Here is a 405533-nt window from a genome sequence, read left to right as displayed (position 1 = left end):
ACTTGAGTTCGAGGATCTCGCCCTGGGCGTCGACGGTGATCTTCTGGCTCAGGTCGCCGTTGGCGACGGCCGTCGTCACCTGGGCGATGTTGCGGACCTGGGAGGTCAGGTTCGACGCCATGAAGTTGACGTTGTCGGTGAGGTCCTTCCAGACCCCGGAGACGCCCCGCACCTGGGCCCGCCCGCCCAACTGCCCTTCCGTGCCCACCTCGCGGGCGACCCTCGTCACCTCGTCGGCGAAGGCGGAGAGCTGGTCCACCATCGTGTTGACGGTCAGCTTCAGTTCGAGCAGCTCACCGGTCGCCTCCACGGTGACCGTGCGGGTCAGGTCGCCGCGGGCCACCGCCGTGGTCACGAGCGCGATGTCACGCACCTGGGCGGTCAGCCGGGACGCCATCGTGTTGACCGCCTCGGTCACGTCCCGCCAGCTGCCGGACAGCCCCTGCACCTTGGCCCGGCCGCCGAGGCGGCCCTCGGTGCCGACCTCGCGGGCCACCCGGGTGACCTCGCCGGTGAACAGGGAGAGCTGGTCGACCATCTTGTTCACGGCCCGGCCCAGGCGCCGCAGGTCACCGCGTAACTGGCGGCTGCCGTCGTGCAGGTCGACGCGCTGGGTGAGGTCGCCGCCGGCCACCGCGTCCAGCACCCGTGTGGCGTTGGCCGCCGGGGCCACCAGGGCGTCGAGCACCTGGTTGACGTCGTTGACCCGGGTCGTCCAGTCGCCCGGCCCCGGGCTCGCCGAGAGCCGCTCGTCGAGCCGGCCGTACCGCACCAACTCCCTTTTGACCCGCTGCACCTCACGGTTGAAGTGCGTGCTGCGGTCCATGATCTGGTTGAAGACCGCCGTCAGTTCGGCCACCACTCCCTCGCCGGTCTCCGGGAGACGGCGGAAGTCGCCGTCGCGGGCCGCGGTCATCGCGGCGAGCAGCGGGCGTAGTTCGGATGCTCGAATCCGACCGTCTTTATGACCGTCTTCGAGCACACGTGTAGCACGGTTCTCACTCATGGCGGCCCACTTCGGTAACTCGGTGCTTATGGGCGTGGCCAGTCTGTCACTCTGTCGGCGTCGACCGAGGCGTATTCGTCCGAACCGTTCGGGGAGCTGTTGATGGGGGCCATTCCGGTGCAACGGGAGACCGTCACCCGTGCATCTGACACGCCTGCGCACGAGGGCTCACGCCCGTGCGAGGCGGGCGCGCACCCCGGCGCGGGCCACCTCGCACCCCCGCAGCCCGAGACCCGCACCACCCTCCCCGGCAGCCCTATCTCCCCGGGATCCGCGCGCTCCCTGGTGCGCGCCGCCCTCAGCGAGTGGGCCGAATCCGGCCTTCCCGGCACCGAACGCCTCACCACCCGACTCGTCGAGGACGCCGTCGTGGCGGTGAGTGAGCTGGTCACCAACGCCGTCGTGCACGCCGGGACCGAGGTCGAGCTCACCTGCAGGCTGGAGGAGGACACCGGTGCCCTCCTCGTCGAGGTCCTGGACCACCACCCCTCGCGCGCCCCTCGCAACGGCGAGCCGGAGGCGCCGTACGAAACGCCCGAGTACGGCCGCGGCCTGCGGCTGGTGTCCCGGCTGGCGGAGTCCTGGGGCGTCACCTACCGCACCGGCGCCAAGACCGTCTGGGCACGGCTTCCCGCCGAGGAGCCCGAGACGGCGCGGGACGACCTGGAGGCGTACGCCGAGGAACGCGCGCTGGAGCGCGGCCTGCGCGTCGCCGAGATCCTCGCGCCCGAGCCGCCCCCGGAGCCCAGCGCCCCGCCGCTGACCGATTCCCTCGATCGGGGGGAGTCGTACGACCACGAGGCCCCCCGGCACAGCCGGCCCGCCGACCACCGCTTCCCGCACCCCGAGCACGCCCGGCACCCCGAGGGCCCGCACCGCGCCGAGCGGGAGCGGGACTGGCTCAACCGCGGTGCCCTGTCCTTCCTCGCCGAGGCTTCCGACCTGCTCGCCGGACAACTCGACGAGAACCTCGTCGCCGCCCTCGCCGGCCAGCTGATCGTGCCGCGACTGGCGGACTGGTGCGCGGTGTGGCTGGAGGACGAGGTCGCCGGCCGCTGGGGCTACCCCCGACCCGGCGACGCCCGGGCCGACGGCGGCCGGCCGGCGGAGGGCATCGCGGGGGCCGGGCCCAGGCTCGCCCGGGTCTGGCACTGTTCCGAGAACCTCATCGAGGACCTCCGCCGCGCCCTGGAGAAGGAGCCACCGCACCCGACCGACACCGACCGTGCCGGCCCCGTGCCGCATCCCTGGCCGGGCGAGGCGCTCGGCGGGCACGGGACGAGCGGCACGGCGCTCGCGTACCGCCTCATCGCCGGCGGCCGCCCCCTGGGCACCCTGGTCATCGGCCGGGCCGCAGTCGCGCGCTTCCCCGACGAGATCACCGGCCTCGTCGAGGACCTCAGCCGCCGGGTGGCCCTCGCCATCGGCGCGGCCCGCCAATACGCCCGGCAGGCCACCATCAGCCGGGTCCTGCAACGCGGACTCCTGCCCGGCGCCGTCGCGAAGATCCCCGGTGTGGCCAGCGCCCTGGTGTACGAGCCGTGCGACATGGGCGGGCCGAGCGGTGATTTCTACGACCTGTTCCCGGCCGGCGACGGCCGCTGGTGCTTCGCCATCGGGGACGTCCAGGGCAAGGGCCCCGAGGCGGCCGTGGTGATCGGCATCGCGCGCCCCTGGCTGCGCCTGCTCGCCCGCGAGGGCTACCGCGTCGCCGACGTCCTGGACCGCCTCAACCAGCTCCTCCTCGACGACGCCACCGAGGCCGCCGACGCCGCCGCCCGTGCCCTCGTCGGACCGGTCGCCCCCGACGACGGCCCGCAGACCCGCTTCCTGTCCCTGCTCTACGGCGAGCTCACCCCCTTCGACGGCGGCATCCGCTGCACCCTCGCCTCCGCCGGGCACCCCCTGCCGCTGGTGCTCGGCGAGGGCGGCGAGGTCCACACGGCAGCGCACCCGCAGACGCTCCTCGGGGTCGTCGAGGATGTGACGTACACCAGCGAGACCTTCGAGCTGCGCTCCGGCGAGACCCTGCTGTGCGTGACCGACGGGGTGACGGAGCGGCGCAGCGGCTCCCGCCAGTTCGACGATGGCGACGGCCTCGCGACCGCGCTGGCCGGGTGCGCGGGGCTGAACGCGGAACTGATCGCGGAACGCATCCGCAGGCTGGTGCACGAGTTCGGCGGCCGTCCGCCCGACGACGATCTGGCGCTGCTGGTACTGCAGGCCGAGTAACCGGCGAGGTACGGGAGAATGGAACGCATGCCCTCCGCACTCCCCGACGGCGAACCCGTCCCCGACGACGGCGCGCTCCCCGCGGCCGCGCTCGCCGGCGCCGCCGACCGCCCCCTCGGTTTCTACCTGCACGTCCCGTACTGCGCGACCCGCTGCGGCTACTGCGACTTCAACACCTACACGGCGACCGAGCTGCGCGGCACGGGCGGCGTGCTGGCGTCCCGCGACAACTACGCCGAGACGCTCATCGACGAGATCCGTCTCGCCCGCAAGATCCTCGGCGACGACCCGCGCGAGGTCCGCACGGTCTTCGTGGGCGGCGGTACGCCCACGCTGCTGGCCGCCGACGACCTCGTACGCATGCTGGGGGCGATCCGCGACGAGTTCGGGCTGGCGCGGGACGCGGAGATCACGACCGAGGCGAACCCGGAGTCGGTGGACCCGGCGTATCTGGCGCGGCTGCGGGAGGGCGGGTTCAACCGGGTCTCCTTCGGCATGCAGAGCGCGAAGCAGCATGTGCTGAAGGTTCTGGACCGCACGCACACTCCGGGCCGCCCCGAGGCGTGCGTGGCGGAAGCCCGGGCGGCGGGCTTCGAGCACGTGAACCTGGACCTGATCTACGGCACCCCGGGGGAGTCGGACGACGACTGGCGGGCCTCGCTGGAGGCTGCGCTGGGCGCGGGACCGGACCACATCAGCGCGTACGCCCTGATCGTAGAGGAGGGCACGCAGCTGGCCCGCCGTATCCGCCGCGGCGAGGTGCCGATGACGGACGACGACGTGCACGCGGACCGGTACCTGATCGCTGAGTCGGCGCTGTCGGAGGCGGGCTTCGAGTGGTACGAGGTGTCCAACTGGGCGACCTCGGAAGCGGGCCGCTGCCTGCACAACGAGCTGTACTGGCGGGGCGCCGACTGGTGGGGCGCGGGTCCGGGAGCGCACTCGCATGTGGGCGGGGTGCGCTGGTGGAACGTGAAGCATCCGGGCGCGTACGCGGCGGCGCTGGCGGCGGGGCGGTCGCCGGGGGCGGGGCGTGAACTTCTGTCGGAGGAGGACCGGCGGGTCGAGCGGATCCTGCTGGAGCTGCGGCTGCGGGAGGGGGCGCCGCTGGAGCTGCTGCGGGAGGAGGGGCTCGCGGCTTCTCGGCGGGCGCTGGGGGAGGGGCTGCTGCAGGAGGGGCCGTATGCGCAGGGGCGGGCGGTGCTGACGTTGCGGGGGCGGTTGCTGGCGGATGCGGTCGTTCGGGATCTGGTGGACTGATCACTCGGGTGGGTGAATCGGTGCGGGAGGCCGGTTCGGTCCCTAACCTGATTCGTACGCTGCCCCCGTGAGCGACGGTGGCAGGAACCGGAGGGCTGCGGAGATGACCGCTGTGGACGACCGACCGATGACCACCGACATCGTGAAGTTCTTCGAGAACTTCGAGGTTCCCGAGGGATTCAAAGTCGAGCTCCTCCGGGGGGAAATCGTGGTGATGGCGGGGCCGGACGTGGCCCACAACGACATCGTGGAGGCGGTTGTGGACCAGATCCCCCGCCAGCGCTGGCGGCGGCTCCAGACCCAGGACATCGCCATCCTTGAGGAGACGAGTGAGCCGCAGCCGGACCTTGTGGTGCTTGAGCGGGGCACCGGACCAGGTCAGGGAAGGCTGATGCCGTCCGAGGTCATCACCATGCTCGTGGAGGTCGTTTCCAAGACGAGCGTCGACCGCGACTACGGAGTCAAGCGTTCGATCTACGCAGCGGCGAAGGTACCCGCGTACTTGATCATCGATCCGGTCATGGCGCAGTGCGTACTGCTCACGGAACCGACGGGCCACGGAGAGAACGCGGACTATCGCCGTCAGCGGATCACCAAGTTCGGCGACCTCACGCCGTTGGAGCCCATCAATATCGAACTGGACACCAGCGAATTCTCCACCTACGAGAAGATCAGGCCGCATCGCTATCCGTGACGAAGTCGATCAACTCCTCCACCCGCCCCAACAACTCGGGCTCCAGGTCCTTGTAAGACCCCACCCGCCCCAGAATCGCCTGCCACACCGCCCCGGTGTTCTCCGACGGCCACCCCAGCGCCCGGCACACCCCCGTCTTCCAGTCCTGCCCGCGCGGCACCTTCGGCCACCCCGGGATCCCCAGCGACGACGGCTTCACGGCCTCCCAGATGTCGATGTACGGGTGACCCACGACCAGCGCGTGTTCGCTCGTCACCGCCTGCGCGATACGCCACTCCTTGCTGCCCGGCACCAGGTGGTCGACCAGCACCCCCAGCCGCGCGTCGGGACCCGGTGCGAAATCGGCCACGATCGACGGCAGGTCGTCGACGCCCTCCAGGTACTCCACCACCACGCCCTCGATGCGCAGGTCGTCGCCCCACACCTTCTCGACCAGCTCGGCGTCGTGCCGGCCCTCGACGTAGATCCGGCCGGCGCGGGCCACGCGCGCGCGTGCGCCAGGGACGGCGACCGAACCGGATGCCGTACGGGTGGGGCGTACCGGAGCCGCGCCCGACGGCCGGACGAGGGTCACCACCTTGCCCTCCAGCAGGAACCCCCGCGGCTCCAGCGGGAACACCCGGTGCTTGCCGAAGCGGTCCTCCAACGTCACCGTGCCCGCCTCGCAGCGGATCACCGCGCCGCAGAAGCCGGTGCCGGGCTCCTCCACCACCAGGCCCGGTTCCGCCGGGACCTCGGGGACCGGCTGGGGCTTCTTCCAGGGCGGAGTCAGGTCGGCGGAGTACTGGCGCATTCGAGTGACGATAGGAGAAGTCCGGCCGTCAGGGAGCGTAGATCAGCGCGACACGCCGAAGCGGTCGGCGAGGGCGTCGCGCTGGCGTCGTACGAACTCCGCGTCCACCACCGCTCCGTGACCGGGCACGTACAGCGCGTCCTCGCCGCCCAGATCCAGGAGCCGGTCCAGTGCCGCCGGCCAGTGGGACGGTACGGAGTCGGGGCCGGCCTGGGGCTCGCCCGACTCCTCCACCAGGTCGCCGCAGAAGACCACCTCACGATCGCCGGGGGACCGGCCCGGCACCAGCACGACCAGATCATGGGCGGTGTGCGCCGGGCCCACGTTCGCCAGGAGCACCTGGTGGTCGTCGTCGAGGTCGAGCGTCCACTCGCCGCTGACCTCATGGCGCGGGTGCACCAGGGCGTCCACCGCCTCCTCCGCCGACTCCGGGTCCAGGCCGTTGCCCACCGCGTCCGCGCGCAGCTCCTCGCGCGCGTGTCGCTGCGCGAAGACCGTGTCCATGCCCACGGCGCCGAAGATCTCCGCTCCCGCGAACGCCGCCGCCCCGAAGACATGATCGAAGTGGGGATGGGTCAGCGCGAGATGAGTCACACGGTGACCCGCGAGCCACTGCGCCTGCGTACGCAACCGCGCGCCCTCGCCGAGGCTTGACCCGGCGTCGATCACCAGTGCCGTGTCCCGCCCCACGACCAGCCCGGCCGTGCAGTCCCACACCGGGAGCCGGCACCGGCCCACCTCGGCGGCCAGCCGCTCCCACCCCAGCTCTTCCCAAGTCACCGTCATACGGCGACGCTAGCCAAGACACCACCGTCAGGCACGGTGGTGCCGGACCGGCCTTGCCCGGGGCGTACCCCACGGCCGTACACTGGGCCGGGGACGGCTGGCACTCGCCCGCGCAGAGTGCCAGGCGAGATATCGAGGGAACGAGTTCTGGAGGTGTGCGCGAGATGCTGAGTGAACGCAGGCTTCAGGTGCTGCGCGCCATCGTCCAGGACTATGTCGGGACGGAGGAGCCGGTCGGCTCCAAGGCGCTCACCGAGCGGCACAACCTCGGCGTCTCCCCGGCGACGGTCCGCAACGACATGGCGGCCCTGGAGGACGAGGGCTACATCGCCCAGCCGCACACCAGTGCCGGGCGGATCCCCACCGACAAGGGCTACCGGCTGTTCGTCGACAAGCTCGCCGGCGTCAAGCCGATGAGCCCGCCGGAGCGGCGCGCCATCCAGAACTTCCTGGAGGGCGCCGTCGACCTCGACGACGTCGTGGCGCGCACGGTACGGCTGCTCGCGCAGCTCACCCGGCAGGTCGCCGTCGTGCAGTACCCCTCGCTGACCCGCTCGACCGTGCGGCACGTCGAGCTGCTCTCGCTCGCGCCCGCACGGGTGATGCTGGTGCTGATCACGGACACCGGGCGGGTCGAGCAGCGGGTGGTCGACTGTCCGGCACCCTTCGGCGAGGCCTCGCTCGCGGATCTACGCGCGCGGCTGAACAGCCGGGTCGCGGGGCGGCGCTTCACCGATGTGCCGCAGCTCGTCGAGGACCTCCCCGAGGGCTTCGACGTGGAGGACCGCGGCACCGTCTCGACCGTGCTCTCCACCCTGCTGGAGACGCTCGTCGAGGAGAACGAGGAGCGGTTGATGATCGGCGGCACCGCCAATCTCACCCGCTTCGGACATGACTTTCCCCTCACCATCCGGCCGGTGCTCGAAGCGCTGGAGGAGCAGGTCGTGCTCCTCAAGTTGCTGGGCGAGGCGAAGGATTCGGGCATGACCGTGCGCATCGGCCACGAGAACGCCCATGAGGGACTCAACTCCACGTCCGTGGTCTCGGTCGGCTACGGTTCGGGCGGCGAGGCAGTCGCCAAGCTCGGCGTGGTCGGACCGACCCGCATGGATTACCCGGGAACGATGGGAGCGGTACGCGCAGTGGCACGTTACGTCGGACAGATCCTGGCGGAGTCGTAAGTGGCCACGGACTACTACGCCGTTCTCGGCGTGCGTCGCGACGCGTCGCAGGAAGAGATCAAGAAGGCCTTCCGGCGGCTCGCTCGCGAGCTGCACCCGGACGTCAACCCGGATCCGAAGACCCAGGAGCGGTTCAAGGAGATCAACGCCGCTTACGAGGTGCTGTCGGACCCGCAGAAGAAGCAGGTCTACGACCTCGGCGGCGACCCGCTGTCCCAGGCGGGCGGCGCGGGCGCCGGCGGCTTCGGCGCGGGCGGCTTCGGCAACTTCTCGGACATCATGGACGCCTTCTTCGGTACGGCGTCCCAGCGCGGCCCGCGCTCGCGCACCCGGCGCGGCCAGGACGCGATGATCCGGCTGGAGGTCGAGCTCGACGAGGCGGCCTTCGGCACCACGAAGGACATCCAGGTCGACACGGCCGTCGTCTGCAACACCTGCAACGGTGAGGGCGCGGCGCCCGGCACCTCCGCCCAGACGTGCGACATGTGCCGCGGCCGCGGTGAGGTCTCCCAGGTCACCCGGTCCTTCCTGGGCCAGGTCATGACGTCCCGGCCCTGCCCCCAGTGCCAGGGCTTCGGAACCGTGGTCCCGACGCCCTGCCCGGAGTGCGCGGGCGACGGCCGCGTACGGTCCCGCCGCACCCTCACGGTCAAGATCCCGGCCGGCGTCGACAACGGCACGCGGATCCAGCTCGCCGGTGAGGGCGAGGTCGGGCCCGGTGGCGGTCCCGCCGGTGACCTGTACGTCGAGATCCACGAGCTGCCGCACGCGATGTTCCAGCGGCGCGGCGACGACCTGCACTGCACGGTGACGATCCCGATGACCGCGGCGGCCCTCGGCACGAAGGTGCCGCTGGAGACGCTGGACGGGCTGGAGGAAGTCGACATCCGGCCGGGTACGCAGTCGGGTCAGTCGATCCCGCTGCACGGGCGCGGCGTCACGCATCTGCGCGGCGGCGGCCGAGGGGACCTCATCGTGCACGTCGAGGTCCAGACCCCGACCAAGCTGGACCCCGAGCAGGAGCGCCTCCTGCGCGAACTGGCCAAGCTGCGAGGCGAGGAGCGGCCCCAGGGGCAGTTCCAGCCGGGGCAGCAAGGGTTGTTCTCGCGGTTGAAGGACGCGTTCAACGGGCGCTGAGTGGGTCCCGGTGGGCTGCTGGGGGTCCGGGGGTCGTCCCCCGGGTGGGCAGGGTCAGTCGGGACAGCAGGGGTTGTTCTCGCGGTTGAAGGACGCGTTCGACGGGCGCTGAGTGGGTCCCGGTGGGCTGCTGGGGGTCCGGGGGTCGTCCCCCGGGTGGGCATGGTCAGCCGGGGCAGCAAGGGTTGTTCTCGCGGTTGAAGGACGCGTTCAACGGGCGCTGAGTCGGTCCCGGTGGGCTGCTGGGCGTCCGGGGTTCGTCCCCCGGGTGGGCAGGGTCAGTCGGGGCAGCAGGGGTTGTCCTCGCGGGTGAAGGACGCGTTCGACGGGCGCTGACTCCAAGGGGCCGCGGGCCGGGGATCCACCGGCCCGTGCCAAGGGGAAGGGTCGATTCGGACTTGTCAGAGGGACGTGACAACATGCCGTCATGTCCTCCGCGCTGACCGATCTCTTCCCCCTCCCGATCGTGCAGGCCCCCATGGCGGGCGGCGTCTCCGTGCCGCATCTCGCCCAGGCCGTGTCCGAGGCCGGCGGGCTGGGGTTCCTCGCCGCCGGGTACAAGACCGCCGACGGGATGTACCAGGAGATCAAGCAGCTGCGGGGCCTGACGACCAAGCCCTTCGGGGTCAACCTCTTCATGCCGCAGCCCGAGCACCCCGGCGCGAGCACCGGCAGCACCGCAGCGGCCGGCGCCGCGCCCGCTTCTGCGGCGGCCGTGGACGTCTACGCCCACCAGCTGGCCGGCGAGGCCGCCTGGTACGAGACCGAGCTGGGCGACCCGGACAGCGGACGCGACGACGGGTACGACGCCAAGCTCGCCGTGCTGCTCGACAACCCGGTGCCGGTCGTCTCCTTCCACTTCGGGGTGCCCGGCCGCGAGGTCCTGGAGTCGCTCCGCCGCGCCGGAACCTTCACCCTGGTCACCGCGACCACGCCGGACGAGGCCCTCGCCGTGCAGCAGGCCGGCGCGGACGCCGTGATCGCCCAGGGCATCGAGGCCGGCGGGCACCAGGGCACCCATCGCGACAACCCCGAGACCGACGGCACCGGCATCGGGCTGCTCTCGCTCGTCGCGCAGATCCGGGAGACCGTGAGCCTGCCCATAGTCGCCGCCGGCGGCATCATGCGCGGCAGCCAGATCGCCGCCGCCCTCGCGGCCGGGGCGAGCGCCGCCCAGCTCGGCACCGCCTTCCTCGCCACCCCCGAGTCCGGCGCCAACCCCCTGCACAAGCAGGCACTGACCAACCCCCTCTTCGTACGGACCGAGTTGACGCGTGCCTTCTCCGGGCGCCCCGCCCGCGGCCTCGTCAACCGCTTCATGCGCGAGCACGGGCCGTACGCCCCCGCCGCCTACCCCGAGGTCCACCACCTGACCTCGCCCCTGCGCAAGAAGGCCGCCGCGTCCGGGGACGCGCAGGGCATGGCGCTGTGGGCCGGACAGGGGCACCGGATGGCACGCGAACTGCCCGCGGGGCAGCTGGTGGAGGTGCTGGCCGCCGAACTGGACGCCGCGGCGACAGCGTTGTCCTCCCGCCCGGCAGGGGGTGCGAGGCGATGACGGCTCCCGTTTTCCTCGTCGAGCACTTCGACGCGGGTGACGCCGGGCGGTGCGTCCTCGACGGCCCCGAGGGACGGCACGCCGTCTCCGTCAAGAGGCTCAGGCCCGGGGAGACCGTCGTCCTCACGGACGGCGCAGGCCGCTTTGCCGAGTGCGAGGTCGTCGGCACGGAGGGCAAGGACCGGCTCATCGTCCACATGAGCTCGGTGGCCGAGGAACCCCCGCAGTCCCCCCGCATCACCGTCGTCCAGGCCCTGCCCAAGGGCGACCGCGGCGAACTGGCCGTCGAGACCATGACCGAGACCGGTGTGGACGCGATCGTGCCCTGGACGGCCGCCCGGTGCATCACGCAGTGGAAGGGCGAGCGCGGGGCGAAGGCCCTCGGCAAGTGGCGGGCCACCGCCCGCGAGGCCGGCAAGCAGTCCCGCCGCGTACGGTTCCCCGAGGTCGCGGACGCGGCCACCACCAAGCAGGTCGCGGCGCTCCTCGCCGGAGCCGACTTCGCCGCCGTCCTGCACGAGGAGCGCGACTACGGCAGCGAGCCGCTGGCGACGGCCGAACTCCCCACCGAGGGTGAGATCGTGCTCGTCGTCGGACCCGAAGGCGGCGTCAGCCCCGAGGAGTTGGCCCTCTTCGAGGAGGCGGGCGCGAAGGCGTACCGTCTCGGCCGCACCGTGCTGCGCACCTCCACCGCCGGAACGGCGGCGACGGCTCTGCTTCTCGGCCGCACCGGCCGCTGGTCCTGACACGGCCGCGCTCGGAGGGCGGGCCGGGAGCGCCGACAGTGGCCGTATGCGCTCTACCGCGCCGGCCGGGACAGTGGCAGGCTGCCCTCCATGGGGGCGTTCAGGAGGGTTTGGGGTCGAGCGGACCGCACGGGTCGTGCGCGCGGCGTGCGTGCGGCGGGCGTGGCGGGGCTCGCCGTGGTCGCCGCCGGCGCGCTGGTGGCCTGCGATCCGGGCGGGCTGAGCAGCGCGACCGTGGCGTTCACGACCGACCAGACCGTGACCGAGGAACTGCGGCGGCAGAAGGCCGACGTGCAGTGGCTCAACTGCACGGGCTCGTACGACGACGGCGGCGGCAGGTCCTCCGCGCCGACGGCGAGTGAGAACACCGTGGTCGAGGTCGACTGCGAGGGTGAGACCAAGGACGGCAAGGACATCACCGTCACCGGCCGGATCACCCGGGCCGTCAGCGGCGCCTGTGTGCGCGGGGACCTCGTCGCCAAGATCGACGGCAAGGAGTGGTTCCACGTCAACGGGCTGGGCAACTGCAACGCCAAGCCCTCGCCGGTCGCCCCGGGCGGCGGACAGCAGCCCGGTCCCACGGTCACGGTGACGGTCACCAAGACCGTCTACTGCAAGCAGCATCCGAACTGCTGGCCGGAGGGCAAGTGAGCGCATCGCCGCGGGAGTTGGCCAAGTGATCCGAAGGCCTGTCCCCGGACGCCGCCCCTGCTTATGGTGATCGGGTGACTCAGTCCGCGACGTCTGGATCGTCTTCGTATCTCCGGTACCCGCACCTGCACGGCGACCTGGTCGCCTTCACCGCCGAGGACGACGTGTGGCTCGCCCCGCTCGGCGGCGGCCGTGCCTGGCGGGTCAGCGCCGACAACGTGCCGGTGAGCCTGCCGCGCATCTCGCCCGACGGCACGACCGTCGCCTGGACCTCCAGCCGCGACGGCGCCCCCGAGGTGCACATCGCGCCGGTCGAAGGCGGGCCCTCCAAGCGCCTCACCCACTGGGGCAGCGGGCAGACCAGGGTGCGCGGCTGGACCCCCGACGGCCAGGTCCTCGCGATCAGCGCCCACGGGCAGGCGGGCAGCCGGCGCACCTGGGCGCACACCGTCCCGCTCGACGGCGGCCCCGCGACCGTCCTGCCGTACGGTCCCGTCGCCGACGTGGTGCACGGCCCGCACCTCGTGCTCGCCTCCGCGCCCATGGGGCTGGAAGCGGCCCGGTGGAAGCGCTACCGGGGCGGCACCGCGGGCAAGCTGTGGATCGACCTGAAGGGGGAGGGGAACTTCGTACGGCTGCACGAGGAGCTGGACGGGAACGTCGAGTACCCCGTGTGGGTGGGGGAGCGGATCGCCTTCCTCTCCGACCACGAGGGGGTGGGGGCGGTGTACTCGTCCCTCGCCGACGGGTCGGACCTGCGGCGGCACAGCCCCGTCGACGGCTTCTACGCCCGGCACGCCGCGAGCGACGGCACCCGGGTCGTGTTCGTCAGCGCCGGTGAACTCTGGATCCTCGACGACCTCGACGGGGCCGAGCCGCGCAGGCTCGACATTCGGCTCGGCGGGCAGCGCACCGACCGGCAGCCGTACCCGGTGAACGCCGCCCGCTGGTTCGGATGGGCCGCCCCGGACCACACCGCGCGCGGCAGTGCCGTGGCCGTCCGCGGTGCCGTGCACTGGGTCACCCACCGCTCCGGGCCCACCCGTGCGCTCGCCGCCCGGCCCGGGGTACGGGCCCGCCGGCCGCGCACCTTCCGGGCGGACGGCGAGGACTGGGTGGTGTGGGTGACGGACGCGGAGGGCGACGACGCACTGGAGTTCGCGCCCGCGACCGGACTCGCGCCCGGCGCCACCCCGCGCAGACTGGCCGCCGGGCAGCTCGGACGGGTGCTGGAGCTCGCCATGGCGCCCGACGGCAGCCGTGCCGCGGTCGCCGCGCACGACGGACGGGTGCTGCTCGTCGAGCGGGAGAGCGGCGAGGTGCGCGAGGTCGACCGCAGCGCCGACGGTGACGTGTCCGGGCTGGTCTTCTCGCCCGACTCCGCCTGGCTCGCCTGGTCGCACCCCGGCCCGCGCCCGCTGTGCCAGCTCAAGCTCGCCAACACCACCGACCTGTCGGTGTCCGAGGCGACCCCGCTGCGCTTCCAGGACTACGCGCCCGCGTTCACCCAGGACGGCAAGCACCTGGTGTTCCTGTCCACGCGGGCCTTCGACCCGGTCTACGACGAGCACGTCTTCGACCTCGCCTTCGTGGTCGGCTCCCGTCCGCACCTGATCACGCTCGCCGCGACCACGCCGTCCCCGTTCGGACCGCAGCGGCACGGCCGCCCCTTCGACGCGCCCGACAAGGACGAGACGCCCGACAGCGAGGGCACCCCGACCACCCGCATCGACCTCGACGGGCTGGCCGACCGGATCGTGCCGTTCCCGGTCGAGGCGGCCCGCTACACCAACCTGCGGGCCGCGAAGGACGGCGTGCTGTGGCTGCGGCACCCCGTGCGGGGCGCCCTCGGCGCCACCCGGGCCACGCCCGACGACCCCGAGCCCAAGACCGAGCTGGAGCGCTACGACCTCGGCCGGCGCCGCATCGAGCATCTCGCCGACGACGCCGACCACTTCGAGGTCAGCGGCGACGGCAAACGGGTGCTGCTGTGGACCGACGGCAGGCTGAAGGTCGTCCCCAGCGACCGGCGGGCCTCCGGTGACGACGACAGCGACTCGAACGTCACCGTGGATCTGACGCGGGTACGGCAGACGGTGGACCCGTCGGCGGAGTGGCGGCAGATGTTCGAGGAGACCGGCCGCATCATGCGGGACCACTTCTGGCGCCCGGACATGAACGGCGTCGACTGGACGGGCGTACTTGACCGCTACCGCCCGCTCGTGGACCGGGTGGCCACGCACGACGACCTGATGGACCTGCTGTGGGAGGTCCAGGGCGAACTGGGCACCTCGCACGCCTACGTGGCCCCGCGCGGCGGATACGGCGGCGGACCGCGGCAGGGCCTGCTCGGCGCCGACATCTCCCGTCATGAGGACGGCAGTTGGCGGATCGACCGCATCCTGCCGTCCGAGACCTCCGACCCGGACGCACGCTCGCCGCTGGCCGCACCGGGTGTCGCCGTGCGCGCCGGGGACGCGATCGCGGCGGTGGCCGGGGTGCCGGTGGACCCGGTGACCGGCCCCGGGCCGCTGCTCGTCGGCACGGCGGGCAAGGCGGTCGAGCTGACGATCTCACCGTCGGGCGGCGGGGACGTACGGCACGCGGTCGTCGTACCGGTCGCCGACGAGCAGCCGCTGCGCTACCACGCGTGGGTGGCGGACCGCCGGGCGTACGTCCACGAGCGGTCCGGTGGCCGGCTCGGCTATCTGCACGTGCCGGACATGCAGGCGCCCGGCTGGGCCCAGATCCACCGTGACCTGCGGATCGAGGTGGCACGGGACGGCCTCGTCGTGGATGTGCGCGAGAACGGCGGCGGCCACACCTCCCAGCTGGTCGTGGAGAAGCTGGCCCGCCGGATCGTGGGCTGGGAGCTCCCTCGCGGGATGCGCCCGTACAGCTACCCGATGGACGCCCCCCGCGGCCCCGTGGTGGCCGTGGCGAACGAGTTCTCCGGCTCCGACGGGGACATCGTGAACGCGGCGATCAAGGCGCTGGGCCTGGGGCCGGTGGTCGGCACCCGCACCTGGGGCGGCGTGATCGGCGTCGACAGCCGCTACCACCTGGTCGACGGCACCCTGATCACCCAGCCGAAGTACGCCATCTGGCTGGAGGGCCAGGGCTGGGACGTGGAGAACCACGGAGTCGACCCGGACGTGGAGGTGGTGCAGCGCCCGCAGGACTGGATGGCCGGACGGGACGCCCAGCTCGACGAGGCGATCCGCATCGCGCTGGAGGCCCTGGAGGAACGGCCGGCCAAGACTCCGCCCACTCTGCCGACCTCGTGACGACGATACGATGCCCACAATGAAGCGCCGCGCGACCCACGGAGGGACCATGGCAGGGGAGCCGCAGGACGACTGTCTGTTCTGCAAGATCGTCGAGGGACACGTCCCCGCGACCATCGTGCGGGAGACGGAGACGACCGTCGCGTTCCGGGACATCAACCCGCAGGCGCCCACCCACGTCCTGATCATTCCCAAGGCGCACTACGCGGACGCAGCCGTCCTCGCCGCCGCCGAGCCGGCCCTGGCCGCCGACGTCCTGCGCGAGGCCCAGGCAGTCGCCGACGAGGAAAAGCTGGAGAGCTACCGCATCGTCTTCAACACCGGTACCGGCGCCGGCCAGACCGTCTTCCACACCCACGCCCACGTCCTCGGCGGCCGTGGCCTCGAGTGGCCCCCCGGATAGGCGGAAGCCGCCGTGTCCGTACGTGAACTCGTCGTCCTCGGCACCGCGAGCCAGGTCCCGACCCGGCACCGCAACCACAACGGCTACCTGCTGCGGTGGGACGGGGAGGGCATCCTCTTCGATCCCGGCGAGGGCACCCAGCGCCAGATGCTGCGGGCCGGGGTGGCCGCGCACGACCTGAACCGGATCTGTGTCACCCATTTCCACGGTGACCATTCGCTGGGGCTCGCCGGGGTCATCCAGCGGATCAACCTCGACAAGGTCCCGCACCCCGTCACCGCCCACTACCCGCTCTCCGGGCAGCGTTTCTTCGACCGGCTGCGCTACGCCACCGCCTACCGCGAGACCGTCGCCCTCACCCAGGCGCCGGTCGACGCCGACGGCGTGCTCGTCGACACCGGCGGCTACACGCTTCAGGCCACCCGGCTGTCCCACCCGGTCGAGTCGTACGGCTACCGCCTCGTCGAGCCCGACGGGCGCCGCATGCTCCCCGAACGGCTCGCCGCGCACGGCATCGAGGGCCCGGACGTCGGGCGTCTCCAGCGCGAAGGGGTCCTGGGCGGAGTCTCGCTCGACGACGTGAGCGAGATCCGGCGCGGGCAGCGGTTCGCGTTCGTGATGGACACCCGGCTGTGCGACGGGGTGTACACCCTCGCCGACGGCTGCGACATGCTCGTCATCGAGTCGACCTTCCTGGACGAGGACGCCCAACTGGCTGCGGAGCACGGTCACCTGACCGCCGGTCAGGCCGCCCGCGTCGCGCTCGAAAGCGGTGTACGGCATCTCGTGCTCACCCACTTCAGCCAGCGCTACACCGAGCCGGACGATTTCGAGCGGCAGGCGCGGGACGCCGGTTTCGACGGGGAGTTGACGGTCGCCCACGACCTGCTGCGGGTGCCGCTACCGAAACGTCGGTGACACCGCCGTACGATGCTTTGATGTCCGTCCCCAAAGCAGAACTGCACCTCCACATCGAAGGCACCCTCGAACCCGAGCTCGCCTTCGAACTGGCCGACCGCAACGGCGTCGAGCTGCCCTACGCCGACACCGAAGAGCTGCGCAAGGCCTATCAGTTCGAGGACCTGCAGTCCTTCCTGAACCTGTACTACGAGCTCGTGGCCGTCCTGCGCACCGAACAGGACTTCGCGGACCTCGCGCACGCCTACCTCGCCCGCGCCGCCGCCCAGGGCGTACGGCACGCGGAGATCTTCTTCGACCCGCAGGCGCACACCAAGCGCGGGCTGGAGCTGGGCACGGTCGTCGAGGGGCTGTGGCGGGCGCTGGGCAGCAGTGCGGCCGACCACGGGATCTCCACCCGGCTCATCATGTGCTTCCTGCGCGACGACTCCGCCGAGTCCGCCATGGAGACGCTGCGGGCGGCCGAGCCCTACCTCGACCGGATCATCGGCGTCGGCCTGGACTCCGCCGAGGTCGGCCACCCGCCGGCGAAGTTCCGCGAGGTCTACGAGGCCGCCGCCGCCCTCGGCCTGCGACGGGTCGCGCACGCCGGCGAGGAGGGCCCGCCCGCCTACATCACCGAGGCCCTCGACGTCCTCGGTGTCGAGCGCGTCGACCACGGGCTGCGGTGCATGGAGGACCCGGCGCTGGTCGAGCGGCTGGTGCGGGAGCGGGTGCCGCTGACACTGTGCCCGCTGTCGAACGTCCGGCTGCGCACCGTCGACACGCTCGCCGACCACCCGCTGCCCGCGATGCTCGACGCCGGGCTGATGTGCACGGTCAACTCCGACGACCCGGCCTACTTCGGCGGGTACGCCGGCGACAACTTCGACGCCGTACGCCGCACCCTGGGCCTGAGCGACGAACGGCTCCGCGAGCTCGCCCGCAACTCCTTCCTCGCCTCCTTCCTGGAGGACGACGAGGAGCTGCGGGCGCGGTACCTGGCCGAGGTGGCGGCCTACGCCTTCCCGTAGCCGTTCAGCTGGCGGGAGTGAGGCGGCCGGGTGCCGCCGGGCCGGCCGCGGCGGTGTCCAGCGGGATCTCGACGATCTCGACGGCCTCCACGCCCTCCGTGACCTCGACGGTCGCCGGGGCCCTGCGGCCCAGCGCCACCGCCGTCATCGGCACGGCGACGACCAGCAACCCGGCCGCCAGGACCGCGCCCATGACCGGGAACCCGGCCTGCGCCGACAGCACGCTCCCGGTCAGCGGACCGGCCGCCGTGCCCAGCGCCGACGCCGAGCCGACGAGCACCGCCCAGCGGCCGCGGGGGTCGAGGGAGGCGGCGAGCCCGATGACGTACGACAGGACGATCGGGTAGAGCGCGTTCCAGGCGATCTCGCCGGTCGCGAAGGTCGTCAGATCGGTGGCGGAGGCGCTGAGCGCGATGCAGGCCGCGATGAGGACCGTGCCCGCGCCGACCGGCAGTGCGCGACCCAGGCGCGGGCCGAGCGCGCCCGCCCCCGTGACGCCGAGCAGCCCGGCGCCGAGCGCCACGGCGAACACCACGCCGACCGTGGCCTCCGTCAGATGCGCCTGCGTCAGGCCGATCCGGCCGCTGACGCCCCAGAGGGAGTTCTGGGCGAGGGACCAGAACAGCATGCAGGCGGCAAGGGTCGTACCGGGCCGGCGGTGGGGGAGGCGAGAGCTGGCCCAGCCCTGCCGCGAAGGGGTGCCGGCAGTGGCGAGCCGGGCCGTCGACGGCCATACGGCGAGCGCGGTGAGGGCGATCGCGGCGAGCGGGAGGCCGTGACCGGGGCCGAGGTGGGGGACCGTCAGATACACGGCACCGGCGAGGGCCGAGACGCTGAGCAGGCCGAGCGCGGTGGTCCGGTGGGGGTCCGGCTGGGCGGCGATCCGGGTGGCGGCGACCGCGGTGGCCGTACCGGATCCGAAGCCGCCGACGAGCACGCTCGGCACGACGGCCCACACGGGCTGCGCGAGCGCCGCCGTGCCGTAGCCGAGGAACGCGAGGACGAGCCCGGTCCGGGCCAGCCGCCGCGCCCCGAGGCGTTCGACCCGCGAGGCCAGCAGGAAACCGGCCGACGCCGAACTCAGCAGCAGGGCGCTGCCGGTGGCGCCCGCCTGGGTGGGGGAGAGCGGAAGCCCGGAGTCGAGCCTGCCGACGACCGTCGGCAGCAGATAGGGGGCGAGGTACCCGGCCGTGAAAAGGGCGACGAGGGGCCAGGCGGTGGTGCGGGGGGCGAACACGGGCGTTCCCAGGGCATGCGAAAGGAGCGGCACAGAAAAGGGGGAGAGGCGCAGGCCGTCGACGGACAGGAACGCGCGGGCAATTTGTATCAAGCGGGGGGACGCGTGCAGAAGTTCGAGCGGTGTGATCTGTGGCACGTTCTGTTTGGGGTGTGGTCAGGGGGGTAGAAGAGCGCGTCCGCGCCCCGCTCACCGACCCGTCAGCAGCCGACTTGGCCGAGCTCAGGACCCTGCTCACCGTCGGCCCGGACCTCGTGGGAGCCGCCCTGTGAACCTCACCATCGCGGACGTACGCCTGACCCCGATCCTCGTCGCCGACCCCCCGCTGCTGAACACCCAGGGCGTCCACCAGCCGTACACACCCCGCCTGATCGTGGAGGTCGTGACGGCCGACGGGACCACGGGCGTCGGGGAGACGTACGGGGACACCCAGTACCTGGAGCTGGCCCGGCCGTTGGCCTCGCGACTCGTCGGACGCCGGGCCGCCGACCTCAACGGCCTGTTCCCGCTCGTGGACGAGGTGGCCGTCGACCGGTCCCGGGTCCTGGGACAGGCCGACGTGGGCGGGCTGCGAGGCGTCCAGACCGCCGACAAGCTGCGGCTGTCCGTCGTCTCCGGCTTCGAGGTCGCCTGCCTCGACGCCCTCGGCAAGGCGCTCGGACTGCCCGTGCACGCGCTGCTCGGCGGCAAGGTGCGGGACGCGGTCGAGTACAGCGCCTACCTGTTCTACAAGTGGGCCGGCCATCCCGAGGGTGTGCGTGCCGAGAGGGACGACTGGGGCGCCGCCGTCGACCCGGCCGGGATCGTCGAGCAGGCACGGAGGTTCAAGGAGCGGTACGGGTTCACCTCCTTCAAGCTCAAGGGCGGGGTCTTCCCGCCCGACGAGGAGATCGCGGCCGTACGGGCGCTCGCGGACGCCTTCCCCGGTCACCCGCTGCGGCTCGACCCCAACGGTGCCTGGTCCGTGGAGACCTCGCTGAGGGTGGCCCGGGAGCTCGGGGACGTCCTGGAGTACCTGGAGGACCCGACCCCGGGAACGGCCGGGATGGCGGAGGTGGCCGCGCGGACGGGGGTGCCGCTGGCGACCAACATGTGCGTGACGACGTTCGCGGAGATCGAGGAGGCGTTCGCCGAGGACGCCGTGCAGGTCGTCCTCTCCGACCACCACTACTGGGGCGGGCTGCGCAACACCCTGCACCTGGCGGCGATCTGCCGCACCTTCGGCGTCGGGGTGTCGATGCACTCCAACACCCACCTGGGCGTCTCCCTGGCCGCGATGACCCACGTGGCGTCGACCGTGCCGGACCTCCACCACGCCTGCGACACCCACTACCCCTGGCAGGCCGAGGACGTCCTCACCGAACGCCTCACCTTCGACGGCGGCCGGGTCGCCGTACCGGACGCTCCCGGGCTCGGCGTCGAACTGGACCGGGAACGGCTGGCGGAACTGCACCAGCGGTGGCTCGACGACGACGGCTCGCTGCGCGACCGCGACGACGCGGCAGCCATGCGGGTCGCCGAGCCCGGCTGGGTCACGCCTTCCGCGCCTCGCTGGTAGCGGGCCCGGCGCCACCGCTTCGAGCAGGAAGCCCGACGGGAAGGCGGAGGTGCCACCGGTGCGCGGTGGCGGCGCGGTGGCGGCGCGGTGGCGGTGTCACCGCTGGTGCGGTGGCGTTGTCGGTGGCGTGGTGCACACTGGCCAGATCAGCACCACGTCAGGGAGCGCACCGTGACCACGCCCACCGCGCCCACCGGAAAGGGACGCTCGCCCCAGGGGTCGTCCATGGCAGCGGGGCCCCACCGCCGGGCCCAGGTCGACCCCCTCGCCGGACTGCGCACACCCGCCGACCCGCCCTGGGACGTGTACCTCACCGGGACCGTCTTCCTCGACATCATCTTCACCGGCCTCGACTCGGCCCCCGTGCGCGGCACCGAGTCCTGGGCGCGTGGCATGGGGTCGAGCCCCGGCGGCGTGGCGAACATGGCGACGGCCCTGGCCCGCCTCGGCCTCAGGACGTCGCTCGCGGCGGCCTTCGGCGACGACCACTACGGCGAGTACTGCTGGGACGCCCTGGAGCACGGCGAGGGCATCGACCTCTCGTCGTCGCGCACGGTGCCCGGATGGCACTCCCCGGTCACCGTCTCCATGGCCTACGAGGGGGAGCGCACGATGGTGTCCCACGGCCACGAACCGCCCCCGGAGGAGCCGGCGCCGGACTGCCCGCCGCACGCACGGGCCGCGGTGGCCTCGCTGGTGCCGGGCACGCGCGCCCCGTGGATCGCGCAGGCCGCGAGCAAGGGCACCCGGATCTTCGCCGACGTCGGCTGGGACGACACGGGCGCCTGGGACCTGGCGGGACTGGCCGACCTGGAGCACTGCGAGGCGTTCCTGCCGAACGCGCAGGAGGCGATGCGGTACACCGGGGCCGACAACCCCCGCGAGGCCGCCCACGCCCTGACCGCCCACGTCCCGGTCGCGGTGGTCACCCTCGGCGCGGAGGGCGCCTACGCGGTGGACGGCCGGACCGGCGAGACGGCCGTGGTCCCCGCGATCGCCGTGGAGGCCCTGGACCCGACCGGTGCCGGTGACGTGTTCGTGGCCGGCTTCGTCGCCGGCACGCTCGCCGACTGGCCCCTGGCCGACCGGCTCGCCTTCGCCGGACTCACGGCGGCCCTCTCCGTCCAGGAGTTCGGGGGCTCCCTCTCCGCTCCGGGCTGGGCCGAGATCGGCGCCTGGTGGCGCAAGGTCCGGTCCCTCGACCGGCAGCATCCCGAAGCCCTGCGCCGGTACGCCTTCCTGGCCGACGTGGTGCCGCAGGAGGAAGCGGCGAGGCCGTGGCCGCTGCGGCGGGCGGTGCCGACGATCGGGTTCCGCAGGTCTGCCTGAGAGCGCCGTCCCGCAGGCGCCCGGTCGGGCTCTCGGCAGGCGTCAGCTGTCGGCAGGCGTCAGCACCACGAAGTCCGCCTTCGACGGGTCGAGGCAGACGGCCAGCCGCCCCACGCCCTCCGCGTCCTGCGGTCCCATCTGCACACTGCCGCCGTTGCCGGTGACCTGGGCGACCGTGGCGTCGCAGTCGGTGACGTGGAAGACCGGGTGCCAGTACGGCCGCCCGTTCGTCAGCTCCAGCTGCTCCTTCGGCAGTTGCATCAGGCCGCCCTGCATGCGCTCCTCGGGCAGCCCGGCAGGCGTGATCAGCGTGTACGTCCCCCCGCCGCCCGGCAGCTCCATGTCGCTGAACTGCCAGCCGAACAGACCGCCGTAGAAGTCCTTCGCGCCCGCGGCGTCGCTCGTCATCAGCTCCGTCCACGACAGCGAGCCCGCCTCGTCCGCCAGCTCGATGCCCGTGTCCTTGCCCGGCTGCCACACGGCGAACTGGCCGCCCAGCGGATCGCTGTACTGCGCCATCCGGCCCCAGTCGTCCAGATCCATCGGTGCCACCCGCACGGTGCCGCCCGCGCGCTCCACGGCCTGGGTCGTGGCGTCCGCGTCGGTGACCCGGTAGTAGATCATCCACGCCGAGCGCGCGCCCTCCTCGGTGAGCTTGCCGAGTCCGGCGACCGTCTTGCCGTCCTTCTTGAACATGCCGCCCTCGAAGCCCTCCGCGTCACCCATCGGCTCGTACTCCCAGCCGAGCACCGAGCCGTAGAAGGAGGCGGCGGCCGGGACGTCGGGCGCGCCGAGGTCGAGCCAGCAGGGGGCGCCGGGAGTGGGCTCAGTGGTGATCATGACGATGCCCTTTCGCAGACCGTACGACCCCAGCCTGACACCCGGCACCGCCACGCGCCCGTCGGGTCCGCCCGGGGCGACGGGCGGGCCCGCGCTGGTTACCATCCGGCCATGAGCGACGACCCGAGCGCGGCCCGGCTCGCCGCCGCGGCGCACGACTGGGCGGCGGCGATGGTCTCCGACGACCCCGTACGCATCGGCGATTTCATGGCCGACGACTGGGTCATCGTCTCCGAGTCCGGCATCTCCACCAGGGAGCAGTTCCTCGCGCTCGTCGAGTCCGGGGACCTGAGCCACTCGGCGTTCCAGCTCGTCGGCGAGCCCAGGATCCGGGTCCACGGCGACACCGCGGTGGTGACGGCTCGCGTGACGAACACCGCCCACTACCGGGGCGAACGCTTCGACGCCGACGAATGGACGACCGACGTGTTCGTACGGTGCGAGGACCGCTGGCTGTGCGTGCTGAGCCACATCACGGCGGCGGCCGGGACCTGACCGCCGCGCCGCCGCCGACGTGCGGGCCTCAGCCCGCCGTCACCGTGGCGCGCACCGCCCCGTCCGGCCCCGCCACCAGCACCGGCGTCCCCGGCCCGCCGAGGTCCCGCACCGCCGCACGGTCCTGCTCCGTGGCGCCCTCCGCCTCCGTCACGACCGCCGCCGCCTCCAGCGACGTCGCCCCCGAGGCCACCGCCATCGCCACCGCCGTCTGCAGCGCGCTCAGCTTCAGGGAGTCCAGGGCGACGGTCCCGGCGACATACGTACGGCCGGTGTCGTCCCGCACGGCAGCGCCCTCGGGCACGCCGTTGCGAGCCCGTGCGGAACGGGCCAGGGTGACGATCTTGCGGTCCTCGGGGTCGAGCGCGCTGTTGTCGGTCATGACCTTGAGCATACGGAGCGCCGCGCGCCCTGACCGGCCACGGGGTACATCGCCCCGCGCCGCCCCTCCGGCGACGCCGGCCACCGAGGCTTCGCCGCCGTGTTCGCCTCGCCCAGCGGTGTGTGCCGCGCTGACCGCCCTCGGCCCGCGCACCCGGTGGACAGCCGGCTCAGGGGCGGTCGAGGCGGAGCCGGTCGGCTCGCGGTAGCCCGGCCACGACAAGGTCGTACGAGTCCTCGACGAGCTCCCGGACCAGCCGGTCCGGGAGCTCGCCGTCCACCGTGACGGTGTTCCAGTGCCGCTTGTTCATGTGGTAGCCCGGCACGATCAGCCCGGGGTGCTCGCCGCGCAGCCGGACCGCGTCCTCCGGGTCGCACTTGAGGTTGACGGTGAGGGGACGGGCGTCCATCCAGCTGAGGGCGAACATCTTGCCCTGGACCTTGAAGACGGAGATGTCCGGGTTGAAGGGGAAGTCCTCGACCGCCGCGTTGAAGGACAGGCAGAAGGCGCGCAGCTCCTCGGGGCTCACTCCGCCTTCGCCTCCTGCTCCTGCGGTGCCGGCACCGGGGCCACCGGCTCCACCAGCACGGTCACGATCTTGTTCCGGCGGCCGGCCGCCGCCTCCGCCGTCAGCCGCAGCTCGCGGCCGTCCGGCAGCCCGACCACGGACGACGCCCCGGCGATCGGCACCCGGCCGAGCGCCTTCGCCAGCAGACCGCCGACCGTCTCCACGTCCTCGTCGTCGTACTCGTCGAGGCCGTACAGCTCACCGAGGTCGGTGATGTCCAGGCGGGCGGTGACCCGGTAGCGGTCCTCGCCCAGCTCCTCCACCGGCGGCAGCTCGCGGTCGTACTCGTCGGTGATCTCGCCGACGATCTCCTCCAGGATGTCCTCGATGGTGACGATGCCGGCGGTGCCGCCGTACTCGTCGATGACGACGGCGACGTGGTTGCGCTCCTTCTGCATCTCGCGCAGCAGGTCACCGGCGTTCTTGGTGTCGGGCACGAAGAACGCGGGCCGCATCGCCGTCGACACCAGCTCGCTCTCCGCGTCCCGGCTGATGTGCGTCTTGCGGGCCAGGTCCTTCAGATACACGATCCCCACCACGTCGTCCTCGCTCTCCCCGACCACCGGGATACGCGAGAACCCGGAACGCAGGGCGAGGGTGAGGGCCTGGCGGATGGTCTTGTACCGCTCGATGACGACGAGGTCGGTGCGCGGCACCATCACCTCGCGCACCAGCGTGTCGCCCAGCTCGAAGACCGAGTGCACCATGCGGCGCTCCTCGTCCTCGATCAGCGACTCCTTCTCGGCGAGGTCGACCAGCGCCCGCAGCTCCGCCTCCGAGGCGAACGGGCCGCGGCGGAAGCCCTTGCCGGGAGTCAGGGCGTTGCCGATGAGGATCAGCAGATACGGGATCGGGCCCATGATCCGCGCGAGCGGCAGCAGCACGTACGCCGCCGCCGTCGCCGTGTTCAGCGGATGCTGACGGCCGATGGTGCGCGGCGAGACACCCACCGCGACGTACGACACCAGCACCATGACCGCGATCGCGATCAGCAGGGCCTCGGTCGTGCTCGGGAACTCCTGCAGACAGGCGTAGGTGACGAGCGCGGCGGCGGCCATCTCGCAGGCCACGCGCACCAGCAGCGCAACGTTCAGATAGCGCGTCGGGTCGGCCGCGACCAGCGCGAGCTTCTCGCTGCCGCGCCGGCCGCCGCGTACGGCCTCCTCGGCACGGAAGCTGGAGACGCGTGCCAGGCCCGCCTCCGCGCAGGCGGCGAGCCAGGCCACGACCACCAGGGCGATCGCGCCGGCGACGAGGGGGAGGCTCATGACACGGTCGGCGCGGGGGAGGGGCCGGTCAGCCCCTTCTCCGTGCGCCAGCCGTCCACGATGGCGGCCTGCAGGCCGAACATCTCGGCCTTCTCGTCCGGTTCCTCGTGGTCGTACCCGAGCAGGTGCAGCACGCCATGGACGGTGAGCAGCTGGAGTTCCTCGTCCATGGAGTGCTGCGTGGGCGCTTCGGCGCCCTGCTTGGCGGCGACCTCGGGGCACAGCACGATGTCCCCGAGGAGCCCCTGCGGGGGCTCGTCGTCGTCCTTGGAGGGCGGGCGCAGCTCGTCCATCGGGAAGGACATGACATCGGTCGGGCCGGGCAGGTCCATCCACTGGATGTGCAGCTGCTCCATGGCGTCGGCGTCCACGACGATCACCGAGAGCTCGGAGAGCGGGTGGATGCGCATCCGTGCGAGCGCGTAGCGGGCGATGTCGAGGATCGCCTGCTCATCGACCTCGGTGCCGGACTCGTTGTTGACGTCGATCGACATGGTCGTGCGTGTTCTCTACTTCCCCTTGTGCCCGGCCTTGCCGCCGCGGCCCTTGTGCGAGCCGTTCTGGGTGCCGTGCTTGGTGTCGTACTTCTCGTACGCGTCGACGATACGGCCGACCAGCTTGTGCCGGACGACATCGTGCGAGGACAGCCGGGAGAAGTGGACGTCCTCGACGCCGTCCAGGATGTCCTGAACCTGCCGCAGGCCGGACTTGGTGCCGTCCGGGAGGTCGACCTGGGTGACGTCACCGGTGATGACTATCTTCGAGTCGAACCCGAGACGGGTCAGGAACATCTTCATCTGCTCGGGGCTGGTGTTCTGGGCCTCGTCGAGAATGATGAAGGCGTCGTTGAGCGTACGGCCGCGCATGTACGCCAGCGGCGCGACCTCGATGGTCCCGGCGGCCATGAGCCTCGGGATGGAGTCGGGGTCGAGCATGTCGTGCAGCGCGTCGTACAGCGGCCGCAGGTACGGGTCGATCTTCTCGTACAGCGTCCCGGGCAGGAAGCCCAGCCGCTCGCCGGCCTCGACCGCCGGGCGGGTCAGGATGATGCGGTTGACCTGCTTGGACTGCAGGGCCTGCACCGCCTTGGCCATGGCGAGGTAGGTCTTGCCGGTACCGGCGGGCCCGATGCCGAAGACGATCGTGTGCTTGTCGATGGCGTCGACGTAGCGCTTCTGGTTGAGCGTCTTGGGGCGGATCGTGCGGCCGCGTGAGGAGAGGATGTTCTGGGTGAGGACCTCGGCCGGGGTCTCCTGCGCCCCCTCCCCGTTCTCACTCGCTCTGAGCATGGCGATCGAGCGTTCCACTGCGTCCTCCGTCATCGGCTGTCCGGTGCGGAGCACCAGCATCATCTCGTCGAACAGGCGCTGGATGAGTGCGACTTCAGCGGCGTCGCCGACCGCGCTGATCTCGTTGCCCCGGACGTGGATGTCGGCCGCCGGGAAGGCCTTCTCGATCACGCGCAGCAGGGAGTCGCCGGACCCCAGCACGGTCACCATGGGGTGCTGGGCGGGGACGGTGAACTGTGCTCTCGCCTGCCCCTGCGCGGGTGTGTGAGCTGTGGGTGTCTGAGTCATGGGCCGGCTCTGTGGCCTTGCTCGTCCTCCTCGAAACGACTCCTGCGCCCCATGGGCGGCCTGGCGATTCCAGGGTACGCCGGGGGAGTGACAACGCCGTAGGGCTTTTCCGCTCCCCGTGGGCACCCCGTCCGGGGGCGGGGCGAGGAGAACTCAGAAGCCCAGCTTGCGCAGCTGCCGGGGATCGCGCTGCCAGTCCTTGGCCACCTTCACATGCAGGTCCAGGAACACCGGCGTGCCCAGCAGCGCCTCGATCTGCTTGCGGGACTTGATGCCGACGTCCTTCAGGCGCTTGCCCTTGGGGCCGATGATGATGCCCTTCTGGCTGGGACGCTCGATGTAGACGAAGGCGTGGATGTCGAGGAGGGGCTTGTCGGCGGGGCGGTCCTCGCGCGGGAGCATCTCCTCCACCACGACGGCGATGGAGTGGGGGAGCTCGTCCCGGACGCCTTCGAGGGCGGCCTCGCGGATGAGTTCGGCGATCATGACCTGCTCGGGCTCGTCGGTCAGCTCGCCGTCGGGGTAGAGGGCGGGACCCTCCGGCAGCAGCGGGACGATCAGGTCGGCCAGCAGGCCCACCTGCTTGTCACCGACCGCCGACACCGGCACGATCTCCGCCCACTCGAACCCCAGCTCCTTGCCGAGCTGGTCGATCGCGATGAGCTGCTCCGCGAGCCGCTTGCCGTCCACGAGGTCGGTCTTCGTGACGATCGCGATCTTCGGCGTCTTCTTGATCGACGCGAGTTCCTTCGCGATGAAGCGGTCACCGGGGCCGAGCTTCTCGTTCGCCGGCAGGCAGAAGCCGATCACGTCGACCTCGGCCCAGGTCGTGCGGACGACGTCGTTGAGTCGCTCGCCGAGCAGCGTGCGCGGCTTGTGCAGGCCGGGGGTGTCCACCAGGATCAGCTGGGCGTCGGGCCGGTGCACGATGCCCCGCACCGTGTGCCGCGTCGTCTGCGGCTGGTCCGCGGTGATCGCCACCTTCTTGCCGACCAGAGCATTCGTGAGCGTGGACTTGCCCGCGTTGGGACGGCCCACGAAGCAGGCGAAGCCGGCGCGGTGGAGGGCCTCGGACGGCTCGGATGACTTGCTGCGAACGCTCATGGCGCCCATTCTCCCTGATCCACGGAGCCCGGTCGTACACGCGAACAGGGCGAGGGGCCTTCGGCCGGGGAGCGGGAGCGCACCGGCCCGGACCTTACGGCGCACGCCCGGAGCGCCTACGATCACGGGGTCCTGGGGCCACGGCGCCCGGGTCACCTCGTCCCTCTCCTCCTCCGTCCGCGCCGCCCAGAAGGTCAAGAAGCAGGCATGAAGCTGATCACCGCGATCGTCAAGCCCTACCGGCTCGACGAGGTCAAGACCGCCCTCCAGGCACTCGGCGTGCACGGTCTGACCGTGACCGAGGCGAGCGGCTACGGCCGGCAGCGCGGCCACACCGAGGTGTACCGCGGCGCCGAGTACCAGGTCGACCTGGTGCCGAAGGTGCGGATCGAGGTCGTCGTCGAGGACGCGGCGGCGGACGGCGTCATCGACGCGATCGTGAAGGCGGCCCGGACGGGCAAGATCGGTGACGGCAAGGTCTGGGCGCTGCCCGTCGAGACGGTCGTACGCGTGCGGACGGGCGAGCGCGGGCCGGACGCGCTGTAGATCGCGCCCGGCCCGGCCGGATCAGTCGAACACGAACGGGCCCGGTGCCTGCGGCCCGGTCGCCGAGCAGGTGATGGTGATGCCGAAGACGGTCATCTTCAGCGAGCCGCCGAAGGCCTCCAGGCTGTCGCCGGAGGCCACGGTGCCGTTGAGCGGGCCGACCCGAACGGGGTCGCCGGCGGCCATCGCCGGGTTCTTCGTGCCGGTGAAGGCGACGGTGCCGCCGCCCGCCTTCACCAGGGTGAGCGTCGAGGAGATCGAGTCCTCGCCGAGCCCGATCGGCGCGGTGATCGCGGAGGAGTCGACGGTCATGGTGGCGGCGGTGCCGCTCTGCGTCGCGGTGAGCGTGGCCTCGCCGCCGCCGAAGCCGCCGCAGTCGGCGGTGATCGTGGCGGTGCCGGGCGCGACGGCGAGGGCCGCGGGCGCGAAGGCCAGTCCGGCGGCCGCGAGGGCGCCGGTCACCAGCGCCGCACCTGCTGCGATACGCGTTCGTCTCATGGGATCCGCTCCCTTTCGAGGTGGGGGCATTCCTGGTGGGGGTGGGGAACTGCTCGGCAGGTGGATGCGGACACACTGCGGGGGAGAGCTGAATCTGACGGCCCGTCGGGAACCGTCGTCGTTCCCATTGATGCGCGTGGGGCGAGGGTCGGCAAGGGTTGTTTCCGGCCTCAACCACCAGCGGCCCCCGGCCCCTCAGTCCACGCCTCTGATCCGTCCCACCAGCACCGCCCCGGCGATCCCGACCCCCGCCGCCACCAGGTACAGCACCTCGTAGCCGCCCAGGTGGGTGACGATCGGCGCGGCCAGGGCGGGGGCCGCGACCTGGGGCAGGGCGTTGGCGACATTGATCACACCGAGGTCCTTGCCCCGGTCCGCGGCCCGCGGCAGGACGTCGGTCATCAGGGCGAAGTCCACCGACATGAAGACCCCGAGGCCGACGCCCAGCAGGCCCGCCACCACGATCGCGGCCGGCCAGGTCTGCCATACGGCGAGCAGGGCGGTGGCCGCCGCCATCAGCACCCCGGACCACCGCACGAACGGCTTGCGGCGGCCCACCCGGTCCGACCACACACCGCCCACGACGACCGTGGCCAGCAGCGTCACGCTGTTCACCGCGGTCAGGATCAGCACCCCCTGCTCGGGATCGTCGTGATGGAGGCGGTCCCGCAGGTAGTAGAGCAGGTAGAGGATGACCAGCGCGTTGCTGAGGTTGATCAGGAAGCGGGTCAGCCACGCCCAGCCGAAGTCGGGGTGGCGGCGCGGGCTGAGCCAGAAGCCGCGGGCGAAGGACCGCCAGGACCACGCCGGCCGGTCCGCGACCGCGAGCCTGAGATCCCCGGACCGCAGCACGTACGGCAGCACACCCGCCAGCGTGAACACCGCGCACGCCGCGTAGCCCGCCGCGATCCCGCCCGCCGCCGTCGCCAGCCCCGTACCGGCGACCGCCCCGAGGATCTGCGCCGCCCCCAACCAGCCTCCCACCGTGCCCCGTTGCAGCCGCGGCACCCGGTCAGGCACCGCCGCCGTCACCGCCGCGAAGGCCGCGTTCAGGGTCAGCTGGACCAGGCACCAGCCGACCGCCATGGACCACAGCCCGCCCGCACCGGCGAGCAGCAGCAGCGACAGCGCGCCGCCCGCCGCGCCGGCCACGATCCAGGGCGTACGGCGGCCCCGGCGGGCCGTGGTGCGGTCCGACAGCGCGCCGAAGAACGGGTTCGCCGCCAGCGACACCACCGCGCCCGCACCGGTCACCCACGCCAGCAGCGTCTCCTTCGACATGCCCGTGCCGGGCGCGAAGTCCTCCGCCTGCCGGGCCAGCAGGATCTGCAGCGGGCCGTACCAGCCCACCCAGATCGCCACGTTGGCCAGTCCCAGCGCCGCCGTCCAGCCCCGGCCGACCCGCTCCGTGGGATCGGCCGGGGCGTCCACCGTCATCCCTGGGCCCGCAGCACGTCCCGCAGCCAGCCGTAGGACGCCTTCGGGGTCCTGGCGAGGGTCCGGTAGTCCACGTGCACCAGTCCGAACCGCCGCGCGTACCCCTCGGCCCACTCGAAGTTGTCCAGCAGCGACCAGACGAAGTAGCCGCGTACGTCCACGCCCTGCGCCACGGCCCGGTGCAGGGCCCGGATGTGGCCGTCCAGGTAGGCGATCCGCTGCCGGTCGTCGATGCCCTCGTACGAGCAGCCGTTCTCGGTGATGACGACGGGCGGCAGCCGGTCGCCGTACCGCTCCCGGAAACCGGTGAGCAGTTCCGTCAGTGCCTCGGGGACCACCGGCCAGCCGAAGTCCGTCGTCGGCACGCCCTCGATCTCCCGCACCGAGAAGGGCAGTTCGGCGGGCATGGACACCCCGCCGAACTCGATCTCGGTGCCCTGCGGCGCGCCCACGCGGGTCGGCGCGTAGTAGTTGACGCCGTAGAAGTCGAGCGGCTCCGCGATGATCTCCAGGTCCGACCCGACGTCCCCCGGCATCAGCTCACCGATGCCGTCCGGGTACCGGCCCAGCAGCAGCGGGTCGGCGAACAGCCGGTTGAGCAGCAGGTCGTAGAAGTCCGCGGCCTCGACGTCCGCCTGGTCCGGCGACGCGGGCCAGGTCGGCCCGTGCGAGTTGGCGATGCCGATGTCCCTCGCGCCGGCCGCGCGCAGGGCCCGTACGGCGAGACCGTGGGCCAGCAGCTGGTGGTGGGCGACCGGGAGGGCGTCGAAGAGCAGTTTCCGGCCCGGCGCGTGGGTACCCAGGGCGTGGCCCAGCAGCGTGTGCTCGGCGGGTTCGTTGAGGGTGATCCACTTGCCGACGCGGTCGCCCAGGCGCTCGGCGACCACGGACACGTACTCGGCGAAACGGGCGGCCGTGTCCCGGTCGAGCCAGTCCAGCTCGACCGGCAGGTCCCAGTGGAAGAGCGTCGGCACGGGGCGGACGCCCGCCGCGCACAGCTCGTCGACCAGGCGGTCGTAGAAGTCGAGGCCCTTCGGGGAGTTCACCCGCGGCCACGAGATCGAGAAGCGGTACGCGCCCACGCCCAGGGCGGCCAGGAGGGCCACGTCCTCGGGGTAGCGGTGGTAGTGGTCGCAGGCCACCGCGGCCGTGGAGCCGTCCTTCACCCGTCCCGGCTCGGCCGTGAAGGCGTCCCAGACGGACCTCTCGCGCTCGTCCGCCGCTCCCTCGATCTGGTGGGCCGAGGTCGAGACGCCCCACAGGAAGCCGGCCGGGAACTGGGGTATCGGGTCAGTCGCCATGCGCCGGATCATCCGTACCGGCGGTAACGGAAGTCAACGCCCCGGCGTCAACTGCCCGTTACGCGCCTTCCTTCAGGACCCGGGAGATCAGCCTGCGCTGCTCGTCGGTGAGCCGGGGATCGGAGCAGTACACCGTCCGGCCGTCCACGGTGATCTGGTAGCTGAAGCCGTCCGGCACCCCGATGGGGGGCGTGCCCCGGCCGGCGGCGACCGCGTGCTCGGCCAGGGCGTGCCACTCCTGGGCGTCGGGCCGCCCCGAGGTGTCCACCTCGGCGTGCCGCTCGATGCCCGCGAACCCGCCCGTGCGCCTTACCTGAATACGCATGGGTCCCTGTCTAGTACGGGCTCACAGGATCCGCACCCCGACCTGTTCCCATGCCTTCTGCACCGCCTGGAGCTCGTCGCTGCCGTCGCCGAAGCGTTCCCGCGCGGCCTTGACGGTGAGCCCGGCGAAGTCCGGGAACAGGGCACGCTCGGACAGTTCGCCGCAGGTCAGGACGTCGTACCAGATCTGTCCCGCCTTCTCCCAGGCGTGCCCGCCCAGCGCGGTGGCGGCGAGGTAGAAGGCGTGGTTGGGGATGCCGGAGTTGATGTGGACGCCGCCGTTGTCGCGGCCGGTGCGGACGTAGTCGTCCATGGTCGCGGGCTGCGGGTCCTTGCCGAGGACGTCGTCGTCGTACGCGCTGCCCGGCTCCTTCATGGAGCGCAGGGCCTTGCCGGAGACGCCCGGGGCGAGGAGCCCGGCGCCGATCAGCCAGTCGGCCTCGGCGGCGGTCTGGCCGAGCGTGTACTGCTTGATGAGCGAGCCGAAGACGTCGGACATCGACTCGTTGAGTGCGCCCGGCTGGCCGTAGTACGTCAGGTTCGCCGTGTACTGGGTGACACCGTGGGCCAGCTCGTGGCCGATGACGTCGATCGGGATGGTGAAGTCGAGGAAGATCTCGCCGTCGCCGTCGCCGAACACCATCTGCTCGCCGTTCCAGAAGGCGTTGCCGTAGTTCTCGTCGTAGTGGACGGTGGCGTCCAGGGGCAGGCCGTCGCCGTCGATCGAGTGCCGCCCGTACGCCTTGAGGAACAGGTCGAAGGTGGCGCCGAGGCCGGAGTAGGCGCGGTTGACGGTGGCGTCCCGGCCGGGCTCGTCGCCCTCGCCGCGGACCTTGGTGCCGGGCAGGGCGGTGCCGTGCTCGGCGTCGAAGATCGTGCGCAGCGGCTGGTCCGACGGTGCCCTCTCGGTCGGGATGGCCGCGGAGGCGAACTCGGTCGTGACGCGGCGCCTGCCGCGCAGCTCGCTGTCGCGCATCAGGGTCCGGCGAGCCGGGCCGGAGAGTGCGGGGTCGTCGTTGCGCGCCAGTTTGTCGAGGACGTGCGGCGGAACGACGGTGCAGAAGACGGGCTCGAAGCCCCCGTGGGTCGTCATGCCCGCACCATTGCACTGCGTCATGACGGTGTCACTAGTCGCAACCATGATTGGTGAAATATGCGGACAGGGAGCCACACGCTCCGTGACGAAGTGGTATGGCGCACTTTTTGTCCCATTCGTCCTTCGGGTCCCGCATACTGATACGACGCCCCGCACGGGGGAGCGGCTCGGCTAGCATGCTTCGCATCATGCGTTTCGGGCTGCTTCTTCTTAGCTGCCGCGGCGAGGGCCTGTAGTCCAGGTCGACTCCCTCCCCGCGGAGCTTGGCGTTGCGTCGTCGGCCGTCCTTTCCGGACACCCTGAGGAGCCCGAAGCATCATGGCGAACCGCCAGCAGCCCAGCCCCATGCCGATCCACAAGTACGGCCGCTACGAGCAGGTCGACATCCCGGACCGCACCTGGCCGGACAACCGGATCACCGTCGCCCCCCGCTGGCTCTCCACCGACCTGCGTGACGGCAACCAGGCCCTGATCGACCCGATGTCGCCCGAGCGCAAGCGCCGGATGTTCGACCAGCTGGTCAAGATGGGCTACAAGGAGATCGAGGTCGGCTTCCCGGCGTCGGGACAGACGGACTTCGACTTCGTCCGCTCGATCATCGAGGAGCCCGGTGTCATCCCCGACGACGTCACCATCTCCGTACTGACCCAGGCCCGCGAGGACCTGATCGAGCGCACGGTGGAGTCCCTGAAGGGCGCCAAGCGGGCCACCGTCCACCTGTACAACGCCACCGCCCCCGTCTTCCGGCGGGTGGTGTTCCGCGGCTCCAAGGACGACATCAGGCAGATCGCCGTCGACGGCACCCGTCTGGTGATGGAGTACGCGGAGAAGCTGCTGGGCCCGGAGACCGAGTTCGGCTACCAGTACTCGCCCGAGATCTTCACCGACACCGAGCTGGACTTCGCGCTGGAGGTCTGCGAGGCGGTCATGGACGTCTGGCAGCCCGGTCCGGGCCGCGAGATCATCCTCAACCTGCCCGCCACGGTGGAGCGTTCGACGCCCTCCACGCACGCGGACCGCTTCGAGTGGATGTGCCGCAACCTCTCGCGCCGCGAGTACGTCTGCGTCTCCGTCCACCCGCACAACGACCGCGGTACGGCCGTCGCCGCCGCCGAGCTGGCGCTGATGGCCGGCGCCGACCGCGTCGAGGGCTGTCTGTTCGGGCAGGGCGAGCGCACCGGCAACGTCGACCTGGTCACCCTGGGCATGAACCTGTTCTCGCAGGGCGTCGACCCGCAGATCGACTTCTCCGACATCGACGAGATCCGTCGCACGTGGGAGTACTGCAACCAGATGGAGGTCCACCCGCGCCACCCGTACGTGGGCGACCTGGTCTACACGTCCTTCTCCGGCTCCCACCAGGACGCCATCAAGAAGGGCTTCGACGCGATGGAGGCCGACGCGGCCGCCAAGGGCGTCACCGTGGACGACATCGAGTGGGCCGTGCCGTACCTGCCGATCGACCCGAAGGACGTCGGGCGCTCCTACGAGGCCGTCATCCGCGTCAACTCTCAGTCCGGCAAGGGCGGTATCGCCTACGTCCTGAAGAACGACCACAAGCTGGACCTGCCGCGCCGGATGCAGATCGAGTTCTCCAAGCTCATCCAGGCGAAGACGGACGCCGAGGGCGGCGAGGTCACCGGCGGCGACATCTGGGCGGTCTTCCAGGACGAGTACCTGCCCAACCCGGACAACCCCTGGGGTCGGATCCAGGTCAAGAACAACCAGTCGACCACCGACACCGACGGCGTGGACACGCTGAGGGTGGAGGCCACGGTCGACGGCGAGGACACCGTCCTGACCGGTTCGGGCAACGGTCCGATCTCGGCCTTCTTCGACGCCCTGCAGTCCATCGGCATCGACGTACGCCTGCTGGACTACCAGGAGCACACGCTGGCCGAGGGCGCGTCCGCGCAGGCCGCGTCGTACATCGAGTGCGCAATCGACGGCAAGGTCCTGTGGGGCATCGGCATCGACGCCAACACCACGCGCGCCTCGCTGAAGGCGGTCGTCTCGGCGGTCAACCGGGCGGCCCGGTAGTCAGTCCGACCGGTGGTTTGACCCCGCCCGCCGTTCGTTCGGCGGGCGGGGTTCCGTCGTAATTCGGCCATTGACCTGTGCAGGTCACGGAAAGGTCTCGTCCGGGGTACTGACTCCACGTCCGTGATGTGGCTAACATCACGCAAGCGCTGCGATGTTGCCGCGTGGTTACGGAGGTGCGACGTGCTGCCAGGACGGGGACGAGACGGCCGTGCCGCCAGGGCTGCGCGCATCCTGGGCACGCGCACCGCATGGTCGCCCATCGGCGACGGCGAGTTCTTCTGCCCCGGATGCGGGGGCGACCGCAACTACCAGCGGCTGACCGGGCACCGCCGCTTCACCGTGCTCGGCGTGCCCCTGCTGCCGCGCGGCGAGACCGCCCCCGTCGTGGAGTGCGCGGCCTGCCGCCGTCACTTCGGCACCGACGTCCTCGACCACCCGACCACCACCCGCTTCTCCGCGATGCTCCGCGACGCCGTCCACACGGTCGCCCTCGCGGTGCTGGCGGCGGGCGGCACCTGCGCCCGGCCGTCCCTGGAGACCGCGGCGGCCACCGTACGCGCGGCCGGCTTCGACGACTGCACGCAGGAGCAGCTGGGCGCCCTGGTCGAGGCACTGGCCGCGGACACCGGGCGGGTCTTCTCCGAGCCCTGCGGGGCCGGTCTGGCCATAGAGCTCCACGAGGCCCTCGACCCGCTCGCCCCCCATCTCGCGCCGCCCGGCCGGGAGTCGATTCTGCTCCAGGGCGCCCGGATCGCCCTGGCCGACGGCCCGTACACACCCGCCGAGCGGGACGTCCTCGCGACGGTCGGCGCCGCCCTCACCCTCCGCACCGAGGACGTGACACGACTGCTGGCCGCGGCGGCACGGACCCCGTCGTAGACCGGGACCCGAGCGGTCAGCGGTACGCCGCGACCACGAGTACGGCCATGCCGACGAGCACCTGCAGACCGGCGCTGACGCCGGCGCGCAGCAGGTACAGCGGCCCGGCGGACAGCACGACGAGGCCGCCTGCGCCGCCGACCGGGAGCCAGTGGAGCGAGAGAGTGACCTCGGAGTTGTCCGCCCCCGGATCGAACGGCTTCCAGTCGCCGCTGACGTCGACGCCCAGCAGGACGGCCACGACGACCCCGATGACGTCGAGGACGAGCAGCCCGGCCGCCAGGGCGATGTCCCCGGCGACGGGCAGCCACCGGCGTTCGGTGCGTGGGGGCGGCGCGTCGGCACCGCGGAAGCGGGGCAGGCCGGAGGGGGCGGTCATGCGGCCAGCATCCCGGAGAAGCAGGTCCAGGGCATGAGTACGGATACTCAGGACCCGCGCCGCCCCGCCGTACTCCCCGGGGAGTAACCGCGCCCCCGCGCCGCCCGCGGCAGTAGCCCCCAACTCGCCCTCGGGTCCGACGAACCGCGGCCCGGGTGCCGGAAGTCTGGAGACGACCCGGACACCCGACCTGGAGGGAGGCCCGCCACATGGGGGCCGCAAGGACAAGCACACGGCGACGACGTGCCGTGCCCTGGCTCGTGCTCGGGCTGTGGATCGCCGTGCTGGCGATCACCTCGCCGTTCGCGTCGAAGCTGGCGGACGTCCAGCGCGACCGTGCCATCGACTACCTGCCGGCGAGCGCCGACTCCACCCAGGTCGCCAAGATCCAGGAACGGCTGCCCGGGGGCGAGGCGACCGAGATGATCGTCGTCTATCACCGGGACGGCGGCCTGACCGCGGCCGACAAGGCGACCGCCGCCGAGCAGATCGACCGGATCGCGGGCGCGCACGACCTCACCGGCGCACCGCGCGGCATCCCGTCCGACGACGGCACCACCCTGATGTACCCGCTCGCCAGCACCGAGCCGGGACAGGACGAGGAAGCCCGCGACGCACTCGTCGACGACGTCCGGGACATCGCCCGTGGCGGCGACGGGCTGGGCGTCGAGGTCGGCGGTGAGGCGGCGCTCGCCACCGACGCGGGCGAGGTCTACAACTCGCTCGGCGGGCCGCTGCTCTACACCACCGCCGCGGTCGTCGCGCTGCTGCTGATCCTCATCTACCGCAGCCCGTTCCTGTGGCTGGTGCCGCTCGCCGTCGCGGGCATCGCCGACTACCTGTCGATGGGCGTCGCCTACGGCCTCAACCAGGGGTTCGGGACCTCCGTGTCCGGCCAGAGCTCCGGCATCATGACGATCCTCGTCTTCGGCGCGGGAACGGACTACGCGCTGCTGCTCGTCTCCCGCTACCGCGAGGAGCTGCGGCGCATCGAGCGGCCGTACGACGCCATGGCCGCCGCGCTCAAGGGCTGCGGGCCCGCCGTGCTCGCCTCCTCAGGCACCGTCGCCGCCGGACTGCTGTGCCTGCTCGCCGCCGACCTGAACTCCAGCCGGGGCATGGGCCCGCTCGGCACCGTCGGCGTGCTGTGCGCGCTCGCCGCCATGCTGACGCTGCTGCCCGCGATCCTCGTGCTGCTGGGCCGGCGGGTCTTCTGGCCGCTCGTACCGCGCTACGGCAGCACGCCCAAGGCCCGTAAGTCCCTGTTCACCGCGATGGGCAGCTCCGCCGGACGCCGGCCCCTCACCGTCCTCGCGGGCGGCGCCGCCCTGCTCGGCGCGCTCGCGCTCGGCGCCCTGAACCTGCCCGGCGACCTCAAGCAGGAGGACTCCTTCACCAGCACGCCCGACGCGGTCGCCGCCATGCGGACGCTCGCCGCGGCCTACCCCGAGCGCGGCACCCAGCCCCTCACCGTCATCACACCGCAGGACCGGGCCGAGGAGACGCTCGCGTCGATCCACGGCACCCGCGGTGTCGACAGCGCGCGGGAAGGACGTACCGGGAACGGCTGGACCGAGATCTCCGTCGTGGCCGCCGCACCGCCCCAGTCCGCCGGGGAGACCGCCACGATCGAGTCCCTGCGCGACAAGCTCGACGGCTCCTACGTCGGCGGACCCAGCGCCGAGCAGATCGACCTGAAGGACACCAACGCCCGGGACCGCCTGGTCGTCGTACCGATCGTGCTGCTGTCCGTGCTGCTGATCCTCGTCGCCCTGCTGCGCTCGCTCGTCGCGCCGCTGATCCTGGTCGCGGCCGTGGTCGCGGTGTGGGGCGCGGCGCTCGGCATCGGCGGGCTCGTCTTCGGGCCGCTGTTCGGCTTCGAGGGCACGGACCCGGGCCTGGGACTGCTGTCCTTCGTGTTCCTGGTGGCGCTCGGCGTCGACTACGGCATCTTCCTCATGCACCGGATGCGCGAGGAGTGCCTGAACGGCGCCGAACCCGCCTCGGCCGCGCTCACCGCGCTGCGCACGACGGGCGGGGTCATCGCGTCGGCCGGGCTCGTCCTCGCGGCCACCTTCGCGGTGCTCACCAGCATGCCGATGGTCGCGCTCGTCGAGCTGGGCTTCGTCATCGCGGTGGGGGTGCTGCTGGACACCTTCCTGGTCCGCACCTACCTGGTCACCAGCGCGAGCGTGGCGCTCGGACGCAGGGTGTGGTGGCCGGGCGCGCTGTCCCGGGCGCCGCGGTCCCCGCTGCGGCGGGAACGCCAGCCGGAGCCCGTGTGAGCCGGCCCCGCACCGCAACGGCGCCCCTGCCCTCCCGCAGGGGCGCCCGCGTGGCGCAGGATGAGCCGGTGCAGCAGACGACGGCGAGCGGCCGGCCCGGTACGGGCGAGCGGGTCATGGCAGCGATCAACCGCGACCCCCTGACCGCCCCGCACCGCACCCGCAACGACGCGCTGCTGGCCCTGATGTGGGCCGCGCTCGCCGCGGTCCTGGCCCTGGCCGGCGACAAGGGGACGCGGCCCGACGCGCTCGGCTGGACCCTGCTGTTCGCCGCACACGTGCCCCTCGTGTGGCGGCGCCGCAGTCCGGTGCTCGTCCTGCTCGTGGTCATGGTCTGCATCACGCCGTACCACGCTCTGAACAACAACCACGCCGCGCCGATCCTCGCGACCATGGTGGTGCTGTACACCGTCGCGGCGACGGGCACGGTACGCCGCACACTGCTCGTCGGTGCCGCCGTCCTCGGCGTGACACTGCTCATCAACGCCCTCACCAACCCCGACGGGACGATGGAGCTCCTGCGGATCTCCGGCTGGGTCGTGGCGTTCCTGTTCTGCGGCATCGACGTCCGCTACTACCGCCAGTACGTCACCGCCATCGTCGAACGCGCCGAACGCGCCGAACGCACCCGCGAGGAGGAGGCCCGCCGCCGGGTCGCCGAGGAACGCCTGCGGATCGCCCGGGACCTGCACGACCTGCTCGCCCACAGCATCACCCTCATCGGCGTGCAGACGTCGGTGGCTGCCCACGTCCTGGCCGCGGACCCCGAACGCCTGGACCGCGAGACGGTGGCGAAGGCCCTGGACGACATCGCCGAGACCTGCCGCACGGCCCGCGGCGAGCTCCGTACGACGCTGGACGTGCTGCGCGAACAGGGCGCCGCCGACGGGGCGCGCGGGCCGCTGCCCGGGCTCGACGGGGTGCCGGACCTGGTGGAGGCGGCGCGGCTGGCCGGCGCGCGGGTGGAATCGGAGGTACGGGTGGGACAGGCGCCGCCCGCCGTGGGCGCCGCCGCGTACCGGATCGTGCAGGAGGCGCTGACGAACGTCGTACGGCACGCGGGGCCCGAACCCGCCGTACGCGTCGAGCTGTCCGAGGAGCGCGGCGCCCTCGTCGTCTCGGTCACCGACGACGGCACCTGCCCCTCCGCCCCCGGCGACCGCAGCCCCGGCTACGGTCTGGTCGGCATGCGGGAGCGGGCGCGCAGTGTGGGTGGCACACTCGACGCCGGACCGCGCGACGAGGGGGGTTTCGAGGTGTGCGCCGTACTGCCCACCGGGACGGACCGGGAGGGGGACCGATGATCCGCGTGCTGCTCGCGGACGACCAGACGCTGGTACGCGAGGCGTTCGCCATGCTCGTCGAGTCCGCCGCGGACATGGAGGTCGTCGGGCAGGCCGGCACCGGCCGCCAGGCCGCGGAACTGGCCCGCAGCGCCCGTGCCGACCTCGTCGTGATGGACATCCGCATGCCCGACCTCGACGGCATCGAGGCGACCCGTCTGATCGCGGCCGACGAGGACCTCGCCGGGGTGCGGGTGCTGGTCCTGACCACCTACGACACCGACGAGAACGTCGTGGAGGCGCTGCGCGCCGGGGCCTCCGGATTCCTGGTCAAGGACACTCGCCCGGCCGAACTCCTCGACGCCATCCGCACGGTGGCGGCCGGTGAGGCGCTGCTGTCGCCGGGGCCTACGGCACGGCTGATCGAGCGGTTCCTGCGCAGCCCGTCCGCGCCCACGACGGGCGGGCCCGACTGTCTGTCCGAGCGTGAGCGCGAGGTGCTGACGCTGGTCGCGCGTGGGCTCAACAACACGGAGATCGCGGAGGCGCTGGGGCTGAGCCCACTCACCGCCAAGACCCACGTCAGCCGGATCATGGGCAAGCTGGGGGCGCGGGACCGGGCACAGCTGGTGATCGTGGCGTACGAGTCGGGGATGGTGACGCCGAGGGCGCCGTGACGCTGCGGGGCACCGCCCCGCCCCGGGACCTACAGCAGGCCCGCCCCGGCGAGGAACTTCCCGACCCTCTCCACCTCGTGCGCCGACAGCGGCACCTGCGGCTCCGCCGTGACCGGGCAGTCGATGACGCCCCGCAGGTGCAGCGCCGCCTTGAACGCCCCCAGCGCCGACGAGCTGCCCCCCATCCGCCCGGTGTCCCCGACGCACACCATGCCGAACAGGGCGCACAGGCGCTCCTGTTCCAGGCGTGCCCGCTCCCGGTCACCGGCGCGGCACAGCGCGTCGAGACGGACGTAGCCGTGCGGGTCGACGTTGGCGAGGCCCGGTACCGCCCCGTCGGCGCCCATCGCCAGGGCCGCGTCGACGAGGAGTTCCGAGCCGGTCAGCGCGCTGAAGCCCCGGACGTCGGAGCGATCGCGGGCGCCGGTGACGACCTCCCGGAACCCGGCCAGGTCACCGCTGGAGTCCTTCAGCCCGGCCAGGACCCCCTCGGCGGCGAGGTCCAGGACCACGTCGGCGGGGAGCTTGGTGTTGACGGAGGCCGGGATGTCGTAGGCGATGACCGGGACGGGACTGGCGGCCGCGAGCAGACGGTAGTGGCGGGCGATCTCGGCGGGGTGGGTGCGGGCGTAGAAGGGGGCCGTCGCCACCACGGCGTCCGCGCCCGCCGCCGTGACCTGCCGTACGTGGTCCAGGACCCTCGGCGTCGTCATGTCGATCACGCCGGCCAGCACGGGGAGCCGGCCGCCCGCGTGCCCCACCACCGCCTCCACCACCAGCCGGCGCTGCCGGTCCGTCAAAAAGGCCGCCTCCGAGCTGGAGCCCAGTACGAACAGACCGTGCACACCGGCGTCCGTCAGATGGTCGACCAGCCTGAGCAGGGACGGGACGTCCACCTCGCGGTCCGGTGTCAGCGGCGTGCAGACGGGCGGGACGACACCGGTGAGCGGGGTGGGGAACGTCATCAAGGCTCCTTGGAAAGGCGGCTCCGGTGTGCGAGGTCGCGGGTGGCCTCGCCCTCCTGCACCGGATGGTGACACCTGTAACGATGCCCCGGGCGCGACGCGGCCGAAAACCCCGGCATCACCTCCGCGCACACCGCGTCCGCCTTCCAGCACCGCGTCCGGAAGGGACAGCCGCTCGGCGGGCGCGTCGCCGACGGCACCGGGCCCGCCAGCGCGATCGGGTCGACCGGGTCCAGCAGGCCGGGGGTCGCGGAGAACAGGGCACGGGTGTACGGGTGCCGGGAGCCGTCGGTCACCTCGGCCGCGGGTGCCTCCTCGACGATCCGGCCGAGGTACATCGTGATCACGCGGTCGCTCATCCTGCGGACCGTCTGGATGTCGTGGGAGACGAAGACCATGGCAAGGCCCAGCCGCTCCTTCAGGTCCAGAAGGAGGTTCAGGATCTGGGCGCGGACCGACACGTCCAGCGCGCTCGTCGGCTCGTCCGCGACCACCAGGGCCGGCTCCAGGGCCAACGCCCGTGCGATGGCCACCCGTTGACGCTGGCCGCCCGACAGCTGACCGGGCAGGGCGTCGGTGAGCGCGCGCGGGAGACCCACCAGGGACATCAACTCCCGGACCCGGGCGTCGCGTTGTGCCCTCGTGCCGCGGTCGTGCACGTCCAGCGGGTCGCGCAGTATCTGCCGGACCGTCAGGCGGCGGTTCAGCGCCGTCGACGGGTCCTGGAAGATCATGCCCGTGCCGGCGCCCACCGCCGTCCGGCGCTCGGCCGCGGTCATGGCCCACAGGTCCCGGCCCCGCAACGCCACCGTCCCCGACGTCGGCCGCTCCACCCCCACCAGCACCTTCGCCAGCGTCGACTTGCCGCACCCCGACTCACCGACGACCCCCACCGTCTCGCCGGGGGCGATGACGAGATCGGCACCGGTCAGCGCGTACACCTTGTCCCGGGTGAACAGCCCGCCGCTGCGCGCCCTGTGCACGACGTGCGCGTCGGACAACTCCGCCAGCGCGTTCACCGGACGACCCCGCTGGGCGAATCCGTCGGCGCCAGTACGACCGCCGGGTGATGGCAGGCCGCCGTGTGCGTCGGCGAACCCACCGGCTCCGGAGCCGTGGTCCGGCACACCTCGCTCGCCAGCGGACACCGGTCGGCGAAGCGGCAGCCTTCAGGGAAGTCGGCGGGGGAGGGGACGACGCCCCTGATCTGGGTCATCCGCTCCTCGCCGGACTCCAGCGAGAGCACACTGCCCAGCAGGCCCCGCGTGTAGTGGTGCGCCGGCGCCTCCACCACGTCGGCGGTCACGCCGGTCTCCACGATCCGGCCGCCGTACATCACGGCCACCCGGTCGGTCACGTCCGCGATCAGCGCAAGGTCGTGCGAGACCAGGATCAGGGCGAAACCCAGCTCCTCCCGCAGCCTCATCAGCAGTTCCATGACCTGCGCCTGCACGGTGACGTCGAGCGCGGTCGTCGGCTCGTCGGCGACGATCAGCTTCGGGTCGCGGGAGAGGGCCATGGCGATCAGAACGCGCTGGCGCTGGCCGCCGGAGAGTTCGTGCGGGTAGCTGCGCAGGGTGCGTTCCGGGTCCAGGCCGACCATCGTCAGCAGGTCGTGGGGGGTACGGCGGCCTCCGCGGCGTACGACCTGCCCCAGTTGGGCGCGGATCGTCATCGCGGGGTTCAGGGACGACAGGGCGTCCTGGTAGATCATCGCCATCTCGTGGCCCAGCAGCCTGCGGCGCACCCGCATCGGCTCGCCCACCAACTGCCGCTGCTCGAAACGGACCTGGCCGCGCACCCGGGCACCCTTCGGTTCCAGTCCCATCACCGCGAGCGCGGTGAGCGACTTCCCGCAGCCCGACTCCCCGACCAGGCCCAGCACCTCACCCGGCCGCACCTCGAAGCTGATGCCGTCGACGATGTCCACACCGGCATGGCGCCCCGCGAAGCCGATCGCCAGGTTCTCCACCGCCAGCACCGGCTGTCGCCCCTGGGGCAGTGGCCGCGCCCGGGACCGCAGCCGCGCCGCGGCCTCCGCCAGGCCCGGCAGCCGCGGCACCTCACCGCTGCCCGGCTCCGGTGCTTCGAGGCGGTCCTCGGCGTCCCGTACGTCGACCTCGCGCGCCGACGGTGCCGCCCACGCGTCCGACACGCCCTCGGACAGGATGTTCAGCGACAGGACGGTCACCAGCATCAGCAGCCCGGGGAAGACGGTGGCCCACCAGCCCCCGGTCAGCACCATGTTCTTGCCGTCCGCGATGACACTGCCCCAGGACGGGTCCGGTGGCCGTACGCCCGCGCCGATGAAGGACAGCGACGCCTCGAAGACGATCGCCTCCGCCACCTGGACCGTGCAGAACACCAGCACCGGGGCGGCGCAGTTGACGGCGACGTGCTTGACGACGATGTGCGGGGTGCGGGCACCGATGACCCGTTCCGCCGTCACGTAGTCCTCGCCGTACTGGTCGAGGACGTTCGCCCGGACCACCCTTGCCACCGGTGGTGTGAACAGGAACGCGATCGCGCAGATCAGGACCGTGATCCCGCCGCCGAACACCGCCACGAGCACGGCGGCCAGCGCGATGCCGGGGAACGCCATCACCACGTCCAGGCAGCGCATCAGCGTCTCGTCGACGGCCTTGCGGGAGGTCGCCGCCACGGCCCCGATCAGGGCGCCGACGACCAGCGCGAGCCCGGTCGCGCCCAGCCCGATCGCCAGCGACCAGCGGGCGCCGTACATCAGCCGGCTGAGGATGTCCCGGCCGAGGCTGTCCTGGCCCATCCAGTGCCCGGCGGACGGATGTCCCGTGCCGTCCACCGGTGGCTGCTGGTCGAGCGGGTCGTGCGGGGCGAGCACGGGGGCGAGCAGCGCCATCAGGACCACGACGGCCAGGAAGCAGACGGCGATCCTGGACAGCGGCGGCAGCCGGCGCCAGCCGCGCAGCCGGATGCCGGGCCGGGACAGCGCCTCGGTCAGACGCTTGTGAGGGAACGTCACGTCGCCTCCCGCAGGCGCGGGTTGACCAGCAGATACAGGATGTCGATGACGAGGTTGACGACGACGAATCCGGTGGCCGTCGTGAGTACGACGCCCTGGACCACCGCCGGGTCACCGTTCTTCACGGCGTCGATCATCAGCTTCCCCATCCCGGGCAGCGAGAAGATCGTCTCGATGACGACCGCGCCGCCGAGGAGATAGCCGACGCGCAGGCCGAGCACGGTCAGCGGGTTGATGAGGGCGTTGCGCAGCACGTTCCGGCCGACGACCACCCTCGGCGGCAGCCCGCTGCCGATCGCCGTGCGGACGTAGTCCTTGTCCAGTTCCTCCACCACCGCCGTCCGCACGATCCGGGTCAGCTGCGCCGCCACCGGCAGCGACAGCGCGAAGGCGGGCAGGGTCATGGTCCTCAGCCAGCCGGTGAGGGAGTCCGCCGGGTTGATGTAGCCGCCGGTCGGGAACCAGCCGAGGTCGACGGCCAGGTACTGGATCATCAGCAGCGCCAGCCAGAAACCGGGTGCGGCGACGCCCGTCAGGGAGACGACACGGATGATCTGGTCGGGCAGGCGGTCGCGGTACATGGCCGCCGTCACGCCGCCGAGCAGCGACAGCACGACCGCGATACCGAGGCCCAGGAAGGTCAGCTGGAGGGTGAGCGGCAGCGCGGTCATGACCTGGTCGACGACCGGCGCCCGGGTCAGGGCGCTCGTGCCCAGGTCGCCGTGGAGCAGATCGCCGATGAAGGCGACGTAGCGGACGGGGAGGGGATCCAGCAGGCCGTTCTCCTCGCGGAAGTCGTGCAGTTGCCGAGCGGTGGGGTTGGCGCCCTGGAAGAACGCGGACGCCGGGTCGACGTCCGAGAACCGCATGACCAGGAACACGAACAGCACGATGCCGAGCATCAGCGGTACGAGCAGGGCGACGCGGCGGGCCAGGATCCTGACGACGGTGACCACTCGGGTACTCCCCGGGCCTCTAGGCCCACTTGGCCTGGAGGAGGTTGATGCCGGGGTACGGCTGTGCCCTTATCCCGGTGAGCAGCTCGGGGTTCCAGGCCGTCATCAGCTCGTTGTGGACGACCGGGTAGAGCACCGCCTGCTCGGCGACGACGTCGATGTAGTCCTGGATCATCGTCTTCTTCTTCTCGGGGTCCGGCTCCCGGGTGGCCCGGTCCATGTCCTTGAAGAGCGCCTTGGCCACGGGGTCGTCGGCCCAGCGCGTGTACTGCATCCACAGGTTCTCGGGGCCGTAGTTGTAGTGCATGATCAGGTCGGCGTCGAGGCCGAACTGGTTGGGGTTCGAGGCGGCGGCGACGACCTGGTAGTCCTGCTTCTGGTCCATCTTGGTGAAGACGGCCGTGGTCTCCTGCGGAGCGAGGGTGGTCTTCACACCGATCGCGTCCCACGAGGCCTTGACGGTCGGCAGGCAGTCCACGATCCAGCTCACGTTGACGGCGAGGATCTCGATCTCCAGCCCGCTGACCCCGGCCTCCTTCAGCAGGGCCTTCGCCTTGTCGGGGTCGTGGTCGTAGACGGTCTTCGCGCGCCGGTGGCCGGGATTGGCCTCGTCGAGGAAGGACGACGCCGGCTTGCCGTGCCCCTTCAGCGCCACCTCGATCATCTTCTCGGTGTCGACGGCGTAGTGCAGCGCCTGGCGCACGCGTACGTCGTCGAAGGGCTTGTGCCTGGTGTTGAACATCAGGAAGAGGTTGTTCATCCCGGCGCCGCCCGCGACCGTGAGCCCGCCGCTCTCCAACTGCCGGATATTGGCGTACGGAATGTTGTCGGAGATCTGCGCGCCGGCGCCGGCACCCGAGATCCTGGCCACGCGCGATGCCGCGTCCACGATCGTCAGCCAGTTCATCTTCCTGAAGGCGGGCTTGCGCGGGCCGTTGTAGTCGGCGAACGCTTCGAAGGTGGTGTTGGACTTCGGGTGGTGCGCGGTCTGCCGGTACGGCCCCGAGCCGATCGCCTTGCCCTTGATGGCCTCCTCCCAGGCGCCCGGCCGGGAGAAGACGTGCTTCGGCATGATCTTGGCGAGGGTGAGCCGCGAGATCCCGTCCGGGAAGGGGAACTTGAGCACCAGCTCGACGTTCCGCGCGTCGATCTTGCGGACTTCCTTCAGCCAGCTCGCGAAGAACCCCTTGGCGAGGGTCTGCGTCTTCGGGTCGAGGATCCGGTCGAAGACGAAGACCACGTCGTCGGCCGTGACGGGCTTGCCGTCATGGAACTTCGCGCCCGCGCGCAGGGTGAATCTCCAGGACGTCGCGTTGGGGTCGGCCGGGACCTGGGTGGCCAGGGCCGGGTACGGCTCCCGGGAGATCGGGTCGGTGTCGAGCAGGCCCTCGTAGATGTGGTTGTTGGCGGCCATGCAGAAGGCGGACGCCGTCTGGGTGGGATCCCAGCTGCCGTCGTTGCCGTAGCCGATCACCGCGGTGAGCGTCCGGTCCCGGCCACCGCCCCCGCCGGTCTCGTTGGTGGACTCGGGGCCCGACGAGCAGGCCGACAGCGACGCGGAGACGGCGCCGGCCGCGCCCAGCGCGCCGGTGTACTTCAGGAACGACCGGCGGTGCGGTGCCGGCACGTCGGGGGTCACCTCGCGCACGGTTCCTCCAGCAGTGGGTGGTGCTCCGGCGAGGAGCGGGATGCGGAGATACGACGTCCTACGTCCTGGCGGTCAGCGCGACCATAGGTGGGGCGGTGGGGGCGGTCAAGGGATCTCGCACGAATGGCGCATCCGTCACAGGTCGGACCAATGGCGCCGTGGCGTGGCCTGAGTTGACCCCTCGTCAGGACCGCGCCCGCCAGACATGGGATGTGGGACGTCGAGTGCGCGTACCATGCGCCGCATGCCCGGGCAGCCCAGGAACAGCCGTACGTCCGAGGGGTCCAGGAACAGCCGGATCCAGCGCCAGGTCATGCAACTGATCATCGACCGCGGGCTCCGGGCCGGCGCCCTCCTGCCCACCGAGGCCGAGCTCATGGAAGACCTCGGCGTCAGCCGCAACAGCGTCCGCGAGGCGCTCAAGGCCCTCCAGGCCCTGGACATCGTGGAGATCCGGCACGGCTACGGCACCTATGTCGGCCAGGCCTCGCTCACCCCCCTCGTCGACGGACTGACCTTCCGCACCCTCGCCCGGCACGACCACGGCGACTCGGCTGCCCTGGCCGAGATCCTCCAGGTCCGCGAGGTGCTGGAGGAAGGGCTGATCCGACGGGTGGCGGCGACGGTCACCGAAGCGGAGCTGGACCGGCTGGAGGCGGTGGTGGTGAGGATGGAGGCCGCGGGACGGGCCGGGCGGGCCTTTCCCGCACTGGACCGGGAGTTCCACGAGCTGCTCTACGTCTGTCTGGGCAACGCCCTCGTCCCCCAGCTGCTCGCCGCGTTCTGGACGGTGTTCCGTCGCGTCCGCGGCGCCCGGGGAGGACCGGGCGACCCCTCACCCGGACTCACCGCCCGCCGGCACCGGGACATCCTCACGGCCCTGCGCGCCCGGGACGCGGAAGGGGCACAGCGTGCCATGGCGGTCCACTTCCTGGGGATCGACGACCACCGGGGCCGCCGCCCGCAGGCGGCCGTCCTCGCATCGCCCGCTCAGGCGGGCTCGTCCGGCCCCTCGCCCACCGATGACCGACCGATCAGGAATCGAGAAGCGCCGCCCTCCGGCCGCGGCTAGCGTGACGGGCATGGACATCTCGATTCACGCCAGCTTCCTTCCGCACGACGACCCCGACGCGTCCCTCGCCTTCTATCGCGACGCCCTCGGCTTCGAGGTCCGTACCGATGTCGGGCAGGGCAAGATGCGCTGGATCACGGTGGGCCCGGCCGGTCAGCCCGAGACGTCGATCCTGCTGGCGCCGCCCGCCGCCGACCCCGGGATCACCGACGACGAGCGCCGCACCATCGCCGAGATGATGGCCAAGGGCACCTACGGCTGGATCCTGCTCGCCACCGCGAACGTCGACGACACCTTCGAGAAGGTGCAGGCCAGTGGCGCCGAGGTCGTCCAGGAGCCGATCGACCAGCCCTACGGCATCCGCGACTGCGCCTTCCGCGACCCCGCCGGCAACCTCATCCGCATCCAGCAGCGGAGCTGAGCCGTCCCGCAGCCCGAGCCACCGCACGTCCCGCCGGAACCGACCGGCACCACCCAGAGACGCACAGGGAGAGAGCACACGATGAGCAGGGCCACGAGGACGGACACGCAGGCGCCCGCACCGCACGTCGCCGACAGTCATGAGCTGATCCGCGTGCACGGCGCACGCGAGAACAACCTCAAGGACGTCAGCATCGAGATCCCCAAGCGCCGGCTGACGGTGTTCACCGGCGTCTCCGGCTCGGGCAAGAGCTCACTGGTGTTCGACACGATCGCCGCCGAGTCGCAGCGGCTGATCAACGAGACCTACAGCGCCTTCCTGCAAGGGTTCATGCCGAACCTCGCGCGCCCCGAGGTCGACGTCCTCGACGGCCTGACCACCGCCATCACCGTCGACCAGCAGCGCATGGGCGGCGACCCCCGCTCCACGGTCGGCACCGCCACCGACGCCAACGCCATGCTGCGCATCCTCTTCAGCAGACTCGGCAAGCCGCACATCGGCCCGCCCAGCGCGTACTCCTTCAACACCGCCTCGGTGAAGGCGAGCGGCGCGATCACCGTGCAGCGGGGGGACAGGACCAAGGCCGAGAAGGCCACGTTCGAGCGCACCGGCGGCATGTGCGTCCGCTGCGAAGGCCGCGGCAAGGTCTCCGACATCGACCTCACCCAGCTCTACGACGACTCCAAGTCGATCGCCGAGGGCGCGTTCACCATCCCCGGCTGGAAGTCGGACAACGTCTGGACGGTGGGCGTCTACGCCGAGTCCGGCTTTCTCGACCCGAACAAGCCGATCCGCCTCTTCACCAAGAAGGAGATGCACGACTTCCTGTACCGGGAGCCGACCAAGGTGAAGGTCAAGGGCGTCAACCTCACCTACGAGGGCCTGATCCCCAAGATCCAGAAGTCGTTCCTGTCCAAGGACAAGGAGGCGATGCAGCCCCACATCCGGGCCTTCGTGGAGCGGGCGGTCACCTTCACCACCTGCCCCGAGTGCGACGGCACCCGCCTCAGCGAGGGCGCCCGGTCCTCCAAGATCGGCAAGATCTCCATAGCCGACGCGTGCGCCATGGAGATCCGCGACCTCGCCGAGTGGGTCCGCGGGCTCGACGAGCCCTCGGTCGCGCCGCTGCTCACCGCGCTCCAGCACACCCTCGACTCGTTCACGGAGATCGGCCTGGGCTATCTCTCGCTCGACCGGTCCGCGGGCACCCTGTCCGGCGGCGAGGCGCAGCGCGTCAAGATGATCCGCCACCTCGGCTCCTCGCTCACCGACGTCACGTACGTCTTCGACGAGCCCACCGTCGGCCTGCACCCGCACGACATCCAGCGGATGAACGACCTGCTGCTGCGGCTGCGCGACAAGGGCAACACCGTCCTCGTGGTGGAGCACAAGCCGGAGACCATCGCGGTCGCCGACCACGTCGTGGACCTCGGCCCCGGCGCCGGCACCGCGGGCGGCACCGTCTGCTTCGAGGGCACCGTCGAGGGGCTGCGCGCGAGCGACACCGTCACCGGCCGCCACCTCGACGACCGCGCCAAGCTCAGGGAGACGGTGCGCAAGCCCACCGGCGCTCTGGAGATCCGCGGCGCGACGGCGAACAACCTCCAGGGCGTCGACGTCGACATCCCGCTCGGCGTGCTCTGCGTCGTCACCGGTGTCGCCGGCTCCGGCAAGAGCTCCCTCATCCACGGCTCCATCCCGGCCCCCGAGGGCGTGATCTCGGTGGACCAGACGCCGATCCGCGGCTCGCGCCGCAGCAACCCGGCGACGTACACCGGCCTGGCCGACCCGATCCGCAAGGCCTTCGCCAAGGCCAACGGCGTCAAGCCCGCACTGTTCAGCGCCAACTCCGAGGGCGCCTGCCCGACCTGCAACGGCGCCGGGGTCATCTACGTCGACCTCGGCATGATGGCCGGCGTCGACACCCCCTGCGAGGACTGCGAGGGCAAGCGGTTCCAGGCGTCGGTGCTGGAGTACCACCTCGGCGGCCGCGACATCAGCGAGGTCCTGGCGATGTCGGTGGCCGAGGCCGAGGAGTTCTTCCGCGAGGGCGAGGCACGCATCCCCGCCGCGCACCGGATCGTCGAGCGGATGGCGGACGTCGGACTCGGGTACCTCACCCTCGGCCAGCCGCTCACCACGCTCTCCGGCGGCGAGCGGCAGCGGCTGAAGCTGGCCACGCACATGGGCGACAAGGGCGGCGTCTACGTCCTCGACGAGCCCACCACCGGCCTCCACCTCGCCGATGTCGAGCAGCTGCTCGGCCTGCTCGACCGGCTCGTCGACTCCGGCAAGTCGGTCATCGTGATCGAACACCACCAGGCGGTCATGGCCCACGCCGACTGGATCATCGACCTCGGCCCCGGCGCCGGCCACGACGGCGGCCGGATCGTGTTCGAGGGCACCCCCGCCGAACTGGTCGCCCAGCGCTCGACCCTCACCGGCGAGCACCTCGCGGCCTACGTCGGCGGCTGACCCCGTGTGCCTGACCTCGTCACCGGTGAGGTCCTTCCTCTCGTCCCGCTCCCGGCAGACCCGGGAGTGGACGAGGTGGGAGCCGGCCCGGGAAGATGCGGGAGTGAGCCCCAGCCACCCGATGCCCGAGGAGCAGCGCCTGCGGACCCTCGCCGCGCTGCGCCGGGTCCGTGACCGGATGGACCGGGAGTACGCGCGGCCGCTGGACGTCGAGGCGCTCGCGCGCGGCGTCCACATGTCGGCCGGGCACCTCAGCCGGGAGTTCCGCGCGGCCTACGGCGAGTCGCCGTACGGCTATCTGATGACCCGGCGCATCGAGCGCGCGATGGCGCTGCTGCGCCGCGGCGATCTCAGTGTCACCGAGGTGTGCTTCGAGGTCGGCTGCTCGTCGCTGGGCACCTTCAGCACCCGCTTCACCGAGCTCGTCGGCATGTCGCCGAGCGCCTACCGCAAGCAGTCGCGGGAAGGCGACGCCACCGGGGGCATCCCCTCGTGTCTGGAGAAGCAGGTGACCCGGCCGCTCAGGAACCGGCCGGACACGGCCCGGTGACGGGTCGGGGGCGCCGTCCCCTGTGCGGCGCCCCCGCCCGACGGACCTGACGCGAGGCGGAGCTACGGCAGCGTCCGCTGGTAGTACTTGTCCTCGTCGGAGTCGTAGACCTGCCTGCCGTCGGCGTCGTAGCCCTTGATGTGCGGTGCCTCGGTGACCTGCTCGTTCAGCACGCCGGACGCCACGAAGGAGCCGTGGTCGAGGGCGGCCTCGCTGCGGGAGTCGCCGTAGGAGACCGTCACCCGGGCGACCGACGGCTCGACCGTGCCGACGACGCCCCAGCGGAACGGCAGCTTCCAGTCGCCGCGGTCGATGATCGACTGCTGGTGGAGCCTGCCGCTGTTGGGGTCGACGAAGACCGGGCCCTCGTCCGGAAGGACGGCGGTGTCGTCGCTGAAGCCGGTCATGCCCTGGGCCTCGCCGTCCTGCACGGTGCACATCAGATAGGTCCGCTCCGGCTTCTCCCGCACCGCGACGACGTACATGCCGTCGCCGGGCGCGTTGGAGTCGCCGGTGCTGCGCATGGCCAGCAGGATCCGGTACCCGTCCGACGTGCCCAGCTCGCTCGGCGGGCCGCTGCTCGCCCCCTCGTAGGCCAGGCAGCTCTCCAGCCCGTCCGCCGCCTGCTCGAAGGTGAACCCGTCCAGCAGCTGCCCCGCCGTGGCCGGCCGCGCGGGCCCGCCCACCGTCGGCGACGGGGCCCGCGCGGCACTGACCGCGGGCGTCGGACTCGTCGCCGCGGTCCCGGCCGTGTCCCCGCCGCCCAGTGCGTACGCCCCGACCGGCATCGCCGCCAGCGTCACCAGCGCCGCCCCGGCCGCCGCCACCCGGCGCCGCCGTTCGACCACGCCCCGGCGCCGGATCGCCGGATACGGGTCCGGCGGCGGATGGAACGTATGGGCCTGCGCGGTCAGCAACTCCCGCACCTGCTCCTCGAACTCCTCCTCACCGCGCGCTCCTTGCCGCTGCTCTTCCGCGTTCACCTGCTGCCTCCCTGTCCGGCCGGAGTCATCCGGGCGAGCCCCGGATACGTACGCAACTTCGCCAGCCCCTTCGAGGCCTGGCTCTTGACCGTGCCGGCGGAGCAGCCGAGCACCTCGGCGACCTCCGCCTCGGACAGGTCCTCCCAGTAGCGCATCACCACCACTGCCCGTTGCCGGGGCGGGAGTTGGGCCAGGGCGCCGAACAGCGCGCTGCGCTCGTCCACCTCCGTGTAGCCCTGGTCGCCTCCCACGACCTCCGGCGGGACGGCGGTCAGCGCCTCGCTGACCCGGCGCTTACGGAACCGGTCGCTGTTGCAGCTGACCAGCATCCGCCGGACGTACGCCTCCGGGTTGTCCGCGCGCACCACCCGCCGCCACGAGCGGTACGCCTTCGCCAGCGCCGTCTGCGTCAGGTCCTCGGCGTGGTGCGCGTCGCCCGTGAGGAGATACGCGGTCCGCACCAGGTGCGACCACCGCGCCCTGACGAACTCCTGGAACTGGGCCTCTTGTTCGGCCTGCATCAAGCACCCTCCCTCGCCCCACAGACCACCGATGTCACGGATTCGGTTGCCCGCCCCGCCCGGCTCGGTTCGAATGAGCCCATGGCGAGCGAGAAGCACTGGAACGAGACCGACGCCGGCGTCCTCAGACTGCCGTCCGGACGTCTGCTGCGCGGCCGGGGCCTGCGCCACCGACTGGACCCGGCGGCACCCACCCCGACCTACGCCCTCTACCTCCTGGGCAAGCAGCCGCCCGAGGTGCCCTGGGAGTCCCACTGGCTGCGCTGGCCCGACTTCCGTCTCCCGGCCGACCGCGCGGCCGCCCGCACCGCCTTCACCGAAGTCTGGGAGCGGGCCGCCGGCGAACGCGTCGAGGTCGCCTGCGGCGGTGGCCGCGGCCGTACGGGCACGGCACTGGCCTGCCTGGCGGTCCTGGACGGCGTACCGGCCGAGGAGGCCGTGGACTTCGTACGCCGCGCCTACGACCGGCACGCCGTGGAGACGCCGTGGCAGCGAAGGTACGTGCGGCGCTTCGGCTGAGGCCGTGGGCCGCCGGCCGGTGCGGCCGGGTCGTCGTACGGCTGTCGGGGGCGGCGGAGCGGCCGACGGGCACCGACCGGCCCGCGGGGAGACCATGGCTGAGGAGGTGCGTGCATGGACTGGACCCTTGAGGTGATCGTCGTGCCGGTCACCGACGTCGACCTCGCCAAGGACTTCTACACCGACCGGTGCGGTTTTCGCGCGGACATCGACGCGCCGTTCTACGCGGGCGTCGGCCGCTTCGTCCAGCTCACCCCGCCCGGCTCGCGCTGCTCCGTCGTGCTGGAGTCCGGGATGCCCACACCCCCGGGGCAGCGCCGGACGGCCCCCGGCTCGCTGCGGGGCCTCCAGCTCTGTGTCATGGACATCGACACGGCACGGGCGGGGCTGCTGGGACGGGGGGTCGAGGTGACCCCCGTCATGCACATGGACGCGTCCGGGTGGACCGAGGGCCGGGGCGAGGAGAGCTGGAACTCCTACTTCTTCTTCCGGGACCCCGACGGCAACGGCTGGACGGTCCAGGAGGCCCCGGCACCTCTCGTGGAACGCTGACCGCGGACACGGCCTAGGAGCAGTACGTGTCCTGGGCGGGCCGCTTCCCGGTCGCCAGGAATCGGGAGACGGCGGCGTCGCCGCAGGCGTTGCCGTTGGCGAGGTAGGCGCCGTGGCCGGTGGAGTTCACGGTGACCATGACGGCCCGCCCGCCGAGGTCCTCGCGCAGCTTCAGGGCGCCGCTCAGGGGGGTGGCCACGTCCCGCTCGTTCTGGATCAGCAGGACGTTCGACGGGCCGCGGTCGGTGACCCGCACCGGCGCCTCCTTCGGCTGCCACGGCCATGCCGCGCACACCATGGCGTTCCGCGGCATCCCCGCGGTCAGCGGATACCTGGCCCGGCTCTCGGCCACGCCCTTGCGGTACACGGCGGCCGACCTGGGCCAGGCGGCGTCGTTGCAGATGGTGGCGGCGCCGACCGCGGCGCCGTTCTGCAGCACCGGCTCCGGCGGGGCCGGCGGCGCGGGCGGCACCGTGCCCTTGCGCGCGGCCAGCATCAGCTCGGCCAGGACCGGGTAGTCCTCGGGGTCGTAGAAGCTGTCCAGCATGGTCTGGCGCAGTACGTTCCCGTTCAGCTCGGCAGGGTTGGCGCCGGGCCAGGGGATCGGCTCGCGGTCCAGACGGGCGGCGAGGCGGAGGAAGAGCGGGCGCACCTCGGCGGCGCTGTCGGCGAGCCGGTACGGGTTGCCCGGCGCGGACGCCCACGCGGCGAACTCGGGGAAGTTGTCCTCGACGCCCACCTCGAACGCCTGCAGCCAGGCGCGCTCCGCGCGCACCGGGTCTGCGTGGTCGTTGCTGTCCAGCACGATGCGGTCGGTGCGGTGCGGGAACAGCTCCAGATACGCGGCCCCGACGTACGTGCCGTACGAGTCGCCCCACGCCGACAGCCGGCGTTCGCCGAGCGCGGCCCGGATGCGGTCGATGTCACGGGCGTTGTTCTTCGTGCTGATGTGCCGCATCAGTTCTCCGCCGTTGCGTGCGCATGCTTCGGACACGCGCCGCGCGTAGGCCATGTTCTCGGTGACGGAGCCGTCGGGGGCCGGCCACGGGCGGGACTTGGTGAGGGCGAGGTCGCCCTTGTGGAGGTCGCAACTCACCGGCGTGGAGGGCGCGTTGCCGCGCGGTGCGAACCCGACCAGGTCGTAGGCGTCCCGTACCTCCTCGGGCAGACCGCGCGCCTTGTCCGAGAGCTCGTCGAGGCTCGCTCCTCCGGGTCCGCCCGCGATGAGCAGCAGCACGCCCCGGCGTGCCGACGGGTCCTCGCTGCGGATACGGGAGACGGCGACGTCGATCGATCGACCGCCGGGGTCGCTGTAGTCCATCGGTACGGAGACGGTGGCGCACTCCTGCCGCTGATCGAGCCCTTCGCCCTCGCACTCGGTCCACTTCAGCGCCGCGGGCGTGCCGCTGGCGGACGCGGTGAGCGGGTTGACGAGTCCGAAGACGACTGCGGAGGCGGCCGCGATCAGGGCGGCACTCTTCGTGATCTGCTTCATGCCTGCAGCCTGTCCGAGCTCGACGAGGCGTCACATACCGGTAACTCCCTTGTTCGCAGGGGGGTTTACCGGGTGGGGCCTGCCGGGTGGGGTTTACCCCAGGTCCAGCTCCAGCGTCATGATGAGCCGGTCCTCACCGGGCCCCAGGTAGTCCCGGCGCACTCCGCCCTCGGCCGCGAACCCCAGGGACCGGTACAGCATGATCGCCGCCGCGTTCGTCGGCTCCACGGTGAGCCGCACCTCGCGCACCCGCTCCCGGCGCAACCGCTGCAGCACCTCCAGCATCAGCCGCCTGCCGAGTCCCCGGCCCCGCCGGTCGGCGCTGACGGCCAGGCTCAGGACCCAGCACACATAGCCGTCCGACCGGGTGACGAAGAGGACATAGCCGTGCAGGCACTCCCCGTCGTCGAGGACGAGGACGCGGTCGCCGTGCACGTCGAGGTGCTGGCGCAGCACGAAGTAGGGGTACGGATCGTCCGGGAACACCTCCCTGTCCACCCGCAGCAGTTCGTTCAGGTCGGCTTCGGTGGCCCCTCGCATGTCCAGCGGCCGGTCGGCGCGGTCGGCGAAGTACGCCTGGTCGGCGCGGTTACCCGGAAAAGGGGAACGTTCCTCCGGTAGCTCCATCGTCCGCCCCCTGTGTGATGGAATGGCGTCACTCGTGCGGGTGAGTACCCGTTGTCTGTCGTTTCAGGTGCTCAGTAGTGGTCCGCCCATCTTGAGCAGCGCGGTTCCGCCTCTTCAAGACCTCATCGCCCCTATGCCCCAACGCGCTCCCGATGCGCCTCCTTTTGGTACCGTTGGTGGAATGACCCAGAGATCGTCGGGGGGCGTCCAGTTGAGGAATGCCGATGTCCCGTGGGACGCGGCATTCGACTCGATCGCCTACCTTGATCACAACTACCGCGACTTACAGGCGGAGGACGCGGAGATCCTGCACATCATCCGGGATCATTTCGGGGATCATTTCCGGAAGCAGGGCGTCGGGTCGGTTTCCGGGATCGACGTGGGCGCGGGCGTGAACCTGTATCCCGCACTGGCCATGCTGCCCTGGTGCGACGAGATCACCCTCCTGGACCGCTCCGCCTCGAACGTGGAGTACCTCGCGCGCCAGGTCGACTCCTACGAGGAGAACTGGGACAAGTTCTGGGCCGCCCTGTGCCGCAAGAAGGCCTACGGCTCCCTCGACATGGACCCGCGTGAGCGCTTCCGCAAGGTCGTCAGGGTCGAGAAGGGCGACATCTTCGATCTCGTGCGGCACGAGGGACGGTGGTCCGTGGGGACCATGTTCTTCGTCGCCGAGTCGATGACCGCGTCCCTGCGTGAGTTCATGCTCGGCGTCGAGCGCTTCATGCGGGCGCTGGCTCCCGGCGCTCCCTTCGCCGCCGCCTTCATGGAACATTCGAAGGGATATCACGCGGGCGAGCATTTCTTCCCGGCGTGTGACGTGGGAGAATACGAGGTGCGTGCGAGCCTTGAGGCATTCGCGGGCGACTTCAAGGTTCAGCGGCTCGAATCCAAGGCCCAGGTGCGCGACGGATATTCGGGAATGATCGTCGCCCATGGCTGGCGGCGCCATTCGGACGGGATCATTCCGTTCGGCTGATCGCTTTTGATCCACTGGTACGACTCACCGGTATCGGCCCAATGGTCCGGATCCGATCGATCCAATGGTCTGGATCGGACGGTCTGGATCCGGTGGTCTCGATGCACGGTTTCGATTCAGGATCTCGATTCAGGATCTCGATTCACCGGCCTCCACGGGCCGGTGAATCTTCACAACAGAAGAGGGCCATTCCTCAAGTGATGGCAGTGCGGTCTGTGTGAGGGGCATGGGATGCAGATCAAGCCACGCCAGCATCTGCTGGACATCTGGCAGGCGGTCGCCCGCCACTCTTTCGACGGGGGAGAGTGGGAGTGGGGCGAGTGGGGCAAGGAGAGCAGTGTCGCCGACGCGGAGCGGCTGCTGTGCCTGCTCTACCCCGCCACGGAGATCCCCGCGTTCCGCCTGGACGACCCGGACACGACACAGGACGACGTCCAGCAGGTCCTGAAGAAGGCCGGCGGACGGCTGGAGATTCCGGCCAACCTGGTCGCGGCCGCGGCCGACTTCATGCAGACGCACACCGGTGAGGACAAGCGGCCCACGTTCGCCGGGGGTTACTACTTCGGATCCGCGGACAAGACGAAGGAACTCACCGAGGAACAACGCCAACTCGGCGTGGTCGACTCGTACTCCATGTCGATCACCCTGTGCCTGGCCACGCTCGGCTTCCTCAAGATCTACGAGACCAGGACCAGGCGCAGCGACATCCGGGAGACCATCGCCGAGCTGCGCCGGACCACCAGCAACCGGCTCACCGCCGCGATGGTCAGCCTGCTGCGCTCCTTCACCGTCAACGTCTTCGACGTCGACGCCTCCCAGGGCCGCACACTGTGCGAACTCCTGGGCCAGGGACGGCAGTCGCAGCGTCAGGTCCTGAACAGGTTCCAGAACCGTTTCCGCCCGCTGCGCGCGGCGATCGTCGAGAGCGTGTCCCTCGGTATCGACGTCGAGGAGGGCCTCAAGGACGAGAACCAGCTGTTCGAGTGCGGCTGGGCGTGGTCCGTCGTGAAGGACGCCCCCGAGATCGAGACCAGCGAACCGATCGGCTCGCAGCCCGAGGGCGTCGCCAACGCGGTCCCGTACCTGTACTTCACCGTGGTCGCCCTCGACGGTATCCAGGACCTCTTCTCCGACCGCACCCTCACCCTCGGCCTGCTCAACGCCGAGCAGCAGAAGCTCGCCGAGGCACTCCGCCTGCGGTGGGAGCTGACCCAGCAGTACTGGTCCCGCATCGCCCGCTTCGACGAGGACCGCTGGCCCCTGGAGGACATCCCCTGGCGTACGACGGGACAGAAGCTGGAGTCCGAGTACTTCTCCCTCTCCGTCGCCGCCATCCTCGTCCACGACCTGATGCGGCGCCGGGCCACCGACGACGACCTGACCCGCACCGTCGGCGTCATGGAGCGCCTCGCCGAACGCGGCCGCATCACCAGCCGGATGACCCGCGACGACCCTATGGTGCAGGCGCTGCACAACGTCGGCGTCGCCCTGCCGCTCCAGGGCAGTGAGCGGCTCGGCCCGCCCATGACCTGGGCCATGACCGACTTCTCGGCACAGCTGCTGAAGCGGACCGTCCAGCTGTGCACGCTCTCGCGCAGCCTCGCCTCGCACGACCGGCTGCTCAGACTCGCCGAGGACATCTTCGACCACATGTGGCAGCGCCGTATCCGCGACGGCGAGGGCGTCGGACTGTGGGACAACATCCACGCGGCCTATCCCCAGGCGGAGATCCTCAAGCGGCGTGTACCGGTGTCCTGGAGCATCACCGAGCGGGTCACCGAGGTCATGGTCCAGGCGTACGAGATGTACCGGCAGCCACCGATCCGCAGCCTCGAACTGACCGAACTCTCCAGGGCGTTGCTCAGTGAGTCGGCCCACCTCCTCGGCAACGAGCAGATGGAGCCCGCCCCCAAGGACGACGGCCGGCACGGGATGCAGCTCAGGAACATCGAGGTCAAACTGCGCCGGGCACGCAGCCTCGTGGACGAACAGCCGGGCACGGCCTACGCGTTGGCGCTCGACGTGCTGGGACAGCTCGACTCGCTCGCCCGGGCCCGCGAAGCCGCGGACCGGGGAGTGTGAACCGTGCTGATCTTCGCCGCCTCCGACAAGGGAGGCACGGGCCGCTCCGTGACCAGCGCCAACCTCGCCTACCACCGTGCGCTCGCCGGGGACGACGTGTGCTACCTCGACTTCGACTTCGGCTCGCCCACCGCGGCGGCCGTCTTCGACGTAGGAGACGCCCGCCAGGCCACCGAGGACCGCGGACTGCACGCCTACCTCATAGGGGAGGTCAGCGAACCGGCCCGGATCGACGTCTGGGCCGAGACCGAGCACCAGGTGCTGCGCTTCCCGCCGCCCGGCTGCGGCCGCCTGGTGCTGATGCCCGGTGACGTCAGCGGCGGCGAGTTCGCCACCAGCGACGACAACCTGCGCCTGTGCGTCGACCTGCTCATGAACCTTTACTACGAGTTCGACCTGGTCGTCGTCGACCTCAGCGCCGGACGCTCCTACGCCGTCGACATGGTCCTGGAGGCCACCGCACAGCCCGAGATGAGCGAGGTCACGGCCCGCTGGCTGGTCTACCACCGCTGGACCCGCCAGCATGTGGCGGCCGCCGCGAGCCTGGTCTTCGGCAAGCGCGGCATCGTCGCCGGCGGCGTCGACCGCGGCCACGACGAGGAGGCGCTGCGCGCGGCCATCCGCTTCGTGCGGGCCGCCGTCCCCGACCCCGAATCGCCGCTGTGGTCCCAGGTCTCGCCCACCCAGTCGGCGTGGATGCGCAAGACCGACGGCGACCTCAAGCAGCTCGCCTCCACCCTGGGCATCGGCTACAGCCTGGTCCTGGGCTCCGTGCCCCTGGAGCCGGTCCTGCAGTGGCGTGAGCAGCTCATCACCGACGAGGACGTGCTCGACAGCCAGATCGCCAACCAGGAGACCTGGCAGGCGCTGAACCGGCTCGCCGCCCGGCTGACCGACGACAAGTACTGGGAGCAGGCGTGAACGAAGCCGTGTTCCAGGAGACCACCGCCGAGCCGCGCACCCAGTCCGTCCCGCTGGCCCACCTCTCCCTGGAACTGGGCCACCTCTACATGGAGGACTTCGAGGGGGGGCCCGAGCGGCTGGGCGAGCACTTCGCCGAGGTACGGGTCTGGGCGGACGCGGTACGCGCCTCCGCCGCCCGCCGCAGCAAGCGGCCGCGCATCAGCACCTGCTTCCTCGTCGACGACTACTTCACCCGCTTCTCCACCCCGGCCGAGCTGATTCCCATGGTGATCGAGCAGGCGCGGAAGGCGGGCCTGGTCATCGACTACCTGGCCCGTGAGTCGGCGTGCGCGGTCGCCGACCGCGTCGAGCTCGCGGAAGCCGTCATGCACCGCCTCGTCGAGTCGCCGCCGCCGGGCAGCTACGGCTCCCGCCCGCACGTCAGCCAGACCGGCTGGCTCGCCAACGGCCAGCGCACCCCCACCGGGACCCGCAGCGCCCTCGGCGCGGTCAAGGGCTGGGAACCGCCCCAGGAGACCGCCGCCCGCAACCACTCGGTGTTCATGGACGTCGAGCTGTGGTCCGAGAAGGACGGCACACGCCTGTGGTCCTGCCCCTTCCTCGCCGCCGTCTGGCAACTGGCCCGGCTGGGTCTGTTACGGCACCTCGGGGAGCCCGTGCTGGTGCCGCAGGAGTGGGAGGGCGCGGACTTCCCGCACGACTGGGACCGGCTGCCGCCGCTGATCCGGCTCACCGACACCAAGGCGCCCTTCAGCGCCTACCGGACCTGCACCCTCATGCCGAACCGGTTCCTCGCCGTCGAGGACGCCGTACGGCTCATCCTCGACCAGACGGACGTCGACACCGAGGCGCTGAAACAAGTCGACAAACGCTCCCGCGACGAGGGGATACCGGTACCGGCGGCGGTCGCGCAGCGCGCCACCTACGTCTTCTACGAGGAGCCCGGCGACTCCTCCGAGAGCGAGGAGTCCTGAGATGACGGCGGCCCCCGGACAGCCCGCGCGCTCGGTCCTCGCCTGCGGTGAGGTGCGCACCTGTCTGCTGCCGTCCCTCCAGGCCCTGGACCGCAGGGCCGCCGCCCAGCTGCTCAGGCTGCGCGCGGACGAACACGTCCGGGTCTCCGAACGGCCCACCATGTACGCCCTGTCCCCCGAGGTGCTCACCGGTGTGGACTGCCGGCTGCCCACCGCCAACGGCAGCAAGGTCCGGGCCGTCGGTACGGTGGCCGCCCGCGCGGCGCTGACCGAGGGCCGTCTGCTGCAGTCGACGGCGTACTTCAGCGCCCCGTCGGCCGGACCCGATCTGCGGCGCCCCTGGGGCCAGTACCTCGTACGGCCGGGCCTGGTGGAGCCCTTCGGCAAGCTGCCCCAGCAGGCCACCGCGGAGGGAGTGCTGCGCGGCGCCGGGAAGGGCGAACTCGACCTCGGGATGATCGCCGAGGGCCTGCTGGCACAGCTCCGCCGGCACGCCTTCCTCGACCGCCGGGTCCCGTTCAAGTCCAGCCCCACGCGGCTGCGCTGGGTCGCGCGACGCGAGCCCGAGCGGACGCGTGCCGCCCTGGTGAACTTCACGGTCGCCGAGGGCGGGCTGCGGACCATGGAGCTACGGCTCCCGGCGGGCACACCGGCCGCCTCGGTCGCCGGTCTGTGCGAGGATCTCGCCCTGCACGACTGGCTTTTGACGACTGTTCAGCACATGCTGGACAACAGCCGTCTCGGCGCGGCGGACGGGCCGTCGGTCGTCGAGGCGCTCCATCCGGTCGTGGTTCATCTGCTGCATCTGTGGATGCCGCGGGCGCACGTGGACCCCGCGCTGGGCCACCTGTGGGACGTACTGGAAGAGAAGCCGGGGTTCTCCCGCCAGTGGGAGAACCTGAGCCGGCGCATCAGGGATCGACTGGCCCTCCAGGCCGTAGCGACGCCGCACCAGACGCTCAGTGACGCGCGCTGAGGAGCGGTACCACCACAAACCGACGGGGGATGAGACATGAGCGCAGCGCCATTAGGGGCCGGGAACAACGGGAGGACCGCGCCCCGGGTTCAGCACCCACAGAGGTCGAAAGTCCTGCTCAGGGTATTGGTCGCGGGTGTGGCCGGTGCCGTGACCTTCCTGCTGAGCGGTCTGCTGAACCAGGAGGACGACAACCTCTGGGAATGGACGATGTCGATCGTCCTCGGCTGCGCGGTGCTGATCGTGCAGTACCTGGTGGACTTCGGGGAGCGGTTCGAGAAGGTCGACCAGGGCTTCGCCGAGATCCTCGCCGCGACCGAGCTGTTCAGCCAGGTGGACGGTTCGGTGCTGCGGTCCGAGGAGGTCACGCGCCTGGTCCTCGGGTACACGAAGGTCCGTGAGCAGGGCGGCGACATCATGCAGGCCTTCGCGGAGAAGGAGCTGGGCCGCCTCGCCAAGATGATGGAGGGCCTCGGCAGCGGCAGCGCGGACTGCCCCGGTGAGAACCACGAGTGGCTCATCGACATCACCGACTGCGTCAAGATGACCTTGGACGCCACCAGCACCTCGGTGGACCGGGAGTTCTGGACCAGCGGGCCCGCCGAGCGGTACCTCGCCGCGCAGGAGAAGGCGATCAAGAGGCGGGGCGTGGAGATCCGGCGCCTGTTCATCGTACGGACCGAGGACGAGGTCACGCCGGAACTCAGGGCGCTGTGCGAGGACCACCGCAGGCGCGGCATCGACGCGCGTATCGCGGTGCGGTCGCTGATGGAGTCGAACCCGAAGGTGAGCGACTTCATCGTCTTCGACGGCGAACTCTGCTACGAGACCAAGCCGGACCAGGAGTCCAACCCGGACGGCACGCTGCTCAGCGCCGAGCCGGACCACATCGAGGACCACGTCACCCAGTTCGCGGAGCTGTGGGCGGAAGCGGAACGTCAGCAGACGGCTCCGCGGGTCACCTCAGAGACGTGACGAAGCTGTCCCAGGCGTGAGCGGGGAAGAGGAGTACGGGGCTGTCCGGGGCGAGTTTGGTGTCTCGGACGGGGGATATGCCGGGTATGTCGTAGGTGACCTCAACACAGTCTTCCCCGCCGTCGCCGCCGCTGTAGGAGCTCTTGCGCCAGTGAGCACTGCTCAGGTCGTACTCGCGCATCGTCTGTAGTCCTCCGCCGCCGACTCGATCAGGGCCAAAGACGCCTCCCGCGACAGTGCGGTGGCCCGGAGCAGATCGTAAGACGCCTGAACCCGCTTCACCACAGCCGGGTCGTCCAGCAGGCTTCCCGAAAACATGCCCTCTGTATAGACAGTTGGCGGGGCGTCCTCGAACTCCATGAGCTTCATCATCTTGCCCAGAGCCGGGTGGGCCCCGGCCGAGAACGGCAGCACCTGTACGAGGACCTTGCGCTCGCGCATCAACGTGGCGATCCGGTCCAGCTGACCCGTCATGACCGCTCTCCCGCCGATGGGGATGCGCAGGGCCGTCTCATGCAGGACTGCCCAGTACACGGGCCGAGTGGCGTCCTTGAGGACGTGCGCCCGGTCCATCCGTCCCCGCAGCAGCTCCTCGATGTACTCGTCGGCGGCGAGCGGATTGCCCGCCAGGAAGACCGCCCGTGCGTACTCCGGCGTCTGGAGCAGTCCGGGGATCACCGTGGGCGCGTACTCGCAGATCTGTGTCGCCAGCCGCTCCAGCTCCGCCGCATGCGCGAAGTACTCCGTATACGGCTGCTCCTTGATGAGCTTTCGCCAAAGTCGCTCGAAAATACCGTCGGTTTGCAGTGCCTCATCAATCCGCTGGGCTACATCGAGCTGTGGCTTTCGAATTGCCTGTTCGAACTGACCGATGTATCCACCGGAGACAAATACCCGGGACCCCAACTCCACTTGAGTGATACCCGCGTTCTCCCGCCGCCTCTTCAACTCCGCCCCGAAGAACTCCCAAGCCGCCTGACGCGAACCGTTGGCCATGGCCAACCCCCTTGTCCTGCCCTGCACTTGTAGCGCCCATTCGGGGCACAGACTCCTGCCGAGTGTAGGCGTCGCAGGTCAGGATGGAGATGAAATGAGTGAAACCCAAATGGGAGGGGAGTGACGTGACGGCACGACACTCGGCGCAGTGCGTCGAAGAAGCGGAGGATGTGGTGAAGGAATTGCGGGCGGTGCTGGAGAAGGCAGGAATTACGCTCCCGACACTCCGGATCGACCCGGGAAGTCTTGCGCGTGAGACCCCGTGCCCGCTCGTCGAATTGGGCCGCTGTTCCGTCGAGACCGTGCGGCGCCTCGCGGCGGTGCTGCGATGAAGCCACCGATCGGGGCGTACGTCGTCGACACCCGTTCGGGTCGGATCGGGGTCGTGATGGGGCACGAGGGGCCGTATGTGCAGCTGAGACCGTACGGGGGCGGCAAGGAGTGGGACGCCGACCCGTCGGTCGTACGCCATGCGACCCCGGCCGAGCGGCTCCGCGCGGCGACCGCGTACGCCAACGCACGCAGCCGGGGTGAGGTTCCTTGACGTAGGGCGGGCGCATAGGGTGCGGCGGCATGGCTTTGTGGAGATGGAGAAGACGGGGCGTGAAGGCGACCCGCCGCTACCCCGTGCCGCTCACCGTGCACCAGCTGTGGATGGTGTCGCTGAGCGCGCCGGTGAGCCGGGACAGGAGCGCCTCGCGGACCACGCTGTACCCGTACACCCGCATCGACGACGACAGCGCCCGGCGCTGGTTGGCCGACCAGTGGGAGATCACCTCGCGCGAGGAACTGGTCGACCGGCTGGACGACCTGTCCCGCAGCGGCTACCGGGCGCGGGCGTACCGGCAGACCGGCGTCGCGCCGCTGGCCTGGGACGCCGCCCTGTACGTCGACATCGCCCGCCGGGGCTTCGCCTGCGGGCTGATCGGTGAGACCGACGCCTGGACGGCGTTGAAGAACATCGTGCCGGCGGTGGCGGGGACGTACGGCTCCTGGCGGGAGTACGCCGATCACTACCTGCTCGGTCGGAAGGTGTGGCGGGAGGGGCTGCTGGGCGCCGGAGACCCGGACCTGCCGGCGTCGCAGGCGGTCGCCGACGCGCATCTGCGGGCCCTCCTGGACCCGGCGAACCGCTCCAGCCCGTGGAACCTGGCCCCCTGGGAGGCGATCGGCCGCCCCGACCTGGCCCTCCCCAAGCTCGGGCGTACGAGAGAATGACCCTATGAGTCTGTTCCGCGACGACGGCATCGTCCTGCGCACCCAGAAGCCGGGTGAAGCGGACCGGATCATGCTGTGCTGGCCCGGGGGGCGGCCCCCGGGGCCCCGGCCGGGCCTGGGTGGAGGTGCCCGGTGAGTCTGTTCCGGGACGACGGCATCGTCCTGCGCACCCAGAAGCTGGGTGAAGCGGACCGCATCATCACGCTCCTGACCCGTGGGCACGGCCGGGTTCGGGCCGTGGCGCGCGGGGTGCGGCGGACCAAGTCCAAGTTCGGTGCGCGGCTCGAACCCTTCTCGCACGTCGACGTGCAGTTCTTCGCACGGGGGAGCGAGCTGGTGGGCCGCGGGCTGCCGCTGTGCACGCAGAGCGAGACCATCGCCCCGTACGGCGGCGGCATCGTCAGCGACTACGCCCGCTACACCGCCGGCACGGCCATGCTGGAGACCGCCGAGCGGTTCACCGACCACGAGGGCGAGCCGGCCGTCCAGCAGTACCTGCTCCTCGTCGGCGCCCTGCGCACCCTGGCCCGCGGTGAGCACGCCCCGCACCTCGTCCTCGACGCCTTCCTGCTGCGCTCGCTCGCCGTCAACGGCTACGCCCCCAGCTTCAACGACTGCGCGAAGTGCGGGATGCCCGGACCGAACCGCTTCTTCTCGGTCGCCTCCGGGGGCTCCGTATGCGTCGACTGCCGGGTGCCCGGTAGCGTCGTACCGTCGCCGCAGACCCTGGAACTGCTCGCCGCGCTGCTTACGGGAGACTGGGCGACGGCGGACGCCTGCGAGGCGCGGTACGTCCGGGAGGGCAGCGGACTGGTCTCCGCCTACCTGCACTGGCATCTGGAACGCGGTCTGCGTTCACTTCGGTACGTGGAAAAGTAAGGGAGACGAGAAGCACATGGTCGTACGCGGGTTCCTGGGGCGGCAGCGCCGCGAGTACCGGGCACCGGAGCCGCATCCGTCCGGTGCCCGCGCGCCGAAGCTCCCCGGAGAGCTGGTCCCCAACCATGTGGCGATCGTCATGGACGGGAACGGCCGCTGGGCGAAGGAGCGCGGGCTGCCGCGCACCGAGGGCCACAAGGTCGGCGCCGAGCGGGTGCTGGACGTCCTGCAGGGCGCGATCGAGATGGGCGTGGGGGCGATCTCCCTGTACGCCTTCTCCACCGAGAACTGGAAGCGCTCGCCCGACGAGGTGCGCTTCCTGATGAACTTCAACCGTGACTTCATCCGCAAGACCCGCGACCAGCTCGACGAGCTGGGGATCCGGGTGCGCTGGGTCGGCCGGATGCCCAAGCTGTGGAAGTCGGTCGCCAAGGAACTCCAGATCGCGCAGGAGCAGACCAAGGGCAACGACAAACTGACGCTGTACTTCTGCATGAACTACGGCGGGCGGGCCGAGATCGCGGACGCCGCGCAGGCTCTCGCGGCGGACGTGAAGGCCGGCCGGCTGGACCCGTCGAAGGTGAACGAGAAGACCTTCGCGAAGTACATGTACTACCCGGACATGCCGGACGTCGATCTCTTCCTGCGGCCCAGCGGCGAGCAGCGCACCTCCAACTACCTTCTCTGGCAGAGCGCTTACGCCGAGATGGTCTTCCAGGACGTCCTGTGGCCCGACTTCGACCGGCGCGACCTGTGGCGGGCGTGTGTCGAGTTCGCCTCGCGCGACCGGCGCTTCGGGGGCGCCATCCCGAACGAGGAACTGCTGGCCATGGAGGGCAGGCAGGCCGAGGACTGAGCCGGACCGGTGCGCGGCGGAACCGAACGCTAGGGTTCCGCCCATGATTCACCAGGGGCGGGACATCACCGAGGGCGCGGACACCGTCGAGCTGGCTTTCCGGCCGACACGCGCCGACATCCTCCAGGGCATCCGGACACGCGACCGCATACGCAGACTGACACTGCTGCGGTGGGCGCTCAGCGCGCTGTTCGCCGGACTGGCCGCGCACGTCGCGACCGACGGGGCCCGGTCCGCGCCGGGGGCCGTACTCATCCTGCTGTGCGCGGCCGTGATCTACGGCACACCACGGATTCAGGCCAACCACGTGTTCCGGACCGTCTCCTGGCAGGGCGAGTTCCGCACCACGGTGACCGACTCCGGGGTCACGGTGGAGACCGAGCACACCACGCTGGTGCAGCGCTGGTCGCTGTTCCGCGGCTACCGCGAGACCGGTGAGCACATGGTGCTCCTCAGCCGTGACCCGAACATCCTGGTTCTGGAGGTCATACCCAAGCGCGGAGTGCGCGGCGAGCAGGACGTCGCACGTCTGCGGGCCCTCCTCGACCGCCACCTCACGCGGGTATGAACGTCACCCGCGTCGTCCGTGCCGGTGCGGCGACCGCCGTCTTCGCCTTCGCGGCGCTCGTCGTCTGCTTCGCCTTCGGCGGCACGATCGAGATGGAGTCGTTCCCGGGGCCGAGGGAGAACCTCGCGCCCGTCGTCGTCGGCATGCTGGTGTTCGCCCTGCTGGTCACCGGCGGCGGGCTGGCGCTCGCCGGGCGACGGTCGTACACGGCGTGGGCGGTGTCCGCCGCCCTCGTGGCCCTCATGGGACTGCGGATGTGGACGTTGGCGCCGATGCTGCACTGCTGGTCGTACGACAGCGTGAGCCGTGACGACGACGGCGCCTACCGCTGTCTGAACCGCGGCGACATGCTTCCCTGAACGCGCCGCCCCCTCGCCCGGCGCCGAGGGCTCAACCGCCGGAGGCCGCGCACTCCGCGCACGTGCCGAAGATCTCCACGGTGTGGTCCACGTTCACATAGCCGTGCTCGGCGGCGATGGCGTCCGCCCACTTCTCCACGGCCGGGCCCTCGACCTCGACCGCCTTGCCGCAGACGCGGCAGACGAGGTGGTGGTGGTGTTCGCCGGTCGAACAGCGGCGGTAGACCGACTCGCCGTCGGACGTGCGCAGGACGTCGACCTCACCGGCGTCCGCGAGGGACTGGAGGGTGCGGTACACCGTCGTCAGCCCGACCGAGTCGCCCTTGTGCTTGAGCATGTCGTGGAGCTCCTGCGCGCTGCGGAACTCGTCGACCTCGTCGAGCGCCGCCGCCACGGCAGCCCGTTGCCGGGTGGCTCGGCCCTTCACGGGCGGTCCAGCGGTCGTCACCGGTTGCCTCCAAACGTCTGCGCCTTGCCGGGCCATTGTGCCAGCCCGGACTGGCGGCGGTCAGACGCCGACCTTTCCGTCGGTTCCCCTGCTGGCCGGAATCGCACACTCCGCCGGGTCGCCGACGGGTTCGGCGACGGCCATGGCACGTGCCCTGCGGCGGGCCAGCGGGGCCGCCAGTGCCGTCAGCGCGACGAACGCCGCGATGGTCAGCAGCACGATGGTCGCGCCGGGCGGAACGTCCTGGTAGTACGAGGTCACCGTGCCGCCGATGGTGACCGCCACGCCGATCGCGACGGCGATCGCGAACGTCGCCGCGAAGCTCCGGGTCAGCTGCTGGGCCGCCGCCACCGGAACCACCATCAGCGCGCTCACCAGCAGCAGCCCGACCACCCGCATCGCGACCGTGACCGTCACCGCCGCGGTGATCGCCGTCAGCAGGTTCAGGGCGCGGACCGGAAGGCCGGTGACCCTCGCGAACTCCTCGTCCTGGCTCACCGCGAACAGCTGACGGCGCAGACCGAGGGTGACCAACACCACGAACGCGGCGAGCAGACAGATCGCCGTCACGTCCGACTCGCTCACCGTCGACAGCGAGCCGAACAGGTACGAGGTCAGGTTGGCGTTGGAGCCGGACGGAGCGAGGTTGATGAACATCACACCGCCGGCCATGCCGCCGTAGAAGAGCATCGCGAGGGCGATGTCACCGCGGGTGCGGCCGTACCAGCGGATCAGCTCCATCAGGACGGCGCCGAGCACCGAGACCAGCGTCGCCATCCACACCGGCGACCACGACAGCAGGAAGCCGAGACCCACGCCCGTCATGGCGACATGGCCGATTCCGTCGCCCATCAGGGCCTGGCGGCGCTGGACGAGGTAGATGCCGACGGCGGGCGCGGTGATGCCGACCAGGACGGCGGCGAGCAGCGCCCGCTGCATGAAGTCGTAGTTGAGGAAGTCCATCAGCTCAGCAGCCCCGTCCGGATCGGTTCGGCGTCGTGAGCCGCGTGCGGGTGTACATGGTCGTGGCCGGGCAGGGCGTGCTGTCCGACGGCCTTCGGCGGCGGGCCGTCGTGCAGCACGCAGCCGTCGCGCAGGACGACCGCCCGGTCGATCAGCGGCTCAAGCGGGCCCAGTTCGTGCAGGACGAGCAGGACCGTGGCGCCCCGGGAGACCTGCTCCCTGAGCGTCGTGGCGAGCACCTCCTGGCTGGCGAGGTCCACACCGGCCATCGGCTCGTCCATGATCAGCAGCTCGGGCTCGGGTGCCAGCGCGCGGGCGATGAGCACCCGCTGGTGCTGGCCGCCGGAGAGGTCGCTCACCGAGTCCTTCGCCCGGTCCGCCATGCCGACCAGGTCCAGGGCGCGCCGTACGGCCTCGTGGTCGGCCTTGCGGAAGACGCCGAAGCGGGTGCGCGACAGGCGGCCCGAGGAGACGACCTCGCCCACCGTGGCGGGCACACCGCCCGCGGCTGTGGTGCGCTGGGGGACGTAGCCCACGCGATGCCAGTCGCGGAAGCGGCGCCGGGCCGTGCCGAACAGCTCGATCTCGCCGGCGCTGACCGGGACCTGGCCGATGATGCTGCGCACCGCCGTCGACTTGCCGGAGCCGTTGGCGCCGAGCAGCGCGACGACCTCACCGCGGCTCACGGTGAGGTCGATGCCGCGCAGGACGGGACGCGAGCCCAGCTCGGCGCGGATGCCGCGCAGGGATATGACGGGCTTGACGGGCTCGCTCATGCCGTCCTCCGTAGGGTGTCGCTCACTTGGCTCCCAGGGCCGTCTTCAGGGCCGCGAGGTTGGCCTGCATGACCTCGAAGTAGTCGTCGCCCTCGGACTTGTCGGTGATGCCCTCGAGCGGGTCGAGGACGTCCGTCTTCAGGCCCGCGTCGTCGGCGAGGGTCCTGGCGGTCTTGTCGGACACCAGTGTCTCGTAGAACACGGTGGTGACGCCGTCGGCCTCGGCCTCCTGCCGGAGCTCCTTGATCCGGGCCGGGCTGGGCTCGCTCTCGGGGTTGAGGGCGATGGCCTCCTGGGTCAGGCCGTAGCGCTCGGCGAGGTAGGTGAAGGCGGCGTGGTTGGTGAAGAAGACCTTGCTCCTGGTGTTCTTCAGGCCGTCCGCGAACTCGGTGTCGAGGGCGTCGAGCTTCTTGACCAGGGCCTCGGTGTTCTTCTTGTAGTCGGCCGCGTGGTCCGGGTCCGCCTTCTCGAAGGCGGCGCCGACCCCCTTGGCGACCTCGGCGTACTTCACCGGGTCCAGCCAGACGTGCGGGTCGCGGGCGTGCTCCTCCTCCTCGGAGTGCTCCTCCTCGCCCTCGTGCGCGTGGCCCTCCTCCAGGTTGCCGTGGTCCTCCAGCTTCGTGAGCGTGGCGGCGTCGATCCTGGTCCCGACGCCGGACTGGCCGATCGCCTCGTCGACGGCGGGCTGGAGACCCTTGAGGTAGAGGGCGGCGTCGGCGTTCTCGATCTGCGCCCGCTGCTGCGTGCTGATCTCCAGGTCGTGCGGCTCCTGGCCCGGGTCGGTCAGACTGGAGACCTTCACATGGTCGCCGCCGATCTGCTCGGCGAGGAAGGCCATCGGGTAGAACGACGCGACCACGTCGAACTTCTCCGTGTTGCCGGCCGCCGCGCTGTCGGACGAGCAGGCGGACAGGGTGCCGAGACCGAGGACGGTCGCGGCCGCGATGGCAACCCCGGATATGTGGTGTCGTCGTACGTTCATGACACTCATTTTCAGCAATTATGGAAACCATTGTCAACAAAGTGAGCGACCGCCCACGGAGCGCTACGGAGAGCGCTACCGATTTGGTTGAGGGGGAGGCCCCGCCGGTACCCTGAAGCATTCGCTGTGAAGCGCCTCGCTTCGTCGCCCGTCGTCGTAATGAAGAGAGCACCGTGGCCGCCGACAAGATCGACACCATCGTCAGCCTGAGCAAGCGCCGTGGCTTCGTATTCCCGTGCAGTGAGATCTACGGCGGCCAGCGCGCCGCCTGGGACTACGGACCGCTGGGTGTCGAGCTCAAGGAGAACCTGAAGCGTCAGTGGTGGCGTTACATGGTGACGTCGCGCGAGGACGTGGTCGGTATCGACTCGTCCGTCATCCTGGCCCCCGAGGTCTGGGTGGCCTCCGGTCACGTCGCCACCTTCACGGACCCGCTCACCGAGTGCACCTCCTGCCACAAGCGGTTCCGCGCGGACCACCTGGAGGAGGCGTACGAGGCGAAGAAGGGCCACCTCCCCGAGAACGGCCTGGCCGACATCAACTGCCCGAACTGCGGCAACAAGGGCCAGTTCACCGAGCCCAAGCAGTTCTCGGGTCTGCTGTCCACCCACCTCGGCCCGACGCAGGACTCCGGCTCGGTCGCGTACCTGCGCCCCGAGACCGCCCAGGGCATCTTCACCAACTTCGCCCAGGTGCAGGTCGCCTCGCGCAAGAAGCCCCCGTTCGGCATCGCGCAGATGGGCAAGTCCTTCCGCAACGAGATCACGCCCGGCAACTTCATCTTCCGCACCCGTGAGTTCGAGCAGATGGAGATGGAGTTCTTCGTCAAGCCGGGCGAGGACGAGAAGTGGCAGGAGTACTGGATGGAGCAGCGCTGGAACTGGTACACCGGCCTGGGCCTGCGCGAGGAGAACATGCGGTGGTACGAGCACCCGAAGGAGAAGCTCTCCCACTACTCCAAGCGCACCGCTGACATCGAGTACCGCTTCCAGTTCGGCGGCAACGAGTGGGGCGAGCTGGAGGGCGTCGCCAACCGCACCGACTACGACCTCGGCGCGCACTCCAAGTCCTCCGGCCAGGACCTCTCCTACTTCGACCAGGAGGCCGGCGAGCGCTGGACGCCGTACGTCATCGAGCCGGCGGCCGGTGTCGGACGCGCGATGCTGGCGTTCCTGCTGGACGCGTACGTCGAGGACGAGGCGCCGAACGCCAAGGGCAAGATGGAGAAGCGGACGGTGCTGCGGCTCGACCACCGGCTGGCGCCGGTGAAGGTCGCGGTGCTCCCGCTGTCCCGCAACGCCGAGCTGTCCCCGAAGGCCAAGGGCCTCGCCCAGACGCTGCGCCAGAACTGGAACATCGAGTTCGACGACGCGGGTGCGATCGGGCGCCGCTACCGCCGCCAGGACGAGATCGGCACGCCGTTCTGCGTCACGGTCGACTTCGACACCCTCGACGACAACGCCGTGACCGTTCGTGAGCGGGACTCCATGAAGCAGGAGCGCGTGTCGCTGGACCAGATCGAGAGCTACCTGGCCGCTCGGCTGATCGGCGCCTAGCTTCTCCTGGGGGCGGCGGCCCGGCTGCCTCCGGTGGCCGGGCGAGCGTCGTCCGCGGCTCGTCGCGCGGTTCCCCGCGCCCCTGCGGGGGTGCGGGGAATTTGTGTTCTCGCAGCTTCGGGCAGGCGGGAAGGCGGTCGAGGGGAGCGGCGGCCGGCAGTGGTCCTCCAGCGGGCCCCGCGATTGGCCCTGTTGCGCGGACCACGGCGGCAGCAGGGTGGCCCCATGAGCCTCGCCTTCCTCCTCACCACCCTCGTCGTGGTCGCCACTCCCGGCACCGGTGTCGTCTACACCCTGGCCGCCGGACTGGCCCGCGGGCCCCGCGCGAGTGTGCTCGCGGCGTTCGCCTGCACCCTGGGCATCGTGCCGCACATGCTGGCCACCGTCACGGGCGTGGCCGCGCTGCTGCACACGAGCACGACCGCCTTCCAGGTCCTGAAGTACGCCGGTGTCGCCTACCTCCTGTACATGGCGTGGGCGACGCTCAGGGACCGCGAGGCGATCACCGTGGCCGCCGGGCCGGACACGCCCGTCCCCGCCCGCCGGGTCATCGTGCGGGGCGTGCTGATCAATCTCCTCAACCCGAAGCTGACGATCTTCTTCTTCGCCTTCCTGCCCCAGTTCGTGAACCCCGGCGAGGCGAACGCCCTGCCGCTGATGCTGCTGCTCGGCGCGGTCTTCATGCTGGCGACGTTCGTCGTCTTCGCCGTGTACGGCGTCCTCGCGGCGTCGGTCCGCAGCCATGTCGTCTCCCGGCCGAGGGTGATGACGTGGCTGCGCCGGAGCTTCGCGGGGTCGTTCCTGGCGCTGGGCGCGAAGCTGGCCCTCACCTCGCGGTGAGCCTCAACGGCCCTGCGGCGAGCGGACGTCGTCGCCGAACGTCCGCGTCAGCGGTCCGGCTTCGTCCCGGCCGGATCCACCGTCGCCTGGTGGGCCTGCGCCAGATGCTCCTGCGCCTTCAGCCACGGCAGGAACTGCGCGCCCTTGCGCCACCCGCAGGTGTCACATCTGATCGTGCGCTGCGCGCCCTTGCGTGCCACCCGTACGACGTGCTCCCGTCCGTGCTGGTCCCAGCGGCTCACCTTGCTCGTGTTGATCTCCAGCATGACGCCTCCAGCGTCCGAGGACATCGAGTCGGTGCGCACGACCCGAACGGCCCCGCGCAGCAAGGAGTGTGCAGCAAGACCGAGATCGACGGGGAGATCTCCCTGTGGCGTTGACCAAGTCGTGCCCCCACCCTCACACGCCGGTCCGTCGCGAAGGGCCGGCCCCGGTGGCGAGGGCTCAGGCGCCGACCCGGGACGTGTCGCGTGGGCGGCCCGACTCCAGCCGCTCAGCCGTCCGTTCGGCGCTCGCACGTGCCCGGGCCCCGCTCGTCGCCAGTCCCACGACCAGCACCACAAGACCGCACCCGGCCACGATCCACCACGCCGGCCGGGCCGCGTCGACGAACGCGGAACGGTACGACGCCGCCCCCACCCCGGAGGCCAGCACCGCCCCCACGACCGCCACCCCCAAGGTCTGCCCCAGCTGACGGCTCGTGGAGGCGACGGCCGCCGCGACACCCGCCTGCGCCCGGGGCATCCCGGACACCGCCGTGTTGGTGATCGGCGCGTTGACGAACCCGAAGCCGAGCCCGAACAGGACGTAGCCGAGCACGAGCGTGCCGTTCGCCGTCTCCGCCTCGAACGCGGCGAACAGCACCCCGCACGCCGTCATCGACACCCCGGCCACCAGCAACGGAAGCCGCGGCCCCCGGTTGCCGACCACCCGTCCCGCCACCGGCGCGCACACGAAGCACAGCGCGGCCATCGGCAGCATCCACACACCCGCGTGCAGCGCGTCCAGCCCGCGCACGTTCTGCAGATACAGCGTCGACAGGAACAGGAAACCGCCGAGCGCCGCGAACGCGCTGACCGCGATCACCGTGGCCCCGCTGAACGGCGCCGAGCGGAAGAACCGCAGATCGATGAGGGGCTCCACGCGCCGGGGTTCGTACACCAGGAGGGCGATCAGCGCGGCCAGGGCGATGCCACCGAACACGAGAAGCTCGGCGGCCGGCGCGCTCGGCGCCTCGATGATCGCGTACGTCAGCGAGCCGAACAGGGCGATGACCAGCACCTGTCCGACCGGGTCGGCGCGGCGCGGGCGCGCGGCGCGGGACTCGGGGACGAAGCGGAAGGTCAGCCAGAGCGCCGCGAGCCCCACCGGCAGGTTGACCCAGAAGATCGACCGCCAGCCGACCGTCTCCACCAGCAGCCCCCCGACGAGCGGGCCCGCGGCCATGGAGATGCCGACCACCGCGCCCCACACCCCGATCGCCCGAGCCCGTTCCCGCGGGTCCGTGAAGGTGTTGGTGATGATCGACATCGCGACCGGGTTGAGCATCGAGCCACCCACCGCCTGCACCGTCCGGAAGGCGATCAGCGCGTCCAGGTTCGGGGCGAGGGAGCACAGCGTCGAGCCGATCGTGAAGACGACCAGGCCCGCCATGAAGACCCGCTTGCGGCCGATGCGGTCTGCCGTGGAGCCGGCCAGCATCAGCAGCGAGGCGAGCACGAGGGTGTAGGCGTCGATCGTCCACTGCAGGCCCGAGGTGCTCGCGCCCAGGTCGCGCTGGAGGGCGGGCAGGGCGACGTTGAGGACGGTGTTGTCGAGGCTCACGATCAGCAGACTCATGCAGCAGATCGCGAGGACCAGCAGGCGTCGGCGGTGGGTGAGCTCGGGCATGCGATCCAGCGTACGCCCGCTTCGATAGTGCGCCTAACTAATGACTGGCGCATCCTTCGCCGTACGCGACAATGGGGGAATGCCCACGACCGCCTCACCCCTCCGGATCGGCCCGCACACCGTCCAGCCGCCCGTCGTCCTGGCCCCCATGGCCGGGATCACCAACGCGCCCTTCCGCACCCTGTGCCGGGAGTTCAGTGGCGGCAAGGGGCTGTTCGTCAGCGAGATGATCACCACCAGGGCGCTGGTCGAGCGCAACGAGAAGACCATGCAGCTGATCCACTTCGACGCGACCGAGAAGCCGCGCTCGATCCAGCTGTACGGCGTCGACCCGGCCACCGTCGGCAAGGCCGTCCGCATGATCGCGGAGGAGGGGCTGGCCGATCACATCGACCTGAACTTCGGCTGCCCGGTGCCGAAGGTGACCAGGAAGGGCGGCGGCTCCGCGCTGCCGTTCAAGCGGAACCTGCTGCGGGCGATCCTTCGGGAGGCGGTCAGCGGAGCCGGCGACCTGCCCGTCACGATGAAGATGCGCAAGGGCATCGACGACGACCACATCACCTACCTCGACGCCGGGCGGATCGCCGTCGAGGAGGGCGTGACCGCCATCGCCCTGCACGGCCGCACCGCCGCCCAGCACTACGGCGGCACCGCCGACTGGGACGCCATCGCGCGGCTCAAGGAGCACGTGCCGGAGATCCCCGTACTCGGCAACGGCGACATCTGGTCGGCCGAGGACGCGGTGCGGATGGTGCGCGAGACCGGGTGCGACGGAGTCGTGGTCGGGCGGGGATGCCTGGGGCGGCCGTGGCTGTTCTCGGACCTGGTGGCCGCCTTCGAGGGCCGTCCCGAGGACATCGCCCGTCCGGCGCTGCGCGAGGTCGCCGACGTCATGGTCCGGCACGCCACGCTGCTCGGTGAGTGGATCGGCGACGAGACGCGCGGTGTCATCGACTTCCGCAAGCACGTCGCCTGGTACCTCAAGGGCTTCGCGGTCGGCAGCGAGATGCGCAAGCGCCTCGCCATCACGTCGTCCCTGGCGGAACTGCGCTCAGGACTCGACGAGCTGGACCTCGACCAGCCCTGGCCGGCCGGCGCCGACGGGCCCCGTGGCCGTACGTCGGGCAACAACCGGGTGGTGCTGCCGGACGGCTGGCTGAAGGACCCGTACGACTGCGCGGGCGTGAGCGAGGACGCGGAGCTGGACACCTCCGGCGGCTGACCGCCCGGCCCAGGTCACCCCTTCTTCGGGTGCGGTGTCGAACCGTACGCCGTCAGGAAGCGGTCCCGGAACGAACTCATCTTCCACACCGGGGCCTCGCGGCCGGGCCGGAGACCGTCGGTCCAGTTCCAGTCGGCGATCTTCTCCAGGACCTCCGGGTCCTTGGCGACGATCGACACCGGCACGTCACGGCTTGCGTTGCCGCCGCTGACCCGGGAGATGGGCTGGTGGTCGCCGAGGAAGACCAGGACCGTGTCGTCGGTGCCGTACCGCTCCAGCCACTGGGTGAGGCTGGTGACGGAGTACGCGATCGACCTGCCGTACTCCTGCTTGGAGCGGGCGGAGTCGGAGATGATCTCCGACGGCCGGGTGCCGGCCCGCTGGACGGGCCCGAAGAGCGAGCCGTCGCCCAGCTCGTCCCAGTCGACCATCTTCGGGATCGGCGCCCACGGCTGGTGGCTGGAGGTCAGGATGATCTCCGCCATCAGGGGCCTGTCCCGCTTCCTGCCGTGGACCAGACGCTGGAAGGCTTCGAGAGCGTACTGGTCGGGCATCGTCGACCAGCTGAACTTCGGCCCCCGGTAGCCGAGCTGGAAGGCGTTGTAGACCTTGTCGAGGCCGTAGAACTCCTGTTCAGGCCAGGCCTTCTGGACACCCGGCATGACGCCGACCGTGTCCCAGTCACCGGTCTTGCGGAACGCCTTCGTGAGGCTGAGGTGGTCGCCGGCCATCACGGTGCGGTAGCGCTGCTGGTTGTCGATCCACAGGCCGGACAGGGTGGTGGAGTGGCCCAGCCAGCTGCTCCCGCCGAACGTCGCCGAGGTCAGCCAGCCGCTCCTGGCCCGGAAACCGGCCTTCGCGAGGGCCTCGGCGCTCGTGTCGAGCGCGCCGGTCACGCCGGGGGCGATGTCGGGGTCCTCCAGGGCGCTGCGGCCGTAGCTCTCGACGAAGGTGAACAGGACGTCCTTGCCGCGCAGGTCCGGCACCAGTTGGCCGGGCGGCGTGTCGCCGAACGTGTCGGCCCTCGCGTCCCTCGCGAACGCCGCTTCGTCGCGCAGGGTGTCCACGGCCCGGCGCGCGTGCACCTTGACGACTCCGGCGGTGTGGTCGGCGGCGATCGGCACGCCGGCGACCTGGAGCCCGAACGCCGTGCAGGTGATCCAGACGGTGCCGGCGATCAGCGCGCCCTTCGACGCGTTCGCCCGGTGACGGGCGAGGACGTCGGCGACGCGGACGACGGACAGGGCGACGGCGGCCATCAGCAGGACGACGAGCAGGACGACGCCGATCGTGAGGAGGGTCGTGGTCGTGCCGCCGAGGGAGTCCTTCAGGTACGACTGCGCGTCGTCGAGCAGTTCCCAGTCCAGGACGATGTTGAAGTGCCGGCCCAGGTACTCGTTGTAGCCCATGTCGAGGACGTTCAGGGCGGTCAGGGCACCCAGGGCGGTACCGGAGGCGGCCGCGACGACCAGGCGGGGCCGCCGGGGGAGGGCCAGGAGCACGGCGGCTCCGATGACGGCCTCCGCGGGGAGGCGTACGAACTCGCGGAGTCTGAGGTTGCCGAGCGTGTTCGGCATCTGCAGGCAGACGTAGACGAGGGCGGCGGCGAGGGCGGTGACGGTCCAGCGGAGGTAGGGGGTGGGGGATGGGTTCCGGGCGTGGGCCTCGGCTTCGCCTTCGGCCGGGTCGTCCCGGGCGTCCTCGCCGTCGGCGGCCCCGGGTGCGTCGTCGGGGGGCGGGAGGTCGCCGGTCGGGTGGGGTGGGTTCTCGGGGTGTGTCGGTGACGGGGTGGACTCGTCGCCGGGTGCCGTTGCGGGCAAGTCGTCGTTCTGGTCCGGTGGTTGACGGCGGCGCGTGAAGACGGGCACCCGAAGGTCCTTCCGTGCGAGGCCCCTGGCGGAGTGGTGGGGGCGGGCCTCGCCGGGGTGGTCGGGGGCCCGCCGTCCTTCCGTACGGGCGGGCCCCGGCCGGTGTTCAGCCGCCGTGCCCCAGCGCTCGGCAAACGCTGGGCGAACGCCTGGCCAACAGGTGCGGCGGTGTTCCTCCTACGCGCCGCCCACCGCCGTCAGCAGCGCCAGCGGGGCCGCTGCCGACCGGGATTCGCGTACGCACGCGTGCGGGTACGGCACCGGTTCCGCATGCGTGTCACGGCCGTAGCCCGCCAGGACCTCCGGCAGCCGGTGGCCGGTCACCGTCGCCGCCTCGACCAGGGCGTGGGCGACCGTGCGGGCCTCGTCGTGCAGGCCGTACCGGGCCAGTCCCAGCGTGATCAGCGCGTTGTCGTGCGGCCAGACCGAACCCCGGTGGTAGGAGAGCGGGTGGTACGCCGGCTGACCGGACGCCAGGGTGCGCACACCCCAGCCCGAGAAGAAGTCGGGTTCGAGCAGACGGCGGCCCACCAGCTCGCCGTACTCCTTGTCCAGCAGCCCGGACCAGAGCAGATGCCCCGCGTCCGAGGCCAGCGCGTCCACCTGCCGGCCCGCACCGTCCAGCGCCAGCGCGGGGAAGGAGTGCGCCTCCATCCAGAAGTCCCGCTGGAACCGGTCACGCAGGTCGGCGGCCGCCTGCTCCAGGAGGGCCGCGTAGGTCTGGTCCTGCCACACCGTGCGGGACAGCCACGCCGTGCGGCGCAGGGCGTCGTACGCGTACCCCTGGGCGCCCGCCGCCATCACCGGTCCGCCGGGGCGCGTGCCGTCGGCCGAGCAGATGGCGCCGGGGGAGTCCTTCCAGTTCTGGTTGGCCAGACCGCCCTGGTCGGCGCGGTACACCAGGTAGCCGCGGGAGGTCAGACCCCCGTGGTCCAGCATCCAGCCGATCGCCGCGCGGGCGTGCGGTTCCAGACGGCGGGCCAGGGACGTGTCGCCCGTCTGCTCCACGTACGCGCCCAGCAGGATCAGGAAGAGGGGCGTGGCGTCCACCGAGCCGTAGTAACGGCCGTACGGCACCTGCCCGAAGTGGGCCAGTTCGCCGTGCCGTACCTCGTGCACGATCTTGCCGGGCTGGCGGACGGCGTCCGTGCCGGCCTCGGTCGCCTGCGTCGCGGCGAGCGCCGGGAGCGTGGCGGCGGCCAGCCGCGGGCGGTAGGGCAGCGCGAACAGCGACGTCAGCAGGGCGTCACGGCCCAGCAGGGTCAGGAACCAGGGGGCGCCGCCGGCCGGGACGCGCAGTTCCTCGCCGTCCGGGCCGGTCGCGCGGACCTGGAGGGAGGCGAGGTCGGCGAGGCCCCGGGCACACGCCGCCGCCAGCTCCGGCCAGCCGGTCGGGAAGGCGACGCCCTCCACGAAGTCGCCCTCCATGCGGATCAGTTGCTGGTTCAGCGCGGCCGGGGACCGGGGCACGCGCAACGGGCGTGTGTCGCCGTGCGGGCGGGCCATCACCCGCAGGGTGAGTTCCGACGTGCCGTGCGGTTCCAGGTGCAGGGTCCACACCAGGCGGCGGGCTCCGGTGCCCGTCTCCTCGACGCCGTCGGGGACGGGATCGGCCGTCACGGACGTGAGCGAGTGCCACTCGCCGCGCCGGTAGCCGAACTCCACTCCGTGGTCCAGGACTTGGCGGGAGCGGACGGCGCCGGACTTGGCGTAGGTGCGGTGGTCCGAGCGCAGCTCGAACTGGTCGGTGAAGTCGGCGTCCGCGGTGACCGCGAGACGGACCGTCGTCGGCACCGGGCGGTTGCTGGTCACCCGCAGGGACTCGATGAACGATCCGTCCCCCACGGCCTGTTCACGGAAGAGCGTGTAGGCGGGCGGTTCGTTGCGGCCGCCGCGCGGGACCAGGACACAGCGGGCGGTGTCCCCGTCGGCGACGGGGGAGAGGGTTTCGGGCACAGCTCCGTCCACCGTGAGCTGCCAGCGGCTCAGGTGCCGGGCGTCGCGTACGAACAGCCCGTCCAGGGAGCCGGAGCCCCGTACGCCGCTGATGTCCCCGCCGTCGCCCACGGCGGCGAAGGTCCCTCCGAACACGAGCAGATGATGCCGGTCCGTCATCCCCGGTTACCTCCCTTGAACTCCTTGACCGCGAGATCCTCGACAGCGCATTCCGGGACATCGCTCGTGTCCCGCGCCGGCTCGTCGTGCAGCAGGTCCAGCGCGAGCGCGGCGGTCCAGCCGAAGCCGGTGGCACCGCAGGCCTCGCCGGTGTACGGGTCGACGTACTCGGCGAAGCCGGACGCGTCGGCGAGCCCCACCATCGCCCGGCGCAGGGCGTCGGCCCGCTCTCGCTCGCCGTGCGTGCGCAGCCCGCGCTCCAGCAGCCAGTTCGTGTTGAACCAGGCCGGGCCCCGCCAGTAACGGTGCGGGTCGAAGGCCTCGCCCAGGAGGTCGTACGACGGCGCGAGCCGGGTGGTGCCGCCGAGACCGAAGTGGGGGCCGTGCGCCGTGCGCACCAGGGCGGCGGTGATGTCACGCGGGAGGGTGGGGAGCAGGAGCGGGACGAGTCCCGCGACACCCCGCTCGGGGACCAGCTCTCCGGCCGGTCCGTCGCCTCGCAGGTCGCGGCAGAGGAACATGCCCTCCGCCGGCTCCCACAGCCGCTCGATCAGAGCCGCCGTCAGCCGCTCGGCGCGGGCGTGCCGGGCCGTGCCCGTGGCGCCCAACTCCCGCGCGATCCGGGCCAGCGCGTGCTCGGAGGCGATGAGCAGGGCGTTGAACGCCGGGTCCTCGACGGCGAAGTCGCCGGTGCCGTCGGCGTAGCCGCCGTCCCGGTAGTCGGCCGCCAGCCGCACGTACCGCCCGTAGTCCAGATCCGTGGGCCGGTCCTCGGCGGCGCCGTGGTCGAGGTCGGCGCGGCGGAAGGAGCGGGCCGGGGCGGGCGTGACCCGGCTCAGCGGCGCGTCCCAGCAGGGGCTGTTGTCCATCCCCTGCTCCCACGGGTGCACGACGGACGCGAGGCCGCCGCCGCCCAGGTCCCGGCGGTGCAGCAGATAGCGGTGCCAGGCGGCCAGGCGGGGATACACCCGGGTGAGGAAGCCGCGCGCCCGGGACAGCACCGGGTCGGCGCGGTGGACCAGCCAGGCGGACAGCGCGTGCACCGGTGGCTGCACGATGCCGGAGGTCTGTACGGTGCGCGGGGCGCCCGCGGTCCGTCCCGCGGTGGAGGAGCGCCAGAAGTCGGGGCTCGGGAAGTAGGCGTCCAGCGGTACGGAGGGGTTGAAGACGATGTGCGGGATCCGTCCGTCACCCCACTGGGCGTCCAGCAGCGTCTCCAGTTCCGCCTGCGCCCGTAACGGCGAGAGGTGCCGGAGACCGATCGCGATGAACGCCGAGTCCCACGACCACTGGTGCGGGTACAGCCCGCGCGAGGGCACCGTCGAGGTGCCGGTCCAGTTGGCCTCCAGCACGCGGGCGGCCCTGACGTGCGGCGAATCCGCGGTGGGCGGCGGATCGTATGCGATGTCACGCTCCGCCGGAGGCACGGTGAGTTGGGCGCTGCGATCCACTCGGGGCTCCCCGAAAGACATCCGGCCGACCAGTTCGGTCATGGCTACCGTAGGGTTACGTCTATTTAACACGCAAAACCCAATATGTAATGCAGGGTTGAGGAACACAAGGGGGTGTGCATGAGCGCACGGGGTCCGGCGAGCGCCGGGGAACTGCTCCAACTGGTGCGGAGCGGACGGGCCGTCACGCGCGGCGCGCTCCAGCACGCGACCGGCCTGTCCCGCGCCACCGTCGGTCAGCGCCTGGACCGCCTCTTCCGCGCGGGGTGGCTGCGCGAGGGTGCCGTCGGTCCCGTGGGCTCCCCGCTGGGCGGCCGGCCCTCCATCACCCTGGAGTTCGACGACGCCCACGCCGTGGTCCTGGCCGCCGACCTGGAGACCCGTCACGCGCGCGCCGCCGTCCTGTCGTTGACCGGTGAGATCCTCGCCGAGCACACCGGCACGCTGGTCGTCGAGGACGGCCCGGGCATCGTGCTGGACGAGCTGGGGCGCTGGTTCGCCGAGTTGCTGGAGAAGGCAGGCCGTCGCGCGGCCGAGGTCTGCGGCATCGGTCTCGCGGTCCCGGGTCCGGTGGACACCGTGACCGGCCGGGTGGTCCAGCCGCCGATCATGCCGGGCTGGGACGGCTACGACACGACAGGCCGCCTCGCCCGGTCCTTCGCCGAGGCCACCGGTGCCGCACCGGTCCCGGTCCTGGTGGACAACGACGCCAACCTCATGGCGTACGGCGAACAGCGCACCGGTTTCCCCGACTGCTCGGCGTTCGTCCTCGTCAAGGTCTCCACCGGCATCGGTGCCGGGGTGGTGGTGGACGGCTCGATCTACCGGGGCATCGACGGCGGCGCCGGCGACATCGGCCACATCAGGGTGCCGGCGGGCGCGGACGCGCTGTGCCGGTGCGGTTCGTACGGCTGCCTGGCCGCCGTCGCCAGCGGGGGTGCCGTGGCCCGCAGGCTGGCCGGGGGCGGGGTGCCGGCCGCCTCGGGCTCGGATGTGCGGGACCTGCTGGCGGCCGGGGACCCGGGCGCGGCGGCACTGGCACGGGAGGCCGGGCGACAGGTCGGGGACGTGCTGGCCACCGTCGTGACGCTGCTCAACCCCGGTGTGCTGATGATCGCCGGGGACCTCGCCGGGACGCCCTTCCTCACCGGCGTACGGGAACTGCTGTACCAGCGGGCGCTGCCACGCTCCACGGCCCACTTGGACGTCGTGACCTCGCGGCTGGGGGACCGGGCCGGGCTGGTGGGGGCCGGGGCGCTGGTCGTCGAGCATCTGTACGCGCCGCAGCGGGTGGAGGAGCGGCTGGCCGCGTTGGGGGTGTGACGGGGGGAGCGGGTGTGACGGGCGGGTCTGTGGCGGGCTGGTCTGTGGCGGGGGGAGCGGGTGTGTGACGGGCGGGTCTGTGACGGGTGGAGCGGGTGCGTGACGGGCGGGTCTGTGGCGGGGGAGCGGGTGTGTGACCGGCCAGGTCTGTGACGCGGGGAGCCGGTGTGTGACCGGCGGGTCTGTGACGAGCGGGTTTCGGTTCGGAGGCGTGTCCGGAGCGCGTCCGCATGGTGAAATCCGACGGCTTGTGGGAGCGTGATTCTCGCCACCCTTGATAAGGGTTGCGCTCAGATGAGCGGATCTTGAGCGGCTGCACTTCTCCAAGGGGTGGCACTCCGTGCCACCCCTTGATCGTTCATCGATCGAACTCAGACGTGCGATAGTCCCGCTCATCTGAGCGCGGTTGCTTACTTGTGAGGGCTTTCGCGTTCAAGAAGTGAAAACATCCGTCCGTCTCGGCTTGCCAAGCCTTGACTTTCGATCCCCTGGCGGACGGGTGGTTACGGGCGTATGACGCGTGAGTAGACGTACCCAGGCGCCTTCGATCTGGGTATGTTCCTCGCCGTCAGGGCAGCCACCGCGTCCTCGAGGGAGTCGAGACCGTGTCGGAAAACAAAGAACCCCACGTAGCGAAGTTCGTTTACGACTTCACCGAGGGAAACAAGGACCTCAAGGACCTCCTGGGTGGCAAGGGCGCCAACCTCGCCGAGATGACCAACCTGGGGCTCCCCGTTCCTCCCGGCTTCACGATCACGACGGAAGCCTGCAAGGTCTACCTCGACAGTGGCGAGGAGCCGGCGGCACTGCGTGACGAGGTGAGTGCGCACCTCGACGCCCTTGAGACGAAGATGGGCAAGAAGCTCGGCCAGGCCGACAACCCTCTGCTGGTCTCGGTCCGCTCCGGCGCGAAGTTCTCGATGCCCGGAATGATGGACACGGTCCTCAACATCGGGCTCTCCGACAAGTCCGTGAAGGGCCTCGCCGAGCAGGCGGGCGACGAGCGGTTCGCCTGGGACTCCTACCGGCGCCTCATCCAGATGTTCGGCAAGACCGTCCTCGGCGTCGACGGCGACCTCTTCGAGGAGGCCCTCGACAAGGCCAAGGAGGCCAAGAAGGTCACGGTCGACACCGACCTGGAGGCCGCCGACCTCAAGAAGCTGGTCACCGCCTTCAAGAAGATCGTCAAGAAGGAGGCCGGCCGGGACTTCCCGCAGGACCCGCGCGAGCAGATGGACCTCGCCATCAAGGCGGTCTTCGACTCGTGGAACGGCGACCGCGCCAAGCTGTACCGCCGCCAGGAGCGCATCCCGCACGACCTCGGCACGGCCGTCAACGTCTGCTCCATGGTCTTCGGCAACCTGGGCCCCGACTCCGGTACCGGCGTCGCCTTCACCCGTGACCCCGCCTCCGGCCACCAGGGCGTCTACGGCGACTACCTCCAGAACGCCCAGGGCGAGGACGTCGTGGCGGGCATCCGCAACACCGTCCCGCTCGCGGAGCTGGAGACGATCGACAAGAAGTCGTACGACCAGCTGATGCAGATCATGGAGACGCTGGAGAACCACTACAAGGACCTCTGCGACATCGAGTTCACCATCGAGCGCGGTCAGCTGTGGATGCTCCAGACCCGTGTCGGCAAGCGCACGGCGGGCGCGGCCTTCCGCATCGCCACGCAGCTCGTCGACCAGGGCCTCATCGACGAGGCCGAGGCGCTCCAGCGCGTCAACGGCGCCCAGCTCGCGCAGCTGATGTTCCCGCGCTTCGACGAGAGCGCGAAGGTCGCGCAGGTCGGCCGGGGCATCGCGGCGTCGCCCGGTGCGGCGGTCGGCAAGGCGGTCTTCGACTCGTACACCGCCGTGAAGTGGTCGCGCTCCGGTGAGAAGGTCATCCTGGTCCGCCGGGAGACCAACCCCGACGACCTCGACGGCATGATCGCCGCCGAGGGCATCCTGACCAGCCGGGGCGGCAAGACCTCCCACGCGGCCGTCGTCGCGCGCGGCATGGGCAAGACCTGTGTCTGCGGCGCCGAGGAGCTGGAGGTCGACACCAAGCGGCGCCGCATGACGGTCCCCGGCGGGCACGTCGTCGAGGAGGGCGACGTCATCTCCATCGACGGCTCCAGCGGCAAGGTCTACCTGGGCGAGGTCCCGGTGGTCCCGTCCCCGGTCGTGGAGTACTTCGAGGGCCGGATGCACGCGGGCGCCAACGACGCCGACGAACTGGTCGAGGCCGTGCACCGGATCATGGCCTTCGCCGACCGCAAGCGCCGGCTGCGCGTGCGGGCCAACGCGGACAACGCCGAGGACGCGCTGCGCGCCCGTCGCTTCGGCGCCCAGGGAATCGGTCTGTGCCGCACCGAGCACATGTTCCTCGGCGACCGCCGTGAGCTGGTCGAGCGCCTCATCCTGGCCGACACGCAGGAGGAGCGCGAGGAGAGCCTGAAGGCGCTGCTGCCCCTTCAGAAGAAGGACTTCGTCGAGCTGTTCTCCGCGATGGACGGCCTCCCGGTGACGATCCGCCTCCTCGACCCGCCGCTGCACGAGTTCCTGCCCGACATCACCGAGCTGTCGGTCCGTGTCGCCCTGGCCGAGTCCCGCCAGGAGTCCCACGAGAACGACCTGCGCCTGCTGCAGGCGGTCCACCGTCTGCACGAGCAGAACCCGATGCTGGGTCTGCGCGGTGTCCGGCTCGGCCTGGTCATCCCCGGCCTGTTCACCATGCAGGTCCGTGCCATCGCCGAGGCCGCGGCCGAGCGCAAGAACGCCAAGGGCGACCCGCGCGCCGAGATCATGATCCCGCTCGTCGGCACCGTCCAGGAGCTGGAGATCGTCCGCGAGGAGGCCGACCAGGTCATCGCGGAGGTCGAGGCGGCGACGGGCACGCAGCTCAAGCTGTCGATCGGCACGATGATCGAGCTGCCGCGGGCCGCGCTCACGGCCGGTCAGATCGCCGAGGCCGCGGAGTTCTTCTCCTTCGGCACGAACGACCTCACCCAGACCGTGTGGGGCTTCAGCCGGGACGACGTGGAGGCCTCGTTCTTCACCGCGTACCTGGAGAAGGGCATCTTCGGCGTCAGCCCCTTCGAGACGATCGACAAGGACGGCGTCGGCTCGCTGGTCGCCGCCGCCGCCAAGGCCGGCCGCGAGACCCGTCCCGACCTGAAGCTCGGCGTCTGCGGCGAGCACGGCGGAGACCCGGAGTCCGTCCACTTCTTCCACGAGGTCGGCCTCGACTACGTCTCCTGCTCGCCGTTCCGCATCCCGGTGGCCCGCCTGGAGGCCGGCCGCGCGGCGACCCAGTCGGAGGGCAGCGACCACCGCTGACCTCCCCCGACTCCGGAACCGTCGTCCGTCCCCGACCCTCAGTACCGATGGGCGGCGGTTCCGGTGCACGAAAGAGGGCGGCACCCTGTGCGGGGGTGCCGCCCTCTCCTGCTTCTGCTGTCTCCGCCGTCATGCCATCATGCATCGGCTCGGGCCCCGTCCCTGGAGCGTCGCTATTGATCACGACACGCCATTCACCGAGTGTGCAGGGGAGGCGTTGTAATCGATCGGCCCGAACCGCGGCGGCTGGTGCAGCAGTTGGGGGACTATGGAGTAGGAGACGGCCAGGCGTGTTGGCGTTTCCACATCCCCGGGGGTGCCATGGCCGATTCATCCGACGCGAAGCACAGTCCGACTCACCGTCCCATCACCCTCGATCTGCGGGGAGCGCAGGGCGTGATGGTGGGGACCGGGGCGGGTGGCCCTGCCGGAGCGGGATGCTTCCCGTGGAAAACGATCGTGTTCCTGATCAGCGTTGCCTTGATGGCTTTCGGCGTCGTAATGGGCAGCGACCCCGGTCCAGACAGTCAGAAAACCTACGTTGAAACGATCGGCCGCGCTCGCCAGCAACTCTTTGAGGGCCAACTCGTGTACACCGACGCTCGATCCTTGAATCTTGTGGCAGATGCGGAGCCGCGTGCATTCCGCGCCGAGGTCCTGGGCAGTTGGCGTCGAGTCAGGCCGGGTGAGGCGCAGGGGTCAGTGACTGCGGGCGCCCAGATCGGGGTGAGGCTGCGTTGCTCGGGTGCTGGAGTGCGGTGTACGCAACTGTCGTCCGAGCGTCAGAGCGTCCTGTCCAGGAAAGAGGGGGCAACCTGGGTGTGGGAGGTGAGCGCAGAGCGTCCCGGGAAAATCAGCATCGCTCTCACTGTGACTGCCTACTTCGGCCAAAGCAACACGGTTCTCGTCGAGAAGCCCCCCGTGGCACAGCGTGTGGACGTTGTGCCCCTCCCTGTCCTCAACGGGTGGTCCTGGGTGAAGGGCCTGTGGCAGTGGATGACCGCTGCGATCACCAGCCTGGGCGGGTTGGCTGTGTCTTTGAGTGCCATCGCCGCTGTGATCGTCATGGCGATGCGTCGGCAGCTCCCGGGGGTCGATGTCCCGACGCAGGGCGTCGGCTCGCGGGCACGCGTGCGTTCGGTACGAATGACACGCTCCAGTCGGGGTCGCCCACTTCCGCGATCCACTGTGCTCAGGAGCCTTCGGCCCAGTCGCCGGAGAGACGCTCAGCGTGCGCCGCACGAGTGAAGCCCGCTCTTCGAGCCCTCACCCGAGGCGCCGCCCGCGCCGATGCCGAGGAAGAAAGCGAGGGCGAGCGCCGGCAGCGCATAGCGCTTGCGCGCCCAGCCGGGGGCAGGTCGGAAGGGCGGCTGCGGCACGGGTGCCGTGGTGTATGGATGGGTCATGTCATCCCCCCACTGGTGGTGCGTGAGGGGATGACCGTAATGCGCAGCGCTCGAATGTGGAGGAGATGTGGCTGTTTCGTGACCACTAGGTGCGGAAGGGTCCCTTCACCTCGTAGGTGATGCCGCCCGAGGAGCTTCCCGTGGTGCCCCGCTGGCTGGAGAAGTACAGCCGCGTCCCGTCCGGGGAGAAGGCGGGGCCGGTGATCTCCGAGCCCGACTGGCCGTCGATCCGCAGGAACGGGGCGACGACGTCGTCCGGGGTGATGACGCAGATGTCCATGGTGCCGCCGTCCTCGGCGACGAAGAGGTCACCGGAGGAGGAGCCGGTGATGTTGTCGACGCCGGTGAGCGGGGCCGTTCCGGAGGTGACGAGGGAGTCGTCGTACGCCAACTCGTAGGTGCCGGCCGTGAGGTTCAGCTGCCAGACGCGGTTGTCGCCCTTGGTGGTGAACCAGACCTTGTCGTCGGCGTAGTGGCAGCCCTCACCGCCGTTGAAGGACTTCGACCCCGAGACCTGCGAGCGCGTGGCCGTGGGGGAGCCGTCCGGGTCGGGGACGTTCGCCCAGGTGAAGGAGCCCGAGGTGCCGCTTCCCGCGACCATGACCTGCAGGGTGCCGGAGGACAGGTCGCCCCAGGTCGTCGGGACGAAGCGGTAGAAGCGGCCGTTGGTCTCGTCCTCGGTCAGGTAGATCACCCGGCGCACCGGTCGGCGGCCGCCGCCTCGTGCTTGAAACGGCCCATCGCGTCCCGGCGGACCGCCGCGTTCGTGCCCCACGGGTCGGTCTCGTAGACGTAGCCGAGGGACACCTCCTCGCAGGACAGCCAGGTGTTCCACGGTGTCTTGCCGCCCGCGCAGTTCTGGCGGGTGGCGGAAAGGATGCGGTACGCGCCCGTGATCGTGCCCGTCGAGGAGAACTTCACCGCGCTCGCCCCGCCGCCCGGGTTGATCTCGGAGTTGGAGACGTAGATCCAGCCGGTGCCGTCGGTGTAACAGGCGCCGCCGTCGGGGGCGTTGTGCCAGGTGTACGACGTCCCGGCGACCGTCTGGCCGGAGCGGGCGATGACGCGGCTGGTGAAACCGCTCGGGAGCCTGATGCCGTTGGCGTCGGGGGAGCCCAGCGGCCCGTAGGGACCGGTGCCGGGCTGGGCGGGGGCCGCGTGGGCGGCGCCGCGCCACAGGGTTCCGCCGAACACGGCGGTCGAGCCGCCGAGGACGGCCGCACGCAGAAGGTCACGACGTTCCACTCTCACTCCAAGGGGTGCCGTACCGCCCCGCCGCCGGTCGACGGTGGGGTCGTGGGTGGGGGGTGGTGGATACGGGTGTGCATGGGGCGGCATGGAACCTGAAGGAGCATGGTGGACGGGCCATGGCCAGTGCGTGACCGGCGGACGGCGTACCCGAGAGCTGACCGTGCCCGCCGACGGGCATCGTCCGTGCCGGAGACCGGGCGCCGCCCGTGCCCGCCGACGGGCGCCGCCCGCCCGTATCCGGATCACGCGCGCAGCGCCGGCAGCCCTCGTTTGCGCTGAGCGGGCCTGTCCGCCGCCGGGCCGTGTGCCTCGCGTGGCGGCTCCGCCGACGGCAGGCGGATCACCACGTCGAGTCCGCCCGCGGCCGCGGCGTGCAGGCTCGCCTCGCCGCCGCTCGCGTGCGCCAGCCGCTGGACCAGCGACAGGCCGAGCCCCGTCCCGCCCTTGGGGGCGCCCGGCGCCCGCCAGAAGCGGTCGAAGGCGCGGCTGCGCTGCTCCGCCGTCATCCCGGGGCCCTCGTCGGTGATGTGCAGGTCGACCCAGGCCGGGCGGGCGTCCCGCAGGGCGCGGCGGGCCGGCACATGGAGCCGTAGCTCCATGGTCACGGTGCTGTCGGACGGGGAGGCGCGCAGGGCGTTGGACAGCAGGTTGTCCACGATCTGCTCGACGGCGCCCGGCACCGCCAGCACCGGGCCGACACTGCCGGCGAACAGCACGAGGGAGACGCCCTGCCGTTCGAAGAGCGGCTGCCAGGTGCGGTGCCGTTCCGCGCAGACCGCACCCACGTCGACGGGACCGGGTGTGGCGGCGCTCTCCTCCAGCCGGGCCATCGCCAGCAGGCCCTCCACCATCCGCGAGAGCCGGTCCGTCTCGGTCACGGCGGCGGCGAGGCTGCCCCGGCCGCGGGCGGCGACATTCGGCTCCAGGTTCTCCAGCCGCAGCCGCAGCGCCGCGAGCGGCGTCTTGAGCTGATGGGAGGCCTCGCCCGCGAACGCGTGCTGGGCGGCGAGGAGTTGGGCGAGCCGGGCCGCCGTACGGTTGAACGCGGCGGCCAGCCGGCGCACCTCGGGCGGCCCCTTGGTCATCGTCACCGGAGTGGCGCGGCCGCCCTCCGCCAACTCGTGCGTGGCGTACTCCAGTTCACGGATGGGCCGACCGGCCCAGCGGGCGATGGCGAACCCGACCGCGGTGACCGCCGTGAGGACCCCCAGTCCGCCGAGGACCAGCAGCAGCCAGACGTGACGGACGCGTTCGTGCACGGTCTGTGTCGGCACCGTCAGCCAGACGGCACCCTGCATCCGCGCATCGCGCTGGATCGGCGCGGCGACCGAGAGGTACTCGACGCCGCCGATGGTCGACGTACGGACGTCCACCGTGGGGGCGCCGCGGAGCGCGGCCGCGATGCCGGGACGGGAAGCGAGGTTGGAGGACATCACGGCGGCCCGCGGATGCGAGGTGGCGAGCAGGGCGCCCGAGGCGTCCACGATCACCACCTTCCCGCCGATGCGCTCGGCGCAGTGCATCACCCGGCGCGGCAGTTCCCGTTCGGCCCGGCCCGCGCTGAGGGAGAGCGAGGCGTACGCGGACACCGACTCCGCCTCGTCCTTCGCCGCGTTCACCACCCGCTCCCGCTCGCTGCGCGAGTAGACGAAGCCCAGCGGGATCTCCAGGCAGAGCAGCACGAGCGCGGCGAGGCTGAGGTAGCTGAGCAGCAGCCGGCGGGTCACGGCGACGGCACCCGCGGTCCGCTCGGCTCGGTCCGCACCGCCAGCCGGAAGCCGACCCCGCGCAGGGTCCGGATCCATGCCGGGTCGCCCAACTTCCGCCGCAGCGAGGCGACATGGACGTCCAGCGTCTTGGTCGGACCCTCGTAGTGCGGATCCCACACCCGGTCCAGGATCTGCTGCCGGGAGTAGACCGCGCCCGGGTCCTCGGCCAGCAGCGCCAGCAGCTCGAACTCCTTGGGCGTGAGTGTGACGGGCACCTCGCCGACCCAGACCTGGCGGGTGCGGCGGTCGACGACCAGAGGGCCGGGGGCGGGCCCGGCCGGCAGGGACGCGGTGTCGTCGTACGGGGAGGGGGACTCGGCCTCGTACGACGAGGGCGGCGGAGGTACCGCCGGGTCCGCCTCGGCCTGGGCGCGCCGGCGTTCCGCCACCGCCTCCGCGTGCAGCCGCTCCACCACCGCCTCCGCGCGTTCCCGGTACGCCACCGCCTCCGTGCGCAGCCGCTCCACCAGCGCGTCCGTGCGCCCGCGGTCCATCCCCGAGGGCAGGCCCCCGAGCCCGGGCTCCGCGTCCACCGGCTCGGCGTCCGCCGGTTCCGCCGCCGACTCCGCGCGCTGGGTCCGCCGGGTCACCGCCCGCACGCGGGCCACCAGCTCCCGGACGCTGAACGGTTTCGCCAGATAGTCGTCCGCCCCGAGCTCCAGCCCCAGGACCCGGTCGGCCTCCTCACCCCGCGCACTCAGGATGATGACCGGCACGTCCGAGACCTGTCGGATGCCGCGGCAGACGTCGATGCCGTCCATGTCCGGCAGCCCGAGGTCGAGCAGGACGACATCGCCGTACGGCCTTCTCAGCCCCTCGGCTCCGGTGGTGACGTGGTCAACCCGCAGCCCGAAGTGGCCGAGCCCCTCGATGAGCGGTTCGGCGATCGTTTCGTCGTCCTCGATGAGCAGCACGTGTATGCCCATGGGTCCCGTCTCTCGAATTAATGTTCTCTGCCCTGGGTGGCCACGCTACAAGAAAAGGGTGCGCGCAGAACAGTGCACCAAAGAATGGCCAATCTCTGTGCGGGCCCTTGCCTTCGCTTAACCTTCGTCTGGTGTGCCCTCCTCTACGGTGTGGATGACCTGGTCGAACTCCCCTGCGAGGAGGCTCCGTTGAAGGCATTGCTGGACCATGCGCGCACGTTCGGGCGTCGGGTCGAATTCGAGAGCGGTGAATACCGGAAACTGGCAGACGGGCAATATCCCGAGGCCCTCTTCATTACCTGCTCGGACTCCCGGGTCATACCCGCGCTGATTACCGGAGCGCGACCCGGGGAGATATTCGAGCTGCGCAACGCGGGAAATATCGTGCCACCGTACGGCAGTCCCGGCGCGTCCGGTGAGGCGGCCACCATCGAGTACGCACTGGAGGTGCTCGGAGTTCAGGACATCGTCGTGTGCGGTCACTCACACTGCGGCGCGATGGGGGCGCTGAAGTCCGGCGACGACCTGTCGGCACTGCCGGGTGTGGACGCCTGGCTCCAACTGGCCCGCCCCGACCTGGCCCAGGTCCTCGACGCCGCCTCCGACGACCCGTCGCTGCCCGACGTGGCACAGGGCAACATCGTCAACCAGCTGGCCGTGCTGCGGACCTACCCGATGGTGCGGCAGCGGCTGGACGCGGGGCGGCTGCGGCTGCACGGCTGGTACTACGAGGTCGACACCGGGCAGGTGCACGAGCTGGAGGGCGACGGCCGGTTCCGGGTGCATACCGGATGAGCGGGGCGCATGCGCGCGGGCGGACGCGCGCCAAGGGGGGACTGCCGAACTTCAGGGGCGTGAAGCCGCCGAAGCCGGGGGGCGCGCAACCGCCGAAGCCGGGGGGCATGCAACCGCCGGCGGCCGGGAACGTGCGGCCGCCGAAGCCCGGGGGCGCCAGGCCCGACCTCGCCAACGAGATCACCGCCTCCCTCGTCGTCTTCCTCGTCGCCCTGCCCCTGTGCATCGGCGTGGCCGTCGCCTCGGGAGTGCCCGCCGAACTCGGCATCATCTCCGGGGTGATCGGCGGCCTGGTCGTCGGCGCGGTGCGGGGCAGCACGCTCCAGGTGAGCGGGCCCGCCGCCGGACTCGCCGCGCTGGTCGCGGAGACGGTGCTGGAGCACGGCCTGGCGATGCTCGGCGTCATCGTGCTGTTCTCCGGCATCCTGCAGATCGTCCTCGGCCTGGTACGCCTGGGCCGGATGTTCCAGGCGATCTCCATCGCCGTGGTCCAGGGCATGCTCGCCGGCATCGGCCTGCCCCTGATGTTCAGCCAGGCCTATCCGATGGCCGACGCCAAGGCCCCCGGCACCCCGATCGAGAACATGGCCGGGATACCGGGCCTGTTCGCCGCCATCCTGACCGACCCGCAGGCGATGATCGCCACCCTGCTCGGCGTCGCCACGATCGTGCTGAGCTTCCTGTGGAAGAAGGTGCCGGGTCCGGCGAAGAGGATCCCGGCCGCGCTGGTCGCGGTCGGTGTCGGCATCCTGGTGGCCGCGCTGCCCGGCGTGGACGTCAAGACGCTCCAGGTCGGCAATCTGCTGGCGTCCGTGCGGGTGCCGGGTGCCGAGGAGTTCGCGGGACTCGCGGACGCCGCGGTCATCACCTCCGTCCTCACCTTCACCGTCATCGCCTCCGCGGAGAGCCTGTTCACCGCCGCCGCCGTGGACCGGATGCACAGCGGCCCGCGCACCCGCTACAACACCGAGCTCATCGCGCAGGGCGCCGGCAACACGGTCGCGGGCATCCTCGGCGCCCTCCCGATCACGGCGGTCGTCGCCCGCAGCTCGGCCAACGTCCAGGCCGGTGCGAAGACCCGCATCTCCCGTACCCTGCACGGCCTGTGGCTGCTGGCCTTCGCGCTGCTGCTGCCGCAGGTCCTGGCGCTGATCCCGATCTCGGTGCTGGCGGGCGTCCTCGTCCACAGCGGCTGGAAGCTGTTCGCGCCGGAGGAGTTCCCGAAGATGTGGCGGCAGGACCGGGGCGAGTTCACCGTCATGGCGGTGACGACGCTGGTCATCGTCGCGACGGCGCTGCTCGAAGGCGTCCTCATCGGTCTCGCGGCCGGGATCCTGCTGGCCGCACTGCGGATGTCCCGGACGGTGATCCGCCAGCACGTCGAGGACGACACCGCGAAGGTCGTCATGGCGGGCAACGCGACCTTCCTGCGGCTGCCGCAGGTCATCGAGGCACTGGAGGCCGCAGCCGCCTCGGGCAGGCCCCGTATCCGCCTCGACCTGACCGGCGTGACCCACCTGGACCACGCCTGCCGCAGCCAGGTGGAGGAGTTCACGGCACAGCAACGCGGGCTGGGCACGCGGGTGGAGCTGCTGATGCCGGGGCCGGCGAGGACGGAGGCACCCGCCGTCCCCGCCCGTACCCCGCAGGCGGGGCCGGCTCCCGCCCCGTCGCCGGTCCCCGGCCCGGATGCCGAGTGGTTCTACCTGGACACCCGGCCGATGCCGGCGGAGTACGACCGAGGCCCCGACGGCTACGGCCGAGCGCACGACGACTATGCGAGCACCTACCGGTCGTAGGCCGATCCCGATGCGTCCGCGTCGTGGGCCGATCCCGATGCGGCCGCGTCGTGCACCGATCCCGGTCCGTCCGCGTCGTAGGCCGATCCCGGTCCGTCCGCGTCGTGGGCCGATCCCCGTCCGTCCGCGTCGTGGACCGATCCCCGTCCGTCCGCGCCGGCAGGGGCCCGTCGTGTCCGGCTGGAACACACGGCACCCGGGCCGGAGCGGACGTGCGGCCGTGGCCGCATCGGGGCCGACAGCGGCCCGGTGCGGCCACGGCGTGTCAGCGCCCGCAGGGCCTGTGCTCGCTCAGGCCGTTGCCCCGCTGTCCACCACCAGGTCCGCGCCGACCACCGACGCCGCGTCGTCGGAGGCCAGGTAGAGGACCGCGGCCGCCACCTCCCGTGTGGTCGCGACACGGCCGAGGGGGAGCGCGGCACGGGCGCGCTCGGCCCGGTCGGCCTCCGTCTCGCCGGGGTTCAGGGACATGGGGGTGTCCACGGCGCCGGGGCTGACGGCGTTGATGCGGATGCCGTCGCGGATGTGGTCGAGGGCGGCGCCCTTGGTCAGGACGGAGACGGCGGCCTTGGTGGCGGCGTAGGCGGCGGCGCCGGGGTGGCGGACGTGGACGCCGAAGGTGGAGGCGATGTTGACGATCGCGCCGCCCGTCGACTGGGAGCGCATCTGCCGGATCTCGGCCTGGAGGGCGAGGAACACGCCCGTGACGTTGGTGGCGAGCTGGGTGTGCCAGTCCTCCTCGGGGAGGTCGGCCAGCGGAGCGCCGCCGCGGAAGACGCCCGCGTTGTTCACCGCCACGTCCAGGCGGCCGAAGCGGTCCACCGTCGCGTCCACGGCCGCCTGGACGTCGGCCGCCACGGACACGTCCGCCGCCACCGCCACCGCCAGCGCCTTCCCGCCCGCCTCCTCGATCAGCGTCACCGTATCCTCCAGCGGGTCCCGCCTGCGGCCGGTCACGACGACGTTCGCGCCCTCGGCGGCGAACGCGAGCGCGACGGTCCGGCCGATGCCCGAGCCGGCGCCGGTGACGAGGGCGGTCCTGTCGGTGAAGCGGGCACGGGTGGCGGTGGTGGTCATGATCTCCCCTTTTTCTTGACCGATTGGTTCAGTATGAAGGCATGAAAAAAGCCCCTCGGAACGAAGGGCGTCTCAGTCGAGCAGTGCCAGCGCCTGTTCCGCCGCGTCCCGCACCCGCGCCGGGTCCGGTGACGCCTTGCCCACGACCCTCAGGCCCTGCAGCAGGACCAGCAGCATGCGCGCGAGGGTGAGCGGGTCGCGGTCGGCGGGCAGTTCCCCCTGGGCCTGGGCGCGGAGAAGGGTCGAGTGCAGCACCGTCTCCAACTGGTCCCAGTTGCGCTCCACCTGCCGCGCAGCGGCCGGATCGTGCGGCGCGAGTTCCGCCGCCGTGTTGGTGACCAGGCAGCCGTTCCGGCGCAGTCGGTCGTCGGCGGCCTCGGTGGCGTACCGCCTGACGACGGATCGTACGGCCGGCAGGGCGGGCCCCGGCTGGGACAGCTCCCGCACGATCGGCGGGAGCCCGGCGCGGTCGTAGCGCTCCAGTGCCTTCAGGTACAGCTCGTGCTTGCTGCCGAAGGTCGCGTAGAGGCTCGCGCGTCCGATGCCGAGGTGTTCCACGAGGTCCGCCATCGACGTCGCCTCGTAGCCGCGCCGCCAGAACAGCTCAAGGGCTGCCTGGAGCGCGGCCTCGGGGTCGAACTCCTTGGTCCTGGCCATACGGGCCAGCCTAGGTTCAATCAGAATGATCGGTCAAGATAGGTCAGGATGGTTCGGCTCTACGACGTCCGTACCTCGTACGTCGCGACCCGCACCGACTCGTCGTCCAGGCACTGCCCGGACTCCAGGTCGAACCGCTGCTTCAGCAGGGGCGAGGCCACGAACGGACGGCCCTGGTGGGTGCCGGTCAGGCCGCGGGAGAGGACCGCCGCCCCGCTGAACGGGTCGCGGTTGTCGATGGCGTACAGCTGTCCGGCGCGGTCGCGGAACAGGGCCACCTGCTCGCCGTTCGGCAGCAGGGCCGCCACACCGCGGCCGGGGAGCAGCCGGGGCAGCTCGCAGACCGTCAACCAGTCCGCGCCCAGCTGTACTTGGACCTTCAGGTCGGTTGTCTCGGGTGCCAGGGTCATCGCTGGGCGCTTCCTTCCAGGGGACGGTGGCCGATGGTCAGCAGCGGCAGGTCGGGCTTGATCTGGTCGCGCTCGGGCACGAAGCCGACGACCGGGTCGGGGGTGTCGGGGGCGTTGACGAAGGAGACGAAGCGGGCGAGCTTCTCGGGGTCGTTGATGGTCTCCGCCCACTCGTCGCGGTAGTTCGCGACGTGCGCCGCCATCAGCGACTCCAGCTCCTCGCAGATACCGAGGGAGTCCTCCACGACCACCTCGCGCACATGGTCCAGGCCGCCGGGGATCCGCTCCAGCCACACGCTCGTGCGCTCCAGGCGGTCCGCGGTGCGGATGTAGAACATCAGGAACCGGTCGATCAGGCGGATCAGCTCGGCGTCGGACAGGTCCTGCGCCAGCAGGTCCGCGTGGCGCGGGGTGGCGCCGCCGTTGCCACCGACGTACAGGTTCCAGCCGTTGGCGGTGGCGATCACGCCGAAGTCCTTCGACTGGGCCTCCGCGCACTCGCGCTGGCAGCCCGAGACCGCCGACTTCAGCTTGTGCGGGGACCTGAGTCCCCGGTAGCGCAGCTCCAGGTCGATCGCCATCCGTACGGAGTCCTGGACGCCGTAGCGGCACCAGGTCTGCCCGACACAGGACTTCACCGTACGCAGCGCCTTGCCGTACGCGTGCCCGGACTCGAAGCCGGCGTCCACCAACCTGGCCCAGATCAGCGGGAGTTGCTCGACGCGCGCGCCGAACAGGTCGATCCGCTGGCCGCCGGTGATCTTCGTGTAGAGACCGAAGTCGCGGGCGACCTCGCCGATCACGATCAGCTTCTCCGGGGTGATCTCACCGCCGGGGACGCGCGGCACGATCGAGTACGAGCCGTTCTTCTGGATGTTGGCGAGGAAGTGGTCGTTGCTGTCCTGCAGGGCCGCCTGCTCACCGTCCAGGACGTAGCCGCTCGCGCCGATCGTCGGGGCGAGGGAGGCGATGATCGAGCCGACGGCCGGCTTGCAGATCTCGCAGCCGTCGCCGCCCTTGGCGCCGTCGCGGCCGTAGCGGTCCAGCAGGTCCTGGTAGGTGTTGATGCGCAGGGCGAGGACGATCTCGTACAACTCCTCACGGGTCTGCGAGAAGCAGCCGCACAGGCCCTTGTCGACCTCGACGCCGGACGCCTCCAGCTCGGCGGTGACCAGTTGGCCGAGGACCTTCACGCAGGAGCCGCAGCCGGTGCCGGCCTTGGTGCACTTCTTCACCTCGGGCACGGTCGTGCACTGGTGGTCGGTGACCGCGCCGCGGATCGTGCCCTTGGTGACGTTGTGGCAGGAGCAGACGACGGCGTCGTCGGGCAGGGCCGACGGGCCGAGCTGCGCGGGGGCCCCGGCACCGGCCGGCAGCACCAGCGACTCGGGCGAGACCGGCGGGACCGAGCCGGTGAACGCCTTCAGCGTGCCGTACGCCTCCGCGTCGCCGACCAGGATGCCGCCGAGCAGCGTGCCGTCGCGGCCGATGACCAGCTTCTTGTACAGGCCCGCGCGGGAGTCGGAGTAGACGACGTCCAGGCAGTCCTCGGCGGTGCCGTGCGCGTCGCCGAAGGACGCCACGTCCACGCCGAGCAGCTTCAGCTTGGTGGACAGGTCGGCGCCGGTGAACGACAGCTGCTCGGACTCGTCCGCGGCGATCGTGGCCGCGGCCGTCTCCGCCTGCTCGTAGCCGGGGGCGACCAGGCCGTACACCCGGCCGTCGGCGGCCAGCGCGCACTCGCCGATCGCGAAGACGTGCGGGTCGGCGACCGTACGGCACTGCTCGTCGACCGCGATGCCGCCGCGCTCGCCGACCGTGAGGCCGCAGTCGCGGGCCAGCTGGTCGCGGGGGCGGACACCGGCGGAGAAGACCACCATGTCGGTGGCCAGTTCGGAGCCGTCGGAGAGCTTCATGCCGGTCACGGCACCGGACTCGTCGACGACGATCTCCTGCGTACCCACGCCGGTGTGCACGCTCAGGCCCATGTCCTCGATCGTGCGCAGCAGCGCGGCGCCGCCACCCTCGTCGACCTGCACCGGCATCAGACGGGGCGCGAACTCCACGATGTGCGCCTCGATGCCGAGACCCTTCAGCGCACCGGCCGCCTCCAGGCCCAGCAGGCCACCGCCGACCACGGCACCCGTGGTGGCCTTCGTCTTCGCGTACTCCTCGATCGCGAGCAGGTCCTCGATCGTGCGGTAGACGAAGCAGCCCGCGGCGTCCTTGTTCGGCACCGGCGGTACGAAGGGGTAGGAGCCGGTGGCCATGACGAGGACGTCGTACCCGAAGACCGCACCGGACCGGGCGGTGACCTTCCGGGCCTCACGGTCCACGGCGATCGCCGGGTCGCCGACGTACAGCTCGATGCCGTGGTCCTTGATGAACTCCATGTCCGTCATGGACAGGTCGTCGGGTGTCTTGCCCGAGAAGTACGAGGTGAGCGCCACGCGGTCGTACGCCGGACGCGGTTCTTCGCACAGTACGACCACGCGGTGCGTGGCGGTCAGGCCGCGCTCGGCGAGCGCTTCGAGGAAGCGCTGGCCGACCATGCCATGGCCGACGAGCACGATCGTGGGGGTCGCCCCCTGGGTGGCCGTCATCAGGAGCCTCCATCGTTGGTGAGCAGGTGGAGCAGAGGGCCGCCGTCGGACGGGAGCGGCTCTGCTCCCTCCCAGGCGCGGGCGAGCGCGCCGACGGTGCCCAGTTCGCCGACGAGGACCCCGCCGACCAGGCGGTCGTCACGCACGACGACCTTGCGGTAGGTACCGCGGGTGGCGTCGGCGAGCTGCACGACGTCGTCGCCGGGAAGGGCCTCCGTCTCGCCGAACGCGGCGAGGTCGAAGAAGCCCTCACCGGCCAGCGTCAGCCGGGTCAGCGCCCGGGTGCCGGTGTAGCGGGCGCCCGTGTCCCCCGCCAGCAACTCGGCGAGCACGTCCGCCTGTTCCAGCGCGGGCGCGGCCAGCCCGTAGACCGTTCCGTCGTGCTGCGCGCAGTCGCCGACGGCCCGGATGTGCGGATCGGAGGTGCGCAGTTCGTCGTCGACGACGACTCCCTTGCGCACGTCCAGTCCGGCGGCCTGCGCCAGACCCACGCGAGGGTGGACCCCGCAGGCCAGGACCACGAGGTCGGCGTCGAGCGCGTATCCGTCCGCCATCTCCACCGAGCGGACCGCGCCGCCGACGCAGCGCACGTCCCGCACCCGCAGGTCGGTGTGGACCTCCACGCCGAGGTCGGTGAGGTGCCGCCGGACCAGCTTCGAGGCGGCCGGGTCGAGCTGACGCTCCATCAGCCGCTCGGACTGCTGGGCGAGCACGACCTGCGCGCCGCGTAGCGCGAGCGCACGGGCCGCGGAGACCCCGAGGAGCCCGCCACCGATGACGACGGCCCGCGCACCCGGTCGTACCGCCTTGGACAGGCCCAGGCAGTCGTCCATCGTGCGGAAGGCGTGCACGCCTTCCGGCAGCACATGGTCGGGGGTGAACAGGCCGCGCAGCGGCGGAAGTACGGGGTTGGAGCCGGTGGCGAGCACGAGCGTGTCGTATGCGATCCGCGAGCCGTCCGCGAGGTGCACGGCGCGCGCCTCCCGGTCGATCCCGGTGACCCGGCCGCGCGTCAGCCCCGCGGGCGCCGGAAGGGCGATCACGTCGGGGCTGTAGCGGCCGGCCAGCACCTCGGCGAGCAGCACCCGGTTGTACGGGCGGTGCTCCTCGTCGCCGACGAGGGTCACGGGCGTGCCGAACTCGCCGAGCCGCCGGGCGAGCCGCACGCCCGCGAGCCCGGCGCCGATCACCACCACACGCGTATTCGAGGTCATGGCATCGAGCGTGCGGCGCGGGTGTTTCCCGACCGCATCACGTCTGTTTCCCGCGAGGAACGCTGCCCTCAGCGGGGCCCGGGGCGCGGTGTGAGGGTTCGGAGGGAACGCGAGGGCCGGGCTGTGAGGCGGATGCGGAGGGGTGGGGGCAGGGCTGACCCGACCCCGGGTCCGGGTGCGGGCACCATCGCCGAGCGCAGCGGGGGCTGCGGGAACCTGGGGAGCCCGGTTCCGGCAGGTCACGCCCAGGGGGAGGGACGACGGTCACGAGGCGCGGGATCCCGGTGCGGGACGCCGCGGCCACCACGGACAGCGCTGCGGTACGGGCGCGGCGGGTGGTCCGCGAGCCCTTCACCGGCGGGACGTGGCGCCGTTTCGCCTGTGCGGTGCTGGCGTTTCCGGGGGGTGTGGCATGCGTCCCACCGGGACTCCTCGGGGCTGCTGATGCCGTGCATGGGACGCGGGCCGGCCGCGCGGCGCCCGGAGTTCGGCGCCCGGTGCCCGGTGCCCGGCGCCCGGCGCGCGGAACCCGGCGCGCGGAACCCGGCGCCCGGAGCCCGGCGCCCGGAGCCCGGCGCCCGGAGCCCGGCGCCCGGAGCTCGGCGCCCGGCGCGCGGAGGACGCGGACCGGACCCGGTACCTCAGGAGTCCCTCAAGTCGCATGGACTGCACGAGCGGCGTCCGCCTAGGGTCGCGATCATGCCCGACATATCGCTGACCACGGTCGTCCTCCTGTGCCTGGCAGCCCTCGCGGCCGGCTGGATCGACGCCGTGGTCGGCGGTGGCGGACTCCTGCTGCTCCCGGCCCTGCTGCTGGGCCTCCCCGCGAGCACCCCGGCCGCCTACGCGCTCGGCACCAACAAGGCGGTCGCGATCGTCGGCACGACGGGCGCCGCGGTGACGTACGCCCGCAAGGCCCCCGTGGACGTGGGCCTGGCCGTCCGTATCGGCCTCGCGGCGCTCGCGGGTTCCTCCGGCGGCGCCTTCTTCGCGGCCGGCATGAGCACCGAGGTGCTGAAGCCGGTGATCATGGTGGTGCTGCTCGGTGTCGCCGCGTTCGTGATCCTGCGCCCCGCCTTCGGCACCGCACCGGCGACGGGCCCGGCCACCCGCCGCCAGATGCTCGCCGCGATCGGTCTGGCGGGCCTGGGCATCGGCTTCTACGACGGCCTGATCGGCCCGGGCACCGGTACCTTCCTGGTCCTCGCCCTCACCGCCGTCCTCCACCTCGACCTCGTCACCGCCTCCGCCACGGCCAAGATCGTCAACTGCTGCACCAACGCCGGGGCGCTGGCCACCTTCGCCTGGCAGGGCACGGTTCTGTGGCAGCTGGCCGCGTTGATGGCCCTGTTCAACCTCGCGGGCGGCACGCTCGGCGCCCGTACCGCCCTGAAGAAGGGCAGCGGCTTCGTCCGAATCGTGCTGCTGACGGTGGTGTTCGCGCTGGTGGCGAACCTGGCGTACGAGCAGTGGGTGGCCTGAGAAACGAGTGGGGGCCACCGGGCGGCCGATCTAGGGTTGCCCCGTGACGACACACCTTCAGGTCATCGTGCTCAACGGCGGCTCCAGTTCGGGCAAGTCCGGGATCGCCCGCTGCCTCCAGGCGGTGCTGCCGGACCCGTGGCTCAGCGTCGGCATCGACGGGCTGGTCGACTCCCTGCCCCCGTCCCTCAAGGAGCCGGGCGACGGCATCGGGTTCGCGCCGGACGGAGAGGTGAGCGTCGGACCGCGGTTCCGCGCGCTTGAGCAGGCGTGGATGACCGGCGTGGCCGCGATGGCCCGTGCGGGCGCCCGTGTGATCGTCGACGACGTCTTCCTGGGCGGCGCCGCCTCCCAGGAGCGCTGGCGCACGGCCCTGGCCGGACTGGAGGTGCTGTGGGTCGGAGTCCGCTGCGAGGCCCGGGTCGCCGCGGGCCGCGAGGTCGTCCGAGGCGACCGGCAGCGGGGGATGGCCGAGTCCCAGGCCGCCCTCGTCCACCAGGGCGTGGCCTACGACCTGGAGGTGGACACCACCCGCACCGAGTCGCTGGACTGCGCGCGGACCATCGCCGCGCGCGTGGGCTGACCCGGCCACGCGCGCGCTACGACCGGTCCGCGCGCAGCAGCAGGTCCACCGCCCCCGTCGTGTCCTCGTCCCCGTGCCCCTCGCCGAGCCACCGCTCCAGCAGGGCCGCGTACGGCGTCAGCAGTTCCGCGCTCACGCCCTGCTCCTCGGCCGTGGCCAGCAGCGTGGCGTTGCCCGCGACCTGCATCGCGAGGTTGGAGACGACACCCGTGGCGAAGTCGCCGCTCTCCAACTGCTCGGCGGCCGTCTGCGCGGCGGGTGCCATCGCGCCGAGCCACGACACCAGCAGCGGCGCGAAGTCCTTCGGGGCGATGTCCTCCCGCCGGATCAGCGCGAAGGCGTGCAGAACGCCCGCGAACATGCCGCTCATCGCGCTCAGCAACGCCACGTCGTGCAGCGCCGCGAACCCGGGGTCGGCGCCGACGTACCGGGTGTCGGCCGGGACGGCGAGAGTGTCGGCGTGCTCTTCGAAAGCGCCGGGTGAGCCGCTGTAGAAGACGTACGCCCCCGACTCCGGGGCCCCGATCATCGGCGGTACGGCCATGACGCCGCCGTCCAGGAAGCGGGCGCCGCGTGCCTCGGCCCAGGCGGCGCGGGCGCGGCCCTGGGCGGGCGTCCCGGTGGTGAGGTTCACCAGGTCGCGGCCGGTCAGGTCGGCGTGCTCCAGCGCCTCGCCGACCGAGGCGTCGTCCAGCAGGCAGACGACGACCAGTCGGCTCGCGGCCACCGCCCCCGCCGCGTCCGGGGCGACCGTCGCGCCCTCGGCGCCCAGCGGCTCGGCCCGGGCCGGGGTGCGGTTCCAGACGGTGACGGGGTGCCCGGCGGCGAGCCAGGCGCGGGCCAGGGCGGTGCCCATGGCGCCGGTGCCGAGGAGGGTGAGGGGAGTGCGGGAGTCGCGCGGGTCAACCAGGTTGTCAGTCATGGCGTTTAGAGTCGTTCGGTGGGACGGCCTGCTCAAGTACGTACTTGCAAGTGGGTGGTTACCACGGGGAAAGAGTCCAGGCAGGGGAGGGACGACATGGGGGTCGGACGGCGGCCGGGGGCGTACGTCTGCGGCGTCGATGCCGCGATGGACGTGGTGGGCGGCAAGTGGAAGGTGCTCATCCTGTGGGCGCTCGGCGAACGTCCCTGCCGCTTCGGGGCGCTGCGCCGGGAGCTGCCGGGCGTGACCGAGAAGGTGCTCGCCGCCCAGCTGCGGGAGCTGGAGGCCGACGGCATCGTGCACCGCGAGGCGTACGACGAGGTGCCGCCGCGCGTCGAGTACTCGCTCACCCCGCTGGGCGGTTCGCTCAACGAGGCGCTGGCCCCGCTCGGGACCTGGGGCCGGGAGAACATCCTGGAGGCGCACCCGGAGCGGTCAGCGGCTGCCGGTGAGATGCGCGAACACGACGACGTTGCCCTGATACCCGGTCGTGCGTGAGTAACCGCCGCCGCAGGTGATCACCCGTAGCTCGGGGCGCGGCGCCGGGCCGTACACCTTCTCGTCGGGGAAGTCCTTCGCGTCGTACACCTCGACGGCGTGCACGGTGAAGACGGCCGTGCCGCCGTCACGCCGGCCCACCTCGATCGTGCTGCCCTTCCTCAGGGCGCCGAGGCGGTAGAAGACGGCGGGCCCGTCGGCGTTGTCGACATGGCCGGCGACGATCGCGGTGCCCGTCTCGCCGGGCGTCGTGCCCGCCTCGTACCAGCCGGCGAGGTTGTCGCGCTCGGCGGGCGGGACGTCGAGGCTGCCGGTCCTCGTCAGGCCCAGGCCCATGAGGGGCGCGTCGACGCGGATCGAGGGGATGCGGATGCGGTCGGGAGGGGAGGGCGGGAGCGCCGGGGCGGCCGGGCGCCGGGCGGGCGGGTCCGTGTGCGACGCGGGCGGGTCGCCCACCCCGGAACCCCGGTCGCCGGTCCTCCCCGACCCGGGCGAGGCGCTTTCCCCCGCTTCCCCCGCTTCCCCGGCCTGCGCGGCCTGCGCGGCGGAGGGCTGCGGCGGGGCGTGGGTCTCGGCGCCGCTGTGCAGCAGCCAGGCGCCGCAGCACAGGGCCAGGGCGGTGGCCGCGGCTATGGCGGCGTTGCCGACGCTGCGGCGACTGCGCACGTCAGCCTCCTTCACTCTCCTCGGGCCGCCCTCGTCCCCCTCCGGGCCGCGAGGGGCGTCGGACCCGGAGGGGGAGGGGACGTGCGGTACCGGTGGACGGACAGCGGAGGGTGTCCGTCAGATCCCGTCGCCTCTCGCCCGGCGATGCAGGAGCCAGGTACCGCCCGCGGCGGCGACGGCGAGAGCCGCCACGCCTGCCGCGGTCTGCACGGGGTCGGTGCCGAGAGCGCCGCCGACCCCCGTCTTCACACTTCCTCTGGGATGCACCTGCTCGCGCGGGGCCGTCAGTGTGACCACCAGGTCCCCCGTCACCCGCCGGCCGCCCTCGGCGCAGGTCGCGACGACCTCGTACGTCCCCGGCTGCGCGCTCGGCGGCACCCGGAACCGCCCGTTCGCCTCCCGCCCGTGCGCGCTCGGCGCCAGCGTGAACGAACCGGCCCCCACCGCGCTGGCGTCCCCCGCCGCCGAACCGCCGTCGCCGCAGGCAGCCGTTTTCACGCTCACGTGCCCGCCCGGCACGACCGAGGAGGGATCCACCTCCAGCCCACCACCGTCACCGCCGTACGCGGGCGCGACGACCAGACCGACGGCGCCGACGGCCAGCGCGGTCCCGGTCAGCAGACGGGCGGTACGTCGCATCGATGCTCCTCCGAGCGCACGGGCCCCGACCCGCGGCACCCCCATGTGCCGCCGCCTCGGCCGAGCCCTGCCCTTCCGAGGTAAGGGGCAGTGGGACGGGAGCGCTTCCTGAGAAGACGTCACAAATGCGGTGAACGGGTGTCGGGCGGGAGTGCCCGAACGCCGTACCGCCGATGTTTCAGCAGGTCATCGGCTTGCTACGGACGTCGGACGGAAAAGTCGCCGAAGGGCGCGGCGCACACGTGTGAATGGGTGACCGGGAAGGACCGCACGGGCGCGGGCCCACACCGGGCCGGGGCGCCGCCCTGCCGGGCCCGTCCACGACGTGGGCGGGGCGCCGCCGTCGGCGAGCGGAGCGGCTCGGCCTTGGGGGCGGGGCGTTCCTCGATCTCCGCCGAGGCCCGGGTGTCACCGGTCCTGCTCGGGCCACTGCTCCACCTGGCCGGGCGCGGAGCACCGGCTGACATGGCCGCGCGCAGGCGGCCACGAGCTGTCCGGACGGATCCACCAGCACGCCCCTGGTGCCGCAGGTGCCGACGTCGACGCCCGTGATCGGTGAAGCCGCACGCCGGGCCGGCCGCGGATCAGCACGGCCGGCCGCCCGCGTGCTCCGCCAGCACCTCACCCACCGCCCGGCGCCCCACTCCCGCCAGCACCGGATTCGTGCCGTTCCCGCAGACGTCGCCGTAGTGGTGCTCGGCCGTCAGCCCGAAGCACAGGGCCCACCCGCGGCCCCGCGCCCAGGTCGCGTCGTCGACGTCGGCCGCCGCCCGGAACACCTCACGGGCATCGGCGTCGAAGACCGCCCATGCCGCGATGGTGTCGGCCGCCGGGTCCCCGACCCCGAGGCCACCGAAGTCGATGACCGCGGTGAGGCGTCCGGCGCGGGTCAGCAGGTTGCCGGGGAGGAGGTCGGCGTGCAGCCAGACGGGCTCGGCGTCCCATTGGGGCAGCCGCAGGGTCTCCTCCCACACCGCCGTGGCGAGCGCGGCGTCCAGCGTGCCGGCGGCGCCCAGGTCGCGGATCGCGGCCCGGACGTACACGTCCTGCTCGGCGACCGGACCGCCGCGGAACGACGGCGGACCGCCCGTCGCGTCCACCGCCCGCAGCGCCGCCGTGAAACGCCCCAACCGCGCCGCCGCGGCGACCGGGTCGGCCGGCGGCGCGTCGTGGGCGTTGTCGCCGTCCAGCCAGCCGTACACGCCCCAGGGCAGCGCATAGCCGGCGCCCGGCTCTCCCAGCCCCAGCGGTGCCGGCACCGCCAGGGGCAGACGCGGGGCCAGCCGCGGCAGCCAGCGCTGCTCCCGCACGATCTGGTGAGATCCACCGGGCAACCGCGGCAGCCGTACGACCATGTCGGCGCCCAGCCGGTACATCGCGTTGTCGGTCCCGGAGGACTCGACCCGCGCCACCGGCAACCCGCGCCACCGGGGGAACTGCTCCGCGACGAGCCGGGCGACCAGCGTCTCGTCGATGTCCAGTTCGTCGGCGTGCATCTTCGTGGGCGACGGCATGGGACTCCGTGGTGGCAGGGGGCGGGGCGACAGCGGAGCGTATCCGCCCGCCACCACCACGGCCACGGCTTTTCACCGCCCCGGGCCCCGCCCCCGGCCGTCGCGTGGTGCGGCTCAGCCCACGTTCACCGCGCTCCAGGCGGCCCCCACGGCGTCGTGCTCGGCACTCCCTGCCCCGTACAGGTCCTCGGCCGCGCTGAGCGTCGCCGACCGCGCCCCGGCGTAGTTCGTCGAGGACGTCATGTAGACCGTCAGGGCCCGGTACCAGATCTTCCCCAGCTTGTCCCGGCCGATCCCGTTCACCGAAGAGCCGTCACAGGTGGGCGAGTCGTAGCCGACGCCGTTCACGGTCCTCGCCCCGCTGCCCTCGGCGAGGAGATAGGCGAAGTGGTTGCCGACCCCCGAGGAGTAGTGGACGTCCAGGTCCTTCGTCGCCGTGCTCCAGCAGTCCACCGACTTGCCGTCCTTCGACGGCTTGTCCATGTAGCGCAGGGCGTTGCGCGGGAATCCCGACCGGACGACCTTCTCGCCGATCAGGTAGTCCCCCGGGTCGGCGGTGTTCGACGCGTGGAACTCCACGAGCGTGCCGAAGACATCGGACGTGGCCTCGTTCAGACCGCCGGACTCACCCGAGTACGTCAGCGCCGCCGTCTTCGACGTCACGCCGTGCGTCATCTCGTGCCCGGCCACGTCCAGCGACACCAGCGGGCCCAGCTGGGTGCCGTCCCCGTCGCCGTACGTCATGCAGAAACAACGGTCGTCCCAGAAGGCGTTGTTGTAGTCCTTGCCGTAGTGCACGCGGTTGTACGACCCCTTGCCGTCACCCGCGATGCCCTTGCGGCCGTGGACGTCCTCGTAGTAGTCCCACGTCACGTCCGTGCCGTACTGCGCGTCGACCGCGGCCGTGGAGCGGTCGGTCGCCGCGCCCGTGCCCCAGTGGTTGTCGGCGTCCGTGAAGGCCGTCGCGGGGGCGCGGCCGAGGCAGACGGCGAGGACGCACAGGTCCGTCCTGTTCTCGGCGTCCCCGGTGTAGGTGCCGCCGCGCGTCGGGTCCTTCAGCTGGTACGCCGACCCCGAGGGCGTCGTCTCCAGCGGCACCGTGCCGCCGTACAGCGACTTCCCGTCGCCCGTCGCCGACTCCAGGTCGTCCCACGCGTCGATCTGCGTGCCGGTGCGGGCGTCGGTCAGCACGGTGCGGGCGACCGGGTTGCCCCGGGAATCCTGTGCGACGGCGTTCGTCCGCCAGGCCAGCTTCGGGGTGCCGTGCAGGGCGTCGACGACCAGTTCGGGCCGGGAGGTGAGCCGCTTCAGCGTCTCGCCGACGTTCACGGCGCGCAGCGCGTTCGCCGCGAAGTCGGCCGCCCTGGGCGCCGAGACCCTCGGTGTCACGCTCGACACGGAGACCGCGTCCCGGGTGGCGCGCGAGGCGCCTCGGTACGTGCCGTCCTTCGCCAGGTGGACCACGAAGTCACCGCCCAACACGGGCAGTTGACGGTAGGTGCGGTCGTAGCGCACATGCTGTGCTCCGTCCGCGTCCACGATCACGTCGCGCACGGTGGTGTCCTGAGCCGTCGTCAGCCCGAGGTCATGCGCCTGGCTCCGGAGGGCCGACGCCGCGTTCTCGATCGCGGTGGCCCGGGACGGCCTGTCGTCCGCGCCGGCGGTGGGGGAGAGGGTGGTGGTGAGAAGGGCGGCGATCGCGGCGGAGGCGAGGCCCACCGTGGCGATTCGGGAACCTCGGGCGTGCAGCCGTATTCGGCTCATCGGTCTCCTTGAACTGGGCGGCGCAGAGATTGCCAAGATTCAAGGGGCCGTGCACATGCCATGGCCAGGGTGAATCCGTGCAGGTGTGTGTGAGGAGAGAATCCTTTCTGTGACCCTCTCTCCCCGACTCCCGTTCTTCGTCTACGGCACCCTGCGCCCCGGTGAGCCCAACCACGACCGCTTCCTGCGCGGCCGCGCCCTCGCGGAGGAACCGGCGCGACTCGTGGGGGCGCGGCTGTACGACGGTCCGGGCTATCCGTACGCCGTCGAGGAACCGGGCGCGGGCGGCACCGTCCACGGCGAGCTCGTCACGGCCCGCCCCGAGGAGTACCCCGCGCTTCTGGCGGCCCTGGACCGACTGGAGGAGTACGCCCCGGCCGACCCGCGCAACCTCTACGAGCGCATCGCCCGCGAGGTGGTGCGCGCCGACGGAACGGCCGCGCGGGCGTGGGTGTACGTGGCCGCGCCGGCTGTCGCGATCCGGCTGCGGGCGCACGGCCGTGTCATCGAGACGGGTGACTGGGCGATGCGCCGCGGCTGAGGTAGGGCGTGCGGGCCGTCGACCGCAGGTCGCCTACGGGTTCACCGCCTGCACCCCACCGGTCGGCGTCGGCTTCACCGCCCGCACCCCACCGGCCACCTTCGGTTTCACCGCCTGCACCCCACCGCCCGCACCCCACCGGCCACCTTCGGCTTCACCGCCTGCACCCCACCGGTCGGCGTCGGTTTCACCGCCTGCACCCCACCGGCCACCTTCGGCTTCACCGCCCGCACCCCACCGGTCGGCGTCGGTTTCACCGCCCGCACCCCACCGGCCACCTTCGGCTTCACCGCCTGCACCCCACCGGTCGGCGTCGGCTTCACCGCCCGCACCCCACCGGCCACCTTCGGCTTCACCGCCTGCACCCCACCGGCCGTCGTCGGCTTCACCGCCCCCATCTCACCGGCCATCTACGGCTTCACCGCCTCCACCCGCACCGCGCACGCCTTGAACTCCGGCATCCGCGACGTCGGGTCGAGCGCCGGGTTGGTCAGGGTGTTGGCGCGGCCCTCGCCCGGCCAGTGGAACGGCATGAAGACCGTGTCGGGGCGGATGCCGGTCGTGATGCGGGCGGGGGCCACCGCCCGGCCCCGGCGCGAGACCACGGCCACCGGGTCGCCCTCGGCCGCGCCCAGGCGGGCCGCCAGCCGCGGGTGCAGCTCCACGAACGGGCCCGGCGCGGCGGTGTTCAGCTCGTCGACCCGGCGGGTCTGTGCGCCGGACTGGTACTGCGCCACGACCCGCCCGGTCGTCAGCAGCACCGGGTACTCGTCGTCGGGCTCCTCGGCGGCGGCCCGGTGCGAGACGGGGGCGAAGCGCGCCCGTCCGTCCGGTGTGGCGAACCGGTCGAGGAAGAGTCGGGGCGTACCGGGATGCACCGCGCCGGTGGTGTCGCCGTCCCCCTGCGCCGGGTCGTCGTCGGCCGGCGCCGACGCGTCCAGCGAGGCGTCCTCGCAGTCCTCGCAGTCCTCGGCGTCCTCGGCGGCCTCGGCGTCCTGCGCCAAGGGCGCGGCGGGACACGGCCAGAACACCCCGTTCTCCTCCACCAGCCTGCGGTACGTGATCCCCGAGTAGTCCGCCGCTCCGCCCGCGCTCGCCCGGCGCAGCTCCTCGAAGACCTCCTCGGCGTCGGTCGGGAAGCCCTTCTCCAGGCCCCGCTCGCCGCCCAGCCGGGCCGCGAGCTCGTGCATGACCTCCAGGTCGCTGCGCACGCCCTCCGGAGGGGTGACCGCGCGCCGCCGCAGCAGCACCCGGCCCTCCAGGTTCGTCGTCGTGCCCGTCTCCTCGGCCCACTGGGTGACCGGAAGGACGACGTCCGCGAGCGCCGCCGTCTCCGACAGCACCACGTCGCACACCGCCAGGAAGTCGAGGGACCTGATGCGCTCCTCGATGTGCGCGGCGCGCGGCGCCGACACCACCGGGTTGGATCCCATCAGCAGCAGGGACCTGATGTCCGTGCCGAGGGCGTCCAGCAGCTCGTACGCGCTGCGGCCGGGCCCGGGAAGGCTGTCCGGGTCCACACCCCACACCTCGGCCACATGCCGCCGCGCCGCCGGGTCGTCGAGCTTGCGGTAGCCGGGCAACTGGTCGGCCTTCTGGCCGTGTTCACGCCCGCCCTGCCCGTTGCCCTGCCCGGTCAGACAGCCGTAGCCGGACAGCGGCCGGCCCGCCCGCCCCGTCGCCAGGCACAAGTTGATCCACGCGCCCACGGTGTCGGTGCCCTTGGACTGCTGCTCGGGCCCACGCGCGGTCAGCACCATCGCGTGCTCCGGCTCGCAGAACATCCGCACGGTCTCCCGCAGTTGCGGAACGGACACCCCCGTGATCCGCTCCACGTACTCCGGCCAGTGCGCCATCGCCGCCGCCCGTGCCTCCTCCCAGCCGACCGTGCGCTCCTGGACGTACTCCTCGTCCACCCGCCCCTCGGCGACGACCAGGTGCAGCAGGCCGAGGGCGAGCGCGAGGTCGGTGCCCGGCCGGGGCATCAGGTGCAGGTCGGCCTGCTCGGCGGTCTTCGTACGGCGCGGGTCGACGACGATCAGCGTGCCGCCGTTCTCGCGCAGTTCGTTGAAGAACCGCAGCGACGGCGGCATGGTCTCCGCCAGGTTCGAGCCGACGAGGATCACGCAGCCCGTCTTCGGGATGTCCTCCAGGGGGAAGGGCAGACCGCGGTCCAGCCCGAACGCCTTCATTCCCGCAGCCGCTGCCGACGACATGCAGAACCGGCCGTTGTAGTCGATCTGCGAGGTGCCGAGCACGATCCTCGCGAACTTGCCGAGGCTGTACGCTTTCTCGTTGGTCAGGCCGCCCCCGCCGAAGACCCCGCACGCGTCCGGGCCGTGTTCCGCACGAGTGCGGCGAAGCCCCTCGGCGACGCGGTCGAGCGCCTCGTCCCAGCCGGCCGGTACGAGCGTGCCGCCCGACCGCACCAGCGGTGAGGTCAGACGGACGCCCGCGGCCAGGACCGCCGGCGCCGTACGGCCCTTGCCGCACAGCGCCCCCTTGTTCACCGGGAAGTCCGGGCGCTCGACCACCGCGATACCCCCGTCCTGCAAGGGCGTGAGGTTCATTCCGCACTGCAGGGCGCAGTACGGGCAGTGCGTGGGCGTCGCGGAGTTCTGCATGCCCTTCAGCGTGCTTCCGGCGTGTTACGCGCACGGCGGCTCCCTGTTACGCGGCCGGGACGGTGACCTCCCCGTCGCCGCCCGGCCGCCGTGAGGCGCGCGGGCGCCCTCCCCCCTGTCGCCGCCGACCGGTACCGGAGTTGCCGCTGGTGCGCAATTCGGCTCGCGTGTCTCATTCCGTACCGTGATTGGCCGGTCACAGCTAGTTGAGATTTGAAGAGTCGGGGTTACAGTCGTGGCCCGGGCGGCCGCCGGACTGCCATGGATTCCGCCCGGCTGCTCAGCGTCGCTCAGTGCATCGCATCTCCGCACGGCATTCGACATATCGGGCATGCCCGCCGCTCATACCGGCCGCATCCGTGCGCGGTTCCGCCGCGTACGGCAATCCGCCATTCGAAACAGCCCGCCAGGAGGTCTCCCGATCATGCCCCAGCGCCCTTCCGGCCCCCTGGGTCACTTGACCCCTCACGACCAGCGCCTCTTCTGGCAGTACGGCCGAGGCCCCACGGTCCCCGTCCCCGATCCGCTGATCCACCGCGCCGTGGAACGGCAGGCAGCGGCCGCGCCGTACGCCCTCGCCGCCGAGCACCTCGGCGACCGGATCACCTACGGCGAACTCGACCGGGCCGCCGACGCTCTCGCCGCCCGCCTGATGCGGGAGGGCGTACGCCCCGGTGACCACGTCGGACTCTTCGTGCGCCGCTCGATCCCGATGCTGGTCGGCCTGCTCGGCATCCTGAAGGCGGGCGCCGCCTACGTGCCGCAGGACATCGGCCTCGCGCCCCCGGCCCAGCTCGCCCACGTCGTCCGCACCGCCCGCACCCGTGTCGTCCTCACCGCGGCCGAGTACGCGCCCCGCGTCCCCGGCGGCCCGCGCGTGATCGCCCTCGACGAGCCGCAGGCGTACGACATCCCGACGGTGCCCGCCCCTCCGGTTCGTCCGGTCCACCCCGACGACGGCTGCTACGTCCTGTTCACCTCCGGCACCACCGGCTGCCCCAACGGCGTGCGGGTCACCCACCGCAACGTGGCCAACATCCTCCTCACCGCCCCCGGCGACCTCGGCATCCGCCCTGGCGACCGGGTCGCCCAGCTCCTCAACGTCGCCTTCGACATGGCCGCCTGGGAGATCCTCGGCTGCCTCACCCACGGCGGCACCCTCGTCGTCCGCGGCAAGGACATCGCGGCCGCGGCGCGTACGGCGGACGTACTGATCGCCACCCCGACCGTCCTGTCCGGCATCGACCCGGCCGCCTGCCCGCGCGTCCGCACGGTCGCCGTCGCCGGCGAACCCTGCCCCCGCCCTCTCGCCGACCGCTGGGCCCGCCGTGCCGCCTTCTTCAACTGCTGCGGCCCGACCGAGACGACGATCGTCAACACGATGAACCGCCACGGCCCCGACCGGCCGCTGCTGACGATCGGCCGCCCCACCCCCAACAACACCGTCTACGTCCTCGACGCCGACCGCCGTCCCCTCCCGATCGGCGAGGCCGGTGAGATGTGGGCGGGGGGCGCCTGCGTCTCGGCGGGCTACCTCGGCAACGAGGCCCTCACCGGCGAGCGTTACGCCCCCGACCCCTTCCTGGGCGGTGACCACCTGATGTTCCGCACCCGTGACCTGGGCCGCTGGACACCGGACGGCGAGCTCGAACACCTCGGCCGCACCGACGACCAGGTCAAGGTCCGCGGCTTCCGCGTCGAACTCGACTCCGTCTCCTCGGTCCTGGAGTCGGTCGAGGGCTGTGTACGCGCGGTCACCCTTCGACGGGACGCGCGCACCCTGGTCTCCTTCGTCTGCCCGGCGGACGTGGACCCCGACCGGGCCCGGCGTGCGGTGGCGGACGCGCTGCCGTACTACTGCGTCCCCGAGAGTGTCATGCCCCTGACAGTGCTGCCGGAGACCGACCGCGGCAAGATCGACAAGCAGGCGCTGCTCAGGATGGCGGGAGCCGCCCGATGACCACGTCCCTCGACCGCCGGACGGCCGAACTCCCGCCGCTCACCTCCGGTGTACGCCGGCTCCTCAAACACCCGCGCCTGATGCACCACAACCGCCTGGCGGCCCTGGTGCTCACGGCCAACCTCGGCTTCCTGTGGGCCGGTTGGGTCCCGTCCGAGCGGACCATGGGCCACGCCGCCCTCGCCAACCTCGCCCTGGCCGTCCTCGTCCGCCAGCAGTACGTCATCAACCTCTTCTTCCGGCTGGCCACCCGGGCGCCGACGAGCTGGCCGCTGAAGGTCCGCTGGACGCTGGGCAAGGTGTACCACTTCGGCGGACTGCACATGGGCGGGGCGCTGGCGGGCACCGCGTGGTTCCTGGCGCTGACCCTCGCCGCGGACGACCAGCGGCTCATGGCCGTGGGCTGGACCCTGACGGCCCTCCTGGCGCTGATCGTCGCCACCGCCCTGCCGCCCTTCCGCTCCCGCCACCACGACCACTTCGAGAAGATCCACCGCTTCGGCGGCTGGACGGCCCTCGCCCTGTTCTGGACGCACACGCTCCTGGCGTCCCCCGGCCCGGTGGAGGTGGCGGTCCTGTCGGTCGTCACCTTCAGCGTCGTCCTGCCGTGGCTGAGGCTGCGCAAGGTCGACGTACGCCTCGAACGCCCCTCCCCGCACGTGGTGCTGGCCCGCTTCGACCACGGCGAGACGCCCTTCGCGGGCTCCTCCACGGCGATCAGCCGCAGCCCGCTCAAGGAGTGGCACTCCTTCGCCAACGTCCCGGCGCCCGGTGAGCCCGGCTTCCGGCTGACGATCTCCAGGGCCGGTGACTGGACGGGCTCGTTCATCGACGACATGCCGGCGAAGGTCTGGGTGAAGGGCATCACCACGGCCGGCGTCGCCAATATCGAGACCCTCTTCCGGAAGGTGGTCTACGTGGCGACCGGCAGCGGCATCGGCCCCTGCCTGCCGCACCTGCTCGCCGCCGAAGTCCCCTCCCGCCTGGTCTGGGCGACCCGCGACCCCCGCGCCACCTACGGCGACGCCCTCGTCGACGAGATCCTCGCCGTCCAGCCGGACGCCGTGGTCTGGGACACCACCCGCGACGGCAAGCCGGACATGGTGCGCCTCGCGTACTCCGCCTACCGGGACTTCGGGGCCGAGGCGGTGATCTGCATCAGCAACAAGAAGCTGACCTGGCAGGTGGTGCACGGCCTGGAGCGGCGGGGGATCCCGGCGTACGGCGCGATCTGGGACTCATGAGGGAGACGACCGATGAACCACATCAAGCTCGAACGCCACGGCCGTGTCGTGACCGTCCGTCTGCACCGCCCCCGCGTGCGCAACGCGCTCAGCGGCGAACTGCTCACCGAACTCCTCGACGCGCTGCGCCCGCTGGACACCGACCCCGAGGTGGGCTGCTTCGTCGTCACCGGCTCGGACACGGTGTTCGCGGCGGGCGCCGACATCAAGGAGATGGCGGGGCGGTCCGCCGTGGAGATGGCCGCCGTGGACTACTTCGCGGCCTGGGAGGACTTCGCCGCCCTGCGCACCGCGAAGATCGCCGCCGTCAACGGCCATGCGCTCGGCGGCGGTTGTGAACTGGCGATGATGTGCGACCTGGTCGTCGCGGGCGAGTCGGCGGTCTTCGGCCAGCCGGAGATCAAGCTGGGCGTGATCCCCGGCATCGGCGGCACCCAGCGCCTGACCCGTCTCGTCGGCCGGGCGAAGGCGATGGACCTGATCCTCACCGGCCGCACCATGGACGCCCAGGAGGCCGGACGCTGCGGTCTCGTCTCCCGGGTGGTCCCGGACGACCGGGTTCTGCCGGAAGCGCTGGAGGCGGCCGCGACGATCGCCTCGTACGGCGCGGCGGCGGTCACGGCGGCCCGTGAGTGCGTCGACCAGGCGCTCGAAACCGGCCTGCGGGACGGCATCCGCTTCGAACGCCGGGTCTTCCACGCCCTGTTCGCGACGGACGACCAGAAGGAGGGCATGAACGCGTTCCTGGAGAAACGCCGGCCGCGCTTCACCGGCCGCTGAGGCACCCGTCGGCGACGCCGGGACGGGAGCGGGCAGGGTCCCGTCTCCCGCCCCGGGCCAGGGGCCGCCCACGGACAGAACACCCGGGCCGGCACTCCGCGGGAGTGGTGGCGGCAGCGTCACCGGGCACCTTGCCGACGGCCCCGGCCCCGCGCGCCCCGATCCGGACCCACGACGGACCGAACCCGCCGATCCCCGACCCCCGACCCCCGTCCGTCCCACCCGCCCGGCGGGGCCGCGGTCGCGCCCACGGACGGCCGACACCGGCGCGTCGGACGAACGGGCCACCTGCTCGGCGAAACCCGCCGGGACGCTCGGCACCAGCACCACCTTCGCCACCGGAGGTGCAGGGTCCCCGGCGAGGGCGCGCAGAGGCTCCCGCTCCTGCGGCGGGGGGACGTCGTGCCGGTCGGGCGGTGTCGCCCCGCCTGGGCGTCGGCGCGTCGAACGGAGGAGGCGGGCGGCGACCGTGGCGGCCGGGACGCCCCGGTGGCAGGCGATCCGCACGGCCGGCGTCGGCAGGTCGGTACGGTTGGCCGGCGGGTGCGCGGCGACGCCCGTGCATGGGGAAGCGGGCCGGCGTCGGGCGGTGCCGCTACCGTTCGGCCGCCAGCGCGTTCGTCACCCCCGCCTCCCTCGGCCCGAGGAAAGTGGGATCCGGCTCGAACAGGGCGTCCAGGGCCGCCTTGCCGGCCGCGAAGATCTCCCGGGTGCCGCCGTAGTACCACGTCGCGTCGTGCTTGGCGTCGACCCCGACGCCGTACGACGCCACCCCCGCCTCCTGGCACAGCGCGACCGCCCGCCGGATGTGGAAGCCCTGACTGATCAGCACCGCCTCGTCGACGCCGAAGATCTTCTTGGCCCGGACACAGGAGTCCCAGGTGTCGAAGCCGGCGTAGTCGCTGACGACACGGGAGTCGGGCACGCCGTGCCTGGTCAGATAGGCGCGCATGGCGTCGGGCTCGTCGTAGTCCTCGCGGCTGTTGTCCCCGGTGACGAGAACGACCTCGACACGGCCCTCGCGGTACAGCTCGGCCGCCGCGTCGAGCCGGTGCGCGAGGTACGGGGACGGCTCGCCGGCCCACAGCCCGGCGCCGAAGACCACGGCCACGTCGGTGCGTGGCACGTCGGCCGTGGTGCGCAGCCGGTCCTCGGTCACGACGTGCATCCAGGTGGCCGGAAGCAGCGCCAGCACGCATCCCGCCATCACGGCCTGCACCAGCCGGCGCTGCCCGGTGCGGGTGCGCGGCAGCCTCGGTGGGCGCGGCTTCGGTCGGCGCATCGGATGGTCCCTCCCCGGTCGGCTCACCGCCTGTTCTCGACAGTCAGGGACGTCCTGTCGTCCGCCGCGGTTCACTGCGCGCGACGTGACCAGGTTCACTTCGTACGGCGAAACCGCAGGTCAGGGCCGCTCACAGGGCTCAGGGGTCGTACCGTGAACCCGGTGTAAGAACCCGTCACCCCCGTGAAACGGGGCGGCAACGTCCCGCCCTCACCATTGATCCATGACGGCGTCGACCCCTCCTCGCGACGAGTCCCCGACGGCCCACCTCGACAGTACGGCGCACCTCATGAACCGGATCAGCAGCCAGCTCGCCAGCCAGCTCAGCCTCGTCTCGCTCGACGGCAGGCGCCGCCCCGAACAGCCCGCGCTCGTCGTCGTGGCCCACGGCAGCCGCGACCCGCGCGCCCTGAGCACCGTCCGCGCGCTCCTCGACAAGGTCCGCGCCCTGCGCCCCGGCCTGCCCGTCCACCTCGGCCACATCGAGCTGAACGAGCCGCTGCTCCCCGACACCCTCGCCGCGCTCGGCACCGGCGAAGCGATCCTCGTCCCGCTGCTGCTCAGCCGCGGCTACCACGTCAAGCGGGACATCCCCGAGATGGCCGCCGAGGCCGACGTCCACGCCCGCGTGGCCCCCGCCCTGGGCCCGCACCCGCTGCTGGTGGAGGCTCTCCACGCCCGCCTGGCCGAGGCGGGGTGGCGCACCCACATGGACGACGCCACCCGCCGCGCCAGCGCGGTGATCCTCGCCGCGGCGGGCTCCCGTGACCCCGAGTCGAAGGTCGACACCTCCCGTACGGCCCAGCTCCTCGCCGACCGCCTGGGCGTCCCGGTCGTCCCGGCCTACGCGACCACGGCGGCCCCCACGGTCGCGGACACCGCCCGTGCCCTGGCCGCCCGCGGCCGCACGAGGGTGGCCGTCGCCTCGTACTTCACGGCCCCCGGCCGCTTCGCCACCGAGTGCGCCCAGGCGGCCCCGTGGATCGCCTCGGCACCGCTGGGCACCCACGCCGCGATGGCGAGGCTGCTGCTCCACCGCTACGACCAGATGCTCACGACGCCGGTCGCGGCGGCACCGGAACTGGCGTCCGCGTAGAACGCCCCGGAAGGCGAATGCCAAGGGCCGGCGAAGGCGACTCCCGGGGGCGAGTGGGCGAGACACGGCCCACTGTTTGTCACTGCCTGCCTTTACTGTCGGTGCATGTACTACGACGAGTCGGCAGTCGAACGCTGGGCCCCCGAACCCGACAAACGCCCGGGCCGCACCGCCTTCCAACGCGACCGCGCCCGCGTCCTGCACTCCGCCGCCCTCAGACGGCTCGCCGGCAAGACCCAGGTCGTGACGCCCGGAACGCACAGTCACGCCTGGGACCCCAGCCCCCGCACCCGCCTCACCCACTCCCTGGAGTGCGCCCAGGTCGGCCGGGAACTCGGCGCGGCCCTCGGCTGCGACCCCGACCTCGTGGAGGCGGCCTGCCTCTCCCACGACCTCGGCCACCCGCCCTTCGGGCACAACGGCGAGGTCGCCCTGAACGAGTTCGCCGAGGACTGCGGCGGCTTCGAGGGCAACGCCCAGTCCCTGCGCCTCCTCACCCGCATCGAGCCCAAGCGGTTCACCCCGGAGGGGTCCGTCGGCCTCAACCTCACCCGGGCCACCCTCGACGCCGCCACCAAGTACCCCTGGCCGCGCGGCGCCCACCCCACCGACCCGGCGTCCCCCAAGTTCGGTGTCTACGAGGACGACCGGCCCGTCTTCGACTGGGTCCGCAAGGACGCCCCCGGCGCCCGCACCACCTTCGAGGCCCAGGTCATGGACTGGGCGGACGACGTGGCGTACTCGGTGCACGACGTCGAGGACGGACTGCACGCCGGCCACATCGACCCCAACTGCCTGCACGCCGAGCCGGAACGGCAGGCGGTCTTCGCGGTCGCCGTCGGACGGTACGTCCCCGAGGACACCGACGCGGCCGAACTCGCCGCCGCCCTCGACCGCCTCCAGGACCAGGAGTGGTGGCCGCACGGCTACGACGGCTCGGCCGTCGCCCAGGCCCGCCTCAAGGACGCCACCAGCCAGCTCATCGGCCGTTTCTGCCTGGCCGCGGAGAGCGCCACGCGCGCCGCGTACGGCTCCGGGCGGCTCACCCGCTACGGCGCCGAACTGGTCGTACCGCGCGAGACCCGGCTGGAGTGCGCGGTCCTCAAGGCCGTCGCCGACCGGTACGTCATGCAGCGCGCCGAGCAGGAGCGGTTGCGCGCCGACCAGCGGATCGTCGTCGCCGAACTCGCCGAGGCGCTCACCGCCCGCGCGCCCGACGGGCTGGACCCGCAGTTTCGGACCCTGTTCGACCAGGCGGGGGACGACCGTGCCCGCAAGCGGGTGATCGTCGATCAGATCGCCTCCCTGACGGACGCCTCGGCCCGCTCGCTGCACGCGCGGCTCACCGCGAGGGCGTAAGGGCGAGGAGCGGGGGAGGGCGACTAGCACCCGCCGGACGACCTCACCGGCCCGTGACCGGTGTGGCACTTGAGGCGAACGGGCACTCGAAAGTGACCCTGCGTGGCCTGATCGGGTCACCCCCTCTTCCCGCATCACGCTGCGTGCGGGACGCTCGCATGTGGCGGCACCCTTACGAGGAGGCATCAAGTGGTCGACGCGGATCAGACATTCGTCATCGTCGGGGGAGGACTCGCCGGCGCCAAGGCGGCCGAGACGCTCCGCGCGGAGGGCTTCACCGGGCGGGTGATACTGATCTGCGACGAGCGCGACCACCCCTACGAGCGGCCGCCGCTGTCCAAGGGCTACCTCCTCGGCAAGGAGGAGCGCGACAACGTCTTCGTGCACGAACCCGCCTGGTACGCGCGCAACGACATCGAACTGCACCTCGGCCAGACGGTGGACGCGATCGACCGTACGGCGAAGACGGTCCGCTTCGGCGAGGACGGCACGGTCGTCCACTACGACAAACTCCTGCTGGCCACCGGCGCCGAGCCGCGCCGCCTGGACATCCCGGGCACCGACCTGGCCGGCGTCCACCATCTGCGCCGCCTCTCGCACGCCGAGCGTCTCAAGGGCGTCCTGGCCTCGCTCGGCCGCGACAACGGGCACATCGTGATCGCCGGCGCCGGCTGGATCGGCCTGGAGGTCGCGGCGGCGGCCCGCGAGTACGGCGCCGAGGTCACCGTCGTCGAGCCGGAGCCGACCCCGCTGCACGGCGTGCTCGGCCCGGAGCTCGGCGGGCTCTTCGCCGAACTGCACCGCGAGCACGGGGTGCGTTTCCACTTCGGCCGGCGGCTGACGCGGATCGTCGGCCAGGACGGCATGGTGCTCGCAGCCCGCACCGACGACGGCGAGGAACACCCGGCCCACGACGTCCTCGCGGCGATCGGCGCCGCACCCCGCACGGCGCTGGCGGAAGCGGCCGGGCTGGAGATCGCCGACCGTGCCCACGGCCGCGGCGTCGTGGTCGACGCACAGCTGCGCACCTCCGACCCCGACATCTACGCGGCCGGCGACGTGGCCTCCTTCCCGCACGCCCTCTTCGACACCCGGGTACGCGTCGAGCACTGGGCCAACGCGCTCAACGGCGGACCGGCGGCGGCACGGGCGATGCTGGGGCAGGACGTCACCTACGACCGGGTGCCCTACTTCTTCTCCGACCAGTACGACCTGGGGATGGAGTACAGCGGGTGGGCCCCGCCGGGGTCGTACGACGAGGTCGTGATCCGCGGCGACGCGGGCAAGCGGGAGTTCATCGCGTTCTGGGTGAAGGACGGCCGGGTGCTGGCCGGGATGAACGTGAACGTGTGGGACGTCACAGAGCCGATCCAGCGGCTGATTCGCTCGAAGGCCCGGGTGAACACCGAGACCCTCGCGGACCCGCACATTCCGCTCGAAAACCTCGTCCCCTAGGTGTCAGTGCACCCCCGTAGAATTCACGCGTGGCAGGACGGATCAACGACGAGGACGTAAAAGCGGTTCGGGACGCGGTCCCGATCGACGCCGTGGTGTCCGAGTACCTCCAGCTGCGCAACGCCGGCGGCGGAAACCTCAAGGGGCTGTGCCCCTTCCACGACGAGAAGTCGCCGTCCTTCCAGGTCAGCCCGAGCAAGGGGCTCTTCCACTGCTTCGGCTGCCAGGAGGGCGGCGACACCATCACCTTCGTGATGAAGGTCGACCACCTGTCCTTCTCCGAGGCGGTCGAGCGCCTCGCCGCCCAGGCGGGCATCACCCTGCGCTACGAGGAGGGCGGCTACAACCCCTCCCACCAGCGCGGCGAACGCATCCGCCTGGTCGAGGCCCACAAGATCGCCGCCGACTGGTACGCCGAACAGCTGGCCACCAGCCCCGAAGCCGACACCGGCCGCCAGTTCCTCGCCGAGCGCGGCTTCGACCAGTCCGCGGCCCAGCACTTCTCCGTCGGCTACAGCCCTCAGGGCTGGGACCACCTCACCCGCTATCTGCGCGGCAAGGGCTTCACCGACAAGGAACTGATCCTCTCCGGAATCTCCCAGGAGGGCCGCCGCGGCCCCATCGACCGTTTCCGAGGCCGTCTGATGTGGCCGATCCGCGACATCGGCGGCGACGTCGTCGGCTTCGGCGCACGCAAGCTCTACGAGGCGGACAACGGGCCCAAGTACCTGAACACCCCCGAGACGGCGATCTACAAGAAGTCCCACGTCCTGTACGGCATCGACCTCGCCAAGAAGGAGATCGCGAAGTCCAGCCGCGCCGTCGTGGTCGAGGGGTACACCGACGTCATGGCCTGCCACCTCGCCGGGGTCACCACGGCCATCGCCACGTGCGGCACCGCCTTCGGCGGCGATCACATCAAGATCCTGCGCCGGCTGCTGATGGACAACGGCTCGGCCCGCGTGATCTTCACCTTCGACGGTGACGCGGCGGGCCAGAAGGCGGCCCTGCGCGCCTTCGAGGACGACCAGAAGTTCGCGGCGGAGACGTACATCGCGATCGCACCCGACGGCATGGACCCCTGCGATCTGCGCCTCGCCAAGGGCGACGAGGCGGTCGCCGACCTGGTCGAGCCGCGCACCCCGCTGTTCGAGTTCGCGCTGCGCCAGATCGTGCGCCGCTACGACCTCGACACCCCGGCGGGCCGCGCGGCCGCGCTGGACGAGGCGGCGCCCGTCGTCGCCCGCATCAAGAACAGCGGCGCCCAGCACGAGGTGGCCGTCGAACTCGCGGGCATGCTCGGCATCCTCGACACCCAGTTCGTGGTCAAGCGGGTCGCCCAACTGGCGCGCTGGGCACGGGACCGCGGCGGCAGGGGACCGGCGCCGTCGGCCCGCGGCCCGCAGCAGCCGTACGACGCCGCCCCCGCCCCCCGTGCCTCCGGCCCGGCCCTGACCCTGCGCAACCCGGTCTACGCGACCGAGCGCGAGCTGCTCAAACTCGCCCTCCAGCGGCCCGAGTTGGTATCCCCGGCCTTCGACGCGTACGGCGTCGACGAGTTCACCGCCGCCCCCTACGCCGCCGTACGCCAGGCCATCATCGAAGCGGGCGGCGCGGAGTACGGCATCCAGGACGCCCAGGAGTACCTGGTCCGCGTCCGCGAGGCGGCGCCCGACGACCAGGTCCGCGCGATGGTGACGGAGCTGGCGGTCGAGGCGATCATGCGCAGGACCGTCGACGAGAACTACGCCGGCGAACAGCTCGTCACCGTCCGCCGCCGCGCCGTCGAGCGCCGCATCCGCGACATCCAGAGCCAGCTGACCCGCCTCGGCGCGGGCGGCGACCCCGCCCAACTGGCCTCCGTGCAGAACGAGTTGTGGGTGTTGCAGCAGTACGACCAGGCGTTGCGCGAGCGCGGGGCGGCGGCGCTCTGAGCGCTGCTGCCGCGGGGGCTGCTCGGGCGGGATGATGTCGAGCCGGCGGCCCCGCGTCGTGGCCCGCCGCGCCGCGCCGCCGTCCCTCCGACCCCCCGGCGCCTGAGGACGCCGCCGTCCTGCGGCCGGACGGTCCGAGTAACCGCCCGGTCACGGACCGGACGCAAAAAGTCACCGCACGCCCCTCGTGGCGGCGATGTGTCGTACTCCACACTGGGTTGCGGTGCCTGAGTCCTCGGAGCGCGGCCGATCCGTTCCTCACGGGTCCCACACCCCCGCGGTTCCGCTCATCGCGTACGGGACGGACAGCGGCGAGGCCGCCGACTCCGCCCTCGAAGCAGCGCTGCCGTACGCCTCGGCAGCGATCATCCTGGAGGTCGCCCCCGTGCAGACCCAGACCCTCATCCAGACCGACAGTACGGACGGCACGGATCGGGACGCGGAGACCGGCGTTCTCGTCGCGGTGCCGCCGCAGAGCCGTGTCGCGCACCACCCGGAGACGGAGCCGGAGGCCCCGTCCGAGGCGGCCGAGCCGCCCGCCGACGCCGATGCCCTGGACGGCCCCGAGGCCGCCGAGCCCGTGGAGCCCGTCGAAGCACCGCTGCCGCCCCGCGCCCGTACCGCCGACACCAGCGGCCCCTCCTCCGACCTGTTCCGCCAGTACCTGCGGGAGATCGGCCGCATCCCCCTGCTCACGGCCGCCGAGGAGGTCGAACTCGCCCGCCGCGTCGAGGCCGGCCTGTTCGCCGAGGAGAAGCTGACCAGCACCCCCGACCTGGAGAGCCGGCTCGCCCTCGACCTGGACCGCCTCGTCGTCATGGGCCGGATGGCCAAGCGCCGCCTCATCGAGGCGAACCTGCGGCTCGTGGTCTCCGTCGCCAAGCGGTACGTCGGCCGCGGCCTGACCATGCTCGACCTCGTACAGGAGGGGAACCTCGGCCTGATCCGCGCCGTCGAGAAGTTCGACTACGCCCGCGGCTACAAGTTCTCGACCTACGCCACCTGGTGGATCCGCCAGGCCATGTCCCGCGCCCTCGCCGACCAGGCCCGCACCATCCGGGTTCCGGTCCATGTCGTGGAGCTGATCAACCGGGTCGTCCGCGTACAGCGCCGCATGCTGCAGGAACGCGGCTACGAGCCGACGCCGGAGGAGGTGGCCGCTCACCTCGACCTGCCGCCCGAGCGGGTCAGCGAGGTCCTGCGGCTGGCCCAGGAACCGGTGTCGCTGCACGCCCCGGTGGGCGAGGAGGACGACGTCGCCCTCGGCGACCTCATCGAGGACGGCGACGCCGCCTCGCCGGTCGAGTCAGCGGCGTTCCTGCTGCTGCGGGAACACCTGGACGCGGTCCTGTCGACCCTGGGTGAGCGGGAACGGAAGGTCGTACAGCTGAGGTACGGCCTCGCGGACGGCCGCCCCCGCACGCTGGAGGAGATAGGCCGCATCTTCGGCGTGACGAGGGAACGGATCCGCCAGATCGAGTCCAAGACGCTGAACAAGCTGCGGGACCATGCGTTCGCGGACCAGCTGCGGGGCTATCTGGACTGATGCCGCCTGCGGGCCGGTGGGGGTTGTTCGCGCGGTCCCCCGCGCCCCTTGAGGGCGTCAACTGCACGTACCCGAGGGGCGCGGGGAACCGCGCGACCAGCCACAACGGCCCCGCAGCCGCCCCACGACACCACGCGGCAGCTCCGATGGCGCATCAGTCCACCTCGGCCACCGCCTGTGCGAACTGCGCCTGGTACAGCCGAGCGTAGGCCCCACCCGCCGTGAGCAGTTCCTCGTGCGTCCCCTGCTCCACGATCGACCCGTTCTCCATCACCAGGATCGTGTCCGCGTCCCTGATCGTCGACAGCCGGTGCGCGATGACGAACGAGGTGCGCCCGTGCGCCAGCTTCGCCATGGCCTTCTGGATGAGCACCTCGGTACGGGTGTCCACCGACGAGGTCGCCTCGTCCAGCACCAGGATCACCGGATCGGACAGGAACGCCCGCGCGATGGTGATCAGCTGCTTCTCACCCGAGCTGACCCCCGACCCCTCGTCGTCGATCACCGTGTCGTACCCGTCGGGCAGCGTACGGATGAACCGGTCCGCGTGGGCGGCCCGCGCGGCCTCCTCGATCTCGCCCCGGGTCACCTCCCGGGCGGCGCCGTACGCGATGTTCTGCGCGATGGTGCCGCCGAACAGCCACGTGTCCTGCAGCACCATCCCGATCCCGGCGCGCAGCTCGTCCCGCGACATGCGGGCGATGTCCACGCCGTCCAGGGTGATCCGCCCCGACGAGACGTCGTAGAACCGCATCAGCAGGTTGACCAGCGTCGTCTTGCCCGCCCCGGTCGGTCCGACGATGGCGACCGTGTGCCCGGGCTCCACCGTCAGCGACAGGTCCTCGATCAGCGGCTTGTCCGGGTCGTACCGGAAGGACACCGACTCCAGCGCCACCCGGCCCCGCAGCTCCTCGGGCCGCGCCCCGGGCACCGGATCGGCCTCCTGCTCCGCCGCGTCCAGCAACTCGAAGACCCGCTCGGCCGACGCCACACCCGACTGGACCAGGTTCGCCATCGACGCGACCTGCGTCAGCGGCATGGAGAACTGCCGCGAGTACTGGATGAAGGCCTGCACGTCACCGATGGACAGCGAACCCGACGCGACCCGCAGGCCGCCGACCACCGCGACCAGCACGTAGTTGATGTTGGACACGAACAGCATCAGCGGCTGCATGATCCCGCTGTTGAACTGGGCTTTGAACCCGGCCTCGTACAGCGCCTCGTTCTGCTCGGCGAACTGCCGCGCCGACTCCTCCTGCCGCCCGAACACCTTCACCAGGGTGTGCCCGGTGTACATCTCCTCCACGTGCGCGTTGAGCTTGCCGGTGGAGCGCCACTGCTGCACGAAATGCGGTTGCGACCGCTTCCCGACCCGGGTGGCCACCACGAACGACAGCGGCACGGTCACCAGCGCCACCAGTGCCAGCAGCCACGACACCCAGAACATCATCACCAGCACACCGATGATGGTGAGCACCGAGTTGATCAGCTGGCCCATCGACTGCTGGAGCGTCTGCCCGATGTTGTCGATGTCGTTGGTCGCCCGGGACAGCACCTCGCCGCGCCGGCTCTTGTCGAAGTACGACAGCGGCAGCCGCGACAGCTTCGCCTGGACGTCCTCGCGCATCCGGTACATCGTGCGGTTCACGGCGCGGTTCACCAGCCGTGTCGCCACCGCCATCAGCAGACCGGCCACGACGAACACGGCGAGCGCGAACAGCAGCACATGCCCGACGGCGGTGAAGTCGATGCCCTGACCCGGGGTGAAGTCGGTGCTGCGCAACATGTCGGCGATCTCGCCGTCGCCGCGCTCCCGCATGGCCGCGAGAACCTGGTCCTTGGTCGCCCCCGGCTCGAACTCCCGCCCGACGATGCCGGCGAACACCAGGTCGGTGGCCTCACCGAGGATCTTCGGCCCGGCGACCGAGAGGCCCACGCTCACGACCACGCAGAACAGCAGCCCGTAGAGGGTGAGCCGTTCGGGCTTGAAGCGGGCGAGGAGTCGTCGGCTCGACACCTTGAAGTCCAGCGAGCGGTGGTCCGGTCCGGTGCCGGCCATCATCCGCCCCATCGGCCCGGCCATCAGGCGGCCTCCGCTTCCGTCAGCTGGGAGAGCACGATCTCCCGGTACGTCTCGTTGTCCGCCATCAGCTCGTGGTGCCGGCCCGTGCCGACCACCCGCCCCTCGTCGAGCACGACGATCCGGTCCGCGTCCCGGATGGTCGCCACGCGCTGGGCGACGATGACGACGGTCGCCTCGGCGGTCTCCCGGGCGAGCGCCGCACGCAGCGCCGCGTCCGTGGCGTAGTCGAGGGCCGAGAAGGAGTCGTCGAACAGGTAGATCTCCGGACGTTGCACGAGGGTCCGCGCGATCGCCAGCCGCTGCCGCTGACCACCGGACACGTTCGTGCCGCCCTGCGCGATGGGCGCGTCCAGCCCGCCCTCCAGCCGCTCCACGAACTCCTTGGCCTGCGCCACCTCCAGTGCGTGCCACAGCTCCTCGTCCGTGGCGTCCGGATCGCCGTAGCGCAGGTTGGTGGCCACCGTCCCCGCGAACAGGTACGGCTTCTGCGGCACCAGCCCGACGGTCCGCGCCAGCAGCCCTGGATCGATGGACGCCACGTCCTCGCCGTCCACCAGCACCTGCCCGTCCGTCGCGTCGAACAGCCGGGGGACCAGCCCCAGCAGGGTCGACTTCCCGCTGCCCGTCGAGCCGATCACGGCCGTCGTCTCGCCCGGCAGCGCGACCAGGTCGATCCCCTTCAGCACCGGCTCCTCGGCACCCGGGTAGCGGAAGCCCGCGTCCCGGATCTCCAGATGGCCGTGCCGGCGCAGCTCCCGCACCGGCGCGGCCGGTGGAACCACGCTCGACGAGGTGTCCAGCACCTCCTGGACGCGCTCGGCGCACACCTCCGCGCGCGGCACCATCATGAACATGAAGGTGGCCATCATCACGGACATCACGATCTGCATCAGATAGGCGAGGAACGCCGTCAGGTCACCGATCTGCATCCCGCCGCTGTCGATGCGGTGCGCCCCGAACCACACCACCGCGATCGACGACAGGTTCACCACCGTCATCACGATCGGGAACATCAGCGCGAGCAGATTGCCCGTGCCCATCGCCATGTCGGTGAGCTCGATGTTCGCCTTCCGGAACCGCTGCTGCTCGTACTCGTCGCGCACGAAGGCACGGATCACCCGGTTGCCGGTGATCTGCTCGCGCAGCACCCGGTTCACCGTGTCGAGGCGCTCCTGCATGGTCCGGAACAGCGGCCGCAGCCGCCGTACGATCAAGGTCACGCTGATGCCCAGCACGGGCACCACCGCGACCAGCACCGCCGACAGCGGCACGTCGAGGCCCAGCGCCAGCACGATGCCGCCCACGCACATGATCGGCGCCGACACCATCAGGGTGAACGTCATCAGGGCCAGCATCTGGATCTGCTGGACGTCATTGGTCGTACGGGTGATCAGCGAGGGCGCGCCGAACTGCCCGACCTCACGTGCCGAGAAGGACTGCACCCGGTCGAAGACGGCCGCCCGTACGTCCCGGCCGAGCGCGGCGGCGGTCCGGGCGCCGTAGTGGACGGCACCGATGTTGCACACGACCTGAGCCAGCGAGATGCCGATCATCAGGGCGCCGTGGGACAGGATGAAGCCGGTGTCGCCGTTGACGACGCCCTTGTCGATGATGTCCGCGTTCAGCGTGGGCAGGTAGAGGGTGGCGCAGGTCTGCAGGAACTGCAGCAGCACCAGCCAGGCGATGGGTTTTCGGTAGGGCCTGAGGTAGGTCCGCAGAAGTCGTATGAGCACGCTGCTTCTCTCGGAGTGGGCGAGTCGACGAGGAGAGGGGCCATTGGTTGCCCTTGGCCCCTATCGTCGAACACTCCACCCGTGTTACCTCAACCGATTAACCCTTCAGCGGTGCTTCGTACGGCCTTCCGGGTGCGGTTCACACCGGTCTCTCACCTTCCGCTACGGCCGGAACGCCCCGGGATGCGTCTGCTCCCGAACCGACACGAACTGCTGGCGCACCGCCTGACCCACCGCCAGCTCCTCACCCGGTTCCAGGACCTGCGCGGCCGCGCCCTGCCAGACGGGCGGGGTGCGCGGGTCGAGAGAACCCTGCGACACGCCGAGCGCCCACGCCGCCTGCCGGGCGGCACCGATCGCCGCGTAGTCCGCGGGCTGCGGTACGACGACCTGCGCCCCGAACAGCATGGGCGCCGCCGCCTGCACCGCGGGCAGCTCGGCGGCCGCCCCGAGCAGGAAGATCCGCCGCACCTCGACGCCCCGGCCGCGCAGCACGTCCAGCGCGTCCGCGAGCCCGCACAGCATGCCCTCGAACGCCGCCCGCGCCAGATGCTCCGGCTTCATCGACTCCCGCCTGAGCCCCGCCAGCGTTCCCGCGGTGTGCGGCAGGTTCGGCGTCCGCTCGCCCTCCAGATACGGCAGCAGGACGAGGCCGTGGGCTCCGGGCGTCGACTTCATCGCCAGGTCGGACAGGCTCTGCAGGTCGGCCGCGCCGAGGAGTTCGGCGGTGCCGCGCAGGGTGCGGACGGCGTTGAGGGTGGTGACGACCGGCAGGTGCATGCCCGTCGCGTCGGCCAGCGAGGTGATCATCCCGCTGCTGTCGACGAGGGCCTCGGGGTGGACGGCCATCACGGACCCGGAGGCGCCGAGCGACACGACGGCGTCGCCCAGCCCGATGCCGAGCCCGAAGGCCGCGGCCATGGTCTCGCCGGTGCCCGCGGAGATCAGCAGCCCCTCCGGGGTCGTACCGGCCGCCTCCGCCGGTCCGATCACCTCGGGCAGCATGGCCTGGCGTCCGAGCGCCAGCTCGACGAGGTCGAAACGGTAGGAGCCGGTGGCCGCGGACCAGTACCCCGTCCCCGAGGCACCGCCGCGATCTGTGGTCCTTCTCACGGGCCGGCCGAGGAGCTGCCACACCAGCCAGTCGTGCGCCTGCATCAGGACGGCGGCGCGCGCCGCGTGCTCCGGCTCGGTCTTGGCGAGCCAGCGCAGCTTGGTCACCGGCTGCGCGGCCTGCGGCACACAGCCCACCGCCTGCGCCCACGCCTCACGACCGCCCATCGCGTCGATCAGGTCGGCCGCCGCGACCTGCGCCCGCTTGTCCCCGCCGACCATCGCCGGGCGCACGGTGTTGCCCTGGGCGTCCAGCGGCACCACGGCGTTCTGCTGCGCCGACACGCCGATGGCCTGCACGCCTTCGAGCAGCCCGCCCCCGGCGGCCTCGCCGAGGGACAGCAGCCAGGCCTGCGGGTCGACGTCGGAGGGACGGGTGCCGCTGCCGTCCGGCGACTCCACCGGGTGCGGGGCGTACCCCTGCCTCAGCACGGCCCCTGTGTCCGTGTCGCATACGACGATGCGCGTGAAATCGGGCGAACTGTCCAACCCGGCGACTATCCCCATGGCCCAAATTGTGCCGTAGCGCTGCGCTTGCTCGGGCCATGGGCGCCGCGGGGACACGTGCGAGTTTCCGGGCGCGGGCGTGTCGCGGCCGATCGCGCCCGCGTGACCCGCTCGCCAGTCGGCACGGCCACGCGTCCCCTCAGAGCACCGCGGTCACCACGGTCATGTGTTGCTCGTGCCCCAGTCGTCCTCCGCGCCGCCGTTGTGGGCGCTGCGTTCGCGCAGGTTGCGGACCCGGTCGGCGACCGATTCCGGCACCCGGTCGCCCACCTTGTCGCTGACCGCGTGGTAGGCCTTGCCCGCGAAGACGCGGCTCTGCTGTGCCGCCGTCTCCGCGGTGTTGCGGACGGCGGGGTTCTGCGCGACCTGGCGCGCGGACTTCTTCAACTGCTCGTAGCGCTCGCGTCCGGCCCGTGTGCCGAGCACGTACCCGACGGCGAGTCCGACGATGAACGTGAGCCGGTAGCGCATGGCGGCCACCCTTCCCTTGTGTAGGTCCCTGGTGCGGCGTCGGCGCCGGGGGAGAACCGATTGGCGGAGCACCCCCCTGCTTGCGCTAATGTATGTGTCGCAGCGAGCGCACGCCCCCTGGCGAATACCCAGGTAGGTACGTTCGATGCAACGAGGCATTCCTCCGTAGCTCAATTGGCAGAGCAGCCGGCTGTTAACCGGCAGGTTACTGGTTCGAGTCCAGTCGGGGGAGCTCGGTCCTCCGTAGCTCAATTGGCAGAGCAGCCGGCTGTTAACCGGCAGGTTACTGGTTCGAGTCCAGTCGGGGGAGCATGCTGAACGAGGACCCCCTCAGGGGTCCTTTTTCATGTTCGGCCTCGTGCCCGGGAACCGCGCAGGTCGGAGCGGAGTCCTTCAGGGCATGCGAAGTCGACCATACGAAGCAGGAGATCGTATGAGCGGCTATGCTGCGGCAGACGGCGCGCACACTTGTACGCGACACGCCGCTATGGGGCGGTAGCTCAGCCGGTTAGAGCAGCGGACTCATAATCCGTCGGCCGTGGGTTCGAGTCCCACCCGCCCCACCAAGCGCCCTCGGTGCAGAAACGATGCGACCAGGCGGTTGACGAGAAGTCACTCGCAGACGATCTCGTCCCGAGGGTCGTAGTGGGTGCGGAACGGCTCCCGCTTCACCTCTTCGCCGTCACGGAGGAAGACCCGCTCCACGGTGACGTCGAATCCCTCCAACGGAGTCTGCGGCACGCACTTCTCGTCGGTGCTCACCTTCTTGCGCGGCTCCTTGACGTTCCTGCGCGGACCGGTGACCGACTCGATCTCGTCGTACTTCCGGGTGCCGAGGAAGCTGATGGTCACCGAGGTGTCGGTGGACTCGGCCCGGATGTAGACGGCGTTGCCGGAGTCGTTGCGGAACCGCAGGTCCAGGCTGCCCCAGGCGACCGTCGCCTCGCGGCCCTCGGGGTAGCGCTCGATGTAGAACGAGTGGGCGCCGTACTCCACGGGCTTGAGACCCGCGAAGAACATCGCGTTGAACATGGTCGTGGCGACGGCGGAGACACCGCCGCCGGGCGCCTTCTTGTACTGGTCGTCGAGGATCATGACGCCCTCGACGAAGCCGTTCTCCTCCGTGCGCTCACCGACGGTGCGGTTGAAGCTCCAGGTCTTGTCCGGCATCACGACGGAGCCGTTGATCAGTTCCGCGGCCCGGCCGATGTTCTTCGTGCGGTACGGCGCCGGCTCGAAGTTCACCGTGAACGAGGACATCTTCTCCGTCAGGCCCAGCCGTTCGGCGTTCTCGGCGGTCACCTGAGGCTGGGTCACCCGGGTGGCGATCGCCCCGCTGCGGTCGGTGCCCGACCTGGTCAGTAGCGGCATGACGGCCTTGCCCAGCGCCTCGTCGGTGACCTGGACGGCGGCCCTGGCGTCGTCATCGGCCACCACCTTGTCGCCGTCGAGGCGCAGCGTGGCGTTCCGGGGCTCGGTCGGCAGGCCGGACAGCGGGCGGGCGACCGCGGGGGCGGCGCGCAGGCCCTTGGCGTCCAGCCGCGGGGTCAGCCTGCCGTTGCCGTCCGGTCGCATCGTCAGGTGTTCGCCCAGGACGTCCGGGTCGACGGTGAACCGCCGGTCGGCCACGGTCAGCCTGATGGGCCACGACATGGCCGGCCGGGCGAACTCGCGCACCGCCCGCCGTACCTCCCGCTCCGTGACCTTCGGTGTCGTCACACGGGCGGGCAGGGCCGTGACGGAGCCGGTCTCGGCGCGCAGGAAGGCGGCGCGCAGCGGCTCGACGGCGGCCCTGGTGTCCAGGGCGCGGCCGTCGCGCGGGGCGATCTGGCGGACGCGGCCGTCGTCGAAGGTGACGGCGCCGTCGCGGACCTTCTGGTCGAGCGACTTCGCCAGCCGGCCCAGACCGGAGCGGGCCTTGTCCTCGTCGACGCGTACGACCGGCTCGACGGCGCCGCCCGAGTGGAACAGCCCGCCGATCACGGTGAACGGATCGGCGTCGTCGGTGCGCCCGGCACGGTCCACCGTCCTGGCGTAGTCGAAGGTGATGCCGACCTGCCGGGGCTCGACGGTGCCCTTGCGGTCGCCGACCGTCACGGCCAGCTCCCGGGACGCGGCCGGCCCCAGCCGGTCCTGCAGTTTCCGTACGGCCTCCGCGCGGCTCAGGCCGCCGATGTCCACCCCGCGCACGGTCGTCCCCGCCTCTATGTCGCCGCCCGCGACCAGCAGCCCGGCGAGGTACAGGCCGCCGACGCCCAGGGTCAGCGCGCCGCCGGCCAGGGCGAGGGGCGGCAGGGAAGTTATGCGGGGAGCGAAGGCTCCTCGCGGGACGGAGGGGATGCGCAGGCGCATGGGTCTCCCGGCGGATCGACAGGTGGTGCGGTCTTCGACGGCACGGCGCTGTGCGTGAGGCAAACACATCCAGCTAGCCATATCCGGGCGAAATCGCCTATGTCGTGGAACACGTTCGCCCCGGATCACGCAGGTGCCGCAGTCACCGCTCCCCTCGGTCCCCCGGTCGACGACGCGTGGGAACGCCCCCGCACGGTCCTGCGGGCGCGTTCCCACGCTGGGGGAGAGAGGCAGGTCAGGCCCGGGAGGGCACCTCGGCCGTCTCGGTCGGCGCCGCCTGCTGGTCCCCGGACGCCGCCAGGGCACGGTTGCGGCGGACGGAGGCGATGAAGGACGCCGCGATCAGGACGACACCGATCAGACCGGTGATGATCTCGCTGATCTGGTGCTGGATGGTGATCAGCAGGATCACGGCGAGCGCGCCGATCGCGTAGTGGGCGCCGTGCTCCAGATAGACGTAGTCGTCGAGGGTGCCCTGGCGGACCAGGTACACCGTCAGGGACCGGACGTACATGGCGCCGATGCCCAGGCCGAGCGCCATCCAGAAGATGTGGTTGGTGATGGCGAAGGCACCGATCACACCGTCGAACGAGAAGGACGCGTCCAGGACCTCCAGGTACAGGAAGAGGAAGAACGCCGCCTTTCCGGCGAGGGCGACCACCGGGACCGGCCTGCCTTCCGCCCTGGCCTTCTCCGCCTCCTCGTGCTCGTGTTCCTCCTCTTCTTCGAGCTTGTCCTCGAAGTAGCCGGACAGGCCGCCGACCACGAGATAGGTGATCAGCCCGGCGACGCCGGAGAGCAGCACGGTGGCGGTCTTGTCCGCGTGGCCGGTGCTGACGTGGGCGTGACCGGCGAAGGTCATCGCGGTCGCCAGCAGGACGACCAGCGCGACACAGGCCGACAGCATGTCGATCCTGCCCAGCCTGGCCAGCGGACGCTCCAGCAGGCCGAGCCACTTGATGTCGCGGTCCTCCAGGATGAAGTCCAGGAAGATCATCAGCAGGAACATGCCGCCGAAGGCCGCGATCGCCGGGTGGGCGTCGGTGACCAGGTCCTCGTAGCGTTCGGGCTGGTCGAGGGCCAGCTGGACCGCCTCGACGGGGCCCACCTTGGCGCTGATCGCGACGATCACCACCGGGAACAGCAGCCGCATGGCGAACACGGCGACCAGGATGCCGACGGTGAGGAAGATCTTCTGCCAGAAGGCGTTCATCTTCTTCAGGATCCCGGCGTTGACCACCGCGTTGTCGAAGGACAGCGAGATCTCCAGGACGGACAGGATCAGGACGAGCCCGAAGGCCTCCCAACCCCACTGCCAGGCGGCGAAGGCGAGGCCGAGCGCCGTGACGGCGAACGACCAGCCGAAGGTCCTCAACACGATCGTCAGCCCTCCGCCTTCACGGCGAGGACCGGACAGCCCACGCCCAGCAGGATCTGCTGGGCCGCCGAGCCCATGATCAGCTTGCCGACCGCGCTGCGCCGCCGCAGCCCGATCACCACCAGGGACGCCTCCGTCCGCTCCGCGAGATCGATGATCTCGTCGGCGGCGTCCCGGGCGCCCAGGACCTGGCGGACGTCGAAGTCGACGCCGAGGGCCGCGAGGTCCTCGCGCACATGGGTCAGGTCGGGTTCCTGGGCGAAGCGGGGGTCCACCAGGGCGTCGCCCCGGCTGGTGTTCACCACCAGGAGTTTCTCGCGGCGCCGCCCCGCCTCGTCGATCGCCGCGCGCAGCGCCGCCTCCCCCTCGGGCGAGGGGACGTAGCCGACCAGGATGGTCATCTCGTGTCTCCAGATGTCTCGGGTGTCTCAGACGGCGCTTCGCGCGCGCAGGGGACGTACGACGAACCGGCCGATCAGCGGCCACACCAGGACCAGCGCGATCACCGTGTAGACCGTGTACGACACCGGGCCGCCCAGCAGGCCCGACAGCTCACCGCCGGACAGCTGCAGGGAGCGCCGGCCCTGCAGCTCCGCGCGCGGGCCGAGGATCACGCCGACGATCAGCGGCAGGACCGGCAGTCCGAAGCGGCGCATGGCGAAGCCGAGGAGGCCCAGGGTGAGCAGGATGAACAGGTCCAGGGGCTGGGCGTTGACGGCGTAGGCGCCCATCGACGCGAAGAAGAGGATGCCCGCGTACAGGTAGGGGCGCGGGATCTGCAGCAGCTTCGCCCATGCCGGAGCCAGCGGCAGGTTCAGCAGCAACAGCAGCAGGTTGCCGATGAAGAGGCTGGCGATCAGGACCCAGACCAGGCTCGCCTCGCGTTCGAACAGCAGGGGGCCGGGCTGGATGCCGTTCGACTGGAAGGCCGCCAGCATCACGGCCGCCGTGGCGTTGGTCGGCAGGCCGATCGCCAGCATCGGCACGAGGGTGCCGGCGGCGGACGCGTTGTTCGCGGCCTCCGGGCCCGCCACGCCCTCGATGGCGCCCTTGCCGAATTCCTCGGGGTGCTTGGTCAGCCGCTTCTCGGTGGCGTACGACAGGAAGGTGGGGATCTCCGCGCCGCCGGCCGGCAGCGCGCCGAACGGGAAGCCGTACGCCGTGCCGCGCAGCCAGGGCTTCCAGGACCGCTTCCAGTCCTGTCCGCCCATCCAGGGCCGCCCCACCGGGATCACCTCGGCCGGCTTGCGGCGCAGGTGCGCGGCCACCCACAGCGCCTCGCCGACCGCGAAGATGCCGACGGCGACCACGACGACGTCGATGCCGTCGGCCAGCTGCGGCACGCCCAGGGTGAGCCGCTGCTGGCCCGACACCGAGTCGATGCCGACCAGGCCGATCGTCAGGCCCAGGAGCAGCGAGACGAAACCCCGGATGCGCGAGGAGCCCAGCACCGACGTCACGGCTATGAACGCCAGCAGCATCAGCGCGAAGTAGTCGGGTGCGCCCAGGCTGACCGCGAAGTCCACCACGAACGGGGTGACCAGGACCAGCAGCAGGGTGCCGATGGTGCCCGCCACGAAGGAGCCGATCGCCGCCGTGGCCAGGGCCTGGGCGGCGCGGCCGGCCTTCGCCATCTTGTTGCCCTCGATGGCGGTGACCACGGACGAGGACTCGCCGGGGGTGTTCAGCAGGATCGACGTCGTCGAGCCGCCGTACATGCCGCCGTAGAAGATGCCGGCGAACATGATGAACGCCTGCACCGGCTCCATGCCGTAGGTGACGGGCAGCAGCAGGGCCACCGTCATCGCCGGGCCGATGCCCGGCAGGACGCCCACCGCGGTGCCGATGACCACGCCGACCAGGGCGAGCAGCAGGTTCATCGGGTCCATGACGTCCGCGAAGCCCTGCATGAGGTTGTTCAGGTTGTCCATCGGGGCCTCACAGGATTCCTTGCAGGACCCCGGCGGGGAGGTTGACGCCGAGGCCGATCGCGAACGCGTAGAACGTCGTCAGGGAGAGCGTGGTCGCGATGAGCAGGTTGCGGATGTAGTGGCGGTTGCCCAGGGCGAACGCGGTGCCCCAGAACAGCAGGGCGCCGCTGATCACCCAGCCGAGCCGCTCGATGAGCAGCGCGTTCGCCAGGAACACCCCGACCAGCAGCAGCACGGTGCGCCAGTCGCTGCCGCTCGACAGGTCGACGTCCTCGCCGGCCTCCGGCTCACCGCGGCCGCCCCGGGCCACGTCGACGGCGTACAGCGTCGCGAGCAGCACGAGCAGGCCGCCCAGGATCAGCGGTACCGCGCGCGGGCCGACCGGGTCGGTGCCGCTGGTGATGTGCGGGATCCCGAGGGCGTCCACGATCACGGCGGTGCCCAGCAGGGCGAGGAACGCGCACACACCGTACTGTGCGCGGTCCCCGCCCTCCCGGGGCGGACGGGAGTCCTCCACGGTCCGTTCCCTCACGTCGGAGCTCATGCCAGCCCGAGTTCGGCCAGCAGGTCGGCGACCGCCTTGTCCTGCTCGGTCAGGTAGCTGCCGAACTCGTCACCGGCCGCGAAGGCGTCCACCCAGCCGTTCTTCTCCAGCTGCGCCTGCCACTCCTTGGAGTCGTGCATCGTGGTCAGCGAGTCGATCCAGGTCTGCTTCTGCTCCGCGGTGATGCCGGGAGGGGCGACGATGCCGCGCCAGTTGGTGAAGACCAGGTCGATGCCCTCGTCCTTGAGCGTCGGGGCGTCCTTCAGTGCCTCGACCGGCTTCTCGCTGCTGACCGCGAGGACCCGCACCTGGCCGGCCTCGACCTGGTCGAGGAACTCACCGAAACCGCTGGCCCCGAAGGCGATCTTGTTGCCGAGGATGGCCGGCAGCAGCTCGCCGCCGCCGTCGTAGGAGACGAAGTTGACGTCCTTCGGCTTGATGCCGACGGCCTTCGCCAGCTGCATCGGCAGCAGGTGGTCGGGGCCGCCCGGCGACGAGCCGCCGCCGACGGCGAACTTCTTCGGATCCTTCTTCCAGGCGGTGACGAGGTCGTCCATCGTCTTGTACGGGGAGTCCTTCGGCACGACGATCGCGCCGGCCTCCTCGATCAGCTTGGCGATCGGCGTGGTGTCGGTCAGCGTCGCCTTGGACTTGGAGGTGTACGAGGCCCCGACGACGCCCAGGCCCATCTGCATGGCCAGCTTGCCGTTGCCCTTCTCGTTCACCAGCCGCTGCAGACCCACCGTGCCGCTGGCGCCGGGCAGGTTGAACACCTGGACCCCGGAGGCGACCTTGGTGTCCTGCATGACCTGGGAGACGGTGCGGGCGGTGAGGTCGTAACCGCTGCCCGGGGTGTTGGGGACCATCAGACGCAGGCCGGTCACGGGCTTGCCGTCACCGCCACCGCCCTCCTGCTTGTCCGCGGTGGCACCACAGGCGCTGACCGCGATCATCGACACGGTGGCAAGAGCTCCGACAAGTGCGGCTCGTCGAGTTCTCATGGCTCATCTCTTTCGCTCGGCCCGTTCCGGCGCCATGATTGTGCGGTTCCTGAGACACCCCGTCTCGGTTGTGTGACCATTGAAGGTTGAGTTCATAGTGGTCATAACGTCACGGTCGCAACGGCGTCAGACGCTCGCGGGCGAGCTGCTGGTATGGCAGCTCGCCATCGTCGTGATCGTGCTGGTCGCGGTCGCCGCCGTCTCACTGGCCCAGTCCAAGGCGACCTTCGACCGGGTCGAGGGGCGCCGGGTGACCGCGCTCGCCGAGGAACTGGCCGGCAACCCCCTCGTGCGCATCCAGCTCGTGCGGCCCGCCCCGGCGGAGATGCTCGCACCGCTGCTGCAGTCCACACGGACCAGGTCCGGCATCAGCTCCGCCACGGTCGCGGACGCCGACGGCAAGATCGTGGCCTCCACCGACCCCACCCTCCTCGGGACCCGGCTGCCGGTCTCCGGCGCGGATGCCGCCGGCGGCCGCGGCTGGTCCGGCGAGCTGCCGGTGAACGGTGTCACCGAGCTGGCGGCGCAGGCGCCGGTGCTCCAGGCCGAGGAGGACGAGGAGCGCGGCCTGCGGACCGGGGACCACCTCGGCACCGTGATGATCGGGCGGGCCTCGCCGTCGGTCGGTCAGCGGCTGGTGGGTGCCTCCTCGTACCTGCTCGTCTACCTGGGCGTCGCCAGCGTCCTCGGCGTGGCCGGCTCCTGGCTGCTGGCCCGGCGCATCAAACGGCAGACCTTCGGCATGGAACCGCGCGAGATAGCCGGGCTCGCGGAACACCGCGAGGCGATGCTCTTCGGGATCGCCGAGGGCGTGGTGGCCCTCGATCCGCAACAGCGGCTCACCCTGGTCAACGCCGTCGGCCGCAGGCTGCTCGACCTCCCGGAGAACTGCGTCGGGATGAGCCTGACCGACCTCGGGATCGAGGGACGGCTGTACGACGTCCTGGCCGGGACCGCGCCCGACTCGCAGGCCGGCGACCTCACGCGGCGCGACGAGGTGGTCGTACGCCGGGGCCGGGTGCTGGTGATGAACCGGATGGACGTCACCAAGGACGGCCGTCGCCTCGGCTCCGTGACGACGCTGCGTGACCGCACTGAACTCGCCCAGCTGGAAAGGGAGTTGGGGTCCTTCCGCAGCAGCACCGAACTGCTGCGGGCACAGGCCCACGAGTTCTCCAACCAGCTGCACACCATCTCCGGGCTCATCCAGATCGGCGAGCACGACGAGGTCGTACGGTACGTGCGCGCCCTGCGTAAACACCGCGAGTCGCTCGATCTGAACCTCACCAGCCGGGTCCGCGACCGGGCCGTCGCCGCGTTGCTCATGGCCAAGTCGTCGCTCGCCGCGGAACGCAAGGTACGTCTGAAGATCTCCGAGCGCACCGCACTGGAACGGCTGGAGCCGACCGACTCGGCGGACGTGGCGACCGTGCTCGGCAACCTCGTGGACAACGCGGTCGACGCCGCCGTCGCGGGGGACGACGACCACGAGGCGTGGGTGGAGGTGGAACTGCGCCAGGACGCCTCCAGCGTGGAGATCGTCGTACGCGACTCGGGGCCCGGGGTGGCGCCCGAGCTGGCGCAGGAAGTGTTCTCGCACGGGTTCACGACCAAGGCCGCACAGGGCGGCGACCGGGGGATCGGCTTGGCACTCACCCGGCTCGTGTGCAAACGCCGCGGCGGAGAGGTGTCGGTGACCAACACGCAGGAGGGCGCCATGTTCACCGCCCGGATGTCCGTCGGCCGCCCGGCCGACCGAACGACGGAGAGAGTCCGATGATCGACGTGCTGATCGTTGACGACGACTTCATGGTGGCGCGGATCCACCGCGGATTCGTGAACGACGTCGACGGGTTCCGGGTGATCGGCACGGCGAACTGCGGGGAGCAGGCACTCACCGCCGTCGCCGAGACGCAGCCCGACCTGGTGCTGCTCGACCTCTATCTGCCCGACATGTTCGGACTTGAGATCATCCCGCGGCTGCGCACCGCCGGGCACGACTGCGACGTCATGGTGATCAGCGCGGCCCGTGAGTCGGAGGCGGTGCGCGGCGCCGTACGGCAGGGCGTCGTCGACTACCTGCTCAAGCCGTTCGACGCCGGCGACCTCAGGACGCGCCTGGAGCAGTACGCGGCCCGGCGGAGCAACCTGTACGCGGCGGTCGTCAGCGGGCAGTCCGACGTGGACCGGGCCCTGGCGCGGGGCGCGGCGCCGGTCACCGCTGCGGCGCCGCTGCCCAAGGGCATGAGCGTGGAGACCGCCGAACTGATCGAACGCGAGCTGCGCGCCGCCGACGGCAGCCTCTCCGCCGCCGAGTGCGCCGCCCGGCTCGGGGTGTCGCGGGTCAGTGCCCGCCGCTACCTGGAGCACTTCAGCGTCACGGGGCGGGCGGAGGTGTCGCTGCGCTACGGGCAGGCGGGGCGGCCGGAGCGGCGCTACAGCTGGCTGGACGACTGACGCCGGGGCAGCCGTCCGGCGCCGGGCGGCCCGCACGGGGCCGGCCGCCCGACGCCGGACGTGTCACCGGTCGACGGGACCGGTCAGCTGGACGATGTCGTCGGATGCCATGTCGTGCAGCCTGATGGCCAGGTCCTCCAGAGCACGGCTGGCGGCGAGTTCGTCGCCGATCTCGGGGATCGGCCGGTCGATCGGATTGCGGTGGGCCACACCCCGGCCGGTGACGGTCGCGGTGTCGGCGTCCTGGGCGCTCAGCACGGCCTCGGCGCGGGTGTCGTCGCCGTCCTCGGTGATGTGGATCCGGACGGTCCAGTGCTTGTCTTCCATCGAGATCACTTCCGTACGGGGTGAGGAGAACGGGCTTCCCCCACTGTCGAGCGTGCGCCTGTTCCCGGGCCGGGTCCAGCGCGAGCCGACACCCCGGTGCCACGCTTCGACGCGTGCGTGCCGCTCGGTCACGGCCCGGTGACCGCAAGGCCGCCGTGCCCCCGGTGCACCCCGAGAAAGCGGGCTTGCGCGCAACCGCTCCGGGCGCGGAGGCATGACAAGTGCCTCGGTGGGCACGATGTGCCGAAAGGTCGCGGAGAGAAGGCTGGTTCCGACGGACCCGGCCGGCCACGAGGAGGGCGCCATGAACCGCCAGACACACGTCCGCGTTCGTGTCACCCGCCGACCCGCGGCTCCCCGCGACACCAGGGGGGAGATCGACCGCCGCACGCCGTCGGGGCGGATTCTGCCGTACTGACGGGCGAGGCGGCCCGCGGGCGGGCTCAGTCGGCCGTGTCCAGCTCCAGCGGCGCGATCTTGCCCTCCAGCATGGTGCCCAGGCCCTGCACGGCGCAGACGTCGGGGCGTTCGGCGATGTGCACGGGCATCCGGGTGGCCTGCTTCAGCATCTGGTCGAAGCCGGGCAGCAGCGCACTGCCGCCGACCATCGTGATCCCGCGGTCGGCGAGGTCGGCCACGAGGTCGGGCGGGCACTCGCGCAGCACCTTGCCGATGGCGTCGAGTACGCCGGTCAGCGGGGTCTGGATGGCCTCCCGTACGGCGGCGGTGTCCACCTGGACACTGCGGGCCAGGCCGGTGCAGACGTCGCGGCCGTGGATCTCGGTGGAGGTCGGTCCGTGCGGCGTGAGCCCGTTGCCGGAGAGCGCGAGCTGCAGGGGCCGTACGTTCTGGCTGGGCAGCATCAGCTCGTGTTCGTGCCGCAGGTGCTGCACGATCGCGTGGTCGACGGCCTCGCCGCCCACCCGGATGCGTTCGGCGGTGACGATGGCCCCGAGCGAGAGCACGGCGACCTCGGTCGCGGCGGCCCCGCACACCATGATCATGCTGGCCTCGGGCTGCTCCACGGGCAGTCCGCAGCCGACGGCGGCGGCAATGAGGGTGTCGACCAGCTCCACGCGCCGGGCACCGAGGCCGACGAGGGTCTCGATGGCGGCGCGCTGCGCGAGCGGGTCGGCGTCGTGCGGGGTGCAGGCCGCGGCCCGCAGGAACGGCTTGCGGCGCAGGGTGCGGCGCATCTTGTCGCCGAGGAGGTGGCGCAGCATGCGCTGCGCCATCTCGATGTCGACGACGGTGCCGCCCGAGACGGGCCGTACGACGCGGATGTAGGGCGGGGTGCGTCCGGTCATCCGCTCGGCGAGCTCGCCGACCGCGATGAGGGCGCCGGTACGGGTGTTGACGGCCGCGGCGGAGGGCTGGTCGACGACGAGTCCGGCGCCCTTCACATAGACGCGGGTCCTGGCAGCCCCCAGGTCGACGGCGAAATGGCAGCGGCGCAGCTGCTCCAGAGTGGCGGTCATGGCGGATCCTCCCGAGAGCGCAGACCGTGGGGGCCGGTGGGTGGGTGGCGGGCCTTGCGCATGGGGTCGTGTGGGGGGTGTGCATGCGGGGCCGCCCGGTGGGGGGCCTCTCTGGCATGGTGCGCGCGGCCCGGTGGGGGGCGCCTTCTGGAGGGGGCCGGGTGGGGTGCGGCCGAATGGGGGTTTGTCCGGCGGTCTTCGGCGAGTCGCCTGCGTGGACCCGGCGATTCGGCCCCGGCAGGAGCCGGTGGACGGCAGGCCGTCGGCATGGGCGGCGGGTTGCCCGGCGACGGTGAAACCGAACAGCACGCGGTGCGCGGCCGGCCCCGGCCGGTCGGGGGCGTGCTGAAGGACACGCGGGTTCGTAGCGGTTGGGTGCGTAGCCCGATCGCCCGCCCGGCCCCACCCTCCGGCCGCCCGACCACCCGACCGGCCGGAGGGTGGGGCCGGGCGGGCGTCGGGGAGGTGAGGGGCGCGGTCGTCCGTCGGGGGACGGGCGGGGGCGTTCAGGGGGGAGGGGTGCTCGGGTGCGGGGGCCGGTGGACTGTCGCCCGGATCACTCCGAGGTCGACCAGGTCCTGGGGCCGCAGGCGGAGTTGGTCCGCCGTCGCCTCCACCTCCCGCGGTGGCCGCTTCAGGATCGCCGCCGCCGACTCCGGTGCTATGACCGAGAAGTAACTGTCCGGCGTGGCCCAGGTGTTGCCGGGCGCCGCCAGGGCCAGCGCCCCGCCCGAGCCGCCCTCCCCGATCACCAGCGTCGTGATCGGGACGCGGGCCGCGGCCACCGCGCCGAACAGGTCCGCGATCGCCGCCCCCACGCCCTGCCGCTCCGCCTCCGCGTCGTTCGCCGCGCCCGGCGTGTCCACCAGGGTCAGCACCGGGATGCCGAGCCGGTCCGCGAGGCGGATCAGGCGGGTGGCGGTGCGGTACCCGGCGGGACGGGTGGCGGTGCCGGTCTGGGCGGCGTACGCGACCGTGCGGCCCTCGTGGTCCCCGAAGCCGCACAGCATGCCGTCGGGGTCGGTGCCGCCGCAGCGGTCGCCGCTGATGGTGACGCGGTCGGTGAAGTACGCGTCCAAGTAGCGGGCGGCACGCGGACGTTCGGGCGAGCGGGCGCGCCGGACCGCGTCCCAGCCGGTGGCGGGCGGGTCGGTGGCGCCGAGCGGGCGCGGCGGCGGGGCGGCTTCGGTGCCGGGTGCCGTGAGCAGCCGTAGCCACCGGCCCAGTTCGGTCCGCAGCGCCTCGGGCCGCACGACCGCGTCCACCGCACCCGCCCGCACCTGCGCCTCCGCCGTGTAGGCGGCCGGGTCCGCGTCCGGTGGGCGGACCCGGGAGCCCGCGAATCCGACCTGGGCGCCGGGAAGGGCGAGGGACACGTCGGCGCCCGCGCCGAGGGTGGCCCAGCCGCCACCGGTCGTCGGGTCCCGCAGGACCGCTATCTGCGGCAGCCTGGCCGCGCGGGTCAGTTCCGACTGGCGGGCCACCCGCTGGAGTTGGGTCAGGGCGAGCATGCCCTCCTGCATCCGGCTGCCGCCCGTCGCGACCAAGGGGACCACCGCAAGACGCCGGTCGCGGGCGTACGTGTACGCCGCCTCCAGCCGGTCGCCGGTGCGTTCGCCGAGCGAGCCGCCCAGGAAGCCGAACTCGAAGGCGATCAGGACCGCGCGGGTGCCCTCGACGGTGGCGGTGCCGCAGAGCACCGACTCCTCCTCGCCGGTGCGTTGGGCGGCGCGGGCGCGCGAGGCGTCGTAGCCGGGCCAGCCGAGGGGGCCGTCCGGCACCGGGTCCCCTGCCGGGCGGGGGAGTTCGGTGAAGTCGTCGGCGAGCAGGGCGAGGGCCTCCCGCGCGCTCGGGCGCCGCTCAGTCATGGCTCAGCGCCCGCTTCATGACCTTCCCCATGTCGTTGCGGGGGAGCGCGGTCAGGTGGTGGACGACGCGCGGGCGCTTGTGCGGGGCGAGGCGGCGGGCCACGTGGTCGGCCAGTTCCCGCGCGCTCGGCGGCGACTGGGGGTCCTCCGCGACGATCCACGCCACGATCCGCTCACCCAGGTCCGCGTCCGGCTCGCCGGTGACGGCCGCCTCCCGTACCCCCGGATGTTCGAGCAGCGCGTTCTCGATCTCACCCGCCCCGATCTTGTAACCGCCGCTCTTGATCAGGTCGGTGGCCTTGCGGCCGACGATGCGGACGTACCCGTCGGGATCGCGCACCGCCATGTCGCCGGTGCGGAACCAGCCGTCCTCGGTGAACGCCGCCGCCGTGGCGTCGGGGCGGCCCAGGTACTCGCTGAACAGGTTCGGGCCGCGCACCTGGATCTCGCCCACGGTCTCGCCGTCGTACGACGCGACCGGCACCCCGTCCTCCTCCACGAGCCGCAGTTCCACGCCCGGCAGGGGCACGCCGACCGTCCCGGCCCTCGGTTCGCCGTCCGCGCGCACGCTCGTGTTCATCAGCGTCTCGGTCATGCCGTACCGCTCCACGATCCGCTGCCCGGTCGCCGCGGTGATCCGCTCGTGGTCGTGCACGGGCAGCGCGGCCGACCCCGAGACCAGCAGCCGGGCCCTGCCCAGCGCCTTCGCCAGCTGTGGCGTCTCAGGGAGCGCCTGGGCGATGCGGTGGTACATCGTCGGCACGCCGAACAGCATGGTCGCGCCGTCGGTCAGCTCGCGCGCCACCCCCTCGGTGTCGAACCGGCCGAGGTGACGGACGGATCCGCCGCGGCGCAGCGGGCCCAGGATGCCCAGGACCAGGCCATGCACATGGAACAGGGGCAGGCCGTGGACGAGGACGTCGTCGGCGGTCCACTGCCAGGCGTCGGCGAGCGCGTCCAGGGTGTGCGCGACGGCGCGGCGCGGGATCACCGCGCCCTTGGGCGGGCCCGTGGTGCCGGAGGTGTAGACGATCAGGGCGGGGTCCTCGCCGGAGGCGGGCGGGTCGGGGAGAGCGCCGCCGGCCTGCGCGTCGACGTCCACGCGCGCCAGGCCGAGCAGCGGGGCGGGGAGTTCGTCGGCGGGTGCGGCGAGGACGAGGCTCGGCGCGCTGTCCGCCAGGATGTGCCCGAGTTCCTTCTCCCCGGACTTGGGGTTGAGCGGCACGGCGGCGACCCCGGCCTCCAGCGCCGCGACCACCGCGACGGCCGTCTCCAGCGTGGGGGTCGCCCACACGGCGACCCGGCTCGCGTCGGCGATCCGGTCCGCGAGGGCGCCCGCCGCGGCGGCGAGCTCCGCGTAGGTCAGGGCCCTGTCGCCGAACCTCAGGGCGGTGCGGCCGGCCGACGGAGCGGCTGTCAGGCCCGGGAAGAGTGAGGACACGCGTCGTACTCCTTGGCTGTGGCTGCCTGTCGTGACTTGGTGTCGCCTGTGATCGCCTGTGCTCCATGGTGGCCTACCCGGAACCCGCTTCGACCATCAAGGGCCGCGCGACCGCGGGCACGACCGCCACCCCGACTCCTCCGTACACCATCGACTGCCGGGAGGAAACACCCGCGCTCGGCGCCGCCCACTCCGCCTGAGTGGCCGCTGCGATGTGCCGCCCGCCCTGCCCGAGTCGGCGTCGCCGCCCACTCCGCCCGAGTAGCCGCCGCGACGCGCAGCCCACCCCGCCCGGTTCGGCGCAACCCGCCCGCCCGAGCGGCCGCCGCGACGCGCAACCCGCTCCGCCCGAGCGGCCGCCGCGACGCGCAGCCCACCCGCCCCGCCCGAGCGGCCGCCGCGACGCGCCGCCATGTCCGCGCGCCGGTGGACCCCGCCGGTGGGCGCCGCCGGTTCCTCGCCGGCCGGTGCCGCGGCTGCCCCGACGGTGCGGGCCGAGCGGCCTGTCCGAGTCGGGCAAGCGCTTGTTAGCCTGCGCACGCCCCGCCGTCCCGCTCGGAGGAACCGCCGTGCCCCGCATAGCCCTCGTCACCTGCCGTCCCGGACCCGAGGTCGCCGTCGACCGCGACCTCCCGGTGCTCGTCGAGGCGCTGCGGGCAGCCGGGGCCGAGGCCGACGCCGTGGCCTGGGACGACGCCGCGGTCGACTGGGGCGGTCACGACCTCGCCGTGCTCCGCTCCACCTGGGACTACAGCTGGCGTGCCGCGGAGTTCCTGGCGTGGGCGCGGCGGTGCGCCGAGGCGACCCGGCTCGCGAACCCGGCCGAGGTGGTGCGGTGGAACGCCGACAAGCGGTACCTCGGCGATCTCGCCGGGGCCGGTGTGCCCGTCGTGGCCACCCGGTACATCGCGCCGGGTGACTCCGCCGAGCTCCCGGACGGCATCGAGTACGTCGTCAAGCCCACCTCCGGCGCGGGCGCGCGGTTCGCCGCCCGCTACACACCCGAGGACCACGACACGGCCGTACGGCAGCTCGCGCGCATGCACGCGGAGGGGTTCACCGCGATGGTGCAGCCCTACCTCGCGAACATCGACGTCAGCGGGGAGCGGGCCCTGCAGTTCTACGGCGGCCGCCTGCTGCACGCCAGCCGCAAGGGCGCCGTCCTGACCCGCGGGACGCCGTACGACGAGCGCAAGGTCGCCCACCCCGGCCTGGAGCCCTGGACCCCGACCCCGGCGGAGCTCGCGGTCGCCGAACGCGCCCTGGCCGCCGTACCGCGGGCCGATGAACTGCTGTACGCGCGCGTGGACCTGGTCGACGGGGAGGACGGGCTGCCCCGGGTCATGGAGCTGGAGCTGGTCGAGCCCAACCTCTTCCTGTCGCTGCACCCGGGCTCGGTGCCGGCGGTGGTGGAGGCGATCCTGGCGGCGGCCGGGTAGCGAGCTTGCGGCCGGGTAGCGCGCCTCGGCTCAGTCGCCGAACTGCTGCTCGTGCCGGTGGGTGCCGCGGGCCAGCTCCTGCAGGATCTCGTGCTCGGTCCTCCCGGTCTCCCGTGCGATCTTGCGCAGCAGCAGCGCGCAGAGGGCCGCGGCGCCGTCCATCAGCACGTCGGACGCCGAGGGGTCGTCGCGGCGCCGCTCCGCCACGTACGCCGCCAGGAGGTCGTTCCCGGACACGTAGGCGGTCATCAACTCGATGCCGGTACGGATGCGGTCGTAGTCGCCACTCATGAGCCGAACGATCGCACACGGGTGCCGCCGGGTGCACGGCGCACTCCCCCCGCGCGCGGGTCAGCCGCTGACAGCCGTCCGCTGCAACAGCCCCCACGTGAACTCGGCCACCACCTCGCGCCGCACCCCCGCCCCGTCCGGCGCCGAGAACGCCAGCCCCCACCGGGTCGGGGCCGTCCCCTCCAGGGGCCGGGCGGGGGCGAAGGCGCGGGCGGCCTCGTCGACCGTGCAGGACCAGGGGGTGAGGTCGGCGACCGTGCGCAAGTCGGGGGCAGGGGCGCCGGGGGCGCGCACCAGCCACTCGTTCCACACCGTCCCGTTCGGGGCGAGCAGTGCCTCGAAGCGCAGGTCGGGCCAGAGCGGGACGGGCCACAGCCAGGCCTCGCACTCCAGGTCACCCACCGTGCGGGAGACGACCGACTCGGGCTTGCCGAGCACCGAGCGGTACCGCGTCGCCGCGGCGCGGGACCGCGGGGAGCGCACCATCGCCTGCCACCGCTTGTTCGCCTCGCGCATCTCGGCGAGGGAGACGCCCAGGGACCGGCGGGCGTCCTCCACCAGGTCCGGGTTGTGGTCGGCCATGCGGCGCAGCAGCACCAGCTGGAAGTGGAGCGGCGTGAAGGGTCCGGCGGGGTGTCCGCTAGCGGGGGGCTTTCCGGAGGGCATGGGGACCATGCTCGCGCACCCGCCCGCCCGGCCGGCGGCCGTCGGGCAGGAAGAGGACGGAGTTGACGTAACGGGGACCCCGCAGCGGGCCGATCGGCAGGACCCGCCGGAGCAGGCCCTGGGACACGACATGGGAGGCCTCCTCCTGGTGGCTCTCCAGCGGGAACGCCGACAGCGGCACCCAGCTGTCGCCGGGCAGCACCCAGCCGTCGTAGCGCAGCATCGACAGGTACGTCACCACCGGACCGATCGGCTGGATACGGGACTCCAGCTCCACGAACAGCGCCGGCCGGTCGCGGGCCAGGATCGCCGTCGCGCCCCGCAGCACGGCCAGCTCGTTGCCGTCGACGTCGATCTTCATGAAGCCGACGTCCCGCAGCCCGAGGTCGTCCAGGGCGACGCAGGACACGTGCAGCGCGCGCTGGTGGATGTTCCTGCGCACCAGGGACGACACCCCGCGGTCGCCCGCGTCGCCCGGGGGCAGCCAGAGCCGGGCCGTGCCGGGCCGGTCGGAGGCGGCGGCCTGGATCACGCGTACGTTCGGCCGGGTCCCCGACGCGAGCAGCCGTGCCAGATGGGGGACCGGTTCGACCGTCACCACCTGCCGCGCCCGTCTGCTCAGCCGGTGCGTCCAGGGGCCGTACCAGCCGCCGACGTCCACCGCGGTACCGCAGCCGGGCGGGCACAGCTCGGCGAGCCGGGCCAGCTCCGGTTCGAAGCGCGGGTAGACGGCCCGGGCGGTCGCCGCGACCAGACGGACCGGGAGGTACGGGGCCAGGCGGGCCGCGAGGGTGGTGGTCATGGGGCCATCCGCTGCAGGAGTGCCTCGTGTTCGTCGTCGGAGACCTGCTCCCCGGAGGCCGGCAGCAGCTGCGGGATGCCGTCGACGATCGGGTAACGGCGGCGCAGACGCGGGTTGTACAGCGCCTCGGCCGTCTCCCCGGTGTCGCCGGAAGCGCCGGAAGCGCCGGAAGCGCCGGAAGCGCCGGAGGCGTGCGGCGCGACGAGGTGCAGCGGGCCTTTGTCGAGGGGACACGCCAGGATCTGCAGCAGGGGGTCGTCGGGGTTCATGGTGGGGTCAACTCCTTGGCTTCCATGGGGGGTCGAGGGGACGGCGGGGGCGGCGGGTCGTGCCGGGGCATCGCCAGCAGTACGCCGAGGGCGAGCGCCGTGCCCGCGACGCGCAGCGCCAGCCGCAGCGGGTCATCGGGCAGCGTCTCGCCGAACGACAGCGTGCCGAGCACGGCCGTGTACACGCAGGTCACCGTCGTGCACACCGGCACGATCAGCGAGGCCCGGCAGCGCTGGAGCGCCGCCTGCGACATGACCAGCCCGAAAGCGCCGGTGAACAGCAGGAGGTACGGGTACGGGGACCGCAGCAGGTCCAGCAGGGCGCCGCCGATCCCGCTCGCTGTGAGATAGCCGGCCACCCCCTTGATCGCGAGCGAGCTGACGCCGTACAGCAGCCCCACCGCCACGCCGTACTCGACGCCGGTCGTCGGCAGCCGGTGCCGGTGCCGGGTCCTGCGCTCGGCGGAGTTGTACAGCCACACCCCCAGCGCCAGCGACGGCACGCACACCAGCAGGATCAGCGGGTACGGGGCGGCCCGGCTCACGGCGTCCCCCGCGTCGCGGCCCTCCCGCAGCGACAGCACGACCATCAGCAGCGCGGCGAGGATCGCGGCGAGCGCGTACCGTTCGCGCCCGCTGGTCTCCTCGCCCAGCAGCCGGGCGGAGAGCAGGACGAGCAGGACGAGCCCGGAGACGAAGATGCCCTGCGCGGCGGCGATCGGCAGGGTGCGGTAGACGACGAGCTGGGCCGCGAAACCGGCGGCGAGGGCGAGTGAGCCGCCGATCCACAGCGGGCTGCCGAGGACCAGGCGCAGCAGCCGGGCGGGTTGCCTGACCGTCACCTCCGGGAGTGCGGTGAGTGCCCGTTTCTCCAGGACGAAACCGAGGCTGTACAGGGTGTTCGCCAGCAGCGCCGCGGCCACTCCCCACCACATCGTCCAGGCCCTCCTATGTCCGGCGCGCGTGCAGCAGCAGGATCGACGCGAGCGGTGGTCTGGCGCAGGCCAGCCGGTCCAGGGCCCGCAGCGGGCGGGGCACGCCGTGGAAGGGCGCGCCCGCCAGCCGTACCACCTCGAAGCCGGAGGCGGCCACGAACTCCCGGAGCGCCCGGGCGGTGTAGAGCCGCAGATGCCCCACCACCTCCCGCCCCGGCCGGCCGTGGATCGCCCGCAGGCTCACCTCCGAGAACACCGGCTGCACCCCGGCCAGCAGCAGGCCGCGGTTGTACCAGGCGGCCAGGTTCGGGGTGGACAGCATCAGATGGCCGCCGGGGCGGAGCACCCGCCGGATCTCGTCCAGGGCGGCGTCCGGGTCGACGAGGTGCTCGATGACCTCGCTGAACAGCACGGCGTCGGCGGAGCCGGCCCTGAGCGGCAGCCCGCCGTCGGTGAGTTCACCGCGGACCGCGTACGGGATGCGGGCGCGGGCTCGGCGCAGGGCGTCCTGGGACCAGTCGATGCCGATGATGCGGTGGCCGGGGAGGTAGGGGGCGGCCGTCGCCGCGGCGGTCGCGTCGCCGCAGCCGATGTCGACGATCGTTCGCGTACGGCCGCCGTCCGCCGGCCCCAGGGCGTCGGCGAGCATACGGGCCTGGCGGCGGCTGCGGGGGGTGCCGGACGCGACGGGAACGGCCGGGTTCTCGTAGAAGTCGCGCAGCGCGGGGGGTTTGACCGGTGCGGTCGTCACGGGGTCACCTCCGTGGTGTGCAGGTAGTGCTCGAAGAGGTCCCGCAGGTGGGCGCCGTCGCCGTGGCTGAGCAGGGCGCGCGACCAGCGCAGCGCGAGGTGCAGACGGCCCGCGGTGGAGGCGGTGGTGACGGTGAGGCCGCGGGGCATCCGGGCGGGCGCCGAGAACCACACCGCGTGCGCGCGGCCGGCGTCCTCGCCGAAGTCCAGCGGGTACGGGATCCGGCCGATGTTGCTGAGCAGGGTCGTGGAGGTCCAGGGCGCGGCGGCGCTGCGCAGTGCGCGGGTGAGCGCGGCACGGACGGCGACGGGGGCCCAGGGGGCGGTGAGCAGGGAGGCCCCGTGGCCGAGCTGGGGGCGGGACAGGGACTTCAGGGCGCGGGTCCGGGTGGCCGTGCGGTGCAGCAGGGCGGGCATGCGGTCCGGGCCGTGCTGCGCCAACTCGTCGACGGAGAAGCAGACTTCCACCAGACGGGTGCCGTTGCCGATGGGCATGGTGGCGTCGCGGGGGCGGTCGTCCACGGGCATGGTGATGCGCAGGGGGCGGGGGTGGGCGCCGTGTTCCCTGTTCCAGTGGGCGATCGTCAGGGCCGTGCTGACCATGAGCTGGTCGTTGACGGTGTAGGGGGCGCCCTTGGGGCGGTGGGGGAGCGGCAGTTCGGTGACGAGCATGCCGTTGCCGGGGGAGGGCTCGGGCGTGCCCGGCGCGACCCGGGCGGGGCGGGACCAGTGCGAGGGGGTCTCCTCGGGCGGGGGCGGGCTGGTCGCCGAACGGACGGGTGCGGCGGCGGGCGAGTTGTCCCGGCCGCCGTACACCTCCGCGGCCGTGGCGAGCACGCGCATGCAGGCGGGCCCGTCGAGGGCGGTGTGGTTGATGGTGAGGAACAGGACCGTTCCCCGCGCCGGACCGGGCGGGGGGTCGTCGGTCCCGCGGAGCCGTACACCTACGGCGTCCGTCGCCTCGCTCCCCGCGACCGGTCCCGCTCCCTCCACCACCTCCACCCGGATCGGCGGCGACAGGGAAAGCGGCGGCGCCTCGGTCAGTGCCCGGGTCCGCGCGCCGCGCAGCGCATCACGACCGCCGGCCGTGAAGCGCACCACCTCCACGTCCGGTTCCGCCGTCAGCTCCCACTCGTACCGGCGCCGGTACCACCGCCCCGGCGCCTGACGCATCAGGATCCGCGGGTGCCGGCGCAGCGCCTCGGCGAACGCCGCCCGCAGCCGCCCCTGTTCCAGCCGCCCCGGCAGATGCACCTCGATGTGGACGGTCTCCGGCTCCTCCTCCTGGAGGCAGTGCCGGGAGACCTCGTCCACCACGGGGAACGGAACGCGTACCGGAGGCCGCGGCGGACCGTCCGCGCGTGCGGGCTGGTGCAGTGCGGTCATGTGGCTTCGCCCTTCCCCGTGTCCTCGGGCTCCGTCGCCTCGCCGGGGCGGGTCGCCCGGAACCTCGGCTTGCTGAACCTGATGCGTGCGGTCGGCGGGTCCGGTTCGGGGCCGCCGGGGCCGCGCGCGGAGACGGTCGGCCCCGACTCGGGCCGCGGGCCCGCCGGGTCGGGCGGCTCGGTCCCCGGCCCGGTGCGTCCCCGCTCCCGCTGCGGCAGGCCGGGCAGCGGACGGGTCGGCGCCTGCGGCGCGGCGGACCCCGGCACACCGCCCGCCGCGACCGGCGGCAGCACGGCCGTGGAGCCCGGTCCGGCCACCCCGCCCTGCGGGGCGTGCCCGGAGCCACTCGCCGCGCCGGAGGTGGCCGCGGGCTCCCGCACCGCCACCACACCGGCGAACAGCCCGATCAGCGCGAGCAGTTGCGCCACCGGGCCGAAGGAGCCCCGCCCCGCGCCCACCGGCTCCCCGGCCCCGGTCGCGGCGGCGATCCCCGCGCCCGCGAGCGCCACCAGCGCGATCGGCACGAGCAGCGTGTGCCGCCGCCACGCCACCAGCGCCAGCACCGGCACCAGCAGTGCGAACCACCCCGCGACGATCACACCCACCACCGTCAGGGCCACGGTGCCGAGCCACAGCCCCGGCAACGGCGGCACCGGCTGCGGCTCGTCGGGGTTCGGCGCCCGCCGGCGCCACAGCACCAGCCCGGCCAGCAGCGCGAGCGCCACCGCACTGCCGATCAGCCCGCCCTCGTAGGTGACCGCCGGCTCGTAGCTCAGCTCGACCGTGCCGCCCGACCCCGCCGGGATCCGCCAGCCCTGCTGCCAGCCGTCCAGCCGCACCGGAGTCAGCTCCCGGCCGTCCAGCGTGGCGCGCCAGCCGTCGTTGAAGTTCTCGTACGTCGTCAGATAACTCGCCGCCCCCGACCCGACGGTCACCGCGCGCCGGTCGCCGAGCCAGTCCCGTATGCCCAGCTCACGTCCGGCGGTCGCGGCCTCGGTGACCGTGCCGCGGGTCAGCGTCACCTCGGTCGCCGCGAGCGGTCCGGCGTCCCCGGCCTCGACCCGGTGCGCCCCGGCCGACAGCCGCAACTCGGCGTCCTCCCGACCGTTCTGACAGAGTGTCACCTCGACCTGCCGCCGCTCCACGAGATCGCGTACGGTCCCCCGCACGGAGCTCTGGTACAGCTCCCCGTCGACCGCGAGCACCGGCCCCTTCCCGCACGGCAGCGAGAAGGTCCGGGACGCCCTCGGCTGCGGGGTCCGGTACTCGTCGAGGGCCGGGACGTACGCCTCGGTCAGGCCGACCGGCAGCCGCAGGTCCTCGTCCACCATCGGGTTGTACAGGGTCAGCGGGGCCGTGCCGGTGATCGTGATGTCCAGGCGGTCGGTGGTGATGGGCGGGAAGCGCACCCAGCCGTTCTCGTCGGCCCCGGCGATCACCGCGCCGTCCGGAGAGCTGATGTGCACCTCGGTCGGCCGGGTGGCGAGACCGCCCGCCGGCGCCAGCACGATCTCTCCCACCGCCTGCTTCCCGGGCCAGCGCAGATGGATCGTCGGCCGGTCGCCGGCGATCCAGGCCGTGGTCAGGTCGCCGTCGGTGAGGTTGCGGGGCGACAGGCCCGCGCCCAGCCGGGCCGTGGAGTCGGCGGTGGCGACGATCCGGTTCCGCTGGTCGGGCGCCACCTCGTACAGCAGCTCGTCCAGTTCCTCTCCCGCCACCGGAACCGCGCTCATCCGCACCTCGTAGGTGCCGGCCGTGGACGTCGTGAAACGGCGGTGCAGGCCCGCCTCCGTACCCGTCGCCGACAGCCCGGTGGGGTCGGCCGTCCGGGACAGGGAGACGATCTCGGCCGCGGCACCGGAGTCCTCGGCGTCGGTCGGCAGCCGCAGCAGCCGGGTCACCTGCACGTCCGGCAGGCCGATCTCGGAGAAGCCGGCCCCGGTCAGACCGGGCCGCCGGGCCACGGAGTCCGTGATCGTCAGCTTCATCCAACCGGTCGCGCCCGCGGGCGCCTTGACCCGCTGCGTCGAGCCGTCCGGGCGCAGGGAGGAGTTCACCGCCCCCTGCTCCGTCTCCACCCGCACCCGGGTCGCCGCCTCCCGCACACCCTCCTGGGGCAGCGGCGTGACCTTGAAGGACGACGGCATGGCGTACGGGCCGCCCGCGAAGGCGATGCGCAGCCACTCCCCGTCCGGCGACCCCTCCGAGCCCTCGGTCCAGGCCGTGTCCGGGTTGCCGTCGAAGGCGTTCACGGGATCGAACTGCGGCAGATGGAAGAGCCAGCTGCCGTACGACGAGGCCGTCACCGACCGTGCCCCGCGCAGCTCGGCGACCGTCTGGTGGCCGAGGCCCGTGGTCGGCAGGATCTGATGCGGTTGCTCCCCCGCGTCCTGGGCGGCGTCGGGCGCGTTGCGCTCGTCGCGGGTGTACGTGTACGACGTGTTGGCGTTGACGAGCCCGAACCGTGTGTCCGCGCGCCGCAGCCCGTCCCCGACCACCTGCACCGGCGGTGAGCCGAGCCCCGGATGGTTGTCGCCGGTCAGCACGCTCGCCCGGCCGCGCAGCCGGGAGGCTAGCGGCAGCAGCGCCTCCGGCCCGCCGGAGACCACGGCCGTGTCGGCGACCGGCTGCAGCCCGGCCTGGTGCGGGCGCGGCACGTCCGTGCCGGTCGGCTGGTAGATCTCCACCGCCCGCTGCCGCGGATACAGCCCCTCCACCTGCAGCGGGGTGCCCGGGGCGATCTTCCCGCCGGTCATGACCGGTCCGAGGCCCCTCACCCGCTCGTAGCCCGACTGTTCGAGGGTCCGCTTGACCGTCGTGGTGGGGATGTGGCCGATCTGGTCGGGGTCGAGGTCGTTGCGGACGACGACGTAGTGGATGCCCGCCCGGCTCAGGTAGTCGGCCAGGCCAGGCACCTGACCGCCGCTCACCAGCGCCTGCTCGACGGCGTCCATGGCCCGACGGTTGCCGGGGGTGCCGAAGGGGACGTAGTCCCGCTGGGCCCAGCGGGAGCGGGCGAGGACGTCGAGGGGCTGGTCGATGGTGGAGCCCCAGGTGTGGATGCCGTGCGCGGTCGCCGGGACGACGAGGGCGCGGGCGTCGGGCGAGTACTTCTCCAGCCAGTCGGCCGTGGCCCGCCAGTAGGTCGGGATCTCCTTGAAGGAGCCCGGGTTGAGGATCGAGCCGCTGAGGTACGGCCACATCAGTCCCGGCAGCACCAGCACGGCCGCGACCAGCGGCGCGAACCGCCTCCCCCGCACCGGCCGCGCGCCCCGCGCCTGGACGGCCACGCCCACGAGATGGGCGAGCCCCAGCACCAGCGCCAGGGCGAGCCCCGGCTGGAACTTGTAGATGTTCCGGAAGGGCACCAGCCAGCCGTCCAGCCAGTCCCGCACCGTGTCGTGGAACGGTGCCCCGAACGCCCCGCCGTACCCGGCGAGCAGGATCAGCGCCACCGTCACCACGGTCAGCACCAGCCACCGCCGCTCCGGCATGTCCCGGCGGGCCAGCCCCGCCAGCCCGAGACCGGCCGCGAGGGCCGAGCAGACGATCACGACCACCGCGGAGGCGACGGTCCAGCCGGCCGGCAGCCAGGCCTGACCGAAGTGCAGATAGGCGACCCAGTTCCCGGCGCCGCGCAGCGCCTCCGTCGCCGCCATGGTCTCGGTGGTGGTCTCGGAACTCTCCACGTACGGAAGGAAGTTCTCGCCGTAGGTGCCGAGCAGCAGCAGCGGCACCACCCACCAGGCGGTCGCCAGGATCACCCCGGGCACCCACCAGGCGATCAGCTTGCGCTGCCTCGGCCCGGGCGGCCGGGACAGCAGATAGAGCCCGACGGGCAGCAGCGAGGCCAGCGTGGAGGCCGCGTTCACGCCCCCCATGAACGGGATGATCAGGGCCGATCGCAGCGCGGCGACCCGAGCGGCGTACCGCTCGTCGGTCAGCGGCAGCAGCACCCACGGCAGGAACGCGCCGGGCAGCGCGGCGGCCGACGTGGAGCCGACCACGGTGGTGAAGACCGGCCACAGCGCATAGGCGACGGCCGCCACCAGTCGTGACCCGCCGCTTCCCACCCGCAGCCGCTCGGCCAGCCGCAGCGCACCCCAGAAGGCCACCGACACGATCAGCGACAGCCACAGCCGCTCCGCCAGCCACACCGGCAGCCGTACGGCGTCGGCCAGCCAGTAGAACGGCAGCATCGGCCACAGATAGCCGGCGTACTGGTTCTGGATCCCGCCGAAGCTGCCCTCGTCGTGCCACAACTGCCCGAGGTCGGCGAAAAACCGCCCCGGGTCGACGGTCACGCCCAGCTTGGTGTCGAAGGTCTGCCGCCCCGGCTGCACCGCCAGCAACAGGACGAACACCACGGCCCAGAACCCCAGCAGCAGGCGCCGAGAGCGCGGGCCCTCCGGCGGACCCGAGGCGCGCGCCGCAGCGGGCACGGCTGCCGGGGGTGGAGCCTGGACCGTGGTCGTCGTCATGGTGGACACCGCCGGAGGATGAGGAGGAGGTTCCAGGTGGCGAACTCGCGCAGACCGGGCACCTTGACCACGGTCTTTGCGAGGAAGGGCCAGTAGCGGGAGCGCGCGGCGACGATCTCGACGTCGTCGCGGGCGCGCACCTGCCGCAGGGTCGTGCCGATGTGCACGGCGAACAGGTTCTCGCCGAGCGTGTGCTTGGCGGCCCGCCCGGTACGCCGCCGGTAGCGGGCACGGGCCCGCTCGGCGCCGAGATAGTGCCAGGGGGCCCACTCATGACCGCCCCACGGGGACAGCCAGTTGGTGAACGACACGTAGACGAGCCCGCCCGGCCTGGTCACCCGGGCCAGCTCACTCAGGAACGTCTGCGGATCGGCCACGTGCTCCAGCACGTTGGAGGAGAAGGTGACGTCCGCGACGCCGTCCCGCAGGGGCAGCAGGTACCCGTCGGCGACGACGGCCGACTCGGGCGGCTTCTCGCCGAGTTCGCGGACGTCCGGCTCGAAGAGGAAGGCGTCGGCGCCCCGCCGTCGGAACTCCTCGACGAAGTACCCGCTGCCGCCGCCGACGTCGACGACGGTCCGCCCGGCGACCGGACCGCCGTAGGCCTCCACCTGGTCGACTGCGTCACGGGCGAGCAGCGAGTAGCAGGCGTCCGGGTCCTCCTGCTCCCGCATGAACGCACGGAAGAGGGCGAGAGAGCGCCGAAGCGAGGGGTCCTTGCCGGCCCGGGGCTGCGCGGCCCGCCCGACGGGACGCGCGGAGCTACGGCGTAGGGACGGCACGGCCCCTCACCGCCTCCGCCGCGACCGCCCGGAACTGCCGTACCGTCCGATCCCAGCGATAGCGCGCCGCCCGGTCCCGCGCGGCCTTGCCCATCAGCTCCCGCCGGTGCCCCGACAGGGCGAGCGTGCACCAGGCGGCCGCGAACGACGACTCCCCCCGGGCCAGCACGCCGGTCTCCCCGTCCACGACGGAGTCCCGCAGCCCGGGCACGTCGAAGGCGATGGTCGGGGTCTCCCGCGTGGCGGCCTCGGTGACCACGAGCCCCCACCCCTCCACGGCCGAGGGATGAAGCAGCAACCACGCCGCACACAGCAGCCGATGCTTCTCCGCCTCGGACACATGGCCGGCGAACTCGACGCCGTCTCCGGCGAGTTGCTGGAGCCGAGCCCGTTCGGGCCCGTCCCCGACGATCACGAGCCGGCCCCCGGTCACGGGCCGGACCCGTTCCCAGAGCCGCAGCAGCAGGTCGATCCGCTTGTACTCGACGAGCCGGCCCACGGCCACGAACAAGGGCTCCGGTGAGCGCTCACCCAGGGGCCCCGGCTCCTCGACCCCGTTGTGGACGACCCGGATCCGGTTGCGCTCGACCCCGATCGCCCGCAGCGCATGCGCCGTGGACGGCGACACGGCGACCAGCAGACTCCGGTGCTGCGCACCGGTCAGCGCCCAGTGCTCCAGTCTTCGGCCGAGCCGCGCCGCCGGGGCCAGCGGCCCGTCGAAGCGCATCTGCCACAGGTCCGTGTGCACATGGTTGACCAGGCACACCGTCGGCCCGCGATGCCACAGCGGCGCGAAGTACGGCATCCCGTTGCAGACCTCGACCAGCAGGTCGCAGTCACCGACCTGACGGGCGAAGGCGGATCTGGCGCGCAGATAGTGGCCGTAGGAACCGCCTGCGGACACCACCCGGTAGTCGCGGTAGGCCGCCGGGCCCCCGCACAGCAGGGTGACCTGGTGGCCGAGTCTCGTGAGGCCGTCGGCGAGTCGGTCGACCAGCAGCTCGGAGCCGCCGGCGGACCGGTTGCCCAGGTCTCGGTGGGCGAGGAAAACGATTCGGCGCGGATGTGGGGGGAGCGCCGGAGGGTGCTGCTGCGACGCCAAGGGGAGGGCGGCACGCAGCGGGGAGGGCACGTGCTGGGGCATGGGTGCTCCAACTCGTCTCAGGGTGCGGAACTCAGCGTGGGGGAGGGGAGGGTTGTGTTCCGGTGGGGATGGGGATTCGGTCGTTCTCGAACTGTTTCGGGTCGTCCTGCGAGGGGTGTGGACAGGCTGTGTCCGGGTGGGGTTGGACAGTTTTCGCCCAGCCGTTCGTCAGGGCTACTCACCGACGTGACAATTTCCGGCTTTGTTAGAGCTGACGTCACGTCACATCGTGAGTGAGGCCTGGGGCATCTCGGCCGTACTCGACGATTCCGGCCGCTTTCGCCCGCGTACCACCAAAACGCCACCCACTGCCGCAAGGACGAATCCCGCCACAGCCGCCCCGATCGGTGCCGTCTCGCCCACCATGCGCAGCATTCCGCTGTCCCGCTTCGCCTGCCGCACGGCCTCCTTCTGCGTCGCCGCGGTGAACGCGATCTTCTCGCTGTCCAGGAGCACCGCCGCGTCCTTCTCGCCGCCGGGCGCCCGCAGGGTGCGGCGCGGACCGGTCTGCGCGTAGATCACCCGGCCGGTGCGCTGGTCCACGACCAGCTTGAACCCGTGGTTGGAGTACCACTCCTCGGCCAGCACCTGCGGACGGCCCGGCTCGTCGACGAGCCTGCCGGGCACGAGCCGGGTGCCCACCTTGCGGGGCGCGACCGTGCCGGTGAACCGGTACCCCGTGTACCCCTGGACCTTCTCGGTCCCGTCGTAGCGCATGGTGACCGTCGTCCCACCGGTGTTGTCCCACCACTGGTAGGACCGTTTCCGCACGTCGAACGGGAACTTCAGATACGCCTCGCCCTCGATGTACGGGCTCTCCTCGCAGCAGTGCACCGGCCTGGTGGTCCTGCGGTCCATCACCCAGCGGTGCGGGGTGAAGTCCAGGGCGTCGTGCGGGTCCGCGGCCGGCAGCGACTTGTCGGTGTCGACGGTCGTGATCACGTCCCAGACGGCGTTGCCGCTGCGTTCACTTTCCGCCACATTGCCGCGCACCCGCTGGGTGACGGTGATCTTCTGGTCCGGCACGGTCTCGATCTTCTCGGTGTCGAAGACGCTGCCGGTGCCGGTGTAGACGGCGGTGGTGTCGATGTCGACGGGGTTCACGGCGGCACGCGGGGTCACGTACCAGGCCAGCATGGGCGCCAGTACCAGCAAAAACGTGCCGAGGCCCAGCAGGATCAACGAGACAGGTGAGGCTGTACGGCGCATCCGGCACTCCTGGGGTTTGACGCATGGTCGATGCACCGGTCGGTGCACGGTCGTTGCCTGGCCGTTCTTGGGCCGGGAACCGTAGGCGTCCATTGACGGAGTGTCAATGTCTTGACGGGTTGTTCCAGCTTGTCGAGACTGGGCACACAGGCAGGGGTTGAATCGGGCTGGCGAACACCGGGGTGGGGACGACCTCCGGGATCTCGGACAGAGAGGCTGACCCTGCGATGCCCAGACTGCTCGCCGCCGCGCTGACCGTCGCGCTCGCCGCCGTACTCGCGGTGGGCGCCGCGCTCGGCGTCGTCGCGCTGCTGGAAGCCACGCCCGACCAGCCGAACACACCTTTGATCACGTACGAGCAGGCGGGCCAGGGGAGTTGACCGTGGCCACGACCCGCTTACCGGCCTCCATGGCCTCCGCCACCCGCTCGGCCTGGCGCGACGTCCCCCGCTACCAGGTCCGCCGTTTCGCGGAACTGGCCATGGCGGACGCCCCCGCCCTCGCCGAGGAGATCCTGCGCGAGATCCAGCGCGAGTACCCGCATCTGCCCGTCGTCCTCGACGAGTCGGGCGAGCCGATGGCCCTGGTCGGCATCCGGCGCGCGATCGAGGTCTTCGTCCAGCACCTGGAGACCTCGGAGGGCCGGCCCACCGTCCCGCCCGGCGTCTTCCAGGAGTTCGGCCGCGGCGAGGGCCTCAACGGCCGCTCCCTGGACTCCCTCCAGGCCATCTACCGGTTGGGCGTACGGCTGGCCTGGCGCCGTTTCGCGGAGATCGGCCAACGCGTCGACATCCCGCCGCCCGCCATGTACGAACTGGTGGACGCGGGCTACGAGTACCTCGACGGCCTCGTCGACCAGTCCGTGCGCGGCTATGCCGAGGCGGCGGCACGGCAGGCCGGCGAGCGGTTGCGCCTCCAGCGCCGCCTGATGGAACTCCTGCTGGCCGAGCACCACCGGGGCGACCCGGCGGAGGCCCTCACCGAGCGGGCGGCGCGGATCGGCTGGCCGCTGCCCGAGAAGGTCGCGGTGGGCGTGCTGCTGCGCCCGGCGCGGGAGGCGATGGCGCCCGCGGTCGGGCAGGGAGTGCTGCTCGACATGGAGTACGAGCGGCCGCGCATGGTCGTTCCCGAGCCGGACGCCGGCGGCCGTCCCGAACTGCTGCACCGGGCGCTGACCGGCTGGTCCGGCGCGATCGGCCCGCCGGTCCCGCTGGCCGAGGCGGCGAAGTCGCTGCGCTGGGCGGAGGCGGCCGTACACCTGATGGAACGGGGACTGTTGCCGGCCGGTGACGTCCTGTACTGCACCGAGCACACCGAGGCGCTGGTGCTCCTGCAGCCCGAGGAACTGATCGACGACCTGGCCCTGCGGTGCCTGGCACCCCTGGCGCACTGCGGCCCCACGCACGGCCGACGGCTCGCGGAGACGTTGCTGGCGTGGCTGGAGACCAGGGGCGGGGCGCCGGAGGTGGCGGCCCGCCTCGGGGTGCACCCCCAGACGGTCCGCTACCGGCTGCGGCAGATCCGGGAGCTGTGGGGCGACGAGATGGACGACCCGGACCGGCGGTTCGAGCTGGAACTGGTGTTGCGGGCGCAGCGGTTGAAGGGGGAGCTCGGGGGGCCGCGCCGGTAGCGCCGCCGGTCGTCGGCTCGCTCCGCGTCCCGTCAGCCGCGGGACGGGGCGGCGGTGTGCAGGCGGCGGCCGCGGCGGGTCGGGCCCCAGGGCTTGAGGACCGAGATCACGGTCATGAAGACGTACGCGCACAGCGACACGACCGGCCCGAACAGGACGTCCCCCGCGTCGGGCAGCGCACCGCCCGCGGCGACGGCGCCGACGGCGGCGTCCACGCCGGGGCGCAGGGCGAGCACGGTGGCGGTCGTCGCCGCCAGGGTCATCCAGAACTTGACGTGGACCCACCGGTGCCGGGCCAGCCCCCACTGCGTGCCCAGCGCCAGCACCAGCCCGCTGACCAGCGTGACCGACGCCACGGGCAGCAGCAGCCAGTCGGCGAACAGCTTCATGCCCCGCACGGACCCCTCCACGCTCACCGCGGTCCCGGTGGTGGCCGCGGTGACCCCGAGCGCGAGCAACCCGAGCGTGAGCCCCAGCCAGCTCGCGGAGGCGACGACATGCACGACGAGCCAGGCCCGGCGGACGGGACGGCGCAGTTTCACGGAGGAGGTGGAAGACATGGACACCACCGTGCCGCCACGGGCCGGCGAGCACGTCTGACGGCGGGAGTATCCCGACCTACCGACGCCGTCGTACCCGGCGGGGCCCCGCCGCCTCCGAGCGGAGGAGCCCCGGTGCCTCACCGCCACCATCGGCCCGCACGGGATGACGAGCGAGGAGCAGTGGGAGCAGGAGGGACAGGGCTGATACGGCCCGGCCCGCGGCGAGTTCCTACGCGCTTACGGACTCCTTCCGCGCGGCTCGTCGTGGTGCGGGCCGGTCCAGATGGGCCACTACCGTCGTGTAGAAGCGGTGGACGGCATCGTCCACGCTGCGGATGAAGCCGGACTCGGCATTGCCCCGGGTACTTCCCATCCCCTTGAAGAGGGACAGGCGGAAGCCGGTGATCCGGGTCGCGGTGTTCTTCGGCAGGAGGTCCCCGGGCTCGGGGCGCAGCCGTTCCAGGGTGCCCCGGGGGCCGCCGCTGTCGCCTTCGACCAGGGTTTCGATGTGCAGGTCCGCCGGCGCTTCGCCGAGATGGCGCACCAGACGTTTGGCCCAGGTCAGGGGGTATCCCTGTTCGGGCGCGGGGATCTCGACGGACGTGCGCAGCTTGCCGGTGCGCAGATCAGCACTGATCGTGAGCAGTCCGGGAGCGTTCTCCACGCGAAGATCCGACTGGAGCCTCCCGTCGCGGCACAACTGGTCGGCCAGCTGCATGCGGCGCGCTCCCGGATCGGTGCCGCGCCTGGCGCGCTGAGTCGGCAACACCTTCTGTCCGAGCTCGCCGCCGAGCCTGAGACACACCTGGCGGATGAGCCTCTCCCAGTTCTCGACCACCTCAAGGGCGCGCGGGTCGCCCTCGCACAGGGTCTCGTCGTTGATGCCGTTGCGTACCGGCACCCACGCCGAGCCCATGTTCTGGAAGCCGTGGCAGCCGGAGTTCTCGTGCTGGAGGTAGTGCAGCAGTTCCTGCAGCAGCCACGTGCGGGCCGCGTTGCCGACTCCCTCGTGCCGGATCAGCAGGTGTGCCTGATGGGCCACCTCGGCCCACGAGAGATGCCAGAGCGCCACCTTGTGCTTGCGTCGCCGGTCGATCTTGACATCGACCAGGGGACTGCCCTCCAGCGCGACGTCGTTCGACACCGTGATCACGGCCTCGTAGCCGCGTCGGGCGGCGATGTCCATGTACGCCTGCACCTGATCGGCCTTGAGCGGGTTGCCGTTGGTCTTGGTCTCGACGAGTGCCGTCCACAGCTTTCCGGCACGTTCGATGCGGATCACCCCGTCCGGGCGCCGGGGCGTGTCGCCGTGGGGGAGTGACACCTCGGTGAACGTCTCCATACGGCCGGACGGCGCCCCGAACGCGGCGGTCAGCCGCCTGCCGAACCGTGGCACCTGCGCCATGACCGACAACAGCACCGAGGTGGCGCGGGTCTCGCGGTCCCGATCGCTCTTGAGAGCCGACACGGGGAAGAGCCGCGCGGGTTTCCAGGAGTCGTTCTCCGCCAACGACTTCTGCGGTGTGCTCGGCAGGGGGGCCTTCTTCTTCGCGGTTCGCGGTCGGGCAGCTCGTCTGCGTGGCTCGGCCCCGTCGACGGACCGGCGGGGGGCGGGTACCGCGTCCAGGGAGCCGACCGGGCTCGCCTCGGGGGCCTGGCCCGGCGGCACCGCGACCGCCTCACCGGCACCGGCCGGGTTCGGCGCGGTCCCGGCCGCCGCGCCTTCCGTGCCGGCACGCTCCTCGTCGGCGTCCTCGGGGTCGTCGTCGATGTCCACCCCGAAGTCCGTCGCCAAGCCCGCCAGCCCGGAGTCGTACCCCTGTCCCACGGCACGGAACTTCCAGTCCTCTCCGCGTCGGTACAACTCGCCGAAGATGATCGCGCTCACGGATCCGGCGTCGCTCACCGAGAAGCGGAGAAGGTTCTCGCCGGCCGCATCGGCCAGCGTCACCCTCAGGTCGTCCAGTTCTGCGAAGCGGGCTTCGCCGTACCGGCTCGCCGCGACGACGATCCGCTCGATGTCCGGTGGGACCGCTGTCAGGTCGAAGCACATGCGGTCCTCGTTGCCGTCCTGCGTCGGCGTCTTCCCCAGAAGCTGCACGCTGCCGTCGGCGGCCACCGGGTTGTTGTAGAAATAGAAGTCGGCGTCGCTGCGGACCTTGCCGTTCGTGTCCAGAAGCAGGACGGACACGTCGGCGTCGCCTTCACCGGTCGGGCTGACCCAGCCCAGGCTGACGATGACCGAGCCGACGTCGTCGCTGAGAGCCGCCAGCGCCACGTTCGAGCCCATGACCATGTCGTGCACAGAACCCCCCAAATCGCTCGCCTGAGCGCGTGCCTATGCGACCGCCCCAGGCGCCTCCCCGTGCGGCAGAGTGTGACGAGCCGCACATGGGCAACGGTACTGGCCGCGGATCGCGCCCGGGGTGCATTCGAGTCGGACCCCGCGCGGCCATTGCCCGGGGAAAGCGATTTTGAGTAGCCTGTGTTCGTTATTCCGATCGGCTGTTGAAATTTCGAACGCAGCCTCACACCCAAGGGAGGGGGCCGGACGTGGGACGCCTCGTACCAGCCGTGACCCGGGCTCTCGACATTCTTGAGCTCTTCCTCGACGGGGACGGCACACTCTCCGCCCCCGACATCGTGCGCAAGCTCCAGCTGCCGCGCACCACCGTGCACGAGCTGGTCACCACTCTGGCCGCGCGGTCGTACATCGTCCAGGTGCCCGGCCAGCCGGGTCGGTACCGGCTCGGTGTGCGGCCCTACCAGCTCGGCAGCCGGTACGCCGAGCAGCTCGACCTCGCGGCCGAGGGGCAGCAGGTCGCCCGGTCCGTCGCCGAGACCTGCGACGAGACCGTGCACGTGGCGATCCTGGAGGGCACCGACGTCATCTACATCGCCAAGGTGGACTCGACGCACGCCGTACGCATGGTGTCCGCCGCCGGGCGCCGCCTGCCCGCGCACTGCACCTCCGTCGGCAAGATGCTGCTGGCCTCCCTTCCCGAGCACGAGCTGACCGCACGCGTCCCCGACGACGCCGAGCTCGTCGCCATGACTCCGAACAGCATCACTGACCCCGGCGCCCTGCGCGAGGCCCTCGCGGAGATTCGCGAGCGGGGGATCGCCGTCGAGAGCCGGGAATCCAACCCGGACGTGTCGTGCGTGGCCGCCCCGGTGCGGGACCGTACCGGGCAGGTGGTCGCCGCCCTCTCGATCTCCGTGCCCATGATCCGCTGGAGCGAAGACCGGCGCGCCGAGCTGGAGCAGCTCGCCGCCAAGGGCGCCGCGGAGCTGTCGGAGCGCCTCGGGCATCGGAGCGTGGGATGACGGGGACGGCGTACGAGGTCGCCGTGCGCGCCGAGGCGGAGCTCGGCGAGGGGCCGACCTGGGACGCGGACAGCGGCCGGCTGATCTGGATCGACATCCTGGGGTCCCGGATCCACACCTACGACCCCGTCTCCGGGCGCCGCTCGGTGCGTACGACGCACCAGCACATCGGCGCCGTCAAGCCCCGCGCCGGTGGCGGCCTCGTGCTCAACCTGCGGGACGGCGTCGGACTGCTGGACCCGGACGGCTCCTTCCGCTGGCTGCACCACGACCCCGTCCCCGGCCGCCGCGCCAACGACGCCGCGGTCGCCCCGGACGGCTCCCTGTGGGCGGGCACCATGCGCTACGACGAGGCGCCGGGCGGCGGCACCCTGTCCCGGCACACCGGTGACGGCACGGTCGAGGTGGTCCTCGACGACGTGGCGGTGAGCAACGGCACGGGCTGGAGCCCGGACGGGCAGCGGATGTACTACGTCGACTCGCCGACCCGTCGCGTCGACGTCTTCGACTTCGCGGACGGGCGGGCCGTGAACCGGCGTCCGCTCGTCGAGATCGAGGACGGCGCGGGGTTCCCCGACGGCCTCACGGTCGACGCCGAGGGCTGTGTGTGGGTGGCCCTGTGGGAGGGCGCGGCGGTACGCCGCTACACGCCGGACGGCGAGTTGGACCGGGTGGTCCCGCTTCCGGTGCCCCGGGTGACGGCGTGTGCCTTCGCCGGCCCCGGCCTGACCGATCTGTACGTCACGACCGCCCGCGTGGGGCTCGCGTCGCCGCCCGCGCTGGCGGGGTCGCTGTTCGTGGTGCCGGGCGCGGGCAAGGGGCTGGCGCAGCCGGCGTTCGCCGGCTGAGGCAGCCGCCCGCGGGCCGAGGTCACCGCAGCCCCGCCGCCTTCAACTCCTGCGCCGTCAGCGGCGGCCCGCTCAACGCCGGCTTGAGCGGGCCGACCAGGGCGGCCAGCAGCACGGATGGGGCGAGCAGCACCTCGGCCCCGCGCTCCAGGGACGTCACGTCGGTGACGCGCCGGGCGATCCGGCCGTTGCCGGTGGCGGTGTGGAGCAGCCGGCCGACATACGCCGCCACCAGCCGGTCGCGCGCGGTGGGGCCGTTCTCGGTCGCCCCGGGATAGAACACGTCCATCCCCAGGGCCAGATCCCATGCCGCCGACGCGGGCCGCGCCACCGCCCGCTGGATCCGCCGGGCCAGACCGGCCGAACCCCAGCCGTGGCGCCGTACCGTCTCCCGCAGGGCGAGCGCGCCCTGGGCCGCGACCGACATCCCGTGTCCGTAGATCGGGTTGAGCGCGCACAGGGCGTCGCCGAGCACGGCGAAGTTCTCGGGCCAGGCCGGCGTCCGCTCGTAGTAGTGGCGCCGGTTGGCCGTGGTGCGGGTGTACGCCACCTCCGTCAAGGGCTCGGCGTACGCGAGCAGTTCGGCGATGACGGGGTGCCGCAGCTCCTCACGGGCGTACCGGAGGAAGTCCTTCGATTCGGTGGGCGGTTCACCGCCGCGCGAACCGAAGAGGGTGACGATCCACCGCCCGTCCTCGATGGGCAGCAGCACCCCGCCGCACCCGGGTCTCCCGGCGCGCGGGTCCGGTTGGACGTTGACGACGGGGAAGCCTTCCCGGGCCCCCTCGGGCGCCCGGAACACCCGGCTCGCGTACGCCACCCCGGAGTCGACCACCCGCTGCTCGACGGCCGGTGCCCCGAGCCCGGTCAGCCAGCCCGCCGCACGGGAGCCCCGCCCCGTGGCGTCCACGACCAGGTCGGCCGGCAGGGTCCGCTCGGCGGCGTCCCGCGTCCGGATCCGTACGCCGGTGACGGCCGAGTCCGTACCGACCGGTCCGAGCGCCTCGGCCCCCTCGACCAGCTCGACGCGCCCGTCGGCGAGGACGTCCGCCCGAACGGTCGCGTCCAGCAAATCCCTGCTGCACAGCAGCATGTGGTGGGATTCGGCCCACCGCCGGTACCAGCCGTACGGCGACAGGGCCACCATGTCCGTGGTCACCGGCAGCCGGTGCGCCCCCGCCTCGCGCAGCCGTCCGACGATGCCCGGCAGCAGCTCCTCCAGGGCGTGCGCCCCACCCGACCAGAGCTGGTGGACGTGCCGGGCCTGGGGCAGGCCCTTGCGCGGCGCGGGCCCGGACGGCAGTACGTCGCGTTCGACCAGGGTGACGCGGTCGGCGACGTCGGCGAGCGCGCGGGCGGCGAGCATGCCGGCGAGGGAACCGCCGAGGACGACGGCGGTCGTGGGGCGTTCAGTCATGTACGGGCACGTTCTCTGCCGGGGCGGCCGCACGGGCACGGACCGCCTGGATGTCGGTGGGGTGGCGCAGGGCTCGGGAGACGGCCCCGATCTCCTGGAGGAGGTCGGTGGTGTCGGGACCGCCGCTGCCGCCCCCGTCCGGGGCCCGGCTCTTGCGGTCGATGGCGTCCTGGATGGTCACGGCGGAGGCGAGCGCCTTGGCCCGTACGGGTGCGAAGCCGAGGGCGAGCGCGGCGGCGAACGACCGTCCGCGCAGATCCTCGTCGATGTGCCGTGCCAGCGACAGCAGCACGTCGCGGATGAAGGTCTCGCGGCGGATGAGCCGCAGTTCCGGGGTGGCGCGCAGGACGAATCGCACGCCGGAGCCGTTGACGGACCTCATCAGCAGGTACAGCGGACGCAGTCGGTGGTGGGCGAGGCGGACCCGCCAGCGGTCGTGCAGGTACTGCCCGGCGTGCGGGAGGATGAAGCCCACCGCGATCAGGATGGCGGACAGGCAGGCCACCGGCGGCGCGAGGTCCGTACTGAGCCAGTCCAGGTCGTTGCCCGTCCAGCGGGCCGCGACGGCGGTCAGCTTGGCCGCGTCGAAGATCAGGTTGAGCGCGTATCCGACGCCCAGGCAGACCAGTCCCCAGCGCAGCCAGGCGTCGAGGCCGTCGGTGCGCACCCAGTTCCAGATCAGGCGGGACGTGATGAGTACGGCCGTGCAGTGCGCGAGGAGATAGAGCAGGGTCTCCTCGCGCATGAACGGCGTGTTGGCGTAGTAGGTGTCCAGGTCCCGTACCCGCTCAACGGGCGCGTCCGCGAGGGCGAACAGCACCCACAGCGCCACGATCACACCGGAGTACGCGCAGATGACGAGGCGCATGGCGCGGCGGGCTTCGGCGCTGCGGTCGGACAGGCCGTTGCGCCAGGCGATGATGAGCAGCAGACAGGAGCCGCAGAACGCGGTGAGGAGGGAGTACACCAGGGGTGCCGCGATGTTGGGCACGCCGGTGACGCGGTTGACCCAGGCGATCGTCGCCGGAGCGGCGAAGACGAAGACGAAGCAGGCGAGCAGCAGCAGACCGCCGACCGCGCGCAGCAGTGGGTCCCGCCAGAGCCGGATGATCGTGGGCAGTTTGATCGCCAGAGCGGCGGTCAGCACGACGGTCGGGATCCAGAACGAGATGTACACCTCGCCGAGCAGCCCGGACGGGTCCAGCGCCAGACCGGTCATCGCGCCGTCCTCCCACTCCCGCGGTACCCGAGCGACCGCTGCAGGGGCCCGAGCGGTTCGTCGAGGTCCTGCCCCGACAGCAGCGGCCGGAACGCCGCCGCCAGCCGGTGTCCGAAGTCCTCGGCCTCCGCCTCGTCCTGCTCACGGGAGCCGTTGCGGGCGGCCACCGCGAGGGCGACGTCGTCCCAGCCCGGCCGGCGGGCGAGGGCGTGCGCGGCTGCCGCGCCGACCGTGTGGTGGTGGCCGTGCCCGGCGTGCAGGTGCCACAACTCATGGCCCAGGATGACCAGTTGCTGCATCGCCTCGGCCCGCTCCTCCACGATGACCAGGTCGAAGTCCTGGAACTCCACCCACAGCCCGGTCACTTCGATCTCATCGGGGAACCTCTCGAAACGCAGTTCCAGGGGCCGCCCGCCGCGCAGTGCGCTCATCTCCTCGCACAGCGCCCGGCACACCTCGCGCACATCGGCCGGGGGCCGGGGTCTGGCCCGCAGGGCGGCGCTCAGGTGAAAGGCCAGGTCGCGCATGGCCGAGGCGCGTGGCGAGCGCCGTGACCGCAGCGCCCGAGCGACCGCCCTCATACGCGCGCCCGCGATGCCCATCGCACCCCCTGTTCTCCCGCCGTTCGGCAGGCCGTTCGAGCCTACGCGGCCCGAAGTGTTCGCGTCATGTGCTCCATCGACCGTAGTTCAAGCGGGAACGATCGTCGGCGCCAGGAATTCATGCACAGGGCATTGACTGGGAAGCGCTTCCATCCTACGGTCCCGTCCGAAGTTACGTGCGTAATCCGATATTTCGAACGATGAGGGTGGGGAATGGGGCGACCCGGCCGGAATCGCAGACAACTTCCGGCCACCGCCGGGGAACGCGGCCGCTCCCTCGGCACAGGCGGGCGGTCGCTCTTCCGGGGCCGGGGCGGGGACGTGCCGGCCTGCCACTGCTACGACGCGGAGGACGACAGCACCTCGAAGCCGGGCACGAACATCCTGCGCCGGACATAGGGCGGCCGGCCGATCGCCCGTCACGGCGCGCGGCCGTGTCGACATGCGGCTGGGTCGCGTGGGGCGCGACCGGCGCCGCACCCCGCAGCCGCCATCGAACCCGAACCACTGCAGCCGCCACCGCACCCGAACCCCCGCAGCCGCCACCGCACCCGAACCACCCACCCCGAAAGGCGACCATGCACACCGCCCGCTTCACCCTCGACCCCGCCTTCACCGTCGGCGAGGTCAACCCACGGCTCTTCGGCAGCTTCGTGGAGCACCTCGGCCGCTGCGTCTACACCGGCGTCTTCGAACCCGACCACCCCACGGCCGACGACAAGGGCCTGCGTCAGGACGTCCTGGAGCTGGTCCGGCAACTCGGCGTCACAGCGGTCCGCTACCCCGGCGGCAACTTCGTCTCGGGCTACAAGTGGGAGGACTCCGTCGGCCCCGCGGCCGAGCGGCCCCGCCGCCTCGATCTCGCCTGGCACTCCACGGAGACGAACCGTTTCGGCCTCTCGGAGTACATCGACTTCCTGCGCAAGATCGGCCCCCAGGCCGAGCCGATGATGGCCGTCAACCTCGGCACCCGCGGCGTGGCCGAGGCTCTCGAACTGCAGGAGTACGCCAACCACACCGAGGGCACCGCGCTGTCCGACCTCCGCGTCTCCCACGGCGACAAGGACCCGTTCGGCATCAGGCTCTGGTGCCTCGGCAACGAGATGGACGGCCCCTGGCAGACCGGCCACAAGACGGCCGAGGAGTACGGCCGGGTGGCCGCGGAGACCGCGCGGGCCATGCGTCAGATGGACCCCGGTGTCGAACTCGTCGCGTGCGGTTCCTCCAGCCAGTCCATGCCGACCTTCGCCGAATGGGAGGCGACGGTCCTGGAGGAGACGTACGACCTCGTCGACTACATTTCGCTGCACGCCTACTACTGGCCCGAGAACGGCGACGTCGACTCCTTCCTCGCCTCCGCCGTGGACATGGAGTCCTTCATCGACAACGTCGTCGCGACCGCCGACCACGTGGGCGCCCGGCTGAAGTCGAAGAAGCGGATCAACCTCTCCTTCGACGAGTGGAACGTCTGGTACCTGCCGGAGTGGGAAGCACGCGCCAAGACCTTCGAGCAGGACGACTGGCCCGAGGCCCCGCGCCTGCTGGAGGACAACTACAGCGTCCTGGACGCGGTCGTCTTCGGCTCGCTCCTCGTCGCACTGCTGCGGCACGCGGACCGCGTCACCGTCGCCTGCCTGGCCCAGCTCGTCAACGTCATCGCGCCGATCATGACCGAGCCGGGCGGACCGGCCTGGCGGCAGACCACCTTCTTCCCCTTCGCGCAGGCATCGAGGTACGGCCGCGGCCAGGTCCTGGACGTCCGCGTGGACTCCCCGACGTACGAGACGAAGAAGTACGGCGAGACCGACCTGCTGCACGCCACCGCCGTACGCGCGCAGGACGGCACCGTCACCGTCTTCGCGGTCAACCGCAGCCGCACCGAAGACCTTCCGCTCGACGTCACCCTGAACGGCCTCGACCTGACGCGGGTCGTCGAGCACAGTGCCCTCGCCGACGCCGACCCGGACGCCCGCAACACCCTCGACGACCCCGAGCGGGTCATGCCGCACCGGGTCGAGGGCACGGCGCTGGCGGACGGCCGTCTCACCGCCGTACTGGAACCGCTCTCCTGGAACGTGATCCGGCTGGGCTGACGGACATGTCCGTACCGGGCCCCGAAGCAGCGCTCTGCTCGGGGCCCTGCCGTCGTTGCCCGCTCAACTCGGTTGTAAATGGCTGGACTTCGCCCTGGCTGACCCCCACGCGGCTCCCTACGATGCGAACGCCTCCGGCCTTCACAGAAACCTCACCCTTTCTTCAAGGATTCAACAGGGTGGAAGGGGTCGGGGCACAGCCACCCCCCGACCCTAGGAGAGCTCCATGGCACGTGGACTCCTGCGCCTCCTGCTGAGCGGAGGCGCGCTGGCCGCCCTGCTCACCGGGGCGCTGCCCGCACAGGCGGCCCCCGCGTTCGACAACCCGCCGCCGGACAAGATCGTCATCAAGGTCGCCACGGTCAACGGCTCCGGCTGCCCCCAGGGCACCACGGCCGTCGCCGTGTCCGAGGACAACACCGCCTTCACCGTGACCTACAGCGACTACCTCGCCAAGGTCGGCGGCAACGCGGATCCCACGGACTTCCGTAAGAACTGCCAGCTGAATCTGGTCGTCCACGTCCCGCAGGGCTTCACGTACGCCATCGCCAGCGCCGACTACCGCGGTTTCGCCGCACTCCAGCCCGGCGCGAGCGCCATGCAGAGAGCCTCGTACTACTTCCAGGGCTCCCCGAACACGCAGTTCCGCAGCCACCCCTTCAGCGGCCCCCTCAACGACAACTGGCAGGCCACCGACAGCACCGACTGGGCCCAACTGGTCTGGGCGCCCTGCGGAGTCCAGCGCAACTTCAACATCAACACCGAACTGCGGGTGAACCTCGGCTCGTCCTCGCCGAGCAAGGTCAGCTTCATGACCATGGACTCGACGGACGGTGACATCAGCACGGTGTACCACCTGGCGTGGAAGGAGTGCCCGGGCAAGTAGGCGCACCGGCACGCGGCTCCGCCGGCGCCCCGGGCCCCGGTCACCTGCCGTGATCGGGGCCCGGATCCAAACCTCCGGCAAATGTCCACACCGCGGCACCGGGAGGTCGTGCCGGGGCCCGTCCGCCCGTCCGGAACCGGGGCCGCAAGAGCCAGGCTCGCGACAGGACGACAGGTCCTGTGAAGAAGTTGGCGCATTCGGTGACCCGGTGGTCATAGGGGTGAAGTCGATCTCCTGAATTCGCCCTGCACCCGGGCGGATTGATTGGCCGTCTCCTTCTGGGCGTGCTTTGATCCTGCGCAACGGCACGTGGGGGAACCCGTCCCGGAATGGGAATTCGGGCACCCGCGGCCGTGAAGAATGTTCACTCGAAGGGAACCGCAGGTTATGAACTTCACCCCGCAGGTCGAAACGGCTGAGCTGACCGACGCCGCCCTGGACCAGGTCTCCGGCGGTCAGGCGGGCGGTGCCTCCGCCGGCCTGGCGGGCAACCTGACCAGCGGTCTCTCCGAGTCCCTGAACGCGGTCGCCTGCGCCGACGTGTTCGCCGCGGTCTCGCCCGAGGGCGTCGCGCTCGGCCTGCACGCGCACGCCGCCGCCAGCCACTGACGCAGGACGCGCAACGGGCCCCGGAATTGGATTCCGGGGCCCGCTCGCTTTCTCCGTGGCGTTATGCCGACATCGCGTTCCGTATGGTGGTGCAGTGAGAGACGAACGCATGCCAGGATTCGGGGGAAAGCGCCATTCGGCGTGCATTCGGGGCCTTGGAGTCACGAACGTGGACAGTGGCGGGGGTGAGGGCCACCTCGACGCAGTCGTCCCCGGACCCGCCGCTGTAGCTGCTCTTGAACCAGGCCAGTTCGGCAGTGCTCATAGGTCTCCTCGCATCCGCTGCAACAGGCTCATGGAGTCTGTGAGAGTGAGAGCCTGTGAGCGCATCCTGACATACCGCATCTGGAGCATGCTGACCACCTTTGGGTCACCGATGAACTGGCCGCTTTCCTGTCCCTCGCAGTAGGCGAACCACGTGTTCTCCGGGGTCTCCAGCAGTCGCATGGGCCCGTCGAGCCCAGCGTGTGTCTCCTGCTCGGTCGGCATGATCTGGACGTCCACGTTCCGCAGTTGAGCGATCTTCAGAACGTGCTCGATGAGTTCCCTCGTGACCTCCACCCCGCCTGTGCGCCGCCGGAACAGGTAGCTCCTCCAGAATGAACCCGAACGCCGTGTTCGGCCGCTCCCGAAGCAGCCGTTGCCGTTCCGCCCGCGCGATCCACTGCGCCTCGATCTGCTCGTCGCTCAATGGCGGGAGCTGGTTCGTGAACAGCGTCCGCGCGTACGCCTCCGTCTGCAACAGCCCTGGAATCAGGCGGCATTCGTACGTGTACAGCGTGATCGCCGTAGCCTCCAACCGCGCCCACCGCCGAAACCAGGCCGCCAACCCCGGCTGCCGAGCCAGATGCTGCGCCGCCTTCTGCAGCGCCCCCGTGTTCCCCAGGACCCCCTCCGCCCGCTCGGCGAACCTCGGATCCGGCATCCGCCGACCCAGCTCCACCGACGCCACCATGTGCTTGGACAGCCCCACCCGGTCCCCGAACTCCTCCCGGCTCAGTCCCGCATGCTCCCGCAGGGCCTGCACGACCGCCCCGAACGTCCGCAGGCTGTCCGACGACTCCGGCTCGCCACCCGCACCCGCGCTCGTCCCTACCGCACCATCGACCACAGTCGGTCACCTCCCGCGCTCATGGTCACGGTTGGTGACGAGTACTGTCCACCCCGTCACCATGTACGCTGCCGCAGCGTACGCGGCGCTCACCTGGTGAACTGCCGCTTCGGCCCGCCAGATTGGGGCCATGCCCGCACCCCGCACCCCCCAACCGCCGGTCACCGTACGTGTGTTCTGCCAGCGCTTCAGTGCCACCCCGCGCGGCGCCCGTCTGGCCCGGCACCTCGCCCTGAATCAGCTCCACGTCTGGGGCGTCCCGCACGGCAGCGAGGCCGCCGAGTCCGTTGCCGTGATCGTCGCCGAGCTGGCGGCCAACGCCGTGACCCATGGCCGGGTACCCGGGCGGGACTTCGAGCTGCGGCTCTCCCTGCCCACGGGCGGCATCCGCGTCGAGGTCAGTGACACCCGTACCGAGGAGCGCCCCCCGAAGCCCGGCGACGTACGGCCGCCGCGCCCTCTCGACGAACACGGCCGGGGTCTCCTCCTCGTCGAGGCGATGGCCGACCGGTGGGAGGTGGTGGACCGGGAGGCGCCGCCCGGGAAGACCGTCCGCGCGGAGGTGGACCTGCCGCGGTGGCTGTCACTCGTCGACGCTCGTCGGTGAGGGCTCGGGGCGGAAGCGGCTGTGCAAACCATTGACGCGCACGTGGTTGGACTCTACGGTCCGTTCGGGCATGCGAGCACCGTCCGAAATATCGATCAGGTCGTCGCCCCCACTGCACCCCTACTACGACCGCACCGCCAACGGCACGCCCAAGCCGGGCGTCAACCCTCTGAACTGGAGCAGCGGATGGCCCGTCGCATACTGACCCTGCTGGCGGCACTGCTGCTCGCGATCGGCCTCGGTCAGCCGTCCGCGAGCGCCGCCTCGTTCGCCAACCCGGTCAAGTCCGTCAAGGGCGCCGACCCCTGGATCTCGTACCACGACGGCAACTACTACCTCGTGACGACAAGTTGGACGGACGTCATCACCATCCGCAAGTCCGCCACCCTCGCCGGGCTCTCCACCGCCCCCAGCGTGCAGGTGTGGAAGGGCGACGCGGCCTCGCGGTGCTGCAACATCTGGGCGCCCGAGCTGCACTTCCTCAACGGGCGCTGGTACCTGTACTACGTCGCCGGGCAGAACGTCGCCGACTACAACCCGACGCAGCGCAGCCATGTGCTGGAGAGCGCCGGCTCCGACCCGATGGGGCCGTACACCTACAAGGGACAGCTCAGCAACGCGTGGATGCTCGACCCGAGCGTGCTGAACGTGGGCGGCAGGCTGTACATGCTGGGCAGCGCGATCACCGAGGGCACGCAGAACCTCGTCATCGCGCCGATGTCCAACCCGTACACCGTCAGCGGTGCCTACTCGACGATCTCGCGCCCGACGTACGCCTGGGAACGGCAGGGCGGCACCGTGAACGAGGGCGCCGAGGTGCTGCAACGCAACGGACGCACCTTCCTCGTCTACTCCGCGAGCGGCTGCTGGACACCCGACTACAAGCTGGGACAACTGGAGCTGACCGGCTCCAACCCCCTCTCCGCCTCCTCCTGGACGAAGAAGTCCACGCCGGTCTTCCAGCGCAACGACGCGAACGGGGTGTACGGGCCCGGTCACAACGGCTTCTTCACCTCACCGGACGGGCGCGAGAACTGGATCGTCTACCACGCCAACGACTCCGCCTCGGAGGGCTGCGACAACGGCCGTACGACCCGGGCGCAGAAGTTCACCTGGAACTCCGACGGCACGCCCGACTTCGGCACCCCGGTCCGGCTGGGCGCGAGCATGACCGGCCCGTCGGGTGAGCCGGCGTCCGCTTCCACGACCTACACCGTCACCAACCGCAACAGCGGCAAGTGCCTCGACGTGGCCGGGGGGTCGACGGCCGACGGCACCGATGTCCACCAGTGGGCGTGCAGCGGCGGCAACAACCAGAAGTGGCGGCTCGAAGACCTCGGCGACGACACCCATCGCCTGGTCAACGTGGCCACCGGCAAGGTCCTCGACACCGCCGACTGCTCGTCCGCCGACGGTGCCGACCTGCGCCAGTGGTCGTGGCTGAACAACACCTGCCAACGCTTCCAGTTCGTGGCCACCGACGCCGGCTACGTCCGCATCGTCAACAAGGCGACGGGCAAGGTGGCGGACGTGGCGAACTGCGGCACGGCGGACGGGGCCGACGTACGTCAGTGGACCTGGTTGAACAACGCCTGCCAGCAGTGGCGTCTCAACCCGGCCTAGCCTCCGGCACCGACGCGACGGCCCGGGGCGCCTGTCAGAAGATCAGCTTCTCGATCTCGGTCAGGCGCCCCAGCAACTGGTCACGGATGTGCGCGCGGATCTTCTCCACCAACTCGTCGACCTTCCCCTCGTCGAGGGAGAGCGCCTCGATGTCCTTGACCATCTTGCGTACGGTCCACCGGTCCGCGGCCTCCAGGATCGCCGGCCCACCCCACTGCCACGCCACCCGTGCCATCTCCACGTAGGGATTGCCGGGCCGACCGGGCTGCAGGGGACCGCGGTTCTGCTGCTCGATCATCCTTCGCTGCTGGGAGACCGCCCAGCCGGCCCGTCCCGAGCGGAGGGTGTTCTTGCTCTTCACGTAGTCCACCAGACGCTCGGTCAGGGTCTCGGCGACGCTGAGCGGCAGCTGGAACTTCAGGTCCAGGGCGTCGTGGGGTACCCCGTGCTCCCGGCAGAGGGAGCTGACCCGCTCACCCAGGCGCTCGTTCAGGGCTGTCCGCAGCTCTCCGACGGCCAGGGGTTCGCCCTCGCCCTCGACGAGACTGCGTGCCCGTGCCTCGTCGCTGCCAGGGGCATCCCGCATGGTGCGTACCGCCCGGGCCAAGCTCCGCTGAAGCTCCGCGAAACCGTCCGCGATGTGCTCCCTGGACAACTCCTCCAGCTCCGGCTCGTCCAGCAGCGCGTCCAGTGCCGCCCGGAACCGCTCCAGGCGCAGCTCCGTGTAACCGGCCAGAGCCAGGCCCCGGGCCACCGAGAAGGCGGGCTCCGGGTCGTTGTGCACCACCGCGTCGGGGAAGACCTCGGCGCAGAGCCGCCTGGTGAACGGCATACGGGAGCCGCCCCCGGTGAGCACCACCTGGTCGGGGCCCTCGTCCCCCGCCATGCCGCGTGCCTGCGCCAGCAGGGCGCGGAACTCCTCGGCCCAGCCGCCGGGGGCCGCCACCAGGGCGGGGATCTCCAGGGCGCGCAGCCATCCCCAGGCCAGCTCGACGATCGGCAGGAAACGCGGGTTGACGGGCTGGTTGATGATCTCGGCCTGCGCGCCGGTGAACTGCGCCTCCTTCGCGCGGCGGCAGGCCAGCAGCAGGAACTCCCGGCCGCCGTCCGCCGCGAGCGCCTCCCCGAGGATCTCGTTGCCGCGGAGCCGCTCGGTGACCAGGTCGGCGACCTGGAAGTCGATCCGGCGGCAGCCGAAGTCCGCCCCCAGGGGGAGGCTGCGGGGCTCCCTGTCGGTGATGAGGGTGAAGTCGGTGGTCGAGGAACCGATGTCGACCACGAGGACCCGCTCGGGCGGCGGCTGTTCGGCCATGCTCCGGTCCGCGGCGGAGTCCGGGCGACGAACATGGACGAGCGCCGCTTGTGACTCCGGCAGCAGCCGGGTGTTGATCCCGGGCATGCGCAGGAACCCCGCGTAGGCGTCGACCACCGCCGGGCTCCAGCCGGCGGGGTGGCCGACGACCATCATGGGCTCGGCGGCCTGGTCCGTCCGGTCAGGCTCCTCCGTTTCGTCGGTGTCGTCCGTTTCGTTGGTGCCGTCCGTTCCGCCGGTGTCGTCCGCCCGGTCCGCGAGGAACTCCGCCAGCAGCGCCTGGACGAACAGCACCGCCTCCGGGATCTCGAATCCCCTGGGCTTCGGTGCCTGCTTGAAGTTCAGGCTGAACTCGGCGGCGCCCGCCGCGTAGACCGCCTCCTCTCCGAGCAGGCGACGCCGGTCGGTGGCGGCTCGGGCCATGGCGGTGAGCACGCCGCGCTCTCCGGTGGTCCGGCGCTGGAAGACCTGGATGTCGCCCCCGCCGTCGCGGGTGGTCCAGGCGAGGGTGGTCTCGCCGTCGCCGAGGTCGAGCCCGATCACCAGGCCGTCGGGGGCGGTGTTCACCATGGGCTCGTCCCGCGCACCGGGGCGTCGTCGGGACCGGGATCGGTCGCCCCGCCGCTGGTCACGCTCAGCACCTCGGTCAGGGTTTCGATCTCGGTCTTCCCCGGCGGTGGTGGGAAGTCCAGCTCCACACGGCTGCTGGAGGTGGCGTACAGGAGGTCCTTGAGGTCCCGGTCGCGCTCGAAGATGAACAGCTCCTCCTGACGCAGGGTGCTGGGGTTCCCGTTGGCGGCCTCGTCCATGCGCTGCCAGGACTCGGGGCTGCGGTTGACCATGGTGTAGAACGCCGGGTGCTGCAGCCGGATGGTGAGCAGGACCGCCGCGTGCAGCATGCGCGCGCGACTGGGCGCGGAGTGCAGCCGCAGCGAGATGACGGTGAGGTTGAGCGCGTTGATGAAGCGGCGTACCCGGCGGGGGTTCTGGCCGTAGGCGACGCGGATCAGTTGCCACAGCGCCGGGTCGTCGCCGAGGCCGACGACCTCCTCGCGCAGGTGGCTGAACATGGACTCGAAGGTCACATGGGGCAGGTGGTACGGGAACTGGATCAGCTTCTCCAGGTAACGCCGGCCCATCTCCTCGTCGTTGTCGAACCGTTGGGCCATGGCCTTGGCGATCACCTGCTGGTCCATGGCCAGGACGAACACGCACGAGGCCTCACCGAGGAAGAGTTTCAGCGAGTCGAGGACGGTGGTCGCGGCCTCGGGGGTGCAGCGGTCCAGGTCGTCGATGAGGATCACCAGGCGCCCGCCTCCGGTGAACTCCTCGACGACCTCCGCGAAGTCGTGCTCGAACTGGTTGACGTGCCGGTACTCAAGAGGATTGCCCTCGTCCCAGGCCTCCTTGAGCGCGTCGGCGTCACTGGTCGAGACGAGACCGCCGCTGAGCGGCACCACCGCCTTGCGGGTCATCAGCCAGGCGGCGGTACGGCTCAGGGTGGCGGCCTTGTGGAGGGCGTGCTGGAGTCGTGTGCTCCGGTCGGCCTCGGGGCTCTCGGTGATCTTGGAGGCGATCTCGTCCAGGATGGTCTGGATCAGCGCGTGCCAGATCTCCTCCCGCTGGTCGTACTTCCAGGGGTTGAACGAGACCACCGGTATGTCCTGCTCTTCGAACAGGGAGCGGCAGATGTTCATGAAACTGGACTTGCCGGTCCCCCAGGCGCCGTAGAGGGCCACGCTGAGGGGGAGGTCGCGGGTTGCCTTGATCGCGTCGCACAGGACCCGGGCGTGCGGGAGGAAACCGAAGCGGTCGCCCTCCGAGCCGTTCACCGGGTTGTCGGTCAGCAGCATTCACACATGGTGACAGCCTGTTTCCCCTGTGTCAGGAGATCGTCGGGAAATCGGACCGGGGCTCCTGGAGGTACGCCGGGTCAGGCTCCCGCCGCGCTGGGCCAACTCTGGCTGTTCGGCCAGCCGGTCGCCGGGGCCGGTGCCAGACCGGGCCCTGTCGTCCCCCGCACCTGCGCGGCCGTGAGCCCGCCGCGTGCGGGGACCCCCGGGGGCGTGGGACCGGGCGGCACCACCGTCGCGGCCGGCGCCACGGGCGAGGGGAAGGGCATCGGCGCGGGGGTGGGGACGGCAGGAATCGGTGCGGCCGGAATCGGTGCCGGGGCGGGCGCCGGAGCGGCAGGGGCAGGGGCAGGGGCAGGGGCAGGGACGGGGGCGGCCGGGACGGGGGCGGGGGCGGCGGCAGCGGCCGGTGCCACCGGGACCGGCGCCGGCATGGGCATGCCGGTGCTCTGCGGGGCCGCCTGCGGCTGGGGCGCCGCGGGCATCCCGCCCCCCAGGGCCTGAGCGGCGAGGCCCTGTGTACCCGCGCCGTTGGTGGAGCTGACCAACCGGTCCACGGCCGCCGTACCCGAGCTGTAGTTGAATCCTGTACCCAGCTCGGGTACGGCGGCTCCCCTCCTGGACGTCCCGTAGAGCACCTGCTCCAGGCCGGACACCAGGCGACGCACGTCCACCTGGGGGCGCACCACGAGACGCAGGAAGCGGCTGGACGAACCGATCTTGTTTCCGCACTCGCGGACCAGGATCCGGTGCTCGGTGAGCAGCCGGTCCCGGACCACCGTGCCCTCGGCGCCGACGGGGAGGCGCACGAAGAGGAAGTTGCCCTGGGACGGGTAGACCGTCAGACCGGGCAGCGCGGAGAGCTGACTCGCCATGTCGAGGCGGTCCTTGCGCACCTGATGGAGGCTCTGCGCGTACTCGGCGCCGTGGTTCTTGAGCATGAACACCACGTGCTCGGCGAAGGCGTTGAGGTTCCACTTCGGCAGCATCGAGCGGACCATCCCGGCCAGGGCCGGGTTGGCGACCAGGTAGCCGAAGCGGATGCCGTGCAGACCGAAGTTCTTGCCGAGGCTGCGCAGCACGATGACGTTCGGCCGCAGCATCGCCTCCTGGACGACCGACGGCTCCTGCTCGGCGTCGGCGAACTCCAGGAAGGACTCGTCGACGACGACCAGGTCCAGGTCGGCCATCGCGTCCATGAACTGCACGAGCGCGTGCTTGTGGAGGTAACCCCCGTCGGGGTTGTTGGGGTTGCAGATCACCGCCACGCGGGTGCCCCTGGCCCGGATGAACTCGGCGTACTGCGCGAGATCCAGGGCGAAACCGCTGGACTCCTGGAGCGGGAACATGTCGACCCGCTTGCCGGTCTCCATCGGCTGGTCGGTCCAGCGGCCGAAGGTGGGGACGGGAACGGCGAGCGACTCACGGACCATCAGGTGGTCGATCCAGGTGATCAGTTCCGTGGAGCCGTTGCCCATCGCGACGCACTGCGGGGGGAGCTGGAGCAGGCTGCACAGCTCGGCCGTGATCGTGTCGGCACTGCTCGGGTAGTAGGTGATGATGTCCCGCAGCCTGGCCGCCATGTCCTGGAACATCTCCGGCGTCGGGAAGTACGGATTGCACGGAATGCAGAAGTCCACCGGCCCGGCCCCGTCGCCGCCCTCCCGCGTCAGCGCCGCCATCGACGGGCTGTGCGCCGCGGTGCTGCGGAACAGCGAGGTGACGTTGTCGGCCATGGAACCTCCGTATGGGGCGAACCCGGTGGGGGCGAGGACCGGGCCCGTCGTCTTTGGGTGGCCCGCGCGGGGGAGCACGGGCCACCCGTACATACGGAGGCTGGGGTGACACTGTTCAACCCCTGGGAAATCGCACAGGACTTGTGTGTCACCGGTGAAGATCCGTCGGCGGGCCGGCCGCCGGGGCGTCAGCAGCTGAACGAGTGGACGGTCGTCGACCGGTACGTCTGCCCCGGTCGCAGCAGGGTCGACGGGAACGTCGGCTGGTTCGGCGAGTCCGGGAAGTGCTGCGTCTCCAGGCACAGCGCGTCGCCCTGCCGGTAGGTGCGTCCGCTCGGGCCGACGAGGGTGCCGTCGAGGAAGTTGCCCGAGTAGAACTGCAGGCCCGGCTCGGTGGTCGCCAACCGCAGGGTCCGGCCGGAGGACGGGTCCTTCAGCGTGGCGACCCACTCGGGGCGCGGCGAGATGCCTTTGTCCAGCACCCAGTTGTGGTCGATGCCCTTGGCGTGCAGCAGCTGCGGGTGGCCCTCGCGCAGGCCCTCGCCGATGCGCTTGGTCCGGCGGAAGTCGAAGGGGGTGCCCGCGACGGGGGCGGGCTCACCGGTGGGGACGAGGCCCGCGTCGACGGGGGTGTAGCGGGACCCGGCGATCTTCAGCTCGTGGTTCTCGATCGTGCCGCTGCCCTCGCCGGCGAGGTTCCAGTACACATGGCTGGTGAGGTTGACGACCGTGGTCCTGTCGGTGGTGGCCTCGTAGTCGATGCGCCAGTCGCCGTGCTCGGTGAGGGTGTACGTCACCTTCGTCCTCAGCGTGCCCGGGTAGCCCATCTCGCCGTCGACGGAGGTGTAGTACAGGTGCAGGCCGACGTCGGGGCCCTCGGTGAACGGCTCGACGTCCCACACGCGCCTGTCGAAGCCCTCGGCGCCGCCGTGCAGGCTGTTCCCGCCGTCGTTGACGTCGACCTGGTGGGACTCGCCGTCGAGCGTGAACCGCCCCTTGCCGATGCGGTTGCCGAACCGGCCGATCAGGGCGCCGAAGTACGGGCTCCGGGCGACGTAGTCCTCGATGGCGTCGAAGCCCAGGCAGACGTTGGCGAGCCGGCCGTGGCGGTCCGGGACCTCCAGGGACTGCACGATGCCGCCGTAGGAGAGGACCTTCATACGGGTGCCGCCGCTGGCCAGCGACCAGCTGTGGATCTCGGTGCCGTCGGCGAGGGTGCCGAAGAGGGACTTCACCGGCGTGTTGCCTCCGTCGCTGAAAAGGACGGGGCCCCGCCTTCCGACGGGGCCCCGCGGTACTTACGAACCGACCTTGCGCTTGTTCCATACGTCGAACCCGACCGCCGCCAGCAGCACCAGGCCCTTGATGACCTGCTGCCAGTCGGTGCCGATGCCGACGAGGTTCATGCCGTTGTTCAGCACGCCCAGGACCAGGCCACCGATGATCGCGCCGAGGACGGTGCCGACGCCGCCGCTCATCGACGCGCCGCCGATGAACGAGGCCGCGATCGCCTCCAGCTCGAAGTTCAGGCCGGCCTTGGGGGAGGCCGCGTTGAAGCGGGCGGCGAAGACCAGACCCGCCAGGGCCGCGAGCATGCCCATGTTCACGAAGATCAGGAAGGTGACCTTCTTGTCCTTCACACCCGACAGCTTGGCCGCGGGCAGGTTGCCGCCGATGGCGTAGATGTGGCGGCCGATGATCGCGTTGCGCATCACGTAACCGAAGCCGACCAGGAGCACGCCCAGGACCAGCAGCACGATCGGGGCGCCCTTGTAGCTGGCGAGCAGCATCGTCAGCGTGAGGATGGCGGCGGCGAGCGCGACCAGCTTCAGCAGGAACAGGTTGAAGGGCGGGACGTCGAGGTTGAACTCCTGCTGGCGGCGGCGGTCACGGAACTCCTGGAAGACCACGAACGCGATCATCGCGAAGCCCAGCAGCAATGTGAGGTTGTGGTAGTTCGTGTTCGGGCCGACCTCCGGCAGGAAGCCGTTGGAGACCTTCTGCAGCCCCTCCGGGAACGGGCCGAGGGTCTGGCCCTCCAGGAAGATCTCGGTCAGACCGCGGAAGATCAGCATGCCCGCCAGGGTCACGATGAACGAGGGTATGCCGCCGTACGCGATGAAGAACCCCTGTACGGCACCCGCGAGGGCGCCCACGGCCAGGCACAGCAGCACGGCGACTGTCCACGGCATGTCGTTCTTCACCATGAACACGGCGGCCATGGCGCCGACGAACGCCGTCAGTGATCCCACCGACAGATCGATGTGGCCCGCGATGATGACCAGCATCATGCCGATCGCGAGGATCAGGATGTAGCTGTTCTGCAGCACCAGGTTGGAGACGTTGCGCGGCAGCAGCAGGTCGCCGTCGGTCCACACGGCGAACAGCGCCACGATCAGGCCGAGGGCGATCAGCATGCCGTACTGCCGCATGTTGCGGCGCATGCCGTCCAGGACCAGCTGGAGCAGGCCGTCGCCCGCTGCTCCTCCGCTCTTGCCCGGCGGCGCGGGGGCCGGGCTCTTGGCGGTCACATCCGTGCTCATCGGGTTACCTCTTTGTCCTTAGTCATCTGACGCATCAGCGATTCCTGCGAGGCCTCGGCCCGCGAGAACTCGCCGGTCAGCCGCCCCGCGGCCATCGTGTAGATGCGGTCACACATGCCGAGCAGCTCCGGCAGCTCGGAGGAGATGAAGACGACCGCCTTGCCCTGGGCGGCCAGCTGGTCGATGACCGTGTAGATCTCGTACTTGGCACCGACGTCGATGCCGCGCGTCGGCTCGTCCAGGATCAGCACGTCCGGACCCGCGAAGATCCACTTGCTGAGGACGACCTTCTGCTGATTGCCGCCGGACAGCTTGCCCACCGGCTCGAAGACGGTCGGCGCCTTGATGTTCATGGACTTGCGGAAGCCCTCGGCGACCTGCCGTTCCTCGTGCTCGTCGACCACGCCCCGCTTGGCGACCTTGCCCAGCGCGCTGAGCGAGATGTTGCGGTTGATGGTGTCGATGAGGTTGAGGCCGTAGTGCTTGCGGTCCTCGGTGACGTACGCGATGCCGTGCTTGACCGCCTCGGGGACGGTCTTCGTACGGATCTCCTTGCCGTCCTTGAGGACCGTGCCCCCGTGGTACCGGCCGTAGGTGCGCCCGAAGACGCTCATCGCCAGTTCGGTGCGGCCGGCGCCCATGAGGCCCGCGATGCCGACGATCTCGCCGCGCCGGACCTGGATCGAGACGTCGTCGACGACCTTGCGCTGCTGGTCGATCGGGTGGTGCACGGTCCAGTTGCGGATCTCCAGCGCGGGGGCCGCGCCCTCCTCCGGCTCGTGCGGGGTGCGCTCCGGGAACCGGTGCTCCAGGTCCCGGCCGACCATGCCGCTGATGATCCGGTCCTCGGTGGTCTCCGGGGCCTTCACATCGAGCGTCTCGATGGTCTGGCCGTCCCGGATGATCGTCACCGAGTCGGCGACCTTGCGGATCTCGTTGAGCTTGTGGGAGATGATGATCGAGGTGATGCCCTGCTTCTTCAACTCCAGGATGAGATCCAGGAGTTTGCCGCTGTCCTCGTCGTTCAGGGCCGCGGTCGGCTCATCCAGGATGAGCAGCTTGACCTTCTTCGACAGCGCCTTGGCGATCTCCACCAGCTGCTGCTTGCCCACTCCGATGTCGGCGACGCGAGTGTCCGGGTGGTCGCTGAGCCCCACCCGCCGCAGCAGCTCGGTGGCGTGCCGCAGGGTCTCCCTCCAGTCGATGAACCCGCTCTTGGCGTGCTCGTTGCCGAGGAAGATGTTCTCCGCGAGGGAGAGGTACGGCGACAGCGCCAGCTCCTGGTGGATGATGACGATGCCGCGCTGCTCGCTCGCCCGGATGTCCTTGAACTCGCAGACCTCGCCCTCGAAGAGGATGTCCCCCTCGTAGGTGCCGTGCGGGTGGACGCCGGAGAGGACCTTCATCAGGGTCGACTTGCCGGCGCCGTTCTCCCCGCAGATGGCGTGGACCTCGCCCTGCTGGACGGTCAGTGTGACGTCCGACAGCGCTTTGACGCCGGGAAAGGTCTTGACGATCGAGCGCATTTCCAGGACGGGTCCCGCCATGGTCGTGCCTTCCAATCAGAGTGTGCCGGCGGGTTACTTGAGGTCGCTCGCCTTGATGTAGCCGGAGTCCACGACTTCCTTCTGGTAGTTGGTCTTGTCGACGGCGACCGGCTCCAGCAGGAAGGCCGGGACGACCTTCGAGCCGTTGTCGTAGGTCTTGGTGTCGTTGACCTCGGGCTTCTTCTTGTTGAGCAGGGCGTCGACCATGTTCGAGGCCACCTTGGCGAGCTCGCGGGTGTCCTTGTAGACGGTCATCGCCTGCTCGTCGGCGATGATCGACTTCACCGAGGCGACCTCGGCGTCCTGACCGGTGACGACCGGCAGCGGCTTGTTCTTGGAGCCGTAGTCGTCCGACTTCAGGGCCGACAGGATGCCGATGGAGATGCCGTCGTACGGCGAGAGGACCGCGTCGACGCGCTCGCTCTTGTACGCCGAGGTCAGGATGTCGTCCATGCGCTTCTGGGCGGTGCCGCCGTCCCAGCGCAGGGTGGTGACCTGGGTCAGCTTGGTCTGGCCGGAGCGGACGACGAGCTGCTTCTTGTCGATGTAGGGCTGCAGCACCTTCATCGCGCCGCCGAAGAAGTACCGGGTGTTGTTGTCGTCGTTGGAGCCGGCGAACAGCTCGATGTTGAAGGGACCCTTCTTGGAGCCGTCCTTCAGGCCGAGCTTGTCGACGATGTAGTTGGCCTGGAGCTCGCCGACCTTCTCGTTGTCGAAGGAGGCGTAGTAGTCGACGTTCGGCGTGCCCAGGATCAGGCGGTCGTAGGAGATGACCGGGATGTTCGCGTCCTTGGCCTGCTGGAGCACGTTGTTCATCGACTTGTTGTCGATGGCCGCGACGATCAGCGCCTTCACACCCTGGGTGATCAGGTTCTCGATCTGCGAGACCTGCTGGTCCGGGTCGTCCTCGCCGTAGACCAGGGTGGTCTTGTAGCCCTTGGACTCCAGGTCCGCCTTGACGTTGTTGCCGTCGGCGATCCAGCGCTCGGAGGACTTGGTCGGCATCGCGATGCCGATGGTGCCGCCCTTGGCGTCGCCCGCCTCCTCCTTGCTGCCGCCCTCGCCGCTCTGGCCGCAGGCGGACAGGGTCAGGGCGAGGGAGGCGGCGGAGGCTATGGCGGCGATTGCGGCTCGGCGAGTGCGCATGGTCATACATCCTTGATGTGGTGGGGCGGGGCTCGGTCCGGCCGTGCGGGCGCCCTGAGGGGGAGGGGACCGAGAAGTGGGGTGTGTCGGATTGTGTGCGACTGCGTCTTGTTCTGTGAAGGGGACTTGTCCGGAACGTTATGCGGGAATTTCGAACCGTCTCAGCGTCCCGGGCAGCCGTGAGCCGAGAGGCGCCATGTCGCCGTCGGCTCCGTGCCGTGCGAGGAGGTCCAGCGCCAGGCGTCCGCGCCGGACGCGTTCCTTGGCGGTGGCCAGGGTCAGCTCTCGCATGTGGTGCCCGTAGGGGTAGATCCCCGGGGCCTTGGAGAGCCCGAACTTCAGGTAGAGCGGTGCGCCGCGCCGGATCAGCTCGGCGACCTCGTACATCCGGATGTAACCGCCCAGATCGTCGGGGGCCTCGATGTACATGTCCATCGGGGCGCCGGAGACGCGGCGGATCTCGGTGAGGTGATCCAGCGTCAGGTCGCTCGGCACGTTGATCGAGTCGCCGCCGAGGTTCTCGTACACGGCGTACGCCGTCGGATTGACCGGACCGATCAGCGCCGACACCTTGAGCGTCGTGTCGGCGGGCAGGATCCCCGCGACCCGCGCCCGGTGCAGCGTCCACAGCACACCCTCGTCGGCGACGAGGAGGCACTTCACGCCCAGCTCGGTGGCGCGTACGGCGTCCTCGACGCAACCGGCGACCGCGTCGTGGCCCCGGGCGCGCAGTCCGCCGCCCTTGGAGTCGGTACGGGTGGAGCCGCCGATGTCCCAGGTGCCGCGCGGGCCGGTGAACAGGCAGAGCTCGATGTCGCGTTCGGCGGTCGCCTCCACCATCTCGGTGATCTCGGCGTCGGTGAGCATCCAGACACCGCTGCCCTGGCTGATCCGGTGGATCGGCACATCGAGCCGCGAGGACTCCTTGAGGACCACGGCGAGCGCTTCGGGGCCCTCCACGGAGGGAACCTCGGTGCGCCAGCGGCCACCACCGGGGAAGGTGTGCGGGGAGGCGTCGGAGGGGTCGAGGGCGGGTGCCCCCAGGCCGAGTGCGGCGAGCGCCTGCTCGCCGGGTCGGCGCGGCGTCGGAGGGGTCGTGTCGGTCACAAGCTGTCCTTCGTGTTCGATATTTCGGACGACGGTCGCGGCTCTGGGCGTGCGGGGCTGTGGATGTACGCCGGTACGAAGTCGTCAGGAGCCCCGTACCGGCGTACGACTCAGGGGTGTGTCATGGCCGCAGCAGGACCTTTCCGACCTTCGGGTCGCCGGACCCCACCAACTCGATGGCCTGCGCGAACTCCTCCAACGGAAGCTCATGCGTGACAAGCGGCAGCGGGTCGAGGAGTCCCGCCCCGAAGACCCGCACGGTGTGTGCCCAGGCCTCCGGCGCCGCGCCGAACACGGTCTGCACCTCCAGCTGCCGCACGACGAGATCGGTCGGGTCGAGCCCGTCCGCGCCCGGCGCGGGGATGCCCGTCAGGACCAGCCGTCCACCGCGGCGCAGCAGGGCGGCGGCGGTGCGCGCCGCGTCCGCGGACCCGGCGGTCTCGATGACGACGTCGAAGTCGTCGGGAAGTTCCTCGTCCTTGGTGCGGAAGTCCGTGGCGCCGAACCGCCTCGACAGCTCGGCCCGGTCCGGACGCGTTCCCACGACCAGCAACTCGGCCGGCGAGCCCGCCTTCAGGAACTGGACGGCGAACATCCCGAGCGTCCCCGTGCCCACCACGGCCACCCGCTCGCCCGGCACCGCGTTCGCCTTGAGCGCGGCGGCCGCGATGCACGCGGCCGGCTCCAGCAGCGCCGCCGCCGTCAGGTCCGCGTCGTCCGGCAGCACGTGCAGCAGTCGGGCGGGAAGCGTGAGTGTGGTGGCCATGGCGCCCGGCTGGGTGAAGCCGGTCTCCTCGTAGCCCGCCGTGCACAGGGTGGTCTCGCCCGCGTGGCAGCGGTCGCAGACCTGGCAGTTCCGGAAGCCCTCGCCCACGACCTTGCGGCCCACCAGGCCCGAAGGGACGCCGTCGCCGACCGCGGCCACCGTTCCGGACCACTCGTGGCCCGGCGTGAGCGGGTAGCGGACGTACCCCTGCGGCCGGGTGCCCTGGAAGACCTCGCGGTCACTGCCGCAGATCCCCGAGGCGTGCACCCGGACCAGGGCCTCGCCCGCTTCCGGCTGCCGGGGCTCGTGCGGGACGAGCCGGTGCTCACCCGGAGCCTCGATCACGACGGCGGTGCTCACTGGGTCCTCCCGGGGCCTGGGTCGGCGGTGGCGTCGTCCGCCCGCAGGGCGGTCCGGGCGGCGGCGGAGGTCTCTCCGCGCGAGCCCGGCTTCGCACGGGTGCCGGGCGTCGCCCGGCAGGAGCCACCTCCGACCCGGGTCCCGGCGCCGGGCCGAGGGGTGTGGGCGCTCACACGGTGCCCTTGGGCTTGCGCTGCTCCCAGCCCTCGGCCCACAGGTCGAACCGGGCCTGCTGCTGCGGGAACTCCGCGACGGCGTCGACGTCCAGCTCCACGCCGAGACCGGGCTCGTGGGAGAGGTGGAAGCAGCCGTCCTCGGGGTTCACCTGGGGGGCGCCCTTGACGACCTTCTTGATCTCCGCGTCCGCGAAGTCGTTGAAGTGTTCGAGGATCTTGAAGTTGGGGGCGGTGAAGCCGACCTGGAGGGAGGCGGCGGTCAGCACGGGCCCGCCCACGTTGTGGGGCGCGACCAGCATGTAGTGCGTCTCCGCGGTGGCGGCCAGCTTGCGGGTCTCCCAGATGCCGCCGATGTGGCCGACGTCCGGCTGGATGATGTCCACGGCCTGGCTCTCGAAGAGCTCCCGGAACTCGATGCGGTCGTGGATGCGCTCACCGGTGGCGACCGGCATGTCGACCTTGGCGGCGACCTTCTCCAGCGCCTTCAGGTTCTCCGGCGGCACCGGCTCCTCCAGCCACGCGGGCTTGAAGGGCGCCAGCTCCTTGGCCAGGCGGACGGCGGTGGCGGGGGAGAACCGGCCGTGCATCTCCAGCATCAGCTCGGCGTCCGGGCCGATGGCGTCGCGCACGGCTTCGATCAGGGAGACGGCGTACAGGCTCTGCTCGTGGTCGAGCTCGAAGTGGCCGGTCCCGAACGGGTCGATCTTGAGCGCCCGGTAACCGCGCTCCATGACCCCCTGGGCCGCCTTGTGGTACGCCTCGGGCGTCCGCTCGGTGGTGTACCAGCCGTTGGCGTACGCCTTGACCTTGTCGGTGACCTTGCCGCCGAGCAGCTGCCAGACCGGTACGCCGAGCGCCTTGCCCTTGATGTCCCAGCAGGCCATCTCGATCACGGCGATGCCGGACATCACGATCTCGCCGGCCCGGCCGTAGTCGCCGTACTTCATCCGCTTGACGAGGTCCTCGACAGCGAATGGGTCGGAGCCGAGAATGTGATTGGTCTTCGCCTCGTGCAGATAGCCGAGGAGCGCGTCGGTGTGGCCCAGCATGCGGGTCTCGCCGACGCCGGTGAGCCCCTCGTCGGTGTGCACCTGGACGTAGGTCAGGTTTCGCCACGGCGTTCCGACCACGTGTGTGCTGATTCCCGTGATGCGCACGGTACTCCCTGTCCTCTTCGGTCTGTTCGAAATTTCGGCACTCGTTCGAAATGCTGGTCGCGACAGTAGGGACGACCACATGCGAGTGTCAATGGGTCTACAAACAACGGTTTCGATGCGGCGCCGGAAGCGGTCGGTGAGGCGGATGCGGCGGGGTTCGCCAGGGGATCGCGGAGCTCTTCGAAGGTATCCGCACGCCTCCCTCGGTGGACCCTCGGAACGCTTCTGACCAGGTGAAAAGCCCGCGTCCCCGCTACCTCGGCCGCCCGTCGCGTTACTCAACCGTGACGACTTCCCTGACGCAGCCCTCTTGACCGGCAGGAATTGTTAGCGCTCACAATACGTCCGCATCCACCAGTCGGCCCCGACGGCATGCAAGGAGGTATGAGCGTCGTGTCAGCAGTGCATCAACTCGCCTTCCCGCCCCGTGCCGTTGGCTCTTCCGGAACCCCGGCATGACTCGGCCGGCGCCGCACCAGCGGCCCTCGGTACAGGTCTTATCGGCAGACGACCGCCCAGGAGGTGCGGCTGTGCCCCGCTCGCAGCTTCGGCCGCCCACCATGGCCGACGTGGCACGCCAGGCCGGTGTGTCCCATCAGACCGTGTCCCGCGTACTGGGGGACCACCCCAACGTGCGGGACGAGACACGGGCCAAGGTGCTGCGCGCGATCGAGGAGATGGGCTACCGCCGCAACTTCTCCGCCCGGGCCCTGGCGACCCGGCGCACCCGGACCCTGGGTGTGGTCGCCTCCAACACCACGCTCTACGGTCCGGCCAGTACGTTGTTCGCGCTGGAGGAGGCGGCGCGCGCCGAGGGCTATCTGGTCTCGACGGTCAGTCTGCGCAGACTGACGGTGGAGACGCTGTCCGAGGCCCTGGACCGCCTCAGTGAAGGCGGGGTGGAGGGGGTCGTCGCCATCGCCCCGCAGCGGTCGGCGGTCGAGGCCCTCGCCGAGCTTCGCCATCCGTTCCCGGTGGTGGCCGTGGGCACCGGCTCGGGCGCCGGAGTCCCCAGCGTCAACGTGGATCAGCGGCTGGGCGCGCGGCTGGCCACCAGTCATCTGCTCGCCGCGGGCCACCGCAGGGTCTGGCATCTCGCCGGGCCCGAGTACTGGCAGGAGGCGGTGGACCGGGTCGACGGCTGGCGGGCGGCCCTCGAAGAGGCGGACGTGGAACCACCGATGCTGCTGCGGGGGGACTGGAGCCCGCTGTCGGGCTACCGGGCCGGCCAGGAACTGGCGGGCTGGGTGGGACGCGGCCTGACCGCCGTCTTCGTGGCCAACGACCAGATGGCACTGGGGGTGTTGCGGGCGCTGCGTGAGGCGGGCGTGCGTACGCCCCAGGACGTCGCGGTGGTCGGCTTCGACGACATTCCGGAGTCGGAGTTCTTCGCCCCACCGCTCACCACCGTCCGGCAGGACTTCGCGACGGTGGGCCAGCGGAGCATCGCCCTGCTGCTGGACCTGATCGAGGGCCGTACCCCCTCCGGGACGTCCCACGTCTCCATCGAACCCCAACTCGTCGTCCGCGCAAGCACGTTCCCGTACCTTCCGCAATCGGGAGCCGCTCCCGGCTGACGCCGCACCACACGGTCGCATTTTCGCCCTCCGGGCAGTGTGGCCGAAATTTCGAACAATGATCGACAGGCTGGACGCAGTGCAGCCGGTCCACACGAGTACCCACCGAGTACCAGCGGTCCATCCCCGGGCCGGCTCTTCAAAGGAGAAGAACATGCTCAACAGACGGAACTTCCTCACTGCGGCGGTCGGCGTGGCGGCCACGGCCGGTCTGGCGGCCTGCGCCAAGGAGGACGGCCCCTCCTCCGACTCCTCCGGCGGCGGCAGCAAGGCGATCACCCTCGGCTTCGCCCAGGTCGGTTCCGAGAGCGGCTGGCGCACCGCCAACACCGACTCGGTGAAGTCGGCCGCCAAGGAGGCGGGCTTCAAGCTGCAGTTCTCCGACGCGCAGCAGAAGCCGGAGAACCAGATCTCCGCGATCCGCAGCTTCATCGCGCAGAAGGTGGACGTCATCGCCTTCTCGCCGGTGGTCGTCACCGGCTGGGACGCCGTGCTCAAGGAGGCCAAGGCGGCGAAGATCCCGGTCGTCCTGACCGACCGGTCCGTCGACAGCGACGAGTCCCTGTTCGTCACCCTGGTCGGCTCCGACTTCACCGACGAGGGCCGCCGCGCCGCCAAGATCCTGGAGAAGGTCCTGGAGAAGGCCGGCCACAAGGGCAAGGTGAAGATCGCCCAGCTGGAGGGCACGACCGGTGCCGCCCCCGCGATCGAGCGCGCCAAGGGCTTCAAGGAGGTCATGGACGCCGAGCACAAGGACGACTGGGAGATCGTCGCCAGCCAGAGCGGTGACTTCACCCGGGCCGGCGGCAAGCAGGTCATGACGGCCTTCCTGCAGTCCAACCCGGACATCGACGTGCTGTTCGCGCACAACGACGACATGGGTCTCGGCGCCATCCAGGCCATCGAGGCGGTCGGCAAGAAGCCCGGCAAGGACATCCTCATCGTCACGGTCGACGGCGTGAAGGACGGCTTCATCGCCATGTCCGAAGGCAAGATCAACGCGATCGTCGAGTGCAACCCGCTGCTCGGCCCCCAGCTCATGGACGTCGTCAAGAAGGTCCACGCCGGCGAGCAGGTCGAGCGCTGGATCAAGACCAAGGAGAGCGACTTCATGCAGGACCAGGCCAAGGACGCGCTCCCCACCCGTAAGTACTGACCGACCGCACCCATCGGCAGGGAGCCTCCGGCCGGCCGGCGACCGTCCGGTCCCGGGAGGCTCCCTGCGGGCCTGAACCCATTTCAAGAGGAGCGCTGCCATGGCAGAGCCGCGGCCCGTCCTGGAGATGACGGGCATAGTCAAAGAGTTTCCGGGGGTACGGGCTCTGTCGGGCGTCGACTTCCGGCTCTTCCCCGGCGAGATCCACGCCCTCATGGGCGAGAACGGGGCCGGGAAGTCCACCCTCATCAAGGTGCTGACCGGGGTCTACTCCCTGGACGGCGGCACCATCACCCTCGACGGCAGGGCCGTGCGGATCGGCAGCCCGCTGGAGGCCCAGCACGCCGGCATCAGCACGGTCTACCAGGAGGTCAACCTCTGCCCCAACCTCTCGGTGGCGGAGAACATCTTCATCGGCCGTGAACCCACCCGCGCGGGGCGCATCCAGTGGAAGCAGATCCGCAAGCAGGCCGCGGAGATGGTCGACCGGCTCGGCCTCGACATCGATGTGACGGCGCCGCTGTCCTCGTACCCGCTGGCCGTGCAGCAACTGGTCGCGATCGTACGGTCGGTGGGCCACGGCGACAGCGACGGCGAGGGGTCCGGCACCAAGGTGCTCGTCCTGGACGAGCCCACCTCCAGCCTCGACCGCGACGAGGTCCTCGAACTCTTCCGCCTGATGCGGCGCTTGCGGGACGAGGGCGTCGCGATCCTGTTCGTGTCGCACTTCCTCGACCAGATCTACGAGATCTGCGACCGCATGACCGTGCTGCGCAACGGCACCCTGGTCGGCGAGCACATGGTGGCCGACCTCGACCAGGTCGGGCTGATCGAGCTGATGATCGGCAAGGCCCTGGACCAGCTGGAGGAACTGCACGAGCACCAGCTGCGCTCCGACGTCGGCGAGACGCTCGTCAAGGCCGAGGGCCTCGGCCGCACCGGCGGTGTCGCCCCCTTCGACCTGGAGATCAAGAAGGGCGAGGTGCTCGGCCTCGCCGGACTGCTCGGCTCCGGCCGCACCGAACTGGCCCGGCTGCTGTTCGGCGCCGACCAGCCCGACAGCGGCAAGGTGACCGTCGCCGGCAAGCAGGTCTCGATGAGCGCCCCCAACGACGCCATCGGCGCCGGTGTCGCGTTCTGCTCGGAGAACCGCAAGACCGAGGGCCTCGTCCCCGACCTCACGGTGCGCGAGAACATCATCCTCGCCCTCCAGGCGTCCCGCGGCTGGACCCGGCCCATCCCGGTCTCCCAACGCGACGAACTCGTCGCCAGGTACATCGAGGCCCTCGACATCCGCCCCGCCAACCCCGAGGCCCGCGTCGGCCAGTTGAGCGGCGGCAACCAGCAGAAGGTGCTGCTCGCCCGCTGGCTGATCACCCAGCCGAAGCTGCTGATCCTCGACGAGCCCACGCGCGGCATCGACGTCGGCGCCAAGGCGGAGATCCAGAAGCTCGTGGTCTCGCTCTCCGAGGACGGCATGTCCGTGCTGTACATCGCGGCCGAACTGGAGGAGGTGCTCCGGCTCAGCCACACCATCGGAGTGCTGCGCGACCGCAAGCTCGTGGCACAGCTGACCAACGGGCCGGAGATCACCACCAGCAAGATCCTGGAGACCATCGCGAGCGGAGAGCACAAGTGAGTACCCCGGCAGTGACCACCCCCTCCCGCTGGCGAGCACTGACGCACCACCACCTGTTCTGGCCGGTCGCGGTCCTGATCACCCTGCTGCTCGTCAACGTCCCCTTCACGCCCGACTTCTTCGCGATCCGGATGGCGGACGGCCACCTCTACGGCAGTCTCGTCTCGATCGTGCTGTTCGGCTCGCCGCTGATCCTGGTGGCGGTCGGCATGACCCTGGTCATCGCCACCGGAGGCATCGACCTCTCCGTCGGCGCCGTGGTCGCCATCACCGGCGCCCTGACCTGTTCGTACATCAGCGACCAGGCCGACCAGAACGCGCTGGCGGGGGTCTTCCTCGCCATGGGCATCGGCCTGGTGGCGGCGGTCGTCTGCGGCCTGTGGAACGGCTTCCTGGTCGCCCGGATGGGCATCCAGCCCATCATCGCGACCCTCATCATCATGGTCGCCGGACGCGGCGTCGCCCAGCTGATCACCGACGGCCAGATCATCACCATCAACAGCGAGCCGTACAAGCTCATCGGCGGTGGCTACTGGCTGACCCTGCCCTTCTCCATCTTCGTGGTGGCCGCCGTGGTGGCCGTCACCGCCGTCCTGACCCGCCGTACGGCGCTCGGCCTGCTCGTCGAGTCGGTCGGCGGCAACGCCGAGGCCAGTCGCCTGGTCGGCATCCGCTCCCGGCGCATCAAGATCATGGTGTACATGTTCTGCGCCCTGTGCGCGGGCATCGCCGGCCTGATGATCAGCTCCAACACCTCGGCCGCGGACGGCAACAACGCCGGCCTGTGGATCGAGCTGGACGCGATCCTCGCCGTCGTCATCGGTGGCACCTCGCTGCTCGGCGGCCGGTTCTCCATCGGCGGCACCGTGATCGGCGCCCTCGTCATCCAGACCCTGACCACCACGATCTACACCATCGGCGTTCCCACCCAGACCAACCTGGTCTTCAAGGCCGCCGTCGTCATCGTCGTCTGCCTGCTGCAGTCCCCGAAGTTCCGGGCCAAGGTCTTCGGCGCGAAGGGACGCGCCCGGACCACCGCCCCGGCGGAGCCCGCCACCCCGGCCGACGCCGCCCCGAAGATGGAGGTGTCGCGATGAGCGCGACCACCAAGACCCGTACGGCAGCGGAAGGCAGTACGGCGTCCAAGCCGGCACCGGCGTCCGCGGCCGCGCGCCTGCTCGGCGACCGGCGGTTGCCCGTCCTGGTCACGGCCGGCCTGTTCCTCGCGATGTACATCGGCGGGCTCAGCCGCTACCAGAACTACGGTTTCGGTGAACCGCAGGTCTTCCTCAACCTGTTCATCGACAACGGCTATCTGCTGGTCGCCGCCGTCGGCGCCACCTTCGTCATCATGTCCGGCGGCATCGATCTGTCCGTCGGTTCGCTGATCGGCTTCACCACCATGTTCACGGCGTGGCTGGTGGAGCGTCAGGGCCTGCCGCTGCTGCTGGTCATCCCGCTCGCCCTGGGCGTGGGCGCGTTCGGTGGCTTCCTCATGGGCTATGTGATCCACAACTTCGAGATCCAGCCCTTCATCGTGACCCTCGCCGGCCTCTTCCTCTTCCGGGGCCTGTGCCTGGTCATCAGCAAGGAGTCCATCTCCATCAGCGACTCCACGGTGAGCAGCATGGCCCAGACCCGGGTGTCGCTCGGACTGGGGGAGTTGTCGATCGGCGCCATCGTCGCCCTGGTCGTCCTCGCCGCCGCCTTCTTCATACTCCACTACACGCGCTTCGGCCGCCGGGTGTACGCCATCGGCGGCAACGAGCAGTCGGCGCTGCTGATGGGGCTTCCGCTGGGCGGCACGAAGATCGCCGTGTACACGGTGAGCGGCTTCTGCTCGGCGCTGGCCGGCCTGCTGTTCATGCTGTACATCCAGTCCGGTGACCCGCTGCACGCCGTCGGCATGGAACTCGACGCGATCGCCGCGGTCGTCATCGGAGGCACCCTGCTGACGGGCGGCTCCGGTTACGTCCTGGGCACCCTGTTCGGCGTCCTGGTGCTGGGCCTGATCAAGAGCATCATCCAGTTCGAGGGCACGCTCAGCTCCTGGTGGACGAAGATCGCCACGGGTGTGCTGCTGTGCGCGTTCATCCTGATCCAGCGGGCGATGACGGCGCGTAAGCAGACCTAGGTGGACCTGGGCTCCTGAGCCGACGTGGCCCGTCGCACGCCGTAGGTGCGACGGGCCACGTGACGTTCGTGAGGACCCGCCGCGGAGGATCGCGCCGAATAGTCGGGCTTGACCCCCACCGACCAAACCGGAAACGCCAATTCCGCACACAACTTTCACAGCGGCCGCTAGGAAAGGCGTGGGTCGGTTCCTTAGTCTTCCCGCGTCATGGACTACTGCCACCCGTGCCGCAGGCACCTCAACGGCGCCCTCGCCTGCCCGGGGTGCGGCGCCGCGATCGATGACCTGGGCGGGTACACGGGCGCGCCCGACGAGGTGTACCCGCAGATGGCCGAGCGGTCGGTACAGACGCCCGCGGGGGCCGGGGGCAGCCAGGACCCGTATGCGGCGTACGGGGCGTACGGGGGTCAGTACGAGAGTGGCGCGGGGCAGTACGGGGGCGGTGCGGGGCAGTACGGCGGTGCGGAGCAGTACGGCGATGCGGGCCAGTACAGCGGCGATGCGGGCCAGTACGGCGATGCGGGCCAGTACGGCAGTGGTGAGTACGGCGAGCGCTACGTCGACGCGCACTCCGGGGAGACCGGCGGCGCCGACACCGAGGCCCCGGATTCCGGGGAGGCCGGTGAGGCCGTCGAGACGGCGTCGGTCGCGCCGGTCGGGGGACGGGCCGCACGGCGGGCGGCGCAGCGGCGTGGGCGCACGCGCGGTCACGGCGAGCGCGACGAAGACGCCGAGTACGCGGAGCACGCCGAGCAGGGCGAGTACGACGAGGAGGACGACGGTGACCCGGACGAGGAGTCCGGCGCCTCTCGTCGCGACCGCAAGGCCGCCGCGCATCGGCGCCGCCGTCGCCGCACCCTGCTGATCGCCGCGGGCTTCGTCCTGGCCGCCGGAGGGCTGAGCCTGGCGGAACTCGGCATGGACGCCCAGGGGCCCAGCCCGAAGCCGGCGGCGGCCGGGGACGAGTCGGCGGAGGGTGCGGCGTCGGAGGAGGTGACCGTGTCACCCGACGCGACGAACGGCACGACGAGGACGGGCGGGAGCTCACCGTCGCCAGACCGCTCGGCCTCTCCCTCGGCCTCGAAGTCACCGAAGGACGAGGACGAGAAGAAGGACGACGACAAGACCCCCGACAAGGACCGGCAGTCCGCGACCACCGGCAGTGGCGACTCCGGCCCGGTCACCTCGGCCCCCACGCCGACGTCCGAGCCCGAGGCCCCGGCGCCGACCGCCGAACCGACCACCTCGGACCCCACCCCGGAACCGACGCCCTCCGAGACGGAGTGCGACCGGTTCCTGTGGTGGTGCACCTGAACCGTTCGCGGGCGTCCGAGGTCCGGGCGCCCCGCCCGCTGCGGAACCCCCGCCGGGGATGATCGGCCCGGACCGGGTGGCCGTACGGCTTCCGCGTACCGCCCATTTCGCGTACCGCCCACCGAGCCCCGCCGCCCCCGCCCGCATCACCTGTTCCGGGTGATCCCACCCGCGGGCGGCAGCTGTGACGATGCGGGCAAGGAGGTCCGGTCATGGCCCCACTGCACGACGCCCCGCTCTCCACGGCGGCCGAGGGCGCGCTCTCTCCGGCCGAGCGTGCGCAGATCGGCAAGGCAGCACGCGCGCGTGTGCCGCGCTCCGACCACGCCCTCTTCGAGCCCGGCCGGAAGCGACCCGATCCCGTCGGGATCATCGAGCGCCAGTCCGCCGCCCGCGTCCCCGAGCTGGTCCCCGTCCGCTACGGCCGGATGCTCGAATCGCCGTTCCGCTTCTACCGCGGGGCCGCGGCGATCATGGCGTCCGACCTCGGCGCCGGCCCCCACACCGGGCTGTACGCCCAGCTGTGCGGCGACGCGCACCTGCTGAACTTCCGGCTCCTCGCCTCCCCGGAACGCCATCTCGTCTTCGACCTCAACGACTTCGACGAGACCCTGCCGGGCCCCTTCGAGTGGGACGTCAAGCGGCTGGCCGCGAGCCTGGTGATCGCCGGCCGGGCCAACGGCTTCCCGGTGAAGGACAGTGAGGCCGTCGTCCGCGCCGCGGTGGCGGCCTACCGCGAGCGCATGCGGGAGTTCGCCGGGATGCGCACCCTCGACGTCTGGTACGCCCGGGACGACTTCGACCGGATCGCGGAGCTGCTGCCCGAGCCGCCGGGCGGCAAGGACGAGCGGCGGGCCGCCCGCGCCGCGTCGAAGGCCCGTACCCGCACGAGCCTCCAGGCGGCCGGGAAGCTGACCCGGGTGGTGGACGGCACGCACCGCATCATCTCCGACCCCCCTTTGATCACACCCGTCGCGCAGCTGCTGCCCGGCACCCGGGGCGAGGAGCTCGCCCGCACCCTGCGGGACCTGGTCGCCGACTACCAGCGCAGCCTGTCGTCGGAGCGGCGGCACCTGCTGAGCCGGTTCCGGGTGGCCGACATGGCGCGCAAGGTCGTCGGGGTGGGCAGCGTCGGCACCCGCTGCTGGATCATCCTGCTGCTCGGCCGCGACGACGACGACCCGCTGCTGCTGCAGGCCAAGGAGGCCGGCGAGTCGGTCCTCGCCCCCCACTGCGGGGCGAGCGGCTACGACAACCAGGGCGAACGGGTGGTCGCCGGGCAGCGGCTCATGCAGGCCGCCGCCGACATCTTCCTGGGCTGGGAGCGCGTCACCGGCTTCGACGGCCGCGAACGGGACTTCTACGTGCGGCAGTTGCGCGACTGGAAGGGCATCGCCCGCCCCGAGACCATGGACGCCGGGACCCTGGCGCTGTTCGCCCGGCTGTGCGGCGCCTCCCTGGCCCGGGCCCACGCACGCTCGGGCGACCCGATCGCCATCGCCGCCTACCTCGGCCGGGGCGACTCCTTCGACCGGGCCCTCGTGGAGTTCGCCGGGGCCTACGCCGACCAGAACCAACACGACCACCACGCACTGGCCGACGCCGTGGCCACGGGCCGCGTCACCGCCCGGACCGACCTGGCGGCGTGACCGTACGCCCCCTCACCCTCCGAGGGTGACGACGAGCCCGCCCCCGTGGATCAGGCTCGATGGTGTACGGCTGCGCCTCGCAGCCCGGTGAGGAAAGGGGCCGGACATGGCCACCACCGCTCGTCCCCAGCACCGAGAGGGAACGCAGACCGCCGCGAGCGGCCTGACGTTGTTCGCCGGAGTGATGCTGTTCATCTCCGGCATCCTCGACGTCTTCCGGGGGATCATGGCGATCGCCGAGGACGACGTCTACGTCTCCACCCCCAACTACGTCTTCAAGTTCGACCTGACCAGCTGGGGCTGGATCCACATGCTGTTCGGGGCGATCGCCGTGATCGTGAGCTTCGGTCTGTTCACGGCGAAGACATGGGCCAGGGTCGTCGGCATCGGCATCGCGGCACTGCTGATCATCGCCAACTTCCTGTCCATCCCGTACTACCCCGTCTGGTCGCTCACGCTGATCGCGCTGTACGCGTTCATCATCTGGGCGCTGTGCGTGGTGCGCCGGGATCCCCTGGACGAGTAGCCGAGCGTGATGGCGATGAGCACCGCGCACCGGCCCTCCGCGCCCGGGCGCATCGCCCGGGCCGTGGTCTCCGCGGTGCTGCTCGTGGTCACCTGTGTGCTCACACCGGTCGCGCTGATCACGGTGTGGGTCCACGACATCGCGCTCGACACCGACCGCTACGTGACCACGGTGGCGCCGCTCGCCACCGAGCCGGCCGTCCAGGACGCTGCCGTGGACCGGATCTCGAAGGCCGTGGACGTCCGCGTCGACGGTGACCGGGCCGCCGATCAGCTCGGCGACTGGCTCCAGTCCCAGGGCCTGCCGCCCCAGGCCGCCACCGCCGTACGAGGGCTGGGACCGCAGATCGACGCGGCCGTGGACGAGGCGGTGACGAAGATCGTCACCCGGATCGTGCACAGCGACCGCTTCGCCGGCGTGTGGGAGAACGCCAACGAGCGGGCCCACAGCGCCGTCGTGGACGCCCTCACCGGCGAGGGCCGGGGCGCCGTCGGGGTCTCGGGGGGCACGGTCACCCTGGACGTCGGCGCAATCGTCGAGCAGGTGAAACAGGACCTCGTCGATGCGGGACTGTCACCGGCGTCGAAGATCCCCGACGTCGACAAGCAGCTGGTGCTGTTCCAGTCCGAGGAGCTCGAAAAGGTCCGCGACGGCGCTCACCTGCTGGACGTGGTCGGCTACTGGCTGCCCGTCCTGACCGTGGTCATCGGCGCGGCCGGTGTGCTGGCCGCCCGGCGGCGACGGCGTGCGCTCGCCCGGACCGCGCTGGGCGCCGCCTTCGCCTGTCTGGTCGTGGCCCTCGGGCTGGTCGTCGCACGCCGCTACTACCTGGACCACCTCCCGGCCGCCGTCCAGTCCGACGCGGCCGCGGCGGCCGTCTTCGACACGCTGCTGCGCTTCCTGCGGGACGCCCTGCGCACGACGATCGTGCTGGGCATCGTGATCGCGCTCGGCGCCTACCTGACCGGGCCCGGCCGTCTCCCGGTGGCGATCCGGCGCGGCTCGGACCGCACAGCGGACTCCGTGGCCGGCTGGGCCCACCGGCACGAGATCCGGGCGGGGCGGGTCGGCGTCCGGGCGCAGGCCCACCGCAGGTCGATCGCCCTGTCCGCCCTGGCCGTCCTGGCCTTCGTCTTCGCGGTGTGGAACACCCCCACCGCGCTCACCATCCTGGTCTTCGCGCTCGTCCTGCTCGCCGTCCTGGCGGTCCTGGCGCTGCTCGCGGCCGGGGGCCGGGCCGAGCTCGCGGCCGAGGGCCCGACCGAGGGCGCGACCGAGGGCCCGGCCGGGGGCGCGCCGCCCACCCGTGAGGGGTGATGCCGGACGGACCGGTCCGCTGGATCCTGAGGGTCTCGGGGTCCGCGGGCCGTGCGGTGGGCGCGGCAGCCGACAAGAGGAGACAGCCATGGACTATCCGCTGCTCGATGTCTTCCTGACCATGCTCTGGTTCTTCCTGTGGATCATGTGGATCATGCTGTTGTTCCGTGTGATCACGGACGTGTTCCGCGACGACGCGCTCAGCGGCTGGGGGAAGGCGGGCTGGACGCTGATGGTGTGTGTGCTGCCGTTCCTCGGCGTCTTCGTCTACCTGATCGCCCGCGGTCGCGGGATGGGCGAACGCGAGTTGCGCCAGGCCCACGAACGGGAGCGGGCGTTCCGCACGTACGTGCAGCAGGCCGCCGCCGAGCGGCCCAGGACGCAGGGTGCCAAGGCCGACGAGCTGGGCAAGCTGGCCGCACTGCACGACCAGGGTGCCATCACGGACGCCGAGTACGAGCGGGCCAAGTCCAAGGTCCTCGCGGCCTGACACTCCGCGCGATTCGTCGTGGGCCCACCGTGATCTTCACCGTGGGCCCACCGTGACACCCACCCGCAGCGGGTGATGCCGCCGATGGCCGACGGGCGCACAGTGGGCATGTCAGGTCAACGGGCACCGCCGCGGAACTCGCGGCGGCCGGTATGTGGAGGCAACCGTGGACTACCCGCTGCTCAACGCGTTCCTGACCATGCTCTGGTTCTTCCTGTGGGTCATGTGGTTCGTGCTGCTCTTCCGGGTGATCGGGGACATCTTCCGGGACGACGGCATGGGCGGCTGGGGGAAGGCGGGCTGGACGGTCTTCGTCTGTGTCATGCCGTTCCTCGGGATCTTCGTCTACCTGATCGCCCGCGGACGCGGGATGGGCGAACGCGCCATGCGCCAGATGCAGCGCCAGGAGCAGGAGTTCCGCTCCTACGTCCAGACGGCCGCCGCCGAGACCCCGGCGACGGGGGCGACCAGCGCCGACGAACTGACCAAGCTCGCCGGACTGCACGACCACGGCGACATCACCGACGCCGAGTACGAGCGGGCCAAGGCGAAGGTGCTCGCGGGCTGAGGATGTACGGCGCGGGCCGAGGACGTACGGCGCTCATGACCGCCGGCTCACGTCGTGAGCCGGCGGAACTCCAGGACGTGCAGGCCCAGCGACTGGAAACGGAGCAACAGGCCGTACAGGTGCGCTTCGTCGTCGACCTCGCCGGCCAGCACGGTCTGGTCAGGGACGACGAAGGTGTCCCACTCGGGGAACGCCGTGGTCATCTCCTTCGACATCTGCCCGTCGACACGGATCTCGTAGCGCATGTCCTCATCCTGCGACGCCGGGGGGACGGTGGCATCACCCGGGCGAGGTGACAGGGGCGCGGTCGGCGCCTGTTCGGCACCGGGGGTCAGAGCAGCCCGAGTTCGCGGGCCCGCCGGACCGCCTCGCCGCGCCGGGTGGCGGCGAGCTTGCGGTAGATGCTCTTCAGGTGGGTCTTCACCGTGTTGACGGACACATGCAGGTCGGCGGCGATCTCCTCGGTGGACATGAACTGCGCCAGCCGTGCCAGGACGTCCTGCTCCCGTGCACTGAGCGGCTCCGGGCGGGGGCCCGCCGGCTCGTCCCGCGGTTCGGCTACGGCGGGCTCCCGCGCGAGGGCGTCCGTCAGCCAGGCGTGCCCCCGGGTGAGTGCGGGCCGACGGAGCAGCAGGCGCCTGAGCCACGGCCCGGCCTCCAGGAACGGCCGCCTGAGGTGGTGCGGACGCGCCGCCGTCAGGGCCTTGACGACCAGGCCCTCCGCGGCCGCGGGCTCGCCGAGCGTGTCGACGGCCTGCGCGCGGGTGAGCAGCAGCCACACGTCGGCGACCGCTCCCAGGCCCTGCTGGTCGGGAAGGTCGTCGAGAAGACGCAGCGCCCGCTCGCTGTCCTCCGCGGCCAGCAGGGCCCGTGCCTCGGCCACCAGGGTCTCGGGACCGCGGCCGGGCAGTTCCTCGAAGACCCGCACGGCGGCCTTCGGATCTCCGTCCGCCAGATACGCCGCCGCCGTGGCCATCGCGATACGGTCGCTCACCCACGGGGAGGGCTCGGTGTGCATCAGGGACCGCCCGGCCAGGTCGTCGAGGGCCGCGAGCGCCGCGCGGGCGTCCCCCCTCGCGCACAGCAGCCGGGAGCGCAGGATCGCCAGCCACACGGCCACCACGGGGTCCCGGGTGGCGGTGGAGGTCGCGGCGGCCAGGTCGAGATGGTCCTGCGCCGCCGCCAGATCGTTGCGGTCGATGGTCACGGCGGCCAGGACGAGCCGCGCCATCCCGGTCCGGTCGGCCACCGGCATCCCCGAGTGCTCGGCCTCGGTGAGCGCTTCCCTGGCGTGTGACTCGGCCTGGCCGGGTCGGCCGTTCAGGAAGTCGATGAGGGCCAGTCGGCTCAGGGCCTCATGCCGGGGACAGGACGTCAGCGGCCCCTGAGCGGCATCGGCGGCGGCCGAAAGCGTGGCGCGCGCGGCATCGAAGCGTCCCGCCCACAGCTGGGCCGAGCCCAGGTCGGTCAACATGAGGGCGGTCAGTTCCGGGCGCTGGTCCAGCCGGCCCTCGGGCAGGGCGCGCTCGGCCTCCGCGGCGTCCCTCGCCGCCGTCTCCGCCAGGTCCGCGGAGCCCGCCACCCTGGCGGCCAGGACCCGCAACAGCGCGCACGTCAGTCGCGCCCCCGGACTGGCGCCGTCCGGTAGCCGCCGCTCGGCGCGACGCAGATGCGTGACACCTCGGTCGACGTCATGACGGGCCAGTTCACGGGCCGCCCGCACGAGGTCGGGGGCGGGCCCGGACGCCTCCGGCGCCATCCTGGCGAACAGGCCGTCCAGACGCTCGGCGGACAGACCCGTACGGAGCCGTCCGATGGCGAGGTGGTCGATGAACTCGGCGGCGGCCAGCTCCCAGTCGCCCGCGTCCGCGGCGTGCGGCAGGGCCTCGTCGAGCAGGCCGGCGGCGCTCAGCCACCTGGCGGCCGTCCGGTGCAGCTCCGGCTCCATGCCGGGGTGACGGACGCCGAGGTGCACCCGCAGGATCTCGGCGAAGAGCGGGTGCAGCCGGTACCACGAGTGCCCGATGGGCTCGACGAAGGCGTTCGCCCGCTGGAGTTCCTCGAGGATCGGCTCGGCGTCGTCCCGTCCGGTGAGGGCGTTGGCCAGGTCCGGGTGGGTCTCCTCCAGGATGCTGGTGCGCAGCAGCAGGTCCTGGGTCTCGGCGGGGTGGGCGCGGAGCACCTCGCGCAGCAGGAAGTCGGCCACGGTGCTGTGCCCGGGCTCGAAGGTGCTGAGGAAGTTCTCCGGGTCGCCGTCCCGTTGTGCGGCCAGGGTGCACAGCCGCAGCCCCGCCGCCCAGCCCCCGGTGCGTTCGGTCAGCAGGCGCGCGGTCTCGGCCGACAGCGGCACACCGTGCCGGTCCACCAGTGCCGCGGTCTCCTCGACGCGGAAGGCGAGGTCGTCGGCGCGAATGTCGACGAGTTCCCCGGCGGCGCGGTAGCGGTGCAGTGGCAGCAGCGGCTCCGTACGGCTGATGATCACCAGGCGCAGTCCGTCTCCGGCATGGCGGAGCACGAACTCCAGTCCGTCGGCGACCTCCGCGCAGCCGGCCACCCGGTCGTAGTCGTCCAGCACGAGGACCACCCTGGCGGCCCGTCCGTTCAGCCAGGCCGCCAGCCGGGCCAGCAGCGAGTGGTCCACCTCGCCCGGACGGGCCGGGCTGCCGATGTACTCGGGCGGGGTGATGCCGTGGTGCCGGAGGGCGTGCAGCACGTAGGCCCAGAAGACACCGGGGGCGTTGTCCTCGGGTTCCACCGTCAGCCATGCGGCGGGCCCCGGTTCCCGGGCCCTGAGCCAGTCGGCGACCAGCAGCGTCTTGCCCGCCCCCGCGGGGCCGTTGACCAGGGTCAGCGGGGTCCGGGCGCCCTCGGTCAACTGATCGGTGAGCCGGTCCCGGCGCACGAACGTACGGGGGACCTTCGGCACGGTGAGCCGTGCGGCGAGAACGGGATCCCCGCCGGGGGTGACCGCCTCGGGACCTCGATCGCGAGGGCTCTCACCGGGAGAGTGCGACGCCACACCCATCACACACCCCGTGGACGCCCGAGCGGTACAAATCCCACGATCCGATCCTCGCCCGGCCCCGGGCCGCCCGCAAGCGAGCCCCTCAGGAACCGGACGGCCCCTGCTGCGCGGGGTCCGCGCCCAGCATCCGGCGCAGCAGATCCCGCAGGACGAGCCGCTCGTCGTCGGAGAGCCCGGCGAGCGGCTCCCTCGCGAACCGCAGGGACTCCCGCAGGCCGCGTGCCACCTGCCGGCCCTCCTGGGTGGCGGCCGCCAGCTTCACCCGGCGGTCCGCCGGGTCGGGACGGCGCTCCACGAGGCCGCGGGACTCCAGGCGGTCCACGATGCCGGTCACGTTCGAGGGCTCGCAGCGCAGCTTCTGCGCCAGCTTGCGCATCGGCAGCGGCTCCAGGGACAGCAGGCTCAGCAGCTTCGCCTGGGCGCCGGTCAGCGCGTGCTCGGCCGCGGCCTCCTCGTACTCCTCGTGGTAGCGGCCCACGACCGCGCCGATGAGGTCGACGACTTCGAGGGTCAGCTCATCGGGGCGGTGGGTTCTGTGCGGGGTGGCCATGCTCTCAGGGTACCCGTGTTACTTGACATCCTGAAATATTCAGGCGCATCGTTGTTTCAGGTACTGAAATAAAAGAGGAAAGGCCCGCTCCCATGAGCAACCGCGAATGGCACCTTCTGTCCCGTCCCGTCGGCTGGCCCAAGGCCGAGGACTTCTCCCTGGTCGAGGCCGAGCTTCCGACGCCCGGGGAGGGCCAGGTGCTGGTACGGAACAAGTACCTCTCCGTCGACCCGTACATGCGCGGCCGCATGTCGGCCGCCAAGTCCTACGTCGCCCCCTTCGAGCTCGGCAAGGTCATGCAGGGCGGCGCCGTCGGCGAGGTCGTCGAGTCCAACGCCGAGGGCATCGCCGTGGGCGACCACGTCCTGCACTTCCTCGGCTGGCGCGAGTACGCCGCCGTGGACGCGAAGAGCGCCGTCAAGGTCGACCCGGAGGCGGCGCCCCTGTCCACGTACCTCGGCGTCCTCGGCATGACCGGCCTCACCGCCTACGCCGGCCTGCTGCGCACCGCCGCCTTCAAGGAGGGCGACGCCGTGTTCGTCTCCGGCGCGGCCGGTGCCGTCGGCAGCCAGGTCGGCCAGATCGCCAGGCTCAAGGGCGCCTCCCGGGTGATCGGCTCCGCCGGCTCCGACGAGAAGGTCAAGCTCCTCGTGGAGGAGTACGGCTTCGACGCCGCGTTCAACTACAAGAACGGGCCGGTGGCCGAGCAGCTGCGCGAGGCCGCGCCGGACGGGATCGACGTCTACTTCGACAACGTCGGCGGGGACCACCTGGAGGCGGCCATCGGCCGGCTCAACCGCGACGGCCGGATCGCCGTCTGCGGCATGATCTCCGTCTACAACAACACCGAGCCGGCCCCCGGTCCGAGGAACCTCGCCCGCCTCATCCAGACCCGCGGCCGTATCGAGGGCTTCCTGGTCGGCGACCACTACGACCTCCAGCAGCAGTTCGTCCAGGAGGTCGGCCCCTGGGTCGCCTCGGGGCAGCTCAAGTACCGCGAGACGGTCGTCGAGGGCATCGAGAACAACCTGGAGGCGTTCCTCGGGGTCCTGCGCGGCGACAACACCGGAAAGATGATCGTCAAGCTCTGACGCGGGCACGGACCGTCGGAGCGGTTCCCTGGATTTCCGGCATGCGGTAACTTCTTTCCGAATTCCGTCGCGATCGTGGGCGCGAGTCGCGGCGGGCCGAGGAGGAAGACAACCGCATGTCCATCCAGCACTCCGACGTCCTGTACACCGCGGTCGCCACCGCCGAGAACGGCCGCGACGGCCGGGTCGCCACCGATGACGGCAAGCTCGACGTGGTCGTGAACCCGCCCAAGGAGATGGGCGGCAGCGGCGCCGGCACCAACCCGGAGCAGCTGTTCGCGGCCGGGTACAGCGCCTGCTTCCAGGGCGCCCTGGGCGTCGTCGCCCGCCAGGAGAACGCCGACGTCTCCGGCTCGACCGTCACCGCGAAGGTCGGCATCGGCAGGAACGACGACGGTTTCGGGATCATCGTCGAGATCTCGGCCGAGATCCCGAACGTCGACGTGGAGACGGCGAAGGGGCTGGTGGAGAAGGCCCACCAGGTGTGCCCGTACTCCAAGGCGACCCGCGGGAACATCAGCGTGACCCTCGTCTGAGGCCGTCCCGGAGCGGGCCGCACCCCGCCCGCGCGAGGTGCGGCCCGCTCCGGGCTACCGGCTCGCCAGGGCTGCCGTGTGGGCCGCCCTCACGAAGCGTTCGTTCTCCGGGGCCGCCCCGCCCGGGAAGGCGTAGCGGCGACGGGCGTAGCCGTAGGCCAGGCCGCTGCGGGGGTCCGCGAAGGCCTGGGAGCCGCTCGCCCCGCTGTGACCGAAGGCGCCCGCGCCCAGGAAGGGGTACCAGGGGTCGCAGACGGCGTGGAAGCCGAGGCCGAACGACTTGTGGGTGCGGGACACCAGGTCGTAGCCGGTGGAGTGGATCTGACCCACCTCGGCGATCATGTCCGGCTTCAGCAGCGGCGGGCGTCCGTCGAGTTCGCTGATCGCCGCCGCGTACATCCCGGCCAGCCCGCGGGCCGCCGCGACTCCGCCCGCCGACGCCGGACCCTTGGCGCGTACCGTGCGGGAGTTGGCGTGGTCCACCAGGTCGGTCGGGTTCGGTACATGGGTGTTGAACGCGATCGCCGCCAGCGTGTGCGGGCCCGTCGGCACCGCGTCCAGCTCCGCCTGCTGCTCCGGCGTCGGGGCCATCGGCAGCACCGAGCGGAACCGGGGTTCCAGCGCCTGCGGGAGACCGAGGAAGAAGTCCAGGCCGTACGGCGCGCGGACGCGTTCCTCGTACACCTCCTGCAGGGTGCGGCCCGTGGCCCGGCGGACGACCTCACCGGTGAGCGCCCCGATGACGAACGCGTGGTAGCCGAAGGCGGTGCCGGGGCGCCAGAACGGCCGCTGGTCCGCGAGCCGTTCGGCGATGGCCTGGTCGTCGGCCAGCTCGGCCTCGGTGAAACCGGCGTCGAGGCCGATCAGCCCCGCACGGTGGGCGAGGAGGTCGCGCAGGGTCAGGGCGGCCTTGCCCTCGGCCCCGAACTCCGGCCAGTAGTAGGTCACTTTGCGGTCGAGTTCCAGCGTGCCCTCCTGCACCAGAAGCGCGACCACGAGATGGGCCGCGCCCTTGGTCGAGGAGAACACGCCGTACAGCGAGTCCGCCTCGCAGCCGTCACCGGCCCACAGGTCGACGACCCTGCGGCCGTGCACATAGGCGCACAACTGGCCCTCGTAGTCCGGGCGTTCCCCCGCGACGAACGCGGCGAACTCCTCGCGCACCGCCTCGAAGCCGTCCGCCACCGTGCCGTGGATCTCCCGCGTCATCCGCTCTCCTCACCTGGGCCGCTTGCCGGTGCCATCATGAACAATGCCCGCCCCACCTGGGCGAACTCCCCCTTGGGATGGTCCCGGAAGAGTGGTTCCGTGCCGAACAGGACGGCCTTCGGGCCGCTCACCACCGACGCCTGGCCCGCCGCGTCGCCCGGACCGCCCAAGCCGTCCGGGGACGGTCGCCAGTGCCCGGAGACGAGCGGGTCGCCGGGCGCGTACGTCTGCTCCACGCGGACGTCCGGCCCCAGGTCGGTGAACCACACCGGCGCGTACACGAAGCCGTGGTCCGGGGCCCCGGTCATCAGGGCACCGGCCGAATTGCGCACCCGCACCACGCCGTTGGCGTCGCCGTTGCCCTCGACCGGCTTCGCGGCCAGCGACCCGGTCGCCGAGGCCAGCGCGGCACCCGCGGCGCCGCGGCCGACCAGGCCGTGTCCGGCGAGGAAGGAGTCGAGGGCGGTACGCGCCCCGGTGGCGAGGCCGTCGCGGTCCAGGCCCGTCGACACGACCAGCACGTCCACCGACGACCAGTCGAATCCGGCGTTCAGGATGCCCGTCGAGACCGGCTCGACGTCGAAGTTCATCTCCCGCAGCGCGAACAGCTCGCCCGCGGTGACGGCGGCGGCGACCCGGGTGCGGCGCAGGGGTGTGGTGCCGGTGCGTTTCGTGGCGTGGAAGGCGACATCGTGGGCGCGGGCCGCCACCGCGGCCCGCCGGCGCGCCGAGCCCGGCACGATCGCGCTGCCGTCGGCCGCCAGGCGTGCCCGGACCCCCTGCTCCAGCAGGGAGTTGAGCGCGGCGACCTCGTTCGGGTCGTCGAGCCGCAGCCGCAGATCGCCGTGCGGCGCGACGTACGCGACGGGGGCCGCCGCACGCACCGGGCGCAGGACGCCGTACGGGACCCTCGGGAGGGTGGTGACGGTGGCGCCCCACAGCCGGCCGAGGCTCCATCCGGAGATGTCGTACATCACCGAGACCTTGTCGCTGATGTCCCTCCCGTCCGCGAGGAGCGCGTTGGCCAGGCCGCGCTTGGGCTGGTGCATGTCGATCACGTAGGAGCCCGCGGGGTACGTCCGTCCGTCGAGCCGGAAGGGGTGCGCGGCGCGTGCGACGCGCACGTCGTTGGCCAGGAGGTGGTCGACGAGGCGGGCGCCGGCCGTGCCCGAGGGCGGGATGACGTAGGCGCGGGGGAACCTGGTCGTGTAGACGTCCTCGGGGCCGATGCCGGGAACGCCGGGGACGGTCCGCGAGGACACCGGCACCTGCGCGGCGCCCGCCGCACCGCGCCGGAACACCTCGATCTGGTCGGCGAGCAGGGATGTGCGCCTCGCCTGCACGAAGTCGAGGGTGGCGCGCAGCGCGGCACCGGCCACATCGACGTTGATCGCCGAGCGGCGGCGCAACTCGGGTACGGACAGGGAGTCGTAGGAGGCGTTGTTCACGCGCAGCGGGATCTCCACCGTGTGCGCGGCGACCGTGCCGTGGTAGGCCGCGTACTGCGGGGTGAAGATCGGCGGCCAGTCGTCCCAGCCCTCCTCCTGGTCCCGGAACGGGATCTGGGCGGGCTGCACCCCGTCCCTCGCGGGCGTGTGACCGAGGCCGTTGACGGCCGACTCCATGCCGAGGGCGTTGGCGTAGGTGTTCTTCAGGAACAGGTCGTACTCGTAGTTCTCGCCGTGCGGGGGAGTGGTCGGTTCGATCAGGGTGCCGTTGACGTAACCGTGCAGGTCGAGCATGACGGCCGGCTGCTTGGCGATCATGATCTGTCGCATCGCCCGCACCTCGGGCTGCGAGGCGGTGACGAAGTCCCGGTTCATGTCGAAGCCGTTCGCGTTCGCGCGGGTTCCGGCGATACGGCCGTCCGGGTTGGCGGTGACGTTGAAGTACAGGCGGCTGTGCGCGAGCAGGTCGCGGGTGCGGGCGTCCTCGGCGCGGGCGAGCTTCTCGATGAGCTCCAGGGAGGCGTCGGTGCCCTCCCACTCGTTCCCGTGGATGTTGTTGTTGAAGAAGACGGGGGTCTTGTACGTCTTCCTGATCTCGGAGGACTTGGCGGCGAGGGCGGGCGCGCGCTCGATCAGCTCGCGCATCCGGGCCTGGGCACGGGACTGGCGGGCGCTCTCCGGCGCGGTGACGGTGACGAGGTACAGCCGGTGCCCGCCGGCCGAGCGGCCCGCGACCTCGACGCTCACCCGGTCGCCGAGGGACTGGAGGGCGTTCAGCTTCGGTGCGATCGCGTGATAGGGGGTGAGGCCCAGCTTGAGGGACTTGTCGGCCGGGTTCTCGGGGTCGGGGGCGAGGACCTGGCGGCGGGGGTAGCCCCGGCTGTCGTCGGCGATCACCCCCGCGGCCGTCCCGGCGGTGCCGAGGGACCGCTGCGCGGCGCTCGCGGGCGTCAGCGCCGCCTGCCGGTCGAGTGCGGCCTCGCGGTGGACCGGAGGGCCCGGGTCGGCGGCAGCCGCGGTGTGCGGGGTGAGGAGCAGGGAACTCGCCGTGGTGACGGCGAGCGCGGTGAACAGAACGGGTCTCGCAGGAACGGTTCTCGTGGTGCGCACGCGTACCTCCTCGGAACTTCCTGAGATCGGTACGGCGAGGTGTACCTGTTCGACTCAACGGCAACAAGGGGGACTTGACGCCACGGATGCCCCGAACGGCCCACGCCGGGACTCCGTACGGCGGTCACCGGCCCCCGAAACGGCTGTGACAGCCGTGTGACAAGGCCCGGCTAAAGTGCTTTGCATGCGTGATCTCGGCGTCGGTTTCAGATATCTGCTCAAGGGCCAGCGATGGGTGGTCCGGCACGGCAAGCAGTACGGATTCGGCTTGATTCCCGGCCTGATCACCCTTGTCCTGTACGCGGCCGCGCTCCTCGCGCTCGTGCTGTGGGGCGAGGACTTCGTGGCCTGGTCGACGCCGTTCGCCGACGACTGGTCGAGCCCCTGGCAGGGCCTGTTCCGCGGCCTGCTGACCGCCGTCCTGTTCGCCCTGGGCCTCCTGCTGTCCGTCATCACCTTCACCGCGGTCACGCTGCTGATCGGCCAGCCCTTCTACGAGATCCTCTCCGAGAAGGTCGACCGGGACGTCTCCCCGGACGGCACCGCCCCCGAGTCCGGCCTGCCGCTCTGGCGCGAACTGTGGATCTCCGGCCGCGACAGCCTGCGGATCGTGCTGCGCGCCGCGGTGTGGGGCGTGCTGCTCTTCGCCCTCGGCTTCGTCCCGGTCGTCGGGCAGACGGTCGTACCGGTGATCGGGGTCGTCGTCACCGGCTTCTTCCTCACCGAGGAACTCACCGCCGTCGCGCTGCAGCGCCGCCGCGTGGAACTGCGCGACCGCCTCGGGATGCTCCGCTCCCGCAAGACCCTGGTCTGGGGCTTCGGTACCCCTCTCGCCGCGGCCTTCCTGGTGCCGTTCGTCGCGGTGTTCCTGATGCCGGGCGCGGTCGCGGGGGCGACGCTGTTGGCGCGCGAGCTGTCGGGCGAGGAGACCGGGGAGGAGACCGCGGCGACCGCGCCCGACGCGAAGCTGGTCAGTCGGTGACCGGGTTGCCGGCCGCCACCTTCAGGATCGTCCGGACCTGGGCGATGATGTCCAGCCGGTTGCGGACGAACTCCGGGTCGGTCACCGATCCGGACGCCGGGTCCGTGTTGCCCGCCCCGAACTGCAGTACCGGCGTGTGCACATGCCCGCCCGGCAGCGAGTCGTGCAGCCCGAGCCGGTCCCGCAGCAGGGTCGCCCGGTAGGCGATCTCGTTCGACAGGTAGTCCCCGCCGCCTCCGGCCCGTGCGGTCGAGCCGGGCGTCGGTCCGTCCGGCCGCACGACGGCCTGCGTGCCTCCCGCGGGGATCTCGGTCACGCTCGTGTTGTCGTACACGGGAAAGCGGCCGGTGTTCGCGGCGACGATCTCCGCGTACGGCAGGGTCGTCGTCGTCCACTGCGGCTGCGAGGCCGGGTCGGTCACCGGGATCGTCCCGGTGGCGGAGAGGTTGTCGTTGTCGGCGAAGCCGCCCCGCCAGGCCCCGTTGGTCCGCTCGACGTCGAACCGGCCCACGCGCCCCTGGCTGACGGTCGTGAACAGGTCGGCCTTCCCCAGGTAGGGCCGCAGCGTCCGCTCCACGGTGCCCTGGGCGAAGTCCCGCCAGCGCACCGGGAACACGGCCGTCTCCACCCGTGCCGGACCCCGCGCGGTCCGGATCACCGTGCCGTCGAGGGCCAGGGCCGTGGCACCGGACGGGTTGGAGATACGGATGTCCCGGTCGAGGGTGAAGGGGTCGAAGCCGGTGACGAGGATGCGCCGGACGCGCGGGCCGTCCGGGTACCGAAGGTCGCCCTGGCCGCGCGAGACCCGCTCCAGCGCGTCGAGCAGCTCGGCCCGCCGTGTCTCGCCCAGCCCGAACCCCGGCTCCCAGGTGCGCACCTCCCGCGTCATCGCCAACCGCGCCCAGTACAGCGGCCGGTCGTCGTCCCGGCTGATGTCACCGCCGGCCGGCCCACGCCCCTGCGCCCGGTCGACGGCCCGCCGCCACAGCGCCGAACCCTCGCGTACGACGACGCGGTGGGCCTGCGCGTAGGAGCGTGCGGCGCCGAGCTCGCGGGTGAACTCCTCCGTCACGGTGTCGAATCCGGACCGGCGCAGGATCTCCTGGGGGACGGCCCGGTCGAGACGCTGCTCCTCGACGGTCGGCGCGGGCGCCGTCTCGGCCGCCGCCCCGGTCGTGGGGGCCGAGATGCCTGCCAGCAGGGCCAGTCCGAGGACACCGACACGAACACGTAGGGAATTCAAGGCGGTTACGGTCCTTCCGTCACGGTGGGGGAGCGTGGTGCGGGACGCCGGAAGTATCCCGTGACGGACGTGGTCCACGCCATGGCGGGGAGGATCTCCGTGGCAGCGACCCGGACCGCCCCGACGACGCTCGCGGTTTCGCGGCCCCCGCGGCGGCCGAGGAAGAACTGTGACATGCCCGGACTCCAACGAGGAGGCACCTCCATGGCGGGAACGCGTACCCAGGCCGACCAGGCGCGCGAGGCGGTCGTCGAGGCGGCGCTCGCCCGGCTCGACCTCGACGCGAAGGCACGGCTGCTCTCCGGCCAGGACATGTGGACCCTGCCCGCGCTCCCCCGGATCGGCCTGCAGTCCCTGGTCATGTCCGACGGCCCGATCGGCGTCCGGGGCGTGCGCTGGACCGCCGACGACCCGTCCGTCGCGCTGCCCTCGCCCACCGCCCTCGCCGCCGCCTGGGACCCGGAGCTCGCCCGCGGAGCGGGGGTGCTGCTGGCCCAGGAGGCCCGCCGCAAGGGCGTCCACGTGCTCCTCGCGCCCACCGTCAACCTGCACCGCTCCCCGCTCGGCGGACGGCACTTCGAGGCGTACAGCGAGGACCCGTACCTGACGGGCACGATCGGCGCGGGCTATGTGAGCGGCGTCCAGTCCGGCGGCGTCGGCACCACCGTCAAGCACTTCGTCGCCAACGACGCCGAGACCGAGCGCTTCACCGTCGACAACAGGATCGGCCCACGCGCGCTGCGCGAGCTGTATCTGGCGCCCTTCGAGATCATCGTCGAGAAAGCCCGCCCCTGGGGCGTCATGACCGCCTACAACACGGTCAACGGCACGACGATGACCGAGCACCACCACCTCGTGAACGAGGTACTGCGCGGCGAGTGGGGCTTCGACGGCTGCAACGTCTCCGACTGGGTGGCCGCCCGGTCCACCGTCGGCGCCATCGAGGGCGGCCTCGACATCGCCATGCCGGGCCCGCGCACGGTGTACGGCGAACCCCTCGCCCAGGCCGTACGGGACGGGAAGGTCGCCGAGGCCAGGGTCGACGACGCCGTACGCAACGTCCTGCGGCTGGCCGCCCGCGTCGGCATCCTGGAGGGCGCGCCACCGGCCGTCACCGAACTGCCCGAGACCGTCGACGGCCCCGACCTGGCCCGCGAGATCGCCCGCCGCTCCTTCGTCCTGGTCCGCAACGAGGGCGGCGCGCTCCCGCTGCGGCCGGACTCCAGGGTCGCGCTCATCGGTGCCGCCGCGCGCGACGCCCGCGTCCTCGGCGGCGGCTCCGCCACCGTCTTCCCCGACCGGACCGTCTCCCCGCTCGACGGTCTCACCGCCGCCCTTCCCGAGGGCGCGCTCACCTACGCCGTCGGCGCCGACCCGACCACCGAACTCTCCGTCTTCGACACCGGCTTCGAGCTGCGGGCCGTCTGCCGGGACGCCGACGGCGTCGTCCTCGGCTCGGACTCCGCCCCGGGCGGCCAGCTCAAGTGGATGGGCCCGTCGGCGCTGCCCGAGGGCGTCACCCACGAGCGGCTGCACACCGTCGAGCTGACCGGCACGTTCACTCCGCGCGAGAGCGGCCGGCACACCTTCGGCATCCAGGGCATCGGCTCCTTCACCCTCGCCATCGGCGGCACGACGTACTTCGACGACGTCCAGAACCCCGCGAAGGACGACCCCTTCGTCACCTTCTTCGGCGCGCCCGTCCCCCGGGCCGAGGCCGTGCTCACCGCGGGCGAACCGGTCGACGTCTCCCTCAGTTACGTCGTCGAGCTGCCCGCGGACGCGCCGATGCAGGCGATCATCTTCGCCCTCGCCCACCAGGACCCGTACCGCGACCCCGACGAGCTGATCGCCGAGGCCGTCGAAGCGGCGCGCGAGGCGGACACGGCCGTCGTCGTGGTCGCCACGACCGAGCGGGTCGAGTCCGAGGGCTTCGACCGAAGGGACCTCACGCTGCCCGGCCGCCAGGACGACCTGGTCCGCGCCGTCGCCGCCGCCAACCCCCGCACCGTCGTGGTCGTCAACTCCGGCTCCCCGGTGGAGCTGCCGTGGCGCGAGGACGTCGCCGCGGTCCTGCTGAGCTGGTTCCCCGGCCAGGAGGGCGGCGCGGCCCTGGCGGACGTCCTCACCGGAACGCACGAGCCGGGCGGCCGCCTGCCCACGACCTGGGGCTCCCTGGCCGACGCCCCCGTCAGCCAGGTGACGCCCTCGGCCGGTGAACTCCACTACCGCGAGGGCGTCTTCATCGGCTACCGCGCCTGGGAGAAGGAGGGCCGCGTCCCGTCGTACCCGTTCGGGCACGGCCTCGGCTACACCGACTGGGCGTACGAGTCGGCCGAGGCCGAGGGCTCGACGGTCACCGTCCGCGTCCGCAACCGCGGTGAGCGGGCGGGCCGCGAGGTCGTACAGGTCTACCTGGCCCCGAGCGCGCCGGACGCCGGCCGCCCGGCACGGTGGCTGGCCGGGTTCGCGGGTGTGCAGGCGGGGCCGGGGGAGACGGTCGAGGCGGTCGTCGAGCTGCCGCGCCGCGCGTTCGAGATCTGGGACGAGGAGACCGAGCGGTGGACCTTTGTGAAGGGTTCGTACGAGATCCAGGCCGGGCGCTCGATCGCCGACCGCCGGGTGACGGCGACCATTAACGTCTGACCCGGGAGAAGTACCCAGGGACAGCCCCGGCCCAGGACCCTGACACCTGGGCCGGGGCTCGTACCGCCAGGGCCGGTCAGCGCACCGAGAACCCGTACACCGTCTCCGACCGGAACACCTCGCCCGGCCGCAGCACGGTGCTCGGGAACTCCGGACGGTTCGGGGAGTCGGGGAAGTTCTGCGTCTCCAGGGCGATGCCGTCGCCCGGGGTGAAGGGCGCGGACAGGTGGTCGGCCGTGTAGAGCTGGAGGCCGGGCTCGGTGGTCGCCACCGTCAGCACCCGTCCCGTGGACGGGTCGTACAGCTCGGCCACTTCCTCCGCCCCCCGGGTCACGCCCTTGTCGAGCACGAAGTTGTGGTCGTACCCGGACCCCACCTTGCGTGCCGCACGGAAGTCGAAGCGGGTGCCCGCGACCTCGGCCGTCGAACCCGTCGGAATGAGATCGGCGTCGACCGGGGTGAACCGCGAGGCCGCCAGCCGCAGTTCGTGGCCACCGGCGTCGCCCGCCCCCGCACCGGCCAGGTTGAAGTAGCTGTGGTTGGTCAGGTTCACCACGGTCGGCGCGTCCGTCACCGCTTCGTACGCGATCCGCAGCGCGCCGTCCGCCTCCAGCGTGTAGGTCGCCGAGACCTCCACACGCCCGGGGAAGCCCTCCTCGCCGTGCGGGCTGACCCGGTCCAGACGTACACCGTGCTCGACCGGCGTCCCCTTCCACACCCGCTTGTCGAAACCGCGCTCGCCGCCGTGCAGGGAGTTGGGCGGGTTGTTCGGCGCGAGCGCGTACGGCACGCCGTCCAGCGTGAAGCGTCCGCCCGCGATCCGGTTCGCGTACCGGCCGATGAGCGCGCCGAGGTAGGGCCCCGGGTGGTCCAGATAGCCGTCCAGGCCGGCGAACCCCAACACCACGTCCGCCGTACGCCCGTCGCGGTCCGGCACCTCAAGCGACTGCACGATCCCGCCGTACGACAGGATCCGCACCCGAACACCCGCGCGCTCCAGGGTCCAGCGGTGCACCGGGGTGCCGTCGGAAAGTGTTCCGAAGTGTTCGCTCATGAGCGGAACACTAGTTCGTGACCGTCCTATAGGCGATCTCCGCCAACCTCGCCTGACCGTTCACGCTCGGGTGGAACCAGTCCCACTCGCTCAACTGCTCGGCGCCGAAGCGGAAGTCGTGCACCGCGCCACCGTCGAAGCGGCACCGGCGGTCCTTGGCGCAGACCTCCTTCAGCACCTTGTTGTACGCCTCGACCCGCTCCTGCACCGTCTCGCGTCGCAGGTTCGCCGCCGCGCTGAGGGACTCCGGTTCGCTCAGCATCGACGGGCAGATCCCGAGCGCCCACACCTGCTTGCTCAGCGGGTTGGACCGGCCCTGCTCCCACAGCCGCATCAGGTTCGGCACACTCGCGACGAACACCTGGGCCCGCGGCGCGGTGTCCCGCAGCGCGGCCATGGCGTCCTCGAACTGCGCCCGGAAGTCGGCCACCGGGGTCATCGCGTCGGTCGTCGCACGACAGGCGTCGTTCGCCCCCGCCATCACCGTCACCAGCTGCGGCCTGCGCGCCGCCGCCCGGGTCATCTGCTCGGCCACGTCCGCCATCCGGGCCCCGGTCACGGCGTGGTTCCAGCTCCGCTCGGCCGCCTTCGACCTGCCCAGCAGCCGTACCGCGAGACTGTCGACCCGGGCACTGGTGCCGGTCGCCCAGGAGGCCTCGGGGCAGTCCGAGAGGACCGCGCAGGCGTCGAAGCCGGTCGTGATGGAGTCACCCACCGCCGCGATCGAGTCCGGACTGCGGTCCCAGGCCGGGGTCGGCTTCGGCCGCGCGCTCCGCTGCTCGGTGCCGGCCGGTGCCGGCGAGTCGCCCCCGACGGCGTCACAGCCGGCGACACCGAGAACGGCCGCGGCCACGGCGGCGAAGACAGCGCGTGAAACGTGCCGTCGCTTGCGCATGCCCGGTCCATCCCCTCGTTCGGCCCTGTCATGGTCTTCAACCCATGACAACGCACAAGGGTTCCCACCCGGCTCATGCAACGGCTCACACCCGTACAAGCGTCCTGCCGGGTGAATGCCGGATGTTTGACGGCGCCTGGACCGACGGTACGTCACACTCCTTGCGCCGCCGCACGGTAGCCTCGCCATCAACGTGGCTGCCCGGCCACGATCGTCCGCCAGTTCGCAAAGATGTCCGCTCTGCCCGGAGGTCCAGGTGACGACACGTGGAGTTCTGTACGTGCACTCCGCGCCGCGTGCGCTGTGCCCGCACGTCGAGTGGGCCGTCGCCGGGGTGCTCGGCACGCGCGTCAACCTCGACTGGATCCGGCAGCCGGCCGCGCCCGGCACCTGGCGCTCGGAGTTCTCCTGGCAGGGCCAGGCGGGCACGGCGTCCAAGCTGGCCTCGGCCCTGCGCGGCTGGCATCTGCTCCGCTTCGAGGTGACGGCCGAGCCCTGCCCCACCGCCGAGGGCGAGCGCTACAGCTGCACCCCCGACCTGGGCATCTTCCACGCGGTCACCGGCATCCACGGCGACATCCTCATCCCGGAGGACCGCCTGCGCGCCGCGCTGACCCGCTCCCAGCGCGGTGAGACCGACCTGGAGGCGGAGATCGCCAAGCTGCTGGGCAAGCCCTGGGACGACGAGTTGGAGCCCTTCAGATACGCGGGTGAGGGAGCGCCGGTGCGCTGGCTGCACCAGGTGGTGTGAGACCGGGACCGGTCAACGGACACATGAAGGGCCCCCACCTTTCGAGGCGGGGGCCCTTCATCTGCTTACGGTTGCCGCTCAGATCGTCCTGAACGCCAGGACCACGTTGTGGCCGCCGAACCCGAACGAGTCGTTGAGCGCGGCGATCCGGCCCTCGACGGGCAGCTTGCGCGCCTCACCGCGGACGACGTCGGCGTTCGCCTCGGCCTCCGGGTCAAGGTTCTCGATGTTGATCGTCGGCGGAGCCACCCGGTGGTACAGGGCGAGCACGGTCGCGACCGTCTCCACGCCACCGGCACCACCCAGCAGGTGCCCCGTCATCGACTTGGTGGCCGACACGGCCATGTGGTCGGCGTCGTCCCCGAACACCTTGCGCAGCGCCTTCAGCTCGGCGATGTCACCGGCCGGAGTCGACGTCGCGTGCGCGTTGACGTGCACGATCTCCGCCGGGTCCAGGTCGGTGCGGTCCAGCAGGTTCTGCAGGGCGTGCGAGATGCCGCGGCCCTCGGGCTCCGGCTGCACGATGTCGTGGGCATCGGCGGAGATGCCCTGCCCGACCGCCTCGGCGTACACCCGGGCCCCGCGCTTGGCGGCGTGCTCGGCGGACTCCAGGACGATCACGCCGGCGCCCTCACCGAGGACGAAGCCGTCGCGGCCGACGTCGTAGGGACGCGAGGCACCCTGCGGGTCGTCGTTGTTCTTGGACATCGCCATCATGTTGCCGAACGCGGCGATCGGCAGCGGGTGGATCGCCGCCTCCGTGCCGCCCGCGACCACGATGTCGGCGCGGCCCGTACGGATCATCTCGATGGCGTAGCCGATGGCCTCGGCACCCGACGCGCACGCGGAGACCGGGGTGTGCACGCCCGCGCGGGCGCCCACGGCCAGACCGACGTTCGCCGAGGGGCTGTTCGGCATCAGCATGGGGACGGTGTGCGGGGAGACGCGGCGGACGCCCTTCTCCTTGAGCACGTCGTACTGGTCGAGGAGCGTCGTCACGCCACCGATGCCGGAGGCGATGACCGCGCCGAGGCGGTCCGGGTCGACGCGGGCGTCCTCACCGGCCTTCGCCTCGAACCCGGCGTCCTTCCAGGCCTCCTGCGCGGCGATCAGCGCGAACTGCGCCGAGCGGTCCAGACGGCGGGCCTGCGGCCGCGGGATGACCTCGGTCGGCTCCACGGCGACCGGCGCGGCGATACGGACCGCCTGCTCGGCGGCCCACTCCTGCTCCAGGGGCTTGACGCCGGACTTGCCGGCGATCAGGCCCTCCCAGGTAGAGGCTGCGTCGCCACCCAGCGGTGTGGTTGCGCCGATACCGGTGACGACCACGGTGCGATTGGTCGAGCTCACGGGAATTCTTTCTCCAAGGAATGGGGATTCAGCGGCGCCACCGCCGGGTGGCGGGGCAGTTCAGCCCTGGGGCCTGATCGGTGGATCAGCCCTGGTGCTTGAGGATGTAGTCGGTCGCGTCGCCGACGGTCTTGAGGTTCTTGACGTCCTCGTCGGGGATCTTGACGTCGAAGCGCTCCTCGGCGGCGACGACGACCTCGACCATGGACAGCGAGTCGACGTCCAGGTCGTCGGTGAAGGACTTGTCCAGCTGGACGTCCTCAACCGGGATGCCGGCGATCTCGTTCACGATGTCGGCGAGACCGGCGACGATCTCTTCCTGAGTGGCGGCCATCTTGGCGCTCCTTCGTAGTTGTTCAGGTTGTTCAGGCAGTTACGGCGCCCGCCACGGCAGCGGCGGGTGGTGCTGTTCCCGTGCCGGATCACGAGGATCCGGCACGGAGTGCCTAGGGGAGAGTAACGACCGTGGCGGCGTAAACGAGACCCGCCCCGAATCCGATGACGAGCGCGGTGTCGCCGCTCTTCGCCTCGCCGGTCGCCAGGAGCCGCTCCATCGCGAGCGGGATCGAGGCGGCCGAGGTGTTGCCGGTGGTGCGCACGTCGCGGGCGACCGTGACATGCTCCGGCAGCTTGAGAGTCTTCACCATCGAGTCGATGATCCGCTCGTTGGCCTGGTGCGGAATGAAGACGTCGAGTTCGTCCGAGGTGATCCCGGCCGCGTCCAGCGCCTGCTGGGCGACCTTCGCCATCTCGAACACGGCCCAGCGGAACACCGCCTGGCCCTCCTGCGTGATCGCAGGGAACTTCTCGACCTCGCCGGAGCGGTAGTCCGTCCACGGCACGGTCTGCTTGATCGTCTCGGACTTGTCGCCCTCGGAGCCCCAGACGGTGGGGCCGATCGCCGGCTCCTGGGCCGGGCCCACGACGACCGCGCCGGCGCCGTCGCCGAACAGGAAGGCCGTCGCCCGGTCCTCCAGGTCGGTGAGGTCGCTCAGCCGCTCGACGCCGATGACGAGGACGTACTCGGCGGACCCCTCGACGATCATGCCCTTGGCGAGGGTCAGGCCGTAGCCGAAGCCCGCGCAGCCGGCCGAGATGTCGAAGGCGGCGGCCTTCTTGGTGCCGAGCTTGTCGGCGATCTCGGTGGCGACGGCCGGGGTCTGCTTGAAGTGCGAGACGGTCGAGACGATCACACCGCCGATCTGCTCGACGGAGATCCCGGCGTCGGCGATCGCCTTGCCGGACGCCTCGATCGACATCGCGGCGACGGTCTCCTCGTCGTTCGCCCAGTGCCGCGTCTCGATGCCGGAGCGCGAACGGATCCACTCGTCGGACGAGTCGATCTTCTCCAGGATCACCTCGTTCGGCACGACCCGGGTCGGACGGTAGCCGCCGACACCGAGGATGCGCGCGTACGGGGCGCCCTTGCTGGGCTTCAGCTTCGCCATGCTCCGGGCTCCTTGTCAGGCGTGCTCTGCGATGAGCTCGCGAGCAGCGTCCAGGTCGTCGGGGGTCTTCAGCGCCAGGGTCTTCACTCCCGGCAGCGCGCGCTTGGCCAGACCGGTCAGCGTGCCGCCCGGGCACACCTCGATCAGGGCCGTGACGCCGAGCTCCTTGAAGGTCTCCATGCACAGGTCCCAGCGGACCGGGTTGGCGACCTGCCCGACGAGGCGCTCCAGCACCTCGGTGCCGGTGGCGACCGCCCGGCCGTCCTTGTTGGAGACGTAGGTGACCTTCGGGTCGGCGGGCACGAGCTCCTTGGCGGCCTCGGCCAGCTTCTCCACCGCGGGGCCCATGTGGTGCGTGTGGAACGCGCCCGCGACCTTCAGCGGGACGACCTTGCGCACACCCTCGGGCTTGTCCTCGTTCAGCGCGGCGAGCTGCTCCAGTGTTCCCGCCGCCACGATCTGGCCGGCGCCGTTGATGTTCGCCGGGGTCAGGCCGAGCTTCTCCAGGTGCGCCACGGAGGTCTCCGGGTCGCCGCCGAGCAGCGCCGACATACCGGTCTCGGTGATCGCGGCGGCCTCGGCCATGGCCAGGCCCCGCTTGCGGACGAGGGTCAGCGCGGCGGTGTCGTCGAGGACGCCCGCGAAGGCGGCCGCGGTGATCTCACCGACGCTGTGGCCCGCGACGGCGCCGGGCGAGCCCGCCGCGTCAGCGGCAGCCGGGTAGGCACCCAGTGCCGCGGCGGACAGGAGGCCCGCCGCGACGAGCAGCGGCTGCGCCACGGAGGTGTCCCGGATGGCGTCCGCGTCGGCCTGGGTGCCGTAGTGGGCGAGGTCGAGTCCGATGGCCTGCGACCAGGTGGCGACACGGTCGGCGGCACCGGGCAGTTCGAGCCAGGGAGTCAGGAAGCCGGGCGTCTGGGCGCCCTGGCCGGGAGCGACGAGTACGAGCACTCTCACACTCTCTCTTGGGGACGGCCGACGCCGCCCGTGAGGACAAGGACGAAGAACACGAAGGGGTTTTGTGGACCCCCGACAAAAGCCTAGAGCTGAAGATCGCCGTCGACCAGACGCCCCAGGATCAGGGCGATTCGCAGGGTGAACGCGGAGCGTACATCGGAAGGCGACCAACCGGTGACGTCAGTCACACGTCGAAGCCGGTAGCGCACGGTGTTGGGATGAACGAACAGCATCCGCGCGGCCCCCTCCAGGCTGCTCGCCTGTTCGAGATAGACCGAGAGCGTCTCCAGGAGCGCGGACCCCGCCTCCTCCAGCGGTCTGTAGATCTCCTCCACCAACTGCTCGCGCGCGCTGGGATCTCCCGCGATCGCGCGCTCCGGGAGCAGATCGTCCGCGAGCACCGGCCGCGGGGCGTCCTGCCAGGCGGAACACGCCTTCAGACCGGCCGCCGCGGCCTGCGCGGACCTGGTCGCGGCCAGCAGGTCGGGCACGATCGGTCCGGCGACGACGGGCCCGGCGGCGAACGGCCCGATCAGCGACTTGGCGACCGCGAGCGGGTTGTCGCTGCCCCCCGCGATCACGACGAGCCGGTCCCCGAGCACCCCCGTGAGCACCTGCAGCTTGGCGTGCCGGGCGGCCCGCCGGATGGCCTCGACGGTCAGCTCGCTGTCCCCGTCGGGCGCGGTCCCCAGCACGACGCACACATGCTCGGGCGAGTTCCAGCCGAGAGCGGCGGCCCGCGACACGGCCCCCTCGTCGGCCTCCCCGCTGAGCACGGCGTTGACCACCAGCGACTCCAGCCGGGCGTCCCAGGCACCGCGTGCCTCGGCCGCCTGCGCGTAGACCTGGGCGGTGGCGAAGGCGATCTCACGGGCGTAGACGAGCAGCGCCTCGCGCAGCACGCTCTCGTCACCGGGAGCGGCGACCTCGTCGATGGCCGACTCCATGACCTCGATGGTCGTGCGCACCATCTCGACGGTCTGCCGCAGCGTGATCGCGCGGGTCAGCTCGCGCGGCGCGGTCCCGAACACATCGGTGGAGATCGCCTGGGGCGCGTCGGGATGCCGGAACCACTCGGTGAAGGCGGCGATACCGGCCTGGGCGACGAGACCGATCCAGGAACGGTTCTCCGGTGGCATGGCCCGGTACCACGGCAGCGTCTCGTCCATCCGCGCGATGGCCTGCGCGGCGAGAGAACCGGAGGACTTCTCCAGCCGCCTCAGGGTCGCGGCATGGGTGTGGACGTCGTGCGCGGCGGCTTGGGACTTGCGGGCTTCGGGTTCGGGCACGGGGACAAGACTGCCTTATCCGGACCAGAGCTCGTGTCGGAGGGGTCGCCGGTGAGCTCGCGGGTGGGTCTACGGTGGTGCCCGTGATGGACGTACGGCGCGCCGCGGAGCGCTATCCCGGAGGGGATCCGGCAGCGGGCATCGAGTCACGCCACGCCTTCTCCTTCGGCCCGCACTACGACCCCGACAACCTCCGCTTCGGCGCGATGATCGCCTGCAACGAGGAGCGGCTCGCACCCGGCGCCGGCTTCGACGAGCACCCCCACAGCCACACCGAGATCGTGACGTGGGTGGTCGAGGGCGAGCTGACCCACCGCGACTCCACGGGCCACGAGACCCGGGTACGCGCCGGGGACGTGCAGCGGCTGAGCTCGGCGGGCGGTGTACGGCACGTGGAGCGCAACGACGCCGGCACGCCCCTGACCTTCATCCAGACCTGGCTGGCCCCGCTGACGCCGGGCGGCGACCCGTCGTACGAGATCGTCCACGGCATCGCGGACTCGACGCCGTACGCCGTACCGGAGGCGGGTGCGCTGCTGCATGTGCGCCGGCTCGGGGTGGGGGAGCGGACGGCGGTACCGGACGCGGCGTATGTGTACGTCCATGTCGTGCGGGGTGAAGTCCTCCTGGGAGGGGCCGAGTTGGGGGCCGGGGACGCGGCGCGCATCACGGGGGCCGAGGGTGTGGAGGCGGCCGGGGTGAAGGCGGCGGAAGTGCTGATGTGGGAGATGGCCGGCTAGGGCCTGCCCGCCGGCGACGCCGGCATGAGCCGAGCGACAGGCCCAGCTGTGTGGTCCGAGATGCCGGAGTGATTCAGGAGGCGTCCAATGGAGGTGTCCAGCGGAGGTTCCGATACTCGCCGGGTGCAGAGCGGCGGAGAGAGCCGAGGCCATGGCCAGACGCACAGCCACGGGGGAACGGGAGCACGCTCCCAGGGGGGTGCTGCGACGGCTCGGTGAGGGGTGCGCCCGCCACTTCGTGATCGTGATCATCGCCTGGCTCGTGGCCCTGGGCGGGCTGCAGACCCTGAACCACCTCTACGGCGGGGAGTACTCCGACGACTTCACCCTGTCCGACGTGCAGTCCCAGGAGGGCCTGGAGATCCTCCAGGCCCATGATCCGCAGGCCGGGGGCTACAGCAGCCCGATCGTCGTGCACGACGACGACAAGGCACTGACCTCCCTGTCGTCGCAGCTCGACACCACCGTCGCCGACCTCCGAAAGCTGCCGGACGTCCTGTCCGTGCAGAACCCGTTGGACGCCACCTCCACGAAGGTGGGGCCGGTGTCCTCCGACGGACGGACCGCCTACCTCACCGTCCGCTTCGACAAGCAGCCCTCCTTCCTGGGCGACGGCTACCTCGACGGGGTGGACGACGCCGTGCAGCCGCTGCGGGACGCCGGCGCGGACGTCGAGTACGGCGGATCGCTCGGCGAGCTGGCCCGGCCCGAAGCCGACGACCGGGTGAGCGAGCTGATCGGGTTCGCGGTCGCCGTCGTCGTCCTGCTGATCGGCTTCGGCAGTGTGATCGCCGCCGTACTGCCACTGGTCACCGCGCTGATCGCGGTGGTCGGGGGACTGGCCTGCCTGGGGCTGCTCGCCTCGGCGTTCGTCTTCGCCACCGTCTCGCCCACCCTCGCCACGATGATCGGCATCGGCGTCGGCATCGACTACGCCCTCTTCCTGATCACCCGGCACCGGCAGACCCTCATGAACGGCGCGGACCCGGTGCGCGCCGCCGGCCACGCCGCCGCCACCAGCGGACGCGCCGTGCTCGTCTCCGGTACGACGGTGATCGTCGCCCTGATGGGCCTGTGGGTGTCGGGCGTGAGCTTCATCGGCAAACTCGGTGTCGCCGCGGCCGTCACCGTGGTCTCGGCCGTCCTCGGCGCGCTGACCCTGGTCCCCGCCATGCTGGGGCTGATCGGCCACCGCCTGGACCGCTACCACCTGCGCAGCCCGGTCGCCGAGACCGACGCCGAGCCGGGCACGGAACCCACGGGCACCTGGCATCGCTACGCCCAGCGCGTCGAGCGCCATCCGCTGCGGTACCTGGCCGCGGGCCTCGTCACCGTCGCGGTGCTGGCCGTCCCCGTGTTCTCGATCCAGCTCGGCCACATCGACGACGGCGCCGACCCGACGTCCTTCACCGACCGGCGCGCCTACGACCTCATGAGCGACGCGTTCGGCCCCGGCTCCAACGGGCCGCTCACCGTGGTCGTCGACCAGAGCTCCGTACCGCAGTCACAGCGCTCGGACGTGACGTCCAAGGCCCAGCAGGCCCTGAACAGCGCGTCCGGAACGTCGTTCGTCACCCCGCTGTCGCCCACCCAGGACGGGGACGTGCTGGTCGGCACCGTCTACTCGGCCGAGCGCCCGCAGAGCGCGGACACCACCGACCTCACGAACCGGCTCGTCGACGACACCCTGCCCGACGCGCTCTCCGGCACCGACGCCAAGGGTTACGTCACCGGGACGACGGCCGCCCAGATCGACTTCCGCGACATCGTGTCGAGCCGACTGCCGCTGATCATCTGCGTCGTGGTCGCGCTGGCCTTCCTGATCATCCTCGCGGTCTTCCGCGGCCTGCTCGTCGCCCTCAAGGCGGCCGTCCTCAACGTGCTGTCGATCGCGGCCTCGTACGGCGTCGTCGTCGCCGTCTTCCAGTGGGGCTGGGGCGGCCCAGCGCTCGGCGTCAGCGGCAAGGTGCCCATCGAGAGCTATGTGCCGATGATGATGTTCGCCATCATCTTCGGGCTGAGCATGGACTACGAGATCTTCCTGCTCTCCCGGGTGCACGAGGCCTGGCTGCGCACCGGGGACGCCAAGGCCGCGGTCGCCCATGCCCTGGAGATCACCGCGCGGGTGATCACCTGCGCGGCACTGATCATGGTGAGCGTGTTCGCGGCCTTCATCGTCAGCGACAACATCGTGGTCAAGATGCTGGGCCTGGGCCTCGCCGTCAGTGTGCTCGTCGACGCCACCGTGGTGCGCCTGCTCATGGTGCCCGCAGTGATGACGCTGCTGGGCCGGCACGCCTGGTGGGCACCCCGGTGGCTGGACCGGATCATGCCGCACATCGACGCCGAGGGAGAGGGCGAGGGCGAGGGCGAGGGGCTGAAGGCTACGGCTTCGGCTCCGCCAGCACCGCGTCCGTGAAGGGCGGCCACGCCTCGATCGCCCACGGCCCGAACGCCCGGTCCGTCAGCGCGACGCAGGCCGCCCCCGCATCCGGGTCGATCCACAGGAACGTACCCGACTGCCCGAAATGGCCGAAGGTGCGCGGCGAGGACGACGAGCCCGTCCAGTGCGGGGCCTTGCCGTTCCGGATCTCGAAACCGAGCCCCCAGTCGTTCGGGTTCTGGTGCCCGTACCCCGGCAGTACGCCCTTGGTGCCCGGGTACTGCACGGTCATCGCCTCGGCGACGGTCCGCGGGTCCAGCAGGCGCGGGGCCTGCACCTCGGCCGCGAACCGCAGCAGGTCCTCGACCGTGGACACCCCGTCCTTCGCCGGGGATCCCTCCAGCGAGGTGGCCGTCATGCCCAGCGGCTCCAGCACCGCCTGCCGCAGGTACTCCGCGAACGGGATGTCCGTCGCCTTGGCGACATGGTCGCCGAGCTGCTCGAACCCGGCGTTGGAGTACAGCCGCCGCTCACCGGGCGCCGCCGTCACCCGGTGCTCGTCGAAGGCCAGCCCGGAGGTGTGCGCGAGCAGATGCCGGACGGTCGAGCCCTGCGGCCCGGCCGGCTCGTCCAGCTCGACGGCGCCCTCCTCGTAGGCGACGAGCACCGCGTAGGCGGCCAGCGGCTTGGTGACCGAGGCGAGGGGGAAGCGGTGACCGACGGGACCGTGCGTACCGAGGACCGTGCCGTCCGCCCGCACGACACCCGCGGCGGCGGTGGGGACGGGCCAGTTCTCGATCAGTGCGAGGCTCTGCAAGGACATGCCTGTGAGCCTAAGCCGCTCAGAGCTGCAGCATCATGGTGGGGTCCGGCTTGTGGACGAACCCCAGGGAGGCGTAGAGCGGCTCGGCCTCCGGGGACGCGGTGAGCATGACCTGCCCGGCGCCCCGCTCGCGGAACCACACCAGCAGTTCCTCCATGCACGCGCGCGCGTACCCCCGGCGCCGCGCCTGCGGATCGGTGGCCACACTGAAGACGTACCCGGACAGTCCGCGCGGATTGCCCGCCTTCCCGATCCGGTAGTCGACCGTCCCCACCACCAGCGCCGCCAGCGCCCCCGGCCGGGCCGGGTGGTCGACGACGAACACGGCGAAGTCCCCGTCCGCCTCGCCCAGCCTCGCTCTCAGCACCGGCAGCGACTCCGCATGCCACTGAGTGGAACTGTCCCCACCGGGCAGCGCGTCGATCATCACCTGCCGCAGACGCAGCACTTCCTCCGCGTCCTCGGGCATGGCACGGCGTACGAGACTCATGCCCCGCACGCTAACCAGGCGATCACGCCATGTCCCGTGGTTTTCTTACCGTTTCCGCTTGCTTGGAGCGCACTCCAAGGCCATAGCGTGGAGCGCATGACGGTGATGGAGACCACGAGTACCAGGACCGACAGCTGTGCCGCCCCGCCGCACCCGCACCGACGGCCGGAAGGCCAGGACAACTACACGATCAGCGAGGTCGTCGCCTTCACCGGCCTGACGGCCCACACCCTGCGCTGGTACGAGCGGATCGGCCTGATGCCGCACATCGGCCGCTCCCACACGGGCCAGCGCCGCTACAGCAACCGCGACCTGGACTGGCTCGACCTCGTCGGGAAGCTGCGGCTGACCGGCATGCCGGTCGCCGACATGGTGCGGTACGCCGAGCTGGTGCGCGAGGGCGACCACACCTTCGGTGAGCGCTTCGCGCTGCTGGAGTCGACCCGCCGCGACGTCCTCGCCCGGATCGCCGAACTGCAGGACACGGTCGCGGTACTCGACCGCAAGATCAGTTTCTACGCGGACGCCGGGCGTCTGTACGAACAGAAGAAGACGGAGCAGGCTGGATGACCGACAACCGGATCGCAACGGCACGACTGGGCGCGAACGGGCCCGAGGTCGGCCTCCAGGGCCTCGGCTGCATGGGCATGAGTTTCGCCTACGGCCCCTCGGACGCGGGCGAGTCCAGGGCGACCCTGGAGCGGGCGCTGGAGCTGGGCGTCACGTTGTACGACACGGCGGACGCGTACGGCGCGGGCGAGAACGAGAAGTTCCTCGCCCCGTTCTTCAAGGCCCACCGCGACGAGGTCGTCATCGCCACCAAGTTCGCCCTGTCGATCCCGCCGGACGACCCGACGCGCCGGGTCATCCGCAACGACGCGCCGTACATACGCCAGGCCGTCGAGGCGAGCCTGCGCCGCCTGGACGTCGACGTGATCGACCTCTACTACATGCACCGCCGGGACGTGAACGTCCCCATCGAGGAGACCGTCGCCACGATGGCGGACCTGGTCCGCGAGGGCAAGGTCAAGCACCTGGGCCTGAGCGAGGTGACGGCGGACGAGCTGCGTGCCGCGCACGCCGTCCACCCCATCGCGGCGGTCCAGTCCGAGTGGTCCTTGTTCAGCAGGGACATCGAGCCGAAGGTGGTGCCCGCGGCCCGTGACCTGGGTGTGGCCCTGGTGCCGTACTCCCCGCTCGGCCGGGGCTTCTTGACCGGCGCCTTCACCAGCGCCGAGGACCTGACGGGCGACGACTTCCGCCGTCAGCACCCCCGTTTCACCGGCGACAACGCGACGACGAACGCCGAACTCGTGGACGTCGTCCGTGCGGTGGCCGACGCGCACCGCGCCACCCCGGGCCAGATCGCCCTGGCCTGGGTCCAGCAGCGGGCGTCCGTCCACGACCTCGCGGTGATCCCGATCCCCGGCACCCGTAAGCCGACCCGGGTGGAGGAGAACGTGGGCGCGACACGGATCGAACTGACCGAGGAGGACCTGGCCGCTCTGGAGCCGATCGCCTCGAAGGTCGCGGGCGACCGGTACGCGGACATGCGGTTCGCCTCGGCGGGCAGGGAGTAGGCGCCCTCCGGGCCGCCTACAACTCCGCCAGCAGCTCGGCCTTCTTCACCGAGAACTCCTCATCCGTCACCAGCCCTGCCCGGTGCAGTTCGCCCAGGTGGCGGATGCGCTCGGCGATGTCGGCCGGGTCGCGCCGCGGTGCCGCCGCAGGCACCGCGGCGACCGGTCCGCTCCTGCGGACCGCCGCCAGCACGGCCGCGGCGAACGGCAACGACTCGTGTACGGGCCCGTATCCCAGCCCGAACACGACGGCCGCCGGATCCTGGTCGGCCTGCGCGGGCCGGTCCTCGGCGGAGTCCCGCGGAAGCAACCGCAGGTGCCCGTCGAAGATTTCGGGCGACCGCCACTCCACGTCGCTCAACTCGGCGACGGAGAAGCTCTGGTCGCCCGCCTTCCACTTGGCCGACGACGCCCCCGTCCAGAACCATCGGAAGCGCACGGTCTCACCGTCGAAGGACGCCTTCCCGTCGTACGCCTTGAACGACAGCGGTACGTCGGGCGCGGCCACCAGGAACTCGTCCGCGGGTCCGGACCGGGTCAACTGCGCGCGCAGCTCGTCGGCGTAGTACTCGGCCAGCGTCTCCTTGTCGGCCGGCAGCACCAGCCGATACGGATCGCAGCCCTCCTTCAACTGCCCCGCGGCCGCCTCCCACAGCGGATCGGCGCCGGGCCGCGGCTCGATGCGCAGCGCCACGGTCCCGCGCTTGCCGGGCGTCAGTGTCACCCCGGCGATCGCCTCAAGCGGGACGCGTCTTTCGGTAAGCGCCTGGAAGAGCTTGGGTGTTCGAATCCCCCGTTCGTAACGGATGAGCACGGAGTCGGACTCGAACTCCCAGGCGGCATGAAATCCGGCCAGTACGTCACCCATGCGGCTCATCGTATGCGGCACGTGCCCCTCCGTCGCCACCCCGCGCAGACCGCGGATCCTGCGCCTCTACGCGCGTCCGGCCGACGCCGTGTCGGACAAACCGTCCCGACAGACCCCGGCATCGTCGGCGCACCGCACCGACTCGTACGCGCCGACCCCGATCCCGGCGAAGTTCGCCACACTGTCCGTGCCGGGCTCGAAGTAACCGCCGTGCCCCTTGGCGTCCCGCGCCGACAGCACCCGCGCCCCGAACACCGCCGACACCGGGTCCTCGCCGTGCCCCAGGCCACCGAGCTCCAGATACGGCACGTCCTGCACCCAGTCGTCGGCGTCCCGCATCGCCCACACATGCGCCGAGGTGCGCAGCTGAGAGGCCTTGGCGACCCGCATGCCGGGGCTGCCGGCCACCGCTATGTCGGCCACCCGGCCCGGCAGCACGGGCGCGGCCAGCCCGCACAGCACGGAGCCGTAGCTGTGGCAGAAGAGGGAGACGGGTGAGCTGCCGGGCAGCGCCCGCACCAGCGCGTTCAGGCGCACGGCCCCGGACTGCGCGCGCATCGCGGTCGCGGAGTCGATCCCGAGTCCGCTCGGCGAGGTGTAGTCGGCCCAGGCGATCACGGCCGTACGCGTCGAGGGCCGGACCTCGCGCTCGGCGGCGTACAGCGACTGCGCCATGCCGACCGGCGCGGAGTACTTGCGGCTGGTGCGCTGGAAGGTCAGCAGGTCGGTGTCGACACCGGGGACGACGACCGAGATCCGCTCGGCCTCGTCCAGGTCGCCGAAGACCTCGGCGGCCCGCCCCGAGCCCTCCGGGTCGAAGGCGAGGATGTGCCGGTCCGCCCGCATCATCGACTCGAAGCGGTGCATACGGCGGCCCGCCTCGCGCTGTCCGTCGGCTGTGAGCCCGTCGTCGTGCATGCGTTTGCGCTCGACTTCGCGTGCCTCGCGGAGCGCGATGCGGTTGGCGCGGTAGCGCAGCTCTACCGGGGCGCCGTTCATGTTGCCGACCGCGAGCGGATAGCGGTGGGCGAGGTCGGCGCGCTGCCGTTCGGTGAGCGAGGCGAAGAAACGGGTGAGCCGAGCGGGGGAGGAGTTCGCGGCCGGCAGTCGCTGCCCGGCGACGCTGCCCTGCTCCCAGGCGCTGAGCGAGGCCTGGAGCGGTGCCGGGCTCCGGTGGGTGCGCAGGGCGGTCCAGCCGGTGGTCGCCAGCATCACGAACACGACAGCCAGCGCGAGCAGAGCGCGCCAGACGTTCAGGGGCGGGGAGGTGTCGAAGGAAGTCACTGAAAGGACACACTAGGAGAACGAGAGGGTCTCGCGTTAACCGAGTGACAGGTATCACGTTTCACTCGGGTCGTCGTGAACACGCCGATGACCTCAGTGTGTTCGCCAGCTCTCGCTGAGTGCCGGTCCGACCTGTTCGAGATATGAGACGGTCAACGTCCGCATGGTGTCGAGGTCGAGGTTTTCCCCCGCGCTCCACTGACGCTCCGTCAGGCGCATCACCCCGCCGAACACCGCCACCGCCAGCCGGGGCCGCGGATCGGCGTCCACGTCGACCCGCTCACGCTCGGCGAGGATGCGCGCGAGGGTCTCCTCGATCTCCACGGACTTGCGCAGGTGAGCGGCGAGCAGGACGGGTGTCGACTCGACCACCCGGTACATCCGCAGGTACAGCTCGACCGGTACGACCGCCTCGATCACGTCGTTCAGGGTGTCCCAGCTCTCCAGCACGGACCGGCGCAGCGCCTGCATCGGGGGTTCGTGCGCCGGCCGCTCGCGCACGGCCTGCACGAAGTGCGCCACCGCCAGGTCGCCCATCGCGAGCGCCGCCTCCTCCTTGCCGGCGAAATAGCGGAAGAAGGTGCGCTGGGACACGTCGACGGCCTCGGTGATCTCGTCGACGGTCGTCTGCTCGTAACCCTGGGTGGTGAAGAGCTCCAGCGCGGTGCGCAGCAGCGCGTCCCGGGTGCGCTGCTTCTTGCGTTCGCGCAGTGTTTCCATGCCTGTCAGTTACCGACTTGTGAATTGGTTTGTCAATTGTCAGAGGCTGTCACTAGCCTCGAACACATGACTAGTCAGACCACCATCGAAACGACGGGGTCGGGGGGCAAGGCACCGGCAGCTCCGTCGGACGCGACGCCGGCCAAGGGGCTGCGCGGCCACCCTTGGTTCACCCTCATCACCGTCGCAGTGGGGGTCATGATGGTGGCCCTCGACGGCACCATCGTGGCCATCGCCAACCCGGCCATCCAGAAGGACCTCAGTGCCAGCTTCGCCGAGGTCCAGTGGATCACCAACGGCTACTTCCTGGCCCTCGCCGTCTCCCTGATCACCGCCGGCAAGCTCGGCGACCGCTTCGGGCACCGGCAGACCTTCCTCATAGGCGTGGTCGGCTTCGCCGCCGCCTCCGGTGCCATCGGCCTGTCCGACAGCATCGCGCTGGTCGTCACCTTCCGCGTCCTGCAGGGCCTGTTCGGCGCGCTGCTGATGCCGGCCGCGCTCGGCCTGCTGAGGGCGACGTTCCCGGCCGAGAAGCTCAACATGGCCATCGGCATCTGGGGCATGGTCATCGGTGCCTCCACCGCGGGCGGCCCGATCCTCGGCGGCGTCCTCGTCGAGCACGTCAACTGGCAGTCGGTGTTCTTCATCAACGTGCCGGTCGGCATCCTCGCCGTCGTCCTCGGCGTGCTGATCCTGCTCGACCACCGCGCCGAGAACGCCCCGCGCTCCTTCGACATCCCGGGCATCGCCCTGCTGTCGACCGCCGTGTTCTGCCTGGTGTGGGCACTGATCAAGGCCCCGCCGTCCGAGTGGGGCTGGGGGGACCCCAAGACGCTCGCCTTCCTCGGCGCCTCCGTCGCGGGCTTCGCGCTGTTCGCCCTCTGGGAGACGAAGGTGAAGGAGCCGCTGATCCCGCTCGGGCTGTTCCGCTCGGTGGCGCTGTCCGCCGGTGTCGTGCTGATGGTCCTGATGGCCATCGCGTTCATGGGCGGCCTGTTCTTCGTGACGTTCTACCTCCAGAACGTCCACGACATGAGCCCCATCGACGCCGGCCTCCACCTCCTGCCGCTGACCGGCATGATGATCGTCGGCTCGCCGCTCGCGGGTGCCGTGATCACCAAGCTCGGCCCGCGCGTGCCGCTCGCGGGCGGCATGGCCCTCACCGCGATCGCCATGTACGGCATGTCCACGCTGGACACGCACACCGGCAGCGGCGTCATGTCGCTCTGGTTCGCCCTTCTCGGCCTCGGCCTCGCGCCGGTCATGGTCGGTGCCACGGAGGTCATCGTGGGCAACGCGCCGATGGAGCTGTCCGGCGTGGCCGGCGGTCTCCAGCAGGCCGCGATGCAGATCGGCGGCAGCCTCGGTACGGCCGTGCTGGGCGCCGTCATGGCCTCCAAGGTCGACAGCGACCTCGCCGGCAACTGGAAGTCCGCCGGACTTCCGCCGCTCACGGCGGCCCAGGAGGCCCAGGCCTCCGAGGCGGTCCAGGTCGGCGTGGCCCCGCTGGCCCCGGGCACTCCCGAGCAGATCGCCGTGAAGATCACGGACGTCGCACGCGACACCTTCATCTCGGGCATGAGCGCGGCGTCCCTGGTCGCCGCCGGTGTGGCCGTCGTCGCCGTCCTCGTCGCCTTCCTCACCAAGAAGGGCGAGAACGCGGAGGCGGGCGCCGGCGCCGCGCACATCTGACGCGACACGGCTCAACGGAGGGATCGCCGGCGCGAGTTCCCGCCTCGCCCGGAGTTCCCCTATCAGGGTGACAAGGCCGACGATCCCTCCCACCCGGCCCATGCCGCAGGTCACAGTGGGTCAAGCCCTCCGTACGGCATGCTCCTCGGGCACATGCGTACGACGCCGGGGGCGGCCTGGGCTGCGGTGCGCTGCCGGAGGGGGGCAGCGCACCGACGGCCCGAAAGCCGCAGGAATGAAGAGCGCACCGTGGGTACCCGTCAACTCGAACGCCGACTCAGGGAGTTGACGATGGCGGGTTTCGGACACGGTACGCGCAGGCACCCCCGCTCACGTGGCCGGACGTGGTCACGGACCGGGCCGGATCGCGCGACCCTGGGCATCATCGGGGCCATCTGTGCGGTCGCCGGCTTCTTCGTCCTGGGCATCATCCTCGGCCCGGTGGCGATCGTCTGCGGCTGGCTGGCCATGGGCCGCACTTGGTCGGGAACCCGTCACGTTCCGGCCCTGATCGCCGTGGTCCTGGGCGCGATCGACACCCTGCTGGCCCTCATGTGGCTGGCGGGGACGACCACTCCGGGCAACGGACTGTTCTGACGGGCGCCGCGGGCAGCCGCGCCGCCGGGCTGCGACCCGCCCGAGCCCAGCCGCTCGGGCGAGCCGCTAAGCCACCGTTTCGTCGCCGACCTTGTCCCCCGACAACGCGGCGACCTCGGCCCTGAGCGCTCGGATCTCCTCCGTCAGCACCCGTATCGCCTCCGTCTGACGCCGCTCCTCCACGTCGTCCTTCTCGAACCGCGCTATGAACCACGCGGCGATGTTCGCGGTCACGACACCCAGCAGGGCGATCCCCGACAGCATCAGCCCGATCGCCAGGAGGCGGCCGAGTCCCGTGGTCGGCGCCATGTCGCCGTACCCCACGGTCGTCATCGTGGTGAACGCCCACCAGATCGCGTCCTCCAGCGTGTGTATGGACGCCCCCGGCTGGCCCCGCTCCACCTCCAGCACGGCCAGGGCACCGAAGACGAGCAGCCCCACACACGACCCCGCGACGTACGTGGTGACCCGCACCTGCGACGCCGCCCGCGCCCGCTGCCCGGCGAGGAACAGCATCGACACCAGCTTCAGCAGGCGCAACGGCTGCGCCAGCGGCAGCAGCACCGCCAGCAGCGCCAGCGGATTGCCGCGCACGAAGCGCATCCGGTCCTCGCTCAGCCAGAGCCGTATCAGATAGTCCAGGGCGAAGGCGCCCCAGACCACCCAGTTGGTGAGGTGGCATGCGGTGAGCACGGCCTGCGCGGCATCCGGCTCCACGATCGGGAGGGCGTACGCGGCCGCGAACAGGAGGGCGAGCACCAGCAGCGGACCTTGCGTGCGCCGCTCCCAACGCTCCTGGGCGGTCGGCTCGGTCTTCGGGGGCGTCATGGGGAGCATCGTAGGAAACGTCGAGGCGGCACCGCCGCGGTGCCGCCTCGAAGAAAGGTGCGAAACCGGGAGTTACGCGTCGCCGCCCGCGGCCCCCGGGTCCGCCGCCGACACATCCAGCAGCTGGTAGCGGTCGATCGCCTGCTTCAGCGCCGAGCGGTCGACCTTGCCCTCCTTGGCCAGCTCGGTGAGCACCGCGACCACCACCGACTGCGCGTCGATGTGGAAGAACCGCCGCGCCGCACCGCGGGTGTCCGCGAACCCGAACCCGTCCGCGCCCAGGGACTGGTACGTCCCCGGGACCCAGCGGGCGATCTGGTCGGGCACCGCCCGCATCCAGTCCGACACCGCCACGAACGGCCCCTCGGCCCCGGTCAGCTTCCGCGTCACGTACGGCACCCGCTGCTCCTCCTCGGGGTGCAGCAGGTTGTGCTCCTCGCACTCCACGGCCTCGCGCCGCAGCTCGTTCCAGGAGGTCGCCGACCAGACGTCGGCCTTGACGTTCCACTCCTCGGCGAGGATCTTCTGCGCCTCGACCGCCCACGGAACGGCGACACCGGACGCCATGATCTGCGCCGGGATCGACCCCGAGGTGCCCTCGCTGAAGCGGTAGACGCCCTTGAGGATGCCCTCGACGTCGACGTTCTCGGGCTCGGCCGGGTGCTGGATGGGCTCGTTGTAGACGGTGAGGTAGTAGAAGACGTCCTCGCCGTGCGGGTGCTCGGCGTCGCCGCCGTACATCCGCCGCAGACCGTCCTTGACGATGTGCGCGATCTCGAAGCCGAACGCCGGGTCGTACGCCACACAGCCCGGGTTGGTCGAGGCGAGCAGCTGCGAGTGGCCGTCGGCGTGCTGGAGGCCCTCACCGGTCAGCGTCGTACGGCCGGCGGTCGCACCCAGCACGAAACCGCGCGCGAGCTGGTCCGACATCTGCCAGAACTGGTCGCCGGTGCGCTGGAAACCGAACATCGAGTAGAAGACGTACACCGGGATCAGCGGCTCGCCGTGCGTGGCGTAGGCCGAACCCGCCGCGATCAGCGAGGCCGTGCAGCCGGCCTCGGAGATGCCGTCGTGCAGCATCTGCCCCTGCGGCGACTCCTTGTAGGCGAGCAGCAGATCGCGGTCGACCGCCTCGTACTGCTGGCCGAGCGGGTTGTAGATCTTCGCGCTCGGGAAGAAGGAGTCCATGCCGAACGTGCGGTACTCGTCCGGCGCGATCAGCACGAACCGCTTGCCGAGTTCCTTGTCCCGCATGAGGTCCTTGAGCAGCCGCACGAACGCCATGGTGGTGGCGATCGACTGCTGACCGGAGCCCTTCTTCACGGTCGCGTACGTCTTGTCGTCGGGAAGCGCCAGCGGCTTCGACCGCACGACACGCGTCGGGACGTACCCGCCGAGCCCCTTGCGGCGGTCGTGCATGTACTGGATCTCCTCGGAGTCCCGCCCCGGGTGGTAGTACGGCGGGAGACCGCTCTCCAGGTCCTTGTCGGAGATCGGCAGGTGCAGCCGGTCGCGGAAGCGCTTGAGGTCGTCGACCGTCAGCTTCTTCATCTGGTGCGTGGCGTTGCGGCCCTCGAAGTTGGGGCCCAGCGTCCAGCCCTTGATCGTCTTGGCCAGGATCACGGTCGGCTGGCCCTTGTGGGCGCGGGCCGCCGAGTACGCGGCGTAGATCTTGCGGTGGTCGTGGCCGCCGCGGCCCAGGTGCAGGATCTGGTCGTCGGTCATGCCCTCGACCATCGCGCGCAGCCGCTGGTCGTCACCGAAGAAGTGGTCCCGGATGTAGGCGCCGGTCTCGGTGGCGTACGTCTGGAACTGGCCGTCCGGCGTGGTGTTCATCCGGTTGACCAGCACGCCGTCGCGGTCCTGCGCGAGCAGCGGGTCCCAGCTGCGGTCCCACACCAGCTTGATGACGTTCCAGCCGGCGCCCCGGAAGATCGACTCCAGCTCCTGGATGACCTTGCCGTTGCCGCGCACCGGCCCGTCCAGGCGCTGCAGGTTGCAGTTCACGACGAAGGTCAGGTTGTCCAGGCCCTCACGGGCGGCGATGGACAGCTGGCCGAGCGACTCCGGCTCGTCCATCTCGCCGTCGCCCAGGAACGCCCACACGTGCGACTGGGAGGTGTCCGCGATGCCGCGCGCCTCCATGTAGCGGTTCATCCGCGCCTGGAAGATCGCGCCGATCGGGCCGAGGCCCATCGACACGGTCGGGAACTCCCAGAAGTCCGGCATCAGCCGCGGGTGCGGGTAGGAGGACAGCCCGTACGGCGCCTTGGACTTCTCCTGGCGGAACGCGTCCAGGTTCTGCTCGTCGAGGCGGTCCAGCAGGAACGCGCGCGCGTAGATGCCCGGGGAGGCGTGGCCCTGGAAGAAGATCTGGTCGCCGCCGTCGCCCCCGTCCTTGCCGCGGAAGAAGTGGTTGAAGCCCACGTCGTAGAGCGAGGCGGAGGAGGCGAAGGTGGCGATGTGGCCGCCGACGCCGATACCCGGGCGCTGGGCCCTGGACACCATCACGGCCGCGTTCCACCGGGTCGCGTTGAGGATCTTGCGCTCGATCTCCTCGTTGCCCGGGAAGAACGGCTCGTCCTTGGTGGCGATCGTGTTGACGTAGTCCGTGCTGCGCATCTCGGGCACGGCCACGCGCCTCTCGCGGGCCCGCTCGATCAGCCGCAGCATCAGATAGCGGGCCCGCTCCCGGCCGCGCTCGTCCACGGCGGCGTCGAGGGAGTCGAGCCACTCCTGGGTTTCCTCGGGATCGAAGTCAGGAACCTGACTCGGAAGGCCGCCAATGATGATCGGGTTGCGATCGGATCCGGAAGCCACGCTGTTCCTTACCTGTCAGAGGGCTGTGTTTCTGGGGTTTCTGGGTGTCTCTACCGCTCCCCATCGTGTACCTCGGGGCGGCAAACGTCATCTCTACTGCGAGGTAACCGGCCCCTGACCAACGGCGGAGTACCCATGGATGGTTCCCAAACGTGCAAAGGGGGCAGATTGGTGTGGTGCGTGTCACCTTGAGACGATGATGGTGTGCGAGGAGTTGGGGTGACACGTTCAGGATCGTCACCGTTTCGGCGGTCTGAACGGCCGGGTACTTGCGCGATCCGCCCCGCCCGTGTGGACTACGGCCAATGCTTCGCGCACGCGCGTGGCTGAGTTATTCCCAAGACATGATCAGGAGGCAACCCGTGAGCGCGACCGCGGACCACGCGGAGGAGCGGACGAACCCTGCCGCAAGGCTGGGGTTCCAGCCCGAGCAGGTGGTCCAGGAGATCGGCTACGACGACGACGTAGACCAGGAACTCCGCGAGGCCATTGAGGAAGTCGTCGGCAGTGAGCTCGTGGACGAGGACTACGACGACGTCGCCGATGCCGTGGTGCTCTGGTTCCGCGACGAGGACGGCGACCTGACGGATGCGCTGGTGGATGCCACCACGTACATCGAAGAGGGTGGCTCGATCCTGCTGCTGACGCCGAAGACGGGCCGTGACGGCTACGTGGAGCCCAGCGACATCTCTGAAGCCGCGACCACGGCTGGTCTGTCGGCGTCCAAGAGTGTCAGCGTCGGCAAGGACTGGAGTGGCAGCCGTCTGGTGACGCCCAAGGCCGCCAAGGCCAAGAAGTAACCGGTGTGGCGGTGCCGGGCCGGGTGGAAACGCCCGGCCCGGCCTCCTGCACGGGCCCCGGGGGCCGCTGCATAGGGTGGACGCCACCCGAACAGCCCCACCGAAGGGACATCCACGACGATGGCGATCCAGGTCGGCGACAAGGCCCCCGACTTCGAGCTCAAGGACAACCACGGCGCCACCGTGAAGCTCTCCGACTTCCGCGGCTCCAAGAACGTGGTCCTGCTCTTCTACCCCTTCGCCTTCACCGGCGTGTGCACCGGTGAGCTGTGCGAGGTGCGCGACAACCTGCCGCGGTTCTCCGACCGCGACACCCAGGTGCTCGCCGTCTCCAACGACTCCATCCACACCCTGCGCGTCTTCGCCGAGCAGGAGGGCCTGGAGTACCCGCTGCTCAGCGACTTCTGGCCGCACGGCGAGGTCAGCCGCGCCTACGGCGTCTTCGCCGAGGACAAGGGCTGCGCGGTGCGCGGCACCTTCGTCATCGACAAGGAGGGCGTCGTGCGCTGGACGGTCGTCAACGCCCTGCCCGACGCCCGCGACCTGAACGAGTACGTCGAGGCGCTCGACACTCTCTGACCACTCGGGGACCCCCTGCCACCGACACCTGGGATTCTTCGGCGCCAAGGCCTGCGGGGTACGGGAACCCGTTACTAGGATCGAGTCGTTGATCCGATATCACACGCACGGCGGGGCTCCCCGCCCCTGGAAACCAATGGAGGACTCGTGGGAGTCAGCCTCAGCAAGGGCGGCAACGTATCACTGAGCAAGGAGGCCCCGGGCCTCACTGCGGTCATCGTCGGTCTGGGGTGGGACGTCCGCACCACGACCGGCACCGACTTCGACCTGGACGCCAGCGCGCTGCTGCTGAACAGCGCGGGCAAGGTCGCCAGCGACGCCAACTTCGTCTTCTTCAACAACCTCAAGAGCGCCGACGGCTCCGTCGAGCACACCGGTGACAACCTCACCGGTGAGGGCGAGGGCGACGACGAGCAGATCAAGGTCAACCTGGCGGGCGTCCCGACCGACGTCGAGAAGATCGTCTTCCCGGTCTCGATCTACGACGCCGAGAACCGCCAGCAGTCCTTCGGGCAGGTGCGCAACGCGTTCATCCGCGTCGTGAACCAGGCCGGCGGCGCCGAGATCGCGCGCTACGACCTCAGCGAGGACGCGTCCACCGAGACCGCCATGGTCTTCGGTGAGCTGTACCGGCACGGGGCGGAGTGGAAGTTCCGCGCCATCGGCCAGGGCTACGCCTCGGGCCTGCGCGGTATCGCACAGGACTTCGGTGTGAACGTCTGATTCGAGCACACCACTGGCTGAGTCCGGCGCCGCACCGTTTGGGTGCGGCGCCGGATGCGCAGGACAACCAAAGAAGCATCACCCGGGGAGGACCAGCATCATGGGCGTCACGCTCGCCAAGGGAGGCAATGTCTCCCTGTCCAAGGCCGCACCGAACCTCACTCAGGTGATGATCGGGCTCGGCTGGGACGCGCGCTCCACCACCGGAGCCCCCTTCGACCTCGACGCCAGCGCCCTGATGTGCAACGGCGGACGGGTACTGGGCGATGAGTGGTTCGTCTTCTACAACCAGCTCAAGAGCCCGGACGGCTCGGTGGAGCACACCGGGGACAACCTCACCGGCGAGGGCGACGGCGACGACGAGTCGCTCCTGGTCGACCTGTCCAAGGTGCCGGCCCAGTGCGACAAGATCGTCTTCCCGGTCTCCATCCACATGGCCGATGAGCGGGGCCAGACCTTCGGTCAGGTCAGCAACGCCTTCATCCGGGTCGTGAACCAGGCCGACGGTCAGGAACTCGCGCGCTACGACCTCAGCGAGGACGCGTCCACCGAGACCGCCATGATCTTCGGCGAGGTCTACCGCCACCAGGGAGAATGGAAGTTCCGGGCGGTGGGTCAGGGGTACGCGTCGGGTCTCAGGGGCATCGCCCTAGACTTCGGAGTCAATGTTTCGTAAAACCGCGTACGGCGCAGGGGAGCCCCGTACACACAGGATTGGGTAGCCAGTGGTTCTGAAAACCTTCGGCTGGTCGTTCGCGGTCACCGCGCTCGGCCTCGTCGCAGCGGTCCTCTTCGGGGGGTGGACCGCCTTCGGCATCGTGGCGATCCTCTCCGTCCTTGAGATCTCGCTGTCCTTCGACAACGCGGTGGTCAACGCCGGAATCCTGAAGAAGATGAATGCCTTCTGGCAGAAGATCTTCCTCACCATCGGCATCCTGATCGCCGTCTTCGGTATGCGACTGGTCTTCCCCGTCGTGATCGTCGCCATCAGCGCCCAGCTGGGACCGATCGAGGCCGTCGACCTCGCGCTCAGCGACAAGGACCGTTACCAGGAGCTCGTCACCGACGCCCACCCGGCGATCGCCGCGTTCGGTGGCATGTTCCTGCTGATGATCTTCCTGGACTTCATCTTCGAGGACCGCGACATCAAGTGGCTCGGCTGGCTGGAGCGTCCGCTGGCCAAGCTCGGCAAGATCGACATGCTGTCGGTCTGCATCGCGCTGATCATCCTGCTGGTCTCCGCGATGACCTTCGCGACCCACGCCCACCAGCACGGTGGTGCGCACGTCGACAAGGCCGAGACGGTCCTGCTCTCCGGTATCGCGGGTCTGATCACGTACATGATCGTGGGCGGTCTCTCCGGCTTCTTCGAGGACAAGCTGGAAGAGGAGGAGGAGCGCGAGCACGAGGCCGAGGAAGAGGCCGAGCGCTCCGGCAAGCCCCGTTCGGCGGTCGCCCTGGCCGGCAAGGCCGCGTTCTTCATGTTCCTCTACCTGGAGGTCCTGGACGCGTCCTTCTCCTTCGACGGCGTGATCGGCGCCTTCGCCATCACCAACGACATCGTCCTGATGGCGCTGGGCCTCGGTATCGGCGCCATGTACGTCCGGTCCCTGACGGTGTACCTGGTCCGCCAGGGCACCCTCGACGACTACGTCTACCTGGAGCACGGCGCGCACTACGCGATCGGTGCGCTCGCCATGATCCTGCTCGTCACCATCCAGTACGAGATCAACGAGATCATCACCGGTCTGATCGGTGTGGTCCTGATCGGCGCCTCCTTCTGGTCCTCGGTGCGCCGCAACCGTGCGCTGGCGGCAGCGGAGGGAAAAGCGGACACCTCGGACGAGAAGACTGAGGTCTCGTCCGGGGTGTGACACACCTGCGGGTGAGGAACGCTCTGTGCGGGGCGGCCGGGCCTCCGGCCGCCCCGCCGGTTTTTCCGAGTGAACGCAGGTCTACGTGGGACGTGGGGGCGGAATGGGCTTCTTGGACGGACTCTGGCGTGGCCGGGCGGCCGAATTCGACTCGGGCAGCGCATCGACGAACTCGATCGAGCTGACGAAGCGGCACGACCGGGTGTCGCTCACCAAGCAGGGCGCCGCCACCGGGCACCTGCGGATCAACCTGACCTGGCGGATGCGGACCTCCGACATCGGGGGATCGCAGCGGGAGAGCCTGCTGCGGCACCCGCTCAAGGCGCTCAAGCCGCCCGAGGTGCTCGGGCACAGCCAGAGCATGGTCAACGTCGACCTCGACCTCGGGTGCCTGTACGAGCTGACCGACGGGACGAAAGGGGTCGTCCAACCGCTGGGCGGGTTCCTCGGGGACGTCAACGCGCCGCCGTACGTGAAGCTCAGCGGCGACGACCGGTTCGGGTCGGCGTCCGGGGAGACGATCTACGTCAACCTCGACCACCGGGAGAACATCAAGCGGCTGCTGGTCTTCGTGTACATCTACGACCAGACGCCGGCGTTCGACCGTACGCACGCGATCGTCACGCTGTACCCGAGCAACGGGCCCCGGATCGAGATAGGCCTCGACGAGCGGCACCCACAGGCCCGGTCCTGCGCGGTCGTGATGATCGAGAACGTGAAGGACGAGGTGTGGGTCCGGCGCGAGGTGAAGTTCGTCTACGGGTTCCAGGCCGAGCTGGACCGGTTGTTCGGGTGGGGCTTGCAGTGGGGCCGGGGCTACAAGACCAAGGCCGAGAAGTAGCCGCCCGAGGCCGCGCCCGGGCCCGGGCCCGGCGCGCGGCAGTGCCTAGCGGCCCACGAACTGCGGCCCCTGCGGAGGCAACCGGAACTCCGAGGCCGGCACGGCCGTGACCGGGGGCGGGTAACCGTAGCCCGCCGCTGCCGTGGCCGGCTCGCCGGCCGGCTGGGGGTAGCCGTACGCAGGCTGGGTGGGCGGGGGCTGCTGGGGGTAGCCGTACGCAGGCTGCGGCGGGACCGTCGTCGTGGGCTGCTCCGGCGGCAGGGGCTGGGAGACCTCGGGTGCCGGCGCGGGTTCCTGCGCCGCCTCCGACTCGTCCACCGAGATACCGAAGTCCGTGGCCAGTCCCCTCAGGCCGTCCGAATAGCCCTCGCCCAGCGCGCGGAACTTCCAGCCCTCACCACGGCGGTACAGCTCGCCGCAGATCAGGGCCGTCTCCCGGCCCGTCTCCGGCTTGATGTCGAAGTACGCCAGCGGTTCACCGTCGGCGGAGGCTGCGTCGTACAGCAGGATGCGTAGGTCCCGGACGCAGTCGAAGGCGACGCCGTCCGCCGAAGCGACCAGCAGAATCTGGCCGACGGCGGACTCGACACCGGCCAGATCCGTCTGGATCGTGTCGGTGAGGCCCTCGGTGAGCCGCTTCTTGCCGAGCCGCCAGACCTTCCCGGAGGGGTGCCGGGGCTGGTTGTAGAAGACGAAGTCCTCGTCGGAACGCACACGACCGTCGGGGCCGAGGAGCAGCGCCGAGGCATCGACGTCCGGGACCCCCTGCCCGGGCGTCCAGCGCAGCACGGCGCGTACCGTCGTGACTTCGAGCGGGACGTTCGACCCCTTCAACATCGCGTGCGTCATGCCGTCATCCTGCCCTCTCCGTCCTGCTCACGACAACGCGGGGGTGCGACGGGCCATGCGCGATCGTGTTCATCCGCGTTACCAGGAATTCATGCCCGGTGGGAACCCCCGACATGGGTACCTACGTACTATTACCGGCCACGTGTGAATCGGTCACTGTGGCCACGCAGCCACCACGGGGGAGTTCTATGCGTCATTTCGGGCACATCGCCCCGGAGGTGCGGCAGCGCCTGTTCCACCAGGAGCCGTGCGAGTTCTCCGCCGACTCCCCGGCCCGGCTGCTGTCCGCGGCCCTGGGGGCCACGCTCTACAGCCCGGCCACCCGGCCGCGGCTCGCCGACGACATCGTCAAACAGACCGGACGCGGCGTGGTCTCGATGGTGCTGTGCCTGGAGGACTCGATCGGTGACGAGGACGTGGCGGAGGGCGAGGAGAACCTCGTCCGCCAGTTCACCGACCTGGCGGGCCGGTCCGGCACCGGCGACCTGCCCCTGCTCTTCGTCCGGGTCCGCACCCCCGAGCAGATCCCGGATCTCGTACGGCGGCTCGGGCCCACGGTGCGGCTGCTGTCCGGATTCGTACTGCCGAAGTTCACCGAAGAGCGGGGCATGCCCTTCCTGGAGGCCCTCGCCACCGCCGAGGCCGTCAGCGGGCGTCGCCTGTTCGCCATGCCCGTCCTGGAGTCGCCCCAGCTGCTCTACCGCGAGTCGCGCGTGGAGACCCTGGAGGGCATTTTCCGTGCCGTCGACAAGTACCGCGAGCGGGTCCTCGCGCTGCGACTGGGCGTGACGGACTTCTGCTCCTCCTACGGGCTGCGCAGGGCCCCGGACATGACCGCCTACGACGTCCAGATCGTCGCCTCCGTGATCGCTGACGTGGTGAACATGCTGGGCAGGGCCGACGGGACCGGATTCACGGTGACCGGGCCGGTGTGGGAGTACTTCCGGGTGCAGGAACGCATGTTCAAGCCGCAGCTGCGCCGCAGCCCGTTCCTGGAGGGCCAGGCCGAGGAACTGCGCGAGGCCCTCATCGAGCACTCCATGGACGGCCTGCTCCGCGAGATCACGCTCGACCACGCCAACGGCCTGCTCGGCAAGACCTGCATCCACCCCTCCCACGTCCTGCCCGTGCACGCGCTGTCCGTGGTCAGCCACGAGGAGTACAGCGACGCCAGGGACATCCTGCGGCCCGAGCGCGGCGGCGGGGGAGTGCTTCGCTCGCAGTACACGAACAAGATGAACGAGGTGAAACCGCACCGCGCCTGGGCCGAGCGGACCCTGCTGCGCGCCGAGGTGTTCGGTGTCGCCAACGAGGACATCGGCTTCGTGGAGCTGCTCGCCGCCGGAATCCCGGCCTGAACCCGGCCGACCGGCCGCTTAATCCAAGGGCGGCCGACCGGCCGCTTAATCCAAGGGACGCATGAACAACGCAGTGAACGACGGGGACTGGTCCGGCAGCTGGGTCGCCGAGCGGCTCGGAGTCCAGCTGGAGGGCGACGACGGGCTCAGGGAGCTGCTGGGCCTCGCCCTGCGCCGCAACCCCAAGCGGGCGCATCTGCTGGTCTCCAACGTGCTCGGCAAGCACGTGCCCCAGGCGCCGTCCGTGGTGTACGACGCCGGCTTCGCCCTGGGCCGTCGGGTGCGGGACCTCCTGGGCGCCGACGAGGCCGCCAGGGCGGTCGTCCTCGGCTACGCGGAGACCGCCACCGGCCTCGGCCACTGCGTGGCCGACGGCATCGGGCTCGCCCCGTACCTGCACTCCACCCGCCGCCCCGTCACCGGCGTCGCCCGCGCGGGCGGCTTCGAGGAGTCCCACTCGCACGCCACGTCCCATCTGCTGCTGCCGGAGGATCCGGCGCTTCTGGCCGGTGCCGGGCCGCTGGTGCTGGTCGACGACGAGTTCTCCACGGGGAACACGGTGCTGAACACCGTCCGCGACCTTCATGCCCGGTACCCGCGGCAGCGGTACGTCGTGGTGGCGCTGGTGGACATGCGGTCGGCGGCGGACGCGGGGCGGCTGGAGGAGTTCGCCCGTGAGATCGGCGCCCGGGTGGACCTCGTGGCGGCCGCCGTGGGGACCGTACGGCTGCCGGAGGGGGTGCTTCACAAGGGGCGGGAGCTGGTGGCGCGGTACGAGGCCGGGACCGCTTCGGAGGGTTCTTCGTCGTCCGCCGATGCCTCGGGACCGGTCGCGCCGTTCCCCGCGCCCCCGGGCAGCGGCGGCGCCGCGGCCGCGTCCGGGGAAGCGACGGGCGCTCGCGCCCAGAGCCTCGAAGCGGACGCGTCCGACCACCACCCAGGGCCGCGGGGAACCGCGCTGCCCACCCCCACCGGCCCGCAGTCGGCCGACCACCGCACCCGCTCCCACCCCACCCGCGTGGACCTGCGCTGGCCCCCCGGCCTCCCCGACGGCGGTCGCCACGGCTTCACCCCCGAGGACCGGGCGCGGCTGGAGAGCGCCCTGCCCGCCATGGCCGCGCGGCTCGCCGAGGCCCTGCCCGAAGGTGCCCGCCGCGTGCACGTGCTCGGCTTCGAAGAGCTCATGTACGCCCCCCTCAGGCTCGCCCGTGAGCTGGAGCGGATCACGGACGCCGAGATCCGCTACTCCACCACGACCCGCTCACCCGTCCTCGCCGTCGACGACCCCGGATACGCCATACGCACCCGCCTCGTCTTCCCGGCCCATGACGACCCGGCCGACGGCCCCGGCGAGCGCTACGCCTACAACGTCGCCGGCGCCGGCTTCGACGCCGTCGTGGCCGTCGTCGACTCGACCGCCGACACCCCCCGCCTGCACGCCCCCGGGGGACTGCTGGCGCAGCTCACCGCCCACACGGACCAGGTCCTGCTCGCGGTGGTGCCGTCGTACGTCCCCGGATCCCCGCACGTTCCCGAAAGGCACTCGATGCTGCCCGAGCCCCTCCGTGGCCCCGCCTTCTCCTCGTACGCCCCGGAAGAGGTCGGCTGGCTCCTCCAGGACCTCTCGGACGTGACCCTGGAGGCACCGACCGAGGAGCGCGAGGAGGCCATCCAGAGCGGCGGCGCTCACTACGCGGAGTCGCTGCCCGTGGAATACCAGCCCAGCGAGCAGTACCAGGCGTTGTTCCACACGGCGCTGGCGGAGTCGGCGGCCCGGCTGGCGCAGGCGGCCGGCGCCGTCACCGAGATCGTGCTGGCCGAGCGGTCGCCCCGCCCGGTGCTCGTCTCGCTCGCCCGCGCCGGCACCCCCGTCGGCATCCTCATGCGCCGCTGGGCCGCGTTCCGGCACGGGCTCGAACTGCCGCACTACGCCGTGTCGATCGTGCGTGGCCGGGGCATCGACGCCAACGCGCTGCGATGGCTGGCCGCGCACCACGACCCGCGGGACGTCGTCTTCGTCGACGGCTGGACCGGCAAGGGCGCCATCACCCGTGAACTGGCCGCGGCGCTGCGCGAGTTCGAGGAGTCCGACGGCATCACCGGCTTCGACCCGGAGATCGCCGTACTCGCCGACCCGGGCTCGTGCGTGCGCACCTACGGCACCCGCGAGGACTACCTGATCCCGTCCGCGTGCCTCAACTCCACGGTCTCCGGCCTGATCTCCCGCACCGTCCTGCGTTCGGACCTGGTCGGTCCGCACGACTACCACGGCGCGAAGTTCTACCGCGAACTCGCCGGCGCCGATGTGTCCGTCGCCTTCCTGGACGCCGTGTCCGAGCGCTTCCCGGAGGTCGCGGACGCGGTCGACGCGCAGGTCAAGGAACTGCTGGCCGACGACCGCACGCCGACCTGGGCGGGCTGGGCCGCCGTCGAGCGCATCAGTGAGGAGTACGGCATCCACGACGTGAACCTCGTCAAGCCGGGTGTCGGCGAGACCACCCGGGTGCTGCTGCGCCGGGTGCCGTGGAAGATCCTGGCGCGGGCCGGAGCCGGCGCCGACCTGGACCATGTCCGACTGCTCGCCGAGCAGAGAGGGGTACCGGTGGAGGAAGTGGCCGAACTGCCTTACACCTGCGTGGGGTTGATCCACCCCAAGTACACGCGGGGCGCGACGGGCGCCGACGGCAGGGCGGTGAACCTCTGATGCCGGTGCTGGTGGCGAGCGACCTCGACCGTACGCTGATCTACTCCTCCGCGGCCCTCGCGCTGACCATGCCGGACGCGCGGGCGCCGAGACTGCTGTGCGTGGAGGTGCACGAGAGCAAGCCGCTGTCGTACATGACCGAGACGGCGGCGCAGTTGCTGACCGACCTGGGCGACGCCGCGGTGTTCGTGCCGACGACGACCCGGACCCGCAAGCAGTACCAGCGCATCAACCTGCCGGGCCCCGCGCCGACGTACGCGATCTGCGCCAACGGCGGCCATCTGCTGGTGGACGGCGTCTCCGACCCGGACTGGCACGCACAGGTCACGGCCCGGCTGGCCGAGCGGTGCGCGCCGCTGGCGGAGGTGCAGGACCACCTGATGGCGACGGCGTCCCCGGCGTGGGTGCGCAAGCACCGGGTCGCCGAGGACCTCTTCGCCTACCTGGTCGTCGAGCGTGAGCTGCTGCCCGAGGAGTGGGTGAAGGAACTCGCGGTGTGGGCGGAGAACCGCGGTTGGACGGTGTCGCTGCAGGGCCGCAAGATCTACGCCGTCCCGAAGCCCCTCACCAAGAGCGCCGCCGTGCACGAGGTCGCCCGGCGGACCGGGGCGGAGCTGACGCTGGCGGCGGGTGACTCCTTGCTGGACGCCGACCTCCTGCTGGCCGCCGACAGGGGCTGGCGCCCGGGGCACGGCGAACTCGCCGACGCCGACTGGAGCGCCCCGGCGATCGGTGCGCTGCCGGAGCGGGGCGTCCTGGCGGGCGAGCGCATCCTGAGGGAGTTCCTGCGGGCGACCCGCACGACAGCCGGGCCTGCCTAGCGTCTGTCGTTCGGATCAGGTCGGCTGAGAGGAACTACCCCGCTCGGGTGGCATGATCCGAACGACGGACCCTAGCCGCAGCACCCTCCGCCGCAGCACCCGCCTCCGCCCGACTTCGGCGCGGGGGCGGGGGCCGAGGCGGTGCCGCCCACGGCCACCGTCGACAGCAGCTTCACCGTGTCGTCGTGCCCGGCGGGGCACACGGCCGGCGCGGAGGACTGCGCCATCGGACGGTTCAGTTCGAACGTGTCGCCGCAGCTGCGGCAGCGGTACTCGTAGCGAGGCATACGCACAGATTAGCGGCGTCAGTGGCCGGCGCCGCGCTCCTCGCGGATCTGCGCGACCACCCCGGCCACCGCCCGCCGCACCGCCTCCGTCTCGGTCAGGAAGTGCCAGTAGTCCGGGTGGCGGCCCTCCAGCGTGCCGATCGCCCGCTCCAGCCGTGCGACGGACTCGTCCAGCGGACGGGCGTGCCGCGGATCGGGTGTGTTCCGCCCCGCCATGGCCAGCCGCTGGGCGTCCCGGATCGCGAACCGCGTCCGGTCGATCTCCTGCTGCGGGTCCTTCTGCACGGCGTTGAGCCGGCGCAGCCGGTCCCCGGCCGCGGACACCGACTCGTCGGTGCCGTTCAGCAGCGCCCGGACCGTCGACAGCAGTGCGGTGGCGTCCGGCCAGCGCTGGTCCTCGCGCGCGGCCCGCGCCTCCGTCAGCTTCAGCTCGGCCTGACGTACGTTCTCCGCGGCCCGCTCCGGCACGCCCTGCAGGTCCTGCCAGCAGGCCGCCGTGAACCGCCGCCGCAGCTCGCTCAGCACCGGCTCGACCTGCTCGGCGCGGGTGGTGAGCGCCTGCGCGCGGGTACGCAGCGAGACCAGCCGGTGGTCGATCTCGGCGGCCCGCTCCGGCAGCCGCTCGGCCTCCGCCCGTACCGCTTCGGCCTCCCGCGCGACCCGCTCGGCCCGCTCCAGCGTCTGCGGCACACCATGCTGTCCGGCGCCCTGGTTCAGCCTGGTCAGCTCCGGGGCGAGCGCGGCGAGCCGGGCCGCGAGGCCGTCCGCCCGCAGCCCGGAGGCCCGTACGGCGTCCAGCGCGTTCGAGGCGGCGAGCAGGCCCTGCCGGGCGCGTTCCACGGCCGGTGCGAGGCGGGCCAGCTGGGTCTCGGCCTTGCCGAGCAGCGGCCCGAGTCCGTCCGTGAAGCGGTCCAGTTCCCGCTTGACGTTGCCGAGATCGTCCTTGGCCTTGGCCAGCTCGGTACGGGCGCGGGCGGCGGCCGACGCCTCCAGGTCGTCGCGGTCGAGGTCGTGGGCGTCGACGGCCTGGATGTACTGGTGGCTGACCTCGTCGATCCGCCGCCCGAGGGCCTCGAAGTCGGTGAGCGCGCGGCGCGCGGCAGGGGAGTCGTCGACGGCCGCGATCGTCTCGATCGAGATCCGCAGATCCCGCTGGGCCGTGTCCAACTCGTAGAACGCGGCGGCCGCCGCGTCCTTCGCGGCCTGCGCCTCGGCCCGCTGGCTCTCGGCCCGCCCGCCGAACCAGCGCCGGGTGCCGCCGCCGGCGAACGCGGCGGGCAGCGCCAGCGCGGCGACCAGAGGCAGAGCGGCCAGGGTGAGCGCGTCCCGCAGGGCGAGCCCCGCGTCGCGGCGGAGGCGGCGTACGGCCCCTGAGGTGTCGTACGCCGGCTGCGGGCTGTGCTGTCCGGTGCGCCCGGCCCGTGCGGCGAACCGCAGGGGACCGCGCTGTGCCCGCGGCACTGACGGCGAGTTCGGCTGCTCAGGTGTCGCCGTCACATCCCTCTCCCGTGCTGTCATTCACCCTGCCCGGTAGTCATTCTCCCACCGGTACAGGACGAACACACGGGCCGGTCAGTTCGCCGTATCCACCGAAACCGCTCCGTCGCCGGTGTGGACGGAGACCACATGGCGGCTGGCGTCGCTGCGGGGCACGGACACGTCCACCGCGCCGTCGCCGCTCTCGGCCGTCACCTTGTACGTGGCCCGCGGCAGATCGATCGACACGGCGCCGTCGCCGGTGCGGGTCTCCACCAGGTCGGGCACGCGGCCGAGTTCGAGCGAGACCGAGCCGTCCCGGGTCTTCGCCCGCACCTGCCGCGAGGTGACGTCGAAGACGCGGAGGGAACCGTCGCCCGACTCCAGCTTCAGCGGGCCCTCGGCGTCGGAGACCCGCACCGAACCGTCCCCCGTCCTCAGGTCCAGCGGACCGGTGGAGTCGGTGACATGCACGGAACCGTCCCCGGTACGCACGCTCAACGCGTCCCGGAACCCACGCGCCCGCACGCTCCCGTCCCCGTCCTCGACCCGCACGGTGATGCCGTGCGGAACCTCGATGCGGTGCTTGGTCGAACAGTTGGCGATCATGCCGGAGCACTTCTCCCGCAGCACCAGCCGGTCGTGCTTCATCTCCCAGGTCGCCTCGGGATCCGAGCCGACCGCGACCGTTCCCTGGAACCACCGGGTCACCTCGACCGTGCCGGCCTCGCTCCGGTCGGTGGCGACGATCTCCAGCGCCGAGTCGTCCGAGTCGACGGTCAGCGTCCGTCCGGCCAGGGCGAAGGACCGGTGCTCGGGGTCCTGGTCGTCCTCGGCGGAAGCTCCGCAGCCGGCCACCGCGACCACGAGCACGAGGACGGCTCCGGCGACGGCGAGGGCGCGAGCGGGAACGGTACGGGCCATGGCGATCTCCCCCTGGGGCGTGCCCGTGACCGGCTCTCACGGCCCGGGACTTCGATGGTGCTTCCGACCGTACGGGCGCCCGTTCCGCCGCGGGATCCGGTCCGCTCCCGGATCCTTGGTGGGGTAAACCCGACGCTGACCGGCGCCGTAGGAGATACGGGTTTGCGGGACATGGCCCTGGGCAAGGTAGGCTGTCGACTCGTTCTGGGGTGCGTAGCTCAGGGGTAGAGCGCCTGCCTTACAAGCAGGATGTCGGCGGTTCGAAACCGTCCGCGCCCACAGCAGCACAGGGCCCCCGCCGTTCGCGGCGGGGGCCCTGTGCGTTTGCGTCGTCTTCGTGCTTTTCAGTCCTCTTCGTCCCGCGCCTCGTGGGCGTGCTTGAGTTTCATGCGGGCGTCGACCCGCTCGGCCCCGGTGAGCTCCGACCAGTAGCGGTGGCCGCTGACGAAGATCGCGAGTTCGTGTTCGCGGCGGCGCAGCTTCTCGACCTCGGCCTGTTCGTCCTCCGTCCAGCCGGGGGAGGCGGGGCGTTCGATCTTGCGCCAGCCGTTGTCGTCGCTGAAGCCGTCCAGGGGCACGACCGACCAGGGAAGCCGCCTCAGCAGGGCCGACAGCTCGGCCCGGACCTGATGCAGCTCCTCCTGGCCGGCGAGGAGGTCACTCGGATAGTCATAGGGCGTAGCCACGGCTCAATGCTACGCCTGTTCGATTTTGGGTGGCGAGTTTCCCCGGGGGTTCACGCGAACGAGTGTGTGAGTGCGTCGAGGGTGGGCGGTGGGTCGGGCAAGGGCCCGGCCCACCGCCCGCCGGCGCCGCTAGTGGCCCGCCGCCCGCAGCTCGCCCACCACGCGCGTCGCCACCGGCACCGGTACCCCGTGCCGCTCCGCCGCGCGCAGCAACGCCCCGCCGATCGCGTCCAGTTCGAGGGGGCGGCCCGCCTCGGCGTCCCGCTGCATCGACGACTTGGTGGTGGGCGGGAAGGAGTCATGGCGGGCCAGGATCCCGGCCGGGTCGACGGGCGCTCCGCAGGCCCGGCTGACCGCAGCCGTCTCCTCGACCAGGGACCTCAACTCCTCGCGGTGGCGCGTGCGTACGTCGCCGATGGGCAGCGCGTGGCGGGTGGTCAGCAGGGCGAAGGGCGCCAGCAAGCTCATCTTCGCCCAGAGAGCCGCCGTTTCCTCGGGGAGGACGCGGGTGGTGGGGCCCGCCTCGTCGAGGGCACGCGCGAGGGCGTCGAGGCGGTCACGGGGGACGGTGTCGCCGGCGAGGTCGATCTCGGCGAAGGGGGTGCCGTGTTCGATCTCCCCCGGTGCGACGCGGGTGGACTCGGCCCGGATCACGGCGGGGGCGACCCGGTCGGGGCGGTAGCGGGCGCGCAGCGTCCGCGGGTGCTCGACGCCGTTCAGGAAGGGGACGAGCAGAGCGTCGCCGAGCGTGGCGGGCGGGACGCGGGTCAGTGCCTCGTCCAGGGCGGTGGCCTTCACCGCGATCAGGCAGGCGTCCACCGGTTCGCGCAGCTCGGTGTCCGCCTCGACCTGGACCCTGAAGTCGCCGAAGTGGCCGCTGCGGACGTGGATCCCGCTCTTGCGCAGGGTCGCGGCGGTCTCGTCGCCGGCCAGGCAGATGACGCGGTGGCCCGACCTGGACAGGAGTGCGGCGAGCAGGCCGCCGATACCGCCCGGGCCCAGTACCGCCACGGTGAGTTCGTTCTTCGCCGTCATGCGAGTCCTCTCGTCGGTCGGCCCCGGATCGGTGGCCGCCTCGACGTGATCATGGCAGACGCACCCCCGCCGGGGGGAGACTGTGAGGCATGTGCCGCAGCATCAAGACGCTTCGCCCGCCCGTCCTGCCCGAGGAGGCCACGGAGGAGGAGATCCGCGCCGCCGCCCTTCAGTACGTCCGCAAGGTCTCCGGCTTCCGCGCCCCGGCCGCCCACAACCGCGAGGTCTTCGACCGCGCCGTCGACGCGGTCGCACAGGCCACGGCCGACCTGCTGGCCGGACTGGAGGTCCGGGGGCAGAGCGCCGCCCGCCAGGCGGGCTGAGGACCCGCGAGGCGGCTGAGCCCGACGATTTGCCCCAGGCCGTCTCCGCACACTCCCGCCTGCCCCGCGACGCCTGGCAAGCACTCTCGCCGCACCGGGCGAAGTGCCAAGTGCATCCAGGAAGTCCCAGGTGCATCCAGTACGAGGGACTCCGCCCGGCGCGCCGAGAGCACGCACCGGAGGCCGCAGGCCCGCCCTCCGGGCGCACGACGGGACTTGTGCGGACCCGGCCCTAGGCCGGCCTCCGCCGTACCAGATATGTGGCCACCGCCCCCGCCGCGAACAGCGCCCCCACCGACACCGCCGCCGCCAGCCACGTCGCGCCCAGCCACTGGGCGCCCAGATAGCCGAGGGCCACGCTGTAGACCGCCCAGGCGAGGCCCGCCAGCGCGGACCAGGGGAGGAAGTCGCGGGCGCTGCGGTGGGCGGCGCCCGCGCCGAACGAGACGAGCGAGCGGCCCGCGGGGGCGAAGCGGGCCAGGACGACCAGGGCGCCACCGCCTCGGGCCAGAGCCGCGCCGAGACGTTCCTGCGCCGCTTGCAGGCGGCGGGAGCGGGCGAGGGCGCGGTCCAGCCGGGCGCCGCCGCGCCGGGCGAGGCGATAGGCAACCAGATCACCCAGGACGGAGGCCGTCGCGGCGCACAGCGTCAGGGCCAGGATGTCCGGGACGTCGTCGGGGACCCGTCCGGTCGCCGCGCCCGATCCCGCGGCCGCCGCCGTCGCCGCCGTGATCACCAGGACGCCGCTGGGCAGGACCGGTACGAACACGTCCAGCAGGACGGACAGAGCCACCACCATGTAGATCCATGGGGCCGCCGTAAGCGAACCCACATCCGCAAAACCCTCCAGCACCGCAACTCCCCGTTGACCCCCGTGGCCAGACCGTGCCGCGATGTCGCGGGGAGCGGCAGGAGCGGCCTGTGACAGCCATACAGCGTACGCCGGGGGTGTGACAGAAGATTCGTGGGGGGCTCGTGGGTTCGGCACGGGAAGTTCACCTTCCCGCCGAAACGCGAGGGCGCCCGTATCCGCTCGAACCACGCGGAGACGGGCGCCGCACCACGAAAGAACCACGAAAGGGGTGCCGTCGTGCAAGGCCGGAGGCGTCAGACGGCCACCGGCTCCTGGTCGGCCGCCGTGCGGTCCTGAGCCCCGGAGCGCTTGGCGAAGAGGCGGTCCAGGCCGAAGGCGCCGGAGCCGGTGAAGATCAGCAGGAACATGGCCCAGCAGTACATCGCCGCGCCTTCGCCGTTGTTCTCGATGGGCCACAGCGCCTCGGGCTGGTGGACCTTGAAGTACGCGTAGGCCATGGCGCCGGAGGAGATGAACGCCGCCGCGCGGGTGCCGAGGCCGAGCAGAACCAGGCTGCCGCCGACGAGTTCGATCACGGCGGCGTACCAGCCGGGCCAGCTGCCTGCCTGCGCGGTCTGGCCTCCGAAGGTGCCGAAGAGCGAGTTGGCGCCGTGGCAGGCGAAGAGCAGGCCGACGACGATGCGGAACAGGCCGATGGCATAAGGCTGGGCGCTGTTGAGGCGTCCGGTCATGTGGGGGACTCCCTCGGTCTGATGACGGGCCGTTCCCTGAAAGGAACGGCGTGGGGACGGATACTGCTCAGTAGCGCCCACGTTAGGTTTCCCTAATCAACACTTGCAAGTTCAACATTCGGCCAGGACTTTGCCTCGATTTCCCCTGTGGTCCCAGGGAACGCCGCACGTAGCGCCGCTCGCGCCACCGCGTCCGCGTCCGAAAGAGTGACCGAATCCACACCTGGCCGGGCCCCGGCAGCGGTCACCCAGTGCACACCCTCCGTGGGCACTCCGAAGGCCAACCGCCGTGTGTGCGCGTTTCCCTGACGGTCAATCAGATGGTACGGCCGCTGTGTTACGTCGAGCCCTCCCGTTTCGTAACCGTCCACGGTGTGCGGGCGGCACTGCCCCGTCTTCAGCAGCCGGGCCAGCAGCTCGTCGGCGCTGCGGCGCAGGTCGCTCTCCGGCAGACGCGCCTCGACCAGTGCCGTCACCCGGACCGCCGAACCGGGCACCTCGGGGGAGTGCGCCACCCACGCCCCCGCGTCCTCCCGCACCTCCAGGCGGGGCCCGAGCACCTCCACCACACCCGCCTCGATCAGTGCCACCAGCTCCTCCACCCGCCGCCTGGGCGGGCCGATGGACAAGAAGGCGTTGAGCGGCGTGTACCAACGGTCCAGATGCTCCCGGCGTGAGGTACCGGTCAGCCCACCGTGGTCGACGATCAGACGCAGTTCGTTGCGCAGGTCCCGCAGGACGTCGAGGGCCGCCTTCAGCGGGCCGTGCACATTGCCCCGGGCGGCCTGTGCGGCGTCCTCGCGCAGATGGGCCAGCAGCCAGTCGCGCCACTGCCCCGGATCGGCGAAGGCGCGTCCCGTATACGGTCGGGAGATCCGGTCCCAGCTCCAGCGCGCCCGCTGCGGCACCCCGAACTCCGTCAGCAGCGAGGCTTCCCGGGGGTCGCCGTGCGGGACGGCGAGGAAGCCCTCCAGGAAGCCGGGACGGCAAACCTGCGGTATCAGCGCCGTGTAGTACACCGTCTCCACCTCCTTCGCGACGAGCGGCCATATCTCCGTGAGGAAGTCGGGTGCCGCACCCGAGTCCGCGCGCTTGCGGAAACCGGCGATCACCTCGGGCGTCAGGACGAGGGGAAGGTGGCGGCCGTAGGGCCCCTTCGCGTTGTCGCCGCGCGCCTGGTACGGGACGCCGCGCCGCGAACCGGCGTACAGACGTGGCTCGTCGCCGCAGGGCAGATAGCGCAGCCCGCCGGGGCCCCGGGTGAAACGGCCGCCGCGGCCGGTCGTCAACAGGGCCAGGTGGTCGAAGAAGTTGAGGCCGAGTCCGCGCAACAGCACCGGCTCGCCCGGGGAGATGGGGGAAAGGTCGACGTCGGCCGGATTGGCGGGGGCGACGTGGCGCAGGCCGTGGCGGTCGGCGTACGCGGCGAGACGGCGCTGTGTCGCGTCGGCCACCGTCGGCAGATGGCCCTGCGCCAGCACGACGGCGGACAGACCCGTCAGCACCCGGCCGTCGTCGAGGGTGAGCAACTGGCTGCCGTCGGGGGCGTCGGCGAGCCGTACCGCACGGGCCGCGTACGTCATGACGCGTACGGAGGGCGGCGCCTCGCGCACCACCTTCGCGAACACCCACTCCAGATAGCGGCCGTACTGGGCCCGGGTCGGGTACTCGTCCGGGCCGAGCGCGCCGGCCGCCCAGTCGTAGAGGCTCGGGCCGGGCCGGATCGGACCCGAGCAGTCCACACTGTCGTCGGTGAACAACGTGACCTGCGAGGACACCGTGTTCATCAGCAGTTCGGGCGACTGCGAGGTCCGCCACACCCGGCCGGGACCCGGTGGGGCGGGATCGATCACATGGACCGTCAGCCGAGTCCCGGGTGGCAGGAGTTCGGGTACGGAGGCACACAGGCGCTCAAGGACACTGGTGCCGCGGGGACCCGCGCCGACCAGGGCGACGGAGGCCGTGGGGGGCTCCGGGGTCGGGGCGGAGGTCGGTGCAGACAAGACGAGGACTCCCGGGCGTGGGGGGCGCGGCGGAGCGAGCCGTCGGGGCGTGAGCGGACGGTCCGGCTCATCATGCCGTCGGGAGAGGGGCCGACCGAGCCCCGGGGGCGGTGAGTGTGGGATGCGTCACGAGCATCACATGCCACAGAGGCCATAACAGGCCACAAGTGGTCGGAACGCCCTGATTACGGGGCGAGTTCGGACTCCATGACCGTCCGCAGCCGCGCCCCGGCCCCCCGCACGCCCCGCGCCCGTTCCAGCCTGAGCCGCGCCGAACGCCCGTGCAGCGTCAGCGTCATGAGCTGGTTGCCGAACCACGGTCCGCCCGTCCTGCGCCACTCGATCGGCGGCCGCGGACCGCCCCCGTGCGCGGCGAACCGCCGGCCGAGCGCCCGCGCCACCGCGCTCCAGCCGAAGCGGAAGCCGAACCGGATCGCCTGCGGGACGGCGTTGTGCACGGGGGAGCAGGTCAGCTGGAACACCCCGGCGTCGGGCCCGTCGCCGGCCGGCCACGTCGGCGCGGCCACGTACGCGTGATGCACGTCCCCCGACAGCACGCACACCGTCGCCGGTGCCCCGTCCCCCGACCCGGCCTCGGCGATCAGCTCCGCCAGCGCGTCGAAGGACGCCGGGAACGCCGCCCAGTGCTCCAGGTCGGCCCGCCGCCGCAGCTTCTCCCCGAACCGCGCCCAGCGCTCCCCGCGCTCGCCCCGGCACAGCGCCGCGCTCCAGGTCTCGACGTCGTGCACGAGGTGGGGCAGCAGCCAGGGCAGGGAGGCGCCGATGAGGAGGTGGTCGCAGGAGCCGGGGGCGTCCAGCGCCTGCTCGCGCAGCCACCGCGCCTCACCGGGGTCGAGCATGGAGCGCGCGTCCTCGTCGAGCACCCGGCCGGCCCGTGTGTCCACCATCAGCAGCCGTACCCGGCCGAAGTCGCGCCGGTAGCTCCAGCGGACCGAGGCCGGGTCGGCGTCCGCCCGGCAGGCGAAAGCGCGCAACAGGTCGGTGCCGTCGGGCACTTCGCGTACGGCGGCGTAGAGCGGGTCGGCGGCCAGCTCGGCCGGCGACAGGTTCCCCAGGTGCTGGTGCACCCAGTACGACATCAGGCCGCTCAGCAGCCGCTCCCGCCACCAGGGGGTGGCCCGCATGTCGGCGAGCCAGGCCGCGGAGGTGTTCCAGTCGTCGATGACGTCGTGGTCGTCGAAGATCATGCAGCTCGGCACGGTGGACAGCAGCCACCGCACCTCGGGGTCGAGCCACGACTCGTAGTAGAGGCGGGTGTACTCCTCGTAGTCCGCGACCTCGTCGCCCGGCGGGTCGCTCAGGTCGCGCCGGCCGGCCAGCCAGCGCTTGGTCGCCTCGGAGGTCTCGTCGGCGTACACCTGGTCGCCCAGCAGGACGAGCACGTCCGGCCGTTCCCCGTCGGGATCGCCCGCCATGCGGGCCGCCAGCGTGTCCAGCGCGTCGGGGCCGACCGGGTCCCGCTCGCCCTCCGGGGGCGCCGCCCACCGGCAGGAGCCGAAGGCGAGGCGGACGGGGTCGTGGTGGGCGGAGGTGCGGATGACCGACGGCGGGAAGGGCGAATCGGGCAGCGGCCACACGCGTGTGCCGTCGAGGTGGACCTCGTACGGCGTCGTCGTCCCGGGAGCGAGACCGGTCACCGGCACCAGGGCGTAGTGGTGCCCGGCGATCTGGAACGTGCGGGCCCGGCCGCCGGATCCGTCCGCACCGCGCACCTCGGCCGTGCACGGACGGCTCGTCTCGACCCACACGGTCGCGGACGAGCCGTCGGCATACCTCAGCAGTGGACCAAGCCGCAGTCCGGCCACGTGACCGCCCTCCTTCGTCGCCCCGTACGGTACGGAACGACTGAGGCGAGCGGCGAGGTTTCGCAGGTCACGGTTTGCCGAACACGGTTTGCCGAACTGTGCCGGTCACCGGTCGCCGCGGGCCGGGGGCGGGGTCAGCAGCTCGCGAGGTGGTTCGTGAGCGCGGACTTCTCCGCCGAGTCGACCGAGAGGCCGTAGTAGTACTTCACCTGGACCCAGGCGCGGACGTAGGTGCAGCGGTAGGCCGTGCGCGAGGGCATCCACTGGGCCGGGTCCTGGTCGCCCTTGGCCTGGTTGACGTTGTCGGTGACGGCGATCAGCTGGGGGCGGGTCAGGTCGTTGGCGAAGGACTGGCGCCGCGAGGTGGTCCAGCCGTCGGCGCCGGAGTCCCAGGCCTCGGCCAGCGGGACGAGGTGGTCGATGTCGACGTCGGAGGCGGCGGTCCAGGTGGCGCCGTCGTACGGGGAGTACCAGCTTCCGCTGGTGGCGGCACAGGAGGAGTCGGTCACGACGCCCGAGCCGTCGCGCTTGAGGACCGTCTCACGGGTGTTGCAGGCGCCGGACTGAGTGATCCAGTGCGGGAAGAGGTCCCGGTCGTAACCCGTGCGGTCCTCGGCGGCCACGGTGAGCTGGGCGAGGTAGCCGCGGGCGGTGGAGGCGCTGACCGGGGTGGGGAGGGCGGCGGAGGCGGTCGGGCCGTTGAAGAGCCCGACGGAGGCGATGACGCCGGTCAGCGCCGCGAGTATGCTGACGCGTCGACGCGCGTAGAACTTGGTCATGCGAACTCCCTTGAGGGGTGGGGGTGTTGGCGTGCGGGCGTGGGAATGCTCGCGACGCCGTGTTGCGGGGAGATGTGCGTGTGGTGAGAAGTTAGTGACGCGTGCATGACATAACAAGATTTACGGCGAAACGATTTTGTATGATGGCGGAAGCAGAAGGGGAGTAGCTCTTCGCCGGACCGTCGACATACTGCTCAGCTCGTCTGAGCCGGCGCCCGGAGGCGGACCTCGGTCACGGGGTCGGCCAGCGAGACCTTCGGCAAGCAGTGCACGCCCGCACCGCACAGGGTGCGGGCGCCGAGTGTGCTGCCGTGCCGAGGTGTCGCGATTGGCAGTGACCATGCTCTCGGCGGGGCGGCCCGACCGATTGAGGAACCTTGATCAGCTTTACCGTCACAGCGGTCGTCTTCGGCGTCGTCTTCCTCGCCGAACTGCCCGACAAGACCGCGCTCGCGGGGCTCGTCCTGGGCACGCGCTACCGCGCCTCCTACGTCTTCGCCGGTGTCGCCGCCGCGTTCGCGGTGCATGTCGCACTGGCCGTGGCGGCCGGCAGCGTGCTGACGCTGTTGCCGCAGCAGATCGTGCACGCGCTGACGGGTGTGCTCTTCCTCGGCGGCGCGGCCGTGCTGCTCATGAAGAAGGACGAGGGCGAGGAGGAGATCCGCAAGCCCGAGGACCAGTCCTTCTGGAAGGTCTCCGGGGCCGGGTTCATGCTCATCCTGGTGGCCGAGTTCGGGGACCTGACGCAGATCATGACGGCGAACCTCGCGGCCCGTTACGACGACCCGCTGTCGGTCGGTGTCGGCGCGGTGCTGGCGCTGTGGGCCGTGGCGGGGCTCGGAATCGTCGGGGGCAAGGCGCTGATACGCCGGGTGCCGCTGCGGCTGATCACGAAGGTGGCGGCGCTGCTGATGCTGGGCCTCGGACTGTGGAGCCTGTGGGAGGCCGTGAGCGGCTGAGCGCCCCGGGCGGCCGAGCTGAATGTTCGGTGAACGGTCCGTGGGGGTGGTGGCGGTATGCCGCCGGGTTTTGTACCGTGGAGGAACAAAGTGGCTCCCGCCCGTTTTCCCTGACCGGCGGGCGGGACCACCTTGTCTCGTTTCCGGGGGCCACCCTCATACCCCCGTACCCCTCGCCCTGGAGCTGCCGATGTCGGCCACCGCCGCGCCCACCGTGCTCACCGCCCGCGCCCTCCTGCTCGACATGGACGGCACCCTGGTCAACTCGGACGCCGTCGTGGAACGGATCTGGCGCCGCTGGGCCGAGCGGCACGGGCTGGACGGGGACGCGGTGATGAAGGTCGTGCACGGGCGGCAGGGGCACGCCTCGATGGCGCTGCTGCTGCCCGACCGGCCGATGGAGCACAACCACGCGGACAACGCCCGCCTGCTGGCCGAGGAGACGGCCGACGTGGCGGGTGTGGTGCCCGTGCCCGGTGCGCCGGAGTTCCTGCGGTCGCTGCGAGGACTGCCCCATGCGCTGGTGACCTCGGCGGACGTCCCGCTGTCCACCGCTCGCATGGCCGCGGCCGGGCTGGAGCTGCCCGATGTGCGGGTGACCGCGGAGTCGGTGGGCGCGAGCAAGCCCGACCCCGAGGGGTTCCTGAAGGGGGCCGCCGAGCTGGGGGTCGCGCCAGGGGAGTGCGTGGTGTTCGAGGACTCCGCGGCGGGCATCCAGGCCGGGCGGGCGGCCGGGATGCGGGTCGTGGGGGTCGGCGAGCGGGCCGGGGCGCACGGCCCGGACGTGCTGGTGCGGGACCTTCGGCAGGTGCGGGTGGAGGACGCCGGGGGCGGGTGGCTCAGGGTGTGCGTCGGCTAGGGCGGTTCCGGGGCTACGTCGGCCAGGGTGGCTCCGGGCGTGCGTCGGCCAGGGTGGTTCCGGGCGTGCGTCGGCCAGGGTGGTTCCGGGCGTGCGTCGGCCAGGGTGGTTCCTGGGCTACGTCTGCCAGGGTGGCTCCGGGACTATGTCTGCCAGGGCGGTTCCGGGTGGCTCCGGGGCTGCGTCGGCCAGGGTTTCCGGGTGGCTCCGGGTCTACGTCGGCCAAGGCGGTTCCGGCTCTGCTCCATCCGGAGGGGGCATGGTGGGAGGCCCCGGGCCGGCTCCTCACGGCTCCCGTGTCTCCGCCTCCAGCCTCTCCCGCGTCACCGCGTCGTACACGCCGTACTCCTTCGGCTGCACACCACGGGCCCACTGATAGCGCGCCACCGCCTCCTCGACGCCCTCGTCGTACGTGCTCTTGGCCTCCCCCGCGTAGAGACCGAGCTGGGTCAGGCGGAGTTCGAGTTCCAGGACCTCGGGGCCGCGGTCGCCGCGGCGCAGGGTCGGCGGTGCGGTCTCCCGCGCCGGGGAGGACTGCTCCTGCGCTTCAGCGGCACCGGACGGCGAGGGGGTGCTCGTGGCCTTCTCCGTCGCGGAGGTGGACGGCGACGGGGACGCGCTCGACCCGGACGGCGACGGTGAGGCGGAGGCGCTCCTCGGGGCGGACGGGGTCACCGGTGCCGGCGCCGGCCGCGGTGACGTCCCGGCCGGCGCCGGTGTCTCGGCCTCCTGGCTGGTGGGCGGGGCCGGCACGCTCGCCCGCACCTCCTTCGGCAACGCCCTGTCCCGCGACGGCGTCTCGTACGCGAACAGGCCGCTGGCCAGTCCCGCCGCCGCCAGTACGGCCACGAGCCCACCGCCGACCCCGAGCAGGACCGTACGGCCGCGTCGGCTCCCGGGCTCGCGGCTGCCGTCCTCGGCGCCGTACGCCGCAGTCCCGGGCTCGAACAGGCTCAGGTCCCGCGCGTCGGAGGTCGTCCCCGGAGAGGGCGGCGCGGTCGGCGGCGCGGCGGACGGATCGACGGGCCCACGCCCGGACGCCGGGCCGGCCGGCGGTGCCGCCCGCAGAGGCATCGTTTCGCCGGGGTCGGCCTCCCGCTCGGCGCCCCGCTCCTGCTCGACGCCGCCGTCCAGTTCCACGTATGGGCGAATGCGCAGCGGATCGAAGTCCTCCGCGGCGGCGGCCTCCGCCGTGCGGGCGTCTCGCAGGGCCTCGGACACGCGTGGGCCGCAGCCGCACGACGGGGTGTTGTCGGCCGCTCTCGGCGTCCCGCACTCCGGGCACACACGGCCGTCCGGGCGCTCCGGGTCACCCGGACCCCGAGCATCCCCTGTTCCCCTCAGCTCGCTCACGTGTTCGTCCCTCCCCTCGCGAACTCCCCAGATTATGCAGACGTTCCTCACGTCGCCTTCCCAACCCCCGGAACAAGTGATTCCAAAGGGACTCGACAGGCCATAACCGGCCATAGCGATCACGATGGGGGTGTGTGGGAGGTGTAACGACAGCCTCGGGAGGTCTTCATGGGCGGGGATGCGCACGGTATGACGGGAAATGTGCGTGACGCGCAGCCCCCGCGTCGGGGAGTCGAACCGCACGAGAACGTGCCCGGCAACGTCCTCGTCTCCATCGGCGCGCTGCTTCTCGGCATGCTGCTCGCCGCCCTCGACCAGACCATCGTCTCGACCGCGCTGCCGACCATCGTCAGTGACCTCGGCGGGCTGGAGCATCTGTCCTGGGTCGTGACCGCGTATCTGCTGGCGTCCACCGCGGCGACCCCGCTGTGGGGCAAACTCGGCGACCAGTACGGCCGCAAGCGGCTCTTCCAGATCGCGATCGTCATCTTCCTGGTCGGCTCCGCGCTGTGCGGCATGGCCCAGGACATGGCTCAGCTCATCGCCTTCCGGGCCGTGCAGGGCCTCGGCGGCGGTGGGCTCATGGTGCTGTCCATGGCGATCGTCGGCGACATCGTCCCGCCGCGTGAACGGGGCCGGTACCAAGGGCTGTTCGGCGCCGTGTTCGGGGCGAGCAGTGTGCTCGGGCCGCTGCTCGGCGGGGTCTTCACGGAGCATCTGAGCTGGCGGTGGGTGTTCTACGTCAACCTTCCCGTCGGGATGGTCGCGCTCGCCGTCATCGCCGCCGGCCTGCGGATTCCGCGCAGGTCGACGGCGCATGTCATCGACTACCTCGGTACGTTCCTCATCGCGTCCGTCGCTACCTGCCTGGTGCTGGTGGCCTCCCTCGGCGGGACGACGTGGGACTGGTGGTCGGTGCAGATCGTCGGGCTGGCCCTGCTCGGGGCCGTGCTCACGGCCGGGTTCGTCGCCGTGGAGCGCACGGCCGCCGAACCCGTGCTGCCGCTGAAGCTCTTCCGGGTGCGGACGTTCACGCTGTCCGCGGTCATCAGCTTCATCGTCGGGTTCGCCATGTTCGGCGCGATGACCTATCTGCCGACGTTCCTCCAGGTGGTGCAGGGTGTCAGTCCGACCATGTCCGGTGTGCACATGCTGCCCATGGTCGTCGGCATGCTGCTGTCGTCCACCGCGTCCGGGCAGATCGTCAGCCGCACCGGGCGCTGGAAGGTGTTCCCGCTGGCCGGGACCGCCGTCACCACGATCGGGCTGCTGCTGCTCCATCAGCTCGACATGGACAGTTCCACCGCTGAGATGAGCGTGTTCTTCTTCGTCTTCGGGCTGGGGCTCGGCCTCGTCATGCAGGTGCTGGTGCTGATCGTGCAGAACGCCGTGTCGTACGAGGATCTCGGCGTCGCCACCTCCGGGGCGACCTTCTTCCGGTCGATCGGGGCCTCGTTCGGCGTCGCCATCTTCGGCACGGTCTTCGCGGGTCGGCTCGACGACGAACTGGTCGAGGCGTTCCAAGGGGTTCCGCTCCCGCCCGGGGTCTCCCTGGACGGGCTCGAAGCCGACCCGCGGGGCATCGCGGAGCTGCCGGCGGCGTTGCGGTCCGGGGCTCTGGAGGCGTATGCGTCCGCCATCACCGACGTCTTCCTGTACGCCGTGCCGGTCGCGCTGCTCGGGTTCGTGCTGGCCTGGTTCCTGCGGGAGGACCCGCTGCGGGGGTCGGTGCGGGCGCCCGACCTGTCCGAGACGCTCGCCAGCAATCCGGTGGAGCGGTCGTCGTACGACGAGGTGTGCCGGGCGCTGTCGGTGCTCGGGACGCGGGAGGGGCGGCGGGAGGTGTACCGGGAGATCACCGAGAAGGCCGGGTACGACCTGTTGCCGGCGGCCGGGTGGCTGCTGCTGCGGATCAAGAAGTACGGCTGGGTGGAGCCGGCGTTGCTCGCCGAGCGCAGTGTCGTGCCGCTGCCGGTCGTCCTGGAGGCGGCTCGGCAGGTCGAGGAGCGGCGGCTGGCCGTGCGTGAGGGGCTCGATCTCGTGTTGACCGAGCGGGGGCGGGAGGTCGCCGGGCGGTTGGCTCGGGCGCGGGAGGAGTCGTTGGCCGCGTTGCTGGGGGACTGGTGGGGGCCGGATCGGCCTACCGATCTGATTCAGCTGGTGAGGGAGTTGAACGAGGAGCTGTGCGGGTCGGATCGGGAGCAGCCGCGTGGTGGGGCGGGGGCGGGGGGTGTGCGTTGATGCCTGCGGCGCCCGTGTGGTGTCTGCGGGTGGTGGGGTGCGTGATGCCTGCGGCGCCTGTGCGGGTTCGGTGGGGGTGCGCGTCGCGCCTGGGGGTGGTGGGTGGGGCGGGGCCGTGGGGTGTCCGTCCTCGGACCGGCGGTGGGGGTACGCAGAGAGGTGCTGTTTCTTGACGCCGGTCACTGCGGGCGGGCACCCCCCGGCACGGCCCCTTACCGCCGTCGGCGGCCGCGGGGCGGTGGGGGTGCGCGGTGGGCCCTCGGCGATGGGGGGTTGGCGTCAGTGCAGGGGCTTGCTGAACCAGTGGTCGGCGTAGAGGTCGTTGTTGTGCGGGGGTGTTTCCTCGTAGCCGAGGCGGGTGTACAGGGTGCGGGCTTCCACCAGGTCGTGGCGGGTGTCCAGGACCATGCGGGTGGCGCCGAGCGCACGGGCCGTGTCCTCGGCGGCGTGTACGAGGTGGGGGCCGCCGCCCTTGCCGCGCATCGCCTCGTGGACGAACACCCGCTTCAGTTCGGCGGTTCCCGGGTCGAGCAGGTGGACGCCGGCCGTGCCGGCCGGTTCGCCGGAGTATCGGGCCACCAGCAACGCGCCCTTGGGTGGACGGAGTTCGTCCCAGGACTGTGCGGCTATCTCGCGCTCCAGTTCGGCCGGGTCGGTGCGGCGGCCCTCGTGCAGGAGGTAGTAGCGGTCGCTGACCTCCGTGTAGTACGCCCGCCAGAGTGCGGTGGCGGCGGGGGAGTTGGGGAGTTCCGGGGTGATGGTCCAGGTCATGGGCGACATTCTCGGAGCGCGGGCCACCGGGCGCGCAAGCGGATATCGGTGGCCTCGTCGGTCGGCTGTTTGAGAGGCGCCTTCGCGGCAACCCGGCCCATATGTCCACAGGTGTGATCGTTTTGATCGTGATCGCGGCGGTCGTCGTCGTTCTCGGCGTGGCCGCCCTGGCCCTGCGCGCTCGCGGTGCGCAGGGCGGCGGAGGTCTGAAGCGGCGCTTCGGGCCCGAATACGAGCGGGCCGTGGCCCGGCACGACGGCGACACCAAGGCCGCCGAGCGGGAACTCGCCCAGCTGGTGGAGCGGCACGGCAGGCTGCGGGAGCGTCCGCTGGAGCCGGCCGAGCTGGAGCGCTTCGAGGCCCGCTGGACGGCGGCCCAGGAGCACTTCGTCGACTCGCCGAGGGAAGCCGTCGGGGAGGCGGACCGGCTGCTCGCCGAGCTGGCGCAGGCGCGGGGTTTCCCGGACGGCGCGCAGTACGAGGAGCAGCTCGCCGCGCTGTCCGTGCACCACGCCCACCATGTGCAGGGCTACCGGCGGGTGCACCGCGTCGCCCACACCCGCGTCGGCGACGGACGTGACGGCGCGGGGCAGAGCACGGAGGAGATGCGCGAGGCCATGGTCGAGGCCCGGGCCCTGTTCGAGGACCTGACGGGCCCGGTGGACCGCGGGGCGTCCCACCATTCCCGCCGGGACACCGGCGAGCGGACGCACGCTCGCAGCAACGGCCACCGGCCGTGGACGTTCACCCGTCACGCCAAGGGGAGCTGAGTGACATGGCGGATGCGATGACCGGCAAGGGCGCGGAGCGTGATCCGATGAGGAGTACGCCTGCGGTCGCGCCCAGCACCACGGGTGCGGAGCGGGACGAGGGCACGCGGGTACGTGGCACGACGCCGGGTGGTGTCACCGCGAAGGCCACCCCGCTCTTCCCGCACGACGAGTCCGACAAGTTCGAGCTGCAGCTGCAGCACGCGGTCGCCGGATTCGTCGACGGCCCCCGGGCCGCCGTCGAGGAGGCCGACCGCGTCCTGGAGGAGCTGACCGCCCGCTTCACCGAGGCGGTGACGCAGCGCCGCCGGACCCTGCGCGGGGCCTGGCAGTCCGCGGACCGGGCCGAGGGCGGGCCCGAGTCGTCCACCGACACCGAGCAGCTGCGTCTCGCCCTGCGCGACTACCGTGAACTGGCAGAACGGCTGCTACACGGCTGAGCTGTCCGCTCGCGGACCTTTCGCCGCCGTCCGGCGCTCCCGCCACTCGCGTACGACCTCGTCGACGTCGTACGGCTTGCGGCCCAGGGGAGGGCCGGGCGGCGGCTTCAGCAGCATGTCGCGGATCTTGACGTTCACATCCGAGATGATCTTCCGGACCATCCGCTCCGACGGGGCCGCGTAGGCCGCCGTCAGCGCGTCCTCCGCCTCCTTGCGCAGGGCCAGGGCCGGGGGCAGGACCGACAGGCCCTCGCGGGCCATCTTGCGCTTGACCCACCACAGTTCGTCGTACGGGGATTCCAGGTCGGTCGGCAGGGGCCGCCCGGCGCCGGGCAGCCGGTCGAAGTCGCCGCGCTCCTGCGCGTCGTGGATCTGCTTGTCCACCCAGGACTCGAACGGGACGCCGGGGGGCTTTCGCTCGGTCATGAGTTCATTGTGCCGGACGCGGTGGTGCCGGGCGATTTATCATGCGGCGTCGGCGGCCAAGACGACCGTCGTACAAGGACGTTTCAGAAGGAGCGCACGTGCTCGAACTCACCATGGCCGCCGTATCCGCGGCGGACGAGGGTGCCACGGCCGGCATGCTCATGGCCGACGCGCCCAGCGAGCCGGGTGCCCTGCTGCGGGTGGGCCGCGACAAGTCGGTGTGCCGGCTGGTGACGCCGGACGACTGGCTGTTCGTCTCCCGGGTCCACCTGGAGTTCCTGTGCGGTCCGGACGGCGGCTGGCAGGTGTCCTGGCTGCGCGGCTCGCAGCCCGACCCGTCCTCCGAGGTGCGGCTGACGGTGGGGCAGTACGCCCAGCCGATCGCGTACGGCGGGACGGTGCCGCTGCCGAGGGGCGGCAGCGGCGAGATCGTCATCCAGGACCGCACCGCACCCCGCAGCGTCAACGTCGGCTTCTACCACGAGGCCTGATCGCCCCGGGTCACAGCACGCGGGCCAGCGCGAAGCCGTCGTAGCCCTTGCCGCCCACCGTCTGGATCGCCGTGCCGCTCAACCTCGGGTGGCTGCCGATCAGTTCGATGGCGGCTCGGGTGCCCCGGACGTCCGGCGCGTCGCTGCCGGCGTCGACGACCCGGCCACCGCGCACCACGTTGTCCACGATGATCAGGCTGCCGGTGCTCGTGAGCCTGAGGGCCCAGTCGACGTAGTGCGGGTTGTTGGCCTTGTCGGCGTCGATGAAGACCAGGTCGAAGGGGGCGGGGTTCTCGTCGGCCAGCTTGGGCAGCAGGTCCAGGGCCGCGCCCACCCGCACCTCGACGACCTTGTCCAGGCCCGCCCGCGCGATGTTGCGGGCGGCGACCTCGGCGTGCTTCGGGCTGTACTCCAGCGAGATCAGCCGGCCGTCGGCGGGCAGGGCGCGGGCCAGCCAGATGGTGCTGTAGCCGCCGAGGGTGCCGATCTCCAGGATGGTCCTCGCGCCCTGGATCTCGGCGAGAAGCTGCAGGAGCTTGCCCTGGGGGCGGCTGACGGCGATCGACGGGAGCCCGGCCGCCTCGCTGTCCCGCAGGGTGGCCTGGAGTGCGTCGTCGTCCGGTGAGAGGTGGGCGGAGAAGTACTCGTCGACGTCGTCCCAGAGCTGCGACTCGCTCATCGCCTTACCTTTCGTATAGCTAGTTAGAATCCCTAACTAGATGTGCTAATGAATATAGTCGCGTGCCCCGTTCCCTGTCAGGGGATTCCGGTGCCCCGGCGGGGATTCCAGGATGGTCGATTCAGCCGATCGGCGCAGGGCGCTGCGCCGACGCCGCGCCCGCCCGTCGTGGTCGTCCGGCCGAGGAGGAGTGGACGACAGGTGAAGCGGAGGTTGCCTGCGTCTCTCCCGATGGTGGCGGGAGCCGCATAGGCTTCGTGAAGATTCCTTACTCGTGGGACCGGGACGAACGGGGCGGGAGGCCGACAAGGCGTGGCGAAGGCGGAGCACGGTGGACGACCGGCGGAGGCACTGGGAGCGACGGCCGTCGGCACGGTCCAGGCGCGTCTGCGCGCGACGCGGCTCGCTCTGTGGCTGGTCGTCGCGCTGCTCGCGGCCCGGCAGGTGGCCGTCGTCCTCGCCACACCGCGCGGCGAGCGCCTGACCGACCTGGAGACGTGGGTCGGCCCCGACGGCGTCCTGCACGTGGAGGGTTCGCTCTACGACTCCACCCGGTTCACCGGCACACCGTTCGGCGGACTCGTCCTCAAACCCCTGACCCGCGCCGCCGAGCAGACCCTCGGCCTGGGCTGGACCTTCGGGACCCTGCTGCTCGTCGTCGCCCTCGGCCTGGTCGCCGCCCGCGCCCTGCCCCAGCCGGTGAGCAGACGGGCCTCCCTGCTCGCCGCGCCCGTCGCCGTCAGCCTGCTCATGCTGTCGCTGCCGGTGCGCAACACCCTCTACCTCGGCCAGACCAGCATCATCCCGGTCCTGCTCGTGCTGCTCGGCTGCTTCGCCGTCCGCGGCGAGCGGGCCAGCGGCGTGCTCATCGGCCTCGCGGCCGCGCTCCAGCCGACCCTGCTGCTGTTCACCCCGCTGCTGTGGTTCACCGGCCGCCGCCGGGGCGCGCTGTCCACGGGGGTCACGTTCGCCGCGAGCACCGCGGTCGCGGCGGTGGCGATGCCGCACGACTCGTACACCTACTGGGTCCACCACCTGGCCGGCGTCGGCCTCGGCGGACGCGCCGACGACCTCGGCAACCAGTCGCTGCACGGCGCCCTGCTCCGGCTGGGGCTCACCGGCCCCCTGGAGATCGCCCTCTTCCTGGCCCTGGGCGCCGCCGTCGCCGTCCTCGCGGTGCGCCGCGCCGTGCGCTACGCCCGCGACGGACAGCTCCTGCTCGCCGTGGCGATCACCGGCTGCGCCGCCATAGTGGTCTCCCCGACGGCCTGGCAGCACCAGCTGCTGTGGGTGCTGCTCGCGGTCGTCGGCCAGGTCGGCAGGCGGGCCGGCGACCGGTACGTGTGGCCGGTCGCCGTCGTCCTGGTGATGACGCTGCCCGCGAAGACGATGGTGCCGGACAAGGTGCTCCTGCACCCCCTGCGCGCCGACCTGATCCTGCTGGCCGCGCTCGCCACGGCCGCCGTCGTCCCGTTCCTGTCGCGCACCTCCCCGTACTGGCAGACACCGATCCCCACGCGGTACGCGGACAAGGTCCCCTCCCGCTTCCGGCACATCCCGTTGGTGCCGTTCCTGCGCCGGGTGGTCAGCCGCCCGAACCTGTTCTTCGAGCTGCTGCTGATCCGGGTCACCTACTACGCCTACGCCCAGATCCGCCTCGCCGCGGCCGGCGGCTCCCACTCGGCCGGGCGGGCCACCGCCGAGGAGCACGGCGAGGAGATCCACTCGATCGAGCGTGCCCTGAGCATCGACATCGAGTACTGGGCCAACCACGCCATCGTGAAGGTCGACTGGCTGCGTGACTTCTTCGACTTCTACTACGAGTCGTTCCACTTCGGCGTACCGCTCGCCGTCCTCGGCGTCCTGTACTGGCGACGTCCCGTCGACTACCGCTGGGCCCGCACCGCCATCGGTTTCGCCACCGTCTTCGCCCTGGTCGGGTTCTGGCTCTACCCGCTCGCCCCGCCCCGCCTGATGCCCGGCCTCGGCTTCATCGACACGGTCCACGGCCCGCAGGACTTCTCCCGGCCCGACTACGGCACCCTCACCGAGCTCACCAACCAGTACGCGGCGATGCCGTCCCTGCACTTCGGCTGGTCCCTGTGGTGCGGCCTGGTGATCCTGATCCTCGCCCCCCGGTGGTGGATGAAGGCCCTGGGGCTGCTGCACCCGCTCCTGACGGTCACCGCGATCGTCGTCACCGCCAACCACTGGGTGTTGGACGCGGTCGGCGGCGCGCTGGTCGTCGGCGCCGGCTTCGCGGTGACCTACCTGTTCCAGGGCCCGCGCGCCGGGGCAGGGGCGGCGCGCTCGGAACAGGTCAGCAGCGACCGCCCGGCTCCGGTGAGGGACCGTACTCCGAGCTGATCCGGTACGCGCCGGGGGCGGTGACGGTGAGCCGGGTGAACTCGCCCTGCCGGGCGAGACAGCCGCCGCCGTCGGCGCGCAGCCAGGGTGAGTAGGCCACCCGCACGGTCGCGCTGCCGGCCCGCGACATCCGTACGACGACGTCGGCGCTGGACGTCGACACGACACGGGCGGGTTCGGTCACGAGCGGGACCGCGTCCCGCACCCGGTACACCCGCCAGTGCTCGTCCTGCCACACCGGCTCCAGCCAGTCCGGCCGGTCCTCACGTATGAGCCGCGCCTCGACCTTGGCGTACCCGTCGGGCCTGCCCAGGGGCAGCACGACGAAGCCGACGGCCCAGCGGTCCAGCCACGCCCGGTAGGTGGTGGCCGAGAACGAGCCGTCGTAGAACAACCGGGCGCGCTCCATGTCGAGTTGGCGGTTCCAGCCGCGGGCCATGTTGACGTGCGGGGCGAGCCCGCTGGCCTCGCGGTGGTTGCGGGCCGGGACCACCTCGACGCGGGTGCGGTCGGCTCCCAGGCGGTCGAGGGCGCGGACCACCCCCTCGGTCTCGGCGGCCCAGCCGGGCACGACGGTGGAGACGTAGAGGTCGTCGGCGGTCTTCTTGCCGACCCAGCCGACGGAGAACACGAGGGCGAGGACGAGCAGCTTGCGGCGCCACCCCGCCAGATCGGGGCGGACCAGCAACACGGCGAGGAGGGCGGCGGGCCCGAACAGTTCGGCGAAACGCTCGACGTTCGTGCCGATGGGGGAGGCGATCAGATACGTCAGGACGGTCCCGACCGCGTAGACGACGCCGCTCCAGCGGGCGACGCGCCAGGTGCGGGGAGCGAAGGCGGTGACGGCGAGGCCGAGGAAGAAGGGCGGCCAGATGCGGTCCATGGACATCAACTGCTCGCCCTTGAAGGGGAAGAGCAGCGTGGTCACCCCCACGGTGAGCGCGGGCGGCACGAGCAGGGCGAGGGCGCGGGCGTGGTCGCGGGTCAGGAGGTGGGCGGCGCCCACGACCACCACGAACAGTCCCGCCACGGGGCTGGCCATGGTCGCCAGGGCGGCGTAGGCGGCGGCGAGGACGATCCGCCGCTCACGGGTGAGCAGCAGGCAGGCGGCGAGTCCGAAGGCGACGCCGAGCGCGAACGTGGTGCGGCCGGAGGCCACGTTGCACCACAGGGCGAAGGACGCGAGCAGGGCCGGTCCGAGGGGCTTGCGCAGGCCCTCGACGCGGGCGAGGAGCACGGCCGCGAGCCAGGTGGCGGCGACGCCGGACACGACGGTGACGGTGCGGACGCCGAGGGCGGCCATCAAGTACGGGGATATCAGGCTGTAGTTGGCGGTGTGCGTGCCGCCGTACCAGAAGAGGTTGTACGCCGAGTCCCCGTGCCGCTCCGCGAACCCGGCCCAGGCCTCCTGCGCGGCCAGGTCGCCGCCGCCCGTGCCGAGGAACAGGGCCCAGACCGCGTAGAGCGGGAGAGCGGGGAGCGTGGCCAGCAGCGGGATCCGATGCCGGGTCCACAGGGTGTGCGGGGACCACTTTCGGGCAGGAGGCGCCGGCTGTGGGACGTCCGGGCTCGTGCGGGTGCTGGTGAGTTCGGCTGGGGCCACGTGATCGAAGACGTGGAATGCGGTCGGGACGTTGACTCGGGGCACGAAGAGGGTCGGCCGTCGCCGGCTCCCGGGCCCCGGCGGGGCCGGTCCTCACGACCGGCCCCGCCGCGTGTGCCGTCCTGGTCGCCCAGCGCCGGTCACAGCCGCTGGATGATCGTCCCGGTGGCCAGCCCGCCCCCCGCGCACATCGTGATCAGCGCGAACTCCTTGTCCGTGCGCTCCAGTTCGTGAAGCGCCGTGGTGATCAGCCGGGCCCCGGTGGCGCCCACGGGGTGGCCGAGCGCGATCGCGCCGCCGTTGACGTTGACCTTCTCCAGGTCCTGCTCGAAGACCTGGGCCCAGCTCAGCACGACGGAGGCGAACGCCTCGTTGATCTCGACCAGGTCGATGTCCTTCAGGGACATCCCCGCCTTGCCCAGCACGGCCTTCGTCGCGTCGATGGGGCCGTCGAGATGGAAGTGCGGGTCGGCGCCCACCAGCGCCTGGGCCACGATCCGGGCCCGGGGGCGCAGTTTCAGGGCGCGCGCCATCCGTTTCGACGCCCACATGATCGTCGCCGCGCCGTCGCTGATCTGCGAGGAGTTGCCCGCCGTGTGGACGGCCGCCGGCATGACGGGCTTAAGCCCGGCCAGCGCCTCCATGGACGTGTCGCGCAGGCCCTCGTCCCTGTCGACGAGCCGCCACATGCCCTGCCCGGCGCGCTGCTCGTCCTCGGTCGTCGGGACCTGGACGGCGAACGTCTCCCGCTTGAAGCGCTCCTCCGCCCAGGCGGCGGCGGCCCGTTCCTGGGAGAGCAGTCCCAGCGAGTCGACGTCCTCCCGCGTCAGGCCCCGGTGGCGGGCGATGCGCTCCGCCGCCTCGAACTGGTTGGGCAGGTCGACGTTCCACTCGTCGGGGAAGGGCTTGCCGGGCCCGTGCTTGGACCCCGACCCCAGCGGCACCCGGGACATCGCCTCGACACCGCAGCTGATCCCCACGTCGATGACGCCCGCCGCGATCATGTTGGCCGTCATGTGCGACGCCTGCTGCGAGGATCCGCACTGGCAGTCGACCGTCGTCGCCGCCGTTTCGTACGGCAGCCCCATGGTCAGCCAGGCCGTGCGCGCGGGGTTCATGGACTGCTCGCCGGCGTGGGTCACCGTGCCGCCGACGATCTGCTCGACGCAGTCGGCGGGGATGCCCGTACGGCCCAGGAGTTCGCGGTAGGTCTCGCCCAGGAGATAGGCGGGGTGCAGGTTGGCGAGCGCGCCGCCGCGCTTGCCGATGGGGGTGCGCACAGCTTCGACGATCACGGGTTCGGCAGCCATGGGTGCGGATCCTCTCCGAGGGCTCTGCGGAACTAGTACGCGTTCTAGTTCTGTCTTGCAGTGTGCTGACGGAGGTTCAGCCACGGCAAGGGGCGTGCGGGCAATTGGGGCGCTCACGGCTCTTGCCAGTTGTAGAACCCGTTACTACCGTCACGACGACCCACTGTGCTGATGGACCGTCAGGAGCTGCCCATGCCCTGTCCAGCGCTTCCCGACGGGTTCGACTTCACCGATCCCGATGTGCTGCACCACCGCGTACCCCTGCCGGAGTTCGCCGAGCTGCGCCGGGCCGAACCGGTCTGCTGGATCCCGCAGGCGGGCAACGTGGCCGGGTTCCAGGACGAGGGTTACTGGGCCGTGACCCGGCACGCGGACGTCAAGTACGTCTCGACGCACCCGGAGTTGTTCTCGTCCACCCTCAACACCGCGATCATCCGCTTCAACGAGCACATCGAGCGCGATGCCATCGACGCCCAGCGGCTGATCCTGCTGAACATGGACCCGCCCGAGCACACCCGGGTCCGCCAGATCGTCCAGCGCGTCTTCACCCCGCGTGCCATCCGCGCGCTGGAGGAGCGCCTGCGGACGCGGGCGCTGACCATCGCCGCGAACGCCCGGGACCGCCGCGGCCCCTTCGACTTCGTCACCGAGGTCGCCTGCGAACTGCCCCTCCAGGCCATCGCCGAGCTCATCGGCATCCCGCAGGACGACCGGGCCAAGATCTTCGACTGGTCCAACAAGATGATCGCGTACGACGACCCGGAGTACGCCATCACCGAGGAGGTCGGGCAGGAGTCGGCCACCGAGCTGATCGCGTACGCGATGAACATGGCCGCCGACCGCAAGGAGTGCCCCGCGAAGGACATCGTCACGACACTGGTGGCGGCGGAGGACGAGGGAAGCCTCCGCTCGGACGAGTTCGGGTTCTTCGTGCTGATGCTGGCGGTGGCGGGCAACGAGACCACCCGCAACGCCATCACCCACGGCATGCACGCCTTCCTCACCCACCCCGAGCAGTGGGAGCTGTACAAGAGGGAGCGGCCCGCGACGGCGGCGGAGGAGATCGTCCGCTGGGCGACCCCGGTGGTCTCCTTCCAGCGCACGGCGACGCAGGACACGGAGCTGGGCGGCCGGCACATCAGGAAGGGCGACCGGGTGGGCCTCTTCTACGCCTCGGCCAACCACGACAGCGAGGTCTTCGAGAACCCGGACGGGTTCGACATCATGCGCGACCCCAACCCTCATCTGGGCTTCGGCGGAGGCGGTCCCCACTACTGCCTCGGCAAGTCCTTGGCGGTCCTGGAGATCGACCTGATCTTCAACGCGGTGGCCGACGCGATGCCGGACCTGAAGCCCGCCGGTGACCCCCGCCGACTGCGCTCGGCGTGGATCAACGGCGTGAAGGAGCTCCGGGTCAGCACCGGCTGACGTGCCCCGACGGGCACATGCGAAGGCGGCGGCCCCGGGGATCGAGGGGCCGCCGCCTTCAGTTCCGGTCGGCAGGGTCGGCTCAGTACCAGCCGTTCGACTGCCAGAAGTTCCAGGCGCCGCACGGGCTGCCGTAGCGGTCCTTCATGTAGTCCAGACCCCACTCGATCTGGGTGGCCGGGTTGGTCTTCCAGTCGGAGCCGGCGGAGGCCATCTTGTTGCCGGGCAGGGCCTGGACGAGGCCGTAGGCGCCGGAGGAGGAGTTGGTGGCGTTCACGTTCCAGTCGCTCTCGTGGTCGACGATCTTCGAGAAGCACTGGTACTGGGCCGAGTCCGAGATCATCTTCTGCGCGATCTTCTGCGCCGAGCCGGCTCCGGTCGTCGCGGCCTGCGCGGGAGCGGCGGCGAACAGCGTGCCGGCGGTGGCGGCGGCCAGGGCGGCACCGGCGATGGCCTTCTTCGGGGCGGAGATGCGGCGGAAGGTGGAGACGACGGACACGGGGAGCCTTTCTTCGGGGACGGGGCACCGCGGGCATGTCGAAGCCACGCGGGGCGAGGCGGGGGACATGCGTCGGCGCCGCGGCCCTGAGGGCACGTCGGCGCCGTGCGACGTCGTCCAGACAAGCAGGCCGGGAAGGTGTCCGCAATGAGCCCTTTTGCTAGTTGTGGCCGTACGTCGAACCAAGGTCCTTTGTGTGATGCGGCTCTCAATGCGCAGGTGGACGGGCATTTTGCCGCGTACATGGCATCCGATTTGTCCGACTAAAGAGGATCGTAGGTGACCTGGGTCATGTGGGGTGGTTCACCGTGCCCGTGACGACCCGCACCCGGCCCTTCACCGAGCGGGAGCGTCGAATGTGACCGGGCTCTCGAAGGCCGCCCGACGCGTGGCCCGGCGCAGCGCCTTCAGGATCGCCGGACCGAGGACGAAGGTGAGGAGCACCGTCACGATCGCCCTGCCCAGGTCCCAGCCGAGCGAGGTGGCCAGACAGTACGCGACGAAACGGGCGAGGTTGGCCGACGGGCCGGCCTGCGGGTCCGGGGAGATGGGCGAACCGTCCGCGATGAGGAACGGCCAGCCCTGCATGTTCATCACCGTGCCGTAGGCGAAGGCGGCGAGAAAGCCGTAGCCGGCCAGCAGGAGCAGCTCGGCGCGGCCGCGGAGGCGGTCCGGGCCCGGCAGCAGCCCCGCGCCCATCGTGAACCAGCCCATCGACAGCATCTGGAACGGCATCCACGGCCCCACCCCGCCCGTGAGCAGGGCGGACGCGAACATCGTCACCGCGCCGAGGACGAAGCCGAAACCGGGGCCGAGGACCCTGCCGCTGAGCACCATCAGGAAGAACATCGGCTCGACACCGGCCGTGCCCGCGCCGAGGGGGCGCAGGGCGGCACCGGTCGCCGCCAGCACGCCCAGCATCGACACGGCCTTCGGGCCCAGTCCGGACTCGGAGATGGTCGCCGCGACGACGGCGACCAGGAGGAGCAGCAGGCCCGTGAACAGCCAGGGGGCGTCCCTGGCGTGGGCGGCGACCTGCGAGGCGGGCGGGGCGAGGAAGGGCCAGCCGAGCGCGGCGACCCCGACCGAGCTGACCAGGACGAGCGCGGCGACGGACCGCGGGCCGAGGCGGATCGGACGGGCCTGCCGTCGGGTGCCGGTCATGCCAGGGCCTCCCGCACCTGCGTGACCGTGAGCCACCGCTGCGGGGCCAGGATCTTGGTGACCTGCGGGGCGAACGACGGGGAGGAGACGACCACCTCGGCCGTCGGGCCGTCGGCGATCACCTCTCCCTCGGCGAGCAGGACCACCCGGTGCGCCAGCTCGGCGGCCAGCTCCACGTCATGGGTGGCCAGGACGATGGCGTGCCCTCGGGCGGCGAGGTCGCGCAGCAGCGCGACGAGGCGGGCCTTCGCCGCGTAGTCGAGGCCGCGGGTCGGTTCGTCGAGGAGCAGCAGGGGAGGACGGGCCGTCAGGACGACGGCCAGGGCGAGGGTGAGCCGCTGGCCCTCGGAGAGGTCGCGAGGGTGGGTGTCGTCGGGGATGCCCGGAAGGAGCTCGCGGACGAGGGCCCGGCAGGTGCCGGGCTCGGCTCCCGCATCGGCGTCGGCGGTCGTGCACTCGGCGGCGACCGTGTCGGCGTACAGCAGGTCACGGGGTTCCTGCGGGACGAGGCCGACGCGGCGCACGAGGTCGCGGGGCGGTGTGCGGTGCGGGGCGGATCCGCCGACGTCCACCTGGCCGGCGGAGGGTTGCACGAGGCCGACCAGGGTGTTGAGCAGGGTGGACTTCCCGGCGCCGTTGCGGCCCATCAGAGCGACGGTCTCACCGGGGGTGACGGTCAGGTCCACCTGGCGCAGGGCCCGGACCTGGCCGCGCGTGACGGACAGGGCCCGTACCTGCGCCGTGCACGGGGCCGAGGGGGCGGGGGTGCGGCCGCGCCGGAACCAGCGGCGGGGAGCGGATGGGCCCGAGCGGTCGGGGGCTTCGGAGTGGGGGCGGGTGTGGGGCGCGGGTGGTTGGTCGCGCGTTTCGCCGTGCCCCTCGCGCGTTTCCCCGTGCCCCTCGCGCGTTTCCCCATCCCCCCGGAGGGCGCCGTCGGCGCGCTCACCGAGACGTTCCCGCAGGGTTGCCGCCCGTCGCCGGGCGTCCCGGACCGTCAGGGGCAGGGGCGACCAGCCCGCCAGCCGGCCGAGGTCCACGACCGGCGGGGACACCGGGGAAACGGCCATCACCTCCGCCGGTGTGCCGAGGACCGGGGGTGCGCCGGGGGAGGGGAGGAGGACGACCCGGTCGGCGTACTGCACGACCCGCTCCAGGCGGTGCTCGGCCATCAGGACCGTCGTGCCGAGGTCGTGGACCAGCCGCTGCAGAACGGCGAGGACCTCCTCGGCGGCGGCCGGGTCCAGGGCCGAGGTCGGCTCGTCGAGGACCAGGACGCCGGGGTGCGGGGTGAGGACCGAGCCGATCGCGACACGTTGCTGCTGGCCACCGGAGAGGGTGGCGATGGAGCGGGCGCGCAGGTCGGCCAGGCCCAGCAGGTCCAGGGTCTCCTCGACACGGCGACGCATGACGTCCGCGGCGAGGCCCAGCGACTCCATGCCGTAGGCCAGTTCGTCCTCGACGGTGTCGGTCACGAAGTGGGACAGCGGGTCCTGCCCCACCGTGCCCACCAGGTCGGCCAGTTCGCGCGGCTTGTGGGTGCGGGTGTCCCGGCCCGCCACCGTGACCCGGCCGCGCAGGGTGCCGCCGGTGAAGTGCGGCACGAGGCCGCTCACCGCGTTGAGGACGGTGGACTTGCCGACCCCCGACGGACCGACGAGCAGCACCAGTTCACCTTCCGGAACCTCGAAGTCCAGGTCCTGCACGATGGGGCCGGTGGCACCGTCGTAGGTCACGGAGACGTTCTCGAAACGGATCACGACGGCTCCTTGCGGACGGGACTGGGATCGCGACTGGGATCGGGGCTGCGGGGTGCGGGGCTGACGAAAGCGGGGAGCAGGCCGAGGAGGACGGCCGCCGCGGGCCACAGCGGGAGGGTGGGGGCGACGAGGGGCACCACACCGGGGTTCAGGGCGGCCGGGTCGCGGGCGGCGGCGAGGGTCAGCAGGGCGGCGACGGCCACACCGGACCCGGCGACCAGCCGGGCGCGGACGTCCCAGCGGTCCGGGCGGTAACGGGTGCGCAGGGTACGGCGACCGCCGAGACGAAGCCCCGCGAGTGCGGCGCCGAGCCCGACCAGCAGCACCGGCAGGCCGTACGTCCCGCCCTCGGCGGTCAGCAGCCCGTACGTTCCGGCGCACACGCCCAGCAGGCCGCCGAGGGTCAGCGCGGTGGTCGTACGGCGGACGCGGGCCGGTACGTCGGCGCCGCGGCCGTAGCCGCGGGCGTCCATCGCGGCGGCGAGGGCGACCGAGCGCTCAAGCGCGCCCTCCAGGACCGGCAGTCCGACGTGCAGCAGGCCGCGGACACCCCGGTCGGGGCGTCCGCGCAGACGCCGGGCGGCACGCAGGCGCTGGACGTCGGCGATGAGGTTCGGGGCGTACGTGAGCGCCACGACCACCGCGACACCCATCTCGTAGAGGGCACCGGGGAGGGACTTCAGGAGGCGGGCCGGGTCGGCGAGCGCGTTCGCCGCGCCCACGCAGATGAGCAGGGCGGCCAGCCGCAGCCCGTCGTAGAGGGCGAACAGGAGGGTCTCGGCGGTGACCTTCCCGCCCAGGCGGATCCCCTGGGCCCAGTCGGGCAGGGGAAGTTCGGGCAGGGCGACGATCACATGGGTGCCGGGGACGGGGGAGCCGAGGGCCACGGCGAAGAAGAGACGGATGAAGAGCACGGCGAGGGCGAGCTTGACGAAGCCGCCGTAGGAGCGGGCCCAGGGGGCGTCGGGGCGGCAGGTCGCCACGACATAGGCGGACGTCGCTATCAGGAGGGTGAGCAGGAGCGGGTTGGTGGTGCGGGTGGCCGCGGTCCCGAGAGCCAGAGCCCACAGCCACCAGGCGCCGGGGTGCAGCCGTGCCCCGGCCGTCACGGTCGCCGCCGTCGTGCCTGCCAGATCGCTGCCGCTCCCAGTACGGCCACCGCGGCGATCCCCGCCACCAGGCCCACCGACGGGCCGCCGTCCGAGCCGGCCTCCCCCTCGGCGGCCGGCTGCAGCGCGGGCGTCGGCCGGTCGGCCGTCCCCGAGACCTGCTCGCCGCAGCCCTTGCGCGGGTAGCCCGCGATCGCGCACAGCAGGGCGTTGGTGTCGTAGCGCAGCGGCTCGGCCACCTCGGCCAGGGCCTCGGCCGTCGTCGCGTCCGGGGCCAGCCGTGCGCAGGCCGTGCGGCGGGCCGGGGGTGTCTCGCCCGACGGGGCGTCCCGCGGGGTCCCGAAGTCGATGACCAGGGCGACCCGCTTCATGCCCTCGCGCGCCGGTGTCCGCGCGCAGATCACCTCGAACACGGCGGCGCCCCGAGGCCGCGCCGCGTCCCCGGAGTCCTCGCTCACCGCGAACCTGAGGCCCTGGACGTCACCGTCGGACGGGCGGGCGGTGGCGGGGCCCTGGGTGGCGTAGGTCCAGGTGTTGCCGTCCCGGTCCCAGAAGGACCAGTAGCGGTAACCGGCCGCCTGGGCGGGCAGGGTCACGCCCGCCAGGACGGCGAGCGCGGCGAGCAGGAGGGTCAGAGCGCGGCGGACCACGGTCACTTGCCCTTGTTGCGGCCGCTGATCAGGAAGCCGACACCGATGCCCGCGACCAGGCCGACGCCGACGATCCACCACCAGCTGACGCCGCCGTTGTCGTCCTCCTCCCGCTCCGCGGCCTTCGCCGACGCCGACGCGTCCGGCGCGGACCGCGGCGCCGGGCCCGTCGCGTTGAGCTGCCGGATGAGGTCCGCGCCGCCGAAGTCCCGAGGGTCGGTGCCGGTCGCGTGGGCGGCGAAGATCAGCTGGGCGTAGGCGGCGGGGCCGCTCTGCCCGGCCCACTTCGCGGAGTTCCGCTCCAGCCAGCGCAGCGGCTCGCGGGCCGCGTCGGCGCCGGATCGCGCGGCGAGCGCGACGACCGCGTCGGCCGTGTTGCCGTAGTCGGGCTGGTCCTTCGCACCGGGCATCACGGACTTCAGGTACCCGGTCCCGCTCAGGGCGCGGCCGAGGTAGGCGGTGCCGTTGAGGGCCGCGTCGGCGGGGGTCGGGCTCTTGCCGCCGAGGCACTTCGGGGCGTCCTCGGCCGCCTTGCCGGGCGTCGTCACGAGGCCCTTGCCGAGCAGGCCCAGCACACCCGCGGCGGTCGCGTCGGCGTTGGCCGCCAGCGCCCCCTTCTTGCCGGGCTGGAACGCGAGCGCCCCGGCGTCCTCGTCGCCGCACGGCAAGGACAGCTCCAGCAGGGCGTCGTACGGGGACCTGCCGTCCTTGCGCACCTCGCCGGGCTTCTCGCCGACGGCCGCGAGCGCGCCGATCACCACGGAGGTCGAGTTGGCGTCGCTCGCGCCGCCCGGCACGTACCCCCAGCCGCCGTCCTCGTTCTGCACGGACTTCAGCCAGGCCACCGCCTTGCCGGCCGCGCTGTCGTGCCCGCCGAGCGCGGCGAGGGCCTGGACGGCGGCGGCCGTGTTGTTGGTGTCGACGGGGGTCTTGGCCCCGCAGTCCTTCGAGACGTCGGCACGGTAGGGGGCGAACGACCCGTCGGCGCACTGCTGTCCGGTCAGCCAGTCCACGGCCTCGTCGGCCGGCTTCACACCCACCGTGTCCTGGGCGAGCAGCGCGAGGGACTGCCGCCACACCCCGTCGTACGTCGGGTCGGACGTGCCGTACAGGCCGGCCGGGAGCGCCACGGACGGCGACGCGGACGGGTCGGCGGCGAAGGCGGGCGTGACCGTGCCGATCACGGTGACGGCGGCCAGGACCGCGGCGGTGCGGCGGACGTGCATGATCGGCGAATGCCCTTCCCTGAAGGGGCCGGGCAGCACAGGGAGACCCCGGGCGGCTCGGCTCCGTATACCTCGACGGTGCCGTGCTCCGGCCGGCTGCCGGTGCACGTGAGCCGGTCACGAATCCGTACGGGGCGATCCGGCTCACCGGCCTTCTCCGACCGGTTCACGGTTGCGGGTCAGCGCCGGATTTGCACCGGCTTCCCCCCGTACGGGTGTGATGACGACGCGGCCACTCTACCGGCCCGTAGGGAAACCGCTGAGGGGAGGCCGGGGCGCGGACAGGTTCGGGCGCATGGGGATCACGGGGAGGACCGGACGGCTGCCGGCCTCGGGGCGCGCGTGCGACGTGTACGAGATCGACGAGGCGTGGGTGCTGCGCCGCGACCGGGAGGGCCACGCCGACGGACGCGCCGAGGCCGCCCGGGGGCCCATGGCGTCCATGCTGCTGCTTCACCACGCCACGTACGTCACCGGATCACTCCCCGCCACCGCCTCCGCCCTCCCCAGCTTCACCAGCCGCCGTACGTGCGCCTCCGCCTCCGCGATCGCGATGTTCCGTGAGCCGTACGGGATCTGCTCCCAGGGCCGGTTCCACTCCATGCGCTCGGCGAGCTGCCAGGGGGTGAGGGGTTCGCGCAGGAGAGCGCGCAGGCCGGTGAGCCGGGCCTCGTGGTGGGTCAGCAACTCCCGTACGCGGGCGGGCGCGTCGGTGAACGCGTGCTGGTGGGCTGGCAGGACTTCGGCGGGGGCGAGCCGGCCGATGCGTTCGAGGGAGTCGAGGTAGTCGCCGAGGGGGTCCGTGACGGTGGTGTCGTCCGGGTCCTCGTACAGGCCGATGTGCGGGGTGATGCCGGGCAGGAGGTGGTCGCCGGAGAACAGGCGGCCGTGCCCGGCGAGCCGGTCCGGGTGTTCTTCCTCCAGGTGCAGGCAGACGTGGCCGGGGGTGTGGCCCGGGGTCCAGATCGCGCGCAGGCGGCGGCCGGGCAGGTCGAGGAGCTCGCCGGGCACGATCTCGCGGTCGGGGTCCGCGGGGGAGAAGCCCGGCAGGTTCCCGGGACGGCGGGCGGTGCGCAGCGGCGCCACATGGGCCTCGGGTGCGCCCGCCGCGGTGAGCTTGTCCGCCATGTAGGAGAACCAGCGCTCCGGGCGGGTCGCGCGGGTGCGCCGGACGATCGCCGCGTCCGCCGCGTGCATGGCGATCCAGGCACCGGAGGCCTCGCGGACCTTGCCGGACAGGCCGTGGTGGTCGGGGTGGTGATGGGTGATGACGACACCGTGGATCTCGGCGGGCGCCGTGCCGCAGGCCGCGAGTCCTTCCGCGAGCGTGTCCCAGGAGGCCGGGTCGTCCCAGCCGGTGTCGACGAGCACCGGGCCGCGGTCGGTGTCGACGACGTACACCAGGGTGTGCCCGAGCGGGTTGTCAGGGATGGGTACCTGGACGGACCGAACCCCGCCCCCGTGGTCGTACACCCGCGCCATGGGTTTCCCCCGTCCTGGCTTCGCTCCACCTGCCACGGTCCCCTGCGGGCCGCCGCCCGCACGGCCATTGCTCACTATAACTAGAACTGGTATCAGTTCCTGAAACAACGTCAGAAACCTTTGGGACTCACGTAACCCGCTCCAGGCTCCGCAGGAGGCGTCGGCCATGACCGAGCTCGTGGAACACGGACAGCTGTTCATCGGCGGGGAGTTGACCGACCCCCTGGGCACGGACGTCATCGAGGTGATCTCGCCGCACACCGAAGAGGTCATCGGGCGCGTGCCGCACGCCTCGCCGGCCGACGTCGACCGGGCCGTGGCGGTGGCGCGCAGGGCGTTCGACGAGGGGCCCTGGCCGCGGATGAGCCTCGACGAGCGGATCGCGGTCGTCACCCGCATCAAGGACGCGATCGCCGTACGGCACGAGGAGATCGCCCGTGTGGTCTCCTCCGAGAACGGCTCCCCGTACTCCTGGAGCGTCCTCGCCCAGGCGCTCGGCGCGATGATGGTGTGGGACGCGGCGATCACGGTCGCCCGTGACTTCCCGTACGAGGAGCGGCGGGACGGCGTGCTGGGCAAGATCCTCGTGCGGCGCGAGCCGGTCGGGGTGGCGGCCGCCGTGGCGCCCTGGAACGTCCCGCAGTTCGTCGCCGCGGCCAAGCTCGCGCCCGCGCTGCTCACCGGCTGCACGGTGGTGCTCAAGCCGTCGCCGGAGTCGCCGCTCGACGCGTACCTCCTCGCCGAGATCACCAGGGAGGCGGGGCTGCCGGAGGGCGTGCTGTCCATCCTCCCGGCGGACCGCGAGGTGAGCGAGTACCTGGTCGGGCACCCCGGGATCGACAAGGTCTCCTTCACCGGCTCGGTCGCGGCCGGCAAGCGGGTCATGGAGGTCGCCGCCCGCAACCTCACCCGGGTGACCTTGGAGTTGGGCGGCAAGTCGGCGGCCGTGGTCCTGCCGGACGCGGACGTCGAGGCGACCGTCGCCGGGGTCGTCCCGGCGGCCTGGATGAACAACGGCCAGGCCTGTGTGGCCCAGACCCGGATCCTGCTCCCGCGCTCCCGCTACGACGAGTTCGCCGAGGCCTTCGCCGCGGCGGCCGGCGCGCTGGTGGTCGGCGACCCGCTGGACCCGGCGACCCAGGTGGGGCCGCTGGTGGCGGAACGGCAGCAGCGCAGGAACCTCGACTACATCCGCATCGGCCAGGAGGAGGGCGCCAAGATCCTGACCGGTGGCGGGCGTCCGCCGGGGCTGGACCGGGGCTGGTACGTGGAGCCGACGCTCTTCGGGGACGTCGACAACTCCATGCGGATCGCCCGCGAGGAGATCTTCGGCCCGGTCATCTGCCTGCTGCCCTACGGGGACGAGGCCGAGGCCGTGAAGATCGCGAACGACTCCGAGTACGGCCTCAGCGGCAGTGTCTGGACCGCCGACACCGCGCACGGCGTCGAGATCGCTCGCCGCGTCCGTACCGGCACGTACTCGGTGAACACCTTCAGTCTGGACATGCTGGGTCCGTTCGGCGGTTACAAGAACTCCGGACTCGGGCGGGAGTTCGGCCCCGAGGGGTACGGCGAGTACCTGGAGCACAAGATGATCCACCTCCCGGCGGGCTGGGAGGGGTAGCCGATGGGCGACCGCTGGCATGTCGAGGTCGACCGGTCGGTGTGCATCGGCTCGGCCCAGTGCGTCCACCACGCCCCCGGCGACTTCCGCCTCGACACCGGCCGTCAGTCCCACCCGGCCGACCCGGAGACCGACGCGAACGAGAGGATCCTGGCGGCGGCGGAGAGCTGCCCGGTGGAGGCGATCGTGATCACGCTGCTGGGGAGCGGGGAGCCGGTGTTCCCGCCGGAGGAATAGGGTAAAAAATCCCATTCAAGGGTTTTATTCCCGGACGGAAGTTCTATTCTGGGAGTAGGCCTACGGGACGAGTGAGGGAGTCCGAACCGGAGTAGCCGACTCTGGCGAGAGGCAATGGCTTCCGCTGGGGCCGACATCGACGGTCCGGGCTGAGAGGCCGGAAGGCAGTAGTCGGGCCGGACGGCGACCCCCAACACCTGATCCGGGTAATACCGGCGAAGGGAACCCGTCTCGTAGGTCCTACGCGTGCCCGCAGGTCCTGTGCGTGCCCCCAGGCCCTACGACGCGTGCCCCTCCGGGCTCGTCAGGTCGATCAGGCGGCAGACCGTCTCGATGTCGATCTTCACCTGGGCGATCGAGGCACGGCCCGAGAGCCAGGTGATCAGGGCCGAGTGCCAGGTGTGCTCGATGACGCGGACCGCGGAGAGCTGCTCGGGTGTCGGGTCCTCCAGCCCCATCGCGTCCAGGATGATCACCGTCGTCTGCCGGGACACCTGGTCCACCTCGGGGGAGACGCTGCGGTCGGCGAAGGTCAGGGCCCGCACCATGGCGTCGGCCAGATGCGGCTCGCGCTGCAGTGCGCGGAAGGCGCGCATCAGCGTCTCGGCCACCCGCTCCGCCGCCGTCTCCCCCTGGGGCGGCTTCTTGCGCAGCGTGCCGTGCATGTGCTCCAGCTGGTCCTGCATCGTGGCGACCAGCAGATGCACCTTGGACGGGAAGTAGCGGTACAGCGTGCCGAGCGCCACCTGCGAGGACTCCGCGACCTCCCGCATCTGTACGGCGTCGAAGCCGCCCCGGCTGGCGAGCTGCGCGCTGGCGTGCAGGATGCGCCGGCGGCGGGCCTCCTGCCGCTCGGTGAGGGGCGCTGAGGCGGGGGCGCTACTTGCTTCCGCAGGCATGGATCCCGTTCCGTGACAGTCGGTGAGGGTGAGTGACCGGACAGAGCATGCCAGGGCGTCGGCCGTGGTGTGAATCACCTGATCCACCGCTCACAGCGGCGCTACCTGCCGGTAGATTCAGAGCCTCTCGAACGATCAAGTCTGCAACTTGTTCTACATTAGCGTCCCCGCGTAATCTCGCGGGACCGGAGCAGGGAGAAGGGGGCCTGGAGTGACCGCTGAGGCCAGGGAGGCCGGGCCCGCGGAGGACCCTGCCGCCGACGGCGAGCGACCGCTCGACATCGCGCTTCTCACCTATAAAGGGAACCCGTTCTGCGGCGGCCAGGGCGTCTACGTCAGACACCTCTCCCGCGAGCTGGCCCGCCTCGGCCACCGCGTCGAGGTCATCGGCTCCCAGCCCTACCCCGTCCTCGACGACGACGAGGACCACGCGGGCCGCCTGACCCTCACCGAGCTCCCCAGCCTCGACCTCTACCGCCAGCCCGACCCCTTCCGCACTCCGGGGCGCGACGAGTACCGCGACTGGATCGACGCGCTGGAAGTCGCGACCATGTGGACCGGCGGCTTCCCGGAGCCGCTGACCTTCTCGCTGCGCGCCCGCCGCCATCTGCGCGCCCGGCGCGGCGAGTTCGACGTCGTGCACGACAACCAGACCTTGGGCTACGGACTGCTGGGAGACGTGGGTGCGCCCCTCGTCACCACCATCCACCACCCCATCACCGTCGACCGCCAACTGGAGCTGGACGCGGCGCCGACCTGGCAGCGGCGGATGTCGGTGCGCCGGTGGTACGCCTTCACCCGTATGCAGAAGCGCGTGGCCCGCCGCCTGCCGTCGGTGCTGACCGTCTCGGGCACGTCCCGCACCGAGATCGTCGAGCATCTCGGCGTACGCGAGGACCGCGTCCACGTCGTGCACATCGGCGCGGACACCGACCTGTTCTCGCCGGATCCCGCGGTACGGCGGATCCCCGGCCGGATCGTCACCACCTCCAGCGCCGACGTCCCGCTCAAGGGCCTGGTCTTCCTCGTCGAGGCACTGGCCAAGGTCCGTGCCGAGCACCCCGACGCCCACCTCGTCGTCGTCGGCAAGCGGCCCGAGGAGGGCCCGGTCGCGCAGGCGATGGAGCGCTACGGGCTCGAAGGCGCCGTCGACTTCGTCAAGGGCATCTCGGACGCGGAACTCGTCGACCTCGTCCGCTCCGCGCAGGTGGCCTGCGTGCCGTCCCTCTACGAGGGTTTCTCCCTGCCGGCCGCCGAGGCCATGGCCACGGGCACGCCGCTGGTCGCCACGACCGGCGGCGCGATCCCCGAGGTCGCCGGACGCGACGGGGAGACATGCCTGGCGGTGCCACCGGGCGACCCCGGAGCGCTGGCCGCCGCGCTGAGCCTGCTGCTCGGCGACGAGGAGCTGCGCCTTCGGCTGGGCGCGGCCGGACGGGAGCGCGTCCTGCGGCACTTCACCTGGGCGCGGGCCGCGCAGGGCACGGTGGCCCGGTACCGCGAGGCGATGGCGGACGCGGCGGGCCGGAGTCCGGGCGGCTCGGCGGCGACGGGCACGGGCCGCGGCGGAGCCACCACTGGCACCGGGCCGGGCACGAGGACAGGGGCCGCGAGCGCCGGGGTGACCACGAAGACCGGGTCCGCGATGGTGGGCGAGTCCGTGCGGGTCGGTGACTCTGCGAGGGTCGGTGACTCCGCGAGGGTCGGTGACTCTACGAGGGTCGGTGACTCTACGAGGGTCGGCGAGTCCGCGAGGGCCGGTGGGGCCGCGCTGGTCGGAGAGTCCGCGAGGGTCGGCGAGGCCGCTTCATGACCGCCGTTCCCGCGAACACCGGCCCAGGCCGGTCCGGTTGCTCACCCCTGTCCGGTTCCGCCGCCCGCCCCACCCCCTCGACCTGCTCCCCGTCCTCCTCCCACCCCCACCCTTCCGACCGCGAAAGCAGGCCCACGTGCTGACCGTCGACTTCTCCCGGTTCCCGCTCGCCCCGGGCGACCGTGTCCTGGACCTCGGCTGTGGTGCCGGCCGGCACGCGTTCGAGTGCTACCGCCGCGGAGCCCAGGTCGTCGCGCTGGACCAGAACGGCGAGGAGATCCGCGAGGTCGCGAAGTGGTTCGCGGCGATGAAGGAGGCGGGGGAGGCGCCGGAGGGGGCCACGGCCAATGCCATGGAGGGCGACGCCCTCGCGCTGCCCTTCCCCGACGAGTCCTTCGACGTCGTCATCATCTCCGAGGTCATGGAGCACATCCCGGACGACAAGGGCGTCCTCGCCGAGATGGTCCGGGTGCTCAAGCCCGGCGGCCGTATCGCCGTCACCGTCCCGCGCTACGGTCCCGAGAAGGTCTGCTGGGCGCTGTCCGACGAGTACCACGAGGTCGAGGGCGGCCACATCCGCATCTACAAGGCGGACGAACTGCTCGCGAAGATGCGCGAGGCCGGCCTCAAGCCCTACGGCACCCACCACGCCCACGCCCTGCACTCCCCGTACTGGTGGCTGAAGTGCGCGTTCGGCGTCGACAACGACAAGGCGCTGCCGGTGCGGGCGTACCACAAGCTGCTGGTCTGGGACATCATGAAGAAGCCGCTGGCCACCCGGGTCGCCGAACAGGCGCTGAACCCGCTGATCGGCAAGAGCTTCGTGGCGTACGCGACCAAGCCGCACCTGCCGCGGCTGTCCGAGACCTCCGGGACTTCCGAGACCTCCGAGGCGGCCGCCAAGTGACGACCCCCCGGACAGAACACCTCGTGCTGCCCGGGGTCCTCACCGCCGAGCAGGCCGCCGCGACCGTCGCGGGGATCCTCGCCGTACAGCGGGAGGACGGGGCGATCCCCTGGTTCCGCGGACACCACCTCGACCCGTGGGACCACGTCGAGGCGGCGATGGCGCTGGACACGGCCGGTGAGCACACCGCGGCCGAACGCGCGTACGCGTGGCTGGCGAGGCACCAGAACGAGGACGGCTCCTGGTACGCCGCCTACCAGGACGGCGCCTTCGACGACGTCACCGACACCGGGCGCGAGACCAACTTCGTCGCCTACATAGCCGTAGGCGTCTGGCACCACTACCTCTCCACCGGCGACGACACGTTCCTGGACCGCATGTGGCCGTCCGTCCACGCGGCGATCGAGTGCGTGCTCCGGCTCCAGCAGCCCGGCGGCCAGATCGGCTGGCGGCGCGACGAGGACGGCACGGCGACCGCGGACGCGCTGCTGACCGGGTCGTCCTCCATCCACCACGCGCTGCGCTGCGCGCTCGCGATCGCCGAGCAGCGTGAGGAGCCGCAGCCGGACTGGGAGTTGGCGGCCGGGGCGCTGCGGCACGCGATCCGCCGTCACCCGGAGCGGTTCCTGGACAAGGACCGCTACTCGATGGACTGGTACTACCCGGTGCTGGGCGGCGCGTTGACGGGTGCGGAGGCCAAGTCCCGCATCGAGGAGGGCTGGGACCGTTTCGTCGTCCCCGGCCTCGGTGTGCGCTGTGTCGTCCCCAACCCGTGGGTCACGGGCGGGGAGTCGGCCGAACTCGCCCTCGCGCTCTGGGCGATGGGCGAGTCCGACCGGGCGCTGGACGTCCTGAAGTCCATCCAGCACCTGCGCGACCCGGAGAGCGGCCTGTACTGGACGGGCTACGTCTTCGACGACGACGCCGTCTGGCCGCGTGAGCTGACGACATGGACGGCCGGGTCGCTGCTGCTGGCGGTCGCCGCACTCGGCGGCCACGAGGCGACCTGCGCGGTGTTCGGCGGCGAGCAGCTGCCGACGGGACTGGACCCGGACTGCTGCGCCTGAGGGGTCAGGGCCTCAGTGCCGGTGCACCCGATTGGCGATGGCGTGGCCGACGAACAGGTAGACCACGGCGGCCAGTCCGTACCCGGCGACCACACGGGCCCACGCCGCGTCGAACGTGAACAGGTCGTAGGACCACCCCGCCAGCCAGCGCGCCGCGTCATGGATGAACTGCACGAAGTCGTTCGCGCGGTTGGCGTCCAGCAGGTACATGAGGATCCACAGGCCCAGGATGAGGGCCATGATGTCGGCGACGATCGCGATGACCGTGCCGGCCTGGTTCGCACCGTTGCGATATCGAGGGGACATGCCCTTCGGGTTGCCCTTGAACCCTGGATGAAACCCGGCCCGTCGCGGCGGCAGTTCAGGAATTGAGTTCGGCGAGGACCCGCAGGGTGTGCGCGTCGGGGGCGAGGGCGAGCAGGTCCGTCACCGGCCCCTTGCGCCACGACTCCAGCCGCTCGGCGATCCGTTCGCGCGGGCCGACCAGGGAGATCTCGTCGGCGAAGGCGTCCGGGACGGCGCGGACGGCCTCCTCGCGGCGGCCCTCCAGGAACAGCCGCTGGATGCGGCGGGCCTCCTCCTCGTACCCCATGCGCGCCATGAGGTCCGCGTGGAAGTTGCGGGCCGCGTGGCCCATGCCGCCGATGTAGAAGCCGAGCATGACCTTCACCGGGACCAGTCCCTCGGCGACGTCGTCGCAGACCCGCACCTGGGCCAGGGGCGCGACTACGAAGCCCTCCGGCAGGTCGGCCACCGCGTCCCCGTACGCGTCCGGCCTGTTCGGCGACCAGTAGAGCGGCAGCCAGCCGTCGGCGATCCGGGTCGTCTGGGCGACGTTCCTCGGTCCTTCGGCGCCGAGGAGGATCGGCAGATCGCGGCGGAGGGGATGGGTGATGGGCTTGAGGGCCTTGCCGAGCCCGGTGCCGTCCGGCCCGGTGTACGGGTGGGAGTGGAAACGCCCGTCGAGCGCCACCGGCGCCTCGCGCCGCAGCACCTGCCGTACGACGTCGACGTACTCGCGTGTGGCGGTCAACGGCGAGGCGGGGAACGGCCGTCCGTACCACCCCTCCACCACCTGCGGCCCCGACAGCCCCAGGCCGAGCATCACGCGCCCCCCGGAGAGGTGGTCGAGGGTCAGGGCGTGCATGGCGGTGGTGGTCGGGGAGCGGGCCGCCATCTGGGCAACGCCCGTACCGAGCCTGATCCTCGACGTCCGCGCGGCGATCCAGGTCAGCGGGGTGAAGGCGTCGGAACCCCAGGACTCCGCGGTCCACACGGAGTCATAGCCGAGCCGCTCGGCCTCCTGGGCGAGGGGGACGTGGTCCGCGGAGGGGCCGCGGCCCCAGTAGCCGAGTGCGAGCCCGAGCCGCATGCCGCCTCCTGACGGTACGTCAGATCCATGCCGTGGGCTTGCGACTGTACGACAACGGCCCCCCGCCGGGAAGGGCGAGGGGCCGTCGGGTACGACGTACGGGGCTCAGCCGCGCTGGATGCCCGAGGTGTCCTGGAGCACGCCACGGCGGCCGTCCTGCGTCTGCGCGACCAGGGCGGCGCCACGCTGCTCGACGGCCAGGTACCAGGTGCCCGGCGCGAGTTCGGCGATCGGCGTCTGCGAACCGTCCTCCGGGAACAGCGGACGCGGCACGGGCACGGCGAACCAGAACGGCGAGAAGTCCGCGGCCGGCGCGGGCGCCTGCGGCTGCTGCTGCCCGCCGAACGGCTGCCCCGGCTGCGGCTGTCCACCGTACGGCTGCTGCGGCTGCCCCGGCTGCTGGGCACCCGGGTAGCCGTAACCACCGGGCGGCTGGGCGCCGTACGGCTGGGGCGCGGCGGGGCTGGGGGCCGGCAGGAGAGCGGCCTGGAGGGCGGGGACGAGGGGGGTGGCGATGGCGCCGGCGGCGAGGAGGAGGGCGGCGATGAAGCCGAGGATCAGCCCGGCGGCGGCGCTGCCCCCCTCGGGGACGTCCACCAGCGTCCAGAACAGACTCCATGCGGAGAGAACCGCGAATGCCGTGCCGACTGTCCCGAGGTCCAGGCCGATGACCTTGCGCGGCTGCGGGAGGCAGTGGTTGACGACGATGAGGGCACCGCCGATGACCCCGCCCAGGTACATGCCGAAGCCGACGCCGAGGTTCTCCCAGGCGTTGGAGTTCAGCTCGAACCCTGCGGCGGAGTAGGTGTCGAGGAACGACGCGATGAACAGCAATACCGCTGCTCCGATCACCACGCCGTCGCCTCTAGTGAGGGAGCGGATATTCACTTCAGGAGGTCCTTCGTCAGTCGTCTCGTCATCGGCATCGCTGGAGGCGTCGCTGTCACCATGTCGCCGTCAGGCCCCGGTGTGAAGCGCAGGGGGTGGCCCCTCATCGTAGGGACGACCTTATCGTCCGACCGACGAGGGTGTCCGCCGGGATCAACCGCCGATCACTACCCGCGCAGGAAACTCACGATTCCCTCAGAGATCCCCCGCGCCGCCTTCTGTCGCCACGCGCCGTCGGTGAGCTGTGCCGCGTCCTTGCTGTCGCGCATGTTGCCGCATTCGATGAACACTTTGGGCACCGTTGAGAGATTGAGACCGCCCAGATCCTTGCGCGTGACCAGGCCGGTGCCGTCGCCGACGTAGTCGGAGGGGGCGCTGCCCGTGACGCGGACGAAGGAGCCGGCGATGCGCTCGCCGAGGTCGCGGGAGGGGCCGACGATCGGGCCGGTGTGCGCGGCGCCCTCGTCCACCTTGCCCGGGAGGATGACGTGGAATCCCCGTTGCCCGCTGCCCGCGCCGTCCGCGTGGATGGAGACGACGGCGTCGGCGTGCGCCTCGTTGCCGATACGGGCCCGCTCGTCCACGCACGGGCCCCACGGGCGGTCGCCGTCCTGGGTGAACTTCACGGTGGCGCCCTGCCGCTGGAGCAGGACGCGCAGCCGGTGGGCGACGTCCAGGGTGAACTCGGCCTCCGTGTAACCGTCGTTGGTGGAGGTGCCCGTCGTGTCGCACTCCTTCCGGTTGGTGCCGATGTCCACCTGGCGGTTGATGTCGGCCGTGTGCCGGAAGTTGCCGGGGTTGTGACCGGGGTCGACCACCACCACCTTGCCCTTGAGGGGGCCGGAGGTGCCGGGCGCCGAGGTCGAGTCGGCGGTTGGCGTGGGGCCCGGCGGTTTGTCGTCGGTCGTGGAGGCGTCGGTCGGCACCGAGCCCGACGGCCCCTGGGAGGACCGTACGGCCGCGCTGCCTGAGCCGCCTCCGTCGCCGGAACCGCCCACCGCCTCGTACATCACCCATCCGAGCAGGGCCCCCGGCACGAGGGCGGCGGCCGCGACGGTCAGGGCGCGGCGGCGACGGCGGCGGGGCTGGGAAGGATCGAAGTCCGGACCTACGTACGACACGCCTGACACCTTACGGGCCGACCACGGCCCGCGGCGGTACGCCACGGTCGAGGGCGGCGGCCGGAGTCCTCCCGTGGATCAGAACCCGGTGCCGGTCCGCCGCAGCACGCGCAGCGAGTCCGTCACCGACACCTCCGTGAACGCCCCGGACTCCAGAGCCCGCAGGTAGACGCGGTACGGCGCCTGCCCGGTGAACTCGTCCACGGGGTCCGGGAACACGTCGTGGATGACGAGCAGTCCGTCCTCGGCGACATGCGGGGCCCAGCCCTCGTAGTCGGCGTTCGCGTGCTCGTCGGTGTGGCCGCCGTCGATGAAGACCAGGCCGAGCGGGGAGTTCCAGACCTTCGCGACCTGCGGGGAGCGGCCGACCAGAGCCACGACGTGCTCCTCCAGGCCCGCCCTGTGCAGCGTGCGGCGGAACGTCGGCAGCGTGTCCATCAGGCCGATCTCGGGGTCGACCGTCTCCGGGTCGTGGTACTCCCAGCCCGGCTGCTGCTCCTCGCTGCCGCGGTGGTGGTCGACGGTGAGGGCCGTGACCCCGGTCTCGCGGGCGGCGTCGGCGAGCAGGATCGCGGAGCGCCCGCAGTACGTGCCGACCTCCAGCAGGGGCAGACCGAGCCGTCCGGCCTCGACGGCCGCCGCGTACAGGGCGAGCCCCTCGCCCGCGGGCATGAAGCCCTTCGCCGCCTCGAACGCGGCCAGGATCTCGGGCTTGGGGGCCGGGGCCATGCGGGTCCCTTTCGGTCGTACGAGCGTGTGGGCGCCCATCGTGCACCACACCCCCCGGCACGGTGAACGACGGGGGTGCGAGCGCGCGGGTGTCCGGCGCCGACCGTCTCCCCGGGCAGCGACGGGCCCACCTCGACCGAGCCGCCCTCACCCGTGTGCGTCGCCGACGAGGCGAGCGGGGCGTGGCCGTCGGCGCGGGCGGCCAGGACGTAGGCGCCCTCGGCGGGGACGGCGAGGGCGTAGCCGCCGTCCTCGGCGGAGAGGGCCGCGCCGGCCCGCCGGACCCGGCGGTCGATCAGGGTGACATCGGCACGGGCGACCGGGATGGCGGTGGCGTCCAGGACCCGGCCGCGGAACCGTGCAGTGCCTCCTCGGTGCGCTCCGGGCGTAGGCCCGTGGCAGGGGCGGCACTAGGCCCAAATCCCGATGCCGGAAGCGTCGGCGGTTGAGAGCATGACATCCATGCTCCGAGCCGCTGACGCCACCCGCACCTCCCGCCGTACCGCGCCACCCACCTGGCTGGTGGTGGCGCTCGCCTGCGCCGGGCAGTTCCTGGTCGTGCTCGACGTGTCCGTGGTGAACGTGGCACTGCCGTCGATGCGTGCCGACCTCGGGCTCAGCGCGCAGGGACTGCAGTGGGTGGTGAACGCCTACGCCATCGCCTTCGCCGGGTTCATGCTGCTCGGCGGGCGGGCCGGGGACCTCTACGGCCGCAAGCGGATGTTCCTCGTCGGGCTCTCCCTGTTCACCCTGGCCTCGCTGGCCGGCGGGCTGGCCCAGCAGGAGTGGCACCTGCTCGTGGCCCGGGCCGTGCAGGGACTGGGCGCCGCCGTGCTGGCGCCCTCGACGCTGACGATCCTGACCGCGGCGGTGCCGGAGGGGGCGGCGCGGGCACGGGCCATCGCGACCTGGACCGCGGTCGGTGCCGGGGGCGGCGCCGCGGGCGGGCTCGTCGGCGGGGTGCTGGTGGACGTGCTGTCGTGGCGCTGGGTGCTGCTGATCAACGTGCCGGTGGGCGCGGTGGTCCTGGCCGGTGCGGTGCTCTGGCTCGCGGAGAGCCGGGCCGAGGACGGGAACCGGCTGGACCTGCCGGGTGCCGTCCTGGTGACGGCCGGGCTGGCGACGCTCGCGTACGGCATCTCGCAGACCGAGGCCGAGGGCTGGACGGCGACGGCCACCGTCGTACCGCTGCTGGCCGGGCTCGTCCTGATCGGCGCCTTCCTCGCCGTCCAGGCGCGTACGGCGGCTCCGCTGATGCCGCTCGGGCTGCTGCGGCTGCGGTCGGTGTCGTCGGCGAACGTGGCGATGTTCCTGTCCGGGTCGGCGATGTTCTGCATGTGGTTCTTCATGACGCTGTACGCGCAGAACGTGCTCGGCTACACCCCGCTGGAGGCCGGTCTGGCCCTGGTGCCCAGCTCGCTGGCCGTGATCGTCGGCTCCAAGCTCGCCCCCCGGTTGATGCGGGCGATGGGCGTACGCCACGTGGCCGTGCTGGGCACCGTCGTGGCGGCCGTCGGCTTCGGCTGGCAGTCCACGCTGGACGTGACGGGCGCGTACCTGACGTCGATCATGGTGCCGGGCGTGCTGATGATGCTGGGCGCGGGCCTGGCGGCCACCCCGCTCGCCGCCCTGGCCACGTCCGGTGCCCGGCCGGGCGAGGCGGGGCTGGTCTCCGGACTGGTCAACACCTCGCGCACGATGGGCGGTTCGCTGGGTCTCGCGGTCATGTCGACGATCGCGGCGGCGCGTTCGCAAGGCGGCACGTCGCCGCAGGCGCTGACGGAGGGGTACGCCCTGGTCTTCCGTACGTCGACGGCGGTGCTCGTGGCGGGGGCGGTGCTGATGCTGCTGTGGCTGCCGAGGAGGACTTCGACGAACTGAGGCGACGGAGGCAACGGTCCGAGGGGCTCATGGACTCCTTTGAATATCTAGGAGGTGCCCATGGGGGATCGCAAGGCGGCTCGGGACTCGGAGTTCCAGAGCTTTGTCATCGGCCGCTGGCCGCGGCTGATGCGGACGGCATTTCTCCTCACGGGGGAGCAGCACGCCGCGGAGGACCTGGTCCAGTCGACGCTCGAACAGGTCTACGTGGCCTGGCGCAGGGTCGGCTCGGCCGACGACCCGGAGGCCTATGTGCGGCGCGTGATGATCAACGCGCACGCCCGCAGACACCGCAGGCGGCTCAAAGAGTTCCTCGCGCCCAAGGACGACTCCGGCCTGGTGCGCGAGGTGGCGGAGGCCGGTGACCGCATCGCTCAGGCCGAGGACCGCAGCACCTTGCTGACGGCTCTCGCGCAACTGCCCGCGCGGCAGCGGGAGGCGGTGGTCCTGCGGTACTGGGAGGACCTGACGGAGACGCAGACGGCGGAGGCGATGGGGTGCTCCGTCGGCGCGGTGAAGAGCAACGCGGCCAAGGGCATCGCGAAACTCCGCGCCATACCGGGACTGGCCGAGATGGTGACGCAGGGAGGGCGGACGCGATGAGCGGGCACCAGGAGACGAACCACGGCATGAGCAAGCACGACACGACCCACACGGACATCGCCTTCCTGCTCGCCGAAGCCGCGGACGAGGTCGAGGTCGGCATAGCCCCTTACGACGCGGTGCTCCGCGGCGGCCGCCGGCGCAGAACCCGCCGCTGGGCTGCGGCCACGGCGGCGGCCCTGGCGCTGGTGGGCTCGGCGACCACACTGGCCGTGGCGGGCATGCCGGGCGGCGACGGCGACCGCAGCCGGGGCTCCTCGGTGGCGACCAGCCCGCCGACGAGCCCGCCCGCCACCCCGGCGCCGGACGTGCGCACGCCCCAGCGGACCCTGCTCGCCGCCGGAACCGAGCGCGGCAAGGACTGGCGGGTCGACATCGACGTCTGGGAGGCACCCCGCGACGAACGGGAGGCCGAGGCCGAGCTGGCGGCGATGGTCGAGTTCGGGGGCGCCCCGTCGGACGTGAGCCAGGCCTCCGACCTGATCGGCAGAAGCTCGTACTCGGTGAGGTGGAGCTACGGCACCGTGGTGAGCAGCCCGACGCTGATCGAGGACGCGTTCACCGAGCAGGAGGCGATGTCCGGCAAGGACATCGAGACCGCAGCGGTCGCCCTGGAGCCCGGTTCCGAGGGGCCGAAGCGCCTGGTCGTCGGCAAGGTCGCCGTCACCGCGCAGCAGGTCACCTGCACCTGGAAGGACGGTACGACCACCGAGGTCCCCGTGGTCTCCCGGGCCCGCGACGTCAACAGCGACGACTTCGTGATCCGCCCGGTGGACGGTTCCCCGGTGAACTGGTTCGTGTGCCTCGCGCCGGAGGGCACGGCGTACGAGTCGGTGCGGGTGACGCAGTAGCGGTGGCGCGTCGGGGGCGGGGGCGGGGGCGCGGGGCGGCGGGACGGCGCGACTGCGCGGAACCGGTTTCCGAGGGAGCCGGTCTCCGGGGCGATCCCGGGTCCCGTCCACCGCCGCGGACACCCTGCCCGACGCAGCAGACCTGATGAAGCGTCAGAAGCCTTCACAAGTGTGCTGCGCTCGGCTATACAAAGGGCGCCGGACTGGAACGCGTTCTAGAACGGCCCGTGACGACCTCGGTGCGGCCGACGGTGCGGACAGCCGTACCGGGGTCTTTCGGTCCCCAAGAGCCTTCAGGAGCCCCATGCCCATCGACGCCGCCAAGGCCGTTGCAGCGCAGCCCCGGACGGGCGAGATCACCTGGAACGCCAAGGACGTGCAGCTCTACCACCTCGGAATCGGCGCGGGCACCCCGGCGACCGACCCCGACGAACTGCGCTACACGCTTGAGTCCCGCCTGCACGTCCTGCCCAGCTTCGCCACCGTCGCCGGCTCCGGATCGCCCGGGGTGATCAGCGGTCTGTCCATGCCCGGTGTCGAGGTGGACCTCGCCAAGGTCCTGCACGGCGGCCAGTCGCTGACCGTCCACCGTCCCATCCCGGTGCGGGGCAAGGCGACCGCCACTTCTCGCATCGCCGCTGTCCACGACAAGGGCAAGGCCGCCGTCCTCGTCATGCGCACCGAAGTCGCCGACCCCGACGGGCCGTTGTGGACGAACGACGCCCAGATCTTCGTAAGGGGAGAAGGAGGGTGGGGCGGCGACCGCGGCCCGTCCGCCCGTCTCGAACCCCCCGTCGGTGAGCCCGACCGGGTCGTCGAGCGGTCGATCCGCGAGGACCAGGCCCTGCTCTACCGCCTCTCCGGCGACCTGAACCCGCTGCACGCCGACCCCGAGTTCGCCAAGGTCGCCGGGTTCGAACGGCCCATCCTGCACGGACTGTGCACCTACGGCATCACGCTCAAGGCGGTCGTCGACACGCTGCTCGGCGGTGATGTGACCCGGGTGCGGTCCTACGCCACCCGGTTCGCCGGGGTCGTGTATCCCGGGGAGACCCTGCGCATCCGCACATGGTCGTCGCAGGGCGCCGTGCGGGTCGCGGTGAGCGCGGTCGAGCGGGACGACGCGCCCGTCCTCGCCGACACCGTCGTCGAACACACCTGAGTCCACACCGCCGTACGAGGGGAGCCGCACCATGCGAGCAGCCGTACTGCACGAGATCGGCCAGGACAAGCTCGACGTCCTCGACGACGTCGAGGCGGTGGGCTTCGGGCCCGGCAGGGTGAGGGTCCGGGTGCGGGCGACCGGGCTGTGCCACTCGGATCTGTCCGCCATGGCGGGCGTGCTGCCCCAGCCGGCACCCTTCGTGCCCGGTCACGAGGGCGCGGGCGAGATCCTGGAGGTCGGGGAGGGCGTACACCATCTGAAGCCCGGCGACCGGGTCGTCGTCTGCTGGCTCCCCGCCTGCGGCGCCTGCCCCGCCTGCAGGCGCGGCCAGACCCAGCTGTGCCTGGCCGGGTTCATGAACGCCGGAACCCCCAACTTCAAGCGCCCGGCAGGCGACCTCTTCGGCTTCGCCGGCACCGGCACCTTCGCCGAGGAGGTCGTGGTCGACGCGGGCTGCGCGGTGCCCGTCCCCGACGACGTCCCCTTCGACATCGCCGCCCTCATCGGCTGCGGCGTGACCACCGGGCTCGGTGCCGCGCTCAACACCGCCGAGGTGGAGGCCGGTTCGTCCGTCGCCGTCATCGGCTGCGGCGGCGTCGGTGTCTCCGCGATCCAGGGGGCCCGGCTCAAGGGCGCCGCCGAGATCGTCGCCGTCGACCCGGTCCCCGCACGCCGCGAGTCCGCGCTGAGGTTCGGCGCCACCAAGGCGGTGTCACCGGACGAACTGCCCGCCGCCAAGCAGGAGATCACCGCGGGCGAGGGCTTCGACTACGTCTTCGAGGTCGTCGGCAGGTCCGCCACCGCCCGTACGGCCTACGAGAACACCCGGCGCGGCGGCACCCTCGTCATCGTCGGCGCCGGAGCCATGGACGACTTCCTCCAGCTCAACATGTTCGAGCTGTTCTTCGACGAGAAGCGGATCCTGCCGTCCATGTACGGAGGCGGCGACGTCCTGCGCTCCTACGAGCGGACCATCGCGCTGTGGCGGGCGGGCCGCATCGACCTCGCGGCACTGATCACCCACCGTGTGCCGCTGGCCGGCATCAACGAGGCGCTCGACCAGATGCGCACGGGCACGGCGCTGCGCACCTGCATCGAGATCTGACGGCGAGGGGGGCGTATGTCACTGCCACTGGAGGGCCTGTCCGCGATCGTCACCGGCGCCGGCCGGGGGCTCGGCCGGGCGGAGGCGCTGGAACTCGCCCGGCTCGGCGCGGCCGTCGTCGTCAACGACTACGGGCAGCCCGGCAGGGACGGCTCGGGCGCGGCCTCCACCGGGCCCGCGCAGGAGGTCGCGGCCGAGATCCGCGAGGCGGGCGGCAAGGCGCTCGCCCACACCGGGGACGTCGCCGACTTCCGGCAGGCCCGGGAGCTGGTGGAGTCGGCGATCAGCGAGTTCGGCAAGCTGGACATCCTGATCAACAACGCCGGCATCCTGCGTGACCGCATGGTCTTCTCGATGTCGGAGGGGGAGTGGGACTCGGTGATCCGGGTCCACCTCAAGGGCCACTTCAACACCACCCGCTTCGCCGCCGCGCACTGGCGCGAGCGGTCCAAGGCGGCGCAGGGCCCGGTGTACGGGCGGATCGTGAACACCTCGTCGGAGGCGTTCCTCGCCGGCTCCGCCGGACAGCCCAACTACGCCGCGGCAAAGGGCGGCATCGTCGGGCTCACCACCTCCACGGCACTCGCGCTCGCCAAGTACGGCGTCACCGCCAACGCCATCTGCCCGCGCGCCCGCACCCGGATGACCGAGGACGTCTTCGCGGGCTTCGAGCAGCCGGCCGACGGCCTCGACCCGCTCGCCCCCGAGCATGTCGCGCCGCTCGTCGGCTATCTGGCCTCACCGGCCGCAGGGCGGATCAACGGCCAGCTGCTCGTCGTACACGGCGGCATGGTGGCGGTCGTCGAACGGCCGCGGGTGCGGGCCAAGTTCGACAGCAAGCAGGAGACCTTCACCTACGACGAGCTCGACGCGCTCCTCACCCCGCACTACGCCGAGCGGCCGCGGGGGGAGACGTTCGCGGCGGCGGAAGTGCTGGCGCTGAAGCGGGACTGACACGGGAACGGCCCCGTCCCCCGTGAGGGACAGGGCCGTACACCGTTCTCGCTGCCCGGCGTTCAGGCCGCGGTCTCGATCTCCTCGACCGGCTTGCGGTGACGGCCACGAGGGGCCGTCTCGCTGTCCTGGACCGAGACCGGACCCCGGTGCCTGCCGTGCCCGGCGGCCTCCTGGACGTCCGACGACGGCTGGGTCGTGCTCGCGTTGCTCATCGGTAAAGCTCACCCCGTCAAAACATGATCTTTCAAACAGCCGGGCGAGTTTAACCGGCCCACCACGGGCCGAATCCAGGCGGCCACGCCAACCGCCACTAGTTCGTTACAAGACCGCCCAAGGGGGCTTGCTGCAGCGGCACGGGACGGGGCGTGACAGGACGCGGAGGGTCCGTTTCCGCCGCCCGGGACGACGCCGACAGCGGCCCCGGTTCCAGCCCTTCCCTCGGCGCACCCCCCGGCCCTTGCGGTCTTTGCCCCCGCGATTCCGCCGGCCTTTCCCCCTGCGATTCCTCCGGCCTTCCCCCCGGCCCTTCCGCCGGCCTTTCCCCCTGTCTTTCCTCCGGCCGTCGCGCCGGCCATTCCTCCGGCTGTCGCGCCGGCCATTCCTCCGGTCTCCATCCGGTCCAGGCCGCTTCGGCCGCCACCACCGCCTCCCCGGCGGCCTCCCCAGCGGCCTCCCCGACCCGAGCCACCCCGCACCGCACCTGCGCCGTCGAGTACGGCAGTTGGAGCACCCCGTCGGACGTCCACAACCCGGAACCCGCCAACCACCCCTCGGGCGCCGCGAGATGACGTACCCGCCGCTCGGCGGGCCGCCACACCCCGACCCAGCTGCCGACCGGCCCGTCGATGCGCAGGGCCACCCCGCAGTGCTCCGGGGTCAGCACCTGCCCGGGCTGGATCGCGAACGGCGTCACCGCGCACTCGGGCATCCGCAGGCACTCCGGGAAGCGCACCGGCAACGCACTGCCCAGCACGCCCCAGCCCAGCCGCGCCCGTCCCGGCGAGGGCGCGTCCGACCCGATCAGCAGCAGTCCGCTGTCCGGGTCGGCGAGCAGCAGCCGGTCGTCGCTGTCGGCGGCGATCTGCAGCAGCGGCGACACCTCGCCGGCCCGCTCCAGATCGACCACGACGGCCTTCGTACGGCCCTCGAACTCCCGTTCCAGGGCCAGTATCCGCCCGCTCCGGTCCAGCCACACCCCACCCGAGCAGCGCCCCGGGACCTCCGCGGCGCGCTCCGGCCCGAAGGTGCCCCCCGCCACCAGCCACACCGTGCTGGAGTGCCGGCCCACCGCGAGGGCGTACGCCTTGTCGCCGCCCGGCGCCGGGGGCAGCATCCGCATCCGGGTCCCGTCCTCGGGGCACTGGACCGCGCCGAGCGGCAGTTCACCAGTGCCGGGACCGGTCGGGTAGAGCAGTGAGAAGACATGGCGTCCGTCGGTGCGGCGCCGGATCAGGACCCGGCCGTCACCCATGGGGTGCACCTCGGTGCCGGGCTCCTCCGGCTGGTTGGCGGGCAGCGGCACGGCGTAGGGCTCGGGGCCGTCCAGGGTCCAGCGCTCCGGGAACCAGCAGTCGCCGTCCAGCGCGAGGCGGGCGGCGTAGGAGCCGTCCGCAGTGATCGTGCATCCCGCCCGAGGCGCATCGCCGTCCTCACGCTCCGCCGCGGACTCGATAGCACAGGCCGTCATGGTCCGGTCACCTCCAGTGACGAAGCTAGTTTTCGCACGCACAGACGTGGGATCGCCAGGCCTCCCCTTCACACAAAGGGGTGGCCCAGGAACGATTCGCCTGAGGAAAGGGGGCGATTGTGCTGAGCGGGCCGCGGGCGGCGCCGGCCGACCGCCGCGTCACTCCCGCGAAGATCACCGCAAGCGATCGCCGCGGCCGACCACCACGGCCGATCACAGAGGGCGACGACGGCCATCGGCCAGGCCCGGCGAGAGCGGCGCCGGTTCAGGCGCAAAGAGGGGACAGGTAGCCTGTTCCTCGTGCCCCGTCTGTCAGAAGTCATCGCCGCGCTGGACAACCTGTGGCCCGCCGAGCGGGCCGAGTCCTGGGACGCGGTCGGCACCGTCGTGGGCGACCCCGACCAGGAGGTCTCCCGGGTCCTGTTCGCCGTCGACCCGGTCCAGGAGATCGTGGACGAGGCGGTGAAGCTGGGCGCCGACCTGCTGGTCACCCACCACCCGCTCTACCTGCGCGGTACGACGACGGTGGCGGCCTCCACCTTCAAGGGCCGGGTCGTCCACACGCTGATCAAGAACGACATCGCGCTGCACGTGGCACACACCAACGCGGACACCGCCGACCCGGGCGTCAGCGACGCGCTGGCCGGCGCACTGGACCTGCGCGTCGTACGACCGCTGGTGCCCGACCCGTCCGACCCGGCGGGCCGCAGGGGCCTGGGCCGCGTCTGCGAGCTCGACCACCCCGTGACCGTCCGCGAACTCGCCGCCCGCGCCGCCGAACGGCTGCCCGCCACCGCACAGGGCATCCGCGTGGCCGGCGACCCGGAGGCGACGGTCCGCACCGTCGCCGTCAGCGGCGGCTCCGGCGACAGCCTCTTCGACCAGGTGCGGGCGGCGGGCGTCGACGCCTTCCTCACCGCGGACCTGCGCCACCACCCCGCCTCCGAGGCCGTGGCCCACAGCCCGCTCGCCCTGCTCGACGCGGCGCACTGGGCCACCGAGTGGCCCTGGTGCGAGCTGGCCGCCGCCCAGCTCGACGAGATCTCCGACCGGCACGGATGGGACCTGCGCGTCCACGTCTCGAAGACGGTCACCGACCCCTGGACCGCCCACGCGGCGTCCTCAACCACGGATACATCTGGAGCCCCCAACTGAACGCCGCGCCCGCCGACCAGATCCGACTCCTCGACCTCCAGGCCCTCGACGTCCGCCTCCAGCAGCTCGCGCACAGGCGCAGGTCGCTGCCCGAGCACGCCGAGATCGAGGGGCTGACCAAGGACCACACCCAGCTGCGCGACCTGCTCGTGGCCGCGCAGACCGAGGAGAGCGACTGCGCCCGCGAGCAGACCAAGGCCGAGCAGGACGTGGACCAGGTGCGCCAGCGCGCCGCCCGCGACCAGAAGCGCCTGGACTCCGGCGCCGTCACCTCCCCGAAGGACCTGGAGAGCCTCCAGCACGAGATCGTCTCCCTCGCCAAGCGCCAGAGCGACCTGGAGGACGTCGTCCTGGAGGTCATGGAGCGCCGCGAGTCCGCCCAGGAGCGGGTCGCCGAGCTGACCGAGCGGGTCGGTGCCGTCCAGGGCAAGGTCGACGACGCGACCGCCCGCCGGGACGCCGCGTTCGAGGAGATCGACGGCGAGGTGGCGACGGTGACGAAGGAGCGCGAGGTCATCGCCGGCGCCATCCCGGCCGACCTGCTGGGGCTCTACGACAAGCTGCGCGGCCAGCAGGGCGGCATCGGCGCGGCCAAGCTGTACCAGCGCACCTGCCAGGGCTGCCGCCAGGAACTCGCCATCACCGAGCTGAACGAGATCCGCAAGGCGGCGCCGGACACGGTGGTGCGGTGCGAGAACTGCCGCCGGATCCTGGTCCGTACGGCCGAGTCGGGCCTGTAGGAGCCGGGTCGGTGCGGGAGTTCATCGTCGAGGCCGACGGCGGGTCACGGGGCAACCCGGGGCCCGCGGGCTACGGTGCCGTGGTGATCGACGCGGCCACCGGTCAGACGCTGGCCGAGACGGCCGAGTACATCGGTCTCGCCACCAACAACGTGGCCGAGTACCGGGGCCTGCTCGCGGGCCTGCGCGCCGCGCATGCCCTCGACCCCGCGGCCAGGATCCACGTCCGGATGGACTCCAAGCTGGTCGTCGAGCAGATGTCGGGCCGCTGGAAGATCAAGCACCCCGACATGAAGCCGCTGGCCTTCGAGGCGGCACGGGTCTTCCCGGCCCCTCAGGTGACGTACGAGTGGATCCCGAGGGAGCAGAACAAGCACGCCGACCGGCTGGCCAACGAGGCGATGGACGCCGGGAAGCGTGGCGAGCAGTGGTCGGCGGCCGCTTCCACGGCGGAGTCGGCGGCGGCTGACGCCAGGGCCGCGAGGTCCGCCGCCGGACCCGAACCGTCAGATCCGTCCGGGCCGCCCGCGGACGCCGCCGCGGGCGCGGAGCGGGCCCGCGCGGCCCTGGCGGAGGGCCGGGCCTCGGTCGCCCCCTCCGCTCCCTCCGCTCCTTACGTCGATACCCCTACGTCGACCGCCACCGCGACCGCGAACGGGACCGCGACCACGACCGCGACCACCGCGGACGGTGCCAGGGCCGAGGCCGACACCCGGGCCGCCCGCACCGTCGCCACTCCCTCCGCCGGCTGGGCCCCCGCCGACATGGGCACCCCGGCCACCTTCGTCCTGCTGCGGCACGGCGAAACGCCCCTCACCCCTCAGAAGCGCTTCTCCGGCAGCGGCGGTACCGACCCCTCCCTCTCCGCCATCGGCCGGGAACAGGCCGAGAAGGTCGGTGCCGCCCTCGCCAAGCGCGGCACCGTCCAGGCCATCGTGTCGTCGCCGCTCGCCCGCACCCGGGAGACCGCCGGCATCGTCGCCGCCCGCCTCGGCCTGGAGGTGACCGTGGACGACGGCCTGCGCGAGACCGACTTCGGCGCCTGGGAGGGGCTCACCTTCGGCGAGGTCCGCGAGCGCCACCCGGACGACCTGACCGCCTGGCTCGCCGACCCCGAGGCGTGCCCCACCGGCGGCGGTGAGAGCTTCGCGCAGACCGCCACCCGTATCGCCGCCACCCGGGACAAGCTGACCGCCGCGTACGCCGGCCGCACGGTCCTCCTCGTCACGCACGTCACGCCGATCAAGACGCTCGTACGCCTCGCCCTGGGCGCCCCGCCCGAGTCCCTGTTCCGCATGGAACTCTCGGCGGCCTCACTGTCGGCGGTGGCGTACTACGCGGACGGCAACGCGAGCGTACGGCTCCTCAACGACACGTCACACCTGCGCGCCTGAGCCTTCGAGGCAGGCCGCCTCCCGCGCCAGCGCCTCCACCCGTCCCCAGTCCCGCGCCGCCACCGCGTCCGCCGGGGCCATCCAACTCCCGCCGACGCAACCGACGTTGGGCAGCGCGAGATAGTCGGGCGCCGACGCCGGCCCGATCCCGCCCGTCGGACAGAACCGGGCCTGCGGCAACGGCCCGTACAACGACCTGAGATACGCCGTGCCCCCCGCCGGTTCGGCCGGGAAGAACTTCATCTCGCGCACCCCGCGCTCCAGCAGCGCCACGACCTCAGACGTGGTCGAGACCCCCGGCAGGTACGGCACCCCGGACCCCCGCATGGCGTCCAGCAGTACGTCCGTCCAGCCGGGGCTCACCAGGAACCGCGCCCCCGCCGCCACCGCCCGCCCCACCTGGTCCGCAGTGATCACCGTGCCCGCCCCGACGACCGCGTCCGGCACCGCGTCCGCGACGGCCCGGATCGCCTCCAGCGCGTGAGGCGTCCGCAGGGTCACCTCGATCGCGGGCAGCCCACCCGCCACCAGCGCCCTGGCGAGCGGTACGGCATCGGCGGGGGCGTCGACCGCCACCACGGGAACGACGCGCGCGAGATCCAGGACCGAGGTCATGGCCTCATCCTGCCGAGGGTGAGCACCCTGCGCAAAGACCGTTGCACGGAATGCAACTCCTACTTGCAACGCCCTGTCATGACCCCCTACCCCGCCGTCAGTGGACCTCGGTCACCAGCACATCCAGCGTCCACGCCTTCCCGGCCTTCGCGGGCACCTCCACCTCGACCTCGTACCCGAGGTCCCGCAGCGCCTCGACCAGCTCCGCAGGACCCGCCGGAGCGGCCCCGGCCGTCAGCAGACTCCGTACGATCCGCCCCTTGGTCGCCTTGTTGAAGTGGCTGACGACCTTGCGCGTCGGCGCGTGCAGCACCCGTACCGTCGCCGTCCGCCCGGCCACCTCGCCCTTGGGCTTCCACGCCGCGGCGTAGGCCGACGACCGCAGATCGAGCACGAGCCCGTCCCCGGCGGCCTCGGGCAGCACCTCCGCCATCGGCGTCCGCCAATACGCGCCGAGCGCCCCGAGCCCGGGCAGCTTCACACCCATCGAGCAGCGGTAGGAGGGGATCCTGTCGTTGACCCCGATGGCCCCCCACAAGCCGGAGAACACCAGCAGCGAACGCCCCGCCCGGCGCTTCGCCGCCGTGTCCAGGGACGCCAGGTCGAGCGCGTCGTACAGCACCCCGGTGTAGATCTCCCCGGCGGGCCGCGCCCCCGCGCTCCGCAGCCCGGCGTTCTTGGCGACCTCGCCGCGCAGCCCCTCGCTCAGCCCGAGCATCTCCCGCGCCTTCTCCTCGTCGCCGCCGCACAGCTCGACCAGCTCGCCCAGCACGGCCTCACGGGCCCCGGTGAGCCCGGGCAGCGACAGCGACTCCAGCTTCAGGCAGGCACCCCGGCCCGACGAGGCCTTGCCTTCGGAAGGGGGCAGCAGGACAAGCACAGGTACTCCTTCGATCGAACTCCGCCACAGGGTACGGCGTGCCCCCGAGCGACCCTCGCCCTACGGGGCCGTATGCCCCGCCGTCCCCTTCACGGTGTGCTTCGCGCTCCCCCGAGCGACTGCCCCTCGCCCCCACCACGCCCCGGCATGCCGGCCGTGGCCTCCCGGATCTCCGTCACCACGCGGTCCGCGTCGTCGGCATGGAAGCGGACGAGGCGGACGTCACTCCGGCGCCCGAGGAAGGAGAAGCAGGGGACGGGCTCGGCGAGTTCGAGCGTGACGGAGGTCTGCGAGCCCACGGCGACGTCGAGCTCCCCGTCGGCCCGCTCATGGGTGGTACGCAGCTCACGCCGCACGCTCGCGATCTTCTCCAGCGGTACGCGAAGGTCGAGGTGGACGCCACGCCGGACGCGCAGGATGCCGGAGCCGAGCACATGCGGCCGTACGACGCAGGCGGCGTGCAGTCCGACGAGGAGCACGACGGTGTACACGTCGAGCGCCAGCCACACCCGGCGCACGGCCGGGAAGTCCCGCAGCAGCACCGACATGGTCAGCGACTCGATCACGCACACGAAGGCGAAGCCGAACATCATCGGCCCCTGCCCGCGCGCATAGCCGAAGGCGAGCCCGCCCTCCGGGACGTGCCGGCGCCGGACCGCCCACAGCCCCAGGCAGACCAGTAGCCGCAGTTCATGTCGCACGAGCGCGCGTACGACCCTCATGGCCGCCCCTCGCCCGGGGCCCGCGTCAGGATCCGCAGGGCACGGCGGATCGCCTCCGCCTGCGCCGGGGCGAAGTCGGCGTAGAAAGCACGCAGGAAGCTGCTGTCCTGGTCGATGTCCGCCTCCGTGAGCAGTTCCCGCGGGATCAGCCCGGCGAGCAGCCGGGCCGCCTCGGTCACGCGCGGGTCGTCGGACTCGGCGTCGGCGAGGTCGTCGAGCAGCGCGTACGCCTCGTGCGCCCGGGCCACCGCGTCCGGACTCCCGAGGGCCCCGCTCCACAGGGACGTCAACTGCTCCCGGACCTCCGGCGACGCCGCCTGATCCAGCAGCGCGAGGATCTCCCGGTCCTTGGCGGCCATGGGGGAGTCCGACAGCGGCGACGTCCGCGCGAACAGCTCACTCAGCTCCGCCGACACGGGCCCCTCGGCAGACAGGGCGCCCTCCGTCTCCAGCAGCGCCCGCAGCCGGGCCCGCCGCTCCCGGATCGCCGCCTCCTGCCGGGCGAGGTCCTCGTCCAGCTCGGTGAGCACTTCGACCAGATCCTTCCCGGCGTCCTCGGCCAGCACGTCCCGCACTTCCGCGAGCCCCAGCCCCAGCTCGGTCAGCCGCCGGATCCGGGCGAGGACGACGGCGTGCCGCAGGGTGTAGTCCCGGTAGCCGTTCGGGCGCCGCTCGGGTTCGGGCAGCAGCCCCTGATGGTGGTAATGCCGCACGGTCCGCGTGGTGACGCCGACGGCGGCGGCGAGTTCTCCGATCCGCATGGGATCAGTAGAGACGTTGACGCTGCGTGAGGGTCAAGCCCGTGTGATCGGTGCGGGCGACGGCCGCCCCCCGCAGGCCGGTAACATGGTCCACACGGCAGACGAGCCGGGCGGACGGCCGCGTGGAGTCCCCTTGACGGGGGCTTCCCGAGGAACGTCCGGGCTCCACAGGGCAGGGTGGTGGCTAACGGCCACCCGGGGTGACCCGCGGGACAGTGCCACAGAAAGCAAACCGCCGGGGGCTTCGGCCCTCGGTAAGGGTGAAACGGTGGTGTAAGAGACCACCAGTGCCTGGGGTGACTCAGGCAGCTAGGTAAACCCCACCCGGAGCAAGGTCAAGAGGGAGCACCTCGGTGCTCCTGCGCGGACGTTCGAGGGCTGCCCGCCCGAGTCCGCGGGTAGACCGCACGAGGCCGGCGGCAACGCCGGCCCTAGATGGATGGCCGTCGCCCAGGGCTCCGCGAGGAACCCTGGGAACAGAACCCGGCGTACAGCCCGACTCGTCTGCCGCTACCTGCGGCTTTTGCCTCGGCAAGTGCCCCTGATCCGGGGCGGACTCCCTTTCCGATCGTTCGGGGGCTTGCCGCGTCGCGCGGCGGAAGCGGCCATGTCCCGTCCTCTGACGTACGCGAGCGCGCCGCAGAAGAGCCCCTTCTATTGATCATCGTCATCGATGGGTTCGGGCTCCCGGGTGTAAGCCAGGTCGAGGACGTAGCGTTCGGTGACGGGGCAGTTGTTCCAGGCTGCGGTGAGCTGGTCTTCGGGGGAGTCGTCGGCGATCTGGTCGAGGGTGGTGTTGTAGTAGTCGGCTGACGCTTGGCGGTTCTGCCACCAGGCGTGGCCTTCGTAGACGCCGGGGCGGGGCAGGGTGATCTCGTCGGCGGGTCCGCGGTCGAGTTGGCCGATGACCAGGATGCCTGTTTCGGATTCGAGGCTGACGTCGGTGTGGCCTTCGGCCTCGGCGGGCGGGGCGGGTGGGGAGTCCCAGATGCGGATCCTCATCTGGACTTTCATGTCCGGTTGCAGGCTGAGGAGGTACAGGTGGTAGCCGTTGCCGGCCACCACCTGTGTCTCTGCGGCGTCCATGGCTGCTTCGTCGCCGAGGTACGCGTCTGCGTCGTAGACCTCCAGCAGGCGGCGACCGGGGGTGGCGGTGACGTTGTGTTCGACGAGAAGCGCCATGGTCAGTGATGTCTTCCTGCTAGTTGGTGATCTTCACGTTGGCGCCCTCGGTAGGTATCGGTTGAACCCAAATGTCTTCCGTGCTAGCGACATAGTCGACGCGTCGACTGCCGTCGTATGCGAAGCCGAGGACCCATTGGCCGAACTTGAGGCGGCCGAGGGCGGTAGTGCCCCTGACGTCCCGCAGGATCAGGTCGAAGAGATGCTTCTGGCAACTCTCGCCCCCAAGATTGACGAAATCCATGGGGTCACCCCCCGACCGGGCCGATGGCGTCGTCAGAGTGCGTCCACCGCGCTCACCTTCCAGCCCTCGTCCGTGCGGCTCATCGTCATCCGTACCCGGTTCAGGTCCAGGCGCGAGCCCGAGACCTGCGTGCTCTCGGTGACCTGGTTGACGAAGAGCAGGACCACGACCTGGTCCGGGGAGGCCGAGACGACGGATGCCGCCGGGGTGCCGCCGGAGCCGGGGGCGGCGACCGTTGCCTTCACCGTGCCGCGGTACTTCTCGGCCGTCGGGCCGACCACGGTCTTCGTGGTCTTGGCGTACTCGTCGCGGAAGTCGCCGGTCAGGTGGGAGCGCGCGCGGGTGAAGTCGCGGTCCAGGGTGCGGTAGTCGTAGGACAGGACTTTCGGGGCCGCCGTCCGCGCGGCCGCGAGAGCCTCGGAACGGGCGGTCTCCGTCCGGTGTGCTTCGCGGTACTGCCAACCCACCACGGCGGCGGCGACCAGGCCGGCGACGAGGAGGACGCCGAGCAGCGCGGTCCACGGGCGGCGTCGGCCGGGGCGGCCCCCGGTCCCGGGCGGCTCCTCTTCGAAGGACTCCGGTTCGTCGAAGGACTCCGGTTCATCGAAGGGCTCCGGTTCGTCGAAGGACTCCGGTTCATCGAAGGGCAGCGGCTCCTCGAAGGAGTCCGGTGACGGCTCCGGTGGGTCCTCCCAGCCGTTCCTCGGGGCCTCTATGAGGATGGTGCGGCCGACGACCGCGGGCTCGGGGGCCGGGTCCGTTCCGCGGTGGCGTTCCGCGCGCTTGGCCGCCGCACGCGCCGCTGCCGTCATGGTGCGGGTGGTCGCCTTCGGCATGGTCGTACTCCTTGATCGTGCTTGTCAGCCGACGAACTCGACGTCCGACGTGAGCCAGCGGCCGTCCCGGTGCACCAGGTCCAGCTGGAGGCGGTAGGTGCGCGCCTCGCCCTGAGGCACCGCCGTGTTCGTCACCTTGCTGTCGGCCACCACCAGGACTCGGGCCGAGTCGGCGTCGGAGCGGACGATGCCCGCCTCCAGGACCTGGCCCTCCGACACCGACTTGTTCCGGGCCACCAACTGCGTCAACTGCTTCGTCTGGGCCGCGAACTGCTTCTTGAAGTCGCCGGTCGCGCCTGCCAGGACGTTCGCGCTGTCGCGGGCGTAGTGGCGGTGGTCGAGGGAGGTGAAGTTCAGGGCCGACTGGCGGGCCGCGGACAGGATGTCCTGGCGGCGCCGGTCCGTCTCGTGCTGGGCGAGAAGACCGAGGGTCAGCCAGATCGTCAGTGCCGTGGTGAGGACCGTCACCGCGATCAGTCCCACCGTCACCGCCCTGGAGCTCAGTGCGCTCCTCATGCCATCGGGCCGACTAGCAGCCATTGCCACGACTCCTTTCCGAACACGGCCCGCTGGCCGCCCGTCGAGCCGATCTCGACGTTGCTTCCGTCCGGGCCGGTGGTGGTGCCGGTCTCCGGGTCGTACGGGGTGACGTGCGCTGTCCGCCGGGGGCCGCCGTGGGCGGTCGACGCACCGGGGGCGTTCTGCGCGCCCCGCACCGATGACTCGCTCCCGCGCGGCAGCGTGCAGCGGGCCCGCGTGTTCGCCTCGCGGGTGCTGGTGTCCGCGGGGTCCCGGCGCGCCGTGCCGTACCCCTGCGTGCAGGCCGGGGGGTCGTCGGCGTTCAGCACCATGCCGAAGTGGGTCGTGCCGTCGCCCGGGACCACCGTGTAGCTGCCCGCCACCATCACCGGGAAGGTGACCAGTGCCTGTTCCACGCCGGGCAGGCGTGCCAGCGTCACCTGGCCGCCGCTGATCAGGTTCGCCAGCAGGACCGACAGCTCGGGGCCCGCCGACTTCAGCAGGGAGTTCACCTCCTGTGCCGCCGGCCGGGCGTTGCCGATCAGCTTGCGCAGGTCACCGTCGCTCGCCTTCAACTGGGCGGTGAGCGCCGCCAGGTCGGCCGCGAAGGACTTGATCGACGAACCCTGGTCCGCCTGGGTCTTCAGGACCTTGCGGGAGTCCTCGATCAGCGCGATCGTCTCCGGGAGCGCCTCGGACGCCGACTCGACCAGGTCGTTGCCGGAGTCGACCAGGCGGCTCAGGTTCGGGCCGGTTCCCGCGAAGGCCTCGCCCAGTTCGTCGACGGTCACCCGGAGGTCCTTCTTGCCGACCGAGTTCACCAGGCGGTCGAGGCTCAGGACCAGGTCCGTCGTCGGCAGCGGGACGCGGGTGTTGCGGCGCGGGATGCTGCTGCCGTCGAGGAGGTACGGGCCGTCGGACGTGCGGGGCTGCAGGTCGACGTACTGCTCGCCGACCGCCGAGCGGTTCGCCACGACGGCAAGGGTGTCCGCGGGGATGTCGGGCGCCCCGTCCCGGATGTCGAGGGCGATCGAGACCCCGTCCCCGCCCGCCAGGCGCAGCGCGCCGACCCTGCCCACCGGCACCCCGCGGTACGTCACCTCCGCGCCGGTGAAGACGCCCCCGGAGTCGGGGAAGTCCGCGCGGACCGTGTAGCCGCGGTCCAGGACCTCGTCGACCAGTCCGGTGTACTCGGCGCCCACGTAGGACACGCCGACCGCGGTGAGGGTGGCGAAGGCCAGCAGTTGGACCTTGACCGTACGGGTGATCACGGCTGGACCCCCTTCAGCATCATCTCGGCGAGTTCGAGGTCGATCCCCTCGGGCCAGTCGCCGCTCCCAGGCGCGTAACCGGCCGTGCACACCGGCGGGCACAGCAGGTCACCGCCGCCCCCGGACGGGACGGAAGGAGACGGGCGCACGTTCGGGCCGTTCGGCAGTGCCGTGGGCGCCGGTACGCCCGGCAGCTCCGGGAGGTCCGGTACGTCCGGCAGTTCGGGGGTCTCGGGAAGTTCGGGTTCCTGGGTCTCCCCGTCCCGGCCCCCCTCGCCCGGCTTCTTCGTCAAGTTGCCGTAGATGCCGGCCAGATCGAGGTCGGCGGTGATGTGCAGGTTGACGTAGTCACCCTTGATCGCGTCCACCGCGTTGCGTGGGAACGGGTAGGTCGTCAGCAGCTCCAGGGAGTCGGGCAGGTCGTCGCCCGCCTTGTTGAGCTGCTGCAGGATCGGACGGAGCTGCTTGAGGTTGGCGACGGTGTCGTCGTGCGAGGCGTCGACCACCTTGGTGCCCGTGCGGCCGAGCTCGGACAGGGCCGTCAGCATCCTCGTCAGGTCGCGCCGCTGGTCGGCCAGGACCTTGAGGGCCGGGGGCATCTCCTCCACCGCCTCGGCGATGGTCTCCTTCTCCTTGCCGAGACGCTCGGCGAGCCGGTCCACGGCCTTCAGTGCCCGGACGATGTCCTTCTTCTGTGCGTCCAGACCGCCCAGGAACGTGTCGAGCTCCTTCAGCAGTGACCGGACGCGGTTCTCCCGTCCCTCCAGCGCCTTGTTCAGCTCCACCGTGATCGTCTTCAGCTGGGCCACCCCGCCGCCGTTCAGCAGCGCGGACAGGGCCGACAGCACCTCCTCGATCTCCGGGTTGCGGCCGCTGCGGGACAGGGGGATCACGTCGCCCTCGGTCAGGCGGCCCACCGGGGGCGTGCCTGTCGGCCTCGACAGCGCCACGTACTTCTCGCCGAGCATGCTGGTCTGCCGGAGTTCGGCGATCGCGTTCGCCGGCAGCTTCACCGAGTCGGCGACCCTGAGGTGCACGCGCGCGTGCCAGCCGTTCAGCTCCACCCTCTCGACCGCGCCGACCGTCACGTCGTCGACCTTCACCGCCGACTGCGGCACCAGGTCCAGGACGTCTCGGAACTCAACGGTGACGTGGTACGCGTCGCCGTCCGCCGCGGCGCCGCCCGGCAGCCGCACGTCGTACCAGCCGTTGACCTCGCAGCCGGTCAGCAGCAGTGCGCCGACCGCCGTCCAAGCCGCCGCCCCGCCCTTGCGCAGCCCTCTCATGCCCTCGCCCCCAGGATGCCGCCGAGCGTGCGGTCGACCGTGCCCGTGACCGCCGTGCCGCCCCGCGGCACCTCCGGCAGGGAGTCGAACAGCTTCCTCAGCTCGGCGCAGTCGGGGTTCGTGCCGCCCTCGTCCCCGGTCGTCCGGAGGATCGAGCACAGCAGCGACGCCGGGTCCTGCGCCTGATCGGCGTTGTTGCGGGTGTCGAGGGTGCCGGCCGACGGGTTGTAGGCGTTGTTGAGGTTCGACAGACCGGCCGGGGCCACCGCCAACAGCTCCTCCAGCGCGGCGCGCTGGGTGACGAGCACCTTGGTCACTTTGCTCAGACCCTCCACGTTCGAGGTCAGCGCCTTCTTGTTCCGCTTCACGAAGGCCGACACGTCACCGAGCGCCGTGCCCAGGTTCTTCAGCGCCGCCGCCAACTCCTCGCGCTCACCGGCCAGTTGCTCGGCGACCTTCGCGAGGCTGCTGTTGAACGACCGCACACTCTTGTCGTCGGCCGCCAGCGCCGCTGTGAAGACCTGGAGGTTGCGGATCGTGCCGAACAGGTCCGTGCGGCCGTCGGAGAGGGTGGTGACCGCCTTCGAGAGGTCCTCGACCGTCCGGTGGAGGTTCTTGCCCTGGCCGTCCAGGTTGTCCGCGCTCACGCCGAGCAGCCGGGACAGGGCGCCGTCCTTGTTGGCGCCGTCCGGTCCGAGGGCCTCGGCCGTGGTGTGCAGGCTGTCGAAGACGCGGTCCAGTTCGACGGGGACGGCAGTGCGCGACTCGGGGATCTCGTCCCCGGTCCGCAGCACCGGACCGCTGCCCCGGTACACCGGCAGCAGCTGAACGTAACGGTCGCTGACCACCGAGGAGTTGATGATCGCCGCCTGTGCGTCCGCCGGGACTTCGCGGTCGGCGTCGTACTCCAGCTCGACCCGCACCCGGCCGCCCTCCGGCGTGATCGAGACGACCTCGCCGATCCTGACTCCCAGGACGCGGACGTCCGAGCCGGGGTAGATGCCGACCGTGCGCGGGAAGTAGGCGGTGACGCGGACCGGTTCGGGGCGCGGCCAGAGGACGTAGGTAAGGGCGGCGACGAGGGTGAGCGCCATCAGCACGGCCGCGCGCTTCTTCCAGCGGTTGCTCACTGCGCCCCTCCCGTCCCGGTCCCCGTTCGCGGCACCACCGGGGCCGCGACCAGGTTCTGGACGTAGGAGTCGAACCAGCGACCGTTGCCCAGGGTGTTGGTGAAGACGCGCACGTAGGGCGCGAGGAGCCTGATGCTCCGGTCGAGGGAGGCTTGGTTGCGTTCGAGCATCTCCACCACACGGTTCAGGCCCTTGAGCGCGGGCCCGATCTCCTTGTCGTTGTCCTGGACCAGGCCGGAGAGCTGGACGCCGAGCGCGGCGGAGCCCTTCAGCAGGGTGTGGATCGCCTCGCGGCGTCTGCTGATCTCCCTGAACAGCTTGTCGCCGTCCTTGACCAGGGTGGTGAAGTCCGACGAGCGGTCGGCCAGGACACCCGTGACACCGTTCGCGTGGTCGAGCAGCTCACGCAGCGCCTTGTCGCGGGTGGCCACCGTCCGGGAGATCTGCGACAGGCCCTTGATCGACGCCCGTACCTCCCGCGGTGAGTCCTCGAAGGTGGCGGAGATCGTGTCCAGGGCCTGCGCCACACGGTCGGTGTCGACCTCCTCCGTCGTGGTGGTGAGGTCGCTGAAGGCCTGTACGACGTCGTACGCGGGCACCGTGCGGGTCAACGGGATCTCGCTGCCGGGGGCCAACCGACCGCTCCCCTCGGGGTGCAGGGCCAGGTACTTCGCGCCCAGGATCGTCTTGACGCGGATCGACGCCCCGGTCCTCGTACCGAAGGCCGGCTCGCCCTTGATCTTGAAGGTGACCTTGACGTGGTCGCCGTCCAGGTCGACCTCCCGCACCTTGCCGACCTTGACCCCGGCGATCCGTACCTCGTCGCCCGGCTTGAGCCCGCCCGCCTCCGCGAAGGCCGCGCTGTAGGTGTCGCCGTCGCCGATGACCGGCAGCCGGTCGGCGTTGAACGCGGCCACCGTCAGCAGCGCGAGGACGGTGAGGCCGACGGCGCCGACGACGGCGGGGTCGTTCCCCCGCCGCGCGGAGGGCGTAGGACGTGCCCCGACTCGGAAGGGGGACAGGCGCGGGAGCCGGATGCGAGGCGGCTCGACACGGACCTTGAACAGCGGCTTCGGACGGTTCCTGCGGCTCATGCCCCGCACCTCGCCCTCGCCACATGCAGGTCGGGCGTCAGCACCTGCTTCGTCTTCGGCAGCACGATCCGGCCGTCGAAGTCACACAGGTAGAAGTTGAACCACGAGCCGTAGGACGCCGTGCCCGTCAGCTCGTTCAGCTTGTTCGGCAGCCGCTTCAGCACGCCCTCCACCGTCTTCTCGTTGTCGTTCAGGGTTCCGGTGAGCTCGGTCAGCTGGGCGATGTCGTCCTTCAGCGGCGGCCGCGCGTCCTTCAGCAGGTCCGAGGTGGCCTCCGTCAGATCGCCGATGCTCACCAGGGACCGCCCGATGGGCTTGCGGTCGGCGGAGAGACCGGAGACGACCCGGCGCAGCTGCTTGAGCAGGCCGGAGAAGCGGGCGCCGCGCTTGTCCAGCGTCCTGAGCACCGTGTTCAGGTTGTCGATCACCGAGCCGATCAGCTGGTCGCGGCCGGCCAGCGTCGAGGTGAGCGACGCCGTGTGCACGAGCAGGCTGTGCACGGTGCCGCCCTCGCCCTGGAGGGTGCGGACGATCTCCATGGCGAGCTGGTTGACGTCCTTCGGGCTGAGCGCGGCGAAGAGCGGCTTGAAGCCGTTCAGCAGGGCGTTGAGATCCAGCGCCGGTTGCGTGCGCGACAGCGGGATCGTCGCGCCGGGGCGCAGCCGGGTGTGGTCGCCCGTTCCCTCGGTGAGCGCGACGTAGCGCTGACCGACCAGATTGCGGTACCGGATGACGGCGCCCGTGCCGGTGAGCAGCGGCCGGTCCCGGCTGACCGTGAAGGTGACCTCGGCCAGCGTCCGGTCCTTGATCCGGATGCCCTCGACCTCGCCGACCCGTACTCCGGCCACCCGGATGTCGTCGCCCTCCTCCAGGCCGGTGACGTCGCTGAAGACCGCGCGGTAGGTGTCCTTCGGGCTGAAGGAGATGTTCACGATGGTGGCCGCGAGCAGCGCCGTCGCCAGGATCGTCACCAGCGCGAAGAGACTGAACTTGATCAGCGGGGCGGCGGTCTGCCGGGCACCCTTGGTTTTCGTACGGCTCATGCCACACTCACCGCCGTCGCGCGCGCCAGCGGCCCGAACAGCAGCGTCGTGACCGGCGGCACCTCATCGGCGGGCACCCCGAGCACCGGGGCCACGAGCGAGCCGACGGCCCGCTGCTCGGCGCGGGTGGCGGAGACGCCCTGCGGGCCGCCCGAGGACGAACTCGGCTTCCTGGAACCGTCGTCGAGGTGGGCGCCCGGTGCCGGTACCCGAGGGTGCGGCAGGCCGTGGCAGTTCGGCCCCGACCGGTCGGCGTACCGCGGCTCCTCGCCCGGCTCGTACGCCCCCTGCGGCCGTACGACCTCCAGCGTGATGTGCATCTTCCCGTCCCGGAACGCCTCCTGAGAGGCCTTCTCCTGCCGGACCAGGCCGGCCAGCAGGCAGGGGTACTCGGGGGAGTAGCGGGCGAACAGCTCCAGCGTCGGGCGGGAGACCCGGCCGAGGGTGATGAACCGGCCGCCGTTCGCGTCGAGGAAGTCCTCCGCGGTGCCCGCCACGGTCGCCGTGGCACGGAGCGCCGCCGCGAGCTGGTCCTCCTTCTCGACGATCGTGCGACTGGTGGTGACCGTGTTGCGCAGGATCTCCATGAGGTCGGGCGCCGCGTCGCCGTAGATCTCGGCGACCTCGGCGAAACGGGCGATGTCCTCGGTGAGGGACGGCAGATGGGGGTTGAGGCGGCGCAGGTAGGACTCCAGGCGTGTGAGGTTGTCGCCGATGCGGTCGCCGCGGCCTTCGAGGGCGGTGGCGACGGCGGAGAGAGTGGCGTTGAGCTTGCCGGGCTGGACGGTGCGCAGCAGCGGCATCAGGTCGTTGAGGAGTTGCTGCACCTCGATGCCGACGCGGGTGCGGTCCTGGGTGATGACGTCGCCGGCGCGGATCGGGCGAGCCGACGCGGCCCCGGCGGGCGGGACCAGGTCGACGTACTTCTCGCCGAACAGCGTCTTGGGCAGCAGCCGGGCGTGCACGTCCGAGGGGATGCTCGCGACGTGCTCCGGCTTGAGCGCGATGTCCAGCCGCGCCTTCGTCCCGTCGGCGTGCACCTCGCGCACCTCGCCGACCAGCAGCCCGCGCAGTTTGACGTCGGCCCGCGGATCCAGCTGGTTGCCGAGGCTGTCGGCTTCCAGGGTGATCCGCACGACCGGTGTGAAGGCCTGCCGGTAGACGGCGACGGACAACGACAGCAGCAGGGCGAGCACAGCCAGGAAGACCACGCCGTACAACCGCAGTCTCAGCACTCTCGACACCCTCGGCCCCCTCATCGGGCGGTTCACCCCGCGATCCGTACGGTCGTGTTGGCGCCCCAGATCGCCAACGACAGGAAGAAGTCCAGAACGTTGATCGCCACGATCGAGGTGCGCACCGCACGGCCCACCGCCACCCCGACGCCCGCCGGGCCGCCGCTCGCGTAGTAGCCGTAGAAGCAGTGGACCAGGATGATCAGGACGGCGAAGACGAGCACCTTGCCGAAGGACCACAGCACGTCGACCGGGGGCAGGTACTGCTGGAAGTAGTGGTCGTAGGTGCCGGCCGACTGGCCGTAGTACCCGGTGGTGATCGTGCGGGCGGCGAAGTACGAGGACAGCAGACCGACCACGTACAGCGGGATCACCGCGACGAATCCGGCGATCATCCGCGTCGTCACCAGGAACGGCAGCGAGGGCACGCCCATGACTTCGAGCGCGTCGGTCTCCTCGCTGATGCGCATCGCGCCCAGCTGGGCCGTGAAGCCGGCGCCGACGGTCGCCGACAGCGCGAGGCCGGCCACCAGCGGGGCGATCTCCCGGGTGTTGAAGTACGCCGACAGGAACGCCACGAAGTTGGAGGTGCCGAGCTGGTTGAGGGCGGCGTAGCCCTGGAGGCCGACCTCGGTGCCCGTGAAGAAGGACAGGAAGGCGATCACGCCGACCGTGCCGCCCACGACGGCGAGCGCGCCACGGCCGAAGCTCACCTCGGCCAGCAGCCGCAGGATCTCCTTCTTGTAGCGGCGCAGGGTGCGGCCGGTCCACGCCAGCGAGCGTCCGTAGAAGGAGAGTTGGGCGCCGAGCTCTTCGAGTGAGCGCATGGGGCGTTGCAGCGGTCTCATCGGCTAACCCCTCTGCGGGACGACCTGGAAGTACACCGCGGTCATCACGAAGTTGGTCACGAACAGCAACATGAAGGTGATCACCACCGACTGGTTCACCGCGTCGCCCACACTCTTGGGGCCGCCCTTCGCGGTCAGGCCCTTGTACGAGGCGACGATCCCCGAGATCGCTCCGAACACGAGTGCCTTCACCTCGGCCGCCCACAGATCGGAGAGCTGGGCGAGGGTGGTGAAGGAGGCGAGGTAGGCGCCGGGCGTGCCGTTCTGCAGGACGACGTTGAAGAAGTAGCCGCCCGCCACGCCGACCACCGACACCAGCCCGTTGAGCAGTACCGCCACCAGCATCGACGCCAGTACGCGCGGCACGACCAGCCGGTGGACGGGGTCGATGCCCAGTACCTGCATCGCGTCGATCTCGTCGCGGATCTTCCGCGCCCCGAGGTCGGCGCAGATCGCCGTACCGCCGGCGCCCGCGATCAGCAGCGCGGTGACGATCGGCGAGGCCTCGCGCAGCACGGCGAGCACGGAGGCGGCGCCGGAGAAGGACTGGGCGCCGAGCTGCCGGGTCAGGCTGCCGATCTGGAGGGCGATGACCGCGCCGAACGGGATGGAGACGAGCGCCGTCGGCAGGATGGTGACGCTCGCGACGAACCACGCCTGCTGGATGAACTCCCGTGCCTGGAAGGGCCGTCGGGGGACGGTCCGGACGACGTCCAGCGCCATCGCGAACAGGCTTCCCGACTGCCGCAGCGCTCCGATCGGTGACAGGCTCATGCGCCGGCCCCCGCCTTCTCGCGCAGCGCGTCCTCGCGCCGGGCGATCGCCTCCCAGCGCGGTGGCCGCGCGATGTCCGGCCCCGGCAGCAGGCGGGGAGTCAGAGCCTGACTGCCGGGAGTCTGTGCGCCCTTGCCGTCGCTGTCGCCGAGGGCGGCGAGCTCCTGCTCGACCTGGGCGGCGTCCTTCTCCTCCGCCATGCCGATCGGTCCTTGCATCCGGCCGTTCAGGAACTGCCGTACGACCGGCTCGTCGCTGCTCAGCAACTCCTCGCGGGGCCCGAACATGACCAGTTCGCGGCGGAACAGCAGCCCGATGTTGTCCGGTACCTGGCGGGCCGAGGCGATGTCGTGCGTGACGATCAGGAAGGTCGCGTCGATCTGGGCGTTGAGGTCGACGATGAGCTGGTTGAGGTAGGCGACACGGACCGGGTCGAGGCCCGAGTCGGGCTCGTCGAAGAGGATGATCTCGGGGTCGAGAACGAGCGCGCGGGCCAGCCCGGCCCGCTTGCGCATCCCGCCGGAGATCTCGCCGGGCAGTTTCCCCTCGGCGCCGATCAGCCCGACCATGTCCATCTTCTCCAGCACGATGCGCCGGATCTCGCTCTCGGACTTACGGGTGTGCTCGCGCAGCGGGAAGGCGACGTTGTCGTACAGGTTCATCGAGCCGAACAGCGCGCCGTCCTGGAACAGCACACCGAACAGCTTCCGCACCTCGTACAGCTCGCGCTCGCGCAGCTTGGTGATGTCCCGGCCCTGGATCGTGATCGACCCGCGCTCCGGCTTCAGCAGTCCGACGAGCGTCTTGAGGAACACCGACTTGCCCGTGCCCGAGGGGCCGAGCATGACCGAGACCTCCCCGGCGGGCAGCGTCAGTGAGACGTCCTGCCAGATGACCTGGTGTCCGAAGGACTTGGTCAGCCCTTCCACACAGATCTCGACACCCATCCGGTTCACCCTTCGGCCCGTGGAGCAGCTCCGACATCTGCTCTACGGGGAGGTGGCGGGCGTCCGTCGTTTCCGTGGCGGATTTTTTTCGGAAGGAGGCGAGGGGTGGGGGATTTGGGCTGGATCACGGCCGTATGCGGCTGTATGCGGCTGTGGCGGCCCTGCGCTCGTGGCTGCGACAGCCCGCGTGGGTACGTCGGTCTGGCGTCCGTGGGTGCGTCGGCCTGGCGTCCGTGGCTGCGTCGGTCTGGCGTCCGTGGCTGCGACAGCCCGCGTGGGTACGTCGGCCCGGCGTCCGTGGCTGCGTCGGCCTCGCGTCCGTGGCTACGGCACTGGGCTCGTCGTCGGGATCGGCAGCGAGGGGGACGGTACGGCGGCGGAGTCGTCCGGGACGGCCGCCGTGTAGGCCGGATCGGCGGAGGGCTCCACCGGCAGCTCGGGGACCTCGGGCGGTTCCGGCACGTCCTGCAGCCCCGGCACGTCCTGCAGCTCCGGCACGTCCGGCACCTCGGGGGTCAGCGGGACGTCCGGTGCGGACGGTACCGGCAGCGCGGACACCGGGATCGCGGGGAACTCCGGGACCTCCGGCACTTCCGGCACCTGCGGCAGCGACGGTACGGACAGCGGGAGGAGCGATTCGCGGGCCGGGGAGCCGGTGGCGCTCCCTTCGGACGCGGCAGTGGGCGTGTTCCCCCGAGGCGTACGGCCCGTACCCGAGCCGTCGGGCCGCAGCGCCTGCGTGCCGTCCGGCGTGGCGACGGCGGGCCGAGGCGCCGTACCGCCTCCCTCCCCGTTCCCGTCGAGGGCGTACGGCAGCACGAACCCGGCCACCGCGAGGGTCGCCGCCGTCGAAGCCACCGCCACGGCGTGCACCTTGCCGCCGCCGCGCGGCCGCCCCCACCCGATGAGGAACAGCGCGCACCCGAGTGTCGCCGCCAGCGACTGACGCAGCGTCCGCCGGGCCCGGGCCAGCAGCGACTCGACGGTCCGGTAACTGAGCCCCATCCGCACGGCGACCTGCGCCACGTCCAGGTCCTGCGACTTCAGCCGCAGCGCCTCGGCCTGCCGCGCGGGCAGCTCACCACTGCGCACCGCCAGCCACTTCGCCTCGGCCCGGTCGCACACCGACTCCTCGACGGGGACCGGAGCGGGGGCGATAAGGGTCGGGCTCGTCCGTACCTGCGCCTCGCGGCTGACCTGTCGGTAGCGGTCGACGCACAGCCGCATCGTGACCGTCGTCAGCCAGGCCGCGAGCCGCTCGTCGTCCAGGTCGGGGCGCTCGGCGGCACGCAGCATCGCCTCATGCACCGCGTCCTCGGCGTCCTCCGCACTCATCGACCTGCGCCGAGCCACCTTGAGCAGCTGCTCACGGTGGCTCCACATGCGCCGCCACCGTTCGTCGGCGGCGTCCATCGCCGCAGGTGTCCCCGCGGGCATGTCCGCAGGCATGTCCGTCGCCATGAGGGCCCCTTCGCGCTCCGAGCGTGTGCCTGAACCCCGGCCGGGCCGCGTCGTCCGGCCCGCCCGATCGCCGCCCTGCCGAACCGCCCGCACGGCTCCCTGGGCATCGAGGGCGCCGCCCGGTCGGCGGTGGGCGACATTACCGCCGGGTATCGGCGGTTGTGGAGGGGGTGGCGGTCATCGAGTCCGCGCTGTTACTGGCAGGTCGCGGATGCGCGCACCCGCGACCTGCTCGGCGTCAGCCCGACGGCGGCTTGCGCACCCCGCTCAACGCCTCGTCCGCCCGCTGGTCGACGATGTGGGTGACCAGGTGCTGGGCCGCGCCGAACACGACCGCCCAACCGAGGATCTGCGCGGAGCTGTCGAGGTTGCTCAGACCCGGGACGAAGGCCGCCTTGATCAGCAGGATGCCGGCGAGGGCGGACAGCGCGCCCACCGGGAACTTCAGCACCGCCGCCGCCAGCGGAAGACGGAACTGGTACTGCGTGGCGTGGTTCGCATGGATCCGGTGCACCGCCGTGACCACGGTCAGAGCCGCCCCGATGAGTCCCGCGAACTCCACGGTCAGGACGTCCAGGGCGTCGGTGTAGGGGGCGGTGTCGACGTCCATGGTGGTGGAGGAGGGCGGGTTCGCGGGGGGCGTGCTGTCGGCGGGCACCTCGTGTTCGCCGTTGGGGCAGACCACGCGGTTGCCGGGCGGCTGGGGGGTGAAGCACAGGTCCAGGGACTCCTTGTCGGCGTAGCCCCACAGCGCCAGTCCGGCCAGCCCCAGCGTCGCGGCCCCCGTGACGATCCAGAGCAGGTCCGCCAGGAGCCGCACCCGCCGGTACCTGCCGCCCAGGATCGCGTAGGCGAACAGCAGAGCCCGGACGAGGGTGCCCCGTTCCTCGTCGGTGACGGGCTCGTCACCGGTCGCCGCCTTCTCGCTGATCTCCTCGACCGCCCGTCGATGCGGGGAGTCCTCCGACAACTGCTGGCGCACCAGGGCCAGGACCTCGGGCATCCTCGCCCGGATCTCGTCGTCGGTGGCCACGGAGAGCAGGTCGGCCTCGGCGGCGCGGATGTTCGACCAGATCCGCTCCAGCGTGCCGGACCGGGGCCGGAACCTCGCCCCGGTCAGGCAGGCCGCCTCGGCCTCGTCGAGGTGCCGTCGCGCTCCGTCGATCACCGCCCGGCGCCGTTCGTCGCCGTCGGCCACGACCCGGAGCTCCTCCGCGGCGAGCTGGGTGCTCAGGCGGGCGATCACGGTCAGCGGCAGCTCGCGCCAGGACGCGAGGCTGTGCCGACGCCGCGTGGTCATCCGGGCCTCCGGGGCTCTCTCGATCATCACCAGTACGACACGACCGCGGCCCGCACGGCCAAGTGACCTGCTCCGCACGGGTGAGGCCCGAGGTCGTGCCGGCACACCGCGAGCGCCCCGGCCTGCTTCCTGCGCCGCGCCGCATCACCACTACGGGCTATCCCTGGAGGCCGAGCCGCCGGGCTTCCTCTACTCAGGAAGGAGGAACCGGTCCGTTGGAGGCAAGCCGTGGACGACACCCGCAAGCTCCCCCTCGTGTACGTCCGTGGCTTCGCAGGCGGCACCCGCGGCATCGACAAAGCCGTCGGCGACCCCTTCTACGGCTTCAACGAGGGATCCACCCATGTCCGCGTCGGCGCCCACAACCAGCCGCTCTTCCACCAGTTCGAGAGTCCGCTGCTGCGACTGCTCCGCGAGGAGGGCTACGAACTCCTCGTGCAGGGCAGCCAGGAGACCTACCTCGCCGAGCATGACAAGATCCCCGCGCACACCGTCTGGATCCACCGGTTCTACGACCGCTCGGCCACCACCTGGGGCGGCCGCCCCCAGGAGTACCAACTGGAAGCCGCCGCCGCCGACCTGCTCGACCTCATCGACCGGCTTCTGGAGAAGACCGGCGCCCCCGCGGTCCTCCTCGTCGCCCACTCCATGGGCGGCCTCATCTGCCGCTGCCTGCTCCAGAAGGTCCTTCCCGACCGGGGGCGTGCCGCCGCCGACTGCGTCGCGAAGCTGTTCACTTACGGCACCCCGCACGGCGGCATCGCCTTCGACGCGGGGGGCGGGTGGTTCGAGCGGATCCGGGACACCCTGGGCATCCAGGGCGCCGACATCTTCGGGCCCCGGCGGATGTACGAGTACCTCACCCCGCAGGCCGAACGGGACCCGGACGGCCCGCCCGAGGGCTGGGACGCCCGCCGGATGCCGGACGGCCCCGGGACGCTGCCCCGCGAGCGGGTCTTCTGCCTCGTCGGCACCGATCCGACGGACTACGACGTCGCGTTCGGGCTGTCCGCGGCGGCCGTCGGGCCGCGCAGCGACGGGCTCGTGCAGATCGAGCGGGCGTATGTGCCGGGTGCGCACCGGGCCTTCGTGCATCGCAGCCACAGCGGGCGCTACGGGATGGTCAACTCCGAGGAGGGGTACCAGAACCTGCGGCGGTTCCTCTTCGGGGACACCCGGATCGAGGCATCCCTGGTCGACCACCGGCTGCCCGGCGGCGACGACGTGGTGTGGCAGGCCGAGGTGAGGCTCTCGGTGCGCGGGCTGCCGGTGGTGATGCACGAGCGGGTCGCCGCCCACTGGTGCCCGATCCAGCTGGAGCCGCCCGCGGACGGGGCCGAGGCGTCGGTGTCGCTGGCGACCACGTTCCTCGACAGCGGTCTGCGGGCGAGCACGGACGAGCCGATGCGGTTCGTCCTCGACCTGCGGCTCATCTCCCTGCGCGAGCGGCGCGGCATCCTCAGCCTCGGCGACCACCTGGAGCAGTCCGCCGACTTCTCCGACACCCTCGTCATCGACGTGGGCACCCCGGAAGCCGGTCCCGGTATCTGGGCCACCTGGAACTCGGACATCGAAGGCGCCATCCGCGACCACCGGGTCGCCGGAGAGCCCCGCGTCGACGAGGACCCCACCCCGGAGCGCTGGGTCGCCCACCTCAGCCTGCCCACCACCGCCGCGCCCCTCGTCGGCCGCGAGGCGAGGATCCGGCTCGTCGCCACGCCCTGGACCTGATGCCGCCCAGCCCGACGCCCCGTTCGGGTCCGACGCCCGTTCGGGTCCGACGCCCCCCTGGTCCGACACCCCGCCCTGGGCCTGCGCCCGTCACTGATCCGGGCCCAGTGAGCGCTTCCTGACGTGGGCCAGGTGGCGGGTGAAGACCTCGCGGGTGTCGGGGGTCAGTGTGCGCAGGGCCACCAGGGCCGTGATCACGACGTCGCACAGTTCGCCCTGTACGTCCTCCCAGGTGTGGCTGACGCCCTTGCGCGGGTTCTGCCCGGTCGCCCCGATGACGGCCTCGGCGACCTCGCCGACCTCCTCCGACAGCTTCAGCATGCGCAGGAGCAGGCCCTCCCGTCCGCCGACGGGTTGGTCCCTGTCGAGCCAGGTCCACAGGGCGTCGATGGAGTCCCAGAGGTCGGCCGCCGGTACGGCGCAGGGCTCGGCGGCGGTGTCGGTGTCGGTGTCGGAAGGAGCGGCGGCCTGATCAGTCATGCGCGCAGCCTGGCACGGGGGCGGGGTGGCGGACACCCGCGCCGCCCCTCCATGCGGCGCCTGGCACGAGGGCGGGGTGCCGGACGTTCGCGTCGCCCCTCCATGCGGATCCCGGCACGGGGGCAGGGCGGCGGACACCCGCGCCGCCACTCCGGTGGGGCGGCGCCTGGAACGGGGGTGGGGCGGCGGACATTCGCGCCGCCCCTCTATGCGGCGCCTGGCACGGGGGGCGGGGTGGCGGACACCCGCGCCGCCCCTCTATGCGGCGCCTGGCACGAGGGCGGGGTGCCGGACGTTCGCGTCGCCCCTCCATGCGGATCCCGGCACGGAGGCAGGGCGGCGGACACCCGCGCCGCCACTCCGGTGGGGCGGCGCCTGGAACGGGGGTGGGGCGGCGGACATTCGCGCCGCCCCTCTATGCGGATCCCGGCACGGGGGCGGGGCGGCGGACACCCGCGTCGCCCCTCCATGCGGCGCCCCGCACGGAGGCGGCGTGCCAGCCACCCGCGCCGCTACTCCCCGAACAGCGCCTCCTGTTCGTCGAACAGTTCCGCCTGCTCCTCCCTCTCCGCCCGGTCCAGCCGCTTGATCCGTGCCCCCACCACCAGTGCCGTCACCGCGGCCGTCGCCGCCAGAGCAGCGGGCACCATCCAGCCGCGGTCGACGACATGACCCAGCGCGTGGTCGAGGGAGAGGCGGCCCGGGCCGGCGATCGCGAGGCCGGTCGCGGCCAGGCCCAGGGTGGCCGCGTACTCGTAGCCGCCCTCCTGGTTGAAGAAGCCGTTGGGGGCGTGCACGGTGGCCGCCCCCGCCATCGCGCCGGCGGCCGCCGCCCCCGCCGCGGGTGTCGCGAGGCCCAGCGCCAGCAGCGTGCCGCCGCCGGTCTCGGCGAGGCCCGCGGCCGTCGCGCTCGCCTTGCCCGGCCGGTAACCGACCGACTCCATGAACTGGCCGGTCCCTTCGATGCCGTGACCGCCGAACCAGCCGAACAGCTTCTGCGTGCCGTGTGCGGCCAGCACCCCGCCGGCTCCCAGCCGGAGCAGCAGCAGGCCCAGATCACGTCGGTCGTATGCACTCACGGTGACTCCCTGAACGGTCGGCAGGAACGGACAGCAGGCACAACACCCCTCCCGCGCATCCACGGTCGCACCGACGCCACCCGACCGGCCTGCCCTCACGGCCGTTCGGGTGGCGGGGTGCGGGGGCCGATGTGAGGCTGACCGGTATGACGATTCAGACGTCCAGACTCAGCGACCCGTCCGTCCGCGCCTTCGTCACCGCCGTCAACGCCCATGACCGCGAGGGCTTCCTGAAGGTCCTCACGCCGGGCGCGACCATGGCGGACGACGGCACCGACCGCGACCTCACCGACTGGATCGACCGGGAGATCTTCACCTCCAACGGTCACCTGGAGGTCGACAACGAGTCGAACCACGGCCGTGACCTCATCGCCTCCTACCGCAACGACACCTGGGGCGAGATGCGCACCCGGTGGCACTTCGAGGTCGAGGAGGACGGCAGGATCTCCCGCTTCGAGACCGGTCAGGCGTAGGCCGTGTCCGCAAAGTCCCGCCTGCCCCGCGTCGCCTGGCACAGGCCCGCCCTCCGGGCGGACGACGGGACTTTGCGGACACGACCCAGCGGCCCGCGAGAAGCCGCCGAAAGCCCTTGCCCTCGCGTGCACTCCAACTCCTAACGTCTCCCGGCATGGAGACCACGGAGATCACGCAGACCCCCAGGACCACCAGGACGCTGGGACGCTCCGGCATCGAGGTCAGCGCCCTCGGCTTCGGCTGCTGGGCCGTCGGCGGGGAGTGGCAGGACGCCGACGGGCAGCCCCTCGGCTGGGGCAAGGTCGACGACGAGGAGTCCGTACGGGCGATCCGGCGCGCCCTCGACCTGGGCGTCACCTTCTTCGACACCGCCGACACCTACGGCGCCGGGCACAGCGAACGCGTCCTCGGCCGTGCCCTCGGCAAGCGCCGAGCCGATGTCGTGGTCGCCACCAAGTGGGGCAACGTCTTCGACGAGCAGACCCGCACCCTCACTGGCGCCGACGACTCCCCGCAGTACGCCCGGCGGGCGCTGACCGCCTCGCTGAGGCGCCTGGACACCGACCACATCGACCTCTACCAGCTGCACCTGTCGGACGCCGACCCGGAACGCGCCGCCGAACTGCGCGACATCTGCGAGGAGTTCGTCCGGGAGGGGCTGATCCGGGCCTACGCGTGGAGCACCGACGACCCCGCCCGCGCCGCCGTCTTCGCACGCGGGGAGCACTGTGCGGCCGTCCAGCACCGGGCCAACGTGCTCCAGGACGCGCCGGAGATGTTCGCGCTGTGCGCGCGACTGGGGCTGGCCGGGGTCAACCGCAGCCCGCTGGCGATGGGCCTGCTGACCGGGAAGCGCGGAGCCGGGCAGGCCCTTCAGGCGGGCGACATCCGCAGCCGGCCGCCGCGGTGGCTGGAGGGTTTCGAGGGCGGGTCCGGCGCCGACCCCCGGTGGGTCGCCCGCGTCGAGGCGCTTAAGGACGTCCTCACCAGTGACGGCCGTACGCTCGCCCAGGGCTCCCTCGCCTGGCTGTGGGCCCGCAGCCCGCACGCCGTCCCCATCCCGGGGTTCCGCTCCGTGGCCCAGGCCGAGCAGAACGCGGGCGCGCTGGCGAAGGGCCCGCTCACCGCCGACCAGATGGCCGAGGCCGAGCGGATCCTCGGCCGTTGAGCGGCGCCTGACGGTGTGCGGCAGCCGTTCCGAGCACCGGTGCGTACCTCGCGGTCCCACGTGAGGTCCACCCCCACCCGGTACCTGGAACGGCTGCCGCCGCCCCCCTTGGAGTGGCTTGCGGAAGCACTGTGCTTCATATGTGAAGCTCTCGTGTGCGAGGTCTTGAGCATAAGTCGCTCACCGGCGCCGATGCAGCGGAATGCGAGAATCCGGTTGTGTAAGTTGTGGAGGTGGTGTGGACTGCGGTGACCTCAGCCGCGTCCCACGTACGGCATCGCCGTCGCCATGACGGTCGCGAACTGCACATTGGCCTCCAACGGCAGCTCCGCCATGTGCCGCACGGTCCGGGCCACGTCGGCCACGTCCATCACGGGCTCCGGCACCACTGATCCGTCGGCCTGGAGGGCGCCCGTCCGCATCCGCTCGGTCATGTCGGTCGCCGCGTTGCCGATGTCGATCTGGCCCACGGCGATGTTGTGGGCCCGCCCGTCCAGCGACAGCGACTTGGTCAGCCCGGTCAGCGCGTGCTTGGTCGCCGTGTACGCCACCGAGTGCGGGCGGGGCGTGTGGGCCGAGATCGAGCCGTTGTTGATGATGCGGCCGCCTCGCGGGTCCTGCTCCTTCATCTGGCGGTAGGCCGCCTGCGCGCACAGGAACGCCCCGTTGAGGTTGGTGTCCACCACGTGCCGCCAGGCGTCGTACGGCAGGTCCTCCACCGGCACCCCGCCGGGCCCGAACGTCCCCGCGTTGTTGAACAGCAGGTCCACCCGCGCGAACCGCTCCACGGTGGCGGCGAACAGCGCGTGCACGTCCTCCTGCCGTGACACGTCCGTCCGCACCGCCAGAGCTGCACCGCCGGGTACCAGCCCCGCCGTCTCCTCCAGCGTCTGCGTACGGCGTCCGGCCAGCGCCACCGACCAGCCGGTGCGCAGCAGCTCCACCGCCACCGCGCGTCCGATGCCGGAGCCCGCGCCGGTCACCACGGCGGTCCTCGTGTCCGTTCGTCTCTCGGTCATGGGCCCGCAGCGTAGTACGCGAGTGTCCGCCATCCGGAACTCATCCGTCCGCCATCCGGGTGTTGTGTACGCGCCAAGCGAGTGTCGTCCCCGGCCGCTCTCCTGCCTCGTGCATCCATCGGGCAGGGGAGGACCGGATGACCATCACGACAGACCAACCCCGGCACGCAGCCGAACTGCGGGCCGCCGCACGGCACATCGCCCGCCGCCACTTCCTGACCCTCACCGGCGCCGCCGCCGCGCTCGCCTTCGCCGTCGACCTGCCCGGCGCGGGCGTGGCGAGCGCCGCGGAGCTCGACGCCCGCCGGATCGACGACGACCCCTTCACCCTCGGCGTCGCCTCCGGTGACCCGCTGCCCGGCTCCGTCGTCCTGTGGACCCGCCTCGCCCCCGTCCCGTACCAGCCCGACGGCGGACTGCCCCCCGAACGGGTCACCGTCGACTGGGAACTGGCGCACGACGAGCGGTTCACCCGGATCGCCAGACGCGGCACCGCCACCGCGCACCCCGAGTTCCACCACACCGTCCACGTCGAGATCGACCAGCTCGACGCGGACCGCGTCTACTACTACCGCTTCCGCACCGGCACCTGGATCAGCGGGACCGGCCGCACCCGCACCGCCCCGTCCGCCACCGGCGAGACCGGCTCCCTCACCTTCGCCGCCGTCTCCTGCCAGGCCTACGCCGACGGCTACTACACGCCGTACCGGCATCTCGCCGAGGACGACGTGGACCTCGTGTTCCACCTCGGTGACTACCTGTACGAGTACCCCGTCAACTCCGTCGGCGGCTACCGCAACTACACCGACCGCACGCTCCCCGCGCTCTTCAACCGGGAGACGACGACCCTGGAGGACTACCGCCTGCGCTACGCCCTGTTCAAGACCGACCCCGACCTGAGGGCCGCGCATGCCGCGCACCCCTTCGTCGTCACCTGGGACGACCACGAGACCGAGAACAACTACGCCGCCGGCACCCCCGAGAACAGCGTCCCGCCGGAGGAGTTCCTGCTGCGCCGCGCCGCGGCCTACCGCGCCTACTGGGAGAACCAGCCGCTGCGCGGCCCCCAGCGGCCCACCGGCTCCGACATGCGGCTGTACCGGCGACTGCACTGGGGCCGGCTCGCCCAGTTCGACGTGCTCGACACCCGGCAGTACCGCTCCAACCAGGCCTACGGCGACGGCTCGCAGATCCCCGGCCCCGAGGTCGACGACCCGGAGCGCACCATGACCGGCGCGACCCAGGAACGGTGGCTGCTCGACGGGTGGCGGGACTCGACGGCACGGTGGAACGTCGTACCGCAGCAGGTCACCTTCTCGCAGCGCAAGTTCGACCTGACGTCGCCGTCCCGGGTGTCGATGGACGCCTGGGACGGCTACCGCGCCTCCCGGCGCCGGGTCCTGGACGGCGCGAAGGCCGCCGGGATCGAGAACCTGATGGTGCTCACGGGGGACGTCCACGTCGGGTACGGCTTCGACATCAAGGACGACTTCGACGACCCGGCCTCCGCCACGCTCGGCACCGAGATCGTGGCCACGTCGATCGCCAGCGGCCGGGACGGCATCGCCAAGCCGGCGAACTGGGACACGTACACGCGGGCCAACCCGCACCTGAGGTTCTACGACGGGCGGCGCGGCTACGTGACCGTCGCGCTCGGCGAGCGGCAGGCGAGGGCCGACTTCAAGACGGTGCCGTACGTGACCAGGCCCGGGGCACCGGTCACGACGGCCGCGTCCTTCGTGACCGAGGCGGGGGCACCGGGCCTCACGCAGGCGTGAGCGCGGGCACCTCGCCGGTGACGTCCCCGTCGGGCAGCTCGCCCGGGTAGCGGACGCCGACCCGGTCCCGGACCGCGTCGAGCGTCCGCATCACGGCGAGCGTGCCCTCCAGCGGGACCAGCGGCGACTCGGTCTCACCGGCCCGCAGGGCCCGCATCACCTCGACGGCCTCGTGCCGCAGACTGCCCCGGGGCCCGTCCGCCGGGTCGGCCGTGAACTCCTCGGGGTCACGGCCGTCGCGGTGCAGCACGAAGCGGTCCGGGAAGAAGAAGCCGTTCGGTACGTCGATCCGGCCCAGGGAGCCGGTGACCGACGCCGAGGTCGCCGTACCGCCGACGATGGAGCAGTGCACGGAGGCGAGGGCGCCGCTGTCCCAGGAGAGCAGGGCGCCCGTCTGGAGGTCCACGCCCTCAGGGGACAGCGTCGCGCGCGCCACGACGTCCGACGGCTCGCCCAGCAGCAGCTGGGCGAAGGAGACCGGGTACACCCCGAGGTCCAGCAGCGCGCCCCCGCCCTGCGCCGGGTCCCGCAGGCGGTGCGACGGCGGGAAGGGGCCGGCCAGCCCGAAGTCGGCCTGCACATGGCGCACTTCGCCGACGGCGCCGTCGTCCACCAGTGCCTTGAGCCGCCGCACGAGCGGGTTGCAGTACATCCACATCGCTTCCATCAGGAAGCTGCCGCGCGCCCTCGCCAGCGCGACCAGCTCCCCGGCCTCGCGCGCGTTCAGCGTGAACGCCTTCTCGCACAGCACGTTGCGCCCGGCCTCCAGACACAACCCGGCGGCCTCGCGATGCGCCGAGTGCGGGGTGGCGACGTAGACGACATCGATGTCGCCGTCCTCGGCGAGGGCGTTCCAGTCGCCGTACGCCCGCGGGATCCCGAAGCGCTCGGCGAACGCGTCGGCCGAGGCCCGGGTCCGTGAGGCCACCGCCACCACCTCGGCGTCCGGCAGATCCACCAGGTCGGCCGTGAACGCGGCGGCGATCCCGCCGGTCGCCAGGATCCCCCACCGCACGCTCTGCTCCGCCATCGCGGCCCGCCCCTCGCTCATGTGATCCCCGACACTCAGTACGAGCTGAGAGCATAGAGGGCGGATCACTCGGAGAGGGAGGGGCGCATGGCCGACCGTGGGGGGCCGACACCGCACGTGCCGCAGACGTCGACACCGACCGCACCCGACCCGCCCACCCGCTCACCGCGCGCCACCGGCCTGCTGGTCACCCTCGTCCTCGGCGGGCTCACCGCGACGCCCCCGCTGGCGATGGACATGTACCTCCCCGCACTCCCGGAGGTCACCGGGTCCCTGCACGCCCCCGCCGCGACCGTCCAGCTCACCCTCACCGCCTGCCTGGCCGGCATGGCGCTCGGGCAGCTGCTGGTCGGCCCGACGAGCGACCGGTGGGGCCGCCGCCGCCCCCTGCTGTGCGGCCTCGCGGTCTACGTCCTCGCCACCGTGCTCTGCGCACTCGCGCCCACCGTGGAGACACTGGTCGCCTTCCGGCTGGCGCAGGGGCTCGCCGGCGCGTCGGCGATCGTCATCGCGCGGGCCGTCGTACGCGATCTGTACGACGGCGTGGCCATGGCCCGCTTCTTCTCCACGCTCATGCTGGTCTCGGGGACCGCGCCGATCGTGGCGCCGCTCATCGGCGGCCAAGTCCTGCGCGTGACGGACTGGCGGGGCGTGTTCGTCGTGCTCACGGTGGTCGGCGTCCTGCTCGCCGGGCTCGTGTGGTGGAAGCTGCCCGAGACGCTGCCCGCCGCCGACCGGCACCGCGGCGGGGTCGGCGAGGCCCTGCACGCCATGCGCGGCCTGCTCGCCGACCGCGCGTTCACCGGGTACACGCTGGCGGGCGGGTTCGCCTTCGCCGCGCTGTTCGCGTACATAGCGGCCTCGCCCTTCGTGATCCAGGAGATCCACGGAGCCTCCCCGCAGACCTTCAGCCTGCTGTTCGGGCTCAATTCGGTCGGGCTGGTGGTCGTCGGCCAGATCAACGGCAAGGTGCTGGTGGGGCGGGTCAGCCTGGACCGGGTGCTGGGCGTCGGCCTCGCGATCGTCATCCTGGCCGCCACCGCACTGCTGCTGATGTCCCTGGGCGTCTTCGGCGAGGTGGGGCTCGCGCCGGTGGCCGCCGCCCTCTTCGTGCTGATGTCCGCGATGGGCGTCACCCTCCCCAACACCCAGGCACTGGCCCTGACACGCACCGGGCACGCCGCCGGGTCCGCGTCCGCGCTCCTCGGTACGTCCTCCTTCCTGATCGGCGCGATCGCCTCGCCCCTCGTGGGGGTCGCCGGCGAGGACACCGCCATCCCCATGGCCGTCGTCCAACTGGCCGCGGCACTGGTGGCGCTGGCCTGCTTCATGGGAATGTGCCGTCCCTGGAACAGCCGTCCGGGTGCGGAGGGAGCGGAGAGCTGAGCGCGCCGAGACTGCGCGAGGACACGCCGGAACGGGCGGGACTCGACCCCGAGGAGATCCGACATCTCGTCCGCGAGGTCCACGACCTCACCACCGGACCCCGTCCCTGGGCGGCCGGCGTGGTGCTGGTCGCCGGACGCGGCCCCTACCTCGCCGTCGCCGAGGCGGCGGGCTGGGCGGTGCGGTACGACGCCTACGACGAGGCCGTGGACGCCGGCGTGGAAGCGCCCCCCGAGGCGCGGGTCCCGATGACCACGGACACCCCCTTCGACCTGGCCTCGCTCACCAAGCTCTTCACCGCGGTCGCCGCGGTCCAGCAGATCGAGCGCGGCACGCTCGGCATCGACGCGCGGGTCGGCGCGTACCTGCCGGACTTCCGCGCCGCCGCACGGCACGACGTCACCGTACGGCAGTTGCTCACCCACACCTCCGGGATGCGCCCCGAACTGCCGCTGTACGACTGCGCCGACGACGCCGAGCGCCTGGAGATGCTGCGCGCCGAGGCGCCCGTCGGGGTGCCCGGCACCTACTGCTACTCCGACCTGAACCTCCTGCTGCTGCAGCATGTGCTGGAACGCATCACGAGCCGCACCCTCGACGTCCTGGTCCACGACGGCATCACCCGCCCCCTGGGCATGACGGCGACCCACTTCGGCCCCTGCCCCGGCGCCGCGGCCACGGAGGACCAGCGCCGCCCGTGGGCCAAGGCGGACCGGGGAATGCTGCGGGGCGTCGTCCACGACGAGAACGCCTGGGCGCTGGGCGGGGTGGCCGGCCACGCGGGCCTGTTCTCCACCGCCCACGACCTCGCGGTCTTCTGCCGCGCCCTGCTGTCCGGCGGCGCGTACGGACCGGCCCGCATCCTGGGCCCGGACTTCGTGGAACTGCTGCTGACCCCGCCGGGCCTGGGGTTCGCGGTGGACCAGCCCCGGTTCATGGGCGAGCTCGCGGGGCGGGGGGCGGCGGGCCACACCGGGTTCACGGGGACGTCGCTGGTGGTGGATCCGGCGACGGACACCTTCCTGGTGCTGCTCGCGAACACGGTGCATCCGCGGCGCCGGCCCCCCGACAGCGGGCCGAGGGCGCGGGCCGCGACGCGGCTGGCGCGGGCGGTCAGGGGCACCCAGCTGTAGTGATCACGAGCGTCGGACCTCGCTCGTGATCACCGCACCCGGCCGCCTGCCGCTCACCCCCCAGCCCTGCGGCCCCAGCCCTGCGGGGGCGCCGCCCCGCAGCGGAGCGCACTCGTAGAATCGCCGGGTGAACGCCCCCGTATCCCCGGCGGACGCCCTGCGGGGCAGTCTCGCCGCTCTCCTCGACGGCCTCCCGCCCCGCCAGGCCGCGCAGGCCGTCGACCGGCTGATCGCCAAGTACCGGGGCGCCACCCCCACCGACGCCCCGATCCTGCGCGACCGGGCCGACGTGGCCGCCTACGCCGCGTACCGGATGCCCGCGACCTTCGCGGCGGTACGGGCGGCACTGGAGGCGTTCGCGCAGGCCGTGCCGCAGTGGTCACCGGCCGGCCACACCGACGTGGGCGGCGGGACCGGCGCCGCGACGTGGGCCGTCACCGCGACCTGGCCCGGTGAGCGCGAGGTCACCGTGCTGGACTGGGCCGAGCCCGCCCTCGCGATCGGCCGGGAGATCGCCGCCGCCAACCCGGCGCTCGCCGACGCCCGTTGGCGGCGCGCCCGGATCGGCTCGGCGCTCACGCTGGACCCCGTCGATCTCGTCACCGTCTCCTACGTGCTCAACGAACTCACCGCCGCCGACCGCACCGCCCTCCTCGACACCGTCGCGGACGCCGCGCAGTCCGTCGTGATCGTCGAGCCCGGAACGCCGGACGGCTACGCCCGTGTCATCGAGGCCCGCGACCGCCTCGTCGCCGCCGGGTTCCGGGTCGCCGCCCCCTGCCCGCACAGTGCCGCCTGCCCCATCGTCCCCGGCACGGACTGGTGCCACTTCGCGGCCCGGGTCAGCCGGTCCTCCCTGCACCGCCAGATCAAGGGCGGCTCCCTCGCCTACGAGGACGAGAAGTTCAGCTACGTCGCCGCGACCCGCCTGCCGGTCGCGACGGCCCCGTCCCGTGTGGTCCGCAAGCCCCAGATCCGCAAGGGTCAGGTGCTCCTCGACCTGTGCGAGACCGAGCCCGGCCTGCGCCGCACCACGGTCACCAAGCGTCACGGCGACCTCTACAAGGCGGCCCGGGACGCGGACTGGGGCGACGCCTGGCCGCCGGCGGGGGACCGGGCGTCCTAGCTCATGACTCGGGGGCCGCGTTCCCGTTGCGTCGTTTCTCCTGGAGTTTGCGCAGCAGCTCCTTCTTCTGCGCCTGCGGGTCGGTGCCGCCGCCGATCGGGGCGCCTCGACGGCCGCCGCGCAGCTCCTTGCGGCCGAGGTTGCGGCGGGTGCCGCCGACTCCGAGCATGTTTCCGGTTCCGCTCCGGGCCATGGGGGGCTCCTTTCACGAGGATGCAAGAGAACGGGACGTATCGTCTCGTTCAACGGTTCGTCCAGGATCCTGCGAGACGCTCCGTCTTGTCAACCTGGTAGATTCGACGCATGGCAGCCCAGAAATCCGCCCAGTCCGCACCCAACGCCACCCGCCGCAGCGAGCGCTCCCGGCGCGCCATCTACGACGCGGCCCTCGCCCTCGTGGGCGAGGTCGGCTACCCCAGGACCACCATCGAGGGCATCGCCGCCCGCGCCGGTGTCGGCAAGCAGACGATCTACCGCTGGTGGTCGTCGAAGGCGGACGTGCTGCTGGAGGCCTTCCTCGACCTGAGTGAACAGGCCTCCCGGGACGCGGGCCCGGAGTACGAGTTCGCCATCCCGGACACCGGCGACATCGCCGCCGACCTCAAGGCCGTCCTGCGCCTGACCGTCGACCAGCTCAAGGACCCCCGCTTCGAGATCCCGTCCCGCGCCCTCGCCGCCGAAGGCCTGGTCGACGAGGAACTCGGCCGGGTCTTCGTGGCCAAGCTCCTCGAACCCTCGCTCCAGCTGTACGTCGACCGGGTGCGCTCCGCCCAGGCGGCCGGCCAGGTCCGCCCGGACGTCGACCCGCGCATCGCCCTGGAACTGTGGGTCTCTCCCCTCGCCCAGCGCTGGCTGCAGCACACGGGCCCGATCTCGTACGAGTACACCGACACCCTCGTCGACTACGCCCTGTACGGTCTCGCACCGCGCACACCGTAGGACCGTGAATCCCACCGAAGCGGCCGGTCACCCCTGATTCGCGCGCTGTGTGCCCCTCGTCCCACCTGGCCCGGTTGTCCGCTACGGCCCCCCGAAGCGCACGATGATGGGACCATAGGGCATGCTGTTCCGCACGACAGCGAGGCGAGGGGATAGATGAGCGCGGAGTTGGGCGGCCGGACCGGCCTGCAGGGCAAACTCTCCCAGTGGCTGCGCGGACGCCGCCCGAAGGAGGCCACCGGCGACGGTGGCCGGGAGGACCTGCTGCTGGCAGCCGCCGCGGCCGGGCTGCCCCTCGCGCCCGCCGCGCACCCGGCCGGTTACCGCTGCTCCTGCGACCGCGTCGGCTGTCCCACACCCGCCCGGCACCCGGTGTCCTTCGCCTGGCAGACCCAGTCGACCACCGACCGCGCCCAGATCGAGCGCTGGGCCCGCCACCAGCCCGAGGCCAACTTCATCACCGCCACCGGCATGGTGCACGACGTCCTCGACGTGCCGATCGAGGCCGGCCGCGAGGCACTGGAGCGGCTGCTCGACGCCGGCATCGAGGTGGGGCCGGTCGCCGAGAGCGACGACGGCCGGATGCTCTTCTTCACCCTCACCCGCGGCACCCCCGAGGACGAGGACGAATGGTGGCCCTGCGAGCTGGACTGCCACCCCGAGACCATGGACGAACACCCGGGGCTGCGCTGGCACTGCCGCGGGTCCTACGTCCTCGTACCGCCCGCGCAACTGCCCGGTGAGAACCGCACCGTGCACTGGGTACGTGGGCCGGAGCACGAACTGCCCGACCCGCTGAGCCTGCTGGAAGTCCTCACCGACGCCTGCGCACGCTACGTCGGCGAGGAGCCCGACCACGCCTCCTCGGCCTGGCCCCTGCGCCGCCACTGAGCCGCCGCACCGGGCGGCGCTACTCGCCCTTCGCCGACGTCAGCCCCTGGATCCGGCCGAGGACCTCGACCTTCCCCGAACCCTTCGGGTCCAGGGCCACCTCGTTGGAGACGAACTCCAGCGTCAGCGACTGCTTTATCTCGCCCTCCGTCAGCGCCTCCACCGCCTTGCCCGGCGAGGGGACGGAGGTGCCCGCGTAGGCCGTCCGCTTCTCGAAGTAGCGCGTGGTGAAGAACACCAGCGCGCCGCCGTCCGCGGTGCGCAGGGCCAGCGGGGCGTAGTCGCCGCTGGTCAGCGGCTCGTCGATGAACTGACTGACCAGGCCCGGCCGTTTGGCGTCCTTCGCCCGCTCGGCACGCCAGTAGCTGGTGTGCCGACCGGCCGCGAAGAGGTTCCCGCCGTCCTTGAGGTACGCCGCGTAGTCCTTGCTCAGTTCACCGGGCGGCACGGCCAGTCCGGCCGAGTTCGCGGGGACGGCCTCGGCCCAGCCGTCCTTGTCCGTCTTGAACTTCGGGACGTCACCGGGGGCCATCAGCGTCAGGTACGCCGCCTCCCACGTCTCGTCCAGCCCCTCACGGGTGAACACGAAGACCCAACGCGCGCCGGCGCCCTTGTTGGCGGCCGTGTCGGCCACGAACCAGCGCGGCCAGCCCGCCTTCTTCGGGATCGTGAACTTGGCGTCCGACAGCTTCAACGGGGTGTGGGCCGCGTTGCCCCCGGGGTTGAGGGCCTTGCCGGCCTTCAGCCGCGCCCCGTCGATGTCGCTCAGCGCGCCGGTGACATGGTCGGCGTACAGGGAGTTGTCGTACGCCTTGTCCGCCTTGTTGTACGCGGTGGTGAACTGCTGGAGTGCTTCGGCGGCCTCCGCGCGGGTGGCCGAGGGGAGGATCTCCTTCTCCCCGTGCACCACCACGCATCCGCTCGCCGTCAACGACAAAGCGGTCACGGAGGCCGCTATCAGTGCGCTCCGGTCAAGCCTGCGGAGCCGTCGAGGGCCGCGATCCCTGCTCATCAGGTTCCTTCACCTTCCCCTTCCCGGAGGCGAACCCTACCGGTGCGAGGAAGTGCGCGAGCGTCGGGACCAGGTACAGCGGCCACACCGTGACCTGGAGGAGGACGGTCGGGTCCGCCGCCACGACGACCAGCATGCCGCCGGTGCAGGTGAGGAACCTGCGAGGCCGATGGGCCCTCGGTCGGACCGCCGAGGTGAAGTCGTACGACGCCTGGTCCGCGCGGTACTTGTCGAGCAGCTCGTTCAACGCGGCTGACCGCTGTGCGAGTTCGGTGACCGGCGCCGGGTCGTTCTCCTCGGCGAGGAGTTCCTCAGGCGGTGCCAGCCGGTCCGGTCGGTGGCCGGGTCCCGGCCGTCCTCGTGGACGTCGACCTTCGGGTCGATGTCGCCGAAGGACTCCGCTACCGGCTCTGCGCGCTCCCAGCCGATGCGGGAAGGGGCGCAGGCCTTCTTCGCGGCCTCGACGGCCTTGGCTGTCGGCTCGCCGGAGAAGCTCACGAAGGCGTAAGACTGTCCCCATGGACAGGGGGAACAGGGAGCTTCTCGGGCCGGGGCGGCTGGTGCTGGACGTGCGCGGCCGCCCGGGCCCGCCGGCGTTGCGCTTCGAGACGGCGAAAGAGGGCCGGCTCCTGCTGAGACAGGGGGAGCGACCGGTGCTGTTCGGGCGCGCCGAGGGTGATGGCTGCTGCCGCGACCTCGCACTGCACCGTCTCGACGGCTACCGCTCGCCCCTCCCACCCGTCCGTGCCACGACGACCCGGAACCGGACCGACTGGACGCACCGGTACGCCCGTCGGCTGGAGGAGGCGGCGAACGGCCCGCTGCACGACGGCCGCTGGCGTCTCACCGGACGTTCCGCCTTCGCGCCGGGCGTCTGGACCCAGGACCTCGTCCGTGACTGGCCGGACGGCAGCCTGGAGCTGTACTGCGGGGGCGGCTGGCACGGCGTGCTGCCTCTGCGCCGCCTGTCCCCGCCGGACGCCGCGCGGGTGAAGGCCTACCGCAAGCAGGTGCGGGAGGGAACGGCCGCGCCCGTCCTGCTGTGGTGGGTCTCGTTCCTCGACGGCTGGCTGATCCTGGACGGGCACGACCGGGCCGTCGCCGCCCTGGCGGAGGGCGTCGAGCCGGTGTGCGTGGAACTGGCGCGGGCGCCAGACGAGCGGCACTGGCGCCGGGAGGCCGCCGAATTGACCGACGCGCACGAGCGGCGCCTGGAGCGGCTGGCGGACTGCGGGCCCCACGACGGCCTCGTGCCCCGGCGGGCCCTGGAGCGCGGGTACGCGGACGCGATCGCCGAGCTGCCGTACGACGAGGCCGCCACCCCCTCCTGGCCCCTTTCGGGTGGCGCCCCCACCTGGGACGACCTCGCGGCCCGCGCGATGTTTCAATGCACCCGTGACTGACTACGACGTCCTGCGCGTCTTCTGCGGACCCGAGGGCGGATACGGCAATGAACTCGGCGTCGTCCGCGACGGGTCGGTACTGCCCGAGCGCGATGACCGGCAGGCGCTGGCCGGGAAACTCGGGTTCAGCGAGACCGTGTTCGTCGACGACCCCGAGCGCGGAGTCATCGACATCTACACGCCGACCCTGCGCCTGCCCTTCGCCGGGCACCCCTGTGTCGGTGCGGCCTGGCTGCTCGACGTGCCCGAACTGGTCACCCCGGCGGGCGTGGTGGGCGTCCGGCTGGACGGGGAGTTCAGCTGGATCGAGGCGCGCCCGGAGTGGGCCCCGCCGCGTACGCTGCGGCAGTACGCGAGCGCCGCCGAGGTGGACGGTCTGGATGTCCCGCCGCCCGGGGAGTGGGTGTACGCCTGGGCCTGGGAGGACGAGGCGGCCGGCCGCGTCCGGGCCCGCGCCTTCCCCGGCCGCGGCGACGGCATCGACGAGGACGAGGCGACCGGCGCGGCGGCGCTGCTGCTCACCGACCGCCTGGGACGGGCCCTCAACATCAGCCAGGGAGCGGGGTCCCAGATCCTCACGGCACCGCAGCCAGGCGGCTGGGTGGAGGTCGGAGGGCGCGTCTTCCTGGAGCGCTGAGCGCTGAGCGTCGGGCGCCTGGGCCGGGCGCCGAGCCTCACGCGCTCAGCGGGAACTCCTCGCCCAGCGCCCGGAACACGGCCGTGTTGAGGGCGAACGCCCTCTTGCACTCCGCCACGACCCGCTGCTTCTCCAGATCGTCCGCGCGCACCGCGTCCAGCAGTTCGCGGTAACCCCGCTTGAACGCGGCCGGGTTGGAGATCCCCTCGAAGACGTAGAACCGGACCCCGTCGCCCTTCTTGGCGAAGCCCCAGGTGCGCTCCGCCTTGTCGCGGATGATCTGGCCGCCGGAGAGATCGCCGAGGTAGCGCGTGTAGTGGTGCGCGATGTAGCCGGCCGGCCACTCACGGGCGCACTGCGCGACCCGGTCCGCGTAGGCCCGCGTCGCCGGCAGCGCCGACAGTCCCGCCCGCCAGCGCGGGCCCCGCAGATGCGCCAGGTCCCGCTCCAGCGACGCCAGCCGGAACAGCTCCGGCTGGATGAAGGGACCGGCCACCGGGTCGGACACCAGCCGCTCGGTGTCGCTCTCCAGCGCCTCGTACACGAACCACAGCTGCTCGGTGTAGCGCGCGTAGGCGTCCACGCCCAGCCTGCCGCCGAGCAGGTCGCTCATGAACGTCGAGGTCTCCGCCTCCATGTGCTGCTCGTGGGAAGCGGTGCGGATGACTGTCGAGAAGGAGTCCATGGGGCCCAGTTTCCGAGGTTAGGCTTACCTAAGTCAATGGGTTTGCCGACGCCGTGTCGGTAAAAGCGTACCGAGAAAACCCGCCCTCCGCAGAGGACGGGTTCGGGTACCGGCCGGATCAGGGGAGCGTCAGGATCTCCGCGCCCGTCTCCGTCACCACCAGGGTGTGCTCGAACTGGGCCGTGCGCCTGCGGTCCTTCGTGACCACCGTCCAGCCGTCGTCCCACATGTCGTACTCGTGCGTCCCGAGGGTCAGCATCGGCTCGATCGTGAAGGTCATGCCGGGCTGGATGACCGTCGTCGCGTGCGGGCTGTCGTAGTGCGGGATGATCAGGCCCGAGTGGAACGACGAGTTGATGCCGTGCCCGGTGAAGTCCCGCACCACCCCGTAGCCGAAGCGCTTGGCGTACGACTCGATGACCCGGCCGATGATGTTGATCTGCCGGCCCGGCTTGACCGCCTTGATCGCCCGGTTCAGGGACTCCCGGGTCCGCTCCACCAGCAGGCGCGACTCCTCGTCGACGTCACCCACCAGGTACGTGGCGTTGTTGTCGCCGTGCACCCCGCCGATGTACGCCGTCACGTCGAGGTTGATGATGTCGCCGTCGCGCAGCACCGTGGAGTCCGGGATGCCGTGGCAGATCACCTCGTTGACGCTCGTGCACAGGGACTTCGGGAAACCGCGGTACCCGAGCGTGGACGGATAGGCGCCGTGGTCGCACATGTACTCGTGCGCCACCTTGTCCAGTTCGTCCGTCGTCACGCCTGGAGCGATCAGCTTCGCCGCCTCGGCCATCGCCCGCGCGGCGATACGGCCGGCGACGCGCATCGCCTCGACGGTCTCCGGGGTCTGCACCTCCGGACCCGTGTACGGCGTCGGCGCGGGCCGGCCGACGTACTCGGGGCGGCGGATGTTGCCGGGTACGGAACGGGTGGGGGACAGCTCCCCCGGTACGAGCAGTGACTGGCCAGACATGCCAGCGAGTCTAACCAGCGGCCATGGGGGAACATGTCCCTGGCGAGAGGAGCCGCTCATGGCCTTGTTCAAGAAGCGCACCGTCGGCAAGCCGGGCGAGTGGTACTACTGCCTGGTCCACAAGAAGGTCGAGGAGGGGCCGGAGTGCCCGGCCAAGGACCGCTTCGGGCCGTACACCACCCGCGAGGAGGCCCAGCACGCGATGGACCTCGCCCGGGAGCGCAACCTCGAATGGGAGAACGACCCCAAGTGGCACGACGCCCCGGCGGGCCGCGCGGACGACGACTGATCAGCCCTCGGCCCGTGCGGACACCGGTGTCGCTGCGGCCGCCGCCGCCCGCTGCTCCCGCAGCCGCACCGCGTGCTCGTTCGTGCGCGCGTCGTACGACATCAGCTTCGGCAGGCACAGCGCGAGCACTCCCACCGCGCCCACGCACAGCGCCCCGCCCGACCAGACAGCCGTCCGCACGCCCTGCCAGGCGGCGACGCCGCCCACGTAGGTCTGGCCGAGCTGCGGGCCCACCGAGTACGACAGCAGCTCGATCCCGGCGAGCCGGCCGCGCAGCTCGTCCGGGATCGTCTGGTTCCACATCACCCCGCGGAAGATGCCGCTGACCATGTCGGCGGCCCCGCCGAGAAGCAGGAACAGCAGCACCAGCCACACGTTCTGGGCGACGCCGACGGCCGCGATCGCCGCGCCCCACAGCGCGGCCGACACGACGACCAGCCGCCCGTGCCGGTGCACCCGCGAGGTCCAGCCGCTGGTCAGGCTCACCAGCATCGCGCCCGCGGGGACGGCCGCGTACATCAGGCCCAGCGCCCAGGGGGCGTCCAACTCGTCCGCGAGGAACGGCAGTACCGCGAGCGGCATCGCGAAGAGCATCGCCGCGATGTCGATGACGTAGGTGCCGAGCAGCTCCTTGCGGCTCCAGGCGTAGCGGGCGCCCTCGGCGACGGCCTTCAGCGACGGCTTCGCGGCCTCGTGGGCGGCGGGGGAGGGGGCGATGCCCAGCGTGAGCGCGACGGAGGCCACGAAGGTCAGCAGATCGGCGCCGTACGCCCAGCCGAGCCCCGCGTACGCCACGACCACACCGGCCAGGGCCGGGCCGGCGACCCCGCCGACCTGCCAGCGCAGCGCGTTGAGGGAGCCCGCGGCGGGCAGGTGCTCGTGCGCCACGATCCGGGGCCACAGGGCGTCGAGGGCGGGCCGCTGGACCGAGACCAGGGCGGAGGACAGGGCGGCGACGACGTACAGCGGCCAGACGGCGGGGCTCGGCAGCAGCGCGTTCACCAGCAGCGCCCCACTCAGCAGCGCCTGCCCGGCCTCCGTCCACAGGATCAGCTTCCGCTTGTCGAGCGCGTCGGCGAGCGCGCCCCCGTACAGCCCGAACGCGATCAACGGCACCAGCTCCACCGCCCCGATCGCACCGACCGCCGCCGCGGACCCGGTGAGCTCCTTGATCTGCACGGGCAGCGCGACGAAGGTCAGGAAGCTGCCGAAGGAGGAGATCAACCCCGCCAGCCACAGCTTCCGGAAGTCGGCGGAGGCCCGCCACGGGGCGAGGTCGGGCAGGACGGCACGCAGACGGGAGGGCGTCGGGGAGGGGCCGTCACGGGGTTCGGACGGAACGGGGGAGTCGTCGGTCACGAGGGGCCATGCTGCGGCGGGCCGGTACGCGGGGCAAGCGATTAACGGCGGTGCGGGCCGGCCCGGTCACCAGCGGGCGGGTGGCGGCGCCGTCAGGGACTCCGCCAGCCTCGCCAGACGGTCCCGCAGCCGGCGCCGTCCCCTCGGGGAGGGCAGCGCGTTCTCACCGGCCGCCGCGCTCACCAGGTGCTGCACGGTGTCCAGGTCCAGCTCCGAGCCCTGAGGCACGACCAGCGCCTCGTGCGCCATGCGCGTCAACTCGCCGTGGCCGTCGTCGTCGCCGTCGCCGGAGCCGAGCGCCAGCACCGTCGCCCCGGCCCGCCGCACGTCGTGCACCCGTTCCAGGAGCGGAGCTGCCGCGGTGCCCGGCGACACCACCAGCAGCGTCTCCCCGCGCCGCGCCGCCGCCAACCGCCCGAGTCCGACCGCGAGATGGGCCGGGTCCGAGGCGCGCGCGTCATGCCGCACCAGGGTCGGCACCAGCTCCGGCGTCCCCGACCACGCGGCCTCGTCGACCAGATGGGCCGCCAGATGCCACGGCTCGTACTCCGGTGTGCCGACCAGCAGCAGCCCGCCCCCGTGCGACACCGCCGACGTCCGCAGGGCCCCGGCGAACCGCCGTGTGGCCCCCAGCCACTCGGTCCCGGCGAGCACCTCGCGCAGCAACGCGACACGTACGGCGTCCATGCGACCGCATCCTGCCGCAACCGGACACTCGTGACCCGGAGTTCACCCCGAATTCGCCCGGCCTGGGGAAGCGGAGGGCCCGGCGGCGATGAGGAGGAGTCCGACCATGACCGAGACCAGCGTTCCCTTCCGCGCGGGCCAGGAGGGGTACGCCTCCTTCCGTATCCCCGCCGTCGTCGTCAGCCGCGCGGGCACCGTGCTCGCCTTCTGCGAGGGCCGCGTCGAATCCGCCCGCGACCACGGGCACATCGACATCGTGCTGAAACGGTCGACGGACGGCGGCGTCACCTGGGGACCGCTCCAGGTGGCCGCGGACAACAACTGGCACCTCGCCGGCAACCCCGCCCCCGTCGTCCTCGACACCGGTCGCATCCTGCTCGTCTACATCCGCAACCACGCCGACGCCACCGAGGACGCCATCCGGCGCGGTGAGGTGAGCGACGCGGACGGCAGGCGGGTCTGGGTGCGGTACAGCGACGACGACGGCCGCACCTGGTCGAGTTCGAGGGAGATCACCGCGCAGGTGAAGATGCCGCAATGGCGCTGGTACGCCACCACGCCCGGCCATGCGATCCAGCTGAGCACCGGCCGGGTCGTCGTCCCCGCCAACCACACCGTCCCGCCCGCCGGCGCCGACACCGGCACGGAGCCCCGCTACAACGGCGGCCACTGCCTGCTCAGCGACGACCGCGGCGCCACCTGGCGCATCGGCTACGTCGACGACAACACCGACGGCTACATCAACGTCAACGAGACCACCGCCGCCGAACTGCTCGACGGCCGCGTCTACTTCAACACCCGCAACGACTCCCCGTCCCCCGGCAACCGCGCCGACGCCCACTCGCGGGACGGCGGCCGCACCCTCGTCAAACCCTTCCGTCCGCAGGCCGGACTGTCCGCCCCGATCTGCGAGGCGAGCGTCCTGCAACTGCGCGACCCCGACGTCCTGCTCTTCTCCGGCCCCGCCGACCCGGCCGCCCGTGCCCTGATGACCATCCGCGCCTCCACCGACGGCGGCACCACCTGGCGGCCCGCGTACACGGTGGACGGGCTGCCCGCCGCCTACTCGGACCTCGCGCGGATCGACGCCGAGACCGTCGGACTCCTCTACGAGACCGGCGACTTCGGGCCGTACGAGACCATCACCTTCCGGAGGGTGCCCGTGACGCGGCTCACCTGAGCCCCTGGGGTGGACGGGGCGGACGTAAAGTCGGCCCATGACCTCTACCGACAGTGCACAGCAGTCCACCGGGGAACCGGCGAAGGCGCCCGCGAAGGACCCCTGGGACCTCCCCGACGTCTCCGGGCTCGTCGTCGGCGTGCTCGGCGGGACCGGGCCCCAGGGCAAGGGCCTGGCCTACCGGCTCGCCAAGGCCGGCCAGAAGGTGATCATCGGCTCGCGTGCCGCCGACCGCGCCCGGACCGCGGCAGAGGAGCTCGGGCACGGCGTCGAGGGCGCCGACAACGCCGAGTGCGCGCGGCGCAGCGACATCGTGATCGTCGCCGTGCCGTGGGAGGGGCACGGCAAGACGCTGGAGTCACTGCGCGAGGACCTGGCCGGCAAGCTGGTCGTCGACTGCGTCAACCCGCTCGGCTTCGACAAGAAGGGCGCCTACGCGCTCAAGCCGCAGGAGGGCAGCGCCGCCGAGCAGGCCGCCGCCCTGCTGCCCGAGTCGCGGGTGACGGCCGCCTTCCACCACCTGTCGGCGGTGCTGCTGCAGGACCCGGAGATCGACGAGATCGACACCGATGTGATGGTCCTCGGCGAGGTGCGGGCGGACGTCGAGATCGTCCAGGCGCTGGCCGGCCGCATCCCCGGGATGCGCGGCATCTTCGCGGGCCGGTTGCGCAACGCCCACCAGGTGGAGTCCCTGGTCGCGAACCTGATCTCGGTGAACCGCCGCTACAAGGCACACGCCGGGCTCCGCGTCACGGACGTATGAGGGGATGGGGGACACTGGTCGGTGTAGCAGTGTCCCCCGAAGGAGCCGACCGACATGCCCCGCCTTGGTGTCTATGCCCTGATCGTCTGTGTGCTGGCCGTGGCCGCTGCCGCGGTCTCCTTCGCGCAGGGCAGCTGGCTCGGGATCGTGTGGGTGCTGCTGGCGGGCCTGTCCTCGAACATGGCCTGGTACTACGTCAAGCGCGCCAAGGACGACCGGCGGGGCTCGGCCACCGGCTGATCTCCGTCACGAGAAGCCGTCACGAGGGGGCCGAGCAGTACTCGGCGGTGTCCTGCCAGAAGCGGTAGAGGTCCTCGCCGCAGTAGCGGTCCGGGCCGGACACGCCCAGGCTGTCCAGCACCGTGTGGATCAGCTGGAAGAACTCCCTGTTCACCGCCGGGAGCATGAGCAGCGCGAACACCAGCAGCAGGCCGAACGGCGCGAACGGCTCCACCTGGCGCTTGACGTCGTGCGACAGCCACGGCTCGATCACGCCGTAGCCGTCCAGACCCGGGACCGGCAGGAAGTTCAGGATCGCGGCCGTGACCTGGAGCAGCGCGAGGAAGGCCAGCGCGAACCGGAAATCCGCCGGGACGCCGTCCAGGGCGTCCAGCCAGAACGGGGCCGTGCACACGACGGCGAAGAGCACGTTCGTCAGCGGTCCCGCAGCCGAGATCAGGCTGTGCCGCCAGCGGCCCCGGATCCGGTCGCGCTCGATGAAGACGGCACCGCCGGGCAGGCCGATGCCGCCCATGATCACGAAGATGACGGGCAGCACGATGCTCAGCAGCGCGTGCGTGTACTTCAGCGGGTTGAGTGTGAGATAGCCCTTCGCCCCGACCGAGATGTCACCGCTGTGCAGGGCGGTACGCGCGTGCGCGTACTCGTGCAGGCACAGGGACACGATCCAGGCGGCCGTCACGAACAGGAACACGGCGAGACCGGCCTGCTCGGCGAACCCGGTCCAGGTGGCCCAGCCCGTCACCGCCGTGACGGCCAGGAGCCCCGCGAAGACGGGGCTGATCCGCCGCTCACTGCGGCGGCTGAGGGCGGTGGTCATGAGGAGGGCTCCTGTGGGACGGGACTCGGCCTGCCCGACCGTACCGGGCGCACGGGGAAAACGTCTCGCGGTGGGACGGTGGTTCCGGAGAAGGTGGGGGCATGGGGCTTTGGCATGTGTACTACGCCGACTGGCAGATGGAGTGCTGCGGTACGCCGTTCGCGCTGGGGGACGAGGTGAGCTGGCCGCTGCTGCTCAGTGACGCCGACGACGTGCTGGGCGGCGGCTGGCACGACCAGCTCACCGAGATCGCCGGCCCGGTGCGGGATCTGCCGGGCGACCTCGGAGCCGTGCGGGTCGTGGCCGACGGGACCGGCCTGACGGTCGCCCTGCACGGCCATCCGGTCGACGTCCTCGCCGAGGAGGAGCTCGGCGGCGTACGCCCGGGGGACCGGTACCGTTCGACCGGCCTGCTCACCGTCGAGACCCACGGCGACCCCGAGCTGCCCGAGACACGGGGCTGGGTCCGGGCGATCCAGATCCTCGGCCAGCAGTTCGCCGAGACCCCGCCGGGCTCGGGCACCCGCGAACCCGTCCCCGCGCAACGGTCGCTGCGGTCGGCCCGCGCGTGCCCCAAGTGGTTCCCGGACGCCGCGGCCGGCGTGATCGTCGCCCTGGACGTGCCGGACACGGACTCCCGGCTGTCGTCCGCGATACGCGAGGCCCGGGGCATCCCCGCGGACCGGGCCGGCTCCGAGACGACGGGCCTGCCGCCCGCGGACCTGGCCGCCCTGCTGGAGACACTCAGCACCACCGCAATGCCGTGACCATGCCAGAATCCACCAGAGACAATGGACCCCGTGCGCTATCGCATTCTCGGCACCACCCAGGCACTTCGCCCGGACGGCAGCCCCGTCCCCGTCGGCGGGGCCCGTCTGCGTGCCCTCCTGACCGTGCTGGCGCTGCGGGCCGGCCGGACCGTACCGGCGAGCGTCCTGGTGGCCGAGGTGTGGGACGAGGAGCCTCCGGCCGACGCCGTGGGCGCGCTGCAGGCGCTCGTCGGGCGGCTGCGCAGGGCGCTGGGCGCGGACGCGGTGACCTCGGCGCAGGGCGGGTACCGGCTCGCCGCCGCGCCCGACGACATCGACCTGCACCGCTTCGAGCGCCTCGTCGGCGAGGGCACGCGCGCGCTGGCCGACGGTGACCCCGCCAAGGCGGCCGTCGTCCTCGACGACGCCCTCGCGCTGTGGCGCGGCCCCGCCCTGGCCGACCTCCCGGACCGCACCGCCGAGGCGGCCCGGCACGAGACGCGGCGCCTCGAAGCGCTGCGCGCCCGCCACACCGCCGCCCTCGCCCTCGGACACGCCGAGCAGTCCCTGCCCGAGCTGACCGCCCTGTGCGACACCCACCCCCTGGACGAACCCCTGCAGTCCCTGCGGCTGCGGGCCCTGCGCGACGCGGGGCGCACGGCTCAGGCCCTGGCCGCCTACGAGGACGTACGACGCCTGCTGGCCGACCGGCTCGGCTCCGACCCGGGGCCGCAGCTGCGTGCCCTGCACGGCGAGTTGCTCCGGTCCACGGGTGAAGCGCCCGGGCAGGGGCCGGGCCCGCGCACCGGCCCGTGGCCCGACGGCTCACCCAGGGCGTCGGACGCGGCCCGGGACAGCCACGGCGCCCCGCCACGCGCCGACGCCGACAGGGGCCCGCACCGCCCGGCCCACGGAACCGGCGGCACGCACCGGCATCGCGCGCCGGCCGGGCCCGGCACCGCGAGCCACCCCACCGCACCCCCTCCGGCCCCCCTCCGGCCCCCCGGCAACCTCCGCGCCCGCCTCACCTCCTTCGTCGGCCGGGAGACGGACCTCGAAGCCATCCGCGGTGACCTCACCTCGGCGCGCCTGGTGACCCTCCTCGGCCCCGGCGGAGCCGGGAAGACACGGTTGTCGCAGGAGGTCGCCGAGAGCGTGCGGGACGCCGCCCCGGACGGGGTGTGGCTGGCCGAGCTCGCCCCCGTGGACGACCCCAAGGCCGTACCGGAGGCCGTACTCACCGCCGTCGGCGCCCGGGAGACCGTGCTGTACGGCGCCGGGGCCGAGGCCATGCGGGCCGGATCCGACCGGCACGACGCCGTCGAGCGGCTGGCCGAGCACTGCGGCAGGCGCCGCATGCTGCTCATCCTCGACAACTGCGAGCACGTCGTGGCGGCCGCCGCCCACCTGGTGGCGGAGCTGCTGGAACGCTGCCCGACCCTGACGGTGCTCGCCACCAGCCGCGAACCGCTCGGCGTACCGGGGGAGTTGCTGCGGCCGGTCGAGCCGCTGCCGGAGCCGGTCGCGCTGCGGCTGCTCGCCGACCGGGGCGCGGCGGCCAGGCCCGGGTTCCGGATCGGGGACGACCCGCAGGCGTGCGCCGAGATCTGCCGGCGGCTCGACGGACTGCCGCTGGCCATCGAACTCGCCGCCGCCCGTCTGCGCATGCTGACACCGCGCCAGATCGCCGACCGGCTCGACGACCGCTTCCAGCTCCTGACCTCGGGCAGCCGTACCGTCCTGCCCCGGCAGCAGACCCTGCGGGCGGTCGTCGACTGGTCCTGGGACCTGCTGGACGAGGACGAGCGGGACGTGCTGCGGCGGCTGTCGGTCTTCTCGGGCGGATGCGAGCTCGCCGCCGCCGAGGCGGTGTGCGGGCCCGGCGCGCTCGAGGCGCTCGGATCGCTCGTCGACAAGTCCTTGGTCGTGGCCACGCCTTCGGCGGACGCGGGGGGCGGCGGCGGTATGCGCTACCGGCTGCTGGAGACCGTCGCCGAATACGCGGGCGAGCGCCTCGACGAGGCCGGTGAGCGGACCGAGGCCGAGCGCGCCCACCTGACGTACTATCGCGAACTCGCCCGCACCACCGACCCGTTGCTGCGCAGCCGTGACCAACTGGCCGCCATCGAGAGGCTGGAGCGCGAGAGCGAGAACATCCGCGCCGCCCTGCAGCACGCCGTCGCCGCACGCGACGAGCAGGAGGCGCTGTGCCTGGTGCTGTCGATGGCCTGGTACTGGCAGATGCGCGACCTGCGGACCCTCGCCCGCGGCTGGTCCAGTGAGGTCCAGTTGCTCGGCCCGGACCCCTTCGCCGGCCCGGCCCGGACCGCGTCCCCCATGTGGGAGCGCTGCACGGCCACCCCGCCGCCCTGGACGGGGGAGGTCCTCGACGAGGCCCGGCGTGGTGTGCACCTCGTGCACCTCGCCTGCATGGACACCGAGCTGGAAGCCTGGCAGACCCCCCAGGCGCAGCGGAAGCTGCGCGTCATCGCGCAGACCTACGAGCCCGGACTGCCGCAGACGTGCCGCTCGCCCGGTTACCTGTGGTTCTTCGCCGTGCTGCTCACCGGTGACATCGAGCGGGTGCGCACGATCATCGACGCCGCCGTCGACACCTGCCGCAACGTGCCCGGTTACGAGTGGGACCTCGCGGCCAATCTGCACATGCGGGCCAACATGCTCGCCAACCGCAGCGACTGGCCCGGTGACGCCACCCGTGACGCCGACGAGTCGCTGGAGATCTACGGCCGCCTCGGCGACCTGTGGGGCATCGCCGAGGGGCTCGCCGCGCGTGCCGAGGCGCACGAGCGCAGGGGGCGCTACCGGGCGGCCGCGGCCGACTTCCGGGCCGCGATCGAGCACGCCGAACGCCTGGGCGCCCGTGCCCAGATGGGCATCCTCAGCGCCCGGCTCGGCAGCGCCCTGATCGAGGCGGGCGAAGCCGAGGAGGGCGAGCGCCTGCTCCGCGAGATCATCGACCAGGACGGCGGCTCGTTCGACCAGGCGATGCCGTTCGCCCGGCTCATCCTGGCCGGGTGGCTCGGCATGACCGACCGCGTCCCCGAGGCGCACGAGCAGCTGCGGCTGCTGCGTGACAAGTTCAAGATCGCCTACTTCGTCATCTTCGACGCCTTCATCCTCGGCGCCGAGGCCTGGCTCCAGGCGGTCGAAGGCCACCACGTGCAGGCGCTGGACACGGTCAGGCGGGCGCTGGAACGCGCCGAGGACCCCCTCTCGGAGGCCATCGCTCCGCAGATGCGCTCCGCGTACCTGACCACCGCCGCGTACGCCCTCGCCCGCGTCGACGGCGGCAGCCGCGCGCGGGACGCCGCCCGCTGCCTCGGTGCCGCCGCCGCGCTGCTGCCGCCCCGGCACGTCGCCTCCGGCCAGGAGCGCGAGGTACGGCGACGGGCGGTGGAGCGCACCCGAGCCGTGCTCGGTGAGGCGGCCTACGAGGCGGCGTACGCGGAGGGCGGCGGCCTGTCCGCGCAGGAGGCCGCCGCCCTCATCTGACGTCGGGCGAGCGTCAGTTCTTCGTACGGAACTTGTGGATCGCGATCGGCGCCATGACCGCGGTGAGCCCCACCGACCAGGCGACGGTCACCCACAGGTCGTGCGCGACGGGGCCGCCCACCATCAGCCCGCGTGCGGCGTCTGCGAGCGAGGACAGCGGGTTGACGTCGGTGAAGGACTGCAGCCAGCCCGGCATCGACTCGGTCGGCGCGAAGATCGACGACCCGAACTGGAGCGGCATCAGCACCAGGAAGCCCAGTCCCTGCACGGACTGCGCGCTCTTCAGCACCACACCGAGGGTGAGGAAGACCCACATCAGTGCCGAGCCGAACAGCGCGGCCAGCGCCACCGCGGCGAGCAACCCGACCCAGTCGGTGATGTCGAAGCCGACCAGAACGCCGACGACCAGCATGATCGTGGTCGCGACCAGCATCCGCAGCAGCTCCACCGCGATCTTGGCGAAGAGCACCGAGCCCCGCCCGATCGGCAGGGACCGGAAGCGGTCCATGACGCCGGTGTTGAAGTCCTCGTTGAACCCGGTCCCGACCGACATGGCCATGCTCATGCCCATCATGGCCATCATCCCGGGCACGACGTACTGCACGTACCGGTCCTGACCGCCGCCGAGCGCCTGCCCGATCGACCCGCCGAAGACGTACACGAACAGCAGGGTGAACACGATCGGCATCAGGATCGCGTCGAACATCGACTCCGGGTTCTGCCGGACCCACAGCAGGTTGCGGCGGACGAGCGCACCGGTGTGCCGCAGATGCGACCGCAGGGGGATGCGGGCGTCATGGGTGTCGACGGTTGTCATGGCGCTCATACGGCGACCTCCTCGCGGGCGTCGGCGGGCCGGGCGTCCTGCGGGGCACTGGCGCGGTGGCCGGTGAGCGACAGGAACACCTCGTCCAGACTGGGCAGTTCGGTGGTGATGGAGGCGAGCGTGACGCCGCGCGCGGTGATGGCGCCGACGATCGCGGTGAGCTGCTCGTCGCTGAGGACCGGGACCAGCAGCGTGCCCGTCTCGTCGTCCACGGTGGTGGTGGCGAGCCCGGTGATGCCGAGCTCGTCCAGGTGCTGGGCGAGGGAGCGCAGCTGGAGGGCGTCGGCCGGCCGGACGCGCAGGGTGCGCCCGCCGACCTTGGCCTTGAGCTCCTCGATGCCGCCGCCCGCGATGACCTTGCCCCGGTCGACGACGGTCAGCTCGGAGGCGAGCTGCTCGGCCTCCTCCATGTACTGGGTGGTCAGCAGCACGGTGACACCGCCTCCGACCATGGCCTTGACCTCGTTCCACACCTCGTTGCGGGTGCGCGGGTCGAGCCCGGTGGTCGGCTCGTCGAGGAAGAGGACGCTGGGCCGTCCGATCATGGAGGCCGCGAGGTCCAGCCGCCGCCGCATACCGCCGGAGTACGTCCCCGCCGGCCGCTTGGCCGCCTCGGTCAGCGAGAACCGCTCCAGCAGCTCGTCGGCACGCGCGCGCGCCTCCTTGCGGGGCAGGTCGAGCAGCCGCCCGATGAGGTACAGGTTCTCCCACCCGGGGAGCTTCTCGTCCACGGAGGCGTACTGGCCGGTCAGCCCGATCACCCGGCGCAGCTGCCGGGGCTGGCGCACCACGTCGTACCCGGCGACGGTCGCCCGACCGGCGTCCGGGGCCAGCAGGGTGGACAGGATCCGTACGAGGGTGGTCTTCCCGGCCCCGTTCGGTCCGAGCACACCCATCACGGTGCCCTCGCGCACATCCAGGTCCACGCCGTCCAGGGCCTTGGTCTCGCCGTAGTGCTTGACCAACCCCCGTACGGAGACGGCGGTGCCCACGCCGTCGGGGTTCATGTCGGTTCGCGTCATGCCCACGACGGTGTCAGAGGGCACCGACAAACGACCGACAGATCACCGACACGGCCTACGGACCGCCGACGGCGCACACGCCGAGGGGGCGCCCGGTGATCACCGGACGCCCCCTCGCGCACGGGCGGGGCTCACCGCCGCACGGTCTCGGCCTGCTGCGGAACGTGCCCCGCGACCACGCGCTCCCGCCCGGTCGGCGCAGCGAACCGGCGCCGGTCCACCGCGTGAGCGGCGCCGGCGACACCCAGCCCGAGCACGGCCAGCGCGGCCCCGGCCAGGGCGGGGGACGTCACACCGAAGCCGGCGGCGAGGGCGAGGCCGCCGATCCAGGCGCCGCCCGCGTTCGCCAGGTTGAAGGCGGCCTGGTTGGCGGAGGAGGCGAGGGACGGGGCGCCGGCCGCCTTCTCCATGACCATCAGCTGCAGCGGGGAGCCGGTGGCGAACGCGGCCGTGCCCAGCAGGGTCACCGCCAGGGCGGCGCCCCACGCAGTGCTCATCAGCAGCGGGAAGAGAGCCAGTACGACGGCCAGCGCGACCAGGCCGCCGAACAGCGTCCCGCGCATCGCGTGGTCCGCCAGACGGCCGCCCAGCAGGTTGCCCACGGTCGCGCCGACGCCGAACAGTGCCAGCAGCAGGGTCACGTCGGCGCCCGCGTACCCGGCGGAGTCGGTCAGCATGGGCGTGACGTAGCTGTACGCGGCGAAGAGCGCGCCGAAGCCGGCGACCGTGGTGCCGAGCGCCAGCCAGACCGGCAGGGAGCGCAGGGCGGCCAGTTCGCCGCGCAGTCCGGCGGCCGGAGCGGCGTGCGCCTCGGCGCGCGGGATCAGCAGCGCCAGCGACGCCATCGCGGCCAGGCCGATCGCGCTCACACCGAGGAACGCCGCCCGCCAGCCGAGGTGCTGGCCCAGCAGGGTCGCGACCGGCACGCCCGCGACGTTGGCGACGGTCAGGCCCAGGAACATCAGCGACACGGAGCGGGCCTTGCGCTCCGGCGCGACCATGCTCGTCGCCACGACCGCGCCGACGCCGAAGAAGGCGCCGTGCGGCAGGCCGCTGAGGAAGCGGGCGGCCACGAGCCAGTGGTAGTCGGGGGCGAACGCGGAGAGCGCGTTGCCGGCGAGGAACAGGCCCATCAGACCGATCAGGACGGTACGGCGGGGCAGGTGGGCGGTGACCGCGGCCAGCAGCGGGGCGCCGATCACGACGCCGAGCGCGTACGCCGAGACCAGGTGCCCGGCGGTCGGGATCGAGACACCCAGGTCGTTCGCGACCTCGGGCAGGAGGCCCATCATCACGAACTCGGTCGTACCTATGCCGAAGGCGCCGACGGCCAGGGCGAGCAGGGCCAGGGGCATGCGAGAAGCCTGTGCCTTTCAGGGGGTCGAGAGCGGTGTTCCGTACGGGGAAGTCCTTGGTCGGACTCCGTATGTTCAAGTACGGAACAAAGTCTCTCAGGCGCGGTATTCCGCCCGTCGTCCAGAAGGGTGCGCACAGCCGTCCGGACGTCCCTGACCAGGGCCTTTCAGGAGGTGGATGTGTCGACCCTCACACGGGCCGCCACCGGCAGATGGTCGCTCCCCGTCTCCGGCAGCGTCCACGAGCTCACCGGCTCGATGCCCTTGACCATGATCTGGTCGATTCGTGCCATGGGGAACGACGCCGGCCAGCTGAACCCCATCCCGCTGCCCGAGGCGCCCTGCGTGGAGCGCATCTGGGCGGTGACGGCGTTGAGCGCGCGGTCGTTCATCGTGCCGTTGAGGTCGCCGAGCAGGACGACCTTCCCGATGGGCTCATGGGCGATGGCCTCGCCCAGCGCGTTGGCGCTCTTGTCGCGCTGGCGGGCGGTGAACCCGGCCTCCATCTTCACGCGCACCGACGGCAGATGGGCGACGTAGACCGCGACCTGCCCGGCCGGCGTCCGCACCGTGGCCCGCATGGCACGGATCCAGCCCAGCTCGATGTTGACCGGCTGGACACCGGTCAGCGGGTACTTGCTCCACAGCCCCACGGTGCCCTGCACCGAGTGGTACCGGTACGTCGAGGCCAGCGCCTTCTCGTACGTCGGCACCGCCGAGGCGGTCAGCTCCTCCAGGGCCACCACGTCCGCGCCGGACGCCGCCACGTCCCGGGCGGTGCCGGACGGGTCGGCGTTGTCGGCGTTGACGTTGTGGGTGGCCACCGTGAGGTCGCCGCCACCGCCGGTCTTGTCGGTGAGCTGCCCGCCGAAGAGGTTCAGCCACACGATCGCCGGGATCAGCACGGCGATGAGAGCCGTCGCCGACCTGCGCAGGAGAGCCACCAGGAGCAGCACCGGGACGAACAGGCCGAGCCAGGGCAGGAACGTCTCTGTCAGGCTGCCGAGGTTGCCGATCCGGTTCGGGATCTGCGCGTGCAGCAGCATCACCAGCGCGAGGACCACCGCGAGGACCGCCACCACGACGCCGCGCCGCCAGATCCGCGGGTCACCGCGCCAGCCGGCGGCGAAACCGTTCAGGCGGTCCTTCAGGCGCCGCAGGCCGGGTGCTTGGCGCTCGGGCCCCGAGTCACCGTTGTCCGTCCCCGTCACGTACGCCTGCTGCGCCATACCGTCGCCTCACTACCTGCCGTGCACACCGTCGTCCCCCCGCGCCCACAGAAACCCTAGGGGATGATCGGCCTCGTTCCTGCCGTACCCATGACGGCCGTACGGGGGCGAGGACGTACAAGTCGCCTTCGGGAGTTCCGATCGCGGCGGGGGAAAGCGCGCTCTGTGACGAAACGCGCACATTCGATCTACGGGGTGGGTGAACTGACGGGCCGTAGGCCTTCGAGCACGGCGTCGACCATCTGCTCCGACAGCCCTTCCGGCAGGTCGGCCTCCGGGCGCATGACGGCACGCACCAGCATCGGTCCGAAGATCATGTCGTTCATCACGTCCACATCGATGTCCGTGCGCAGTTCGCCGTTCTCCTGCCCGCGACGCAGGATCGCGTGCTGGTTGCGGCGCCGCGGCTCCACGACGGCCGCGTGATAGGCGTCCCAGATCCTCGGGCTGCTCTTCATCTGGGCGATGACGTTGTGCAGCAGCGCCGAGGAGCGGGTCATCAGGCCGCGCCTGCGCAACTGCTCCATCAGCACCACGAGATCGTCGCGCATCGAGGTGCCGGGCAGTTCGGGGTCCGGGGGTTCGGCGGCCCGCACGACGTCGACGAAGAGCTCCTCCTTGCCGCTCCAGCGGCGGTAGATGGTGGCCTTGCCGACACCCGCGGTACGGGCGATGCGCTCGATGGACAGCTCCGCGAGCGGCACACCGTCCTCCAGCAGCTTCAGGACGCCCTCCGTGATGGCCCGCTCCACGGCCTCGCTGCGGGGGCGGCCCCGGGCGGGGCCGTCGTGCCGGGGGTGGCTGTCGGCGAGGCTCACTGGGTGTCGGTCCTTTCCGTGGGCTGTGCCGATTCTCCCTCGCGGACGACCCCGGTGCGCACGAAGCGCGCGAGGCGCGTCCGCCGCTCCGTGCCGGGCGACCTACTCCGCCGCCGCCAACTCCCGCGCCGGCTCGCCCTCCTGAGGTGCCGTCGGCCTCCCCGGCAGGAACAGCGCCACGACCACCGCGCCGAGCACCGCGACGCCCGCTCCCCACAGCGCCGTGACGTGCATGGCGTGCAGGAAGGCGTCGTGGGCCGGGCCGACGAGGGCCTCGCCGCGCGCGCCGAGCCGGTCCGCGGCACCGAGCGTGGCCTCGACGGACTCGCCCGCCGTGTGCCTGAGGCCCTCCGGCAGCACCGTGAGCCGGTCCTCGACGCCGCCCCGGTACGCCGTCGACAGGACCGAGCCCAGCACGGCGATGCCGAGTGCGCCGCCGACCTGGCGGAAGGTGTTGCTGAGCGCGGAGGCGGAGCCCGCCTTCTCACGGGGCAGGGCCTGCATGATGACGACGCTCAGCGGCGTCATGATGTGCGCCATGGCGGCGCCCATGAGGAAGAACACGACTTCCAGCAGCCAGATCGGGGTGTCCGCCTCGAACGCGGCGAAGGCGGCCAGGGTGGCGGCGATCAGCAGCATGGCGCCGGTGGTCGTGGCCCGGTTGCCGAAGCGGTCGACGACGAGCCGGGCGCGCGGGGCGAAGACCATCTGGGCGGCGGCGAGCGGCAGCATCAGCAGGCCGGTCTCCAGGGGCGAGTAGCCGCGCACGCTCTGCGTGTAGAAGACCGAGAAGAAGGTCACGCCCATGAGGGCGAAGAACACCAGCGCGATGACGCCCACCGCGGCCGAGAACACCTTGTTCTTGAAGTACGTGACGTCGATGGACGGATGGTCGCTGCGCTTCTCGAAGACGACGAAGACGACGAGGACCGCGAGTCCGGCGGCGATGGTCGCGAGCACCGTCGCGTCCGTGAAGTCGGCGAGCTGGCCGCCCTTGATGATGCCGTACACCAGCAGCACCAGGCCGACGACGCAGAGCACGACGCCGACAGGGTCGAGGCGGCCGGGGTTCGGATCACGGGAGTCGGGGACCAGCCACAGCATCAGCGCGAGCGCGAGCAGCACGATCGGCACGTTGATCAGGAAGACCGAGCCCCACCAGAAGTGGTCGAGGAGGACACCGCCGGTGATGGGCCCGATGGCGATGGCGAGCCCGACGCCGCCGGCCCAGATGCCGATGGCCTTGGGCTGCTCCTCCCGCTCGAAGACGTTCATGAGGACGGCGAGGGTGGCCGGCATGACGAACGCGGCGCCGAGTCCCATCACCGCGCGGAAGGCGATGAGCTCGCCGGGCGAGCCGGAGAAGGCGGCCAGGGCGGAGCCGACGCCGAACACCGCGAGCCCTGCCAGCAGCACCTTCTTGCGGCCGAGCCGGTCGCCGAGGAGGCCGGCGCTGAACAGCAGCCCGGCGAAGACGAGGGTGTAGGAGTTGATCGCCCACTCGATCTCGCCCTGGGTGGTGCCCAGGCCGGTCGGGGCGGGGGTCGAGATGGTCTTGACGGCGACGTTCAGGATCGAGTTGTCGAGGACGACGATCAGCAGGCTGAGCATCAGCACGCCGAGGATCGCCCAGCGGCGCCGGTGCACCGCCTCCGGTATGCGTGGGCCGGGGTCGGGGGCGGGAGGAGTCATGCCGTCGAGGGTAGGGGATTTACGATACGAGGACGTCTCGTATCGTAAAGTTTTGCCGAGACCTTACGCGCGGGGTGAACTCACATCAGAGGGCCTGGCCCTGACTGGCACGAGGTGCCACCATGGAGGGGAGTCCGGGGACGCCGTCAGGGCGCCTCGAGATGACATGAAGGAGCCGTTGCAATGACGCAGCTTTCGGCTGCCCAGACGCCTCAGGCGAAGCCCTCCGACGGCAGCAAGGCGCTGTACGGGGGGAAGGGCACCCGCCGCATCACCGTCCGCGACATCGCCCTCGCCAAGGAGCGGGGCGAGAAGTGGCCCATGCTCACCGCCTACGACGCGATGACCGCGTCCGTCTTCGACGAGGCCGGCATCCCGGTGATGCTCGTCGGCGACTCGGCGGGCAACTGCCACCTCGGCTACGACACGACCGTCCCCGTCACGCTCGACGAGATGACCATGCTCTCGGCGGCCGTCGTACGCGGTACCTCCCGCGCCCTGATCGTCGGCGACCTGCCGTTCGGCTCGTACCAGGAGGGCCCGGTGCAGGCGCTGCGCTCGGCGACCCGGCTGGTGAAGGAAGCCGGCGTGGGAGCCGTGAAGCTGGAGGGCGGCGAGCGGTCCCACGAGCAGATCCGGCTCCTGGTCGAGTCCGGCATCCCGGTCATGGCCCACATCGGCCTGACCCCGCAGTCCGTCAACGCCATGGGCTACCGCGTCCAGGGCCGCGGCGAGGAGGCCGCGGCCCAGCTGCTGCGGGACGCCAAGGCGGTCCAGGACGCGGGCGCCTTCGCGGTGGTCCTGGAACTGGTCCCCGCCGAGCTGGCGGCCGAGGTGACCCGGGTGCTGCACATCCCGACGGTCGGGATCGGCGCGGGACCGGAGACGGACGCCCAGGTCCTGGTCTGGACGGACATGCTGGGACTGACCGGCGGCCGGGTCCCCAAGTTCGTCAAGCAGTACGCCGACCTGCGTGAGGTCATGGGCAACGCGGCGAAGGCGTTCGCGCAGGACGTGGTCGGTGGAACGTTCCCGCAGGAGGAGCACTCCGTCCACTGAGCCCGGCGAGCCGGCCCCCTGAACCACTGCGGCACCACAGCGCCCCGCCGATCTTCCCCCGTCGGCGGGGCGCCCCTTTTCAGCAGTCCGGCCTTCCAGCAGCCCTGCCTACGAGCGGACCGGCCGGGCGTTTGCGGTGGCTACGGACGCGGCTTCGCGCCCCGCTCCGCCAGCATGTCCTTCATCAGCTCGATCTCCGAACGCTGGCCGTTCACCATGTCCTGCGCGAGCCTCTTCTCCACGCCGACCGCGCACTTGTCGACGCAGCCCTCGGCCATGTGGATGCCGCCCTTGTGGTGGTCCGTCATCAACTGCAGGAAGAAGACCTCCGCCTTCCTGCCGTCGAGGCCCGCCAGCTTCTTCATCTCCGCGTCGGTCGCCATGCCCGGCATCAGCGAGCCGTCCCCGGCGGAGGGCATGTCCCCCATGCCCATCCAGGTCATGGGCGCGTCGGACGACACCTTGGGCAGCGCCCACAGATCCAGCCAGCCCAGCAGCATGCCGCGCTGGTTGGCCTGCGTCTGCGCGATGTCGTACGCCAGGCGCCGCACCTCCTCGTCGTCGGTGCGGTCGCGCACCACGTACGACATCTCCACGGCCTGCTGATGGTGCACCGCCATGTCCCGCGCGAACCCGGCGTCCGCCGAGTCGGCGCCCGGCGTCGTGCTCGAACCGCCGTCCCCGGCGACGGCGTAGGTGATCGCGCCGGCCGCGACGAGCACGGCCGCCGCGGTCCCGGCGACCCACCCGAGGTGCTGCCTCACTCCGACAGACCACCCGTGCACGGCGCGCCCTTCTCGGGCGTCTGCGCGCCCTGGACGTACGTCTCGAAGAACTTGCCCACGTTCGGGTCGTCCGCGCCCGTCACCGTGCGCTGGTGTCCCCACGCGCTGAGCATGATCGGGTCCTTCTGCTTCTCGTCCGGGCTCATCAGCGTGTACGGCGTCCGCTCGACCTTGGCCGCCAGCGCCGCGACATCCGCCTTCGACGCCTTGCTGGTGTACGTCACCCACACCGCGCCGTGCTCCATCGAGTGCACGGCGTTCTCGTTCCTGAGTTCCTCGGTGTAGACGTCACCGTCGCAGTTCATCCAGGCCCGGTGGTGGTCGCCGCCGACCGGGGGCTCCATCGGGTACGTCACGTCCGTCTCGACGTGGGTGCTCGTGAGCGTGCCCTTCCAGGTCTTCACACCGTCCTCGCCGGTGACGAACTTCCCGGAGGTCTTCTTCTCGCCCTTGTCGGACTGCGACGCGGACTGCGCCTTGTCGCCGTCGTCGGACTGCGACCGGACGAGGACGACACCGCCGACGACGAGACCGGCGACGACCACCGCACTGGCCGCGACGGTCAGGATGCGGGCGCGGCGCGCACGGGCCTGCTCGGCACGCCGCATCTCCTCTATCCGTGCCTTGCGATCCGCGCTGTTCTTGTTCTTGGCCGAGCCCATGAGTGGTGTCCTTCGGGGGGAAAGGGACGGTCGGGTCCGCTGATCGTAATGGGGAAGGGGCGACCGTTCGTAGGGAGCAGACGCACCCACGGATATTTGGAACCCATGATGCGCATTATCTACGCTGCCGTCATGCGGCTTCTGCGCTCCACGGACCTGGCACTGCGGCTCCTCATGCGGCTCGCGGTGCTGGGTGACGCCACACCGACGACCCGTGAGGTCGCGGCGGACATGGAGGTGCCGTACACGCATGCCGCCAAGGTCGTCGCCGAGTTGCAGCACATGGGCCTGGTGGACGCCCGGCGGGGCCGGGGCGGCGGGCTGACCCTCAGTGCCGCGGGCCGCGGGGCATCGGTCGGCGCGGTCGTGCGGGCCTTCGAAGGGGACGGCGACGTCGTCGACTGCGAGGGGGAGAACCCCTGTCCGCTGCACTCCGGGTGCCGGCTGCGCGGCGCGCTGCGGCGGGCCCAGGAGGCCTTCTACGCCTCGCTGGACCCGCTGACGGTGGCCGACGTGACCGCGGACCCCACCGGGCCGCTGCTGCTCCAGATCGGCCGGATGCCCTGACCCGGGGCGGCTCAGCCCTCCTGCGCCAGCCAGAGGTCAGGCCCGAACACCTCGTAGTGGATGTCGGCCGCCGCCACGCCCTTGCCGATCAGCTGTGCCCGCACCGCCCGCATGAAGGGCAGCGGCCCGCACAGGTACGCGCGCGTGCCCGGCGGTACGGCGATGCCGGCGAGGTCGACCAGGCCGGTGCGGTGGGACTCCTCGGCGGCGTCGGTCTCGTACCAGAAGTGCACCGAGGCGTCCGCGAGCTTCTCGGCGTAGGCCTCGTGGTCGGCGCGCAGAGCATGCTCGGCGGGGGAGCGGTCGCCGTGCACGACGACCACCGGGCCCTGGTGCCCGGCGTCCGCGAGCTGTCCCAGCATGGCGACGATCGGGGTCACGCCGATGCCGGCGGAGGCCAGGAGCAGCGGGGCGTCGGTGGCGAGGTCACCGAGCACGAGATCGCCGTACGGCGCCGACAGGCGCAGCCGGTCGCCGGCCGCCACGCGCGCGTGGAGGTGGTTGGAGACCTCGCCGTCGGGCGCCGAGCCGCCCCGCACCCGCTTCACGCTGATCTGGCGGACGGCTGAGCCCGGCGCGGCCGAGAGGCTGTACTGGCGTATCTGACGGGCGCCGTCCGCCAGCTCGACCTGTACGGAGACGTACTGGCCCGCGCGGAAGTCGGGCGCGGGGCGGCCGTCGGCCGGACGCAGCCGGAAAGTGGCGACGTCGGCGGTCTCCTCGACGCGGGCGACGACCTCCCACTCCTGCCATCCGCCCCCGCCGCGCTCCTCGTACAGCCGCCTCTCGATCGCGACCAGCGCGTTCGCCATCAGCCAGTAGACCTCGTCCCACGCGGCGGCCACCTCAGCGGTGACGGCCTCGCCGAGCACGTCGGCGATGGCGGCGAACAGGTGCTCGTGCACGAGCGCGTACTGCTCGGCCGTGACGCCCAGCGAGGCGTGCTTGTGGGCGATACGGCCGAGCATGGCGTCGGGCCGCTCGTCGGGGTGGTCCAGGAGGTACGTAGCGAACGCGGCGATCGAGCCCGCGAGGGCCTGCCGCTGGGTGCCGGCCGCCTGGTTGCCCCGGTTGAACAGATCGCGCAGCAGCTCGGGGCGGGCGGCGAACAGCCCCGCGTAGAAGCGCTCGGTGATCTCGGCGAGGGACGCTCCGACGGCGGGGAGGGTGGCGCGGACGACGGCGGCGGACTGCTCGGACAGCATCAGGGCTCCTTGGATCGGGAAGGGCGGCTCGGGGGTGGTCGCCCCTCACCATTAAAACTTGCATCCAAGATGCAAATTAAAGCGGGGTGGGTCCCATGGGACCGGGCGTTACGGATGTCGGCCCGAGCAGGCAAGATGGGCGGCAGAGCAGTTCACGTGCACCATGGCGGGACACCTGCCGTACGCCGGGCGTTCAGCCCGGGGTCGCCTCGACGATCAAGGTGCGCAACGCGCCTGAAATGGTGTTGTGGTGGGATGCTCAGGTGCCCGACCGCCTCCCGCAGCACCGGATACAGGCGGCCTGACCAGCAAGGATGGGGAAGCGGAAGATGGACAAGCAGCAGGAGTTCGTACTCCGGACCTTGGAGGAGCGCGACATCCGGTTCGTACGCCTGTGGTTCACGGACGTGCTGGGCTTCCTCAAGTCCGTGGCCGTGGCCCCCGCCGAGCTGGAGCAGGCCTTCGACGAGGGCATCGGCTTCGACGGCTCGGCGATCGAGGGCTTCGCCCGCGTATACGAGTCCGACATGATCGCCAAGCCGGACCCGTCGACCTTCCAGATCCTTCCCTGGCGCGCCGAGGCCCCCGGCACGGCCCGGATGTTCTGCGACATCCTCATGCCGGACGGCTCCCCGTCCTTCGCGGACCCGCGCTACGTCCTCAAGCGCGCCCTGGCCCGCACCTCCGACCTGGGCTTCACCTTCTACACGCACCCCGAGATCGAGTTCTTCCTCCTGAAGGACCGCCCTCTCGACGGCTCGCGTCCCACCCCCGCCGACAACTCCGGCTACTTCGACCACACCCCGCAGAACATCGGCATGGACTTCCGCCGCCAGGCGATCACCATGCTGGAGTCGATGGGCATCTCGGTCGAGTTCTCCCACCACGAGGGCGCCCCGGGCCAGCAGGAGATCGACCTGCGCTACGCCGACGCGCTGTCCACGGCGGACAACATCATGACGTTCCGCCTGGTCATGAAGCAGGTGGCGCTGGAGCAGGGGGTCCAGGCGACGTTCATGCCGAAGCCCTTCTCGGAACACCCGGGCTCGGGCATGCACACGCACCTCTCGCTCTTCGAGGGCGACCGCAACGCGTTCTACGAGTCGGGGGCCGAGTACCAGCTCTCCAAGGTCGGCCGCTCCTTCATCGCGGGGCTGCTGCGGCACGCGGCGGAGATCTCCGCCGTCACCAACCAGTGGGTGAACTCCTACAAGCGCATCTGGGGCGGCTCCGAGCGCACCGCGGGCGCCGGCGGCGAGGCCCCCTCGTACATCTGCTGGGGCCACAACAACCGCTCGGCCCTGGTCCGCGTCCCGATGTACAAGCCCGGCAAGACGGGCTCGGCACGGGTCGAGGTCCGCTCGCTGGACTCCGGCGCGAACCCTTACCTGGCGTACGCGCTCCTGCTCGCCGCCGGCCTCAAGGGCATCGAGGAGGGCTACGAGCTGCCTCCGGGCGCCGAGGACGACGTCTGGGCGCTGTCCAACGCCGAGCGCCGCGCGTTGGGCATCGAGCCGCTGCCCCAGAACCTCGGCGAGGCCCTGACCCTCATGGAGGGCAGCGACCTGGTCGCCGAGACCCTGGGGGAGCACGTCTTCGACTTCTTCCTGCGCAACAAGAAGAGCGAGTGGGAGGAGTACCGCAGCGAGGTCACCGCGTTCGAGCTGCGGAAGAACCTGCCGGTGCTGTAGGCGCAGGTCAGAGGAGTTGTCCCGCTGATTCGACGGGTAGGGTCGACGGTCCGCGACCGTCGGCCCTATGGCGTCTTCACTGAGTCTGGGCCGTCTCTGGGCCGTCCGGCGCCGGATCGATGGAGGCTGAGTCCTGCTCGTTGTCCAAAGGTGGGCACCGTGAGTGGTGGATCCTGAACCCGGCAGGGCATGAAGTGGCTGCTGCCCCACGGAGCAGCAGCCACTTCATGCCGCGCTAGCGAGCGCAGCCTGGAAGAGGGCGAGCTATGCTCGCCCTCGGAGGAGCTACTGGGGCAGAAGCCCCAGTAGCTGAGTGGCCCTGGTCGTGTAGTCCTCTGCTTGCCGGCTTGGTGGCTACACGGTCAGGGCCGCAATCGCTGGAAATTCCCAGACGATGACGCGGATGATCAAATGGACGACTACTGCTGCTAGCAGGCCGATCCCAAGATCACGCCAGAAGCGACCCATCTCGACTCCTTTCTCTGTCCAGATATCGGGTAGGTCGTGATCAACTGGAGTTCTACATCGGGATCACCTCCCCATGGTGTCGGCTTCGCGCAGATTACCCTTGCTGGGATTTTTAGCGCGATCCTGGTCGCGATGCCCGTGCGCATCGGCTTCGGTGGATCCTACCCCGCGTAGCGAGAAGTCGATACTGCCATCTATGCCCTGACCAGCGGTTTCACTCCGAACGGGACCCCCCGGAATGAGAGTGCCAGGGCAAGATGAGCGACCGACATAATGTCGGTCGTGGCGACAGGAATGGGACGCCTCCGTCTCCCCAGCCACCTGGACTTACTCGTCATCTCGTCGATTTCCGCCCGGACTTCTTCGCGATGTGCTGAGCCGCTCAGAGGTAATCCGTGAAAGAACTTCACCCTCCTGGTCACCTTCTCCGTCACCTGTCAGGTTCGGGGCGGAGGCGCCGACATTGTCCTACGGGCCACTGAGGCCCTCGTACAGGTCGTCCACGGCCGTCCGGACCCGTGCGTCGCTACTCGGCATGAGGTGCGTGTAGACCCGGAGCGTGAATCCCGGATCGTTGTGTCCGAGGTAGTGACTCAGTGCTTTGATGTTCTCGCCCGCATCCAGCAGGACCGAGGCGTAGAAGTGCCTGAGGGCGTGCATGCCGTGTTCGCGAGCCGCCTGATACCTCTCGCCCGGCCTCGGTTCGGGGATCACCCCGGCCGCGACGAGAGCGGGCTTCCACTCACGATCGTTAAAGTCGGTCCGCCGAACCGCCCCCGTGCCATCGAGACGGGTGAAGAGGAGTCGCCGGGTTACAAGCGGGCCGTCCAACCGGAGCCATGGCAATGTAACTGCTACCGGGGGGAAAGCCTCAATGTGCTGTTTTAGGCTGTGTGCCACGTGGTCGGCCATTGGGACATCGCGCAGTTTGTCGCGCTTCGGCGGAGCGAACACGAGACCGCCCTTTGTGACCTTCACCTGATTAACGATGTGCAGCCACCCAGAGTCAAAGTCGATCTCGTCCTCGGAAAGCCCGAAGATTTCGCCTTGGCGGAGTCCGGATCCTGCTCCGAGATCGACCGTCGCGCGGTAGCGGTCTCGCAGCGCTGCCCGAACAGCGAATACGCGCCGGGCCGTCCACGGCACAACGCGGCCGTTGCCCGCAGCAGGGGGCCGTACGGATTGCGCGTGGCAGGGGTTCTTGGGCAGATGGCCATCGTCGACGGCTGCGTTGAGAATCGTCGACACGTTGTTGTAGATCACGCGCCGGTAGGACGAAGCCGGTACGGCCCGCTCCAATTTGCTGAGCCAGCCTCGGATGTGCTCCGGCTTGAAGGAGCCGAGCGGTCGCGAGCCGAGATAGGGGATCGCATGGCCACGGATCGCGGACTCGACTGACTCTCGTGTGGTTATGCCGGTGACCTGCGTGCTCAACCACTTCTCGGCGTACTGCCGGAACGTCACCCGGCTGGCAGCGGGGTCGATGTACTGGCCGCGAGACATGTCGGCCTCAATGTGGGCAAGCCACTGGTCGGCCAGTCGCTTCTGTCCGTCGTGGAATGACTTGCTCTTCTCGGTGCCGTCCGGTCCGATGTACCGGGCGCGGTAGCGCATACCCGTGCCGTAGCGATCAGTGCGTACCCGGTTGGGCTTCCCGGTGGCGTCGATTTCCGTCTTGTACCAGCGGTCTTGGATGTGGCCTGCCATGCGGCGGTGGTCCCTTCTCGACGTGCAGCAGGGAGGGCCGTCGGTAGCGGCTCTCCCTGCTGTGTCTGGCTTGCGTTGGGTCAGGCGGCTTCGCGGCCGACGGCTTTGCACTCGGTGACGTAGATGCGTACGTCGGCGGGGTCGTAGCGGACGTACTTGCCGATGCGGAAGCCGGGCGGGCCGGTCCGCTTCTTGCGCCACTGGTAGACGGTCTCTTTCGGCACCTCGAAGATCTCGGCGATGTCGTCGGGGGTGAGGTACCGGTCCGGGAGGCCGCCTCGGAGGGTGGCGCGGGGGTCGGGATCTGTCGGCTGTGCCATAGGGACTCCAAACGGGGAGGGCATGGCCGCGTGTGTCCGAGGTTCGGATTTCTGCGTCACAGCGTCACCTGCGTCATCCAGTCCTCTGACCTGTGGTTTTGCGTGACGCAGGGCGCGCGGGGTGCGTCACGGGTGACGCAGGCTGTCCGTCACGCGTGACGCTGTGACGCAGGCGTGACGCAGAATTCGCCGTCTGCGTCACGCCCGTCTGTGCAGGTCACGGGGTGGTTTTCATGATCGCGTGACGCTGTGACGCAGCGCTTCCCTACTTAGGAAAAAAGGGGGGGCTGTTGGTGGTGTGGTGCGGCTCAGGACGTGAAGAAGGAGCCGCTGCGCGGCACGTCCAGCGCAGGGCGGCGGCCGCCGCCGAACAGCAAGAGGAGCACCCATGGCGCGGGGGTGCTCCTCTTGATTGTGCGGTCAGGAGCCAGCGAAGCGCTGCTGTTCGTGCGCGGGCGGGGCCGGTTGGCGGGTCATGACGATGTAGCGGCCCTCTCGGGTGCGGCCGAAGTCGATGAGGACGCCACGGGCCGCCAGGGTCGGTTGAAGCCGCTTGAGGCGGTCAGAGAGCACTTTGCCGGTGGTCGGCCAGCCTTTGGGCAGTGGGCGCAAGTCGTCCCCGATGTAGACGCCGCTGAGGCAGTTCAGCCACTGCGTGGACGTCATCTGCTGCTCGGCTCCCGCTTCCATGCCGCCTGCGTGCTGCAACACGGTCTGTGCCAGAAGGTCGCCCTCGATGACGTCGTCGTTCAGGTCGTCCAGGCTGGCCCGGTACGCGGCCAGTGCCCCGAGGCCGGTTGCCGCGTCGAGCTGCGCGCACAGGTGCGCGAAGTCCGCCATGCGCAGGTCGGTCGGTGTCTCCGCCTGCGCTGCCCTCACCTTCACCGTCAGGTCCAGCAGGGAACCGAGAACGACCGGCAGGATCTCCGCGTACTCCGCCCACAGTTCCGCCTCGGTGCGCCGCACCCGGGGCCGTACGAGACGGAGTGGGAGGAGGCGTTCGGCGAGGTCGGGGCGGATGACGCCCACGTCGATACCAGTCAGAAGCATGGGGCGCCGGTAGCGGGACCGGACGACGTCGCCGTCGGTGAACAGCGCGCGCTTGATGCTCTCGGCGCCGGTGACGATGCAGCACATGAGGTCGGACAGGTCCGGGGACAGGTGAGAGAGGTTGTCCAGGGCGGTCACCCAACCGGCTGCCACGGCCGTGATCATGTTCTCCTCGTCCTTCGGCGCCCGCCGCAGATCACCGCTCATCCCCTCGATGATCCGCACCAGCATGCGGCCGCCGGTGGACTTGCCCGCGCCTTGGGGGCCGGTGAGGAACGGGGCTGGCACGGGCACGGACGGCTCCAAGCAGCCGATCAGCCAGGCGATGGCCAGGCACTCGGTCTCGGCGCCGGCGAAGTTGCACAGGCGGAGCAGGAGGTCGATGCCTTTGCCGTCGGTGTCCTTGGCGGGCAGGGGGAGTTCGCCGGTGAGCTGGGTGCGCCGCCAGCACACTTCCTGCGGGTCGGGGACGGCGATGTCCCAGCCGCTGGGTTGGATACGGACGGACGTGCCGTCGTCGCGGCCGAGGTCGAGCCAGGTCGCGCCGTCGAACCCGGGGGCGACGCGGATGTGGGTGGGCTGTACGTCCTCGGTCAGTGCGAGTGCTTCGATCAAGTCGAGCGCCTCCTTGAGCGCGGTCCCGTTGAAGACGCCCAGTCCGTCCCTGAACAGGCCGACCATGAGTTCCTGGCGGTGGCTGCCGGTGGTGCCCTGGGAGCGGATCGGGCGGGCGACGGGGTGGCCGTTGCGCTGCGCGTACACGGTCCCGTCGACGGTGCGGAAGTAGCGGAAATGCGCTTGCGCGTAGTCGGTGATGACCTGCCGTGCTGGGTTCTTTTCGTCCTCGGACATGGCTACATCCCCAGGGCGGTGAGGGCGTTGGTCCACGCGTCGGTGCAGTGCCGCGGGGTCTCGCCCTTGGTCTGAGCGGCGGTGAACAGTCGCGCGACGTGGGCGTCGGTGAGGCAGCCGCACCGGCCGTGCGTCGACAGCACGGCGAGGAACGTCCGGTAGACGGTCGTGTGGATCGCGCTGCGGGCTTCGGTGATGCGCTGCTCGGCCATGGCGATGCCACGTTCCAGGTAGGCGGGCGTGCGGTGGTGGCACTCCCCGGCTCCGGTCGGTGCGGACACCGTTATGGTGTGCTGCGCCGGCCGGAGCGTGGAAGGCTCCTTCACGGCGAGCGCAAGGACAGCGTCCGGCAACTCCGCCATGGCGCCGGTGCCGGGACCGAGCCAACGGACATAGGACATCGTGGACTTGATGTCCACGCCGGGCCGGACGGCGTTCACGGATCGCATGGCGCCTTGGTAGATCCAGTGTTCGCCGCGCGTGGTGGCCACGGTCCGGGTGGCGGGCAGGGTCTCGCGGGCCCATGCGACGGCCGCGGCGTTGTCGAGGTCGACCACGGTCAGTGCGGCGCCCCCCGGGTGGTAGGCGACGGCCGCGCTCTGCCTCCACGCCAGGGCCCATGCGGGTGAGGTGAGGACGCTCGGGTCGGTGGTGGCGGCGGCCCACGCGTGGCATGGGGCGGGGCAGTGGCAAGGGCCCGCGGTCTTCATGTTCGGCCGCCCGCCGCAGGCACCGTCCGTGCATGCGCGGCAGTTCCCGAAGGGGACCTTGCCGTGCCGGAGGGGCAGCGGTGGTACGCCGGCCGCCGCGAGTTCGAGGGCGATGCGAAGGTGTGTGCGTGCCGTTGGGCTCTCGCCGACAACGTGCAGTTGGGGCATGCTGGAGGTCTCCTGCTCTCTTGGAGGGACTGGAGAACCGGGGCGGGCGCAGGCCTTGTGGTGAGACGGCGCCCGCCTCGGGCGTGTCTAGGCGATGTCCAGGGCGAGCTGGGCCGGACCGGGCTCCGAGGCTTCGGGCGCGGCGGCGAGCAGCGTGCGGTAGGCGAGTGCGGCTTGGTGGATTACGACGCCGTTGCCGAGGATCTTGAGCTGATCGGAGCGGGACAGTCCCAGCCCCGGATCGGTCACCCAGCCCGGGGCTGCGCCCATCATCCATTCCACGAACGCCGGGGACAGCCGGCGGTTGCCCTTGGTGCCCGCCTCGGTCGGCTCCGGCGCGGTCCGTCCCAGCACCTGCTCCCAGCGGCGGATGGCGGGCCCGTAGTCGGTGCCGTTGGTGGCCACCCACCGGCCGTCAAGGCGCACGGCCTGGCCGGGCAGGTAGTAGTGCCCTGCGGCGTCGCGCTGGTTCGGGCCGCCGTGAGGCCCGTCGGATGCCTTGGGGGTGGGCAGCAGGTTGACCACCACCTCGTTCAGCGGACGGGAGTTGACCCCGATCAGGTTGGAGGAGCCGGACTTCCAGTCGCGGGCCGCGGGGGTGGGCAGCAGGGTGACGGCGGTGCGCAGGTTCATGCCGTCCTGCCGCTTGGGCGAGAGTCCGGGGCCGCCGGTGCCGTCGGCGGCGGCCGGGGTGGGCAGCAGCCTCAAGCTTCGGTCGGGGGCAGCAAGAAGACCACTTCGTCCTCCAGCGTGGGCCCGTGCCCGCCCGCCTTGCGCTTGTCCGGGTGCTGCGGGCCGCCGTTCTTGCCGAGCTGTGAGGTGGGGGTCTTCAGCAGCGGGATACGCGACGGCGAACCAGCGGTCGCGGCGGTGGCAGGCTCCGACTTCGGGATCTCCAGCGCGTAGGCACATCCACCGCGCGTCGTACCCGATCGCGGCCAGGTCGGCGGCGACGACATCGAGCCCTCGGCTTCGCAGAGCGGCGACGTTTTCCAGGAACACAAGTCGGGGTCGAAGGTGGCGAACGGCTTGGGCGATGGTTTTCCAGAGTCCGGAGCGGTCACCGGCGATCCCTCCCCGAGGTCCGGCGTTGGAAATGTCCTGGCACGGGAAGCCGGCGGTCAGCGCCGCCGGGCGCGGCTGTGTGGCGGCCATCGCCGCCCAGTCGACGGCGGTGATGTCACCGAGGTTGCGGGCGTGGGGCAGACGTGCGGCCAGCAGTTTCGAGGCGGCAGGGTCCTTCTCGCCGACTAGGACCGCGGGCAGGCCGGTGACGGCTTCCACGGCCTGGTCCAGCGCGCCGGATCCGGTGCACAGGCTGATGTTGCCGCCCTCCGGCGGCACGACGCTGGGATGGGTCATGCTGGGTGGTCTCCTGCTCTCTTGGAGGGACTGGAGGACCGGGGCAGGCGCAGGCTTGTGGTGAGACGGCGCCCGCCTCGGGCATAGCTACACGTCGTTGGTCTTGGGCGCCCTGTCGGCGGCCGGGAGGGCGGGCAGTCCCGCGGCTTCCAGGGCGGCGGGGTCGAAGCCGGGCAGCGCGGCGCGGGTGACGAGTGCCTGTGCGAGTTGTTCGGCGTAGGCGGAGCCGGTGCGGGCTACCTCGATTTCCGTGGTGGCGCGGAGGGTTTCGACGCGCTCGATGTGGGCGTACTCCTCGCGCCGCTCGGTCATGTCCCGCTCGTGGGCGACCGTCGCGCGGCGGTCGGTGCGCCAGTACATTGCGGCGAGTCCGTAGGCGCCGGCGGTGGCCAGGGACCACAGCAGCAGGGGCAGGGAGAGCCCGTCGGCGTATCCGGCGACCCCGGCGAAGGCGAGGGCGCCGGAGGCGGCGAACGCGGTTCCGACGAGGACGGAGTCGCCGGTGGCGTTGGCCGCGACGACGCCCGCGGCGGCGGCGCTGAGGGAGAGTGCAGTCATCAGCGCGGCGTTGCCGACGGAGTGTTCGGCGCCGTTGGCGTTCCAGATGCGGGCGAGGGCGAGCACGGTGGTGGTGGCGATGGCGGGTGCGGCCTTGGGCAGCGCGGCGGTGAGCCAGTGCCGGGCGGTGGGGTCGTTCACGAGTGCTCCTCTTGTCCTGTCAGTTGCCGATGTCGCTGAGGGCGTCGGCGCAGGCCTGGACGACGTCGTGGATGGGCTCGTAGGCGCCGGTTCCGGCGGTGAAGAAGCCGAACAGGAACAGCAGCGCGGCGGCGCCGGGACCGCTGGACCTTGTCTTGACGGCGACGACGGAGGCGGCGCCGAAGAGCAGCACGGCGGAGATGGTCAGGGTCATCGCGATGCCTCCGGGCGGGGGGTGTCGGTGCCGGCGCGGTAGATGCGGGCGAAGCGGTTGTAGAGCCAGCGGCCGACGCGTATGCGCTTGCCGGTGGCGTGGCAGCGGCGGCAGTCCTTGCCGCGCTTGAGCCGTCCCTTGCGGTCGGCCTTGAGCTGGTGGCCCATGCCGTGGCACTTGCGGCAGTTGCCGAACGGGGAGGCGGCACACACGGCGACGTAACACAGCGTGACGCCTGTGAGCAGGGTGATAGCGAGCAGGATGGGGGTCATGGCTGGCCCTCCGGGCGGTTTTGAGGGGTTTCCGCAGGTGGGCCGCTATGCGCTAGCGGCCTGATCAGAGTGGGTTTGGGGCGCTAGCGGGGCCGCTAACGTTAGCGGGGTGTGCCGCTAGCGCTAGCGGCCCCGGATGGTCAGCCCGCGTCCCGGTTTCCGTCACGCTCCGCAATTGCGGTGGTGATGTGGGAGCGGTCGATGCCGCGCCGGTTGACGACCTTGCCGTTGACGCGGCGGCCGACCTGGATGGTGGAGACGCCGTGCGGCTTGAGGGCGGCGGCGAGTCCTTCGGGGTCCCATCCGTCGTAGACGTCCTCGCGGAGTTCGGCGAGGCGGGCGACGACGGTTTCGGACCACACCTTGGGCTCGTCGGCGGGGACGACGGCGAGGATGTCGCGCAGCAGGTCATACGCGCTGGACGCGTCCTGCTCGGGCTCTTCGCCGAGGGCGTGGCCGGTGAGGGTGCCGGCGAGTTCGCGGGCCTTGCGGGCGCGGGCGCCGATGGCTTCGGCGGCCGGGGCGTCCACGTAGACGGAGCCGACGATGCGGGCGTCCGCTCCTTCGCCGACGAAGTAGTGAATGCCCTTGTCAGCCCAGCTGAACATGGTCGCGCGCACGCCCCGCTTGTAGGCGGACGTGCCGAGCACCATGTCGTTCTCCAGCTGACCCATGACCTTCAGGCAGAACCGGGCCGAGGCGTTCGCGCTGATCCCGGTGGGCAGTGCCTTGGCGTCCGGTCGCTGGGTGGCGAGCAGCAGCACGATCCCGGTGGCGGGACCGCGTTTGACCAGGTCAGTGCAGATCTCTTCGAGTTCCTTGCCGTACTTGTCGTGCTCGAACCAGACCTGGCACTCATCCACCCCGACCACGATCGGGTGCAGCCCCAACTGCTTCATGTCGGCGAGCTGGGAGGTCACCTTGGACTCGGGGCAGATGTCCCGGGGCAGGGTGCGGATCATCTTCGCCCGGCGGCGCAGTTCCTCACGCAGCGCGCGCAGGTCCCGCAGCGCGTACTCGATGTCCTCCTCTTCGTCCCCGGCGCGGTGCCGGTGGGAGACGGCGTTGCCGACCGGATCGAGGTCGCCGGTGCCCTTGAGGTCGTAGGTGTGCAGCTCAGCGCGCGGATCCAGAGCGGCGATGAGCAGCAGCAGACGCAGAAGGAAGGTCTTGCCCATGCGGGGGATCGCGCCGATGACGGCGGCGATGTACATGAGCGTGATCTCGACCCAGCGTCCGCGCTGGTCGGTGCCGAACGCGACCGGCTTGAACAGGTCCGTATGGCCGGACTTCAGCAGCGGCCACACCGGCTTCTTCGCCTTGGACATGTCCTGGTCGCCGACCCACAGCACCAGGTGCCCGGTGTGCTCGTTCGGCACCGCCTCGGGCCACACGCAGCCCAGCGGGCGGCGCAGGCCGGACGCGAGGCGTTCGCGCCGCTCGATGATGTCGGTCACGGTCACGCCGAAGGGCAGGTTGCCCTCAGCGCGCCAGCCGGGGCCGTCGCGGGTGATCGGGGCGGTGAACTCGAACCCGTCCCGGCCCTTGCCCTGCGCCTGGTTGATGGCCGGGATGCCGAGCGAGCCGAGCGCCCGCAGCACGATGTCACTGGTGAGCTTGACCGCCGTGGGCAGTTCCACCGCGCGGTGGATGACCGGGGCGTCCGCCTTGCGGCCGGCGTAGCCGAGCGCCATCACGACCGCGCCGACCGACAGAGCCTGAACCCAGTCGGGGGCGAGCACGTAGATGGCGAGTGCGGAACCCAGCCCGATGAACATCGCGAGCACGGCGACCAGGGTGCGCAGTCGGACACGGCCGTCGCGCTGCCGCGAGAGCTTCAGGTACTCGGCCGCGTCCTCGCGCCGGACGGCGGCGAGCCGGACCGGCTCGCCCTCGCGGTCGGCCACCCACCGCAGCGTGCCCCCGATGAACTTCGCGGCACCGGACGGGGCCTGAAGGGTGAGGCGGGCGGCGTAGACCGGGGAGCGCAGCGCGTGATAGCCGACCGAGTGGGCGTAGTGCCGGGCCACCCACGCCGACGCGGTCTTGAGTTCCGCCACGGACTTCAGCCACACGGGCACGACCGCACGCCGCCGCGCACCCGCGAGGCGACCCAGGTAGCCCGGACCGGTCGCGGTCGGCGTCGGCTGGTCGACCATCCGGCGCGCGGTCGGGTCGGCCGACTCGTCACCCGACCGACCGGCCTGCGAGTCGGGCGACCGGTCGGCGCCAGGTCGGGTCGTCGGGTCGGCCGACTCGGAGCGAGCCGACCGTGCCTTGTCGAGGTCGACCACCTCGCCCCCGGAGTCGGCGTTCATCTCGGCTTCCAGTCGGTTGAACAGTTCGTTGTCGTCGTCGGGGTGCTTCACTGAGATTCCTTCCACTGCGGGAGGTAGGGCGGGGACCGGCCGACGCTGTAGGAGGTGGGCGGCCGGTCCCCGCCGGAAGGCCGCTACCGTGAGCGGCATGAGCGGGGGATCAATACGAACGGCACCATGCACGTGGTGTGACGCACCGGTGCCGCAGCCACGGCGTTGGCGCACACGGCGGTACTGCAGCAAGGCGCATCGGCGCAGAAGCCGGATCATGGAAACCGTCGCCAGGTTCCTGGACAGCCTCTAGCCGCTCTGACCGCGCCAGCGCGGGAGTGGGGCGGCGATCACCACCACCCCGAGGACTTCTTGGCGACCTTCGCGGTGGCGGCCTCGTTCACGATCCGCTGCCGCTCGGTCTCCAGAGCGGAGATCTCCGCGGACAGCCGCTTCTCGGCCGCACCCCACGCGGTCGTCAGCTGCCGTTCGGCGCGGGCGGGGCTCTTGCCGCGGACAACCTTGTGCGCGCCAGAGGCCAGTCCGGCGAGGACGGCGCGCCTCTCGCGGCCGGTCAGCGGCCACATCTCGCGCTCCTGAACGGCCTTGAGCTTGCGGGTCGTCTGCTCGATCTCGCGGTCCAAGTGACGGGTGTTGGGCTTGCCCATGGTCAGGTACTCCTCGGGGAAGTGGAGTTGGCGGACTGAGGCGTGTCGGGGTAGGCGCACAGCAGTCAGATGCCGTACGCGGCCATCAGGCGGCGACCTCGATCACGGGCTCCTCGGTGCGGGCGCCGGAGCGGCCGGCGCGGCGGCCGGTGACGGTGGTGAACAACCGGCCCAGCCCGGCGCGGCGGGTTCCGGCGCGGGCTTGCTTGGCCGCGTACATCGCCTCATCCGCCCTGCGCAGCAGGCTGGAGAGGTCATCCGTGGGGAAGTCGACGGCGCGTACCCAGCCGAGCGAGACGGTGGTGCGCACGGCGGGGTCCTGGCCGTCGACGGGGCGGGCCAGGACGCGGTGCAGCACGGTGAGCATGTCGGCGGCGGTGCCGTGGTCGTCGATGAGGACGGCGGCGAACTCATCGCCCCCGAGCCGCCCGGCGACCCCGGACGGGCCGACGTGGTGGGCGAGGCGGTCGGCGGTCGCCTTCAGCAGGGCGTCTCCGGCCGCGTGGCCGTGGGTGTCGTTGATGTGCTTGAACTTGTCGACGTCGGCGAGCACCACGACCGCGCGGGGGTCCTTGAGCAGCGTGGTGGCGCGGCGGGTGAAGCCGTCGCGGGTGCGTAACCCGGTGAGCGGGTCACGCCTTGCCGTGTTGAGGCAGCGGCGCAGCCACCACACATGGGCCGCCCACACGGCGGTCAGCGGCAGCGCGGACAGCAGGATCGTGGCGAGGGTGTTCACGCGGCCACCCCCTCAGTGCTGTCGTCGGGCGCCGTGGCGTCGGGGGTGTCGACGGTGTGCAGGGTTCGGCCGTCGGCCCGTTCGGCGAGCAGGGCGTCACGCACCTGCCGGGCGGGGGCGGAACCGCAGTGCAGTTCCTTGCGCAGCGCCTCAGCGTTGATCTGCGCGTCCGTCCAGTCGGCCGTGACCGTACGCGCCTCAGCGAGCAGTTCCGCCGTCGTGCGCTGCGCCTTCTTGGCCTTGTCCTTGGCGGGCGTCCGGCGGGGCGGGCGCGGCTTGGGCTCGGTCGGGGGCGCCGGCGGAGTCTGCACCGGGGGCTTGGCGGGTGTCTCCTGCTCGGTGGCGGGGGCTAGGTCGCCCATGCGGAGCATCACGCGCTCGCGCCGGGGGGTCTGCGAGCGCCACCGGCGCCCGTACTGCTCGCGCAGGTCTGCGCGGGCCAACTGCCGTTCCTTCTCCAGCTTCAGCGCCTCGGAGTATGAGGTGACCTCCCACAGCGTCATGCGGCGCCACAGCGCGAAGGTGGAGGGGAAGGCGAGCAGCCAGCGGGAGAAGCGGATCTTCTCCATACGGCGGCCGGTGGCCGCGCCGATACGGACGGCATAGATGTGCGCGCCGATCTCGGAGAACACCACCCACAGCAGCGGCATGGTGCCGTGCGCGACCTTGGCCCACACACCGTGTCCTGCGGCGACGTTGAGCCCGCAGGTGACCAGGGTGAGGACCCAGGGCACGAACCGCACCCACGCGAGCGCCATGTCCATGCGGATCAGCAGCAGGTTGGCCACGGTGAACACCGGGATGGCCACGTCGATACCGACCGGCAGCATCCACGGATCGCCGAACCCCCAGCGGGCGGCCGCTTCGGAGACGGCGTCGAAGGAGGCGATTAGACCGAGTGCGCCGACTCCGGCCGCGGCGAGCGCGCCGGCTCCGGCGAGCCCCATTTCCGGGCGGGTCAGCGGCGGCACCCCGGACGCGGGCGCCTCCGGGGCGGGGGGCGTGGTGGTTATGCCGCGACCCCCTTGCGTGCCGGGCGTCGGTGGCGGGCGGGGCGGGTGAGCGGGACGACGTCGAACAGGTCCGGGTTCTCCTCGATGACCTGCGCGGCCATGCGGACCAGGTCGTCGGGCATCTCGGGGTGGTCGGCGAGGATGTCGCGCGCCGCGTCCTCGCGGGCCGCGCGCTCTTCGTCCGTCTCGTCCTCCACCCCGAGCCACAGCTCAACCGGGGTGCCCAGCGCCAGTTCCGCGAAGTCCTCGACAGAGACGGCCTGTTGGCGGCCGATGTACGTACGCATCAAAAGCTCCTGACATGGGAGGGACTGGGAGCCGGAGCAGTCGCAGGCGTGTTGGTGAGACGGTGACTGCTCCGGAGGAACCCGCGCCGCGAGCGCGGCAGGGGGGAAGTGCCCCGGGCCGGATTCGATCCGACGCCCTCACGGCGAGATGCCGGGGCGGTGGTGCGGATCAGACGGTGGCGATGATGAGCGCGGCGACCAGCAGCCACAGGTGGTGGAAAGACTGGTCAAGCGCGTAGGCGCCGGTACCGATGTGCGGGTCGTCGTGGCCGGCGCGCGGGGCACCGAGCCGGTAGAACTCGCCCTTGCCGGTCACCTTGGCCAGCCACGCCAGCGTGGTGCGCCGGTCGGCCCACTAGTGCGTGACCGCGTCGATGCCGAGTCCAGCGACGATGCCGAGCACCGAAAGGCGCAGGTCCAGCAGCCACGCGACCGGTAACAGGACGGCGAGCTTTGTGAGCGTCAGGGTGGCGACGTGCCGGGCGCCGGCGAGGCGGCCGACCCAGCCGGGACGGCCCTTGTGCGCGGACTGGTGCGAGGTCTGCACCCAGTGATCCCCCACGCTGTGGGCAACGTAAAGGGCCATGAACACGGCGGCGAAGACTGCAGCAGTCACGGCGGTCACCTGCGCTCGTCGCGGGACTGAACGAGCTGAATGGCCAGGCGCGGGAAATCGGCGACGCCGTCGAAATCCGCGAACCTCACGCCGTGCTGCTCGGCAGCCTGAAGTATGCCGTGCAGGACCGAGGCGGCATCGGCCACCTGAAGGGCGGTCGGCCGATGCGAGGGGGCGAACTCCGCGGCGGCCGACGCTATGCGGGCGGCGACGTCGTTCAGGTCATGCTGGTTCACTGCTACTCCTTGGACGGAGGGACTGGAAGCCGGAGCAGCCGCAGGTGAGTTGGTGAGACGGCGACTGCTCCGGACGCTGTGGACACCGGGCAACCGGCCGCAGCGCTAGAAGTTGAAGGTCACGTTCCCGTGGTGCGTGCCGCCGGTGATGCCGTAGCGGTTGCCCTCGATCACGGTTGCGTCCTGACTCGGCTGCTGCCGAGTGGCCTCATTGATCGCGTCGGCCAACTCCAGCGCGGCCTTCATACGAGCGGCGTGCTGTTCCGGGGTCTCGGTGCTGCTCATGCGTGAACTCCTCTTGAGATCAGCTGATGACTGAACGTGCTTGCAGTCGGAACCACCCGGCTCCCCGCCGCCCCGCCCGTACAGCCGAACCGACTGGACGGGCGGAGGAGGCAACCGGCGCGGCGCTAGCCGCCGCGATGCGGTGGAAAGTGACCGGTTGGCCGCGGCACTCCGAGGTGCTCACGGACCAGGGATGAAACGGCGCTGCCGTGCCGGTCGATCACGGCCGCGCCCATCGCTTTCGTCTACTCACTGCCACTCCTTCAGATCGCTGAACAGGGGATACGCACTGCAAGGGGGACCTTGTCCCCACTCTCCGGCCGTTGCTCGCGGTCACCGGGCCACCTCGCCAGTACGGGCCGAAGCCCTGTTCCACCTGGCCTTTAGCGGGATTGCAGCGTCCCCGCCCTGTGCATTCGTGCAGGTCAATCACTTGCGAACACAGCCGGTGAAGCCTTTCCGGGCCTCGCGTTCCGGCGTGAGTACAGATTGACCTAGGTCAATCTGACTGTCAAGGGAGTGCAGAGAACGACGTGAGATTGACCTAGGTCCGGTTACTCTCGGAACCATGGATCAGAGCCCCGAAGTGCCCAAGCCCACGCCGACGGCCAAGGAGATTGCGGCACAGTTCCGCGAGAAGATCACGGGCCCCGATCGTGAGTACGACGCGGGAGACCGGCTCCCAGCAGCTCGCGCGCTCGCCAAGGAACTTGGCGTGCAGCTCATGACCGTGCAGAGCGCGTATGTCCAACTCCGTGACGAGGGGCTGATCCTCACTCAACAGGGGCGCGGGACGTTCGTCCGTGACCCCGCGGCGCCCCTCGGCACCGAGCCGGGCAGCAGCCCTGCTTTCGCGGCTCTGGCCGCAGAGCTCAGCACGATTCATGACGCTCTCCGTTCGCTCGGGGAGCGGCTTGATCGGCTTGAGCGGCTTGTGGGTAGCGAGACTCCACCTTCGCCGTGAGTTCGTCCGCGCGCCTCAGCAGCCGTTCGACCTTGATGCGCGCATCCCTCAAACTCGCTTTGATCAAAGCGAGTTCAGCAGGAGTCATGCATTCCAGCTCGCCGCTTCGCTCATTGATCCCTGGCATGCCAATGAGCATGTAGCCGTGAACGGCGGAGGACCCGGACACAGTGTCCGGGTCCTCTTTCCTTGCAGGTCAGGAGGGTTGACGTTTCGTCATCGGGTAGCTTCGTCCACGGCGTCCAGCACGGCCCCCCACGGGAGTTCACGCCCGGCCGGCGCTTCCCGCGGCTCGTACAGCGGCCACACCTCCGGGCCGTAGATGATGCGCACGCCCCCCGCCCGGAGGGTGCCGATGTGGTGCTGCCATGCCGGGTGGCGGGCGTGCGCCGCGTTCACCCGAGGGAAGACGACGACGGGCAACCCGAGGGTGCCGATCGCCTCGCCCACCTGGGTCAGCGCCTGGTTGTCCATCAGGCCCGTGGCGAGCTTGGCCACCATGTTGGCCGACGCGGGGGCCACCACGTAGCAGTCAACCGGCGGGTGCGATCGTGCCTCGCCAGGCAGGCGCGGTTCATCGCGCACAGGCAGGCCAGTCAGGTTCTCCAACTGCTCGACCTCGCCACTCATCCGCAGCCACTGACCTGCGGTCGGCGTCAGAGTGACAGCCACCTGCCAGCCACGTTGCATGGCGGGCTCAACCAGACCGGTGCGCAGCGCCTCTACGCCTCCGGCCGCCGACCCGACGACTCCGAGCACCCCGCGCTTGCCTGAACTCACTGCACCGCCCTGCACCGTTGAGCCATCACGAACACCTCAGACGATCGCGAGCCGCCAGTGACTGGTGATTGCTTGATCAGGTCCCGCAGCGTCTCGCGCACCCTCGGATTGTTGCGCACGAGCTGCGGCGATGTGCGTTCAGCCGTGCGGAGTTCCGTGAACGCCTCATCGCCCTGGCCGCTGAGTGAGAGAGCGCGCGCGAAGTCGATGCGGTGCGACACGCTGCGTTCCTGCGGCATGTGGTCGACGTTGATCCGGCCGTGTTCCACCACGTACGACACGTTGTCCAGGTCAAGCTCAACCGACAGACGGTGAAGCAGGACGTTCGTGGGTCCGAAGCCGGTCTGCCAGTAGTTCTCATCCGAGCCGAGGTCATCCGCGAGGTGCTCGGCTCGATCCAACAGGCCGGTCGCGGTGGGCCGGTCCTGGTGGCGGGCTGCTGCGACAGCGGCCCGCAGGTGGATCATCCCCAGGAGGCTCAGCGCCGCAGGGTTGTTGTCGGTCACTTGAGACGAGAGCCATGCGGCGGCGGTGTTGCCCAGCTCCAGCGCGTCGTCGTACCGGCCGTTGGCGAGTAGGGCGTGCGTGCCGGACCGCGCGGCGGACGCCAACACGAGCGGGTCGTCAGACTCGTCTGCGGCTCGCATTGCCCGCTCGGCAGCAAGCCATGAGATGTCCGATTCACCGATCTTCGCGAGCGTCGTTGCCGCCAGGTGGTGGGTGCGGGCCGACACTGCCCAGCAGTCGCTACGGTCCTCGCCGCGCCGTGCGGCTCGCTCCTCCAGCTCTTGCGCTACCTGGAGGAGCGCGGGAAGCGCGGCGATGACGCTGCCGAGCCGCCCACCCTGGTAGTCGTTCCATGCGTGCTCGACACGCACGGCCACGGGCGCCGGCATGGGAAGCTGCGTCTCAGCCTCGGGGCCGAAGAGTAAACGGGACAGCCGGCGCGGGCTCATGAGCGCGTCGCGCACAGCCGGAACGTCGTCCTGCTGACTCTCGTCCTCCATGAGCACGGTCTGACCGAGCAGGTCTCCTAGGGGCACGCGCAGGATGCGCGACAGCTCCGTGAGCATGTCGATCCGGGGAGGCTTCCGGCGCCCCGTCTCGATCTTCGCCAACCAGTCAGTGCTGCGGCCGACCAGGCCGGCGAGCACCTCTTGCGTGTAGCCGCGACGCTTCCGGTAGAACGCGATGCGTTCGCCGATGCTGAGGTGATCTCCAAGACCACGCATGATGTGCTGCCTCCTGCGGGAGGTGGGGCCCGTCTCACGGTACAAAACCGCTTGCGGGGCAGATAGTTGGCCTTGCTCGTTGCAGCGCGATAACCATGGTGGACGGCTCATGGCGATGGGACCCGGACACAGTGTCCGGGTCCCATCGCCATGAGCCGCCGTTTCAGCCGGGCGTAAATGGTCAACGATGGGCCGAGCCCGTGCGGGTGAATTGCAGACAGCAGGGCTCCATTCCCACGGCGGACAGAATGGGTGCTTCGCAAGGCCATGGGCGAAGGTGTGAGTCCCGACGCAGGGAGCATGCGGAGCCCTCAGTGTGCGTCCCGCGAGATTGAGTCCGGCATCTGGCTAGCCCTGCGACTGTTGCTACTTGAACAGCCTGCCGCATGGGCGATGTCAAGCTACTGGTCGGCGTCCGAGTTGCATAGAGGGGCCGGAGCGGCCACTGTTGTACCAGACGGGTGCTTCGTGAAGTGGGTGTTTTCCGTCTACTGCGGCCGAAGCTAAATTCTCGATGCTTATCCCGGCGCTTGATTCCGCCTTTACAGGCGATGCGTAGGCGCTGGTCTGAGGTTGCGATTCGAGGTCCTCCCCTATGGGCGATCCACGGATAGAGATGGCGTATGATGCCGTAGTCGCGAGGCTGTCCTTGCAGACGGACACGCTCACGAACTTGAGGAATCGCGCAAACGGCCTTCTGGGTATAGCCGCGCTCATTGCTTCTTTTTCATCCGGGATTGGCCTCATCAATATGGATCGCGCAAAGGGGGCGGTTCTTCCGGTATGGGCCCCGTGGGCTCTCCTTGGAGTTCTGATCGCCATCGGCCTTTTGGTAATGGCCGTATTGTTGCCGGTCCGTGAATGGCATTACGGGCCATCGGCAGAAAAAATCATGGATCGCCACAGCCTTGGAGTAGACGAGGATAATATTCGAATATATGTAATAACTGAACTGAATGCAGGATGGCGCAGTAACAAAAGGGCTCTCGAATCTCGATGGAGACTCTATCGCTTCGGGGCGTCCCTTTTGTTCGTGCAGCTCCTTATCCTGGTGTCTGCGGTTGCATCTCGGTGACATCGGAGCAGATTATGAGCGATCCTGAACCCGCGGCGCGTGCACAGTCTTCGATTGCTCGGCACCCTGATATACAAGGAATGCGCAATAGGAGCGTCCATACGAGAGCCTCGTATCAGTACGCACTCATAGGTAGCTGCGCACCCCTTTTGGGGGCCTACATGGCTATTTCTCCGTGGGTTGTGGGTTTTTCTGGCGAGCCAGGAGTCGCGGCAAGCAACGTTGCGGCGGGCGTTCTGTTCTTCGCGGTATCCCTTGTTCTGACGTTCGCTCCAGTGCATATTGCTCTGAGGGTGAGGTTCAGTCCTTCCTTGATCGGTCTTTGGATGGTTGTTTCCCCGTGGGTAATTTCCGGGAAGGCTGACGTCGCTAAGGTCATTGCGAATAATGCTATATCCGGAGCTGTAGCACTGATGTTGGGTCAAGCTCTTGCTTTTATAGCGCTGGCCATTTTGAAGGAAGCGTACTGGAATGAACGGGCGGCACAAGACAGGGAACGCCCCTACTAGGGGTAGCGATGGGTGAGTCAGAAGGTGCCGAATGCTGGGGGTGCATGTTTAGGGCAATGGAGAGTGGCCTATGGCCGTCATCAAATGCACTCAGCCCGGACAGCAGGGGCTATTCGAGAATTGAGTATGCAGTACCGTGAACTCTTCGCGTCATGAATTCCCGTACCCTCCTCAAGATGCTGCGCATGTCTCCCGTGTTCAGTGCGGAAACATTCGGGAGCTGCTGCCACAAATGCACGAAAAGCGTGACCGACATGCTCAATGTCTCAGCTTCCCTCCGTCTCGCTCCATTTATAAGGGGGAATCCCGCCTCTGTGATCAAACGAGATGAATCGGGGAGCGCATCCATCGCCTTGGCGTACGCATCCGCAATCACCTCCTCTTCGTACTGGTCGAACAGATTAGTTGCGAAAACACTTGGAGTGGCATGTGTCTGCTCCGACCATGCTGAAAACAACAGCTCGTACTGGCGTATCCGCATCGTGTCCGACGACAATTCGGCTAGAGTTCGGGTCGTCTTGCCGCTCCAGCTTGTCCGCCACCGCATCGTTCCATCAGCTCGCGGCGACAGCTTGAATTCATCGAACCCCTTATCCAGGAAGTCCTTGATGGTTGACTCCAGTGGTGTACCCGGGTGGCGTCCGCGTTCCTTCTCGAAGTCAATGCGCCGCGACTCCGCAAGAAGCCACTGAAGAAGTCCGAATCTGTTGTACTGCTTCAGTGCTGTTTCGCGATTATCAAATGATGCCAAGTGCTCAATGTTTACGAGTAGCTCGAACAACTGGCGGGCCACTGCGGTCGCGTGTTCCCAATGGTGGGCGCCAATCAAAAGCCGAGCAGACTTCAGTCCTTTGATCCCACGCCCGAGGACACCCTTATCAAAGAGGGCAAGACGATCTTCCAGCCCCACCTCTTCTACGGCAGCTGCCTCTGCGGCAGTGATCACCTCGCTTACTACGTCGAACAGCGGCTGAAGCCGCATGTCCGGCACGATACTCACCCACTCGGAGGAGCCTCCCATGGCGGCGTCGCGCCTAGTGTCTCGCTCGTCACTCGTAGCCACCGAAGTACCGTAGCGGGCCATTGCGGGCCACGGCTGCCCGTTTTCGCGCTCGGGCGAGGGGACTGCTCGCATGGGGCCGTCCCTGGGCCGTCAAACGACGGCCTCGGGTGACCAACGATGACCTATGACAGCCTCCTTGGAGGAGGTCAGCGCAGCGCCGATACTGATCGTTCGATGTAATTCCCAAGCGCATCACTTCCTGCGCAACAAGCGCCAGGAGTGGGAGGAGTACCGCTCCGAGGTCACGGCGTTCGAGCTGCGGAAGAACCTGCCGGTGCTGTAGTCCGCAAGGACCTGCCGGTGCTCTGGTCCGGCGTGCGGCCCCCACACCCTTCCAGGGTGGGGGCCGGGCGGCCGGTCGAGGAAATGCCCGTTTCTTCTTGACTTGCGCCGCGTCGGTGACAAGCGTGGGTCTCAGCCATGCGACAGTCCGTACCGCTCTGCCGCACAGCCGGACCCGGACTGGAGGTCGATCTCCCATGACGGCCAGCCTCACCGCACGGCGGATCGCGACGGCGCTCGGCGCCGGTGCCGCGGTGCTCGCCCTCGGTCTCGGCGGCGCAGGTGTCGCCGACGCCAAGATCAATCCTGTCCCCACCCAGTGCGTGAACAACGGCGGTCAGACGCCGAACGGGCAGCAGCCCGCATGCACCGGCGGTGGCCTCATACAGGAGTCGGAGAACCAGAACCCCGCCGGGCACGCCCCGCCGGGACAGAACTGACCCAGCACAGTGCCGCGGTGTCGGAGCACCGCGGCTCATTCGTGCCCGCGGACGGCCGGGCTACTGCCGCCGCGCCGCCTGCTCCGACAGCAGCTGGTGCAGCGGTTCCGTCGCCCGGCGCCGGTACTCCTGGACCGACCACCCGTTGCCGTCGGGGTCCTTGAAGTACATGAAGGTGGCGCCGTCGTCGGGGGCGTACTGGACCGGCTCCGAGACCTCCAGGCCGCGTTCCACCAGTTCCGCGTGGGCCGCCTTGATGTCGGCCACGCACAGCTGAAGGCCCTGGTAGGAACCGGGCTCGGGGACGGTCGCCCCCTGCGTCATGTCCCAGATGCTGTCGCCGAGGGCGATCGAGCAGCCGGAGCCCGGAGGCGTCAGCTGGACGATCCGCATACCCGGCATGACCTCTTGGTCGATGTCGACGTGGAAGCCGACCTTGTCCCGGTAGAAGTCGCGGGCCCGGTCGATGTCGCTCACGGGCAGTGGGATCACTTCGAGCGTGAACTCCATTACTGGTCCTCCATGGTGAATCGCCAACGGGTCTGGCTGAACGGTTCACCCTTACCGAAGCCGAAAACGGTGTGCGGCGCCACCGAGAAGACGGCCGCCCGTCCCGCACCGTGCCGGAAATACCCCTCCTGTACCTCGAAGTGCCAGAAGCTGCCGTACTTCGTCTCCCACCCCGCGGCCAGTTCCCGCAGCCGGTCGTCGTCGGTGACGCGCAGCGCCTCGCCCTCGACCACGAGGTCGTAGCCCTGCCGCCAGGTGTTGGTGCCGGTCGTCAGCACGACGCTCGGGTTCTGTGCCAGGTTCCGCGCCTTGCGCTCCTCGGGACCCGTGCAGAAGTGCAGCGCGCCCCGGGACCAGACCGCCGGCAGCGGGGTCACATGGGGCCGCCCGTCCGGCCGTACCGTCGAGATCCAGAACAGCTCGGCCTCGGCCAGCATCTTCTCGGCCTCGGCCCAGTCGGTCGCCGTGGCCCTCTCGTCGCTGTAGCGCGCATCCAGCCGGGTCTGCGGTCGCTTCTCGGTCATCGGACGCCCTCCAGACATGTCGTCGCACAGTGCAGACCGCACGGGCCCGCACAACTCATCGGCGCCACTCCCGGGCGATCCGGCTAGGCTCGACCGCGTACGACCTTGATCGGGTGCGTACGACCCTGATCGGACGGGAGGCCGACCATGACGGCGCCGGGGCGCAGGAGCAGTACCTTCACGCGGCTGCTGCGGCACGGATTCACCGACCCGTCGGCGGCCGACCGGCTCCTGGAGAGCCCCGAACTCGCGCCGATCAAGAACGACCCGGTCCTGCTGGAGGCCCTGGGCGCCACCGCCGACCCGGACCTCGCCCTGCACGGCCTCGTCCGGTTGCTCGAAGCACAGCCCGCACCCGCCGCCCAGCGGGAACTGCTGGACACCGTCATAGCCGCCAAGCCCCTGCGCGACCGGCTGCTCGGTGTGCTCGGCGCCTCGGCGGCCCTCGCCGACCACCTCTCCCGGCACGCCGGCGACTGGCAGGCACTGGTCATGTACGAGCCGCGCGACCTGCACCCCGAGGTGGCGGAGTTCGAGCACGGGCTGGCCGAGGCCACCGACCCCGTCTCGTTGCGCGTCGCCTACCGGCGCTGCCTGCTGTCCATTGCGGCCCGTGACGTCTGCGGCACCACCGACGTGGCCCAGACCGCCGCCGAGCTCGCCGACCTCGCCACCGCCACCCTGCGCGCGGCGCTCGCCATCGCCCGCGCGGCCGCGCCGGACGACGCCGCGCTGTGCCGGCTCGCGGTGATCGCGATGGGTAAGTGCGGCGGCCACGAGCTGAACTACGTCTCCGACGTCGACGTCATCTTCGTCGGCGAGGCCGTCGACGGCGCCGACGAGGGCAAGGCGCTCAGGTCGGCCACCAAGCTCGCCTCGCACATGATGCGGATCTGCTCCGAGACCACCGTCGAGGGCTCGATCTGGCCGGTCGACGCCAACCTGCGCCCCGAGGGCCGCAACGGCCCCCTCGTGCGCACCCTCAGCAGCCATCTCGCCTACTACCAGCGCTGGGCCAAGACCTGGGAGTTCCAGGCGCTGCTCAAGGCCCGCCCGGTGGCCGGCGACATCGAGCTGGGCGAGGAGTACATCGCCGCGCTCCAGCCGCTGGTCTGGAAGGCCGCCGAGCGGGAGAACTTCGTCTCCGACGTGCAGAAGATGCGCCGCCGGGTGGTGGAGAACATCCCCGTCGCCGAACTGGACCGCCAGCTGAAACTGGGGCCCGGCGGGCTCAGGGACGTCGAGTTCGCGGTGCAGCTGCTGCAGCTGGTGCACGGCCGCCACGACGCCTCCCTGCGCAGCGGCACCACCCTGGACGCCCTCCAGGCCCTCGCCGCCGGCGGCTACGTCGGCCGGGCCGACGCCGCCCAGCTCGACGACGCCTACCGCTTCCTGCGCTCCATGGAGCACCGCATCCAGCTCTACCGGCTGCGGCGCACTCATCTGGTCCCCGAGGACGAGGCCGACCTGCGGCGCATCGGCCGCTCCCTCGGGCTGCGGGCCGACCCGGTGGCCGAGCTGAACCGCGAATGGAAGCGGCACGCCGGCGTCGTACGGCGCCTGCACGAGAAGCTCTTCTACCGCCCCCTGCTCGACGCGGTCGCCCAACTCGCCCCCGGGGAAGCCAGGCTGAGCGCCGGAGCGGCCCGTGAGCGGCTGGTCGCGCTCGGGTACGCCGATCCGGCCTCCGCGCTGCGCCACCTGGAGGCACTGGCCTCCGGCGTCACCCGCAAGGCGGCGATCCAACGCACCCTGCTGCCGGTTCTGTTGGGCTGGTTCGCCGACTCCGCCGACCCGGACGCCGGTCTGCTGAACTTCCGCAAGGTCTCCGACGCGCTGGGCAAGACCCCCTGGTATCTGCGGCTGCTGCGCGACGAGGGCGCCGCCGCCGAGAACCTCGCGCGCGTCCTGTCGGCCGGCCGGCTCGCCCCTGACCTGCTGATGCGGGCACCGGAGGCGGTGGCACTGCTCGGCGACGGCGACGGCGGCACCGGCCTGGAGCCGCGCTCGCGCGGCCACCTGGAACAGGAGATCCTCGCCGCGGTGCGCCGCGCGGACGGCCCCGCACAGGCGGTCACGGCGGCCCGCGGCGTGCGGCGCCGCGAACTGTTCCGTACGGCCGCCGCGGATGTCGTCGACTCCTACGGCACCGAGACGAAGCCCGCCGAGGCCGACCAGGGCGCTCTGGTTGACCGGGTGGGCGCGGCGGTGTCCGACCTGACGGCGGCGACGCTGGCGGGCACGCTGCGGGCCGTGGTCCGCGACGGCTGGGGGGACACCCTGCCCACCCGGTTCGCGATCATCGGCATGGGGCGCTTCGGCGGACACGAGCTGGGCTACGGCAGTGACGCGGACGTCGTCTTCGTGCACGAGCCGCGCGACGGCGTGGACGAGCACGAGGCCGCCGCGGCCGCCAACCGCGTGGTCTCCGAGATGCGCCGACTGCTGCAGATCCCGAGCTCCGACCCGCCCCTGCTGATCGACGCCGACCTGCGCCCGGAGGGCAAGTCGGGGCCGATGGTGCGCACGCTCAAGTCGTACGCGGCGTACTACCGGCGCTGGTCCCTGGGCTGGGAGTCGCAGGCGCTGCTGCGGGCCGAGCCGGTCGCGGGGGACGAGGGTCTGGGGCGCCGGTTCATCGAGCTGATCGATCCGCTGCGCTACCCCGCCGACGGTCTCGGTGAGGACGCCGTACGCGAGATCCGCCGGTTGAAGGCACGTATGGAGTCCGAGCGGCTGCCGCGCGGGTCCGACCCCAAGCTGCACACCAAGCTCGGTCCCGGCGGTCTGTCCGACGTGGAGTGGACGGTTCAGCTCCTTCAGCTCCAGCACGGGTACACCGAGCCGGGCCTGCGGACGACCCGCACCCGGGGGGCGCTCGCCGCCGCGTGCGCGGCCGGGCTGATCCCGGAGGAGGAGGCGGCGATCCTGGACGAGGCGTGGGTGCTGGCGACGCGGGTGCGCAACGCGGTGATGCTGGTGCGGGGGCGGGCCGGCGACACGTTTCCGTCGGACAGCCGTGAGCTGGCCGCCGTGGGGCGCTACCTCGGCTACGAACCCGGGCACGTGGGGGACATGCTCGATGCGTACCGGCGTACCGCCCGGCGGGCCCGGGCCGTGGTGGAGGAGCTCTTCTACGGGGGGTGACCCGCGGGTGGCTGGGGTGCGTGTCGCTGCCCGACCCGCGCGTGGCTGGGGTGCGTGTCGCTGCCCGCGGCGGCCCGTGACGGGGCGGGGACGCGTTGCGCCTACGGTTCGAGGGTGGATCGCTGATGTGCCGGGATACGTCCGTCCTCGCTCGGGCGGTCGTCGGCGGGCAGGAGGCGCTGGTCGTCGACGCCTGCCGCCGCGGGCGGGCCTCCCGCGGCACGTCCCCGGCTCGCCGTCGGCGGGTGCGGCACCAGGCGGGGCAGGGCGTGCGGCAGCCTTCCGTACCACAAGCGTGCCACTGTGTAGCCGAACGCCAGGCAGAGGAGGCCGCCGACCGCGTCCAGCCAGAAATGGTTGGCCGTCGCCACGATGACCACCAGGGTGGCCGCGGGGTAGAGCAGGCCCAGGATGCGGGCCCAGGGCATTCTCGCCAGGGCGAAGATCGTCAGGCCGGACCACACGGACCAGCCGATGTGCATCGACGGCATCGCGGCGTACTGGTTCGACATGTTCTTCAGGTCGCCGGACGCCATGGAGCCCCAGGTGTCGTGGATCAGCACCGTGTCCACGAAGCCGCCGCCGGTCATCAACCGCGGGGGAGCGAGCGGGTACAGGTAGTAACCGACGAGGGCCACACCCGTGGTGGCGAAGAGGACCAGACGGGTCGCCGCGTAACGGCCGGGGTGCCTGCGGTAGAGCCAGACCAGGACGGCCAGGGTGACGATGAAGTGCAGGGTCGCGTAGTAGTAATTCATGCCGACGATGAGCCAAGTCACCGAGTTCACCGCGTGGTTGACCGAATGCTCGACGGCGATGCCGAGATGGTGTTCCAGGTCCCAGAGCCAGTCGGCGTTGCGCAGCGCCTGTGCCTTCTGCTCCGGTACCGCGTTGCGGATCAGTGAGTACGTCCAGTAACTCACCGCGATCAGCAGGATCTCGAACCAGAGGCGGGGGCGTCTCGGGGTACGCATCCGACGCAGGAGACCCCGCCCCGTCTCGTCCGCGACACGGGGCGGAACGGCCGCTTCCCGGCCTTCCAGTGTCGTCACGGTCGTGTCACCCATGGGCACAGAGTCTGCCAGAAAAGACTTCCCCGACCGATCATCCTCCGGTTGGGTTCAGGTTGCACGTTCTACGGCCGACGGACACCTTCGTCCTCCTCCCCACGCAGGGGCGTCCAGGTGGGCGCCCGCCTCAGGGAGGACTCAGCCGTGGTTGCGGTTCCCAGGGGCCGATGCCGTCGAACCGCGCACCACCAGCTCCGGCATGAACACGAACTCGCTGTGCGGCGCGGGCGTCCCGCCGATCTCCTCAAGGAGCGTGCGTACCGCCGCCTGTCCCATCGCCGGAACCGGCTTGCGGACCGTCGTCAGGGGCGGGTCGGTGAAGGCGATCAGCGGGGAGTCGTCGAAGCCGACGACCGAGATGTCCTTCGGGACCTCCAGGCCGTGCTGCCGGGCCGCTCGTATCGCGCCCAGCGCCATCATGTCGCTGGCGCAGACCACCGCCGTGCAGCTGCGGTCGATGAGCGCCGTGGCGGCGGCCTGACCGCCCTCCAGCGTGTACAGCGAGTGCTGGATCAGCTCGGTCTCTATGACGTCCGTCGGCAGCTTCAGCTGGTCCTGCATGGTGCGGACGAAGCCCTCGATCTTGCGCTGCACCGGGACGAAGCGCTTGGGGCCGAGGGCCAGGCCGATCCGGGTGTGGCCGAGGGACACCAGGTGGGTGACCGCCAGGTTCATCGCCGCGCGGTCGTCGGGGGAGATGAAGGGGGCCTGGACATGCGGGGAGAAGCCGTCGACCAGGACGAAGGGGACCCCCTGGGCGCGCAGGCGCTCGTAGCGCTGGGTGTCGGCGGTGGTGTCCGCGTGCAGGCCGGAGACGTAGATGATGCCCGCCACCCCACGGTCGACGAGCATCTCCGTCAGCTCGTCCTCCGTCGAGCCGCCCGGCGTCTGGGTGGCCAGCACGGGTGTGTAGCCCTGGCGGGTCAGCGCCTGGCCGATCACCTGGGCCAGCGCGGGGAATATCGGGTTCTCCAGCTCGGGCGTGATCAGGCCCACCAGGCCCTCGCTGCGCTGCCGCAGCCGCACCGGGCGCTCGTAGCCGAGCACGTCGAGCGCGGCCAGCACGGACTGGCGAGTGGTGGCGGCGACGCCCGGCTTCCCGTTGAGGACGCGGCTGACGGTCGCTTCGCTCACCCCCGCCTGCGCAGCGATGTCGGCAAGCCGTGTGGTCACGGCACTGGACTGTACCGGTCGTATGTCGCCTTGCACACCAATGGGACGGCGTGGGCGACCTGTTGACCGGCCCGTCCCGGGCTGCTGCGTCATCGCGCTCCCTCGTGAAAGTGATAGCAAGAGCTTGCAGAGTCTTGCACAACTGCCCGGCGTACCGCTCCACCGTTGAAAAGAAGCGTCTCACGATGGTCGCCGCGAGGTCACGCACGAATAACTTCGGAGATCTCTTGCACTTTTTTTCTGCAAGGTCTTTCGTCGATCTTTCAACGCTGTTACGTTCACGTCGCCCGGCGGCCGCAACGGCGCAGTCGGCAGACAGCAGAGGCAGGCAGACGGGGCCGCCCCTGCACCACACGGGCTTTCACCCTCAAGGAGAACTCATGCGGCGTGGCATAGCGGCCAGCGCGCTGATGGCGTCCCTCGCTCTCGCGGCGACGGCCTGCGGCGGCGGGAACGACAGCGGCAGCGACTCGAGCGGGCCGGTCACCATCACCTGGTGGGACACCTCCAACGCCACCAACGAGGCGCCGACGTACCAGGCCCTGGTCAAGGAGTTCGAGGCCGCCAACAAGGACATCAAGGTCAAGTACGTCAACGTCCCGTTCGACCAGGCGCAGAACAAGTTCGACACCGCCGCCGGTTCCAAGGGCGCCCCGGACATCCTGCGCTCCGAGGTCGGGTGGACGCCCGCCTTCGCCAAGAAGGGCTACTTCCTGCCGCTGGACGGCACCGAGGCCCTCGCCGACCAGGCCAAGTTCCAGCCGAACCTGATCGAGCAGGCCAAGTACGAGGACAAGGTGTACGGCGTTCCGTTCACCACGGACACCCTGGCCTTCGTCTACAACAAGGAACTGTTCAAGAAGGCCGGCGTCGAGGCCCCCAAGACCTGGGACGACCTGAAGAAGGCCGCCGCCAAGATCAAGGCAAAGACCGGCGTCGACGGCTACTGGGGCTCCACCCAGGCCTACTACGCCCAGACGTTCCTCTACGGCGAGGGCACCGACACCGTCGACGCCGAGGCCAAGAAGATCACCGTCGCCGGCGCCGAGGCCAAGAAGGGCTACGGCACCTGGCTGAGCCTGTTCGAGGGCAAGGGCCTGCACAAGGCCGACACCACCGCCGACGCCTACGCCCACATCCAGGAGGCGTTCGTCAACGGCAAGGTCGCCTCGATCATGCAGGGCCCGTGGGAGATCACCAACTTCTACAAGGGCTCCGCGTTCAAGGACAAGAACAACCTCGGCATCGCCACCGTCCCGGCCGGCTCCTCCGGCAAGGCGGGTGCCCCCACCGGCGGTCACAACCTCTCCGTGTACGCCGGCTCCGACGAGGCGCACCAGAAGGCCGCGCTGAAGTTCGTGAACTTCATGACCTCGGCGAAGGCCCAGGAGACCATCGCCCTGAAGAACAACACGCTGCCCACCCGCGACGACGCCTACACCGCCGAGGTCAAGGCCGACCCGGGCATCGCCGGCTACCAGACCGTGCTGGCCGCCGCCCAGCCGCGCCCGGCGCTGCCCGAGTACAGCTCGCTGTGGGGCCCGGTGGACACGGAGCTGCTGAAGATCGCCGGTGGCAAGGTGTCCCTGGACAAGGGTCTGAGCACCGCCGAGACCTCCATCGCCAAGCTGGTCCCGGACTTCACCAAGTGATCCCGAGTGGCCGCCGGAGCTCCCTCTCGTGGGGGGAGAGCTCCGGCGGCCACCGGCCTGTGCGCCGTACACCCCTTGATCTGCCGAACTTCGAGAAGGTTGTCGAACCATGACAGTCGCCATCGACCGCGCGACCGGCAAGCGCCGCGGTGACCGCGCGCCGCGGCCCGGGCTGGGCCAGCGCCTGAAGCACGGCTACCAGAAGCACTGGTACGCCTACGCGATGATCGCCCCGGTGGTGATCGTCCTCGGGGTGCTCGTGCTCTACCCCCTGGTGTACGGCTTCTACCTCACCCTCACCGACGCCACCAGCCTCAACACCGCCCGCACCATCGGTGTCAACGAGATCGAGGCCACCTACAAGTTCATCGGCTTCGACAACTACGCCGACATCCTGTGGGGCGAGACGGCGTACGACCGCTTCTGGTCGCACTTCCTGTGGACGATCTTCTGGACGGCGGCCTGCGTCACCCTCCACTACACCATCGGCCTCGGCCTCGCCCTGCTGCTCAACCAGCAGCTGCGCGGGCGCACCCTGTACCGGCTGATCCTGATCCTGCCGTGGGCCGTGCCGACCTTCGTCACCGTCTTCGGCTGGCGGTTCATGCTCGCCGACGGCGGCATCATCAACTCGTTCCTGGAGACGCTCCACCTGCCGACGCCGCTGTGGCTGGAGGACACCTTCTGGCAGCGGTTCGCCGCGATCATGGTCAACACCTGGTGCGGTGTGCCGTTCATGATGCTCTCGCTGCTCGGCGGCCTGCAGTCCATCGACTCCTCGCTGTACGAGGCCGCCGAGATGGACGGTGCCACCAGGTGGCAGCAGTTCCGGTACGTCACCCTGCCCGGCCTGAGGTCCGTCAGCTCCACCGTCGTCCTGCTCGGCATCATCTGGACCTTCAACCAGTTCGCCATCATCTTCCTGCTGTTCGGCGACACCGCGCCCGACGCCCAGATCCTCGTCACATGGGCCTACTACCTCGGCTTCGGACAGCAGCCGCGCGACTTCGCGCAGTCGGCCGCCTACGGCATCCTGCTGCTGGCCATCCTGATCGTCTTCACCTCCTTCTACCGCCGCTGGCTGAACCGCAACGACCAGCAGCTCGCGATCTGAGGCAGGAGTCCCCATGAGTACGACCACTGTTGAGACCCCGGTGAACAAGCAGGACTCCGTGACCACTGCCGGCCCGCGCAAGGCCCCCCGCCGCGGCGAGAACAGCCTCGGCACGTCCCTCGTCTCCCACGGCATCCTGATCGTGGCGAGCCTGATCGCGCTGTTCCCGGTCGCCTGGCTGGTCTTCCTGTCCCTCGGCCCGGACAAGGACGACTACCTCCACCCCGGCGGCATCTGGGGGAAGATGACGCTGGACAACTACACGTTCGTCCTGCAGGAGACCAAGTTCTTCGACTGGCTGACGAGCACCCTGATCGTCACGCTGGGCACGACGATCATCGGCGTCATCATCTCCGCCACGACCGGGTACGCCGTCTCACGGATGCGCTTTCCGGGCTACAAGAAGTTCATGTGGGTCCTGCTCGTCACCCAGATGTTCCCGGTCGCCGTCCTGATGGTGCCGATGTACCAGATTCTGTCCGAGCTGCAGCTCGTCGACAGCTACCTTGGTCTCGTCCTCGTCTACTGCACGACGACCGTGCCGTACTGCGCCTGGCTGATGAAGGGCTACTTCGACACGATCCCGTTCGAGATCGACGAGGCGGGACGCGTCGACGGGCTGACCCCCTTCGGCACGTTCGCGCGACTGATCCTGCCGCTCGCCAAGCCGGGCCTGGCGGTCGCCGCCTTCTACAGCTTCCTCACGGCCTTCGGTGAGGTCGCGTTCGCGTCGACGTTCATGCTGTCCGACACGAAGTACACCTTCGCCGTCGGTCTGCAGACCTTCGTCAGCGAACACGACGCGCAGCGCAACCTCATGGCCGCGACCGCGGTGCTGATCGCCATACCGGTCTCCGCGTTCTTCTACTTCGTCCAGAAGAACCTCGTGACCGGCCTCACGGCGGGCGGCACCAAGGGCTGAGCCAGGGCTCACCTCGACTCCCGCGCGCCTTGCCGCGCGGGTGGCGGCCGCGGTGTCCATCCGACCCCGCTGTCACCGCGGCCGCCTCGTCATCCCCGTTCGCCGGAGACGCACCCCATGACTTCGACCCCACATCCGTTACGCACCAAGGACGCCATGAGCCAGCACCCCACCGCCCCGGCCCGAACCTCCGCCGTCGCCACCGTCGCCAAGCGCCGTGACTGGTGGCGGGACGCGGTGATCTACCAGGTCTATCCGCGCAGCTTCGCCGACAGCAACGGCGACGGCATGGGCGACCTGGAAGGCGTACGCTCCCGCCTGACGTACCTGCGCGACCTCGGCGTGGACGCCGTGTGGCTCAGCCCCTTCTACGCCTCCCCGCAGGCCGACGCCGGCTACGACGTCGCCGACTACCGGGCCGTCGACCCCATGTTCGGCAACCTGCTGGACGCGGACGCGCTGATCCGCGACGCCCACGGGCTGGGCCTGCGCATCATCGTCGACCTGGTTCCGAACCACTCCTCCGACCAGCACGAGTGGTTCAAGCGGGCGCTCGCCGACGGTCCCGGCTCCCCGCTGCGGGACCGCTACCACTTCCGCCCCGGCAAGGGTGCGAACGGTGAACTCCCGCCCAACGACTGGGAGTCCATCTTCGGCGGCCCGGCCTGGACCCGGGTCACCGAGCCGGACGGCACCCCCGGCGAGTGGTACCTGCACCTCTTCGCCCCCGAGCAGCCCGACTTCAACTGGGAGCATCCCGCGGTCGGCGACGAGTTCCGCTCGATCCTCCGTTTCTGGCTGGACATGGGCGTCGACGGTTTCCGTGTCGACGTCGCCCACGGCCTGGTGAAGGCGGAGGGCCTGCCGGACCTCGGATCCCACGATCAGCTCAAGCTGCTGGGCAACGATGTCATGCCGTTCTTCGACCAGGACGGCGTGCACGCCATCTACCGGCAGTGGCGCACGATCCTCGACGAGTACGCCGGCGAGCGCATCTTCGTCGCGGAGGCCTGGACCCCGACCGTGGAGCGGACGGCGAACTACGTCCGCCCCGACGAACTGCACCAGGCCTTCAACTTCCAGTACCTTGCGACGGAATGGGAGGCGGAGGAGCTCCGCGAGGTCGTCGACCGCACCCTGGAGGCGATGCGCCCGGTGGGCGCCCCCGCCACCTGGGTCCTGTCCAACCACGACGTCACCCGCCACGCGACGCGCTTCGCCAACCCGCCCGGCCTCGGCACCCAGATCCGCACGGCCGGGGACCGGGAACTGGGCCTGCGCCGCGCCCGTGCGGCGACCCTGCTGATGCTGGCACTGCCCGGTTCGGCCTACGTCTACCAGGGCGAGGAACTCGGCCTGCCGGACGTCGTCGACCTCCCCGACGAGGTCCGCCAGGACCCGGCGTACTTCCGCGGGGAGGGTCAGGACGGCTTCCGGGACGGCTGTCGCGTCCCGATCCCCTGGACGCGCACGGGATCGTCGTACGGCTTCGGCACCGGCGGCAGCTGGCTGCCGCAGCCGGCGGGCTGGGGCGAGCTGAGCGTCGAGGCCCAGACCGGCGCCGCGGGCTCCACCCTGGAGCTGTACCGCGCCGCCCTCGCCGCCCGCCGGGAACACCCCGACCTGGGCGCCGGCGACTCGGTGGAGTGGCTTCGCGCGCCCGAGGGCGTCCTGGCCTTCCGGCGTGGTGAGTTCGTGTGCGTCGCCAACACCAGCGGTGAGTCCGTGACGCTCCCGGCGTACGGCCGTGTCCTGCTCGCCAGCGGTGAGATCGCCGAGGCGGACGGCGAGACGAAGGTCCCGTCGGACACCACGGTGTGGTGGACGACCGCCTGACCCGACCGACAACAGCGGCCCGGCCACCTGTCCATGGTGGCCGGGCCGTCGTGTCGTGACGTCACCCACCGATGGGCGTGGGGGAGTTGGGAGGGAACCGTCAGGGTTGTGGATGAAAGTACTTGCTCTTGATTTCAACACTCTTGCTGTAAACCTTTCGTGGCGGTACGGTCTCGCCGGCGCCCGGCAACGACGCCTGGCCGTCATCGCAAGGAGTTACGCCTGTGATATCGAGATGGTCCGTCACCGCGACCGCGACCGTGCTCGCCGCCACGGCAGCCGTTGTCGCTCCCGCCACCACCGCCTCCGCCTCCCCGCCCGGCACCAAGGACGTCACCGCCGTCCTGTTCGAGTGGAACTTCGCCTCCGTGGCGAAGGAGTGCACCAGCACCCTCGGCCCCGCCGGCTACGGCTACGTCCAGGTCTCCCCGCCCGCCGAGCACATCCAGGGCGCGCAGTGGTGGACCTCGTACCAGCCGGTCAGCTACAAGATCGCCGGACGCCTCGGCGACCGTACGGCCTTCAAGAACATGGTCGACACCTGCCATGCGGCCGGTGTGAAGGTCGTCGTCGACACGGTCGTCAACCACATGGCTGCGGGCAACGGCACCGGCACCGGTGGCTCGTCGTACACGAAGTACAACTACCCCGGCCTGTACTCGTCGTTCGACTTCGACGACTGCACGAGCCAGATCAGCAACTACCAGGACCGCTGGAACGTCCAGCGGTGCGAGCTGGTGGGCCTCGCCGACCTCGACACCGGTGAGGACTACGTCCGCAAGGCCGTCGCCGGGTACATGAACGACCTGCTCTCGCTCGGCGTCGACGGCTTCCGCGTCGACGCGGCCAAGCACATGGCCGCCGCCGACCTCGCGAACATCAAGTCCCGGCTGAGCAACCCGGGCGTGTACTGGAAGCAGGAGGTCATCTACGGCAGCGGCGAGGCCGTCCAGCCCACCGAGTACACGGGCAACGGCGACGTCCAGGAGTTCCGCTACGCCTACGACCTCAAGCGCGTCTTCAACAACGAGAACCTCGCCTATCTGAAGAACTACGGCGAGGGCTGGGGCTACATGAACAGCGGTGTCGCGGGCGTCTTCGTCGACAACCACGACACCGAGCGCAACGGCTCCACGCTCAGCTACAAGGACAACGCCACCTACACGCTGGCCAACGTCTTCATGCTGGCCTGGCCCTACGGTGCCCCGGACATCAACTCCGGGTACGAGTTCACCGACCACGACGCGGGCCCGCCGAACGGCGGCCGGGTCGACGCCTGTTGGCAGAACGGCTGGAAGTGCCAGCACAACTGGCCGGAGATCAAGTCGATGGTCGCCTTCCGCAACACCACCCGCGGCCAGGCCGTCACCGACTGGTGGGACAACGGCGGCGACGCGATCGCCTTCGGGCGGGGCGGCAAGGGCTTCGTGGCCATCAACCACGAGTCGAGCAGCCTGAGCCGGACCTACCAGACGTCCCTCCCGGCGGGCACGTACTGCAACGTGCAGAACAACACGACGGTGACCGTGAACTCCAGCGGCCAGTTCACCGCGACCCTGGGTGCCAACACCGCCCTGGCGATCCACGCGGGCAGGACGAGCTGCTGAACGCGAGCGCGCGGATACGGCGCCCCTCGGTACTCCGAGGGGCGCCGTACGTCGTCGGGGGGCGTCCGGACCGACGTCCGGGCGACTGTCGGACGAACTCCCGCACCTCTGAAAGTTTTTACCGATCGTTTCAGGACTCTTGCTGTAAGGCTTTCGGCGGCGATACGGTCGCGCGGGGTCGGACCCAAGAGAGCCGTATCGCAAGGAGTCCACGTCAGTGATACCGAGTTGGCCGCCGCCGCCGCGGCGCCGTACCGCACACGCCGGACGGGTCGCTGCGGTCACCGTGACCGCGCTGGCCGCAGCGCTCGTCCAGCCCCTCGCCGCCGGGGCGGCGACCCCGCCGGCGCCTCCCTCCGACGCGAGGCTCGCCGCCGAGCCCGCCCGGCACGAAGCCACCCGCGAGCAGTTCTACTTCGTCCTGCCGGACCGTTTCGCCAACGGCGACCGCGGCAACGACAAGGGCGGCCTGACCGGTTCCCGCCTCACCACCGGCCACGACCCCACCGACAAGGGCTTCTACCAGGGCGGTGACCTCAAGGGCCTGACCAAGAGGCTCGACTACATCAAGGGCCTCGGCACCACCGCCATCTGGATGGCCCCCATCTTCAAGAACCAGCCCGTGCAGGGCACCGGCGCGAACGCCTCCGCCGGCTACCACGGCTACTGGATCACCGACTTCACCCAGGTCGACCCGCACTTCGGCACGAACAAGGACCTTCAGACCCTCATCTCCAAGGCGCACGCCAAGGGCATGAAGGTCTTCTTCGACGTCATCACCAACCACACGGCTGACGTCGTCGACTACGAGGAGAAGTCGTACGACTACCTCTCCAAGGGTGCCTTCCCGTACCTGACGAAGGACGGAAAGCCCTTCGACGACGCCGACTACGCGGACGGCGCCGAGCGCTTCCCCGCGGTCGACTCGGACTCCTTCCCGCGCACGCCCACCGTCGCCAAGCGGAACAAGGTCCCGTCGTGGCTCAACGACCCGACGATGTACCACAACCGTGGCGACTCCACCTTCGCCGGTGAGAGCTCCACGCACGGCGACTTCTCCGGCCTCGACGACCTGTGGACCGAGCGTCCCGAGGTCGTCAGCGGTATGGCGAAGATCTACCAGCGGTGGGTACGTGACTTCGACATCGACGGCTTCCGCATCGACACCGTGAAGCACGTCAACATGGAGTTCTGGACCCAGTGGGCCACGGCCCTCGACTCCTACGCGGCCAAGCAGGGCCGCGACGACTTCTTCATGTTCGGCGAGGTGTACTCCGCCGACACGGACATCACCTCCCCGTACGTCACCGAGGGCCGCCTCGACGCCACGCTCGACTTCCCCTTCCAGGAGGCGGCACGGCAGTACGCCTCCCAGGGCGGCAGCGCGAACAAGCTCGCGCACGTCTTCGGCGCCGACTACAAGTACACGACCGACAAGGCAAACGCCTACGAGCAGGTCACCTTCCTCGGCAACCACGACATGGGCCGCATCGGGCACTTCCTGAAACAGGACAACCCGAAGGCCACCGACGCCGAGCTGCTGAAGAAGGACCGGCTCGCCAACGAGCTGATGTTCCTCAGCCGCGGCAACCCCGTCGTCTACTACGGCGACGAGCAGGGCTTCACCGGCGCCGGCGGCGACAAGGACGCCCGCCAGACCCTGTTCGCCTCCAGGACCGCCGACTACCTCGACGACGACCAGCTCGGCACCGACCGCACCCACGCGAGCGACGCCTACGACACCAAGGCCCCCCTCTACCGTCGGATCAGCGCCCTGTCCAAGCTGCGCAAGGCCCACCCGGCCCTCGCCGACGGCGTCCAGACCGAGCGCTACGCGGCCGACGGCGCCGGCGTCTACGCCTTCTCGCGCACCGACGCCAGGACGGGCACCGAGTACGTCGTCGCCTTCAACAACGCCGACGACACCAAGTCGGCGACCTTCACGACCGGTTCGGCCGGCATGACGTTCAAGGGCGTCTACGGCACCGACGGCTCGGTCCGCAGCGACGGCGACAAGAAGGTCACCGTCAGCGTCCCGGCCGGCTCGGCGACCGTCTGGAAGGCGGCCGGCAAGCTCGCCGCACCCGCCACGAAGCCGGCGCTCACCCTGCAGGCCCCCGCCGCCGGCGCCACCGGCACCGTGGAAGTCTCCGCCGACGTCGACGGCGGCGGGCTCAACCGCGTCGTGTTCGCAGCCCAGGTCGGAAACGGCAAGTGGCGGACCCTCGGCTCCGCCGACCACGCCCCGTACAAGGTCACGCAGACCATCGGCAAGGACGTACCGCCCGGCACCGCCCTGCGCTACAAAGCGGTCGTGATCGACTCGGCGGGCCGCACGGCGAGCACGACGGCGACCTCCACCACCGGCACCCCGCCCGCGCCCGAGATCCCCTCGGCCGCCTCCCGCGACTACGCGATCGTCCACTACAAGCGCACCGACGGCGACTACGCGAACTGGGGCCTGTACGCCTGGGGCGACCTCGCCGACGGCGAGTCCACCGAATGGCCGGACAGCCACCCGTTCATCGGCCGCGACTCCTACGGCGCCTTCGCCTACGTCAAGCTGAAGCCCGGCGCCTCGAACATCGGCTTCCTCGTCATCGACAAGGACGGCAACAAGGACGTCTCCAGCGACCGCACGATCGACCTCACCAAGACCGGCGAGATCTGGATCGAGCAGGGCAAGGAGGCCGTACGCACCGACAGGCCCGCGGCCGACTACCCGGCACCGGACAGGACCAGGGCGACCCTGCACTACCACCGCGCCGACGGGAACTACGACGGCTGGGGCCTGCACGTCTGGACGGGTGCCGCGAACCCCACCGACTGGTCGAACCCCCTGAAGCCGGTCAAGACTGACTCCTATGGTGCGGTCTTCGAGGTACCGCTCACCGACGGTGCCACCAGCCTCAGCTACATCATCCACAAGGGCGACGAGAAGGACCTGCCCTCCGACCAGTCGCTCGACCTCAAGGCGAACGGCCACGAGGTGTGGCTGGTGAGCGGCCAGGAGAAGTACCTGCTCCCGCAGCCCGCGGGCTCGGCGGCGGCGCTCGACCTGACCACCTCCAAGGCCGTCTGGATCGACCGGAACACCATCGCCTGGAACGGCTCCGAGGCCGCCGCCTCCACCCAACTGCTGTACAGCAGGGACGGCGGCATCGCGGTCGAGGACGGCGCCCTGACCGGTGACGCCAAGTGGCTGCGCCTGATCAAGACGTCCCTCACCGACGCCCAGAAGGCGAAGTTCCCGCACCTGAGGAACCACGCCGCCTGGACCGTCGACCCACGTGACCGCGACCGGGTCCGCGCGGCCCTGCGCGGCCAGGTCGTCGCCTCCCAGCGGGCCGCGAACGGCGCCGTCCTGGCCGCGACCGGCGTGCAGATCGCGGGCGTGCTCGACGATCTCTACTCCACCCCCGCGACGAAGGCCGACCTCGGGCCGACCTTCGCCAAGGGCCGTCCGAGCCTGGCCGTCTGGGCGCCCACCGCGCACTCCGTCGAGCTGGAGATCGGCGCGTCCACCGTCGCGATGAAGCGGGACGACAGCTCCGGCGTCTGGTCCGTCACCGGCCCCAGGTCCTGGAAGAACAAGCCGTACCGGTACGTCGTGAAGGTCTGGGCGCCCAGCGTCGGCAAGGTCGTCACCAACAAGGTCACCGACCCCTACTCGCTCGCGCTGACCGCCGACTCCGAGCGCAGCCTGGTCGTCGACCTGCGCGACCGGTCCCTGGCGCCGGCCGGCTGGTCCACGTACACCAAGCCGAAGGCCGTGCCGCTGAAGGACGCCCAGATCCAGGAGCTGCACGTCCGGGACTTCTCGGTCGCGGACGAGACGGTGCCCGCGAAGGACAAGGGCACCTACCTCGCCTTCACCGACAAGCTCAGCGACGGCTCCCGGCACCTGAGGAAGCTGGCCGAGGCGGGCACGTCGTACGTCCACCTCCTGCCGGCCTTCGACATCGCCACCATCCCCGAGAAGAAGTCCGAGCAGGCCACCGCCGACTGCGACCTCGCCTCCTTCCCGGCCGACTCCGACAAGCAGCAGGAGTGCGTGGCGAAGATCGCCGCGAAGGACGCCTACAACTGGGGCTACGACCCGTACCACTACACGGTCCCCGAGGGCTCCTACGCCTCCGACCCCGACGGCACCGCGCGCAACGTCGAATTCCGCAAGATGGTCAAGGCCCTCAACGAGGACGGCCTGCGCGTCGTCATGGACGTCGTCTACAACCACACGGCGGCCAGTGGGCAGGCGGACACCTCCGTCCTCGACCGGATCGTCCCCGGCTACTACCAGCGGCTGCTCGCCGACGGCTCGGTCGCCAACAGCACCTGCTGCGCCAACACCGCCACCGAGAACGCGATGATGGGCAAGCTGGTCGTCGACTCGATCGTCACGTGGGCCAAGGAGTACAAGGTCGACGGCTTCCGCTTCGACCTCATGGGCCACCACCCGAAGGCCAACATCCTGGCCGTCCGCAAGGCCCTGGACGCCCTGACCCTCGCCGAGGACGGCGTCGACGGCAAGAAGATCATCCTGTACGGCGAGGGCTGGAACTTCGGCGAGGTCGCCGACGACGCCCGCTTCGTCCAGGCCACCCAGAAGAACATGGCCGGCACCGGCGTCGCGACCTTCTCCGACCGCGCCCGCGACGCCGTGCGCGGCGGCGGCCCCTTCGACGAGGACCCGGGCATCCAGGGCTTCGCGTCCGGCCTCTACACCGAGCCCAACGCGTCGAAGAACAACGGCACCACCGAGGAGCAGAAGGCCCGGCTGCTGCATTACCAGGACCTGATCAAGGTCGGGCTGTCCGGCAACCTCGCCGGCTACCGCTTCACCGACACCGGCGGCAAGGAGGTCAAGGGCTCGGAGGTCGACTACAACGGCGCACCCGCCGGTTACGCGGACGCCCCCGGCGACGCCCTCGCGTACGCCGACGCGCACGACAACGAGTCGCTGTTCGACGCCCTCGCCTTCAAGCTGCCGGCGACGACGAGCGCGGCCGACCGCGCCCGGATGCAGGTCCTCGCCATGGCCACGGCCACCCTCTCGCAGGGCCCGGCCCTCTCCCAGGCCGGCACCGACCTGCTGCGCTCCAAGTCCCTGGACCGCAACTCCTACGACAGCGGCGACTGGTTCAACGCCATCCACTGGAACTGCGCCGACGGCAACGGCTTCGGGCGGGGTCTGCCGATGGCGGCCGACAACGCCTCCAAGTGGCCGTACGCCAAGCCGCTGCTGACCACCGTGAAGGCCGGCTGCGAGCAGATCGAGGGCGCCTCGGTGGCCTACCGGGACCTGCTGCGGATCCGTTCGACGGAGAGCGCGTTCTCGCTCGGCACCGCCGAGCGGGTCCAGTCGGAGCTGTCCTTCCCGCTGTCCGGCAAGGACGAGACGCCGGGGGTGATCACCATGCGGCTCGGGGAGCTCGTCGTCGTCTTCAACGCGACACCCGAGCGGCAGGAGCAGCGGATCGGGTCGCTGGCCGGCGACGGCTACCGGCTGCATCCGGTGCAGGCCGAGGGGGCGGACTCTATCGTCAAGTCCTCGTCGTATGAGCGGAAATCCGGCACGTTCGCCGTTCCGGGGCGCACTGTCGCCGTCTTCGCACGAGCGCTCTGACACCGCGCTAGCTTGAATGGGGCGGACTCGGAGCGCCGGGTCCGCCCCATTCGTGTGCGTACTCAGAGGCTGGCGACGATGAACGGTTACGGCAGGCAGCCGGGCACCACCGTGATGGTCGTCGACGACGTCTCGGCCAACCGCTACGCCATGGGCGCCGTGCTGCGCCGAGCGGGCCACGAGGTCGTCCCCGTCGCCACCGCGGGCCAGGCACTGAGCGAACTCGACGTGCGGCTGCGCGCGGGCGCCCTGCCCGATGTGGCCCTCGTCGACGTGGGGCTGCCGGACATGAGCGGCTTCGAACTCTGCCGCCGGGTCAAGTCCCGGCCGTCCATGGCCGCGCTTCCCGTCGTCCACTTCTCCGCCAGTGCCGTGGAGACCGGTGACCGCTGCCGCGGGCTGGACGCGGGCGCCGACGCCTTCCTGACGGTGCCGGCCGAGCCCAGCGAGATCGAGGCCGTCGTACGGGCCGCCGTCCGAGGGGC

The 405533-nt window shown here is 71.4% G+C and carries 365 protein-coding genes, 4 tRNA genes, 1 other RNA gene, 9 pseudogenes and 2 riboswitches (1 of these 381 running past the window's edge); of the genes and pseudogenes, 165 read left to right on the top strand and 214 right to left on the bottom strand.

Annotation, left to right across the window (positions count from 1 at the left end; all coding sequences use genetic code 11):
• On the bottom strand, window positions 1–916 hold a 916-nt coding region (locus ACFYNL_RS09335; protein WP_388799132.1), incomplete at its 3' end, for a HAMP domain-containing protein.
• Window positions 917–1108: 192 nt separating this feature from the next.
• On the opposite strand from ACFYNL_RS09335, the gene ACFYNL_RS09330 reads away from it, so the two are divergent.
• The 3 genes from ACFYNL_RS09330 (at window position 1109) to ACFYNL_RS09320 (ending at window position 5192) form a co-directional block, all read left to right on the top strand.
• Window positions 1109–3238, top strand: a complete 2130-nt coding sequence (locus ACFYNL_RS09330) for a SpoIIE family protein phosphatase (protein ID WP_388799129.1) — start codon at window positions 1109–1111, stop codon at window positions 3236–3238.
• A gap of 27 nt (window positions 3239–3265) precedes the next feature.
• A complete protein-coding gene (gene hemW, locus ACFYNL_RS09325; RefSeq protein WP_388799126.1) occupies window positions 3266–4498 on the top strand; it encodes a radical SAM family heme chaperone HemW in 1233 nt (410 codons plus the stop codon).
• A gap of 103 nt (window positions 4499–4601) precedes the next feature.
• A complete protein-coding gene (locus ACFYNL_RS09320; protein ID WP_388800565.1) occupies window positions 4602–5192 on the top strand; it encodes a Uma2 family endonuclease in 591 nt (196 codons plus the stop codon).
• Here ACFYNL_RS09320 and ACFYNL_RS09315 read toward each other — a convergent pair.
• Window positions 5170–5985, bottom strand: a complete 816-nt coding sequence (locus ACFYNL_RS09315) for a DUF3097 domain-containing protein (protein ID WP_388799123.1) — start codon at window positions 5983–5985, stop codon at window positions 5170–5172. The genes ACFYNL_RS09320 and ACFYNL_RS09315 overlap by 23 nt on opposite strands.
• A gap of 42 nt (window positions 5986–6027) precedes the next feature.
• Entirely contained in the window at window positions 6028–6771 is a 744-nt protein-coding gene (locus ACFYNL_RS09310; RefSeq protein ID WP_388799120.1) for an MBL fold metallo-hydrolase, read from the bottom strand.
• A gap of 164 nt (window positions 6772–6935) precedes the next feature.
• On the opposite strand from ACFYNL_RS09310, the gene hrcA reads away from it, so the two are divergent.
• The 9 genes from hrcA (at window position 6936) to ACFYNL_RS09265 (ending at window position 17665) form a co-directional block, all read left to right on the top strand.
• Entirely contained in the window at window positions 6936–7952 is a 1017-nt protein-coding gene (hrcA, locus tag ACFYNL_RS09305; protein ID WP_388799117.1) for a heat-inducible transcriptional repressor HrcA, read from the top strand.
• Window positions 7953–9089, top strand: coding sequence for a molecular chaperone DnaJ (gene dnaJ, locus ACFYNL_RS09300; RefSeq protein WP_388799114.1), 1137 nt, complete (start codon window positions 7953–7955; stop codon window positions 9087–9089).
• Window positions 9090–9516: 427 nt separating this feature from the next.
• Window positions 9517–10647 carry a nitronate monooxygenase gene (locus ACFYNL_RS09295; protein WP_388799111.1) on the top strand — a complete coding sequence of 377 codons (1131 nt, stop codon included), beginning with the start codon at window positions 9517–9519 and terminating at the stop codon, window positions 10645–10647.
• Complete coding sequence (locus tag ACFYNL_RS09290; RefSeq protein ID WP_388799108.1) at window positions 10644–11393, top strand: 16S rRNA (uracil(1498)-N(3))-methyltransferase; 750 nt, start codon at window positions 10644–10646, stop codon at window positions 11391–11393. The genes ACFYNL_RS09295 and ACFYNL_RS09290 overlap by 4 nt, the downstream gene beginning before the upstream one ends.
• Window positions 11394–11483: 90 nt before the next feature.
• Window positions 11484–12044 (top strand): hypothetical protein, encoded by a 561-nt coding sequence (locus tag ACFYNL_RS09285; protein ID WP_388799105.1) that lies wholly within the window; start codon window positions 11484–11486, stop codon window positions 12042–12044.
• Window positions 12045–12118: 74 nt separating this feature from the next.
• On the top strand, window positions 12119–15331 hold the full coding sequence (locus ACFYNL_RS09280; RefSeq protein ID WP_388799102.1) for a S41 family peptidase: 3213 nt from the start codon (window positions 12119–12121) through the stop codon (window positions 15329–15331).
• A 49-nt stretch (window positions 15332–15380) separates the two neighbouring features.
• A complete protein-coding gene (locus ACFYNL_RS09275) occupies window positions 15381–15734 on the top strand; it encodes a histidine triad nucleotide-binding protein (protein ID WP_388799099.1) in 354 nt (117 codons plus the stop codon).
• A gap of 12 nt (window positions 15735–15746) precedes the next feature.
• Window positions 15747–16652: a ribonuclease Z gene (locus ACFYNL_RS09270; protein ID WP_388799096.1), complete on the top strand. Its 906-nt coding sequence runs from the start codon at window positions 15747–15749 to the stop codon at window positions 16650–16652.
• Between the two features lie 20 nt (window positions 16653–16672).
• Window positions 16673–17665 (top strand): adenosine deaminase, encoded by a 993-nt coding sequence (locus tag ACFYNL_RS09265; RefSeq protein WP_388799093.1) that lies wholly within the window; start codon window positions 16673–16675, stop codon window positions 17663–17665.
• 4 nt (window positions 17666–17669) lie between these two features.
• Here the strand turns inward: ACFYNL_RS09265 and ACFYNL_RS09260 are convergent, their stop codons facing one another.
• A complete protein-coding gene (locus ACFYNL_RS09260) occupies window positions 17670–18902 on the bottom strand; it encodes an MFS transporter (RefSeq protein ID WP_388799090.1) in 1233 nt (410 codons plus the stop codon).
• Window positions 18903–19170: 268 nt separating this feature from the next.
• Between ACFYNL_RS09260 and ACFYNL_RS09255 the strand changes: the two genes are divergently transcribed.
• Window positions 19171–20460, top strand: coding sequence for a glucarate dehydratase family protein (locus ACFYNL_RS09255; RefSeq protein ID WP_388799087.1), 1290 nt, complete (start codon window positions 19171–19173; stop codon window positions 20458–20460).
• 225 nt (window positions 20461–20685) lie between these two features.
• Window positions 20686–21789: a carbohydrate kinase family protein gene (locus tag ACFYNL_RS09250; protein WP_388800562.1), complete on the top strand. Its 1104-nt coding sequence runs from the start codon at window positions 20686–20688 to the stop codon at window positions 21787–21789.
• A gap of 42 nt (window positions 21790–21831) precedes the next feature.
• On the opposite strand, the gene ACFYNL_RS09245 is transcribed toward ACFYNL_RS09250, so the two are convergent.
• Entirely contained in the window at window positions 21832–22629 is a 798-nt protein-coding gene (locus ACFYNL_RS09245; protein ID WP_388799084.1) for a VOC family protein, read from the bottom strand.
• A 111-nt stretch (window positions 22630–22740) separates the two neighbouring features.
• Here ACFYNL_RS09245 and ACFYNL_RS09240 point away from each other — a divergent pair, with 111 nt between their 5' ends.
• Window positions 22741–23124 carry a nuclear transport factor 2 family protein gene (locus ACFYNL_RS09240; RefSeq protein WP_388799081.1) on the top strand — a complete coding sequence of 128 codons (384 nt, stop codon included), beginning with the start codon at window positions 22741–22743 and terminating at the stop codon, window positions 23122–23124.
• A gap of 28 nt (window positions 23125–23152) precedes the next feature.
• Here the strand turns inward: ACFYNL_RS09240 and ACFYNL_RS09235 are convergent, their stop codons facing one another.
• From ACFYNL_RS09235 to era, 6 genes are all read right to left on the bottom strand, one after another.
• Window positions 23153–23506 (bottom strand): cytidine deaminase, encoded by a 354-nt coding sequence (locus ACFYNL_RS09235; RefSeq protein ID WP_388799078.1) that lies wholly within the window; start codon window positions 23504–23506, stop codon window positions 23153–23155.
• Between the two features lie 169 nt (window positions 23507–23675).
• The gene (locus tag ACFYNL_RS09230; protein ID WP_388799075.1) at window positions 23676–24035 is read right to left on the bottom strand and encodes an MmcQ/YjbR family DNA-binding protein; all 360 of its coding nucleotides are present in this window, start codon (window positions 24033–24035) and stop codon (window positions 23676–23678) included.
• The gene (locus tag ACFYNL_RS09225) at window positions 24032–25342 is read right to left on the bottom strand and encodes a hemolysin family protein (RefSeq protein WP_388799073.1); all 1311 of its coding nucleotides are present in this window, start codon (window positions 25340–25342) and stop codon (window positions 24032–24034) included. The genes ACFYNL_RS09230 and ACFYNL_RS09225 overlap by 4 nt, the downstream gene beginning before the upstream one ends.
• Window positions 25339–25836, bottom strand: a complete 498-nt coding sequence (ybeY, locus tag ACFYNL_RS09220) for an rRNA maturation RNase YbeY (protein WP_004001382.1) — start codon at window positions 25834–25836, stop codon at window positions 25339–25341. Before ybeY ends, ACFYNL_RS09225 begins: the two co-directional genes overlap by 4 nt.
• A gap of 15 nt (window positions 25837–25851) precedes the next feature.
• Window positions 25852–26919, bottom strand: a complete 1068-nt coding sequence (locus ACFYNL_RS09215; RefSeq protein WP_388799069.1) for a PhoH family protein — start codon at window positions 26917–26919, stop codon at window positions 25852–25854.
• Between the two features lie 153 nt (window positions 26920–27072).
• On the bottom strand, window positions 27073–28032 hold the full coding sequence (era, locus tag ACFYNL_RS09210; RefSeq protein ID WP_388799066.1) for a GTPase Era: 960 nt from the start codon (window positions 28030–28032) through the stop codon (window positions 27073–27075).
• A 198-nt stretch (window positions 28033–28230) separates the two neighbouring features.
• Here era and ACFYNL_RS09205 point away from each other — a divergent pair, with 198 nt between their 5' ends.
• Window positions 28231–28569, top strand: a complete 339-nt coding sequence (locus ACFYNL_RS09205) for a P-II family nitrogen regulator (protein ID WP_388799063.1) — start codon at window positions 28231–28233, stop codon at window positions 28567–28569.
• Between the two features lie 21 nt (window positions 28570–28590).
• On the opposite strand, the gene ACFYNL_RS09200 is transcribed toward ACFYNL_RS09205, so the two are convergent.
• The 5 genes from ACFYNL_RS09200 to ACFYNL_RS09180 form a co-directional block, all read right to left on the bottom strand.
• A complete protein-coding gene (locus tag ACFYNL_RS09200) occupies window positions 28591–29067 on the bottom strand; it encodes a hypothetical protein (protein WP_388799060.1) in 477 nt (158 codons plus the stop codon).
• 195 nt (window positions 29068–29262) lie between these two features.
• Window positions 29263–30504: an MFS transporter gene (locus ACFYNL_RS09195; RefSeq protein ID WP_388799057.1), complete on the bottom strand. Its 1242-nt coding sequence runs from the start codon at window positions 30502–30504 to the stop codon at window positions 29263–29265.
• Window positions 30501–31817, bottom strand: coding sequence for a GH1 family beta-glucosidase (locus tag ACFYNL_RS09190; protein ID WP_388799054.1), 1317 nt, complete (start codon window positions 31815–31817; stop codon window positions 30501–30503). Before ACFYNL_RS09190 ends, ACFYNL_RS09195 begins: the two co-directional genes overlap by 4 nt.
• 46 nt (window positions 31818–31863) lie before the next feature.
• Window positions 31864–32130, bottom strand: coding sequence for a protealysin inhibitor emfourin (locus ACFYNL_RS09185; protein ID WP_388799051.1), 267 nt, complete (start codon window positions 32128–32130; stop codon window positions 31864–31866).
• 21 nt (window positions 32131–32151) lie between these two features.
• Window positions 32152–33222 (bottom strand): M4 family metallopeptidase, encoded by a 1071-nt coding sequence (locus tag ACFYNL_RS09180; RefSeq protein WP_388799048.1) that lies wholly within the window; start codon window positions 33220–33222, stop codon window positions 32152–32154.
• Window positions 33223–33543: 321 nt separating this feature from the next.
• On the opposite strand from ACFYNL_RS09180, the gene leuA reads away from it, so the two are divergent.
• Window positions 33544–35265 carry a 2-isopropylmalate synthase gene (gene leuA, locus ACFYNL_RS09175; RefSeq protein WP_388799045.1) on the top strand — a complete coding sequence of 574 codons (1722 nt, stop codon included), beginning with the start codon at window positions 33544–33546 and terminating at the stop codon, window positions 35263–35265.
• A gap of 183 nt (window positions 35266–35448) precedes the next feature.
• Window positions 35449–36147 (top strand): TerB family tellurite resistance protein, encoded by a 699-nt coding sequence (locus ACFYNL_RS09170; protein ID WP_388799042.1) that lies wholly within the window; start codon window positions 35449–35451, stop codon window positions 36145–36147.
• Between the two features lie 16 nt (window positions 36148–36163).
• Here the strand turns inward: ACFYNL_RS09170 and ACFYNL_RS09165 are convergent, their stop codons facing one another.
• Window positions 36164–36526: a DUF6234 family protein gene (locus ACFYNL_RS09165; RefSeq protein WP_388799039.1), complete on the bottom strand. Its 363-nt coding sequence runs from the start codon at window positions 36524–36526 to the stop codon at window positions 36164–36166.
• 209 nt (window positions 36527–36735) lie between these two features.
• Between ACFYNL_RS09165 and ACFYNL_RS09160 the strand changes: the two genes are divergently transcribed.
• The 3 genes from ACFYNL_RS09160 (at window position 36736) to ACFYNL_RS09150 (ending at window position 40771) form a co-directional block, all read left to right on the top strand.
• A complete protein-coding gene (locus ACFYNL_RS09160; protein ID WP_388799036.1) occupies window positions 36736–38811 on the top strand; it encodes an MMPL family transporter in 2076 nt (691 codons plus the stop codon).
• Window positions 38812–38927: 116 nt separating this feature from the next.
• Window positions 38928–40115 (top strand): sensor histidine kinase, encoded by a 1188-nt coding sequence (locus tag ACFYNL_RS09155; protein WP_388800559.1) that lies wholly within the window; start codon window positions 38928–38930, stop codon window positions 40113–40115.
• Entirely contained in the window at window positions 40112–40771 is a 660-nt protein-coding gene (locus ACFYNL_RS09150) for a response regulator (RefSeq protein ID WP_388799033.1), read from the top strand. Before ACFYNL_RS09155 ends, ACFYNL_RS09150 begins: the two co-directional genes overlap by 4 nt.
• A 29-nt stretch (window positions 40772–40800) precedes the next feature.
• On the opposite strand, the gene ACFYNL_RS09145 is transcribed toward ACFYNL_RS09150, so the two are convergent.
• From ACFYNL_RS09145 to ACFYNL_RS09125, 5 genes are read right to left on the bottom strand one after another with little or no spacing between them, the layout of a single operon-like run.
• Entirely contained in the window at window positions 40801–41736 is a 936-nt protein-coding gene (locus tag ACFYNL_RS09145; RefSeq protein WP_388799031.1) for a dihydrodipicolinate synthase family protein, read from the bottom strand.
• Complete coding sequence (locus tag ACFYNL_RS09140) at window positions 41736–42755, bottom strand: oligopeptide/dipeptide ABC transporter ATP-binding protein (protein WP_388799028.1); 1020 nt, start codon at window positions 42753–42755, stop codon at window positions 41736–41738. The genes ACFYNL_RS09145 and ACFYNL_RS09140 overlap by 1 nt, the downstream gene beginning before the upstream one ends.
• A complete protein-coding gene (locus tag ACFYNL_RS09135; RefSeq protein WP_388799025.1) occupies window positions 42752–44737 on the bottom strand; it encodes a dipeptide/oligopeptide/nickel ABC transporter permease/ATP-binding protein in 1986 nt (661 codons plus the stop codon). Before ACFYNL_RS09135 ends, ACFYNL_RS09140 begins: the two co-directional genes overlap by 4 nt.
• On the bottom strand, window positions 44734–45693 hold the full coding sequence (locus ACFYNL_RS09130) for an ABC transporter permease (RefSeq protein WP_388799022.1): 960 nt from the start codon (window positions 45691–45693) through the stop codon (window positions 44734–44736). The genes ACFYNL_RS09135 and ACFYNL_RS09130 overlap by 4 nt, the downstream gene beginning before the upstream one ends.
• 19 nt (window positions 45694–45712) lie before the next feature.
• A complete protein-coding gene (locus tag ACFYNL_RS09125) occupies window positions 45713–47341 on the bottom strand; it encodes an ABC transporter substrate-binding protein (RefSeq protein ID WP_388799019.1) in 1629 nt (542 codons plus the stop codon).
• 244 nt (window positions 47342–47585) lie between these two features.
• Between ACFYNL_RS09125 and ACFYNL_RS09120 the strand changes: the two genes are divergently transcribed.
• From ACFYNL_RS09120 to ACFYNL_RS09105, 4 genes are all read left to right on the top strand, one after another.
• The gene (locus tag ACFYNL_RS09120; protein ID WP_388799016.1) at window positions 47586–48413 is read left to right on the top strand and encodes a FadR/GntR family transcriptional regulator; all 828 of its coding nucleotides are present in this window, start codon (window positions 47586–47588) and stop codon (window positions 48411–48413) included.
• Between the two features lie 10 nt (window positions 48414–48423).
• Entirely contained in the window at window positions 48424–48834 is a 411-nt protein-coding gene (locus ACFYNL_RS09115; RefSeq protein WP_388799013.1) for a VOC family protein, read from the top strand.
• Between the two features lie 81 nt (window positions 48835–48915).
• Window positions 48916–51309, top strand: coding sequence for an ATP-binding cassette domain-containing protein (locus ACFYNL_RS09110; protein WP_388799010.1), 2394 nt, complete (start codon window positions 48916–48918; stop codon window positions 51307–51309).
• 121 nt (window positions 51310–51430) lie between these two features.
• On the top strand, window positions 51431–51859 hold the full coding sequence (locus ACFYNL_RS09105; RefSeq protein WP_388800556.1) for a helix-turn-helix transcriptional regulator: 429 nt from the start codon (window positions 51431–51433) through the stop codon (window positions 51857–51859).
• 62 nt (window positions 51860–51921) lie between these two features.
• On the opposite strand, the gene ACFYNL_RS09100 is transcribed toward ACFYNL_RS09105, so the two are convergent.
• Both ACFYNL_RS09100 and ACFYNL_RS09095 read right to left on the bottom strand, forming a co-directional pair.
• Complete coding sequence (locus ACFYNL_RS09100) at window positions 51922–52842, bottom strand: hypothetical protein (RefSeq protein WP_388799007.1); 921 nt, start codon at window positions 52840–52842, stop codon at window positions 51922–51924.
• Window positions 52839–53363, bottom strand: a complete 525-nt coding sequence (locus tag ACFYNL_RS09095) for a SigE family RNA polymerase sigma factor (protein ID WP_388799004.1) — start codon at window positions 53361–53363, stop codon at window positions 52839–52841. Before ACFYNL_RS09095 ends, ACFYNL_RS09100 begins: the two co-directional genes overlap by 4 nt.
• 81 nt (window positions 53364–53444) lie before the next feature.
• On the opposite strand from ACFYNL_RS09095, the gene ACFYNL_RS09090 reads away from it, so the two are divergent.
• Window positions 53445–53882 (top strand): protein-tyrosine phosphatase family protein, encoded by a 438-nt coding sequence (locus ACFYNL_RS09090; protein ID WP_388799001.1) that lies wholly within the window; start codon window positions 53445–53447, stop codon window positions 53880–53882.
• Between the two features lie 114 nt (window positions 53883–53996).
• On the top strand, window positions 53997–54434 hold the full coding sequence (locus ACFYNL_RS09085; RefSeq protein ID WP_388798998.1) for a VOC family protein: 438 nt from the start codon (window positions 53997–53999) through the stop codon (window positions 54432–54434).
• Window positions 54435–54447: 13 nt separating this feature from the next.
• On the opposite strand, the gene ACFYNL_RS09080 is transcribed toward ACFYNL_RS09085, so the two are convergent.
• Both ACFYNL_RS09080 and ACFYNL_RS09075 read right to left on the bottom strand, forming a co-directional pair.
• Window positions 54448–55929 carry an alpha/beta hydrolase gene (locus ACFYNL_RS09080; protein ID WP_388798995.1) on the bottom strand — a complete coding sequence of 494 codons (1482 nt, stop codon included), beginning with the start codon at window positions 55927–55929 and terminating at the stop codon, window positions 54448–54450.
• Between the two features lie 93 nt (window positions 55930–56022).
• Window positions 56023–56556: a GNAT family N-acetyltransferase gene (locus ACFYNL_RS09075; protein ID WP_388798992.1), complete on the bottom strand. Its 534-nt coding sequence runs from the start codon at window positions 56554–56556 to the stop codon at window positions 56023–56025.
• A gap of 181 nt (window positions 56557–56737) precedes the next feature.
• On the opposite strand from ACFYNL_RS09075, the gene ACFYNL_RS09070 reads away from it, so the two are divergent.
• The 6 genes from ACFYNL_RS09070 (at window position 56738) to ACFYNL_RS09045 (ending at window position 63466) form a co-directional block, all read left to right on the top strand.
• Window positions 56738–57535 carry an SCO2525 family SAM-dependent methyltransferase gene (locus ACFYNL_RS09070; protein ID WP_388798990.1) on the top strand — a complete coding sequence of 266 codons (798 nt, stop codon included), beginning with the start codon at window positions 56738–56740 and terminating at the stop codon, window positions 57533–57535.
• 231 nt (window positions 57536–57766) lie between these two features.
• The gene (locus tag ACFYNL_RS09065) at window positions 57767–59617 is read left to right on the top strand and encodes an SCO2524 family protein (protein WP_388798987.1); all 1851 of its coding nucleotides are present in this window, start codon (window positions 57767–57769) and stop codon (window positions 59615–59617) included.
• A 3-nt stretch (window positions 59618–59620) separates the two neighbouring features.
• Window positions 59621–60538 carry an SCO2523 family variant P-loop protein gene (locus ACFYNL_RS09060; protein WP_388798984.1) on the top strand — a complete coding sequence of 306 codons (918 nt, stop codon included), beginning with the start codon at window positions 59621–59623 and terminating at the stop codon, window positions 60536–60538.
• Entirely contained in the window at window positions 60535–61515 is a 981-nt protein-coding gene (locus ACFYNL_RS09055; protein WP_388798981.1) for an SCO2522 family protein, read from the top strand. Before ACFYNL_RS09060 ends, ACFYNL_RS09055 begins: the two co-directional genes overlap by 4 nt.
• A 1-nt stretch (window position 61516) precedes the next feature.
• On the top strand, window positions 61517–62491 hold the full coding sequence (locus tag ACFYNL_RS09050) for an SCO2521 family protein (protein ID WP_388798978.1): 975 nt from the start codon (window positions 61517–61519) through the stop codon (window positions 62489–62491).
• A gap of 150 nt (window positions 62492–62641) precedes the next feature.
• Complete coding sequence (locus tag ACFYNL_RS09045; RefSeq protein WP_388798975.1) at window positions 62642–63466, top strand: DUF6879 family protein; 825 nt, start codon at window positions 62642–62644, stop codon at window positions 63464–63466.
• Here ACFYNL_RS09045 and ACFYNL_RS09040 read toward each other — a convergent pair.
• Window positions 63450–63647 carry a DUF397 domain-containing protein gene (locus tag ACFYNL_RS09040; RefSeq protein WP_388798972.1) on the bottom strand — a complete coding sequence of 66 codons (198 nt, stop codon included), beginning with the start codon at window positions 63645–63647 and terminating at the stop codon, window positions 63450–63452. The two genes, ACFYNL_RS09045 and ACFYNL_RS09040, sit on opposite strands and share 17 nt — an antisense overlap.
• Complete coding sequence (locus ACFYNL_RS09035; RefSeq protein WP_388798969.1) at window positions 63629–64462, bottom strand: helix-turn-helix domain-containing protein; 834 nt, start codon at window positions 64460–64462, stop codon at window positions 63629–63631. The genes ACFYNL_RS09040 and ACFYNL_RS09035 overlap by 19 nt, the downstream gene beginning before the upstream one ends.
• Before the next feature lie 125 nt (window positions 64463–64587).
• Between ACFYNL_RS09035 and ACFYNL_RS09030 the strand changes: the two genes are divergently transcribed.
• The 8 genes from ACFYNL_RS09030 to ACFYNL_RS08995 are packed head-to-tail and all read left to right on the top strand — an operon-like array spanning window position 64588 to window position 68342.
• Window positions 64588–64794 carry a hypothetical protein gene (locus ACFYNL_RS09030; protein ID WP_388798966.1) on the top strand — a complete coding sequence of 69 codons (207 nt, stop codon included), beginning with the start codon at window positions 64588–64590 and terminating at the stop codon, window positions 64792–64794.
• Window positions 64791–65006 (top strand): hypothetical protein, encoded by a 216-nt coding sequence (locus ACFYNL_RS09025; RefSeq protein ID WP_019755592.1) that lies wholly within the window; start codon window positions 64791–64793, stop codon window positions 65004–65006. The genes ACFYNL_RS09030 and ACFYNL_RS09025 overlap by 4 nt, the downstream gene beginning before the upstream one ends.
• 59 nt (window positions 65007–65065) lie before the next feature.
• Window positions 65066–65680: a DUF1266 domain-containing protein gene (locus ACFYNL_RS09020; protein WP_388798963.1), complete on the top strand. Its 615-nt coding sequence runs from the start codon at window positions 65066–65068 to the stop codon at window positions 65678–65680.
• 4 nt (window positions 65681–65684) lie between these two features.
• Window positions 65685–65816, top strand: a complete 132-nt coding sequence (locus tag ACFYNL_RS09015; RefSeq protein WP_388798960.1) for a hypothetical protein — start codon at window positions 65685–65687, stop codon at window positions 65814–65816.
• Window positions 65813–66559: a DNA repair protein RecO gene (gene recO, locus ACFYNL_RS09010; protein WP_388798957.1), complete on the top strand. Its 747-nt coding sequence runs from the start codon at window positions 65813–65815 to the stop codon at window positions 66557–66559. The genes ACFYNL_RS09015 and recO overlap by 4 nt, the downstream gene beginning before the upstream one ends.
• Before the next feature lie 16 nt (window positions 66560–66575).
• Window positions 66576–67415 (top strand): isoprenyl transferase, encoded by an 840-nt coding sequence (locus ACFYNL_RS09005; RefSeq protein ID WP_388798954.1) that lies wholly within the window; start codon window positions 66576–66578, stop codon window positions 67413–67415.
• A 43-nt stretch (window positions 67416–67458) separates the two neighbouring features.
• Complete coding sequence (locus tag ACFYNL_RS09000) at window positions 67459–67983, top strand: YcxB family protein (RefSeq protein ID WP_388798951.1); 525 nt, start codon at window positions 67459–67461, stop codon at window positions 67981–67983.
• Window positions 67980–68342, top strand: coding sequence for a hypothetical protein (locus ACFYNL_RS08995; protein WP_388798949.1), 363 nt, complete (start codon window positions 67980–67982; stop codon window positions 68340–68342). The genes ACFYNL_RS09000 and ACFYNL_RS08995 overlap by 4 nt, the downstream gene beginning before the upstream one ends.
• A gap of 31 nt (window positions 68343–68373) precedes the next feature.
• Here ACFYNL_RS08995 and ACFYNL_RS08990 read toward each other — a convergent pair whose 3' ends face one another.
• From ACFYNL_RS08990 to ACFYNL_RS08975, 4 genes are read right to left on the bottom strand one after another with little or no spacing between them, the layout of a single operon-like run.
• Window positions 68374–68790 (bottom strand): Fur family transcriptional regulator, encoded by a 417-nt coding sequence (locus tag ACFYNL_RS08990; RefSeq protein WP_388798946.1) that lies wholly within the window; start codon window positions 68788–68790, stop codon window positions 68374–68376.
• A 60-nt stretch (window positions 68791–68850) separates the two neighbouring features.
• Window positions 68851–69753: a metal ABC transporter permease gene (locus ACFYNL_RS08985; protein ID WP_388798943.1), complete on the bottom strand. Its 903-nt coding sequence runs from the start codon at window positions 69751–69753 to the stop codon at window positions 68851–68853.
• Window positions 69753–70529 (bottom strand): metal ABC transporter ATP-binding protein, encoded by a 777-nt coding sequence (locus ACFYNL_RS08980; protein WP_388798940.1) that lies wholly within the window; start codon window positions 70527–70529, stop codon window positions 69753–69755. The genes ACFYNL_RS08985 and ACFYNL_RS08980 overlap by 1 nt, the downstream gene beginning before the upstream one ends.
• Before the next feature lie 22 nt (window positions 70530–70551).
• Entirely contained in the window at window positions 70552–71511 is a 960-nt protein-coding gene (locus ACFYNL_RS08975; protein WP_388798937.1) for a metal ABC transporter substrate-binding protein, read from the bottom strand.
• Between the two features lie 173 nt (window positions 71512–71684).
• On the opposite strand from ACFYNL_RS08975, the gene ACFYNL_RS08970 reads away from it, so the two are divergent.
• Window positions 71685–73067 (top strand): glycine--tRNA ligase, encoded by a 1383-nt coding sequence (locus ACFYNL_RS08970; RefSeq protein WP_388798934.1) that lies wholly within the window; start codon window positions 71685–71687, stop codon window positions 73065–73067.
• 225 nt (window positions 73068–73292) lie between these two features.
• Complete coding sequence (locus ACFYNL_RS08965; RefSeq protein ID WP_388798931.1) at window positions 73293–73907, top strand: LysE family translocator; 615 nt, start codon at window positions 73293–73295, stop codon at window positions 73905–73907.
• 47 nt (window positions 73908–73954) lie between these two features.
• Here the strand turns inward: ACFYNL_RS08965 and ACFYNL_RS08960 are convergent, their stop codons facing one another.
• Complete coding sequence (locus ACFYNL_RS08960) at window positions 73955–74173, bottom strand: hypothetical protein (protein ID WP_388798928.1); 219 nt, start codon at window positions 74171–74173, stop codon at window positions 73955–73957.
• Between the two features lie 178 nt (window positions 74174–74351).
• Complete coding sequence (locus tag ACFYNL_RS08955; protein WP_388798925.1) at window positions 74352–75797, bottom strand: MFS transporter; 1446 nt, start codon at window positions 75795–75797, stop codon at window positions 74352–74354.
• 79 nt (window positions 75798–75876) lie between these two features.
• Here ACFYNL_RS08955 and dusB point away from each other — a divergent pair, with 79 nt between their 5' ends.
• A complete protein-coding gene (gene dusB, locus ACFYNL_RS08950; protein WP_388798922.1) occupies window positions 75877–77019 on the top strand; it encodes a tRNA dihydrouridine synthase DusB in 1143 nt (380 codons plus the stop codon).
• Between the two features lie 14 nt (window positions 77020–77033).
• On the opposite strand, the gene ACFYNL_RS08945 is transcribed toward dusB, so the two are convergent.
• The 3 genes from ACFYNL_RS08945 to ACFYNL_RS08935 form a co-directional block, all read right to left on the bottom strand.
• Window positions 77034–78887: a CDP-alcohol phosphatidyltransferase gene (locus tag ACFYNL_RS08945; RefSeq protein ID WP_388798917.1), complete on the bottom strand. Its 1854-nt coding sequence runs from the start codon at window positions 78885–78887 to the stop codon at window positions 77034–77036.
• A 177-nt stretch (window positions 78888–79064) separates the two neighbouring features.
• Window positions 79065–81002, bottom strand: coding sequence for a glycogen debranching N-terminal domain-containing protein (locus tag ACFYNL_RS08940; RefSeq protein WP_388798914.1), 1938 nt, complete (start codon window positions 81000–81002; stop codon window positions 79065–79067).
• Window positions 80999–82495, bottom strand: a complete 1497-nt coding sequence (locus ACFYNL_RS08935) for a hypothetical protein (RefSeq protein ID WP_388798911.1) — start codon at window positions 82493–82495, stop codon at window positions 80999–81001. Before ACFYNL_RS08935 ends, ACFYNL_RS08940 begins: the two co-directional genes overlap by 4 nt.
• A gap of 78 nt (window positions 82496–82573) precedes the next feature.
• On the opposite strand from ACFYNL_RS08935, the gene ACFYNL_RS08930 reads away from it, so the two are divergent.
• Window positions 82574–83776, top strand: a complete 1203-nt coding sequence (locus ACFYNL_RS08930; RefSeq protein ID WP_388798910.1) for an ROK family protein — start codon at window positions 82574–82576, stop codon at window positions 83774–83776.
• A gap of 605 nt (window positions 83777–84381) precedes the next feature.
• On the top strand, window positions 84382–87102 hold the full coding sequence (gene ppdK / locus ACFYNL_RS08925; protein ID WP_388798907.1) for a pyruvate, phosphate dikinase: 2721 nt from the start codon (window positions 84382–84384) through the stop codon (window positions 87100–87102).
• 1226 nt (window positions 87103–88328) lie between these two features.
• Here ppdK and ACFYNL_RS08920 read toward each other — a convergent pair.
• The 4 genes and pseudogenes from ACFYNL_RS08920 to ACFYNL_RS08905 form a co-directional block, all read right to left on the bottom strand.
• Complete coding sequence (locus ACFYNL_RS08920) at window positions 88329–88508, bottom strand: hypothetical protein (protein ID WP_388798904.1); 180 nt, start codon at window positions 88506–88508, stop codon at window positions 88329–88331.
• An 85-nt stretch (window positions 88509–88593) separates the two neighbouring features.
• Window positions 88594–89753 (bottom strand): annotated as a pseudogene (locus tag ACFYNL_RS08915) (alkaline phosphatase PhoX).
• Between the two features lie 248 nt (window positions 89754–90001).
• Window positions 90002–91486, bottom strand: a complete 1485-nt coding sequence (locus tag ACFYNL_RS08910) for an ATP-binding protein (RefSeq protein WP_388798902.1) — start codon at window positions 91484–91486, stop codon at window positions 90002–90004.
• Window positions 91483–92454: a winged helix-turn-helix domain-containing protein gene (locus ACFYNL_RS08905; RefSeq protein ID WP_388798899.1), complete on the bottom strand. Its 972-nt coding sequence runs from the start codon at window positions 92452–92454 to the stop codon at window positions 91483–91485. The genes ACFYNL_RS08910 and ACFYNL_RS08905 overlap by 4 nt, the downstream gene beginning before the upstream one ends.
• A 189-nt stretch (window positions 92455–92643) precedes the next feature.
• Between ACFYNL_RS08905 and ACFYNL_RS08900 the strand changes: the two genes are divergently transcribed.
• Together ACFYNL_RS08900 and ACFYNL_RS08895 are read left to right on the top strand one after the other, a co-directional pair.
• Window positions 92644–93249 (top strand): carbonic anhydrase, encoded by a 606-nt coding sequence (locus ACFYNL_RS08900; RefSeq protein WP_388798896.1) that lies wholly within the window; start codon window positions 92644–92646, stop codon window positions 93247–93249.
• A 107-nt stretch (window positions 93250–93356) separates the two neighbouring features.
• The gene (locus ACFYNL_RS08895) at window positions 93357–95048 is read left to right on the top strand and encodes a SulP family inorganic anion transporter (RefSeq protein ID WP_388798893.1); all 1692 of its coding nucleotides are present in this window, start codon (window positions 93357–93359) and stop codon (window positions 95046–95048) included.
• Window positions 95049–95339: 291 nt separating this feature from the next.
• Here ACFYNL_RS08895 and ACFYNL_RS08890 read toward each other — a convergent pair whose 3' ends face one another.
• The 5 genes from ACFYNL_RS08890 to ACFYNL_RS08870 all read right to left on the bottom strand — a co-directional run bounded on the left by ACFYNL_RS08890 (window position 95340) and on the right by ACFYNL_RS08870 (window position 101009).
• The gene (locus ACFYNL_RS08890) at window positions 95340–96125 is read right to left on the bottom strand and encodes an SDR family NAD(P)-dependent oxidoreductase (protein ID WP_388798890.1); all 786 of its coding nucleotides are present in this window, start codon (window positions 96123–96125) and stop codon (window positions 95340–95342) included.
• A gap of 72 nt (window positions 96126–96197) precedes the next feature.
• On the bottom strand, window positions 96198–96782 hold the full coding sequence (locus ACFYNL_RS08885; protein WP_388798887.1) for a TetR/AcrR family transcriptional regulator: 585 nt from the start codon (window positions 96780–96782) through the stop codon (window positions 96198–96200).
• A gap of 59 nt (window positions 96783–96841) precedes the next feature.
• Window positions 96842–97192, bottom strand: a complete 351-nt coding sequence (nirD, locus tag ACFYNL_RS08880) for a nitrite reductase small subunit NirD (protein ID WP_388798884.1) — start codon at window positions 97190–97192, stop codon at window positions 96842–96844.
• Window positions 97189–99795, bottom strand: a complete 2607-nt coding sequence (gene nirB / locus ACFYNL_RS08875; RefSeq protein WP_388798881.1) for a nitrite reductase large subunit NirB — start codon at window positions 99793–99795, stop codon at window positions 97189–97191. Before nirB ends, nirD begins: the two co-directional genes overlap by 4 nt.
• Window positions 99795–101009, bottom strand: a complete 1215-nt coding sequence (locus tag ACFYNL_RS08870; RefSeq protein WP_388798878.1) for an NAD(P)/FAD-dependent oxidoreductase — start codon at window positions 101007–101009, stop codon at window positions 99795–99797. The genes nirB and ACFYNL_RS08870 overlap by 1 nt, the downstream gene beginning before the upstream one ends.
• A 699-nt stretch (window positions 101010–101708) precedes the next feature.
• Here ACFYNL_RS08870 and ACFYNL_RS08865 point away from each other — a divergent pair.
• Together ACFYNL_RS08865 and cpt are read left to right on the top strand one after the other, a co-directional pair.
• A complete protein-coding gene (locus tag ACFYNL_RS08865) occupies window positions 101709–102491 on the top strand; it encodes a sulfite exporter TauE/SafE family protein (protein ID WP_388798875.1) in 783 nt (260 codons plus the stop codon).
• 43 nt (window positions 102492–102534) lie between these two features.
• Window positions 102535–103074: a chloramphenicol phosphotransferase CPT gene (gene cpt / locus ACFYNL_RS08860; protein WP_388798872.1), complete on the top strand. Its 540-nt coding sequence runs from the start codon at window positions 102535–102537 to the stop codon at window positions 103072–103074.
• A 16-nt stretch (window positions 103075–103090) separates the two neighbouring features.
• Here the strand turns inward: cpt and ACFYNL_RS08855 are convergent, their stop codons facing one another.
• Window positions 103091–103996 (bottom strand): NAD(P)-dependent oxidoreductase, encoded by a 906-nt coding sequence (locus ACFYNL_RS08855; protein WP_388798869.1) that lies wholly within the window; start codon window positions 103994–103996, stop codon window positions 103091–103093.
• 96 nt (window positions 103997–104092) lie between these two features.
• Here ACFYNL_RS08855 and ACFYNL_RS08850 point away from each other — a divergent pair, with 96 nt between their 5' ends.
• Window positions 104093–104494: a winged helix-turn-helix transcriptional regulator gene (locus ACFYNL_RS08850; RefSeq protein ID WP_388798866.1), complete on the top strand. Its 402-nt coding sequence runs from the start codon at window positions 104093–104095 to the stop codon at window positions 104492–104494.
• Here the strand turns inward: ACFYNL_RS08850 and ACFYNL_RS08845 are convergent.
• The 4 genes from ACFYNL_RS08845 to ACFYNL_RS08830 all read right to left on the bottom strand — a co-directional run bounded on the left by ACFYNL_RS08845 (window position 104432) and on the right by ACFYNL_RS08830 (window position 109077).
• The gene (locus ACFYNL_RS08845) at window positions 104432–105160 is read right to left on the bottom strand and encodes a class F sortase (RefSeq protein ID WP_388798863.1); all 729 of its coding nucleotides are present in this window, start codon (window positions 105158–105160) and stop codon (window positions 104432–104434) included. The two genes, ACFYNL_RS08850 and ACFYNL_RS08845, sit on opposite strands and share 63 nt — an antisense overlap.
• 117 nt (window positions 105161–105277) lie before the next feature.
• On the bottom strand, window positions 105278–105799 hold the full coding sequence (locus ACFYNL_RS08840) for a hypothetical protein (protein ID WP_388798860.1): 522 nt from the start codon (window positions 105797–105799) through the stop codon (window positions 105278–105280).
• 584 nt (window positions 105800–106383) lie between these two features.
• Window positions 106384–107313, bottom strand: a complete 930-nt coding sequence (locus tag ACFYNL_RS08835; RefSeq protein ID WP_388798856.1) for an aminoglycoside phosphotransferase family protein — start codon at window positions 107311–107313, stop codon at window positions 106384–106386.
• 114 nt (window positions 107314–107427) lie between these two features.
• Window positions 107428–109077, bottom strand: a complete 1650-nt coding sequence (locus ACFYNL_RS08830; protein WP_388798853.1) for a M4 family metallopeptidase — start codon at window positions 109075–109077, stop codon at window positions 107428–107430.
• Between the two features lie 109 nt (window positions 109078–109186).
• Here ACFYNL_RS08830 and ACFYNL_RS08825 point away from each other — a divergent pair, with 109 nt between their 5' ends.
• Window positions 109187–109618, top strand: coding sequence for a gamma-glutamylcyclotransferase family protein (locus ACFYNL_RS08825; protein ID WP_388798850.1), 432 nt, complete (start codon window positions 109187–109189; stop codon window positions 109616–109618).
• A gap of 107 nt (window positions 109619–109725) precedes the next feature.
• On the opposite strand, the gene ACFYNL_RS08820 is transcribed toward ACFYNL_RS08825, so the two are convergent.
• Together ACFYNL_RS08820 and ACFYNL_RS08815 are read right to left on the bottom strand one after the other, a co-directional pair.
• On the bottom strand, window positions 109726–110028 hold the full coding sequence (locus ACFYNL_RS08820; RefSeq protein WP_388798847.1) for a hypothetical protein: 303 nt from the start codon (window positions 110026–110028) through the stop codon (window positions 109726–109728).
• Window positions 110029–112242, bottom strand: coding sequence for a molybdopterin oxidoreductase family protein (locus ACFYNL_RS08815; RefSeq protein WP_388798844.1), 2214 nt, complete (start codon window positions 112240–112242; stop codon window positions 110029–110031).
• A 424-nt stretch (window positions 112243–112666) separates the two neighbouring features.
• Here ACFYNL_RS08815 and ACFYNL_RS08810 point away from each other — a divergent pair, with 424 nt between their 5' ends.
• The 3 genes from ACFYNL_RS08810 to ACFYNL_RS08800 are packed head-to-tail and all read left to right on the top strand — an operon-like array spanning window position 112667 to window position 116226.
• The gene (locus ACFYNL_RS08810; protein ID WP_388798841.1) at window positions 112667–114202 is read left to right on the top strand and encodes an amino acid adenylation domain-containing protein; all 1536 of its coding nucleotides are present in this window, start codon (window positions 112667–112669) and stop codon (window positions 114200–114202) included.
• On the top strand, window positions 114199–115446 hold the full coding sequence (locus ACFYNL_RS08805) for a hypothetical protein (protein WP_388798838.1): 1248 nt from the start codon (window positions 114199–114201) through the stop codon (window positions 115444–115446). Before ACFYNL_RS08810 ends, ACFYNL_RS08805 begins: the two co-directional genes overlap by 4 nt.
• A gap of 12 nt (window positions 115447–115458) precedes the next feature.
• Window positions 115459–116226: an enoyl-CoA hydratase-related protein gene (locus ACFYNL_RS08800; RefSeq protein WP_388798835.1), complete on the top strand. Its 768-nt coding sequence runs from the start codon at window positions 115459–115461 to the stop codon at window positions 116224–116226.
• A gap of 595 nt (window positions 116227–116821) precedes the next feature.
• On the opposite strand, the gene ACFYNL_RS08795 is transcribed toward ACFYNL_RS08800, so the two are convergent.
• Window positions 116822–117508, bottom strand: a complete 687-nt coding sequence (locus tag ACFYNL_RS08795; RefSeq protein ID WP_388798832.1) for a vancomycin high temperature exclusion protein — start codon at window positions 117506–117508, stop codon at window positions 116822–116824.
• Window positions 117509–117731: 223 nt separating this feature from the next.
• Here ACFYNL_RS08795 and ACFYNL_RS08790 point away from each other — a divergent pair, with 223 nt between their 5' ends.
• From ACFYNL_RS08790 to ACFYNL_RS08770, 5 genes are all read left to right on the top strand, one after another.
• Window positions 117732–118604: a sirohydrochlorin chelatase gene (locus tag ACFYNL_RS08790; RefSeq protein WP_388798830.1), complete on the top strand. Its 873-nt coding sequence runs from the start codon at window positions 117732–117734 to the stop codon at window positions 118602–118604.
• A gap of 105 nt (window positions 118605–118709) precedes the next feature.
• Entirely contained in the window at window positions 118710–119963 is a 1254-nt protein-coding gene (locus ACFYNL_RS08785; RefSeq protein ID WP_388798827.1) for a deoxyguanosinetriphosphate triphosphohydrolase, read from the top strand.
• Between the two features lie 189 nt (window positions 119964–120152).
• A complete protein-coding gene (locus tag ACFYNL_RS08780; protein WP_388798824.1) occupies window positions 120153–121418 on the top strand; it encodes an NAD(P)/FAD-dependent oxidoreductase in 1266 nt (421 codons plus the stop codon).
• Between the two features lie 29 nt (window positions 121419–121447).
• Window positions 121448–123352, top strand: coding sequence for a DNA primase (dnaG, locus tag ACFYNL_RS08775; protein ID WP_388798821.1), 1905 nt, complete (start codon window positions 121448–121450; stop codon window positions 123350–123352).
• Window positions 123353–123575: 223 nt separating this feature from the next.
• Window positions 123576–124898 carry an RNA polymerase sigma factor gene (locus ACFYNL_RS08770; RefSeq protein ID WP_388798818.1) on the top strand — a complete coding sequence of 441 codons (1323 nt, stop codon included), beginning with the start codon at window positions 123576–123578 and terminating at the stop codon, window positions 124896–124898.
• Window positions 124899–125052: 154 nt separating this feature from the next.
• On the opposite strand, the gene ACFYNL_RS08765 is transcribed toward ACFYNL_RS08770, so the two are convergent.
• The 4 genes from ACFYNL_RS08765 to ACFYNL_RS08750 form a co-directional block, all read right to left on the bottom strand.
• A complete protein-coding gene (locus ACFYNL_RS08765; protein ID WP_388798815.1) occupies window positions 125053–126981 on the bottom strand; it encodes an ABC transporter ATP-binding protein in 1929 nt (642 codons plus the stop codon).
• Window positions 126981–128714 (bottom strand): ABC transporter ATP-binding protein, encoded by a 1734-nt coding sequence (locus tag ACFYNL_RS08760; RefSeq protein WP_388798812.1) that lies wholly within the window; start codon window positions 128712–128714, stop codon window positions 126981–126983. Before ACFYNL_RS08760 ends, ACFYNL_RS08765 begins: the two co-directional genes overlap by 1 nt.
• A gap of 162 nt (window positions 128715–128876) precedes the next feature.
• On the bottom strand, window positions 128877–130334 hold the full coding sequence (locus ACFYNL_RS08755) for an FGGY family carbohydrate kinase (RefSeq protein ID WP_388798809.1): 1458 nt from the start codon (window positions 130332–130334) through the stop codon (window positions 128877–128879).
• Between the two features lie 162 nt (window positions 130335–130496).
• Window positions 130497–130805, bottom strand: a complete 309-nt coding sequence (locus tag ACFYNL_RS08750; RefSeq protein ID WP_388798806.1) for a YtxH domain-containing protein — start codon at window positions 130803–130805, stop codon at window positions 130497–130499.
• Between the two features lie 159 nt (window positions 130806–130964).
• Here ACFYNL_RS08750 and ACFYNL_RS08745 point away from each other — a divergent pair.
• The 3 genes from ACFYNL_RS08745 to ACFYNL_RS08735 all read left to right on the top strand — a co-directional run bounded on the left by ACFYNL_RS08745 (window position 130965) and on the right by ACFYNL_RS08735 (window position 131371).
• Window positions 130965–131037, top strand: a tRNA-Asn gene (locus ACFYNL_RS08745).
• A gap of 5 nt (window positions 131038–131042) precedes the next feature.
• Window positions 131043–131115: transfer RNA gene (locus tag ACFYNL_RS08740), tRNA-Asn, on the top strand.
• 179 nt (window positions 131116–131294) lie between these two features.
• Window positions 131295–131371, top strand: a tRNA-Ile gene (locus ACFYNL_RS08735).
• 46 nt (window positions 131372–131417) lie between these two features.
• On the opposite strand, the gene ACFYNL_RS08730 is transcribed toward ACFYNL_RS08735, so the two are convergent.
• The 6 genes from ACFYNL_RS08730 to ACFYNL_RS08705 all read right to left on the bottom strand — a co-directional run bounded on the left by ACFYNL_RS08730 (window position 131418) and on the right by ACFYNL_RS08705 (window position 138011).
• Window positions 131418–133157: a VanW family protein gene (locus tag ACFYNL_RS08730; RefSeq protein ID WP_388798804.1), complete on the bottom strand. Its 1740-nt coding sequence runs from the start codon at window positions 133155–133157 to the stop codon at window positions 131418–131420.
• A gap of 235 nt (window positions 133158–133392) precedes the next feature.
• Window positions 133393–134538, bottom strand: coding sequence for a DUF475 domain-containing protein (locus ACFYNL_RS08725; RefSeq protein ID WP_388800553.1), 1146 nt, complete (start codon window positions 134536–134538; stop codon window positions 133393–133395).
• A gap of 2 nt (window positions 134539–134540) precedes the next feature.
• Window positions 134541–134936 (bottom strand): universal stress protein, encoded by a 396-nt coding sequence (locus ACFYNL_RS08720; protein ID WP_388800550.1) that lies wholly within the window; start codon window positions 134934–134936, stop codon window positions 134541–134543.
• Window positions 134937–134963: 27 nt separating this feature from the next.
• Window positions 134964–136466, bottom strand: a complete 1503-nt coding sequence (locus tag ACFYNL_RS08715; RefSeq protein WP_388798801.1) for a tripartite tricarboxylate transporter permease — start codon at window positions 136464–136466, stop codon at window positions 134964–134966.
• A gap of 7 nt (window positions 136467–136473) precedes the next feature.
• Entirely contained in the window at window positions 136474–137010 is a 537-nt protein-coding gene (locus tag ACFYNL_RS08710) for a tripartite tricarboxylate transporter TctB family protein (RefSeq protein ID WP_388798798.1), read from the bottom strand.
• Window positions 137007–138011: a Bug family tripartite tricarboxylate transporter substrate binding protein gene (locus ACFYNL_RS08705; RefSeq protein WP_388798795.1), complete on the bottom strand. Its 1005-nt coding sequence runs from the start codon at window positions 138009–138011 to the stop codon at window positions 137007–137009. The genes ACFYNL_RS08710 and ACFYNL_RS08705 overlap by 4 nt, the downstream gene beginning before the upstream one ends.
• 97 nt (window positions 138012–138108) lie before the next feature.
• On the opposite strand from ACFYNL_RS08705, the gene ACFYNL_RS08700 reads away from it, so the two are divergent.
• Window positions 138109–139791: an ATP-binding protein gene (locus tag ACFYNL_RS08700; protein WP_388798792.1), complete on the top strand. Its 1683-nt coding sequence runs from the start codon at window positions 138109–138111 to the stop codon at window positions 139789–139791.
• Window positions 139788–140468: a response regulator gene (locus tag ACFYNL_RS08695; protein WP_388798789.1), complete on the top strand. Its 681-nt coding sequence runs from the start codon at window positions 139788–139790 to the stop codon at window positions 140466–140468. The genes ACFYNL_RS08700 and ACFYNL_RS08695 overlap by 4 nt, the downstream gene beginning before the upstream one ends.
• Before the next feature lie 63 nt (window positions 140469–140531).
• On the opposite strand, the gene ACFYNL_RS08690 is transcribed toward ACFYNL_RS08695, so the two are convergent.
• From ACFYNL_RS08690 to ACFYNL_RS08675, 4 genes are all read right to left on the bottom strand, one after another.
• Window positions 140532–140795, bottom strand: a complete 264-nt coding sequence (locus tag ACFYNL_RS08690) for a DUF1876 domain-containing protein (RefSeq protein WP_388798786.1) — start codon at window positions 140793–140795, stop codon at window positions 140532–140534.
• Window positions 140796–141238: 443 nt separating this feature from the next.
• Window positions 141239–142273, bottom strand: a complete 1035-nt coding sequence (locus ACFYNL_RS08685) for a rod shape-determining protein (protein WP_388798783.1) — start codon at window positions 142271–142273, stop codon at window positions 141239–141241.
• A gap of 506 nt (window positions 142274–142779) precedes the next feature.
• Complete coding sequence (locus tag ACFYNL_RS08680) at window positions 142780–144141, bottom strand: carboxyl transferase domain-containing protein (RefSeq protein WP_388798780.1); 1362 nt, start codon at window positions 144139–144141, stop codon at window positions 142780–142782.
• Window positions 144134–145582, bottom strand: a complete 1449-nt coding sequence (locus tag ACFYNL_RS08675) for an acyl-CoA synthetase (protein ID WP_388798778.1) — start codon at window positions 145580–145582, stop codon at window positions 144134–144136. Before ACFYNL_RS08675 ends, ACFYNL_RS08680 begins: the two co-directional genes overlap by 8 nt.
• Window positions 145583–145647: 65 nt before the next feature.
• On the opposite strand from ACFYNL_RS08675, the gene ACFYNL_RS08670 reads away from it, so the two are divergent.
• Both ACFYNL_RS08670 and ACFYNL_RS08665 read left to right on the top strand, forming a co-directional pair.
• Window positions 145648–145782 carry a hypothetical protein gene (locus tag ACFYNL_RS08670; protein WP_388798775.1) on the top strand — a complete coding sequence of 45 codons (135 nt, stop codon included), beginning with the start codon at window positions 145648–145650 and terminating at the stop codon, window positions 145780–145782.
• A 369-nt stretch (window positions 145783–146151) separates the two neighbouring features.
• A complete protein-coding gene (locus ACFYNL_RS08665; RefSeq protein ID WP_388798772.1) occupies window positions 146152–147021 on the top strand; it encodes a RimK family alpha-L-glutamate ligase in 870 nt (289 codons plus the stop codon).
• Window positions 147022–147051: 30 nt separating this feature from the next.
• Here ACFYNL_RS08665 and ACFYNL_RS08660 read toward each other — a convergent pair whose 3' ends face one another.
• From ACFYNL_RS08660 to ACFYNL_RS08610, 11 genes are all read right to left on the bottom strand, one after another.
• A complete protein-coding gene (locus ACFYNL_RS08660; RefSeq protein WP_019756711.1) occupies window positions 147052–147312 on the bottom strand; it encodes a hypothetical protein in 261 nt (86 codons plus the stop codon).
• A 60-nt stretch (window positions 147313–147372) separates the two neighbouring features.
• The gene (locus tag ACFYNL_RS08655; RefSeq protein WP_388798769.1) at window positions 147373–147987 is read right to left on the bottom strand and encodes a hypothetical protein; all 615 of its coding nucleotides are present in this window, start codon (window positions 147985–147987) and stop codon (window positions 147373–147375) included.
• On the bottom strand, window positions 147953–148780 hold the full coding sequence (locus ACFYNL_RS08650; protein ID WP_388798766.1) for an FkbM family methyltransferase: 828 nt from the start codon (window positions 148778–148780) through the stop codon (window positions 147953–147955). Before ACFYNL_RS08650 ends, ACFYNL_RS08655 begins: the two co-directional genes overlap by 35 nt.
• Window positions 148777–149049 carry a Trm112 family protein gene (locus ACFYNL_RS08645; RefSeq protein WP_388798764.1) on the bottom strand — a complete coding sequence of 91 codons (273 nt, stop codon included), beginning with the start codon at window positions 149047–149049 and terminating at the stop codon, window positions 148777–148779. Before ACFYNL_RS08645 ends, ACFYNL_RS08650 begins: the two co-directional genes overlap by 4 nt.
• Window positions 149046–149972, bottom strand: a complete 927-nt coding sequence (locus tag ACFYNL_RS08640; RefSeq protein ID WP_388800547.1) for a hypothetical protein — start codon at window positions 149970–149972, stop codon at window positions 149046–149048. Before ACFYNL_RS08640 ends, ACFYNL_RS08645 begins: the two co-directional genes overlap by 4 nt.
• A 25-nt stretch (window positions 149973–149997) precedes the next feature.
• On the bottom strand, window positions 149998–150735 hold the full coding sequence (locus ACFYNL_RS08635) for a class I SAM-dependent methyltransferase (protein WP_388798761.1): 738 nt from the start codon (window positions 150733–150735) through the stop codon (window positions 149998–150000).
• Window positions 150732–152120 carry a condensation protein gene (locus tag ACFYNL_RS08630; RefSeq protein WP_388798758.1) on the bottom strand — a complete coding sequence of 463 codons (1389 nt, stop codon included), beginning with the start codon at window positions 152118–152120 and terminating at the stop codon, window positions 150732–150734. Before ACFYNL_RS08630 ends, ACFYNL_RS08635 begins: the two co-directional genes overlap by 4 nt.
• The gene (locus ACFYNL_RS08625) at window positions 152117–156601 is read right to left on the bottom strand and encodes an alpha-(1->3)-arabinofuranosyltransferase family protein (protein ID WP_388798755.1); all 4485 of its coding nucleotides are present in this window, start codon (window positions 156599–156601) and stop codon (window positions 152117–152119) included. The genes ACFYNL_RS08630 and ACFYNL_RS08625 overlap by 4 nt, the downstream gene beginning before the upstream one ends.
• On the bottom strand, window positions 156598–157275 hold the full coding sequence (locus ACFYNL_RS08620; RefSeq protein ID WP_388798752.1) for a class I SAM-dependent methyltransferase: 678 nt from the start codon (window positions 157273–157275) through the stop codon (window positions 156598–156600). Before ACFYNL_RS08620 ends, ACFYNL_RS08625 begins: the two co-directional genes overlap by 4 nt.
• Before the next feature lie 88 nt (window positions 157276–157363).
• Window positions 157364–158527: a glycosyltransferase family 4 protein gene (locus tag ACFYNL_RS08615; protein WP_388798749.1), complete on the bottom strand. Its 1164-nt coding sequence runs from the start codon at window positions 158525–158527 to the stop codon at window positions 157364–157366.
• Window positions 158528–158749: 222 nt separating this feature from the next.
• Window positions 158750–159736 (bottom strand): DUF3068 domain-containing protein, encoded by a 987-nt coding sequence (locus tag ACFYNL_RS08610; RefSeq protein WP_388798746.1) that lies wholly within the window; start codon window positions 159734–159736, stop codon window positions 158750–158752.
• Between the two features lie 227 nt (window positions 159737–159963).
• On the opposite strand from ACFYNL_RS08610, the gene ACFYNL_RS08605 reads away from it, so the two are divergent.
• Together ACFYNL_RS08605 and ACFYNL_RS08600 are read left to right on the top strand one after the other, a co-directional pair.
• On the top strand, window positions 159964–160116 hold the full coding sequence (locus ACFYNL_RS08605) for a hypothetical protein (RefSeq protein ID WP_163016988.1): 153 nt from the start codon (window positions 159964–159966) through the stop codon (window positions 160114–160116).
• Window positions 160117–160145: 29 nt separating this feature from the next.
• Complete coding sequence (locus tag ACFYNL_RS08600) at window positions 160146–161366, top strand: PucR family transcriptional regulator (RefSeq protein WP_388800544.1); 1221 nt, start codon at window positions 160146–160148, stop codon at window positions 161364–161366.
• 32 nt (window positions 161367–161398) lie between these two features.
• On the opposite strand, the gene ACFYNL_RS08595 is transcribed toward ACFYNL_RS08600, so the two are convergent.
• On the bottom strand, window positions 161399–161926 hold the full coding sequence (locus ACFYNL_RS08595) for a DUF2269 domain-containing protein (RefSeq protein WP_388798742.1): 528 nt from the start codon (window positions 161924–161926) through the stop codon (window positions 161399–161401).
• A gap of 211 nt (window positions 161927–162137) precedes the next feature.
• Entirely contained in the window at window positions 162138–164204 is a 2067-nt protein-coding gene (locus ACFYNL_RS08590; RefSeq protein ID WP_388800541.1) for a TerD family protein, read from the bottom strand.
• 257 nt (window positions 164205–164461) lie between these two features.
• On the opposite strand from ACFYNL_RS08590, the gene ACFYNL_RS08585 reads away from it, so the two are divergent.
• Together ACFYNL_RS08585 and ACFYNL_RS08580 are read left to right on the top strand one after the other, a co-directional pair.
• Window positions 164462–165235 carry an IclR family transcriptional regulator gene (locus ACFYNL_RS08585; RefSeq protein ID WP_388798739.1) on the top strand — a complete coding sequence of 258 codons (774 nt, stop codon included), beginning with the start codon at window positions 164462–164464 and terminating at the stop codon, window positions 165233–165235.
• Window positions 165232–166083 (top strand): SMP-30/gluconolactonase/LRE family protein, encoded by an 852-nt coding sequence (locus ACFYNL_RS08580; RefSeq protein ID WP_388798736.1) that lies wholly within the window; start codon window positions 165232–165234, stop codon window positions 166081–166083. The genes ACFYNL_RS08585 and ACFYNL_RS08580 overlap by 4 nt, the downstream gene beginning before the upstream one ends.
• 22 nt (window positions 166084–166105) lie before the next feature.
• Here the strand turns inward: ACFYNL_RS08580 and ACFYNL_RS08575 are convergent, their stop codons facing one another.
• The 3 genes from ACFYNL_RS08575 to ACFYNL_RS08565 are packed head-to-tail and all read right to left on the bottom strand — an operon-like array spanning window position 166106 to window position 169321.
• Complete coding sequence (locus tag ACFYNL_RS08575; protein ID WP_388798733.1) at window positions 166106–167500, bottom strand: NAD(P)/FAD-dependent oxidoreductase; 1395 nt, start codon at window positions 167498–167500, stop codon at window positions 166106–166108.
• Entirely contained in the window at window positions 167493–168719 is a 1227-nt protein-coding gene (locus ACFYNL_RS08570) for an MAB_1171c family putative transporter (protein WP_388798730.1), read from the bottom strand. The genes ACFYNL_RS08575 and ACFYNL_RS08570 overlap by 8 nt, the downstream gene beginning before the upstream one ends.
• Complete coding sequence (locus ACFYNL_RS08565) at window positions 168716–169321, bottom strand: toxin-antitoxin system, toxin component family protein (protein ID WP_388798727.1); 606 nt, start codon at window positions 169319–169321, stop codon at window positions 168716–168718. Before ACFYNL_RS08565 ends, ACFYNL_RS08570 begins: the two co-directional genes overlap by 4 nt.
• A 578-nt stretch (window positions 169322–169899) precedes the next feature.
• Here ACFYNL_RS08565 and ACFYNL_RS08560 point away from each other — a divergent pair.
• From ACFYNL_RS08560 to ACFYNL_RS08550, 3 genes are all read left to right on the top strand, one after another.
• Window positions 169900–171414 carry an alpha-N-arabinofuranosidase gene (locus tag ACFYNL_RS08560; RefSeq protein ID WP_388798725.1) on the top strand — a complete coding sequence of 505 codons (1515 nt, stop codon included), beginning with the start codon at window positions 169900–169902 and terminating at the stop codon, window positions 171412–171414.
• A 226-nt stretch (window positions 171415–171640) separates the two neighbouring features.
• On the top strand, window positions 171641–172300 hold the full coding sequence (locus tag ACFYNL_RS08555; RefSeq protein WP_388798722.1) for a DUF4360 domain-containing protein: 660 nt from the start codon (window positions 171641–171643) through the stop codon (window positions 172298–172300).
• 387 nt (window positions 172301–172687) lie between these two features.
• Complete coding sequence (locus ACFYNL_RS08550) at window positions 172688–172909, top strand: hypothetical protein (protein WP_388798719.1); 222 nt, start codon at window positions 172688–172690, stop codon at window positions 172907–172909.
• Between the two features lie 61 nt (window positions 172910–172970).
• Here ACFYNL_RS08550 and ACFYNL_RS08545 read toward each other — a convergent pair whose 3' ends face one another.
• Both ACFYNL_RS08545 and ACFYNL_RS08540 read right to left on the bottom strand, forming a co-directional pair.
• Window positions 172971–173174, bottom strand: coding sequence for a DUF397 domain-containing protein (locus tag ACFYNL_RS08545; RefSeq protein ID WP_388798716.1), 204 nt, complete (start codon window positions 173172–173174; stop codon window positions 172971–172973).
• Window positions 173171–174020: pseudogene (locus ACFYNL_RS08540) on the bottom strand (Scr1 family TA system antitoxin-like transcriptional regulator). The gene ACFYNL_RS08545 and the pseudogene ACFYNL_RS08540 overlap by 4 nt, the downstream one beginning before the upstream one ends.
• A 130-nt stretch (window positions 174021–174150) precedes the next feature.
• Here ACFYNL_RS08540 and ACFYNL_RS08535 point away from each other — a divergent pair.
• The 3 genes from ACFYNL_RS08535 (at window position 174151) to ACFYNL_RS08525 (ending at window position 176250) form a co-directional block, all read left to right on the top strand.
• Window positions 174151–174627: an ATP-binding protein gene (locus ACFYNL_RS08535; RefSeq protein WP_388798713.1), complete on the top strand. Its 477-nt coding sequence runs from the start codon at window positions 174151–174153 to the stop codon at window positions 174625–174627.
• Between the two features lie 70 nt (window positions 174628–174697).
• Window positions 174698–174832 (top strand): hypothetical protein, encoded by a 135-nt coding sequence (locus ACFYNL_RS08530; RefSeq protein WP_388800661.1) that lies wholly within the window; start codon window positions 174698–174700, stop codon window positions 174830–174832.
• The gene (locus tag ACFYNL_RS08525; RefSeq protein ID WP_388798710.1) at window positions 174814–176250 is read left to right on the top strand and encodes a family 43 glycosylhydrolase; all 1437 of its coding nucleotides are present in this window, start codon (window positions 174814–174816) and stop codon (window positions 176248–176250) included. Before ACFYNL_RS08530 ends, ACFYNL_RS08525 begins: the two co-directional genes overlap by 19 nt.
• 34 nt (window positions 176251–176284) lie before the next feature.
• Here the strand turns inward: ACFYNL_RS08525 and ACFYNL_RS08520 are convergent, their stop codons facing one another.
• The 10 genes and pseudogenes from ACFYNL_RS08520 to ACFYNL_RS08475 all read right to left on the bottom strand — a co-directional run bounded on the left by ACFYNL_RS08520 (window position 176285) and on the right by ACFYNL_RS08475 (window position 189953).
• Entirely contained in the window at window positions 176285–178132 is a 1848-nt protein-coding gene (locus ACFYNL_RS08520) for an Hsp70 family protein (protein WP_388798707.1), read from the bottom strand.
• Window positions 178126–179415: a P-loop NTPase fold protein gene (locus ACFYNL_RS08515; RefSeq protein WP_388798704.1), complete on the bottom strand. Its 1290-nt coding sequence runs from the start codon at window positions 179413–179415 to the stop codon at window positions 178126–178128. Before ACFYNL_RS08515 ends, ACFYNL_RS08520 begins: the two co-directional genes overlap by 7 nt.
• 80 nt (window positions 179416–179495) lie before the next feature.
• Window positions 179496–181151, bottom strand: a complete 1656-nt coding sequence (locus ACFYNL_RS08510; protein ID WP_388798701.1) for a pyridoxal phosphate-dependent aminotransferase — start codon at window positions 181149–181151, stop codon at window positions 179496–179498.
• A gap of 188 nt (window positions 181152–181339) precedes the next feature.
• Window positions 181340–182401, bottom strand: a pseudogene (locus ACFYNL_RS08505) (aldose epimerase family protein); the annotation flags it as partial.
• 48 nt (window positions 182402–182449) lie between these two features.
• On the bottom strand, window positions 182450–183694 hold the full coding sequence (gene mmsB, locus ACFYNL_RS08500) for a multiple monosaccharide ABC transporter permease (RefSeq protein WP_388798698.1): 1245 nt from the start codon (window positions 183692–183694) through the stop codon (window positions 182450–182452).
• Complete coding sequence (gene mmsA / locus ACFYNL_RS08495) at window positions 183691–185241, bottom strand: multiple monosaccharide ABC transporter ATP-binding protein (protein WP_388798693.1); 1551 nt, start codon at window positions 185239–185241, stop codon at window positions 183691–183693. The genes mmsB and mmsA overlap by 4 nt, the downstream gene beginning before the upstream one ends.
• Before the next feature lie 33 nt (window positions 185242–185274).
• Complete coding sequence (chvE, locus tag ACFYNL_RS08490) at window positions 185275–186387, bottom strand: multiple monosaccharide ABC transporter substrate-binding protein (protein ID WP_388798689.1); 1113 nt, start codon at window positions 186385–186387, stop codon at window positions 185275–185277.
• 138 nt (window positions 186388–186525) lie between these two features.
• Window positions 186526–187494, bottom strand: a complete 969-nt coding sequence (locus tag ACFYNL_RS08485) for a hypothetical protein (protein WP_388798686.1) — start codon at window positions 187492–187494, stop codon at window positions 186526–186528.
• Window positions 187495–187615: 121 nt separating this feature from the next.
• A complete protein-coding gene (locus tag ACFYNL_RS08480) occupies window positions 187616–188620 on the bottom strand; it encodes a zinc-binding dehydrogenase (protein ID WP_388798682.1) in 1005 nt (334 codons plus the stop codon).
• A gap of 169 nt (window positions 188621–188789) precedes the next feature.
• Complete coding sequence (locus ACFYNL_RS08475; protein WP_388798679.1) at window positions 188790–189953, bottom strand: mandelate racemase/muconate lactonizing enzyme family protein; 1164 nt, start codon at window positions 189951–189953, stop codon at window positions 188790–188792.
• A gap of 560 nt (window positions 189954–190513) precedes the next feature.
• On the opposite strand from ACFYNL_RS08475, the gene ACFYNL_RS08470 reads away from it, so the two are divergent.
• The 11 genes from ACFYNL_RS08470 (at window position 190514) to ACFYNL_RS08420 (ending at window position 202323) form a co-directional block, all read left to right on the top strand.
• The gene (locus ACFYNL_RS08470) at window positions 190514–191530 is read left to right on the top strand and encodes a LacI family DNA-binding transcriptional regulator (RefSeq protein WP_388800538.1); all 1017 of its coding nucleotides are present in this window, start codon (window positions 190514–190516) and stop codon (window positions 191528–191530) included.
• Window positions 191531–191684: 154 nt separating this feature from the next.
• On the top strand, window positions 191685–192686 hold the full coding sequence (locus ACFYNL_RS08465; RefSeq protein ID WP_388798676.1) for an ABC transporter substrate-binding protein: 1002 nt from the start codon (window positions 191685–191687) through the stop codon (window positions 192684–192686).
• 100 nt (window positions 192687–192786) lie between these two features.
• Window positions 192787–194325 (top strand): sugar ABC transporter ATP-binding protein, encoded by a 1539-nt coding sequence (locus tag ACFYNL_RS08460; protein WP_388798673.1) that lies wholly within the window; start codon window positions 192787–192789, stop codon window positions 194323–194325.
• Window positions 194322–195422, top strand: coding sequence for an ABC transporter permease (locus ACFYNL_RS08455; protein WP_388798670.1), 1101 nt, complete (start codon window positions 194322–194324; stop codon window positions 195420–195422). Before ACFYNL_RS08460 ends, ACFYNL_RS08455 begins: the two co-directional genes overlap by 4 nt.
• A complete protein-coding gene (gene yjfF, locus ACFYNL_RS08450) occupies window positions 195419–196459 on the top strand; it encodes a galactofuranose ABC transporter, permease protein YjfF (RefSeq protein WP_388798667.1) in 1041 nt (346 codons plus the stop codon). The genes ACFYNL_RS08455 and yjfF overlap by 4 nt, the downstream gene beginning before the upstream one ends.
• Window positions 196460–196666: 207 nt before the next feature.
• Window positions 196667–197773 (top strand): hypothetical protein, encoded by a 1107-nt coding sequence (locus ACFYNL_RS08445; RefSeq protein ID WP_388798664.1) that lies wholly within the window; start codon window positions 196667–196669, stop codon window positions 197771–197773.
• Between the two features lie 212 nt (window positions 197774–197985).
• Window positions 197986–199422 (top strand): DUF2252 domain-containing protein, encoded by a 1437-nt coding sequence (locus ACFYNL_RS08440; protein ID WP_388798661.1) that lies wholly within the window; start codon window positions 197986–197988, stop codon window positions 199420–199422.
• Window positions 199423–199528: 106 nt separating this feature from the next.
• Entirely contained in the window at window positions 199529–199948 is a 420-nt protein-coding gene (locus ACFYNL_RS08435; RefSeq protein WP_388798658.1) for a hypothetical protein, read from the top strand.
• 15 nt (window positions 199949–199963) lie between these two features.
• Entirely contained in the window at window positions 199964–201265 is a 1302-nt protein-coding gene (locus tag ACFYNL_RS08430; RefSeq protein WP_388798655.1) for a hypothetical protein, read from the top strand.
• Between the two features lie 88 nt (window positions 201266–201353).
• Entirely contained in the window at window positions 201354–201755 is a 402-nt protein-coding gene (locus ACFYNL_RS08425; RefSeq protein WP_388798652.1) for an SHOCT domain-containing protein, read from the top strand.
• Window positions 201756–201921: 166 nt separating this feature from the next.
• Entirely contained in the window at window positions 201922–202323 is a 402-nt protein-coding gene (locus ACFYNL_RS08420) for an SHOCT domain-containing protein (RefSeq protein ID WP_388798644.1), read from the top strand.
• A gap of 47 nt (window positions 202324–202370) precedes the next feature.
• Here the strand turns inward: ACFYNL_RS08420 and ACFYNL_RS08415 are convergent, their stop codons facing one another.
• The 3 genes from ACFYNL_RS08415 to ACFYNL_RS08405 form a co-directional block, all read right to left on the bottom strand.
• Entirely contained in the window at window positions 202371–202568 is a 198-nt protein-coding gene (locus tag ACFYNL_RS08415; RefSeq protein WP_388798641.1) for a hypothetical protein, read from the bottom strand.
• Between the two features lie 86 nt (window positions 202569–202654).
• A complete protein-coding gene (locus ACFYNL_RS08410; protein WP_388798638.1) occupies window positions 202655–205348 on the bottom strand; it encodes a LuxR C-terminal-related transcriptional regulator in 2694 nt (897 codons plus the stop codon).
• 82 nt (window positions 205349–205430) lie between these two features.
• Window positions 205431–205898 carry a MarR family winged helix-turn-helix transcriptional regulator gene (locus ACFYNL_RS08405; RefSeq protein WP_388798635.1) on the bottom strand — a complete coding sequence of 156 codons (468 nt, stop codon included), beginning with the start codon at window positions 205896–205898 and terminating at the stop codon, window positions 205431–205433.
• Between the two features lie 92 nt (window positions 205899–205990).
• Here ACFYNL_RS08405 and ACFYNL_RS08400 point away from each other — a divergent pair, with 92 nt between their 5' ends.
• Together ACFYNL_RS08400 and ACFYNL_RS08395 are read left to right on the top strand one after the other, a co-directional pair.
• The gene (locus tag ACFYNL_RS08400) at window positions 205991–206989 is read left to right on the top strand and encodes an NADP-dependent oxidoreductase (protein WP_388798632.1); all 999 of its coding nucleotides are present in this window, start codon (window positions 205991–205993) and stop codon (window positions 206987–206989) included.
• 116 nt (window positions 206990–207105) lie between these two features.
• Window positions 207106–207525: an organic hydroperoxide resistance protein gene (locus ACFYNL_RS08395; RefSeq protein ID WP_388798629.1), complete on the top strand. Its 420-nt coding sequence runs from the start codon at window positions 207106–207108 to the stop codon at window positions 207523–207525.
• A 54-nt stretch (window positions 207526–207579) separates the two neighbouring features.
• On the opposite strand, the gene ACFYNL_RS08390 is transcribed toward ACFYNL_RS08395, so the two are convergent.
• The gene (locus ACFYNL_RS08390; RefSeq protein ID WP_388798626.1) at window positions 207580–208734 is read right to left on the bottom strand and encodes a serine hydrolase domain-containing protein; all 1155 of its coding nucleotides are present in this window, start codon (window positions 208732–208734) and stop codon (window positions 207580–207582) included.
• On the bottom strand, window positions 208731–211292 hold the full coding sequence (locus tag ACFYNL_RS08385) for a M14 family zinc carboxypeptidase (RefSeq protein ID WP_388798623.1): 2562 nt from the start codon (window positions 211290–211292) through the stop codon (window positions 208731–208733). Before ACFYNL_RS08385 ends, ACFYNL_RS08390 begins: the two co-directional genes overlap by 4 nt.
• 184 nt (window positions 211293–211476) lie before the next feature.
• On the opposite strand from ACFYNL_RS08385, the gene ACFYNL_RS08380 reads away from it, so the two are divergent.
• Window positions 211477–212274 (top strand): EI24 domain-containing protein, encoded by a 798-nt coding sequence (locus tag ACFYNL_RS08380; RefSeq protein ID WP_388798620.1) that lies wholly within the window; start codon window positions 211477–211479, stop codon window positions 212272–212274.
• Here ACFYNL_RS08380 and ACFYNL_RS08375 read toward each other — a convergent pair.
• Window positions 212264–213517 (bottom strand): pyroglutamyl peptidase, encoded by a 1254-nt coding sequence (locus ACFYNL_RS08375; protein WP_388798617.1) that lies wholly within the window; start codon window positions 213515–213517, stop codon window positions 212264–212266. The genes ACFYNL_RS08380 and ACFYNL_RS08375 overlap by 11 nt on opposite strands.
• 204 nt (window positions 213518–213721) lie before the next feature.
• Between ACFYNL_RS08375 and ACFYNL_RS08370 the strand changes: the two genes are divergently transcribed.
• On the top strand, window positions 213722–216163 hold the full coding sequence (locus ACFYNL_RS08370; protein ID WP_388798614.1) for a glycoside hydrolase family 3 C-terminal domain-containing protein: 2442 nt from the start codon (window positions 213722–213724) through the stop codon (window positions 216161–216163).
• A 76-nt stretch (window positions 216164–216239) separates the two neighbouring features.
• On the opposite strand, the gene ACFYNL_RS08365 is transcribed toward ACFYNL_RS08370, so the two are convergent.
• Together ACFYNL_RS08365 and ACFYNL_RS08360 are read right to left on the bottom strand one after the other, a co-directional pair.
• Window positions 216240–217217, bottom strand: a complete 978-nt coding sequence (locus ACFYNL_RS08365; protein WP_388798611.1) for an aldose epimerase family protein — start codon at window positions 217215–217217, stop codon at window positions 216240–216242.
• Between the two features lie 10 nt (window positions 217218–217227).
• A complete protein-coding gene (locus ACFYNL_RS08360) occupies window positions 217228–218112 on the bottom strand; it encodes an SGNH/GDSL hydrolase family protein (RefSeq protein WP_388798608.1) in 885 nt (294 codons plus the stop codon).
• 256 nt (window positions 218113–218368) lie between these two features.
• Between ACFYNL_RS08360 and ACFYNL_RS08355 the strand changes: the two genes are divergently transcribed.
• Entirely contained in the window at window positions 218369–218863 is a 495-nt protein-coding gene (locus tag ACFYNL_RS08355; RefSeq protein WP_388798605.1) for a DUF3145 domain-containing protein, read from the top strand.
• A 78-nt stretch (window positions 218864–218941) separates the two neighbouring features.
• On the opposite strand, the gene fabF is transcribed toward ACFYNL_RS08355, so the two are convergent.
• The 5 genes from fabF to fasR all read right to left on the bottom strand — a co-directional run bounded on the left by fabF (window position 218942) and on the right by fasR (window position 223907).
• Window positions 218942–220213: a beta-ketoacyl-ACP synthase II gene (gene fabF / locus ACFYNL_RS08350; protein WP_388798602.1), complete on the bottom strand. Its 1272-nt coding sequence runs from the start codon at window positions 220211–220213 to the stop codon at window positions 218942–218944.
• An 85-nt stretch (window positions 220214–220298) separates the two neighbouring features.
• Complete coding sequence (locus ACFYNL_RS08345; protein ID WP_004001566.1) at window positions 220299–220547, bottom strand: acyl carrier protein; 249 nt, start codon at window positions 220545–220547, stop codon at window positions 220299–220301.
• 112 nt (window positions 220548–220659) lie between these two features.
• Window positions 220660–221661, bottom strand: coding sequence for a ketoacyl-ACP synthase III (locus tag ACFYNL_RS08340; protein WP_388798599.1), 1002 nt, complete (start codon window positions 221659–221661; stop codon window positions 220660–220662).
• A 15-nt stretch (window positions 221662–221676) separates the two neighbouring features.
• A complete protein-coding gene (locus ACFYNL_RS08335) occupies window positions 221677–222612 on the bottom strand; it encodes an ACP S-malonyltransferase (protein WP_388798596.1) in 936 nt (311 codons plus the stop codon).
• A gap of 89 nt (window positions 222613–222701) precedes the next feature.
• The gene (fasR, locus tag ACFYNL_RS08330; RefSeq protein ID WP_388798592.1) at window positions 222702–223907 is read right to left on the bottom strand and encodes a fatty acid biosynthesis transcriptional regulator FasR; all 1206 of its coding nucleotides are present in this window, start codon (window positions 223905–223907) and stop codon (window positions 222702–222704) included.
• Window positions 223908–223993: 86 nt separating this feature from the next.
• Between fasR and ACFYNL_RS08325 the strand changes: the two genes are divergently transcribed.
• Together ACFYNL_RS08325 and ACFYNL_RS08320 are read left to right on the top strand one after the other, a co-directional pair.
• Window positions 223994–224647: a pirin family protein gene (locus ACFYNL_RS08325; protein WP_388800535.1), complete on the top strand. Its 654-nt coding sequence runs from the start codon at window positions 223994–223996 to the stop codon at window positions 224645–224647.
• A 151-nt stretch (window positions 224648–224798) separates the two neighbouring features.
• On the top strand, window positions 224799–227066 hold the full coding sequence (locus ACFYNL_RS08320; protein WP_388798589.1) for an MMPL family transporter: 2268 nt from the start codon (window positions 224799–224801) through the stop codon (window positions 227064–227066).
• Here the strand turns inward: ACFYNL_RS08320 and ACFYNL_RS08315 are convergent.
• The gene (locus ACFYNL_RS08315; protein ID WP_388798586.1) at window positions 227032–227853 is read right to left on the bottom strand and encodes a serine hydrolase domain-containing protein; all 822 of its coding nucleotides are present in this window, start codon (window positions 227851–227853) and stop codon (window positions 227032–227034) included. The genes ACFYNL_RS08320 and ACFYNL_RS08315 overlap by 35 nt on opposite strands.
• 19 nt (window positions 227854–227872) lie before the next feature.
• Complete coding sequence (locus ACFYNL_RS08310) at window positions 227873–228343, bottom strand: GNAT family N-acetyltransferase (RefSeq protein ID WP_388798582.1); 471 nt, start codon at window positions 228341–228343, stop codon at window positions 227873–227875.
• A 96-nt stretch (window positions 228344–228439) separates the two neighbouring features.
• Between ACFYNL_RS08310 and ACFYNL_RS08305 the strand changes: the two genes are divergently transcribed.
• Both ACFYNL_RS08305 and ACFYNL_RS08300 read left to right on the top strand, forming a co-directional pair.
• The gene (locus ACFYNL_RS08305) at window positions 228440–228913 is read left to right on the top strand and encodes a MerR family transcriptional regulator (RefSeq protein ID WP_388798579.1); all 474 of its coding nucleotides are present in this window, start codon (window positions 228440–228442) and stop codon (window positions 228911–228913) included.
• Window positions 228910–229923 (top strand): aldo/keto reductase, encoded by a 1014-nt coding sequence (locus ACFYNL_RS08300; protein WP_388798576.1) that lies wholly within the window; start codon window positions 228910–228912, stop codon window positions 229921–229923. The genes ACFYNL_RS08305 and ACFYNL_RS08300 overlap by 4 nt, the downstream gene beginning before the upstream one ends.
• 16 nt (window positions 229924–229939) lie before the next feature.
• Here the strand turns inward: ACFYNL_RS08300 and ACFYNL_RS08295 are convergent, their stop codons facing one another.
• The 3 genes from ACFYNL_RS08295 to ACFYNL_RS08285 form a co-directional block, all read right to left on the bottom strand.
• On the bottom strand, window positions 229940–230800 hold the full coding sequence (locus tag ACFYNL_RS08295) for a DUF4429 domain-containing protein (RefSeq protein ID WP_388800532.1): 861 nt from the start codon (window positions 230798–230800) through the stop codon (window positions 229940–229942).
• A gap of 57 nt (window positions 230801–230857) precedes the next feature.
• Window positions 230858–232075 carry an alpha/beta hydrolase gene (locus tag ACFYNL_RS08290; protein ID WP_388798573.1) on the bottom strand — a complete coding sequence of 406 codons (1218 nt, stop codon included), beginning with the start codon at window positions 232073–232075 and terminating at the stop codon, window positions 230858–230860.
• A 93-nt stretch (window positions 232076–232168) separates the two neighbouring features.
• Complete coding sequence (locus ACFYNL_RS08285; protein WP_388798570.1) at window positions 232169–232795, bottom strand: TetR family transcriptional regulator; 627 nt, start codon at window positions 232793–232795, stop codon at window positions 232169–232171.
• Between the two features lie 66 nt (window positions 232796–232861).
• On the opposite strand from ACFYNL_RS08285, the gene ACFYNL_RS08280 reads away from it, so the two are divergent.
• Complete coding sequence (locus ACFYNL_RS08280) at window positions 232862–234487, top strand: MFS transporter (protein WP_388798567.1); 1626 nt, start codon at window positions 232862–232864, stop codon at window positions 234485–234487.
• A 291-nt stretch (window positions 234488–234778) separates the two neighbouring features.
• The gene (locus ACFYNL_RS08275; RefSeq protein ID WP_388800529.1) at window positions 234779–235084 is read left to right on the top strand and encodes a small hydrophobic protein; all 306 of its coding nucleotides are present in this window, start codon (window positions 234779–234781) and stop codon (window positions 235082–235084) included.
• Between the two features lie 66 nt (window positions 235085–235150).
• Here the strand turns inward: ACFYNL_RS08275 and ACFYNL_RS08270 are convergent, their stop codons facing one another.
• Both ACFYNL_RS08270 and aceE read right to left on the bottom strand, forming a co-directional pair.
• Window positions 235151–235912, bottom strand: a complete 762-nt coding sequence (locus ACFYNL_RS08270) for a potassium channel family protein (RefSeq protein WP_388798564.1) — start codon at window positions 235910–235912, stop codon at window positions 235151–235153.
• 72 nt (window positions 235913–235984) lie between these two features.
• Window positions 235985–238732: a pyruvate dehydrogenase (acetyl-transferring), homodimeric type gene (gene aceE / locus ACFYNL_RS08265; protein WP_388798561.1), complete on the bottom strand. Its 2748-nt coding sequence runs from the start codon at window positions 238730–238732 to the stop codon at window positions 235985–235987.
• A 362-nt stretch (window positions 238733–239094) separates the two neighbouring features.
• Between aceE and ACFYNL_RS08260 the strand changes: the two genes are divergently transcribed.
• The 6 genes from ACFYNL_RS08260 (at window position 239095) to ACFYNL_RS08235 (ending at window position 243549) form a co-directional block, all read left to right on the top strand.
• Window positions 239095–239532 carry a DUF3052 family protein gene (locus tag ACFYNL_RS08260; RefSeq protein WP_019757723.1) on the top strand — a complete coding sequence of 146 codons (438 nt, stop codon included), beginning with the start codon at window positions 239095–239097 and terminating at the stop codon, window positions 239530–239532.
• Between the two features lie 120 nt (window positions 239533–239652).
• Window positions 239653–240111, top strand: coding sequence for a peroxiredoxin (locus ACFYNL_RS08255; RefSeq protein WP_388798557.1), 459 nt, complete (start codon window positions 239653–239655; stop codon window positions 240109–240111).
• 147 nt (window positions 240112–240258) lie between these two features.
• Window positions 240259–240834, top strand: coding sequence for a TerD family protein (locus ACFYNL_RS08250; protein WP_388798554.1), 576 nt, complete (start codon window positions 240259–240261; stop codon window positions 240832–240834).
• A 100-nt stretch (window positions 240835–240934) separates the two neighbouring features.
• The gene (locus tag ACFYNL_RS08245) at window positions 240935–241510 is read left to right on the top strand and encodes a TerD family protein (RefSeq protein WP_388798551.1); all 576 of its coding nucleotides are present in this window, start codon (window positions 240935–240937) and stop codon (window positions 241508–241510) included.
• 49 nt (window positions 241511–241559) lie between these two features.
• The gene (locus ACFYNL_RS08240; RefSeq protein ID WP_388798548.1) at window positions 241560–242708 is read left to right on the top strand and encodes a DUF475 domain-containing protein; all 1149 of its coding nucleotides are present in this window, start codon (window positions 241560–241562) and stop codon (window positions 242706–242708) included.
• Between the two features lie 103 nt (window positions 242709–242811).
• Window positions 242812–243549, top strand: a complete 738-nt coding sequence (locus ACFYNL_RS08235; protein ID WP_388798545.1) for a Tellurium resistance — start codon at window positions 242812–242814, stop codon at window positions 243547–243549.
• A gap of 45 nt (window positions 243550–243594) precedes the next feature.
• Here the strand turns inward: ACFYNL_RS08235 and ACFYNL_RS08230 are convergent, their stop codons facing one another.
• Window positions 243595–244398 (bottom strand): TerD family protein, encoded by an 804-nt coding sequence (locus ACFYNL_RS08230; RefSeq protein ID WP_388798542.1) that lies wholly within the window; start codon window positions 244396–244398, stop codon window positions 243595–243597.
• A 188-nt stretch (window positions 244399–244586) separates the two neighbouring features.
• On the opposite strand from ACFYNL_RS08230, the gene ACFYNL_RS08225 reads away from it, so the two are divergent.
• From ACFYNL_RS08225 to ACFYNL_RS08215, 3 genes are all read left to right on the top strand, one after another.
• A complete protein-coding gene (locus tag ACFYNL_RS08225) occupies window positions 244587–245756 on the top strand; it encodes an HpcH/HpaI aldolase/citrate lyase family protein (RefSeq protein ID WP_388798539.1) in 1170 nt (389 codons plus the stop codon).
• Window positions 245757–245817: 61 nt separating this feature from the next.
• Window positions 245818–248460 (top strand): phosphoribosyltransferase, encoded by a 2643-nt coding sequence (locus tag ACFYNL_RS08220; RefSeq protein ID WP_388798537.1) that lies wholly within the window; start codon window positions 245818–245820, stop codon window positions 248458–248460.
• Window positions 248460–249281, top strand: coding sequence for an HAD family hydrolase (locus ACFYNL_RS08215; protein ID WP_388798534.1), 822 nt, complete (start codon window positions 248460–248462; stop codon window positions 249279–249281). The genes ACFYNL_RS08220 and ACFYNL_RS08215 overlap by 1 nt, the downstream gene beginning before the upstream one ends.
• Window positions 249282–249352: 71 nt before the next feature.
• On the opposite strand, the gene ACFYNL_RS08210 is transcribed toward ACFYNL_RS08215, so the two are convergent.
• From ACFYNL_RS08210 to ACFYNL_RS08200, 3 genes are all read right to left on the bottom strand, one after another.
• Window positions 249353–249568, bottom strand: a complete 216-nt coding sequence (locus ACFYNL_RS08210; protein WP_388798532.1) for a zinc ribbon domain-containing protein — start codon at window positions 249566–249568, stop codon at window positions 249353–249355.
• Window positions 249569–249586: 18 nt separating this feature from the next.
• A complete protein-coding gene (locus ACFYNL_RS08205) occupies window positions 249587–251065 on the bottom strand; it encodes a hypothetical protein (protein ID WP_388798529.1) in 1479 nt (492 codons plus the stop codon).
• A 75-nt stretch (window positions 251066–251140) separates the two neighbouring features.
• Window positions 251141–251968, bottom strand: coding sequence for a DUF4097 family beta strand repeat-containing protein (locus ACFYNL_RS08200; protein ID WP_388798526.1), 828 nt, complete (start codon window positions 251966–251968; stop codon window positions 251141–251143).
• A gap of 207 nt (window positions 251969–252175) precedes the next feature.
• Here ACFYNL_RS08200 and ACFYNL_RS08195 point away from each other — a divergent pair.
• Window positions 252176–252247, top strand: a tRNA-Val gene (locus ACFYNL_RS08195).
• 65 nt (window positions 252248–252312) lie between these two features.
• On the opposite strand, the gene ACFYNL_RS08190 is transcribed toward ACFYNL_RS08195, so the two are convergent.
• Both ACFYNL_RS08190 and ACFYNL_RS08185 read right to left on the bottom strand, forming a co-directional pair.
• The gene (locus ACFYNL_RS08190) at window positions 252313–252654 is read right to left on the bottom strand and encodes a hypothetical protein (protein ID WP_388798523.1); all 342 of its coding nucleotides are present in this window, start codon (window positions 252652–252654) and stop codon (window positions 252313–252315) included.
• A gap of 129 nt (window positions 252655–252783) precedes the next feature.
• Window positions 252784–253689 carry a ketopantoate reductase family protein gene (locus ACFYNL_RS08185; RefSeq protein WP_388798521.1) on the bottom strand — a complete coding sequence of 302 codons (906 nt, stop codon included), beginning with the start codon at window positions 253687–253689 and terminating at the stop codon, window positions 252784–252786.
• Window positions 253690–253778: 89 nt separating this feature from the next.
• On the opposite strand from ACFYNL_RS08185, the gene ACFYNL_RS08180 reads away from it, so the two are divergent.
• Window positions 253779–254012 (top strand): DUF2277 domain-containing protein, encoded by a 234-nt coding sequence (locus tag ACFYNL_RS08180; protein WP_388798519.1) that lies wholly within the window; start codon window positions 253779–253781, stop codon window positions 254010–254012.
• Window positions 254013–254244: 232 nt separating this feature from the next.
• Here ACFYNL_RS08180 and ACFYNL_RS08175 read toward each other — a convergent pair whose 3' ends face one another.
• The 5 genes from ACFYNL_RS08175 to ACFYNL_RS08155 form a co-directional block, all read right to left on the bottom strand.
• Complete coding sequence (locus tag ACFYNL_RS08175) at window positions 254245–254811, bottom strand: DedA family protein (RefSeq protein ID WP_388800526.1); 567 nt, start codon at window positions 254809–254811, stop codon at window positions 254245–254247.
• A 308-nt stretch (window positions 254812–255119) separates the two neighbouring features.
• Window positions 255120–255557, bottom strand: a complete 438-nt coding sequence (locus ACFYNL_RS08170; protein WP_388798517.1) for a DoxX family protein — start codon at window positions 255555–255557, stop codon at window positions 255120–255122.
• A gap of 92 nt (window positions 255558–255649) precedes the next feature.
• A complete protein-coding gene (locus ACFYNL_RS08165) occupies window positions 255650–257560 on the bottom strand; it encodes an FAD/NAD(P)-binding protein (protein WP_388798515.1) in 1911 nt (636 codons plus the stop codon).
• Window positions 257561–257745: 185 nt separating this feature from the next.
• Window positions 257746–259386, bottom strand: a complete 1641-nt coding sequence (locus tag ACFYNL_RS08160; RefSeq protein WP_388798512.1) for an alkaline phosphatase D family protein — start codon at window positions 259384–259386, stop codon at window positions 257746–257748.
• A 134-nt stretch (window positions 259387–259520) separates the two neighbouring features.
• Window positions 259521–260165, bottom strand: a complete 645-nt coding sequence (locus tag ACFYNL_RS08155; protein ID WP_388798509.1) for an HNH endonuclease family protein — start codon at window positions 260163–260165, stop codon at window positions 259521–259523.
• 377 nt (window positions 260166–260542) lie between these two features.
• On the opposite strand from ACFYNL_RS08155, the gene ACFYNL_RS08150 reads away from it, so the two are divergent.
• Together ACFYNL_RS08150 and ACFYNL_RS08145 are read left to right on the top strand one after the other, a co-directional pair.
• Entirely contained in the window at window positions 260543–261124 is a 582-nt protein-coding gene (locus ACFYNL_RS08150; RefSeq protein ID WP_388798506.1) for a TMEM165/GDT1 family protein, read from the top strand.
• 190 nt (window positions 261125–261314) lie between these two features.
• A complete protein-coding gene (locus ACFYNL_RS08145; protein ID WP_388798503.1) occupies window positions 261315–261983 on the top strand; it encodes an HAD family hydrolase in 669 nt (222 codons plus the stop codon).
• A gap of 285 nt (window positions 261984–262268) precedes the next feature.
• Here ACFYNL_RS08145 and ACFYNL_RS08140 read toward each other — a convergent pair whose 3' ends face one another.
• On the bottom strand, window positions 262269–263204 hold the full coding sequence (locus ACFYNL_RS08140; protein WP_388798500.1) for a peptidoglycan-binding protein: 936 nt from the start codon (window positions 263202–263204) through the stop codon (window positions 262269–262271).
• 300 nt (window positions 263205–263504) lie between these two features.
• Here ACFYNL_RS08140 and ACFYNL_RS08135 point away from each other — a divergent pair, with 300 nt between their 5' ends.
• Window positions 263505–265577: a DHA2 family efflux MFS transporter permease subunit gene (locus ACFYNL_RS08135; protein WP_388798497.1), complete on the top strand. Its 2073-nt coding sequence runs from the start codon at window positions 263505–263507 to the stop codon at window positions 265575–265577.
• A gap of 279 nt (window positions 265578–265856) precedes the next feature.
• On the opposite strand, the gene ACFYNL_RS08130 is transcribed toward ACFYNL_RS08135, so the two are convergent.
• The gene (locus tag ACFYNL_RS08130) at window positions 265857–266348 is read right to left on the bottom strand and encodes a GNAT family N-acetyltransferase (RefSeq protein WP_388798494.1); all 492 of its coding nucleotides are present in this window, start codon (window positions 266346–266348) and stop codon (window positions 265857–265859) included.
• 101 nt (window positions 266349–266449) lie between these two features.
• On the opposite strand from ACFYNL_RS08130, the gene ACFYNL_RS08125 reads away from it, so the two are divergent.
• Both ACFYNL_RS08125 and ACFYNL_RS08120 read left to right on the top strand, forming a co-directional pair.
• Window positions 266450–267118 carry a hypothetical protein gene (locus tag ACFYNL_RS08125; protein WP_388798492.1) on the top strand — a complete coding sequence of 223 codons (669 nt, stop codon included), beginning with the start codon at window positions 266450–266452 and terminating at the stop codon, window positions 267116–267118.
• A gap of 5 nt (window positions 267119–267123) precedes the next feature.
• A complete protein-coding gene (locus ACFYNL_RS08120) occupies window positions 267124–267558 on the top strand; it encodes a hypothetical protein (protein WP_388798489.1) in 435 nt (144 codons plus the stop codon).
• Here the strand turns inward: ACFYNL_RS08120 and ACFYNL_RS08115 are convergent.
• Window positions 267547–267984: a DUF1992 domain-containing protein gene (locus ACFYNL_RS08115; protein ID WP_388798486.1), complete on the bottom strand. Its 438-nt coding sequence runs from the start codon at window positions 267982–267984 to the stop codon at window positions 267547–267549. The genes ACFYNL_RS08120 and ACFYNL_RS08115 overlap by 12 nt on opposite strands.
• A gap of 98 nt (window positions 267985–268082) precedes the next feature.
• Between ACFYNL_RS08115 and ACFYNL_RS08110 the strand changes: the two genes are divergently transcribed.
• The gene (locus ACFYNL_RS08110; RefSeq protein ID WP_388798484.1) at window positions 268083–268475 is read left to right on the top strand and encodes a hypothetical protein; all 393 of its coding nucleotides are present in this window, start codon (window positions 268083–268085) and stop codon (window positions 268473–268475) included.
• 10 nt (window positions 268476–268485) lie between these two features.
• On the opposite strand, the gene ACFYNL_RS08105 is transcribed toward ACFYNL_RS08110, so the two are convergent.
• Window positions 268486–269154 (bottom strand): O-methyltransferase, encoded by a 669-nt coding sequence (locus ACFYNL_RS08105; RefSeq protein WP_388798481.1) that lies wholly within the window; start codon window positions 269152–269154, stop codon window positions 268486–268488.
• 312 nt (window positions 269155–269466) lie between these two features.
• Here ACFYNL_RS08105 and ACFYNL_RS08100 point away from each other — a divergent pair, with 312 nt between their 5' ends.
• On the top strand, window positions 269467–271521 hold the full coding sequence (locus ACFYNL_RS08100; protein ID WP_388798478.1) for a bifunctional glycosyltransferase 87/phosphatase PAP2 family protein: 2055 nt from the start codon (window positions 269467–269469) through the stop codon (window positions 271519–271521).
• Here the strand turns inward: ACFYNL_RS08100 and ACFYNL_RS08095 are convergent.
• Together ACFYNL_RS08095 and ACFYNL_RS08090 are read right to left on the bottom strand one after the other, a co-directional pair.
• The gene (locus ACFYNL_RS08095) at window positions 271475–273124 is read right to left on the bottom strand and encodes a hypothetical protein (RefSeq protein WP_388800523.1); all 1650 of its coding nucleotides are present in this window, start codon (window positions 273122–273124) and stop codon (window positions 271475–271477) included. The two genes, ACFYNL_RS08100 and ACFYNL_RS08095, sit on opposite strands and share 47 nt — an antisense overlap.
• Window positions 273125–273264: 140 nt before the next feature.
• Window positions 273265–274434 carry a steroid 3-ketoacyl-CoA thiolase gene (locus ACFYNL_RS08090; RefSeq protein ID WP_388798475.1) on the bottom strand — a complete coding sequence of 390 codons (1170 nt, stop codon included), beginning with the start codon at window positions 274432–274434 and terminating at the stop codon, window positions 273265–273267.
• A 192-nt stretch (window positions 274435–274626) separates the two neighbouring features.
• Between ACFYNL_RS08090 and ACFYNL_RS08085 the strand changes: the two genes are divergently transcribed.
• Window positions 274627–275862, top strand: coding sequence for a cytochrome P450 (locus ACFYNL_RS08085; RefSeq protein WP_388798472.1), 1236 nt, complete (start codon window positions 274627–274629; stop codon window positions 275860–275862).
• Between the two features lie 82 nt (window positions 275863–275944).
• Here the strand turns inward: ACFYNL_RS08085 and ACFYNL_RS08080 are convergent, their stop codons facing one another.
• The 7 genes from ACFYNL_RS08080 to ACFYNL_RS08050 form a co-directional block, all read right to left on the bottom strand.
• Window positions 275945–276361 carry a transglycosylase SLT domain-containing protein gene (locus ACFYNL_RS08080; protein ID WP_388798466.1) on the bottom strand — a complete coding sequence of 139 codons (417 nt, stop codon included), beginning with the start codon at window positions 276359–276361 and terminating at the stop codon, window positions 275945–275947.
• A gap of 336 nt (window positions 276362–276697) precedes the next feature.
• Entirely contained in the window at window positions 276698–277525 is an 828-nt protein-coding gene (locus tag ACFYNL_RS08075; RefSeq protein ID WP_388798463.1) for an ECF transporter S component, read from the bottom strand.
• The gene (locus tag ACFYNL_RS08070) at window positions 277522–279282 is read right to left on the bottom strand and encodes an ABC transporter ATP-binding protein (RefSeq protein WP_388798460.1); all 1761 of its coding nucleotides are present in this window, start codon (window positions 279280–279282) and stop codon (window positions 277522–277524) included. Before ACFYNL_RS08070 ends, ACFYNL_RS08075 begins: the two co-directional genes overlap by 4 nt.
• On the bottom strand, window positions 279279–280391 hold the full coding sequence (locus tag ACFYNL_RS08065; RefSeq protein WP_388798457.1) for an energy-coupling factor transporter transmembrane component T: 1113 nt from the start codon (window positions 280389–280391) through the stop codon (window positions 279279–279281). Before ACFYNL_RS08065 ends, ACFYNL_RS08070 begins: the two co-directional genes overlap by 4 nt.
• A complete protein-coding gene (locus ACFYNL_RS08060) occupies window positions 280388–281041 on the bottom strand; it encodes an SCO2322 family protein (protein WP_388800520.1) in 654 nt (217 codons plus the stop codon). The genes ACFYNL_RS08065 and ACFYNL_RS08060 overlap by 4 nt, the downstream gene beginning before the upstream one ends.
• A 2-nt stretch (window positions 281042–281043) precedes the next feature.
• Window positions 281044–282267: a prenyltransferase/squalene oxidase repeat-containing protein gene (locus ACFYNL_RS08055; RefSeq protein WP_388798454.1), complete on the bottom strand. Its 1224-nt coding sequence runs from the start codon at window positions 282265–282267 to the stop codon at window positions 281044–281046.
• Between the two features lie 113 nt (window positions 282268–282380).
• Window positions 282381–282532: riboswitch (cobalamin riboswitch) on the bottom strand.
• 188 nt (window positions 282533–282720) lie between these two features.
• On the bottom strand, window positions 282721–283749 hold the full coding sequence (locus ACFYNL_RS08050) for an MBL fold metallo-hydrolase (protein ID WP_388798451.1): 1029 nt from the start codon (window positions 283747–283749) through the stop codon (window positions 282721–282723).
• Window positions 283750–283915: 166 nt separating this feature from the next.
• On the opposite strand from ACFYNL_RS08050, the gene ACFYNL_RS08045 reads away from it, so the two are divergent.
• Both ACFYNL_RS08045 and ACFYNL_RS08040 read left to right on the top strand, forming a co-directional pair.
• Complete coding sequence (locus tag ACFYNL_RS08045; protein ID WP_388798448.1) at window positions 283916–285373, top strand: aldehyde dehydrogenase; 1458 nt, start codon at window positions 283916–283918, stop codon at window positions 285371–285373.
• Between the two features lie 3 nt (window positions 285374–285376).
• Window positions 285377–285610 (top strand): ferredoxin, encoded by a 234-nt coding sequence (locus tag ACFYNL_RS08040; RefSeq protein WP_388798445.1) that lies wholly within the window; start codon window positions 285377–285379, stop codon window positions 285608–285610.
• A gap of 63 nt (window positions 285611–285673) precedes the next feature.
• A riboswitch (TPP riboswitch) is annotated at window positions 285674–285851 on the top strand.
• A 37-nt stretch (window positions 285852–285888) separates the two neighbouring features.
• Here the strand turns inward: ACFYNL_RS08040 and ACFYNL_RS08035 are convergent.
• Complete coding sequence (locus tag ACFYNL_RS08035) at window positions 285889–286509, bottom strand: TetR family transcriptional regulator (protein WP_388798442.1); 621 nt, start codon at window positions 286507–286509, stop codon at window positions 285889–285891.
• 211 nt (window positions 286510–286720) lie between these two features.
• On the opposite strand from ACFYNL_RS08035, the gene ACFYNL_RS08030 reads away from it, so the two are divergent.
• The 3 genes from ACFYNL_RS08030 (at window position 286721) to ACFYNL_RS08020 (ending at window position 290296) form a co-directional block, all read left to right on the top strand.
• On the top strand, window positions 286721–288322 hold the full coding sequence (locus ACFYNL_RS08030) for a glycosyltransferase (protein WP_388798440.1): 1602 nt from the start codon (window positions 286721–286723) through the stop codon (window positions 288320–288322).
• Between the two features lie 136 nt (window positions 288323–288458).
• Window positions 288459–289229: a methyltransferase domain-containing protein gene (locus ACFYNL_RS08025; RefSeq protein WP_388798437.1), complete on the top strand. Its 771-nt coding sequence runs from the start codon at window positions 288459–288461 to the stop codon at window positions 289227–289229.
• Entirely contained in the window at window positions 289226–290296 is a 1071-nt protein-coding gene (locus ACFYNL_RS08020; RefSeq protein ID WP_388798434.1) for a prenyltransferase/squalene oxidase repeat-containing protein, read from the top strand. The genes ACFYNL_RS08025 and ACFYNL_RS08020 overlap by 4 nt, the downstream gene beginning before the upstream one ends.
• Before the next feature lie 12 nt (window positions 290297–290308).
• Here the strand turns inward: ACFYNL_RS08020 and ACFYNL_RS08015 are convergent, their stop codons facing one another.
• The 6 genes and pseudogenes from ACFYNL_RS08015 to ACFYNL_RS07990 all read right to left on the bottom strand — a co-directional run.
• Entirely contained in the window at window positions 290309–290602 is a 294-nt protein-coding gene (locus ACFYNL_RS08015; RefSeq protein WP_388798431.1) for a hypothetical protein, read from the bottom strand.
• 55 nt (window positions 290603–290657) lie between these two features.
• Entirely contained in the window at window positions 290658–291668 is a 1011-nt protein-coding gene (locus ACFYNL_RS08010) for an LLM class F420-dependent oxidoreductase (RefSeq protein WP_388798428.1), read from the bottom strand.
• A gap of 105 nt (window positions 291669–291773) precedes the next feature.
• Window positions 291774–292523 (bottom strand): hypothetical protein, encoded by a 750-nt coding sequence (locus ACFYNL_RS08005; protein ID WP_388798425.1) that lies wholly within the window; start codon window positions 292521–292523, stop codon window positions 291774–291776.
• Between the two features lie 200 nt (window positions 292524–292723).
• Window positions 292724–293677 carry an N-acetylmuramoyl-L-alanine amidase gene (locus ACFYNL_RS08000; protein ID WP_388798422.1) on the bottom strand — a complete coding sequence of 318 codons (954 nt, stop codon included), beginning with the start codon at window positions 293675–293677 and terminating at the stop codon, window positions 292724–292726.
• Between the two features lie 78 nt (window positions 293678–293755).
• The gene (locus tag ACFYNL_RS07995) at window positions 293756–294406 is read right to left on the bottom strand and encodes a class I SAM-dependent methyltransferase (protein ID WP_388798419.1); all 651 of its coding nucleotides are present in this window, start codon (window positions 294404–294406) and stop codon (window positions 293756–293758) included.
• A gap of 95 nt (window positions 294407–294501) precedes the next feature.
• Window positions 294502–294788 (bottom strand): annotated as a pseudogene (locus ACFYNL_RS07990) (carboxypeptidase-like regulatory domain-containing protein); the annotation flags it as partial.
• A 71-nt stretch (window positions 294789–294859) separates the two neighbouring features.
• Between ACFYNL_RS07990 and ACFYNL_RS07985 the strand changes: the two are divergent.
• From ACFYNL_RS07985 to ACFYNL_RS07960, 6 genes are all read left to right on the top strand, one after another.
• Window positions 294860–296287, top strand: coding sequence for an MFS transporter (locus tag ACFYNL_RS07985; RefSeq protein ID WP_388798416.1), 1428 nt, complete (start codon window positions 294860–294862; stop codon window positions 296285–296287).
• 60 nt (window positions 296288–296347) lie between these two features.
• Window positions 296348–296890 carry a SigE family RNA polymerase sigma factor gene (locus ACFYNL_RS07980; RefSeq protein WP_388798413.1) on the top strand — a complete coding sequence of 181 codons (543 nt, stop codon included), beginning with the start codon at window positions 296348–296350 and terminating at the stop codon, window positions 296888–296890.
• Window positions 296887–297741 carry a hypothetical protein gene (locus ACFYNL_RS07975; protein ID WP_388798410.1) on the top strand — a complete coding sequence of 285 codons (855 nt, stop codon included), beginning with the start codon at window positions 296887–296889 and terminating at the stop codon, window positions 297739–297741. Before ACFYNL_RS07980 ends, ACFYNL_RS07975 begins: the two co-directional genes overlap by 4 nt.
• A gap of 304 nt (window positions 297742–298045) precedes the next feature.
• Window positions 298046–298903, top strand: coding sequence for a MaoC/PaaZ C-terminal domain-containing protein (locus ACFYNL_RS07970; RefSeq protein ID WP_388798407.1), 858 nt, complete (start codon window positions 298046–298048; stop codon window positions 298901–298903).
• A 31-nt stretch (window positions 298904–298934) separates the two neighbouring features.
• Window positions 298935–300011 (top strand): Zn-dependent alcohol dehydrogenase, encoded by a 1077-nt coding sequence (locus ACFYNL_RS07965; RefSeq protein ID WP_388798404.1) that lies wholly within the window; start codon window positions 298935–298937, stop codon window positions 300009–300011.
• 15 nt (window positions 300012–300026) lie between these two features.
• Window positions 300027–300965, top strand: a complete 939-nt coding sequence (locus tag ACFYNL_RS07960) for a 3-oxoacyl-ACP reductase (protein ID WP_388798401.1) — start codon at window positions 300027–300029, stop codon at window positions 300963–300965.
• Window positions 300966–301027: 62 nt separating this feature from the next.
• On the opposite strand, the gene ACFYNL_RS07955 is transcribed toward ACFYNL_RS07960, so the two are convergent.
• Together ACFYNL_RS07955 and ACFYNL_RS07950 are read right to left on the bottom strand one after the other, a co-directional pair.
• Window positions 301028–301180, bottom strand: coding sequence for a hypothetical protein (locus tag ACFYNL_RS07955; RefSeq protein ID WP_388798398.1), 153 nt, complete (start codon window positions 301178–301180; stop codon window positions 301028–301030).
• A 98-nt stretch (window positions 301181–301278) separates the two neighbouring features.
• Window positions 301279–302655 carry a hypothetical protein gene (locus tag ACFYNL_RS07950; RefSeq protein WP_388798395.1) on the bottom strand — a complete coding sequence of 459 codons (1377 nt, stop codon included), beginning with the start codon at window positions 302653–302655 and terminating at the stop codon, window positions 301279–301281.
• Window positions 302656–302955: 300 nt separating this feature from the next.
• Here ACFYNL_RS07950 and ACFYNL_RS07945 point away from each other — a divergent pair, with 300 nt between their 5' ends.
• From ACFYNL_RS07945 to ACFYNL_RS07935, 3 genes are read left to right on the top strand one after another with little or no spacing between them, the layout of a single operon-like run.
• Window positions 302956–303810, top strand: a complete 855-nt coding sequence (locus ACFYNL_RS07945; RefSeq protein WP_388798392.1) for a Nif3-like dinuclear metal center hexameric protein — start codon at window positions 302956–302958, stop codon at window positions 303808–303810.
• Window positions 303807–304550: a zinc ribbon domain-containing protein gene (locus tag ACFYNL_RS07940; RefSeq protein WP_388800517.1), complete on the top strand. Its 744-nt coding sequence runs from the start codon at window positions 303807–303809 to the stop codon at window positions 304548–304550. The genes ACFYNL_RS07945 and ACFYNL_RS07940 overlap by 4 nt, the downstream gene beginning before the upstream one ends.
• Window positions 304551–304561: 11 nt before the next feature.
• Window positions 304562–305944 (top strand): bifunctional RNase H/acid phosphatase, encoded by a 1383-nt coding sequence (locus ACFYNL_RS07935; protein ID WP_388798389.1) that lies wholly within the window; start codon window positions 304562–304564, stop codon window positions 305942–305944.
• On the opposite strand, the gene eda is transcribed toward ACFYNL_RS07935, so the two are convergent.
• The 4 genes from eda to ACFYNL_RS07915 form a co-directional block, all read right to left on the bottom strand.
• Window positions 305927–306559, bottom strand: a complete 633-nt coding sequence (gene eda / locus ACFYNL_RS07930) for a bifunctional 4-hydroxy-2-oxoglutarate aldolase/2-dehydro-3-deoxy-phosphogluconate aldolase (RefSeq protein ID WP_388798386.1) — start codon at window positions 306557–306559, stop codon at window positions 305927–305929. The two genes, ACFYNL_RS07935 and eda, sit on opposite strands and share 18 nt — an antisense overlap.
• 97 nt (window positions 306560–306656) lie before the next feature.
• Window positions 306657–307439 (bottom strand): peroxide stress protein YaaA, encoded by a 783-nt coding sequence (gene yaaA / locus ACFYNL_RS07925; protein WP_388798383.1) that lies wholly within the window; start codon window positions 307437–307439, stop codon window positions 306657–306659.
• An 89-nt stretch (window positions 307440–307528) separates the two neighbouring features.
• Window positions 307529–308161: a hypothetical protein gene (locus tag ACFYNL_RS07920; RefSeq protein WP_388798380.1), complete on the bottom strand. Its 633-nt coding sequence runs from the start codon at window positions 308159–308161 to the stop codon at window positions 307529–307531.
• Window positions 308158–308922 carry a MerR family transcriptional regulator gene (locus ACFYNL_RS07915; RefSeq protein ID WP_388798377.1) on the bottom strand — a complete coding sequence of 255 codons (765 nt, stop codon included), beginning with the start codon at window positions 308920–308922 and terminating at the stop codon, window positions 308158–308160. The genes ACFYNL_RS07920 and ACFYNL_RS07915 overlap by 4 nt, the downstream gene beginning before the upstream one ends.
• Window positions 308923–309024: 102 nt before the next feature.
• Between ACFYNL_RS07915 and rnpB the strand changes: the two genes are divergently transcribed.
• An RNA gene (gene rnpB, locus ACFYNL_RS07910) (RNase P RNA component class A) lies at window positions 309025–309429 on the top strand.
• 147 nt (window positions 309430–309576) lie between these two features.
• On the opposite strand, the gene ACFYNL_RS07905 is transcribed toward rnpB, so the two are convergent.
• From ACFYNL_RS07905 to ACFYNL_RS07835, 15 genes are all read right to left on the bottom strand, one after another.
• On the bottom strand, window positions 309577–310104 hold the full coding sequence (locus ACFYNL_RS07905; RefSeq protein WP_388798374.1) for a hypothetical protein: 528 nt from the start codon (window positions 310102–310104) through the stop codon (window positions 309577–309579).
• 19 nt (window positions 310105–310123) lie between these two features.
• Window positions 310124–310348 carry a hypothetical protein gene (locus ACFYNL_RS07900; protein WP_388798371.1) on the bottom strand — a complete coding sequence of 75 codons (225 nt, stop codon included), beginning with the start codon at window positions 310346–310348 and terminating at the stop codon, window positions 310124–310126.
• A 32-nt stretch (window positions 310349–310380) separates the two neighbouring features.
• On the bottom strand, window positions 310381–311184 hold the full coding sequence (locus ACFYNL_RS07895; RefSeq protein ID WP_388798369.1) for a hypothetical protein: 804 nt from the start codon (window positions 311182–311184) through the stop codon (window positions 310381–310383).
• Window positions 311185–311208: 24 nt separating this feature from the next.
• On the bottom strand, window positions 311209–311700 hold the full coding sequence (locus tag ACFYNL_RS07890) for a hypothetical protein (RefSeq protein ID WP_388798366.1): 492 nt from the start codon (window positions 311698–311700) through the stop codon (window positions 311209–311211).
• The gene (locus tag ACFYNL_RS07885; protein WP_388798362.1) at window positions 311697–312974 is read right to left on the bottom strand and encodes an MCE family protein; all 1278 of its coding nucleotides are present in this window, start codon (window positions 312972–312974) and stop codon (window positions 311697–311699) included. Before ACFYNL_RS07885 ends, ACFYNL_RS07890 begins: the two co-directional genes overlap by 4 nt.
• Window positions 312971–314260: an MCE family protein gene (locus ACFYNL_RS07880; protein ID WP_388798359.1), complete on the bottom strand. Its 1290-nt coding sequence runs from the start codon at window positions 314258–314260 to the stop codon at window positions 312971–312973. Before ACFYNL_RS07880 ends, ACFYNL_RS07885 begins: the two co-directional genes overlap by 4 nt.
• On the bottom strand, window positions 314257–315354 hold the full coding sequence (locus tag ACFYNL_RS07875; RefSeq protein WP_388800514.1) for an MCE family protein: 1098 nt from the start codon (window positions 315352–315354) through the stop codon (window positions 314257–314259). The genes ACFYNL_RS07880 and ACFYNL_RS07875 overlap by 4 nt, the downstream gene beginning before the upstream one ends.
• A gap of 32 nt (window positions 315355–315386) precedes the next feature.
• Complete coding sequence (locus tag ACFYNL_RS07870) at window positions 315387–316484, bottom strand: MCE family protein (protein WP_388798356.1); 1098 nt, start codon at window positions 316482–316484, stop codon at window positions 315387–315389.
• Entirely contained in the window at window positions 316481–317527 is a 1047-nt protein-coding gene (locus ACFYNL_RS07865) for an MCE family protein (RefSeq protein WP_388798353.1), read from the bottom strand. Before ACFYNL_RS07865 ends, ACFYNL_RS07870 begins: the two co-directional genes overlap by 4 nt.
• Entirely contained in the window at window positions 317524–318786 is a 1263-nt protein-coding gene (locus ACFYNL_RS07860; protein ID WP_388798350.1) for an MCE family protein, read from the bottom strand. The genes ACFYNL_RS07865 and ACFYNL_RS07860 overlap by 4 nt, the downstream gene beginning before the upstream one ends.
• 8 nt (window positions 318787–318794) lie before the next feature.
• Window positions 318795–319610: an MlaE family ABC transporter permease gene (locus ACFYNL_RS07855; RefSeq protein ID WP_388798347.1), complete on the bottom strand. Its 816-nt coding sequence runs from the start codon at window positions 319608–319610 to the stop codon at window positions 318795–318797.
• 3 nt (window positions 319611–319613) lie between these two features.
• On the bottom strand, window positions 319614–320384 hold the full coding sequence (locus ACFYNL_RS07850) for an MlaE family ABC transporter permease (protein ID WP_388798344.1): 771 nt from the start codon (window positions 320382–320384) through the stop codon (window positions 319614–319616).
• Window positions 320381–321331, bottom strand: coding sequence for an ABC transporter ATP-binding protein (locus ACFYNL_RS07845; RefSeq protein ID WP_388798341.1), 951 nt, complete (start codon window positions 321329–321331; stop codon window positions 320381–320383). Before ACFYNL_RS07845 ends, ACFYNL_RS07850 begins: the two co-directional genes overlap by 4 nt.
• Before the next feature lie 324 nt (window positions 321332–321655).
• Entirely contained in the window at window positions 321656–322792 is a 1137-nt protein-coding gene (locus ACFYNL_RS07840) for a sigma-70 family RNA polymerase sigma factor (protein ID WP_388798338.1), read from the bottom strand.
• A gap of 238 nt (window positions 322793–323030) precedes the next feature.
• Window positions 323031–324092 (bottom strand): hypothetical protein, encoded by a 1062-nt coding sequence (locus ACFYNL_RS07835; protein ID WP_388798336.1) that lies wholly within the window; start codon window positions 324090–324092, stop codon window positions 323031–323033.
• A gap of 228 nt (window positions 324093–324320) precedes the next feature.
• Between ACFYNL_RS07835 and ACFYNL_RS07830 the strand changes: the two genes are divergently transcribed.
• A complete protein-coding gene (locus ACFYNL_RS07830; protein WP_388798334.1) occupies window positions 324321–325823 on the top strand; it encodes an esterase/lipase family protein in 1503 nt (500 codons plus the stop codon).
• Window positions 325824–325913: 90 nt separating this feature from the next.
• Here the strand turns inward: ACFYNL_RS07830 and ACFYNL_RS07825 are convergent, their stop codons facing one another.
• Both ACFYNL_RS07825 and ACFYNL_RS07820 read right to left on the bottom strand, forming a co-directional pair.
• A complete protein-coding gene (locus tag ACFYNL_RS07825) occupies window positions 325914–326303 on the bottom strand; it encodes a MazG-like family protein (protein ID WP_388798331.1) in 390 nt (129 codons plus the stop codon).
• Window positions 326304–326815: 512 nt separating this feature from the next.
• A complete protein-coding gene (locus tag ACFYNL_RS07820) occupies window positions 326816–327382 on the bottom strand; it encodes a DoxX family protein (protein ID WP_388798328.1) in 567 nt (188 codons plus the stop codon).
• Window positions 327383–327528: 146 nt separating this feature from the next.
• Between ACFYNL_RS07820 and ACFYNL_RS07815 the strand changes: the two genes are divergently transcribed.
• Both ACFYNL_RS07815 and ACFYNL_RS07810 read left to right on the top strand, forming a co-directional pair.
• Window positions 327529–327855 (top strand): hypothetical protein, encoded by a 327-nt coding sequence (locus tag ACFYNL_RS07815; protein WP_019757360.1) that lies wholly within the window; start codon window positions 327529–327531, stop codon window positions 327853–327855.
• Between the two features lie 155 nt (window positions 327856–328010).
• Window positions 328011–329024: an aldo/keto reductase gene (locus ACFYNL_RS07810; protein WP_388798325.1), complete on the top strand. Its 1014-nt coding sequence runs from the start codon at window positions 328011–328013 to the stop codon at window positions 329022–329024.
• A gap of 254 nt (window positions 329025–329278) precedes the next feature.
• Here the strand turns inward: ACFYNL_RS07810 and ACFYNL_RS07805 are convergent, their stop codons facing one another.
• Window positions 329279–330043, bottom strand: a complete 765-nt coding sequence (locus ACFYNL_RS07805; RefSeq protein WP_388798322.1) for an SDR family oxidoreductase — start codon at window positions 330041–330043, stop codon at window positions 329279–329281.
• A 137-nt stretch (window positions 330044–330180) separates the two neighbouring features.
• On the opposite strand from ACFYNL_RS07805, the gene ACFYNL_RS07800 reads away from it, so the two are divergent.
• Window positions 330181–331821, top strand: coding sequence for an alkaline phosphatase D family protein (locus ACFYNL_RS07800; protein ID WP_388798320.1), 1641 nt, complete (start codon window positions 330181–330183; stop codon window positions 331819–331821).
• On the opposite strand, the gene ACFYNL_RS07795 is transcribed toward ACFYNL_RS07800, so the two are convergent.
• Window positions 331808–332851 (bottom strand): Gfo/Idh/MocA family protein, encoded by a 1044-nt coding sequence (locus tag ACFYNL_RS07795; RefSeq protein ID WP_388800511.1) that lies wholly within the window; start codon window positions 332849–332851, stop codon window positions 331808–331810. The two genes, ACFYNL_RS07800 and ACFYNL_RS07795, sit on opposite strands and share 14 nt — an antisense overlap.
• An 87-nt stretch (window positions 332852–332938) precedes the next feature.
• Here ACFYNL_RS07795 and ACFYNL_RS07790 point away from each other — a divergent pair, with 87 nt between their 5' ends.
• The 3 genes from ACFYNL_RS07790 (at window position 332939) to ACFYNL_RS07780 (ending at window position 336496) form a co-directional block, all read left to right on the top strand.
• Window positions 332939–334237 carry a multidrug effflux MFS transporter gene (locus ACFYNL_RS07790; RefSeq protein ID WP_388798317.1) on the top strand — a complete coding sequence of 433 codons (1299 nt, stop codon included), beginning with the start codon at window positions 332939–332941 and terminating at the stop codon, window positions 334235–334237.
• Entirely contained in the window at window positions 334189–335370 is a 1182-nt protein-coding gene (locus tag ACFYNL_RS07785; protein WP_388798314.1) for a serine hydrolase domain-containing protein, read from the top strand. The genes ACFYNL_RS07790 and ACFYNL_RS07785 overlap by 49 nt, the downstream gene beginning before the upstream one ends.
• A 127-nt stretch (window positions 335371–335497) precedes the next feature.
• Window positions 335498–336496: a small ribosomal subunit Rsm22 family protein gene (locus tag ACFYNL_RS07780; protein WP_388798311.1), complete on the top strand. Its 999-nt coding sequence runs from the start codon at window positions 335498–335500 to the stop codon at window positions 336494–336496.
• Window position 336497: 1 nt separating this feature from the next.
• On the opposite strand, the gene ACFYNL_RS07775 is transcribed toward ACFYNL_RS07780, so the two are convergent.
• Window positions 336498–336689, bottom strand: coding sequence for a DUF6243 family protein (locus tag ACFYNL_RS07775; protein ID WP_388798308.1), 192 nt, complete (start codon window positions 336687–336689; stop codon window positions 336498–336500).
• 110 nt (window positions 336690–336799) lie between these two features.
• On the opposite strand from ACFYNL_RS07775, the gene ACFYNL_RS07770 reads away from it, so the two are divergent.
• Window positions 336800–337435 (top strand): TetR/AcrR family transcriptional regulator, encoded by a 636-nt coding sequence (locus tag ACFYNL_RS07770; protein ID WP_388798306.1) that lies wholly within the window; start codon window positions 336800–336802, stop codon window positions 337433–337435.
• A gap of 156 nt (window positions 337436–337591) precedes the next feature.
• Window positions 337592–338326, top strand: a complete 735-nt coding sequence (locus ACFYNL_RS07765) for a bifunctional DNA primase/polymerase (protein WP_388798303.1) — start codon at window positions 337592–337594, stop codon at window positions 338324–338326.
• Window positions 338327–338345: 19 nt separating this feature from the next.
• Here the strand turns inward: ACFYNL_RS07765 and ACFYNL_RS07760 are convergent, their stop codons facing one another.
• From ACFYNL_RS07760 to ACFYNL_RS07750, 3 genes and pseudogenes are all read right to left on the bottom strand, one after another.
• Window positions 338346–339338: a hypothetical protein gene (locus tag ACFYNL_RS07760; RefSeq protein ID WP_388798300.1), complete on the bottom strand. Its 993-nt coding sequence runs from the start codon at window positions 339336–339338 to the stop codon at window positions 338346–338348.
• Window positions 339298–339453, bottom strand: a pseudogene (locus tag ACFYNL_RS07755) (iron transporter); the annotation flags it as partial. The pseudogene ACFYNL_RS07755 and the gene ACFYNL_RS07760, both read right to left, overlap by 41 nt.
• 188 nt (window positions 339454–339641) lie before the next feature.
• Window positions 339642–339806 (bottom strand): annotated as a pseudogene (locus tag ACFYNL_RS07750) (peptidase M75); the annotation flags it as partial.
• 50 nt (window positions 339807–339856) lie between these two features.
• On the opposite strand from ACFYNL_RS07750, the gene ACFYNL_RS07745 reads away from it, so the two are divergent.
• Window positions 339857–340741 (top strand): hypothetical protein, encoded by an 885-nt coding sequence (locus tag ACFYNL_RS07745; RefSeq protein ID WP_388798297.1) that lies wholly within the window; start codon window positions 339857–339859, stop codon window positions 340739–340741.
• Complete coding sequence (locus tag ACFYNL_RS07740) at window positions 340734–341378, top strand: PhzF family phenazine biosynthesis protein (RefSeq protein WP_388798294.1); 645 nt, start codon at window positions 340734–340736, stop codon at window positions 341376–341378. The genes ACFYNL_RS07745 and ACFYNL_RS07740 overlap by 8 nt, the downstream gene beginning before the upstream one ends.
• 37 nt (window positions 341379–341415) lie before the next feature.
• Here the strand turns inward: ACFYNL_RS07740 and ACFYNL_RS07735 are convergent, their stop codons facing one another.
• Both ACFYNL_RS07735 and map read right to left on the bottom strand, forming a co-directional pair.
• Window positions 341416–342063, bottom strand: a complete 648-nt coding sequence (locus ACFYNL_RS07735) for a heme oxygenase (biliverdin-producing) (protein WP_388798291.1) — start codon at window positions 342061–342063, stop codon at window positions 341416–341418.
• Window positions 342064–342181: 118 nt separating this feature from the next.
• Complete coding sequence (gene map, locus ACFYNL_RS07730; RefSeq protein ID WP_388798288.1) at window positions 342182–343039, bottom strand: type I methionyl aminopeptidase; 858 nt, start codon at window positions 343037–343039, stop codon at window positions 342182–342184.
• A gap of 58 nt (window positions 343040–343097) precedes the next feature.
• Here map and ACFYNL_RS07725 point away from each other — a divergent pair, with 58 nt between their 5' ends.
• Complete coding sequence (locus ACFYNL_RS07725; protein WP_388798285.1) at window positions 343098–343328, top strand: hypothetical protein; 231 nt, start codon at window positions 343098–343100, stop codon at window positions 343326–343328.
• Here the strand turns inward: ACFYNL_RS07725 and ACFYNL_RS07720 are convergent, their stop codons facing one another.
• Together ACFYNL_RS07720 and ACFYNL_RS07715 are read right to left on the bottom strand one after the other, a co-directional pair.
• Entirely contained in the window at window positions 343329–344687 is a 1359-nt protein-coding gene (locus tag ACFYNL_RS07720) for an MFS transporter (RefSeq protein WP_388798274.1), read from the bottom strand.
• Window positions 344688–344753: 66 nt separating this feature from the next.
• Window positions 344754–345374: a hypothetical protein gene (locus ACFYNL_RS07715; protein ID WP_388798271.1), complete on the bottom strand. Its 621-nt coding sequence runs from the start codon at window positions 345372–345374 to the stop codon at window positions 344754–344756.
• A 106-nt stretch (window positions 345375–345480) separates the two neighbouring features.
• Here ACFYNL_RS07715 and ACFYNL_RS07710 point away from each other — a divergent pair, with 106 nt between their 5' ends.
• Genes ACFYNL_RS07710 through ACFYNL_RS07700 form a run of 3 tightly spaced genes read left to right on the top strand, consistent with a single transcriptional unit; the run spans window position 345481 to window position 347557 of the window.
• Entirely contained in the window at window positions 345481–346554 is a 1074-nt protein-coding gene (locus ACFYNL_RS07710; protein WP_388798268.1) for an exo-alpha-sialidase, read from the top strand.
• A 37-nt stretch (window positions 346555–346591) separates the two neighbouring features.
• Window positions 346592–347317 (top strand): NADPH-dependent F420 reductase, encoded by a 726-nt coding sequence (gene npdG, locus ACFYNL_RS07705; protein WP_388798265.1) that lies wholly within the window; start codon window positions 346592–346594, stop codon window positions 347315–347317.
• 54 nt (window positions 347318–347371) lie between these two features.
• On the top strand, window positions 347372–347557 hold the full coding sequence (locus ACFYNL_RS07700) for a hypothetical protein (protein ID WP_388798262.1): 186 nt from the start codon (window positions 347372–347374) through the stop codon (window positions 347555–347557).
• Between the two features lie 19 nt (window positions 347558–347576).
• Here ACFYNL_RS07700 and ACFYNL_RS07695 read toward each other — a convergent pair whose 3' ends face one another.
• The gene (locus ACFYNL_RS07695) at window positions 347577–348377 is read right to left on the bottom strand and encodes a site-2 protease family protein (protein WP_388798259.1); all 801 of its coding nucleotides are present in this window, start codon (window positions 348375–348377) and stop codon (window positions 347577–347579) included.
• Between the two features lie 101 nt (window positions 348378–348478).
• Between ACFYNL_RS07695 and ACFYNL_RS07690 the strand changes: the two genes are divergently transcribed.
• Together ACFYNL_RS07690 and ACFYNL_RS07685 are read left to right on the top strand one after the other, a co-directional pair.
• Window positions 348479–349144, top strand: a complete 666-nt coding sequence (locus ACFYNL_RS07690) for a DUF6578 domain-containing protein (protein WP_388798256.1) — start codon at window positions 348479–348481, stop codon at window positions 349142–349144.
• A 24-nt stretch (window positions 349145–349168) separates the two neighbouring features.
• Window positions 349169–352639, top strand: a complete 3471-nt coding sequence (locus ACFYNL_RS07685) for a BTAD domain-containing putative transcriptional regulator (RefSeq protein WP_388798253.1) — start codon at window positions 349169–349171, stop codon at window positions 352637–352639.
• 13 nt (window positions 352640–352652) lie between these two features.
• Here the strand turns inward: ACFYNL_RS07685 and ACFYNL_RS07680 are convergent, their stop codons facing one another.
• From ACFYNL_RS07680 to ACFYNL_RS07655, 6 genes are all read right to left on the bottom strand, one after another.
• Window positions 352653–353465 carry an ABC transporter permease gene (locus tag ACFYNL_RS07680; protein ID WP_388798250.1) on the bottom strand — a complete coding sequence of 271 codons (813 nt, stop codon included), beginning with the start codon at window positions 353463–353465 and terminating at the stop codon, window positions 352653–352655.
• On the bottom strand, window positions 353462–354487 hold the full coding sequence (locus tag ACFYNL_RS07675) for an ATP-binding cassette domain-containing protein (protein WP_388798247.1): 1026 nt from the start codon (window positions 354485–354487) through the stop codon (window positions 353462–353464). Before ACFYNL_RS07675 ends, ACFYNL_RS07680 begins: the two co-directional genes overlap by 4 nt.
• A gap of 131 nt (window positions 354488–354618) precedes the next feature.
• Window positions 354619–355842 carry an MFS transporter gene (locus tag ACFYNL_RS07670; RefSeq protein ID WP_388798244.1) on the bottom strand — a complete coding sequence of 408 codons (1224 nt, stop codon included), beginning with the start codon at window positions 355840–355842 and terminating at the stop codon, window positions 354619–354621.
• Between the two features lie 167 nt (window positions 355843–356009).
• Window positions 356010–357071 (bottom strand): endonuclease/exonuclease/phosphatase family protein, encoded by a 1062-nt coding sequence (locus ACFYNL_RS07665; protein WP_388798240.1) that lies wholly within the window; start codon window positions 357069–357071, stop codon window positions 356010–356012.
• A gap of 188 nt (window positions 357072–357259) precedes the next feature.
• Entirely contained in the window at window positions 357260–357889 is a 630-nt protein-coding gene (locus ACFYNL_RS07660; protein ID WP_388798237.1) for a TetR/AcrR family transcriptional regulator, read from the bottom strand.
• Between the two features lie 102 nt (window positions 357890–357991).
• Window positions 357992–359581 carry an MFS transporter gene (locus ACFYNL_RS07655; protein WP_388798234.1) on the bottom strand — a complete coding sequence of 530 codons (1590 nt, stop codon included), beginning with the start codon at window positions 359579–359581 and terminating at the stop codon, window positions 357992–357994.
• 183 nt (window positions 359582–359764) lie between these two features.
• Between ACFYNL_RS07655 and panB the strand changes: the two genes are divergently transcribed.
• Window positions 359765–360640: a 3-methyl-2-oxobutanoate hydroxymethyltransferase gene (panB, locus tag ACFYNL_RS07650; protein WP_388798231.1), complete on the top strand. Its 876-nt coding sequence runs from the start codon at window positions 359765–359767 to the stop codon at window positions 360638–360640.
• 140 nt (window positions 360641–360780) lie between these two features.
• Here panB and ACFYNL_RS07645 read toward each other — a convergent pair whose 3' ends face one another.
• Together ACFYNL_RS07645 and ACFYNL_RS07640 are read right to left on the bottom strand one after the other, a co-directional pair.
• Window positions 360781–361404 carry a DUF305 domain-containing protein gene (locus ACFYNL_RS07645; RefSeq protein ID WP_388798228.1) on the bottom strand — a complete coding sequence of 208 codons (624 nt, stop codon included), beginning with the start codon at window positions 361402–361404 and terminating at the stop codon, window positions 360781–360783.
• Complete coding sequence (locus ACFYNL_RS07640; RefSeq protein ID WP_388798225.1) at window positions 361401–362087, bottom strand: DUF3105 domain-containing protein; 687 nt, start codon at window positions 362085–362087, stop codon at window positions 361401–361403. The genes ACFYNL_RS07645 and ACFYNL_RS07640 overlap by 4 nt, the downstream gene beginning before the upstream one ends.
• Window positions 362088–362219: 132 nt before the next feature.
• On the opposite strand from ACFYNL_RS07640, the gene ACFYNL_RS07635 reads away from it, so the two are divergent.
• Window positions 362220–362654 carry an RrF2 family transcriptional regulator gene (locus ACFYNL_RS07635; RefSeq protein WP_388798222.1) on the top strand — a complete coding sequence of 145 codons (435 nt, stop codon included), beginning with the start codon at window positions 362220–362222 and terminating at the stop codon, window positions 362652–362654.
• 11 nt (window positions 362655–362665) lie between these two features.
• Here ACFYNL_RS07635 and ACFYNL_RS07630 read toward each other — a convergent pair whose 3' ends face one another.
• Complete coding sequence (locus tag ACFYNL_RS07630) at window positions 362666–363859, bottom strand: globin domain-containing protein (RefSeq protein ID WP_388798219.1); 1194 nt, start codon at window positions 363857–363859, stop codon at window positions 362666–362668.
• A 329-nt stretch (window positions 363860–364188) separates the two neighbouring features.
• On the opposite strand from ACFYNL_RS07630, the gene glnA reads away from it, so the two are divergent.
• Window positions 364189–365550, top strand: a complete 1362-nt coding sequence (gene glnA / locus ACFYNL_RS07625) for a type I glutamate--ammonia ligase (protein ID WP_388798216.1) — start codon at window positions 364189–364191, stop codon at window positions 365548–365550.
• Between the two features lie 936 nt (window positions 365551–366486).
• On the opposite strand, the gene ACFYNL_RS07620 is transcribed toward glnA, so the two are convergent.
• From ACFYNL_RS07620 to ACFYNL_RS07540, 17 genes and pseudogenes are all read right to left on the bottom strand, one after another.
• The gene (locus ACFYNL_RS07620) at window positions 366487–367725 is read right to left on the bottom strand and encodes a tyrosine-type recombinase/integrase (RefSeq protein ID WP_388798213.1); all 1239 of its coding nucleotides are present in this window, start codon (window positions 367723–367725) and stop codon (window positions 366487–366489) included.
• Between the two features lie 80 nt (window positions 367726–367805).
• On the bottom strand, window positions 367806–368045 hold the full coding sequence (locus tag ACFYNL_RS07615) for a helix-turn-helix transcriptional regulator (RefSeq protein ID WP_388798210.1): 240 nt from the start codon (window positions 368043–368045) through the stop codon (window positions 367806–367808).
• Between the two features lie 420 nt (window positions 368046–368465).
• Window positions 368466–369947 carry an ATP-binding protein gene (locus tag ACFYNL_RS07610; RefSeq protein WP_388798207.1) on the bottom strand — a complete coding sequence of 494 codons (1482 nt, stop codon included), beginning with the start codon at window positions 369945–369947 and terminating at the stop codon, window positions 368466–368468.
• Window positions 369948–369949: 2 nt separating this feature from the next.
• Window positions 369950–370825 carry a bifunctional DNA primase/polymerase gene (locus ACFYNL_RS07605; protein ID WP_388798205.1) on the bottom strand — a complete coding sequence of 292 codons (876 nt, stop codon included), beginning with the start codon at window positions 370823–370825 and terminating at the stop codon, window positions 369950–369952.
• An 87-nt stretch (window positions 370826–370912) separates the two neighbouring features.
• Complete coding sequence (locus ACFYNL_RS07600; RefSeq protein ID WP_388800658.1) at window positions 370913–371533, bottom strand: hypothetical protein; 621 nt, start codon at window positions 371531–371533, stop codon at window positions 370913–370915.
• 174 nt (window positions 371534–371707) lie between these two features.
• Window positions 371708–372187 (bottom strand): annotated as a pseudogene (locus tag ACFYNL_RS07595) (DNA cytosine methyltransferase); the annotation flags it as partial.
• 87 nt (window positions 372188–372274) lie between these two features.
• On the bottom strand, window positions 372275–372886 hold the full coding sequence (locus ACFYNL_RS07590; protein ID WP_388798202.1) for a hypothetical protein: 612 nt from the start codon (window positions 372884–372886) through the stop codon (window positions 372275–372277).
• Between the two features lie 19 nt (window positions 372887–372905).
• The gene (locus ACFYNL_RS07585; protein ID WP_388798199.1) at window positions 372906–373100 is read right to left on the bottom strand and encodes a hypothetical protein; all 195 of its coding nucleotides are present in this window, start codon (window positions 373098–373100) and stop codon (window positions 372906–372908) included.
• Complete coding sequence (locus tag ACFYNL_RS07580) at window positions 373097–373372, bottom strand: hypothetical protein (protein WP_388798196.1); 276 nt, start codon at window positions 373370–373372, stop codon at window positions 373097–373099. Before ACFYNL_RS07580 ends, ACFYNL_RS07585 begins: the two co-directional genes overlap by 4 nt.
• A 140-nt stretch (window positions 373373–373512) precedes the next feature.
• Window positions 373513–375741 carry a cell division protein FtsK gene (locus ACFYNL_RS07575; RefSeq protein ID WP_388798193.1) on the bottom strand — a complete coding sequence of 743 codons (2229 nt, stop codon included), beginning with the start codon at window positions 375739–375741 and terminating at the stop codon, window positions 373513–373515.
• Window positions 375742–376031: 290 nt separating this feature from the next.
• Complete coding sequence (locus ACFYNL_RS07570) at window positions 376032–376349, bottom strand: hypothetical protein (protein ID WP_388798190.1); 318 nt, start codon at window positions 376347–376349, stop codon at window positions 376032–376034.
• An 85-nt stretch (window positions 376350–376434) separates the two neighbouring features.
• Window positions 376435–377085: a GGDEF domain-containing protein gene (locus tag ACFYNL_RS07565; RefSeq protein ID WP_388798187.1), complete on the bottom strand. Its 651-nt coding sequence runs from the start codon at window positions 377083–377085 to the stop codon at window positions 376435–376437.
• Window positions 377082–378032 carry a DUF2637 domain-containing protein gene (locus ACFYNL_RS07560; RefSeq protein WP_388798184.1) on the bottom strand — a complete coding sequence of 317 codons (951 nt, stop codon included), beginning with the start codon at window positions 378030–378032 and terminating at the stop codon, window positions 377082–377084. Before ACFYNL_RS07560 ends, ACFYNL_RS07565 begins: the two co-directional genes overlap by 4 nt.
• Window positions 378033–378094: 62 nt before the next feature.
• Window positions 378095–378385, bottom strand: coding sequence for a hypothetical protein (locus ACFYNL_RS07555; RefSeq protein WP_388798181.1), 291 nt, complete (start codon window positions 378383–378385; stop codon window positions 378095–378097).
• A 169-nt stretch (window positions 378386–378554) separates the two neighbouring features.
• Window positions 378555–379001, bottom strand: a pseudogene (locus ACFYNL_RS07550) (transcriptional regulator).
• A gap of 5 nt (window positions 379002–379006) precedes the next feature.
• A complete protein-coding gene (locus ACFYNL_RS07545; RefSeq protein WP_388798178.1) occupies window positions 379007–379237 on the bottom strand; it encodes a hypothetical protein in 231 nt (76 codons plus the stop codon).
• 105 nt (window positions 379238–379342) lie between these two features.
• The gene (locus ACFYNL_RS07540) at window positions 379343–379522 is read right to left on the bottom strand and encodes a hypothetical protein (protein ID WP_388798175.1); all 180 of its coding nucleotides are present in this window, start codon (window positions 379520–379522) and stop codon (window positions 379343–379345) included.
• A gap of 568 nt (window positions 379523–380090) precedes the next feature.
• Between ACFYNL_RS07540 and ACFYNL_RS07535 the strand changes: the two genes are divergently transcribed.
• Window positions 380091–380486 carry a GntR family transcriptional regulator gene (locus ACFYNL_RS07535; RefSeq protein WP_388798172.1) on the top strand — a complete coding sequence of 132 codons (396 nt, stop codon included), beginning with the start codon at window positions 380091–380093 and terminating at the stop codon, window positions 380484–380486.
• Window positions 380487–380702: 216 nt separating this feature from the next.
• Here the strand turns inward: ACFYNL_RS07535 and ACFYNL_RS07530 are convergent, their stop codons facing one another.
• Window positions 380703–381266, bottom strand: coding sequence for a flavoprotein (locus ACFYNL_RS07530; RefSeq protein ID WP_388798169.1), 564 nt, complete (start codon window positions 381264–381266; stop codon window positions 380703–380705).
• On the bottom strand, window positions 381263–382498 hold the full coding sequence (locus tag ACFYNL_RS07525; protein ID WP_388798166.1) for a helix-turn-helix domain-containing protein: 1236 nt from the start codon (window positions 382496–382498) through the stop codon (window positions 381263–381265). Before ACFYNL_RS07525 ends, ACFYNL_RS07530 begins: the two co-directional genes overlap by 4 nt.
• Window positions 382499–383494: 996 nt before the next feature.
• Here ACFYNL_RS07525 and ACFYNL_RS07520 point away from each other — a divergent pair.
• Window positions 383495–384082, top strand: a complete 588-nt coding sequence (locus ACFYNL_RS07520) for an SPW repeat protein (protein ID WP_388798163.1) — start codon at window positions 383495–383497, stop codon at window positions 384080–384082.
• Between the two features lie 109 nt (window positions 384083–384191).
• Here the strand turns inward: ACFYNL_RS07520 and ACFYNL_RS07515 are convergent, their stop codons facing one another.
• A complete protein-coding gene (locus tag ACFYNL_RS07515; RefSeq protein WP_388798161.1) occupies window positions 384192–385064 on the bottom strand; it encodes a DUF5677 domain-containing protein in 873 nt (290 codons plus the stop codon).
• A 277-nt stretch (window positions 385065–385341) separates the two neighbouring features.
• Between ACFYNL_RS07515 and ACFYNL_RS07510 the strand changes: the two are divergent.
• Window positions 385342–385428 (top strand): annotated as a pseudogene (locus tag ACFYNL_RS07510) (glutamine synthetase); the annotation flags it as partial.
• A gap of 196 nt (window positions 385429–385624) precedes the next feature.
• On the top strand, window positions 385625–385867 hold the full coding sequence (locus ACFYNL_RS07505) for a hypothetical protein (RefSeq protein WP_388798158.1): 243 nt from the start codon (window positions 385625–385627) through the stop codon (window positions 385865–385867).
• 60 nt (window positions 385868–385927) lie between these two features.
• Here the strand turns inward: ACFYNL_RS07505 and ACFYNL_RS07500 are convergent, their stop codons facing one another.
• Together ACFYNL_RS07500 and ACFYNL_RS07495 are read right to left on the bottom strand one after the other, a co-directional pair.
• Window positions 385928–386377: a VOC family protein gene (locus ACFYNL_RS07500; RefSeq protein ID WP_388798155.1), complete on the bottom strand. Its 450-nt coding sequence runs from the start codon at window positions 386375–386377 to the stop codon at window positions 385928–385930.
• A complete protein-coding gene (locus tag ACFYNL_RS07495) occupies window positions 386377–386901 on the bottom strand; it encodes a pyridoxamine 5'-phosphate oxidase family protein (protein WP_388798153.1) in 525 nt (174 codons plus the stop codon). The genes ACFYNL_RS07500 and ACFYNL_RS07495 overlap by 1 nt, the downstream gene beginning before the upstream one ends.
• 147 nt (window positions 386902–387048) lie before the next feature.
• Between ACFYNL_RS07495 and ACFYNL_RS07490 the strand changes: the two genes are divergently transcribed.
• Window positions 387049–390048, top strand: a complete 3000-nt coding sequence (locus tag ACFYNL_RS07490) for a bifunctional [glutamine synthetase] adenylyltransferase/[glutamine synthetase]-adenylyl-L-tyrosine phosphorylase (protein ID WP_388798150.1) — start codon at window positions 387049–387051, stop codon at window positions 390046–390048.
• A gap of 101 nt (window positions 390049–390149) precedes the next feature.
• Here the strand turns inward: ACFYNL_RS07490 and ACFYNL_RS07485 are convergent, their stop codons facing one another.
• Window positions 390150–391115 carry a phosphatase PAP2 family protein gene (locus ACFYNL_RS07485; protein WP_388798147.1) on the bottom strand — a complete coding sequence of 322 codons (966 nt, stop codon included), beginning with the start codon at window positions 391113–391115 and terminating at the stop codon, window positions 390150–390152.
• A 141-nt stretch (window positions 391116–391256) separates the two neighbouring features.
• The gene (locus tag ACFYNL_RS07480; protein WP_388798144.1) at window positions 391257–392291 is read right to left on the bottom strand and encodes a LacI family DNA-binding transcriptional regulator; all 1035 of its coding nucleotides are present in this window, start codon (window positions 392289–392291) and stop codon (window positions 391257–391259) included.
• Window positions 392292–392671: 380 nt separating this feature from the next.
• Between ACFYNL_RS07480 and ACFYNL_RS07475 the strand changes: the two genes are divergently transcribed.
• The 7 genes from ACFYNL_RS07475 to ACFYNL_RS07445 all read left to right on the top strand — a co-directional run.
• Window positions 392672–393943, top strand: coding sequence for an extracellular solute-binding protein (locus ACFYNL_RS07475; RefSeq protein ID WP_388798141.1), 1272 nt, complete (start codon window positions 392672–392674; stop codon window positions 393941–393943).
• Window positions 393944–394052: 109 nt separating this feature from the next.
• Window positions 394053–395057 (top strand): carbohydrate ABC transporter permease, encoded by a 1005-nt coding sequence (locus ACFYNL_RS07470; protein ID WP_388798138.1) that lies wholly within the window; start codon window positions 394053–394055, stop codon window positions 395055–395057.
• Window positions 395058–395070: 13 nt separating this feature from the next.
• Window positions 395071–395979 carry a sugar ABC transporter permease gene (locus ACFYNL_RS07465; RefSeq protein ID WP_388798135.1) on the top strand — a complete coding sequence of 303 codons (909 nt, stop codon included), beginning with the start codon at window positions 395071–395073 and terminating at the stop codon, window positions 395977–395979.
• Between the two features lie 156 nt (window positions 395980–396135).
• A complete protein-coding gene (locus tag ACFYNL_RS07460) occupies window positions 396136–397815 on the top strand; it encodes a glycoside hydrolase family 13 protein (protein ID WP_388798133.1) in 1680 nt (559 codons plus the stop codon).
• A 224-nt stretch (window positions 397816–398039) separates the two neighbouring features.
• Window positions 398040–399422, top strand: coding sequence for an alpha-amylase family protein (locus ACFYNL_RS07455; protein WP_388798131.1), 1383 nt, complete (start codon window positions 398040–398042; stop codon window positions 399420–399422).
• Window positions 399423–399639: 217 nt separating this feature from the next.
• Window positions 399640–405048, top strand: coding sequence for a pullulanase-type alpha-1,6-glucosidase (gene pulA / locus ACFYNL_RS07450; RefSeq protein ID WP_388798128.1), 5409 nt, complete (start codon window positions 399640–399642; stop codon window positions 405046–405048).
• 78 nt (window positions 405049–405126) lie between these two features.
• Window positions 405127–405533: the start of a SpoIIE family protein phosphatase gene (locus ACFYNL_RS07445; RefSeq protein ID WP_388800508.1), read on the top strand. The gene runs 1267 nt beyond the window's last position; the window shows 407 of its 1674 coding nt (coding positions 1–407); it begins with the start codon at window positions 405127–405129; the stop codon falls past the right edge of the window.

This window comes from Streptomyces sp. NPDC007808, assembly GCF_042868655.1.
In the GTDB taxonomy this organism is placed as follows: Bacteria; Actinomycetota; Actinomycetes; order Streptomycetales; family Streptomycetaceae; genus Streptomyces.
The sequence above is the reverse complement of the archived record's forward strand: the minus strand, read 5'-3'. Positions and strand labels throughout refer to the sequence as shown.

Excerpts from the sequence above, each read along its gene's own strand:
- ACFYNL_RS09330 (WP_388799129.1), top strand. The coding sequence starts at position 1,109 with ATGGGGGCCATTCCGGTGCAACGGGAGACCGTCACCCGTGCATCTGAC.
- hemW (WP_388799126.1), top strand. The coding sequence starts at position 3,266 with ATGCCCTCCGCACTCCCCGACGGCGAACCCGTCCCCGACGACGGCGCG.
- ACFYNL_RS09320 (WP_388800565.1), top strand. The coding sequence starts at position 4,602 with ATGACCGCTGTGGACGACCGACCGATGACCACCGACATCGTGAAGTTC.
- ACFYNL_RS09315 (WP_388799123.1), bottom strand. The coding sequence starts at position 5,985 with ATGCGCCAGTACTCCGCCGACCTGACTCCGCCCTGGAAGAAGCCCCAG.
- ACFYNL_RS09310 (WP_388799120.1), bottom strand. The coding sequence starts at position 6,771 with ATGACGGTGACTTGGGAAGAGCTGGGGTGGGAGCGGCTGGCCGCCGAG.
- hrcA (WP_388799117.1), top strand. The coding sequence starts at position 6,936 with ATGCTGAGTGAACGCAGGCTTCAGGTGCTGCGCGCCATCGTCCAGGAC.
- ACFYNL_RS09295 (WP_388799111.1), top strand. The coding sequence starts at position 9,517 with ATGTCCTCCGCGCTGACCGATCTCTTCCCCCTCCCGATCGTGCAGGCC.
- ACFYNL_RS09290 (WP_388799108.1), top strand. The coding sequence starts at position 10,644 with ATGACGGCTCCCGTTTTCCTCGTCGAGCACTTCGACGCGGGTGACGCC.
- ACFYNL_RS09285 (WP_388799105.1), top strand. The coding sequence starts at position 11,484 with ATGGGGGCGTTCAGGAGGGTTTGGGGTCGAGCGGACCGCACGGGTCGT.
- ACFYNL_RS09275 (WP_388799099.1), top strand. The coding sequence starts at position 15,381 with ATGGCAGGGGAGCCGCAGGACGACTGTCTGTTCTGCAAGATCGTCGAG.
- ACFYNL_RS09265 (WP_388799093.1), top strand. The coding sequence starts at position 16,673 with ATGTCCGTCCCCAAAGCAGAACTGCACCTCCACATCGAAGGCACCCTC.
- ACFYNL_RS09250 (WP_388800562.1), top strand. The coding sequence starts at position 20,686 with ATGGCAGCGGGGCCCCACCGCCGGGCCCAGGTCGACCCCCTCGCCGGA.
- ACFYNL_RS09245 (WP_388799084.1), bottom strand. The coding sequence starts at position 22,629 with ATGATCACCACTGAGCCCACTCCCGGCGCCCCCTGCTGGCTCGACCTC.
- ACFYNL_RS09240 (WP_388799081.1), top strand. The coding sequence starts at position 22,741 with ATGAGCGACGACCCGAGCGCGGCCCGGCTCGCCGCCGCGGCGCACGAC.
- ACFYNL_RS09235 (WP_388799078.1), bottom strand. The coding sequence starts at position 23,506 with ATGACCGACAACAGCGCGCTCGACCCCGAGGACCGCAAGATCGTCACC.
- ACFYNL_RS09225 (WP_388799073.1), bottom strand. The coding sequence starts at position 25,342 with ATGAGCCTCCCCCTCGTCGCCGGCGCGATCGCCCTGGTGGTCGTGGCC.
- ybeY (WP_004001382.1), bottom strand. The coding sequence starts at position 25,836 with ATGTCGATCGACGTCAACAACGAGTCCGGCACCGAGGTCGATGAGCAG.
- ACFYNL_RS09215 (WP_388799069.1), bottom strand. The coding sequence starts at position 26,919 with ATGACTCAGACACCCACAGCTCACACACCCGCGCAGGGGCAGGCGAGA.
- era (WP_388799066.1), bottom strand. The coding sequence starts at position 28,032 with ATGGGCGCCATGAGCGTTCGCAGCAAGTCATCCGAGCCGTCCGAGGCC.
- ACFYNL_RS09205 (WP_388799063.1), top strand. The coding sequence starts at position 28,231 with ATGAAGCTGATCACCGCGATCGTCAAGCCCTACCGGCTCGACGAGGTC.
- ACFYNL_RS09200 (WP_388799060.1), bottom strand. The coding sequence starts at position 29,067 with ATGAGACGAACGCGTATCGCAGCAGGTGCGGCGCTGGTGACCGGCGCC.
- ACFYNL_RS09195 (WP_388799057.1), bottom strand. The coding sequence starts at position 30,504 with ATGACGGTGGACGCCCCGGCCGATCCCACGGAGCGGGTCGGCCGGGGC.
- ACFYNL_RS09190 (WP_388799054.1), bottom strand. The coding sequence starts at position 31,817 with ATGATCCGGCGCATGGCGACTGACCCGATACCCCAGTTCCCGGCCGGC.
- ACFYNL_RS09185 (WP_388799051.1), bottom strand. The coding sequence starts at position 32,130 with ATGCGTATTCAGGTAAGGCGCACGGGCGGGTTCGCGGGCATCGAGCGG.
- ACFYNL_RS09180 (WP_388799048.1), bottom strand. The coding sequence starts at position 33,222 with ATGACGACCCACGGGGGCTTCGAGCCCGTCTTCTGCACCGTCGTTCCG.
- leuA (WP_388799045.1), top strand. The coding sequence starts at position 33,544 with ATGGCGAACCGCCAGCAGCCCAGCCCCATGCCGATCCACAAGTACGGC.
- ACFYNL_RS09165 (WP_388799039.1), bottom strand. The coding sequence starts at position 36,526 with ATGACCGCCCCCTCCGGCCTGCCCCGCTTCCGCGGTGCCGACGCGCCG.
- ACFYNL_RS09160 (WP_388799036.1), top strand. The coding sequence starts at position 36,736 with ATGGGGGCCGCAAGGACAAGCACACGGCGACGACGTGCCGTGCCCTGG.
- ACFYNL_RS09155 (WP_388800559.1), top strand. The coding sequence starts at position 38,928 with ATGGCAGCGATCAACCGCGACCCCCTGACCGCCCCGCACCGCACCCGC.
- ACFYNL_RS09150 (WP_388799033.1), top strand. The coding sequence starts at position 40,112 with ATGATCCGCGTGCTGCTCGCGGACGACCAGACGCTGGTACGCGAGGCG.
- ACFYNL_RS09145 (WP_388799031.1), bottom strand. The coding sequence starts at position 41,736 with ATGACGTTCCCCACCCCGCTCACCGGTGTCGTCCCGCCCGTCTGCACG.
- ACFYNL_RS09120 (WP_388799016.1), top strand. The coding sequence starts at position 47,586 with ATGCCCGGGCAGCCCAGGAACAGCCGTACGTCCGAGGGGTCCAGGAAC.
- ACFYNL_RS09115 (WP_388799013.1), top strand. The coding sequence starts at position 48,424 with ATGGACATCTCGATTCACGCCAGCTTCCTTCCGCACGACGACCCCGAC.
- ACFYNL_RS09110 (WP_388799010.1), top strand. The coding sequence starts at position 48,916 with ATGAGCAGGGCCACGAGGACGGACACGCAGGCGCCCGCACCGCACGTC.
- ACFYNL_RS09105 (WP_388800556.1), top strand. The coding sequence starts at position 51,431 with ATGCCCGAGGAGCAGCGCCTGCGGACCCTCGCCGCGCTGCGCCGGGTC.
- ACFYNL_RS09095 (WP_388799004.1), bottom strand. The coding sequence starts at position 53,363 with ATGCAGGCCGAACAAGAGGCCCAGTTCCAGGAGTTCGTCAGGGCGCGG.
- ACFYNL_RS09090 (WP_388799001.1), top strand. The coding sequence starts at position 53,445 with ATGGCGAGCGAGAAGCACTGGAACGAGACCGACGCCGGCGTCCTCAGA.
- ACFYNL_RS09085 (WP_388798998.1), top strand. The coding sequence starts at position 53,997 with ATGGACTGGACCCTTGAGGTGATCGTCGTGCCGGTCACCGACGTCGAC.
- ACFYNL_RS09080 (WP_388798995.1), bottom strand. The coding sequence starts at position 55,929 with ATGAAGCAGATCACGAAGAGTGCCGCCCTGATCGCGGCCGCCTCCGCA.
- ACFYNL_RS09075 (WP_388798992.1), bottom strand. The coding sequence starts at position 56,556 with ATGGAGCTACCGGAGGAACGTTCCCCTTTTCCGGGTAACCGCGCCGAC.
- ACFYNL_RS09070 (WP_388798990.1), top strand. The coding sequence starts at position 56,738 with ATGACCCAGAGATCGTCGGGGGGCGTCCAGTTGAGGAATGCCGATGTC.
- ACFYNL_RS09065 (WP_388798987.1), top strand. The coding sequence starts at position 57,767 with ATGCAGATCAAGCCACGCCAGCATCTGCTGGACATCTGGCAGGCGGTC.
- ACFYNL_RS09050 (WP_388798978.1), top strand. The coding sequence starts at position 61,517 with ATGACGGCGGCCCCCGGACAGCCCGCGCGCTCGGTCCTCGCCTGCGGT.
- ACFYNL_RS09040 (WP_388798972.1), bottom strand. The coding sequence starts at position 63,647 with ATGCGCGAGTACGACCTGAGCAGTGCTCACTGGCGCAAGAGCTCCTAC.
- ACFYNL_RS09035 (WP_388798969.1), bottom strand. The coding sequence starts at position 64,462 with ATGGCCAACGGTTCGCGTCAGGCGGCTTGGGAGTTCTTCGGGGCGGAG.
- ACFYNL_RS09025 (WP_019755592.1), top strand. The coding sequence starts at position 64,791 with ATGAAGCCACCGATCGGGGCGTACGTCGTCGACACCCGTTCGGGTCGG.
- ACFYNL_RS09015 (WP_388798960.1), top strand. The coding sequence starts at position 65,685 with ATGAGTCTGTTCCGCGACGACGGCATCGTCCTGCGCACCCAGAAGCCG.
- ACFYNL_RS09005 (WP_388798954.1), top strand. The coding sequence starts at position 66,576 with ATGGTCGTACGCGGGTTCCTGGGGCGGCAGCGCCGCGAGTACCGGGCA.
- ACFYNL_RS09000 (WP_388798951.1), top strand. The coding sequence starts at position 67,459 with ATGATTCACCAGGGGCGGGACATCACCGAGGGCGCGGACACCGTCGAG.
- ACFYNL_RS08995 (WP_388798949.1), top strand. The coding sequence starts at position 67,980 with ATGAACGTCACCCGCGTCGTCCGTGCCGGTGCGGCGACCGCCGTCTTC.
- ACFYNL_RS08985 (WP_388798943.1), bottom strand. The coding sequence starts at position 69,753 with ATGGACTTCCTCAACTACGACTTCATGCAGCGGGCGCTGCTCGCCGCC.
- ACFYNL_RS08980 (WP_388798940.1), bottom strand. The coding sequence starts at position 70,529 with ATGAGCGAGCCCGTCAAGCCCGTCATATCCCTGCGCGGCATCCGCGCC.
- ACFYNL_RS08975 (WP_388798937.1), bottom strand. The coding sequence starts at position 71,511 with ATGAACGTACGACGACACCACATATCCGGGGTTGCCATCGCGGCCGCG.
- ACFYNL_RS08965 (WP_388798931.1), top strand. The coding sequence starts at position 73,293 with ATGAGCCTCGCCTTCCTCCTCACCACCCTCGTCGTGGTCGCCACTCCC.
- ACFYNL_RS08960 (WP_388798928.1), bottom strand. The coding sequence starts at position 74,173 with ATGCTGGAGATCAACACGAGCAAGGTGAGCCGCTGGGACCAGCACGGA.
- ACFYNL_RS08955 (WP_388798925.1), bottom strand. The coding sequence starts at position 75,797 with ATGCCCGAGCTCACCCACCGCCGACGCCTGCTGGTCCTCGCGATCTGC.
- dusB (WP_388798922.1), top strand. The coding sequence starts at position 75,877 with ATGCCCACGACCGCCTCACCCCTCCGGATCGGCCCGCACACCGTCCAG.
- ACFYNL_RS08940 (WP_388798914.1), bottom strand. The coding sequence starts at position 81,002 with ATGACGGACCGGCATCATCTGCTCGTGTTCGGAGGGACCTTCGCCGCC.
- ACFYNL_RS08935 (WP_388798911.1), bottom strand. The coding sequence starts at position 82,495 with ATGACCGAACTGGTCGGCCGGATGTCTTTCGGGGAGCCCCGAGTGGAT.
- ACFYNL_RS08930 (WP_388798910.1), top strand. The coding sequence starts at position 82,574 with ATGAGCGCACGGGGTCCGGCGAGCGCCGGGGAACTGCTCCAACTGGTG.
- ACFYNL_RS08920 (WP_388798904.1), bottom strand. The coding sequence starts at position 88,508 with ATGACCCATCCATACACCACGGCACCCGTGCCGCAGCCGCCCTTCCGA.
- ACFYNL_RS08905 (WP_388798899.1), bottom strand. The coding sequence starts at position 92,454 with ATGGGCATACACGTGCTGCTCATCGAGGACGACGAAACGATCGCCGAA.
- ACFYNL_RS08895 (WP_388798893.1), top strand. The coding sequence starts at position 93,357 with ATGCAACCGCCGGCGGCCGGGAACGTGCGGCCGCCGAAGCCCGGGGGC.
- ACFYNL_RS08890 (WP_388798890.1), bottom strand. The coding sequence starts at position 96,125 with ATGACCACCACCGCCACCCGTGCCCGCTTCACCGACAGGACCGCCCTC.
- ACFYNL_RS08885 (WP_388798887.1), bottom strand. The coding sequence starts at position 96,782 with ATGGCCAGGACCAAGGAGTTCGACCCCGAGGCCGCGCTCCAGGCAGCC.
- nirD (WP_388798884.1), bottom strand. The coding sequence starts at position 97,192 with ATGACCCTGGCACCCGAGACAACCGACCTGAAGGTCCAAGTACAGCTG.
- nirB (WP_388798881.1), bottom strand. The coding sequence starts at position 99,795 with ATGACGGCCACCCAGGGGGCGACCCCCACGATCGTGCTCGTCGGCCAT.
- ACFYNL_RS08870 (WP_388798878.1), bottom strand. The coding sequence starts at position 101,009 with ATGACCTCGAATACGCGTGTGGTGGTGATCGGCGCCGGGCTCGCGGGC.
- ACFYNL_RS08865 (WP_388798875.1), top strand. The coding sequence starts at position 101,709 with ATGCCCGACATATCGCTGACCACGGTCGTCCTCCTGTGCCTGGCAGCC.
- ACFYNL_RS08855 (WP_388798869.1), bottom strand. The coding sequence starts at position 103,996 with ATGACTGACAACCTGGTTGACCCGCGCGACTCCCGCACTCCCCTCACC.
- ACFYNL_RS08850 (WP_388798866.1), top strand. The coding sequence starts at position 104,093 with ATGGGGGTCGGACGGCGGCCGGGGGCGTACGTCTGCGGCGTCGATGCC.
- ACFYNL_RS08840 (WP_388798860.1), bottom strand. The coding sequence starts at position 105,799 with ATGCGACGTACCGCCCGTCTGCTGACCGGGACCGCGCTGGCCGTCGGC.
- ACFYNL_RS08835 (WP_388798856.1), bottom strand. The coding sequence starts at position 107,313 with ATGCCGTCGCCCACGAAGATGCACGCCGACGAACTGGACATCGACGAG.
- ACFYNL_RS08830 (WP_388798853.1), bottom strand. The coding sequence starts at position 109,077 with ATGAGCCGAATACGGCTGCACGCCCGAGGTTCCCGAATCGCCACGGTG.
- ACFYNL_RS08820 (WP_388798847.1), bottom strand. The coding sequence starts at position 110,028 with ATGGCCGGTGAGATGGGGGCGGTGAAGCCGACGACGGCCGGTGGGGTG.
- ACFYNL_RS08815 (WP_388798844.1), bottom strand. The coding sequence starts at position 112,242 with ATGCAGAACTCCGCGACGCCCACGCACTGCCCGTACTGCGCCCTGCAG.
- ACFYNL_RS08810 (WP_388798841.1), top strand. The coding sequence starts at position 112,667 with ATGCCCCAGCGCCCTTCCGGCCCCCTGGGTCACTTGACCCCTCACGAC.
- ACFYNL_RS08805 (WP_388798838.1), top strand. The coding sequence starts at position 114,199 with ATGACCACGTCCCTCGACCGCCGGACGGCCGAACTCCCGCCGCTCACC.
- ACFYNL_RS08800 (WP_388798835.1), top strand. The coding sequence starts at position 115,459 with ATGAACCACATCAAGCTCGAACGCCACGGCCGTGTCGTGACCGTCCGT.
- ACFYNL_RS08795 (WP_388798832.1), bottom strand. The coding sequence starts at position 117,508 with ATGCGCCGACCGAAGCCGCGCCCACCGAGGCTGCCGCGCACCCGCACC.
- ACFYNL_RS08790 (WP_388798830.1), top strand. The coding sequence starts at position 117,732 with ATGACGGCGTCGACCCCTCCTCGCGACGAGTCCCCGACGGCCCACCTC.
- ACFYNL_RS08785 (WP_388798827.1), top strand. The coding sequence starts at position 118,710 with ATGTACTACGACGAGTCGGCAGTCGAACGCTGGGCCCCCGAACCCGAC.
- ACFYNL_RS08765 (WP_388798815.1), bottom strand. The coding sequence starts at position 126,981 with ATGGCCGGGCCGATGGGGCGGATGATGGCCGGCACCGGACCGGACCAC.
- ACFYNL_RS08755 (WP_388798809.1), bottom strand. The coding sequence starts at position 130,334 with ATGGGGATAGTCGCCGGGTTGGACAGTTCGCCCGATTTCACGCGCATC.
- ACFYNL_RS08750 (WP_388798806.1), bottom strand. The coding sequence starts at position 130,805 with ATGCGCTACCGGCTCACGTTCATCGTCGGACTCGCCGTCGGGTACGTG.
- ACFYNL_RS08730 (WP_388798804.1), bottom strand. The coding sequence starts at position 133,157 with ATGCGCCTGCGCATCCCCTCCGTCCCGCGAGGAGCCTTCGCTCCCCGC.
- ACFYNL_RS08720 (WP_388800550.1), bottom strand. The coding sequence starts at position 134,936 with ATGACCATCCTGGTCGGCTACGTCCCCTCGCCCGAGGGGGAGGCGGCG.
- ACFYNL_RS08715 (WP_388798801.1), bottom strand. The coding sequence starts at position 136,466 with ATGGACAACCTGAACAACCTCATGCAGGGCTTCGCGGACGTCATGGAC.
- ACFYNL_RS08710 (WP_388798798.1), bottom strand. The coding sequence starts at position 137,010 with ATGAGCTCCGACGTGAGGGAACGGACCGTGGAGGACTCCCGTCCGCCC.
- ACFYNL_RS08705 (WP_388798795.1), bottom strand. The coding sequence starts at position 138,011 with ATGAGAACTCGACGAGCCGCACTTGTCGGAGCTCTTGCCACCGTGTCG.
- ACFYNL_RS08695 (WP_388798789.1), top strand. The coding sequence starts at position 139,788 with ATGATCGACGTGCTGATCGTTGACGACGACTTCATGGTGGCGCGGATC.
- ACFYNL_RS08690 (WP_388798786.1), bottom strand. The coding sequence starts at position 140,795 with ATGGAAGACAAGCACTGGACCGTCCGGATCCACATCACCGAGGACGGC.
- ACFYNL_RS08685 (WP_388798783.1), bottom strand. The coding sequence starts at position 142,273 with ATGACCGCCACTCTGGAGCAGCTGCGCCGCTGCCATTTCGCCGTCGAC.
- ACFYNL_RS08680 (WP_388798780.1), bottom strand. The coding sequence starts at position 144,141 with ATGACTGAGCGGCGCCCGAGCGCGCGGGAGGCCCTCGCCCTGCTCGCC.
- ACFYNL_RS08670 (WP_388798775.1), top strand. The coding sequence starts at position 145,648 with ATGGTGGCCTACCCGGAACCCGCTTCGACCATCAAGGGCCGCGCGACC.
- ACFYNL_RS08660 (WP_019756711.1), bottom strand. The coding sequence starts at position 147,312 with ATGAGTGGCGACTACGACCGCATCCGTACCGGCATCGAGTTGATGACC.
- ACFYNL_RS08655 (WP_388798769.1), bottom strand. The coding sequence starts at position 147,987 with ATGGTCCCCATGCCCTCCGGAAAGCCCCCCGCTAGCGGACACCCCGCC.
- ACFYNL_RS08650 (WP_388798766.1), bottom strand. The coding sequence starts at position 148,780 with ATGACCACCACCCTCGCGGCCCGCCTGGCCCCGTACCTCCCGGTCCGT.
- ACFYNL_RS08645 (WP_388798764.1), bottom strand. The coding sequence starts at position 149,049 with ATGAACCCCGACGACCCCCTGCTGCAGATCCTGGCGTGTCCCCTCGAC.
- ACFYNL_RS08630 (WP_388798758.1), bottom strand. The coding sequence starts at position 152,120 with ATGACCGCACTGCACCAGCCCGCACGCGCGGACGGTCCGCCGCGGCCT.
- ACFYNL_RS08625 (WP_388798755.1), bottom strand. The coding sequence starts at position 156,601 with ATGACGACGACCACGGTCCAGGCTCCACCCCCGGCAGCCGTGCCCGCT.
- ACFYNL_RS08620 (WP_388798752.1), bottom strand. The coding sequence starts at position 157,275 with ATGCGGGAGCAGGAGGACCCGGACGCCTGCTACTCGCTGCTCGCCCGT.
- ACFYNL_RS08615 (WP_388798749.1), bottom strand. The coding sequence starts at position 158,527 with ATGCCCCAGCACGTGCCCTCCCCGCTGCGTGCCGCCCTCCCCTTGGCG.
- ACFYNL_RS08610 (WP_388798746.1), bottom strand. The coding sequence starts at position 159,736 with ATGCGCCGTACAGCCTCACCTGTCTCGTTGATCCTGCTGGGCCTCGGC.
- ACFYNL_RS08605 (WP_163016988.1), top strand. The coding sequence starts at position 159,964 with ATGCCCAGACTGCTCGCCGCCGCGCTGACCGTCGCGCTCGCCGCCGTA.
- ACFYNL_RS08600 (WP_388800544.1), top strand. The coding sequence starts at position 160,146 with ATGGCCTCCGCCACCCGCTCGGCCTGGCGCGACGTCCCCCGCTACCAG.
- ACFYNL_RS08595 (WP_388798742.1), bottom strand. The coding sequence starts at position 161,926 with ATGTCTTCCACCTCCTCCGTGAAACTGCGCCGTCCCGTCCGCCGGGCC.
- ACFYNL_RS08590 (WP_388800541.1), bottom strand. The coding sequence starts at position 164,204 with ATGGTCATGGGCTCGAACGTGGCGCTGGCGGCTCTCAGCGACGACGTC.
- ACFYNL_RS08580 (WP_388798736.1), top strand. The coding sequence starts at position 165,232 with ATGACGGGGACGGCGTACGAGGTCGCCGTGCGCGCCGAGGCGGAGCTC.
- ACFYNL_RS08575 (WP_388798733.1), bottom strand. The coding sequence starts at position 167,500 with ATGACTGAACGCCCCACGACCGCCGTCGTCCTCGGCGGTTCCCTCGCC.
- ACFYNL_RS08570 (WP_388798730.1), bottom strand. The coding sequence starts at position 168,719 with ATGACCGGTCTGGCGCTGGACCCGTCCGGGCTGCTCGGCGAGGTGTAC.
- ACFYNL_RS08565 (WP_388798727.1), bottom strand. The coding sequence starts at position 169,321 with ATGGGCATCGCGGGCGCGCGTATGAGGGCGGTCGCTCGGGCGCTGCGG.
- ACFYNL_RS08560 (WP_388798725.1), top strand. The coding sequence starts at position 169,900 with ATGCACACCGCCCGCTTCACCCTCGACCCCGCCTTCACCGTCGGCGAG.
- ACFYNL_RS08555 (WP_388798722.1), top strand. The coding sequence starts at position 171,641 with ATGGCACGTGGACTCCTGCGCCTCCTGCTGAGCGGAGGCGCGCTGGCC.
- ACFYNL_RS08550 (WP_388798719.1), top strand. The coding sequence starts at position 172,688 with ATGAACTTCACCCCGCAGGTCGAAACGGCTGAGCTGACCGACGCCGCC.
- ACFYNL_RS08545 (WP_388798716.1), bottom strand. The coding sequence starts at position 173,174 with ATGAGCACTGCCGAACTGGCCTGGTTCAAGAGCAGCTACAGCGGCGGG.
- ACFYNL_RS08535 (WP_388798713.1), top strand. The coding sequence starts at position 174,151 with ATGCCCGCACCCCGCACCCCCCAACCGCCGGTCACCGTACGTGTGTTC.
- ACFYNL_RS08530 (WP_388800661.1), top strand. The coding sequence starts at position 174,698 with ATGCGAGCACCGTCCGAAATATCGATCAGGTCGTCGCCCCCACTGCAC.
- ACFYNL_RS08525 (WP_388798710.1), top strand. The coding sequence starts at position 174,814 with ATGGCCCGTCGCATACTGACCCTGCTGGCGGCACTGCTGCTCGCGATC.
- ACFYNL_RS08520 (WP_388798707.1), bottom strand. The coding sequence starts at position 178,132 with ATGGTGAACACCGCCCCCGACGGCCTGGTGATCGGGCTCGACCTCGGC.
- ACFYNL_RS08515 (WP_388798704.1), bottom strand. The coding sequence starts at position 179,415 with ATGCTGCTGACCGACAACCCGGTGAACGGCTCGGAGGGCGACCGCTTC.
- ACFYNL_RS08510 (WP_388798701.1), bottom strand. The coding sequence starts at position 181,151 with ATGGCCGACAACGTCACCTCGCTGTTCCGCAGCACCGCGGCGCACAGC.
- mmsB (WP_388798698.1), bottom strand. The coding sequence starts at position 183,694 with ATGAGCACGGATGTGACCGCCAAGAGCCCGGCCCCCGCGCCGCCGGGC.
- mmsA (WP_388798693.1), bottom strand. The coding sequence starts at position 185,241 with ATGGCGGGACCCGTCCTGGAAATGCGCTCGATCGTCAAGACCTTTCCC.
- chvE (WP_388798689.1), bottom strand. The coding sequence starts at position 186,387 with ATGCGCACTCGCCGAGCCGCAATCGCCGCCATAGCCTCCGCCGCCTCC.
- ACFYNL_RS08470 (WP_388800538.1), top strand. The coding sequence starts at position 190,514 with ATGGCCGACGTGGCACGCCAGGCCGGTGTGTCCCATCAGACCGTGTCC.
- ACFYNL_RS08465 (WP_388798676.1), top strand. The coding sequence starts at position 191,685 with ATGCTCAACAGACGGAACTTCCTCACTGCGGCGGTCGGCGTGGCGGCC.
- ACFYNL_RS08460 (WP_388798673.1), top strand. The coding sequence starts at position 192,787 with ATGGCAGAGCCGCGGCCCGTCCTGGAGATGACGGGCATAGTCAAAGAG.
- yjfF (WP_388798667.1), top strand. The coding sequence starts at position 195,419 with ATGAGCGCGACCACCAAGACCCGTACGGCAGCGGAAGGCAGTACGGCG.
- ACFYNL_RS08445 (WP_388798664.1), top strand. The coding sequence starts at position 196,667 with ATGGACTACTGCCACCCGTGCCGCAGGCACCTCAACGGCGCCCTCGCC.
- ACFYNL_RS08440 (WP_388798661.1), top strand. The coding sequence starts at position 197,986 with ATGGCCCCACTGCACGACGCCCCGCTCTCCACGGCGGCCGAGGGCGCG.
- ACFYNL_RS08435 (WP_388798658.1), top strand. The coding sequence starts at position 199,529 with ATGGCCACCACCGCTCGTCCCCAGCACCGAGAGGGAACGCAGACCGCC.
- ACFYNL_RS08430 (WP_388798655.1), top strand. The coding sequence starts at position 199,964 with ATGAGCACCGCGCACCGGCCCTCCGCGCCCGGGCGCATCGCCCGGGCC.
- ACFYNL_RS08425 (WP_388798652.1), top strand. The coding sequence starts at position 201,354 with ATGGACTATCCGCTGCTCGATGTCTTCCTGACCATGCTCTGGTTCTTC.
- ACFYNL_RS08415 (WP_388798641.1), bottom strand. The coding sequence starts at position 202,568 with ATGCGCTACGAGATCCGTGTCGACGGGCAGATGTCGAAGGAGATGACC.
- ACFYNL_RS08410 (WP_388798638.1), bottom strand. The coding sequence starts at position 205,348 with ATGGGTGTGGCGTCGCACTCTCCCGGTGAGAGCCCTCGCGATCGAGGT.
- ACFYNL_RS08405 (WP_388798635.1), bottom strand. The coding sequence starts at position 205,898 with ATGGCCACCCCGCACAGAACCCACCGCCCCGATGAGCTGACCCTCGAA.
- ACFYNL_RS08400 (WP_388798632.1), top strand. The coding sequence starts at position 205,991 with ATGAGCAACCGCGAATGGCACCTTCTGTCCCGTCCCGTCGGCTGGCCC.
- ACFYNL_RS08395 (WP_388798629.1), top strand. The coding sequence starts at position 207,106 with ATGTCCATCCAGCACTCCGACGTCCTGTACACCGCGGTCGCCACCGCC.
- ACFYNL_RS08390 (WP_388798626.1), bottom strand. The coding sequence starts at position 208,734 with ATGACGCGGGAGATCCACGGCACGGTGGCGGACGGCTTCGAGGCGGTG.
- ACFYNL_RS08380 (WP_388798620.1), top strand. The coding sequence starts at position 211,477 with ATGCGTGATCTCGGCGTCGGTTTCAGATATCTGCTCAAGGGCCAGCGA.
- ACFYNL_RS08370 (WP_388798614.1), top strand. The coding sequence starts at position 213,722 with ATGGCGGGAACGCGTACCCAGGCCGACCAGGCGCGCGAGGCGGTCGTC.
- ACFYNL_RS08365 (WP_388798611.1), bottom strand. The coding sequence starts at position 217,217 with ATGAGCGAACACTTCGGAACACTTTCCGACGGCACCCCGGTGCACCGC.
- ACFYNL_RS08360 (WP_388798608.1), bottom strand. The coding sequence starts at position 218,112 with ATGCGCAAGCGACGGCACGTTTCACGCGCTGTCTTCGCCGCCGTGGCC.
- ACFYNL_RS08345 (WP_004001566.1), bottom strand. The coding sequence starts at position 220,547 with ATGGCCGCCACTCAGGAAGAGATCGTCGCCGGTCTCGCCGACATCGTG.
- ACFYNL_RS08340 (WP_388798599.1), bottom strand. The coding sequence starts at position 221,661 with ATGGCGAAGCTGAAGCCCAGCAAGGGCGCCCCGTACGCGCGCATCCTC.
- ACFYNL_RS08325 (WP_388800535.1), top strand. The coding sequence starts at position 223,994 with ATGGACGTACGGCGCGCCGCGGAGCGCTATCCCGGAGGGGATCCGGCA.
- ACFYNL_RS08320 (WP_388798589.1), top strand. The coding sequence starts at position 224,799 with ATGGCCAGACGCACAGCCACGGGGGAACGGGAGCACGCTCCCAGGGGG.
- ACFYNL_RS08315 (WP_388798586.1), bottom strand. The coding sequence starts at position 227,853 with ATGTCCTTGCAGAGCCTCGCACTGATCGAGAACTGGCCCGTCCCCACC.
- ACFYNL_RS08310 (WP_388798582.1), bottom strand. The coding sequence starts at position 228,343 with ATGAGTCTCGTACGCCGTGCCATGCCCGAGGACGCGGAGGAAGTGCTG.
- ACFYNL_RS08305 (WP_388798579.1), top strand. The coding sequence starts at position 228,440 with ATGACGGTGATGGAGACCACGAGTACCAGGACCGACAGCTGTGCCGCC.
- ACFYNL_RS08300 (WP_388798576.1), top strand. The coding sequence starts at position 228,910 with ATGACCGACAACCGGATCGCAACGGCACGACTGGGCGCGAACGGGCCC.
- ACFYNL_RS08295 (WP_388800532.1), bottom strand. The coding sequence starts at position 230,800 with ATGAGCCGCATGGGTGACGTACTGGCCGGATTTCATGCCGCCTGGGAG.
- ACFYNL_RS08285 (WP_388798570.1), bottom strand. The coding sequence starts at position 232,795 with ATGGAAACACTGCGCGAACGCAAGAAGCAGCGCACCCGGGACGCGCTG.
- ACFYNL_RS08280 (WP_388798567.1), top strand. The coding sequence starts at position 232,862 with ATGACTAGTCAGACCACCATCGAAACGACGGGGTCGGGGGGCAAGGCA.
- ACFYNL_RS08275 (WP_388800529.1), top strand. The coding sequence starts at position 234,779 with ATGGCGGGTTTCGGACACGGTACGCGCAGGCACCCCCGCTCACGTGGC.
- ACFYNL_RS08270 (WP_388798564.1), bottom strand. The coding sequence starts at position 235,912 with ATGACGCCCCCGAAGACCGAGCCGACCGCCCAGGAGCGTTGGGAGCGG.
- ACFYNL_RS08255 (WP_388798557.1), top strand. The coding sequence starts at position 239,653 with ATGGCGATCCAGGTCGGCGACAAGGCCCCCGACTTCGAGCTCAAGGAC.
- ACFYNL_RS08245 (WP_388798551.1), top strand. The coding sequence starts at position 240,935 with ATGGGCGTCACGCTCGCCAAGGGAGGCAATGTCTCCCTGTCCAAGGCC.
- ACFYNL_RS08235 (WP_388798545.1), top strand. The coding sequence starts at position 242,812 with ATGGGCTTCTTGGACGGACTCTGGCGTGGCCGGGCGGCCGAATTCGAC.
- ACFYNL_RS08230 (WP_388798542.1), bottom strand. The coding sequence starts at position 244,398 with ATGACGCACGCGATGTTGAAGGGGTCGAACGTCCCGCTCGAAGTCACG.
- ACFYNL_RS08225 (WP_388798539.1), top strand. The coding sequence starts at position 244,587 with ATGCGTCATTTCGGGCACATCGCCCCGGAGGTGCGGCAGCGCCTGTTC.
- ACFYNL_RS08220 (WP_388798537.1), top strand. The coding sequence starts at position 245,818 with ATGAACAACGCAGTGAACGACGGGGACTGGTCCGGCAGCTGGGTCGCC.
- ACFYNL_RS08215 (WP_388798534.1), top strand. The coding sequence starts at position 248,460 with ATGCCGGTGCTGGTGGCGAGCGACCTCGACCGTACGCTGATCTACTCC.
- ACFYNL_RS08210 (WP_388798532.1), bottom strand. The coding sequence starts at position 249,568 with ATGCCTCGCTACGAGTACCGCTGCCGCAGCTGCGGCGACACGTTCGAA.
- ACFYNL_RS08200 (WP_388798526.1), bottom strand. The coding sequence starts at position 251,968 with ATGGCCCGTACCGTTCCCGCTCGCGCCCTCGCCGTCGCCGGAGCCGTC.
- ACFYNL_RS08185 (WP_388798521.1), bottom strand. The coding sequence starts at position 253,689 with ATGACGGCGAAGAACGAACTCACCGTGGCGGTACTGGGCCCGGGCGGT.
- ACFYNL_RS08180 (WP_388798519.1), top strand. The coding sequence starts at position 253,779 with ATGTGCCGCAGCATCAAGACGCTTCGCCCGCCCGTCCTGCCCGAGGAG.
- ACFYNL_RS08175 (WP_388800526.1), bottom strand. The coding sequence starts at position 254,811 with ATGGTGGTGGCTCTGTCCGTCCTGCTGGACGTGTTCGTACCGGTCCTG.
- ACFYNL_RS08170 (WP_388798517.1), bottom strand. The coding sequence starts at position 255,557 with ATGACCGGACGCCTCAACAGCGCCCAGCCTTATGCCATCGGCCTGTTC.
- ACFYNL_RS08155 (WP_388798509.1), bottom strand. The coding sequence starts at position 260,165 with ATGACCAAGTTCTACGCGCGTCGACGCGTCAGCATACTCGCGGCGCTG.
- ACFYNL_RS08145 (WP_388798503.1), top strand. The coding sequence starts at position 261,315 with ATGTCGGCCACCGCCGCGCCCACCGTGCTCACCGCCCGCGCCCTCCTG.
- ACFYNL_RS08135 (WP_388798497.1), top strand. The coding sequence starts at position 263,505 with ATGGGCGGGGATGCGCACGGTATGACGGGAAATGTGCGTGACGCGCAG.
- ACFYNL_RS08130 (WP_388798494.1), bottom strand. The coding sequence starts at position 266,348 with ATGACCTGGACCATCACCCCGGAACTCCCCAACTCCCCCGCCGCCACC.
- ACFYNL_RS08125 (WP_388798492.1), top strand. The coding sequence starts at position 266,450 with ATGTCCACAGGTGTGATCGTTTTGATCGTGATCGCGGCGGTCGTCGTC.
- ACFYNL_RS08120 (WP_388798489.1), top strand. The coding sequence starts at position 267,124 with ATGGCGGATGCGATGACCGGCAAGGGCGCGGAGCGTGATCCGATGAGG.
- ACFYNL_RS08115 (WP_388798486.1), bottom strand. The coding sequence starts at position 267,984 with ATGACCGAGCGAAAGCCCCCCGGCGTCCCGTTCGAGTCCTGGGTGGAC.
- ACFYNL_RS08105 (WP_388798481.1), bottom strand. The coding sequence starts at position 269,154 with ATGAGCGAGTCGCAGCTCTGGGACGACGTCGACGAGTACTTCTCCGCC.
- ACFYNL_RS08090 (WP_388798475.1), bottom strand. The coding sequence starts at position 274,434 with ATGGCTGCCGAACCCGTGATCGTCGAAGCTGTGCGCACCCCCATCGGC.
- ACFYNL_RS08085 (WP_388798472.1), top strand. The coding sequence starts at position 274,627 with ATGCCCTGTCCAGCGCTTCCCGACGGGTTCGACTTCACCGATCCCGAT.
- ACFYNL_RS08075 (WP_388798463.1), bottom strand. The coding sequence starts at position 277,525 with ATGACCGGCACCCGACGGCAGGCCCGTCCGATCCGCCTCGGCCCGCGG.
- ACFYNL_RS08055 (WP_388798454.1), bottom strand. The coding sequence starts at position 282,267 with ATGCACGTCCGCCGCACCGCCGCGGTCCTGGCCGCCGTCACCGTGATC.
- ACFYNL_RS08050 (WP_388798451.1), bottom strand. The coding sequence starts at position 283,749 with ATGGCGCGGGTGTACGACCACGGGGGCGGGGTTCGGTCCGTCCAGGTA.
- ACFYNL_RS08045 (WP_388798448.1), top strand. The coding sequence starts at position 283,916 with ATGACCGAGCTCGTGGAACACGGACAGCTGTTCATCGGCGGGGAGTTG.
- ACFYNL_RS08040 (WP_388798445.1), top strand. The coding sequence starts at position 285,377 with ATGGGCGACCGCTGGCATGTCGAGGTCGACCGGTCGGTGTGCATCGGC.
- ACFYNL_RS08035 (WP_388798442.1), bottom strand. The coding sequence starts at position 286,509 with ATGCCTGCGGAAGCAAGTAGCGCCCCCGCCTCAGCGCCCCTCACCGAG.
- ACFYNL_RS08015 (WP_388798431.1), bottom strand. The coding sequence starts at position 290,602 with ATGTCCCCTCGATATCGCAACGGTGCGAACCAGGCCGGCACGGTCATC.
- ACFYNL_RS08010 (WP_388798428.1), bottom strand. The coding sequence starts at position 291,668 with ATGCGGCTCGGGCTCGCACTCGGCTACTGGGGCCGCGGCCCCTCCGCG.
- ACFYNL_RS07995 (WP_388798419.1), bottom strand. The coding sequence starts at position 294,406 with ATGGCCCCGGCCCCCAAGCCCGAGATCCTGGCCGCGTTCGAGGCGGCG.
- ACFYNL_RS07985 (WP_388798416.1), top strand. The coding sequence starts at position 294,860 with ATGACATCCATGCTCCGAGCCGCTGACGCCACCCGCACCTCCCGCCGT.
- ACFYNL_RS07980 (WP_388798413.1), top strand. The coding sequence starts at position 296,348 with ATGGGGGATCGCAAGGCGGCTCGGGACTCGGAGTTCCAGAGCTTTGTC.
- ACFYNL_RS07975 (WP_388798410.1), top strand. The coding sequence starts at position 296,887 with ATGAGCGGGCACCAGGAGACGAACCACGGCATGAGCAAGCACGACACG.
- ACFYNL_RS07970 (WP_388798407.1), top strand. The coding sequence starts at position 298,046 with ATGCCCATCGACGCCGCCAAGGCCGTTGCAGCGCAGCCCCGGACGGGC.
- ACFYNL_RS07965 (WP_388798404.1), top strand. The coding sequence starts at position 298,935 with ATGCGAGCAGCCGTACTGCACGAGATCGGCCAGGACAAGCTCGACGTC.
- ACFYNL_RS07960 (WP_388798401.1), top strand. The coding sequence starts at position 300,027 with ATGTCACTGCCACTGGAGGGCCTGTCCGCGATCGTCACCGGCGCCGGC.
- ACFYNL_RS07955 (WP_388798398.1), bottom strand. The coding sequence starts at position 301,180 with ATGAGCAACGCGAGCACGACCCAGCCGTCGTCGGACGTCCAGGAGGCC.
- ACFYNL_RS07950 (WP_388798395.1), bottom strand. The coding sequence starts at position 302,655 with ATGACGGCCTGTGCTATCGAGTCCGCGGCGGAGCGTGAGGACGGCGAT.
- eda (WP_388798386.1), bottom strand. The coding sequence starts at position 306,559 with ATGACCTCGGTCCTGGATCTCGCGCGCGTCGTTCCCGTGGTGGCGGTC.
- ACFYNL_RS07920 (WP_388798380.1), bottom strand. The coding sequence starts at position 308,161 with ATGAGGGTCGTACGCGCGCTCGTGCGACATGAACTGCGGCTACTGGTC.
- ACFYNL_RS07915 (WP_388798377.1), bottom strand. The coding sequence starts at position 308,922 with ATGCGGATCGGAGAACTCGCCGCCGCCGTCGGCGTCACCACGCGGACC.
- ACFYNL_RS07905 (WP_388798374.1), bottom strand. The coding sequence starts at position 310,104 with ATGGCGCTTCTCGTCGAACACAACGTCACCGCCACCCCCGGTCGCCGC.
- ACFYNL_RS07900 (WP_388798371.1), bottom strand. The coding sequence starts at position 310,348 with ATGGATTTCGTCAATCTTGGGGGCGAGAGTTGCCAGAAGCATCTCTTC.
- ACFYNL_RS07895 (WP_388798369.1), bottom strand. The coding sequence starts at position 311,184 with ATGCCGAAGGCGACCACCCGCACCATGACGGCAGCGGCGCGTGCGGCG.
- ACFYNL_RS07890 (WP_388798366.1), bottom strand. The coding sequence starts at position 311,700 with ATGAGGAGCGCACTGAGCTCCAGGGCGGTGACGGTGGGACTGATCGCG.
- ACFYNL_RS07880 (WP_388798359.1), bottom strand. The coding sequence starts at position 314,260 with ATGAGAGGGCTGCGCAAGGGCGGGGCGGCGGCTTGGACGGCGGTCGGC.
- ACFYNL_RS07875 (WP_388800514.1), bottom strand. The coding sequence starts at position 315,354 with ATGGCGCTCACCCTCGTCGCCGCCCTTACCTACGTCCTCTGGCCGCGC.
- ACFYNL_RS07870 (WP_388798356.1), bottom strand. The coding sequence starts at position 316,484 with ATGAGCCGCAGGAACCGTCCGAAGCCGCTGTTCAAGGTCCGTGTCGAG.
- ACFYNL_RS07865 (WP_388798353.1), bottom strand. The coding sequence starts at position 317,527 with ATGAGCCGTACGAAAACCAAGGGTGCCCGGCAGACCGCCGCCCCGCTG.
- ACFYNL_RS07860 (WP_388798350.1), bottom strand. The coding sequence starts at position 318,786 with ATGAGGGGGCCGAGGGTGTCGAGAGTGCTGAGACTGCGGTTGTACGGC.
- ACFYNL_RS07855 (WP_388798347.1), bottom strand. The coding sequence starts at position 319,610 with ATGAGACCGCTGCAACGCCCCATGCGCTCACTCGAAGAGCTCGGCGCC.
- ACFYNL_RS07850 (WP_388798344.1), bottom strand. The coding sequence starts at position 320,384 with ATGAGCCTGTCACCGATCGGAGCGCTGCGGCAGTCGGGAAGCCTGTTC.
- ACFYNL_RS07845 (WP_388798341.1), bottom strand. The coding sequence starts at position 321,331 with ATGGGTGTCGAGATCTGTGTGGAAGGGCTGACCAAGTCCTTCGGACAC.
- ACFYNL_RS07840 (WP_388798338.1), bottom strand. The coding sequence starts at position 322,792 with ATGGCGACGGACATGCCTGCGGACATGCCCGCGGGGACACCTGCGGCG.
- ACFYNL_RS07835 (WP_388798336.1), bottom strand. The coding sequence starts at position 324,092 with ATGACCACGCGGCGTCGGCACAGCCTCGCGTCCTGGCGCGAGCTGCCG.
- ACFYNL_RS07825 (WP_388798331.1), bottom strand. The coding sequence starts at position 326,303 with ATGACTGATCAGGCCGCCGCTCCTTCCGACACCGACACCGACACCGCC.
- ACFYNL_RS07815 (WP_019757360.1), top strand. The coding sequence starts at position 327,529 with ATGACGATTCAGACGTCCAGACTCAGCGACCCGTCCGTCCGCGCCTTC.
- ACFYNL_RS07810 (WP_388798325.1), top strand. The coding sequence starts at position 328,011 with ATGGAGACCACGGAGATCACGCAGACCCCCAGGACCACCAGGACGCTG.
- ACFYNL_RS07805 (WP_388798322.1), bottom strand. The coding sequence starts at position 330,043 with ATGACCGAGAGACGAACGGACACGAGGACCGCCGTGGTGACCGGCGCG.
- ACFYNL_RS07800 (WP_388798320.1), top strand. The coding sequence starts at position 330,181 with ATGACCATCACGACAGACCAACCCCGGCACGCAGCCGAACTGCGGGCC.
- ACFYNL_RS07795 (WP_388800511.1), bottom strand. The coding sequence starts at position 332,851 with ATGGCGGAGCAGAGCGTGCGGTGGGGGATCCTGGCGACCGGCGGGATC.
- ACFYNL_RS07790 (WP_388798317.1), top strand. The coding sequence starts at position 332,939 with ATGGCCGACCGTGGGGGGCCGACACCGCACGTGCCGCAGACGTCGACA.
- ACFYNL_RS07775 (WP_388798308.1), bottom strand. The coding sequence starts at position 336,689 with ATGGCCCGGAGCGGAACCGGAAACATGCTCGGAGTCGGCGGCACCCGC.
- ACFYNL_RS07770 (WP_388798306.1), top strand. The coding sequence starts at position 336,800 with ATGGCAGCCCAGAAATCCGCCCAGTCCGCACCCAACGCCACCCGCCGC.
- ACFYNL_RS07765 (WP_388798303.1), top strand. The coding sequence starts at position 337,592 with ATGAGCGCGGAGTTGGGCGGCCGGACCGGCCTGCAGGGCAAACTCTCC.
- ACFYNL_RS07760 (WP_388798300.1), bottom strand. The coding sequence starts at position 339,338 with ATGAGCAGGGATCGCGGCCCTCGACGGCTCCGCAGGCTTGACCGGAGC.
- ACFYNL_RS07745 (WP_388798297.1), top strand. The coding sequence starts at position 339,857 with ATGGACAGGGGGAACAGGGAGCTTCTCGGGCCGGGGCGGCTGGTGCTG.
- ACFYNL_RS07735 (WP_388798291.1), bottom strand. The coding sequence starts at position 342,063 with ATGGACTCCTTCTCGACAGTCATCCGCACCGCTTCCCACGAGCAGCAC.
- map (WP_388798288.1), bottom strand. The coding sequence starts at position 343,039 with ATGTCTGGCCAGTCACTGCTCGTACCGGGGGAGCTGTCCCCCACCCGT.
- ACFYNL_RS07725 (WP_388798285.1), top strand. The coding sequence starts at position 343,098 with ATGGCCTTGTTCAAGAAGCGCACCGTCGGCAAGCCGGGCGAGTGGTAC.
- ACFYNL_RS07715 (WP_388798271.1), bottom strand. The coding sequence starts at position 345,374 with ATGGACGCCGTACGTGTCGCGTTGCTGCGCGAGGTGCTCGCCGGGACC.
- ACFYNL_RS07710 (WP_388798268.1), top strand. The coding sequence starts at position 345,481 with ATGACCGAGACCAGCGTTCCCTTCCGCGCGGGCCAGGAGGGGTACGCC.
- npdG (WP_388798265.1), top strand. The coding sequence starts at position 346,592 with ATGACCTCTACCGACAGTGCACAGCAGTCCACCGGGGAACCGGCGAAG.
- ACFYNL_RS07700 (WP_388798262.1), top strand. The coding sequence starts at position 347,372 with ATGCCCCGCCTTGGTGTCTATGCCCTGATCGTCTGTGTGCTGGCCGTG.
- ACFYNL_RS07695 (WP_388798259.1), bottom strand. The coding sequence starts at position 348,377 with ATGACCACCGCCCTCAGCCGCCGCAGTGAGCGGCGGATCAGCCCCGTC.
- ACFYNL_RS07690 (WP_388798256.1), top strand. The coding sequence starts at position 348,479 with ATGGGGCTTTGGCATGTGTACTACGCCGACTGGCAGATGGAGTGCTGC.
- ACFYNL_RS07685 (WP_388798253.1), top strand. The coding sequence starts at position 349,169 with ATGGACCCCGTGCGCTATCGCATTCTCGGCACCACCCAGGCACTTCGC.
- ACFYNL_RS07680 (WP_388798250.1), bottom strand. The coding sequence starts at position 353,465 with ATGAGCGCCATGACAACCGTCGACACCCATGACGCCCGCATCCCCCTG.
- ACFYNL_RS07675 (WP_388798247.1), bottom strand. The coding sequence starts at position 354,487 with ATGACGCGAACCGACATGAACCCCGACGGCGTGGGCACCGCCGTCTCC.
- ACFYNL_RS07670 (WP_388798244.1), bottom strand. The coding sequence starts at position 355,842 with ATGCCCCTGGCCCTGCTCGCCCTGGCCGTCGGCGCCTTCGGCATAGGT.
- ACFYNL_RS07665 (WP_388798240.1), bottom strand. The coding sequence starts at position 357,071 with ATGGCGCAGCAGGCGTACGTGACGGGGACGGACAACGGTGACTCGGGG.
- ACFYNL_RS07655 (WP_388798234.1), bottom strand. The coding sequence starts at position 359,581 with ATGACTCCTCCCGCCCCCGACCCCGGCCCACGCATACCGGAGGCGGTG.
- panB (WP_388798231.1), top strand. The coding sequence starts at position 359,765 with ATGACGCAGCTTTCGGCTGCCCAGACGCCTCAGGCGAAGCCCTCCGAC.
- ACFYNL_RS07640 (WP_388798225.1), bottom strand. The coding sequence starts at position 362,087 with ATGGGCTCGGCCAAGAACAAGAACAGCGCGGATCGCAAGGCACGGATA.
- ACFYNL_RS07635 (WP_388798222.1), top strand. The coding sequence starts at position 362,220 with ATGCGGCTTCTGCGCTCCACGGACCTGGCACTGCGGCTCCTCATGCGG.
- ACFYNL_RS07630 (WP_388798219.1), bottom strand. The coding sequence starts at position 363,859 with ATGCTGTCCGAGCAGTCCGCCGCCGTCGTCCGCGCCACCCTCCCCGCC.
- glnA (WP_388798216.1), top strand. The coding sequence starts at position 364,189 with ATGGACAAGCAGCAGGAGTTCGTACTCCGGACCTTGGAGGAGCGCGAC.
- ACFYNL_RS07620 (WP_388798213.1), bottom strand. The coding sequence starts at position 367,725 with ATGGCAGGCCACATCCAAGACCGCTGGTACAAGACGGAAATCGACGCC.
- ACFYNL_RS07615 (WP_388798210.1), bottom strand. The coding sequence starts at position 368,045 with ATGGCACAGCCGACAGATCCCGACCCCCGCGCCACCCTCCGAGGCGGC.
- ACFYNL_RS07610 (WP_388798207.1), bottom strand. The coding sequence starts at position 369,947 with ATGTCCGAGGACGAAAAGAACCCAGCACGGCAGGTCATCACCGACTAC.
- ACFYNL_RS07605 (WP_388798205.1), bottom strand. The coding sequence starts at position 370,825 with ATGCCCCAACTGCACGTTGTCGGCGAGAGCCCAACGGCACGCACACAC.
- ACFYNL_RS07585 (WP_388798199.1), bottom strand. The coding sequence starts at position 373,100 with ATGACCCTGACCATCTCCGCCGTGCTGCTCTTCGGCGCCGCCTCCGTC.
- ACFYNL_RS07580 (WP_388798196.1), bottom strand. The coding sequence starts at position 373,372 with ATGACCCCCATCCTGCTCGCTATCACCCTGCTCACAGGCGTCACGCTG.
- ACFYNL_RS07570 (WP_388798190.1), bottom strand. The coding sequence starts at position 376,349 with ATGGGCAAGCCCAACACCCGTCACTTGGACCGCGAGATCGAGCAGACG.
- ACFYNL_RS07560 (WP_388798184.1), bottom strand. The coding sequence starts at position 378,032 with ATGGGGCTCGCCGGAGCCGGCGCGCTCGCCGCGGCCGGAGTCGGCGCA.
- ACFYNL_RS07555 (WP_388798181.1), bottom strand. The coding sequence starts at position 378,385 with ATGCGTACGTACATCGGCCGCCAACAGGCCGTCTCTGTCGAGGACTTC.
- ACFYNL_RS07540 (WP_388798175.1), bottom strand. The coding sequence starts at position 379,522 with ATGAGCAGCACCGAGACCCCGGAACAGCACGCCGCTCGTATGAAGGCC.
- ACFYNL_RS07535 (WP_388798172.1), top strand. The coding sequence starts at position 380,091 with ATGGATCAGAGCCCCGAAGTGCCCAAGCCCACGCCGACGGCCAAGGAG.
- ACFYNL_RS07525 (WP_388798166.1), bottom strand. The coding sequence starts at position 382,498 with ATGCGTGGTCTTGGAGATCACCTCAGCATCGGCGAACGCATCGCGTTC.
- ACFYNL_RS07520 (WP_388798163.1), top strand. The coding sequence starts at position 383,495 with ATGGAGACTCTATCGCTTCGGGGCGTCCCTTTTGTTCGTGCAGCTCCT.
- ACFYNL_RS07515 (WP_388798161.1), bottom strand. The coding sequence starts at position 385,064 with ATGCGGCTTCAGCCGCTGTTCGACGTAGTAAGCGAGGTGATCACTGCC.
- ACFYNL_RS07505 (WP_388798158.1), top strand. The coding sequence starts at position 385,625 with ATGACGGCCAGCCTCACCGCACGGCGGATCGCGACGGCGCTCGGCGCC.
- ACFYNL_RS07500 (WP_388798155.1), bottom strand. The coding sequence starts at position 386,377 with ATGGAGTTCACGCTCGAAGTGATCCCACTGCCCGTGAGCGACATCGAC.
- ACFYNL_RS07495 (WP_388798153.1), bottom strand. The coding sequence starts at position 386,901 with ATGACCGAGAAGCGACCGCAGACCCGGCTGGATGCGCGCTACAGCGAC.
- ACFYNL_RS07490 (WP_388798150.1), top strand. The coding sequence starts at position 387,049 with ATGACGGCGCCGGGGCGCAGGAGCAGTACCTTCACGCGGCTGCTGCGG.
- ACFYNL_RS07485 (WP_388798147.1), bottom strand. The coding sequence starts at position 391,115 with ATGGGTGACACGACCGTGACGACACTGGAAGGCCGGGAAGCGGCCGTT.
- ACFYNL_RS07475 (WP_388798141.1), top strand. The coding sequence starts at position 392,672 with ATGCGGCGTGGCATAGCGGCCAGCGCGCTGATGGCGTCCCTCGCTCTC.
- ACFYNL_RS07470 (WP_388798138.1), top strand. The coding sequence starts at position 394,053 with ATGACAGTCGCCATCGACCGCGCGACCGGCAAGCGCCGCGGTGACCGC.
- ACFYNL_RS07465 (WP_388798135.1), top strand. The coding sequence starts at position 395,071 with ATGAGTACGACCACTGTTGAGACCCCGGTGAACAAGCAGGACTCCGTG.
- ACFYNL_RS07460 (WP_388798133.1), top strand. The coding sequence starts at position 396,136 with ATGAGCCAGCACCCCACCGCCCCGGCCCGAACCTCCGCCGTCGCCACC.